We start from the raw sequence: 454896 nt of genomic DNA on the forward strand, positions 1-454896 counted from the left end.
CTGAACTGGCGCTGATCGAGCAGCACCTGAAGCTTCTCGATGTCGCGCTGCGGAACGATTCCGGGATTGCGGCGCTGCAGCTCGGTCTTGACGTCGAGCTCGTCCTTGGCCTGCTGATAATTGGCCTTCGCCTCACCGATCTGCGCGTCGGCCTTGACGACCTCCGACTGCGCCGCCTGCACGGCTGCATCGACCTCCGCGATCTTTCGCTTCGCAGTCTCGTACGCGGCCTGCTGCTTCGAACTATCGAGCGTGAACAGGACGTCGCCCTTCTTCACGGGAGCGCTGAAGCCCACCTTCACGTCAGCCACGCGGCCCGAGCCCTCGGGCAGGATCGGCACTGTGCGAAAATATAGTGTTGCCGACGACGTCGCCGGGTGGAAGTAGAAGATCATCGTGATCAGCGACACCGTCAGCATCAGGCAGCCGGTGATGCCCCAACGGAGCTCGTACCAGATCGAGAAGAAGGTGATCTCCTTGCCGAAGCGCTTGCCCTGGGCGTAGCGGCGGTAGAGATAGTCGGGCAGGATGGTGACGAGGGAGCAAATCATGAGCTCAAGCATGATCGCGCTCCTTCTCCCGCTCGGGACTGACCACCGGTGGGCGCGTCGGACGTGATTGCTCAGGCTCCTCTTCATCAGGCGCCGCGTCGGCGATCTTCTCGACGGAATTGGCGATGCTGCGCAACGGCGTGCCGAAATCTGGAATATCGATCATCGCGAGCAACAGCCCAGCAATCCAGAAGACGTGCATGTGCGTGAACAGCGAAATGATTCCCAGCACCGCGACAATTTCGAATTGCAGCTTCTGCGACTTGTGCGCCATACGCTCCGGCAGGCTGTGTAGGCGCCAGTAGAGCGTGCCGACCCACATCACGGTGCCGATCAGGAACACGCCCATCACGACCATCAGCGTGTCGGTTCCGCTTGCCGGTGCGACGTAGAAGGGAAGATGATGCGGGGCCATCGGATGAAGCTGCTCGCCCAATATAATCTCCCACAAGCGACCGAGCCGACCGCGGCCCTTTCCGGTCACGATCATTCGCTGGCAGAGGGCACCTCTTGATCTGGATCAAGGGAGCGTCTCCACCGGGACCTAGCCTTCGGTCAGCGCATAAGTGGACACACGCCCAAAGCAGGGAGCCGTCAGTCATGCCTGGCCTCGATGATCTCATTCCCAATGCCACTCAGATTCGGAAGGAAGCTGCCCTCAAGGAGGCCGAGAAGGCCGACGCCTACGCGCGCGCCGCTGCGGCCGCCGAGGCGGAGAAGCGCGCACTGATTGAACGGCTCAGCAAGCCCTCCGGCAAGACCGAGGAGGAGAAAATCAAGCTGGCCTCGACCATCATCCAGCGTGCGGTACGGAACGGCCTGACCGAGGTCCAGGTCTATCGCTTCCCCAACTCGCTGTGCACCGACAAGGGCCGGGCCATCAACCAGATGGAAAAGGGCTGGGAGAACACGCTCACCGGCATTCCCAAGGAGATATTCCAGCTCTGGACCGACTACCTCAAGCCGCGCGGCTATCGCATCGCGTATCAGATCATCGACTTTCCCGGCGGCGTGCCGGGCGATATCGGCGTCGTCATCTCCTGGGGGGATTGAGTGCCGCTCGAACTGATGAGAGGACCGGATGGCAAAGGACGAGCCCGCGGAGCGGATGAAGCGGAAGGACTATGAGAAGCAACTGGAGAAGCTCCAGATCGAGCTTTGCCATCTTCAGGAATGGGTCAAGGCCCAGAAACTAAAGGTGATCATCATCTTTGAAGGCCGCGACGCCGCTGGCAAGGGCGGAACGATCAAGGCATTGACCGAGAAGGTGAGCCCCCGCGTGTTCCGCGTCTGCGCCCTGCCCGCGCCCTCCGACCGGCAGAAGTCCCAGCTCTTCATGCAACGCTATATCGAACAATTTCCGGCCGGAGGCGAAATCGTAATCTTCGACCGCAGCTGGTACAACCGCGCCGGCGTTGAATATGTCATGGGCTTCTGCTCGCCCACCGAGCACAAGCGTTTCCTGGAATTGTGCCCTCTGGTCGAGAAATTTGCGGTCGACGCCGGCATCGTCCTGATCAAGCTGTGGCTGGAGGTCGGGATGGAGGAACAGGAGCTTCGCTTCCAGGCGCGCATCGAGGATCCGCTGCGACAATGGAAGCTGAGCCCGATGGATACCGAGTCGTTCGGCCGCTGGTACGACTATTCCCGCGCGCGCGACATGATGTTCGAGGCAACCGACACCAAGCATGCGCCGTGGCGGCTGATCCGCTCCGACGACAAGCGGCGCGCGCGCCTCAACGCTATCTCGCACATCCTGCAAACCATTCCCTACAAGAAGATCAAAAGGGAGAAGGTCAACCTGCCTTCGCGGTCGCATAAGGGACGCTATAACGACCAGGCCAGTCTGCGTGGGCTGAAATTCGTTGAAGAGCGATATTGACGCGTATGGCTCCCGAGATGAGAAACGGGCTGCGGTGACGCAGCCCGTTTTATTGTGAGCCCGTTTGCTCTGCCTACTTCAGACGGATCGTGACGCCGCCGACCGCAGCCGAGACTTCCGCCCCGATTTTCGGACCACTGAGTTGAAGAATCACGCCATTGGCGTTCTGAAGCTGCACGGCGCCTGCACCCGCTGCGACAGCCCCGCCTGCTCCGCCCACGGCGTAGGAACCTTCAATCGATGCCGGCCCTCTGAGATTGAGGGCCCGACCCACGAACTTGGTCGTGGAGGCACCGATTGTGAAGCCCACGCTCATGCCCGAGACGGTGAACGGATACTTCTTGCCCCGGTACAGCAACACGCCCTCGCCGCCACCGACGCCGACGATGAAGCCGCCCTTGGTGAACACGACCGCGACCTGGCCAGTGTCGGCACGCGATGGCGTGCTGAAACCGGCAACGACGGCGAGCGAGGTAGCCAGGACGGCGCCGATAGCAAGCTTTCTCATGATGTCACTTCCCCTTTTTGGTTGTCGCGCCGTTCATTGAGCCAGGATCATTGCGAAGTAGCCGAACACGGTGAGCAGGATGCCCGAGACGGCATAGGCGACCGGGAATCCGATCCAGGGTACCGTGCTCTGGATTTCTACCGCCGCTTCACGACATGGCCCGGAATGCGACCGAGCGCCGGCAACGCCGCCCATCAGCACGGCCGGGTTGATCTTGAAGACATGGAAGCCGATCGCCCAGACGATGAACGGAGGGATCGTGCAGGCGATGAAGCCGGCGATGAATATCTTCAATGCAATCGCGCCGGTGAGTTGCGCCAGGAGTCCGGCACCGGCATTGATGCCGACGATGGACACGAAGACGACGAGCCCGAGATCCTCCAGCACGTTGCGCGCCGCGTTCGGCGTGTTGCCGAAGAAGCGTAACCGCGACACGATCGAAGATACGATCACGCCGGACAGCAACAGGCCACCGGCATTGCCGAGGCCGATCTTGGCACCGAACGCAGGGAATTCGATCCTGCCGATCAGGAATCCGAGGATCATGCCCACGGCCAGCGTCAACAGGTCGGTCGACGTGTTGGTCCGCGCAATGCGTCCCCACATTTCGCCGAGCTCATTGACGGCCGACTTGAGGCCGACCACCGAGACGATGTCCATCCGTTGCAGCTCGGTCTTGAGACCGGCGGCTAGAGGCACACCGCCACGCTCGACCTTGGTGACCTGCAACTGGCCGGCGATCGCCGTGTCGCGGAAGGATTCAAAGGTCCGTCCGACCATCTCCTTGTTGGTGACAAGAATATCCGCCTGGTCCATGGGAATGCCGAGCGCTGCGGTATCGGCCACCTCGGGCCCGATCAGGCCCATCTTGTCGGTGAGATGCTCGGTCGAGCCGCCGAGCGCGACGACGTCGCCCTTTTGCAGCACCAGATCGGGATCGGCTCCCTGTGGCTCGCCGCCGCGCGCCACGTTGACGATGCGGTATTCCGGATGGATCGAGCGGAATTTGGCGATGCTCATGCCGACCTGCGCCGGATTTTCCAGTCGATAGGCACGCAGACCGAACTGCCGGTAACCGGTCAGGCCGCCGCCCTCCAGATCCTTGACGCCGAAGTCCTTCTCGTACTTTTTCGCCGCCGCCTTGGCATCGATGCCCCACCAGCGCGGCAAGTATTTGCAAATCAGGATGATGCCGACGGTACCCCAGATGTAGGTGATACCGTAGGATAGCGCGATCATGCCCGTTGCATCCTCGGGCTTCATGCCTTCAGGCAGCTTGACGACACCCGAGGTGATGGCCTGTTCAGCCGAGCCGATCGCAGCCGACATGGTCTGCGAACCCGCCAACATGCCGCCGGCGGCGCCGGTCGGGAGATCGAAAAGCTTGGCGAAGATGACGACCAGCGCGAGGCCGGCAACGCTCGACACCACCGCCAGGAACACGAACTTGATGCCATCTCCCCTCAAACTGTTGAGGAAGGAAGGCCCGACCCGCAAGCCGACACCGTACATGAAGAGATAGTAGAACAAGCTCTTGGTGAAATTGTTCAGCTCGAGCTTCACGCCGTAGCTCGAAGACCAGACCGCAAGCCCGGCGCCCACGACGATGGCACCGGCGACCATACCGAGGCCATAGCCCTTGATGCTGGCCCGGCCGATATAAACGGCGAGCCCGACGACGAAGAACAGCAACAGATACGGATTCTGCTGCAAGAATGTAAAGAACGCCTGCATGTTCGTCCCCTCTAACGGCTTATGACGCGGCCTTCAGCTTCGGCGTTGCGGTCGGCTTTGGCCGGCCGAGCTTCGCCAAGGCCTCGGTGCGCACCAGCTTGAGCCCCTCCTTGGCGTCGTAGCCATGGATCTCCTTCACATCGAGCTTGCGCATGAAGTCGATCGTCTCCTGGGTGATGACCTGCCCCGGCACCATGATCGGGAAGCCCGGGGGATAGGGAATCACGAAATTGGCGGAGACGAGTTCGGGCCCGGACTTCAGCCGCCGGTCGATCTCGGGATCGTCGAGGCGGATGTGCTCACAGCCCGCCACGTCATAGGCGGCATAGAAGCCGCTGCGGATGTCGCCTTCATTGGTCTTGGTGCCGGCATCGCCGCGGAAGCTCGGATGGAAATGCGAGAAGTTCGGCAAGTCAGGCACGTCGGTCATCAAGCTCTTGACCCGGGCTTCGAACGTCTTCTTCGCGTTGGCGCCGCCTTGCGCGAGTCCGCGATCGACCTCGCCCGCGATCTCGGCAAGGACGCGGATCAGATGCGCGACGTCGCTGCGGGTGTTGTTGATGTTGGACTGCACCAGCACCGAGTTGCGTGAGGTCTTGTTGACCTGGATGTTGTACTCGTTGGCGAGGATGCCCTTGAACTGCGTGCCGTCGTAGCCGGCCGTGCCGCACACCAGCGTCATCCGGGTTGGATCGAGGCAGAACTCGTCCTCGTCCAGACTTTTCAGCGTATTCGCCCAGTTGACGCCCGGTGCGAGATAATCGGTGAAACCGCTCTGGCGGTATTGCGTCGGCACCATGACATCGGCGCCAAGAATGCGGAAATACTTCGAGAGCAGCGGGTTGTTGTTGACGGCGTGGCGGATGGCGAGCGCGATCTCCATCGCATTGGCGACCAGGCCATACCCTTCCAGCTCCATCTGGCGCCGCGAGATGTCGAGGCTGGCGATGAGCTGCTGGTTCGGGCTTGTCGAGGCGTGAGTAAAGACGGCCTCCTTGAACTGCTGCTCGACCGTGTGGAATTCGACGTCCTTGACCGAGAGCATGGAACCCTGCCGGATCGCCGACATCGATTTGTGGGTCGAGTTGGTCTGATAGACACGCAACCGGATCTGGCGCGGATCGGGAATCAGCCGCGTCTTGAGCAGCACTTCATCCGACGGATTCTTGCCGAGCTCGGCCTGCTGCTTCTCATAGGCCGCGACCGACTTCGGATCGTGCATCCAGGCCTCGATCTCGTTGGCGGCCCCCATGGCTGTGCGCCGGCGCAGGAAAGGCGAGAAGCGCGCGAAGCCGAACCAGGCTTCATCCCACAAGAAGATCAGGTCGGGCTTGATGGCGAGGCATTCCTCCATCACCCGGCGGGTGTTGTAGATGTGGCCGTCGAAGGTGCAGTTGGTGAGGTCCAGCATCTTGACCCGCTCAAGCCGGCCGTCGGCCTTGGCGCTGAGCAGCGCCTGCTTGATCGTCTTCAACGGCACGGCGCCATACATCGAATATTCGGTCATCGGGAAGGCTTCGACGTAGAGCGGCTGGGCGCCGGCAAGCACCATGCCGTAGTGATGCGACTTGTGGCAGTTGCGGTCGACAATCGCGATGTCACCCGGCGCAAGCAGCGCCTGCACCGCCATCTTGTTCGAGGTCGAGGTGCCGTTGGTCACGAAGAAGACACGATCAGCGCCGAGCGCGCGCGCCGCCTTCTCCTGCGCCTTTTTGATGTTGCCGGTCGGCTCCAGCATGCTGTCGAGGCCGCCCGTGGTCGCGCTGCTCTCGGCCAGGAACAGGTTCGGGCCGTAGAACTCGCCCATGTCGCGGATCCAGTCCGACTTGAAGATGGATTTGCCGCGGGCAATCGGGAGCGCGTGAAACGTCCCGATTGGGCGCTGCGCGTACTTCTTCAGATTGTCGAAGAACGGCGTATCGTAGCGATCCTGGATGCCTTCGAGGATCGACAGATGCAGCTCCAGCAGTTCCTCAACCGAATAGAAGATGCGGCGGACCACGCTGGCTTCGGGGTTGCCGGCGAGCTCCTCGACGTCACGATTCGAGATCATGTAGAGATCGAGCTCGGGCCTGACGCGCTTGATGATCTGGGCAAGCCGCAGCGCGGATGCGTCGGACTCGTCGTTGAGGCCTGCCGTGGCCGTGATCGAGCGGAGCACCGGCGCGTTATGCCGCGAGCGCAGTCCAAAACCCTCGTTGATGATGACCGCGCCGATGTTGGAATTGAGCATCGTCGCACAGAAGGCGTCTTCGAGGCTACCGACGATGACCGGCTCATAGATGAAGGCATCGACCGGGCGGCGGAGCTTGCGCCATTCGGCGGCGAGCGCAGGCCATTGGCCGGGAGATACCCCGGTGACGATCAGGGTCTCGAAATAGGGCCTGCGTGTCGTATGCGCGCCGAAGGTCGGGGGAACCAGCTCGGGTGCATCGCCATTGCCATCGTCCTTCGCGCTCCAGTCGCCGGCATGCTGGCGGAAGGATCGCGTCGCCAACGCCTGGGTGATCCGGGTCGCAAGGGCAAGCGATGTTGCCCCATCGCCAGCGGCCGCCGCTTCACGCAGCGCCGCCATCAATTGCAGGCCGGGATAGCCGTGAAACTCCTCAGTGACCGAGAGATCTACCAGCGCTGCATCGTATTTTGCCCGGTCGCCGCCGCGAGCCCACGCCTTCGCAGCATCGACAAGATCACGCCAATCGTCGGCCCGTGCGCCCGGGCCCGAAAAGAACTGATCAATGCGCTTCTGTGTGGGCTTGGCGTCTTTGGACATGCGTCTCTCCCGATCCCTGAGGCGAAGGTTGATGAGAGGATCGTGGGTGCGGCGCAGGATGCACCATTGATCCAAGTCAACGGTCGCGCGCATTCTGGGCGGGCCGCGATCGCTGCGATGCCAGTTGCATCGCAACACGGAGTCGCTATGGCGTTCGCCTACTCGAAGCGTGCTGGTGGTCGCCCAAAACGGCATCCAGCGATCGCAGCCATTGGCCGCTGTCGGTCTTCTCAGCCAATCCTTCCGCCCGCAGCAGGTCCCGCAGTTGCGCATGCGCGCCGACGATGCAGAAGCTGGCGTGGCGGAGCGCGAGCTCATCGTTGAGGTCGCGCAGCATGCGCGCGCCAGCAAGGTCAATGTAGGGCGACGCCGAGAGGTCGCAGACTACGAGCTGGAGGCGCGGCGAGTTCCGCAGTGCGACCAGCACCGTCTCCAGGATCGTCTCGGCATTGATGTAGAGCAACGAGGCTTCCGGCCGAAACGCAATGACGCCGACCAGCGGCTCGACATCATCGTGCCGCGCACTGTCGGAGTAACGACCGCTTCCCGGCAGCCGGCCGAGAAATGCCACGTTCGGCCGCGAGGCTCGCGCGAGCAGCAGGAAGATCGACGCAATCGAGGCCAGCAATACGCCCTGGAGGATGCCGAGCAGCAGCACCGACACCAGGGCAATGGCAGCGGCATAGAAGTCGATCCGGCTGACTTGCCACATCCGCAGCAGCGCGCGGAGGTCGACAAGCCTGTAGACGGCCGCAAAGACGATGGCCGCCAGCACCGCCTTCGGCAGGTTGGTCAACAGCCCGGTGAAGAACAGAAGGCATAGCCCGAGCGCCACCGAGCAGATCACCAGCGCCAGCGGCGTTCGTGCGCCGGCATTGTCGTTGACGGCCGATTGCGACAGTCCGCCGGCGACGGGGTAGCTATGGCCGAAGGCGGTCGCGAGGTTCGCGGCGCCCAGCCCCAGGAACTCCTGCCGGACGTCGAGGGAATAGCCGTGCTTGGCGGCAAAGCTGCGGGCGGCAGAGACACCTTCTATGTAAGCCAGCAAGACGCATCCGGCGGCGAGCGGAAACAACTCATCGAACTGCAGAAGCCCGAATGCCGGCACCCCCAACCCTGGCAAGCCCTCCGGGATCTTTCCGGTGACGGGCACACCAAGCGCCGGCAGGCCAAGCAGCGTTGCCACGACGATCGCGAGCGCCACGATCGTGATGCCGACCGGCTTGCCCGGCAGCAGCCGCTCGCCGAGCAGAAGCAGCAGTAGCGCGACTGCACCGATTGCCAGCACGAGTGCATCGACCTGACCGAGCTGCCCCGACAGCTTTATGGCGCGGTCGAAGAAATTGTGCCCGCCGCCGGCGACGCCAAGCAGGCTCGGCAGCTGGCTCATGATGATGGTGAGCCCGGCACCGGCCTTGAACCCGATCAGGATGCTGTCGCTGACGAGGCGAACCAGCACGCTGAGCCTGAACAGCCACGCGATGAAGCACAGTACCGCCACAGCGAAAGCTGCGAGGCTTGCGATCTGCGCATAGCGCGCCGCATCTCCGCCGGCGAGGGTGCCGACGCTGGCGGCAATCATCAGAGAGATCGCAGACGTCGGACCAATCGCAAGTTGCCGTGACGACCCAAACAGAGCGTAGCCGATGCCGCCGAGCATATAGCCGTAGACGCCGATCTGAGGCGGCAAGCCGGCCAGCGCGGCATAGGCAAGCGAGACGGGAATCGCGTAAGCGGCGAGCGTGATGCCGGCGACGGCGTCGGATGTCAGCCACTCGCGTCGATAGGCGGCGAGCCACTCCGCCGGCGGAAAGAGCCACGTCCAACCCCGGTCGGGCGAGGCCTTCATCACGTCGCCTCGCGCTGCGGCGTCTCGCACCGCAGCAGAACGACCAGCAGCGCGACCACGGGAATGCCGAGCGCGAGATCGGGAATGCCCTTGGTGGCGAAGGCGCCGACGGCAGCGCCAAAGCCGAACACGGCGCATAGGGCGAAGAAGATGCCGGACCGGCGCAACGTCCCGGGGGCCGCGCCTCCGGTCGCAACCGCAAAGATCGTCTCGATCGCCTGGCGCATGTTGCCGGTGATCATCACCGTGCTGCAGATGGTGCCCTCGACCTTGGTAAAGGAAGCGGCCTGCATGGCGGCAACGAGTGATATGCCGAGCGTGCCGGCGAGATCCGGCATCCGATTGTGCAGGATGCCTATCGCGATCAGCATCAGGATCTCGAGCAAGGTGCTGATCGCGCCGGCTCGCTCGCCGACGATGCGGCGCAGCCATGCCGCGATCACGATTCCGACCGCAAACGCCAGGATCGGAGGCACGAAGTGAAGTGCCTTCGGCCAGTCGCCTGCGGTTGCATAGACCCAGAGGAAAATCAGGTTGGCGGTCTGGGCGTTCGCCATCACGCCGTGGATGATCCAGGTATAAGCGTCGATATAGCCGCCGGCAAAGGCGAGCAGCAGAACGATCTCGACCGTCTCGTCGCGGCGGATCGCGCCAGAGGCGACCTCCATCATACTCATGGCGGTAATGCGGGCTGGGGCAGGTTTCGCATGACTTGATTGGCCGCGCCTTGCCGCCGGCAAGGCTTGATCTGGATCAAGAAACCATCCGCGGTCACGAATCAAATCGGTGGCTGCTGCCGGGGGAACGCGATCATGGATACCGTCAGGTGGATCATCACCGCCGCACCGGAAATCTTTCTGTTGCTGGCCATCGCAATCGGCACCCTGCTCGGGCGGATCAGGTTGCGCGGTTTCGCGATCGGCACCACGGCCTGCATTCTGATCGTCTCAGTCCTGATCGGGCAGCTCGGGACCTTCACGTTCCCGTCCCTGCTGCGCGTGATCCTGTTCAGCCTGTTTGTGTTCACGATCGGCTACCGGTCCGGACCGGAGTTCTTTGCCTCGCTCAGCATGCGTACGCTGGCGCAGGTTGCCATGGCGCTCGTGCTCGGAGGCACGGGGCTTGCCATCGTGCTCGCGTTTGCCTTCAGCTTTCAGCTTGATCCCGGCACCGCGTCCGGTATCGCCGCGGGGGCACTGACGCAATCCTCGGTGATCGGAACCGCATCCGGCGCGCTGGCTCAGCTTGGCCTGCCGAGCGAGGTGTTGAAGCAGCAGGAAGCCAACATCGCCGCCGGCTATGCCGTGACCTACGTGCTCGGCTACATCTTGACCTTGCTCTTCGTGCCGTTTGTCGCGCCGAAATTGATGGGGGTCGACCTGAAGGCCGAGGCGAAGAAGCTGGAGGCGGAGCTTTCAAGCGGTGAAGCGCCGCAAACCGAGAATCTCGCCTACCGAAAGTTCCAGGCGCGTGCCTATCTCGTCTCGACCGCAGCGGGCCGCACCGTCAAGTCGCTCGAGGAGGACCTCGGCAGCCGCACTGTGGTCGAGCGCATCGTCCGCCAGGGCCTCGACGTCGAGCCTCATCTGGATACGACGCTCGAAGCCGGCGACAACATCGTCATCACGGGACGAACCGCCGCCATCGTTGCAGCCAGGCCGATCATCGGCACCGAGATCGACGCGGACGAGATCCTCAAGGCGATCCCCGGCAACGTGGTCGAGGTGCTGGTCGACAACCGCCAGCTTCACGGCCGCTCCATCAAGGACGTGGCCGAGCGCGTTGGCGCCAATGCGCGCGGCGTGTTCCTGCGCGCATTGACCCGGATGGGCCGCGAGGTGCCGCTGAGCCCTGATACGCGAGTCTATGTCGGCGACGTCATGACCCTGGTCGGCAGCACGCGCAACATCGAGCGGGCTGCCGCAAATGTCGGCCAGATCCTGCGCGCCGGCGACCGCACCGATGTCGCCTTCCTTGCCACCGGGATCGCAGTTGGCCTGCTTGCGGGCCTCGTCAGCGTCAAGATCGGCAGCGTCGCACTGACGCTCGGCGGCGGCGGAGGCGCGCTGATTGCGGGTCTGGTCTGCGGGTGGCTCCGCTCGCGCCGTCCGACCATGGGCGCGCTGCCACCCGCCGCGCAGCAGATATTGAGCGATCTCGGTCTCGGCGGCTTCATCGCCGCCATTGGACTTGGCAACGGCGCCGCCGCCTGGGCCGCGATCCAGGCGCATGGGATGCTGCTGGTCGGCATGGGCCTTGTCATTACACTGGTGCCGCTGATCGTCGCGACGCTCTTCGCCCGCTACGTGCTGCGCATGAATCCGGTCGTGACCTGCGGCGCACTGGCCGGGGCCATGACCGTCGATGCCGCCGTCACTGGCGCATGCGAGGTCGCCGAGAGCCAGACGCCTGTGCTCGGGGTTGCCGTGCCTTACGCCGTCGGCAACGTGGTCCTGACCGTGCTCGGTCCAATCATTGTGGCAGCCACCTACACCGGCTGAGGGAGCGCTCATGCGTGCTATTCACCTGTTGCGCTTGCTGACCGCAGTTCTCGTGGCCGTCGCCGCGGCCCCCACGGCCCGTTCCGCCGATACGACGGAGACAATCCGCATCCAGGAAGAGATCTGGGCTCTGCCCCTGCCCTTGCCGATGTTCGCCTATGTCGTCCGGCCGGTCGGCAACGGTCCCTTCCCGCTGGTGATCATGAACCACGGCGTCGTGCTCGATGCGAAGGAACGCAGCTTTTTCCCGCTGGTGGAATTCCGTGATGCAGCGAAATGGTTTGCCAAACGGGGCAACATGGTGGTGGCGCCAGTCGGTTCGGGCTACGGCGCGGCAGCGATCGACATACCCGAGCGCGCGGTATTCGGCCCGTTCTTCTCCAAGATTGGCAAGTGCACCAACCCCAATTTCCATGACGCGGGTCTTGCGGTCGCTCAGGTCGATCTCTGGATCATCGATTACCTGGCAGCCGAGAAGCGCATCGTGCCGAAGGACGTCGTCGTGGTCGGACAATCTGCCGGTGGCTGGGCCTCGATTGCCCTGTCCAGCGTCAACCCGCCGCAAGTCAAGGCGGTCATCATCTTTGCCGGAGGCCGCGGTGGCCGCGTCGGCGGCAGGCCGAACAACAATTGCGCGCCCGACAAGCTGGTCGAAGCGACAGCTGATTTTGGCCGGACGTCGCGGGTGCCGATGCTGTGGATCTATATCGAAAACGATACCTTCTTCGGCCCCGATCTGTCGAAGCGAATGCATGAGGCTTTCACCGCGGCGGGTGGCAAGGCCGAGTACCATTTGGTGCCGTCGTTCGGCAGCGAAGGACATTTCTTGATTGGCTCCCCTGACGCGATACCAATCTGGTCGCCGCTGGTGGCGAAATTTCTCGACGCGCAGAAATAAGCGCGCAAGCGCCGATCCGAGAGGTGCATCCATGACCAATGCCAGCCACTGCCTGTCGGTCCTGCTGATGGCCCTGCTTGCCACCCCTGCAGCCCCTGGCATCGCCTCGGCAAAACGGAAATCCCAAAGCGCCACGACCGCCGAAGCCCCACGTGGTCAGCGCGAGGCAAAGGACATCACCTACGGCGATTGGAAAAAGCTCTGCTTCAAAGCGGGTGGCGCGCCCCTGCTTTGCCGGACGTCGATCACCGGCAGCTTTGCGACCGGTCAGATGGCAGTGCGCATAGACCTGATCGAGCGCGAAGGAGCCAAGAGGGCACGATTACAGATGTTTGTCCCTGTCGGCATGTACCTGCGGCACCCTGCCAAGCTGAGCGTCGATCAGGGCGGCACCTATCAGGTGCCGTATAGCTGGTGCGTGACCAATGCCTGCATAGCCGCGGATGTTGCCGACCCGAAGCTCATCAAGGAGATGGAAGCCGGAACGAGGCTCGTGTTGGAGGTCGTCGATTCCAATCTTCTGAAACTGACAACCGCGCTACCGTTGGCAACGTTTGCGTCCGTTCGCAACGGTGCGCCGGCGCAGACGCTGGAGCAAGATCTCGAAGAATAGCAAGACCGGCAGCTCGGGGCGCGTTTGCACGGATCGTCATCGTGTTCACTTCATTGCCAAACTGCGTGCAATCGCAACAAACGTCGCGACGAGTTGCAGGCGGCATGGCGCCTATTCGTCAACTCATCGCTCCGGCGACGCAGGTCGGCTTCTTGATTCATATCAAGGGTTGTCTCGCCGCGTCAAAATCAACTGTCGTCGATGCCACCTCCAGACGGGAGATTAACATGCGGTTGTGGGTCATAGCGGCTGTAATCAGCCTTACGCCGGTTTCGGCTTTCGCCGTCTCCGACTGCCGAGTCACAGGCAATCCATCGGTATTCGGTGTCGACATGACTGCCTATGTCGCAATCAAGTCCGGCGAAACATGCAATTTCCCAATCCGAATTCCAGGCATAATGAACAACGCGGGCGTTGCCAGCAAGCCTGCACACGGGATGCTGAAACAGCTCAATATGACGACCTTCAGATACACCGCGAAATCCGGATACAGAGGCAACGACACCTTTGCGATATATGGCGAAGGGAAAGGTCCGTTCGGCTCGGGCAGATCGGTCATCACGGTGAACGCAACCGTCGAATAGCGGGGAAGAGCGCTTCGATACGGCCCTGCAATGTCGTTGGGTCGCGACACGCTACGCCAGCTTGCGACCGACCAAGTGGCCGTCGTGCAGCAGGCGATTTTGCGTCTTCCGCTCCTAGCCCAATTCCGAGCGGGCCCGCTCGATCGACTCGATCAGTGACTGCGCCGTGAAGGGTTTGGTCAGGTAAGCAACGCAACCCGACTCGACGGCAATCGAGCGGTGCGTTGGGCTGTCGTTGCCGGTAACATAGATCACCGGTGTGGTGACCCCCTCTTTCATCAGGTGACGGCGCAGATCGATTCCCGATCGGTGACCCAGATTGATGTCAATGACCAGGCAAATTGCGTTGCTGAAATCAACGTGACCGAAGAGAGCCTCTACGGAGTCGAACAAGAGCACGCCCAATCCATGAGCTCGGAGCAATCGCCCGATGCTCGTCCGCATAGACGAGTCGTCATCAACGACGAGAACGGACTTGCTTCTCGGCAAAATGAACAGCCTTCAGGTTCCAACTGACATCATAGGCCCGCGTCCATCAAGCGGCGTGAGGATCGCGAGTCCTGATGCGGTCAATGTGGAAAGACCCTGCGCGTTCCAAGAACATCTTGTCGCAAATCTCTTGGGACCTTGGAACCCGGCTGTCTCGATGAGACAAGCTACTGAAATACCTACCGGCTCGCTAGTTGGCGTTCGCTTCGAGCAATCCAAGACGTTCGGCGATGGAAACCAGTTCCGCCAGTGACCGCGTCTGCATTTTCTCCATCACCTGGTGACGGTGCGCCTTGATGGTTCGCTCGGTCGTTCCAAGATCGTAGGCGATCTGCTTGTTGATCTTGCCGCGCACGATCAGGTCGAAGACCTGGCGCTCCCTTGGCGTCAGCAGGCCGAGCAGGGCACGCAGTCCATCGAGCCTGTCGCGCAGACTGCGGGCTTGGGATTGGTTCGCCAGTGCACGCTCGATCGCATCGATCAATTGCGCGGACGAGACAGGCTTGGTCAGGAAATCCTCGGCGCCGGCCTTGATCGCCCGCACGGTCGTCTGGGTGTCGGCATGGCCAGTGAGGAAGACGATGGGAAGCGATAACCCCCGCTCGAGCAGGCGGCTCTGGAGCTCAGGTCCACTCAATCCCGGTATTTGAACGTCGAGCAGGATGCATCCCTGCTGTTCGTTTCTGGGCAGGTACTCCAGCAGATCCAGAGCCGATGCATAGGTCGCCACTTCAAATCCGGCAAGCTTCAACCGCCGCTCGATTGCCGTCCGAAAAGATGCGTCGTCATCCACGACGTAGACGAGGCGAGACAATTCGAAACTCCCGATAACGAAAACTTTCGGCAAAACAAAACGCTAATTGGTAACAACCCCCGTTTCTCATTCCGTGCACGAGATTGCGCGACCTGTCCTTTGGTACAATGTCCGTTGGGACAATGGTGAGAAACCTCACTTCTATCGTAGATCAACCTGGAGGCGTGAGTATTACCCCTCAATTCTCATAATGGAATACCTGACTAAGACCAATTCGCGATCGGCGTTGAGGGAGTTGGCCATGTTCGTACGCACAACCGATCCGCTCCCCCGCCCTAATTCGCTCCGCGTCCTGGGAATGAGCAGCGGTTCAGATCCAATTGTCCGCCTGAACGAGATTACATACAAAAAGGGCAAAGAGATCTATGGCGAGAAGGAGCCTGCCGAATACGTCTACCAGGTCAAGACCGGTGCCGTGCGAAGTTATAAGCTGCTATCGGACGGCCGGCGCCAGATCGGTGCATTTCACCTCGCCGGCGACATTTTCGGGCTTGAGAACGGCACCACGCACCGTTTCACCGCGGAGGCCGTCGTCGATACGGCAGTACTCCTGATCAAACGGCAGAGCCTGGAGACGGTCGCCGAAAGCGACGCCGTGGTTGCCAAGAACCTTCTCGGCATGACCACGACCAACCTCCAGCATGCGGAAGATCACATGCTGCTGCTTGGACGCAAGACCTCGCTGGAGCGGGTCGCCGCCTTCCTGATCGAGATGGACAAGCGGCTAACAGCCGCAGGCGTGCTGGCGCTGCCAATGTCGCGGCGCGATATTGCCGACTATCTTGGCCTGACGCTGGAAACGGTGTCGCGAGCCATCTCGCACCTGCACGAACTCGGTGTGCTCGGCTTCGTTGGCAACACGCAGCGCCAGATCATATTGCTCGACCGTCACCAGCTCGCGAGCCTCGATCTACAGCCTTGAACGCTTCGAACACCTATTGGGTAACGCGCGACGCTCCATCAAGAATGGTGCGCGCGATCTCCGATGCACCGGTGATGATGATCTGTACACCAATACAAAGCAGCAGAAATGCCGACAGCTTGGTCACGACACTCGTGCCCTCCTCGCCGAACAGGCGAGCCATTGCGCTCGATTTCCGATAGGCATGGTAGATCGCAGCGGTCACGGCGAGCGCGACCACCAGCGAGACGATGGACGATGCGAACATGGCATCGAGGCTGTCGGACCGGCTTATCCCAATTGCGATCGCCGTCGCGATCGTCCCCGGGCCGGTCGTGAGCGGGATCGTCAGCGGAAAGAAAGCCATCCGCTTCATCGTTGCGAGATCGGCTGACGAACCGGCGTGATGCTCGACGCCGCCCGGCGACGCGTGGAGCATGGACCAGCCGGTCGCCGCCACGACGAGACCGCCAGCGATCCGGAGCGCCGGGATGGTTACGCCGAAGAAATTGAGAATCTGGCTGCCGAGAAACATCGATACCAGCAGGACCAGGAAGGCATAAAAGGCGACCCGCAAGGCAAGGTTCGCACGCTCCTTCTCCGAGAGCCCCTTCGTTCTGTCGAAAAAGATGAAGGCCAGCCCGTACGGATTGATGATTGCAAACAGCGCGCCGAAGCCGAACAGGAAGTCGGCAACCCACCGCGATGCTGCGAGTTCAGGCATGTGGGCCCAGGTCGTCTGTTGCGCCGCGGCCGAGCACGGGTGCATCGGGTTGGCTAGAGCCCGAAGCAGGCATGTCAATCAGCCCGACGTGATCGAGTGTCTTGCGCAGGACCTCGAACAAGATCGCCGCCGACCACCCAAACAGCAGGACGCCGTTCATGGCGGTCAAGGGACCTATCAGCCGCCATTCGCGCACCGGCGTGATGTCGCCGTAGCCGAGCGTGGTGTAGTTGACGAAGGCAAAATAGAGCAGATCGCTGCCGGGGGCGGCGGCCCGGACGAGGTCGTACGTCCAAGCCCACACCAGGATTTCCACCATGTGCGCAACCTTCAACACCGCAGCCGTCGCGATCATCACGCCCATCAGGTGCAGCCTGGGTCTCTCGGTTCGCCGCAGCCCCGCGCTGCGGGCAATTCCAACCGCAACGACCGTGACAAGCGCGTGAAGGCCGATGTTGACCACGCTTACCGAGCCACCGACCAGCAACTGCAACAGCATAAGGATCGACCAAACTTCAAACGTGCATAGCGGGCTTGCCCATGGCTCTTGCCTGATCGGTCATCGCTCGCGCGAGCCCTCCAAGAGCTCGGGCTGATGATTACGCGCGAAGTCCTCCAAACCAGGCACCGAAATAGCCGGCATACAGAGCCGGTACTTCTACATTCATCGAGTGCCCGACACCGGGCACAACCACGAGCCGGCAGTCCGGCATCGCCTCGGCCATGACGCGGAGATCGGCCGGAGGAATCCAGCCATCCCGCTCGCCCCACAGGACCAGGTGCGGATGTCGGATTTCCGCCATGCGCCGCTCCAGTTCGCGGCTTGCTTTTTCCTTGGTCAAATTGACCGGCGTACCGATCCAGACGCCCTCCGAGACGCCGAAGGTCTGCTCGACGATCCGCTCGAAGAGCGCCTGACACTCCCCAAGGCCGGCGCGAAAGCGAGGAATCGCATTGGCTGCCATGCTTTCCGGAACGAACAGCGAGGATGCCGCCGTGGCCATGACGGTCCGCGTCAGCTCCTTGCTTGCCATCATGGCGCGGAAGACGCCAATCTGGTCGGCGCTGAATGACATGCCGAGCGGCGTTACAGGATCGAGCGCGAAGACGCGGCCGAACCGCCGCGGCTGCATCAGCAGCATCCGCGCGGCGATGATGCCACCGGTCGAATGGGTTGCCAGGTGACAATGCCGAATGTCGAGCGCATCAAGCGCCGCCAGCATGTCGTCTGCGTGCTGCTGCATCGCGTAGTTGGAATAGTCAGTCGTAGGCGCTGGCCGATCGCTGTCGCCGCACCCGCGCCAATCGATCCCCACGACGCGGAGATCGCGGGGAAACAGCGGTGCGGCGAGCTCGATCCAGTCTTTGCTGGCGAGATTGCCGTGGACGAAGACGACGGTGACATCGCCTTCTCCCCACTCCCGCCAGCCCAGCTGGACCTCGCCCGCCTGCACTCTCGGCATCGGTCTATCCTATTTGTTCAAGCCAGCCGTCGGCGCGGCGCCCGGCGGCGTCGGCGCCACGGGGAGGGCCGAGACCACGGCCCCCTTGATCATGCGGTCGGTGCCGAGGGGGGACGAGGTGTCCACGGTGCCCTTGGTGACGAAATCCACCACGTCGGCAGAATATTCAACCGGATTGTCCGTGTGGATGAAATGACCTGTCTCCGGATAGACCTTCAGCATCGGTCGGTTGCCCGCATTGGTCATGCGGGTCATGAACGGCGTAATGACGTCGCGTCCGAGGTCCGTCAGGCCGTTAAAGGCGGGCGTCGGGATGAACGGCTCCTTGTCGCCAAAGGCCAGGAAGATCGGCGCCTTAATCTGCGTAAGCCGCTCGTAGAGGTTCTTCGGATCGTCCTGCTGGAGCTCGGCCCCGATCGTGTAGACGTCGAAGATGAAGACGTTGCACCACTGCTCGAGCTCCTTCGGGTTGCCCTTGGTCAACCCGACGCGCTGCTCGGTGTGGAAGCGGGCATATTCGCTGTCGCCGAAGAAGTAGCCGCTCTTGGCCGCGGACACGGCGTTGGTGTCGGGGTCGCGCTTCTTGAAGTAGAAGAAGTCGCGGATGTTCTGCTCGTTCCGCGCCTTCTCGGCGGCCAGGATTCCGGTCTGGTCCCAGGCCTGCTTCCACTTCTCGAAGTCACGGCCGAAGGCGTCGTCGAACAGGCGCGCCTTCTTGTCCTTGGCGATGGTGATGTCGCGCGGATATTCCTCAAGGCCGGACGGCGCTTCCAGCGCGAGCCCCTGCACCGCATCCGGCCACGTCAAGGCGTAGCCCATGACGAACTGGCCCCCGAGCGAATGGCCGAGGTAGTAGGCCTTCTTGACGCCGAGCTGGTTGACCACGAGGTCGTAGATGACCTCGCGCATATCCTGCATGGTGCGTGCCGGGCTCTTGTCGAGATTGCCGGGTCCGGACATGCCGTAATGCGGCAGATCAGGCACGATCACGCGAACTCCGCTGCGCAGGGGATACTGCATGACGTTGCCGTAATGCCCGCCGAAAGCACCCTTGCCGTGGATGATGACAAGCGCCTTCGGGTCCCTGTCGGTCCCCGCATATTCGTCCATGTAGCCGATCTGCCAGGTGGTGCCGTTCTTGTCCTTCGCGTTGGCGTATTTCACCGGATAGGGATAGGTCACGAAGTCCTTCCAGAAGGATTTGCTCGCGTCGATCTTCTCGGCCACGCCCGGCACGCGATAGTTCTTGTCGACGAACGTTTGTGCACGATCGAGCGCTGCGACGTCGTCCATGAAGGCGACGAATTTAGGATCGTTCTTGCGCTGGTTGACGATCGGGAAGACGCCGTAATGGGCGACCGGGCTTTCCTGCGCGATGAGGTCTGCGCCGGGCACGCGATCGACGGCCTTCTCGGCCAGCTTGAAGTTCAGCCAGAGATCGTTGGTGATGTGCATCACCAGCGTCCGCGCCTGGATGCGGCCGAGATAAGGATTGACGTTGTGCGTCTCGCCAACCCGGTTACGCCAGACGAGATCGACCGCGTCGTAAAGCTTGGCACGATTGGTGACGTTCAAGCCGGCCTTCTCGTTCGGCGAGTCCCAATAGAAAATTTCGGGCTGGACGGCAGCCCAATTCTGGGTCGTGCGGTAGGCGAAGTCATACCCCGTCATGCCGAGGATCGACCAGCCGAACGCAACGCCGGGGACCGGATGCTTCTCCTTGGGCAGCTTGTAATAATCGCCCTTGCTCGCCTGCCACACCGGATCGGATTCGATCGCCGCCGTCATCATCTGGAAGGTCCAGTTGCCGACGGGATCGTCGCCGTCCGACTGCGTCGTGCCGCCAATCGGCATCAGCGCGTTGATGTATTCGGGATGCATGACGCCCCAGACATAGGTCTGCGTGCCACCCATGGAGACGCCGGACACCAGCGCGACGCGCGCAACTTTCAGCTCGTCGCGCAACAATCGGTAGTTCGCCTGCACCATGTCGTAATAGCTATACTGCGGGAACTTGATGCCGAGGCCGTCGGACGGCTTGCTTGCGCCCCAGGTACCGAGCGGATCGACCATGATCACGTAGTAGCGGTCGGTATCGATCGGCCGGCCCGGGCCAATGATCGGCACGCCGCCCGAGAGCGGTGCGCCCTTGACCCACTGCTCGTACATGTCGGTAGAATCGCCCGAATAATAGGAGTTGATGACGATCGCATTGGTGATCTCGCCTGCGGCGTTGCGGCGTGCATTGCCAATCGCGATGTAGGCCGTCCGCAGCTTACCGCCGCCGAGCGATTCCAGCGTGACGCCGCCTTCACCGCCGCTCTCCCATTTGGACGGATTGGCGAGATCGTACTTTCCACCGAGGCGGAAGTTGGAGATCTCGTAGGACTTCTTCAAACCATCGTGCTGCATCTGCGACGAGCGCCGCGTGAAGGGCTGGGCAACGGCGAGAGCCGTGCCGACGAGCAGCAGAACGAGGGTGACGAGGCAATGCCTCAGAGCGCCTCTTCCGGACATGACGTATCCCTCCCGATGGTGTTCCTTGCGAAAACGCTAGGTGGGGCGACATCGGGAGGCTTGATCTAACTCAATGGAATCCTCTTCCGAGGATTGAGGATGGCGCGACAGAACATCTGGCTGGTTTTTCCAATGCCTTTCCTCGATCACGGCTCATATCGGATACGCTATGAGCTGGAAGGGCCGGCCGGCGCGCCCACTTATGTCCTCGTCAACGGCCTGACCCAGTATGCCGAGTTGTGGGCTGCCTACCGCGATGCACTCGTGGCCCGACATTTTCGCGTTGCGACATTCGACCTGCTGGGGCAAGGCGGGTCCGACAAGCCTGCCCTCTTCATCAACCAGGATGACCAGGTTACGGCACTTCGTCTCCTTATCGACGAGCTGGGCGACGGACCGGTCTTCCTCAGTGGCATCAGCTTCGGCGGCCTGATCGCGCTGCGCTATGCCATCGCGCATGGCAAGCGTCTGTCCGGCCTGGTGCCCATGAGCTGCTTTGCGGAACTCTCACCGCAATTGCTGCTGATCGGCAATGCCTTGCGCACCGGCCTCATTCTCGGCGGCACCGGCTATCTCCAGGATCTGCTGCTGCCCATGAACCTGTCCGACCGATGGTTGACGCCGCTCCTGGACAAGCTCGACAGCGTCAAGCGGCAGGGCTGGCTCGTCAACGACGTCTACGCGCTTCAGAACCTGATGGAATCTTTCCTCGACTTCCAGCCACTGACGCCGCAGCTCTCGTCGATCTCCGTCCCGACCATGATCCTCAACGGCGAGTTCGACTTCCTGACGCCGCGGCCTCTGCATGAAACGCTCAGGGTCGAAATTCCGGACAGCGCCTTGGTGATCATTCCGAAGGCGTATCATGCGTTTACGCTCGAGAAGGGCGCGCTTACTGCCGACCTGCTGGCACGCTTCGCCGAGAACGTGCTGGCCGGAAACTGGCAGGGCAACAAGGCAGTCTGGATCGCCCCGGAAGACCCGGGCGGCGCGCTTACGCCGTTCCCGGCCGGCTACGATCATCTGCGCGCGATCCCCGTTCAGAGGACGGCGACATGAGTGAATTTTTCGGCCCGCTCGATTCCGAGGGCCGCGTGCCGCCGAACCAGCAGACGCGCGTCGCAGCCTTCCTGATGTCGGGCCATGGGGCGCTGGCGCGCCAGTTCGCATTCACTCTGCCCATGAAGCTCGACACCGCCTGGCAGACCGAGCTGAACGCACAGTTCTACCGTGAGGCCGAGATCGTCTCACTCTTGATGCGCGCAACCTCATGGGTACCGGATCTCGCCCTGGGCTATATGGTCGCATCCTGGGAAACCGCCTGGCTCCCCACCCCGATCGACGGCGTTGCAGACCGTTCTCTTGCAGGCGCGATCCACCTCGCGACGCTCGCGCACGCAGTTCATGCCGGCATCCGGCCGGCGGCCCTGTTGCCGGTGAACGCCAAGGCCGACGACCCCTTCGTCATGGCGCTGCGTCGCATCGAATTCGAGAGCGGCCGGCTGCTGCAAGGCCAAATCCTGTTCCTGAAGGGTCCCGAGCTGGTGCCCTTGCGCGATGCCGTGAGCGCGGCTCTCGAAAAGCGCCACGCCGGCGTGCGCAAGCTCTGGCGGGAAGCGCTGGAAAGCGTCGGTATCACGTTCACGAATGATGCGGAGCGTTGACGCAGATCAAAGGACCCGAGCGACCGCCGACCAACATTCCCTCACCGCCTTCGACGCGTCCCGACCGGAGTTTCAATCATGAAGGCCGTCTCCATCGAAGAAGCCGTTGCCATGATCCCATCGGGCGCGACCGTCATGGTGGGCGGGTTCATGGGCGTCGGAACGCCGGAGCGACTGCTCGACGAGATGGTCCGGCAGCATAAGACCGGCCTGTCCCTGATTTCCAACGACGCAGCGACGCCCGGTAAAGGTGTCGGCAAGCTGTTCGAGGCCTCGCTGGTCTCCCGATTGACCGCGACCCATATCGGCCTCAATCCGAAAGCGCAGCAGCAGATGCTGGCGAACCAGATCGCCGTCGATCTCGTGCCGCAAGGCACCTTCGTCGAACGCATTCGCGCCGGCGGATGCGGCCTGGGCGGCGTCCTGACACCGACGGGTGTCGGCACCCTTGTCGCGGAAGGCAAGCGTCAGATCGAGGTCGACGGCAAGCCGTTCCTGCTCGAGACCGCATTGCGGGCCCAGTTCGCGCTGGTACACGCCTTTCTTGCGGATTACCTCGGCAACCTCGCCTATGCGCTGACGTCGCGCAACTTCAACCCGATCATGGCGATGGCTGCCGATACCGTGATCGTGACGGCGGAGCACATCGTGCCCGTCGGCGTCATCGCGCCCGACCACGTCGTGACGCCGGCGCCGCTCGTCGACTACCTCATTGCGAACGGGTGAGATCATGGATCCGCAGATCGTCATCGCCCGCCGCGTCGCCAAGGAGCTGAAGAGCGGCGACCTCGTCAATCTGGGCATCGGCATTCCGACGCTGGTTGCGAACTACGTGCCCGCCGATCTGAAAGTGTTCTTCCAGTCGGAGAACGGCCTCATCGGCACCGGTCCGATTCCCGAGCAAGGCATGGCGCATCCGACACTGACCGATGCCGGCGGCCGCCCGATCAGCGCGCTGCCGGGGGCTTCGGTCTTCGACAGCGCGATGTCGTTCGGTCTGATCCGCGGCGGCCATGTCGACGTCACCGTGCTCGGCGGGCTTCAGGTCGACGCGCACGGCCATCTCGCCAATTGGATGATTCCCGGCAAGATGGTGCCGGGCATGGGCGGCGCGATGGACCTCGTCAGCGGCGCCAAGCGGGTGATCGTCGCCATGCAGCACGCCGCCAAGGGCAAATCGAAGATCGTCAAGCAATGCAATTTGCCCCTGACGTCAGCGCGGCAGGTCGACCTGGTCGTGACCGACATGGCCGTGATCGGTTTCCCCGAGGGCAGGGCCACCCTGCTGGAGACCGCGCCCGGCGTCAGCGTCGGCGAGGTCCTCGCGGTAACGGAGGCCGAGCTCGTCGTACCCGACAACGTTGCAGAAATGAAGATCTGACGAGGCCACGATCATGCGGATATTCGGCGACTTCAACGAGATCAAATCGGCCGTCGGCACCGAGATCGGAGCCAGCGACTGGGTTGAGGTGACACAGGACCGGATCAACCAGTTCGCGCAAGCGACCTGCGACGAACAGTGGATCCACGTCGACCAGGAGCGCGCGGCCAAGGAGATGCCCGGCGGAAAGACCATCGCCCACGGCCTCCTCTCGCTGGCACTCGCGCCGCTGTTCATCCGCTCGGTCATCGGTCTGAAGGGGCTACGCAACACGCTCAACTACGGTGCTGACCGGATCAGATATCTCGCGCCGGTGCCGGCAGGGTCAAAGCTGCGTGGCCGCGTCACCGTGGCGGAGACCGAGGACGTGCCGCCGGACGGCTTGCGTGTGAACTACCATCTCGTGATCGAGATCGAGGGCGGCAAGAAGCCCGCTTGCGTCGCCGAGCTGATCGCCCTGCACTATCGCTGAGCAAAAAAGGCGAAAACAACCCCATGCACAGTAGGATGGGGCTTGAAGTCATTACGTTTTTCGGTCAGCGACATGTCAGCCTGAAGGACGGTTGCCCCGTCGGGCAAAACACCGGCATAGGTGGCATCATCAGCCCCTCATCCGCGCGACTGCCGGACGCGACAGCAACAACCTCGCGCCTCAATCGATGATGTGATAGCCGCCGTCGATGTAGAGCACGCCGCCGGTGATCAGCTTGGCGCCGTCGAGTGCGAGGAACGCCGTGGCATTGCCGACATCTTCGATGCTGACGAGGCTGCGGGTCGGCGCGGTGGATTGTGCTTTGTCCATCAGATCGTCGAACTCCGGGATTCCCGACGCGGCACGCGTGGCGAGCGGCCCGGGGGAGATCGCGTGGACACGGATGCCCTTCGGACCAAGCTCGGCTGCGATGTAGCGGACGGCGGCTTCAAGAGCCGCTTTGGCCACGCCCATCACGTTGTAGTTCTTCACGACCATCTGGCTGCCGTAATAGGTCATGGTGAACATCGTTCCGCCATTCTTCATGAGTGGCTCGGCCAGATGTGCCATCCGCATGAACGACCAACATGAGACGTCCATTGTCTTGAGGAAGCCATCGCGGCCGACGTCGACGACACGGCCGTGCAATGCTTCCTTCGGCGAGAAGGCGATCGAGTGCAGCAGGAAATCGAGTTGCCCCCATTCCTTCTCGATGCGCTCGAATACCGCCTCAGTCTGCCCCTCGACCATCACGTCCATCGGCATGAAGATCGGAGCCTCCAGCGCCTGCGCCAAGGGCTCGACGTGCTTTTTGGCCCGATCGTTCAGATAAGTCACCGCGACCTCGGCGCCGAGAGCGCGGAACGCCCTGGCGCATCCCCACGCAATCGACTGATCATTGGCGATACCGACGACGAGGCCCTTCTTGCCCTTGAGGGCAACCTTGCTGTCCGGGAAAACGGGAATCATGACACCCTCTTGGTTCTGGAATCGTGCGATTTGCCGTTCATCAGGAGCGCCAGCGTGTGCTGCGCAATCATCAATTCCTCGTCCGTCGGCACGACGTAGACGGGAATGGCGCTGTCGGGACGCGATATCAGTCGGGCGTGACGCGCATTCTCGCTTGCATCCAGCGCGACGCCGAACCAGCCCAGGTGCTCGGCAACGCGCGCGCGGATGCCGGCGGAGTTCTCGCCAATGCCGGCGGTGAAAACGAAGGCATCCAAACCCTGCAGGGCGGCGGCGAGCATGCCGGCGTTGAGCCCGATCCGATAGACAAAACAATCGATCGCCAGTTTTGCGTTGAAGCTGTCGCTGGCTTCGAGCTCCCGCATGTCGTTGCTGATGCCGGACAAGCCTTTCAACCCGCAATCGCGATAGAGAAAATCCTGGACCTTTGCGGCGGACAGCCCCTTCTCCGACATCAGGTAAAGCACGACGCCGGGATCGAGCTGGCCGGGCCGTGTGCCCATCGGAAGCCCATCCAGCGCGGTGAATCCCATGGTGCTTTCGACACTCCGTCCGCCCTTGATGGCGCACATCGACGCGCCGCTGCCGAGATGAGCGACAATGACCCGCCTGTTCGCGATTTCAGGGGCAATCTGGGGCAGCGTTTTCGAGACATATTCGTAGGAAAGCCCGTGGAAGCCGTACCGCCGCACGCCTTCCGAATGAAGCTGATGCGGGATCGCGTAATGGTCCGCGACCGCACTATGCGTGCGATGAAACGCCGTATCGAAGCAGGCGACCTGGGGCAGCTTCGGAAAGTTGACGAGGATCGAGCGGACTGGAGCCAGATTGTGCGGCTGATGCAGCGGTGCCAGCGTGACCAGGCGCTCCAGACGTGCCACCACGCCATGATCGATCAATACCGGCCGGTCGAACTCCGGGCCGCCGTGCACCACGCGGTGCCCGACGGCAAGCGGGGTGATCTGCACCTCGTTCCGCAGCCAGTCGCCCGCAACCTCCATCGCGGCCGGAACATCTGCGACCGCCTCGATCGGATAGGCACGATCTGCCAATGAAGCGCCGCTGATGTCACTGGCCCGCAGGCGCGGCCGCGTGCCGATGCCATCCATCTGGCCTTTGATCTGGCGGCGAAGGGTGCCCTCGCCCTCGACCGAATAGACCTGGAACTTCACACTCGATGAGCCGGCGTTCACGACAAGGATCGTATCCATGGCGATCACGCGGCAATCGTTGGCGTTTTCAGTCGTCTGGCGTTCGCGTAAAGCGCGGCGACCGCGCAGGAGGCCATTCGCGCACGTGGTGAGTCGGCCCGCGAGGTCAGGACGACCGGCACCCGAGCGCCGAGCACGACACCCGCACCATCCGCCTTGGCAAAATAGGCGAGGTTCTTCGCCAGCATGTTGCCGGCCTCGAGATCGGGAACGACCAGGATCTGAGCCCTCCCCGCAACGTCCGACTTGATGCCCTTGATGCGCGCCGCCTCCGGATCGATCGCATTGTCGAAGGCCAGCGGACCGTCCAGCAGTCCGCCGGTAATCTGGCCGCGATCAGCCATCTTGCAGAGCGCTGCAGCCTCGATGGTCGACGGGATCTTGGAAGTTACGGTCTCGACGGCGGAGAGGATGGCAACCCGAGGCAGCTTGCCGAAGCCGGTCTGCGTGTAGAGGTCGATTGCATTCTGGATGATATCGCGCTTGGCATCGAGATCCGGGAAGATGTTGATGGCCGCGTCCGTCACAAAGATGGTCTCGGCATAGGCTGGCACGTCCATGACGAACACGTGGCTGATGCGCCGGTCGGTGCGCAGGCCCCCGACCTTCGCCGTGACTGCGCGCATCAACTCGTCGGTGTGCAGGCTGCCTTTCATCAGCAATTCGCCTCTGGCGGCATGAATGAGTTCGACGCCCTTCGCTGCCGCGTCGTCGCTGTGCGCGGCATCGACGATCTCGTATCCGGAGATATCGACGCTGAACCTCGCGGCCGTCTCCCTGATCTTGCTAGCGGGCCCGACCAGCACCGGCTCGATGATCCCGGCCTGGGCGCTCTCGACGGCGCCGCGGAGCGAGGTCTCGTCGCATGGATGCACCACGATGGTCGGGGCGGGCGACGCCGCTCTGGCTGCCGCGATCAGCCGATCATATTTACTAGGAGACTGTGCGGGTCTCGTATCGGCTGACATGATGTCGCCCTCCATCCTTCCGATGTGCGTCAGGACGCCCTCGCCTTGGGGTCGAAAGGGGCAACGTTCGACGTTGCCTCCTCTCCCGAATCCACGCCGAACAGATCGGCAATGCGCTTCAGGCGGTCTGCGCGTTCGCCGGAAATCGCCTCGCTGGCCGACAGCACCTCGCGGATGGCGGCGAAGGCTGCGCGCCTTTGATTCGAGTCGTCGGGCAGCAGCTTGGGAATCGCGGCCAGCGTTGCGTCCCTATCCAGCAGCAGCATGAAGAACTGCTCGCGCACCAGCGTCTTGAACTCGGCGAGCGTCACACGCGGGCCGCCATGTTCGCGGCGAGCCTGGCGCAGGGCCTCGATGCTCCGCTCGTCGACCATGCCTCGCGCCGAGCCCACGTAAAGCAGCGCACGCAAGGCCGCTTCGCGGAGTCCACCCTCACCGATCTTTGCCTTCAATTCGGCGATCCGCTGTTCGAGCATGGCCCGGTGCTCGGGCGACATCTCCCGCCGGCGCGACGGCTCCGACTTCGGATCGATCCCGACGGCTGCCTGCAAGACTGGCGAACCGTAGACGTTGAGGAAGATCGCTTCGCTGAGCGCCTCCTGCGAGTCGCGCCAGCTGTCCAGCACGTGCACGATCTGCTTGGACATCTGTTCCTGGAACGCCAGGAACGGATTGTCCTTCGCGACCGGCTTGCGGTTCTCCTCGATCCCCTCTGCCGCGGACTTCACCATGGCCATCCAGGGGTTCTGGCTGCTCAGCGCTTCATATTGGAGCCGCAGCGGATGCAGATTGCGCATCGCTTCGGCCAACTGCGGCGTCGCCATGCTCTTGACCCAGGGCTGGACGAATTTCTGGTAGGCAGCAAGATTGAGTTCCGAAACGCGCTTGGCAGCCGCGAAGCGGCGCTCGTCCTCGGGCGAATTGCCACCCATGGCGCGGATATCGTCGAGCGTGCGCGCCTCGCATCGCATGACCCATTGGCCGACGACGAGATCTGAACTCGTGGTCTCCTCGCCCTTGGCTTCGAACGTCGCCTCGTAGAGCCCCGGCGGCAGCACGTCGATCAGGTCGATATTGCTGGAGAATTCGGCATGCTCCTTCTTGGCGACGCCGCCGGAGACGAAAATGCCGAGGTGCCCGATGCTCTCGTGAACCGTGTAGACGATGGTCTGCCCGTAAGCCCTGATCTCATCGACGTCGGCATAGCAATCGAGGATCCAGTGCAGCGCTTGCTGCGGCGGCGTGACGTTGTCGCCCTTGGAGCAGAACACCAGGATCGGCGACCTGATGTTGCGCAGATCCACCTTGCGGCCGTCGGACATCTCGATCTTGCCCGCCGCGAGATTGTTGCCGACGAACAGCTCGTCGACGATGAACTGGATCTCCTCGGCGTTGAGATTGACGTGCCCGCCCCACCAGCGTTCGAACTCCAGATAGCGGTCGGCTTCGGTGTCGACCTTGGAATAGACGTTGTATTGCTTGGTCCAGAGCGTATTCGAGGGATTTTGGCTTTCGAAGTTCTGCACCAGCCAAGCGCCGTCGAACTTGCCGGCGCCGAGATCGCTGGTCAGCGCGGTCAACCAGCTTCCACCAAGCAAGCCGCCTGCATAGCGCATCGGGTATTTTCCATGCACCCCAGCCCAGTAAGCGAGCGGAGCCCCGGCAATAATCAGCGGACCGAACAATTCCGGCCGTAGCGACGCCAGGATCATGACGGCCCAGCCGGCCTGGCAATTGCCGATCACGCACGGCTTGCCATCGGCCTGCGGATGCAGGCTGATGACTTTCTCGACGAACAGCGCTTCAGCTCGCGCGATCCGCTCGATGGTCTGTCCCGGCATCGGCTCCGGCAGGAAGCCCACGAAGTAACAGGGATGCCCGGCCTTCATCGCGACGCCGATTTCGCTGTCCGCCTTGAAGCCGCCGATGCCCGGGCCGTGGCCGGCGCGCGGGTCGACCACGATGAACGGCCGCCGCTCAAGATCGAGTTCCACCCCGTCCGGCGGGATGATGCGTACCAGCGCGTAGTTGACCGGCTCGTCGAGCTTGCGGCCGTCCATGATTAATTCGGCAGCATATTGCAGCACATGCGGCGCGGTCTGCGCGACGTGCTCGCGGTACTGGTCGCCGCGCTGGCGCATGATGTCGAGAAACAGCACGCTGCGCTGGCCTGCATCGACCATGTAGTCGACAGCGGAGGCAACGACCCCGGACAGCGGGCCGCCGGGCAGGCTAGGGATTTCCATCGGCATTTTCGGACCTCATCACCGCGCGCCTTGATCCAAGGCGCTCGGAGACGGCCGACGTTGATTTAGGTCAACGTTCGGGGACTGCATGCCGCGCCGGGCTGGTGCGGTCGGTCCCGATCCAGGCCACGGCAAGTTCCCAGGCCACCGACAGGATGATCGGTCCGATGAAAAGACCGATGATCCCGTGGCCCAGGGTGCCGCCGATGACGCCGATGACGCCGATGAGGATGATGAGCGTCGGCGTCGTCAAGCCGCGCCCCATCACCATCGGCTTCAATATGTTGTCGAGAATGCTGACTGCGCCGAGGAACAACGTCAGCAATACGGCGGTGGTGACGTCCTTGTCGGACCAGATCCAGACGAGGACGGGGAGCATGACGAGGGCGGCGCCGATCTGGACGATCGAGAGAAGGAGCACCAGGAGCGCCAACAGGCCCGCGATCGGGATGCCCGCCAACTTGAAGCCGATACCAGCCAGCAGCGCCTGGATGACGGCTATACCGATCACGCCTTGGGCGACTGCACGAATGGTCGCGCCTGCCAGATCCAGAAAGTGCTCGCTCTGCTCGGGGACGATCCGCGACAGAAAGCCCCTGCCTGCCGCGACCAGTTGCGCCCCATACGGGAAGATGAATCCGGCGACCGCGACCGAGACCAGAAACTTGATCGTGCCTACGCCGGCATCGCCTGCAAGACCAAGCAGCGTGCCGGCGAAGGGCTTGAGATACGGCGCGATCATTTGCAGAAGCGGCCGCAGATTGGTCGAGGCCTGATCCCAGAGCTCGTAAAACTGCGTCCCGATCAGGGGCCAGCTCTTGATCGCATCGGGCGGCGACGGAACCGCCAGTTCGCCGACCGCCAATTGAGCTGCAAAATCCTTGATTCCGTCCGCCGCACCGAGGCCGAGCCAAGCCGCCGGCCCGATGACGACGGCGAAACTGGCCGCCGTGAGAATGGTCGCCGCGAGCTTCGGGCGGTCGCCCAGGAGCTTGGCGAGCAGCACGAAGGCCGGATTGAGTGCGACCGCGAGCACGAGGGCCCAGACCAGAATCGTCACGAACGGGCGGATCAGGTAGAACGTCCAGAAGATCAACAGCCCGAGCAAGCCGAGCCGGATCACCAACTGGATCACGTCGTCTCCGGTGAATAGCTGCCGAAGTGTCTTCACGGGTGCCCCTCAGCGATGGCCGCGCATGCAGCGGAAGGCTAGCCCGTGGTGTCTTTCGGCCGGCTTGATCCAGATCAAGCGGAGTGCGGCCGCCCCTGCGTCTCATGAGCGGCATCCCCGGCAGTACGCTGTCCGGCCCGCTGAGACGAGAGCCCGCATGTCGGACGTCGCCACCTACAACGTATGCGAGCACCTGCGGGACGGCAGCCGGGTTGAAATCCGGGCACTTCAGCCGGACGACGAGGCCGACATGCTTGGTGCACTGGACCAGACCAGCGCGCAATCGTTGCAGCGGCGATTTTTCGTCACCAAACGCCATTTCTCCGACAAGGAGCGCGCGTTCTTCATGAATATCGACTTCAGCAATCACGTCGCGCTGGTGGCCGAGGTCGAGCAGGCCGGCCGTACAATGATCATAGGAGGCGGCCGTTACGTCGTCTTCGAGCCCGGGAGGGCGGAGATGGCGTTCGTCGTCATCGATGCCTGGCAGGGCCGCGGCGTCGGCGCCCTGCTGGCGCGTCACCTCACCGCACTCGCTCGCAAAGCCGGGCTCAAGGAGCTGACAGCAGAGGTGTTGCCGGAGAACAGCGCCATGCGGCGCGTCTTCGAGAAGTTCGGGTTCAAAGCCGCGGCCACGCCAGACCCCCAGGCGATTCACTTGGTGCTGAAGCTGAGCTGATGGGATCAAACCTGGTCCACAACGCAGCGCCGATCCGACCGGCCTGCCCATGCGTCACTGCATGAGCAACTCATTCCTTTGGCATGAAATCGCGTTGTGACGTTCCTTTAGGGGACCGTCCACTTGACGCTTACGCTCAACTCGTTCTCACTGGCGGAGGCCGACCGGTTAATGTCATTGGGCTTCCTCCATGCCGGTAGATTCTCCTCACGACTTCCCGCTCGTGATCTCGTCGATGCCTCCGACGCGCCAGCAGCAGGTCGCAGCTTCGGCTGCTGCGATCATCCTGCTCGTGATCGCCGTGCTGGTTGCTCCGTTCGCCCACCTTCAGCTCACACGGATCGACGTGTTCGTGCCGGTACTCCAGACGGTTCTGAGCCTGGTCGACCTGCTCACGGCGATCCTTCTATTTGCACAATACGCGATTCAGCCCCACAGGGCGCTGCTTGCCGTGGGCAGCGCCTACATCTTCAGCGGCGCCATGGCCTTTCTGCAGACGCTGACCTTCCCCGGAGGCTACGGGCCCGCCGGCGTGATCGGCGACGGCAATAACAGCCCCGCCTGGTTCTTCGTGCTCTGGCACACGACTTTTCCTCTCTGCATCATGGCCTACGCCTTCCTGAAGGACGAAAAGCCGGCCTCTCGAATTGCGCCGGCGAAAAGCCTCGCGATGACGATCTGCGGCGTGGTGGCGGCGATTGCTGTGCTGGCCTGGCTGGTGACGGCAAACGTCGCACTGCTGCCGCCATTTTACACGGGCAGCATCACGCAACAGACGCGGCTCGGCAACCAGATCAACGTTGCGCTGTGCCTGCTCGGCGCGATTACGCTCGCCGTACTGTTTGTCCGCCGGCGCACCATTCTCGACCTCTGGTTGATGGTGACCTTGTTGGCCTGGATTCCGAATTTCCTGGTCGCGGCGGTCGCGAGCTCGGTCCGCTTCTCCCTCGGTTGGTATGCCGCGCGTGGCTTCGCACTCGTCGCGAGCTCACTGCTGTTGAGCGTGCTTCTGACGGAAACGGCATTGCTCTACTCGCGCCTCGCCAGCGCGTTGACGATGCTGCGACGAGAAAGGGGCAACCGGCTCATGAGCATCGACGCGGCCACCGCGGCGATCGCCCATGAGATCAGATCGCCTTTGGCGTCGATTCCGCTAAACGTCGAGGCCGCGCGCCTGCAGCTTGGTATGGAGCCTCCCGACGTGGCCAACGTCGATGTCATTCTGCAGGACATCGAGACGGCAAGCCTCCGGGTCAATGCAACGATCTCAAGCGTCCGAGAACTGTTCAAGGGCTCAGTGACCGTTACGACGGCCATCCACGTGGAAACCGTTGCGCTGCAAGTATTGCGCCTCCTCGAGCACGAGCTGCAGCTTCACAAAATTCAGGTCGCGGCGAATTTTTTCACACCGGGGCACTATGTGCACGCTGACCCCACGCAGGTTCAGCAGGTCATTCTCAACCTGGTGAAAAACGCGATCGAGGCAATGAGCCCTGCATCGGGCAGGCGGGAATTGACATTGTCCTCACGGTCCGAGCGCGGCTCTGCGCTCCTGATCGTCCAAGATACAGGACCCGGTGTTGCTCCCGCGGATCAAGAGCGAATATTCGAACCGTTCTTCACCACGAGGCCAAACGGCATGGGTCTGGGCCTCGCGGTCTGCCGAACGCTCCTCGAAAGGGCGGGCGGCAAACTGGTTCTTGCTCGATCCGGCCCCGAAGGGTCGATCTTTGAAGTCAGCCTGCCCCTCGCGAAAAATGAACACAGCGCGTCCAAGCACAATGCGGGGCGAACTCTTGAGGCCCACCGCACTCGGGAAAATGCAGAGACAACGCAGATCAAGCAGTGAGCGACGATTCCCGCTCTCAAGCACTTCCTTCTGGCACAGAAAGCTGCCGTCGAAGCCCGAACTGCAGCGTTCTTGCCGGTTGAGGTGGTAACATCCAGCTCGAAAATCGAGCCACACACAACGTTATCTACGGGCCAGTACCGTCGTGCCTGCCACGCCCTTGCCCCTGTGCAGCAGTGTGTCGCAGAGCTGTGCAGCAGCTCCCCAGCCGGGCCGGTTTCGTGAGTGATTTCAGGCTGGGCGGGCGAGCTGGCTGGGGCGGGAGGGATCGAACCTCCGAATGGCGGAATCAAAATCCGCTGCCTTACCGCTTGGCTACGCCCCAACAGGTGACCGACGGACCGGCGGAAGATCGGGCTACCGCGGATTCCCGTCAGGTCGATGCCGGTCTATAGGGAGCGGCGCGGCATTTCAACTGCCTGAGGGGGCAAAATACCATAGGGGTCCACCGACCCGCCCCTCCTCACTCTATATATAGCCGGCTGCTCCGCTCCAGGCCGGCGCCATCCTCATCTCCCGGCCATTGAGACCGCCTTCGTTTCGTGGGAATACGGCGCCAATATTTGTCCACGGGAGTGAGCCATGACCTACCGCGCGCCGATCTCTGACATGCTGCTGTCGCTCAACCACGGCGCTGGCCTCAAGGCCGCCGTGGAGGCCGGTCATTACGGCGATTTCGACGCGGACATCGCCGCGGCCGTGCTGGAGGAAGCCGGCAAGTTCGCATCCGACGTGCTGGCGCCGCTCAACAAGGTCGGCGACGAGCACGGCATCAAGCTTGACGACGGCAAGGTCACGACCGCGCCGGGCTGGCCGGACGCCTACAAGCGCTGGACCGAAGGCGGCTGGAACGCGGTGTCCGGCCCCGAAGATTTCGGCGGCCAGGGCCTGCCGCTCGCGATCAACGCCGCCTGCACCGAGATCTGGAGCGCGGCCAACGTCGCCTTCGGCCTCTGCCCGCTGCTGACGGCCTCGGCGATCGAAGCGCTGGAAGCGCATGGCAACGACGAGCTGAAGAAGATCTATCTCGAGAAGCTCGTCTCCGGCGAATGGACCGGCACCATGCAGCTCACCGAGCCGCAGGCCGGCTCCGACGTCGGCGCGCTGCGCACCCGCGCCGAGAAGCAGGCCGACGGCACCTATCGCATCAAGGGGACGAAGATCTTCATCACCTATGGCGAGCACGACATGACCGACAACATCGTGCATTTCGTGCTGGCACGCCTGCCCGACGCCCCCGCCGGCACCAAGGGGATCTCGCTGTTCCTGGTGCCGAAGTTCATGGTGAATGAAGACGGCTCGCTGGGGCAGCGCAACGATATCTTCGCGAGCGGCGTCGAGCACAAGCTCGGCATGCATGCCTCGCCGACCTGCACCATGACCATGGGCGATCATGGCGGCGCGATCGGCTTTTTGATCGGCGAAGAGAACCAGGGCATGCGCTGCATGTTCACGATGATGAACCAGGCCCGCCTCGGCGTCGGCCTGGAGGGCGTCGGCGTCGCCGACCGCGCCTATCAGCAGGCCTTGTCGTACGCCCAGGAGCGCAAGCAGGGCCGCGCCGTCGGCAGCAAGAGCGACGGCTCGGACGCGATCTTCGTCCATCCCGACGTCAAGCGCATGCTGATGCGGATGCGGGCGCAGACAGCCGCCGCGCGCACCATCTGCTATGCGACGGCGGTCGCGATCGACGTCTCGACGCGCGCCAGGGATCCCAAGGTTCGCGCTGATGCAGCCGCGCGCGCGGCGCTGCTGACGCCGATGGCCAAGGGCTATTCCACCGATATCGGCAACGAGGTCGCCTATCTCGGCGTGCAGATCCATGGCGGCATGGGCTTCATCGAGGAGACTGGCGCGGCCCAGCACTACCGCGATGCCCGCATCACCGCGATCTACGAGGGCACCAACGGTATCCAGGCGATCGACCTCGTCACGCGCAAGCTCGCGGCCAATGGCGGCGCATCGGTGTGGGCGCTGCTCGAGGAACTCTCCGCAACGGTCAAGCAGGTCGAAGCCTCCAACGATCCCGCTTTCGGCACCACGGGCGCGAAGCTGCGCGAGGCACTCGAGGCGCTCACGCGTAGCAGCAAATGGCTCCTGGAACGCATTGCGTCCGCACCGAACGACGCGCTTGCAGGTGCAACGCCCTATCTACAGCAGTTCGGCGCCACGCTCGGCGGCTGCCTGCTCGCCTCGGAGGCACTCGCCGCCAAGGCAGGCGGCAACACGGACGCCGCGCGCTACGTCTCCCTCGCACGCTTCTTCGCCGAGAACATCACGGTGCAGGCGCCCGCGCTCGAGCGCACGGTGACCGAAAGCGCAGAGTCGGTCGCCGCGGCGGATGCGGTGTTGCTGGGCTAGGCTGCTTACCGCGAGCGTCGATGCGTAGGTGGGTTAGCCGTAGGCGTAACCCACCGTTTCCGACTGATTGGAAACAGAAGAGGTGGATTACGCTTCGCTAATCCACCCACGGCTACGAGGCTGCGAGCTTGGCCTTTCCCCCCGGCCGCCACAGCACCACGCCCGCCGCGACGAGATCCAGCACGACGCACATCGCAAACGCCGTCGTGTAGTTGCCGGTGAGACTCCGCACCAGCCCGACGATGCCGGGGCCGAAGGCGCTGACGACGCCGCCGATCGACGTGCCCAGTCCCATGGCGGCGGCGAAGGCGCTGGCGCCGATCTCGCGCTGGATGATCAAGGGCGGGAACGTGATCATGTTGCCGATCGAGAAGCCGTAGACGGCGCAGCACACCAGCAGCACCGTCGGATCCGTGCTCTGCAGGAGAACGAACAGCGCCGCGGCCTGGCTCGTCATCGAGGCCGCGCAGGCGAGACGCGGATCGAGGCGGTCGACGAACAGGCCGAGCGACAGGCGGCCGACCACCGCCATCGCCGCCATGACGGTGACCGCGAGCCCTGCGGCCGAGCGGCCGATCAGCGGCTCCAGAAACGTCACCTGGTGGACGATGAAGCCCATCTGCGCCAACAGCGCGATCGCGATCGGCAATACCATGGTCCAGAACGCTGCGTTGGCGAGCAACGTCTTGCGGGAAGGGCCTGGCGCGGCCGCGCCGCCACCGGCAGGACCTCCGCCTGATGCGAGCGACATCCCGGCGGGCCAGCCTATGAACGTCACCACCACCGGCAGCACCAGCACCATCATCGCGAGCGTGGCCGCCAGCATGGCCGAACGGAATCCGATGCTGCCGCTCAGCGACAAGAGCAGCGGGACGAGAATAATGCCTCCGCAGGTCGCGCCGTTGAAGGCGAGACTGAGCGCGAGCCCGCGCCGCCGCTCGAACCAGGAATTCAGCACGGTCGCGATCACCACGGTGCCCATGCCGGTCCAGCCGACCGACATCAGGCCATAGGCGAGATAGAGCTGCCAGGGCGTCTGCATCAGCGCCAGCAGCACCGTCGAGGCTCCGAGCGCCACCAGCCCGCACAGGATCAGCGATCGCAACCCGATGCGGGCGAGCAGATCGTCGGTAAAGATGACGAGCACGGAAGTGAGGAGGAACGAGAACGTGCTTGCCGCGGAAATCAGCGTGCCCGGCCAGCCATGCGCGCGCTGCAACTCGGCAAGATACACGCCCTGACCGTAAAGGCCGAAGCCGAACATGAAGAAGGCCATCAGGAAGCAGGCCAGAACGACGCGCCAGCCGCGGTAGTGCAGCGAGGATTCGTCGACGCTGGTTGCGGCAATCATCAATCGAGCAATCGGCCAAATGGAAGCGCGTGAGATCGTTCACCACAACCACCGGTTTTTCAAATGAAACATTGTAGCCAATTGTTGCGGCGCGCCGCGGCGGCCGCCTCCATGTTCCGGCCCTGCGGAATGCTTCGTGAAATCTTCGCGCGGAACGACTAATCTTGTCCCATGCGATACTCCGCCATCATCTCCGCGCTCGCGCTCACAGTCATCACCGCCCTCCCCGCCCCGGCGCAGACCGTCGCGCCGGTCGAGCTGCGCATCCTCGCGATCAACGATTTCCACGGCAATCTGCGCCCGCCGCCGAGTGGCATCCGCATCGGAGATCCCGAGGATAAAGCCAAGAAGGTGATGGTCGCGGCCGGCGGTGCCGAATACATGGCAACGCTGGTCAAGCAGCTGCGCGAAGGACACAAGAACACGATCTTCGTCGCCGCCGGCGACCTGATCGGCGCGAGTCCGTTCTTGTCGGCGATGTTTCACGACGAGCCTTCGATCGAGTCGCTCTCGATGATGGGGCTTGCGATCAGCTCGGTCGGCAATCACGAATTCGACGAGGGGAAGACCGAGCTGCTCAGGATGCAGAACGGCGGCTGCCATCCGGTCGACGGCTGTCAGGGACCGCATCCGTTCACGGGCGCCAAATTCCACTATCTCGCCGCATCCACCGTGGAGACCACGACGGGCAAGAGCGTGCTGCCGCCCTTCGAGATCAGGGAGTTCGACGGCATCCCCGTCGGCTTCATCGGGCTGACGTTGAAGGAGACCGCCGGCATCGTCTCTCCGGCGGGCATTGCCGGCCTCGAATTCCGCGACGAGGCCGAGACGGTGAACGCACTGGTGCCGCAGCTGAAGGCGCGCGGGGTCGAGGCGATCGTGGTGCTGATCCACCAGGGCGGCGAGCCCGCCGGCGACTACAATGAATGTCCCGAGATCACGGGCCCGATCGTCGACATCGTCAAAAAATTCGACCGTGCCGTCGACGTCGTCGTCAGCGGTCATACCCATCGCGCCTATGTCTGCGACATCGACGGACGGCTCGTCACCAGCGGCGACAAATACGGCACGCTGGTCACCGCGATCGATCTCAAGCTCGACCCGGCAAGCCGCGACATCGTCGGCGCCAGCGCCGAGAACGTCATCGTCGCCACGGCCTCGCTTGCAAAGGACCCCGACCAGACCGCGTTGATCGAGGCCTACGACAGGCTGTCGGCGCCAATCGCCAACCGGCCGGCCGGATCGGTCACGCAGACGCTGTCGCGCATTCCGAACGATGCCGGCGAAAGCGCGCTCGGCGACGTCATCGCGGATGCGCAATTGTTCGCAACCCGCGACGCCAAGGACGGCGCCGCCGTCATCGCACTCACCAATCCCGGCGGCATCCGCACGGACATCGTTCCGAAGGAGAACGGCGCGATCACCTTCGGCGATGTCTTCGCCAGCCAGCCGTTCCGCAATCGCCTGGTCACGATGACGATGACGGGCAACCAGTTGAAGGACATGCTGGAACAGCAATGGCTCGATCCGAAGCGACCGCGGATCCTGCAGGTGTCAAACGGATTCAGCTATGCCTGGGATGCGGCAAAGCCATTCGGCGAGCGCGTGACCCCCGAGACGATGACGCTCAACGGCAGGCCGATCGAACCCGGAAGCGGCTACCGCGTCACCCTCAACGATTACCTCGCCGTCGGCGGCGACGGTTTTACCGTCGCCAAACAGGGCACGGCTCCGCAATATGGCGGCTACGACGCGGACGCGCTGTTCGCGTTCTTCCGGGCGCACGGGCCGATCGGTCCGCTGCCGCCGACCCGCATCCTGCGCGTGAATTGATCCGGATCAAACGGGCCGACGCGGGCCGACCCTTTGCCATTGCCGTCCAAACGCCTAGATTGGGTTTTGCATTGCGTTTTGGCGCCGGATGCGCCAACGACGCCAAAAGCCCGTTTCCTGTGAGGCCGACCTGATGAGCACGCTTCTCCTTTCCCACAAGGCCTGCCTCGACCATGTCACGCCGCCGGGACACCCTGAGAGGCCGGATCGTCTGCGCGCGGTGGAAGAAGCCCTGTCAAAGGAGCGCTTCCAGTTTCTGGTGCGCGACCAGGCGCCGGAGGGCGATCTCGATCTCGTCACGCTGTGCCACAACGAGGATTACGTCACCGAGCTGCGCCACATCGCGCCGACCAGCGGACAGGTCTATATCGACGGCGACACGTCGATGTCGCCGGGCACGTGGGAAGCGGTGATGCGCGGCGTCGGCGGCGCGGTCGCAGCGACCGAAGCGGTGATGACTGGCGAGCATCGCAACGCCTTCGTCGCGGTGCGCCCGCCCGGCCATCACGCCGAGATCGGCAAGCCGATGGGCTTCTGCTTCTTCGACAATGTCGCGATCGCCGCGCGCCATGCCCAGCGCAAATACGGCATCAAGCGCGCGGCCATCGTCGATTTCGACGTGCATCACGGCAACGGCACGCAGGACATCTTCTGGTCGGACCCGACCGTGATGTACTGCTCGACGCACCAGATGCCGCTGTTTCCGGGCACCGGCGCCAAGAGCGAGCGCGGCGACCACGACACCATCGTCAACGCGCCGCTCGCCTCCGAGGACGGCGGGCCGGAATTCCGCTCCGCGTTCGAGAATCTGATCCTGCCGCAACTCGAGAGATTCAGCCCCGAGCTCGTCGTCATTTCCGCGGGCTTCGACGCGCACTACCGCGACCCCCTGGCTTCGCTGAACTTGCGCGCGGAGGACTATGCCTGGGTGACGCGCAAGCTGATGGATCTCGCCGACAAGACCGCGGGGGGCCGCGTTGTTTCGGTGCTCGAGGGCGGCTATGACCTGCAAGGACTGAAAGAATCTGTTACGGCGCATGTCGGCGCCTTGATGGGCGCCTGACGACGCCCGCCACATTAAGCCCGCAAAACCCGCCTTCACTGCCAGGTGAGCGAATCGGGCAATCGGAAACGGATATGGCCGAAAATATTCAAGTCGACGTCTCCAGGCTCACCTTCGAGCGTGCGATCGAGGAACTCGAGACGATCGTGAAGCGCCTCGAAGACGGCAAGGTGCCGCTCGAAGAATCCGTGACGATCTATGAGCGCGGCGAGGCGCTGAAGCGCCGCTGCGAGGAATTGCTGCGCCAGGCCGAAGCGCGCGTCGACAAGATCACCACCGATGCCAGCGGCCAAGCCACCGGCACTGCCCCGCTCGACGTCCAGTAAGCCACGGCTTCCCGCACGGCTCCTGCCCGGTTCTGACCGCGCTTGGCCCTCCGGCGGGGGAAGCATAGCGGGCCGGGTTTTCGCGATCGCAGGACGCCGTCCTAGGAGGCATCTGCGGTTCCATGGGCAAGTGCACGGGGCCGGCCGTGCGCGAGACCGAAAAGACGTGGTTTCCCGGCAAAAGCCCGCCAGGGAACCGCGCCGAGCAGGAACCGCTCGCCCCGGACCGCAGTTAACTACTCTGGCCCGACGGTTGCATCTGCATACCCCTAATCGGTCCTACGGGTTGGCTTTGGCCCAAGCTTTGGTGTAAAGCTGCGCAGAGTGTGGCTTTTTGCAAGCCTTGCGTGGGCACCGATTGTCGACGACAAGCGCTTCAAATTGCTGATGAAATTGGCTGGGACGGACGAAGCCGATCTACGTGACAGGGATCACAGAGACTGAACCGGAGAGCACTTAAGCTTACCTAAGCTTGAAGACGGGGCCTTGCCCCATGCAGGTGGCTCCGACGGTTTGAGGACTCGCGCTGCGCCGATATTGAGCAAACCCATCGCGCACCGGAATGACCTTCCGGCGCTGACAAATTGGAAATCGCCGTGAACGCATACAGTAAAACGCCGCTTCTCGACACCATCCGGACGCCGGACGACCTGCGCAAGCTCAAGATCGAGCAGGTTCGCCAGGTTGCCGACGAGCTGCGGCAGGAGACCATCGATGCCGTCTCGGTCACCGGCGGTCACTTCGGCGCAGGTCTCGGCGTGGTCGAGCTTACCACCGCGATTCATTACGTCTTCGACACGCCGCGCGACCGGCTGATCTGGGACGTCGGCCATCAGGCCTATCCGCACAAGATCCTCACCGGCCGGCGCGACCGCATCCGTACCCTGCGCACCGGCGGCGGCCTGTCCGGCTTCACCAAGCGCAGCGAGAGCGACTACGATCCGTTCGGTGCGGCGCATTCCTCCACCTCGATCTCCGCCGGCCTCGGCATGGCGGTGGCGCGCGACCTCTCCGGCGGCAAGAACAACGTTATCGCCGTCATCGGTGACGGCGCGATGTCGGCCGGCATGGCCTATGAGGCCATGAACAACGCGGGAGCGATGAACTCGCGCCTGATCGTCATCCTCAACGACAACGACATGTCGATCGCGCCGCCGGTCGGCGCCATGAGCGCCTATCTGTCGCGCCTCTACTCCGGCAAGACCTATCGCACGCTGCGTGATGCGGCCAAGCAGATCAACAAGCGCCTGCCCAAGATCATCGCCAACCGCGCCAACCGCGTCGAGGAATATTCCCGCGGCTTCATGATGGACGGCGGCACGCTGTTCGAGGAGCTCGGCTTCTACTATGTCGGTCCGATCGATGGCCACAATCTCGACCATCTCCTGCCCGTGCTGAAGAACGTCCGCGACATGGAGACCGGCCCGATCCTGGTCCACGTCGTGACGCAGAAGGGCAAGGGCTACGGCCCGGCGGAAGCGTCCGCCGACAAGTACCATGCCGTCGTCAAGTTCGACGTCGCGACCGGCACGCAAGCCAAGTCCAAGCCCAATGCGCCGGCCTACCAGAACGTGTTCGGCCAGAGCCTCGTCAAGGAAGCCGAGAAGGACGACAAGATCGTCGCCATCACCGCGGCGATGCCGTCCGGCACCGGCGTCGACATCTTCAACAAGGCCTTCCCCGACCGGACCTTCGACGTCGGCATCGCCGAGCAGCACGCGGTGACCTTTGCCGCCGGTCTTGCGAGCGAAGGCTACAAGCCGTTCTGCGCGATCTACTCGACCTTCCTGCAGCGCGGCTACGACCAGATCGTGCATGACGTCGCGATCCAGAACCTGCCCGTCCGCTTCGCCATCGACCGCGCCGGCCTCGTCGGCGCCGACGGCGCGACGCATGCCGGCTCGTTCGACAACGCCTATCTCGGCTGCCTGCCGAACATGGTGATCATGGCGGCGGCCGATGAGGCCGAGCTCGTGCACATGGTGGCGACCCAGGTCGCGATCAACGACCGTCCGAGCTCGCTGCGCTATCCGCGCGGCGAAGGTCGCGGCATCGAGATGCCGGAGGTCGGCATTCCGCTCGAGATCGGCAAGGGCCGCATGATCCGCCAGGGCAGCAAGATCGCCCTGCTCTCCTTCGGCACGCGCCTCGCCGAATGTGAGAAGGCGGCCGACGAACTCGCAGCCCATGGCCTGTCGACCACGATTGCGGACGCGCGCTTCATGAAGCCGCTGGACACCGAGCTGGTGCTCAAGCTTGCCCGCGACCACGAGATCCTGATCACGATCGAGGAAGGCTCGGTCGGCGGCTTCGGCTCGCATGTCGCGCAGTACCTGACCGATCAGGGCGCGCTCGACACCGGCATGGTCAAGTTCCGCTCAATGGTGCTGCCCGACGTGTTCCAGGACCACGACACGCCGGCGGCGATGTACGGCCGCGCCGGTCTCGACGCCAAGGGCATCGTCGCCAAGGTGTTCGAAGCGCTCGGCAAGGACGTCAAGGCCGAGACCGTCAAGCTCGCCTGAGGCTGCTTTCTTTACCTCTCCCGCAAGCGGGAGAGGTCGGATCGCGTAAGCCATCCGGGTGAGGCTTTCGCCTCTTGGGGGTCTCGCTTGCCGGGACACCCTCTCCCCAACCCTCCCCCGCAGGCGGAGGGAGGGAGCGCAGTTTTCGCCGTGGTTCGCAGCTCGCCTGAATTTCTCCGAAGCACTCAGCCATGAAAATTTACCTGGCAGGTCCCGACGTGTTCCTGCCGGATGCCATCGAGATCGGCCGGCGCAAGCGCGATATCTGCGCGGCTCATGGCCTGACCGGCCTGTATCCCCTCGACAACGCCATCGATCCCACCGCGCCCGATGCCTCGCGCCAGATCTTTTGCGGCAACGAGGCGATGATGGAGGAGGCCGACGCCATCATCGCGAACCTCACCCCGTTCCGGGGCGCCGGTGCAGATCCCGGCACCGTCTACGAGCTCGGCTACATGGCCGGCCGGCGCAAGTTCTGCCTCGCCTATTCCAACGACGGCGCCGCCTATGCGGACCGCGTCGGTCGCTTCATGGCAGTGACGCCGGAAGACGGCCGGCTGGTCGACGCAGAGGGGCTGACGGTCGAGGATTTCGGCCTCGTCGACAACCTCATGATGATCCATGCGCTGGAGCTGCACGGTTGCCCACTGGTGACGCCCGCCACGATGCCGATCGATGTCTGGCACGATCTCGCCGCGTTCGAGGCTTGCGTCCGGATGGCGGCCGCGCGATTGATCGCTACATAAGCAGACTAATCGTCCCATGAGAGCGTGATGCCCCCTGCCCGTAAGCGCGCGGATGTATTGCTGGTCGAGCGCGGCCTGTTCGAGAGCCGTGCGCGGGCACGCGCGGCGATCGAGGCCGGGCTCGTCACGGCCGACGACAAGCCGGTCACCAAACCGTCGGAGACGATTGCCGAGGATGCTGTAATTCAGGCCGAGCCCGCGCATCCTTACGTCTCCCGTGGCGGCGTCAAGCTGGCCGGCGCGCTGGAGCGCTATCCGATCGAGATCGAGGATCATGTCTGCCTCGACGTCGGCGCTTCCACCGGCGGCTTCACCGAGGTGCTGCTGGCGAACGGCGCCAGCCTGGTGTTCGCAATTGATGTCGGCACCAGCCAGCTGCATCCCTCGCTTCGAAATCATCCCAAGATCGTGTCGATGGAGGAGACCGACATCCGGAGCTATGACGGCAAGCGGTTGCCGGCGCGGCCCGACGTCGTCGTCATCGACGTCAGCTTCATCTCGCTCAAGACGGTGCTGCCGGTGGCGCTGTCCCTCGCCGCCGCGCCAATGAGCCTGCTGGCGCTGATCAAGCCGCAATTCGAGGCTGAGAGGAAGCACAACAAGAAAGGCATCGTCCGCGACGCCGCCGTGCACCGGGAGATCTGCGACGACATCGCCGCCTTTGCCGCTTCGCTGGGCTGCACTCATATCGAGGTGTTTCCCTCCTCGATCGCGGGCGGTGACGGCAATATCGAATTCTTTCTGGGCGCGCGCCGTGGTTGAGCGCCTGACCATCGATCACGTCGGCCATCGCGGCGACGGCGTCTGCCTCGCGACGGGCGATGCGGTCTATGTGCCCTACACGCTTGCCGGCGAGACCGTCGAGGTCGATCACGTCGTGGGCCACCATCCCGACCGCCGCAAGCTGCTCGCAGTCGATGTCGCAAGCCCCCAGCGCATCGAACCGTTCTGTCCGCATTTCGGCGTCTGCGGCGGCTGCGCCATCCAGCACTGGGCGGCAGAACCCTATCAAGCCTGGAAGCGCGGTATCGTGGTCGAAACGCTGGCGCAGGCCGGCATCGATTGCGCGGTGGCGCCACTGGTCGATGCCCATGGCGCCGGCCGGCGGCGCATCACGCTGCACGGCCGCTTCGGCACGCATGACGTCCTCAAGGTCGGTTTCTCCGCGACGAGCTCGCACGACGTCATTCCGATTCATCGCTGTCCCATTCTCGATCCCGGACTCGAGGGCGCGCTCGAGGCCGCATGGGCACTCGCCGAACAGCTGACGTCCAAGATGCCGGTGACGAAGCCGCTCGACATCCAGGTCACAGCCACCGCCAACGGCCTCGACGTCGACGTGCGCGGCTCCGGGCCGTTGCCGACGGCGCTCGTCACGGCGCTCTCGCGCGTCGCCGAACAGCACCGCCTGGCGCGGCTAACGCGGCATGGCGAGTTGGTGCTGCAACGCGTGCCGCCGACGGTGAAGATGGGCCGCGCCGAGGTGACGCTGCCGCCGGGCTCGTTCCTGCAGGCAACCGTCGCGGGCGAGGAGACGCTGGCCGCGCTCGTCGCCGAACGCATCGGCAAGGCCAAGGAGGTTCTCGACCTTTTCTGCGGTGTCGGCCCGTTCGCGCTGCGGCTCGCCGAGAAGGCCCGCATCACCGCCTATGACAACGACGCCGGCGCAATCGCGGCGCTGGCAAAAGCCGCGCGCACGCCGGGCCTGAAGCCAATCAAAGCCGAGCCACGCGACCTGTTTCGCCGCCCCTTGGTGCCGCCGGAGCTGCGCGACTTCGATGCCGTGGTGTTCGACCCGCCGCGCCAGGGCGCGCAGGCGCAGGCGCTGAAGCTCGCCGCGAGCAAGGTGCCGGCGGTGATCGCGGTATCCTGCAACGTCGCCACGTTCGCCCGCGACGCGCGACTGCTGATCGATGGCGGCTATCGGCTGGAGGCGGTGGTACCGGTCGACCAGTTTCGCCACACGCCGCATGTGGAGCTGGTGGCGCGGTTTACGCGGTAGCTCATCGTCATCGACCTTGATTCCGGTCAATCGTCGCAGCGCGATCGGCGTTATGAACGGTCTGCGTCATGGAGCGCGATCTGAGACACGGAGCGGAAGCCTGTGTTTGACCGACGACAGTTCATCGCAACCGCGCTCGGGTTGTCCGCGGCTGCGATCAGCGGCTTCCCTGCCGCGGGAGCACCGATGACCTACGACGAGGCGGTGGACACATCACGGACCCCGCTGCAAGCAGCGCCACGGGATCGCGAGCTCGTGCGCTTTGCCACGCTCGCCGCCAACAGTCACAATACCCAGCCGTGGACATTCTCCGCTCGCGGCAACGAAATCGCGATTGCCCCGGATTTCACCCGCCGCTGTCCAGCCGTCGATCCGGACGATCACCACCTCTTCGTCAGTCTCGGCTGCGCCGCCGAAAACCTCATCCTCGCGGCGTCCATCCTGGGCTGGCGCGCCGACCCCGTCATTGACGGCGACCGGATCGTGATCGCGCTCGAGCAAGCCCCGCCGGCCGCATCGGCGTTGGCGGCCGCGATTCCGGTCAGGCAGTGCACCCGCGCGACGTTCGACGGCAGGCCCGTCGCGCCCGACACCTTGCGCCGGCTCGAGGATGCCTGTCGCGAACCTGACGTCACAACCATCCTGATGACCGAACGCGCCGCGATCGCCGGGGTCACCGACTACGTGCTCGAAGGCAATTCGGCGCAGATGCGCGACAAGGCCTTCATGCGCGAGCTCGTGAGCTGGATTCGTTTCAACGAGGCGGAAGCGCTCGCGACCATGGACGGGTTGTTCGCGACCGCCTCGGGAAACCCGTCCCTGCCGTCATGGCTGGCGCGACCGCTGTTGAAGCTCTTCTTCACCGAGAGCGGGGAAAACAAGAAGTACCGCGAACAGCTCGCCAGCTCGGCGGGCGTTGTCGTGCTCGCTGCAGATCGCAGTGACAAATCGCACTGGATCGCGGTCGGACGCGCCTGTCAGCGCTTCGGTTTGCAGGCGACCGCGCTGGGACTCAAGTATTCCTTCGTCAACCAGCCGGTCGAGGTGGCGGCGCTGAGGTCGCAATTTGCGGCCTCGCTTGGACTGGGCGAACGACGATGCGATATCGTGATGCGCTTCGGAGCCGGTCCGGACCTGCCGAAATCGCCGCGGCGTCCGCCGGAACTGGTGATGCGATCCTAACGCCGCAGCCCGCTCAGCGCCGGCGACTCGCCGGGCAGCATGTTCGATCGGATATCGCTGTCCATGCGGCCCGAGTCCTGCTGGACGAAGCCGGCGCCGAACGACAGGCTGAGATTGGAGGTCGGCTTGATTTCGACGCCCGCAAATGCGCTGTAGCCGGGTGCCGCACCCGACGTCAGCGGCGCAACCGAACTGCCGATGCCATTGCCATATTTCAACGTGTCGAAGCCGGCGAAGAACGTCACGGGCAAACCGCCGACGGTTTTGGTGCTGTAGCCGAACTGCGTACTATCATAGGAGAGCGCGCTGAAATTTCCAGCAAATCCGGCCTGACTGAGTCCGGTCTGACTGAGGCCGCTCCAATTGAGATTGCCGCGCTGGCTGCCGACGAAGAAGCCGCTCGCCGCGCCGCTACGCCAATCCGCATCGCCAGCATTGAAGCTGGTGAAATTGCCATATGTATCGGAACTCTGGTTGGCGCCGCCGCTGAGACCGAAAGGCCCGCCGGGCACCCAATATCTCAGCGGCGCGACCTGGGCCTGAACCGGGGCCGCGATCGGGCAAAGCACAGCGAGCAAGGCTACGACAACGGATGAAGGGGCAAGGCTGGACATTGAAGCTACCGTCAAGACTTTTGCAGATTATACTGCCTTGATATGGCCAATGCCAGCGTCGCGGCCGCACCAATGTCGCGGCCATGAGCCGTCCCGACAACTGAAACTCATGCCCCCCGATCCGTTGCTCTCGCGCCTGATATTCGCCTTTCGCGACGTCCCCGGCGTCGCGGCCATCGTGCTCGGCGGCTCGCGCGCGCGAGGCAGCGCGCATCCCTCCTCCGATTTTGATATCGGGCTCTACTTTGCCGCCGCGAGCCCGCTCGACACCGAGCGGCTGCTGGCGGCTGCGAAGGAGATCGCTGACGATCCCGCCGCCACGACCGTGACGCCGGTTGGCGAATGGGGGCCGTGGATTATCGGCGGTGCCTGGCTGTCGGTGGAAGACCGCAAGGTCGATCTGCTCTATCGCGATGCCGATGCGGTCGAAGCCGTGATGAAGTCCTGCCATGCTGGCCTCGTCACCATGGATTATCAGCCCGGCCATCCGCACGGCTTCTGCTCGGCGATCTGGATGGGCGAGATCGCCTATTGCCAGCCCCTGCACGATCCCGAGAGCCTGATCGCGCGGCTGAAATCGATCGCCCTGCCCTATCCTCGCGCGCTGCGCGACGCCCTGATCCGACGCTTCCAGTGGGAAATCTCATTCGGCATCGAGAACGCCGAGCTCGCCATTGCGCGCGGCGACCGGACCCACGTCGCAGGATGTCTCTACAGATCGCTCTCCTGCATCGCTCAGGTGCTGTTCGCGCTCAACGAACGCTATCTCATCAACGAGAAGGGCGCGCTGCACGAAGCGGTCCTGTTGCCGCTGACGATCCCGCATCTGGCGGAATGGACCGACGACGTTTGGCGGCTGATCGGCGATGGCGCCCTTGCACCCGCTTGTGACCTCTTGCGCCACATCGACCGCGAGTTGAAGGTGCTGTCCCAATGAGAAGCATGGAGAACGCGGTGACATCTGACGATCCGGTCTCTTACGAACGTCTCGGCGACGTCGCCCGCATCACGCTGCGCCGGCCGCCCGTCAATGCGCTGGGCCTCGAGATGATCCGCGGCGTTGTCGCAGCGTTCCGCCGCGCGGCAGACGATGACGGCGCGCGCGTTGTCGTGCTGGCGAGTGCAATTGCAAAACGCTTCTCGGCGGGCCTCGATCTCGACATCCTGCTCGGCAGATCCGGCGCCGAGATCCGCGAATTCCTCCAGGCGCTCTATATCGACCTCTACGATGCCCAGTACGGGCTGGGAAAACCGTCGATCGCCGCGGTCGGTGGCGCGGCGCGGGGCGGCGGCATGACGATGGCAGTGTCCTGCGACGTCGTGCTGGCTGCCGAGAGCGCGACGTTCGGCTATCCCGAGATTGACGTCGGCGTCATCCCGGCGATCCATTACGCGCATCTGCCGCGCATCGTCGGACGCCATCGCGCCTTCGAGCTGCTGTTCACCGGCCGGGTCTTCAGCGCCATGGAAGCACGCGAGCTTGGCGTCATCAACCGCGTCGTCGGCGATGCCGAGCTCGAGACGGAAGTGCTGAAGCTCGCGGCGCAATTCTCCGCCAAATCGGCCGCAGTGCTGCGGATGGGCCGCGCCGCCTTCATGCGCCAGATCGATCTCGACTATCGACGCAGCATTGCAAGCGCCGTGGACGATTTCTGCAACGTCGCGACGTCGGATGAGGCACAGGAGGGCCTGCGGGCGTTCGTGGAGAAGCGGCCGCCGAAATGGTGAGGACGGCAGGCTGCGCCGGCGCTGCGTTCAGGCGGTCTTGTCGAGCGTAGAGGAGGAATCGGCCGGTGGATATTTCGTCACCGGCACCATGAACGACTTCGTGCCGATCTGATAGATGACCCTGCCGTTCTGTCCGTCATCGGTCGCGATCTGCGCCTGCCCGAACATGATGACGTTCTTGTAGACGGTGCCCGTACCCTGACGGGTGACGCCGTCGGTGGTGACGCTGACCTGGGCTTCCTTGCCGTTGACGGAAAGCACCTTGAAGCTCGCGCTCTTGCCGTTGTCGGGAGAATAGCCGCCCCAGCTTCCCATGAGACGGCTGTCGGACGGTGGCGGGTCCTGCTTCTCGAGATTGGCGGTCTGCTTGCCGGCACCGCCAACGGAGTACAGCAGCACCATGTTCTTGCCGTCCTTGGTGCCGACAGTCACTCCACCGAAGGTGATCAGCGAGCCTTGGACCTCTGCAAAACCACGCTCGGTACGCCCGTTGTGCGTATACTCGACCTGCGCCCGGGCACCGCGGATGTTGATGACATTGAAGCTGACCGGCTGGTTGTTGCCGACCCAATTGCCCTTCCATTCACCGAGCAGCCTGCTCTGGCGGAAGACCCGCTCGTTGGCGGGCGATATCTGGCTGGTGGTCGCTGAGATGGTGGCCATTGATCTACTCGGTGGACGGGCCTGACAAACCCGCTTTCGTTCGCGTCCGATCGAAAACGAACTGAAACACCCGGATTAGGGTCACGTGCCGGTTAACGAGGGGTTAAGTTCAACCACTGGGCGAGATGGGGCGAAAGGTCCCAACTGGCGGTACGCTCTCAGCGGCCCCAGCGATCCGACCAGATCTTCTCGCCGATCATGCAATTGACGCGCGGCTCCTTGTCCGCAACCCGCATCACGGGACGCTCCGGCGTGCGGCCGGCGACCTCCATCAGCAGCTTGGTGCGGATCGCTTCCTTGAACTTGTCGCGTTCCTTGATCGTGATGACGAAGGAGCCGGGACCGCCGATGACGCAGTCCTCGTAGTAGAAATCGAGATTGTCGATATCCATGGTCGAATAGGACGGCTCCTTGACCATGATCGGCAGACCGTTGATGACGATGCCTTTCTCGAGCGCGGCGTCGCGCGCCACCGTGACCGGCCCGCCATTGTTGTTGGGCCCGTCGCCGGAAATGTCGATCACGCGGCGCAAGCCGCGATAGGGATCCTCGTCGAACAGCGGCATCGCGAAATTGATTGCGCCGGAGATCGAAGTGCGCGATGCGCGCCGGATCGGCGTCTTCATGATCTCGGCGGCGACCGCATCCGCCGTCTCGGGTCCGTCGACCAGCCGCCAGGGGATGATGATCTTCTGGTCGCTCGAGGCCGCCCACTCGAAATAGGTCACCGCGATCCGGCCGTTCGGACCGAGCTTCAGAGCCTGGAGGAACTCCTTTGACTGGATCGCCTGGGCGTAGCCCTCGCGCTGGATCGCGAGCTCGTCCATGTCCATCGAGTAGGAGACGTCGACCGCGAGGATCAATTCGACGTCGACCGCGTCCTTGTCGGCGGCCAGCCGCTGCGGCTGAGTCTTGGGCGGCTCAAACTTTGGTCCTGGTGCCGCGATGCCCGCGACATCCCCTCCGGCAAGCATGCCGGCCACAAGCACAGCCCCGATCGAGAACAGCAAGCGCATCGCAGCAGTCTCCCGTCGTATGACGCGATGGTGACATGCAAACGCCTTGCCGCAAAGCGCGAAGATCGCTTGCACTTCACATTCGAGTTAGAGATTTCGCGATTTGCGCAAAGCTGCCGCCATGTTGCCGTGCTCGCGCCGCCGGAACACGGCCGGCCACTCAAGTTGCCCGCGAAGCGCGGGCCCTGATACGAAGCGAGGGACAGCGCTTCCCGCCCACTTGTCCGGCACAATTTCCATGCTAGGCTGACCGCACAGATGGGAATGGAGTCTCCCGACAACCGCCCGGCGGTCCGTGACCGTAGTGGGCTGATGACTCCTGCTCGAGGTGAGGCAATCGTTGAGCCCTCTGCCTTTGGCGGGAGCATGGACAGGCCCGCCGACGGCGGGCTTTTTGCTGCCTTGAAAGGAACGGTCAGGAGAAGGCGTGACCACGACGACACCGAATGCTGCGCGGACCTCACTGCCCAGGGGAATCTGGGTGCTCGGTTTCGTCTCGATGCTGATGGACATCTCCTCCGAGATGATTCATGCGCTGCTGCCGATCTATCTCGTTACCGTGCTCGGCGCCTCCACGCTCACCGTCGGATTCATCGAGGGCATCGCCGAGGCAACCGCCTCGATCACCAAGATCTTCTCCGGCGCGCTGTCGGACTGGCTCGGCCGCCGCAAGCTGCTCGCTGCGCTCGGCTACGGGCTGGCTGCCTTCACCAAACCGCTGTTTCCCCTCGCGCCAAGCGTCGGATGGCTGGTGGCGGCACGCTTCATCGACCGCGTCGGAAAGGGCATCCGTGGTGCGCCGCGCGACGCCTTGATCGCCGATATCGCCCCGGTCGGCCTGCGCGGCGCAAGCTTCGGGCTGCGGCAATCGCTCGACACCATCGGCGCCTTCCTCGGGCCGCTCGTGGCGATCGGCCTGATGTGGTGGACGGCGGACAATTTCACCCTGGTGTTCTGGGTGGCGGTGCTGCCGGCGTTCTTGTCGTTCGGGCTGATCGCCTTCGCCGTAAGCGAGCCTGACCCGGACCTGAGCCGCGAGCCGGCGAAGAACCCGCTCAATCTTGCCGCGATGCGGCAGCTCGGAGCGGTGTACTGGCGCGTCGTCGCAGTCGGAATCGTCTTCACGCTGGCGCGCTTCAGCGAGGCCTTCCTGATCCTGCGCGCACAGAACATCGGGCTCAGCGTGATGTGGGTGCCGGCGGTGCTGGTGCTGATGAACATCGCCTATGCGCTGTCGGCCTATCCGGCCGGCGTGCTGTCGGACCGGATCAACCGGACCGGCCTGCTCGCGCTCGGCTTGGTCTTCCTCGCCGCCGCCGACCTCGCGCTGGCCATGCTCCCGAGCCTTGCGGGCCTCGCGCTCGGCGTCGTGCTGTGGGGGCTGCATATGGGACTGACGCAAGGCCTGCTCTCGGCCATGGTCGCCGACGCCGCGCCGCCGAGCCTGCGCGGCACGGCGTTCGGCTATTTCAACCTGTTCACGGGCCTCGCCCTGCTGGCGGCGAGCGTGATCGCCGGCGCGTTGTGGGACGTCTACGGTCCCCAAGGCACGTTCCTCGCCGGCCTCGGCTTCGCGCTGGTCTCGCTCATCGGGCTATTCGCGATCGGCAAGGGGCTGGCTGCAAGGAACGCATGATGCAGGTCGCAAACCAGGGAACGGGACTTTGAACATCCAATACATTCTGGCAGTCGCTGCCGGCGGGGCGCTGGGCGCGGTCCTGCGCTATCTGATTGCCATCGGTTCGGGCCGCGCGTTCGGCACTGACTTTCCCTGGGGCACCCTGATCATCAACGTGACGGGATCATTCCTGATCGGCATCTTCGCCGCGCTGTTCGCGACGAGATGGAACCTGCCGCAGGCCGCCCGGATATTCTTGACGGTCGGAATCTGCGGCGGATACACGACATTCTCGACCTTCTCGCTGGATGCCTGGTATCTGATCGAGCGCGGTCAGACCCTTGCCTCGGCCGCCTATATGATTGCATCGGTGGTACTGTCCGTGGGCGCGCTGATCGCCGCGATGCAAGTTGTTCGCGCCCTGCCGTAGAGCATGATCTGGACCCGAAGGGCCGCGTCAGCGCGTGCAGCGGTTTTCCGAAAGATCGTGATCAAACAAGAACCTGATGCGGCGCATGCGCGATCAGTGCATCCCTGCCCATCTGCAACGGCATGATAGCGGGCGCCAGCCATCTTGGAGAAGCCGGAGCGCCTGCAATATGATGCGACCGCTGGAGCTCATCAGGGCCGGATATCTGGGACACGATGAACGACACCGTCACCAAACCGAAGACGCGGACAAAGACCAAGGTCGAGCGGCCGAAGCTGCACAAGGTCATCCTGATCAATGACGACTACACGCCGCGCGAATTCGTCACCATGATCCTCAAGGCCGAGTTCCGCATGACCGAGGATCAGGCTTACAAGGTGATGATCACCGCACACAAGCTGGGCGCCTGCGTCGTTGCCGTGTTCACCAAGGACGTCGCCGAGACCAAGGCGACGCGCGCCACCGACGCGGGCCGCGCCAAGGGCTATCCGCTGCTGTTCACGACCGAGCCGGAGGAGTAAGGCTCAGCCGCCTGCCGCGTGCGTCTCCTCCACCAGCCCATACACCCGCTGCGCCTTGGAGAACCCCGCGATCGGAAATTCTCCGAGCTCGTGCCAATCGTGGCGGCAGACATTGGCAAAACCCTCCGACGCCACGACGGTCCGTCCCAGGCGTCCCGTGATCTTCTCGAGCCTTGCGGCGAGGTTGACGGCCGGTCCGATGCAGGTGAAGTCCAGCCGGTTGCCGCCGCCGATATTGCCGTAGAGGATGTTGCCGACGTGCAGCGCGACGCCGAAGCGGAAGCGCTCGACGACGTCGCCGACCGGAAAGGCGAGCGCCTCGACGTTGGCGCGGGATTCACGCGCCGCCTCCAGCACACCCGCGCAGACATGGGCGGCGTCGCCGACATATTCGTCGATCGGAAATACCGCGAGCAGGCCATCGCCCATGAATTTCAGCACCTCGCCGCCATGGCCCCGGATCGCAGTGACCTGGCAGTCGAAATAATGGTTGAGGATGGCGGCTACTGTCTCGGCCGGCAAGCGGTCCGACAGCGCGGTGAAGCCGCGCAGATCCGAGAGCCAGATCGCAGCCTGCATGGTGTCGTTGTGGCCGCGGCGGATCTGGCCGCCGAGGATGCGGGCGCCGGCGCGATTGCCGACATAGGTGTCGAGCAGCATCTCCGCCGTGCGGCGCAGGCTGACGATCTCGCTGACGCGCGCGAGCGGCGCTATGATGGCCCGGATCGCTGCGATGTCGTCGTCGCTGAAGCCGCCGGGCTGCCGCGTCATCCAACTCGTCGCGTGGGTCGAGCCGTCGAGGAACGGCAGCGGCACGGCGACATAGTCGGTCACGGCTTCGGCGCGCATGTCGTTGACGATCGGGAACCGCTGGCTGCGCGGATCGTCGACGCGCCCCCTGACCTCAATCCCCTGCTCGAATACGATCCGAAGCGGGCTCTGGGCGAACTCCGGCGAGTCCAGGACATCGAACTCGACGGCGCCGATTTCGACCTCTCCGCCCTGCCGCCAGATGAAGTTGCGGCCGAATATTTCGGGATGGAGCGTGCGGATGAAAATGCCGAACCGGAACACCGGCAGACCGGCCGCGACCAGACGCTCACAAAAATCGGCGATCATCTCGGCGGGCTCGACCGACGACCAGGCGCCGTCGATCAGCCAGTTGGAGACGCGCTGAAGCTCGGAGCTGTTCATGTCCGCATTTGCGGACGAAGTTGTGAGCCCGTCAAGCTGCGCGGTGGGCTAGTGTCGCGCCGGGAAGTTGACCTCTCTCTACGGGAGCGGTGAAGACGTCAGCGCCCCACCTGCCCGCGATCGCGCAGGAAATGATCGGCCAGCACGCAGGCCATCATGGCCTCGCCGACCGGAACGGCGCGAATGCCGACGCAGGGGTCGTGGCGGCCTTTCGTGAAGATCTCGGTGTCGGCGCCCTGGCGATCGACGGTCAGACGCGGCTGCAGGATCGACGAGGTCGGCTTCACGGCGAAACGCACCACCACCGGCTGGCCCGTGGAGATGCCGCCCAGCACGCCGCCGGCATGGTTGGAGAGGAAGCGCGTGCCGTCATTGCCGGTGCGCATCTCGTCGGCGTTTTCTTCACCCGTGAGCTCGGCCGCGCCGAAGCCGGCGCCAATCTCGACGCCTTTCACAGCGTTGATCGTCATCATCGCACCCGCGAGGTCGGAATCCAGCTTGGCGTAGATCGGCGCGCCAAGGCCGGCCGGCACGCCTTCGGCGACGATCTCGATCACCGCGCCGATCGAGGAGCCGCTCTTGCGGATGCCGTCGAGATAGGTCTCGAAGAACGCGGCCTTGTCCTTGTCGGGGCAGAAGAACGGGTTCTTCGCAATCTCGTCCCAATCCCATTTGGCGCGGTCGATCTTGTGCGGTCCCATCTGCACCAGCGCGCCGCGCACCTTTACGTCAGGAAGCACTTTTCGCGCGATCGCGCCGGCGGCAACGCGCGTCGCGGTCTCACGCGCCGAGGAGCGCCCGCCGCCGCGATAATCGCGCAGGCCGTATTTGGCCTCATAGGTGAAGTCGGCATGACCGGGACGAAACTTGTCCTTGATCTCGGAATAGTCCTTGGAGCGCTGGTCGGTGTTCTCGATCAGGAGCCCGATCGGGGTGCCCGTCGTCACCTGCACGCCGGTCTCCGGATGCGCCATCACGCCGGAGAGGATTTTGACCTGGTCCGGCTCCTGGCGCTGGGTGGTGAAGCGCGATTGGCCCGGCCGGCGGCGGTCGAGATCGCCCTGGATATCGGCCTCGGTGAGCGGGATCATGGGCGGGCAGCCGTCGACCACGCAGCCGATTGCCACCCCATGGCTCTCGCCGAAGGTGGTGACGCGGAACATGTGGCCGAAAGTATTGAAGGACATCGCTGCTCGCAGGGCTCGGTTCCAGCGTGTGGTAACGCGCGAGGCGCTGGGGGTCAAACCTAACTGAACTTCTCCAGCCGCCCGTCGCGGAACACGTAGACGGCGCCCTGCTCAATATAGAGTTCGGCGGCGCCGGCGGGGGTCTCGATGCCCAAAGCCACCATCAGGGCCCGGCATGTGCCGCCATGGGCGACCGCGACGGTGTCGACCAGAAGCGACTCGTACCAATCGAGCATGCGCAGCTGCACCGCCGCATAGGTCTCCCCGCCGGCGGGCGCGACCGTCCATTTGTCGGCGAGGCGCCTTGCATAGACGTCGGGATCGGAGGCCTCGCTTTCAGCCAGCGTCAGCCCCTCCCAGGTGCCGTAACCGATCTCGCGCAGGCGGTCGTCGAGCGAATAGTCGGCAGGCGGCAGTTCGAGCTTGGCGCGCGCGAGCTCCATGGTCTGGCGCGCACGCCCGAGCGGGCTCGACACGTAGGGCAGCGCCGCTCTGTCCTTGCCGTCGCGCCTGAGTAGATCGGCCAGAACGTCAGCCGCCTGCACGGCCTGGCCGTGGCCGCGTGCGTTCAGCGGGATGTCCTGGGTGCCCTGAAGCCGCCCGAGCGCATTCCACTCGGTCTCGCCATGGCGAAGGAAGTAGATCGTGGGCACGGACATTGCGGCTGAAAGTCAGTCCTTGCCGCCGAAGGAGATATCCGGCGCGTCAGGGCGCTTCATGCCGAGCACGTGATATCCGGAATCGACGTGATGCACCTCGCCGGTGACCCCGCGCGAGAGGTCGGAGAGGAAATAAAGCGCGCTGCCGCCGACGTCTTCGGTCGAGACGTTGCGCCGCAACGGCGCATTGGTCTCATTCCACTTCAGGATATAGCGGAAGTCACCGATGCCGGATGCGGCGAGCGTCTTGATCGGACCTGCCGAGATCGCGTTGACGCGGATGTTCTTCTCGCCGAGATCGGCGGCGAGATAGCGCACGCTGGCCTCCAGCGCCGCCTTGGCAACACCCATGACGTTATAGTGCGGCATCCATTTCTCGGCGCCGTAATAGCTGAGCGTGATCAGCGAGCCGCCGTCCGTCATCAGCTTCTCGGCGCGCTGCGCCACTGCCGTGAACGAATAGCAGGAGATCAGCATCGACTTGGAGAAATTCTCCGGCGTGGTGTCGACGTAGCGGCCATCGAGCTGCTCGCCATAGGCGATCGCATGCACCAGGAAGTCGATCTTGCCCCACTTCTCCTGCAGCACCGCGAAGGCGGCATCGATGGTCGCGGCATCGGTGACGTCGCAATGGCCGAGCACGAGACCGCCGATCTCGGCGGCGAGCGGTTCGACGCGCTTCTTCAGCGCATCTCCCTGATAGGTGAAGGCGAGCTCGGCGCCGGCGGCGTGGCATGCCTTGGCGATGCCCCAGGCGATCGAGCGGTTGTTGGCAAGCCCGAGGATCACCCCGCGCTTTCCTTGCATCAGACCTGAATTCTGCGCCATTTTTGAACGTCCCGTCGAACTCGTGCTGAGGTCTGGAGGTACACCAGCCCTCCCCTGCGGTACAGTCCTAATACGCCGCGTTAACGCTGTTTCGAGCGCCGGAATAGCCGTTCCGTTCGGGTGTTATGATCGCTATGGGCGCTTGCGCCTGATACCAGGACGTCAAGACCGCAATGAGCGCGTTTCGCCAGAGTGTGGAAGCCATGATCCCGGCGTTGCGCCGTTACGCCCGCGCGCTCACGCGCGAGGCGGACGCGGCCGATGATCTGGTGCAGGACACGCTGGTGCGGGCGCTGCGTTCGGAGCGATTGTTTCTCGGAGGCGACGTCAGGAGCTGGCTCTACACGATCCTGACCAACCTCAACAAGAACCGGCGGCGCTCGCTGGCAAGGCGGCCGCAGTTCATGCAGCTGACGGAGAACAACCCGGATGCCAGCGGCACCGAAGCCGAAGGGCGCGATATCGAGAGGGCACTGGCGACGCTCGTCGAGGAGCAACGTTCGGTGCTGCTCCTGGTGATGCTGGAGGGCATGAGCTACCGCGAGGTCGCCGACATTCAGGGCGTGCCGATCGGCACCGTGATGTCGCGCCTGGCCCGCGCGCGCGCCCACGTCAAGGCCTCGCTGGAAGGCGAGCGCCCGACGCTCAGGCGGGTGAAATGATGGCGGGGTTGATGCATCGCGTATCGTCCGCCCGCCTGCCGATGGAGCGAGCGACGTTGCGCCAGGAAGAACATTTTGGGCGGCAGAGCCAGAGACGAGCGATATGAACGACCGCAGCATTCCGATCACCGAGGACGAACTGCACGCCTATGTCGACGGAGAGTTGCCGGCCGAGCGCCGCTCTGACGTCGAGGCCTGGCTTGCCGCCCATCCTGACGAGGCCGAGCGCGTGCACTCCTGGCGCGCCATGGCCGAGATGCTGCACGCCCGCTACGACGCCGTCGCCCAGGAGCCGGTGCCGGCGCGGCTGGAGCTCGAGCGGCTCGAACGTCGCCCGCGGCAATGGCTCTATGGCGCCGCCGCCGCCGTGCTGGTTGCTTTCGTCGCCGGCGGCACGGCCGGCTGGATCGCCCATGGCGCCGCCAGCGCACCCTCGACCTTCCAGAACTTTACCGCGGACGCGCTCGACGCCCACCGCCTCTATGTCGTCGAGGTCCGCCACCCCGTCGAGGTCGGCGGCAACGAGCGCGACCACCTCCAGGCCTGGCTGACCCGGCGCTGCGGCTGGACCGTGTTCGCGCCGAACTTGGAGGCCAGCGGGCTGAAACTCGTCGGCGGCCGGCTCCTGCCGGGGCCGAACGGCCCAGCCTCGTTCCTGATGTATGAGGGCGTCTCTGGCGAGCGCTACACGATCTACACCGCCAAGACCGATAATGGTGCGACGCAAATGCGCTACGCCAGGGCGGACAAGGATGGCGCGTTGTTCTGGGCCGAGCGCGGCGTCGGCTACGTCGTCAGCGGCGGCGGCGATCGCGACCGGCTGACCAGGGTGGCGCAGGCCGTCTACGATCAGGCCGAGAAAAGCGGCACCTGAGCAACGCAAACAGGCGGTGCCTCGATTCCGTCATTGAAAATTTGGAATGAAGACATCTGCGCGTCTCATTATCGCACCGGATGATCACGCGAAAATGAGCAGCGTTCGATCCGCCGATCGACGCGGGCGGCCTCGATTGGGGTTTTTGGTACCGCGCTGGTCCCCCTCTCGAGGCCGCACCTTTTTATCGGCTGCCCCGCCGGACAGCCGATACGTCACGTCAGCGTCGAAGCGCGAGCCGCGCTTCAGGCGTATGTTGAGCATCATCCTTTCGGGAAGAGAATGCTCCGATCGTCGAGCCGGCCTGGATAGCGCCCTAGCCGAGTCCGCTCCGTGGATTGTAGGGGTGTTGGTCCCGCCACTTTTCCATCAATGCCTCAAGTTCGGCATCGTTCCCGTCCGGTAGCATAATCCTGATGGTGACGAAGAGATCCCCGGTTCCGCCGGCTTTCGGCAGCCCCTTGCCCTTGAGGCGGAAGGTCCGGCCGCTGGACGTGTTTTTCGGGACCGAAAGCTCCACGGCATTGCCGAGGGTCGGCACGCGGACCTTGGCCCCGAGCACGGCCTCGTAGAGCGTAACCGGCAGGTCGATGCGCAAGTCGGCGCCTTCCACCTTGAAGAAGGGGTGCGGCGCGATGCTGATGGTGATCAGGAGGTCGCCGGGCGGATGGCCCTGCGCAGACTCGCCTTGCCCCCGGAGCCGGATCTGCTGGCCCTCGGCGACGCCGGCCGGAATCTTGACGTTGAGCTCCTTGCCCGTCGGCAGCCGGACGCGCTTCTCACCACCCTTGACCGACTCTTCCAGCGAGACGGACATGGCAACATTCACGTCGAGATCGAGCCCGATCCCGCCGGTGTCGAATTCGAACTGCCCGGCACTGCCAGCCCCAGGCCGCGCACCCCGCATCCCGCCGCCGAACATGCTGTTGAGGATATCCTCGAACGCGCCGCCGCCCGGGCCAGCACCCGCCCCGCCGCCCCGGAACGTATAGCTTTCGAACCCGCCGGGACCCGCGCGCCCGCGCGGCCCGCCGCCGCCCGGAAAACCCTGGAAGCGCGGCTTGCCCTCGGCGTCGATCTCGCCGCGGTCGAACTGCTTGCGCTTGTCTTCGTCGCCGATGATCTCGTTCGCCGAGTTGATCTCGGAGAACCGCTCGGCGGCTTTCGGGTCATCCTTGTTGCTGTCGGGATGGTGCTTCTTGGCAAGCTTGCGATAGGCGCTCTTGATCGCGGCAGCGCTCGCGCTCCGCGGCACCCCCAAGACCTCATAGGGGTCGCGCATCGTCACGTCTCCTTCAAGAAATCGAATTGTTCAAAGGGCTCCCCGCCCCACCTGCGATCCATGTGGGGAGAGAGTGGCATTTTTGCAACTAGGCTTGCCGGGCCGAATTTCTACGTTTGGAGGATGATCTTATCGGCCAGCCGGTTCCCGCTCCTGGCGAACGCGGCCCTTCGGGTCCGATCATGCTCAGCTCCGCCACGGCTTTAGCGTATGAATCTCCCAACGGCCACGGCCACTTTGACAGCCGGCGCCCTGGAGCCAGCTTTCGGTATTGCCGTTGACGTAGCTCGCCAGGAAATCGCGGCATCTGCGGCCGTCCTCGGCGGCATAGGACTGCGCGATCGGCGTCACCGAGCCACGCGCCCCGGTCTGCGGATTCTCCCAATGCTGGCTGGAATCCTTGTCGCCCTTGCTGAGGACGTCGGTTGCGGCGTTGCGGGCGAAGGCGAGATCGGTCTCGGTCGGCGGGGCGTCCTTCGCCGGTTGCGCGATCGAGCCGGTGAGATCGTTGTCGTCGGCCTTGGCGTAGGCACTCTGGTCGTTGCGGGAGAAACTGCATCCCCCGGTCCCGAGTCCGATGAGGATGATCGCCATGACAAAGCCGGACGGCCGGATCGCCGATAGGCCAACGCGTCCCCATGCCCTATATAGGGCGGTAGCGGACAACAACGCGTTTTGGGCCGCGGGACGCAACTCGGACTCCAGACATGACCGACACGACCTCGATGAAACACCAGACACCCTTAACATCCGGTGATTTCACCGCCGCCGACGAGCCGTTTGCGCTTTTCCAGACCTGGCTGAACGAGGCGATCAAGAGCGAGCCGAACGATCCGAACGCGATGGCGCTCGCAACCGTCGACCCCGACGGGCTGCCTGACGTGCGCATGGTGCTCATGAAGGGCTTCGATACCGAGGGTTTTGTCTTCTACAGCCACATCGCGAGCCAGAAGGGCCGCGAACTCGCCGCAAACCCTAAGGCCGCGTTACTTTTTCACTGGAAGTCGCTACGCCGTCAGGTCCGCATCCGCGGCAACGTGACGCCGGTGACCGACGCCGAGGCCGACGCCTATTTCGCCACCCGGCCCAAGCAGGCGCAGATCGGCGCCTGGGCGAGCAAGCAGTCGCAGGAGCTGGAGAGCCGCTTCGCCTTCGAGCAGGCCATCGCGAAAGTCGCGGCCAGATACGTCATCGGCGAAGTGCCGCGGCCGCCCGGGTGGAGCGGCTGGCGCATCACGCCGTCGCGGATCGAGTTCTGGCACGACCGCCCATTCCGTCTGCATGACCGCATCGAATTTCGCCGTGACGCCGCCGACCAGAAGTGGTCCAAGACGCGGATGTACCCTTGAGCCTGATCTCGAACTTTGGGCCGACCTGAAAGATGTCCATGCCGCATTCGTCCAATGCGCCGCGCCGTACGCTGCTCCTGACCGGAGCCAGCCGCGGCATCGGCCACGCCACCGTGATCCGCTTCTCCTCGGCCGGCTGGCGCGTCATCACCTGCTCGCGGCATCCCTTTCCGGAAGACTGCCCGTGGGACGCGGGGCCTGAGGACCACATCCAGGTCGACCTCGGCAATCCCCAGGACACGGCGCGCGCGATCAATGAGATTCGCGACCGGCTCGAGGGCGGCACGCTGCATGCGCTGGTCAACAACGCCGCGATCTCGCCGAAGGGCCCCGGCGGCTCCCGGCTCGGCTCGGTCGACACCGATCTCGACACATGGACTCACGTCTTCCATGTCAATTTCTTCGCGCCGATCATGATTGCACGCGGGCTGATCGAGGAATTGAAGGCGGCCAAGGGCTCGGTCGTGAACGTCACCTCCATCGCGGGCTCGCGCGTGCATCCCTTCGCGGGTGCGGCCTATGCGACGTCCAAGGCCGCGCTCGCCTCGCTGACGCGTGAGATGGCCTCCGACTTCGGCCGCGTCGGCGTGCGCGTCAACGCCATCGCGCCGGGCGAGATCGACACCTCGATCCTGTCACCGGGCACCGAGAAGATCGTCGAGCAGCAGATCCCGATGCACCGGCTCGGCACGCCCGACGAGGTCGCCAAGATCATCTACGTGCTGTGCACGGACACCAGCTCTTACGTCAACGGCGCCGAGATCCACATCAACGGCGGCCAGCACGTATAGCGTCCTCGTCATTGCAAGCGGCTTGCCCCCCCAAGCTCAACGAGCGAAGGCGGAAGCGAAGCAATCACGGAATTGGAAATTGTGCTTCGGGGAAACAAGGCGATCCAGACAACGCCGCCGCAAGACCTGGATCGCCCGCCGTTCCTCCCCGTTCCTCAATCGAGTCGAATTCGACGCGACCTCTCGCGCGGCCGCGGAGCGGCCGTGCTGAATGCAGTCGAGCAGTCGTCGTCGTTCTCGCCGTCGAGCAGCGGAGCACCACAGTGCCGGCACATGCGTGCCGACAACGACGGCGCCTTGCCGCTCGTCACCGCCTGACGATAGTTCGCCAGATCGATGACGTTGCGGGGCGTCGTTATGTGTTTTTCAACCATGGTTGTTCCTCGCGGCTAACATGCTGCTTATCGCAGACAAGTTTCGCGCAAACGTTCAGCCCACTGCTCAAATTTTACCGGAGGAATTGGGGCGGCACACAGGCATCACCGCGCGGCCGCAATCCCGCTCTATTCTGCGACACCAACCATCGTGTCTCTGCGTCCGGTGTAAGGTCTCGGTAGTGTTACAGCCACTTCTTCCACTTGAAGAGCCAGTACGGGACGATCGCGGCGATCAGCATCATCACCAGCGCCATCGGATAGCCGTGTACCCATTCGAGTTCCGGCATCACCTTGAAATTCATGCCGTAGATCGAGGCGATCAGCGTCGGCGGCATCAGGACGACGGCCATGACCGAGAACAGCTTGATGATGTTGTTCTGCTCGAGATTGACGACGCCGAGCATGGCGTCGAGCACGAAGGTGATCTTGCTGGAGAGATAGGAGGCGTGATCGGTCAGTGACGCCACGTCGCGCTGCATGGTCTTGAGCTGCTCGCGCATGTCCTTCGACCATTTCACGCCCTCCACCACCGCGGAGAGGAACGTGACGACGCGGCCGATGGACACCAGGCTCTCGCGAACCTTCGAGGTCAGATCGCCCTTGCGGCCGATCGAGATCAGGATCTGGGAATATTGCTTGGCATGACCGTGGCGCTCGCTCTCGGGCTCGAAGATGTCGTGGCTGACCTGGTCGATCTCGGCGCCGCAGCGCTCCAGGATGTCGGCGCAGCGGTCGATTACGGCGTCCAGCAGCTCCATCAGCACCATCTCGCCGGTGATCGCGGGCGTGCAGGAGCGGGCGAGCTTGGCCTCAACCAGGGCAAAGGGCTTGGGCTGGTCGTAGCGCACTGTCACGAGGCGGTGGTCGCCGAGGATGAAGGTCACCGCCGTGGTCCGGGGCATGTCGGTATCGGAGTGGCACATCAGCGTCGCGGTCATGTAGCGCGCGCCGTTCTCGATATAGAGACGACTGGAGATCTCGATCTCCTGCATGTCTTCCCGGGTCGGGATGGCAATGCCCGCGAGCCGCTCCACCGCCTTGTCCTCGGCGGCGCTGGGATTGACGAGATCGATCCAGACCGCGCTCTCCGGCAGTACCGTGAGGTCCTCGACGACGGCCTTCTTGAGGGCGGACTCGGAGGGAACAAACACCGAAAACATGCACGACTCCAGAAAACCTGCGTCAGAACGACAGCCCTTAGCGCGATTCTGACAAGTTCACGATGACAACCAGATTAACGAAGCGTTTGCACTTGCGGCCCAACTGTGGCCCGGAATCGACAGTTCGGCGCTTCCCGCCCAAATAACCTCCACTCCGCCGCAAAATTTGCGGCAGAAAAGCCACAGCTACGGTCTTGCAGCGCGGGAAAAGGGCTTCAGTGCTGGAATTGTGGCAGATTTCAACGATAATGGGGATTAACGGAGTCGAGGAACTTGGGCGCCAAGCTCAAGCGTTCCGCACGGTATTGTTTTGATTGGAACCAAACCATGTCGTCGCTGAAAGTCATATTTGGAATTCTGGCCGCTGGTCTGATGCTGTCAGGCTGCATGCAGGCCACGCGCTACGAGGCGACCGACACCAAGGCGTTCAAGCCGAAGGACAAGGAACTCCTTGCCAAGGTCAAGTACGAGAATAATGCGGTCGCCGAGCCGTTCCGCCGCGCCATTGTCGAATTCCACCGCAAGGAAGCGCCGGGCTCGATCGTGGTCGATTCCGACAACCATTACCTCTATTACGTGCTGGAGGGCGGCAAGGCGATCCGCTACGGCATCACCGTCGGCGAAGAGGCCATGGCCTGGTCGGGAATCGCCAAGGTGGCCAGCAAGACCGAGTGGCCGGCCTGGCACCCCACCCCCGGCGAAATCTCGCGCCTGGGCGTGCCGACCTACGTTGCACCCGGACCGGACAATCCGATGGGCTCCCGCGCGCTGTACCTCCATTCGGGAGGCAAGGACACGCTGTTCCGTATCCACGGCACCAACCAGCCGGAATATATCGGCGCCTCGATCTCGTCAGGCTGTATCCGCCTGACCAACGAGGACGCGATCGATCTCTATGATCGCGTCAAGCTCGGCACCCTCGTCGTGGTGCTCGAGCCCAAGCACGGCGATTCGCCCTACAATTCGCGGCTGGCGCTCCAGGGCGGCGGCTCCGCTTCTTCTTACTGAGCAGGGCCATCCTGAGACGTTTCAAAAGCGCCGGTTTCACCGGCGCTTTTTTGTTGCGGGCTTGGACGGCTGGGCTTTGTTGCCATCAGCGGTCGGCTTGTCTCCGGACGCAGGCGATTTCTCCGCCTCCCCGCCATCGGCCCCCTCCGCGCCCGGCTTGGCCGCGACCTCGCGAGGCGGCGCCTCGTCAGGGCGTTCCGCCGGCAGCAAGGGGGCGACCTGCGGCAGCGGATCCCAGACGTTCCACTGGCAGATCCGGTAGTCGTTGCGCCGCTGCGCCAGGTCGAGATGGATATGGTCCTCGTGGTACCAGTCCGAACCCGGGCCGAGCACGGTGGAGAACCGCGCGCAGACCGAGTGCAGCACGCGCTCACGCACCTCGCGCGGCATGGTACGGTCGGTAAGACCGATCGATTGCCCGTTGGCCAGCTTGATGGCACGTATGTCGAGGGCATTGGCCTTGCCGTGCTCCGACAGCATCGCGCCGGCGACACGGTTGCGGCCGCGACACTCGAACGAATCGAAATTATCGAGTTCGCCAATGGTCGAGCCGAGGCTGGTGGCGAGCGGCGCGATGTCCTTGCGCAGCCAATCAGCGATCGCGGACGCCATGGTGCAGCGGAGAATGGCCGCCGGCTTGACGGTCACCTTGCGCTTGTCCGGCAGCACGACGGCTTCCAGCCGCACCAGATCCTCGCCGCCACAGACGCCGGGGCCGCGGATATCCGGAATTGAGGGCGCGATCGCGATCTCCTCGGTCAGCGCGAGACGACAGGCCGAGACCGGCTTCTCGGGCGGCGGCACGGCTTCGGCAGGCTTCTCCGCACTCGGCTTGTCCGGAGATGGCTTGCCCTCTGCCTGTGATGGCCCCTCGTCGGTCGCTTTCGGGGCCTCTTCGGGACGCGATTTTGGGAGGGGAATCCTGGCGGCGCGGACGGCTGCGCGCGGCTTTGGGGCCCCAAGATTGAAGATATCGAGCGGCGCGGGATATTTCCGCGCCTCCGCCCTCTCGGCGAACACCAGTGACAGCCCGACCGCAGCGGTAACCATTGCCGCCCCAGTGGACATAAAGCCGCGACAAGACCATTTGCGGCGAAAGTCCGGCACGCTAAAACCCATGGCAATCTTTGGCCCAACGCTGAGAGCGAAAACGCGCCCAGCGGCTTCTCGGAGGAACGTCGGAATGCTTGGTTTGATGCAAGATTGGCCCCTGCTCTGCCACCGGATCATCGAACACGCCGCCAGGATTCATGGCAAGCAGGAGGTGGTCACACGCTCGGTCGAGGGACCGATTCATCGCACCACTTACGCCGAGATCCACAAGCGCGCGCTCAAGGTCTCGCAGGTGCTGGAGCGCGACGGCATCAAGCTCGGCGACCGTGTCGCAACGATCGCCTGGAACACCTGGCGCCATCTCGAGGTGTGGTACGGCATCATGGGGATCGGCGCTATCTGCCATACCGTCAATCCCCGCCTTTTCCCCGAGCAGATCGCCTGGATCATCAACCATGCGCAGGACCGCATCGTGATGACCGACATCACCTTCGTTCCGGTCCTGGAGAAGATCGCCGACAAGCTGACGAGCGTGGAACGCTACGTCGTGCTGACCGACAAGGCGCATATGCCCGCGACCACGCTGAAGAATGTCGTCGCCTATGAGGACTGGATTGCGGAGGCCGACGGCAAATTCAAATGGAAGGACTTTGACGAGAACACGGCAGCCGCGATGTGCTACACGTCGGGCACGACGGGCGACCCCAAGGGTGTGCTGTATTCGCATCGCTCCAACGTGCTGCACGCGCTGATGGCCAACAATGTCGACGCGCTCGGCACGAGCGCGTCCGAGACGATGCTGCCGGTGGTTCCGCTGTTCCATGCCAACAGCTGGGGCATCGCATTCTCCGCCCCCTCCCAGGGCACCAAGCTGGTCATGCCGGGTGCCAAGCTCGACGGCGCATCGGTCTATGAGCTGCTCTCGACCGAGAAGGTGACGCACACCGCCGGCGTTCCGACGGTGTGGCTGATGCTGCTCCAGCACATGACCGCCAATAATCTCAAGCTGCCGAACCTGAAGATGGTGATCTGCGGCGGCTCGGCGATGCCGCGCTCGATGATCAAGGCCTTCCTCGACATGGGCTCGAACGTGCGTCACGCCTGGGGCATGACCGAGATGAGCCCGATCGGCAGCGTCGCGGCGCTGAAGCCGCCATTCCAGGATGCCACCGGCGATGCGCGACTCGACGTGCTGCAGATGCAGGGCTATGCGCCCTTCGCGGTCGAGATGAAGATCACCGACGATGCCGGCAAGGAGCTACCCTGGGACGGCAAGACGTTCGGCCGCCTCAAGGTCGCCGGCCCGGCCGTCGCCAAGGCCTATTACCGGGTGGATACCAACATCCTCGACGAGGAAGGCTTCTTCGACACCGGCGACGTCTCGACCATCGACGAGGACGGCTATATGCGGATCACTGACCGCTCCAAGGACGTCATCAAGTCCGGCGGCGAGTGGATCTCCTCGATCGACCTCGAAAATCTCGCGGTCGGCCATCCGGCCGTGGCGGAAGCTGCCGTGATCGGCGTATTCCACCCCAAATGGGACGAGCGGCCGCTCCTGATCGTGCAGCTCAAGCAGGGCCAGCAGGCCACGCGCGAGGACATCCTGAAATACATGGACGGCAAGATCGCCAAATGGTGGATGCCGGACGACGTCGCCTTCGTCGAGGGTATTCCGCATACCGCCACCGGCAAGATCCTGAAGACGGCGCTGCGCGACCAGTTCAAGGATTACCGCTTCCCGAACGCTGCGGCGTAAGCCACGACCACCGGCATGCCCGGGCTTCGTCCCGGGCATCCACGTTCTGGGCGTGGATGGCCGGGGCATAGGCGAGCGGAAGCGACGCCGTCCTTGGGACGGCTATCCCCGGCCATGACGATGCAGGGGTCCCCGGAACCCTTGAATTTGCCTCCGCGCCGTGGTCTCAACGGCCCATCGTCGCGCCGGATCGGCCGGCATCGCTCCAAATCCCCGGCAGAGCTCACTCGATGGCCCGCAGGTTTTCCGCTCCCTATCAGTCGGAGCCCGTGTCCAGCCTCGCGAGCTGGGCGCGCAACCTAGCCGTGTTCGCGGTGGTGGCCGTGGTGGTGTCGGTCATCATCGTCCGTTTCGATTTCCTGGAGCCGAAGCCGGCGCTTGCGACCTTCCTCGGCGGCCTCGCGATCGCCGGCCTCTCGATCCTGTTCGGGCTCGCCGGCTTTGCCGCGATCTGGCAGAACGGCTCGCGCGGCATGGCGCGCATCCTGCTCGCCCTTCTGATCGACGGAGCGATCCTCGCCTACCCCGCCTATCTGGCCTTGCAATATCGCAAGCTGCCGGCGATCCATGACATCACCACCGACCCGATTGATCCGCCGCGTTTCGACGCGCTGGCGCGCCTGCGCACCGGCGAGGGCACCAACACCGCGGTCTATGCCGGGCTCTATTCGGCGGAGCAGCAGCGCCACTTCTATCCAGAGATCGAGCCGGTCGAGCTCGAGATTTCCGTCGACCGCGCCTATGCGATCGCGCTGCAGCTCGTCAACAAGCGCAAATGGATCATCATCGACGAGCGCGCGCCGCAGCCGCCTCGCCGCATCGGCCGCATCGAGGCGGTGGCGCGCACGCCGATCATGGGTTTTCGCGAGGACGTTTCGATAAGGTTCGTGGCGGACGGCGATGACTCCCGCGTCGATATCCGTTCGGCCTCGCGCAATTTCGACAGCGATCTCGGCAGCAACGCCGCACGCGTCAAGAAATTCATCGACGATCTCAACACCGCGGCCGACGCCGACGCGCTCAAGCCCGTGAAGAAGACGCCGGTGACGCCGCCGAAGGCACCGGCAAAGACGGTCAAGAAGTAGCCTCGCTGTCATTCCGGGGCGTGCGAAGCACGAACCCGGAATCCATCGGGCGGCGGAGTTCGTCGATGAATGGATTCCGGGCTCTCGCTTCGCGAGCCCCGGAATGACAGCGGAGAGCTACGCGCCAGCCATCCGATAGGTCCCGCCGATCACCGGATCGCCCTCGGTCGCGACCACGCCGCGGGCGACCAGGTCTTCCAGGTGCGCCAGCACCGAATAGCCGGCCGCCGTCGTGAGCCTGGGATCGATGCCGATATAGATCGCGCGCACCATGGTCTGGATGTCGGTCTCGCCCTTGGCGAGGCGGTGCAGGATCGAGGCCTCGCGCGCCTTGCGATGCCGGATCAGGAATCGCACGAAGCGCTGGCCGTCGGGGATCTCGGGGCCGTGGCCGGAGAAGTAGAGATCCTCTTCGCGTGCGGCGAGCCGGTCGAGCGAATCCATGTAGTCGATCATCGAGCCGTCTGGCGGCGCCACGATCGAGGTGGACCAGCCCATCACGTGATCGCCGACGAAGTTGAACTTTCGCTCCGGCCAGGCGAATGCCAGATGATTGGCGGTGTGCCCCGGCGTCGCCACCGCCTCGAGCCGCCAGCCGTCGCCTTCGACGACGTCGCCATGTGCAAGGTTGATGTCAGGTGCAAAATCGCGGTCGGATCCGGATTCCGGATCGTGCTTCTCGCTCTCGAAACGTGGGCGCGAGGCCCGGTGTGGGCCTTCGGCATAGACCGGCGCCCCTGTCGCCTGCTTGATCCGCGCGGTGTTCGGCGAATGGTCGCGATGGGTGTGGGTGACGAAGATATGGCTCACCGTCTCGCCGCGCACGGCATCGAGCAGCGCAGCCGCATGCGCCGCATCATCAGGACCGGGATCGATGATCGCGACATTGCCCTTGCCGACGATGTAGCTGACCGTGCCGGTGAAGGTGAACGGGCTCGGATTGTTACAGAGCACGCGGCGTACGCCGGGTCGGACTTCTTCGACGATGCCGGCTTTCAGCGGAAAGTTTCGGTTGAACGGGACGTCGTCATTATCGGACATGGGGACTTCCTGCGCACTGCTGCCCCACCCCTCGCCGTCATACCCCGCGAAGGCGGGGTATCCAGTACGCCGAGGCGTTTGCGGCGAAGGCTAGGTCTCTAGAATACTGGATCGTCCGCTTTCGCGGACGATGACAGCGGAGCATATCAACGACGCCCGTTCTCAGAAAAACGCCTGAATGCCAGTGATTGCCCGGCCCAGGATCAGGGCGTGGACGTCGTGGGTGCCCTCGTAGGTGTTGACGGTCTCGAGGTTATGGACGTGGCGCATCACGTGGTACTCGATCGAGATGCCGTTGCCGCCGTGCATGTCGCGGGCGACACGGGCGATGTCGAGGGCCTTGCCGCAATTGTTGCGCTTCATGATCGAGATCATCTCGGGCGCGAACTTGCCCTCGTCCATCAGCCGGCCGACGCGAAGCGAGCCCTGCAGGCCGAGCGCGATTTCGGTCTGCATGTCGGCGAGCTTCTTCTGCACCAGCTGGGTCGCGGCCAGCGGCCTGCCGAACTGCTTGCGGTCGAGCGTGTACTGGCGCGCGCGATGCATGCAATCCTCGGCCGCGCCGAGCACGCCCCAGGAGATGCCGTAGCGGGCGCGGTTGAGGCAGCCGAACGGACCCTTGAGGCCCGAGACGTTGGGCAGCAGCGCGTCTTCCGGAACCACGACGCCGTCCATCACGACCTCGCCGGTGATGGAGGCGCGAAGCGACAGCTTGCCGCCGATCTTCGGCGCGGACAAGCCCTTCATGCCCTTCTCCAGCACGAAGCCGCGGATCTGGTTGTCGTGCGCGGCCGACTTGGCCCAGACCACGAACACGTCGGCGATCGGCGCGTTCGAGATCCACATCTTGCTGCCGGTGAGGCGATAGCCGTCCGCGACCTTCTCGGCACGCGTCTTCATGCCGGCCGGGTCGGAGCCGGCATCGGGCTCGGTCAGGCCGAAGCAGCCGACCCACTCGCCGCTGGCGAGCTTCGGCAGGTACTTCTTGCGCTGGTTCTCGTCGCCATAGGCGTAGATCGGGTACATCACCAGCGAGGACTGCACCGAGTTCATCGAGCGATAGCCGGAATCGACCCGCTCGATCTCGCGCGCGACCAGGCCATAGGCGACGTAGCTCGCATTGGCGCAGCCATATTCCTCCGGCAGCGTGATGCCGATCAGGCCGAGCTCACCCATCTCGTTGAAGATCTCGCGGTCGGTCTTCTCCTCGAGATAGGCCTTGGTGACGCGCGGCAGCAGCTTGTCCTGGGCGTAGGCGCGGGCGGTGTCGCGCACCATGCGCTCGTCTTCGGTCAGCTGCTCGTCGAGCAGGAACGGATCGTCCCACTGGAAAGAAGCCGCAGCCGGCTTGTCCTTGGCCTGAGGGCGCACGCTCATGAAACGTCCTTTCGTCTGGTTCCGTCAAAATTTGCCCGACAAAGTAGAGCGCCGCGGCAACAAGTGCAATTGCGTTGCAGATGGTGGGATCTGCGTGAATCCCCCGGGGACGCGCGTGGCGCGCCCCGGAACGACAGCGCTAGCTTTCAAGCTGCTCGTTGGCGACGATCTCGATGCCGAAGCCCGACAAGCCTTTGTAGTCGTGCACCGAGGAGGTGAGATGCCGGATCGAGGTGACGCCGAGGTCGCGCAAGATCTGCGCGCCGACGCCGACTTCGCGCCACTGGCGGTTGCGGTCGGCTTCCGTCGCCGACTCGTCCGGCAGCGCCGCCACGGGAACGCCGGCAGCGCCGTCGCGCAAGTAAACCAGCACCCCACGGCCGGATTTCTTGAAATGCTCGAGCACGGTCGCCATGTGCTTGTGCCCGGTGAAGATGTCCTTGACGATGTTCGGCTTGTGAAAGCGGGTCAGCACGTTCTTGCCGTCGCCGACGCCGTTATAGACGAAAGCGACGTGGGCGATGGAATCGAACGGCGACCGATAGGCATAGCCTTGCAAGGGGCCAATCGGGCTTTCGGTGACGAAGGTCGAGACCCGCTCGATCAACTTTTCGCGCGCCTGGCGGTAGGCGATCATGTCCGCGATGGTGACATGCTTGAGCTTGTGCTGGGCGGCGAAGCGGGCAACCTGCTCGCCTTTCATCACGCTGCCGTCGTCGTTCATCAGCTCGCTGATGACGCCGACCGGCGGCAGCCCGGAGAGCTTGCAGAGATCGACGGCCGCCTCGGTATGGCCGGAGCGAAGCAGCACGCCGCCGTCCTTGGCGATCAGCGGAAAGATGTGGCCGGGCCGGGCAAAATCGTTGGCGCCGGCATTGGGATTGGAGAGCGCGCGGCAGCAAGAGGCGCGCTCCTCGGCGGAGATGCCGGTGCCGCCATCGGGCTTGTAGTCGATCGACACCGTGAACGCAGTGGTGTGAGCGGAATCGTTATGGGCCACCATCGGATCGAGCCGTAGGCGGCGCGCGTCCTCGGTAGTCACGGGCGCGCAGACGATGCCGGAGGTGTGGCGGATGATGAACGCCATCTTCTCGGCGGTGCAGAGCGAGGCGGCGACGATCAGATCGCCCTCGCCCTCGCGGTCGTCGTCGTCGGTGACGACCACGAGCTCACCCCGGGCAAAGGCCTGCAAGACTTCCTGGACGCTATCGGGCATGTCCCAATCTCTATCGGTTATGCCGGGAGGCTTAGCTGGACTTCGGCCGGGGCGCTAGTGTCCTGGACGCAACCAGATATTCCGGGCGGCGGGCCATCGGAGGCGAGGCTTGCACCGAAGATACCAGGATATAGGCGCAGACAGCCGGAGAGGAAGGCGCCCGGACGCCGTCAGGGCAGCACTTCGCGCCGCTCACCGAGCCGCTGATCGAGCTCGGCGCGCTTGTCGGCCAGAAGACCCGCCTGGGCGGCTTCGATCACCGTGAACAGCTCGTGGGCATCGCTGAGCCGGGTCACGGTGACGTAGCTGGCGCCGGCCTCGTAGAGCGAGGCGACGTCGGCCAAGAGGTCCGCCGTGGCCACGATCAAGGCGGTCGGATTGAGGGCGCGGACGTGGCGGACCAGCTTCTCGTTGGTGGCGCCCTTCAGCAGCGAGTCCGGCACGCTGAGGATGATCATCTCGGACTTGCCGATGCCGGCATGGAGCAAGGTATCGACATTGCTGATGTCGCCATAGATCACGTGCAGGCCGCGCGAAAGCAGGGTCTGGTACACATTGGGGTTGAAGTCGACCACGGTGATCTGCTCGAGCAGCACCGGCGTCTGCCGCTCGACCTCGGCCAGCAGCGCGCTCGCTGCACGGAAAAAGCCGAGGATGACGATGCGGCGGGCCTCGCCATGGCCGGCCTCGTGCCCCTCCTCGGCATGGCCGCTGCCATGGTCGAGGTCGCGCAGGCCGATTCGCTTCAAGGGGCCGATCGCCCAGCGGATGATCTCGTCACTGCGGCTCATCGCGAAGGTCGAGAGCACCGCGAGCACCACGAAGGCGAAGGAAGCCGCGTTCGCCGTCTGCGCCGAGATATGGTGAGCGGCGACGCCGGTCTGGATGACCACCAGCGAGAACTCGGAAATCTGCGCGAGGTTCAGCGCCGGCAACAGGCTGGCGCGAAGGCCCTGCTTCATCAGATAAAGTGGCGTGAAGGTGGTGACGAGGCGGCTCACGACCGTGAAGGCCGCGATCATCAGCGCCAGCCCGATCACGGAGAGGCCGGGGATGGGAATGGTCATGCCGAGCGCGACGAAGAACAGGGTGATGAAGAAGTCCCGGAGCGTGGTGACCTTGGCGGTGACGTCGAGCGCGTAGGGAAAGGTCGAGAGCGAGACGCCGGCGATCAGGGCACCCATCTCGCGCGACAGCGACAGCCGTTCGGCGGTCTCGGAGACGAGGAAACACCAGGCCAGCGCGCCGAGCAGGATCAGCTCGGGCCGCCGGGCGATCTGGTGGAACAGCCGCGGCAGCACGTAGCGGCTGACCAGCAGGGCTGCGGTGACCAGCACCGCGACACGGCCGATCGAGAGCAGGATGACGCTGGCCTGCAGATTGGCAAGGCTCGGCTGCACCGCCAGGAAAAGGATGGCGAAGATGTCCTGCAGCACCAGCACGCCGAGCGTGATTCGTCCCGGCAGCGTGTCGAGCTCGCGCTTCTCGTAGAGCACCTTGACGATGATGACGGTGCTCGACAGTGCGCAGGCAACGCAGAGATAGACCGCATCGAATTGCCCGCCGCCGAGCGACAGGCCGATGCCGACGAAGAACAGGACGCCAAGCAGGCAACCGCCGAGCAGCTGTCCTCCCGCGGCGAACAGGATCACCTTTCCCGCCCGCACGATCTTCTTCAGGTCGATCTCCAGCCCGATCATGAACAGCATGAAGATCAGGCCGAGCTCGGAGATGACGCTGATCGATTCCTGCGAGTGGACCCAGCCGGCGCCGAATGGACCTATGCAGAAGCCGGCGATAAGATAGGCCAGGATCAGCGGCTGCCGGGAGAAATGGGCGAGCAGACCCAGCATCCAGGCAAACAGAATACAGAGAGTAATGTCGCGAATGAGCTCGTGCATGCCAAATTGGTCCGTTTTGCCGCACCCTAGAGGCGGGTTGCGGCGCGGCAAGCGAGCAATTCGTCACATGCGAGAAGGGCTGTTCGTAGCAATGCTGCTATGCTCCCTCGCCTTAGCCGCGCCCGTCGCCGCACAATCCAAGATCAGTATCGAACAGAACTTCGCCGATTCTCTCACCACAACGCCGAAGGAAGAACTCGTCATCTCCGGCGGGTTCTACGTGCCCGCCTATTCGAGCGTCGCGATGAGCCAGGGCAAGCTGCGTGTCGACTTCTCGGTGACCTTGAGTGTTCACAACGCCTCCGAAACCCAGCCGCTGGTGATCAAACGCATCGCCTATTTCGACACCGCAGGCAAGCAGGTCGAGAGCTACCTGAAGGGTCAGGTGGCTCTGAAGCCGCTGGCCACCGTCTCGATCTTCATTCCGACCGACGACGTGCGCGGCGGCACGGGGGCCAATTTCCTGGTCGACTGGGCCGCGACAGGCGAGATTGCCGAGCCCGTGGTCGAGGCCCTGATGGTTGGCGGCGTCGCCAATGCACACTACGCTTTCATCAGCCAGGGCCGCCCGACCCGGACGGCGACCAGGAAGTAAGGCCGTCCGACCCGGACGGTTGGCAAGAAACAAGAATAAGGTGAGCTGGCGCAACGCCGGCTGCCTCGACAAGAACAGAAACGAGGAACGCTCCCATGACGTCCAGCTTCGACTTCGCACCCCTGTTTCCGGCAGGGCTGCCGGCCCCTTCTGCGCGCTGGACAGGCCTTGCCAAATACAGCTTTGTGGGTGGCAATAACGATTCAGAGCAATTGCCGCTCGATGGCCTGATCGAGGCCACCACACTGGCGCTGCAGCGCGAGGGACGGTCGCTTGCCACCTATGGGCTGGCGCACGGTCCGCAGGGCTATTTGCCCCTGCGCGAATTCCTGGTGACGAAGCTGAAGCGCGATGCCGGCATCACCTGCACGGTCGACGACCTCATGATCGTCTCCGGCTCGCTGCAGGCGCTCGACCTCGTCAACGCGACGCTGCTGACGCGCGGCGACACCGTGATTTTCGAGCAGGATAGCTATCAGGGCTCACTGACCCGTCTGGCGCGTCTCGGCGTCAACGTGGTCGGCATTCCGCTCGATGCGGACGGCATGCGGATGGACCTGCTGGCGACGGCGCTGGCCGATCTGAAGAGCCGCGGCATCCGCCCCAAATACATCTACACCATTCCGACGGTGCAAAACCCGACCGGCAGCATCATGCCGGAGAGCCGTCGTGCCGAACTGGTCCGGCTCGCGACCGAGTATGGCGTGCCCATCTTCGAGGACGATTGCTATGCCGACCTCGTCTGGTCAGGGCAGCGGCCGCCGGCGATCTACGCGATGAGCGAGAGCGGCGGCGTGATCCATATCGGCTCGTTCTCCAAATCGATCGCGCCGGCGCTGCGCGTCGGCTTCATCGTGGCGCCCTGGGATGTGATGTCGCGGATGCTGGCGCTGAAGACGGATGCCGGCTCGGGCGCGCTGGAGCAGATGGTGCTCGCCACCTATTGCAAGCCACACTTTTCGACCCACGTGCCGGCTCTGACGAAGGCGCTGCGCACCAAGCTCGACACGCTGATGGAAGCCCTGAACGAGCAGTTCGGGACGGCCGCAGAATTCGAGGAGCCCAAGGGCGGCATCTTCCTCTGGGTAAAGCTGCCCGACCAGGTCGATACGCTGAAGCTGTATCAGGCCGCGCTCGCGGCGGGCGTCTCGATCAATCCGGGGCCGGAATGGTCGACCAACAAGGGCCATTCCAGCTCGCGGCTACGGCTTTGCTTTGCAAGTCCGACGCATCAGCAGATCCGCGAGGGCGTCGCCGTGCTGGCCGAGGTCTGCCGCAAGGAATTCGGCGTGCCGGCCCGCAGCGCCAATGTTGAGAAGCGGGCCTGAGGCGCTGCCTCACGCCTCGACGTGAAACTCGACGTTGACCTGGCCGGAGCCGGACGAGGGAAAATAGTCGCAGAGCTGCTCGGCAGCGCCGCAATAATCGTACCAGCCGAGGGCAGCGAACAGCATGATCGTGTCAGCCATGCCGCCCTCGCCGTTGCACTTGGTGGCGTAGTCCGGGAGCATGTCGAGAAATTCGCGATAGCGGCGGCTCTGCCACAGCTCGAGCACGCGCAGGTCGACTTGGCGGTTGAACTCGCTCGCGATCGACGTCCACGCCTCGGGGCCGAGCTGCTTGTTCGGCCAGAGCCGATGCGAGAGCGAACCGCTGGCGAGGACGGCGACCCGCTCGCCGGATCGATCGATCGCGCGGCGGGTCGCTTCACCGAGGATCCGGCTTTCCTCGAACGAGGTGAAGAGCGGCGAGGCGACCGAGACGACCTTCGCAAAGCCGTCCGGGTTCAGGTAGTGCATCGGCACGATGGTGCCGTATTCGAGCCCGAGGCTGGCCACCTGATGGGCGATCACGTTCAGGCCCGCGTCCACGGCCCTGTTTGCGATGGCCTCCGCGAGAGCCGTATCGCCCGGCAGGTCGTAGCGCAGATCCTGGATCATCTGCGGCGCCTCATGGCTCGTGAACGAGCCGCAATGCCGCGCATTGGCATTGACATGGTAGCCGAAATTGGAGAGCCAATGGGTGTCGAACACCACGAAGCTCGTGACGCCGCGCTCTCTCGCCCGCCGGCCGAGCTCGCGCAAGGAGCTGACCGCCGGCTCGCGCGCGTTGCGCAGCGGGCTGCCGGGCGCCTCCGACAGCATCAACGACGGAACATGGGTGACCTTGGCGGCGAGAACGAGCTGCCCCATGGCGGTCACCTCGAAGCGTCAGGCCGCCTGGGGCTGGCTGCCGTGGATCGCGGAGGTCAGCCGCAGCAAAAGGACGATCGAGACGTTGCCCTTGCCGGCCTCGATCTGGGCGATATAGCGCTCGGAAATCCCGGAACGGCGGGCCAGCTCGCGGCGCGACAGGTCGCAGCGCATGCGCGAGGACCGCAGGCGATCGCCCAGCTCGGTCAGAAACGCGGTCTCGGAATACGGCGGCACGGCACAGCTCCCCGGCAGCACTTCGCCCGCAAAATCCATGACTTGATTCAGCATTGCTCTATCCAGGTTCGCCTTCGGGAAGCCCATCCTACCCCCGAAAAGACCGGCCTCATTGACGCGGATCAAATTCGCGAGCGATCGGCCGCTGCCATGGACGGAAGCGGGCGGGATGCTACACTTTGGAATTCTTCGAGGCGGGGTTCTTCTGGGACATGACGCGTTGTTTGAGCCGCTGGATCGCGGCTGCGATGCTGTGGGCGGCGATCACACCTGCGGCGGCTGCCGGGACGCTGGCCGCGACGGTCGAGCAATGGGGCCTGCTCGGCTCGTGGGCGGTCGACTGCGCGGCTCGGCCCGACCGCGACAAGGGCGCGCTGCTGACCTACGAGATCCGGAAGGACGGCCGGGTGATGTACCGGCGCAATTTCGGCGAGGCCAGGGACGAGAACGAGATTGTATCGGCCACGGTCAACGCCGACGGCCTGCTCAATATGATGGTGTACTTCCCCTCGCTGCGTCAGACGCGTGAGTTCGGCTTGCTGCTCGCAAAGGACGGCAGCCTGCGTGCGATCTACAATCGCAGCGAGCGCGGCGAGTACACGATCAGGGACGGCAAGTACATCGCGACAGGCGCGCCGACACCAATCCAGCAACGCTGCGATTAGCCACCTGAACAGCCGTTCAGAATTCTCCTGCGATTCCCCCGGAACGATCGCGTGAATGCGCGGTTTAGATGTGCATTCGAATTGGAGGAGGACGTCATGAAGAAGCTTGGTTATGTAATTGCGGCCCTGGGCGCGCTCGCGATCGCGGCGCCGACCCTCGCAAGTGCCGAGACGGTGGTGATCAAGCGCAGCGGCTATCACCATCATCATCACGGCCCGTACGGTGCTCGCGCCCAATACCGCACGCATCGCGACCACGGCTGGCATCGCGGCCACCATCGCGACAAGGTCGTGGTGATCAAGCGCGGCCATCGTCACCATCACTGGGACTAACGCAGAGTCATATGGAAATGGCCCCTCACGGGGCCATTTCTTTTGCGTATCGAAAGCGCTTGGCGCTAGTCCCACTTCGGCGCAAAACCCGGATTGACGCAACGCCTGTCCTTCGGCAGCGCGGCGATCTTCCGGCGGTCGCCATCGTCGAGCGTGATATTCAGCGCGTCGAGATTGGCTTGCTGGCTCTCACGGCGCGAGGCTTTCGGGATCGCGGCGACGCCGTCCTGGTCGAGCAGCCATTTCAGCGCCACCTGCGCAGCGGTCGCGTTGTGCCTGGCACCGATCTCGGCCAGCACCGGATCCGAGGCAATGCGCCCCTGCGCCAGCGGGCAATAAGCGACGAGCGGGATCGACTTTGCCGCGAGATAAGCCAGCACCTTCGATTGATCGAGCATCGCGTGATATTCGATCTGATTGCAGGCGATCGGCGCCCTGACGTGCTCGACCGCGATCTTGAGCAGCGCCGTGGTGAAATTGGCGACACCGATGGCCCGCGTGCGCCCCTCCTCCTTCAGCTTCATCAGGGTCTCGAACACCGCACCCCAGTCCGCGGCCTTCGACGGCCAATGCACGAGATAGAGATCGACATGGTCGAGCCGAAGCTTCTTCAGGCTGGCATCGAAGGCACGCCGCATCGCGTCGGGGGTGAGGTTCTCGTGCCAGACCTTTGTCGTGACGTGCAGCTCGTTTCGCGGCAGACGGGACGCGGCGATGGCTGATCCGATCGGCTCCTCGTTCGCATACATCTCCGCAGTGTCGATGTGGCGATAGCCGATCGACAGCGCGCTCTCGACCGCGGCGCGGCAGGCATCGCCCTGCATGCGAAAGGTGCCGAGGCCGAGCTTGGGCATGCTGATGCCCTGTGTCTTCAGATTGTCCATGAACAGGCTCCTGACGTATTGCATCCCGCCGGACGCGCCGCGAGGCCGCGGGGACAGACTCTTCGGTGAAGGAAACGAGATGGCGGGAGCGGGCATCCTAGCGCGCCAGCAGCGCGGCGGCCAATCAAGATCGGGTTAGATGCGAGCCAGGCCAGTCATCATCATGGCCGGCTTGTCCCGGCATGACGACGAGGGCAGCGTATCCCCCTCACGAATGCTGCGCCACCACAGCCGGTCGCGCCTGTGGCTGCGGCGCGATGTCGACGGACCATAGGCTGCGATTGTCGACGTCCTTCAACGTGACGGTCATGACGCCGCTGCGGCCATCGATGTCGACGCGGCCAAAAAACTGCAGTCCGAAACAGGGTGCCAGATTCTCGCCCTGCGCTGCGCTACAGCCGTTCTGGTACATCGCCGTCGGCCCGAAGGTATCGTCGAGTTCGCCCGGGCCCCAGCTCCCGGCGTGCAGCGGGCCGGAGACGAACTCCCAGAACGGCTCGAAATCCCTGAATTGTGCCTTGCCGGGATCGTAATAATGCGCGGCAGTGTAGTGCATGTCCGCGGTGAGCCACACCACGTTGCGGATTCCGGCGCACTTGATCGAGCTGAGAAGGTCGGCGATCTCGTGCTCGCGCCGGTCAGGCGCCCCATTGCCGAGCGCGACGGCATCGAGACTGACGAGGCCGATCGGCAAATCGGCGGCGATGACCTTCCACGTCGCGCGCGAGGCGGCGAGCTCCCGCTTCAGCCAGGCAAGCTGCTCGGAGCCGAGGATCCAGCCGCGACGGTCGCCGCCCTTGTTCCAGCTATCATCGCGATAGCTGCGCATGTCGATCATGAAGACGTCGAGCAGCGGACCGTAGCCGATGCGACGGTAAACCCGGCTCTGCCGCGCGCCGAGATCACGGATCGGCATGAAGTCGAAGAAGGCGCGGCGGGCGCGCGCGACGAGGCGCGGGGTGCCGTCGTCCTCATGGCCGGCGTGATCATAGCTGCCGGTCGGCGACCAGTCGTTGGTGACCTCGTGGTCGTCCCACTGCGCGAACATCGGCACCTCCGCATGGAAGGCACGAAAGTTCTCGTCGAGATGGTTGTATTTGTAGTTGCCGCGGAACTGAGCCAGCGAGTGCGCGACTTCGGACTTCTCCTCGGTCACGAGGTTACGCCAGGTCTCGCCGTTGGGCAGCTTCTGCTCGGCAGGTATCGTGCAGTCGGCGTAGATGTGATCGCCGGAATGGATGAAGAAATCCGGACGGTTGTCGAGCATGGTGTGGTAGCTGCGATAGCCGCCGCGCGAGATGTCGATACCCCAGCCCTGCCCCGCGACGTCGCCCGACCACACGAATGAGATCGACTGGCGAGCTGCCGGCGCAGTGCGGAAATGCCCGAGACGGCTTTCGCCGCGAAGGCCGGTCGCGATGTCGTCGAAGCGGATGCGATATAAGACGTCCTGCCCGGGCGGCAGGTCGTCGAGCTGCAGCTTTGCGGTGAAGTCCGCATCGGGCAGCGCATCGCACGAGGCCGACGCCATGATGCTGAAGCTCTCGACGGTCGAGCACTCCACGTGCATCCGTGCGGCCCTGTCCGCGCGCGCCCAGATCACGGCGGAGCCATCGCAGACGTCACCGGACTGGATTCCGCCGGCGATTTGCGGACGATCGGCGGCGCGGCTGAGGTACGGGGTCGCGAGCGTGCCGAGCGAGGCAACCGCCAGGCTTGAAGTCGAACGGACCAGGAATTGCCGCCGGGTCCATGCGCGCGAAGCGCGGAGCGTTGCCATTCAGGAAACCTTCGTCGAATCGCGACGGAAGGTGCCTGCGCTCCTTGACTCCCGGCTTACGGTTTCTTGACTCCGCGCCTACGGTTTTGCGACGCGCGGATGACGGCTTCAGCCTCGCCTAATGCTTCCAGTTGCAGATGCCGCCGGAGCGGCACGGCCAGGTCTGGATGCGGGTATCCATTGCTTGCGCATCCAGCGGGTTGCCGTGACGATGCGCAAGCTTCGCGCGAGCTGCGCCGCGCGGCTGGGCGGCCCTGGCGTGCGCGGCCTTGGGCTCGGCCCCACGGACGCGCTCGGCGGCAACCTTCTTCGGCACGTCGACCGGCTCGACGCGGGCCTGCGCCTCGCTGCCGCCACGCGCCTCCAAGGCTACCGGTGCAAACTGCGTCTCGGGCCCGAGCCGCTTCGGCGACAGCACCGCCTTGGAGAGATCGAGACCGAGATATTCACCGGGCTTGTAGTCGTCAGCGCGAGCGATGCCGCCGCCAGCGAGCATCAGGGCAACGGCAACTGCAAAATGAATGCTCTTCAGGACCACGGACGCCTCCTGAAACTGGATTATTAAAGGGGTAATTTACTCCTATTTAGGAGGCGCCGCGGCCAATTCCAGCGGTCAAGTGCCGCCGTGGTTAAGAAGTTTGGCGGTGTCATGCGACCTTTCGCGTCGCACCCGTCCCATCCAGGAACCCCATCAGGCGGTTGCGGATGATCTGTTCCGCCTCGCCCATGATCCTGTCAATCAGCTCCTTGCAGGAGGGGATGTCGTGGATCAACCCAGCGACCATGCCGCAGCTCCAGGCGCCGGCGTCCATCTGGCCTTCGAGCATGATCTTGGGATAGACGCCCGCGACCTGGTCGTGGATGTCGTCGATCTTCAGTTTGTCGCCCTTCTCGCGCTCGATCTCGATGAGGCGATCGACATTGGCATTTCTCAGCACGCGCTCGGTGTTGCGCAAGCTGCGCATGATCAGGCGGGTATCGAGCTCGGTGGCCGCGACCAGCGCGTTCTTCACGTTCTGATGCACGGGCGCTTCCTTGGTGGCGATGAAGCGCGTGCCCATGTTCATGCCGGCCGCGCCCAGCGACAATGCCGCGACGAGGCTGCGCCCGTCGGCCATGCCGCCGGAGGCGACGAACGGGATCTTCAACTCCTCCGCCGCGCGCGGCAGCAGGATCATGTTGGGAATGTCGTCCTCGCCGGGATGACCGCCACATTCAAAACCATCGACGCTGACGGCGTCGCAGCCGATGCGCTCGGCCTTCAGCGAGTGGCGGACCGAGGTGCATTTGTGGATAACCTTGATGCCTGCGGCCTTCAGCGCCGGCATGTAGGCCTCCGGGCTGCGGCCCGCGGTCTCCACCGCCTTGATGCCGCCTTCGACGATGGCCGCGATGTATTCGGGGTAAGGCGGCGCCGCGAAGGTCGGCAGGAAGGTCAGGTTCACGCCGAACGGCTTGTCGGTCATGTCGCGGCAGCGTGCGATTTCCTTCGCGAGCAATTCCGGCGTCTTCTGGGTGAGGCCGGTGATGATGCCGAGCCCGCCGGCATTGGACACGGCGGCGGCCAGTTCGGCAAAGCCGACGAAATGCATGCCGCCCTGGATGATGGGGTGCTCGATGCCGAACAGCTCGGTGATCGCGGTCTTCACTTAGATACCTCCCGGGATTTTGATCAGGTTGGGTGCAGTCTAGCCGCAGTCTCGTGCCGCGGTCACCATTTCTCTCCGAAGGGTCGAAGGAGGTGCGATCCTGGCCGCGTAGGCGCTCGGGAGAGTCCCTCGAAGGATGTACGGCCCGGCCTCGTGAAGAACCCCCGCGGCCATCCGGGAACGCTATAACTCAAGAAAGAAGCGCGGCGTCATCAACGCCGCGCTTCATCTCGTCCCCACGGGAGACACTTGTCATTGCGTCTTCGTCCCGTGCCATTTCCCCAGGTCTGGCTTCACCTTGTCCGATCCTTGTTCCTTCTCCGGACTGCCTTGCCAGGCTTGTCCGTCAAGGCTTGTCCGTCCGTTTGCGCGATCCCCAGTCATTCTGATCCCGGGGATTCGTCGGTCGGCCGTTCCCTGCTCGTCGGATCGTCCCCTCGTTACGCGAAGGGGACGCCGTAATAGGCATTGATGCGGCGCACGGCAGCGTCATCGCTCCAGTTCCACTGGGTCTGCTCGCCATATTTTGGAGCGCCTTCCAGATCGCTGGCCGTGATTGCGGTAATATAACCGCCAAGCTCGGTGTCGTATTTCAGCGACTGCCAAGGCAACGGGTAGTGATCATTGCCGAGGCCAAGAAAGCCGCCGAAGCCGAGCACTGCGTAAGAGACCTTGCCAGTGATCTTGTCGATCATCACCCGCTCGATCGAACCGATCTTGTTTCGATCGGCACCGTAGACAGCGGTTCCCTCGACCTTGTCGCTTCCAATGAGCCGGCCCATCTCGTTCCGGTCCAGTTCGCCCTGATTCAGCATCGTCATTCTCCACTCAGGCATCTGTGAATCAACCGCAAGGGGTGATCGATCGTTCCGGCGTGCGTTTCGCAACAGCTTGGGAACATCGCCCCAAACAACCGGTTCTCCAGCTAACGAGGCCGAACCCAGAGCCGCCCGCTATGTCCCAGACAGTCTCCGACTTCATCATTCAGCGTCTGCATCAATGGGGAGTGCGCCACATCTTTGGCTATCCCGGCGACGGCATCAACGGCGTGTTCGGCGCGATGAACCGGGCCCAGGGAAAGGACCACAAGATCGGCTTCGTGCAGGCGCGGCACGAGGAGATGGCCGCCTTCATGGCAACCGCTTATGCAAAATTCTCAAGGGAGCTCGGTGTCTGCATTGCGACCTCCGGTCCCGGCGCTTCGCATCTCGTCACCGGGCTCTACGACGCGCTCCTGGATCACCAGCCGGTGCTCGCGATCGTCGGCCAGCAGGCGCGGAACGCGCTGGGCGGGAGCTATCAGCAGGAGCTCGATCTCGTCTCGATGTTCAAGGACGTTGCCGGCGCCTACGTCATGCAGGCGTCCTCGCCTGCGCAAGTGCGGCATCTGATCGATCGCGCGGCGCGGATCGCGCTGGCGCGGCGGACCCCGACCGTGATCATCCTGCCTAATGATCTGCAGGAAGAGCCTTACGAAGACCCGCCCCGCGCCCACGGCACGCTGCATTCCGGCATCGGCTACAGCGCCCCCAGCATCATGCCGCAGGAGGCCGATCTCGATCGCGCTGCGGAGATCCTCAATGCCGGCAACAAGGTCGCGATGCTCGTCGGCGCCGGTGCGCTTGGCGCCACCGACGAGGTGATCGCCGTGGCAGATCGGCTGTCGGCCGGCTGCGCCAAGGCGCTGCTCGGCAAGGCCGCGCTGCCCGACGACCTGCCGTGGGTCACCGGCTCGATCGGCCTGCTCGGCACCGAGCCCAGCTACAACATGATGATGGAATGCGACACGCTGCTGATGGTCGGCTCCGCCTTCCCCTATGCCGAATTCCTTCCCAAGGAAGGCAACGCGCGCGGGGTGCAGATCGACATCGATGCCAGCATGATGTCGATCCGCTTTCCCATGGAGGTCGGCCTCGTGGGCGATGCCGCCGAGACCTTGCGCGCATTGCTGCCGCGACTGAAACGCAAAAGCGATGGCGCCTGGCGCCAGAGCATCGAAGAGGACGTTGCGGCATGGTGGAAGACGCTGGATGACCGCGCGCACCAGCCAGCGGCGCCGGTCAATCCGCAGCTCGTCGCCTGGGAACTGTCCCCGCGGCTGCCCGATCGCGCCATCATCACCAGTGATTCCGGCTCATGTGCCAACTGGTTCGCACGCGACCTGAAGATGCGGCGCGGCATGATCGCCTCGCTCTCCGGCGGCCTCGCCTCGATGGGCGCAGCGGTGCCTTATGCCCTCGCCGCGAAGTACGCCCATCCGGATCGGCCGGTGATCGCCCTCGTCGGCGACGGCGCGATGCAGATGAACAACATGGCCGAGCTGATCACGGCCGCAAAGTACTGGCGCTCCTGGCGCGACCCGCGCTTCATCGTCTGCGTCTTCAACAACGAGGATCTCAACCAGGTGACCTGGGAGCAGCGCATCATCAACGGCGATCCCAAATTCGAAGCCTCGCAGCGTATTCCCGACGTCTCCTATTCCCGCTTCGCCGAGCTCATCGGCCTGCGCGGCATCTTCGTCGACAGTCCACAGCGGCTCGGTTCGGCCTGGGAGCAGGCGCTGGCGAGCGAGATGCCCGTCGTGCTGGAAGTGAAAACGGATCCCGAAGTGCCGCCGCTGCCGCCGCATATCACGCTTCAACAGGCCAAGAACTTCTCGCTCGCCCTGATGAAGGGCGATCCGAACCAAAGCCGGATGATCAAGGGAGCGGCGCGGCAGGTGCTCGAAACGATCCTGCCCGGAAAGGAACGAGGTGAACCATGAGCGACTTCCGCGATATCCAGCATGGCGTCAACGATCCCGTCGATGGCGTCGACGTGAAATACCACTTCAACGACAACAGGACGCCGCACGAGCGCGCACAACGCCACGCCGATGTGCGTGCCGATGCCACGGCCGTCCCCACTGAACCGTTTCTGCCCGAGCGGCTTCGACGCAAGCCGACCGATCCCATCAATCCGCGCACCGGACGCAATCCAGCGGATTAGTCCTTAGGAACCACGGCTCCCGCGGCCGGTTGGTCGGCGCAACATCGCGCGGCACAAGGCTGCGCGCACAACCGAAGGGACTAGACATGAAACGGACCGTCATCGCCCTTGCCTGCGTGCTTCTCGCAGGCCCCGCCCTCGCCCAGTCGCTGGGCGAGAAGACCGGCATCAATTCGGCACTCGGCGTCGCACCTGCTACTGCGGATTTCGTCAAGGAGGTCGCGATCAGCGACATGTTCGAGATCGAGTCGAGCAAGCTCGCCCAGCAGAAGGGCAACGCTCAGGAGAAGAGCTTCGCACAGCAGATGGTGACGGACCACACCAAGACCAGTACCGAACTGAAGAGTCTCGTCAGTGACGGCAAGGTGCAGGCGACCCTGCCGACGGCACTCGACAGCTCGCACCATAGCAAGCTCGACAAGCTCAAGAACGCCACCGGCAAGGATTTCAGCTCGGACTACAACTCCTACCAGGTCAGCGCCCATGAAGATGCGGTGTCGCTGTTCGAACGCTACGCCAAGGGCGGTGACAATTCCGCGCTGAAGGACTGGGCCGGCAAGACGCTGCCGGCGCTCAAGCATCATCTTGTCATGGCCAAGGAGCTCGGCAAGGCGCCGAGTGTCGGCCAGACAAAGTAACGCGTCGGACGAGGAGGCCGCCCCTCGGCGTCCTCCTCGTCCCCGGCAACGATGTCTTCTCTCCGTATGCCCGCAAGCTCACGATGATTCCGCTCGTCCATCCGGAGCAGCCTGCCGCACTCGTTTCGATCGATCCGCAGAGGCCACGAGCGCCGCAGAACGTTCATTGTCATACAGAATTTACAGAACGGTCATCATGGATAACTCGCCAGACCGATGGCACTCGTAAAAGTAAAACCGACCCGGATCGACCAGGCGCTCGCCAACGAAATAGCGCAGGACACAAATTCAGACATCGAGCAAGTCGCCCAGATTTTGACCTGGGCTGCGGACGAGCACGTGCTGCTCGTGCTCGCTGCGGCTGGTTGGCTTTACGCCCGGCTTCGGCAACCCGGCGCGCGTCCTGTCGCAAATCACATGTTGGCGGTCTCCTTGGCGACCGCGGTGCTGCCGCACCTGCTGAAGTCCCTGTTCGACCAGACGAGGCCCGACCGGCTGACAGTGCGCGGTCATGCGAACGGTATTCCCATATCGGGACGATCCCGCGACGCGTTTCCTTCCGGCCATGCTCTGCACATGGGCGCGCTGGCCTCGGCGGCAGGGCTGCTGAAGCCCGTCCCACGCCGGCTGGTGCGCTCGCTTGCCGTGGCTCTGTCGTTGACGCGCGTTGTCGTGCTTGCACACTGGGTCAGCGACGTCGTGGCAGGCTTCATCCTCGGCGTCGGCGTCGAACGACTGTTCAGGCCGCTCACGCTCGGAAAGCCAAGACAGCGGCCCCCTGCCTCGCGGGTGCGGTCATGACGGAATATCTGCTGCGCTTCATCGCCGGCGGGGTCATCGTCTCCGCCTTCGCGATCCTGGGAGACATGCTCAAGCCGAAGAGTTTTGCCGGGCTGCTCGGCGCGGCTCCGTCGGTCGCGCTGGCCACACTCAGCATCGCCGTCGTCCAGCACGGCCCGCAATATGTCGCCGCCGAAAGCTGGACGATGATCTATGGTGCCGTCGCACTTGCCTTCTACAGCCTGGTCGTCTGCCATCTCTTGATGAGGTTTCGTCTCGGCGCATTGCCAGCCACCGTCGCCGCTTTTGCCGTATGGCTCGTCGTCGCCTTCGGTCTGCTCGCGGCCTTCGGAGGTGCTGCCTGATGCTGGTCAAGCTGTCTCCATCGGCGCTGAAGCAGACCCGGTGGTACGAGTACGGTGTTCGCTTCCTCCTTGGCGGACTGGCAACGGCGATCGCGGGAATCGTCGGTGCGCGTTTCGGCGTCTCCGTCGGCGGGCTCTTCCTCGCACTTCCCGCCATCTTCTGCGCCAGCGCAACACTGATCGAAAGTCATGAGCGCCGCGCCAAGGAAAAAGCCGGTCTCAGCGGGCGAAGGCGCGGGCAGCAGGCAGCGGCGCTCGATGCTGCGGGTGCGGGCTTGGGAAGCATCGGTCTTGCGGCGTTCGCCATGATTTTTTACGTCGTGGTTTCGACGACCGTGATCGGCGCATTCGTCACCGCCATTCTGGGATGGGCGGCCGTGTCGGTATCGGCGTGGTTGCTGAGGCGAAAGCTTCGCATCACCTCCCGCGCCGTGCAGACCGAGCGCATCGGGCCATCAGCGAGGCGCCGCGGCCTCTTCCCGTAGCATCAGAAAGCCATACATCTCGGCAGCGGTCTGAAGCTGATCGATGCGCGCGACAACGACGTCGCGCTCGCGTCCATTCGGCAGGCTCGATAGCTCACGCTCGAGCCGCAGCTTCTGCGCCTCGAGGCGTTGCTCAAACGTATGGGGCTCAGATGGTTTTCGCATCTTCCGTCCTCGGTGGCTGCAAGGCCGGGCTGTTGGCCCAGCGTTCGACTTGCTCGATGACCCTCTGGTGGCTCGGGCGCACCGGTTTGGGGGCTTCCGGCTCTTCGGAAAGCTTACGGGGCAACCTGACTTCGTCCGTCATGGTCTCTCTCCCTTCCAGGAGGAAATGCGCGACCGCGAAAGTCGTTCAATTATAACATATTGATTTCGCTAAGTTTTTTACTCATCTTGAGACTTTCCCGTCTCTTGTGGAACTCCAACCAAGTTGGTTCGTTGAGTAATCTACTCAACCTACTCAATTTGTGTGATTGACCATGCAAGACCTTCGCGCCGAGCGGCTTCAGGTCATGCTCTCGCCGGAAGAGTTGGCCGCCGTTGACGATTTCCGGTTCAAGCATCGCATGCCGACGCGGGCGGCGGCAGTCCGCGAGCTCCTCAAGTTCGGACTGGCCGCCGCAGACGTCGATGCAGCCGCCGGCGTGAAGTCGAGCAGCTTCGGCGTGTTCGGCCGCGGAGCCGACGGACACACGCAGAGAGATCCCGAAAGCGGTGCCGAGGACTGAGCAATGAGGACTGAGCAATAGAGGCTTCCACAGGCGAACGGCCCCGGCAGGATGAGTGCCGAGGCCGTCCTTGGAGATTGCTTCCGGCTCACCGGGGGCATGACGACCGGAAGCAACCTGTCGACTCCGCGCACGAGGATTCGTTCCTCGTGCGGGATCACCGCTTCGTCTAGCTGCTCGGCGCGTCGCCGGAATCATCCGGCGTCATGCCGGAGCCCGGCGTCTTGCTCTTGTCATTCAGTCTGGGATCGCGCGTCGCCTCGCGTGACGGCGAGCCGTTCTGAGTTCTCTGTGGATCCGTCTTGTGCGCAGACTGCGCGCGCTGCTTGTCACGGGGCTGCTCCTCTCCCCGCTTATCCCTGACGATGCCGTGGTCGGAATGGGCCATGGTGTGCCTTCGCCTCTTCTGATGTCTCGAAGCGCTTACGCACTGCGGCGCCGAATGTTCCGGCGCCGCTCTAGCTGTGCGTTGCGTGGACGGCGGCCGATGCGTTCTCCAGCTGCACCTGACGAACCGTCGTCACCGTCGCAAACGCGACCGAGACGCCGAAGGCAAAAATGAGTGAAAGAAGGGCCAGACGTGGAGCCATCGCAAACCTCCTTCTGGAATCGTGATTGATTGTTCCCTGATCATCCTTGATTGACCGCTTGCATTCCGTGAGCGGTCTCACACGCGGATTCACGAAAGGCGAGCGCTCAGGCGTCCTGCTTCTGCGCAAAACGGACCGGAACGGGCGCGATCTCGCCGTCGAGCCAATCCTGCTCGTGAGCGAGCGCCGTCCAGGCGTCCGCCATGCGCGAATAGCGCTTGTGGGCGGGTTTTCCCTCGGCGCGCTCGGCGAGCTGGAGACAATTGTCGGCGTTATCTCTGAAGATGTCGGACTGTTTCATGAAGCAAGACGTGGGGATGGAACTCTACCGTCGCAACCCGCTTTCCGATCGTAATGTTGAGGGAACTTTGCCTCCGATCCGCAATTGATCTCGATGCGAGTTCTCGTCGCGATCATCCTGGCATTCATCAGCACCGCGGCGCTCGCCGACAGCACCGGCGAACGCAAGCCCGGCGAACGTCCGCCGAGCGCGATCGACGTCATCAGCGGTCTCTACAATTTCAGCCGCTTCCAGCAGGGCCTTCTGGAGAACACGGATTTGAAGGGCAACGCCGAGGTCAAGAACCTCGCAGCCTTGCGCGCAGAAGAGGCCACCAAGCGCGACAAGGCGCTCAAGCAGATACAACAGGCGATCGGCGCGGAGCCACGCGTCGACAAGGCGTCGTCCGTCAGCGCGAGCCTGGTCGAGCCCGAAACTTCGGACGGACCGACTTACGTCCGAAGCTTCTACGCCTCGCAGATCCCGGAGTATGAATCCGCCATCGATCTGCTCGAACGCTATCTGAAGGCGCCCGACAACACCGCGCTCGCAGCGTTCGCGCGCGAGCAGCTCCCGATGCTGCGCGCGCAGGTCAGGGACGCCGAGCGCACCATGGCGGACAAGTAGCAGCCTCTATTTGTCGTTCGAATGACGTTGCTGGCTCTGCGGGCGCACGGTGCGGTCGCTCTCCGGCATCTTGTCCCGGCCGGCGTCGCCATTGTCATCCTTGCCGCCCGAAGATGAGGTGCCACTGCCGCTCGGGTTCGAGCGGGTCGCCGCCCCCGTGGTCGGGGTATCCGCCCGCGAGCTGGCGGAGCTCGCGGCGGGATCGCCGGTCACCGCCCCGCGACCGCTGGGCGCACCGTTCTGCGCCAAGGCCGGCCCGGCAAACAGCATGGCGACGATCGCGAGTCCTCCTTTAGCAAGTCCTGCCCTCATGTCCGTTCTCCCTTTGCGGGCTAACCACGAGGCCTGGCGCCCGTTCCGGGACGCTGCCGGAGACGACCGAACGAGGCGGGGGGCCGCCCACGCCATTTCTGTCCGAATTGGCATGGAACCAAATCGCTCCATCGCCGTTGTTTGCATCGGGCTGAGCAAGGCAGGTTCCATTCTCGCGCCGCACCTTGGCGCTTGATTTCGAATTGGGCTGACGCTCTATTTCGACGAGATGCGTCACGCCTTGGATTCGGCCGGCGCCTGCGGGGGAATCAGTATGAGCGACCTCGATCCCGGAACTGCATCACGCTCCGGTCGTCGCATCCCAAAACCAAAAGCCAACGGTATGTCGGATCCGGATTCCCGGGCGGAATTGCTGCTCGCCTTGCAGGCGATGCGGAGCGGCGACTTTTCCGTGCGGATGAGTGGCGATTATCTCGGCATCGACGGCAAGATTGCCGACACTTTTAATGAAATCATCGCCGCCAACCAGCGCATGGCGCAGCAGCTCGAACTGGTCGGCGAGGTGGTGGGCCGCGAAGGCAAGACCCGCCAGCGCGTGAAATTCGGCCTTGCCTCCGGCTCCTGGGCCGACATGGAAGGTTCCGTCAACACGCTGATCGACGATTTGTTGTGGCCGACGCGCGAGGTGACGCGTGCCGTCGCGGCGGTCGCGCAGGGCGACCTGCTCGAGACCGTCAAGCTCGACGTCGACGGCCGGCCGCTGCGGGGCGAATTCCTGCAATCGGCCAATATCGTCAACACCATGATCAAGCAGCTCGGCGTCTTCACCTCAGAGGTGACGCGCGTGGCGCGCGAGGTCGGCACCGAAGGCAAGCTCGGCGGCCAGGCCCAGGTGCCGGAAGTGACCGGCGTCTGGAAGGACCTCACCGAGAGCGTCAACTCGATGGCGAACAACCTGACCAACCAGGTTCGCAACATCGCCGAGGTGACGATCGCGGTCGCGAACGGCGACCTCTCCAAGAAGATCACCGTCGACGTCCGCGGCGAGATCCTTCAGCTCAAGGAAGCCATCAACACGATGGTGGACCAGCTCCGCTCCTTCGCGTCTGAGGTGACGCGCGTGGCGCGCGAGGTCGGCACCGACGGCAAGCTCGGCGGCCAGGCCATCGTCCCCGGCGTCGCCGGCACCTGGAAGGACCTCACCGATTCCGTCAACGCGATGTGCGGCAACCTGACCGCGCAGGTGCGCAACATCGCCAACGTCACCACCGCCGTGGCGCGCGGCGACCTGTCGCGCAAGATCACGGTGGACGTGCGCGGCGAGATTCTGGAGCTGAAGGACACCATCAACACCATGGTGGACCAGCTCAACTCCTTCGCCTCGGAAGTGACGCGCGTGGCGCGCGAAGTGGGCACCGAAGGCAAGCTCGGCGGCCAGGCCCAGGTGCCCGGTGTGGCCGGCACCTGGAAGGACCTCACCGACAACGTCAACTTCATGGCCTCGAACTTGACCGCGCAGGTCCGCAACATCGCCGACGTCGCCACGGCCATCGCGAGCGGCGACCTCTCGAAGAAGATCACGGTGAACGTGTCGGGCGAAATCCTTCAGCTGAAGGAGACGCTCAACACCATGGTAGACCAGCTCAACGCCTTCGCCGGCGAAGTGACGCGCGTGGCGCGCGAGGTCGGCACCGAGGGCCGCCTGGGCGGCCAGGCCAACGTGCTCGGCGTGGCCGGCACCTGGAAGGACCTCACCGAGAGCGTCAACTCGATGGCCTCGAACCTCACAGCACAGGTCCGCAACATCGCGGAGGTGACGACGGCGGTCGCGGGCGGCGACCTGTCGAAGAAGATCACCGTGGACGTGCGCGGCGAGATCTTGGAGCTGAAGGACACCATCAACACCATGGTGGACCAGCTCAACGCCTTCGCCGGCGAGGTGACGCGCGTGGCGCGCGAGGTCGGCACCGAAGGCAAGCTCGGCGGACAGGCGGTCGTGCGCGGCGTCGGCGGCACCTGGAAGGATCTCACCGACAGCGTCAATTCGATGGCCTCGAACCTGACCGGCCAGGTCCGCAACATCGCCGAGGTCGCGACCGCGGTGGCGAAGGGCGATCTCTCCAAGAAGATCACGGTGAACGTGTCGGGCGAAATCCTTCAGCTGAAGGAAACGCTGAACACCATGGTGGACCAGCTCAACGCCTTCGCCGGCGAAGTCACGCGCGTCGCCCGAGAGGTCGGCACCGACGGCAAGCTCGGCGGCCAGGCCGGCGTGCCCGGCGTTGCCGGCACCTGGAAGGACTTGACCGACAGCGTGAACTCGATGGCGGGCAACCTCACCGCCCAGGTCCGCAACATCGCGGAAGTCGCGACCGCGATCGCGGGCGGCGACCTGTCGCGCAAGATCACCGTGGACGTGCGCGGCGAGATCCTTCAGCTCAAGGACACGCTGAACACGATGGTCGACCAGCTCAACCGCTTCGCGGGCGAGGTGACGCGCGTGGCGCGCGAGGTCGGTACCGAAGGCCGCCTCGGCGGTCAGGCCAACGTGCCGGGTGTCGCCGGCACCTGGAAGGACCTCACCGACAGCGTGAACTCGATGGCGGGCAACCTCACCGCCCAGGTCCGCAACATCGCCGAAGTGACCACCGCCGTGGCGCGCGGCGACTTGTCGCGCAAGATCACCGTCGACGTGAAGGGCGAAATCCTCGAGCTCAAGAACACCATCAATACGATGGTCGATCAGCTCAACGGCTTTGCCGGCGAGGTGACGCGTGTGGCGCGCGAGGTCGGCACCGAAGGCAAGCTCGGCGGCCAGGCCGAAGTGCCCGGCGTCGCCGGCACGTGGAAGGATCTCACCGACAACGTCAACTTCATGGCCTCCAACCTGACCGCGCAGGTCCGCAACATCGCCGAGGTCGCGACCGCGATCGCCGGCGGCGACCTGTCGAAGAAGATCACGGTGGACGTGCGCGGCGAGATCCTGCTGCTCAAGGACACCCTGAACACCATGGTGGAGCAGCTCCGCTCCTTCGCCGCCGAAGTGACGCGCGTCGCGCGCGAAGTCGGCACCGAAGGCCGCCTCGGCGGTCAGGCCGTCGTGCCCGGCGTCGGCGGCACCTGGAAGGACTTGACCGACAACGTCAACCTTCTGGCGGCGAACCTCACCACACAGGTCCGCAACATCGCCGAAGTGACCACGGCCGTGGCACGCGGCGACCTGTCCCGCAAGATCACCGTCGACGTGAAGGGCGAAATCCTCGAGCTCAAGAACACCATCAACACCATGGTGGACCAGCTCAACGCCTTCGCCGGCGAGGTGACGCGCGTGGCGCGCGAGGTCGGCACCGAGGGCAAGCTCGGCGGCCAGGCCCAGGTGCCCGGCGTCGCCGGCACCTGGAAGGACCTCACCGACACCGTGAACCTGATGGCGGCGAACCTGACCGAGCAGGTGCGCGGCATCGTCAAGGTGGTGACCGCGGTCGCCAACGGCGATCTCAAGCAGAACCTGACGATGAAATCACGCGGCGAGGTCGCCGCTCTCGCCGACACCATCAACAACATGACCGAGACGCTCGCGACCTTCGCCGACCAGGTGACGTCGGTGGCGCGCGAGGTCGGCGTCGAGGGCCGCCTCGGCGGTCAGGCCAACGTGCCCGGCGCCGCCGGCACCTGGAAAGACCTCACCGGCAACGTCAACCTGCTCGCGGCCAACCTCACCTCGCAGGTCCGCGCGATCGCCGAGGTCGCGACTGCCGTGACCAAGGGCGACCTGACGCGATCGATCCAGGTCGACGCCCGTGGCGAGGTCGCCGAGCTGAAAGACAACATCAACACGATGATCACGAATCTCCGTCTCACGACGGACGTGAACACTGAACAGGACTGGCTGAAGACCAACCTCGCCAAATTCACCAACATGCTGCAGGGCCAGCGGGACCTCACCACCGTCGGCCGGCTGCTGCTCACCGAGCTGTCGCCACTGGTGAACGCGCATACCGGCGTGATCTACCAGGTCGAGAGCGAGGACAATCCGCAGCTCCTGCTGCTGGCCTCCTATGCCAGCGACGGCATCTATCCGTATCAGCGCGTATTGCAGTTCGGCGACGGACTGATCGGCCAGTGCGCCCTCGACAGGCGGCCGCGCGTGGTCGCCGACATTCCATCCGACGTGGTGCCGATCAACTCGGCGCTGTTCCGCGTCGCGCCGAAGAACCTCGTCGTGCTGCCGGTGCTGTTCGAGGGCCAGGTCAAGGCCGTGATCGAGCTCGCCTCGCTCGTTTCCTTCACGACCTCGCAGATGACGTTCCTGGAGCAGCTCACGGACTCCATCGGCATCGTGCTCAATTCCATCGAAGCGACGATGCAGACCGAAGGCCTGCTCAAGCAGTCGCAGCAGCTCGCCGGCGAGCTTCAGACCCAGCAACGCGAGTTGCAGCAGACCAACGACCAGCTCGAGCAGAAGGCGCAGCAGCTCGCCGAGCGCAACGTCGAGGTCGAACGCAAGAACCAGGAGATCGAGCAGGCCCGCCGCGCCCTGGAGGAAAAGGCGACCGAGCTCGCGCTGACCTCGAAGTACAAGTCCGAATTCCTCGCCAATATGAGCCACGAGCTGCGCACGCCGCTGAACTCGATCCTGATCCTGGGACAGCAGCTCACCGACAATCCGGACGGCAACCTTTCTGCCAAGCAGGTCGAGTTCGCCCGCACCATCCACGGCGCCGGCACCGACCTGCTCAATCTGATCAGCGACATTCTGGACCTGTCCAAGATCGAATCCGGCACGGTGACGGTCGACGCCGAGGAAATCCTGACCGCGAATCTGCTCGAGACCGTCGGGCGGCCGTTCCGGCACGAGGCAGACAACCGCAATCTGTCGTTCAAGATCGACATCGATCCGAGCCTTCCGCGCAGCCTCGTCACCGACTCCAAGCGCCTGCAGCAGGTTCTGAAAAACCTGCTCTCCAACGCCTTCAAGTTCACCGCCGAGGGCGAGGTCCGCCTGAGGGTCGCCGGCGCGGTCGGCGGTTGGGGGAGCGATCATCCGGTGCTGAATTCGGCCCCGGCCGTGATCGCGTTCGAAGTGTCCGATACCGGCATCGGCATTCCCGTGGAAAAGCAGAAGCTGATCTTCGAGGCGTTCCAGCAGGCGGATGCCGGCACCAGCCGGAAATACGGCGGCACCGGCCTTGGGCTTGCGATCAGCCGCGAGCTGGCAAGCCTGCTCGGCGGCGAGATCCATCTGCGCAGCGCGACGGGCAAGGGCTCGTCTTTCACGCTTTATCTGCCGCTGAAGTACTCCGGCCCGACGCTCGCGCCCCGCGCGGCGCCTGCGCCACAGCAACACAATCAGCCGCCGGCACTGCAGCCGGCCGTGCCGGAGCAGCAGCGGGCCATCGAGCAACTTCCCGACGACCGGCTCAACCTCGAGCCCGGCGACAGCATCCTCCTGATCGTCGAGGACGACCCGCATTATGCGCGCGTGCTGGTCGATCTCGCGCGCGACAAGGGATTCAAGGTGCTGGTCGCCGCCCGCGGCGCGGAGGCGCTGGAGCTCGCCAAGCAATACCAGCCGCGAGCAGTCTCGCTCGATGTGTTCCTGCCGGACATGCTCGGCTGGACCGTGCTGAGCCAGCTCAAGCACAATCCGCTGACCCGCCACATCCCCGTGCAGATCATCACGCTCGACGAGGACCGCCAGCACGCACTGGCGCGTGGCGCATTCTCCTTCGTCAACAAGCCGACGACGACCGAAGGCGTCTCGGCCGCGCTGACCCAGATCAAGGAATATGCGCGGCCACGGCGCAAGCGGCTCCTGATCGTCGAGGACAACGAGGCCGAGCAGCTCTCGATCCGCGAGCTGCTGCACCATGACGACATCGAGATCGTAACGACCGACACCGGCGCAGGCGCGCTCTCGACGCTGCGCGATGCGCCCTGCGACTGCGTGGTGCTCGACCTCAGGCTGCCCGACATGAGCGGCTTCGAGGTACTGGACCAGATCCGCAACGATGAGGCGCTGTCGAACATTCCCGTCGTGGTGTTCACCGGCCGCGAGCTGTCGGCGGAAGAGGATGCGGAACTCCACACCATGGCGCGCAGCATCGTGGTCAAGGGCGTGGAATCGCCCGAACGTCTGCTCGACGAAACCGCGCTGTTCCTGCACCGTGTCATCACGGAACTTCCGGTCGAGAAGCAGCGCATGCTGGAGAAGCTGAACAGTTCCGACGAGGATTTGATCGGCAAGACCGCACTGCTCGTCGACGACGACGCCCGCAACATCTTCGCGCTGTCGAGCGTGCTGGAACGGCGCGGCATGAAAGTGCTGACGGCGACGACCGGCAACGAAGCGGTGACCCTGGTCCAATCCAACCCGGAGATCGCCATCGTGCTGATGGACATCATGATGCCGCAGATGGATGGCTATCAGACCATCGGCGTCATTCGCGAAAATCCGGCCTTCGCCCGCCTTCCGATCATCGCGCTGACCGCCAAGGCGATGAAGGGCGACCGGGAGAAATGCCTCGAAGCCGGCGCGTCCGACTACCTCGCCAAACCCGTCAACACCGATCAATTGCTGCTTGCGATCCGCATGTGGCTGCACCGCTGAGTTGGATCCGAGAATGGACCACGAAAAGGTCAACATCCTCCTCGTCGACGACCAGCCGGCAAAGCTGCTCGCCTATGAGGTGATCCTGAAGGATCTCGGCGAGAACCTCGTGATCGCCTCGTCCGGACGCGAGGCGCTGGAGCTGCTGCTCAAGACCGAGATCGCGGTGATCCTCGTCGATGTCTGCATGCCGGAGCTGGACGGCTTCGAGCTTGCCGCAATGATCCGCGAGCATCCGCGCTTCCAGAAGACCGCGATGATCTTCATCTCCGCCATCCAGGTCAGCGACATCGACCGGTTGCGCGGCTACGAGATGGGCGCGGTCGACTACGTGCCGGTACCGGTCGTGCCGGAGGTGCTGCGTGCCAAGATCAAGGTGTTTGCCGAACTCTACCGCAAGACCCGCGAGCTCGAACGGCTGAACCAGGAGCTCGAGGATCGCGTCCGCGCACGCACGGCGGAGCTGGAAAACTCCACCGCGAAGCTGCGCGAGAGCGAGCAGCGGCGCAGCATGGCGATCGCCGCCGGCAAGATGGGCTCCTGGGATTGGGACTGGATCAGCGGCGACTGGATGTGGGACGAGGGGCAGTATCGCATCTTCGGCGTCAGCCCCGAGAGCTTCGAGGTCAACCCGGCCAATGTCCAGGCGCTGTTGCATCCCGATGACGTCGATCAGTTGCGCAAGGCGATTGCCGAGTTCAACAAGGGCGCGCGGGCCTACGAGACCGAGTTCCGCATCATGCGGCCCGACGGAGAGGTGCGCTGGTGCGTTGGCACGGCGGCAGCAACGGTGGACGATAGCAGTCGCGTCGTGCGCGTGAGCGGCGTCACCGTGGACATCACCGAACGCAAGCGCGCCGAGGAGCGTCAGAATCTCTTGGCGCGGGAAGTCGATCATCGCGCCAAGAATGCGCTGGCTCTGGCGCAGTCGATCGTTCGCCTCACCCGTGCCGACGAGGTCAAGGCCTATGTGAGCGCCGTCGAGGGACGCATCAACGCGCTGGCGCGCGTGCACACCATCCTGTCGCTGTCGAGCTGGCAGGGCGCCGAGCTCTCCAGGCTGATCGACGAGGAGCTTGCGCCCTATTCGCTTGGCGGCCAGATCATGTTGGCGGGTCCGGAAGTCCAGTTGCTGCCGGCGACGGCCCAGACGCTGGCGCTCGCATTGCACGAGCTCTTCACCAACTCAGCCAAGTACGGCGCCCTCTCGACGAGGTCGGGACGGCTCACGATCGGCTGGCAGGTCGAAGATCAAGTGCTCACGCTGAACTGGGAGGAATCCGGCGGTCCGCTGGTCATGACTCCGAAATCTCGCGGCTTCGGCACCCGGAGCCTGCTCGCGAGCGTCGAGTCCCAGCTCGGCGGACAGGCGCGGTTCGATTGGCGAGCCGAAGGCCTGTTGTGCCGTCTGGAGGTGCCGCTGACACGCAAGACGGCGGCGACGGCCGTATCGGGTAAATTCGAAGAGGCCGGCTCTGCCGAATTGCAGCGCGCGTCCGGTTAGAGAGCATTTGCAGCGAAGTGGAGATCGTTTTCGCGTTGAGAAAGCGCGTCAAGACGAGAATCGAGAGCTTCCGTTTCGATTCAGCCGGAATGGGAGAAGCTCCGGCCGGACGCCGCGCTCGTCATACGTTGCACCATCCGCGGTTCGCGCGCGACCCGGCCTTCGAGCCAGGCTTCCGTTCGGGCGAGATCGCGGAGCGCCTTGGCATAGCGGCGGGCCGCGCTTCGCTCCGCGCCTCGCGGCAGCTTGCGCGCCTTGCGCAACATGTCCGCGGCGGCGTTGCGATAGGCCAGTGAGCGGTAAAGAAAGACTACCTTGCCCATATCGAATGTCCCGTTTTGATAGCGCCCATCCTCGCAAGGCCGGCATGAACGTCGGATGAAGCCGGTGATGACAATTCCTTCATTTATTTGGAACCAGCAACTATTGCCCGCGTTTGCATGCCAGATCGGGATGCTGTTCCCATGCGCGCAAAAAAGTCGTCGGACCTGATCTCCGCTGCCGGCCTCATCAAGCTGATGACGCATACGATGATGGGCGCGGCCCTCGGCCTCGCCTTCAGTCTCGCGCTGATCCTGTGCAATCCCGCCGTCGCCCGCCTGCTCGATCACGGTGGAAGCCAGGCCGCGATCGTTTTTGCCCTCACATTGGTGACGACGTTCGCGATCGGCGCGACCCTCACCGGCGTGGTGTTCATCATCACAGAGGACAAGCAATCTTGAAGCGAGGTGAAGCCGGGCAGATGCTTCGTCGGGAACTCCTGTAGTAAAGGCGATTGACTGCCTGCGTCAATTTAACTCAGGAGTTTTTCGCATGCAGGCTCAGGCGCCCTCTCAAAAACCCGCGCCGGCGCGGGCTTTTTCGTCTCGATGATCGATCGGGAATCGCGGGTATCGGCGAGCGCCCGCATCAGCTCATTGCAGCCGGCGCTTGGAGCCGAGGCTCACAGAATTCATCTTCACGAGATGCTCGAGCTGCGCCCGCTTGCGTCCGATCAGAAGTTGGGCCGCTGCATCATCGAGACCCGCGCGCTGCAATTGCCGGATGGCAGAGCCCAGTTCGAGAATCTCGGCGCGCAACCTCAAGATCCGGTAAGTGTCCGGCTCTTCCTCCATGGCGCCCCCAAGCTTTCAGCGCCGTGTGCTCGCGCGCTTGGGATCGCCGACCGACTTCACGGAACGAAGCCGCATCCGGCCGCGGACGTCAGGCAGGACATCGCCGCCGCCGGCAGCCTTCCATTCGCCGACCAACAGATTGATCTTCAGCCGCAAATCCATCTGCGCCAAGGCTTGCTCGGTGCAATCGCGATCGCCGTTGATGCGATCGCGCACGGCGGCCTCGACGTCGGCCATTTCTAGCCTCAAGGCACTGATTTTACGTCGAATTTCATTAATTCTATTGTCCATGACTTGTTAGAACAAAATAAGAACATATAGTCAAGTCACGATTTCAGGACGGAGAAGCCAGATGCAGGTTCAAGGCAAATACAACGCCAGGGTCTTCCTCACCGAGCAGATGACCCGGGCGCAGTCGCTGAGGCTGAAACGGCTGAGCGAAGAGGCGTATCAGCCCGCACAATATGCGCGCGATCTGTCCTTCACCGAGGCGGCACGTCGCATCCAGGTACTGGAAGCGGAGATCGAGCTGGCAAATTCCTTCTAGGCTGCGGCCCGCGCCCGGAATGTCGGGTACGCAGCTTTCGGAACCATGCCCCGGGTCGAACGGTTCTTCTCGGCCAAGGGAGAACATGCATGGCACGCAAGGCAAAGAAACGTCGCTACTCGCGCAGCTCCGGCAGCGATGTCGAAAGCGAGATGCGCCGCTACAAGAAGGGTACGGCAAAAAGCGGTCGCAAAGGCCGTGGCGGACGCGTGAAGAGTCGCAAGCAGGCGATTGCGATCGGACTGTCGAAGGCGCGCAAGAAGGGCAAGAAGGTCCCGAAGAAGGCTACGAAGAAGAAAGCGACCAAGAAGAGGACCACCAAGAAGACAACCAGGAAATCGTCGAAGCGCAAATCCAGCAAGCGTTGACGCTGACCTGGCTCAGATCATGCTGCCCGGCATGAAGCAGCGGATCGAGATCCCGAACGCGGTCTTCACCGGCCAAACCATGGTGCGGCCGGCGCGGTTCGGCTCGGTGATGACGGCTTCGTCCGGCACATCGATCCACTCCCCGTCGAGACGAACACGATAATGCCCGTCCCGCGACTCCCAGTCGGGATCGGCGACGGCAAAACCATCGGCGTCAGAGCAGCACGGACCGAGATGGCTGCGCAGGTTGTCGAACCACGGTTTGAGGGGTGAGTCCGCGTAGCGGCCGTCGTCACGACCGAGCGCGCTTCCAGCCCAGAGCACGAACGGCGCCGCGAGCAGCGCCCCCCTCAGCGAGAGCTTCAATCGATCCATGTCGGCACCGATCAAATGTGAACCACCGGCCAGTTCCACAAAGCGGCGCCGCGGTTCGAAGTTCCACGCTTGCAACTCTCGCCAGCGTCGTTGCTGACGAGCATTGGAACTGTGACGGTCGAACACGGCTTTTTCATATGAACCGCGTCACCATCCCTGCCGTTAACGCGAATGTTATCGACGGCCCCTCCCGGAGGTCATGAAGCCGAACGGAAAAGGCGGCCCAAGGGCCGCCTTTTTTGATTCTTGGCTGTCGATGTTCGTCTCAGGCGAGCGGCACCGCCACGAACCTCGTCGCCTCCGCGCTCTTGACCTGCAACAGCACGCTGCGCTTGCCGGACGATTTGGCCTGCGCCAGCTCCGACCTGACGTCGCCGACATTTGCGACAGCCTTGCCGCCGACATTGAGGATGACGTCGCCAGTCTGGATGCCGCGCTGTGCCGCCGGTCCTTGCGGATCGACTTCGGTGACGACAACGCCCTTCTGGCCAGCGCCCTGGACGTCACCGGCCGGAGCCAGGCCGAGCCCGAGGCGCGGTGTGCCGGTGTTCGGCTGCCCCTTGCCCTCGTCAGCGCCGCCGTTGCCTTTGGCCTGCCGCTCGTTCGGCAGCTCGCCGAGCGCGAGCGTCAGCGTCTTGGTCGCGCCCTTGTGGAAGACGTCGAGCTTCACCGAGCTGCCCGGGGCCAGGGTGGCGATGGTGCGGGCAAGGTCGCGGGAGTCCTTGATCGCGGTGCCGTTGACGGCGGTGATGACGTCACCTGCCTCGATGCCGGCCTTGGCCGCCGGGCTGCCGTCCTGCGGATTGTCGACGATGGCGCCGCGCCCCTCCTTCAGGCCGAGGCTGTCGGCGATCTCGGCGGTGACCGGCTGCACCTGCACCCCGAGCCAGCCGCGGGTCACCGCGCCCTTGTCCTTCAGCTGCGCGACGACGAGTTTCGCGGTCGAGGCCGGAATGTCGAAGCCGATGCCGACCGAGCCGCCGGAGGGCGAGAAGATCGCCGTGTTCACGCCGATCACGTTGCCATTCATGTCGAAGGCCGGGCCGCCGGAATTGCCCTTGTTGATGGGCGCGTCGATCTGGATGAAGTCGTCATAGGGACCATTGCCGATGTCGCGGCCGCTGGCCGAGACGATGCCGGCGGTCACAGTGCCACCGAGGCCGAAGGGATTGCCGACCGCGACCACCCAGTCGCCGACGCGCGGCTTCTGGTCGGCGAATGTGACAAACGGAAAGTCCTTCTTGCCATCGACCTTGATCAGCGCGAGATCGGTCTTGGGATCGGTGCCGACGACCTTCGCGGTATAGCTCGTGCCGTCGTCCATCGTCACCTGGACCGAGGTGGCCTGGTCGACGACGTGGTTGTTGGTCACGGCATAGCCGTCGGCGGAGATAAAGAAGCCGGAGCCTTCGCCCGTGACCATCTGATGGCGCTGGCGCGGCATGCCGTTCATGCCGCCTGGGCCACGGAAGCCGAACTGCCGCGAGAACTGATCGAACGGAGAATCCTCGTCCTGGTCCATCCGGTTCTGCTGCAGCATGGCGCTCTTGTCGTTGTCGCGGTCGATCTTGACCCTGACCGAGATGACGGCAGGCTTGACCTTGCTGACGAGGTCGCCGAAGCCCGGCGGCGTCGTGGCGGTTTCCGCCGCCTGTGCCGGCGCAATGAATGAGTTCAGCGCGAACGGCGAAGAACCGGGAGAAGCCGCCAGCACGGCCACGCCGAGCGCGGCCACGGTGCCGAGCAACGCGAGCCGGCGCGGCCTCAAGATCTTGCGGGACGTCGTGGTGTCGGAATTGACGCGGTCGTTCATGTCGAAATGTCCATGTTGGAAGCTGTCGCCTTGCAGCCAACATGGACATCGGCACCTTACGGCGTCCCGTCCGTCCGATTAAATCTTGGCAAAGAACGTGGGAGCGTGCCGCCCCGGCAAAGTCGTCTTGCGCATTTGATGCAGCTCAACGCATGTGCTTCCGGCCGTGAAAAACTGCAGCCACCGGATGAAGTTCATCGGAGGCGCCCCATGTACAAAGACATTCTCGTCCACATCCCCACCGAACGTCCCATGCGTCCCGCGATCGAGGGCTCGATTTCGCTCGCGGCACGGTTCAACGCTCATCTCGACGCGGTCGCGGTCGGCTATGTCGCAACAAGTGCGGCATACGTGATGGAGGGCGGTGCGGCGGTGGCGGCCGTGTTCGAACTGGAACGCGAGCGCGCCGTAGAGCGGGCCGAGGCCGCGCTCGCGGTGTTCGGAATCGAAGCCGCGAACGCCGGCATCTCCTATACCTGCCGCGCGATCGGCGCGATTCCGGCGGATGCTGCCGGCGCGCTCGGCGAGATGGCGCGGCTGCACGACCTCAGCGTCGTGCTCCAGCCCGATCCGGTGCAAGGCTCGTTCGACAACGACGTGCCGCGCGAAATCCTGTTCCAGGCGGGCGGCCCGGTGCTGTTGCTGCCCTACACCTTCCATGGAGCTTTCGAGGCGAGGCGGATCGGCATCTGCTGGGACGGCAGCCGCCTCGCTGCCCGCGCCGTACACGATGCAGCACCGTTCCTGGCGCGCGCCGATGAGATCGTGATCATCACCATCAACGAGGCCAGCGCGGTTCCCGACGAAGCTTCGGCGAACAGTCTGGCCATACATCTCGGCCGGCGCGGACTATCGACCCGCACCGTCGGCCTGTCGGCGACGCGCGCCGACATTCAGCCGACCATCCTGTCGCTGGCGGCCGACGAGAGCCTCGATCTCCTGGTGATGGGCGGCTACGGCCATTCGCGATTGCAGGAGCGCGTTCTCGGCGGCGTCACCCGCGCCATGCTGGAAGCCATGACGGTCCCGACGCTGATGTCGCATTAAGCGTGTCTGGCGCCGTCACGCCGCGACCGGCGTCTCCCATGCCGCGGGCGTTGCGGCGCCCTCGCCATGTTGCCCATTGCACGCGTCGTAATGCGCCTTGAGTTCGACCTCGGCGAGATACTCGAAATGTTCGGCCTGGCCGAGGAGTTCCCAGTTCTGAAGCGGCCGGTAGGCCGCCTGCTGACGACAGAGGGACGCCAGCGCCCGGTAGCGACGTACGTTCTCCATGAGACCCTCCCTCGCATTCACGAGGCTTATTGCCCCAATTTGCGTCAGGCCGATGGCGATTGTGCAAAAGATTTTCTGCGCCCACAACGCGCCTGATCTCGGCTCCGTCATTAGGAAATATATGTCCGAGCCAAGGTTCCAAACGGGTGTCGACGAAGGCTCGGAATCCCCGTCATCGTGGTCCGGGAGCTAGGCGTAGGCCCTGCGCTCCACGGTCACGCCGACCAGGTCGAGATAGCGCTCGATCAGGTCGGGCCGGCCGACCAGATAGCCCTGCATCTCCTCGCAGGCCTCGCGCGCCAGGAAGGCACGCTGGGCTTCCGTCTCCACCCCTTCGGCAATGACCGGGATATTCAGGGCATGCGCGAGGCTCAGGACCGCGCGCACAATCTCGGCCGATTGCGGCGTCGCCTCGAGGTTGGAGATGAAACCCCGATCGATCTTGATCTTGTCGAACGGAAACGACTGCAGATAGGACAGCGAGGAATAACCGGTGCCGAAATCGTCCATCGCGATGCGGATACCGAGCGCCTTCAGCCGCCGCAGCAGATTGAGCGCGCGGGTGAAATCGCCGATCAGCACACCCTCGGTGATCTCGACCTCGAGCCGCGTCGGGCTGAGCCCCGTCTCCAGCAGAATTTGGTGGATCGAACGTTCGAGATCGCCGGCCTGGAACTGGACCGGCGACAGATTGACGGCGACCTGCAGCGGCCGTGGCCATGACGCCGCCTCGCGGCACGCTTCGCGCAACACCCATTCGCCGATCTGGACGATCAGCCCGTTCTCCTCGGCAAGCGGAATGAACTGGTCCGGCGGCACGAAACCCCGCGTCGGGTGGTTCCAGCGCAACAGCGCCTCGAAGCCGAAGACTTCGCCCTCCATCCGCGCCTGCGGCTGGAAGTAGACGAGGAACTCGTTCTGCTCCAGCGCCCGTCGCAGATCGTGCTGCAACAGCCTGCGGTCGCGAAGCTCCTGGTCCATCTCGGATTCGAAGATTCGGACCCTGCCCCTGCCCTCGCGCTTGGCGCGATAGAGCGCGGAATCGGCATTGGCGAGCAGCGTGACGGCGTTCACGCCGTCGTCAGGATAAAACGCAATGCCGATGCTGAGGCCGACATGGGGAAGATAGTCGTCGACCTCGAGCTCCTTGCCGATCGTCTCGACCAGGCGTTCGGCAAGCGCCAGAACGTCCTCACGCCTGATGTCGTCGGGCATCAGGATCATGAACTCGTCGCCGCCGATACGAGCGACGAAGGCGCCGTCGGCTTCCGCGGCAAGCCGGTCCGCCGCCGTCCGCATCAGCATGTCGCCGACGGGATGGCCGAACACGTCGTTGACCTCCTTGAAGCGGTCGAGATCGAGGCTGAGCACGGCAAAACTGGTCGCCGCCTCCTGCGCCCGCTCCAGCCGCTCGCCGAGCGCGGCGTTGAAGGCGCTGCGGTTCGGCAGGTCCGTCAACGCGTCATGATGCGCGAGATGGCTGATCCGCGCCTCGTTCCTGATCCTCTCGGTGACGTCCTCGATCACGCCAACCAGATATTGCGGCGCGCCAGCACCATCCCTGATCAGCAGCTTGCGTGAATTGACCAGCCGATCGCGGCCCTTGACGCCGACTTCGAGCGGATGCCCCTCCAGGAACATCGGGGTACCGCTGTCGACGACGCGGCGATCCTGCTCGTTGACGACGCGGGCGATATTGTCCGGAAAGATCTGCTCAGGAGTCTTGCCCAGCATCTCCTCGCGCGGCATTCCGTAATACTCTTCGCCGGCGCGGTTGAGCAGGACGTAGCGGGAGTCCTTCGCATCCTTGACGAACACTGCGATCGGGATGTTCTCGATGATGCTGTCGAGGAACTCGCGCGCCCGCAGCAAATCCCGTTCGGCGCGCTTGTGCGTCTGTTCGAGCTCCTCGATCATCAGCTTGATCGCACGATCGGTGCGGCGGCGATCCCGATCGCTCTCTTCATAGGCGGCACTGACGAGCTCGCCGAGCCTGGTCAGGTCGACCTGCCCGGCTTCGTCGGTCGCTTGGCGCAGCTGTCGTGCCAACAGGCGATGCATGGTCAATCAGCCGCCTCTGCGATCATGGTGACGGTCATGGTCTGGTTGTGCAGTTCGCAGCGGCCGGACGCGGCCGGCGGCGCGATCTCGCCATAAGAATAGAAGCCGATGCGCGCGACGTCGTCACCGAGCTCGGCAGCGACGGCATCCAGTTCATCCTGGATGCGCTGCCCCATGACCCGGCGCCGTCCGACGCAGCTCACCAGGATCGCGAGCTTGTCGCCGGCGAGACCGGTTGCGAGCGCATTGCGTGCGCGCCGGCCCGCCTCACCCGCGCCGGCGGCGAGACTGTCGAAATTGGCCCGCATCAGCTGCGCCGTGCATCCCTCGGGAATGTCCGCGGCGAATGTCAGTGTGCCGGCCTCGCGATCGACCGCGAAGACCGAGCGGACGATCTGCCGATCCGGCTCGGCCTCGTCGTGAATGCGCAACGGGAAGGCAAGGCCCGAGCCGGGCATGGCTGCAACCTCCTCCTCGCCGAGATATCGCGTGTAGAGATCCAGCGGCGGCTCCCCGTCGAGCTGCATCACCACGGGTCCCTGCGACTTCGTCACCTTGCGTTGCGGCCCGAACACGTCCCATCCACCGGCGCATCCATGGGCGATGCGGATGGACGGGCCGTAGAAACCAATCGCAGCGACGCGATGGGACGACGGTTCAGCGTCGGCCCCGACCAGCGTCTGCTCGAATCGCGTGTCGTCGCCGGCAAGACCGCCGGTGACCGGCACGTCCGGCCCCAGAACATCGGTGATGCCGGCCACGAGCTCGCTGCCGTTCACGATCAAGCCGTCGGACAGAATGAAGACGCCCGCGAGATCGGGTGCCGCGATCTCGCGCGCGAGATTCGCGCCGCAGCTCCGCGAGTCTTCGCGAGACGCAGCGATCTCGCTTGCCACCCGCACCGGCGTCCGATCGAAGCGCAACGCAACGGCAACGACCTCGTCATCGCTGATGTCGTCACCATGAATCTGTCCGCTGGTGCTACCGCCGACGATGTGACTCCCGGGATGAAGGCCGCGCAGCTCGCGATAACGCTCACCGCTTGCGATGCCCTCACGGCTGCCGAAATAGAGCACGAGCTGGGGAGGCTCGCGCAGAGCATCCGCTCCGCGCCAGCCATGGGCCTCATTCCAGTGAAGATATTGAATGTGCATCCCACGCTCTCTGCAGCTCTTGAACCACAGATTGTGAAGCGGCGCATTGCGTCGCCGTTAATCGCGTGCCTACTTCGACACCGTTGGTTACCCCGTCATGAAAGCGTCGCCGACTCGTGCCGGATTCTCCGTAAGACTCCGGAAAAAAAGTCGGCTCTTCCAAGCGAGCGATACTTCGGCGCAATCGCTTGCTGAGGGCGCCCGTAATCTACCGGGTGCGCGCGCCTTCGCCGAGACGGATCGGTTGCACGGCATTATCTTGCCGCTTCGGAACCCAGCCCGTCTCGGCGGCGGTGCGAATGGCCTCGATATTCGCGGCATAGTCGGCGACGCCCTTGCCGCGGAACACCGCGGAACCGGCCACCAGCGTATCGGCGCCCGCCGCCGCCACCGCAGCGGCATTGTCGCGGGTGACACCGCCGTCAACCTCGAGCCGGATCGGCCTGTCGCCGATCATGGCTCGGATGCGCTTGATCTTCTCCAGTTGGGAGTGGAGAAAGGACTGGCCGCCGAAGCCGGGATTGACTGTCATCACCAGCACGAGGTCGAGACGATCGAGCACATATTCGATGGCGCTCTCCGGCGTCGCGGGACACAAGCTGACGCCGGCCTCCTTGCCGAGTCCACGGATCGCCTGGAGCGAGCGGTCGAGATGCGGCCCGGCCTCAGCATGCACGGTGATGATATCGGCCCCGGCCTTCGCAAACGCCTCGAGGTAGGCATCGGCCGGCGCGATCATGAGATGCACATCGAAGACCTTCTTCGTCATCGGCCGGATCGCCTTGATGACATCGGCACCAAAGCTGATGTTCGGCACGAAGTGCCCGTCCATGACGTCGCAATGGATCCAGTCGGCGCCGGCCGTGTCGATTGCCGCGATCTCCTCGCCGAGGCGGGCGAAATCCGCAGCGAGGATCGAGGGGGCGATCATGATCTCTCTGGTCATGGCTTTGCACTCCGCGCATCGGCGCCGCCGCTGAAGACGCGACTCGCCAGAACGTCCATGGGATCGATGGTTTCGAGGTCGGCGACATCGAGCATGCGGTCGAGATCCGACACCAGGCGGTCGGCCTGCCGCAGTCGGATACGGTCGACGGCGTTGCGGATCGAGCGCGCATTGGAGAAGAACGGCTGCGTCCGGCGCAGCGCAATGTATCTTTCGAAGGCCTCGCGCGCCGCCGCCGACAAACGATAGCCGCGCTCCTTCAGCATCAACTCGGCGATGACGAGCAACTCGGCTTCGGCATAGTCCGGAAAATCGATGTGATGGGCGATGCGCGAACGGAAGCCGGGGTTGGAGGCGAAGAAGCTCGTCATCCGCTCGCCATAGCCGGCGAGGATCACGACCAGGTCTTCGCGCTGATTCTCCATCACCTGGAGCAGGATCTCGATCGCCTCCTGTCCGTAGTCGCGCTCGTTGTCGGGGCGATGGAGATAATAGGCCTCGTCGATGAACAAGACGCCGCCCATCGCCTTCTTCAGGATCTCCTTCGTCTTCGGCGCGGTGTGGCCGATATATTGGCCGACGAGATCGTCGCGCGTGACCGAGATCACCTGCCCCCGCCGCACGAAGCCGAGACCGTGCAGGATCCTGGCCATGCGCAGCGCCACCGTGGTCTTGCCGGTGCCGGGGTTGCCGGTGAACGACATGTGCAGCGTCGGCGGCGCGGAGGCCAGGCCCGCACGCTGCCGGATGCGCTCGATCAGCAGCAGCGAGGCGATCTGGCGCACGCGGTTCTTCACCGGTTTCAATCCGATCAGCTCCTGCTCGAGCTGCTGCAGCGTGCCGGTGATTCCGGCCGCCTCGGCTTCCTTGCGGAGATCGAAATGAGTCTCGCTGGGCTCAGTCGTGGTTGAGTGGGGAACATCGAGCATCGCTACCCTCGAAGAAAAGAGCTTCGCCGCGGGGGAGCGGCGAAGCAGTGGTCCGCCAAGGATACGGAGCAGGGAGAGCTCCGCGCGGAGGAGAACGGTTATTGAGCGGCGTGGGCAGCCGGCTTTCGCATTGTGGTGTAACGGATCGCACGGCCGCCGACTTCCTGCCGCACCAGCTCGAACTCCGCCTCCTGCGGCGGCCGGTTGACGAGGAAGGAGATCCGCACCGATTCCCAGCCATGGCCGGAATCGAAGCCGCTGATGCGAATGTAGCGATCGCCGTAAACCCTGCGGCACTCCGCGAGCTCCATCATGACGCCGGCAGCGTCCTGAAGGTCGAACATCGGCAGGCCCCACATCTCCCAATAGGTGTTGCGGGGATGCGGATCGTCGGTGAACTCGATATTCACCGCCCAGCCCTGGGTCAGGCAATATTGCACCTGCTTGGTGATCTGATCGTCGGTGAGCTCGGGCAGGAACGAGAAGCAGCCTTGAGTCAGCTTCATGTCAAATCTCCTCAAACGGTTTCGAGTGCGGTCGGCACGAAGTCCGGCGTGTCGGTGGATTGATAATTGAAGGTCACGTCCTTCCAGACCTCGAGCGCCGCCTTCAGCGGCGTACAGGTCTCAGCCGCCCTGGCCAGGATCTCCGGGCCCTCGTGGACGTAATCCCGGCCCTCGTTGCGAGCGAGGATCATCGCTTCCAGCGCGACGCGGTTGGCGATCGCACCAGCCGCAATGCCCATGGGGTGGCCGATGGTGCCGCCGCCGAACTGCAGCACGACGTCTTCGCCCAGGAGGTCGAGCAGCTGGTGCATTTGGCCGGCATGGATGCCGCCCGAGGCGACCGGCATCATCTTGTTCAGGCTCGCCCAGGACTGGTCGAAGAACAGACCGTGCTCGAGCTTGGTCGGGTTGAAGTCCTCACGGCAGACGTCGTAATAGCCACGAGTGGTGTTGGGGTCGCCCTCCAGCTTGCCGACCACCGTGCCTGCGTGGATGTGGTCGACGCCGGCAAGCCGCATCCACTTCGCAATGACGCGGAACGACACGCCATGGCTCTTCTGCCGCGTATAGGTCGAGTGGCCCGCGCGATGCAGATGCAGGATCATGTCGTTGCGCCGCGCCCATTTGGCCATCGACTGGATCGCGGTGTAGCCGATCACGAGGTCGATCATGACGATGCACGACCCGAGCTCCTTGGCGAACTCCGCGCGCTCGTACATGTCCTCCATCGTGCCCGCGGTGACGTTCAGGTACGTGCCCTTCACCTCGCCGGAGGCGGCCTGCGCGCGGTTCACGGCTTCCATGCAGTACAGGAACCGATCGCGCCAGTGCATGAAGGGCTGCGAGTTGATGTTCTCGTCGTCCTTGGTGAAATCGAGCCCGCCCTTCAGCGCCTCGTAGACGACGCGGCCATAGTTGCGGCCCGAAAGCCCGAGCTTCGGCTTCACCGTCGCACCCAGCAGCGGCCGGCCGAACTTGTCCAGCCGCTCGCGCTCGACCACGATGCCGGTCGCCGGTCCCTGGAACGTCTTCACATAGGCGACCGGGAAACGCATGTCCTCGAGCCGCAGTGCCTTGAGCGGCTTGAAGCCGAACACGTTGCCGATGATCGAAGCCGAGAGGTTGGCGATGGAGCCCGGCTCGAACAGGTCGAGGTCGTAGGCGATGTAGGCGAAATACGAGCCCGGCGTGCCCGGCACCGGATCGACGCGATAGCATTTTGCGCGATATTTCTCCGCCGCAGTCAGGCGGTCGGTCCACACCACGGTCCAGGTCGCGGTCGAGGACTCGCCGGCGACGGCAGCCGACGCCTCGATCGGATCGACGCCTTCCTGCGGGGTGACGCGGAACAGCGCGATGACGTCGGTGTCCTTCGGCATGTACTCGGGCTCCCAATAGCCCATGCGCGCGTATTCCATCGTGCCTGATCGATAGCGCTCTTTGCCGCGGACGGTTCCTGCATGTGCATTCATGGCTCTCTCCTGCTCTTTTCTCTGCTCTTTCTGATTGACTAGGCCGCCACGGATTCGCGGGCGTCGACGCGCGGATCCAATTCGCCGTTGCGATAGCGTCGTGCCATCTCGGCCATGGGAACGACCTTGATCCTGCTTGCATGGCCCGCGGTTCCGAACTGCTCGAAACGTTCGCGGCAAAGCTCACGCATCGCGTCCATCGCGGGCTTGAGGAACTTGCGTGGGTCGAACTCGGAGCGCGTTTGCGCCGCGACCTTGCGGAACACTGCCGTCATCGCGAGGCGACAATCGGTGTCGATGTTGACCTTCCGCACGCCGCTCTTGATGCCGCGAACGATCTCCTCGACGGGCACGCCCCAGGTCTGGGGCATCTCGCCGCCGAACTGGTTGAACATGTCCTGGAGCGGCTGCGGTACCGATGAGGAACCATGCATCACCAGATGCGTGTTCGGCAGGCGGCGATGGATCTCCTCGACCACGCGCATCGCCAGGATGTCACCGTCGGGCTTCCGGCTGAACTTGTAGGCACCGTGCGAGGTCCCCATCGCGATGGCAAGCGCATCGACCTTGGTGGCGCGGACGAAGTCGACCGCCTGGTCGGGATCAGTCAGGAGCTGGTCATGGCCGACCTTGCCCTCGACGCCATGCCCGTCTTCCTGTTCGCCGCCACCGTGTTCGAGGGAGCCGAGCACGCCGAGCTCGCCTTCGACGGATGCGCCGACCCAGTGCGCGAGATCGACGACGCGCCGGGTGATCGCGACGTTGTAGTCATAATCGGCCGCCGTCTTGGCATCGGCCTTGAGCGAGCCGTCCATCATGACGGAGGTAAAGCCGTGCGCGATCGCGGACGCGCAGGTCGCTTCGTCGTTGCCGTGATCCTGGTGCATGCAGAGCGGAATGTCCGGATAGGTCCGCTCCAGCGCGTCGATCATGTGCGAGAGCATGATGTCGCCGGCATAACTGCGCGCGCCGCGCGAGGCCTGCATGATCACGGGCGCATCGACCTCGGCGGCCGCCTGCATGATCGCGATGCCCTGCTCCATGTTGTTGATGTTGAATGCCGGCACCGCATAGCCATGGCTGGCGGCGTGATCGAGCAGTTGGCGAAGGGTGATACGGGCCACGAGGAGTCCTCCTTATTGTCTCTTGCGGGCGATCGCCCGGCGGGCTGCTTCCGCAATGCTCTGCTGCGTGATGCCGAATTCGCGGTACAGCACTGGCGCCGGCGCCGAGGCGCCGAAGCCGCGCATGCCGACGAATTCACCCTCAGCGCCGATCCACCGCGCCCAGTCGCCGGGCACGGCCGCCTCGACACCAACGCGCGGCGCGGTGCCGAGCACGGTGGCGCGGTAATCGTCCGGCTGTTCCTCGAAGAGGGCAAGGCAAGGCGCGGACACCACGGCCGCACGGATGTGCTCGGCCGCAAGCAGGCGAGCGGCTTCCAGTGCAATCGAGACTTCCGAGCCGGTTGCGATGAGCGTCACGTCACGGCCGCCGTCCGGCGAGACGACGAGATAGGCGCCACGCGCGACACGGTTCTTGCCGCGTGCATCGCTGCGGAAGGTCGGCAGCGCCTGACGCGACAGGCACAGCACGGACGGACGGTCTTCGGAATTGAGCGCGCAGTCCCAGGCTTCGAGCGTCTCCACCGCGTCGGCGGGGCGGAACACCAAAAGGTTCGGAATGACGCGCAGCGAAGCGAGATGCTCCACCGGCTGATGCGTCGGACCATCCTCGCCAAGGCCGATCGAATCGTGGGTCATCACATGGATGACGCGGAGCCGCATCAGGGCCGCAAGACGGATCGCCGGCCGGCTGTAATCGGAGAAGGCCAGGAAGGTGCCGCCATAGGGGATGAAGCCGCCATGGAGCGCCAGGCCGTTCATCGCGGCAGCCATGCCGTGCTCGCGAATGCCGTAGTGGATGTAGTCGCCGGAGAACGCCCCGCGCGCGACGGGGACTTGCGCCTTGGCGTGCGTGAGATTCGAATGCGTCAGGTCCGCGGAGCCGCCGACGAGGCCCGCAATCGTTCCGGCGATGCCATCGAGCACCTGTTGCGAAGCCTGCCGGGTCGCGAGCTTTGGACGGTCGGATGCGAAGCGTTCGCGCAGCTTCGCGGCCGCCAGCGCATAGGCAGCCGGCAGGGCAACCGCCTTGCCTTCGACGAACATGTCGCGCTGCTCGGGGGTCGCGCCTTCGTAGCGATCGAGCCAGGCAAGCCGATCCACCTGCCCGCGCTGTCCGATCATCCGCCACGCCTTCAGGATCGGCATCGGCACCACGAAGGGCTGATAATCCCAACCGAGCGTACGGCGCGCCGCCGCGGCCTGCTCGGTCCCCAGGGGCGCACCATGGGCTTTCTCCGTGCCCTGTCTATCGGGCGCGCCGTAGCCGATGATGGTTCGGCAGGCGATCAGCGACGGTTTTGCGGCCCCCCGCTCTTCCGCGATCGCCTGCGTGATCGCTTCGGGATCGTGTCCATCGATGCTGCGCACCGACCAGCCGGAAGCGGCGAAGCGCCCGAGCTGGTCGTCGGACGTTGCCAGTGAAGTCGGCCCGTCGATGGAGATCCCGTTGTCGTCGAACAGCACGATCAGACGACCGAGCTGCAGATGGCCTGCGAGCGAGATCGCTTCCTGGCTGAGGCCCTCCATCAGGCAGCCATCGCCCGCGATGACATAGGTGAAGTGGTCGACGAGGCTGTCGCCATGCCGCGCATTGGCCATCCGCTCCGCAAGGGCCATGCCGACGGCCGTGGCAATCCCCTGCCCGAGCGGACCGGTCGTGGTCTCCACGCCCGGCGTATGGCCGTATTCCGGATGCCCCGGCGTCTTCGAGCCCCATTGCCGGAAGGCCTTGATGTCGTCGAGGCTGACGTCGCCGCCGGTCAGATGCAGCAGCGCATAGAGCAGCATCGAGCCATGGCCCGCCGACAGCACGAACCGATCGCGGTCCGGCCAGTTCGGGTGCGCCGAGTCGAATTTCAGGAAACGCGAGAACAACACGGTCGCGACATCGGCCATCCCCATCGGCAGGCCGGGATGGCCCGACTGCGAGGTCTCGATGGCATCGACCGCGAGGAAGCGGACGGCGTTGGCGAGATCATTATGCGTGACCGCGTTGAGGTCGGCTTCGGCATGAACCGAGATGTTCATCGGATCCTCCCATTGATGTCGTTGTTGCAGATCATCACTTCATGCTCCGCTTGCGCTCGATGAGCTGCATGATCAGCGGCGTCAGGATCAGCTGCATCGCGAGATCGAGTTTCGCGCCGGGGCAGACGATCGAATTCGCGCGCGACATCCAGCTTTGCGGCAGCATCGAGAGCAGATAGGGGAAATCGATGCCGCGCGGGTTCTTGAAGCGGATCACCACCATCGATTCGTCCGGCGTCGGGATCCAGCGCGCGACGAACGGATTGGAGGTGTCCACCGTCGGCACGCGCTGGAAATTGATGTCGGTCTCGGTGAATTGCGGGCAGATGTAGTGGATGTAGTCGGGCATCCGCCGCAGGATGGTGTCGGTGACCGCCTCGGTCGAATAGCCGCGCGCGCTGCGATCGCGGTGCAGCTTCTGGATCCATTCCAGATTGATGACAGGAACGACGCCGATCTTCAGGTCGGCATAGCGCGCGACATTGACCTTGTCGGTGACGACGGCGCCGTGCAGGCCTTCGTAGAACAGCAGGTCGGAGTTCTCCGGCAGCTTCTCCCAATCGGTGAAGGTTCCGGGCGCCGCGCCATGCAATGCGGCTTCCTCGGCATCATGCACGTAGTGCCGCGTGGTCGCCGTGCCGGTCTCGCCATAATCGCGGAAGGCGCGCTCCAGTTCCTCGAACAGATTGGTCTCGGGGCTGAAATGGCTGAAAAGCTTGTTGCCGCGATCGGCCTCCTTTGCCATCTGCGCGCGCATCTCGGCGCGGTCGTAGCGATGGAAGGCATCACCCTCGATGTACGCGGCGTTGACCTTCTCGCGGAAAAATATCTGCTCGAACGTCTTCTTCACCGAGGTGGTGCCGGCGCCGGAGGAGCCGGTGATGGAGATGATCGGATGCTTCCTGGACATGGGACGCCTCGCTCAGAGCCGGAAGAATCCGCGCCGCGCGAACAGCGGCGCGGAGACGCTGGCGACCAGCAGCGGATCGCAATGCAGCTCCTCGACGCGGCGCACCTCGTTGCTCGAGCCCATGATCAGCGGCACGCGCTGATGCAGGCTCTGCGCCGAAAGGTCGAGGATACGCTCGCGTCCCGTGGTGGCGGAGCCGCCGGCCTGCTCGATAATCATGGCCATCGGGTGCGCCTCGTAAGTCAGGCGCAGGCGGCCGTCGCCGTAGCCGGGGCGCGCGTCCGCGGGATACAGGAAGACGCCACCGCGGGTGAGGATGCGGTAGGCCTCGGCGACCAGCGAGCCGACCCAGCGCATGTTGAAATCGTGATTGGCGGGCCCTTCGACGCCGGCGAGGCACTCGTCGACGAAGGCGCGCACCGGCGAATCCCAATGCCGGCGGTTCGACGCGTTGATCGCGAACTCCTCGCTGGCCTCGGCGATCTGCACGCCGGCGCGCGCGAGGCGGAAGCAGCCCGCCTTGCGGTCGAGCGTGAAGATATCGACGCCCTCGCCGAGCGTCAGCACCAGCGAGGTCTGCGGGCCGTAGGTGACGAAGCCCGCCGCAAGCTGCGCCGAGCCGCGCTGATGGAAGGCGAGCGCGAGGTCGTCCGGGGCGGGCAGGATCGAGAAGATCGTGCCGACCGTCATGTTGATGTCGATGTTGGAGGAGCCGTCGAGCGGATCGACCGCGATGCAGATCTTTGCCCCGGGATCGCCGATCTGGGCCTCGCGCATCTCTTCCGAGGCGAGCGCCGCGACCGGCACCTTGCCGAGGCAGCGGCGCAGGATCGCATCGGCCTGGACGTCGAGGTCGCGCTGGAGGTCGCCGTCGCTGTTGCGCCCCGTCGTCAGGCCGGAGGCGTCCGCGAGATCTCCGGTGGCGATGAGGTCGGCGATCTCGATGGCTGCCGCTGCAATGGCATCGACGACGGCGGCCACTGCGAGCGCGTGAGGAGCGGTCTCTGAATACCGTTGAAGGTGGTCGTCCAGCCTGAGTTGCCCGGTCATCTGCGTCCATCCCCTTTGCCGGCGCCGCAGCCTTTTCCTCCCCTCTGGAGGCAGGTCGCGATCGGTCTCGGCATTCAGGAGATTGACAGGGGCATCTTAATAAGGAAAATTTCTATTCATAATGAGCCTCAAAGAATTTTCTTATAATGGTCCCAGCCATGCGGCGACCCAGCTCCGGCATCTGACGATCCGGCAGTTGCGCTCGCTTGCGGCGCTCTCGGCCAAAGGCAGCGTGACGGCGGCGTCCGGCCATCTCGGGCTGACCCAGCCGGCCGTGACCCAGCAGCTCCGCCAGCTCCAGGACCTCGCCGGCCTGCCGCTGGTGCAGCGGACCGGCGACGGCATGCTGCTGACGGAGGCGGGCAAGGAGGTGCTGACGCTGGCCGAGCGGGTCGAGGCTGCGATCATGGACTGCCAGGGCGCGCTCGACCTGCTGGCGGGGCGGACCGGCGGCAGCGTGCATCTCGGCGCGGTCTCGACCGCGAAATATTTCGTGCCGCATGCGATCGCAGCGTTCTCCAAGCGCTACCCCAAGATCGAGATCAAGCTGACCATCGGCAACCGCGAGGAGATTCGCGAGGCCATGCACGGCTACGACCTCGATTTCGCGGTGATGGGTCGGCCACCGGCCGACGTCACGGTCGACGTCCGCCAGCTCGGGCGCAATCCGCACATCATCGTCGCGCGCAAGGGGCACTGGCTGGCGAAGGATTCCGGCCTCAACCTGACCGATCTCGTGCACGAGACCTTCCTCACCCGCGAACCCGGCTCCGGGACGCGAACGCTGATGGAGGGCATGTTCCAGAGGTCCGATCTCGAGCCGATCATCGGCATGGAGATGAGCAGCAACGAGACCATCAAGCAGGCCGTCATCGCCGGGCTCGGCATCGCCTTCATCTCGGCCCACACGGTGGCGCATGAGCTCACCGAGGGCCGGCTCGTCGTGCTCGACGTCGCGGGCCTGCCGATCGTGCGGCAATGGTACGTGATCCGCCGCAGCGACAAGGTGCTGCTGCCGCCGGCGCAGGCAATGTTCGATTTTCTGGGCTCGGAGGGGTCGAACTATCTGCCCGAGCTGCCCGAACTCGGCGGACGATGATCCGCCGGCGCTCAGCTCATCAGCTTCATGGCGATGGTCGCCGCCAGAATCAGAATGATCTGGAGCAGACGCTCGGTCGTGAAGATGCGGTTGAACGTGGTCATCGCTTGCCCCGGCCGGCGTGAAGGAGATTCCGATCGGCCCGTTGCTAGCACAGGCGGGCCGCGAGACAACTCCGTAATTGCCACGGGGCCCGCCTGCCGCCGGCGCTCTGCGAGGGGACCGCAACGTCATTCCCGCCCCGACAGACGATCCATCCACCACGCGAGGCCGCGTGCGGCGCCCTCCTCGAATCCCACGAGCGGCAGGCCCGCGGTCACCTCACGGAGGCGGCGGACGTCAGCGGCGAGGATCGGCTCGGCGTCGACCCCCGTGGCGGCGACCGCGCCGAACCTGACCAGATGGCGTGCTTTCAGCAGAGCTGCGACATGCTCGATCACACTGCGCAGGCTGCGCGCTTCGCCGCTGGCGAGATTGACGAAACCGGTGAGGTCGCTGTCGAGCACGGCGGCGATCATCTGCGCGAGGTCATCGACATAGACGAAGTCGCGTAGCTGCCCGCCATGTGAACAACCGAAGTTCTGTCCCGCACGCAGGCTGTGGATCAGCGAGGGGATGAGGCGCGCCTCCGGCTCGTGCGGGCCGAACGGCACGAACACGCGGCCCCAGGCGGCCCCCGCCGCGACATAGGCTTCAGCCGTAGCGAGCTTGGCTTGTCCGTACAGCGTGGTGGGACGGCATGGTCTGGCGCCCTCCTCACACGGGCCGCTCTGCGGTCCGTATTCGAGGCAGCTTCCGATGCCGAGGATGCGGCAGGCGCCGCCGGCCCTCGCACGCGCGAGCAGGTCGATGCTGGCCTCCGCCCAGAGCCGGTTGACGGGATCCTCGCGATAGCGGCCCGGCCGGGCTTCCCAGGCGAGATGAACCAGGTGGGTCGGGCGGGCTGCGGAGAGCACGTGCCTGCGGCCGGCTTCGGTGAGGAGATCGGCCGCGTGCCACGTCACGCCTGACGTCACCGATCGAGCCGAGCGCGCGATGCCATGGACCTCGAAGCCGCGAGCAATTAGCGCCGGCAACAGCGCACGGCCGAGGAAGCCGGAGGCGCCCGTGACCAGGACCCGTTTCATGAGAGATACGGCAGCGCGCGGTCGCGCGCGGACAGGATCGGATCAGGCAGCGGCCAGGCAATCGCGAGCGAGGGATCGTCCCAGCGAATGCCGGAAGCGCCTTGCGCGTCATAGGGCACGTCGATGCAATACATCAGCTCGGTGCCACCCTCGAGCGTCTGGAAGCCGTGCGCGCATCCGGCGGGAATGAACACGGCATTGTGCCTGTTGGCGGCGAGCTCGACCGAGCACCATTGTCCATAGGTCGGCAGCGACCGGCGCAAATCGATGATCACGTCGAAGGCGCGGCCGGCAACGCAGCGCACCAGCTTGGCCTCCGGCCGGCTGGCCTGGTGGTGCAGGCCCCGCAGGGTACCGGCGCGTTCGTTGCGGGACAGGCTGTGTTGCGCAAAATGCGTCGGCAGTCCGTGCGCTGCGAACGCCTCGGCGTCGAACAGCCGGGCGAAGAATCCGCGCGCGTCGATCTCTGGCTCGATCCCGATCTCGACCACGCCTGGCAGAGCCAATGGAGTGAATTTCATCTCAGGCCCCCGCGATCAACGCGCACACCCGCCGTTGCGAACATCCGTTCACCAACGCCTTTTGGGTTGCATGATGCGCAGCGTTGTCGGAATTTCCGTGGCTTGTGAGAATTCACTAACAGCCGCGGCACGACGGCACAACCGGACGATCCATTCATGGACAGGCATCGATGCCGCTTTTGCGCGCGGGAGCTCGACGAGACCTTCGTCGATCTCGGCCTGTCGCCTCTGGCGAATTCCTATCTGCCGCCGGAGCGAGCGGATGCGATCGAGCCGGCCTATCCGCTGCATGCCCGCGCGTGCGGAGCCTGCGGGCTGGTCCAGCTTCCGCAATTCGAGCCTGCGGCGAACATCTTCGGCCAGTATCTCTACTACTCGTCCTATTCCGAGAGCTGGCTCCGGCATGCGGAGAGCTATGCCGCCGGGATGATCGCCCGCGCGCGGCTCGATGCCGCATCCGAGGTGATCGAGATCGCGAGCAATGATGGATATCTGCTGCAGTATTTTCAGCGCGCCGGCATCCGCGCGCTCGGCATCGAGCCGGCCGGCGGCCCGGCGGCGGCTGCCATCGCCAAGGGCATCCCGACCCGGACGAGCTATTTCGGCCGCGACGCCGCCACAGGGCTGCTCGCCGAAGGCCACCGCCCCGCGCTGATCGTCGCCAACAACGTGCTGCCGCACGTTCCCGATATCAACGATTTCGTCGCGGGCCTGCGCATTCTCCTGCCCGAGACCGGGCGCGCCACGCTGGAGCTTCCGCATCTGCTGCACCTGATCGAGCAGATTCAGTTCGACACGATCTATCACGAGCATCTGTCGTACTTCTCGCTCGCGACGCTCGAGACGGTCTTTCGCGCACATGCCTTGCGCGTCTTCGACGTCGAGGAATTGCCGACGCATGGCGGCTCGCTGCGCCTGCACGTCAGCGCCGAAGCCGCGGCTCATGTCCCCACGCCGGCGCTCGAGCGATTGCGTCGGCGCGAGGCCGTCGCAGGGCTCGATCGGCCCGCGACTTACGGTGATTTTCAGGCGAAGGTCGCGGCGAAGCGCGAGACGATCCGCGACTTTCTCGTCGCGGCGCATCGCGCCGGCAAGACGGTGCTGGCCTATGGCGCACCCGCGAAGGGCAACACGCTGCTCAATTATTGCGGCATCACGCGCGAGCTGATGGCCTTCACCGTGGACCGGAATCCGCACAAGCAGGGCCTGCTGCTTCCGGGAACGCATCTGCCGATCCGCGATCCCGCCGCCCTGATCGCTTGCAGACCCGATTACGTCTTCATCCTGCCCTGGAATCTGAAGGACGAGATCATTGCCCAGTTGGCGGAGGTTCGCGCCTGGGGCGGACAATTCGTGGTGCCCGCGCCCGACCTCACGATCATACCGTGAGCGATGGTTAACGATCAGGCTGCGAGCGGAGCCGCGTAGTCGGCACGCAACGCGAAATAGGCTTCCAGCTCCGACAGCGCCCGCGCCTCCCAGTCCCTCGCCTGCTCCAGCAGCGACCAGCTCTGACCCGGGCGGAATGCAGCCGTTTGGCGATAGAGCGATGCGATGCCGCGATAGCGGCGCACGTTCTCCAGGATGGCGTGACCGTTGATCTGGCCGTTCATGTCCGAAAACTCCCTCGTCATTCCCGCGGGAGAAACTGCGGCCAAATCTTTTTCGAAAAGTTAGCGGCGCGCGGCAAGCATGCGGATGGTTGCCGGACTGTTGCGCGCAGGCAACGCGCGGGGCCGTGCGAGGGCGATCTATTGCGGATTCGTTGCTGCGCTCTCGCCCGGACGTTTCAGCTCGCCGCGGCCGACGATCCTCATGGTCTCGCGGCAGAGATCGGCAAGGCCGATCAGCAGCACGGCGAGCAGGCAGAACAGATTGATGGAATCGGTATTCGCGCTGGAGAGCGCGTTGAACTCGAAGAAGGGCGGAATGAACGCCCACCACACCAGTGGAATGGTAAACAGCGCGGCAAACCCCGCCGCCGGCGTGCCGGCAACGATGCCGAGCACGAAGAGGCCGGGCAGGAACGCGGCGAAATAAAGTTTTGAGCCGAGCGCAACGCAGACGCCCTGAAGCACAGCGGACACTGCGACAACGACGCATCCGAGCAGAAACGCCTGCCACGACCATGGCCGTACCCGCGGTACGCCAAACAGCCCCGCACGCCTCATCAGCCTCCCCCTGCCGCCCGTTGACCGGGCCCCTTGAGACGAAAGTACTACACCCGCAAGCAAATCGCGAGATGGAAATTGCACCCGGGCGGGATTGGTAAACGACGCGTATCGTACAATGCGAGAGCCCCGGACGCCGACTGGGAGCGCGTGTCCCGGACAAGCTGCAACGCCTCCTGGCGTCGCGGCGCAGAGCACCGCACCGCACGATGCTTCGCATCGCCGGGGGCGCTGGGCTGCGTCCGGGGCACGAGAGCGGAGTGGGGACCCGCGCTCTGCACGTCATTGCGAGGAGCCCTTGCGACGAAGCAATCCAGACAGCCTCCGCGGATGGATTTCTGGATTGCTTCGCTGCGCTCGCAATGACGGAGTGTGACGCAACGGCATCGCGCTTCCCGCACCATCTCGCTTGCAGACACGCCTTCGCGTCCTCGCGGCTGAATTCGCCCGAGCTTTGCTTCATGTCTCACCCTCAAGACCAAGAGGGCACAGGGAAGGCCGGGTGCCAGCTCGCACCCGCGGTCCGCTGCGCGACATGCGCACGCAGGAGAACCGCACAGCAGCATACAGGTGGTGCCGATCACTCGGCCTTCCCTGCGCGGTGGTCGGACGGCTTATGCCGTGCTCTCCCGGGAGCCGAACTTTCCTCTGGCCTCCCTCGCCCCGCGAATTGGATGATGCAGTCCGCCCGGTTGGGCTCGCTCGCACCTCCGCAGAACTTGACCGTGGCAACGACGGCCAGGACCACACGGTTTTGCCGTACGCACGGCCCGCCATGTCGCCGCAGTATTCCCAGCCCTGTCGACGGAGCTGAGAACTTACAGCGAGACGAAGCACGGGCTCACAGGGACTACCCGCCCTGCCCGCACCTCTCGTGCCGACGCTGCCGCGTCCACCGCAGACCCGGCTCGCGAAAATGACGACTCATGATCGCCCCTCTTGAGTGAGCCGGGATGCACGACACATACGCCGAAACCGAATTTCGGTAAAGTGGAATATTTTTGCACTAGAGGATTGACAGGGGGCGACACAGGGCGGCGCCCGTCCCGTCATCCCCAGGGCAATCGCATATGGCGCTTTGCGCGACCTGAGCGCGCGCCTCGTCCTTCGAGACGACCGCTTTGCGGTCTCCTCAGGATGACGCTAAGCGGCATCGGTGCTCGCCAGAACTGGTGCCGCGCCCCCCGTCCTCATCCTGAGGCCCGCCAACGGCGGGCGTCTCGAAGGATGGCCACAGGCGAGATCGCTGCCGTATGCGATTGCCCTGCCGTGATCGGCGATAGCGGCGAGTTCACGGTTCAAGTCAGGAGATCATGCTATGCTTCCCGCCATCGAGGCCCCTCGAATCGCCCCATGGCTCTCCTGCGCAAGCTGCTTATGCTGATCGCCGGCCTTCTCGTGGCCGGTACGCCGGCGCCTGCCGCGGAATTCTATACCGAGGATCTCCGCATCCCCATGGCCGAGGCCGGGCCGCAGGGGCTCGAGGCCTTTCTGGTCCGCCCGGCGGGAGCGAAGCGTTATCCGCTGGCGCTGCTCAGCCACGGCTCGCCGCGCAGCTTCGACGATCGCGCGACGATGTCCGCGCATAAATATTACGGCATCGCGCTCGAATACGCCCGGCGCGGCTACGCGGCGCTGATCGTGATGCGGCGCGGCTACGGTACCTCCCCCGGCGGGCGAGCCGACAGTGTCGGCGGCTGCGTCAAAGCCGCTTATTTGCCGGCGGCCGCAGTCGCGGTGGCCGACCTGCGCGCCGCAATCGATGCGATGACGCGGCGGGCTGACGTCGCGACATCTGGCATGATCGCGGCCGGCCATTCCGCCGGCGGTCTTGCAACGATCGCGCTCACCGCGCAGGCCCCGCCCGGACTCGTCGCCGCGATCAACTTCGCCGGCGGCCGCGGCTCGCGCGACGACGACGATGTCTGCAATCCGGATGGGCTCGTGCAGGCCTTCACCACCTTCGGCAAGACTTCGCGCGTACCGACGCTCTGGGTCTATGCGACCAACGATTCGTATTTCGGCCCCGACCTCGCGCGCCGTCTCCATGACGGATTTCGCAGCGGTGGCGGCAAGGCGACATTCATCGCGGCGCCTCCCTTCGGCGACGACGGCCATTACCTCTATTCGGTGGCAAGCCGTCCGCAATGGACGCCCTATGTCGATGCCTTCCTGCGCGAGCGCGGCCTCCTCGGTCGCGACATTCTGAGCCCGCCCGATTCCTTGCCGCCGCCGCGTCAGCTCAACGAGGCCGCGCGGGTCGAGTTCGCGCGCTATCTCGCCAGCATGCTGCCGCACAAGGCGTTCGCCGTATCGCCGAACGGCGGCTATGGCTGGCGCGCGGGGCGCGTCACGACCGACGAGGCCCAGCGTGACTCCCTGGCCGCCTGCATGAAATGGTCGCCGACCTGCACGCTCTATGCGATCGACGACCGGCTGTCTGAACCTGCAACAGTGCCGGCCACCGATCAGAGCGCCCGCGCGCGTTAGTCGCCGCGCACCGGAGGCGCCGAGGTCGCGGCCGTGCCTGTTGGGCCGCCCACGAGGCGAGGGTCGGCCAGATCAAGGCTCGCATCGAGGCGCGATGGAAACGCGTCGCATCCCGTTGACGACGATGCAGCGGTCCAATTCCTTTACAGCCGCTCGCTGAGCGCCAGCTTGTAGCCGACGCCGGTGACGGTCGCGATCACGGGCGTACCGCTGCCGACGAGCTTACGGCGCAGCCGCGCCACCAGTGCGTCGACCGTGCGGATGTCGACCTCCGCCTGGCGGTTGCTGACGACCTCGATCAGATAGTCGCGGCTGAGCGGCCGACCGTCGGCGCCGACCAGCGCCGCGAGCAGATCGAATTCGGCGCGCGTGAGCGACACTGGCTTGCCGTCGCTGCCGAGCAATTCGCGCCGGGTCAGGTCGATGATCCAGTCGCCGAAGGCGATCGAATTGTGGTTGCGCGCCGCCTTGCGATCGAGCGAGCGACGCCGCAGCACGCTGCGTGCGCGCGCGAGCAGGTCGCGCAGATTGATCGGTTTGGTGACGTAGTGATCGCCGGCGATCTCGAGGCCGAGAATGCGATCGACGTCGGTATCGCGGCGCGTCACGAAGATAATGCCCGCATTGCTCGTCGCCTGGATCTCCTTGGCGAGATCGAAGCCGTCGCCGTCAGGCAGCTGCAGGTCGAGGAAAACGAGATCGGTGCGCGCGCGCAGCGCCTGGCGGCATTCCGCACAGGAGCCGGCGCCGACCACGTCGAAATTGTTCTCGCTGAAATAGCCGACCAGCATGGTCCGCGTCACCGGATCATCCTCGACGACGATCAGCCGCTCGCGGCCGGCGGGACGCATTTCCTGACGTGCGGATTCAACCACGGTCTTGGGTATCCTGTGTGCCTGGGACCCGACCTGGCGATCCAGCCCGTCGCGCAATGCGCCGGCATGTGAACGTGCATTCACGACTTGTTCGAGCCCCCGAAATCAGCCGCCGGAATATTAGGCGCGCTGCGACGCGCAAACAATATTGCTCATGGTCTTCAACTATTAAGTATGAATTGGCCCACAATTCTCAATCTGCGCATCATCGCTGCCGAGGGCGCGGAGGCCCACTCCCTGACATTCCGCCTCGGACTCAACCGGCGGTTAACGTAAAAAAGGCCTTCGGCTTCGGAAAGCCCGGCTGCGCCCCTATTGTCCCGCCTGCACAATACCAAACCACGGAGCAGGCGTGATGCAGGGGCAGACCCGGTTGGCTGCCGATCGAACCGAGCAAGGCACGGCGTTCAATCGTTCGCACACGCTCGATGTCCTGCGCGGCCTTGGTATCGTCGGGGTGATGGCAATCCACGTTTCGCAGGCATTTCCGTCGAACATCCGCGCGGTCGACTTCGCTTTCATGTGCGGGTGGACCGGCGTCAACGTGTTCTACTTCGTCAGCGCCATGACGATGTGCCTGATGTGGACGCAGCGCAGCGGCGAGACGAATGCGACCGGCAAATTCTACATCCGCCGCTTCCTGCGCATCGCGCCGCTGTTCTGGATCGCGATCCCGGTCTACCTCGTCATCAACGGCACCGGACCGAGCGACAACGCGCCCAACGGCATCGGGCCGGTTCAAGTGATCCTGACCGCGACCTTCCTGCATGGCTTCTGGCCGGACAGCGTCAACAGCGTGGTGCCCGGCGACTGGTCGATCGCGGCGGAGATGACCTTCTATCTCGTCTTCCCGCTTCTGATCACCGCGTTCGGATCGCGCCGCCATCTCTATCTCGCGCTGGCGATCGCGCTGCATCTCGTCAATGTCTGCCTGTTCAAGCCGTGGGCCTTCGCGCTGTTCTCGGCCTATTACGGCCCCGGCCACGAGGCGTTCGTCTGGACCACGCTGCACATCAGCTTCCTGAACCAGCTTCCGGTCTTCCTGATCGGATGCGCACTGTTCTTCTCGCTGCGCGACGGCTTCACCAGGTCCGATGCCGCGATCTACGCCATCTTCATCGCACTGTCCTTTGCCGCCGACCGCGCCACCGGCTCGCATGAGTTCAACTACCTCATGATCAACCTCGTGCTCGGTGCGCTGGTTGTCGGGTGCATCAAGCTTGCCATCCGCTTCCAGCCGCTCGAGGCGCTCGGCCGCAATTCCTATTCGATGTACCTGTCGCACTTCGCGGTGATCTGGGGCCTGCGTCAGCTCTGGCCGCTCGCGGATGGGCTCATCTCGCTGCTCATCGCCTATGTCGTCACCGCCGCGATGAGCTATCTCGTCGCGCGCGCGACATGGCATCTGGTCGAGCGGCGCGCGCAGGACCTGGCGCATCGCCTGACATCAGCGGAATCGGGCCGATCAAGCCTCCGGCCGACCATTGCCGCCACCGCAGCCGGCATGCGCTGAACGCCGCTGCTCCGTCGCTGCTGGCCCGATGCGGCTTGCTTCATTGCCGCCTTCATATCTAGTGTGAAGTATCTTCACGCTGGAGTGTGCACTATGGAGGTCATACTGCTCGGCACCGGCGGCCCGCGCCCGGACCCGCGCCGCATGGCAACGACCACGCTGATCAGGCTCGGCGACGAGAATATCCTGTTCGACGCCGGCCGCGGCGTCATGGTCCAGCTCAGCAAGGCCGGCGTTCCACTCGGCGCCATCAACACGGTCTTTCTCACGCACCATCATTTCGACCACATCGGCGACCTCTACGATGTGATGCTGAATTCATGGTTGTACGGGCGCAAGGACGAGCTGCGCATCTATGGACCGCCGGATACCGAACGGCTCGTCCACACGCTGGTCACGCAGGTCTACGACAAGGACATCACCTGGCGGGATAAGGGCGAACCGACCTTCGGCGGCTGGAAACCCGTCCTCGCAACGGACGTCGTACCGGGTCCCGTCCTCGACACCGGGCGCTGGAAGATCAGCGCCGAATTGGTCTCGCATGGCGATGGCCTCGACATGCCGCCGGCCTTCCTCGCGCGATGGATGTGTCTCGGCTACCGCTTCGAAGCGGAGGGCAAGGTCATTGCGATTTCCGGCGACACTGTCCCCTGCCCCGGGCTCGAGCGGCTGGCGCACGGAGCCGACCTGCTGGTTCAGTGCTGCTTCCTCGCGACGCCGGAGATCAACAACGAGCACCTTCGCCGCCTTGCGAAATTCACGATCGCCTGCGGCGACACGGTCGGCAAGATCGCGGCCAAGGCCGGCGTCAAGAAGCTCGCGCTGACCCACCACCGACCGCGCACCGACGATGCGATGCTGAACGCGCTGCTTGCGGATGTCAGGCAGGACTATGCGGGTCCCGTCGTGCTCGGCGAGGATCTCACGCGGATCGAGATTTGAGGGCCGATCAGCTCGACTTCGGTCTCAGGACGATCCGACCTCGATCCGGAACGACAACCGCTCTTCGGCGTCCGGCGCAATGTGCATCAGGCCCGGCTTGTCACCGAACTCGCCGTCGAATCCGTCCGGACTGGCGTAGCCGCGCCAGGGCTCGATGCAGAGGAACGGCGCGCCTGACGGTTTCGACCAGACGCCGAGCTCGCGAAAGCCGCGCCAGGACATTTTGAGCCAGGGGCCGCCGGAGGCGGCATAGCGGACCGCGTCGCTCTCCATCCGGTCAAAGATGACGGCATCTTCGGTGAAGAGGGATTCGGACAAGGGGAGCACGGTGCCTTTCACAGGGCTCGGCTCCGTTGCCGCGCGCAGCAATCCGCCCTCGAGACGGCGGACGGGAGAGGACTCCGCGCGGGTGAAGGTCAGCGCATAGCTCTCCTTGGCAAGTCCCGGCTGAAGCGGCCAGTTGAACGCGGGATGACCGCCGATCGAAGCCGGCAACGTTTCCTTGCCAGTGTTGGCGATCACGAGCGTCAGGTCGAGGCCGGCATCATCGAGCGTATAGATTGTGGTCAGCCGGAACGCGAATGGATAGAGCGCACGCGTCGTCTCGCTGTCTTCGAGCACCAGGGTGCAGCGGCTCTCGCCGCATTCGACCCAGGCAAAGCGGTTGTCGCGGGCAAAGCCGTGCTGGGTCATCCGATACGTCTTGCCCCGGTGCCGCAATTCATCCCCGGCGAGGCGCCCGACAATCGGAAACAGCAACGGCGCATGGCGCGGCCATTCCGGCCCCGCCTGCCAGACGAACTCGGTGACGCCGTCCTTGAACGAACACAGCTCGGCGCCCTGCGCCTTGACCGTGGCGGTGAGCCGGCCGCTGCGAAGAGTGAAAGTGTCATCGCTCATGCGCGAGATCTACACCGCGACCTTGCATGCAGCAAGGCGGCGCCAGCCATGCAGCCGGCGCCCCAGCGCCCTGCAGGGCAGCGTCATATTTCCGTACCTAACGGTTGCTCCTTTGCGGTTCGTCCGCCGCCAGCCTTGTCGGAAACGCGGCCCGGGTCCCCAAGAACAATTCTGGTAGCCAATTGAAATTCTTCATCAACGGCCGCTTTCTGTCGCAAAAGCTCACCGGCGTTCAGCGCTATGCCGCCGAAATCGTCAAGGCGATCGACGCGGAGCTGGCGTCAGAGCAAACGCCGGCGTCGCTGCGGAACGCAGACTGGCAGTTGCTGACGCCCGCGGATGCAAGCGCAGACCTTCACCTCGAGCGAATCAAGATTCGCACCGTTGGCCGCTTGCGCGGGCACGCATGGGATCAAATCGACCTGGCGCGCGCTGCTGCGGGGGGCCGCCTGATCAGCTTGGCCAACTCGGGCCCGGTGTTCCATCGCGACCATATTGTCGTGATCCACGACGCACAGGTCTTTCGCAGGCCGGACTTCTTCAGCTGGCGCTATCTGGCAGTTCACCGCACGATGGGCCGGCTGCTCGCCCGACAGGCAAGCATCGCAACAGTGTCGGGCTTTTCGCGCAAAGAGCTCGCCGAAGTGCTGAATCTGTCGGCAACGGCGATCCCTGTCTTCCCCAACAGCGCAGAACATTTCGCCAAGACGAAGCCTGATCCCGGCATCATCGGCAGACTTGGGATTCAGCCCCAGAAATTCTTTCTCTATGTGGGCTCGCGGACGAAGAACAAGAATCTTTCAGTCGCGATTCGTGCCGTCCAACTGCTCGACCGCCCTGACGTTCCGCTGGTGATCGTCGGCGGCGACAACAGCAAGGTATTCCAGGACAATTCAGGCGACGGCGCCGCCGGCTTGCTGCTGGCCGGGCGTCTGACGGACGGCGAGATCGCAGCGCTCTATGCGCATGCATCGGCATTCGTGTTTCCCTCGCTCTACGAAGGCTTTGGCGTGCCGCCGCTCGAAGCCATGATCTTCGGCTGCCCGGTCATCGCCTCGACCGCCGATGCGGTCGTTGAGACGTGCGGTGATGCGGCTGCGTATTTTCGCGCCAGCGATGCCGACGCTTTGAAGCAGCTCATGCTCGAAAGATTGGCAATCGGCGCCATCTCTGATCAGGAGCGCATGAGGCAGCAGGATCGCGTTGCATTCTTTTCGTGGAAGAAATCGGCGAAGGCCCTGCTCGATCATCTTGCAGGGCCAGCCAACGTCGCCACCGCCGCTTGAAATAGGACGCAACTCGCCTTTCGCGCGCAAAAGGTCCAGCGCAAACGTGTCGAAACTCCCCCGCCCGGTACATGGTTCCATGAAAGTTTTTTGTTTTTGGAAGCGATCGCGCGCGCGCAATGAGCTTGGCGCAACATCACCACATCGCTGCCCCATTATCGCTACGTATTCGAGGAACTGTATCTCGCACTAGCGAACACCGAACAGGGATAGACGATGTCCGGCTCTCCGACGCAGCCTTATGCGAGGCAAACGATGAAAGTGCTGCACATCGCCGAGACCATTCGGGGCGGGATTGCGAGCTACCTGAACGAGTTGCATCCACAGCAACAGGCCAGCTTCGGCGCCGAGAACGTGCACTATGTCGTGCCCTCGGATCATCGCCGCGATCTTCCGGCAGTCGATGACAGCCAGATTACGACGTTCGAACGATCCGGCCGCGGCGTCGCCGGGCTATTCCACATGTTTCGCGCGAGCATGCAGGCACTCGACGCCTTCAAGCCAAACGTGGTGCATCTGCATTCCTCGTTTGCAGGCCTCGTGCTCCGTCCCGCGCTTGCAGCCCGCTCTGACGGTCCGCGCGTGGTTTATTGCCCGCACGGCTGGGCATTTTCACGCCAGACCGGCCGCCTCAGCCATGTCGTGACAAAGGCGGCGGAGAACCTTCTCGCCCGGACGTCGGACCGAATCATCTGCATCTCCGGCGACGAGTTCGACGAAGCGGTCCGCGCGGGAATTCCGGCGGACCGCCTCACGATCGTCCATAACGGCATCTCGAAGACGCGCTCGCCGCAGCCCGTCGCGGCGGACTGGACCTCCAAGAAGGTCAAGGTTCTCTTCATCGGACGCCTGGACCGCCAGAAGGGATTCGATCTCCTGATCGAAGCGGCGCGCGCGCTCGAAGACGTGCTCGATATCCGCATGATCGGCGCCTCCGTCGTCAACAAGTACGAAGGCCCGAGTGTCCCGTCCAACGTGTCCATGCTGGGCTGGCTCGACCGCCCGACCATCGAGACCCAGCTCGAGGCCGCCGATCTCGTCGTGATCCCGTCACGATGGGAGGCCTTTGGTCTCGTTGCCCTGGAGGCGATGCGCGCGGCAAAACCCATCCTGGCATTCCGCAGCGGCGCATTGCCCGAGATCGTCGTCGACGGCGTCACCGGCGTGCTTTGCGAGCCCGTCGCCGTTCAGCCTCTCGTCGACGGTTTCCGGCGGGCGCTCGATTTCGATCTCAAGGTGTTGGGACAACGCGGCTACGACCGCTTCAAGCAGTTTTATGACGTTCAGAAGACGCATGGGCATTTGCAGCAGGTCTATGCCGAGCTCCTCCAGGACGAGCGGACACCGGTCGAGGCGAAGGCGGCGCTGCAATCGGACCTCTCCAAGAATTTCTGATGGCTCCGCAGCTCCCACGCATCTTGGCTCGCGACAGCCTTCGCCTCGCAAGCCTCATCGCAGCCGTTCTCCTGCCGGTTTCCGTCTGCGCACAACAGGCTCAGCCGCTCGATGCCCGATTCCTGCTGGGGGTCGGCACGCATCAGGGGCTGGGTGGTCCCGTGAGCGCACGCGGCTACGTGCCCTCGGAGAACGTCGCGCAGATCAAGCAACTCGGCCTCAACGCTTTTCGCGACGATTTTCCCTGGTCGGACTTTGAAGTGGGCGGACGCCGGATGGGCTTCACGCCCAGGCTCGGCAGGCTCGAGGCCCAAGTCAGATCCGGCGTCGCGCGCCCCCTCCTGATCCTAGCGTTCGGTCATCATCTGGTTCCGAATTCGTCGCCCCCGACGACCGATGAAGCGCGACAACGCTTTGCCGACTATGCTGCTGCAGCAGCGCAATCGGTCGTGGCGCAGCATCCGCTCTTCGAGCTCTGGAACGAATGGAACCTGGCGGCGAAGAAGGATCCCGCGTTCTCGCCGGAAAACTATCTGGCGCTCGCGCAAGTCGCGCGGCCGGCGGTCAAACGGGTCGCGCCGAATGCGCCTTTCCTGGTCGGGGCGCTCGGCGACGATCTCGGCTGGGCATGGACGGAGAAGATGCTGCGGACCGGCATCCTTCAATATGCGGACGGCGCTTCGATCCATCTCTACAACTTCTGCATGGGCCCGAGCAAACGCACCTCGGCCGAGATCATTGACAGGTTGACGGCGTTTCACCGCCTGGTCGGCCAGGCGAGCGGAAACCCCGACTTCCCGATCTATGTCACCGAGACCGGCTGGACCACGGCCGCTTCCAACAAATGCGGGGTCAGCGAACAGGCCCAGGCCGACAACACGGCGCAGCTCATCCTGTGGGCATCGACCGCGACGCGCTGGCTCAAGGGAATGTGGCTCTACGAGCTCAAGGACAGTGGAAAGGACCCATCGGACCTGGAGCACAATTTCGGACTCTATCGTTTCGACAATTCACCGAAGCCGGTCGCCTGCGCGGCCCAGGGCGCCTGGGCCTTCATCCGCTCCAGCCTGAGTGCCGAGCGGCGCGAGCTCGCCGGCGGAGTGGTGTCGATCAATGCATCGACGGCGTCCGGTGGCAGAATAGCGGTCTGGTCCGAGACTCCGGACCGCCGCTACGAAGTCCGGATCAAGGGCGATCAGCAAGGCGCGAGCTTTGCCATGCCGTGCGACCAGACGGCAAAGCCCGCAAGCGGCGTGTGGATTCCCGTCTCGAGCACGCCGGTCCTGATTGCCGCCAATGACAGTGCCGTTCCCGCCCTGGAGATCAGGCCGGCGCGGTAGGCGCGATTTTTTTTTGCAGACATGAGGTTGACGCGATGAAAGTTCTTTTGACGTCCACGCTTTATCCGACGCCTCAGGCCCCAAAGATCGTCGGCGGCGCAGAGATCTTCGCGCGGCGTTTCGCCGAAGGCCTGGTGCAGCGCGGTGACGAGGTGGAGGTGATCCGCGCCGCCCCATCGCCGGAGCAGGCGCCCGAAACCTGCAACGGCATCAATGTCTACTCCGCGCCGGTGCAGAACATCTACAGGCCCTTCACCGAGCAGAAGAACGTCGCGCTGCGCAGCATCTGGCACGCCATCGACGATTGGCAGATGCAGGCTCCGCTGATCGCGGAGCGAATCCGGGCTTTCAAGCCGGACGTGATGCACTCCAACAATTTGTCGGGCCTCACCACCGCGATCTGGCGCGTTGCCGCCCAGCTCGGCGTTCCCGTGCTCCATACGCTTCACGACTATTATCTGACCTGCCCGCGCTGCTCGCGCTTCGAGAACGGGCGGTCTTGCGAGCACACCTGCACGAGCTGCGGAATTCTGACGTTTCATCGCAAGCGTGCCACGCATTGGCTCAGCGCGGTGGTCGGCGTGAGCGAGCGCGTCCTGTCCATCCACACCGACATGGGCATGTTCTCGGAGACGCCGATCCGTACCGTGATCCGCAACGCCTCCACCGAGCCGCCGCGTGCGCCCTATCCTCGTCCGGTCTGTACCACGGAAGTGACGTTCGGATTCATCGGCCGCCTCACGGAGGAAAAGGGCATCGACAATCTGATGCGGGCGCTGGCTCTGCTGCCCCCGGACCGCATCCGCATGTTGATCGCCGGCCGTGTCAGCGACGAGGAGCAACGGCGCCTCAGGGCGCTGGCGCCGGACGCACGGATCGAGTTCATGGGCTTCGTGGTGCCCGACGATTTCTACAAGCAAGTGGACGTGGTGATCGCACCGTCGATCTGGCACGACCCCGGCCCGCTCGTCGTCGCCGATGCCAAGGCGGCCGGCAGGCCGCTGCTCGGGACGCGCTTTGGCGGCATGCCCGAGGTCATCGAGCACGGCATCACGGGCTGGCTGACTGAAGCCGATCCGCAATCCCTGGCCAACAGCATGCTCGCGGTCGCGGCCGATCCGCACAAGATCGACCAGATCAGCCGGCGCCTCATCGCGGATACCAACAAGTGGATATTTGCCGACGTGCTGTCTTCGTACAAGAACCTGTATGAACAATTGCGCGAGCAACGGATGTCGCACCTGCGTGCAGCCACGACCGAAGCGCCGCAGGGACCGGCGGTCGTCGGCAAGGAGCGCCTCATTCCGCGATGACACGCCTGCGATGACACGCTTCTTGGCGATGGCGGGCTACGTCTATCAGAGCGCCGCGGCGATCATCCTGATCTTCGCGATCAGTCATCTGTTGCCGGCAGCAGACTACACCAGCTTCTCCCTCGCGCTTGCCTCGAGCCAACTGCTCTGCGTCCTGATGTTCGAGTGGCTGCAACTCGCCGGATTGCGTTTTCTGGCGGCCGCCGGAGAGAACGAAGCGGCCCGGCTGAGGTGGTCGCTGTTTGCGGCAGGCCTGTCAAGTGCGGTCGCGCTCGTCGTTGTCGGGAGTTGCGCATCCATGGTCAGCGCGCTCCCGGCAGGGATCATCGCGTTGGGTCTGGGCATATCCGTCCTTCAGGGCTTGACGGATCTCTACTTCCTGTCGGTCCGTCTGTCGGATCGGCTGGGCGTCGCGTCCTCTCTTCTTGCGCTGCGTGCCACCGCGCTTCTGGCCGGGGCCGTCGTGGGAGGAGCGACTTCAGGGACGGCCGAAGCTGCGCTGCTCGGGATTGCGTCGGGTCACATGCTGGGGCTCGTTGCCGGGCTCGTCGCCTACCGCACGCCGCTGGAGCGCGCATCGTTGCAGACGATGCTGACCGATTGGAAGACTTTCGCCGGCTACGGCATGCTCGCGGCGGGTGCATCCGTCATCCATTTGTCGGTGCCGGTGCTGCTCCGTGTCATCATCATCGGCCGGCTGGGCGCGACGGGGGCAGGTGCCGGATTCGCGATCGCGCTCGACCTGCTGCAACGTCCGTTCTGGGTCCTCAACGCCGCGATCCACACCGTGAGCTATCCCGAACTGGTCAAGGACTTCGAACACGGGACCGCCGTGAAGTCGGTTCAATCGGCGCGACGGATGTTCGAATTCATGATCTGCACGACCCTCGTGCTGCTCGGCGGCCTGGTCGGCTTCATTCCGGATGCAGCCCGTATCCTGGTCCCGCGCGAGAGCCTCGACGGCTTCCTGGCGACGGCACCCACGGTGGCCGCCTTCTATTTCCTGCACACGCATCTGCAGGCGACCGTCGCGGTGGTTCCACACCTGGAAAAGCTCGCGACCAGGCTCGTGCTGGTCGCGGCCGGCCAGCTTGCGATCGTCGCAGCCGTCGCGCTGGTCGCGGTATGGGCCGGACTTTCGCCGCGACAGGCAGTCGGCTGCGCTTCGCTCGCCACCCTCGCAACGATCCTGGTCGCGCTCGGTCCAACCCTGCGGTTCGAGGCATTCCCGCGCTGGTCGCTGGTCATGCAGGCATTGGTGGCCGCAATCCTGATCGGATCGCTCGGTGCGATGCCGACGGAGCCAGCGACATGGCTCGCCGGCAAGATCGTGATCGCAGCGATCGCGACGGCGATCGTCGGATGGCGCGGCGACTTCCTGATGCTGGCCCGCCGCGGCTAATTCGTCGCACCGGCATCATCGGATCATATCGAGCCGCTGGACGACGGCTCTGTTTCAGTTCCTGCACGGAACCGTTGCGCTCTTGTAACGCGACCGAACGGCCTACCCGGGAAATTACGGACACAACCGTCGCGTTAATATCTCATAGATTACTCGTCCACCCTCTGCCGACTCCTTGTGCAATTCGATGATGAGGATGAACGACTCGGCGCTGCACTCAGAGCCGACCGCTTCACTTGGCCGCGTCTCCGAGCGCTGCGATTGCGTGTGGCAAGCGCAAGGATTCGATCGAGTGCGCGCGGACTGCGCATATATTCAGCAGCGCGAATGCAGAAAATCTTGAAAGTGCCTTTGTCACGCCATCGTGCGCAGGCATCGCATCAGCATTCTGCTGCGACTCGAGTCGACGTGTTCCTGCGCAAGGAACCGCATTTCACTCGCAACTTGTAGCTTCGATTTTTATCTGAAATTCACACTCGACAGAGAAGGTTGAACGCAAATCCCTGCGAGCAATTTTGCTTGCGCAGAAACTCGAGTGAGCAATGTCAGACCAGACCATCCTCTCCGCCAGCGGCTTCATCAACTCCATCGGCGTCAACACGCACGCTGGCTTCGGGTGGACCGGCTACAACAATCTCGCGATGATGGTCGATGACCTCGAGTATCTCGGCGTTACCCATCTCCGCGACGCCTTGGGGACCAGCCCGGCCGCGCAACCGGTCGTCGAGGGTCTCGCCGCGGCCGGCTACAAATTCGATTTCCTGGTGTCGTCCGCGCTCCCCCAGACAGGGACGGTCGGGCTGCAGAACTACATCGCCTCGCTGCAGAAATTCGTGACGAGCCACCCGGGCAGCATCAGCGCCATCGAAGGGCTCAACGAGGCCAATCACCAGCCCTTCAGCTACAACGGCAGCTCGAGCCTCACTGCCGCGGCCCAATTCCAGAGTGTGCTCTATCAGGCCGTCAATGCCAACGCGACGCTCGCCAGCATCCCCGTCTACAATCTGTCACTGGCCTACAACGATCCCCAGGGCTACAGCCAACTCGGCAACATGTCGGGCTCGGTCGACTACGCCAACGCCCACGCTTATGTCAGCACCGGCCTGACATACAGCAGCTCGATTGCGGCGACGCTGAGCGCCGTCATGTCCGCGGCGCCCGGCAAGCCTGTCGTCATCACGGAAACCGGCTACACCACCCAGACCAACACCCAATATCTCGGCGTCAACGAGACGGTGCAGGCCAAATCGATCCTGAACACGCTGGTCGTCGCCTACAAGGCCGGCGCGAGTGCGACTTACCTCTACGAGCTGTTCGACCGCGATTCGTCTGCAGCCAACACCAATCCCGAAGCTAATTTCGGCCTGTTCAACTCCGACGGAACGCCCAAGCTCGCCGCAACGGCGATTCACAACCTCACGACCATTCTGGCCGATGACGGCAAGGGCGGCCAGCAGCCGACTGATCCGCTGAACTACACCCTGAGCAATATGCCCGCGACAGGCAACAGCATGGTGCTCGGCAAGAGCAACGGCGCCTACGAGCTCGTCGTGTGGGCGGAGCCGAAGCTCTGGAACGACGGTACCGACACCGAGCTGACCAACACGGCCCAGACGGTCACGGTGAACCTCGGCGGCGTCCATCATACCGTGAAAGTCTATGACACGCTGACGGGCACCACGGCGATCGCCAGCTACACCGACGTCAGCACCATCACCATTCCGGTCAGCGATCACCCCGTGATCATCGAGATCGACGCACCGCCGACCACGGCTGTCCCGCCGGACACCAGGACCAGCGTCACCGGGACGGCTGCGGAGATCGTACCGCAACTGTCCGACCTGAGCGACTCGACGGCGCTGCAGACGATCACGCTGACCGACTCCCACGTCCTGCAGGTCGCGTCGAAGGCGACCATGGACTACATGATCGCCCATTACGGCAACGCGCTCTCCAAGATCCAGGGCGGATATTCGTTCTCGGTGACGAATTCGGCGGCGACCTGGACCAGCACGAGGACTTTCGATTCGAGCGGCAAGCTGCTCTCGAAATCCGACACCGGCCTCAATTCAAGCGGGCAGCCGACCTCGACCACCGTCGTGTACAGCGACGGCTCCAAGGACGTGATCAGCTACACCGGCGGCGTGCAGACCAAATTCGTTCATGTCGGAACCGACGCAACGCGGACCACGGACACCTACAACACGGCCGGCACCCTGCTGAGCGAAGTCGTCCAGAAGTCCGACGGCTACTACTCCACGACGCTCTACACCAACGGGGTGAAGACCGCCGCCTACGTCAAGAACGCCGACCGCTCGCAGGACAACTACACCTACAACATCACGGGCAAGAGCTTCACCACCCAGGTGCAGCATCTCGACGCCTCGGGGAAGGTCGTTTCGGTGATCCGCAGCCATGCCGACGGCTCGCTGGACTCGACCCAGGTCTACAATAGTGACGGTAGCAGCGTGATCACGTTGTACAGCGCCACTGGAGTGAAATTGATCGAGACCGCCTACCATGCCGATCGCAGCAAGGATGTCTGGACGTACAACATCAAGGGCCAGAACTATACGACCCAGCACGACGTCTACGATTCGACCGGATTCCTCACGACCCTGACGCGCCTGCATGCCGACGGCAGCCTGGCCTTCGAGCTGATGAAGACCGCCGACGGCACCAAGACGACCAACTGGTACAATGCCGCCGGCAGCCTCACCAGCGAGGTGGTCGAAAAGGCAGACGGCTTCACCTCGACGACCCTGTTCAGCAATGGCGTCAAGACGAAAGCCTATATCAAGAACGCCGACGGTAGTCTGGACAACTATGCCTTTGGCATCACCGGCCAGAGCTACACCACGCTGATCCAGCACATCGATCCGTCCGGCAAGGTAACGTCCGTCATCCGCAAGCACGCGGATGGCACGCTCGACTATACCCAGGTCGTCAACAACGACGGTAGCAGCGTCGTCACCATCTATGACTCGGCGGGAGTACGGACGAAACAATCCGAGTACCACGCTGATGGCAGCAAGGACGTCTACCTCTTCAACATCACCGGCCAGAACTACACGACCGAACACGATGTCTACGATGCAACCGGCTTCCTCACGACGCTGATCCGGAAGCACGCGGACGGCAGCATGGCATTCAAGCTGGTGCAGAGCAAGGACGGAACCAAGACAACGGACTGGTACGATGCCAAGGGGGTCCTCACCAGCGAGGTGATCACGAAGGCCGACGGTTACAGCTCAACAGCGGTCTATACCAACGGCTTGAAAACTGCGGTCTACACCACCAATGCCGACCTGAGCCAAGACAATTACACCTACAACATCTCCGGTCAGACCTATGCCACGCAGCACCAGCATCTCGATGCGACCGGCAAGACGACGGAGGTGACCCGCTGGCACGCTGACGGCACGCTCGACTATACCCAGGTCGTCGGCAGTGACGGCGGCAGCGTGGTGACCAATTACGACGCTTCAGGCATCAAGAAGACACAAACCGATTACCACGCGGACGGCTCGAGGGATGTCCATCTCTTCAACGTCGTCGGTCAGAGCTACACGACAGAGCACGACATCTACGATTCCACCGGTTTCCTGACCAGCATCGTGCGGACCCACGCCGACGACAGCCTGGCATTCACCCTTGTGCAGAGCGCCGACGGCACCAAGACCTCGGGCTGGTATGACGCCAAAGGAATCATCACCAGCGAGGTGACGACCAAGAGCGACGGCTACAGTTCCACCACGATCTACACCGCCGGTATCAAAACCGCTGCCTACATCAAGAATGCCGACGGCACGTCGGACAATTGGAACTACAACGTCACCGGCCAGTCCTACACGACGCAGCACCAGCACCTCGATGCCTCGGGCAATATCGTCGAGATCACAAGGACCCACGCCGACGGCACCCTGGACTATACCCAGGTCATCAATAATGACGGCAGCAAGCTGACCGACATCTATGACAGCGCCGGCATCAAGACCCAGGAGATCGCCAGCCACGCCGACGGCTCAAGGGACGTCTTCCTGTTCAACTTCAACGGACAGGCCGGCCTCACGCAGCACGAGAACTACGACACCGCAAAAGCGCTGCAGTACCTCGATCAAACCAAGACCGACGGCACCCACAACGTCACGGCCGTCGCCAGCGGCGTGACGATCCAGGGCGGGGCCGGCAACGACGTGTTCTCGGCGGCGCCGAGCTCGACGACCGTCGCGTACGACCACGGCCACGATCAGATTCTCAACTTCCAGGCCGGCAGCGGGACGACGCACGACACGATCGCGATCTCGAAACTGCTGGCGGAGGACTACAGCCACCTCCAGATCATGCAATCCGGCACGAACGCGCTCATCACGTTCTCGGCCAATGACTCGATCCTGCTGAAGAACGTCTATGTCTCCAGCCTGACGAGCCACGACTTCGTATTCGTCTGAGCCGGCGAGACCTGCCGAACGGATGCCAATGGCGCTGGGGCCGGGACCATGTCCCGGCCCCTGATCGTTCCACGGGCGTCTGCCTCATCGATGAGCAGAGGGCTGACTGCCATCCGCAATTGGATGAGCCCTATGAATTCGGAGGGAATGCCGGATTGCGCCGTGTCGGCCGGCGTGCTTGCGAACTTGCGTCACAATTCGTCTCTAGAAGCAGACGGACCGCGCAAGGATACCGAGCCCCGATGGAAGCCAGTGAAGCAAGACGTTTTGTCGTTCTCGACTTCTACCGCTTCGTCGCCGCGCTCGGGGTCTTCATCTTCCACCTGAAGCTGATCGACACGGGCATCTCGCCGGCCTGGAACGGGTCCTATGGCCTGTTCGTGGACATGTTCTTCATCCTGTCCGGCTTCGTGATCTCCTACTCCTATCCTTCAGGCTCGACGGGCCTGCGCTCCTATGCGCGCTTCCTCGTGAGGCGGATCGCGCGAATCTACCCTTTGCATCTGCTCACCTTGCTGATATTCGCGATCCTTGCCCTCATGGGCATATCCGGTCCGACCTCGCACGCGAGCTGGACGGATTTCATTCACAACCTCTTCCTCGTGCAGGCGTGGGGCATCACGGATCACCTCAGCTTCAACTCGCCGTCCTGGTCCATCAGCGCCGAACTGTTCTGTTATCTCTTGTTCCCGTTGTTCATGCTGCTGGCCGGCAGGATTTCGCCGCTGATGCTCGCGATCATCGTCGCGCTCTCTTATGGAATCCTCGCCCATGCTCACCTGCCGATCTGGCAGGAACGCTCGCAGATGTACGGGGCAACCTACGATTTCGGAATATTACGGGCCCTTCCGAGCTTCCTGAACGGGATTCTCCTGACTGTCCTGTTCAGGCTCTCGAGCGACTATCGCAAGAAGCCGGTCGCATTCGCCGGAATCGCGCTGTTTATCATCTCGATCCTGGTGCTCAACTTTTTTGCCAAGCCCGACCTTGCAATCATACTGTTCTCTGTCGCGATCCTCGTCACAGCCACTGGAGAAAGTGCATTCAAGCGGTTTCCCGGCTCTGACTGGCTTGGCCGCCTCGGCAACACGTCATATGCGATCTACATGGTGCACGAAGTGCTGCTGATCCTGCTTTTCAAGCCGGCCTGGCACTATCTCGGACTTCAACCAAGCATGTTTCCAGTGTTTGCATTGGTCTGCTGCATCATTCTGACAGTCGTTGCCGACGTGACCTATCGCTACGTCGAAGATCCCGCTCGAAAACTGATCAACCGGCTTATGCCCGGCGGTGCAAGATCAGCCCGGATCCCAAAGGCCGAGCCGCTCGATCTTGCCGAGACCAGACAGGCGGCAAACGCAAGCTAGGCGGGTGGTGCGTGCTGCCAGATCTTGCGGCTAGGTCCTCGACGATCGTCGCACACGACCCCAGACTTCCTGGCATATCCGCACCACGGCCGGCCGGGCGACAGCCATGACAACGGCGAGGTAGACCGAAGAACCAAGCAGCACGAGCGCGGCGAGACGCAGCCATTGCGACGTGGCCGGCATGGTAACGGAGGCAGCAACCACCGCGCATGCCATCACCGCAGAGCCCGCAAGTGCAGGCATCAGCGCCGCGGCATAGGACCTGATACCGAGCGCCAGTATCCGCATCGAGGCTCCCGCGGATAGGGGATACAGCAACAAGGCGCGACCAACGTAGCCGACAGCAATCGCGACAAGGCCAAACGGCGCAGCGAGGATGAAGATCGCTATGTTCGAAACCGCGTATATCAGCGTCAGCCACGTCTGCCAGTGCGGTTTTCCGAATGCCAGGATCACAGAGTGATTGTAGAGGCCGATCGTGGTCAGGAATCCGGTGATCGACATGATCGCGAGCAGAGGGGCGGCCTCGCCCCACTTGGCTCCGAAGAAGCCGACGATGAGATCCGGCGCCAGAACCGCTATGCCAGCGAAAAGCGGGGCCGTCAGCAGCGAGGTGTACATGACGAAGTCAACCAGCGTCGAACGTGACGCTTCCCGGTCATGCTGGAGGCCAGCGATGGTCGAAAAGAACACGCGGTTCAACGCGTTTCCGATCACCGTACTCACGGCGTTGACCAGGCGCTTGGCGAGGCTGTAGAAGCCCGCGCCGGCTGCGCCGGTGTACCAAGTGACAAAGATCAGATCGGCATTGGCATTGGCGAAATTGGTGATTCCTGTCAGCGCCACGTAGCGCGCATAGCTCAGGAGTTCGATAACGGCCTGCCGGCTGACCCGGAGCCCGGGGCGCCAGGGCGTCAGAATCCAAAGGCTGACCAGCGAGATCAACGAAGTCGAGACGAGCTGTCCGACCAGCGCAACGACCCCGTAGCCCTGTATCGCCAGCGCGATCCCTACAGCCCCGCCAACCGAGATTGAGGAAATCGAACGAATGGCGAGGGATCGAAAGAGCTGGTTGCGCGTCAACCAGGCTTCGTGCGTCCGTGAGAGGCCTTGCACGGCCACCACGATGCAAAATCCTTTGAGAACGATGGCAAGATCCGAAAGACCCGAGAATCGTTCGATAGCGCCGCTCGAGGCGAACAGCGCGAGCGCTGCAAACAGGGAGAGGCCCGCGATGAGCCAAAACGAGGCCGTGTAATCCTCATCCTTCGGTGCGGGGCGCGCCTGGACGGCGATCGCGATGCTCTCGATCAGGACTGCCCGGCAGAACTCGAGCGCCAGCGCTCCCGTTGCCACGATGCCGAGAATCTGCGGCGACAGCAGCCGCGCCATGATCATGTAGATTGCGAGCGTGAGAGCCTGCCCGACCGCAGAATCGAGTGCCGACCAAATAACGCCCGAAACGATCGAGCGCGGCTTGATAATCTCGTGGCGCAATTGGAAGCCTGTCACTATTTCGGGTTAGGCCGACCTTCGTCGACGAGCCATTGGCTGCAATGGTCCAATAGTCGCCTTGTTTACGAGGACACTACGGCAAGAAAGCAGCTACGATCCGAGGCAGCATGAATTTTCGAGGCAATCTACGGCGACTGATCAACGAGGTCGGCTGCGACTTTATTCATCAACTGCCCTATCCGCACGTGGACTTGTTCTTCTGGCGTCCCGACGACGGAACGATAAATTTCGGCGACTACCTTTCGATCGTCGTCGTTGACCATCTCTTGCGGCATTTCGGGTATACGCTCGCCGACGAGGTGCCGCGGCAAACACGCTTGTTCGCGATCGGCTCCGTGCTCCATTACGCGCGAGACGGCGATGTGGTCTGGGGAAGCGGCGTAAACGGGCGCCTTGGGCAGGGCGACCTCAACCGACGCGTGCAGAACTTGGACGTGCGAGCGGTGCGCGGCCCTCGTACACGGGAGGTTCTGCAGCGTCGGGGCATCGTGGTACCTGAAGTGTTCGGAGACCCCGCGTTGCTGCTTCCTCAGCTGTTTCCGAATCGCTTTCACCCCACTGCCAAGAAGCCGTGGGTGTTTGTTCCGAATTTGCACGATTTGAGTCTCATCGACCCTACCGCCGATACAGTGGTATCACCGCTGGGATCCTGGAACCGTCGAATTGACGCCATTCTCGAAGCTGAACTGGTTCTGGCTAGCTCGCTCCACGGCATCATCGTCGCCGAGGCATTCGGGATACCGGCTCGATACGTGCGACTGAGCAGCGCAGAAGCCGAGTTCAAGTATCGTGACTACTATGAGGGCACCGGCCGGTTCGCCGTCGAGTTTGCCACAAGTATTGAAGAAGGACGCGAGATGGGTGGAGCAGCGCCCCTCAGCTTTGACCATCGTGCCTTGATGAATGCATTCCCGATCGACCTCTGGGGCGGAAAGAGCTGACATGGCCAAGCGCCTCCGCGTGGCCATCTACGCGCCGCATTTTGCGGAATATTCCTACCGGCTCGCAGCGGGACTGGCACATCATTGCGACGTCCGCCTCGTGCTCAACGCCAAGGATGCGAACCAGCAATGGGAACTGGCGGATATCGCCGTGGCGGCGCCGTTCGAGACCCGAATCCGCGACCTGAGCCTGCGCCGCGGCGGCGCGATCGGGATCCCCGCGTCCTTCTTCGACATAATATCGTTTCGTCCGGACGTGATTCATTGTCACGAAGTTCCGGAGATCTACACATCCAAGTTGATCCAGCTGCTCCGACCGCTTGGCATTCCCCTGGTGCTGACGGTTCACGATGCGATTCCGCATTCGGAGGGCGGCTCCGGCACCTCGCCGCGTGAAGATGCCTGGCGCGAGCGCATGCGCGCGGCCGCATCGGTCGTCACGACGCATGGCGAGAGCTGTATTGCCGATTTTCGCCGCGCCTCGCCCGGCTTCAAGGGCGAGACCGTTTCCAGCATGCACGGCGTGCTCATGGTTCCGCCGGCCAAGGGGGCGCTCGCCGAGCCGGAGGCCGCGCGAATCCTGTTTTTCGGACGGATGTGGGCCTACAAGGGCCTGGACGTGTTCATCGATGCGATCGACATGTTGGCCCGGCGCGGCGTGGCGCATGAGGCGATCGTCGCCGGCCGCGGACCCGAGATGACACGGCTCGGCGCGCGGATGGAGGCGATGCCGACGGTCAAGGCGATCAACGCCTATATCTCACCTGCGGAGACCGGACGGCTGTTTCAATCCGCGACCGTCGTTGCCCTGCCCTATAAGGATGCAACGCAGAGCGGCGTGCTTGCATCCGCTTACGGCAACGCCCGTCCGGTCGTTGCCAGCGCCACCGGCGGCATTCCCGACGTCGTGACGGACGGCGTCAACGGGCTGCTGGTTCCTCCCGGCGATGCCACGGCACTGGCCGACGCACTCGAACGGGTGCTGACTTCAAAACCTCTTGCCGCGACATTGACCGAGGGCGCACGGCAGACTGCAGCCGGCCTGCTGAACTGGGATCGCATCGCCGCGCAGCTTCTCGGGTCCTATCACAGGCTGGCCGGCCGGACCGTGAGCTGACCGCGACCCACTGCCTCTCAAACCGATTGCTCGATCTGCCGTCGAAAGAACACGCCGCGGATCGCGCCGTCCAACAGGCGCCTCAGCCTGACCTCGATCAATTCATAAGTAATCGCGCTCGCAACGAGTGACATCACCAGCCCGAGCCCGATGAAGGCGGCCCACAGCGGCCAGCGGTCGACGCCGGCAGCAACCAGCTTCAGGCCGATCACCTGCAGGGGAAAGAGCACGAAGGGGTGCACGAGATAGAGGCTGTAGCTGATCTTGCCGACATATTGCAGCGCCGGCGTGCTCAGCGCCCTGCCGAGGCCCGATTCCGGGGCGAGCACCATGGCGAACAGCAGAAATCCGGGAACGAGACCAACGAAGGGGTGAAACAGCACGAGGCTCGCATACAAGGCGGCGCCGCAGACCACGCCCGCGAGCAGCCCGAGGCGGCCGGGAATGGAGATGCGAAATCCCGTCGCACTGAATAGCATGCCGATGCAGAAGAACGCAGTGATGGGCCAGCGCATCAGGCAGGCCAGACCCAGCAGGATCAGGGGCGCCGCGAGCAGCCGGCCCCCGCCCCGCCACATCGAGAATGTCAGCGCAAACCAGATGTAGAACGCCCATTCATAGGTCAACGTCCAGGCGTTCTGCTGCGCAATGGGCAAGCCGAGCGCGTCCTGCACGAAGAACAGATTGGCCGCAAAGATCGTGAGATAGCTGGTCAGATCGATCCCGCGGAAGAACTTGTAGGCCACGATCGGCCCGATCACGAACAACGCCAGATGCAGGACGACGAACACCGGCATGATACGCAGCACGCGGTCGTAGAAGAACCGCGAGAGCGAGCCGTGCCGCACCAGGCTCGCCGGAATCAGGAATCCGCTGATCATGAAGAACAGCTCGACACCGTGTCCGCCGACATTGATGACCGATTGCAGCCAGGGCCAGAGCGGCGGCAGGAAGCCGGGATTCGGGATGTCGTACATCCCTGCTTTAGGCATGTCGTAGAAGTGATCCATCAGCACGCTCAGCGCCGCGATGGCCCGAAGTCCCTGGACCGACGGAACGAACGATCCGTGATCGGCAGCGCCCGGCTGGTGCGGTGCCTTGATCACTCCGCGGCACCCTGGGTGCCGAGGGCCGGCTCAAGGATGACAGGCTTTCTTCGCGCCGAGCGGAACCTCTGCCCGAAGGCAATGCTGGGCTTCTCGATGAACGCGAATGTCATCCAGCTGACGAGGATCGACAGTGCCAGGATCACGACCAGGAAAATCGACCATCCGAGCGGCCCGTCGCCGAACCAGACGAGGCGATGGATGAAAACGATCACGAACGGCGACATCAGGTAGACCGAATAGCTGATCACGCCGACGAATGCCATCGGGCGCCAGGCCATACGTTCGCCGAACACGGCAAAGCCGATGAAGACAAGCGCCGCGCAGATATACGCCGATCCGATCGAATAACTGTAAAAGAAATTCTCGTGATACACGCCGCCGAACCGGCGGTCGGACAGGGTGGCGGCGAAGACCGCATACAAAAGCGTGCAGACGGTCACATGGGTCCACCGCAGCTTGCCGCCAATGACCGTGTCGCGGATGATCTTGCCCAGGAACATCGCCGAGAGGTTCAAGCCGACCTCCATCACCGAGGAGACTGCCCTGCTCTCAACGAGAAGTGCCGCTGTGGTTCCCACCAGCGCGGCGGCAACGACGATCGTCACCGCTGTGAGGCGCTGGTTGAGTAGCCCCATCGCAAAGAGAATGGTGCATCCGACGTAGAACAAGAGCTCGATCGCCAGAGTCCAATAGAACACCCAGAGATTCGGCACGTTCACGAAAGTCTGCAACATCGTCACGTTAGCGGCGACCTGCCCCAGCGGAAAACTCTTCGAATCCAGCAGCTGCACCAACGTGAGCCCGACAACGATCGAAGTCCAATAAGCCGGGTAGAGCCGGAAGAAGCGGCTGATCGTAAAATCGCGCACAGGCGTGGCGCTGTCCGGGAAGCTGAACGGAATGACGAAGCCGCTCACGAAGAAAAACAACACGACGCCGAACCGGCCAAAGTTCATGTAGTAGCCGAATATATCGTGGAGGGGCCCGTAATAGACACCCGTCGGATGCTTTTCGAGAATGACCTCGAAGACGTGCTGGACCAGGACCGCCAGTACGGCAATGCCGCGAAGCGTATCGATGAATGCGAGCCGTTTATGCATCGTTCTTCTCACCTGCTTCCGCTCGCCGCCGGTATATCCGGGCGGAAGCCTTCCAATGGCGGCATCGGTGGCCGCATGATGATTGGCACGGCGTCACCTGCCCGCGCGAAGGTCGCACGCCGCGAGAACACTTCGCTGAAGCTCAACGCGATGATGAGCAGGCCGGACGCCGGACCGTAGTTCAGAACTGTGATCGTGAACAGGTTGACGACGAAGATCAGCGTCAGCTTGTAGACGTCGGTCGCTGCGAACGTCGCCCGGAACACCATCACCATGAAGGCGACGAACGGGAGACCGAACATCAGGTACGTACCGATGTAGAAATTGTCGACCGGAACCCAGAAATGCGCAAGCGGCGAGAACAGCTTCTGCGGATAGTTGAAGCAGCCAACGCCGCAACCGGTTACGAGACCGATGGGCATGAGCTGGTTCAGGTAGACGAACGGGAGTTGCCAGCTGTTGTTGATGCGATCGACGATGCTGAACAGGGTTGTGTGCGGCACCGCGGCGGTACCGGAGGCAAGCACGATCATGAAGAACGGCACGAGGATGGCGGCAAACGACCACAGCGCAATGGTCCGAATCGCGGGAAAGCGCGACTTCTCCGGCAGCATCCGCACGAACAGCAGCAGAACCAAGTAGATCACGAGGACGATCATGGTCGTCTTGCTGGTCGTCAGACGGATGATGTAGATCGCAAGAGAGCCGTACAGAAGACACCACATCGTGCTCTTGCGGATCGACGTAATTGCGAAGGACACGAGTATGAAGAAGGCCGCCATGGTACTTTCGGCAGCAAAGCCCGTGAGACGCTGATCGTCACCTCCATAGGCCCACCATAGGCGGCCCGCCTCACGCACGGCGCCGAAGGACTCATATTTGTAGCCGACCCAGGGCATGAGATAGAATTTCGTCAGCAGCACGCCGATCAGCGAGAGGTAGAATGTCGCCGCGATGACCGACAGCAACTTCTTGTAAGAGCCTAAACTGGTGTCGCAGAAGCAAAATCCGACGAACACCGGGAGCATCATCTTGAACGACGACATCGCCGCGTTGGCTGTTCCCAGCATGAAATAGCCGAGCACCAGCGACAGCATGATCTGCACCAGGACAACTGCAGCCAGGATACTGCGATTGCGCAGGATACAATGCACGATGAACTGTACCAGGCACAGAAGCGCAATGCCGTCTGGCACGAACCAAAGCGTGTCCAGATGCATGATGCTGGTGTAGTACCGCATCAGACCGCCGAAGGCGTCCCGCACCAGATAGGCTCCGAGCGCGATCGCCTCGATGTTGAGACTGATCAGCGTGATACGGCGGGGTTGCGGCGCGAAGGTGCTCATGCCCGGCTCAATTGCTCAGCCGCGCCGACCGGGCGGTGGATGGCGCAAAATCCGGGGAGCTTCCAAATACATTTCGCAGGAGCTTGCCGCCGGGAATTTCGACATAGCGATGGGTGAAGTGCGAAACCGCCAGCACAGCGGCCAGTGAGACGACGAGATTCAGCGTAGCCGGCAGCCCTGCCCAGCTCGAATCCAGGGCGGCGATTCGCCCCGCTCCCACGGCCCGCACGAAATATTCAGCCAGCAGCACCACGAGCGCGTGCACCATATAGATGGAGTAAGAACGGCGCCCGAGCCAGAGCAGAGGCTTGGCTCCCAGGATCCGCGGCACCAGCAGCGCATCCGGAAAGGCCAGCAAGCTGCCGAGGAAGATCGCGAAGATGACTGGGGCAAGGAACGTCGCCGCAGGATTGGTCTCCGCCAGGGACACCAGGGCGACGCTTGCGATCATGGCGACGAATTGCAACGCGCCCTGTACGGCTGGGGCCGGTTTGGCCGGCAGGCGATCGACGATCCTCACCATCAACACGCCCAGGAAAAAGCCGACGAAGCAGCGCAGAAGACCGAAATCCGTCTGAAGCTCGAGGCTCTTCTTTTCGAGCACGAAGATGATGAAGACCAGACTTCCGACCGCGAGCAGCCCGCAGAGGACATAAAACCACGACAGCGAGCGCATGCGCAGAGCAAGCAGAACGATCAGGCCAAACACCAGATAGGTGTAGAACTCGACACTGATGCTCCAACTCGGTGCATTCCAGCTGAGATAGTCGATGAAGCCCATCGAATGCAGCAGCAGAACATTGAGGCCGAACGAATAGGCGTTGTTCACCTCGAAGGCCGTCGGGGCGGCGACCACGACGCCCGCCATGACCAGGCCGATGCGCAGCAGGCGAAAGACGAGGTTTGCGAGCAGCATGACGATATGCAGCGGGTAGACTCGCGCCAGGCGCCGTATCATGAATTTGCGCAGCGAGAAGCGCGTGAAGTCGCTCTCGATGTAGCTCAACGCCATGACCATTCCGCTGAGAACAAAGAACAGATCGACCAGCAACCATGCGCTCCTGAAGAAGGAGCAGTCGATCCAGGCGTTGTGCGGGAATACCGCGAGAAATGTCGGCATCAGCAGCAGATGGTGGATCACCACCGAAGTCGCGGCGATGCCCCGGATGCTGTCGAGCGGCTGGACATGCGCCTTCTCACGATGAACCAACTCCGTCACATCAACATTCCGTGCCTGTTGCATCGCAGCAGTGTGTATCAGGTCGCGCGCGTGTTCAATCTTTGCGATCGCTGACTGGCATTCGATGCATGACGCCCGACGATAATTTCAAGGCTCGCAGATTTTTCGGACATGCGAGCGCCAAGTTCATGCCACTTTTATCCGACGCGCGCCTGCTTCGGCGCGCAAGCCAATCAACGTGGGATGATTGCGGGTATTTGCGCGGAAAGTATGCGCGAAATTCGGCGCTGTTGCGATCGAGGGCGTTTGCAGCACATTGATTTGTCTGCGTGCAGATGCCGCACGAAAATTCTCGCGGCCCCAGGGAACAACAAGCGCGTGTCATGACTTGTGTCGGTTTTGCGACGAGCGGATGCGGGAGTGGCTCATAAATTTCCAAGTTGCAACATTCATGAGCGCAACATGCCGATCTCGCAGGCATTGTAGATCTTGTTTCTGCAACCAGCGAGAAGGAGCAAGGCGGTTGGTAAGTCGACGACCTCTGCACCGGCTTTTGCATCGCACAAAAAGATGACACAGTTACCTGCCAAGTTTCACCTGTTCTCCTATTGCAACAGAAGCAAGGAACACGGATGGGCCGCGGACTAACACGTCGTCATGCGCAGCCGCGATGGCTAGCGAGTGTCTTGATTGGTTCTGTGCTCATCGTGTCGAGCGCCGGTGCTTGCCGCGCGCAGTGCGTCGAATTCTCGGACCGCGCCTCGCAGCTCGAACTCGACACCTTCGTGAAGTCGCCCTCCTCGCTCCTGGAGCGGTTGCGCAATGACAAGGAGAAGTTGCGGTTTTGGCTCGCGCGCTATGTCGCCACAAATCCGTCGGTGCTGCCTTCCGTGCAGACGCTAATCTCGGCCGCGGCCTCAACCGATCGCTCGTCCATCGGCGCTGCGCTGCGCATTGCCGAAGCACGTTGCACGTCGACCAAGCCGGACGCCTCGCGCAAGATCAGGGATTTCGTGCAGCGGATCAGTGATCTCAACGTGCAGGCCGGTTATTCCGGCGCAGGAGACGACAGCTCTGGCATCCAGGTCCAATCGCAAATCAAGTCCTCGCCGCAGCCGGGCCGCGGCGGAGCACTGCTCGAAGGCGAGTGGAGAACCAAGCTGGCCAACCCGTTCAAGCCCGTCCCCCTTCCGAACTGATCAGCGATCGTCAAAGGCAGCGAATTAGCACATGTATCAGCCTAGAGAACATTTCCAGTCGGGACACCGATTCGGCATCGAATTCGGCGGAGCAGTCCTCAGCTTCGAGCGCGTGGCCGACGTCCTGCGCCGGCAGTGGCCGATCATCGCGGCGTGCACCGGAGCTTCGCTGGCCCTGGTGATGATCTACCTGGTCACGGCGGAACCGATGTACACGGCGAATGCCCGGATCATGATGGATACGCGTCAGGCGCAGGTGCTGGACAAGGACAGCAACGCCAACAGTGCGCTCATCGACACCGGCTACGTCGACAGCCAGGTGGAGGTCATCAATTCGAACGACCTGATTCTCTCGGTCGTCCGTCGCCTGAAGCTGACCGACGATCCGGAATTCAATGGCTCCAATCCAGGCTTGCTGTCCATCGTCCTCGGCAAGATCATGTCGGTGTTTGGCTCCGGCGAACCGGCGTCCCAGGAGCGGCTCGAAAATGCGGTGGTCGGGACGGTTCAGAAGAACCTGAGGACGGAGCGCGTTCTGACGACGTATGTCTTGTCGATGAGCTATCGCTCACGAAGCCCCGACAAGGCCGCCAAGATCGTCAACGCCATCGCCAATGCCTACCTCGTCGGTGCCCTGGAAGCCAAATATCAGTCCACCAGGCGGGCGACCGAATGGCTTCAGCAGCGCAGCATCGAGCTGAGCGAGCAGGCATCGGCCAGCGACCGCGCCGTGCAAACCTTCAAAGCCGAGCACAACATCGTCGGCACCAGCCGCGGCCTGATGTCCGAGCAGCAATTGTCGGACCTGAACACCCAACTGGTTCAAGCGCGGGCGGCGACCGCCGAGGCCAAGGCCCGGCTTGACCGGATCGATACGATTTCCGATCAGGATGTTGCGCAATCAACCGTGACGGACGCCCTCAACAATTCAGTGATCACCCGTCTGCGCGCACAATATCTCGACCTCCAGGCCCAGTATGCCGACTGGTCGAGACGCTACGGCAAGCAGCATCTTGCAGCGGTCAATCTGGCCAACAAGATGGAAGAGCTGCGCAAGAACATCGCCGACGAACTGCGTCGGATCGCAGACGCCTATCGCAGCGACTACGAGATCGCAAAGAGCCGGGAAGCCTCGCTCGATAAGAACGTGAAGGAACTCGTCGCTCAGGCCGGCGACACCGGCCAGGCCGCAGTCAAGCTGCGCGACCTCGAAAGCGCCGCCGACACCTATCGCAACCTCTACAACAACTTCCTCGAGAAACTGCAAAGCGCGACACAGAATCAGAGCTTTCCGCTCAGCGAGGCCCGCCTCATCACCACCGCGACCAAGCCGGATCGCAAGAGCTCGCCGCGCACGGTCCTGGCGATTGTCGGCGGCCTGGTGGGCGGCCTCTGCCTCGGCTTCGGCGTCGCATTTGGGCGCGAACTGCTCAGCGACGTCTTGCGGACCCCCGCCGAGGTCGAGGAGGAGCTCGGCGTCAAGTGCCTCGGAGTCCTGCCGGACATTCGTCCGCCGATGACGACCGGCGCGTTGCTTTCGACGTCAGGCAAAGCAGGCTCACCCGATCTGTCCCGCTACGTCGTCGATCATCCGTTCTCGCGGTTCGCGGAGACGCTGCGCAACATCAAGGTGTCGATCGATGTTGCGCGCCTGACCCGCGAAATCAAGGTGATCGGCATCGTGTCTTCGCTTCCCAAGGAAGGAAAGACGACGGTGGCGGCCAACTTCGCACAGTTGATCGCCCTCACCGGACATCGCACGGTCCTGATCGACGGCGATCTGCACACGCGCTCGCTGACCCGAGAGCTCGCCCCCAATGCCAAGAGCGGACTGGTGGAGGCTCTCGCCGACCCGGCGAGCCTCGGCTACCATGTGCAGCGAAGCAAGGAAACGGGCCTGGATTTCCTGCCGTCCGTCGTGGCTTCCCGCATGGTCAATTCGGCTGACGTGATTGGATCAAAGGCGATGGCCGAACTGCTCAAGGTGCTGAGAGAGCACTACGAATACATCGTGATCGATCTTGCCCCGGTGATGCCGGTCGCGGACTCGAAGGCCGTCAGCCTCCTGATCGACGCCATGGTCTACGTGATCGAATGGGGACAGACGACAAGAAGCGCTCTTCAGGAGTCGGTTTCCGGGTCGGAAGTCCTCCAGAAGAAGCTGCTCGGCGCCGTGCTCAACCGCGCCAACCCGAAGATGCTCAAGCGCATCGAGGCGTACAAGGGCAAGCACCACAACAGCTACTACGTCGAGCATGCCTAAAGCGCGATGCGATTGGGAATAGCCATCGCGCTTGAGGTTGTCGTTGAAGCATGAGCTATTCGGAAAACCGCTGCGCACTTTTCCGGATCATGCTTTAGGCGGCGCCGCGCGCAGCCGAATTGTAACGACCTCGGGCCCGTTGCCGTTCTGGCAGCGGGCCTTTTTCGCGTCTTGCGGAACTGTCCCTGAAGGGCGATCGAATGCGCCCTTCGCGCGCGAAGCCGGAGATTGCGCCAGGCCCACCGGACCGCTCAGGCCTCCGTATTCGTCCGGAATCCACAACTTGCAGTTATTGCTCTAGCCAAAAGCAATGATTGACGAGGGCGACGATCGCTACGACAGTGCGCCAATTGGTAATCATCTGTCGATAAGACGAGGCGATCCGGTCCTCGATGCTTCAAAATGCCGAAATTTTGGGCATCTTTCTTTCTGGGTTCCCTCAGGCTAACCTCGGCGCATATTTTGTAGTTCTTTGCCGGTAGGCTCGGAATGCTGATCGTCCTGACGATTTTGACTGTTTGGGTTCTGCTCAACATCCTGTTCGTGTTGATCGTGGTTCCCCCACGGAAGCCGCGTCGGCAGCCGATGGCGACGACACTTTCGCCTGCGCCAATCGATCCCAGCGCACGAGAAATCGGCCAGGACGAACCCTTCTCGGTTCGCCATGTCATCGTCTCCGTCGCGATGGGGGCATTCTTCGTGCTGGTGCCGCCGTTGCTCGCGTTACGCGATGCGGTCGTGCGGCTCTTCAGCAGGTCGAGGCGGGATGGAACCTGATTGGCTCAAGAGCCGGCCGTTCCAGATCATCGAGACATCGAGTGGTTAGTAGGCTTCCTGGAACATCACTGCGGATGCGGTGCGGGCCATGATCTTCAGATCGAGCCAGATACTCCAATTGCCGACGTACCACACGTCGTACTCGACCCGTTTCTCCATCAGATCGATCGTCGGCGTTTCCCCTCTGAACCCGTTCACCTGCGCCCAGCCAGTCAGACCCGGCTTCATGTGGTGCCGGTAGACGTATTTGCTGATGAGCTCGTCATAATAATTGTCATGGGCGAGAGCGTGAGGACGCGGCCCCACCAGTGACATATCCCCGCGCAGCACGTTCCAGAGCTGCGGCAGTTCGTCGATGCTGGTCATGCGAAGGAACCGCCCGATCTTGGTGACCCGGGCATCCTTCTTTGTCGCCTGCGTTACCGTCTCGCCATTCTCGCTGACGGTCATCGTGCGAAATTTCCAGATCTCGAAGGGCCTGCCGTTGAAGCCGCGGCGCGACTGCCGGAATATAACGGTTCCCGGGGAATCCAGCTTGATCAGCAGGGCAACGGTCAGCAGCAGCGGTGTCAGCATCACAAGCGCGAACAGGGCGACACCCACGTCGAGACAGCGTTTTTGCAACCGCTCGATAATATTGAGAGGCGGCCGCTGGATTTCGACCGCTACGGTTCCACTGACGGGAAGAAAGGGACGGGCCACCAGATCAGCGACCGGGTCATCCGGCAGCAGGCGTATGGGCTGCGGGACGGCGCGCAAATGGTGTCCCAGCTTGCGGAGCATCGGCAATTCGTTCCAGTCGATCGCAAGCAGATATTCGTCGACATCAGCCGAGCGCGATTGACGGATCACGTCGCGAATCTGCCGCTCCCATTGGCCGTCGTCCCGATCGGCGCCGAGCACGAAATGGCGCGTGACATCGAAGCCATTCCTCCGCAGATCCTTGAAGCGGCTCGAGGTGAAATCGAGCGGCTTGAGGCTGAGCAGGATCACCTTGCGATCGACCAGCCGACTTCTAGCAAAGCTCGTGCCGAACACGGCCTGCCAGACGAAGCGAAGGCTGATCAGGCCAAGTCCGCCGATCACGGCGAACACGATGACGGTGCCCCGGGAGAGATTGTCCGTCGATTTCAGCAGGAAGGCCGCAACGGCAAGGATCGTCAGAGACGTCAGCCAGATAAAGACCGCCTTTCGAAGCTGCCATACGACATTGAGCAGGCGGTGCGTGGCATAGACATCCCGGAAATAAGCGACCGCAACGAACACCACGCCGACAAACAACCCCGCTCCCACCGAAGCGCCATCGGTGGGCGAAGCGACGGCCGCACCGTACAGCGAAGCTCCCGCGGCATAGCTCAGCAGGATCAGCAGAAAGTCCGCAGCCATGACGACGATCTGAAACGGCCTCTGAAGTGAGCTGCCGCGCATCGACGACAGCGCGTGAGTGTTTTCAGAACCATAAGTTGCAACAGCCATTCGTACCTCTGTCAATCGAGAGAGTGTCTGACGCTCATCGTGATGCTGAAGACTCGTCAATCCCCGCACTGAAAGTGTTGGTTGATCGCAGCGAGATTGTGGCGCCGCACGCAAAACTTTTGCGGCGCACGGATGATACGCGATGTTGAAATGCGCAGCGAAATTCGATGCGCTGAAAAAGTCGTCACAGTGATGACATATGAGCGAACGAGTTGCCCCATTTTGAATCAAGTTCCACGCTCCGTGCAATGCCTGCTCGTCGCGCGAGCGCATCGCCGCTCATCTTTCGGGCGATTCAATTTTCTGATGATGCGCGGCGGATCATTCGCGAGAATTTCGAGGGAATTCTATCTGGGCGTGCGTCGCGAAATTTCGTGCAGGCATGCAACTTTGCCGCACCGTCGCATTCGGCGATGCAATTCCTGCGGACCAGTTGTTCGCGCTGCCCAAGGTGGGCAAGAAATGCCGCCCTTCTTTTGGCGTGATCGGGCCGGAGAACAGGGACGCTCCCTCGCCGAACTCGCCTCGTTCGTGTTGGATGGAAGCCCTCCGGTGCCGGCGACTTGGGGAAACTTTTCGACGACCCAATCGATTGAGCGCCATGATATCTCTCGCCAGACCACGTCCGCCCATCCCCAAACCGCGATTGCCGGAGGGAGTTCGCATCTACGCGATCTCCGATATCCACGGATGCGCGCATTTGCTCCAGCCGATGTTGCGGGTGATCGATGCCGACGTCGCTTGCAGCCGGCCGCGCTATGCGATCGAGGTCTTCATGGGCGATTACATCGACCGCGGCCCGGATACGCGCGCCACTCTCGACGTCCTGGTCGAACGGAGCCGCCGGGGTAACGCGGTTTTCCTCAAGGGAAACCACGAGGCGTTTCTTGTGAGGGTGTTCGAAGATCCTTCGCTGTTCGAGGACTGGATTGCCGTCGGCGGGACGCAGACATTGATGTCCTACGGGCTCGCCCCGCCTGACTTGAAGCGCGACGAGCCGGCATCGATATTGCGCGATTTGATTCGGGCAATGCCTACCGAACATCTGGAATTCCTGGACAATCTGCGGCTGAGCTTCAGTTGCGGCGACTTCTTCTTCGTTCACGCCGGCGTTCGCCCGGGCGTTCCGCTGGCTGAGCAGACGGAGCGGGATCTGCTCTGGATTCGCGAAGAGTTCCTGCGGAGCGAGGAGCAGTTCGGCAAATACATCGTGCATGGACATACGCCGGTCCGCAGCGCCGAATTCCTGGCAAACCGCGTCAACATCGACACCGGCGCCTATGCGACCGGCAATCTCACGCTGATGAGCATTCAGGGCAGCCGCATGCTCGCGGTGTGAGGTGAGGACAAGCGCCTGCCACTGACGCGCGAGGAGGCTTCGCCGGGATGGCGTGGTTGTCCGCTGCCCAGGGTCAACCCCTAGTTGACCAACGGCGGCTTCTCCAGCCGCGCACGGGTCTGCGCCATCCAGTCGCTCCAGGCTCGTTCGTGCTTGATGTAGAGTTCCACCCAACGTTCGCCGTGCTGGGCCTGACGGACGCGCGCCGTTTCGCCGATCAGATCGGTGTCCGGCCTGTCCAGCGCTTCAAACTCGACAGTCTCGGAGATCGTCAGACCTACGAGCACGCGCTGCCCGGCGCCATCCACGATGTAGCGTCGCGGAGCGTCCTTCTTGGGCTCGCTCATGTCGTCGTGCCCCTTCGTTTCGGTGTGAGGCCGGATGCCGGCAGCGAATTCGACGACATCTAGAAGGCTCGTCTCGGGTGACCGAACGTTGAGGTGGGTTGGGATGTCTGGTCCGAAGCGCCGTAGGATGCGTGCGCACCTCTTCGTTCGACGCGCCAAACGCGCAGCGCGTATCCAAGGATGAGGCCAGCGCCGAAAATGGAAGCGGAAACAAACGCAGAAGTCATGGAGTCGTCCTGGATAGTCCTGTTCATATCAAGAGCGAGCAGTGTGTCGACATCATGGTTCTCGATCACTCATCGGCGCCGAAAGATTGTTCAAGGTTGCATTCCCAATGTGCACTCGCTGCTGGCCGCCGCCACATCTCTTCTCGATCGACGACGATCACCGAATACTCCGTATGGCGGCCACTCTATATGAGGGAGAGAAGGACGCGCTCCGCGGCCCGGCCGCAGATTGGCCGAGCAGACCTTGTCCATGACGAGGAACTTCGGGCAGTTCGGTCGCGCCATACTCTTGCAACCGTCCGGCAGCCGTCGCATTATTTCTCACCGCATTTCAGAGGGATTCAATCCAATGAACTTTCGGGCCCTTATTCCATCCATTGCCCTGGCCGCCCTTGGGCTCACCGTGACGACGTCCGTCGCCCCGGCCGCCGAGCTCGCCGTTGCTCCGGCCCATCGCACAGCCGCCGCCCAGGGCGGACTTGTGCTGTGGGACGACGTTTACCCGCCCGCAGTCTATGGTCCCCAGCTTCGCCCGGTCGAGGAAGTCGCAGCCATGAAGGCGCAGGCACGGCCGGTGTCGCAGCGCTGGTGGGGATACTGGTACGTGCGGTAACAGGGGCGGTCGGCAGACCGCCGCACCATGCGATTCCAAACCGCCGCACTTGCTGGGCTGAGGCCAGTGGCGGCGGTTTTCGTTTGAGGGTCCCCTAGTTGAAGACCGGTTGGCCTTCGGCTCCCGAGCCGGAATGAACTGCCTACAACTCGAATGTGGAGATCAAGCCCTCTCCTCCACCAGCATCGCCGTCGATGGTCGAGCGGCGCTTTCGCGACGAGATCTCCGGTACCCCGCACGCGTTGATGAAGCTCGGCGGCAACGTAGAGCTGGTCAGCCCCGGCGCGCTGGCGAACGACGGCAAAGTGATAGCAAGTAAAAGCGGCTCGCAGACAGCTCCAGGCGATCAAGCAGCTCATAAGGGAGCTTGAGCGCGCTGGCTTGCTCGAGCCAGAGGTCCTGCAGCAGTCCGCCGTGATCCATATCCCGAAAGACGTGCCGATTGACCTTGCAGGGCACGTTTTCCTGAGGCAGGGAGCGCGTCCACGAGACGAAGGGACGCTGCGGCCTTATTCTGCTCGGCGGCGCTGTTCGAGGCCAGGTTTATGCTGCCGTGGGCCTCTGTGGACTATCGGCAGCCGAGAGCAGATGGCCGCGGTCCGCCGCCCCGGCATTCGCCGTCACCCCACACGTGATAAGTCGAACGCAAGCATGATGCGGTCGCGGCAGGTCGACGGGTGAGAAGCGTCAACATGATGTCTCGGAGGTAGTTGGTGCCGGCCTCGCCTTCGATCATGACGCTTCACCATGACGCCCCAAAGTTACGTCGGTACCGTGTGTGCGAGGGGCAGCACCGATCAGGTAACCTTTTTGCAGGTAAGGTCAGGTAGGATTTAGCTTTACTCGCCAAACGGCAGCCAAGAGATTTCCCATGACCTCACATTGCGACGATGAACTAGCTACCGCTGCACGAGAAATCGCGGCCAAGCAACTCTGTATAGAAAACCAAACCATCTTGATTGAAGTGCTCGAACGTGACGGTCACGATATGCTTGAGCAAAGAGAAAGTCTCGCCAAGCAACGATCAGACCTAGAAGCGCAGATCGCGCGACAATTTTCGAATGCTTGAGACAAGGGGCGCTGGCACGTGAGCTCGTTGCGGCTTGCAGTAGAATGATAGAACGTCGAACGTTCGACCGCGTCGATGTGGACGAGGTCGCCTACATTTCAGGCGACGGCGCCAGCTTACGCTGTCGCGTCGTCAATATGTCGGAACAAGGGGCAGCAATTGAGCTTCCGTCGGAACGGTACGTGAATTTCACATTCAAACTGATGCTCGAGAAAGATCGCATCATCCGAAGCTGCCGCCTCGTCTGGTCGAGCGCCAATCTTATCGGAGTCGTGTTCGAGAAACCTTGAGGCGGAGAAGGTTCGTTCATGACCTGCCCCTAACGGCTGCGCAAATAGTCCTCGTAGGCAAGCTTCAGTCCGGCCGTAAGCGGCGTCCGAGCGCTCCAACCGGCTTCCGTCAAACGAGCAACGTTCAGTAGCTTTTGCGGTGTCCCGTCCGGGCGCGAGACGTCGAAGGTAATCTCGCCGCGATAGCCGACGACCTCGGCTACGATACGCGCGAACTCCGCGATGGTGATGTCCTCGCCCGTGCCGATATTGACAAGCTCCGCGCTTGAATAGGTCTTCATCAAATGGACGCAGGCATCCGCCATGTCGTCGACATAGAGAAACTCGCGCCGGGGCGTGCCGGTGCCCCACACCGCGACCCGCTTTGCGCCCGCGACCTTCGCCTCGTGGAAGCGGCGGATTAGAGCGGCAACGACATGACTGTACTCGGGATGATAATTGTCGCCAGGGCCGTAGAGATTGGTCGGCATCACGCTGATGAAGTCGCTCCCATACTGGGTGCGATAGGCCTCCGCCATCTTGATGCCGGCGATCTTGGCGATGGCATAGGGCTCGTTGGTCGGCTCCAGCGGGCCGGTCAACATTGAGTCCTCGCGCAGCGGCTGTGGCGCCAGCTTCGGGTAGATACAGGAGGACCCCAGAAACATCAGTTTCTCGGCGCCGTTCAGATGCGCGGCATGGATCACATTCGCCGCGATCGTGATATTGTCGTAGATGAACTCAGCGCGCAGCGTATTATTGGCGGCAATTCCTCCGACTTTGGCCGCGGCGACGAACACGATGTGCGGCTGCCTCTTCGCGAACCAATCGAATACGGCGGCCTGATTGCAGAGATCGACGTCGCGCCGATCCACGGTCACCAGTTCAACCTCCTCGCGCGCCAGCCGGCGCACCAGCGCGCTGCCGACCATGCCGCGATGACCAGCGACGTAGACGCTTTTGCCCTTCAGCTCAAAGGAAGCGATTGCCATTGGCAGCGTCCCGTTGTGCTTCGGCCAGATCACTCGCCATCATTTCCTCAACCAGCTGGACAAAGCTCCGCTTTGGCTTCCATCCGAGCTCGGTGCGCGCCTTGCTGGCATCGCCGACCAGAAGATCGACCTCCGTGGGTCGAAAATAGGTCGGATCGATTCGGACCACGGTCTTGCCGCTTCCAGCGTCGACGCCGGTTTCCTCGACGCCCACGCCCCGCCATTCGATGCGGCGGCCGACCTGCGCGAAGGCCAGTTCGACCATCTCCCGCACGGAATGCATCTCGCCGGTGGCAAGCACGAAGTCATCTGGCTTATCGGCCTGCAGGATCAAGTGCATGCCCTCGACATAGTCGCGGGCATGGCCCCAATCCCGCTTGGCTTCGAGATTGCCAAGATAGAGCGTCTCTTCCAGGCCGACCTCGATGCGCGCGACGGCACGCGTGATCTTGCGGGTCACGAAGGTCTCGCCACGGATCGGGCTCTCATGGTTGAACAGAATACCGTTGGAGGCGAACATGCCATAGGCTTCGCGGTAGTTTACCGTGATCCAGTAGCCGTACAGCTTTGCCACCCCATAAGGCGAGCGCGGATAGAACGGGGTCGTCTCCTTCTGCGGGATCTCCTGCACCAGGCCATAGAGCTCGGAGGTGGAAGCCTGGTAGAACCGCGTCTCCTTCTCCATACCAAGAATGCGGATCGCCTCCAGCAGACGCAGCACGCCGATCGCGTCGGCATTGGCGGTGTATTCCGGGCTCTCGAAACTGACGGCAACGTGACTTTGGGCGGCGAGATTGTAGATCTCGGTCGGCCGGATCTGCTGCATCAGGCGGATCAGATTGGTTGAATCCGTCATGTCGCCGTAGTGCATCAGGAACGGGACTTCGCCGACATGCGGATCCTGATAGAGATGATCGACGCGCGCCGTATTAAACGACGACGAGCGCCGCTTGATGCCGTGTACGACATAGCCCAGCGAAAGCAGATACTCGGCCAGATAGGCACCATCCTGGCCGGTTACACCCGTGATGAGAGCGATCTGCTTGGTCATGTCAAAATTGCTGCTCTCCTGAGCACGTCATCCGCGATGCGCGATGCAGATCGCACTTCGAGAAGGTCCTGATCTCTCTCGATCATGGCGATGGCTGAAGGTCAACCCTGCCAACCGCTCCGTCCCGCTTGCCCCAAGGTGGCCGGCAATCTGACACCACCGCATAGTGAGGCACGAAGCTGGAGCAGGACCTCGCTGATCTCCTGAACCTCGCCTTAGATCAATCCGAAACGCGCCATTCGTACTGGTATCAAAATACCAATTCTAATCGCAGTCGGACCGTTTCCGGCCGCTCGTTTGCAGCAACCTGTGACTGAAATGTCATATGTGAATCTGGGAGGACTTGTTAGTTTCAGCCGTTACCGGGAATTTCTGGTAATTTGGGGTAGGGCAGTATTATGAAGCCGGTATATTTGGCCCTCGCAGGCCTTTTCTTGACCACAACCCCCGTTTTGGCGGAGCAATTTTCCATTAATGATGCCTTGCGCCAGGCAATGCAGACAAACCCGGGCGTCGGAGAAGCCTCGGCAAATCGCCGGGCAACCCAAAGTGAGCTGCGGCAAACGCAAAGCACGCTTTTGCCGCAGGTGCGCATTGACGCCAGCTACGGCCCGGAAAAGTTCGACCAATCGCCGGGTTTCATCGCACCCAACTTAGCCGTTCCCACCACGGGTTCGGGGCCTTGGCGAAATGGCAGTCAGGAATCGGTGGTCGTTCGGCAGCTGCTTTTTGACGGTTTTACCTCGATCCACGAAGTCTGGCGCCAGACGGCTCGCGTGAATGCCGCCGCCGCCCGCGTCAAGGAACGAACCGAGCTCATCGCACTCGATGCCGCCGAGGCCTACGTCGATGTCGTGCGCTACATGCGCCTTGTGAGTCTCGGCGAGCAGAACGTTGCAAACCACGACAAGATCTTCGCGAATGTGAACTCCCGCTTCTCCGGCGGCCGCGCCGGCGAAGGTGATCTTGAGCAGTCCAGAGAGCGTGTTGAAAACGCCCGGGCCGCGTTGGCGGAATTCCGCCGCAGCCTCGAGGACGCGCGGGCAAAGTACCGTAAGGTCGTCGGCCTTGAGCCGTATAACTTGCGATTCCCGGGGCCCTTGCGGGGCATGCCAGGAAGCCGCGACGAGTCCCTTGCCGTTGCTCTGCGGTTCAATTCAACGATTACCGCGGCCCAATCCGACGCGGATGCGGCCAAGCATGCGTTCAAGAGCACGGACGGTCTTTTCGCCCCCAAGTTCTACCTGGAAGGAAGGGCCACACACTACGACAACTCATTTCCTTACGTGAGCAGTCCAGGGGCGCGTTCTGTTACGCATGAGGATTATAGCGGCAAAGTGGTGATGTCTTGGGACATCTTCCGCGGCGGCCAAGATGCGTGGAACCGAACCGAGAAGGCAGAACGCTTTACCGAGGCCACGATGCGGCATGCTCGGCTGCAGCGCGATGCCAATGAATCGATCGACAAGGCTTGGAACGCCCGTACCATAACCCAGACCCGCATTTCCGCCTTGAGCAATCAGCTGCAGGCGGACAGGAAGACCATTGCTGCCTTCCAGAAGGAATATGAACTGGGGCAGCGCTCCCTAATCGACCTGCTGAACGCGCAGAACCAGTTCTTCAACGCCTCGGTGTCGCTGACGTCGGCACGGGCCGTGGTCGTTTTTGCGGATTATCAATTGCTGGCGGCCATGGGAACACTCATTGAGTACCTCAAGGCGCCTCCCCCGGTGGATGCCGCCCCCACAGACTTGAATCTGTTTGGCCTGCCCAACTACAGCGCACCGAATTTCCGTTGGACGCTTCCCCAGACTGGATCCGAACCCCTTCATGTCCCGGTCCAGCCCCCTGCCGCAGCCCCTGTCCGCCTGTCGGCGGCAGCGCCGGCTACCGCGTCCCAAGCTTTCAGTGAACGCTGGTCGGGCGACACCACCAAGACGGCATCCGCGGCCAAGATTGTCGGCGCATCAGAGTGGCTGGCGCAACGAGAGCCCAAGGGTAGTCCGGTTGTGCTGGAAGGCGACCAGCGGACTGCATATGCGAAAGAGACGAAGCCACACTGGCTCCTGACGGCGTTTTCGCCTCAACCGAAATAGCACATAGAGCCATCAAGTCGCGAAAGCCGCCCTTCCGGGCGGCTTTTCATTTGGAAACAGGTCCAGCTGGCCACCGTTATCTCACGGGTATCATTCGAAGCGGGACAGGTATTAATCGTTAATCATCTAAGTCAAAATGCTGGAATGTATTAGCCGGTGAACTGTCGTATCATGACTGCGTTTTTCTGGGCCGGTTTCGCCAATTTGATTAAGGTATAACAGCTTGTTTTACCAGACAAAGCATCCGGTTGATCATCGCGCGCGCCTTGTTGATACGCCCGAAGAACCAACCTCGTCAGCTCAAACCGCCGCCCGCGAGCGGGACGTCGACCCCCTAACGGACTCGCTTGTCTTCCTGGCGGCGCACCATGGCCGGGCGGTCACGCGCGATGCGTTGCTCGGCGGACTGCCGATCACGGACGGTCGCCTGACGGTCTCCCTTTTCGAACGCGCTGCGCGTCGCGCCAGCCTGGAAACTGAGGCCGTTCAACGAGACGTAGCGGACATTCCGCCTCTCGTTCTTCCAGCCGTCCTCATCATGAAGAACGGGACAGCGCTGATACTGCTGGGCGTCGATGAAGCCAAGCGGAGCATCAGGGTGCTAGATCCATCGGATCGGCCCTATGCACCAAAAATCATTTCTTTGGATGACATCGGGGACGGATATACCGGCTACGCCTTTCTTGTTCGGGCCTCCGCGGAATCAGACCCCCGGGCCCTTGCCGCCGGTGATCTGCCCCGACATCACTGGTTCTGGTCGGTCGTGAGGGCTCACTGGCGAAACTACGGCCACATCGCTCTATCGGCCCTGCTCATCAATATCTTGGCGCTTGCCATGCCACTCTTCACGATGAGCGTCTATGACAGGGTCATTCCCAATGGAGCAATCCCTTCACTCATTGCTCTTTCCATCGGAATGGGCCTGGCAATCCTATTCGATCTGATCCTGCGTATGGTCAGGAGCAAGATGATCGATGTGACCGGCAAGACCATCGACGTTGTCCTTGCGGCCAACATCTTCGAACATGTCATGGCCGTGAAGATGGCGCAGAGGCCCGCATCGGTCGGTATCATTGCCAATCAGCTCCGTGACTTCGACTCTGTTCGCGAATTCTTCACGTCGGGAAGCGTGGTCTCAGCCACCGACTTACTCTTTGCGGTGCTCTTCATCGGCGTACTGTTCGTGGTCGCCGGTCCGCTGGCCTGGGTGCCGCTGCTCATGCTGCCTGTGATGATCGGGATCGGCATCGGACTGCAACGACCGCTCAATCGGGCGATGAAGCGGCTGCAAGCGGAGTCAGCGGCCCGGCACGGTGTGCTCGTCGAGTCTCTCACGGGACTGGAAACCGTCCGGGCGACAGGCGGCGAGGCGCGAATGCAAACCGCGTGGGAACGTTCGGTGGCCGCGACGGCCCGTTCTGGCGAAGCTGTTCACTTCTGGTCGTCGCTGGCGCTTACCGCAGCAAATTCGGCACAAATGCTGACCAGTCTGCTGCTGATTGTGATCGGTGTCTTCCTGATCATGAACGGCAGCCTGACGGTCGGCGCATTGGTCGCGGCAAATATGCTTGCTGGTCGAGTGCTTTCGCCAATCGCGGGCGTCGCGTCGGTGATCATGCGCGGCACACAAACCTTCACGGCGCTAAAGTCGATCGATCGGATCATGACGCTCGAACGAGAGCGCTCTCCGGAACGGACCTATGTCGCGCGGAAGATAGAAAACGGGACCGTCAGCTTCGAGAATATCTCGTTCACCTATCCCAATGCTCCCGGCAAGGCGCTCGACCGAGTCACGTTCAAGATCGGACGCGGCGAACGAGTTGGGATCATCGGCCGGGTTGGCTCAGGCAAGACCACTGTAGGGCGCCTGTTGCTCAACTTCTATGAGGCCCAAGAAGGCCGCATTCTCGTCGACGATGTCGATTCGCGCCAATACGACCCTGCCGATTTGCGTTCCGGAATCGGTTTTTCCATGCAAGACACCGACCTCTTCTTTGGCAAGTTGCGCGACAACATCACGCTGGGCTATCCGGCCGCGACAGATGAGGAAGTGCTGGCGGCAGCACGCCTCGCCGGGGTGGAGAGCTTCATCGCGGGACACCCGATGGGCTACGACATGCCGATCTCCGAAGGCGGCCGAAGCCTGTCGGGCGGCCAAAAACAAGCCATCGGACTGGCCCGCGTCCTGATCCGCAAACCCAGGATCTTGTTTCTGGACGAACCCACCGCGCATTTCGACGTGCGGAGCGAAAGCGAATTTCTCGATCGGCTGAGAGCGCTCGACGACGGGATGACCATCATCATTTCGACACACCGTCTGTCGCTGCTCGGAATGGTCGATCGCCTGTTGTTGTTCGACAATGGTCGTCTGGTCGCAGATGGACCGCGCGACAAGGTCCTGAGCCTGCTGCAGGGCAAGCCGCCCGCCCCCCAGCCTGCGGCCGCGGCGCCCAAGCCCGCGCAAACCACCCCAGTTGTGCAGAGATCCAATGTCATCTGATTTTGCCTACGCCAACGACATTCGCGCGGCCGTCCGGTTGAGAACGCCCAAGACGTCGCGAATGCTGTTGTGGGCGTTTCTCGCTCTATTTGCCACGTTCATTGTCTGGGCGCATTTCGCCGTGCTGGAAGAGGTCAAGCGGGGGAACGGCAAGGTCGTCCCGTCACGACAGATTCAGGTGGTACAGTCGCTCGAGGGCGGAATTGTTGGCGACCTGCTGGTCCAGGAGGGCGCAGTGGTGCAGCAGGGTCAATCCCTGATGCGAATTGACGATACCAAGTTTGCATCGGAGTTCGGGGAGATAAGAGAGCGTCGGGCCGCCGTGGCCGCCCGCGTGGCGCGTCTGAGCGCCGAGGCCAACGGACGCACGGAGCTCGTTTTTCCCGATCAGACCGAGGAGCTCGCACCGGCGTCGGCCGCCACCGAGAGGAGTGTGTTCAAGACACGCGCACAAAAAGTCGCCCAGGACGTTGACGTTCTCAACCAGCAAATTGGCCGGTTGACCCAAACAACGGCGCTGCTCGAGCGCGAGTTGACCCTGACGCGCAGGCTGTATGAACAAAGAGTTGTTCCTGAAATCGAAATGCTTCGACTGGAGCGTCAATCAGCCGAAGCCAAGGGCCAGATGGCCGAAGCAAGATCGAAGATCGCGAACATCGGATCGACCTTCCGCGCTCAGGCGGACGAGGACCTCGCCAAGTCGCGAACCGACCTCGCCGTCCTTGACGAAAACATCAAGTCTGCTCAGGACAGAGTACGCAGAACCGATCTGCGCTCCCCGGTCCGCGGCATCGTCAACAAGCTGAACGTGACGACGATCGGCGCTGTGGTTCAGCCCGGGGCCAACTTGATGGACATCGTTCCTCTCGACGACACCCTCCTGGTGGAAAGCAAGGTAAGACCGCAGGACATCGCGTTCATCCGGCCGGGCCAGGATGCGGTCGTCAAGATCTCCGCTTACGACTCGTCCGTCTACGGCCATCTGAATGGCAAGGTGGAACGGATCAGCGCGGACACCATCCTCGACGACAAGGGCGAGGCGGCTCAGCGGCCGGAGACGTATTATCGCGTCATGGTACGCACGAACACCAATCACCTCGGCACAGAGCAAAGTCCGCTTCCGATCATTCCCGGCATGGTCACGACGGTCGAAATTCTGACGGGCAAGAAGAGCGTGCTGGATTACATCCTGAAGCCGGTCCGCATCCTGCGGGACGAGGCCCTGCGCGAGCACTAACTGGCGTGCTCGTGACCGGGTTGCTTAATCAATCATAAATTTTCAGTTCCAGGATTTAGCTTCTCCGGATAGGCGCTGTTTAGCGTGCCAGCTCATTCTCTAGGCCTCTTCCCCCAGCTTAACCCGCCTTAAGCGCCCGACCGCGCATGCTGCGTCCATAACAGGTCGGGATGAAAGACCAAGCGCGCAAAGACGCTGGCTGACGTCCCGGAATATGGGGACGGTCGATGAAGTCGCGTTTTGGACGGCAGCGCACGCTCGCGTTTGCGGCAGTCGTGCTGATTTCCCTCGATGGCATCGCGGACCAGACCGCGTTTGCTGCAGAGGTCGGGAATCGGCAGGAATCCGCTGCCGAGGTCACTCTGCCCACCCCGGAGGCCATGCAGGCTCCGGCGACATTCTTCACCATCAACGCGGTCCTTGCGAAGCTCGATCGCGAGCGCGGCCGGGGACCGAAAGCACTTCGCCTGGCGACCTTGACGCCGCACGAGACGACGCTCACCGACGCAGCGACAGACGGCGGCCCTTCCTCCGACGGCCCGTCCGTTGGCAACGAGCCGTTTGGGCTTTCCGCATTCCGCGCACCGGAGAGCCTGCTGTGGCGCAAATGGCGCGGCGTGGAAACGGACCTTGCCCAGGAGAAGATCGTGGTCGAGCGCTGCCGCTCCGACGCTGTCTCCTGCCCGGCTCATGCCGCCCAGTTTCTTCGGCTCATCGCCGCGACCAAAGCGAAATCCGGACGTGCGCAGCTCGAAGAGGTCAATCTCGGCGTCAACACCGCGATCCGCTATGTGAGCGATGTCATTCAATTCAGGGAGCTCGACCGCTGGAGCACGCCGCTGGCCACCTTTGCAAGCGCGAAGGGCGATTGCGAGGATTATGCGATCGCCAAATATGTCGCACTGCGCGAAGCCGGCTTCCGGGAAGCCGACATGCGTGTGCTCCTCGTCCGTGACCGCGCGGTCCGGCAGGACCATGCGGTCCTCGCAGCGCGTCTCGACGGCCGCTGGCTGATCCTCGACAATCGATGGTCAAGCCTCCGGGAAGACAATGGCGAGTTGAACTTCACGCCGCTGTTCGCCATCAATCACGACGGGGTGCAGCTGTTCGCGAAGCCTTATGCGAAGGCGCAGCCAAACGGCGCAGAAATGTCGGCCACGCCGGCCGCGACAGCGACGGGATCCCAATGGCTGGGCGCCGAGCCGGCGAATGCGGGTGGCGCGGGCGCGCTCGGGACCCTGCCATTGTTGCTTTGAGATGAAACAAAACCGCCGGCGAGAATATCGCCGGCGGTTCATCGTTCACGCAAACTGCGCGCTAGGCTATGTGGATCGCGGTCGGCGCGGGTACACCGGTGCTCATCTGCGCAAGATCAACAGCGGCCGCCGCCGTTCCATTGGCGGAATACCAGAGCTCGTTGTGTTGAGTATTGAACAGGAACTGGTTCGTGCTCCCATTCCATGACGTCGCCTGATTGGCGTCCGTCACCTGCGTGAACGTAGCAAGTTGCGCATTGCTGATGCTCAGGTTCAGATTGGCAACGTCAACGACGATGCTGTCACCGGCGTTGAAGTCGGTGATGATATCGTGGCCGTTAGCAGCGGCGGTGCTCTTCAGAATGAAGAGGTCGTTCCCTCCACTGCCAGTCAGAGTATCGTTTCCAGGACCGCCAATCAGAACATTATTGCCAGCCGTGCCGAATAGGTTGTCGGCGCCCGACGTCCCGGCGATAGCCTCAGTCGTCAGGAGATTCCCTGTATCTCCATCGAGATGAATGTTGAATGTTTGTACCTTGGTGTCGCCGTCGCCATCGGTAATCGTCAGCTGGATATTATTGAAATCGAGATCTGGCGGCGGAGTCGTGGATTGCGTCCCGACCTCAACCCCATTCAGGCGGAAACCGCCGCCATTGGTGGAACTAGAGAGAACGCTGACACCGTAAATGGCATCGCCAAGGTGATAATCACCCGTCCCGGTACTGACAGACCAGTCGAGCTGGCTGATTTGAATCAGTTGGCCGGCTGTCGTATCGATTGTGACTTGATCGTAGGTCGTCAGGTTGGCATCGAGGTAGACTTTGATGGTGATCGAAGCCTGCGTCATACCGCTTGTATAGCCGTCAGCTTTGAACCTGAAGTCGTCGATGCTGTGCGGCGTCGCATTGTTGCTGTCATCGACAAACTTGAAAAGTATGGATTCGTCTTGGTCGATGGTTTGACCCTGATTTCCTTTCACCGCCCAGCCTTGATTACTCGGATTGACCAGATCATTGCCCGAATCATTCAAAGGCGCATCGCCGTCGTCGCCGTACACAAGGATGTTGAAATTGGTGGCGGCCCCCAAATCCACGATCAGCGAATTTGACGGACCTCCGGCCTGTGCTTGGCTGGTGGCAACTGAGGTAAAGGTCGTCGTACCTGCCCGGTGTAATACCTCCAGGGAATCGGTGCCGTCGGCATTCAGCGTCAGTTCGGCAACGACATTCGTTCCGTCATACAAGTTGAGCACGATTTGTGAAGCGGAATAGGAAGAAACCTGAACGTTTGCTCCCGTTGCCGTAACATTGCTGTACCCGTCGGCACCGTACAACCAGTCTGCGAACTGGCCGGTGTAGGTGGTTGTCGTTGTCGGATTGAAGGTCGAAAGGCTGACGATGCCGTCGTTGCCGTCATTGACAATAGTGAATGCCGGACCGTCGTCGTGGAACACGATCTGGCTGCCGACGTTCACCGCGCTCGACGGGGCGGTGTCGTTGTCGCCGTCCGTCACCGTCACGATCACCGACAGCGCGCCGTTGGTCAGGCTCGTCGTCTCGTCATAGCTCGCTCCCCCGGTCGGGTTGCGCAGCGACAGGTACTGCTCGACCGTGACCGCGCCCGTCGTGCCGTCCATCGAGATCGCGAACGCAACCGTGGTCGGCTGGCCAGCCACCACGCCAAGCACCAGCGTCGAGGAGATCTGCACCAGGTTGACCTGCGTGCCGTCCGTCAGCGTCACGCCCGATGCGCCGGCCACCGCCGAGAACGCATAGCCGATGCCGCCGCCGGCCGCCGCGCCGTCCGCCCCGAACGCCGGGGTGACCGTCACCAGCGCGCCACCGCTCGACGCCTGCGAGATGTAGCCCGTGCCGCCGACATTGAGGTCGTCGCCCGCCGTATAGCCGACCGGCAGCGCGATCGTCGCCGGCGTGCTCACCGGCGGCGAGCCCGCATTGGTGTTGCCTTCGTCCAGCACCACCTGCGCCTGCGCGTTCACAACCGCCGTCACCGCCGGACCGTCGTCGTGGAACACGATCTGGCTGCCGACGTTCACCGCGCTCGACGGGGCGGTGTCGTTGTCGCCGTCCGTCACCGTCACGATCACCGACAGCGCGCCGTTGGTCAGGCTCGTCGTCTCGTCATAGCTCGCTCCCCCGGTCGGGTTGCGCAGCGACAGGTACTGCTCGACCGTGACCGCGCCCGTCGTGCCGTCCATCGAGATCGCGAACGCAACCGTGGTCGGCTGGCCAGCCACCACGCCAAGCACCAGCGTCGAGGAGATCTGCACCAGGTTGACCTGCGTGCCGTCCGTCAGCGTCACGCCCGATGCGCCGGCCACCGCCGAGAACGCATAGCCGATGCCGCCGCCGGCCGCCGCGCCGTCCGCCCCGAACGCCGGGGTGACCGTCACCAGCGCGCCACCGCTCGACGCCTGCGAGATGTAGCCCGTGCCGCCGACATTGAGGTCGTCGCCCGCCGTATAGCCGACCGGCAGCGCGATCGTCGCCGGCGTGCTCACCGGCGGCGAGCCCGCATTGGTGTTGCCTTCGTCCAGCACCACCTGCGCCTGCGCGTTCACAACCGCCGTCACCGCCGGACCGTCGTCGTGGAACACGATCTGGCTGCCGACGTTCACCGCGCTCGACGAGGCGGTGTCGTTGTCGCCGTCCGTCACCGTCACGATCACCGACAGCGCGCCGTTGGTCAGGCTCGTCGTCTCGTCATAGCTCGCTCCCCCGGTCGGGTTGCGCAGCGACAGGTACTGCTCGACCGTGACCGCGCCCGTCGTGCCGTCCATCGAGATCGCGAACGCAACCGTGGTCGGCTGGCCAGCCACCACGCCAAGCACCAGCGTCGAGGAGATCTGCACCAGGTTGACCTGCGTGCCGTCCGTCAGCGTCACGCCCGATGCGCCGGCCACCGCCGAGAACGCATAGCCGATGCCGCCGCCGGCCGCCGCGCCGTCCGCCCCGAACGCCGGGGTGACCGTCACCAGCGCGCCACCGCTCGATGCCTGCGAGATGTAGCCCGTGCCGCCGACATTGAGGTCGTCGCCCGCCGTATAGCCGACCGGCAGCGCGATCGTCGCCGGCGTGCTCACCGGCGGCGAGCCCGCATTGGTGTTGCCTTCGTCCAGCACCACCTGCGCCTGCGCGTTCACAACCGCCGTCACCGCCGGACCGTCGTCGTGGAACACGATCTGGCTGCCGACGTTCACCGCGCTCGACGGGGCGGTGTCGTTGTCGCCGTCCGTCACCGTCACGATCACCGACAGCGCGCCGTTGGTCAGGCTCGTCGTCTCGTCATAGCTCGCTCCCCCGGTCGGGTTGCGCAGCGACAGGTACTGCTCGACCGTGACCGCGCCCGTCGTGCCGTCCATCGAGATCGCGAACGCAACCGTGGTCGGCTGGCCAGCCACCACGCCAAGCACCAGCGTCGAGGAGATCTGCACCAGGTTGACCTGCGTGCCGTCCGTCAGCGTCACGCCCGATGCGCCGGCCACCGCCGAGAACGCATAGCCGATGCCGCCGCCGGCCGCCGCGCCGTCCGCCCCGAACGCCGGGGTGACCGTCACCAGCGCGCCACCGCTCGATGCCTGCGAGATGTAGCCCGTGCCGCCGACATTGAGGTCGTCGCCCGCCGTATAGCCGACCGGCAGCGCGATCGTCGCCGGCGTGCTCACCGGCGGCGAGCCCGCATTGGTGTTGCCTTCGTCCAGCACCACCTGCGCCTGCGCGTTCACAACCGCCGTCACCGCCGGACCGTCGTCGTGGAACACGATCTGGCTGCCGACGTTCACCGCGCTCGACGGGGCGGTGTCGTTGTCGCCGTCCGTCACCGTCACGATCACCGACAGCGCGCCGTTGGTCAGGCTCGTCGTCTCGTCATAGCTCGCTCCCCCGGTCGGGTTGCGCAGCGACAGGTACTGCTCGACCGTGACCGCGCCCGTCGTGCCGTCCATCGAGATCGCGAACGCAACCGTGGTCGGCTGGCCAGCCACCACGCCAAGCACCAGCGTCGAGGAGATCTGCACCAGGTTGACCTGCGTGCCGTCCGTCAGCGTCACGCCCGATGCGCCGGCCACCGCCGAGAACGCATAGCCGATGCCGCCGCCGGCCGCCGCGCCGTCCGCCCCGAACGCCGGGGTGACCGTCACCAGCGCGCCACCGCTCGATGCCTGCGAGATGTAGCCCGTGCCGCCGACATTGAGGTCGTCGCCCGCCGTATAGCCGACCGGCAGCGCGATCGTCGCCGGCGTGCTCACCGGCGGCGAGCCCGCATTGGTGTTGCCTTCGTCCAGCACCACCTGCGCCTGCGCGTTCACAACCGCCGTCACCGCCGGACCGTCGTCGTGGAACACGATCTGGCTGCCGACGTTCACCGCGCTCGACGAGGCGGTGTCGTTGTCGCCGTCCGTCACCGTCACGATCACCGACAGCGCGCCGTTGGTCAGGCTCGTCGTCTCGTCATAGCTCGCTCCCCCGGTCGGGTTGCGCAGCGACAGGTACTGCTCGACCGTGACCGCGCCCGTCGTGCCGTCCATCGAGATCGCGAACGCAACCGTGGTCGGCTGGCCAGCCACCACGCCAAGCACCAGCGTCGAGGAGATCTGCACCAGGTTGACCTGCGTGCCGTCCGTCAGCGTCACGCCCGATGCGCCGGCCACCGCCGAGAACGCATAGCCGATGCCGCCGCCGGCCGCCGCGCCGTCCGCCCCGAACGCCGGGGTGACCGTCACCAGCGCGCCACCGCTCGACGCCTGCGAGATGTAGCCCGTGCCGCCGACATTGAGGTCGTCGCCCGCCGTATAGCCGACCGGCAGCGCGATCGTCGCCGGCGTGCTCACCGGCGGCGAGCCCGCATTGGTGTTGCCTTCGTCCAGCACCACCTGCGCCTGCGCGTTCACAACCGCCGTCACCGCCGGACCGTCGTCGTGGAACACGATCTGGCTGCCGACGTTCACCGCGCTCGACGAGGCGGTGTCGTTGTCGCCGTCCGTCACCGTCACGATCACCGACAGCGCGCCGTTGGTCAGGCTCGTCGTCTCGTCATAGCTCGCTCCCCCGGTCGGGTTGCGCAGCGACAGGTACTGCTCGACCGTGACCGCGCCCGTCGTGCCGTCCATCGAGATCGCGAACGCAACCGTGGTCGGCTGGCCAGCCACCACGCCAAGCACCAGCGTCGAGGAGATCTGCACCAGGTTGACCTGCGTGCCGTCCGTCAGCGTCACGCCCGATGCGCCGGCCACCGCCGAGAACGCATAGCCGATGCCGCCGCCGGCCGCCGCGCCGTCCGCCCCGAACGCCGGGGTGACCGTCACCAGCGCGCCACCGCTCGATGCCTGCGAGATGTAGCCCGTGCCGCCGACATTGAGGTCGTCGCCCGCCGTATAGCCGACCGGCAGCGCGATCGTCGCCGGCGTGCTCACCGGCGGCGAGCCCGCATTGGTGTTGCCTTCGTCCAGCACCACTTGCGCCTGCGCGTTCACAACCGCCGTCACCGCCGGACCGTCGTCGTGGAACACGATCTGGCTGCCGACGTTCACCGCGCTCGACGGGGCGGTGTCGTTGTCGCCGTCCGTCACCGTCACGATCACCGACAGCGCGCCGTTGGTCAGGCTCGTCGTCTCGTCATAGCTCGCTCCCCCGGTCGGGTTGCGCAGCGACAGGTACTGCTCGACCGTGACCGCGCCCGTCGTGCCGTCCATCGAGATCGCGAACGCAACCGTGGTCGGCTGGCCAGCCACCACGCCAAGCACCAGCGTCGAGGAGATCTGCACCAGGTTGACCTGCGTGCCGTCCGTCAGCGTCACGCCCGATGCGCCGGCCACCGCCGAGAACGCATAGCCGATGCCGCCGCCGGCCGCCGCGCCGTCCGCCCCGAACGCCGGGGTGACCGTCACCAGCGCGCCACCGCTCGACGCCTGCGAGATGTAGCCCGTGCCGCCGACATTGAGGTCGTCGCCCGCCGTATAGCCGACCGGCAGCGCGATCGTCGCCGGCGTGCTCACCGGCGGCGAGCCCGCATTGGTGTTGCCTTCGTCCAGCACCACCTGCGCCTGCGCGTTCACAACCGCCGTCACCGCCGGACCGTCGTCGTGGAACACGATCTGGCTGCCGACGTTCACCGCGCTCGACGGGGCGGTGTCGTTGTCGCCGTCCGTCACCGTCACGATCACCGACAGCGCGCCGTTGGTCAGGCTCGTCGTCTCGTCATAGCTCGCTCCCCCGGTCGGGTTGCGCAGCGACAGGTACTGCTCGACCGTGACCGCGCCCGTCGTGCCGTCCATCGAGATCGCGAACGCAACCGTGGTCGGCTGGCCAGCCACCACGCCAAGCACCAGCGTCGAGGAGATCTGCACCAGGTTGACCTGCGTGCCGTCCGTCAGCGTCACGCCCGATGCGCCGGCCACCGCCGAGAACGCATAGCCGATGCCGCCGCCGGCCGCCGCGCCGTCCGCCCCGAACGCCGGGGTGACCGTCACCAGCGCGCCACCGCTCGACGCCTGCGAGATGTAGCCCGTGCCGCCGACATTGAGGTCGTCGCCCGCCGTATAGCCGACCGGCAGCGCGATCGTCGCCGGCGTGCTCACCGGCGGCGAGCCCGCATTGGTGTTGCCTTCGTCCAGCACCACCTGCGCCTGCGCGTTCACAACCGCCGTCACCGCCGGACCGTCGTCGTGGAACACGATCTGGCTGCCGACGTTCACCGCGCTCGACGAGGCGGTGTCGTTGTCGCCGTCCGTCACCGTCACGATCACCGACAGCGCGCCGTTGGTCAGGCTCGTCGTCTCGTCATAGCTCGCTCCCCCGGTCGGGTTGCGCAGCGACAGGTACTGCTCGACCGTGACCGCGCCCGTCGTGCCGTCCATCGAGATCGCGAACGCAACCGTGGTCGGCTGGCCAGCCACCACGCCAAGCACCAGCGTCGAGGAGATCTGCACCAGGTTGACCTGCGTGCCGTCCGTCAGCGTCACGCCCGATGCGCCGGCCACCGCCGAGAACGCATAGCCGATGCCGCCGCCGGCCGCCGCGCCGTCCGCCCCGAACGCCGGGGTGACCGTCACCAGCGCGCCACCGCTCGATGCCTGCGAGATGTAGCCCGTGCCGCCGACATTGAGGTCGTCGCCCGCCGTATAGCCGACCGGCAGCGCGATCGTCGCCGGCGTGCTCACCGGCGGCGAGCCCGCATTGGTGTTGCCTTCGTCCAGCACCACTTGCGCCTGCGCGTTCACAACCGCCGTCACCGCCGGACCGTCGTCGTGGAACACGATCTGGCTGCCGACGTTCACCGCGCTCGACGGGGCGGTGTCGTTGTCGCCGTCCGTCACCGTCACGATCACCGACAGCGCGCCGTTGGTCAGGCTCGTCGTCTCGTCATAGCTCGCTCCCCCGGTCGGGTTGCGCAGCGACAGGTACTGCTCGACCGTGACCGCGCCCGTCGTGCCGTCCATCGAGATCGCGAACGCAACCGTGGTCGGCTGGCCAGCCACCACGCCAAGCACCAGCGTCGAGGAGATCTGCACCAGGTTGACCTGCGTGCCGTCCGTCAGCGTCACGCCCGATGCGCCGGCCACCGCCGAGAACGCATAGCCGATGCCGCCGCCGGCCGCCGCGCCGTCCGCCCCGAACGCCGGGGTGACCGTCACCAGCGCGCCACCGCTCGACGCCTGCGAGATGTAGCCCGTGCCGCCGACATTGAGGTCGTCGCCCGCCGTATAGCCGACCGGCAGCGCGATCGTCGCCGGCGTGCTCACCGGCGGCGAGCCCGCATTGGTGTTGCCTTCGTCCAGCACCACTTGCGCCTGCGCGTTCACAACCGCCGTCACCGCCGGCCCATCGTCCAGGAAAGTCAGATGCGAACCAACATCGGTTTGCGCGCTGGACGTTTGATTGCTGTTGTCGGTGACGATCGCAGTGATCGTGACCAGTCCGGCCGGCAATGAAATCCCTTCGTTGAGATCACCCGGGATCAATTCGTGCACGGCACGCAATTCGGTCAGAGTGACGTTGCCCGCTGCATCCACAGAGACAGTGAACACCAGGTCGCCGCCACCAGCGGTCCGTCCTTCCACGACACCGCCAGCACTGACCGACAGCAAAACGTGCTGTCCCGTCGCCGAGTCGATCAGACCGGAGTCTACGCCCGGCGAGCTCACCGACAGCGCGAAGGTCAACGACTGAACGCCACCCGGCACGTTCAGCGTCACGGGCAACAATCCGCTCACCGTAGTGCTTGCCAGGCCAGCCAGAGTACCATCGACGCCGTTGGTCGCGGCGGTCAAGAAGCTCTCGTCGACAATCAAGCCCGGCAGCGTGCCGAGCGCAATCGTGGGTGCTGGAGGCACTGGCGTCTGCGGGATGAAACCGGTCGGCAGCTGGATCTGGAATCCGGGCAGCTCTTCCTGGGGCGCCAGGTTGTTGCTGGGGATGGGAGGAAGGGGATCGATCGAGAACGGGCTGAAATTCGCACCGCTGCCCTGCGCGTTATTCTGGCCGAGCGAATCGCCCGCGGCCGGCAAAACGGCCGAAGCAGCCGTCGGATCGCTGATGATCGGGAAGGCGCTGGCGAATTCGGCGACGGTGAGCACGCGGCCGGGCCCAACCTCGATCGTCAGATTGCCGAGCTGATCGTGCCGCGAATCGAAGAACGGCTCGACGGTGACCGTGGACCGGTTGTCGAAAAGAATGATCAGCTTTTCACCAACGTGGATGAGCGTGATCTTCTCGTTGGCGATGGCGGAGAAATCGACCTGGACTTTTTGATCGTATCCAAGGTTCAACACGACCGCCTGGTCTGCGAACGGTTTGGTGAGCTTGAAGATGCGGGGTGGCGAAGCGTTGTTGGAATTTCCAGGGCCAGTGACCTGCGCAACCCGAAATTGCTCGTTCATGGAAATCTCTCCGCCACAGAACGTGAAAGTAAAAAAAGCTGGCAAATTTGCCGAAAAGTCTAACTTTAGGGTATTGTTAACCCTGGAGAGGGTCAAGAAAACTCTTTGGTTAATCAATACTTTCGATCAAGATGTGGTAAAGAGAACAACATGGCGCCGCCGCGTTGCAAAAATGCTCAGATTTCCCAATTTGGCACGTCGTCCCAATCCGGCAGGCGGCGGGTGGAGCACAGGATGAGACGGCTATTGGTGGTCGCCCTGCTGGCGGGGCCTCTCGGCACGCAGGCAGCTGCGGCTCAAGATCGCGAAATGCCGGTCCAGACCGTCGAACGGACATTCAAGGCGCTGCCGAACAAGGACACGCAAATCGGACTGTACGTCAACGTCAAACCCGATTGCACCTCCGGCCCCCTGCCGACGATCCGCCTGGCCACTCCTCCGGCGTCCGGGAAGGTCGTTGTCAAGACGGGCAAAGTCAAAGCGACGAACTACAAGGCCTGCCTCGCGCTCGAAGTGCCCGCCTACATCGCATTCTATAAGTCGCCGCCGGATTTCGTAGGCAGCGATGCGCTGACCATCGAAATCAAATACTCCGAAGGCCGGACCGAAATTCAGAAGATTACAGTGAATGTTGCCGGGACGGGCACTCAGCAGAAGATCTGAGGTGCCGCTCTTCAAAAGGGCTGACGGTCCGAGCTTCGCGTCTTCGGCAGGCCCGGGACCAGTGCTCAGTTCACCCGCGTCACTTCACACTCGCTTCGCGAGTTCATCCCGACCATGCCGATATTGACGTTCCTGAACTGCTGGCTCATCTGCGCGGAGATCGCCCCGTTGGCCCACACCAAAACCGTGGTCCGGCGCTCCGGGTCATTATCCGTCCAGCACGCCAGCTCGACCGATTCGATCTTGCTATCGCTACCGTTGAACAGGACGAAACTGGCTATTCCGTAACCGTCGGAACGCCTGATCGTCTGCAATGTCTCGACTTTGATCTGGTCCGCCGGGCTGGATTGTTGACCGGGCAATTGCGGTCCTTGCGCCGCGGCTATGTCAGCCAGCGCATACAGACCCGCCGAACATGCAATCCCGATCAGCAACCGCAAAGCCACCTCGCGCACAGACGCGTCATATTTCCGCGTCTTGCGGGGAGGCGCAAGCCCCTGTCCGGCAGGCGCTGAGCAACCAGGCTTCGAAGCAGGCCGATTCTACACTGCCAGATGCGGTATTTAGTGCGAGAGCGTCTTGGCTGTCGGTCGCTGTTCTTCGCCCCCATCACAATCGCCGATCCGGTGCGCCACGACCAACTCGACCCTCGGCATCTGACCTTCGTTCACCTCGTTCTTCTCGGTATAGGCCTCCTCGCTATGCACCGTGATCACGGTACTGACGGGGCCCATGTAATCGCAGCGATTTGCAAAGGTGTACTGGTTGTCCCGCCGTTCGGGTCTGGCGGACACGCATCTGCCAACGGAAGGAGAAGAGAATGTCGCCTTCATCGACAATGTGGGATCAACGCAAGCGGTCATTTCTCGCTCGAGGAGCCTCTGCTTGGTCTTGCGATGAGCAACCATGTCCAACGTTCGCACGAAGTGCCAAAGGCCCTTCCGAAAGGTCGGCCCTTCGAATCCATCCGCCTTGGCTTGAGCGCTGAACGGAAGGATGAGGAGCACCAAAAGAAATCCGCGAATCAAACAGATCGTCAGGGGTGAGCACCGGCCAGTCATCATTCTCAAAACCCGCTTGTCTGCCCCTTGCGGCGCGATGGCTGTCTATGGTCGAATCGATACTCGAGTTTCAGGACTGGTTGCTAAGCAAGCGTTAACCGCCCGCTTTCCTCCTGAAAACAAGCGTGAACCGCACACCCGCACTTGCCCGTGGTCGAATCACCCTGAGCCACCCGCAACGCCCGAGCGGCAAGTTGTCACGGTGACCTGAGACCGGTCAACCGCATGCCGGTACGGAAGACTACTGGGAGGGGCTGTTGGCCGGTAAAGCGGGAGCCGCATCGATGGAATTCCGGCAACCGAGGCATTTTTGTAACACTCCCGTTCAGACCATGCCGGAGCGAAAGATCCCGTCGCGGCAAGGAAGCCCGCCTCCAGCAGATCAAGGGTCGAAGCGAGGTCGCGACATCCAGAGCGCGCCCAGCTGTTTCCGAGCACGATCATGGCGACAACAACTCCCGATTGCTCGGCGGCACAATCTGACTCTTGGGCCAAAGAGCCCTGTCATGGCCGCATCCCTTTCGCGCATCTTAGAAGCAGTTCGCGGTATTGCCGCCAAGTCCGCCGCAGGCGTCGGGGTTGGACGCCCTCCATTCGATGACGGCCCGGGGACTCTTCGGCCTCGCCTCGGGCGCGGCGCTGAGCCGCGCCTCCTCCTCGGCAATCAGCGCCTTGTGCAACTTCGAAAGCTGAGCATTCCGTTCGAGCAACGACATTGTACCGGTCCGCACTTGTTCGGCGAGGGATTTGCGAAGCCCGTTTTCTCGGTCAAGCAGTTCGGGATAGGGCAGGCCAGGCCGCACCGCGCTCTCGGTGGCCTTGACGATGCACTCGGCCCGCGGCACCGCCTCTACGATCTGGTCGGGGAAGCCATTGCGGCAATGCGCCAGCGCTTCTGACAGGCTGATCGGCGCGACCACATCGGCAGTCTCTTCAAGGATGATCTGCCGAGCGGCGCCGCACCCGGCGAGAAGCGCGAGACTCGCGAGCAAGACGACGGGACGGGCCATTCCCCTCGCTACCCGGCCTGATACTCGAAGCTCACTGTCTTTGCTCGGCCGGCGGTTGGAATGGCCTGGCAGCATCAGCCCGCGAACAACTACTTTTGACGGAACGACTGGTTGAACGACATGATCAGCGGACCGACGATATACTCGAACGCCGTGCGTTGCACCGTCGGGATCATCACGGTGGCCGGCATACCCGGATAGAGCTTGACGTTGGGCATCGCCGCAAGCTCGGCCTCGTCGATGCGAACGAACGCCGTGTAATAGGGATTGTTGGTCTTCGGGTCAGTCAGCCGGTCGGCCGAGATCTGGGTGACCTCGCCGTGAATGATCGGGATGATGCGCTGCTTGTAGGCCGTCAGGTGAACCTCGGCCGCCATGTTCGGGCGGACGTCACTGATGTCCTCGACTGCGATTTGCGCCTCGATGGTCAACCCGTCCCGCACCGGCACCACGTCGAGGATCTTCTCGCCGCGCTGAATGACGCCGCCCACAGAGAACACGGCGAGCCCGACCACGCGGCCGGCATAGGGCGAGCGGATCTCCATCCGGCCGAGCACGGCCTTGGCGTTCATGGCCTTGGGGATCACCTCGAGCAGCTTGGCCTGGGTGTCCCGCAGGTCCTTGGTGATGTCGGCCATCCGGTCGTTGTCGAGCTGCGCGATCTGCTGCTGCTGCTCGGCGATCGCCTGACGCGCCTTGGCGATATTGGCGTTGGCGTCGGCGATCTGACCGTCGAGACCGTAGGCGGTGCGCTCGAGCTGCAGGATGCGGGGCCGCGCAATCAGCCCCTTCTCGACCAGCGGCCTGATGTTCTCCGCCTCGGCTTGAACCGAGGAAATCTGATCGGTGTACGCCTTGACCTGGGCTTCGGCGCCGACGATCTGCGATCCCAGCTGGTTGATCTTCTCGCGGATGACGCTGCGCTGCCCCTCGAGCGCGGATAAAACGGCCTGCATTCTCCCGGAGAATGGCAGGAAATTTGGATTTCTCGAATAGCTGCGAGCTTGGGCTCAAGCCGCCGTAGGTCGAGAGGCTTTGCCAAATTTTCCAAGGCCGGCGCCCTGCCGAGCAGGGACCCGGATCGGATGCGGCGCGTGTCCCTGACGAGAGGGCAACCGATGCAGGATTGCAACGGACGAGATATCTCGTGCGAAGCAGTCGGCCAATCCCACTTGCGGGTTTGACGTTGCCGCCGCTTTTTGCTCTTTTGCAGGACATTATTTACCCATTTTGGAGCGGCGATGCGCAATCTATCAAGCAAGCTTATTGCGACGGTGGCTTTTGGCCTGCTTCTGGCCGCAGCATCTCGCCCGGCCGCCGCCGCCGACATGGCCCTGCGGGCGTCGCCAGCCGCGGTCGGCGGCTGCTCGGAGCTCGTCTTTACCTGTGAGAACGGCAGGCAATATCCGCTGTGCCCGATCGCGGTATCTATCGCCGGTGAGGTGGTGACGGCGTCGCTGCGGACCGGCCACTCCGGCGGCTTGCACGTCCGCATGATCCCGATGGGCGTCGGCTATCGTTATGCGGGTCGCGGCGTGTGGGTCGACGGCTTCCGGGGAAATGCCCTGCTGAATTTCGGCAAACACAGCCAGATCGCCTGCACGATCGAGAACTATTGATTGGCAGGTCGGAGCGGCGCCTTCGCAAGACGCCGCTCATTGCGTGTTAGCCCTTGGCGCGGACGACTACCGCCCTGGCACGGGGGTACATATAGGCCTTGGGGTGTACATACACGAGGCAATAGTTCTGGAATTGCTGGAGCTGCCAATTCCATTTCCAGCACCCTGACTGGATTTCCGGATCGTAGCCCCAATCGAGCCGGTATGGCTCATCCCCAAGTGGATAGACGCCGCAATGGGCGGCGCCGGAAACAAACATCAGCGAAACGGTCAGAGCGGTGGCAGCCAGCAATTTTGGCATGTTGCCCTCAAGTTGTTGTGCCTTAACGTCCAAACTCTGCCAAAGCGGGAGTTTGCAATCAAGCGTCTAGACGCGGTCTTTTTGAGGAGGTCTCCACTTGGTCTGAACTAGGGAAGCTGAGCTTGAGGTGCGAATCCTGAGACGGACTGCCAAGTTGAGTATCTAAGCATCGCTCTCCACTGCAGCTGGTCGCTTTCGCTTCCGTTGCTTCACATATTCTCTAGGCAAGCGAACTCAGCTCTGAACGTCATGCCGTTCAACGACACGCTTCGCGCCATCAGGGCTGCCGACCTTCTGTGAATTGGCACGGCCATTCGGGCTCTCGGCCTCAGCAACGGATGGTCTTCAAGCCCGAAGACGGGCGCGTCGCCCCGGTCGAGAAGCCCTCTGGTCAGCGAGCGAATATCCGTGCGCCACGAGGCCATTTCCGCTGGTCTCCGATCGGACTGGCTCCGATTTCCCAACCCGCACCCGCCCATATCGCGTCAACAACCCCAAGATCACCCCTACCATCTCGGACAAAAAAAACGTTCGGGCGAGAGTCAATCTGCAAGGCCCCGCTTTCTCCATTCCCCTGCAGCGACAACAGGCACCAGACATCCCCGAGCTTGGTCTCATTGCGCGCGTTCAGTTCTCCTATGATCTCTGTGTCACTTGCGGGGCTCCTCAATACGTAGGCTTGCAGGGATGCATCGTCCGTGCTCGCTTCCACCTTGACGGCAAACCGGCGCGCAAAAGTTGCGCCAAGCCACGAAATCTTCACTCGCGCGCCCGGCGTGATGTTCTCTTTGAAATGTTTCCCGGCAACGAATGCTTCCGTCTGCGGTATCGTGGATGTCGTTGGGGGATCGAATGGTTGGCCAGTGTTTCCGGTCAGCGAGCATTCAACCCTCACGTCCGGAACGATTGAACTCGACCGTTGCTTACCAAGCTCCCTATCGTCCGCCATCACACCAAGGCTCGACGTCGCCATAATGGTGATGAAATACGGTGTGAACCTTAGGCGGCGCATAGTGAGCGTCCTTGAATCGACTTCAAGGAAGGTAAACCGATCGTTGGGACTGTAAATCGAAGATTAGGTTTCTGGTTAAGCTTAAAGTGAATAACAAAGACGAAGAATAGATTTAGTAAATTGGGAGAAATCTCCAGCGGCCATCGACTCCGCGAGCAAGGGTTGACTAGATAAAGCCTCCTGCTCGGTGTCGGTGTGTCGAAGTCTGCGTCGAATGACATGGCTGGATGCAGTAGCGGCGTAGCTGACCGCTGCTCGCTAACCGCGGCAAGTCCTGAACTCTGCTGAAAGTACCGACGATCACGCCTAAGACGCGCACAACCCGTGGCTGACTCTTACGTAGCCTCCAACCGTGCAATCGGTTGTTTTGTTCCTGGCGCAATCTGCAAATCTCTTCCTGGGGCAAGACCTGACTGTGAAGGCGCCCGACAGCATCTCGCTTGTGCGCGAAGAGGATCGCTCCAGCTCCACTGCACGCGCCAGGCTGGATTACTGGTGTAAGCCGGGATACGCCAGAACCAGATCGTCTCATAAACACTGTCGCCGAACCGCTCCGCATCTGCGTGTCGCGCCGGCCAAAATGCCGCGACTGCGAGAGCGACCGCGAAAACGGGCCCAATTGATACAGCTAACTTGCGCATTCATAAAATTCCAAAAAAAACGAACATGGTCGCTTCGACCAACATTCCCAAAATATCCTCGGTGTTCCTGTAGTTGAACACCCCTTTCCAGATTTGGAAATCCGGAGCTTTACGGCTTCTCGACCAGGCCCCCAGAATTATCTGGACCAGCATCCGGCAGCTAGCGGGACTAATGCAGCGCGACTAGTAGACGTAGGAAATCGGTCAAAGCAGTCGCCATGATGCTGCCAGTCCGAGCTAAGGCGACGGCTCGAGGCAGCATCGGCTAGTGCGCCTGCTCATAAAAGTCGGTGCGGTGAGAGCATTTGATCTCTGTCGCACCCGAAACTGAGGTGCGGAAGAGACTTCAATTGAGGTCCGTTGCGCTATACGCAGCCTCGGCAGGCGTCCGGTGATGTGTCGGCCACTTTATGGTGAAAGAGATGATCGCCTGCTTCAAAAAGCAAAGCTGACACTATGAACTAATAAAGCAGCCGTGTAGCTCGCACGACTGCTTCCTGAATTGAGTCCGATCTAATCAATGAGGCGGATCAGTAAGCCCTGCGAAGCACCGGTCCCGTCGGCGCGCAGACGCGATCGAAGTACCAGCCGTAGGGTGTCTCCACACGGACGATCGGGCAGCGGCGCCGCGGCACATAACGTTCGGGATAGGGCTGTGCCCAGAAGGTGACGGGCATCGTCTGGCCATTGCCTGCCAGCAGCGCCGTCGCGCCGGCTATCGGGATGCCGGCGTTTGCACCACTGACCGCCGCGAAGGAAGCGACCATCGCCAAAACGCTGAGCGGCGCAACCGTTTTGAACATTCGTAAAGCTCCCTTCACTCCAAGATGACTATTCGAATCCAACCGCGCAATACGCCAATAAAGCCCCGGTGCCATCGCGTTTGGTCGATCAAGTCGGCGCCTTACGGCGCCAGCTTGACGTTGTTGCGGAAGATCAGGGCGTCGTTGGAGAGGTTCACGGCATCGCTGCCGGTCGCCATGATCACCCGCATGTAGCTCAGGAACTTGGAGACTTCGACGTTGCGCGAGTTCGAGACATAGATGATGTCGCCGTTCTTCATCATGACCTTGGTGGCCAGGAAGAAGCCGCCCGGATCGCGGAAGTTGACGTTGAAGATGACCGGGATCGTCTCGGTCGTGTACTTGCTCACGTCGATGCCGAGTTGGGCAGCAACGTCGCGCGGCTCGCGGCGATAGAGATACACGGCAGCCGGATCGGCCTGACCATCGAGGAGACCACCGGACTTGCCGACGGCTTCGCCGAGGTTGATGCGCCAGGCATCGAAGTTGAACTCGCCGCTCTGTCCGCTGGCGCCGAACGCCATGAATTTCTGCTGCTCGCGATAGACGTAGATGCTGTCGTCGGGGCGAACATAGACGTTGTTCTCGGGCGCCATCACGAGATTTTCGAACGGCACGGTGGCCCGGCGTCCACCACGCTCCAGCATGACCCAGGTCTCGAAGCCCTGGCCCTTGATGCCGCCGGCGCGCGTGATCGCATCGAGCACGCGATCCTTCGCGCCCGCCGCGCTCGCCGGATAACGCGCCGGCGAATTGACTTCGCCGAGCACGCTGATCAGTTGGGTCCGCTGCGAGGACATCGAAACCACCGCCTGCGGTTCGATCGCGCGGTTACCGATCTTCTCGATGATCGAGCGCTGGATTTGGACTGCCGTCAGACCCGCCGCCTTGATCTGGCCGGCATAGGGAACGGTGATGAAGCCGTCATTGTCGACCGTCTGATCCGGGATCGTCACATAGTTGCCCGGGCGAACGCCGGCTTCCGCCGGGATGAACAGACCGCCTGCGGCGGCTTCGAAGATGGTAACGCTGACGACGTCACCGATCCCGAACACGATGCTGGCCGGCGGCCGCTTGTCCGTGAACGCACCGGCGAGCCCCTTGGGTTCGTGGGTGTGCAGAATCTTTACGGTAGCCGGATTGAGCGGCACCAGCTCGTAAGCCGGCGCGTTTTCAGTCTGAATCTTGTTGTTAACGTCATCGGTCAGCGGACCGGAGCCGGGATTGGTTGAGCACGCTCCAAGCGCCAAAGCGACGGCCAGAAACACGGGCCTTAATACATAGGTCTTGGCAACAACAGATGACATGAATCGCGTCCGAGGCTCCTCAGCTGACGTAAATTGGTACGGCGGCGCGGGCAGTGCGACAAGCGTTCCAGAGTGGTTGGGTGGCGATCCATCAGCCGCTGTTGCCCGTAGGCCACTGTTTGGCTGTCAATTCAGCCCTTTGTGACTATTTGTTGTGTTTCGTGTGTCCAGTCGGCGCGCAAATCGCCCAAGTCAGGGCTGCGATGCGGCTAGGCGCGGCTTCGTCGTCTTCTGCTAGGGCTGGTTTGTTAAGCGGTGTCCGGCCGTCTTCTGATGTTCGGCAGGTTCCCTCCTATCATGAAGACGGCCGACACTGGTCAGTCCGCCCCGGACTTCGCCGGCTTGATTGCCCGTTGCGCGTCGAAGGCAAAGATTGATGTGCTCTGGCCTTGATCCGGGGCCTCGCCCGCCGCAGAGCCATCCGAAGGTCCTGATGGCTGCGGTGCTATCGCGCGATGAGGTTTAGGCCCTTGCCGCCGGAAAATGGCAGACGACGCTTCGTTGTCTGTTGCCGACAAGAGAAGCACCGGCGAGACAAAGGAACGGTGCTCTTGAATGGGCCGCGAGAAGCCTTTCATTGCTGCTGACAATTTGCGGCCAATAAGCGCAATTTAGTCATACAACTTAAGGGTCTTTTCAGGGTGGGGAACCTAGGGTCCGGAGCACGGAGTGTTTCGGATGGTCTCGCTTTTGATTTTCAGCTTTTTGGCAGGGGCCGCGCTGGGCCAACGCTTTCGCGTCCTGGTGCTACTGCCACTGACCTTCGTCATGATGCTCGCCGCCATCCCGGTCGGCGTGATGGTCGATCTCACCGTCCTCGGTAGCCTGAAAGGCGCGGTATTCGCGGTCATCGCTCTCCAGGCCGGCTATCTCTTTGGCTCAGGCGCTCGCTTTGGCCTTGTTGCCGCCCGAGCCGCCCGCGTCTTCGGTCACCCGGTCAAGGCCACCCGCTGACGCTGATCGCGCCGGTCAACGGTGCAACGAGCCCACACGCAATCGGTCCAAGGTTTAAGTGTTGGAGAGGCAAGATCCGCTCCGCGCTGGCCAATCGCTCCCGTTACGAGCCGCTGCTGATCGCGGCCTACGTGCAGGCAACGCCGCAAGGCAAGTCGCTGCTGCTCGAGACCACGAAGGTGACCGCCCCCAAATTCAAACGAGAACTTGCGGCGGTACTGAATCTCAGCGCACCGATTTCGGATTGACCGGCACGAAGTCCTGATCGCGGCGCGGCTGGTCGGATCGCCCCTGGTAGACGAACATGCCCTTCTTGGTCGTGACGATATCGCCTCGTTGCAGGCTGTCGTCGCGGAGCAGACGTTCGGTCGCGACGAGGTCCGGATCCTCCGAAATCGGCTTGTAGAGCTCGGGATGCTCGCGCCGCTCGCGCGAGACTTCCTTGGCCCGACGCCGCGCGTCATCGATCCGCTTCCGCCATTCGTCGCGCGTGACCTCCTGCTCGCTCGGTGGAAGATAGTCGTTGAGCGAGGGCACCGGTTCGGTCTGGGCGCGACACGGGGACGGACTGGCGAGACCAAGACCGATCGCACCGGCGACGATGATGACCGTCCGGGACAGCGCCCCGAGCCGCTGGTCAACTGCCAAATGGTCACGTCGAACGGCTCGCACGCGGATCACTTCAGGGACACATCATAGGGACGATTAACCGGTAATTCTCATCTCCCGCACTCTATCTCCTTGCCAATTGCAAGGAAGCGAATTCGCGGGCGAGATTTCCTTAGTCGCCCTCGCCTAACGGCGGCTCGATCCGCTGCCCCGGGTTGTGTTGCCGTGATAGGGGCGGGCCCGTCCATAAGTCGTCACCGGGGGCTCGATCCGGCTCGGAATATTCCGCGTGGCGTTGGGGGGCGCGGGCTGCGACGGATTGACGATGATCACGTTGCGATTGGGCGTCGAGGGATCGTTAACGCCTTGGGCCCAGGTGCCGGCGGGCGCGACAAGGGCGAATGTGATCAAGACTAATCGTTTCATGTGCGACATCTCCCGAGCATGAACGTCAGGGAGGCGAACACTGTTCCATCACAGATGCTTGCGCTTCACCTGGGCACGGCGACCAGCTTGCCGTCCCTCCAGACGCCTTGGGCCGCCCGTCCGGTCGGCAAGCTCCCTGTCACATTCCGAACCGCGGTCGGCCGGGAGGCCGCCTGAGTGGTCTGTTTCTTCTTATCGGGTGTCGTGATGATGCTGGAGCTCGTGGTGTTGGCCTGATCCTTGGTTCCTTGCGCAGACGCCGGTTGAATCAGGAAGGCCAAAAACGTGATTGCCGTCAAAACGCCGCGCATGGTCAAACACCGGAATGAGGAGCTTGGCGAAATGTCACAGGTTTCCGTCCAAAAGCAACCCTCCGAGACGATCGCGCAGGATCATGGCAGGCCGGCGTAACCGACGGGTACGAGGTGAAAGACCTAGCGAAATAGGCTCATTCGGGCTACTTGATCGGCCTTGATGACCGACTCCGGTGACACTGCGGCCAACGCTCCCACGACGCAAGAGATCAAAGCCGGGTTTATCCGTCTCCTGTCGAGCCGAATCCGCGCCGTATCCGACGATCCCCGACAGATGCGGGAGATCGTCTATGAGCTGGCGCGCGTCAAGCTTCTGGAACAATTCACGCACGCCGACGCGCGGGAATCTCGCGAGCTTCTGCAAGTCCTCGAACTTGCCATCAAGGAGGTCGAGCGTTCCTCCGAGCGCAGCGCCGCGGTGGAAGCGCAAAAACCTGTTGCGGCAGCCGCCGCCCCGGTGCCCCCAATCCTCCACACTCCCACTCCGCCACCCGTTCCGATGTCCTCACCGGTTTCGGTTTCGCCGCTAACTCCGAAGGACACGGGAGCACCACACCGTCCAGCCGCACCGCCAGCATCGCCCGACCGCCCCAAACGGAGCGGCGCCTTAAAATCTCTGGCTCGATTGACGGCCATCCTGCTGCTCATCGGTGCGGCCGCAACCATGGCCGTCAATTGGCCCCGGCTGAAGACACAGCTTTCCGCATTGTCGCAGATGATCCGGCCGCCGGAGCGAGCGCCGAACAGCCCGGACTCTCAGCCGACCGCCAGCGCACCTCCCGCGGTCGGCGAAACCGCTGAACCGGCGCCGGATAGCCAGAAGGAGCCGGCGCAGCCTGCACACCCCTCGATGCCCCTGCCGACGACGTTTGGCGTCTATGCCCTGAGTGAGGGCCAGCTCCATGAGCTCAAGCCGGTGCCGGGCAAGATTCCGGACCGCCGCGTCGCGATCTCGGCGCCCATCACCACGCCGAGCGCGACCACATTGTCGGACGGCGATGTCAGATTCATCGTGTTCAGGCCCGACGGGGGTGTCGATGCAAGCGGCACCGAAGTCCGGGTGATCGCCAAAGTCTCCCGCGCGATGGGCGTCGATGCTACCGGGAAAGCGGCCATCGTCAGCGCCGGTGATTCCTGGGTCATCCGCAGCATGTCCTACCCCTACAAGGTAGGCCCGATCGACGATCAGTCGAGGATGCTACTGCTTCAACCAGAGCAGGACGGCTTCACGCTCGCTCCCGGTCGCTACATCGTGGTGGTCAAGGGCATGGGCTACGACTTCAGGGTGGCCGGAACGATCACCGATCCCAATCAATGCGTCGAACGCGTCAACGCGGCGAACGGCGCGTTCTACTCGCCCTGTCCGCCGCCCCGACGCTAAAGCATGATCGGGAAAAGTGCGCAGCGGTTTTCCGGAAAGATCATACTCAACAACAACCTAAAGCGTGATGACGATCCTCATCGAATCGCGCTTTAGCGCAGCCTCCGTCTTGGGCCCTCTGCCTCATTTGGCTGGTTTATTGTCTTTGGGCGCGTCCGCCGGCATGTCGTCGACCTTGCCGTTGTTGGCGACGCATTTCTTGAAGTATTCGCGCTGGTCCTTGCCCGTTCCCTTTGCGCTTCCCGCCGCGGGGTTGCCGACTTGCCTGGGCGGAAAAGCCTTGGCCACCGCCGCATCGCATGCGCGCGCCACTTCGGCCGTGATGGCCGACGCCGTCGCCGGCGCGGCCAGCGTCAGAGCACCCGCCAATCCAACCAACGTCCGCAAATTCTTGACCGGCACCTCGTTGCTCCTTCAATCCGGAAATGATTGACGGGACCATAGCAAAAAGGATCGAGGCTCCAAACGGCAAAGCAACGCCGAAATTGCCACGCGAGCGCCGCTACGTGCGGCGCATCGCGAGCACTGCACTAGCTGTTGAGTTGCGGCGGCTTGAAATCGGGAAAACGCGTGAGCATTGCGGTCCTGACGAACTTCAAGTGAGCAATGCTGCTTGCCAATTCCTTGAGCCGGCGCTGGCCATTCGAGATGTCGGCCGCAAAAAGATCCTGATGATGATTGTCGAGCGGCTCCCGCTCGAGATATTCGTCGGTGCCGTTTCCGAAGGTGACGGATGCACGCGCGAGGGCATCGTCGACACGCCGATTGAGGCCGGCCTGCTCCCGCTCCGCCTCCTGCAATGCTGTTTCGATGGCTGTCAGGACCGCACCGATCCGCGCGCGATCGGTCTCCGCATCACGCTCGGCGGAGCGCGCCTTGAAGGTCTTGTCCTCGCGGCGGGAGCCGAGCAGGTTATGCGCGCGTGCTCGCAGGAACAGCTGAAACATGTGGGCCATCCCCATTTCGAGATCTAAGCCGCTACCATCGGTCAGACATAGTTAACAAAGCCTAAATCCTGCGTCCGCTGCGCCTGGCTTCGTGTGATCCACACCCGCCAGGCTCCTTCGTGCTTGGCATAGAGCTCGAGCCATCGAACGCCGTCAACCGCGGCGGCTCCCTTGGCCACGCTGGTTTCAGCCGCGATTTGCAGCGTCTGCGTCACTGCGACATCCAGCGCTTCGAACTCCGCCGTCTCATCCAGCGAAAGGCCGATCAGAACACGATGCCGTTGCGTGTCAACGAAATACCTGCGGGGCGCGTTGTGCCGTTGATCAATCATTCGGATGCCCCTCATTTATGATCCAGGGAGCTGGAAGATCTTTCAGATGCCGGTCATAGGTGCAAACAAACGCGATCAAAATGAGGGCGCAGATCACAGCGCCCGGCAACGCAATGAGATACGTCATCCCTGCCCACCTGTGCGCCGAAAAAATCGGGACGGCCCAATGCTCGCAGTAAACTGATCCGTCTTAGGCTGCGCTTCTAAAGCGCTCAAGGACGGCGACGAGTTAACCTAACCCCACATGGCTGTTTTGACTTTGCCACGACCATCGGGTTGGAGCGGCGGGCGATTACGATGGCCGCACCTCCGTTCATTGCAGCAAGCAGGCTTCATCTCATCACGTCGCGCGAGAACACCGTGGTTATACGGAGCGCCGCGTGCGGATTTCATCGCGGTAAGGTTGCCAGGTTAGCTTAATCCGCGTTGTTTGTTGCGAAGTCTCACCAATCGCATATCCATCTTCGCACCGGCTCCCCCAAGCCCGGCCCTACCCAAGCAGAGCCGTCGAGCGAACATGGGTCGCTTGGCGGCTTTGTCGTTGTGTCGACGAGAGGATCATTTTGGTTATGGCGCGCAAGCCCTGGTCGTTCAAGGAAGACCGCAGGCTCATGGAGCTGGCGAAATCTTCGGCTTCGCTGGAAGAGGCGGCGAAGGCTCTCGGACGCTCGCCCGATGCGATCAAGCGCATGGCCTTGCGGCTTGGTCTTTCGCTCAAGTCGAAGTCCGGCAAGAAGAGCTAGTTGCGTGTTTTCTTCTGGGAGCCCATCCCGGGGCTGGTTCCGTAATTGGGTGTCCCCGTCCCCTTGAAAGCTCCACCCATGCTGTCCGAACCGGAGTTCGTGGCGGTGCCGCTGCGCGAGGTTGGCTGAGGGCCCGACGGCTGGTCTTTGGTTCCCTGCGCCCAGGCCGCGGAGCTTCCGACGACCAACGACAGGAGGAGGCTTAACGTCCTGATCATACTGCTCAACTTTCATGCTCGGGCCGCGCGACCCTCGGTCAGGCAAACCACTCGGTAGCCCTTCCGGACTGGTCTGCCCGTTAAACCCTATCCTGGCCCCCGCTGGCTAGGATCAATTCCCAAGAGCTCGACGATCTCGCGCGCGCCGCAGCCATCGTGGCCGAGCTGCGCGACCATGGCTTCCGTGTCGCCATCGACGACGTCGGCGTTGGCCATAGTGGCCTGTCGCGGCTCAAAGGGCTCGGCGCCAACACGATCAAGATCGACAAGTTCTTCGTCGACACCATCACCCTGGATGCATCGACCACGACGATCGTCGAGATGTTGGTCGCGCTCGCCAAGGACTTCCGGATGACGGTCGTCGCGGAAGGAATCGAGACCGAGGAGCAGCGCCGTGCCCTGATCACGTCCGGCGTCGAAGAAGGACAGGGCTATCTCGTCGCCGCACCGCTCCCGTTTGCGAAATTCAGCGAGCTCCTCGATTCACGCCGTCGCTCAGCATGCCCGGCTGGCGACGTCATGGTAGCCTGACCATCTCCGCCGCATCGCATCCGTCGCTCGCCGACGAAGTGGCCTCCCGGATTCCGATCGCGTCCAGGTTCCGGACAGTTCGCGCCCCGCAGGAACGACGAGGCGCTTTAACGATGTTCTCGTGTTTCGAAGCGGAATGGCATCCCAGCGGCTATGGTGGGCCATGCGCCGAAACCACCTCATCGCAGCCGCAGGAATCTGCCTCGCTCTCATCGTCTATGCCACCCTGGCAAAGCTTGCGGGAAGGCCGGCGCTCATGGGGCATCACGAGGCCTACTGGATCGTGGTGATCGAGCGCTTCAGCGCCTATGGCCTGCTGGGCTTCCTGCTGGCTTTTCTGTTGCCCGGCCGGCTCGTATTGGCCTGCTCGCTCGTCGTGGCCGTCGCAATGGGGCTGGAAGTCCTGCAATCGCTGATCCCCGATCGTGACCCGGGTTTCCTCGACGTGCTGCAAAAGGCGGCGGGAGGCACCGTCGGTGTCATCCTCGCCCAGACGATCTTGGCCTTCCTGCCCCGGCCGCCAGCCTGAAGCTCACGGCGCTGGAAAACCTTCCAGCGCCACGGCACATGCCTCCTACTTCATCATCTGCCCGCGCAGCTCGCCGCCTGGGTTCGCTGCGGTATGCATGTTCGCGTAGTCAAGCCGCCCCGCGCTCGCGGAACCCGGTTGGTGCCAGGGGTTCGGCCATTTGCCTGTGGGTGCTTTGGAGCGCCTCGATGGCGCCGTCGAGATCGAAATCCGCTTCGCGGATCGAAGCGAAGAACCTGGCCGTCAGCGCCAGGTCGAGCTTGACGCGCGTTGCGCCGTCGCGGCTCTTGCGGCGGTCAAGCGACAAATGGATGGCCTGCAGTCGGGCTTCTGCCGGTGTGCAGCCGCTGAGCGTCGCCAGTTCGTCGTATGTCATCCATATCTGAGGCATATTCTCGTCCGTCGTTTACTGCGGCCTCATCCTAGCTTTGCGCGACTGAACGCACCGTTGCTGAACCGCGGTCGCAGCCCGTTTCACTGCGATAGGGTCAATGCAAGACTAATCGTTCAAGCATGATCTTCCGGAAAACCGCTGCGCACTTTTCCGGATCATGCTTCAAGAGACGGACGGCCTCGGAGGTGCAGGGAAATGGCGCGGCCGTGAACGGCTGTCGAGGCCCTTGGGCAATTTGTCATTGAACTTCACGACGGCACTGCGAGCGTCCACAGCCGGCGCATCTTCCTGGCTGTAGATCAGCGTCACCTCGAACATCACGTCGGGCGCTTCCCTCGCCGTTCCGGAGCAGGTCGCCATTGCACCGTTGCACACGCCCGAGAGATTGACCTCGACCTCGTCGAGCCCGAACACCGTCGGCGGACCGTCGGCGTAGCGCCGCGTGGTCAGGACGGCCGTGAAGCGCTGCTCGTCATCGAACCGATAGGAACCGCCATAGGTGAAGAAGCTGTCGCAGCCGGAGATCCGTCCTTCCGCCAGATGCACGACGCCAGTGCCCTGGGCGCGCGGGGTCCTGAACCAGGCCGCGTACTTGCCGTCTCTCATCATGGAAACTTCCGCCGTAGAATTTCACTGGTATTTGCAACCAACTCTGGGGCGCGACAATGACCGAGCTGGCGAGCATTCCGCCACGGTTAACGCCCTGCAAAGCCAACCCGTCGAATTGCCGCCGCCGCCCGAGGCTGACCAGGAGACGGCGGTGATCCGGCCTCCTGCGACGATCGGCGAGAAGATCGGGGTCGCGAGCCGATCCAGCTCGGTGCCAAGAATTGCCGCACGACCACCTGATATCGTCCTCCGGCCAACAGCTTGACATCCCTTGTCGCCGATGGCGGGTTTGAACCACTTCCTGCTAAAGTGCACCAACACTCAAAGAGTGATTCTGGTCACACTTGCCTGGCCGCTCTGCTGCTAAGCATCGCGCCGGGACGGGGATCCAACGAAATATCGGTCGAATTGAATGAGCATACCTATGAGAAGCCTGATCGGCGCCGTTGTCGGCGCGTTCTGTATTGCGGCCCCCGCCCTGGCGGAGACGCCGGCCGCGATCGTCGAGGATGTCCAAGGCAAGGTCGACGGCGTCGAATTCATGGACTATGTCGCCCCCGGCAAGATCATCAAGCTCGGGCCCAAAGCGAGCATTACGCTCAGCTACCTCAAATCCTGTCTGCGCGAGACGATCAGCGAAGGCGTCGTGTTGGTCGGCGCCGAGCAAAGCACCGTGCAGCTCGGCGAGGTACAGCGCGCCAAGGTGCCTTGTGACACCAAGGCGGCGCAGCTCTCCGAGCGCGAGGCGAACCAGAGTGCCGCGACCACGTTCCGGACCGTGCGGTCCGACGCCAAGGGCACTCCGTCCAAGCTTCGGACGATCTACGGCGTCGCGCCGCTGGTCCAGGCCAAGAGCGGAAGCACGCTGGTGATCGAGCGCACCGACGGCAAGGAACCCACGATCAGCGTGCCGCTCAAGAACGACATCATGATCCGCGGCAAGTTTTACGATTTCGCCAAGGCCGGGAAATCGTTGACCCCCGGCGGCAGTTATCTCGCAAGCCTCGGCGCCAAGCGTTACACCTTCTTGGTCGACGCCAGCGCCACCTCGTCACCGACCCCGATCATCGGCCGCCTGCTGCGGCTCGAATAAGCAGCCTAGCGACGGGGCGATGCGGCGGATCGGGGGACGGGACATCGTTGCGGCTATCCTGATTGCGCTCCTCGCGGGCGCAATTTTCACGTCTCCGCCGCTCCAGACACTGCAAGGCCTCTCGCTCGACATCCTCACGGCACTGCGCGGCAAGCTCATTGGCGATCGCCGCGATCCCACGACATCGCCGGTCGTCGTCGTGGCCATCGACGGGGAAACCTATGAGACCCCGCCCTTCAAGGGGTCGCCGACGCAGACCTGGACGCGCGAGATCGGCCGGGTGCTCGGCAGTATCACCGAGGGCGGCGCCAAGGTGATCGGATTCGACGTCATTTTTCCGAGCTCGATCGAGCAGTCGGAGATTCCCTTCGGCGACACCTCGGTCGGCAGCCGCATGAAGGGCTTCGACCGGGATTACCTGATCGCACTGCGACAAATCTCGGACAGCGGAAAACTGGTGCTCGGCGATATCCTGAGCAACGACCATCCGGAGGTCCCCTATCGCGCACAGCAGGTCGCGGTGCGCAACAGCATTCGCGCGCTGAACGTGCATACCGACGCCGATGACGTGATCCGGCGAATGCCGCTGAGCTTCTCGATCGAGGGCAAACCGGTGCCCGCGATGGCGGTCGAACTCGCGGCGCGCGCGCTTGGCGCAAAGCCCGAGATTGCGTCGTCCGGCGCGACCGACTTGTCCGGCTATGCGATCCCGAGCGCGGTGTCGAATACAATGACGCTCAACTTTCGGGGGCTCGGCCGCGACGTGCCGGCCTACTCCTTCGCCGATCTGCGCGCCTGCGTCGAAAAAGGCGATCGCGATTTCTTCCGCCGCGCCTTCGAGGGCAAGGTCGTTCTGCTCGGCACGGTCCTGAACTTCGAGGATCGCAAGCTCACATCGATGCGCCTGTCCGGCGGGCATGACGGCACGCCGGCGGCACGATGTGCCCTGCCCGCGCCGGAGCGTGCCACGAAACGCGCCCGCAGCGATGTCGCCGGCGTGTTCGTGCACGCCACCGCGGTCCGCAACCTGATCCAGCGCGATGCCGTGACCGAGCTGGGCTTTCCCGCGCGGAGCATTCTCACGATCGCGTTCGCAGCGATCATCGCCTGCGCGGCCTGCATGCTTGCGCCGAGCGGAGCGCTGATCGCCTGGTTCGCTCTCACCGCCATTTACGCAGCCATGGCGCTCGGCGCGTTCGTCCGTGCCCTGGCGCTGCCGTTGACGGAGCCGGCACTCGCCGGCCTTGCCGCCCTCGCGATCATGATCGGCTACCGCTTTGTGCTAGCCGATCGCGACGAGCGCTTCCTGCGCAAGAGCTTTGCCCTTTATCTCGCGCCCGAAGTCATCGAGACCATGGTCTCTTCCGGCAAGATGCCGGCGCTCGGCGGCGAGCTGCGCAACATCACCATGTTCTTTTCCGACCTCAGCGGCTTCTCGTCCATTGCCGAGACCATGACGCCGGGCGAGCTGGTGACGCTGATGAACGAATACCTGTCCGCCATGACCGACATCATCGAAAGCCATGGCGGCTATGTCGACAAATATATCGGCGATTCCATCGTCGCCATGTTCGGCGCACCGGCCGACGATCCCGCACACGCACGCAACGCCGTTCGCGCCGCGCTGGAGTGCCATACGAGGCTTGCGGAGCTCAATGCCGGCAATGCCGCTTTCGCCGGGCACGGCCTGTCGCATCGCATCGGACTCAACAGCGGCGAAGCCGTGGTCGGCAATATCGGTTCTCGGCGCCGCTTCAACTATACCGTGATGAGCGACACCGTGAACGTGGCCTCTCGGCTCGAGGGCGCCAACAAATATTACGGCACCGCGATCATGGCCTCCGAAACGACGATGGCACAGACCGGCGATAGTTTCGCCTGGCGCGAGCTCGACGCGATCAGGGTGCAGGGCCGCGGCGAGGCCATCAAGGTGTTTGAGCCGCTGGCGGCCAAGGGCGCGGAGAGTGCCGATCAAACGCAGGTGACCGCGGCGTATGCGGAAGGGCTCGCATGCTGGCGCGCGCGGGATTTTGCGAAGGCGGCTGACGCGTTCGGGCGTGTCGCGCGGATTGATCCGGCATCGGCTCGCTTTTCCGACCGCGCGCGAGCGCTGATGGCCGATCCGCCACCGTCCGACTGGATACCGGTCCACGCGCTCGAAGGAAAGTAGCCAGGCGCGCTGAGTTCCTCTAGCCCCTTGTGGGGAGAGGGTGGCTCGCCGCGCAGTGGCGAGGCGCGTGAGGGGTTTGTATCCGCGCGTGCTTCGTGAATACGCGGAGAGAGACCCCTCATCCGACGCTTCGCACCACCTTCTCCTACAAGGGGAGAAGGAAAAACGCCCGCGCCAGACACGCCACCCTAAAACGGCAGTCCCACGTAATTCTCCGCGAGCAGTCGCTGCGCCGTCTCGGACGAGAGCAGGTATTCCAGCTCCGTCTGCTGCAACCGATCCTCGTATGCGGGCCGATCGGGGAAGCGGTGCAGGAGCATCGTCATCCACCAGGAGAAGCGCTGCGCCTTCCAGATCCGCGCGAGCGCTTTGGCGGAATAGCCTGCAAGTCCGGAATCATCGCCGCTCTGATAATGCGCGAGCAAGGCGTGGTAGAGATAATAGATGTCTGACGCCGCGCTGTTCAGCCCGCGCGCTCCTGTCGGCGGTACGATGTGAGCCGCATCGCCGGCGAGGAACAATCGGCCATAGCTCATCGGCTCGGCGACGAAGCTGCGCAGAGGCGCGATGCTCTTCTCGATCGACGGCCCCGTGATCAGGTTGCCGGCGACCTGGTCCGGAAGGCGGCGCTTCAGCTCGGCCCAGAACGCATCGTCGCTCCAGTCTTCGACCTTGTCGGTGAGCGGCACCTGGATGTAGTAGCGGCTGAGCACCTGCGAGCGCAGAGAACAGAGCGCAAAGCCGCGCTCGTGCTTCACATAGATCAGCTCGGGCGACACCGGTTTCGTCCGCGACAGCACCCCCAGCCAGCCGAACGGATAGACCTTTTCATATTCGCGCAGCACGTCCTTCGGGATCGATTTGCGGCTGACGCCGTGGAAACCGTCGGCGCCGACGATGTAGTCGCAATCGATGCGGATGGTGTCACCGTTCGATCGGTAGGTCACGTAGGGCCGGGCCGACGTCAGATCATGCGGCGTCACGTCTTCCGCGTTGTGCACGACCTTGCCGCCGAGGCGGTCCCGCGCCTCGTAGAGGTCGCGCGTCAGCTCGGTCTGGCCGTAGACCAGCACCGAATTGCCGCCTGAATGCCTGTGCAGGTCGATCTTGGAGAGCACCCCGTCATGGGCGATCTCGAAACCGGTGTGGATTTCGCCCTCGCGGTCCATCCGCTCGCCGCACTGCGCCTCGCGCATCAACTTGGCGAAGCCATGCTCGAGCACGCCGGCGCGGATGCGAGCGAGCACATGGTCGCGGCTGTATTTCTCCAGCACGACCGTGTCGATGCCCTTCAGGTGGAGGAGCTGGGACAACAGCAGCCCGGACGGCCCGCCGCCGATGATACAGACCTGAACTTTCATTTTTGAGTCCTCCCGTCGGCACTTTTTTGCAGATTTGGCGCCGCAGACCGATGGAGGGTTTCGCCATTGTCTTGTACAATTCGAACATGAGACGCACAGCCCCGGCGATCCGGATCTATAACCTGTTCGGCGAGTCCGGCGACTTGCCCGATGTCGTGCATTGCGAGACCATCGCGTCCCGCTCGGTATTGCACGACTGGACCTTTGCGGTGCACCGCCACGCCCGGCTGCACCAGGTGCTGCTGATCGAGCGCGGCGGCGGCGAGGCGACGCTCGACGGGCGGGTGGTGCCCTTGAGGCCGATGCAGATCGTGAACGTGCCCGTCGGCCACGTCCACGGCTTCCGCTTCGTGCCCGATACGCAAGGGTGGGTGCTGACCATCGCCGCGGAGATTCTGGACGAGGGGCTGCTCGCCGCCGAGGGCCTGCGCGGTGCGCTGTCGCGCTCGGCCGTGGTGCGCGGCACGCCGCAGATCCGCACCATCATGAAGCAGATCTTCGCCGAACACGCCGCCCGCGATTTCGGCCGAGCGCATGTGCTGCGCGCGTTGTCGTCCGCCATGACCGGACTGGTGGCACGCGCGCTCACGAGCGAGAGCGGCGGCAACGGCACGGTCGAGTCCAGCCTGTTCCGCCGCTTCGAGGCGCTATTGGAACAGCATCATCTGGAACGCTGGAGCGTTGCGGACTATGCCGAGGCGCTGGCGGTGACGCCGACGCATCTCAACCGGATCACACGGGCGGCGACCGGCGATACCGCCTCGCACCTCATCCTCAACCGGCTGATCCGCGAGGCGCGGCGCAACCTCGTCTACACCAATTTGCCGGTCTCGACGATCGCCTACACGCTCGGCTTCGATGACCCCGCCTATTTCAGCCGGGTCTACACCGCAGCCACGGGCGTCTCGCCGCGCGCGTTCCGTGCGCAGCTCCATGGCGAAGAGACGTGAGGCCCTACACGTCGAAAAATACCGTCTCCTCCGGCCCCTGCAAATTGATCGTGAAGGAATACACGACCTTGCCGGCACGCTCGCCGCGCTTTGCGATCAGTGTCGAGCGCCGGGACGGCTGTTCGATCAGGTTGAGCACGGGGTCGGCGGCGTTGGCGGCCTCTTCATCCGAGAAATAGAGTCGCGTGTTGAGGCCGATGTTGATGCCGCGCGCGACGATCCAGACATTGACGTGCGGTGCGCATGTCCGGCCCGCTCTGTCGGTGATCGCGCCCGGCTTGATGGTCTCGAAGGACACGAGCCCGCTCTCGAAATCGGAGCCGGCACGGCCCCAGCCGCGAAACTCCTGCTCCAGTGCGCCGGCCGACCGATCAGCCGGATGGTTGTAGCGACCGTTCGCATTGGCCTGCCAGATTTCCAGCAGCACGTCGCGGAGCGGCGTGCCGGTGCCGTCGAGCACCTTGCCTTCCAGCGTGATGCGCTCGCCCTTGGTGTTCGGGGTCACCAGCACGTTGGAAAAGTTCTTCTCGAAAATGTCGAAGCCGGCCATCGCCGGGATCAGGCCGATATGGACGTAGGGCCCGGCGGTCTGCGAGGCCGTTTCCTTGAGATAGTTGAGCGGCTGCGTCATGGCTCAGTTCCCCGCGGTGCGATTTTCGAAATAGGTGGAGCGCTGGCCGCGCAGCACGATGTCGAAGCGATAGGCGAGCGAGTCGAACGGCGCCGAGGCGTTGAGATCGAGCGGTGCGACCAGGCGGTCGAGCGCATCCTTGTCCGGTATCGTCGTCAGGATCGGACAAACCGGGATCAGGGGATCGCCCTCGAAATACATCTGCGTGATCAGCCGCTGTGCAAGGCCCGAACCGAATACGGAGAAATGAATGTGGGCGGGACGCCAGCTGTTGACGTAGTTGCGCCAGGGATAGGGCCCCGGCTTCACGGTGCGGAAATAGTAATAGCCGGTGTCGTCCGTCAGCGCGCGGCCGCAGCCGCCGAAGTTCGGGTCGATCGGCGCCAGATAGGTGTCCTTCTTGTGCCGGTAGCGGCCGCCGGCATTGGCCTGCCAGAACTCGACCAGCGTGTTCGGCACGCCGCGGCCGGTTTCGTCCAGCACGCGGCCGTGGACGATGATGCGCTCGCCGACGGGATCGCCGTCCTTGGCGTAGTTGCGGATCAGATCGTTGTCGAGCGGGCCGAGATCGTTATGGCCGAACACCGGTCCCGTGATCTCGGAGAGCGAACCCTCCAGCGACAGCAGCGACTGGCGCGGCGAGCGCAGCACCGAGGATTTGTAGCCCGGCGCATGCGCCGGCGGATGGATCGACCGATCCCGCTGGAAGAAGCTGCCGTCACCGAGCGGCGGCGCAAGGGGCTCGGGGCGGTTGAGGCGGGGATCCCGCAAGGCTGGCGCCTGGGCGTTCATCGTGTTTCTCCCTGGGGCGCCCGGGTCCGGACGCGCGACTTATCGGGAGATCATGGGCCGGTCTATTCCCCGGATAAATAGATCGATTATAATATATTGCATGAAAGAAATCGATCATTTGGCCCTCGACGGCCACGCGCTCGAGCTGTTCCTCGCCGTGCTGGAGGAGGGATCGGTCACCGCCGCCGCAACCCGGCTCGGCCTGACGCAATCGGCGGTCAGTCACGCCCTGAACAAGCTGCGGCGGATCGCAGGCGATCCGCTGTTCGCGAAGTCCGGGCGCGGCATCGTCGCCACCGCGCATGCGCAGGCGCTCGCCGCGAAGGCGCGGGCACTGATCGACGAGATGCGGAGCTTTGCCGGCGGCGTCACGTTCGAGCCGTCTCGCGCGCAGCTTTCGCTGACGATCGCCGCCAACGACTTCCAGCGCGACCTGCTGCTGCCGCGGTTCTTCGATCACGTCGCCGGCCAGGTGAAAGGCCTGAATTTGCGCGTGATCCCCTCGCAGTCGCCCTCGCCCGCGATGCTGCGCGAAAACCGCTGCGATCTCCTGATCACGCCGCTGCCGCCATCCGGTGTCGATATCGTGCAGAAGCGCCTCTTGAGCGATCACTACGTCTGTTACTTCGATCCGAAGATGCGCACGGCGCCGACCGGCCGCGGCGCCTATCTCGCTGCGCGACACATTACTGTCGTCTACACCGACAATGAGCGGCTTGATTTCGATCGCCGGCTCGCGGCCAACGGTCTTCACCGCGACATCGCGATCTCGGTGCCGAGCTTCTCCGGGGTGCCCTCCTTCCTTCGCGGCTCGCAGATGCTGGCAAGCATGCCGAGCCTGCTGGCGTTCGGGGTCATGCTTGGTTTCGCGCAAACGCGAATTCCGCTGGCGTCCCGTACGCGGACGCTGGCCGAACTGCCGATGTTCATGGTCTGGCACCAGCGCTATCAAAAAGACCCGGCCCATCGTTGGATCAGGAGCCAGCTGGAGGCGGTGGCAGCGACGGCCGCCAAGGCGCGATAACGATCCCGTCTTTCGGAAGACCAGCCCTCGCCAAATCCACTGGTTGCGCGGCGGCCGCCACGCTAAAATCCCCCCCATGACAGTGACCGACATTGCGAGCCGGACCTACAATCACAGCTGGCGGCTGGACCCCATCATCCGCAGCCTGCTTGATACCGACTTCTACAAGCTATTGATGTTACAAATGATTCGGGAGTCTTACCCGAACCAGCAGGTGACCTTTTCGGTCATCAATCGCTCGCGCCACGTCCGGCTCGCCGAAATCATCGACGAGGGCGAGCTCCGCGCGCAGCTCGACCATGCCCGCACCATCCGCTTCACCAAGAAGGAGCTGATCTGGCTTGCCGGTAATACCTTCTACGGCAAGACCCACATGTTCTCGGCGGACTTCATCCGCTGGCTGGCTGAGTTCCGCCTTCCCGAGTACGAGTTGCGCAAGGTCGAGGGCCAGTACGAACTGCATTTCCACGGGCCGTGGACCCACACCACGATGTGGGAGATTCCGGCGCTCGCAATCCTCAACGAGCTGCGCTCCCGTGCGGCGATCAAGGGCCGCGGCCGCTTCGAGCTCGACGTGCTCTATGCGCGGGCCAAGGCCAAGCTCTGGACCAAGGTGGAGCGGCTGCGCGAGCTGGAGAGTTTGCGCCTGTCCGACTTCGGCACCCGCCGCCGTCACGGCTTCCTCTGGCAGCGCTGGTGCGTGGAGGCGGTGAAGGAAGGCCTGGGCTCGTCCTTCATCGGCACCTCCAATGTGCTGCTCGCGATGGACAACGATCTCGAGGCCATCGGCACCAATGCGCATGAGCTGCCGATGGTCGCGGCCGCGCTCGCCAAGGACGACGAGGAATTGCGCTGGGCGCCCTATCGCATCCTCGACCAGTGGCGCCAGACCTATGGCGGCAACCTCCTGATCGCACTGCCCGACGCCTTCGGCACCAAGGCCTTCCTGCGCGATGCGCCGGAATGGGTCGCCGACTGGACCGGCTTCCGGCCCGACAGCGCGCCGCCGATCCAGGCCGGCGAGGAGATCATCGCCTGGTGGCAGAAGAAGGGGCGCAACCCCAAGGACAAGCTCCTCGTCTTTTCCGACGCGATGGATGTCGGCTCGATCGAGGAGACCTATCATCACTTTGCCGGCCGGGTGCGGCTCTCCTTCGGCTGGGGCACCAACCTCACCAACGATTTCGTCGGCTGCACGCCGGACGGCTCGTTCAATCTCGATCCGATCTCGCTCGTCTGCAAGGTCTCGTCGGTCGATGGCCGTCCCGCCGTCAAACTCTCCGACAATCCGGAGAAGGCGACCGGCATGCCGTCGGAGATCGAGCGTTACCTGCGCGTGTTCGGCGACGCCGGCCGCGTGCGCACGCCGGTACTGGTCTAGCCGCGGAGCAACTCTCTTCATCAAGTAAACCGCGCACGACAAATCCGAGGCATTGGTTCGCCGAGACCGCATCAACTCCGGTTTGACGGTATTTGAAGCGATATGCGCATATCCGCGTGACAGTGGCTTCACCCTGCGATGCAGTCATTCGCGCCTTTCAGGTCGAGTTAAGCAACCATCCTTTCTAATTCGCGTTTCAGCCGCAGCGCATCCGTTGGGACCGTTGCGCGATTTGGGGAACGCCGGGTGTTTCGCAGAACAGCCACGTCGAAGGGAAACAGCTCCCTTCACGTCATCAAGCTCGTCTCGCCTTTCGTGATGGTCGTCCTGCTCCAGGCGGCGATCGCGGGATTCAGCCTGGAGGTGATGTCGTCGGTTCGCGCCTACGTCGCGGGCGAAGCGATGTGGTCCCGTTCGCAGAAGAACGCCGTCTATTTCCTCAATCTCTATCTGCATTCGGGCGAGGCCAGCCAGTTCGCGCAATACCAGGCTTCGCTCGCCGTTCCCCTCGGCGACGAGTTCGCGCGCTGGGCGATGGAGCGCGATCCGGTCGACGTCGAGGCCGCGCGCATCGGCTTCCTGCAAGGCGGCAATCACCCCGATGACGTTCCTGGATTGATCTGGCTGTTTCGCTATTTCAACCGCGTCAGCTTCCTGCAGGAAGCGATCCGCGAGTGGACCGCTACCGATCCGATGCTGCTGGAGCTGAGCGTGTTCGGCGAGGTCATCCGGTCCGAGCTGGAGAACGGTCCCATTCGAGACCCAAATCGCCTGCGATTCCTGTCCTCGCGGCTCTCCGAGCTCAACGCCGAGTTCACGATGCATGCCAAGCGGTTCTCAACTGTCCTCGGCGAAGGCTCCCGCGCCATCAAGCTGACGCTGGCCGGCATCAACATCGTCACCGCCGTCACCCTGATCCTGCTCCTGATCTGGCACACCAGGCGATTGGTGCTGCAACGACAGGCATTCGAAGACGCCCTGCATGCCGAGAAGGAACGCCTGGCCTGGCAGGCTTCGCACGACTGGCTGACGGGCCTGTCCAACCGCCGCGCCTTCGAGGCGCGCCTGCAAGGCGAACTGGACGTCGCCACGGCGGGTCCGATGAGCCTGATCCTGCTCGACCTCGACCAGTTCAAGAACGTCAACGACACCTGCGGGCACCTTGCCGGCGACAGCCTGCTCTGCCAGGTCTCGCGCCTTCTGCAACAGGATCGGCGTCCGCGCGACCTGGTGGCCCGGCTCGGCGGCGACGAATTCGGACTGATCCTGCCGCAGTGCTCGCCCGCGACTGCAGTCGATATCGCCGAACGGCTCCGGCGATCGCTGGAGCTGCTCAACTTCGCCTGGGACGATCGCTGCTTTGCGGTGACAGCCAGCATCGGCGTCGCCTGCATCGCAGACGGCAACACCACGCTCGAGGACGCCATGCGGCGCGCAGATGCCGCCTGCTATCGCGCCAAGGAAAAGGGACGCAACCGCGTTCAGGTCGACGGCGGGAGACTGGACGTCATCGCCGTTGCAACCCGGCCGCGCGAAACCGTCGCAGCGCGAGGCTGACAGCTCGCTCGCGCGATCTCGGCCACGGCATCCGATTGCAGGCATCGGCCAAGGTCCTCGAGACGCCGGTTATGTGACGCCACAGCCACACGGCTCCCAAAAGGCTACGTCTTTCGCATTTGGCCATACCACCCTGCGCGCTGGCCCACGATAGTCAGGACCTCTCCCGCTAAGCATGGCACCAGCCAACGTTGTGGCCCGAATCCGATCGGGCCGCGATAGGAGTTTGCAGGTGCTTTGGATCGATTTGCTGCCCCCACCGGAAAGCCGTGGCGCGAAGACGTATCGACGGCGCGGGCTTCTCTTGAACGCCGCGGTCGGCGCTCTTGCCGTGGGTAGCGCGCTGCCGTGGTTCGCGGCGCCGGCGGAAGCAGCGTGCGTGATCAGCGGAAGCGGCACTCAGCTCGGGCTGCAATCGGGCGATTCAATTACCTGTATCGGCGCGGGGAACACCACCGTTCAGACGAATCCGGCGGTCAGCGGCGTCACGGTCAATGTCGGCGACGGCACTGCGACATCGCTGGATGGAGCAGCCTCTCCCGGCATCTCATTCAACACCGTATCGAACGGCGCGATCAATGTCCGCAACGACGCAACGATCACCTCTGCCAATGCAGGCGTCCTCCTCTCCGGCGGCAGCAGCAACACGTTGACGATAGAGGCCGGGGCAACTGTTGGTCCGACGAGCCAGGGGTCGGTCGCGGTCGACCTGGAAGGCGCGAGCAACAACACCATCGTCATCCGAGGTACTGCGGGGAGCCTCTCTTCCGGCACGACGGGTCTCGCTATCGTCAACACCTCGGCCAACAATCAGGTCAACATTCTGTCGGGCGGCGTCGTCCAGGCGAGCAACAACAACGCCGTCAACCTCAACGGAGCCGGCAACGGCAACATCATCAGCAATGCCGGCACGATTTCGAGTGCTTCGAACTACGCGATCTTCGGCTCAGCCAGCCAGGACACGGTCATCAACTCCGGCACGATCAGCGGCAATTTCGCCAACAGAGCCGTGGATCTCCGGGACGGCAGCGACGTCTTCGAGCTCCGCGCCGGATCGAGCATCACGGGCTGGGTCCTCGGCGGCAACGGAACGGACACGCTGCGCTTGGGTGGAACGGCCAACAGCACGTTCGACCTCGACACGTTCGGCGCGGCCATGCAATTCCGGGAATTCGAGGCCTTGGAAAAGACGGGAGGCTCGACCTGGACGTTGACCGGCTCGACGTCGGATGCGGGGACCATGAATGTCCAGGCCGGCAACCTCATCCTCGACGGCGCGATGGCTAACGTTGCGACGACGGTCAGCGGCGGCACCCTTGGCGGCGACGGCGCTATCGGCGCACTCACCGTGCTGTCGGGCGGCCGGGTTGCGCCCACCAATCTCGGCGTGCTCACCAGCTATGGCAATGCCACGTTCAACGCCGGCTCGACCTACGCTGTCTCCGTCAACGCGGCCGGCCAATCCGGCAAACTTCTCGCCGTGACCGCGACGTTGAACGGCGGCACCGTCGCCGTCACCACGCTTGCGGGCGCCTATGCCCCCTCGACGCAATACACCATCCTCGGCGCAGTGAACGGCCTGACCGGGACCTTCTCCGGTATAACGATCAGCGGATACAATCCGCAATTCTTCTCCTCCGCCCTCAGCTATGACGGGTTCTCTGTCGTCCTGACACTCAACTACAACACGGCCGCTTTCTCCACTGTCGCTCAGACGCAGAACCAGAAAGCCGTGGCCGGCGCGCTCAGCGCATTCGGCCCCAACCTGCCCTTCCTCTCGTCTTTTGCGGGCCAGAGCGACAGCGAGCTCCGTTACGGTCTGGACCGGCTTTCGGGTGAAGCCGCGACGGGGGCCCAGCAAGTCGCCTTCCAGTTCACGGGCCAATTCCTCGGCCTCATGCTCGATCCGTTCGTCAATGGACGCAGTGGCGGCGTCGACACCGGCGGCACGGCATTCGGCTTCAGCCCCGAGCGTGCCCCTTTTCCGGACGATATCGCCCTCGCCTACAACAAGGTGCTGGGGGCGCCGGCGACCAAAGCGCCGAGCTTTACGGAACGCTGGACGGCCTGGGGCGCCGCGTTCGGTGGCACCAACAGCACCGGCGGCGACCCGGTCGTGATCGGCAGCCACGACCTCCGCGCACGCGCAGGCGGCGTCGCGGCCGGCGCCGACTATCATTTCAGCCGCGACGCGATCGTCGGCTTTGCGCTCTCCGGCGGCGGCACCAGATGGGATCTCGCGCAGGCGATCGGCGGCGGCAGGAGCGAGGCGTTGCAGGCCGGCGTCTACACCGCGATACGTAGAGGACCAGCCTATTTCGCCGCCTCTCTCGCCGTGGCCAATCATTGGATGTCGACGGATCGTCTTGCACCGTTCGGCAACCAGCTCACCGCGAAGTTCGACGCGCAAACCGTCGGCGGCCGCATCGAGGGCGGCTATCGCTTTGCGACGCCAGTGGGGGCCTTCACGCCATACGCGGCAGCGCAGACGCAGGCGTTTCGCACGCCGACTTATGCCGAGACTGACGGGGCCGGCAGCAGCTTCGGCCTGGCCTATCGGGGACGCACGGCCTCCGACACGCGAAGCGAGCTTGGCGCGCGCTTCGATCGTGCGATGCTGGTCTCGCCGAATGCGGTCCTGACGTTGCGCGGTCGCGCGGCCTGGGCCCATGATTGGGTGAGCGACCCGACGCTCAATGCCGCGTTCCAGGCGCTGCCCGGCGCGAGCTTCATCGTCCATGGCGCGACGCCGGCGAAAGACGCCGCGCTCGCATCTGCCGGCACCGAGCTGAAGTTCTCGAACGGTGTTGCCCTGTCGGCCAGGTTCGACGGCGAGTTCGCGGCCCGCAGCACCACCTATTCCGGCACCGCGAGCCTGCGATACGCCTGGTAGCGGCGACGCCTCATCCAAATGGGCGCGCGCCCACCGGCAAAATGCCGAGGCCGGCGAGATGGGTGTCTACGAATTGTTCGACCTGCTGGCGCAGCATCTGCGGCGGCACGGCCACCATGCGCTCCTCAAGGCCGAGCGAGATGATTCCGTGCACGGCGGAGAACAAGGTGCGCGACAGCAGCGCGATCTTCACGTCGTCCGCATCGGGTAGTAGCTGCACCAGCGGCGGATGCATCAGCGCGAAGGCGTCCATCACCATCTGCAGGATGTCATCGGGATAAGGACGGTCGTCCTCCATCCGATGCTCGAACAGCGAGCGCAGCAGATTGGCATGCTCGGCGAAGAACTCGAGGTAGGTCGCAGCCAACCCATAAAGCTGGCGAATGGGGTCCTCGGCGGGAACCCCGCCGAGCCTGGCCGTGAGGGCCTGAACGGTCTCCCGATTGACGGTCAGGATCACCCCGTCGAAGTCGCCGAACTCGTTATAGACGCTGCCGACGGAACAGCCGGCGGCTTCGGCAACGTCACGAACCTTCAATGATTTCAGCCCCTTAGTCGCGATGATGCTGCGCGCGATCTCCAGGATCTGGAGCCGGCGCCGACTTTTTTTCTGGTCGCGCAACGATTCTTCTTGAACATTGTTCATTTTCAAGCTACTCATGTGAACATTGTTCAAATTAACCCGGAGATCTGCAAAATGCAAACCCTCGCTGTTGATATCGCCTCTACCTTCGTCGATGACGCCGCCGCCCTCGTGACCGGCTTCGGCCGGGCCCTGCTGCGGTTCGCCATGGCCCCGATCGATCGCATCGCCAATGCGTGCGACATCGCCGGCGTGCTCACCGAGCGGCGCGCGACCTTCCGGATGTGGCGGGCGAGCCGCACCCGTGCGCGTCATGAGGGCCGCCGGTTCAGCCTGCTCGGCCGTCTTTCGCCTTTTCGCCACCTCGCCCATCTCACCTGAGGCACGCAGCCGACGCGTTCCGATCGGCTCGAATGCAAGACCCGGTTGCAAGGAAGGAATTACCATCTCCCGACTTTGGCAGCCGGTCTCGCGGGGTGTGGCGATGCGGTTTCAGTTTTTCCTCATCGCCCCCACGATATCCCGCCAAGCGCGGCCATTCCGCCCAAACCGGCCGCGACCAGATATTTGCGAACCTAACGAGACCAGTTGGAGACCAAGGATCGGAGGGATGGAGGGGGACAAGGCAGGCCGGCTACCGTCGCCACCCTGCAGTCGTCCGTCCCATACCCTTCCGGTCGTGACGCTTTACAGACAACGTAGCGAACCTCAGGCTGCCTTTCCAAAACAGGATTAGTCATGATCAGGGAATTGATGTCGTCACGCCGCTTTGCGCCGCTGTTCTGGGCGCAATTTTTCTCGGCGCTCAATGACAACGTGCTCAAGAACGCACTCGTCATCATCCTGCTTTACAGCGCCGCGACCGGCCACGGCGATGCGCTGGTCACGGTGGCCGGTGCCGTCTTCATCTTCCCCTATTTCATCCTGTCCGGGCTCGGCGGCCAGCTCGCCGACAAATACGTCAAATCCGTCGTCGCAAGGCGGCTCAAATTCGCCGAGATCTTCGCCGCGTGCTTTGCCGCCGCCGGCTTCTTCCTGCAGTCGGTGCCGTTGCTGTTCGCAGCGCTCGCGCTGTTCGGCACCATCGCCGCCCTGTTCGGTCCCGTGAAATATGCCATGCTGCCGGACCAGCTCGAGCTCGGCGAGCTCGCGACCGGTAACGCGCTGGTCGAAGGCGCGACGTTCATGGCCATCCTGCTCGGCACCGTCGCCGGCGGCCAGTTCGTGGCCGGCTCCGCGCATATGGGCTGGGTCGCATCCGCTGTGGTGGCGCTGGCGCTGTTGTCCTGGGCGTTCGCCGCCCGCATTCCGCAGACAACGCCTTCCGCGCCCGACCTGCCCGTCGATGCCAATCCCTGGACCTCGACGCTGAACCTGCTCAGGACGCTGCACGCCGACCACCGGCTGTGGGACGGCACCGTGATCGTGTCCTGGTTCTGGCTGGTCGGTGCCATCGTGCTGTCGCTGCTGCCGGCGCTGGTCAAGGACGTCATCGGTGGCACCGAGGGCGTGGTGACGCTGTGCCTTACGATCTTCGCGATCGGCATTGCCATCGGGTCGCTGTTCGCCGCCAGCCTGAGCCACGTTCGCCCGAATCTCGCGCTGGTGCCGATCGGCGCCATCATCATGGGCTGCGCAGGCCTCGATCTCGCCTGGGCCATCGGTGTGACCGCCAAGGGCCAGGACATCACCGCGGCGGGTTTCGCCACCTCGTTCGCCGGCCTGCGCATGCTGGCCGATTTCGTCGCCTTCGCCTTCGGCGGCGGCCTGTTCGTCGTTCCGTCCTTTGCCGCCGTGCAGGCCTGGTCGGCGCCGTCCGAGCGCGCCCGCATCATCGCCGCCGGGAACGTGCTGCAGGCTGCCTTCATGGTGGCCGGCTCGCTGTTCGTCGCGTTGCTGCAGGCGGCTGGCCTTCACATCGGCTGGATCTTCTTCGGCCTCGGCGTCGCCAGCTTCGGCGCGGTGTGGTTCGTTCTGACCAAATGGGGCAAGGAAGGCGTGCGCGATGCCGGCGGGCTGCTCTTCCGTGCGCTGTTTCGCACCGAGGTTCGGGGTCTCGAGAACCTGCCGCCTCCCGGCACCCGCATGCTGATCGCACCGAACCATGTCAGCCTGATCGACGGCCCGCTGCTGCACGCCGTGCTGCCGATCGATGCCAGCTTCGCGGTGGATACCGGCATCTCCAAGGCTTGGTGGGCTAAGCCGTTCCTGCGCGCGGTCAAGCACTACACCATGGACCCGAGCAAGCCGCTGGCTGCGCGCGACCTGATCAAGCTCGTCGCCGCGGGCGAGCCGGTCGTGATCTTCCCGGAAGGCCGCATCACCGTCTCCGGCTCGCTGATGAAAGTCTATGACGGCACCGCGATGATCGCGGACAAGGCCGACGCCGTGGTCGTGCCCGTGCGCATCGAGGGCGCGCAACGTTCGCATCTCAGCTATCTCAACAGCAGCCAGGTCAAGCGCTCGTGGTTTCCGCGCGTCACGGTGACCATCCTGCCGCCGATCAAGCTGCCAGTCGACCCGGCCCTTAAAGGAAAGACGCGCCGCAATGCCGCCGGCGCCGCGCTCCAGGACGTGATGATCGATGCGATGGTCAAGAACGCCATGCTCGACCACACGCTGTTCGAAGCGCTCGGACATTCCTATCGCGACCGCGACACCGGCAAGGTCATCATCGAGGATGCGCTCGGCACCAAGCTGACCTATCGCAAGCTGATCCTCGGCGCGCAGGTCCTGAGCCGCAAGCTCGAGAGCGGCACCGCCGTCGGCGAGAATGTCGGCGTGCTGCTGCCGAATTCCGCCGGCGTCGCCGTCGTCTTCATGGCGCTGCAGAACATTGGCCGGGTGCCGGCGATGCTCAATTTCTCGGCTGGTCCGGTCAACGTCCTCGCCGCCATGAAGGCCGCGCAGGTCAAGACCGTGCTGACCTCGAAGGCGTTCATAGAGAAAGGCAAGCTCGACAAGCTGATGACGGCGATCTCGGCGGAGGCGCGTGTCGTCTATCTTGAAGACGTCCGTGCCTCGATCGGCGTGGCCGACAAGATCAAGGGCCTTCTCGCCGGCACGACGCCGCGCGTCGCCCGCGAGGCCAACGATCCGGCCGTGGTGCTATTCACGTCCGGCTCGGAAGGCACGCCCAAGGGCGTGGTGCTGTCCCACCGCAACATCCTCGCCAACGCGGCGCAGGCGCTGGCGCGGGTCGATGCCAACGCCAACGACAAGGTGTTCAACGTGCTGCCGGTGTTCCATTCGTTCGGGCTGACCGGCGGAATGATGATGCCGCTGCTGGCGGGCATTCCGATCTACATGTATCCCTCGCCGCTGCACTACCGGATCGTGCCCGAGCTGATCTACCAGACCGGCGCCACGATCCTGTTCGGCACCGATACCTTCCTCACCGGCTATGCCCGCTCGGCGCATGCCTACGACTTCCGCACCCTGCGCCTCGTGATCGCCGGCGCCGAAGCCGTCAAGGACCGGACACGGCAGGTGTTCATGGAGCGCTACGGCATCCGCATCCTCGAAGGCTATGGCGTCACCGAGACCGCGCCGGTGCTGGCGATGAACACGCCGATGGCCAACCGCCCCGGCACCGTCGGCCGCCTGTCGCCGCTGATGGAAAGCAGGCTCGATCCGGTCCCCGGCATCGAGGAAGGCGGCCGCCTCTCGGTGCGCGGACCGAACGTGATGCTCGGATATCTGCGGGCCGAAAATCCCGGCGTGCTCGAAAAGCTCGCCGAAGGCTGGCACGACACGGGCGACATCGTCGCAATCGATGCGGCCGGCTTCATCACCATCAAGGGCCGCGCCAAGCGCTTTGCCAAGATCGCAGGCGAAATGGTTTCGCTGTCGGCCGTCGAGAGCATTGCGGCGACGCTGTGGCCCCAGGCCGCATCGATCGCGGTGTCGATCCCCGACCCGCGCAAGGGCGAGCGCATCGTGCTGCTGACGACTGAGAAGAACGCCGAGCGCAGCGCCATGCAGGGCCAGGCCAAGGCGATCGGCGCGTCCGAGCTGGCGGTGCCGGCGGCGATCATGGTGGTCGACAAGGTGCCGTTGCTCGGCACCGGCAAGACCGACTATGTCACGGCAACGACAATGGCCCGCGAGCAGGCGTCGCCGCCTGAGCGCGAGGTGGCGTAAGGCTGACGACCGTCGCACCGGCGGACGCCCGGTGCGACGGCCCTCTTACCTCAGCAGGAGATACCGGACCGGATTGTCGTCGCATTGACCCGCGCCACACTCCAGCACGGTGGACAGGAGATTTGCGGCAACCAGCAAAACGAAAATCGCGAACACAGCGTTCGACGCTTGCCCATCCATCGGCGCGTCTCCGTTCCCGTTGCCAGTCGCATCCTTCAGGACAAAGATAAGGGCGACATAGCAGACGACCCCGACCGCAGCGACGAGAGCCCATGTGTAGAAATGCAGTCCGAACAGCGTCGAACCGTAGCCGGGATCGTCAGGCGCGAGATGCAGCGACACCTGCCGCATGGCAATGAAACCGGTGACGAGGCTGGCTATGAGGATCATCGCATAGTGCGACGGACGTTCACCGAGACGCAGGTTGAACAGAAAACCCATGCCGACCGCGATGAACCCGGCCCTTTGCAGCAGGCACAGCGGGCAAGGCAACTCGCCAAGTGCAAGCTGATAGTAGAAAGCGGCAGTCAGAACCGAGGAGATCCCGAGCAGTCCCAGCATATTCAGGATCGCGCCGACCGGTTGTTGTCCGCTCATCTCCGTGGTCCCCATTTCGACGCCGTCAGAAGGAGAATTTCAGCGGATCGGTCGCGTGGTGGAGGAACCATGCGACGGTGACGGCGATCGTCACGGTCCAGAGCGCATAGCCCGCTCCCGCGCGCGCACGCCAGATACAGACGCAGCCGGCCAGCGCCAGCAGAAAGGGCAGAAACATGTACATAAGCGCGGGCTCCTTGGGCGATTCGCAACCCCTCGTAAACGGCCCAAGGGAATACGTCAGCGCCGCGTGCCTCTCAAGAGCGAGCTTCGCTGCGCCGCTCCTGCGCGTAACGCACCAGCGCAACGAAGCGATAGATGCCGTGCACGAACTTGCCATAGGGCATGGTGATGAACAGCGCGAACACCGCGCCCAGATGCAGCGCCAGCAGCGCCCCCATCGCCGAGGTCTCGCGCAGGAGCAGAAGCGCCATGCCGGTGAGACCGGTCAGGAACAGCATGGCGATGAAGCCGACGTCCATGCCGTAGCGGGACTCGTCGAGCAGCGCCGGATCACGCCGCATCCTGGCCACGAACAGGCCGATCGGTCCGACGATCAGACCCACGCCGCCGAGCGAGCCCAGCACCACGGGCAGGTCCCACCACGGATACGGCGCCTCGCGCCCGAGCAGGTAGTGATAGAGCGTCGCGACCGACGTTGCGGCAAAGCACAGCAGGAAGCCGTAGAACGTCAGGTGGTGATACAGCTTGCGCCGGTCGGTCGGCTTGTCGTCCTCGTTGTAGCAGCCGACGCCGCCGCCATGGAGATAGCGCAGCTCGCCGGCGTCGCGGATCGCCTGGAAGATCGAGCCTCCGTCGGCGCGGCCGCCGATCGGTGGACCGATGTCGCGCCAGAACGCGCGCACGCTCAGCACGAGTGCGAGGATCGCATATAGGAACGCGGCGCTGAACAGCGCGGCCATCGCGTTGTGCGGCATCAGTCTGTAGAAGGCGCCGGGGCCAGTGTGAACGCCGAACAGCGCGCTGCGGCCGTTCAGGGCCGCGAAGCCGAGGATGAAGGCAGCCATGCTGAGCGCAGCAACGATGCTGATGACGAGGCCGTTCCGCGCGAACGTGCCTGACAGCGCCCGCGGCCAGGCATAGGCCGCATAGGACTCGGCGCGCGCAATCGCCAGCGTCCTGGGAACGTTGACGTTGAACTCGTGCGGCGGCGAGAACTGGCAATCGACGTAGCAGGCGCCGCAGCCATGGCAGAGATTGGCGAGATAATTGAGGTCGCCGTCCGAGAAGGCGCGGCGCATCTCCATCGCCGGAAACACGGCGCACAGGCCCTCGCAATAACGACAGGAATTGCAGACCGTCATCAGACGGTCGGCCTCGTCCAAAATTCTAGTTCCGTGCATGTTTCGCCGCTTCCCGTCCTGCGATCCGCCCGAACACGCTGCCGATGGTCATGCCCATGCCGGCGGCATAGCCCTTGCCGAGCACGTTGCCGGCCATGATCTCGCCGGCCGCGAACATGTTGACCGAGGGTTTGCCGTCAGCCATCAGCATCCGCGCCTCCTTGTTCACCCGCGTACCCAGATAGGTGAAGGTGATGCCGGGCCTCACCGGATAGGCGAGATAAGGCGGCGTCTCGATCTTGCGCGCCCAGTGCGTCTTGGGTGGCGTGATGCCCTCCGTGACGCAATCATCCAGAATTGTGTGATCGAACGTTCCGGGCCGCACTGCCGCGTTGAACTCGGTGATGGTCTTTTCCAGGGCGGCCGGATCGAGCTCGAGCTTGGCGGCGAGTTCTGCGATCGTCTGTCCCGCGATCGGCGGGAAAAGCGTGGGCATGAAGCTGGTGACGACGGTGGAATCGAAGATGATGTAGGCGATCTGGTCGGGCTGCGCCGCGACGAGCCGGCCCCAGATGGCGTAGCGCTTGGGCCAGATGTCCTCGCCTTCGTCGTAGAAGCGCTGCGCGTCCTTGTTGACGACGATGCCGAACACGACGGAGTCATGTCGCGTGATGATGCCGCCGTCGAATTTCGGCGCGCGGGCGTCGATCGCGACCGCATGGCACTGGGTGGGATCGCCGACCTCCTGCACGCCCTTGTCGAGCAGCAGCTTCAGGATCGAGCCGCGGTTATAGGGCGTGCCGCGGATCAGGAAATTGTCGGCGGCCTCGCCCCAATATTGCTTCAGCCATTCGATGTTGGCCTCGAACCCGCCGGCGGCAGCCACCAGCGAGGTGGCGCGGATCTCGGTCTCGCGCTTGATCGGCCGTTTGAGGCGCGCGGCCAGAAACATGCCGTCCTCGATTACGAGGTCGATGACTTCGGCGTCGTATTCGACATCGACGCCGAGCCGTTCGGCGGTGAGATACAGCGCATTCAGCATCGCGCGACCGCCGCCGAGGAAGAACGAATTGGTGCGGCCAAGGCTGAGCGTGCCGCCGAGCGAGGGCTGCCAGCGCACGCCCTGCTCCACGATCCAGTTCAGGATGTCCTTGGACTCCCGGATCATGTGGCGGGCGAGCACCTCGTCGGTCTGCCCGCCGGTGACGCGCAACAGATCCTCCCAGAACTCCTCCTCGGTGTAGGGACCGGTCAGGATCTCGGTCGCGGCGTCGTGGGCGCAGCGCATGTTGCGGGTGTGGCGGGTGTTGCCGCCGCGATAGAACTTTGGAGCCCCCTCGAGCACCAGCACCGAGGCACCGCTGCGGCGCGCCGAGATCGCCGCGCATAACGCCGCGTTGCCGCCGCCGATCACCAGCACATCGTACTTACTACTCATCATGCCAGCCCGATGGCGTCCGAATTAGATACATTCTGTCCGTCAGCAGCCTGCCGATCGCGCCAAGCCATTGCGTACGTTTGTATACAAAGATATACATAAGGCAAGCAAGCTGCCTTCTTTGCATGGCACGATGCGTATCGAGGGACCATGGCCAGACGTTCGGCAAAGGCAGACGGATCGATCGCGCGCGGCGCCGGCGTGGCACTGGGTGAAGCCGTTTTCCGGTCGCTTTGCGAGGCGCTGCAGGCCGGCAGCTACCGAGCCGGCGACCGCCTCCGCGAGGAGGAGGTCGCGCAGCGGCTGAAGGTGAGCCGTACCCCGGTCCGCGAGGCGCTGGGGCGTCTCGCCGCGCGCGGCTTTGTCGAGCCCGCCGGCGGCCGCGGGCTGATCGTGCGCAATCTCGACATTTCCGAGGTGCTCGAGCTCTACGCCATGCGCGAGATCATGGAGGGCGCCGCCGCACGCCTCGCCGCCGAGCACGCCTCCAACACGGAGATCGACGCGCTGCACGATATCGAGCAGGCTCTTGTCGACGCCCCGGCGGCGGACGCCGCCGAAATGGCGCGCCTCAATCGCGCCTTCCACGAGGCGATCTGCCGAGCCGCGCGCAACCGCTATCTCGACAACGCCTCGCGGGAATTGCAGGACTGGATCGCTCTGCTCGGCCCGACCACCTTCACCGTCTCAGGCCGCCCGTCGACCAGCCACGGCGAGCATCAGGCCATCATCGAGGCCATCGCCGCCCGCGACGGCGACAAGGCCGAACAGCTCGCCCGCGCGCATATCCGCGAAGCACTGCGCTGCCGGCTCAAGCTGCTGCAAAAGCAGTAGGACACCTACCGCCTTGCCCTGCGCGCGGGACGCAGATCGTTCGCCGCGGCGGACAATGCATTGTCGAGCAGTTCGGTCGGACCGCCCAGCGCGCGCGTCAGGCGGATGGCGGCCTTCAGCAGCAGCGACGTCATCGCTTTGGTATTATCCGAGGTAAAGCGTGGCTTCGGCCCCGAGAGCGACAAGGCCCCGGCACATTTGCCGCCGGGACCGAACACCGGGCAGGCAAGGCCGGCGCAATCCGGATCACGCTCGCCAAAGGACACGGCGATGCACTCATCCCGGATCTTGTCGTATCCCTCGCCTTTCTCACCGTCGAACGCGAGGATGACCCGGCCGGCCGCGCCGCGGTCGAGCGGCAGCAGCATGCCGGCCTCGACCCGGTCGAGCGTCGAGTGCTGGGAATCCACGCGAAAGACGCACAGCCGGCGCTTGGCATCATGCCGCACGTGGTACGAGGGACTCTCGGTGCCATCGGCCACGAGCTGCCGCAGCAGCGGCACCACCCGATCATGCAGATTATTGCTGCGCTGGTAGACCGCTCCGAGCCGGAACGGCGTCGGGCCGAGATGATAGCGACCGTCGGCGAACTGAACGAGATAGCCGAATTCCTGCAGCGACGTCATCAGCCGCAACAGCGTGCTTTTGTACATCTTGGTGCGTCGGGCCAGCTCGGCCAGCGTCATCGGCTCCGGTGCATCCTCGAAGGCCGCCAAAATGCTCAGAGCGCGGTCGACGGCTGCAACGCCGGGCGAAGGCATGAGGTCTCCTACTTGGGAAATCCGGAGGGATCGATGAGCTTTGCGATGACGGGAAAATAAGCGTCCCCCATGCCCTTGTCGATCGTCTCCTGGAAGATCGTGCGCATCAGCGCAGCGCCCCTCAGGTTCAGCCCGGCCCGCGTGCCCAGCTCCAGCGCGTAGGAGAGATCCTTCATGGCATATTCGGTCGAGAAGGCGCGCAGCGGAAACTCCTTGGCGACGATCGCCTTCATGCCGTGATTGCGCAGGGCGAAGCTGTCCGCCGATCCCTTGGAGAGCGTCTCCAGCAGCAGCTTCGGCTCGACGCCGCTGTGCTTGGCGATCGCGACGGCCTCAGCCAGCGCATTGACGGTCTCGAACAGCACCATGTTGTTGAGAATCTTCGTCACTTGCCCCGCGCCAGTTCCGCCACAGAGGGTGACATCCGTGGCGAAATGCCGGATCAGCGGCTCGACGGCGGCGAACTGCTGTTCTGTCGCGCCGACCATGACGCTGAGTGTGCCGTCCTGCGCCGCCTGGCGCGTGCGGGCGATCGGCGCATCGATCCAGAGTGCGCCCTTCTCCGCGAGCTGTTCGGCGAAGGAGCGGGTTAGGCCGACGTCGGACGTACCGAGATCGATCACGGTCTGGCCGCGTTTGATTACCGGCAGGATGTCCTCGAATACCGACATCACATGCTTGGCGCTGGGCAGGCACAGGAAGATCGTCTCCGCGCCGGCGGCAATGTCGCCGATCGACGCTGCCGCCGTGGCTCCGTCGGCCACGATCCGCGCCAGCGGCTCCGCGGCAAGGTCGAACGCAAGCACCGGTCGCCCGCTCTTGCGCAACAGGTTGCGGCAGATCGGCTCGCCCATGACGCCAAGACCGATGAATCCAATCGAACCAGACATTCCTTAACTCTCCTCGAAAATCCTGCGATAGGGCGGACACGAGGCCCGCCCTATCGTTCCCGTCACTTCACCAGCGGACAGCCGCCCTCGCCCATCGGCCGGAATACTTCTTCACCCGGCTTGGAGCTGAGGACCCGATAGTAGTCATATTTGTATTTGGACTCCTCCGGCTTCTTCACCTGCACAAGATGCATGGTGTGCAGCACGCGCCCGTCGGGGCGGATGGCGACATCCTTGTTGTACATATCATTGACCTTCAGCTCATGCATCTTGGCGGCAACAGCCGTCGCATCGGTGGTCCCGGCTGCCTTCACCGCAGCGAGATAGTGATGCACGCCGCTATAGACGCCGGCCTGCACCATGCTCGCGACCTTGCCGTCCATCAGAGCGGCGTAGCGCTTCGACCAGGCCCGGGTGTGCTCGTTGAGGTCCCAGTAGAACGAGGTCGTCACCTGCAGGCCCTGGGTGACCTTCAGGCCGAGCGAATTCACGTCCGTGATGAAGACGAGCAGACCGGCGAGCTTCTGGCCACCCTCGACGATGCCGAATTCGCCCGCCTGCTTGATGGCGGTCTGCACGTCCGCGCCCGACGTCGCGAGGCCAACGACGTCGGCCTTCGAGCCCTGCGCCTGTAACAGAAAGGACGCAAAATCAGCGGTGCCGAGCGGATGAGCGGCCGAGCCGATCACCTTGCCGCCGGCGGCCTCGATGAACTTCGTGGCGTCGCGCTGGAGCGCGTGGCCGAAGGCGTAATCGGCGGTCACGAAGTACCAGGTCTTGCCGCCGGCGCGCGTGATCGCGTCGCTGGTCAGCCTCGACAGCGCATAGGTGTCGTAATTGAAATGGAAGCTGACCGGTGAGCAGGCCTTCCCGGTGAAGTCGGACGAGCCCGGACCGGAGATGACGAAGATCTTGTTCTTCTGCTTGGCGACCTCGAGGATGGCAAAGCCGGCCGAGGAGGCCGCGCCGTCGGCGATCATGTCGACGCCCTCATTGTCGAACCATTTTCGCGCAGTGGCCGAGGCGATGTCGGGCTTGTTCTGATGGTCGGCCGAGACAATCTCGATCTTCTTGCCGAGCAGCTCGTTGCCGAAATCCTCCGCTGCCAGCTTTGCGGCTGCGACCGAGCCTCGCCCGCCATTGTCGGCGAACACACCGGACTGGTCGTTGAGAACGCCAATCCTGATGACATTGTCGGCCGCGACCGCGGCACCGGTCTGTGCAGCCAGAACGGCCGCGATCATCCAACGCAACTTCATATATACGCCTCCCGTTTACAACTATTGCTTATCGAGGATGTCTTGCAGCACCGGCGCGATATAGCGGCGGAACTGATCTGAGTTTTCACTCATCGGAAAATGGCCGAGCCGCTCCATCACGGTGGCCTGCGCGCCGGGAATGCCGGCGGCGGTCCGCAGCGTGTCCTGCGTCGTGCAGGAGAAATCGTACTCCCCGGTCAGCAGATAAAGGGGACACTGGTTGACATCGATGCTGGCCGTGCGGCCGCGCAGATCGCCATCGACGCGATAGAAGTAGAGATCGCCCTTGAAGATGCCTGGGCCGCCCTGCTTGTAACCCCACAACGTCTCGTCACGTGCAGCCGCGGGGCCGCCGGGCGCGATCAGACCCGAAACCAGCGCGGCGCAAACCTCGCCGCCATGAACGTCCGGCCGGTTCAACCAGGTCGTGTCGTACCAGGGCTGCTGGAAGTCCGCGGCTTCGAGCCCGATCAGAGCGCGAAACTCGCGGGCATGTTCGATGGCGAGATTGAGCACGATACGGCCGCCGATCGAGCATCCCATCACCACCGGCCGCTCCAGCTTGAGCGCGTCGCAGAACGCGCGAATGGTCGCGGTGTAGCTCGCGGTGGTCAGCCGGTACTCGTTGCCATATTGGCTGTCCGGCGGGTTGGACTTGCCGTGCCAGGGCATATCGAAGGCGATGACGCGGAAACACCTGGTGAACTCGTCATCGACGAGCAGGTGACGCCACTGCCTGGCATCGGAGCCCGCGGTGTGCAGGCAAACCAGGGGGATGCCGCTGCCGTTTTCCTCGAAATAGATCCTGTTGATCTCGCCGTCGATATCGACATGCACATAGCGCCCCACGATCGGCTCGATGAAGCCGTTCATGACGCGCCTCCAAAGCCGTGCTGTCTTGGCAGCGCCAGGAGATCCTTGAAGTACTGAAGATGCGCCATGAAGGGATGCAGATCGCCTTCAAGCGCCGCCTGCCCGCGCTTGGTCAGCGCCAGCAGATCATGCCAGCCGGCCGGCGGCATCTGCTGCCAATAGGCGGCAAGCGCGGCCGGCCTCGCGCGATAGGCGAACCGCCACGTGCGCATCAGGACAGGCGCCGGCGTCATATCCACGATCTGCCCGGCGCGGATGGCGACGTGAAACGGCTGCGTGCTCGGCCCGAGCAGGCAATCGACATCCAGCCAGCGCCCACGGGCAGTCAGGGCCTCGTCGCGGGCGAGCAGGTCGGGAATCGCCTTGAAGGCCTCGATGACAGCATCGGGTGTGAACGGCACCGGTGAATCGTCGTCCGGACGGTCGCGTTCGGCTTCCATCGTTTCGTCCCTCGTGTTTGTTCTATCTAACAGAACGTTATTCTATTTCTATTTCAGTTCTATACATGGCTTGCGAGCGAACTCAAGTGCGCAGGAGTTAGCTCCGATGCGAGGAGGCGTGGCGCCGGGGAGATGAGCTTGTCCTGCCGCGGGTCGGCTTGATCTCAAGCTTCGAAGGCGCGCGCGAGCAGCCAATAGCTGCCGAGCAGACCGATGACGGTCGACAGCGTGTAAACCAGCCTGGCCGCCCTCACCGGTTCGGACCGATCCTGAGCAATCAATCGATCGGCGAGACGGAGGATCGGCAGCGCCACCGCGACGATCGCGACCTGCCCGATCTCCACGCCGATGTTGAAAGCGGCGAGCGCCGGCACGACGGCGTTCGATGGCAGCCCGATCTCGCGCAGCACGCCGGCGAAGCCGAAGCCGTGGATCAGTCCGAACAGAAAGGCCATGCGCCAGCGCTTGTCGACATCGCGCGAGAAGAAGTTCTCCACGGCGACGAACACGATCGAGGCCGCGATCGCGGGCTCCACGATGCGGCTGGGGATGACGAGGACATCGAGCGCGGCCAGCGACAAGGTGATCGAATGGGCGATGGTGAAGGCGGTCACGATCTTGACGACAGGAACGAGCCTTCTGGCCCACAGCACCACGGCAATCAGGAAGGCGACGTGATCGTAGCCGAGGAAGATGTGCTCGATGCCGGTGAGGAGGTAGCGCTGCATCGTCGACCACAGCGGCGGCGGCGCGGTTGAGAGCGTGACCGTCGTATTGCCGGCGTCAAGCAAGGCCTGCACCTCCGACCTGCCCTGTGCAATCAGCACGACCTGGCGCGCGGCGGGATCCTTCTCGGTCAGCACGGTGGAGCGATAGACGATGTCGCCTGCGGCGTCGGCGCAGACAAAGCCCTGGCGATAAACGATGCCGTCGCCGTCGGCCAGGACCGCTGCAGCTCTGGCCAAGCAGGCCCTGCGGCCTCCCGTCACAGCGAGGTGCGTGCCCATATAGGCGAGGATGGCGGTTCCGGCCGCTTCGACCGCGACAGGATCGACCGCGTCCTGTCTCGCATCATAAATCTTCGTGCCGATCAGGCGATCGACGTCGCTGCCCTTCAATCCAAGCTCGATGCTCACCGTGCGATCAGGGCTGAGCGCCACGCGCGCCGTGACGAGGTTGACCTGATGCGCCTCGGCCGGAAGACCGATGCCGAGCAGAACCGCAAGCCACAGCAGAAGCGGCCACCTCATGGTCTCACCCCGTTGCCGTCACGCCAGCACATCCGCCACGACCGCCTTCAAAACGTCCCGCACATCGGCCGGCTTTAGCCGCACCTGCAATCCGCGCTGACCGCCATTGAGATAGACGAAATCATGCACGAGCGCGCTCTGTTCGATCACGGCGCCAACCTGCTTGCGCTGACCGAACGGGCTGATGCCGCCGACCTTGTAGCCGGTGACGCGCTCGGCCTCGGGCGGCTTCATCATCTGCGCCGACTTGCCGCCAGCGGCCACCGCGAGCTTCTTCATCGAGACTTCCTGGTCGGACGGCACGACCACGCACACCGGCTTGCCGTCGACCTGCGCCATCAGCGTCTTGAGGACCCGCGCCGGGTCCTCGCCGAGCGCGGCAGCCGCCTGGAGGCCGATGCTCTCGGCGTCGGGATCATAGTCGTAGGTGTGAACGGTGAAGGCAACACCAACGGCTGTGAGCGTGCGTGTAGCGGGCGTGACTTTGGACATGAGCCACGTTTACCACCATCGGCGCGAGGAGCGAAGCGATGTGGCGCAAGCCCGCACCAGCCAAAGCTGTCGTCGCCCGGCTTGACCGGGCGATCCAGTACTCCGAGGCAGTCGCGATTGAAGCGATGGGCCGGAGCTACTCCGCCGCGTCCCGCATCTCGGCGCGCTCGGCCCTGACTGCGCAGAACTTGAACTCCGGGATCTTGCCGAACGGGTCGAGCGCCGGGTTGGTCAACAGGTTCGCCGCCGCTTCCGCGTAGCAGAACGGCATGAACACCATGTTCTCCGGCACGTCGCGGTCGGAGCGGACCTTGACCTCGACGGCACCACGCCGCGTCTCCAGCCGAATGAAATCGCCGGGTGCGAGGTGCTTCCTGCGCATGTCCTTCGGCGACATGAACGCGACAGCCTCGGGCTCGATCTGGTCGAGCACCTGGGCGCGCCGCGTCATCGAGCCGGTGTGCCAATGCTCCAGCACGCGACCGGTCGAGAGCACCATCGGGTATTCGTCGTCGGGAATCTCGTCCGGGGGGATGACGTGGGCCGGCACGATCTTGCCGCGCCCGCTCGCGGTCGGGAAGCCCGTGGTGAAGATGATCTCGTTGCCCGGCTTGTTAGGATCGTCCGCCGGATAGGTGACGGCACCTTCGCGCACCAGCCGTTCCCAGCTGATGTTCTTGAGTGACGGCATCAGCTCTGCCATCTCGGTATAGACATCGCCGGGGCCGCTATAATTCCAGGGCAGGCCCATGCGCTTGCCGATCTCCTGGATGATCCAGAGATCCTGCCGCGCATCGCCAGGCGGCTTGACCACCTGGCGCGCGAGCTGCACGCGGCGGTCGGTGTTGGTGAAGGAGCCGTCCTTCTCCGCGAAGGCCGAGGCCGGCAGGATCACGTCTGCGTGGAACGCGGTCTCGGTTACGAAGAGATCCTGCACCACGAGATGATCGAGCATGGCGAGGGCCTGGCGCGCATGCTGGAGATCGGGATCGGACATCGCGGGATTTTCGCCCTCGATATACATGCCCTTGATCTCGCCGGCATGGATCGCGTTCATGATCTCGACCACGGTCAGGCCGCGGACAGGATCGAGATCCTGCTGCCAAAGCTTTTCGAAGCTGCCGCGCAGATCGTCACGGCTGACCGGCTGGTAGTCCGGCAGGAACATCGGGATCAGGCCGGCGTCGGAGGCGCCCTGCACGTTGTTCTGGCCGCGCAGCGGATGCAGGCCGGTGCCGGGACGGCCGACCTGTCCGGTGATCAGCGCGAGCGCGATCAGGCAGCGCGCATTGTCGGTCCCGTGGACGTGCTGGCTGATACCCATGCCCCAGAAGATGATCGAGGATTTTGCGCGGGCATAGGTGCGTGCGACCTCCCGCAAGGTCTGCGCCGGGATGCCGCAGATCGCTTCCATCTTCTCCGGCGTGAACTCCTTGATCTTCTCCTTGAGGTCCTCGAAGCCTTCGGTATAGCCGGCGATGTACTGGTCGTCGGTGAGGCCTTCGGTGATGATCGTGTGGATCATCGCGTTCAGCATGGCGACATCGGAGCCCGGCTTGAACTGCAGATGCTTGGTCGCATGGCGCGACAGCGTCTGCCGGCGCGGATCCATCACGAACAGTTTTGCGCCGTTCTGCTTGACCGCGTTCTTGATGAAGGTCGCGGCAACCGGATGGTTCACGGTCGGGTTGGCGCCGATCACGATGATGACTTCGGCGTCCATCGCCGCGGCGAACGGTGCCGACACCGCGCCCGAGCTCAGGCCTTCGAACAGCGCCGCCACCGAGGAAGCGTGGCACAGCCGGGTGCAATGGTCGACATTGTTCGAGCCGAAACCGGTGCGAACCAGCTTCTGGAACAGATAGGCCTCTTCGTTCGAGCCCTTGGCGGAGCCGAAGCCCGCCAGCGCCTTCACGCCCTTCTCGTCACGGATCTTGACGAGGCCCTTGGCTGCGATGTCGAGCGCTTCTTCCCAGCTCGCTTCACGGAAATGGGTGAAGGGATTGGCCGGATCGACCTGGTCGTTGGAATCCTTCTTCGCATTCGGCAGCCGAACCAGCGGCTTGGTCAGGCGATGCGGGTGGTGGATGTAGTCGAAGCCGAAGCGGCCCTTGACGCAGAGACGGTTGCGATTGGCGGGGCCGTCGCGGCCCTCCGCATAGATCACCTTCTCGTCCTTGACCTCGTAAGTAACCTGGCAGCCGACGCCGCAGAAGGGGCACAACGAATCCACCTTCTTGTCGGCATAGGTGACACGGGTCTGCTTGTCGTCGAGCATCACGGCCGGCATCAGCGCGCCGGTCGGGCAGGCCTGCACGCATTCGCCGCAGGCGACGCAGGTGGACTCGCCCATGGGATCGTCGAAGTCGAACACGATCTTCGAACCATGATTGCGATAGGCCATGCCGATGACGTCGTTGACCTGGACCTCGCGGCAGGCGCGCACGCAAAGGCCGCACTGGATGCAGGCATCGAGATTGACGCGCATCGCCGGATGGCTGGCATCGGTCGCCCAGCGCTCGGCGGCGGGGAAGCGGCTCTCGGTGACGCCTGTGGTCTCGGCCCAGTGCCAGAATTTCGACTCAGGATCGTGCGAGGTCTCTCGCGCCGGCTGATCGGCGACGAGCAGCTCCATCACCATCTTCTGCGCAGCTGTCGCGCGCGCGGACTCGGTCTTCACCTTCATGCCGACCGAGGGCGTGCGCTTGCAGGATGCGGCGAGCACGCGCTCGCCCTCGATCTCGACCATGCAGGCGCGGCAATTGCCGTCGGGCCGATAGTCGGGCGCAGGCGAATAACAGAGGTGCGGGATCTCGCGACCCTGGCGCTTTGCGACTTGCCAGATGGTCTCGCCGGCATTGGCCTCGACCTGCTTGCCGTCGAGCTCGAACGTAATCTTGGTCATTCGGCCGCTTCCTTGAACTCGTCAGGAAAATATTTGATCACGGTGGACAGCGGATTCGACGCCGCCTGTCCGAGCCCGCAGATCGAGGCATCGCGCATCGCCTGGCTCAATTCTTCCAGCAGAGCGCGGTTCCAGACCGGCTTCTGCATCAGCAGCGCCGCCTTCTGGGTCCCGACGCGGCACGGTGTGCACTGGCCGCAGCTCTCGTCCTCGAAGAATTTCATCAGGTTCAACGCGGCCGCGCGCACGCTGTCCTTTTGCGACAGGATCACGATCGCGGCCGATCCGATGAAACAGCCGTATTTCTCCAGCGTGCCGAAATCGAGCGGAATGTCGTCCATCGACGCCGGCAGGATTCCGCCGGACGCCCCGCCCGGCAGATACGCGTAGAACTGATGGCCGTCGGCCATGCCGCCGCAATATTCGTCGATCAGCTCGCGGACGGTGATGCCCGCGGGCGCCAGCTTCATGCCGGGGTTCTTGACGCGACCCGAGACCGAGAAGCTGCGCAGGCCATTGCGCTCATGACGGCCATGGCCCTTCCACCAGTCGGCGCCCTTCTCGACGATGTCGCGCACCCACCATAGCGTCTCGATGTTGTTGATCAGCGTCGGCAGGCCGAACAGGCCGACCTGGAACGGATAAGGCGGCTTGTGCCGGGGCAGGCCTCGCTTGCCCTCGATGCTTTCGAGCAGCGAGGATTCCTCGCCGCAGATATAGGCGCCGGCTCCGCGTCGCATGTGCAGCGTCGGACCACCCGGCGGCAGCTTTGCGATCTCGCGCTCCAGGATCTCGCGTGAGGCCGGATATTCGTCGCGCAGATAGATGTAGACGTCGGAAGCCTGCACCACATGCGCGCCGATCAGCATACCCTCGATGAATCGATGCGGGTCGCTTTCAAGATAGACGCGGTCCTTGAACGTGCCGGGCTCGCCCTCGTCGCCGTTGATCGCCATCAGCCGCGGACCGGGTTCGCCCAACACCGCGCGCCATTTGCGTCCCGTCGGGAAGCCCGCGCCGCCGAGGCCACGCAACGAAGCGTCGTCGAGCCCCTTCAAGAGATCGTCCTTCGACAATTCGCCGGAGCGCACGCGCCCCAGCAGCTTGTAGCCGCCGCCGGCGACATAGGCGTCGTAGCCGACATAGTTGGGCAGATGCGCGTGGGTGTCGCCGGCCTTCGCCGCCGCCATGACATTGGCGACCGTGGCATGGTCGACGAAATTATGCCCGACCTCGGCGGCAGGCGCAGTGTCGCAGCGGCCGACGCAGGGCGCGCGCACGACGCGGATGCCGGGGCCCGACGCGCTCTGCAAATCCTCGAGCAGCTTCTCGCCGCCGAGCATCGCGCAGGTCAGCGAATCGCAGACGCGGATCGTCAGCGGCGCGATGTCGGGCTCGCCTTCCTTCACCACGTCGAAATGGGCGTAGAAGGTCGCAGTCTCGAACACCTCGGCGAAGGCGAGCTTCATCTCGTCGGCGAGCGCGGCGAGATGCGCGGCCGAGATCTGGTGATATTCATCCTGGATCAGGTGGAGATATTCGATCAGCAGATCGCGCCGCCGTGGCTTGTCGCCGAGCAGAAGCTCGATCTCGTGCGCGGCGGTCGGATCAACCTGGCGCCCTTTAGGGGTGGCCTTGGCGCGTCGGCGTCCCTCACCGGGGTGCTCGAACGGGCGGACCTTGTGCACGTCGTCGTGGATCATCGATTCGTCTCGATCTCGTCTTTTAGAACGGCTCAAGTTCTAACTTCTGGTATGCCAGATGCCAAGATAATTCTCGCGTCCGCAAAGCCGGTTAGCGACAGCTAACGGCAAATCCTTAAATCGCTGCTCGGACACGTCCAACGCGCCAACTGGTAGAACGAAGCCTGAATTGATCCGGAGATCAATAAAGGCCTCCCATGCTGCGATAGCGAAATCGCATCGCTCACCGCTCCGGAGCTCCAAGCGGCGGGAAGCGCGCCTTGGCGCGCTCCCGCTCGCGAGGAACGCGCGATCAGAAGATCTTGACCGCGCTCTCCAGCGTCTTCCAGACACCCCAGGCCAGGGGAACGCCGACGAAGGCCCAGAACAGCCCCGCCTTGGCGTCGAGACCGCCGAAGCCGATACCGTAGGAACCGTGCGGCCCCGCGGCTGCGGCAGTGGCACTCGCCGCCTGCAACTTGGCGACGTCGGCGTCCTTCATGTGCCATTTCGAATCGACCGGCTTGATCAGGTAGTTGCAGATCAGGCCCGCGATCAGCATCGCGCACAGGATGTACATGGTGGTGTTGTAGAGCTGATCGCGCGGCACGCCGGCCGCGAGCTGGAACTCGCGGATGTAGTTCACCACGACGGGTCCGATGATGCCCGCGGTCGACCATGCCGTCAGCAGCCGGCCGTGGATGGCCCCGACGAACTGGGTGCCGAACATGTCGGCGAGATAGGCCGGCACGGTGGCGAATCCGCCGCCATACATCGACAGGATGATGCCGAAACCGACCACGAACAGCAGCTTCGAGCCCATCGCCGCGAAGGTCGGCGCCAGCGCATAGAGCACGATGCCGAGGATGAAGAACGTATAGTAGGTGTTCTTGCGCCCGATCTTGTCCGACAGCGAGGCCCAGAAGAAGCGGCCGCCGATGTTGAACAACGACAGCAATCCGGCGAAGCCCGCGGCGATCGCCGCGACCTGCGCCTTCTGCCCGGCATCGAGCGCGTTGAAGCCGACCTCCGGCAGACCGATCAACTTGCCGCCGAAGATCTCCTGGAGCATGGGCGAGGCCATGCCGATCACGCCGATGCCGGCCGACACGTTCAGGCACAGCACCCACCAGATCAGCCAGAATTGCGGCGTCTTGTGCGCATCGTTGAGATGGACGTTGTTCTTCGAGATCATCGCGTCGGCCTTGGACGGCGGGGTCCAGCCCTCGGGCTGCCAGCCGGGCGGCGGCAAGCGATAGCGGAATGCGCCGATCATCATGAACACGAAGTAGATGACGCCCATCGCGACGAAGGTCTCCCAGACGCCGACCGAGCTCGGGCTCTTGAAGTAGTTCATCAGGAGATTCGCCAGCGGCGCGCCGATCATGGCGCCGCCGCCGAAGCCCATGATGGCCATGCCGGTCGCCATGCCGCGGCGATCGGGGAACCATTTGACGAGCGTCGAGACCGGAGAGATGTAGCCGAGGCCGAGGCCGAGGCCGCCGATCACCCCCGAACCCAACCACAACAGCCAGAGCTGATGGGTGTAGATTCCGATCGCACCGAGGAAGAGGCCGCCGCACCAGCAGAGCGCCGAGACGAAGCCCGCCTTGCGCGGCCCCACGCGCTCCAGCCAGCCGCCCCAGACCGCAGCCGCGATACCGAGCAGCACGAAGAACAGGGTGTACATCCATCCCATGCTGGCGACCTTCCAGTCGCAGCTGGTCGTGAACAGCTCCTGCCACAGCGACATGTCCGGGCAGGCCTTTGGCGCGCTGATGCCGATCGCGCGCGACAGCGGCAGCCAGAACACCGAGAAGCCGTAGGCCATGCCGATGCACAGATGGATGCACAGCGCCGCCGGCGGCACCAGCCAGCGATTGAAGCCGGCCGTCGCGATCGTGCGTTCACGATCGAGAAAGCCGGAAGCACCAACTGGTGCAAGAACGGTATCAGCAGTCGTCATAAGCATTACCTCCCAAGCGCGGCCTTGCCGGCACATCGGTTTGAGACCTGTCGTGCGTGCTTGGCAGCCGCGCATGACCGGTCGGACTTCATTCATGCCGAAGTGGAATCGTGTGGTGCGCATCCCGTCGTGTGCGCCATGCAAGCAGCTGATCGCGAGCGATGTCCCTTCACCTCGCGAGCAGCGTTGCAGTGACGGCTATCGCGCCCTCATCCCCCCTCAACACCCGGTCTTGAAGAGAGCAACGCGCGTGCCAGATGCCGCATCCTGATGAATCAACGACTTCCCGCGGCGCAATGCGCCGCTTGGGACAAAATGTCCTGAAATCCCCGGACAAAATGTCCAGTCAGGTCGCCTCGGGCAGCCACACAATGAACGTACTTCCGGAGCCGACCCGGCTTTCGGCCGTGATCTGCCCGCCCTGGCGCTTGACCAGCGTCTGGCTGATCGAGAGCCCCAGCCCGGTGCCTTGCCGCTGCTTCGTCGTGTAAAAGGGATCGAAGATCTTTTCGACCACCTCACTGCTCATGCCGATGCCGGTGTCGGTGACCTTGATGGCAACGCCTTGATTGCCGTCGCGCTCGGCATCGAAGGACTGCAGCGTCAGGGTTCCGCCATCCGGCATCGCGTGAATCGCGTTGACGACAAGATTGACCAGCACCTGCTGCAGCTCGTTGCGGTTCATCAGCACCAGCCGGCTGGCGCGGTCGTCCCTGACCACGGCGATCTCGGTCTTGTTCAGGAGATGCTGCACCAGCGGCAGGCAGTCCGAGATGACGCTCGCGGGGGCGTGGCGCTCGACATAGCCGGCATATTCCTCCGGCCTTGCGAACTGCAACAGCTTGGTCACGATCTGGCTGATGCGGTGGATCTGCTCATCGAGCAGGCGGAACTCGACCTTCGCCTTGTCCGCATCGGTCCCGAACACGCTGCGGATGACGTCGAGATTGCCCTGCATCACCGCGATCGGATTGTTGATCTCGTGCGCGACGCCGGCGGTGATCTCGCCGATCGCAGCCAGCTTCTCCGACATGACGAGCTGCTTGGTGGTTGCCTCGAGCTTGAGATTGGCATGCTCGAGGTCCCTTGTGCGCTCCCGCACCCGGACGTTCAGTTCCTCGTTCCATTCCCTGAGCTGTCGGTCGCGTTCCTGGATCTGGTCGAGCAGGCTGTCGAGGTGGACCGCGACGCGGCCGATCTCGTCACCCGATCCCGGCATCTTCGTCCGGGCGGAGAGGTTGCCCCGCTCCACCTCGGTGATGGTCGCCGTGACGCGCTCCAGCGGCATGAAGATGGAGCTGGCCCAGCGCAGGAAGATCGGCACGGTCGCTGCCGTGATCGCGACGAACGCCGCGATGATGATCACCAGCGTCTGGTATTTGGCTTCGCTGAAAGGCTTTTCCAGAAAGCCGACATAGAGCATGCCGACGCGCTTGCCATAGCTGTCGACCAGCGGCTCGTAGGCGGAGATGTACCAGTCATTGACCACGAAGGCGCTGTCGAGCCAGGTGCGCCCCTCGCCCAGCACCGCCGAGCGCACCGCCGAGCGCACCGCCGCCGACACCCGCGTGCCGAGCGCGCGCCGTCCCTCGAACAGGCGTACGTTGGTCGAGATCCGCACGTCCTCCAGGAACAGCGTCGCGGTGCCCTGGCTGCCCTCCGGCAGGCTCGCCGCGCGATAGACGAGGTCGTTGATCGTATCGATGAATTCGAGATTCTGGTTGAGCAGCGTGCCGCCGACCAACGCTGCGGCGCCACCGTCAGGCAGCATCGCCCGGCTGGCCGCATGCACGACCATGCCGCGCGTCTCGGTGCTGCGATCGGTCGGCACCGCATTCGGAGTCGACACGAGGTCGAGCCGTGCGCGCTCGGCCAGCATCGGCGAGATCGCGGCGAGCTCGTCATTGCCGAAAATGTCGATGCCCGTCGAGGGCACCTCACCCGACAGCGCCGAGGTGATGATCGGCCAGTCATTTCTCGGTTGATGCTGCAACGGCGGCGATGAGGCCAGGATGTCGCCGCGGCCGTTGGTCAAATACAGGAAATCGAGGCCGAATTCCTTGCGGGCCTCGTCGAGCAGATCGCGCAGGGACCCGCGCGCGTCCGGCGCCAGCACCTCATGAAAGCGCGCCGACAGGCTGAGCGCCCGGATCTGGACGCCGGTCTTTTCGAGGATGCGGGCGAGATATTGGTGGGCGATGGTCAGATCGCCGTTCACCTTGGAGATCAGGGTCGCGTCGAACTTTGCGTTCCAGCGATAGATCGCAACCCCGAGCAGGAGCGGCAGGATGACCAGCATCGGCAGCAGCGCGATTGCGAGCAGCCGGAAGCGGACGGAGCGTCCCCGGACGGGTTTACCCCTGCGGTCCGGCGCATCAGACATCCCACAACGCGCATTTGCGGTCGATGGTCTTGCGCGAGATACCGAGGCGCCGCGCCGCCTCCTCGCGATTGCCGTTGACTTCCTTCAGCACGCCGAGAATGTGCCGGCGCTCGAGCTCCGCCAGACTGTCGGCGGGCGCTGACTGGCCGTCGTCGCGGGGACCGGCAAAATCGTCGGGGAAGGCGCCGAGGATCAGCGTGCGTTCGATCAGATTGCGCAGCTCGCGCACATTGCCCGGCCAGTCATAGCTGGCGAGCGCCGCCCGCACCGAAGCGTCGATCGGAACCGGTGGCATGCCGAGCTGAACCGACAGCTTGGTCATGAAGATGGTGGCAAGCTCCTGTACGTCGTCGCCGCGATCCTTGAGGAGCGGCAGGCGGATCTGCATCACGTTGAGCCGGTAGAACAGATCGGCCCGGAAGCGGCCCTTCTCGACTTCTTTCTGAAGCTCGGCATTGGTTGCGAAGATGAAACGCAGGTCGACCGGAACTTCGCGCTCGGAGCCGACGGGACGGACGCGGCGGTCTTCGAGCACGCGGAGGAGCTTGCTTTGCATCGGCAGCGGCAGCTCCCCGATCTCGTCGAGGAACAGCGTGCCGCCATGCGCATACAGGAACAGGCCTTCGCGCCCCGAATCGGCGCCGGTAAAGGCGCCCTTGATGTGTCCGAACAGCTCGGCCTCGATCATCTCGGGCGGGATCGCCGCGCAATTCACGGGCACGAAAGGCTTGTCGGCCCGGTCGGACAGCGAGTGGATCGAGCGCGCGGCCACCTCCTTGCCGGTGCCGGATTCGCCGGTGAGGAGAATCGAGGTCGGCAGGCCCGCAACGCGCGCGATGGTCTCACGCACGCGCAACGTCGCCGCCGACCGTCCGATCAGATTGTCGCGCAGAAAAGTGCGGTCGGACGAGGCGCGCAAGGCATAGCGCAGGACATAGTTCTCGCGCTGGAGGCGGACGCGGTCGAGGCACCGTGCCACCGCGTTGAGGATCTGGTTGGAGCGGAACGGCTTGAGCACGAAATCGGCCGCGCCGGCGCGCAGGGCCTGGATCGCGGTGTCGAGGTCGGCATAGGCGGTGATCAGGATGGCGTCGGCGAAAAAGCCGACGGCGCGCTGCTCGGCGAGCCAATCAACGCCATTCTTGCCGGGCATGATATTGTCGAGAATGACGACGTCGTAGCGGTTGGAATCGAGCTTACGCGAGGCCTGGTCGGTGTCGGCCGCCTCGTCCACCAGCTTGCAGCGGGGCGCAAGCGTGCGCACCAGGAAATTGCGCATGCCCGGCTCGTCGTCGACGATCAGGATGGAGGCCTGCGCCAGCGCGCTGAACTCGGGACCTGCGGCCGTCTTACCGGGCTTGACGGCAGGCTCGCGGCCCGCCGCGGAACCTGCGGCTGCGCTTGCTTTCGATGTTGAGAAAGTCATGCCCGACGTCTTGGGGTTTGAGAGATCATCCAGCGCAAGAACGGCGCCCTTCGCATTGCAGCGAAGCTCCTGCCGTTTCCACCGTGGAAGCAGCATAGTCAACCGTTACGGCCGTGAACATTCGCCTTTCTACGGGCGATCGGCCTTTTCGATCAGGAACACGATACGCGCCTCATTGCGCGCGGCGACCTCGACCTTGTCGCCGGTCTCGCGGATCAGGTTCGGGATATCGATGATCGAGAGGGGATCGGTGCAATGGACTTCGAGCTGGTCCCCTGCTTTGAGCGGCTTGAGTGCCTTGCGCGTCTTGAGCGCCGGCAGCGGGCATTTCAGCCCGGTGAGATCGAGTGTCGTCCTGGTCATCGCCGCAACATGGCGGGGCGGGGCGGCCGCGTCAACGTGAGGCCTCAGATCAGGCCGGCGTAGGCCAGGAAGCCGACGCCCTGCCCGGGCTCCACGCCGGTGACGGCTTCGTCGAGCTCGACCAGGCCGTCGGTCTCGACCAACGACGACAAGAGGCCCGCGCCTTCGCGCGGAAACTTGGTTACCTCAAGCGCACCGTCCTGCCCCTTGCGCAGGAAGACGCGTACATATTCGCGCCGGCCTGCCTTCTTCTTGTAGGTGAACGCCGCACGCACAGGGATGGGCGTCAGCGGCTCCGGCAAGCCGCCCGCCAGCGCCAGCACCGTCGGCCGGACCACATGGACGAAGGTGACGAAGCTCGCGACGGGATTGCCGGGCAGCCCGATCAGCGGCGTGCCGTCGATGATGCCCATCGCCACGGGACGGCCCGGCTTGATCGCCATCCGCCACAACACCAGCGAGCCTATGCTCTCAACCGCCGCCTTGACGTGATCCTCCTCGCCGGTCGAGACGCCGCCGGTGGTGAGGATCAAATCATGGCGGCCTGCAACCTGCTTCAAGCCATTCGCGAGGGAGGTCTGCTCGTCGCGCAAAATGCCGAGATCGCTGACCTCGCAGCCAAGCCGGCGCAACATCGCCATCAGCATGAAGCGGTTGGAATCGAACAGCTGTGAGGCCGCGCGTGGCTCGCCAGGCGAAGCCAGCTCGTCACCGGTCGAGAACACCGCAACCCTAATGCGCCTGACGACGTCGAGCGTGACAAGCCCGAACGCCGCGGCGAGCGCGACGTGCTGCGGCAACAGGCGCTGGCCGGCGCGCAACGCGATCTGGCCCTCCGCGATGTCTTCGCCTGCGGGACGGACATTGGCCCCACGCTTCAGCCCCGGCGGCAGCACGACCTTGCCGGAATCCTCGATGCGGACATCTTCCTGCATGAAGACGGTCTCCGCACCCGGCGGCATCGGCGCACCCGTGAAGATGCGCGCGGTGTGGCCGGGCTTGATTGGTGCCTGCGCAAGTCCGCCGGCCTGGATGCGACCATCGAGCGGGAACGCCTGCTCGGCGCGATCAGTAAGATCGGCGTTGCGCACGGCGTAGCCGTCGACGGCCGAATTGGTGAAGGGCGGCAAGGGCAGCGGAGCCGCCACGTCGCGCGCCAGCACGCGCCCGTCCGCCTCGACGAGTGTCACCGTCTCCAGATCGGCGATCGCGTTGACGCGCGTCGTGATGAGACCAACGGCCTCGTCGACCGACATCATCGGGCCGCCGAAGGCAAAGCAATCGTCCGAAAGTTGTGCCATGGTGCCTCGTCAGCGTATCGCGGCGCTCTTCGCCACAGCTTCCTCGACCGGCATCGCCGCGCGCAGCAGCAATGCGGCAGCAGCCGCGATATCGTCGAGATGGACAGTCGGCAGCCCGGTGTCAATGGCCGTGTCGGTCGCGATCCCGGCAATCCCGGGATCGTCGGGAAACAGCAGCGGTTTGGCGTTCGCCGCGCGATGCACCTCGATCTTGCGGTGCGGCTCGCGCTTGAAGCCCTCGACCACGACGAGATCGACCGCGGACAGCTTGTTCAATAGTTCCGGCAGGCGCGGCTCCGCTGCGCCACGCAGCTCATGCATCAGGGCCCACCGGTTTGACGACGCAACCAGCACTTCGGCCGCGCCGGCCTCGCGATGCCGCCACGAATCCTTGCCGGGCAAATCGACGTCGAACCGGTGATGCGCATGCTTGATGACGGAGACGCGCAGGCCCTGCGCGTTGAAATGCGGGATCAGCCGCGTCAACAGCGTGGTCTTGCCCGCCCCGCTCCAGCCTGCAAGGCCGATGACTTTCATAACCGTTTGATCTCCTACGGCTCGCCAGCCGGTGGAACCAACGCTCCCTCCCCGTCATTGCGAGCGGAGCGAAGGAAATCCAGAGTGTCTCCGAGGATGCATTTCTGGATTGCTTCGCTGCGCTCGCAATGACGGGTGGAGGCATTTTTGCCCATTCGCTGCCATGCTTATATCGGCTTGACCCGAATGTCATGCTAACCTCGCGACCATGATGAAGATCGACAAAGCTCCCGTGCCCCTGATCATCCCCGACCCGGACGACCCGCGCCTGACCCAGAGCGTGACCGGGACCGACCAGACCGGCGCCAGGGTCGAGATCAAGGTGCCGATGGAGCGGCCGCTGACGCTCTACCTGAATGCCCAGGAGATCGTCACCATGATGACGATCGGCGACTACCCGGAGTATCTGGCGCTCGGCTATTTGCTGAACCAGAACATGCTGAAGTATAATGACGCGGTGACCGAGGTCGAATACGACGACGACCTCCAGGTGGTCGTGGTGCGCACCACACACCACACCAATTTCGAAGCCAAGCTGAAGAAGCGCACGCAGACCTCCGGCTGCGCGCAGGGCACCGCCTTCGGTGACCTGCTCGAGGCGGTCGAGAGCGTGGCGCTGCCGAAGGCCGAGCTGCGCACGTCCTGGCTTTATCAGATGACGCAGACCATCAACACCATGCCCTCGCTCTATCTCGAGGCCGGCGCGATCCACGGCTGTGTGCTGTGCAAGGAGGGCACGCCACTCTGCTACACCGAGGATGTCGGCCGGCACAACGCCGTCGACAAGATCGCAGGCTGGATGTACCGCCACGGCGTCGATGCATCGGACAAGATCCTCTACACCACGGGGCGTCTCACCTCGGAGATGGTGATCAAGACGGTCCGCATGGGCATTCCGATCCTGGTGTCGCGCTCCGGCTTCACCGCCTGGGGTGTCGATCTCGCCCGCCAGGTCGGGTTGACGCTGGTCGGACGCACCCGCGGCAAGCGCTTCATCGTCCTCGCGGGCGAGGAACGCATCGTCTACGACCAGGACCTCGCTTACGTCGAGGAGGAATCGGCCAAGCACAAGCGCAAGGGTGAAGGTGGTGACGACTAGGTTTCCTGCGACGCAAGGCGTGCTGCTCGCCGGCGGTCTGGCGCGGCGCATGGGCGGCGGCGACAAGCCGATGCGCACCATCGGCGGCCGCACCATTCTGGAACGCGTGATCGCGCGCCTTTCGCCCCAGTGCAGCGGACTGATTCTCAACGCCAATGGCGATCCAGCCCGCTTCGCCGCGTTCGGCCTGCAGGTCGTCCCAGACGACGTGCCCGGATTTCCCGGTCCGCTCGCGGGCATTCTCGCGGCGCTGGATTGGACTGCGGCGAACCTGCCGGAGATCGCATGGGTGCTCAGCGCCGCCGGCGACTGTCCGTTCCTGCCGCGCGATCTCGTCGCCCGCCTGCATGAAGCGCGGCAGCGTGAGAACGCAGAGCTCGCGGTCGCCGCATCAGGCGACCAGTCGCATCCGGTGATCGGCTTGTGGCGCGTCGCCTTGCGCGAGGAACTGCGCCACGCGCTGGTCGTCGAAGACCTGCGCAAGATCGACCGCTGGACCGCGCGCTATCCGCTCGCGACGGTGACCTGGCCGACGGAGCCGCTCGATCCGTTCTTCAATGCCAACACGATCGAGGACGTCGCCGAAGCCGAGCGGCTGGCAGCGCTGGATGAGACGTCCTGACGACTCACGATTTCGGAAACTCGTTGAGGAGCTGCGCCCAGATGATCGCGAATGCGATCAGGCCGCAGAGGCCGAGGGCCGTGGTGAACCGCGGCAAGCGGCCGATCGCGATCAGCAGCCAGGCCGGCAGGAAGAACGCCCCGAAGACCATGCCCAGCGGAAACACCGCGAGCCATTGAAAGCCGCTGCCGTCTCCCTGCGGGACATTCGCGATGTAATGGAAGGTGTAGAGCCAGAATAGCGTGCCGGCCGCCGCGATGAGCGCAGCGATCTTGCGGAAATTGAGGGGCGTTGGCGCGGTCATGACTTGGCTCATAGTCCTTGGTCGCGACGGCAGCCACCCAAGTTCATGACGTCTTGAACCGGACCGGGGAAGGGAGCGACCACAGCCCTGAACATTCCCCGGATGAGCCATGACCGCCCCTCTCTTGCATACCATTTTCGACTTCGTCGATTTCGTTTTCGATCTCTCCGAGGCGATCGATAGGACGAGACAGCTCGGCAAACCCGACCTCATCGAGGTGCCGCCGGATCCGAAGCCGCTGCCGCCCGCCGCACGGCGTGCGCTTGCCGAGGCCGAGGATCGCGAGCACAAGCGGGAGCGGGCCGCTCAGGCCGCCGGCGGGACCGACCGGGCGTCGTAGCCGTAGACTCCCGCAGGCGCGGCTTGAACGCCGCGTCGTCGTCTGTCGCCTATGCCGGCCGGAAGCCCGCTTGCTCGAGCGCCGCGCGCGCCACGTCCGAGCCGAGCGCGTCGAGAAAGGCCCGCACTGCCGGCCGCTCCTTGCGCGCTGTCACCAGCGCGAAGTCATAATGCTCTTCCGCGAGCGGAATGAAACCGAGGCCGACCGCACGGGCGACCGGCGCAATGGTCATGCCCCAGTCGGCGCGGTGCTGGGCCACGGCCGCTGCGACCGCGTTGTGCGAGCGCGGCTGGTTCCAATAGCCTTCTGGGCGCACTCCGCCGAGCAGCCGGTCGATCAGGATGCGGGTGCCGGCGCCCTGGTTGCGGTTCACCATGATGCAGGCGGGGTCGGTGAGCGCCGCAGCGACGGCGTCCTTCGCACCAAGACCTTCGAAACGCTTGTCGCCCTTGCGGAACACGATGCCCTGCATCCGGCGCCAGCCCGGCACGAGTTCGAGACCCTCGACGAGATAGGGCGTGTTATAGGTCTCGCTTTGATCGTCGAACAGATGGATCGGCGCGAGATCGCATTCACCGCGCTTTGCGGCCGCAAGTCCGCCGAGGCTCCCCACCGCGATCGAGCGCACGGTGAGGCCGGCATGCGCGAGCCCAGCGGTGACGAGATCGAGCCCGGTGCAATGGCTGCCGACGATGACGAGATCGGGCACGCGCACATGCGGCGTGAACAGCGTCACCTCGGCTTCGGTCCCGGCCGGCATCTGGTCGGCGAGCGCGTCGATGCGCAGGAAGCCATCGGCCTGCGCGAACGACGTGATCGCACCGGAGCCCTTGCCGGAGGGATAGGCGATCAGGCGATCTTTGCCTTCGACCAGCGAGACCATCACGAATTCGGTACGGCCGAGCTCGGAAGCGATGCGGACCGGCACGGTTGCATTCACCTTGGCATCGGAGCGTGGCGGCAGTCCGGCCATCCTGCGCAGCACCGGCACGATCATGTCATGGAAGGTGAACATCGCCGAGGTCGGAAAGCCCGGCAGGATCACCACCGGCTTGCCATCGCACACCGCAAGGCACAGCGGCTTGCCGGGCTTGAGCGCGACACCGTGCGCAATGATGCCGGGGTGGCCGAGACGGCCGATGATGCGGTGGGACAAATCGCCCGCGCCTTTCGACGTTCCGCCCGACAGCACCAGCATGTCGGCATCCGCCAGTGCAGCGCGCATGGCGGCTTCGAGCTTTGCCTCATCGTCGGGAATGGCGCCGAGGAAGACCGCCTCACCGCCATTCTCGTCGATTGCGGCCGTGACGATCGCACCATTGGTGTCGTAGATCGCGGCGGGCGCGAGCAGCTCTCCGGGCTGCACCAGTTCGTCGCCGGTGGAGATCACCGCCACACGCGGCCTGCGCGCCACACTCACCTCGGCGATGCCGCACGCTGCCAGCATGCCTATCTCGCGCGAGCCGATGAGCGTGCCGGCGCGCAGCAGCGCCTCGCCGCGCGCGATATCGGATCCGGCATAGGAGACGAACTGCCCCGGAGACGTGGCACGACGAACCTCGATCGCATCGGATCCTGCCGGCTGAGTGTGCTCGACCATGACGACGGCATCGGCGCCGCGCGGCAGCGGACCGCCGGTGGCGATCGCCGTTGCGGTTCCAGCCGCCACTTGCAGCGCCGGCGCAGTGCCGCAGTGAATGGTTTCGCCGTTGAGCCGGAGGTGAACAGGCTTGCCTTCGCCCGCCGTGACGACATCGGCCGAACGCACGGCAAAGCCGTCGACATTGGAGCGGTCGAACGGGGGAACATCGATCGGCGCCGTGACGTTTTCGGCAAGCGCCGCACCGAGCGCATCGGCGAGCTTGCGCATCTCGGCCGGAATCGGGCGCGGGAACAGCGCCGCCTCGAAGCGTGCCAGCGCTTCCTCCCGCGACAGGATCTTGAGGAACTGCTCCTGTTCGAGCGTGCTGCGCGCTTGCGATCGCGGAATCATCGTCATGCCGGAACTCATATCATTCCCGCATCAGATAGGCATCGACCGGCGTGCCCGCCGCAAACCCCTCGTGGCTGGCGGGGATGAGCAGCCATGCATCGGCACGCGCAATCGCCTGGAGCGGCCATTCCCCCACCGCAAGCGGCATCCACGCATGATGTTCCAGGGACAACAGGGCCATTTCGGCGATGCCGACACTGGATGCGATCTTACGCGCAAGCGGCAGGAGCACCTGTCGCCGCGATTGCCGCGCCGAGAGGCGATCGATGAGCGGAAGCACGAGCGCAAGCCAGACCGCAAGCGCATGATCGGGCGAGCCGGGCAAGGCGATCACGGGAATCCGCCCGAGCCGACCGACCGCGGCGGTGCGTCCGGGCTGGAGCGCAAGACCATGGACCAGCACCTCGCCACGCTGGGCCAGGGCGATGACAGCAGCATCCCGGCGGCCGACACCGCTGCCGCCGACCGTCAGCAGCAGATCGCACGAGGACACATCGAGCGCATCGGCAATCGATGCCTGGTCGCGCGCGCCGGCCGCGAACGTCTTCACATCCAGTCCCGCTGCGCGCGCGAGCCCGGCGATCATCTGCGCGGTTGCCGTTGCGCCCGGCACATTGACGATCCGCAGCCGGGGCCGCCGCACACTGAGTTTCTCCAGGCCCGCGACGCGTGCCAGCAGGAGATCAGCCGTACCGACCGGACGACCCTCGACGCCGGCAGGCGTGCCTTCTGCGACGTCGCTCCCGGCGCGCCTGACGTCCTGCCCCGGCACGCCTTCCGCGAGCACCTGCGCGAGCGGCCCCGACACCTCCACGGCGTCGGCACCGAGTACACAATCGCATCCCGCCGGCATCGCCTCGCCGGCCTCGACCCGTTGCGGCACTTTCGTCAAAGGCAGCGGCGAATAAGAGGACGCGCCGACGAGATCATTGGCGCGGAGCGCAAAGCCGTCCACGGCGGCAATGTCGTGCGGCGGATGGGCCGCAAGCAGCGGCGTGCCCGCCGCGATGCAACCGGCCGCGTCGGCCAGCGGCAACTCCACCGGTGCAAGCGGCTCGAGCCCGTTCAGCGACGCGGCGAGCGCAATCTCGAGCGGCGTGAGCGAAGACGGCAGGCGCTGGGTCATGCACCAACGTGGACCATGCATCGCCCGCTTTGGCAACCGGCGGCGATGCGGGCCTAACCGCCCGACCGGTCCGAATTCGGGAAGAACAGCTGCTGCCCGCCGACCTTGTAGCCGGCGATCGCCGTCTGCCCCTCCGGCGAGGTCAGCCAGTCGATGAAGGTCTGCGCGAGATCCTTCTTCACGTTCGGAAACTTCTCGGGGTTCACCAGCATGACGCCGTACTGATTGAGAAGCCGCCGGTCGCCTTCGACGATGATGTCGAGATCGCCGCGATTCCTCAACGCGATCCAGCTGCCGCGGTCCGACAGCACATAGGCATTCGCCGCGCGCGTGGCGTCGAGGGCCGAGGTCGTGCCCTGCCCGGCCTCGCGATACCAGGCGCCCTTGGCAGCGCCGATGTCGATGCCGGCGACGATCCAGAGCGCGAGCTCCGCTGCGTGGGTGCCCGACCGGTCGCCGCGCGTCACGAACGGAGCGCCCTTGGCTTCGATCGCCTTCAGCGCGGTCACGATGTCCTTGCCCTTCACGGCCGCGGGATCGCTCTTCGGCCCGATCAGCACATAGTCGTTGTACATCACGTCGAAACGCTTCACGCCGAATCCGTCGGCGACGAATTTCTCCTCCTGCGGCCGCGCGTGCATCAACACCACGTCGGCCTCTCCCCTCCGCGGCCCGCTCAGCACCTCATCGGCGCGCCGCGCGATCACGGTCACCTCGATGCCGGTCTTGTCGCGGAAGATCGGCAGCAGATAGTCGAGCAGGCCGGACTCCTGTGTCGCTGTGGTCGAGGCCAGCACGATCGCCCGGTCCTCCGCGGATGACGCCGCGACGCCCGCGATCAGGCCGCAGAAAAGCGCGAATGCTACGGACGGGCGGCGGACGGCCATGATCGGGTTCCCCACTGGCTAAGACGCGACCATGATGGCGAGCGATTATGCCGCACTCGTGACGCATCCGCTGCCTTGCGCTCCGCAGTCGGGATATTTCGGCAAAGCGCGCACACACTCTGAGATCGTTCACCAAAGCAGAGATCGCGTGTGAGGATGTGTTGCAAAGCAGCGAGATCATCGGGCATGGTTCCCGCGGATACGAATTGAAATGCAGAATTCCAACCTGCAAAGACATCAAAAAGAAGCAAGAATTTGCATAGGAATGCAGGATGGAATTCCTGACCACCAGCGAAGCCGCCGACTACCTTCGGCTCGGCGAGCGCAAGCTGTATGAACTGGTCACCACCGGCGCGATCCCGTGCACCAAGGTGACCGGGAAGTGGCTCTTCCCGCGGCACGAACTCGATCTCTGGGTGCTGTCGGGCCTTGCGCGTCCGGCCGGCATGCTGATCGCGGAGCCGCCGCCGGTCGTGGGCGGCAGCCAGGACGAGCTGCTGGATTGGAGCTTGCGCGAGTCCGGATCAGGCCTGGGATCGATGAGCGAGAGCAGCGTGCGCGGGCTCGAGCGCTTGCAGCGCAACGAGGTGATGGCGGCGGCGGTGCACTTCCACGGCCTGGATGCTTCCGGCGATCTCGCCGGCGATGCCAGTGTCGAAGCGCTGCGCGCAGCTCCCGACCTGCATGATGCGGTGCTGGTGGCGTTCGTGCGGCGCGAGCAGGGGCTCGTGCTGCCGCAGGGCAATCCCAAGCACCTGCACGGCCTCACCGACGTGCTCGCCCTCGGCGCCAGGATGGCGGTGCGGCAACAGGGCACGGGCGCGCAGATGCTGCTCGACGTGCTGCTGAAGCGCGCGGGCGCCTCGACACGGGATTTGCGACGGGCCGAGGCGGCCTGCGTGACCGGCCCGGACCTTGCCGAACTGGTCCGCGCCGGCCAAGCCGATTGCGGCATCGCGACGCGCGCCACCGCGCGCTCGGCTGGCCTCGATTTCGTGCCGCTGGTCTGGGAGAACTTTGACCTCGCGATGCGGCAGCGCAGCTATTTCCGTCCCGCCATGCAGGCCCTGCTCCGCTTCCTGGGCGAACGGCGGCTGCGCCAGCGCGCCGAGGAGCTGACCGGCTATGATCCCTCAGGCGCAGGGCAGATCCGCTTCGCAGCCTGACATTGACGCCCGCCCCGAAATAGTTGCAAAAGAAACCAATTCAGCCGGGCCATACCCGGCAAAAAGCAACACCGGCCAACGCGCCGGATCAGGGAGGACAAGCGTGAATCCAACCAGATTTGGACTGCCGGTCGCGGCCGCCTTGACGGCGGCGCTGATGTCGGGTGCCGCAATGGCGCAGGTGTCCGACGAAATCGTCAAGATCGGCGTGCTGACCGACATGAACGGCCCAGCCTCCGCGCCGACCGGCCAAGGCTCGGTGACGGCGGCGCAGATGGCGATCGACGATTTCGGCGGCACCGTGCTCGGCAAGCCGATCAGCATCGTGATCGGCGACCATCAGCTCAAGGCCGACATCGGCGGCACCATCGCGCGGCGCTGGTACGACGTCGACCAGGTCGATTTGATCGTCGACGTGCCGGTCTCGGCGGTCGGGCTCGCGGTGCAGAACGTCGCCAACGAGAAGAAGCGGCTGTTCATCACCCACTCCACCGGCACCGCGGACTTCCACGGCAAGTTCTGCTCGCCTTATGCGATCCAATGGGTGTTCGACACCCGCGCGCTCGCGGTCGGCACTGCGGATGCCGTGGTCAAGCGCGGCGGCGACAGCTGGTTCTTCATCACCGACGACTATGCCTTCGGCCATTCGCTGGAGCGTGACGCGTCCGCAGTCGTCACAGCAAACGGCGGCAAGGTGCTGGGCTCGGTGCGGCCGCCGCTGGCGACGCCGGACCTCTCCTCCTTCGTGCTGCAGGCGCAGGCGTCCAAGGCCAAGATCATCGGTATTGCCGCAGGGCCGCCCAACAACATGAACGAGATCAAGACCGGCTCGGAGTTCGGCGTGTTCAAGGGCGGCCAGCAGATGGCGGCGCTGCTGGCGCTGATCACCGACATTCACGGCCTCGGCCTGCAGGCCGCGCAGGGCCTGTTGCTGACGACCTCGTTCTACTGGGACATGGACGACAAGACCCGTGATTGGTCGAAGCGCTATTTCGCCAAGATGAACAAGATGCCGTCGATGTGGCAGGCCGGCGTCTATTCCAGCGTGATGCACTATCTCAATGCCATCAAGGAGGCCGGCACCGACGATCCGCTCAAGGTCGCTGCCAAGATGCGCGAGAAGCCGATCGAGGATTTCTTTTCCCGCAACGGCAAACTGCGCGAAGACAATCTGATGGTGCACGACCTCTGGCTGGTGCAGGTGAAGACGCCGGAGGAGAGCAAATATCCGTGGGACTATTACAAGATCCTCACCACGATCTCCGGCGACAAGGCGTTCGGGCCGCCGGACCCGGCGTGCCCGCTGGTGAAGAAGTGACGATGTAGCTGCGCTGACGGTGCACCCTCTCCCCTTGTGGGAGAGGGTGGCTGCGCGAAGCGCGGCCGGGTGAGGGGTTGTCTCCGCACACACAACTGCGACTCAATTCGTAGAGCGAACCCCTCATCCGGCGCTTCGCGCCACCTTCTCCCACAAGGGGAGAAGGGAAGAAGAGCGTCACTTCACCACCCCGATCTCGCGGAAATACTTCATCACACCGGGATGGATCAGCTCCGGCCTCGGCGCGGCGGCGACCGTGTTCGACGCGGTCGTCTCGCAGGCTTGTGCGAGCTTCTTGCAGAATGTCGCTTGGGCACCGTGCAGCGACTTGGCGAGGCGATAGGCGACGTCGTCGGGCAGATCCTCGCGCGTGAGGACAAAACTCCACGAGCCCAGCGAAGCGATCGGCGCGTCCTGTTTCGGATAGCTGTTCGCCGGCACCAGCAGCGGCTTCAGGAACGCATGTTTGGCGCGGATGCGCGTCATCTCTTCAACATCAGGCGCGATGAAGCGCGCGCCTGACGGGCTCGAGGCCACCGCGGCAAAGCCGGGCCAGCCGATGCCCGCGCCCCAGAGGGCGACGACGCGGCCGTCCTCGACCATCGCGGGGCCGTCGCCGGCACGGTCGAGATAGACCGCCTTGAAGTCCTCGTCCTGCTTGAGCCCGAGTCCGTCCAGCACGTAGCGCGCCAGGATCGGCAGGCCCGAGCCCTTGGCGCCGAACGCCACCGGCTGGCCGACGAGATCGCGGATCGTCCTGTAGGGACTGTCCGCACGCACCACGAACATGCCGGGATTGGAATAGATCGCGGTGAGGATCTTCAGCCGCACGGGCGCGCGGCCGATGCCGGCGAAGGCTTCATAGGCCGGCTCGCCCGCGACCAGCGCGAGATCGAGTTCGCCCTTCTCGAGCAGCGGGATGTTCTCGTTGCTGCCCTTGGTGTTGCGAGGTGCGATGGACATCTGCGGATCCGCCGCGTTCATCACCTCCGCGAAAGCGTTGCCATAGAGCGGAAAGCCGCCGCCGGGCGTGGCGGTGCCAAGACTGATTGTTTGGCTGATCGTCGTGGTCGGAATGGCGTTGCCTCCGGTTTGAGCGGCAGCGGGGCCGGCGAGCAGCACCGCGGCGAGAGCGATCGTTGCAAATCTCATGGTGGTCCCTGACGGACTGCGTCAACACCGACTTGCGGCGATGTAGGCAGCAGCCCGATTTTGTGAAAGCATGCCCCCAAACGACAATAGAACAATGGGAGGCCTCATGTTGCGAATTTTGCGTCAGGGTGTTTTCGGGCTGGTCATACTTGCAACGCTGTTCGGCGCCATCCCTCCCGCCTCCGCCGCCTATCCCGACCGCCCCGTGCACTGGCTGATCGGCTTTTCCGCCGGTGGCCCGGTCGACATCGTCGCGCGGATCATGGCGCAGTGGCTGTCGGACCGCCTCGGCCAGCAATTCATCGTCGAGAACCGCACCGGCTCCGGCGGCAACATCGCCGCGGCCGCCGCGATCAACTCGCCGCCGGACGGTTACACGCTGCTGTTCGTCGCGCCCAACAATGCGATCTCGACCTCGCTCTACAAGAAGCTGCCGTTCGACTTCTTGCGCGACACAGTTCCGGTCGCCAGCATCATGCAGCTCACCAACATGCTGGTCGTCTCCAACGCGTTCCCGGCGAAGACGGTCCAGGAGTTCGTCGACTATTGCAAGGCCAATCCCGGCAAGATCTCCTTTGCCTCGTCCGGCAACGGCACCTCGGTGCACATGTCGGCGGAGCTGTTCAAGGTGCTGACGAAGTGCGACATGGTGCACGTGCCCTATCGCGGATCTGCGATCGCCTTCCCCGACATCATCTCCAACAAGGTGCAACTGATCTTCGACAATCTGCCCTCCGCGCTCGAGCAGGTGAAGGGCGGCAATGTCCGCGCGCTGGGCGTGACCTCGCCGCAGCGCTGGCCGAGCGTGCCCGACGTGCCCGCCATCGCCGAGACCGTGCCCGGCTTCGAATCGGTCGGCTTCTACGGCATCTCCGCGCCGAAGGGCACGCCGCCCGAGGTGATCGAGACCCTCAACAAGGCCGTCGGCGAAGCGCTGAAGGACCCGAAGCTGGTGGCAAAGCTCAAGGACGTCGGCGGCCTCCCCAAGGCGATGACGCCCGCCGAGTTCGGCAAGCTGGTCGCTGATGAGACCGAGAAGTGGAAGAAGGTGGTGGAGTTCGCGGGGGTCTCGGTGGACTAGCGAGGGGCTCTGCAGCGAGCCTGCGACACGTCGACAACGCATCGGAGGGCCCGGAAGGGCCCTCCTCTCGTAAAAAGTCGCAAAACAACCCCATGCACAGTAGATGGGCCAATGATTTCAAGGGGTTAGCGGACAGAAAAAAACCCCGTTCGCGAGGCGGTTTGCGTCGTCGGGCAAAACAGTGGCATCCAGGGATCATCGCCGATTTCGGTTATTTGAAAATGACCGGCGGTGCCGCCTTTAGCGTTCCCCTCCGCCGGAGCTGGCATTGCACCCCCGCCTCCGTCCCTGTAAACGAACCGCGCACCGTTGCCGGCCGCACATCTGCGACCGCCTCGCGGCGGGGCCTGTAGCTCAATGGTTAGAGCCGGCCGCTCATAACGGTCTGGTTGCAGGTTCGAGTCCTGCCGGGCCCACCATTCGGCAGCATCGCGTTTGAAAGCATTCAGCTTCTGGCTCCATTGTCACACCCGGCCCTCTGGGGTGTGACATCCGCTCGCGCGGAGGGGCCCGCTGGTTCGGTCAGCCGATGGCCGGTGTCGCTAGCCGGCAACTGCTGAAAACGCACGGGCGGGGTGAGCGCCACCCGCGAATCGCGCCTATGATTGGCCGATGGCCGAAGAACAACTCTACTTTACTGCCCAAAAGCAGCCTCACGCGATTGAGGCGGGTGGTTTCGTACTCGATCTTTACCGGCTCATCTGCATGGTCTCAGCGTCTCAGGATGTGGCGACACTCGGGCTTACTTCGCCCGCCATCGCGATGATGCAGGGCGGCTTCTTCAGGGCCGAGGTGACGCGGATTCTGATCTCCTGTGCGGCGGGCTTGCGAATCCGTTTTGATCAGGCGCAGGGGCCACCAGAGGACCAGAATCCAGATTGTGGAAAGCTGTTTCCAAACTGGGAGACCGATCCTAACAAGGTCGAGGTACTCACCCTGCGCGAGGCCTGTAACAAGATCATCCACGCGACCGACATCAAATTCGATGTCGTGATTCCCGATGCCGAGATCAATCCGGACGAGGAAGGCGCTTACTACCTGCCGCATCTCTACCTCTATGGGAGCAAGAACCGCAACGACTGGCGCGCCGAACTGTCGCTGATCCACTTTGCCCGTCGGGGCGCGGTAGATGGCTCCAATGAGACCGGACTTCGAATGTCAATAGACGAGCCCTTGAAGTCCAACGGGGCGGTAGGCAATCGCTCAGCGGGAAACAGGTGCATGCGATTGTCACGCGGCGAGTTCGCAGAATGGACAAGCTCACTTTTTTGGAGAGCTTTGCCATGTTCATGGGCAAAGCCCAGCTTGTCAGGCGGAGCATGAGGATTTCTTATCGTTCGAATTTCCGCTCGATGATTCGAAATGCGGAAGTATTGATTTTGTTGAGTAGCGTAGCGTGATGTGAGAGCATTCCAAAAGTTCTGTTGCTGTCTCAGCGCGAGAGCAGTTCACCGATAAGACGCATGCATCGCGATTGAGATTCCGTGACCGTTAGAACCGCGACTGTCGCAGACGCCATCGCGTGCCCCTCCACTCTTGACTTCGTTCCCCTCTCAGAACAAAAATAGAACGACCGAATCCCCTCCGCTGACAAGGTCCACTTGGCCAAGCCACCGATCCTGCCCGCTTATTACTATCTCGATCATTTCGTCGAGATGCTGGCCTTCGTTCAGAAGACGTATGGCTCGGTCCTATCCGGGGAACATCGCGCCTTTATTGCGCGCTTCGAGGGTATGTCGCGGGATGCGCGATGCCTGCTGATCCGGATGGTCAATCGGCGCGGTGCGATCTTCAACCGATCCTTGTTCAGCTATCCCGAGATTGCCGACGTCGGACGCGCGGCGGCCGAACTGATGGCGGCCGGTCACGCCCGCGCGCTCGGCGAAGGCGATTACGCCGCTTTCGTGGCATGCCTTCCAAGGGACATCCTGGTCACGGGTGCACAGGCCGCTGGACGCGGCGATGTCCGGAAATCCTGGTCGAAGCCGAAGTTCGTCGACTATTACCTTGAGCAGATCCCCTTCGCCGTCGCCGCGCAGCACTGCGGCGCGCACAAGTTCATCGCGCTCGACGGCACGAGACCGATCGAATTCCTCCTCTATCTCTATTTCGGCAAGACCCAGGTTGACCTGAAGAGTTTTGCGTTGCGCGATTTGGGCGTTCTGCGCACCAACCAGGAGACGGCCTTCAGCGCGCGGTTCTCCGACGGAGATGAAGCCTTGGCTTCATTCCATTACAGCCAGATCCTCGACCGTCTTGACGTCAAATCGGAGGCCGTTTGCAGACAGGCTGCCGTCGATATCCTCGCTGGCCCCGCCTGCGGCACCGAATACGCCGAGGAACTGCGCAGCCGCGCGGCGCACCAGGCGGGATTGTTCTTCGAAAAGGCCGGCGATCACGATTTCGCCCGGCAACTCTATCGCGCCGGCGCCTCGGCCGACTGCAATGAACGCCTGGTGCGTCTGCTCTACAACGATGGTGATCGCCCCGGAGCCGAGGCGTTGCTGCAACGGATGGTCGACCAGCCGTCGAGCGATGGCGAGCATCTCTTCGCGACCGATTTCTACGCACGAAAATTCGGCGGGCGACGGACGGGTCTCTACACCGAGCTCTTGCGGTCCGGGCGGACGATCACGGTGGACGACACGCATCGCGGCAATCCCGAGGCGGGCGTGGCGGGCGTGCTGCGGCGCGACGGCGCCACCGTCTTTCATACGGAGAACGTGCTGTGGCACACCCTGTTCGGCCTGCTGTTCTGGGATGAGTTGTTCGAGAGCACGCAACTGCCGAGCGGCTTCGATTGGGTGCCGCATTGCCTGAAGGATCGGACCTTCAGCCGGCTGTTTGCGGCCTCGATCGCGGAAAAAATTGGCGCGATCGAAGGGGGGACGGCGCTGCCCATCGTTCTGAGGACGGTTGCGGCCCGGTGGGGACGCCCCAATGGCATCTTCGCCTGGGATCATTTTCAGATCGAGGCCTTGCGCGCGTTGCTGCAGGGCGCAAATCCCTCAGGCCTCGCGCGGATCGTCCGCGCCATGTGCGAGGATTTCCGCAGCATGCGCGACGGCTTTCCCGACCTGATGGTCGTCCGCGACGGACGCGTCTCGTTCATGGAGATCAAGGCTGCAGGCGACGTCATTCGACGCAATCAATTGACCAGGCTTCACCAGCTCGGCGCTGCCGGCATCACGGCCGAGATCGGCCGTGTCGACTATCGCTTCGATCCGGACCAGGACTATGTCGTCGTGGATATCGAGACGACCGGCGCGTTCTCGAACGGTGACCGCATCACCGAAATCGGCGCGGTCAAGGTCCGCAATCATCAGGTGGTCGACGAGTGGCATAGCCTGATCAATCCACAACGTCCCATCCCCTGGAAGATCACCCAGCTGACGGGGATCACGAACGAGATGGTGCGGAACGCCCCGGTGTTTGCCGAAGTGAGCGAGAGCTTCCTCGATTTCATGGCCGACGGCATCTTCGTCGCCCATAACGTCAACTTCGATTATGGTTTCATCGCCTACGAGTACCAGCGGCTGGAGCGTCGCTTCCGGTTTCCGAAGCTTTGTACGTGCGCCGGGATGCGCCGCCGCTATCCTGGACACGAATCCTACGGTTTGGGAAAGCTGTGCGATATCTATGGAATTGCGCTGCCCAATCATCATCGCGCGCTGTGCGACGCGCGGGCCTCTGCACATCTGCTGAACCTCATCAATCACAAGCGTGATGAGGACATGACCGCGGATGTCAAGGCCGCCTAGCGGGGCAAGCCGGCGTTTTGATCCGTGAAGGAAGGCTATTTCCTATCCGTCAGACACAGCACGAAGCGCCGGCCGAAGTGAGAGCTCAAATCCTCCGATAAGTCACATGCGCCGTCGCAAACGGGATCCCCGCACGCCCGGCGCTGCCGCGAACGATGCAGGCGCGATCGTCGATCGCATAGAACCAATCATCGAAGTTCAGCTTGAGCGACTTGCCGTCGCCCTGGGGCGTGTCGCGCGTGTACTTCCAATGAAACGCACAACCGGCCTGCTCGCCGGTGGCATCGCCTTCCAGGCGATTCTCGTGGCCGGTGTACTGGCCTTCGCCGAGCTTGTGAATCGTCCAGCGCAGCGTGTCGCTATGACCGTCATCGAAGGTGTAGGTTTCGGTCAGCACGACAGTGTCGGTGTCCGCCTCCAATTCGCCATGAGCCGTGATCGACGCGCGCTTCAGAAGCCCGCCGACGAGGCTTTCGACGACTGCCCATCCTTCCAGGCGGCCGACGAAGAACTGCTCCGGGAGAAACCTGGGCGTGGTGCCGGCGAACGCATCTATGGCCATGGCTTTTCCTTTCGAGACCGACGACGACATAAGCCGCCTCTCGGCCCCTGGTTCCTCGGGAGGAAACCTGTCGGCTGTTGCGACAGCAAGCCCGGTCCGCGATTTGCGCATCGTTTCAGGCGCCATCGCCCGCAGACTTGACGCCATCGATCATGAGCCGGCGCAGCCATGCCGCGCCAGGATCGTCGTGACTTCGTTCGTGCCAGAGCAAGCGATAGCCGTAGGGCGTCACCTGCGCCGGCGGCTTCAGCATCACGAGGCCGAGCCGCGGCGCAAGCTGCCGGGCCGCCCGCGAGGGCATGGTCACCAGGTAATCCGACGCTGCCGTGATGACCGCGGCCGTTGCGAAATATGGAACACGCAGCGCGACGTGCCGTTTGTAGCCGCGCGCGGCCAATGCGGTATCGATCGGCCCACCCTGCCCGCCGAAAATGCTGACCACGATGTGCGGCCAGGCCGTGAATAGCTTGATCGGCAGCACGTCCTTTGCCCCGCGCATCTCCTTGAGCAAAGGATGCCCTTGCCGGATCAGCGTCACGAAACTTTCGCGGAACAACTCGCGCGCCCGAAACGAGCCGGATACCGGATTATCGGCATACAGCACGAAATCGACCTGACCGTCTGCGAGCATACGGAATACATCACGCGAGAAGCTGACGACCTCGATCGCCGCAACGGGGGCCTCGCGCGCAAAGCGGGCGGCGACATTGGGGAGGATCGCGAGCGCTCCATAATCGGTCGTCGCGATGCGGAAGATGCGGTCGGTGGCGGAAGGATCGAATTTTGGCTTGTGGAGAAATGTCTCGACGCTGCCGAGCAGATTCGCCAGTGGCTCGCGCATGGCCTCGGCGCGGAGCGTCGGCATCATGCCGCTTGCCGCCTTCACCATCAGTTGGTCCCCGAACAGGCGCCGCAGCTTTGCCAGCGCACGGCTGATCGCCGGTTGACTGCTGCCGAGACGCTCAGCGGCGCGCGTGACGCTGCCGGTCTCGAGCAGCGCATGCAACACCACCAGGAGATTGAGGTCGACTCTCGCTAAATCCATCGAGCGCATAATGCAAATTCTATCATGATATTTGTGGATGACGCCAGATCGACGTACACAGCCTTCCATCGCCGCTATGCCGGAGAGGCCGTCATGCCATCAGATCTCAACTTCAGTCGTCGCCTCCTGCTTGCTGGCAGCACGGCCGGAGCGATGACGCCGCTGCTGGGCATGCCGGCAGCGATCGCGCAAACGCTGTCTGCCAAGGCAAATTCCGGCCACTACAGTTTTCGGATTGGCGATATCAAGGCAACCGTCGTCAGCGACGGCACGCTGAGCGGCAATCCGCGCATCTACGCCTCTACCGCGCAGGCGGACGAACTCGGCAGGACGTTGAGCGATGCGTTCCTGCCGATCGACACCTTCAGGCTCAACCTGAACACGCTTCTGCTGGAAAACGGTGACAGGAGAATCCTGATCGAAGCGGGTGCAGCGCAAACACTCGGCCCCGATGGCGGACATCTGTTCCGCAATCTTGCGGCGATCGGCGTGCAGCCCGAACACGTCGACGCCATCGTGATCACGCATACCCATCCCGATCACGTCGGCAATCTCAGCCGCTCCGACGGATCGAGCGCTTTTCCGAAGGCGGCAGTCTATATTCCCGAAGAAGATTTTGCGTTCTTTATCCGTAATGAGCCGGACCTCTCGCGGCTGCCCATGCCGGAAGACTTCCGGCGTGCCTTCATCGCCAATATCAAGCGCAGCGTGGCGCCGGTCGCCAAGTCTGCCGTGCTGTACCGGCCGGGCAGCGAATTGTTGCCCGGCATAACGACGATCGCCGCCGGCGGCCACACGCCGGGCATGTCGGCAATCCTGGTGCATTCTGGCACGCAGCAATTGCTAATCACGTCCGATGCCGCCTATAGCCCCCTGCTCAACATCGACAATGCCTGGCGGCCCGGCCCCGATCTCGATCCTGACTCCGCCTTGCAGTCGCGCAGGCGCTTGTTCGACCGCGCCGCGACGGAGCGCATCCCGGTGCTTGGGTTTCATTTTCCGTTTCCGGGCCTCGGCAACATCAGGAAAACGGACGGCGGCTATCGCTGGGTGACGGCGAACTGGCGGTTCGACGACTGAATCGAAGCAAACCGGCTTGCTTTAGAATCGATTCCCGCGTTGGCGCTACGATGCAGAAGACCCAGGCGCGATGACGCATCCCTGGTCACGCTTGAGCTCGTGCCCCGCCCAAACCTTATAGCTTCCGATAAGTCACATGCGCCGTCGCGAACGATGCAGACGCGATCATCGATCGCGTAGAACCAGTCATCGAAATTCAGCTTGAACGACTTTCCATCGCCTTGAGGCGTATCGCGCGTGTATTTCCAATGGAAGGCACAACCGGCCTGCTCGCCGGTGGCTTCACCTTCCAGGCGATTTTCATAGCCGGTGTACTGACCTTCACCTAGCTTGTGAACGGTCCAGCGCAGCGTGCGCTATGACCCTCGTCGAAGGTGTAGGTTACGGTCAGGACGACAGTGTCGGTGTCCGCGTCCAGCTCGTCATGAGCCGTGATCGTCGCGCGCTTCAGAAGCCCGTCTGCGCGCTACGGTTTCTCCGCCGGGATCCGACCGTCCAGATCCCTTTTCAGATACTCACGGTGATCGGTGGTGAAAGCCGTGGTGCTGGGCAACGCCAGGCGTTGTCTCATAAGCCCTGTTGAGTCCAAACAAGGGAGCCGCGCCGCCAGGGCGTTCCAGGCCCGTTCTGCCTGCTGGCGTCAGTTCGCAGTCATTCAACACATCCCGATCGGGATATTGCGCCTGAAACGAATCTGGATCTTGAGTCGCCCACAATGGGCACTGGGCGCTTGCAGAGCTTATCGCGCCAATCGACATAATCGATGCAATAACAAAGGTCCTGAATCCAGTCATGGTCATGCTCCTAACGGCTGTTGTTGTTGTGCGGAGCATTCGCGCTGGTTCGAATCGGCTGCTCTGTTGAGCGCGTTTCCTTCGAGTTTCTTGGATGAACATTAGGTGGGTATGCGCTCGGGAAAAACACGCTGTGAAAAATCACAGCTGCGCGAATGGCAAATCGGTATGCTCACGCTTGCGTGACGCACACCCGCATCCCCGCGTGTCTGAAGTCGCGTCACATCGGACACATTCGCCAAAGTCGCTCCAGCATCGGCTGCTGAGCAGACTCCATGCGATATCGAATATGATCACCAGAACCAGGTCATAATCCGTACGAGGGATGGGGTGGTTAACACCCCTCGCCGCCGACTTGGCGCCCTTCGAGCGCGGCGAGATTGGCCCCACCTATTCCGAGCCGCGCTAACCGCTTGCGGATCTCCGCGATTTCGCGGTGATCCGCGCGCGTGACGAAATCGATCGCAAGGCGTCCTGCGCTGCTCGGTCGGCCCGGCCGTTTTTGGTCACGACAATTCCGGTGCTTGACAGTATCCCGACGGCTTTGAAGTCGCCGGCCAGCATTGGGGCTTCGTCTGGCTCCGCGCAAGGATAGCTTGCCAATTGCATCAACGCCATTTCGGGGTCGTTTTCTTGGGAGTTTTCACGCCGCTTGTCCCGGTCTCCAGCTGAGTCAACAGTCGGGACGCACGAACAAGGTCTTGCGTACCGAACCCTTCGGTGAATTCATCGAAAATCGGAGCGAGCAATCGAACCGCCTTCATCTCGCGGTCCGTCGCCGCCCAATGAGTGGCGAGGTCGGTGGCGATCCGAAGCGCGAAGGTCAACGCGCCGATGGCGCGAGCTTCAGCCAGCGCCTGTTGTAACAGCTTCTCGGCGCGGACTGTTTCGCCGGCATGGAGAAGGATCGATGCATTGACCCGCAGGAGTTCCGAGCGGCACCAGCGCTCGCCCTGTCGTTCCTGATAGTCGATGGCTCGCCTGATGGCGTCGCGCGCTGGCGCGATCCGCCCTTGCCGCAGATATGCGCTAGCGAGGAAACCCAGATAGCTGCCGATCCGCATCAGGAAACGGCATTCGATCAGTTCGTCAATCGCGGCTCGGATATCTTCCAACGCGTGCGGATCGCCGCGCAAGTCGCGCAGGCAGGCCGAGAAATAGCGCTCGACCGCAACCCAGCGCGAGATGCGCTCGCGTTCGAGATTGCGACGCAGCCGTTCTGCGAAGATCTCAAGCGCGCCAAGATCGCCGGTTTCGAGCGAGATAGGCAGTGCGGCGAGCCCAAATGCGTTCGATTGCGACACCCAATGGCCCCCGCGGTCCGCAGCCTCAACGGCCTCGCGCGCCAGTCTGGTGGCGTAGTCGGCTTGCCCCTGCATCCACGCGACGAAGGGCAGGTTGAAGCGCACGGCGACGAAGCGGTAGACCTCGTTCGCATCCTTGCGCGAGCGGCCCTCGGCCAGCGAACGGGTTGCTGCGAGCCGATCGAGAACCGGGCGGCTCTTGCTCAATTCGCCTGCAAAGGCGCGGGCCCATGCCAGGGCCCTGTCGGCTTCGGATGTCGCCGTCGAATCGCGCGCCCGGTCGGCCAGCGAGGTGGCCTCCTCAAGATAGGTGATGGCGCGCGCGACTTCGCCGATCTGCAGCAGATAGAACGCAAAACCCACCAGCGCCCGCTGCTTATACTCGATGCTGTCGGCGCGTCTTGCGAAAGCGATCGCATCAAGCCAGGCGACCTCGTTCTCATTCGAAATCTTGCGGGCGTAGAAGAGGCTCCATCCGACCGCACAGGCGAGCTTTGCTTTCGACAGATCGTCGCAGGCGACGCTCTTGGCCAAAGCGAGCGCGCTCTCTAGCCGCGCCTGCGCCTCCGACAAGATGAAGGTTTCCGACCACAGGGGGATCGCCGCAACCGCAAGCCTGATGCCGAGGATGGCATCGCCCTGCTCGCCGAACGACCATGACAGCGCGGTTCTCAGATCGGCTATGCGGCCGAGGTAGCGCTCGGTCCAATCGGCCGGCTCGCGCCAGTTCCACTCTTCCTCGGACTGCTCGAACAGCGCAAGCATGCGCTCGGCATGGCGGCGCGGCGCCCTGCCGCACGCCGGATCGCCCTGACGCCGCTCGGCGGCATAACGGCGTGTGCTGTCGAGCAGCCGGTAGCACAGGCTCGCGCCCCGGGCCTGCGCGCTCAACAGGGATTTGGCGACGAGGCTGCCGAGTCCGGTCACGACGTCGACTGGCGTGAGCCCGGACGCTTCCGCGACGAAGACCGCATCCTCGGCCTCGAATCCGTCACTGAATACGGACAGCAGCGCGAAAAGCCTGGCTTCCCTCTGCGACAGCAGCCGGAAGCTCCACTCAATCGTCGCCATCAGGGTCTCATGGCGCGGCGGCGCGTCGTCGGTCCCGGCGGCGCTAAAGCCGAGCTTCTGATCGAGAATGACCAACAGCTCCCGCGGCGTGAACCTGCCGATCTGAGCCGCAGCCAATTCGATGGCGAGTGGGAGTCCGTCCAACGAGTGGCAGACCGCGGCGATGGCTTGGCAATCATCGTCGACAAACTCGTAGTCAGCCCATTCGGCGGCGCGGCGGACGAACAACTCCACCGCCGGGAACCTGACAGCCTGATCAACCGACAGCCCCAGCCCAGATCTCGGAGAAGCGAGAGCGCCAAGCCGCACGACATGCTCGGAGGTGTTGCCGAGCGGCTCGCGACTCGTCGCAAGCAGCCGGGACGGCGATGTGTCCGTCGTGAACTTGCTGGCGAAGATCGTGGCGGCGGGCAGCACATGCTCGCAATTGTCGAGGATGAGCAGCATCTGCCGCGGCCTCAGATAGTCGAGGACAGCAGCCAGACCAATGTCCGTATTGCCCCTGATACCGAGTGCCGTCACCAGCGCCGCGCCGAACAGAGTAGGATCTGAGATCGTAGCGAGATCGACGAAGCAGATGCCGTCGCGATACCTTGATGCAAACCCTTGGGCGACGGCCACCGCCACGGTCGTCTTCCCGATCCCTCCTGCGCCGGCCAGGGTCACGTGCCTGTCCTCAGCGAGCAGATCGGCGATTTCGACGATGTCGGCTTCGCGTCCGACGATGCCGCGCGGCAATGGCGGATGGGAATGGGGGAGCGGATCGGCCAGCGTAGGCTCCTCCTCGATCTCGCCGATGACGGCCTGGACATCGGCGATGAATTTGTACCCGCGCCGCGCCACGGTCGCGATGTAGATGGGCTCGATCTGGGTGTCTCCCAGCGAGCGCCGCAAGCTCCACATATTGACCTTAAGATTGCTGTCGTGGAGGAACGTGCCCGGCCAGGCTGCCGCCATCAGCTCGTTCTTGGTGACTAGCTCGCCACGGCGCTCCACCAGCAGCCGCAAGAGCTCGAACGCGCGTCCGCCCAGTTTGACGGGACGCCCGTCGAGAAGGAGCAATTGGCGGCGGGGTATCAGTCGAAATGGGCCGAAGCAGTAGGTGAGCTCCCGCCGGCCTGTGCCCCGTTGTCGTGCCTCCGTGGCAGCCCGCATTGATCATTGCCAATCGATCGAACGATCGACCGGTATTATCATGCACTGCAATATTATTGAAGAGAACCCTTCTGAGTTCGTACGATTTGCCGCAGGGCAATACGACCAAACGCGCGTGGGAGGACGGTCGGGCTATTTTTTGGGCTTGCCGAGAATGGCCATGCGCATGACTTCGACGCCGCCATCGGCAAGTTCCGGAAGCTTGGCGAACCACTCCTTCACATAAGGCATTGCATTGTGTGCATCGAAATCGGCCTGGCTGGCGAACACTTCGTAGAAGATGAAGTGTCCGGGCTTGGCGCGGTCTTCCTGAAGGAAATAGATCAAGTTCTTGGGATCGCTGCGGACCAGGTCGATCAGCGGCAAGGTAACGGCGCGCAGCATGTCTTCCTTTCCAGGCTTGGCACGCACCTGGGCCACCACGGAATATGCACCCTCCGGGATTTCCTGATAGTGCACGCGCGGCGCTTCCTGAGCCACAGCCGGAAGCGTTGCTGGCAGCATAGAGGCGATCAGCAGGGCGGCGAGCGAGTTGCGGACGAGAGTTTGCATCGCGAAGTCCTTGACAGGTGATTGTATCGCCGGTGACCAGCGGGGGCGCCGACAGCCGCCCGCCGCACGAGCGTCTAGCGCACGATCTTCTGTTGCCGTTTTGCCAAGGCCTCGCTGAAGCGCTTCTTGACCGGACCGAGCGCCTTGACGAATTCGAGCTGCTCGCCCTCTGGTCCCTTGCAGTAGATCAGCTCCCAGCCGTTCGATGGTTCGGCGGTCACCCGGTTCGTGTTGGTGTTGCGGGGCGCGGCCTTGCGATCCGCCTCCGTCATGACGCGGATGGTGCGGTTCGCTCTCACCTGCGTCATGCCGCGGCGCGCCGATTCCGCTTCGAGATCGGCAATGAACTTGTTGAAGTCGACATCGTCGCGAACATAGAAGCAGATGTGCATCATGCGCGGGAAAGCAGGGCTCATGTGCTCCACCGGTTCGGCGAAGCTCTTCGCGCTGCCGATGGGCTGATCAGCCTCGCGATATTGCAGCAGTTCCAGCACCATGTTGTCGAACTGGATGAAGCGGACATCGAGCCGCTGTGCCCCGCTTCGCAAGTCGGGCACGCCAATGGTTCGCGGATTGACCCCGCGTGCGTTCGCCTCGATCTCCTGGTCGGCCAGCAGCGTGTTCTGCACCCCGTCGCCCTGGAAGTCGCCGTGCCGGAACACCTCGGTGCCGCCAAGAACCTCCGTGTAGAACTGGTACGCCCGTTCCATGTTCTGGACCGTCAGCCCGAAATGCTGGACTCCCTGGAGCCGCGCGCCGAGCGGCGCCTCGTCGCGCTCGGCCTCCTGTGCCGCGGCGCGTGCGTCGATTGCCGTGCCGGTGACGAGGCCCGTGACGACGGCGGCGCCGGCGGTCTGAAGCAAGGCGCGGCGACCCATGTCGGTGGGGTTGTCGTTTTCATCTGTCATGTTGCTCTCCTTGGTCGTTCGGTGGATTGGTCTGCCTTGTCCTGCCGGCCGGAGCAGCGCCTGGCCGAGGTGACGTGCCGCCCTCGAGCTTTCAATCAGCGGCGGGAAGCGGAGCTGCGGGGCTGACCAGCCCCTCGGAGCGGAGCTCGCGCCAGAAGTCCGCCGGGATGGCCTCCTCGAACGCCGCGCGATCCTCGGCGATGCGCCCCGGACGGCTCGCTCCGGGAATGACGGCAGCCACCACCGGGTTGGCCAGCGCGAACTGCAGGCCTGCCGCCTTCATGCTGATGCCGTAGCGGTCGGCGATCGCCTTGATCCGCGCCACCTTGTTGACGATTTCCGCCGGCGCCGGGGCATATTCGAAGTTCGGACCGCCGACGAGCGCGCCAGAACTGTAGGGGCCGCCGACGACGATCGCGAGCTCGTGCTCGGCGACCATGGGCATCACCCGCTGCAGCGCCCTTGCATGGTCGAGCAGCGTGTATCGGCCCGCGAGCAGGAAGCCGTCGGGGCGCGGCTCTTCGAGCGCGAGCAGCAGCTCGATCGGCTCGACCCGGTTGACGCCGAGGCCCCACGCCTTGATCACACCTTCGTCGCGCAGCCGGTCGAGCGCCTTGAACGCGCCCGTGCGCGCGCTTTCGAAGACCGAAAGCCACTCGTCGCCGTAGAAATCCTGCGCCACGTCATGCACGAAGACGATGTCGATGTGGGACGTAGCAAGCCGCTTCAGACTGTCCTCGATCGAACGCAGCGTCGCGTCCCGGGAATAATCGTTCACGATCCTGTTCGAACGCCCGTATTTGAACACGCCCCCCTTCTCGCCGAGCTCGCGGGCGCCGACATCCTCGATCTCGTCCAGGATCAATCTTCCGACCTTGGTGCTGACGACATAATCGCTTCGCGGCCGGCCTCCGAGCGCCGCGCCCATGCGGATCTCGGCAAGGCCCGCGCCATAGAAGGGCGCGGTGTCGAAATAGCGGATGCCGTCGTCCCATGCCGCATTCACGGTCGCGAGCGCTTCCTGCTCCGGGATGTCGCGAAACATGTTGCCGAGCGGCGCCGCGCCGAAACCCAGTCTTCCCGGCAGAATATCCTTGAGGCCCACGTTGCGAGTCCTTGTGTGGCTGCTGAACAATCCGTACGCCGTCCGGCCGGTCTCAGTCGGTCGCGGATGTGTCGGCACTTCTGATGAACGCCGCGACCTCGCGGGGATGCGACAGCATCACCGCGTGGCTGCTTTTCATCTCCGTCACTTTCGCGCCCGAGCGCTTGGCCATGGTGCGTTGCGCGGTCGGCGGGATCATGTGATCCTCGCTCGTGACCATGTAATAGGTCGGCTTCGTCTTCCAGGCCACGCGGTCGACCTTGGTCTGCACCGCCTGCAATCCCCACGGCAATTGCGCGGCACCCATGAAGCGGGTCGTCGCGATGTCGACGTCGGCTGCGAAAGAGGCAGGGAATTTATCGCGGTCGACGAGGAGATAGTTGCCCTCGGCGACCAGCGGAGCCTTGTGCTCGCCGGCGGGTACCGGCGCTTCCGCCAGCGTGCTGACCGACTCTCCGGCATCGGGCGCAAACGCCGCGAGATAGACCAGGCTGCGAACCTTCGGATTGTCGCCGGCCTCCGTGATGACCATTCCACCATAGGAATGGCCGACGAGAATGACGGGATGCCGCGCCTTGGCGATCACGCGCTCGGTCTCGGCGACATCGTCGCGAAGCGAGATCGTCGGCTGCTGGACGACGAGCACTTCATAGCCGGCATTCGCGAGGACGTCGTAGGTGTCCTTCCAGCCCGAGCCATCGACGAAGGCGCCATGTACGAGGACGACGGATACGGTCTTCTCGGCCGCGATCGCGGGAAGGGCCATTGTGATCGACATTGCGGCAAGCGCAGGGACGAGCATCTTCATACCAGGCTCCGATCTTCGAGACGGCGGCATCGCCGTTGATGGATGCTTCCCTAGCGCTCGCAAGCACTGCGGTATTTCCGATTCCTGCGCGATGACCGACGCATCTTGCTCAACCGCGGCGAGACCGGCTTTTCAAAGCCGCGCGCGCCGCGCTCCAAGCCCTTGCTTTACCTGGCTTTTACCTCTTTTAACCGCGCCGCCTCTGGACTTCGCGATCGCCGCTTGTGAGAAATTCGCGATCGGCGTGGCAGCGGCCGGGGCTGCAACTCATCACCGGATGGAATGATCGCTCGATCGCGATACGGGACCGGGATTCGCCGCAACGAAGCGGAGGTCGTGATGGCGCTCGTGACGCATGGAGATCAGAAGTACAAGAACAGCGAGAAGCTCGCGGAGGCCAACGACTGGCCGGGGCTGAGCATCGAGCATCGCAAGTTCGAGGCAGGGCGCCAGGCGACGCCCGTTCCCATCTGCACCGAGCTCGTCATGCTGCTGTCGGGCGGCGGCATGGTGTGCCGCGCCGGCAACGGCACAGTCCAGAAGAGCTTCGCCCGGCCGGGCATGAGCTACCTCGTTCCGGTGGGGACGCAGGAGAGCCATCTCGAGCTTTCGGACCGGATGGAGTGTCTTCATCTCTATCTCCCGCCGGCGCTGCTGGACCAGAGCGCGCTTGCGGACTTCAATATTGATCCGGCAAAGATCGAGATCGCCTACGCCCACGGTCTGACGGACCAGGTGCTCTTCCACATCTGCTCGCCGCTTCGGGATCTGCTTCACCGTCCGCGCCAGCCGACTGACGCGCTGTTCGTGGAAGGAATTCAAGTGGCGCTCGCGGCGCATCTGCTGGGCAATTATACGATCGATCGTTGGCGCGCGCCCGACAGGTCGCCGTCACTCGACCCACGGCGCCTGCAGCGCGTACAGGACTATATCGAGGCTTCTCTGGGAGACGAAATCAGACTCGAGGACCTGGCGGCTCAGGCCTGCCTCAGCCCCTATCATTTTTCGCGGCTGTTTCGCGAGGCGACCGGACTGTCGCCGCACCGTTACGTAACTGATCGCCGCGTGCAGGCGGCGCGGCACGAGCTTGCGTGCGACCGTCTGTCCTTGGTCGAAATTGCCCTGGAGTTCGGCTTCGGCTCGCAGGCCAACTTCACGCGCGTGTTCCGCAAGGCCGCCAGTCTCACGCCGGGGCAGTATCGCGAATTGTGCTGCGGTCAGGCCGACGTGAAGAGCGATCGTTCCGATACGGCACTCCGCAGGGATTGCGCATAATTCCGCAGGAATCGGAAATGCGGCTCTTGGCTGCCCGGGTATTGTTCTCGCAACGACAGATTTAGCGCTCCTTCCTTTATGGACTTCTCCAGGAAACGCATCATGACAAAACATGTCCTGTTTATCGTCAGCAACGCAGCGGTGATCGGTCCGAAAAATCGCAAGACGGGCTTCTTCTTCGCTGAGGTCGCGCATCCGTTCGATGTTCTCGACAAGGCGGGCATCGCCGTTGAGTTCGCTTCCTTAAGAGGTGGATGGACGCCGTATGATGCTTACGACGAGAAAGATCCCGCGGAAAAAGCCTTCCTTGAAAGCAAGGCTTTTCGCCGCCTAAATCGCAGCCGCAAACTTGCAGAGGTGGATGCCGCCGATTTTGATGCCATTCTCGTGCCCGGCGGTCTGGGGCCGATGGTCGATATCCAGCGTAACCCTATCGTTCAGAATGCAATCGTGCGCGCCTGGAGCACGGGCAAGCTTGTGTCTGCCGTTTGTCATGGTCCGTGCGCGTTTCTCGGGGTGGACCTTGGCGATGGCAAGCCGTTCGTGCAGGGCAAGAAGCTGACTTCGTTCTCGAAGAAGGAAGAGTATGATTACGCGCGCGAAGACGTTCCCTACGAACTGGAAGATGCCCTGCGGGCGGAGGGCGCCGGGTATACGTCCGCAGCAAACTGGCAACCGCACGTCGTCGTCGATGGACGCCTCATCACCGGACAGAATCCGGCCTCAGCTGGGCCCATGGCAAAAGAGCTGCTGGCAGCACTGAGAGATCTGTAAAACAGGCAGGCTAGCATCGCTGGTTGAAGTCAATCCCGCAGTCACGCTGAAAAGGTTTGGTCGATCGCGATGCCGTCGAAGATCACTGCCATTCTGGTTGCTCACCCGGGCAAGAGCGTTGAGCTCAGCGAATTTCTGGTCGGTCTCGCGCCGCATTGCAGGGCAGAGCCCGGTAATCTGCGTTGGGACGTATGGCGCGACAATTCGAACGATCACCGCTACGTCATTGATGAGCTGTACCGAGATGTGATTGCGGTCGAAGCACATCGCGCCTCGCAACATTACCAGGCTTACCTATCCAGGGTTCCCGAACTGGCCGAACGTACGGCAGTCATCGCGGAAGCCGTAGACGTGAAATGATCGGCGTCGGCGACATTGGCCCGTGTCACGTGCGATTCAACTTTTGTCTTTTGACCTCGGCGCTTGACAGTATCCCGACGGCTTTGAAGTCGCCGGCCAGCATTGGGGCTTCGTCTGGTCCGGCCCGCAGTCGCACAATCAGGTCAGGCTGTTCCACGATTGGACCGACAAGTTGACGCTCTTCGCCGATGGTCGCCACACTCTCAGTGCCCCCGCTTGACCAGCGGGCATTCGCTGTCGGCCAGCGGCGCATAGACGTCGCCGCTCGAGACTTTTTCGAGCACGTTGTAATATTCCCAGTTCGACTTGACGTCGGAAGGCTCCTTCACCTGGACGAGGTAGAAGTCGTGCACGAGCTTTCCGTCGTCGCGCACCGTCGCTCCGCGGGCGTAGAAGTCGTCGACGGGAGTCGAGCGCATCCTTTCCAGCACCGGATCGGTTGCATCGCTGCCGACGTTGGCCACGGCTTTCAGATAGTGGCTTACGCCGGAATACACCGCGGCCTGCGGCGCCGTGGGCATCGTGCCGCGGAGCTTGTAGAAGCGTGCGCCGAAGGCCCGGGTCTCGTCGTTCAAGGCCCAGTACCACGCCGTGAGCGTCGTCAGGCCCTTGGCAATCTGCGGACCCATGGCATGGACGTCGCTGATGAACATCAGTTGAGCCACGGGCTTCTGGCTCCCCGTATTCATGCCGAATTCATTCCACTGCTTCATCAGGGTCACGAGCTGCTCGCCGGCATTGGCGAAGGCGATGACCTTGGCTCCGGACGCCTTCGCCTGCAGGATGAACGAGCTGTAATCGGCGTTTCCGATCGGGTGATACACGGCGCCCAGCGGCTTGCCGCCTGCCTGCGCCAGCACGCGCTGCGATTCCGACACCATGTTCTTGCCGAAGGCGTAATCGGCGGCGATGAAGTACCAGGTGTCGTAGCCCTGCGAGAGCAGCGTGCGGATCGGTCCCGATACCAGATTGTAGGAATCGTGGAGCCAGGCCAGCCCGGTGCGCGCGCATTGCTTGCCCGCAAGCTCGGTCGTCGCCACCGCCGCATAGACAGCAATCCTGTTCTTGTCGCGGGCCAGCGACTGGATCGCCAGTCCGACCGCCGAGTTCGACACGTCGGCAATCATGTCTACGCCGTCGACGTCGAACCATTTCCGGGCGATGCCGACGCCGATATCCGGCTTGTTCTGGTGGTCCGCGGCCACGATTTCGACCTTGATCGACGGGACCAGCTTCTGGAAATCCTCTGCCGCCATCCTGGCGGCTGTGACGGAGCCCGGCCCCGACAGGTCGGACAGCGGTCCGGTCTGGTCATTGATGATGCCGATCCGGACGACGCCGCCGGAGATTTCGCCCGCTGTGGCGGTGACGCACGATCCGATGAAGGCCCCAAAAATCAGAAGTGTAGCGACGCGGCAGTTCATGCGAGTACCTTTCCAATGATGGCGTTGGGGCCTTCCTCCCATTGACGAGCGAGCTTAAGCAGCTGCTCTTGATTTGAGTTTTGTAACCGCCTTTTGAACTGCCGCTGCTCGCTTGCGAAGCCAGGGCTCGGCGTCTGCGCGCATGCGCGCAATCAGTTCGGGTGGCGCATTCTGCACCGTGATATCGAACGGCGGCTGCGGCTGGTACTCGAGCATCAGCTGGAGCTTCTTCGCGACATCTTCGCCGCAGAGCTCAGCAGCGACCTGAAAACCGAAATCGATTCCCGCTGTGACGCCGCCGCCGGAAATGCGATTACGGTCGACTACGACGCGTTCATCGACCGCAATCGCGCCGAAGGCGGCAAGCTGATCGCTCATCAACCAATGGCAGGCCGACTTGTAGCCGTCGACGAGCCCTGCGGCGCCGAGGATCAGGCAACCGGCGCAGACCGACGTGATGTAGCGCGCCGATCCACCCTTGTCGCGAACGAAGGCGATCACCTCATCATCGTCCATGGTGTCGACCTGCCCCGGGCCGCCGCCGATGCAGAACACGTCGAGATCCGGGCAGTCGGCGAACGTCGTAGTCGGCAAGAGCGGCAAGCCAACGTCGCTAACGACCGGCTCTATGCGCTTCCACAGCAGATGCACCCGGACGTTCGGCAGACGGGCGAAGACTTCGAAAGGCCCGGTGACATCCAGTTGAGTCATCCCGGGATAGTACAGAATTCCGATCTCGATCCGCTTGCCGGACATGCATCGCTCTCCTCTTTGAACGAACGCATGTTGACAGGCCGGCCGGTTTGCCGAAATGTCAGAACACACGCAATTCCTGCCAAGGCTTGCTGATAGCTCGTTCTGCCGCTCGCCGCGTCGTCTTCGTCCTGTTCGAGGATTGCCTGCTGCTCGACTTCGCCGGGCCGCTGCAAGCCTTTGAGCTTGCCTGCGAAACATCGGAGGCGGAGCGCGCCCCCTATGTCTGGCAGATCTGCTCGGTGAAGGGCGGCCCGGTCAAAACCTCGTCCGGCCTGGAGGTGATGACGACTGCGCCTCTCGGACTGCGCCCGCAAGGATATCGACACCCTCATCGTGGGTGGCGGCCCCGGCGTCCATCGCGCCGCTGCCGAGGCCGGATTGGTCGACTGGTTTCGGTCAGCCGCGCCGAACGTCCGGCGAGTCTGCTCTGTTTGCACCGGCACGTTCGTCCTGGCCGCGGCCGGCCTGCTTCACGGACGAAGCGCGGTCACCCATTGGAGCTCCTGCGACCTGTTGCGCGCCCAACATCCGGACATCTCGGTCATGGTCGACCCTGTATTTGTCCACGACCGCGGAGTGTGGACGTCCGCCGGCGTGACGGCAGGCATCGATCTCGCGCTCACGCTGCTGGAAGACGATCTCGGACACCGCGAGGCCATGCGCATCGCACGGCGCATGGTCGTGTTTTTGAAACGGCCCGGCGGCCAGGCCCAGTTCAGCGTGCCGCTGTCGCTGCAGTCATCCGAAGACAGGGCGTTCGAGAATATCGCGACATGGATGCAGGACAATCTCGGCCGCGATCTGCGGGTCGAGAGCCTGGCCGAACGAGCGGGCATGAGCCCCCGCACCTTCGCGCGCGTTTTCCGGCAGAAGACCGGCCGCACGCCCGGCAAGGCGGTGGAAGAGCTGCGCGTCGAGGCCGCACGCCGGGCGTTGGAAGAGTCCGCATCGAGCATCAAGGAAATCGCCGCCCGCGCGGGCTTTCAAAGCGAGGAGCATCTGCGGCGTGCTTTTCGCCGCCGCCTGAATGTGCTGCCGCAGGATTATCGCGTCCGTTTCTCTCTGGGGCAGCGGCAGTAAGAGCGCAGGCTACCGGGGCGGAGCTGAACTCGCTCGACACGAGGTGTTTCGCACCTCAAACGACCTGAAAAGCGCTGCCGAAGATTAGCACTTCGCTCAATGATGAGCTTTTTGCACCGTCCGCAATCCGAGAGCTTTAATCCTCCTGCAAGCAACATGCGCCGTTGCGAACGGAATGCAGGCGTGGTTCTCGATCGCATAGAACCAATCATCGAAGTTCAGCTTGAACGACTTTCCATCGCCTTTCCGCGATCTTGTCGCCAAGCGAAAGCTCTTCAGCCTCCATGATTTCAAACTGGCCTCGGTTATTCCGACGACATCGGTCACGCGCGATTCAAGTTTTGTTTTTTGACCTTGGGGCAGGCAAATCTCCGCCCGTGCGGTTGCCGCCGTGCCCGGCGATGAACATGGCGACGGCCGACCGGCAATAGGATTCGATTTCGTTGTCGTCCTCTGCTCTCGCCTGATCGAAGCGTGCGATCATCAGGAGATCGGATCCTTTGAAAAGCGCGGCAAACAAGCGGGCGGACCGGAGAGGATCGGGCACGTTCAGAACCGCCTTTACGTGCAACTGACGCAACAGGGCCTCGATTTCGGCGATGACATGGGCGGCGCCGGCTTCGAAATGGAGCTTGCTCAGCGCGTTTTGACTCGTCTTGTCGGCCATGACCATGGCTTCGACACCGCGGACGTCTGATCTCAACAGCGTGCGAAGCAGCAATGATCCCACCGCCATGAGCTGATCTTCGACCGAACCGCCCTCGCCTTCAAGAAGGGGCTGTGGTGCAAACAATTGCTGGCAGCCGGCCGCCATGGCCGCGCCGAACAGTGCCTCCTTGTTCTCGAAGTGCCTGTAGATGCTGAGCTTGGATATCTTCGCTCGCTGGGCGACCTTGTCCAAGGTCGTCGCCTGAAAACCCAATTCCACAAAGAGTTCGCGCGCGACGTCGATGATCGTTTGGCCAAGCGCCTCGTTGGCGGGCCGGCCGCGCCGGCCCTGTCTGTTTTCGGTCACGACAATTCCAGTACTTGACAGTATTCTAATTCCTCTATTAAGATACCATATAGTATCTGAAATATGCAAGCCAGTGGGCAGGTTTCAACCTGTCCCCCAAACGGAGCCCAGCACCATGGATGACGTCATCATCATCGGCGGCAGCTTTGCCGGTCTCGCCGGCGCCCTGCAGCTCGGCCGCGCCCGCCGCAAGGTCACCGTTCTCGATACCGGCCTGCCGCGCAACCGCTTCGCCGGCCACTCCCACGGCCTGCTCGGCCATGATCACAAGCCGCCGCTGGAGATCCTGGCCGAGGCGCGGCGGCAGCTGGCGCGCTATCCCACGATCAGGCTGATCAGCGCCCGGGCCGATAGCATCTCCGGCGCCATCGACAATTTCTCCGTCCTCACGTCCGATGGCGAAAGCTTTGGGGCGCGCCGTCTGATCCTGAGCTATGGCATCACCGACCAGATGCCTGATGTTCCGGGCTTTGCCGAAGGCTGGGGCACGTCCATCGTTCCCTGCCCCTATTGCGACGGCTTTGAAGTCGCCGGCCAGCATTGGGGCCTCGTCTGGTCCGGCCCGCAGTCGCACAATCAGGTCAGGCTGTTCCGCGATTGGACCGACAAGTTGACGCTCTTCGCCGATGGCCACGATATTCCGCCCGATATCCGGGCCGACCTGGCGCGACGCAACATACCCGTCGTCGATGGCCGGATCACTGGGATCGCCCAACGCGGGGCCCATAACGCCACCGTCAAGCTCGATAAGGGCCCCGATGTCGCGGTCGACATCCTGTTCGCGCATCCGCGCAACAAGCCGTCCGCAAGCCTGCATGAATCACTGGGCCTCGCCACGGTCAAAACACCCCTCGGCATCATCCTGAAGGTCGACGAGCGCCGCGAAACCAGCATGCCCGGCATCTACGCCGCCGGCGACCTCGCCAACCCCATCACGCCGCCATCGGTCACCCTGGCATCATCGCACGGCGCGATGGCGGGCATCTTCGCCCAGCAGTCGATGGTGGTCTGAGAGAGCAGATTCCATTTTCCGGACCGGTGTCATCGAAAACCGACTGGCCGGCTGACCCCACAGTTCACCCGGCGCCTGAGGAGATGCACCTGTCCAAAACCAGAAACACCGAAGCCAGCATCTGCATCTCTCGTCCGACCGCTGTTGGAGAAGCCCCACACATGGAGTTCGAACACGTCACCTTCGACCTGCCACACGGCACCTTTCACGCGTTGCAGGGTGGTGATCCCGATGGCCAACCGACGATCGTCTTGCACGGCTTCCCGGACCATCCGCCGACCGCGAAGCCCTTCCTTGCCGAACTCGGCCGCCGTGGACGTCACGTCGTCGCACCCTGGCTTCGCGGTTACGCGCCGTCCCCGACGGCGGGACCGTTCGACTTCGCAGCCCTCACCGGCGACGTGCTCGCGCTGATCGACCGCTGGTCTCCGGGGCGAGCCGTGGAGCTTGTTGGCCACGACTGGGGCGCCCTGATCACATATGATGCCTGCGTCACCGCGCCGGAGCGGATCGAACGCGCAGTCACGCTCGCAATCCCGCACCCACTCACCTTCATGAGCCGGCTGATGGACCCCGCTCAGCTGCGCCGGAGTTCTTACATGGGGCTCTTTCAACTGCCGGGAAGCGGCTGGATCGCCACCGCCCGCGATCTCGCCTTCATCGACCGTCTCTGGCATCAGTGGTCGCCCGGCTTCTCGCTCGATCCTGCTCTCAAGGCGGAGCTACACGAGCACCTGCGGGCGAGCATGCCCGCGCCTCTGAAGTACTACCGAGCGATGCTGCGGCCTGGCATGCTTGGGGCGACGCGCCGTATGTCTCGGCCGATCACGGTGCCCATGTTGCAGCTTCACGGTGCCAACGACGGCTGCATCCTCCCTGCGCAAGTCGATGACCGACATCGGTTCGCCGCCCGGCGCGCGGTGGAGGTCGTCCCCAACGTCGGTCACTTCCTGCACATCGAGGCACCGGAGGCGATTGCGGATCGGATCGCGGCATGGGTCGAGTAGAGGATCACTCGTCCAGGCCGAAGTCAGGACCGTCGACAACGTCGCGAGCGGGGTTGATCACGTCACGGCCGACGCCGAGCCATCCCACGCCGCACCGACGCCGGCGGCCAGAACCAGGTTCGACGCGCCCGCGCCGCAGCCGACGTCCAGCACGCGCTCGCCCGCCGCGGGTGCTGCGGCTTCGATCGCGGCCTGGCCGAACACCCATGCGATATCCTTGTTCTGATCCGTTCTTAACTAGACTATCCGCCCGCATAGTCGTTGCCGCTGTGCGCGGCGATGAACATGGCGACGGCCGTCCGGCAATAGGATTCGATTTCGTTGTCGTTCTCTGCCTTCGCCTGATCGAAGCGTGCGATCATCAGGAGATCGGATCCTTTGAAGAGCGCGGCGAACAGGCGGGCGGACCGGCGAGGATCGGGCACGTTCAGAACCGCCTTTACGTGCAACTGACGCAACATGGCCTCGATCTGGGCGATGACATGGGCGGGGCCGGCTTCGAAATGGAGCTTGCTTAACGACTTTTGACTCGTCTTGTCGGCCATGACCATGGCTTCGACACTGCGGACGTCCGGTCTCAACGGCGTGCGAAGCAGTAATGATCCCACCGCCATGAGCTGATCTTCGACCGGACCGTCGACGCCTTCAAGAAGGATCTGTGGTGCAAACAACTGATGGCAGCCGGCCGCGATGGCCGCGCTGAACAGCGCCTCCTTGTTCTCGAAACGCCTGTAGATGCTGAGCTTGGATATCTTCGCCCGTTGGGTGAGCTTGTCCAAGGTCGTCGCCTGAAAACCCAATTCCACAAAGAGTTCGCGCGCGGCGTCGATGATCGTTTGGCCAAGCGCCTCGTTGGCGGGCCGGCCGCGCCGGCCCCGGATTTTTTCGGTCACGACAATTCCAGTACTTGACAGTATTCTAATTCTTACATTACGATACTATGGAGTATCTGAAATGTGCAAGCCCACGGTGACTTTCGATGCAACGACGAGCCCTACTGAAGTTGGCTGCGCTTTCCACCATCGGCCTCGCGCGCGCTCAGGCCACCGCCAAGCCCAACGCGTCCCCCTCCATCCCCAACACGGAGCCCAGCACCATGGATGACGTCATCATCATCGGCGGCAGCTTTGCCGGTCTCGCCGGCGCCCTGCAGCTCGGCCGCGCCCGCCGCAAGGTCACCGTTCTCGATACCGGCCTGCCGCGCAATCGCTTCGCCGGCCACTCGCATGGACTGCTCGGCCACGATCACAAGCCGCCGCTGGACATCCTGGCCGAGGCGCGGCGGCAGCTGGCGCGTTATCCCGCGATCAAGCTGGTCAGCGCCCGGGCCGACGGCGTCTCGGGCGCCCTCGACGATTTCAAGGTTCTCACGTCCGATGGTGAAAGCCTTCGGGCGCGTCGTGTGATCCTGAGCTATGGCATCGCCGACCAGATGCCTGATGTTCCGGGCTTTGCCGAAAGCTGGGGCACGTCCATCGTGCCTTGCCCCTATTGCGACGGCTTTGAAGTCGCCGGCCAGCATTGGGGCCTCGTCTGGTCCGGCCCGCAGTCGCAAAATCAAGCCAGGCTGTTCCTCGACTGGACCGACAAGTTGACGCTCTTCGCCAATAATCACGATATTCCGCCCGATATCCGGGCCAATCTGGCGCGCCGCAACATACCTGTCGTCGACGGCCGGATCACCGAGATCGCCCATCACAAGGGCCGTATCGCCACCGTCAATCTCGATACCGGCCGCAATGTCGCAGTCGACATCCTGTTCGCGCATCCGCGCAACAAGCCGTCCGCAAGCCTGCATGAATCACTGGGCCTCGCCACGGTGGATACGCCCGTCGGCATCGCCCTCAAGGTCGACGAGCGCCGCCAAACCAGCATGCCCGGCATCTACGCCGCCGGCGACCTCACCACGCCCTTCTTGCCCTCGGTCACCCAGGCATCATCGCAGGGCGCGATGGCGGGTATCTTCGCCCAGCAGTCGATGGTGGTTTGAGAGCACAGATGCAGGATGAGCATGGCCGTCGAACGAGACAGCGCGGGTGTGCGCTTCCCTCCGCCCTTCATCTATCTGGGAGCGCTGCTGTTGGGGCTGGCGGCCGAGCGGATCGTCCCCCTCCGCTCCTTCGGCATCGACTGGCGGTTGCTGGTCGCGGCGGGCGCGCTGCTGTTCGTTGCCGGCGCGGCAATGATGCTTGCGGCGGCGGGGCTGTTCTGGCGGCTCGGCACCAACGTTCCGCCGTCCCAGCCGACGACCCTCATCGCAACGACCGGTCCCTATCGGTGGACCCGCAATCCCATGTATCTCGGCATGGCGCTTATCTATGCCGGCCTTGCGATCGGCTTCGACGGGCCGATCGCCTTCGCCTTGCTCCCGTTGGTGCTGATCGCGATCCAGACGCAAGTGATCGCCCGCGAGGAGCGCTATCTCGAAGCGAAGTTTGGCGACGGCTACCGCCGCTACAAGGCCGAGGTTCGCCGATGGCTCTGACTATTGCGCCGCTGCCGTCTGCGTGGCCGCCCGTCAGCCAGCTTCCCAACAGATCGCGTCGTTACCCGGAGCAGCTTTCAGTATCTGGAAAGTATCCATCCGTGCAGAGCCGTCGGCTATCCAACAACAGGGTGCATCAATGGTCTACAGTCTCATTGTCGAAAAAGAGATCCGCAGGAGCTTCGATCATGTCAACAACCAGCGTTGGGAAGATGCTGCAAAGGGCCTAACACCAAACGCGTATCACTGGGTTGCCGGAGATCATGCGTTGGGGGGTGAGCGACATGGAAAGCCATCGGTGAAGCAGTGGTTCGAGCGCATGGGCCGTGTTTTCCCGAAACTTCACATAGATATCGAGCAGCTCGAGGTGACGGGTTGGCCATGGAACACCACGGTGTTCGTCAAGTGGCGGGCCAACGCGAGGCTACTTGATGGCCAAAGCTCGTATGTGAACAGGGGCGTCCACGTCTTCAAGTTGCGATGGGGCAAGGTTTATTCGATTGAGGAATACTTCGACTCGCAGGCTGCAGAACGAAGCCTCGCTATCCTAGCTCGTGCCGGTTTGGATGAAGCTGCGGCTGGGCCAATCGTGAGCTAACGCCGATCATTCGTGTGATGCCGCCATCGGCGCACAGATCCCCTTCTCCGGTTGCCGCGGGCGCGGTTGTCCTTCGAATTCCAGCGCCAGGCGGCACCGATCTCGACGCATGAGAAGATCACACGCAGGTCTGGCGCCTTATCACTGGTGGAGGCGGGATCGCTGGAGACGATGCGCACTTTGGCATCGGACAGCTTCGTCAAGAACGAACCAGAACAAGGATAGGTCATGGCAGAGCGAAATGCGGATCAGGTCATCGACTGGAAAGGCCAAAGCGGGGAGCGCTGGGTCGTCCACGAGGCCCGGCTCGATGCCAGGCTGGCGGTGTTCGGTCAGGCCGCGATCGAAGCCGCCGCGCCCGCGGCGGGCGAGCGCGTGCTGGACGTCGGCTGCGGCGCGGGCGCGTCGAGTCTGGCTCTGGCCGCCCGCGTCGGAGCCAGGGGCCAAGTGCTGGGCGTGGATATCTCCGAACCGCTGATCAGCCGAGCGCGCGCCCGTGCGCCACAGGATACGCAGGTCCTGTTCCGGGTGGCCGACGCCAGCAACGCCGAGCTGCCCGAGGCCGCGTTCGACCTGCTGTTCTCGCGTTTCGGAGTGATGTTCTTCGACAATCCAACAGGGGCGTTCGCGCATATGCGCCGCGCGCTCAAACCGGGCGGCCGGCTCGCATTCGTCTGCTGGCGCGGCACGGCCGAGAACGATTGGATGCGCCTGCCGATGGGCGCGATCAAGGGCATCGTCCCACCGATGGCGCTGCCCGATCCCGAAGCGCCCGGCCCATTCTCGTTCGGCGACCCGGGGCGGGTGGGCCGGATCCTGACGGGGGCCGGCTTCACCGATATCGCTATCGCGCCCTTCGATGCTTCCGTTTCGTTTGGCGAGGGCGCGACGCGGGACGCGGCGATCGACGACGCGGTGAAGATGACATTGGAGGTCGGCCCGCTGTCGCGCGCGCTCGCTGATCAGCCCGACGACATCCGTGCCCGCGCCTCGGCCGCGGTTCGCGCCGCCTTCGCGGGCCGCCCAGGCGAGCGATCGCTGATGATGAACAGCGCGACGTGGATCGTCACGGCGCGCAATCCGGCAAGCTGATGATCGCGACGATTGGACGATGACGGTGACAGTGCACTCAATCGCTACGCCAACCTCTTCACGGGTCTAACGATAGTCACAACGACAGTTAAGCGCACAGTCACCGTAATCCTGTCACTCGTCGCCTTAATCCACCGATCAACCTAACAACGAAGGATCCCATGGCAGACCTTATCAACACCGCGCCGCGGGACATTCCCACTTCCAGCGCCCTGCCGATCGCGGTCCTTTCCGTCCTAACCGCGATGGGAACGCTGGCGACCAACATCTTGCTGCCGTCTCTGCCGCACATTGCGATCTCATTGAACGTCACGACTGCGGTGGTCACGTCCGCCATCACCGTCTTTCTTGCGGTGTTCGGATTGGGCCAGCTCCTGGTCGGACCGCTTTCGGATCGCTACGGAAGACGTTGGCCGGTCCTGATCGGATTTGCCGTGTTCTTCGCGGGCAGCATCTGGTGCGGTCTGGCAACCGACCTGCCGAATCTCCTTGCCGGCCGCGTCGTGCAGGCAACAGGGGCTTGTGCGACGGCAGTGCTGTCTCGCGCCATCGCCCGCGACATGTTTAGTGGCGCAGCGCTGGCACGCGCGATGGCGCTCATCATGATCGTGATGTCCGCCGCTGCCGGGTTCTCGCCACTGCTTGGCGGCGCACTCGACCACAGTCTTGGCTGGCGCGCCGAATTCGCGCTGATCGCGGCCTTTGCTGCCGTCGGCGCCGTTGCCTACGGCATCGTTCTCGGCGAAACACACAATTCGATCCGCACGCCGCTCAACCCAGCTGCCATCGGCAGGACCTATGCCGGCTTGATTGGCGACCGTCGCTTCGCTATCCCCGCGACCACCTCGAGCCTCATCATAGGTGGCATGTTCTCAATGTTTTCCGCTGCGCCGCGCCTATTCATCGAAGCGCTGCACTTCACGCCGATCCAAGTAGGCCTCTTTTTCGTCGGCACCGCCTTCATCGTAGCCGCCGCGGGTATGCTTGCAACAAGATTGGCACCACGCTACGGGCTCGATGGCCCGATCCGGGCCGGCTTGGGCGCGACGGCCGCCAGCAACCTTGCAATCCTGCTGATCTCGATGATCAGCCCGACTTTCCTGCCTTTTCTGGGCGCGATGTGCGTTTTTCTTCTCGGCGCGGGTGTTGTCATTCCACTGGCCACTGCGCGGGCGCTTTCTCCATTCGGGGAGAAGGCCGGCGCCGCCTCGGCGCTGCTGGGTTTCTTGCAGATGATGATCGCCGCGATCGGCGTATGGCTTGCTGCTACGGTGTCACATGAAGCAATGTTGGCGCTGGGCGTCGTGATGAGCGCGTTTTCCCTGCTTGCCCTTGGCCTGTACGCGCGGGGCGCAGGACCTTGATTGGTGCATGACTCCGCGTTTCTTTTTAGTCGCTCGTCAGCTTTGCGACGTCGGCTGACGCCCTCGGGCAAACGCGCGGGATTCGCCAGTCTGACAATTGGATTACGGTGACAGTGCACTCTCTGTCCTTCTAAGTTTCTTACGAGTTACGTCGTGTGAGGAGAGTTTCGGCCTTTGTCCCTAAGCAGAGGCTGAAGCGGCGAAGCGATCCAGAATCTGCCCAGCCCCCTGGATTGCTTCGCTGCCTCGCGATGATGGTTTGAACAGAGCGGCTGTCCTTTTTAGGCAATTGGAACGTCCTTTCGGAGAGAGCGATGAAGCGCTTCAACCTTTCGGCCTGGGCCGTCAGCCACCCGACGCTGGTTCTCTTCCTTATGGTCATGCTCGGCGTCGCCGGCTACTTCTCCTATGAGAAGCTCGGCCGGGCCGAGGATCCGTTCTTCACGGTGAAGGTGGTCAACGTCTCCGTGCTGTGGCCGGGCGCGACCGCGCAGGAGATCCAGACCCAGGTCGCCGATCCCATCGAGAAGAAGATCCAGGAACTGCCCTATTTCGAGAAGGTGCAGACCTATTCCAAGCCCGGCTTCACCGCGCTCCAGGTGACCTTCCGCGACGATACGCCGCCGAAGGACGTGCCCTATCTCTTCTACCTCTTGCGCAAGAAGGTGATCGACGTCCAGGGCCAGCTGCCGCCGGGCATCCTGGGGCCCGTCGTCAATGACGAGTTCTCCGACGTCGATTCCATCCTCTACATGATCTCCGGCGACGGCGCCGACTACGCCCAGCTCAAGAAGATCTCCGAAGGCTTTCGCCAGCGCCTGCTGAAGGTGCCTGGTGTGACCAAGGTCGACGTCTACGGCAATCAGGACGAGCGCATCTTCGTCGAGTTCAGCCACGCCAAGCTCGCGACCCTCGGCATCACGCCGCAGGCGCTGTTCGATTCGCTCGCCAAGCAGAACAACGTGACGCCGGCCGGCACGGTCGAGACCTCCGCGCAGCGCGTGCCGCTGCGCGTCACCGGTGCGCTCGACGGCACCAAGGCCGTCGCCGAGACCCCGGTCGAGAGCAACGGCCGCGTGTTCCGCCTCGGCGACATCGCCACCGTCACCCATGGCTATGTCGATCCGCCGACCTTCGTCGTCCGCCAGGAAGGCAAGGCCGCGATCGGCATTGGTGTCGTCACCGCCAAGGGCGCCAACATCCTCGACCTCGGCAAGGAGGTCGAGAAGGCGACGGCCGACTTCATGAAGGCAGTCCCGCAGGGGATCGATGTCAAGCTGATCGCCGATCAGCCCAAGGTCGTCGAGCATGCCGTCGGCGAGTTCGTGCATTCCTTCATGGAAGCGCTCGTCATCGTGCTGTTCGTCTCGTTCCTGGCACTCGGCTGGCGCACCGGCATCGTGGTCGCGCTGTCGGTGCCCCTGGTGCTCGGCATCGTCTTCATCGTCATGAACATGATGTCGCTCGACCTGCACCGCATCACGCTGGGTGCGCTGATCATCGCGCTCGGCCTGCTCGTCGACGACGCCATCATCGCGGTCGAGATGATGGTGGTGAAGATGGAGCAGGGCTGGGACCGCATGCGCGCGGCATCCTTTGCCTGGGAATCTACTGCGTTTCCGATGCTCACGGGAACGCTGGTCACGGCCGCTGGCTTCCTCCCCATCGGCTTTGCCAATTCCGCGGTCGGCGAATATGCCGGCAGCATCTTCTGGATCGTGGCGATCGCGCTGGTCGCCTCCTGGTTCGTGGCGGTGATCTTCACACCCTATATCGGCGTCAAGCTGCTGCCGGAGATGAAGGCGCACCACAATCACGATCCGCACGCGGTCTATGAGACCCGCATGTACCGCGGCTTGCGCGCCATCGTGCAATGGTGCGTCAACCACCGCATCACCGTGGTGGTTGCGACCGTCGGCGTCTTCATCGCCTCGGTCGTCGGCTTCGGTCAGGTCCAGCAGCAGTTCTTCCCGCTGTCGGAGCGGCCCGAGCTGTTCCTCCAGCTGCGCCTGCCCGAAGGCACCGCCTTCAACGTCACCGAAAAGGCGGTGAAGCAGGCCGAGACGCTGCTCAAGGACGACAAGGACATCGCGACCTATACCTCCTATGTCGGCCAGGGCTCGCCGCGCTTCTGGCTCGGCCTCAATCCGCAGCTGCCGAACGAGGCCTTTGCCGAGATCGTCATCGTCGCCAAGGGCGTGGAGGCGCGCGAGCGGATCAAGGCCAAGATCGAGAGCGCGGCGGCCGAGGGCTTCCTGTCCCAGGCGCGCGTGCGCGTCGACCGCTTCAATTTCGGTCCGCCCGTTGGTTTCCCCGTCCAGTTCCGCGTGATCGGCCCCGACGCCAACAAGGTGCGCGAGATCGCCTACCAGGTCCGCGACGTCATGCGGCAGAACAAGAACGTCCAGGACGTCCAGCTCGACTGGAACGAGCAGTCGCCCTACCTCAAGCTCGTCGTCGACCAGGACCGCGCCCGCGCCATGGGCCTGACCCCGCAGGACGTCTCACAGGCGCTCGCGATGCTGATCTCGGGCGCGCAGGTCACGACCATCCGCGACGGCATCGAGAAGGTGGCCGTGGTCGCCCGTGCGGTCCCGTCCGAGCGTCTCGACCTCGGCGGCGTCGGCGATCTCACCATCACCTCGCGCAACGGCGTTGCCGTGCCGCTGCAGCAGATCGCCAAGATCGAATATGCCCACGAGGAGCCGATCATGTGGCGGCGTAACCGCGACATGGCGATCACCGTGCGCTCCGACGTCGTCGACGGCGTGCAGGCGCCCGACGTCACGGGCCAGATCACGCCGAAGCTGAAGCCGATCATGGACCACCTCGAGCCGGCCTACCGCATCGAGCCGGGCGGCGCGTTCGAGGAATCGGCCAAGGGCAACGCCTCGATCTTCGTCCTCTTCCCGCTGATGGTCATGGTGATGCTGACGCTGCTGATGATCCAGCTTCAGAGCTTCTCGCGCCTGATCCTGGTGTTCCTGACCGCACCGCTCGGCATCGTCGGCGCCTCCTTCGGCCTCAACGTCGCCAACGCCCCGTTCGGCTTCGTGGCGCTGCTCGGCCTGATCGCGCTCGCCGGCATGATCATGCGCAACACGGTCATCCTGGTCGACCAGATCGAGACCGACGTCTCCCAAGGCATGACCCGGCGCGAGGCGATCGTGGAGGCCACCGTTCGCCGCGCCCGTCCGGTAGTGCTGACGGCGCTCGCCGCGATCCTCGCCATGATCCCGCTGTCGCGCTCGGCGTTCTGGGGCCCGATGGCGATCACCATCATGGGCGGCCTGTTCGTCGCGACGTTCCTGACGCTGCTGTACCTGCCGGGCCTCTATGCACTTTGGTTCAGGAAGAGCCTGGACGAGGCGGGCACCCCCGAGCAGCCTGCCGCGCCGCAGCATGGGAGCAATGACCCGCATGCTATTCCGCTTGCTGAGAAGCAACGCTGATTGACAAGTCCTGACGGACGACACTGATTGCAGAACACATCGAAGACGATACCCGGGATCGTATTCTCGAGGCGGCCGAGCGGCCCGAGGGGGCGTTCGACATCCTGTTCTCACGTTTCGGGGGGATGTTCTTCGACGATCCGACAGGGACGTTTGCGCATGCCCGCGCCTCGGCCGCGGTTCGCGCCGCCTTCGCGGGCCGCCCAGGCGAGCGGTCGCTGATGATGAACAGCGCGACGTGGATCGTCACGGCGCGCAATCCGGCAAGCTGATATCGATTAGCAGGGGAGACGCAAATTGCGGTGCCAGTGCTGGATTGGTGCAGTCCAGCACTGGCACTGCAATTATCGGGTCTCGCTGGAGAGGTTGCAGTCCAGCGCACCCGACAGCATCGATCGCTTTCGAGGGTTCGGAGGCTAATGAATCAAATGCAATCCTACCATAACGACAGCCTTTCGATCTTCTGACAGCCAGACCGAGCTCAGCACAAGCGCATGGACCCACGGCCTGCATCAGCACATACTCCCCAGGCATCACTTTGTTCGACGAGCAAGGGAGCCGCCCGCATGTACGCCAACATTCTCTTGAGCACGGATGGATCGGACGTCGCGAGAAAAGGCGTCGAGCATGGCATCGCCTTGGCGAAGGCCTTGAACGCCAGGCTGACGATCATCACCGTGACGGAAGCGCTGCCGGTCGACTATGGCAGCGGACACGCCTCGGGATGGATCCCGACGCAGGACGAGATCGACAGTTTCGAGGCAGCCTGCAAGGACCGTGCGGGCAAGGTGCTCGATGAAGCGCGCGCGATGTCGGAGCAGATCGGCACGCCCGCAGAACTTCTGCATGTACCGAATGCGCACCCGGCGACGGCAATCATCGAAACGGCAAAGTCCCGGGGATGCGACCTGATCGTCATGGCCTCTCATGGGCGTCGCGGCCTCAGGAAGCTGTTTCTGGGCAGCCAGACATCCGAGGTCCTGGTGGACGGAAGCGTGCCGGTGCTGGTGGTGCCGAAGCCTGCATGAGTGTAGGGCTTAATTCGCACCGCCCGGCTGTTCCGCCGAGCACCCGCACAAGACCGCCGTCCAGTGGCAGGAGAATTTCATGACGAGTGAAAAAGGCCCGAACATCAAGAAGAAGCAGAAATGCAAGAATTGCGAGGGCAAAGGCCTGCTCAAAAAGGGCGACAAGGTGGTGAAGTGCCAGCGCTGCAAAGGCACGGGGGTGCGGTGACGCTGCGCCGATGACCGCTCTCGCCAGGAGGAGGCACAACGCGAACCAATGTGCTATCGTCCCCGGGGAGCAACAACGGAGGAAACCCAATGCCAACCAGCGTCAAGCAGATGCTCGAAGCCGCCAACGCGGCGGTCCCCAAGATCACGTCGGAACAGGCGGCCGAGATGATCAAGAACGGCGACACGCTGGTGGTCGACGTTCGTGATGCGCCGGAGGTCGCGGCCAGCGGCAAGATCGAAGGCGCCGTGCATGTCTCGCGGGGGATGCTGGAGTTTCGCGCGGATCCGGAATCGCCCTATCACGACAAGGCGTTCGACAAGAGCAAGTCCGTCATTCTCTATTGCGCCTCCGGCGGCAGGTCGGCGCTGGCCGGCAAGGTGCTGAAGGATATGGGCTACGACAAGGTCTACAATGTCGGCGGCTTCAAGGACTGGACGGGGGCGGTGGAGAAATAGCGGTTCGGCGGATCGTTCCCCCGAGCGAGCAAGTCGCCTGATCAGTTCCTGAACAGATTGACGCAATTCTGGCGGGGGCGTGTTGCCGCCGAACGCCGTCACCGGCGCTTCGGCGGTACAGCGGCGCTTCCACGGAGGTTCTGGGCACTCCCACCGTTGGCACTTCCTGAAGACAACGTGCGTTGCCGTCCTTTCGAGGAAGCGATCAAGCTTCATCGTCGTTGCAACAATCAGCCTTCACGCGTGTTTTTCCCGATGGGGACAGAGCGAGGCGCGCCATGGACGAGGATCGCAAGGATGCCGGGAAGGCTACCGGCAAGGATACCGGATTGACACCTGACGACTTCCCGATCGAAGCCGACAAGGACAAGCTCAGGACTCACAAGGGCGAGCCGGTGGCCTCGGCCGAGACGGAGCAGATTGCGGACCAGTTGGCTGAACGGCTCAACGAGCATGCTCACCAGGAAGAGCAGGACCGCTGGTCGGCGTGACGCCCTGGGAATAGGAACAGAGCAGTGTTGCCGGGCATTGGTCTGCGCCGGCATTTCACAATTCCGGCAAGAATGGCGGCCTCGGCTCGAAGTCCGCCCCCTGACCAGCGCCGAGGCCGCCTGTTCGCGTCATTCGAGAACTCGTTCCGTTGCCATATCCAGCGACGGAGCGCCTCTGTCGTCACAGCACATCGACGCGGACGGCGGATCAAGCGGAGCGCGGCATGGCGACGGGCGGGCTGCTTCGCTCACCCAGCAGCTTGCCGGTGGTGCTGTTGACGAAGTGCAGCGACATGCAGGCCGGGCACCTCACGGCGACGTAGCTATCCGCCGGCTCGGAACTCTCGGGCCGAGCGTCATCGATCCGATGCTGGACGTCTATGCCGGTGCGCGGGCACCTGAAGAGAATCTGGCGCTGCATATCCTGCTTCATGCGCCCAACCCGCCGCCGGCGATATTGCGGACGATTCCTTAGGGGCCTTCCCCATGTTTGCGATGGGTCAATGCGAACGGTTTGCCGGCGCCTATGCTCTGGATGGCATCGGGCGCTTTGTCGCTCCGGTGTCGAACGAAGCGGAGCCCGGACTCCTAGGCACTCCGGGCGCCGCTTCGATACAAGGCCGCGGGTCCGCACGACCCGCCGCCGGACACAGGCCACTTTCGCGCAGGCCACCTTCGCGACTCCTCGCTCAGGAGAGCAGCCATGATGCCCGCCAATTTCGATGATCTGCCCTCGCTGGTGCGCTACGCGCTCGAGACGACGCGCGCCACCACGGCCTGCCCGTTCCACGATGACGTCGTCGTCCGCGTCGGCGACGACGCCGCCGAGAGCCATGCATACGAACGCGCCAAGCGAATCCTGGGGAGCGACAGCACGGATTTCGACGGCAACGCGCTGAGGGAAGAGATCGGCCGCCAACTCGCCATCGCCGCGGACGGGCGATGCCCGAAATGCGACCGAACCGATCCGGCCGGCTAAGGCGCGTTGCGCCGGATCCGACGTTCAGGAAACCGCGCGCCTGGAGGCGTTCTTGCTTTGCTTCGACGAGGCGAGGCTCCGGGGCCGCCCGATCAAATATCCCTGCATCTCATCGCAGCCTTCCTGCACCAGGAGCGACATCTGAGCGTCGGTCTCGATGCCTTCCGCAAGCACCGGCACCCCGAGCCCGTAGGCGAGGCCGATCACCGCCCGCACGATGGCCAGCGATCGCTCGCTCTGGCCGAGCGAAGCAACGAAGGATCGATCGACCTTGATCCGGTCCAGCGGAAACGCTTCGAGATATGACAAGGACGAATATCCCGTTCCGAAATCGTCGAGCGCGATCAGGATGCCGAGCGCCTTGAGCGATTGCATCGTCGTCCTGGCGCGCGCCACGTCCTCGATCAGAACGCCTTCCGTGATTTCGAGTTCGAGGCGCCCGGCCGAAAGCCCGCTGTCCCGCAGCGCTCGGCGGACCTGCGCATCGAGGTCTTCCCGGCGAAACTGCGTCGCCGACACGTTGACGGCGATTCGGAGCGGCTGATCCCATGACGCCGCTTCCCTGCACGCCTCCATCAGAACCCAGTCGTCGATCTGCGCAATGGAGCCGCTTTGCTCCGCGATCGGAATGAACTCTCCCGGAGGAATGATACCGCGCACCGGATGCCGCCAGCGCACCAGGGCCTCGTAGGCCATGAGCGTGCCATCCCGGTGTTGCTGCGGCTGATACTCCAGATAGAGCTCGCCTCGCGCCACGGCAGTCCGCAGATCGTGCTCCAGCGCACGGCGGTCGCGCAACTGCTGGTCCATCGCGCTCGTGAACAGGCGGATCGCTCCCCTGCCCTCGTGCTTGGCGCGATAGAGCGCGGCATCCGCGTTCGCCAGCAGCGAAACCGCGTTGTCTGCGTCTCTCGGATACAGCGCGACGCCGACGCAGAGATCGATCTTCAGCGCACGGCCGTCAACCTCGATCGGTTGCTCGAATTGAGCTCTCATCCTCGTGGCGAGCAGCTCCGCGGCTGCCGGCAGCGGCAACCGATCGATGATGGCGACGAATTCGTCACCGCCGACACGCGCCACATAGGATCCTTGCGCGGCGTCCTGCAGACGTCGCGAGGCCTCGCGGAGCACGGTGTCGCCGACGGCATGGCCAAAATGGTCGTTGATCTCCTTGAAATGGTCGAGATCGATGCAGAGCACGGCAAAGCCGCCGTCGGCGATCTCTGCCCGTTCGATCGCATCGCCGAGGTGCTGGTCCAGGGCGGCCCTGTTGGGCAACTCGGTGAGCGCGTCGTGACAGGCGAGATAGCTCACCCTCTGCTGCGCCCGATTCCGCTCCGTCACGTCGAAGGCGACGCAGACATGAGCGGAGCGCTCCTCATAAACGAGGGGCCGGGATTCGATCACGACCTCGATCGCCTCGCCGTCGGCGGTCCTGTGCAATTCGCAGTCGCGTTCGGCGCCGTGTTGCGGCTCGCCATACGCGAGTTGAGATTCGGACATGGCGAGGAGGTCTTCGCGGGAATAGCCGTAATGCCGGCACATCGCGCCGTTCACGGCAATAAGAAGGCCCGTCTTCGCGTCGACCACCCACATCGGAAGCGGGTTCTCCTCGAAGAGCAGGCGGAAGGAAGCCTCCCGGCGCTTGAGGTCGGTGATGTCGACCCGGATTCCGATGCTGCCTCCGTCGCCGGTGCGTCTTTCCTCGACGCGAACCCACCGGTCACCCGCCAGATGCTGTTCGTGCGAGTGTTGCGGCAGCGCATGGTGGGCCAGGCGCTCGGCGAGCCACTCCTCCTCCCGGCCTGCGGCGTCCGGATACTGTCCGCCGGCCAACCCGGTTCGAATAATGGTTTCGAACGGCGCGCCGACCGCAAAGGCGTCCCTGCTGGCGGTGTAGAACTCGGCATACTGACGATTCCAGAGCACCAGACGATCGTCCTTGTCGAAGACGGCAAGACCTTCGGGGACCACGTCAAGGGCTTCGGTCAGGTGGGTGTGAGCGGCGCGCGCGGCGGCTTCGGCCTGCTCGGCCGCGATCTTGGCTTCCGCAAGCGCCTTCTCGGTGCGATGGCGCTCAGTAATGTCCTCGTGGGTCGCGACCCAGCCCTTCCCCTCCATCGGGCGATGCCGGATCCGCACGATCCGCCCGTTGGTCAATTCCACGGTCGTATCCGAATTTGCGGCGGTGACCGGCGTGCTGTTGCGCCAGTCGAGATAATCCTGCTTCGACATCTTCGGCGCGCTGCCGACCGAATAGCGGAGCTCGACGATGTCGTTCAGCTGCATGCCCGGCCGGACCAGTTTCGGATCCAGATCGTAGATCTCGAGATACTGCCGGTTGCAGACGATCAAGCGCTGATCGTCGTCGAAGAAACAAAGGCCGTGGGACATGTTGTTGAGCGCCCTGTCGAAGCGCTCTGCGAACGCGGTCGCGGTCTGCTCTGCGGCCCGCGCGCGATCGCCCTCCCCGGACAGCCGTCCGTGGGTCTCGACCAGCTTCACGAAGGAGCGGAAATTGGTGTTGATCATCCGGGTGAGCAGGACGAGCAGCGCCAGCAGATTGATCCCGACCGAGACCAGCATCCCGTTGCCGGAGAGCAGCAGAACCGTCGCGATGGGTGCGCCGGCTATCAGCATCGTCAGCCGGGACGACGGCGGGAAGCTGCCGAGGCAGTAGGCCGTCCCGACGCAGCCCATGAAGAGCAGCAGGGAGACCGACACGCGTAGACCGGGATCGACCACCACGAACAGTGCCAGAATCCAGATCACGAAGCTGCCGCTGAGCGCCACCGTGGCGAGGCGAACTCTCGCGAGTTCCCGGTACGCTTCCTCGGCGGTGAAATCGGCCTTCTTCAGCCGGAGCCACTGGGCCAGCCGAAAGAGACAGGCCGCCAGGAGAGCGCCCGGCAAGGCAAATCGCAGCCATGCCGAGACCGTGTTCGGAAGGAGCAGTCCCACGCTGACGCTGTTCACCAGAAGCGCGGCGTAGAGAACTGGCACCTGCTCGCGGAGCACGCGAAACTGCTCGACGAGCAGCGAACGGCCGAGCGGATCGGTCGTATCACCGATCGCGAAAGCGTCACGAAACCGCGCGAAGAAGCCCATCAAGGTTGTCCCAGCCATCTCGGAGGCTAGGATATAGAGGCGAAGGACCCGTAAAGGCGCTTGGTGTTTTCGACGTTAACGCGGCTGCTGAGAATACGAAGACGCCAATCCCGTCAACGAGTTCCGCGCGCCGCAGCCTGCCGTCGCGGGCATGAGCCGGTTCCGGCCTGTGTCGCCCTCGTCCGCAATCCCGCTCAATCCTCCACCCGGAACAGGCGCCATCGCGCCGGCACGCCCTTGAGCTGGTGCACGCCGTGATCCCTGAAGCGGATCTCCGACTGCGCCATCAGGTCCCTGACAGCGCTCGAGACCAGGACCTCGCCGGCACGCGCTTTGGCGGCGACGCGCGTGCCGATGTGAAACGCGAGACCAACCATCTCGCCCCCGCTCACCTTGTATTCGCCCGCATGCAGCCCGACCCTGATGTCGAGCCCCAGCGTGCGCACGGCCTTTTGAATCGCGGTCGCGCACGCGATGCCCGTTGCGGCCTTCTTGAAGGTGGCCAGCACGCCGTCGCCCGTGGTCACGACTTCCTTGCCGCCGCACGTCTTCAGCTCCTTGCGCACGGCGGCGTAATAGTGGCCCATCACCTTGGTCCAACGCGCATCGCCCAGCTTTGCGGCCTTTGCCGTGGAGCCGACGATGTCGACGATCAGGATCGTGGCCAGCGCCTGCTTGGGCTCGGCACTGCGTTCCGCCGATCGGCGCTGGAGCGCGATCGATCCGGCCAGCGGTTCATAGCGATGATTGCGGCGCCGGGCGATCGCGGCCTTGGCATAGTCCTGGGCGCGCTGCACCGTGCCGCAGCGAACCGTCTTCTCCTGCGGCAGACGTGTCCAATAGACCTTTCGCTTGTCGCCGGCGCCCTGAACCTCCACGGCGCCCCACTTCAGGAAAACCGCCGAGCCAACCCGCCTGACACACCACGCCTTCGACGTGTATCCCGATACATTCGACTGATGGACCCCGATGCGAAGGAATTTGGGCATGGACGTGCGGCCGATCGAAGGAACGCCTGGACTGGCTGGGGTAAAGCGTAGTCACCCAGTCGCACGTTGGCAACAAGACAAGCCCCGGTTGGGAAGCTTGCCCTTGGCCCGCCGCCGCCCAGCCTTCATGCCCGTCACCCCTGATAGGCAAACAGCTCGATCGGATCGCTGAAGCCGCGCACCTCGTGCTTGCCGACATGCTCCAGCTCGAACTTCGGCTCCACCAGCTCGGCGAAGTCGCGTGACAGCAGCACTGTTCGTCCCAACTGCTTGGTCAGGGCTTCCAGGCGGGAGGCCATGTTGACGGCAGGACCGATCACGGTGAAGTCGAGCCGACTGCTCGATCCGATATTGCCGTACATGACGTCGCCAACGTGGACGCCGATGCCGTAGTTCAGCGGTGCGCGGCTGGTCGCTTTGTTGCGCTCGTTCAGCGCGACCATGGCTTGGCGCGCTTCGGTCACGGCATGGAGCAGGTCGGCGCAGGCATTGGGCTGGCTCAGCGGAAAGATCGCGAGCAGGCCGTCCCCGATGAATTTGAGGATCTCGCCGCCATGCCGCGCGATGGGTTCGGACATCGCGTCGAAATAATCGTTGAGCAGATCAATGACGTCGTCGCGCGGCCAGTTGTCGGAGATTTTGGTGAAATCGCGCAAGTCGCAGATCATGATCGCCGCGCGCACCGTCGTGCCGGTGCCGCGCCTGGTAGCGCCGGCGAGGATCAGCTCGCCGGCATGGGACCCGACATAGGTCTCGAGCAGCGTGCGCGCCAGGCGGTTCTTGATGCGGATCTCGCTGACCAGCGCCAGCACCGGCATCACCTTCTTCAGGCTGGCGATATCCGCCTCGGCGAACCCGCCGGGCCGGTCGGTCGCGAAAGTGACGAGGTGACGCTTGCCGAGCGTGTGCAGGAGCGGCCAGGCCAGATAGTCCGTGAGGCCCAGCGATCGCATCTCATCGTAGAGCGCGTGCTTGCGCCCGAGCGAGGAGACCTGTTCGAGCCTCTCGCGCACCTCGTCGGCGCCGTCGAGGATTTCGTTGGCGGCGCTACCGATATATTCCGACCGCTCGCGGGCGTCGTAGTCGGCAAGCGTAATCTCCGCCTCTTGTTTGCCGTCGGACCACATCATGCGGGCCCCCAGCCATTGCGGATGATGGATCATCACGTGAAGCGTCGCCCGCTTGAGCGGGATGCCCGCCTGCTGCAGGCGGATGCACATTTGCGCAAAGATGTCGTCGATGAAGCGCTCGTCGCGCGTGCCGCTGGTCAACCAGTCGACGACGCCGTCGGCTTGCGTAGGGGCGTTGTTGTCTGGCGCGTTCATATCTGCCCCTTGAGCGGCGGTTTGCATCGCAGCACATATCGTGCCCCAGCTCCGCCGCGTCAACCTAGCCAGTTGCATGGATTGTGCGCACCCGCGCGACCGGCGCAGCTGCCGCCTAGCCGGTGAGCCGGATCGACGCCAGCACGGCCAGACCCGAGACGACCGCGAGCTTAGAGGCCGTGGTGAGCTCGACCTTCAGCGTGTCTTCGTGCGAAAGTGCAAAATCCTCAAGCCCGAGACGGAGGCGGCAATCGCCGCGCGCGGCGTAAACCAGGTGCGTGCCGGCAGCAAGCTGCCGCTCGCCGGGCTCGCGAAGCGCAAGGAGATCGATCTCGGCCGCCCCGCGCCGCGCCATCAGGTTCACGACCTCGACCGGCCCTGCCTCGAGCGCGGTCACGATCTCCGTCTCGCCGGTGAAGCGCACCGTCGTAAAAGGTTCACGCTCGTCGAAATCCTGCGCGGGCGACTTCAGCACCAGCCCGCGACCATTGACGACCATCTGGAGACGATCGATGCCGGGCATATGGGAGAACGGACCCGGCGCCACGATCGGTGTCGCGGCAAACCGCCAGAGCAGGCTGTTCCAATCCCTCGCCGGCGCATCTTCGCGCCAAGCTCCCGCAAGGTCGGTGAAGATGCCACCGCCGTTCTTCCAGGGCGAGCGCGTGTAGTCTTCAGGTTTGAGCAGTGTGGTCTTCATGGAGATCCTCGATACGATGGGAGTGCGGCGGAGCGTTCGCGTATGCTTCCAGAAACGGCTCAGCGGCCTTCCGCACCGTTTCAAGATGTGTGAACAGCGACACGTGGCCGCCGTCGGGAAGCGCGAGCAGCTTCGCCTGCGGGATTGCCCGACAAATGCTCTCGGCATGCGAGAACAGCACGACGTTGTCGGACGGCGCAGGCCCGACAAGCGGCACAGCGTCCGGGTTTGCGGTCATGTCGCGACCTCCGTTTCCGGGGCACCGACCTTCAGGTGACGCAGCAACGCCGTAGCGTCGCTTGGCGGCCGACGCTCGATCCGGCGATAGTCCCGCCCATCGGCTGTGCGGACGATCAGGCCGTGATCGCACAGCGCGCGGCGGAGCAAGGCATCATCGGCGAAAGCGTGTTGGCGATTCAACAATGCCTTGACCTGCGCCTCGGCAAGACTGCAGCGCGGCGGGAAGCCGGCCCACAACACCCAAAGGCTCAATTGCTGCATGCTATGCCGAGCCGGCCAGCGAAGCAGCCGGCCGTAGTCGCCGAAATGGCGCGCCGCCCGTTGCACGGGCTTCAGATCGACCGCATCGCCCTGGGATGCCGGCGCCACGCGGTCATCAACGGAACTTCCGGCCGCACATGCACGAAAATGCTGGTAATTCCTGTGTCCCGTCGCACGCGCGAGAATGTTGAGCAGCTCGACGTGCCCCGGTGGCGACGTCCGCTCCAGGAGCTGGGCGCGCACGGATTTCGCGAGCGCGGAGATGTCGCCCGCGACAAAGGCAATGGGAGTTCTGGCCATGACCAATCCTCGATGTGCCGATCCGGGTAGGATTGTCGGAGGTCACCGGCTTACGACGCGGCACGAGGTTGGTGTCGGTTCGATTGAGCCTTGCAGGTTTAGCTTCCCTCGCGGGACGGTGACGCCTGGGTGAACTGCAGACCCAAGCCCCCTTTACAACGGACGCCCGTCAAGCTCAAGAGCCTGACGTGAGATGCGCGTAAGCCGCGATCGGAGGCGCTGGGTGCCCCGGATTCCGACGCCGCTATTTCGACGCCAGTGCCGCCACAGGCCGCCAAGCAGCGTCCGGCCCGGCCGATGCGAGTTTGCGGCAGCGGTCGCGCATCAGCTCGGCTGGACGATCGTGGCCGCGCCGTTTCAATACCGTCTCGAAATCGGCTATCGCATAGGTGAACCGGCGCGCCCGATAGCTGGCAAGGCCGCGCTCGTAATCAGCGATCCAGGACGCATCGACGCTAGCGTCGTCATTCGCCATCCCGATCAGCTCGTAGACGGAGATCCCCTCTTCCCGTCCGTAGACAGCGATGCTGTCGAGCTCGCGCGTGACGACGGCGCCGCGCGCCAGACGTTCGGTCGTCTCGCCGATCAGGATCTGCGTGCCATAGGATTTATTGGCCCCTTCGAGCCGGCTGGCGACGTTCACGGCATCGCCGATCACGGTGTAGTTCAGCCGCAGCTCCGAGCCGATATTGCCGACCAGCATGCGGCCCGAATTGATTCCGATCCGGATCTGGAGCGGCTGGCCGAGATCGTCGACCAGCCCGGACTCTTCCACGGCCCTGCGGCAGGCGAGCGCGGCGCGGCAGCAGCGCGCGGCGTGATCGTCCTGCGGCTGCGGCGCGCCCCAGAAAGCCATCACGGCGTCGCCGATGAATTTGTCGATGGTGCCGCCATTGGCGACGATCATCTCCGAGGTGACGTCGAGATAGCGCGACAGCAGCGGCACGACGCGATCGCCCAGCCGTTCGGACAGCCCGGTGAAGCCGGCAATGTCGATGAACATCACGCTGAGCTCCTGGACATAGCCGCCGGGCTTCGCCTCGACGCCCTGGTGCAGCAAATCACGAACGAGATCGGCCGGGATGAATTTTCGGAATGCGGACAGCCCGGCCGCCATCTCGGCAATCGCGCCCGACAGGCTCGCAATCTCCCTTAGCCGTGACGGATGGCGACGGACCTGCTCCAGCGCAAAGGCCTCGACATGACGTAGCTCGCCGACGACGAGCGACAGCGGCGCGGCAATGACGGAGCGCGCAAGCAACGCCGAGACGAGCGCTGCGAATACGGCGCCGATCGCGAGGCCGAGGATCAGACGCCGCAGCGTCGTCTCGACCGGCCCGAGAAACTCGGCCTCGGGGATCACCGTGGCGAGCGACCAGCCGGGAAACGGCAGCGGCGTCAGCGTCACCTCGTAGGCTGCGCGGCCCGATGTGAGGCGGCTGCGCCACGCCTCTTTGCGGCCGGTCTCACCGGCCTTGTCGAGCGCCAGGCGCGCGAGCGGTAGCAGCTTCAGGTCGCCGCGCGCCGGATGGAGCTCGTCGGCCTCCTTGTCCGGCGCCGCGACGAGTTCGCCGCTGCCATCGACGATGAAGGCGGTCCCCGTGCGCCCGACCTCGAGTTGCGACAGGAAACGCGCAAGCCTCGTGTATTCGATGATGACGGCCAGAACGCCTTGCCGTTCCTGATAGACGTCGATCGGCCCGGCGAAGGCGATCGACGGCCGCTGGCCGGTCGCATGGTCCAGCACCCTGAACCATTGCGGATCGTCCGCCTTCAGCCCGGCCTTGAACCAGGCCTGATCGGCGACGCGGAACGAGGTCGGCTCGAAGCGGCGATTGGCGAATTCGATGTCGCCGGGCACGACGTCGTACTCATCGACACGGCGCTCGCCAGGATGATCCGTCAGCGAGATCTCCATCATCTCCAGGCGGCGATCACCGAGCTTGTGCGCGGCGAAGTAGGAGCCGTCGGGCCAGCCGAAGGCGACCCAGGAAATCGTCGCCTGCGACTGCAATTGCGACAGAAACACGAATTCGCGCTTGTCGGCCTCGCGGGTGTCGAGCACGTTCTGCAGGAACAAGGTGCGGATCGCGGTGTGCGCGGCGCGCGCCTCGTCGACGATGGCCAAGACCTCCTTGCGCACCGCCGCCACGATCTGCTCGTTGATGGTCGAGGCGAGTTGCCGGCTGGTCGCCTCCGCGGTGCGCCACCACAGGAGGCTGGAGAGCGCGGCCGTCAACAGGATCGCCGTCAGGACCAGCGCGGACACCGCGAGGCGGATGCTGATCGTCAGCCTTGCGATCGTATGAAGCCGTCGTTCGGGATCAACCTTCATCACTGTCTTCGCCCGCTGGTCCACCGCGCCACTGTCATGCTCTACGCCGCAGGCCCGCGCCCGTTACCTCTGGCATGAATAAGTCGTCCGCCGCCAATGCCCGGCGGCTACCGTCTCGATACGCCTTAAGCATTGGCTTTGAACGCAAGCTTGCCCGCCAATACCGGCCCAAGCGCACGCGTCGTGCGCCCAATCCAACCGGTCACGCCTTCGTGAACAGCAGTCCGTAACGCGGGCTGCGCGGGCAGCGAAGGACACCATGCGCGCATCGCCTGCTAGGCGATGCCATCTCGAACAGGAGAATCCCGATGTCTGCCAAGCATGCCGTCACTTCGCTGGTCCTCGCCGGCGCCCTATCCACCGCGCTCGCGAGCCTCGCCGCGGCCGGCCCGCTGACCAAGGCCGAGGGCGAGGCTGCCATGGCCGCCAAGAAAGAGAAGTGCTTCGGCGTCGCGCTGAAGGGCCAGAACGACTGCGCGGCGGGACCGGGCACGACCTGCCAGGGCACATCAACCGTCGATTTCCAAGGCAACGCCTGGAAATTCGTGCAGGGCGGCACCTGCACCAGTATCGAGCTGCCGGGCGGCAAGAAGGGTTCGCTGAAGCCGGTCTAGCGGCCCGCACGAAGTCGCCGACAAGCACGAACGGAGCAGCACGATGAGCACGGTGATCAAGTCGACCCGACCAGCAGCCATGCCGCTCCGCTTCGCAATTCCCATCGGCGGCGTAGCCGGGACGAGCTTCAAGCCCGAGCATCTGGCTGATATCCTCGAGGCAGGACCTCGGCGTGGCTTCTTCGAAGTCCACGCCGAGAACTACATGGGCCATGGAGGCCCGCCGCATCGCGCGCTGGAGGCGATCCGCCGCGATCATGCGCTCTCGCTGCACGGCGTCGGCATGTCGATCGGCGGACCCCGGCCGCTCGACAAGGCGCATCTGGCGCGCTTTTGCGGCCTCGTCGCGCGCTATCAGCCGACGCTGGTCTCCGAGCATCTGGCATGGTCGACCCATGAGACCAGCTTCTTCAACGATCTGTTGCCCCTGCCCTATACCGAAGCGACGTTGGCTTGCGTCTGCGATCACATCGACCAGGTGCAGGAAGCGATCCGCCGTCCGCTGCTGCTGGAGAACCCGTCAACCTATGTCACGTTTCGCGAATCCTCGATGCGCGAGACCGAGTTCATCCGCGCAATTGCCGAGCGCACCGGCTGCGGGCTGCTGCTCGACGTCAACAACGTGTTCGTCTCCGCGACGAACCATGGCTTCTCGGCACTCGAATATCTCACGGACTTCCCGCTGTCGCGGGTCGGGGAGATCCATCTTGCGGGCCATGCCGAGCAGGCGGACGACGAAGGTGATCCGCTGTTGATCGACAGTCACGACGGCCCGGTCGCTGACGCAGTCTGGAAGCTCTACGAGCTCGTCATCCAGCGCCGCGGTCCGGTGCCGACGCTGGTCGAATGGGACAGCAAGATTCCGGACTGGCCGGTGCTGCAAGCGGAAGCCGCTGCTGCCCAGGCGATTCTCGACCGTCATCAGTCCCCAGCATTGGCGGGAGACCGCCATGCGGCCTGAACCCGACTTGTCTTTCGCCGCTGCGTTCGCGCCGGCACTGCTGGATCCGGCACGCAGCACGCCCGAGACCGTGTCCGGCCCGAACGGCAAGGCCGCGAGCCGGCGCTACGACGTCTACCGCAACAACGTCACCGTCAGCCTGATCGACGCGCTGGCCGCGGTCTATCCGGCGGTGCAGCGCATCACCGGCGCCGAGTTCTTCCGCGCCATGGCGCGCTTCCATGTTCGCAGCACCCCGCCCACCTCGCCGCTGCTGTTCGAGTATGGCCGCGACTTCCCGGAGTTCATTGTGCGTTATGAGCATGCGCAGGCCATGCCGTGGCTCGCCGACGTCGCGCGCATCGAGCGGGCCTGGCTCGATGCCTATCACGCAGCCGACGCTGCGCCGCTGTCGCCGGCGCGGCTTTCGGCGATCGCCCCGGAACGGCTTGCTGACACCATCTTCATCCCGCATCCGGCAATGCGGATCGTGCGTTCGCCGTTCTCTGCGGTGACGATCTTCGCCGCCAACCGCGACAACGCGCCGGTCAAGCGCATCGACGCGTCCACGCCGGAGGACGCCCTGATCACACGGCCCGAACTCGACGTCGCGGTCCGACATCTTCCGGTTGGCGGCGCCGTCTTTGCCTCTTGCCTCGCATCTGGCCGGCCGCTCGGCGAAGCTGCCGCGTCGGCACTGGATGCAGCGCCCGAATTCGACATCGCCATGAACATCGCCGGCCTGCTCGAGGCCGGTGCATTCACCTCGCTTGCTGCTGGAGACGCATGATGATCACGGACCAACGCATAGCGTCGGGCAGCGGGCTGCCGTCGTTCTGGCTGCTCGTCGACAGGGCCAATCGGCTGGTGCAGACGATCGCCACCCCCTCGCTGGTCCAACTCGTGCTGCGCCTCGCGCTGGCGGTGCCGTTCTGGCGCTCGGGCCTGCTCAAATGGGACGGCTTCCTCAGGCTCAACGACACCGCCGTGACGTTGTTCAGCGACGAGTTCATGCTGCATCTGCCGGGCGGGCCCTATCACTTTCCGGCCCCGACGGTGATGGCGTTCCTGTCGGGCTGCGGCGAGGTCACGTTTCCGATCCTGCTGGTGCTGGGTCTCGGCACACGATTCGCAGGGCTCGGGCTGTTGTTCATGACCGTCATCGTCGAGCTCACCGTGCCCGACGGCTGGCCGATCCACCTCACCTGGGCGGCAATGGCGCTCGGCATCATGGCTTACGGACCCGGCAACATCTCGCTCGACCACCTGCTCTGTCGCGCGCGGTCGCAGGCGCGATAGATATACGTTTGTGTCTCCACCAGGTGCGCGCCCTTGCGCGCCTCAGGATGACGTCAGTGGGTGTGGCGCCCGAACGGCGGCCTCACATCCCGCTCAAGCCGCTATCCACCGCGAGCGTCTGCGCGGTGACGTAGACGCTCTCATCCGACAGGAAGAACAGCACGGCGTAGGCAATCTCCCAGGCTGTCGCCTGACGGCCGAAGGGGACGTGGCCCTTGCCGCGCGAGGGGCGGCCCGCGCCGGCTTCGCGGCCGTTGGGGGTATCGACGAGGCCGGGATAGACCAGGTTGGCGCGGATGCCGCGGCGGGAGCCGAGATGGGCGATGTTGCGCATCAGGCCGCCGAGCGCGGCCTTTGAGGAATCATACACCGCCATCTGCGAGCCCGCTTTCAGCGCGGCAATGGAGGAGATGAAGACGATGGCGCCGCCATCGTCAAGCTTCGGCAGAGCCGCGCGGCAACACAGCATGGGGCCGCGGACGTTGACGTCGTAGATCGCATTCCACTCCTCGGCACTGACGGCATCGAGCCCGACCTTGCCGAAGGTGCCGATATTCAGCACCATGCCGTCGAGGCCGCCCATCGCGCGATGGGCTTGCTCGATCATGCCTTGGACGTCGGCTTCAGACGTAACGTCGGCAGCGATCGCAACAGCCTCGCCACCCTCATCGGTGATGCGCTTGACGGTCTGCTCGGCAGAGGCGCGGTTGAGATCGGCGACCGCGACCTTCGCACCTTCACGTGCGCATAGAATGCTCATGGCACGGCCGTTGCCGATCGGGTCGGAGGCGGCATCGAACACACGCTGTCCGCCGCCGACGATCAGGATGCGGCGGCCCTTCAGGCGCCCCCTGCCCGGCGCCTCTCCCAACGATTCCGAGCTGTGCGGACGTACGTAGCGCTCCGGCTTGCTCTCGGCTTCCGACATCTCAGCCGCCCTATTTCTTGCCGCCGTCGTAGACCTTCATGCCTGCGGCGGGATCGAGATCGGTTTCGGTCGCCTCGGTAAGGCGTGCCATCATCATGTAGAAGCCGAGCGCGACGATGGATTCGACGATCTCCTGGTCGCTGAAATGCTTTCGCGCGGCGGCAAAGGTCGCTTCGGTCACGCGGACGTTCTCGACTACCTCACGGCCGAATTTCAGCAGCGCGCGCTCGGCATCGCTTAAGCCGGTGGCATCGTAGTCAGCGCGCTCGACTGCATCGACCTGCGCTTGCGTGCAGCCGACGCCGAGCGCGATCGGCACGTGCTGGCGCCATTCATAGGCACCGCCTTCGAGCTGGGCCGCCTGGAGGATCAGCAGTTCCCGGTTGACCGCCGAGAGCTTCTGCTTGTGCAGGATCGAATTGCCGAGCCGCATCGCCGGGATCATGTTGGCTTCGGCATGGGCCATCATGCGGAAGATGTTGAGCTTGACCGGCATGCGGTCGAACGAGGCGCGGATGTCGCCGCTCGTCGTCTCCGGATCAATCAGGGGCAGCCTTGCCACGTTTCTCTCCCTTGGGCTTCCGTTTCTTGTTGTCGATATCGTTGCCTGCCGCGATCAGCGACAGGAAGAAGGCGAGATAGCGGTCGATCGCCTCGATCACCCTCGCTCGCGGCGAGGGTGCCGCGCCCATCACATAGTGCTCGAGGCGGATATAGATCAGGCCTGCCGCGAACAGCCGCGCGGTCTCGCGCGGGTCCGGCGTCGACACGAGGCCCGCCAGCGCGAAGCCGCGGAAGTAGTCCGTCATCAGGCTCTGCTCGCGCGCGTAGAAATGATCGGCGAATTTGGCGCGGATGCCGGGCACACGGTTGCGCTCGGCGGTGATGACTTTCTGGAACTGATGTTCGCGCGGGTCGGACCATTGCTCGACGAGGTCGAGTGCGAACTGGCGGCAGAACGCGGCGGGCTGGCGCGCGAGCTGCTTGTAGCGCGGCTCTTCCAGCCGGCTCGCCGAACTCGCCGGACCGTGCTCGCTGACGATCGCCTCCAGGATCGCGGCCTTGCCGGGAAAGTGATTGTAAAGGCTGCTCTCGCGGATGCCGACGCGGCGCGCCAGCTCGCGCATCGAGGTGCCGCCATAGCCGCTCTGCGCAAACAGGCTGAGCGCCTCGGTGAGGATGCGCTCTCGTGTCGAAGGCGCAGCCGCTTCCGCCGCGCTGGAGGTGTGGACAGCCATGATCACTTGACTAGCGAACGATCGTTCGCTAGTCAACCGCACGAACGATCGTTCGTTTTATCTCGCGTTTCAACTCCGCCCGAAGAACAAGCGGAGAGCAATTTTTGGGAGAATGGTTCATGGCGCGCTTCGCCGGCCTTCGCTTGCTTCGGGCCGTAACATGGTCGTTGGTCGCAACGTTGCCCGCGATGTTGCCGGCGCACGCCGAGGATCCAGCCGCCTACCCCACGCACAAGATCAAGATGCTGCTGCCTTATGCGGCCGGCGGCGGCGGCGACGTGGTCGGCCGGCTGCTTGCCGAGAGGATGGGCAGGACGCTCGGACAGAGCATCTATATCGAGAACCACACGGGCGCGGCCGGCACGCTCGGCACGCAGATGGTCGCGACGTCGCCCAATGACGGCTACACCATCACCGTCGGCGGCATGACCACGCATGTACTGGCACCGGCGATCTATCCAAAGCTGCCCTACGATTCGATCAGGGATTTCACGACCATCGGGCGTGTCGGGACGTCCTCGATCATGCTGGTCGCGACCAAGAATTTCCCGGCCAACGACATCAAAGGTCTGATCGCGCTCGCCAGGAAGGGCGAGCCGATCCAGTACGGCAGCTGGGGCGTCGGCTCGACCGGGCAATTCTGTGCCGAAATCCTGATGCAGCAGACCGGCATTAAGATGGACCACGTGCCGTTCAACGGCATCGCGAAGCTGGCCGGCGACCTGCTCGGCGGCCACATCTCGCTGGCGACCCTCGACGTCGCGACCGCGACGCCACTGGTGAAGGAGGGATCGATCAAGGCGCTGGCCGCCTGCGGCGAGCGTTCGCCGAGCCTGCCCGACGTCGCCAGCTACAAGGAGCAGGGCGTGCCGTTCGACCGCAGCCTGTCCTGGGCGATGTATGCGCCCGCGGGGCTCGCGCCGCCCATCGCCACGAAGCTGTCGGCGGCGCTGAAGGATGCGCTCGGCGACGCCGTCGTGAAGGAGAAGCTGCTGGCGCTCGGCATCACGCCGCAATTCATCCCCGGCGAAGAGCAGCGCGACATCAACGCCCGCGACATCGCGGCCTGGAAGCAGGTTGCCAAGGACGCAGGCATTGAGGTCAAGTGATCGAGTGACGAGAGGAGCGCGAGCATGAGCCGCATCTTCGGCGCGGTGCGCCAGAACGGCTACGTCGTGCGGGACATCCAGGCTGCGATGAAGCATTGGATCGAGGTGATGCGCGTCGGCCCCTGGTACTACATGGACCGCGTCAAGACCGACTGGTTCCGTCATCGCGGCCAGGATTCAGCCGTCGAGATGAGCATTGCGCTCGCCAATTCCGGCGACCTCCAGATCGAGCTGATCCAGCAGCGCAACGATGCGCCTTCGCTGTACAAGGAGTTCCTCGACGCCGGCCACGAGGGCCTGCAGCACATGTCCTATTGGAGCCTCGACTATCAGGCGCTCTACGACAAGGCCCTCGGGCTCGGCTACAGGATCGGCCACGAGGGCCAGATCGGCGGCGACAAGGGCCGCTTTGCCTATTTCGACACCCAGGCCCATCCGGGCACGGTGATCGAGATCTCCGACATCAGCGGCACCAAGGGGCCGTTCTTCGAGCGTGTCCGTCAGGCGGCGTTGAACTGGGACGGCACGCGGCCGATCCGTGAGGTCGGGGCAAAATCGTAAGGCCCCGTCATGGACCTCGCCAATGCCCTTCGAGGGCGCGCAAGACGATGCAGGAGCCGGCCGGGTTCACGTCATTGCTGGCGCGGTAGACGGCTATCCATGGTAGGATGAGCCCCGCATTCGAACCTGCAGCGAGGCAACATGTCCGACACTGACAAGGTTTTCGCCGGCTCGATTCCGAAAATCTACGACGAGTATCTCGTCCCAATGATCTTCTCGGTCTACGCGGAAGACATCGCAAGACGCGTCGCGGCCCGCTCTCCTGCGGTGCTGCTCGAGATCGCCGCGGGCACCGGCGCAGTGACGCGCGCCGTGGCAGCGGCGCTGCCGCGCGGCATCCGCTATGTCGCGACCGACCTCAACGAGCCCATGCTCGCGGTCGCCGCGCAACGCCAGGGGGATGACGACCGCATCACCTGGCGCCAGGCCGACGCAATGGCCCTCCCCTTTGGCGACGGCGAGTTCGACGTGGTCTGCTGCCAATTCGGCGCCATGTTCTTTCCGGACCGTGTCAAGGCTTACAAAGAGGTGAAGCGAGTCCTGAAGCGCGACGGCACGTTCGTGTTCAACGTCTGGGATCGGATCGAGGACAATGTGCTGTCGCATGAAGCAACGCTGGCGCTTGCAAAGCTGTTTCCCGACGACCCGCCGCGATTCATGGTTCGCACGCCGCACGGCTATTGCGGCAAGACCGTCATCAGGACCGACCTCGAACGCGCAGGCTTCCGCGACATCTCGATCGAGACGCGATCCGAGATCAGCCGTGCGCCATCGCCCGAATACGTCGCGCTCGCCCTCTGTCAGGGCACGCCGCTGCGCAGCGAGATCGAGACAAGGGATGCCAGCAAGCTTCAGGCTGCGACCGACATCGTCGCCGAGACGATCCGGACGCGTCATGGCGCCGGAGCGGTGGAAGGCAAGATTCAGGCTGTGGTGATCGAAGCGCGCACGTAGCTGCAGGCCTCCGCCAGGGCGCCGTCCTGCCTCCTACCACCAGCTTCGCTGCATCGGCTGCGTCGACTGATAGTATTGATACTGGCCGCGCTGCCGGCGTGGAGCCGGCTGTACGTAGGGATCACGCTGGTAGAAGAAGCCGAAGCCGTTGCCGCCATTGTCCCAACCGTCGTCGCTGGCGATCATGTCGGGGGCGGTCGGCTTGCGGGTGATGAAGCCGCCCTGCGGCTCGTTTTTCAGCACCGCGACGAACTCCGTCCGGTAGTTGGTCTCGCTGCTCAGCGGCTCGTCCGAGATGACGATCGAGGAGCGCGGCAATGCGGTCGGCCCGATGCGATCCCAAACGTCCTGCGGGATCGTGATGCGGTCGAGGGCATTGCGAGCCTCGTCGCCGTTTTCGATCGTGACCACGCTCCAGCGCAGGCCCGTGTCGGTCTTCGCCATCGCCGTGAAGATATGCGTGCCGAGCGGCCGCTCGGGATTGCGGATCGTGACGGGGACCTCGATGCTGGTGTCGAACACCTCGCCGCCGCCGTCGGGCGCCGGCTTGTGCGTGTTTCGCCGCACATAGAGCTTCTGCGTCTCGCGGCTGATATAGACCGAGACCGGCTCGCCCGCGAGTTTCGCGTCGGTCGCGGCCTTCACCGCCTCGGCCCTTCTGGCGGCAGTGGCCTTGGCGGCGTCCTTCGTTGCAGCAACGGCATCGCGCTTCGGCTGCGCGGCCGCCCTGGCGGCGTCGAGCTGCGTCGCCGCGTCGGCGGCCTTGGCTGCCGCCTTCTGCTTCAACTCCTCAGCCTTGGCGCGGGCCTGATCGTTCTTGACGTTTGCGAGCGTCTTGTCGGCGAAAGCGAGCTCGGCATCGGCGCGGGCCTTCTGCTGTTCCAGCTTGCGCAGCGCGGCAGGGAGCGAAGCAGCTTCCTTCGCGGCAGCAGATGCAGCCTTCTTGGCCTCGTCGGCGGCCCTTGTCGCCTCTTCGGCCTCGGCGGAGAGCTTGTTCGCCCGGCCGGGGACGGCAGCGATGGCCTCCGGCTTCGGCACGAACAGCGAGGGATGAGAGATATCGGTCGGGACCGTGTCGTGAGGCGAGACGATCACGCGCATGCCGATATAGGTCTTGTCGAACACGTTCTCGGCAAAGCCGAACGGCATCCGCACGCAGCCGTGCGAGGCGGCATAACCGGGCAGCGGTCCGCCATGCAGGGCGATGCCGTTCCAGGTGATGCGCTGCATATGCGGCATCCAGGCATCGTCATACAGGCTCGAGCGATGCTCCCGGTTCTTCTCGAGGATGGCGAACACGCCGGCCGGCGTCTCGCGTCCCGTAGTGCCGGTCGACACCGGCGCGCGCACGATCCAACCGTCGGCGTCGTAGAAGGTGACCTGCTGGCTCTTGATCGACACGATCGCCATGATCGGATCACCCGCCTGCCGCTGCGCCACCGCCTCCGCCGGCTGGCGCGCCTGCTTGGCCGCCCCGGCCGGGGGCAGGGCGCCAAACGCGACCATCGCCGCCAGCGTCACAATTCCGGGAGGGCCCCAACGCCGCGTTGCCAGGGTGGATTGCGCCGTCGTCGGTCGGTCTCTCATGCCATGCCCCGGTCGGAATGCCAGTCCGCGCTCATGTCGATTACGTTTCAGATTGCGATCTTTGGATTAAGAAATCGCAGCCGCCATACGTTCCGTCTGTGGCGATATTCGGCCCGCTTCGGCAACAAATCTCTCATATACGACGGCTTACGCAGGCGGAAGGGTGGCTTGAGCCTGAGGCTGGTCCGAGGCTGGGTCTCTCGCTGCGGCGAAACGTCCGCCTGGAGGGTCGGATCCGCCGGTTCTTGGACCTCACCGGGAATGGACGGCCCCAGCGATCACAATCCGGATCACGCGATGCGGCAAGAACGCATATGTGCTTTGGACGGACAGCGTTTCAGGAGGTCGCCAGCACCTTCCGACCGAACCTCGGCAATCACTGCAACCGCGGTGCGGACATTCACGCCTTCAGCGGCTTGGCCGCAGGCGTGCCGCCAGCGGCGAGGCGGCTGAGGTCAAGGTTGCCTCTCCAAAGGAGACGAGTTGCAGCCGCTCCTCGTCCCATAAGGTCAGCCGCACGGTTCGCAAGCTCTGGACCAGCGTAATCCGTCCGACGGCGGCGAGCTGTGGATGGTCCCGCAACACCTCCGGCAGGCGATAGCAGGGAATTCGACTGCACAAATGATGGACGTGGTGGACGCCGATATTTGCCGTAAACCACCGCAAGACACGCGGTAATTGGTAGTGCGAGCTGCCGTGCAGTGCGGCATCGTGAAAATTCCAGGTCTCGTCATGTGACCAGTAGGTATGCTCGAACTGGTGCTGGACGTAGAACAGCCAGACACCGATGGACGCCGCCAGAACGACGATCGGCACGTGTACCAGCAGGAATGGCCCATAGCCGACCAGCCAAATCATCGCGGCGACCAGAATCGCGATGGCGGCGTTCGTGCCCATCGTACTCAGCCAAGGGGTCCAGCCGCCGCGCATCAACCCAATCGGCACTCGATGCTTGAAGATGAACAAATAGGTGGGACCGACGCCAAACATCACGATGGGATGCCGATACAGCCGGTATAGCACCCGACGCCATCGCGGCTGGTCGCGAAACTCGCGCACGGTCAACGTATCAATGTCGCCCAAGCCCCGGTGATCGAGATTGCCGGAGTTCGCATGATGGCGGGCATGGTTATGCCGCCAATAATCGTATGGTGTCAGTGTCACCACACCGATGGCTCGGCCGACCCAATCGTTCACAGCCCGGCCGCGGAAGAAAGAGCCATGTCCGCAATCATGCTGGATCATGAACAGACGGACCAGCAAGCCCGCAGCAGGGACCTCGAACAGCACGGCGAACCAATAGCCCTGGTCAAGAGCGGCCCAGATCAGCGCCCAGATGAAGCAGAGCGGAACTGCCGTGATCGCCAATTCGAGAACACCGCGTACACTGTCGGGCTCGCGATAGCGAACGAGCGACTGCACGGATGCGCGCATCTCCGGCATTCCTTGCGGCATTTCCGCCTGCTCCAAAAAAGTACTGCGATCGCCCGGACGCCTTCGGCAGCGGTTCGGAAATCGTGCCCCGCACGCGCCCATACTGGTCAGGGCTTGGATATCCTGCTGAGCAATATTGCTCACATCAGGCGCGCCGCAAACGGATCGGGGCCAGATTAGACGCGTTCGCGGCCGGCGATTCCCGCAATGTGAGCAATATTGAACAGTGGCTGACGGACGGGCGCGGCATGCTCATCGTTACGCGGCCGGCGAATCGGCTATCATCGGCGGCGGCTTCGGGTCCGGCATACGCCGCCATATGAGGAGTAGCTTCATATGTCCGAGGTCTATAGTCGTCCAGAACCGACCTTGATCCCGATACCACGACCACACTGCCCGGCCTGCCAGAGCCGCATGATGCTGATTCAGGTCGGGGCAAGTCGCGACGGCCTCAATCTGCGCATCTTCAAATGCTCCAAGTGCGGGAACGTCCATGAATCTCTGGCCGATCCGATGAGATCAACCGAATAGCAGCTGAAGGAGCGCGCGCAAGAAAGCGGCCCTGGCACGGGGGTAGGAACCAGGACCGCCCTTCATCAGATATGATGAGTGGGCATCACATCCGGTCGTCATCACCAAGTCACCCCGACGACGTTCGTTCCAGGCATATTCTCACGACGCGGCTACCAGCGCTTGCGCCAAGCGCCGCCCCAGCTGCTTCGTCCGCGGACGAGCCCGATGATCAAGAGCAGCAGGACCGCACCCACCACAGCGTTGACAATCTGCGAGACGACACCCGAACCGGGATGAATCCCCAGCTGCGGAATGATCAAGCTCGCAATGAAGGCCCCTGTTATTCCCACGACGAGATCACCAACCAAGCCCAGGCCGGTGCCCATGACGATCTGGCACGCGAGCCAACCGGCCGCGATGCCCACAGCCAATATGACGAAAAGGCCCTCACCAGATATGTTCATTTCACATCCTCAGCATCGGACAACCGAGCAGCATTCCGCCCAATGGTCAGGTTAGACCTGGGCAGGAGCGGATGATGTGCAAAACTGCTCAAATGACGGTCGTATGATCGGCGCGGGGGTTCATCATCAATTGCGAACCATTCCTTCAAAGATGAGCAATTCTGCTCTGCAGCCGGGCGACCCAACCGTTAGAGTCTCGAACGTCTCTCCCGCGACCCGGCGCGATGAGCCGCGTCGGCAAATGGCGCGGCCGGCGCCCTGCAGGCTCGACCAGGAGATCTCATCTTGACCATCAGAACAACGCGGACCATCGTATCGTTCGCCAATCCCTTCGTCCTTCAGGGGCTGGAGGGCGCTCAGCCCGCCGGCGAATATGTCATCCTCACTGACGACGAGCGGATCGAAGGATTGTCGAGAATCGCCTATCGGCGCGTGGCGACGTTGTTGCAAACGCCCGCGAGGTCTGCCTCCCAATCGCGGACCCGGTCCTACGCGATCAGCCAGACGGAACTGGACGCCGCACTCATGAAGGATCGGCATCAGACGGTCGTAAGGCATTGAGCGCGGGCAATCCGCTTAACGAGCCTGCCCTAAGCCGCAGGCAGATTGCCTGCTCCAAATCACAGACCGGAGGCGAAGCAAGATTTGCCTAACGTGCCCGGCAAGGTCTTGCTAGACTGAAGCTCTCTCCATTTAGGTTGTGCGACGTCATGCCAAAAGCGCCGAAAAGCGCGTTCGATCCAAAACTCTTTCTCGCCAAGGTCGGCGAGGGCAAAACCATATTGAAGTTCGACAAGAACCAGGTGGTGTTCTCGCAAGGCGACGCCGCGGATAACGTTTTTTACATCCAGAAGGGGAGGATCAAGGTTCTCGTCGTCTCGGAGCAGGGCAAGGAGGCGGTGGTCGGAATCATGGAGCCCGGACAATTCTTCGGTGAGGGCTGCCTGAACGGCCATCCCTTGCGGATTTCGACGACCGTGGCGATGGAGCAAAGCGTGATCACGTCCATCACGAAGCCAGCAATGCTCGTCGCACTCAAGGCCGAACCGAAGTTCTCCGAGTTGTTCATGGGGTATCTGCTGAGCCGAAACAGCCGCATAGAAGAAGACCTGATCGACCAGTTGTTTAATTCGAGCGAGAAGCGGCTTGCGCGTCTTCTGCTGCTGTTGGCCAATTTCGGCAAGGACGGCGCCACTCAGCCCATCTCGGCGAAGGTTAGTCAGGAGACACTTGCGGAGATGATCGGGACAACCCGATCCCGCGTCAGCTTTTTCATGAACAAATTTCGCAAGCTCGGCTTTATCACCTACAACGGCAAGATCGAGGTTCACACTTCCCTCCTGAACGCGGTCTTGTATGACAAGCCTGAGATCGCGAGGGACGACTGAGACGGTTGGAAGCAAGCGCGCCCCAAGCCCTCTCCTGCAACGATCGAAGGTACCCCATGAAGAAGCCGACCGTGCAAGTCGAAGAGATCGAGCCGAGAACAATTCAAAGGGCTGACGTGGCACCAGCCAGTGGCTTCTCGCTAATCGTCGATGGCCACTTCAAGACCCGCTACGAAAGCGAGACGGCTGCCCGGGCAGCCGGCACCGAGTTGCTCGGCCGGTTCCCGATGCTGCAAATCCTGGTCTACGATGCTGAAACGAGGGTGCGGTCGCCGCTGCAATAGATTTTCCAATTGATCGGCCTCCGCATCGGGCATCGTCGCCTGCCGCTTCGCGCGTTGTTCGTGAAAACCTCGGGAGTGCACGATCACCCTTTTTTGGAACGATCGGCCGGGGCGTCGGAGATGATTCGGCGCAGCCGTATTGCTTCCGCAAAATTGGCAGATGGCTGCCTTTGCGGTGCAGAACGGTTCTCGGGCTCGTCAAGCTCCGGCGCTTCCCCAACGGAAAGCAGCGCTTCGCTGCCGCGGTCCAGGCGCTTGTCGGAGCCCGACGCGTCGAGCATATGACCGACCAACTCGCCCGAGAGACGGTAGATGTTGTTTCCCCGAAGATCGTAAACTCTCTTGCCAGTGAGATCGAAAATCGATGCACCGTTCACGACGCCGGCGCGGACGCCCCTATTATTGAATATGTATCCGCTCACCCGCATCTCCCATCCACGCCTCTTTGAAGGTCCCGGCGCTCGCCTATCAGCTCGTGACCCGGCCTTTCGCCTCTTCGTCGGCCAGACGCTCCAGGAGCCATTGCCGCCGGACAGCGTCTTTTTCCAGATCGATGCCCCGTTTGAAGATTCTGAGGTTTTCGCGCCGGATGAACTCGTCCAGCTCGCTCAAGTCGGTGGCCGCAGGTCATGACTGTCGAGCCAGACCATCGTGGCCAACGTCATCGGATCGCTTTCGATTGCGGCGGCGGAACCTTGGTGGCACCCGGCGCACGCGAACGTTCCGATCTCCAATGCTGCCAGGCCCGGAATCCTCACCAAGCTCGTGCATTCGCCACACCAACGACATCGCGGCCCTTCGCCTGATGCAGGTGAGGGACTGTGTGCCTGGGAATACTGCAAGTACATGCGGTGCACCGCGGGGATCCGGCGAGAGCGTTACAGCATCCTCAATCACCGATAGATTGCCGATAAGGGGCGGTGATGAGGCCAGCATAGAAGGCTGGCCCCCCGGTTACTGATCAATATTGCTCGCTCCGGCGAAGGTCTTTCCTGGAACCGGGCCGGCTCCTTGCTACACCCCCAGCACGTTCCGGGTGGAGGCCCGCAAGACGCGCAACGACAGCGTCTGCACCTGGGCGACATTGAGAAGCCACGCTGCGGCGGCATAAGCGAAGCCGCCTGCAAGGCTCACGACGATCAGCGCCACGAGGCCGGTGCCGCCGACTTGCGAACGCGCAACGAGGATGGCGGCCGCCATCGCCGCGGCCGAAACCGCGACCCCGGCGAGCCGGTTGAGATCGAACGGGACCGGGTGGGCGCGATGCATCAGGACGACGGCAACGAGGAATCCGATCGCCTCGGTCGCCAGCGTCGCCAGCGCCGCGCCGTAGATGCCGTAACCGGCAACCAGCACGACCATCAGGACCACGCTGACCACCAGCGTAACAAAGGATTGCGCCGCCAGCATGAAGGGCCGCTCGGCGAGCTGGAAGCTAATCTGGACGTAGAACTGATTGGCGATACCGAAGAAGCGGGCAAGCACCAGGGTCGGCAGCAGCGCCGACACACCGGCGCGAAAGTCGATGCCGACGAGCGTCCCCGCGACCTGATCTGCGGCCAGCGCGAGCCAGATCGCAACGGGGGTCACGACGACGAGCAGCAGCTCGAGGCTCTCGGTCAGCCGCTCCCGCGTCGTCTCCTTGTTATTCTCGGACAATGAGCGAAACACCAGCGGCACGGTCGCTGCGGCGACGCTGGATGCAATCATGACCATGAACTGGCGCGGCAGGTCGGCGGCGACGCCGAAGATGCCGGCGGCATCCTTGCCGAGCAGATAAGCGACGATGAGGCGGTCGCAGGCCGAGTAGATCGCGACGGACAATCCGGCCAGCGTCAACGGCAGGCCGTAGCGCGCAAGCTGCATGAACTGGCTGCGCTGGAAGGACGCGATCCTGGTGCGGTCGCCGACCAGATTCAGGATGATTCCGGTGAGCGAGCCCAGGCCGAACGCGGCAAGCAGCCCCAATCCACCCCAACCGAGCCAGACGGCGGCGAGGCCGAAGCCGACGCTCGCCACGCTGCGCACGATCGAGATTGCGGCAAACCGGTAGGGCCGCAATTTGGCGCGTTCGAACTCCTGGCCGACATCGACGGCATTGGCCATGATGGCGACGAACATGCTGGCAAGCAGCAGCTCGACGCTGACGTCGCTGCGGAACAGGAACACCAGCGGCGTCATGGCGCAGAGCACCGCGGCGGTGAGGGCGAAGGCGACCATCGCCGTGCCGCGAAAATCCACCTCCGACGACATCGCCTGATAGCGGGACACGGACAGCTTGATCCAGGCGAAGTAGATCGCGCCCAGAATGCCGGCGAGGCTGATACCTACGACATAAACGCCGTACTCCGCCGGGCTCAGCAGGCGCGTATAGGCCGTGACGGCGAAGAAGCCCACCGCCGCGGGCAGGATGTAGGCGACGAGATAAATCGAGAAATGGCTGTTCAGCATGCGAGCACGGGACCGGCGGCGGTCTTGCGAGTGTGGCGGCCGTTCATCAATGGGACCATGGCGGGGCGGACGAACCGCGCCGCAGCATCGCTCAAGAGTGTCACATTAGTCTGCAGATCGGGCGGCGAATGAAGCTTCGAAGCCGCTTTCGCGCGTTAGCGTTAAATTTGCCCTTCCTGGAACGGCCCTGACGGCAAGGCGACCATGGCCGGAACTCGTGTCTTGCAGATGGCAGAGGTTAACCCAACAAGGCAAAACCCCGGCATCGCAAGGCACCGCTTGGTACGATGGTGCGTTGGTTCGAAAAAGGACTGCCGTGACGAGGCTCGACAGACGCGAATTTCTTCTTGGCGGCGCCGCAGCACTCGCGGCGGGCGCATCGGCATCGGCCGTGCCGGCATCGAAGCTCGCCCGACGCCATCAGGGTTTTGGCGCGGCCGCCACGCTCTGGGACCTGCAAGCCGATCCAAGGCTCGGCGAAGCCATCAGCACCTATTGCACGCAGGTGGTGCCGGTGCTCGAACTGAAATGGCCGATGCTGCGGCCGAACGCGCACACGTTCAACTTCGAGCGCGCCGACGCCATCCTGGATTTTGCGCGGGAGAACGATCTGACGATGCGCGGCCACGCGCTCGCCTGGTATCACGACATTCCGGACTGGACCAAGCAGATCAAGGCGACCCGCGGCGTCGAGCGCGCCTATCTCGACCACATCGGCACCGTCGTCTCTTACTACAAGGACAAGCTGACGTCGTGGGACGTCGTCAACGAGCCGATCCCGGACAATCCCCGCAGTCCAAAGGACCGGCGCGACACGTTCTGGACGCAGCATCTGGGTCAAGGCTCGATTCCGCTGGCCTTCCGCACGGCGGCCGCCGCCGATCCCCTCGTCAAGCTCGCGATCAACGAATATGACATCGAATCGGCCAAGGATTCGTTCATCGCGAAGCGCGCGGCCTACCGCAATCTGATCATGGACCTCCTCGACCAGGGTGTTCCGCTCCACGCCGTGGGCCTGCAATCGCATCTGCATGCCGAGCTCGAGATCGACACCCATGGGCTCGCCGAATTCGTCACCGAACTGCGCTCCTGGGGCCTCGAGGTGCTCGTCACCGAGCTCGACGTCGACGACCAGAAGCTGACGGGCAATCCGGCCGAACGCGACGCCATCGTCGCCAAGCGCGTGGACGATCTGCTCACGGCGATCTCGACCAGCGGCCCGGTTCGCTCGATCCTGACCTGGGGCCTCTCCGATCGCTATAGCTGGATCAACGGCACCTTTGCGCGCGCGGACAAGCAGCCGAACCGGCCCCTGCCCCTCGACGGCGAGTTCAAGCCGAAGCCGTTCATGGACGTGATCAGCAAGTTCACGAAAGACGCTTGAGCGCGCAAGCTTAGCTGCGCGTCTTTACCTCGAACCCGGCCGCATCTCCCATATCTTCGGGAGACAGGCTCGGAGCCCGGCGATCACGCGAGCTGAGGCGGAACACGTCGCGGATATCCTCGACCGAGGTCGACGAATAGGACTGGATGCAGAGCGCGACCTGTTCGGGAGAGGCGCTGCGGATCAGCGCTTCGATCGACAGGCGATCGAGCGGCGTGTCGTCCCAATGCGAGACTGCGATGCTGTCTTCCGTAACCCGATGGGTCGCCAGATGCTTCGGTGAGTTCGCGACGAAATTGCCGTAAAGCAGGTATTCGGAGAATTTCTTCTTGCGGCACAAGGCCAGCGCCCAGCTCAGGCCGGTCGCCGACTTGATGGCGCCGGTCATCGCACGCGCGGTGTCCCTGTCCCAGACCAGCGCATTACCGACATAGTCGTCAGCGGGGAAGGAGCGGTCCTTGATGCCGAGAAGCTGATCGACCGTCCGCAGCCACAAACCATGCAACGGATGGTCGGCGCCGATCGCCTTGCGCGTAACGAAGAGCGGCGTCTGCTCTCCACCGGCATATTGACCGACATCGAACTCGCGGAAGAACAGATTGTCCGAATCCAGGATGCAGACGCGCTGCTCGGACGCATTGAGGACGCCGGCGATCTTCAGGATCTGCTGGATGTGCCAGCCGTGCACAGGTGACGACAGCAGCGACAGCCAGACGCGCCGCTTGCTGATGAACTGGAGCGCCGGCGGCAACGCGAACAGCCATTTCGGCAAATAGCGCGAGGCCGGAACGATGACCCGCTTGTCGGACGCAAAGCGCGCGAACAGCGGCACATCCTCATCGTTAACGAGAACATAATGCCGCGTATATCCCGTCAGCCAGGTGTCGATGCTTTCGCTGAGCAGCGAAAAGCGTTCGATATCCTTGGCATAGCTGGCAGTCAGCAGGGCAACGGAATGCATGATGCGTGCTCAAATGGCCATCGATCCTCAGTCATAGCCGTGCCGGAAGGCGTTGGATACCTGCATCCGCAATCAAGGTAAAATGAAATGAAGAATTAGCTATCCGACGGCAGCCCCCGCTCGATGCCGCGAAAGCGCAGTGGCGCCAGCGCCGACGCGCGCTGCCACCAGTCGGCGACGCGGTCGTCGAGCCCGGTGGTGCCGCGGCCCTGGCCGGGGAAGATCCGGATCTGCTGGACCGCTTCGGCTTGAAAGCCCCTGCCCTTGCGCGTGATCTTGATGACCGCGCCTTCACGGTCCCGCTGCGTCAGCGGCACCAGCAGGCGGCCGCGCGGGCGCAGCGCCTCGAGCCAGAGCGGATGCGGGTACGAAAAGCCGGCGTGTATGATGATCACGTCGGCGGGTTCGGGAATCTCCTCACATCCATCGCCGTGACATACGATGACGTTGCGATAGGGGCGAAGATAGTTCGCAGCGCGGAACGCCAGACGCTCGTCACAATCGACCGCCACCACGCGTCCTTTCGGGCCGACCATCCTGGACAGGATCGCCGTGAAATAACCGAGCCCGCAACCGATCTGGACCACGCGGTCCTTCTCCTTGATGTCGAGCACGTCGATGAAATGCGCCCACAGGCTCGGCAGCCCGGTGTCGAGCCTGCGGCGCGCGTCGATCGCGACCAGCACATTGTCGTAGAGATGGACGGGATCGGCATCCGGCGTCAGCCGGTAGCTGCGGGCCGTCTCGCTCTTGATACGCCACCGGCCTCTGGGCAGAAAATCCTCACGCGGGACGGCAGCAAGCGCTTCGAGCAGGCGCGGTGAGGAAATCCGCTCGCGCTTCGCAATCAGCTCGACGTAACGCGCACGCGCGGCGGCCAGATCGCTCATCTCACCGCATCGGCCCGTTCGCGACGAGCGCGTCTGCGCCGAGTTCGTTGACGAGCTCCATCGCCTGCTTGAGGTCCGGCGTGTCGAAACCCTCGCTGAACTTGCCGACGATCGGCACAAGCAGCAGGCTGGCATGCTCACGCTTGCCGGCGTCGAGCGACAGTCGCGCCAGGCTGACGGCAGTGCGAAGCTCCCAGGACAGCGCGCCCTGCTTGCGCGCGACCTCCAGCGACAGGGTAAAAAGATCCACAGCCTCCTGCATCGATGCCGGGTCGCCGTCCGACAGCGTGATCTCGCCTTGGAGGCGATAGACTTCGGCGAGATAGGAGTGATCGCCGGTGCGTCTGGCGGTCGCGAGTGCACCGTCAAGCGCGCGCAGGGCCGCCTCGCGCATCCCGACCTTGGCATAGGCTTCGGCGAGCAGACAGCGGAACCAGCAACCGGCGAGCCAGGAATCCATCGCCTCGTACTCGTCGAGGCCGAAGCGCATCTGGCTGAGACCTTCATCGGCCTCGCCGAGCTGGGCCAGCGCCCAGCCGCGCAGGATCGCGGCCTGCTGCTTCCAATGCAGGAAGCTGTGTTCGGTGGCGATGATCATGGCGCGGTTGGCGTAGTCGCGCGTACCCTCGACGTCACGCAGATGCTGGCAGAGATAGGCGCCGAACACGAGCGCGAAGGCGAGCGTGAAGGGATGGCGGATCTTCTCGGCATTCGCGATCGCCTGCTCGCTGTGCTGGCGCGCCGCGTCAGGCCGGCCGAGGAACCACAGGAGGTAGCCGAGATAGGACAGCGAGACGACGCCGGGATCGGTGCCGTGCCGCTCCATCAGGTCGGCGTGCAAATCGGGGCTATAGAGGTTGATGCAGCGGTGCAAATGATGCTGGGAAGCAGCGAAGCGTCCGCGATAGAGCATGGTCATCGCGATCGAGCGATGCGCCTCCATCAGATAGCCGGTCTGCTGGGCCGGCTGCGCCCGTTCGTTCAGCCGCTCGCGCTTGGCGAATTTCAACAGCTCGACGCTGAGATCGTGCGCGCGGGAGAGATCGGCTCGGATGAAATGGCAGACCCACAGGCCGCGGGTGGCGGCAAAGGCCTTTTCGTCGTCGTCGAGCTGCTGACCGAGCTCGAGCGCGCGGATGTAGTTCTCCTCGACCTCCTGCACCGCGTAGCCCTTGGCGGAGATCAGCGCGTTGCCGAGCGCGATGCGCAGCTCGAGCTCCATCTCGTCCGCGCCCTGCATGCGCGCATTGGCGTGCACGACGCTCAAGCCCCGGCGCAGGTGACCGATTGCCTCCAGATTGCCGCCGCTCCTTGCCGCCTGCTTGCCGGCCTTGAGCCAGAAGCTTGCCGCGCCCTCGCTCTGGCCGGACTCGGTCAGGTGATGGGCGAGCAGCTCCGGTTCGCGCTCGGTCCTCTCCGGATACATCTCGGCGAGCACCTGGGCGATCCGCGAATGCAGCTTGCGCCGCTCGCTGTGCAAGAGGCTGTCATGCGCGGCGTTCTGGATCATCACGTGCTTGAACGAATAGAGCGCGTCCGGCGGATGGCCGCGGCGCATGATCAGCCCCGCCTGCTCCAGATGATTGAGCGCGGCCTCGATCTGCTCGGCCGGCGTGTTGGCGACGGCATGCAGCGTCTCGTAGGAGAACTCACGGCCGATGGTGGCGCCGATCTGGGCGATCCGCTTGAACGGGCCCATGCGGTCCAGCCGCGCCATCAGCGAGTCGGTCAGGGTTGCCGGGATTGCAAGCTGCCGCCACGGGCCCGACAGGACGTAGCGCCCGTGCCGCTCGGTCAAGAGGTTGGATTCCAGGACGGTCTTCGTGAGCTCTTCCAAGAACAACGGCACGCCGTCGGTCTTGACGATGATCTCCTCGACGACCTCCTTGGGCATCTCTCTGCCGGCGACGCGCTCCACCAGCGTCGTGCGCAACTGCCGGCTCAGGCGGTTGAGCACCAGCGTCGTGATGTGCGAATGCGCGTTCCAGCTCGGCTGGAATTCGGACCGCGCGGTAATGATGACCAGGATCGGCCGGTTCTGCGCCCGATCGACCAGAAGGTCGATCACCTCACGGGAGGTCGGATCGATCCAGTGCAGATCCTCGAATGCGATCACGAGCGGCATCTCGCGCGCAAGGCCCAGGAAGTGATTGACCAGTGCCGCGACGGTGGCGTCCTTCTGCTGCTGCGGTGACAGCTCGAGCGGCGGATAGCGGTCTGCGGTCGGTATCGACAGCAGCGCGGCAAACAGCGGCGTAATCTGCTCGATGTCGCCATGAGCGGCGGCGATCGCGGTCTCGAGGCTCGTCAGCGACAGTGCGGACGGATCATCGCGGTCGAGGCCGAGGGAGAATCTGAGCTGCTCGGCGAACGGATAGAGCGCCGTGGACGTGTAGTAGGGCGAGCACTGGAAAGAGACCTGTCCGTGACGGTCGCCCGAGATCCGCTCGAAGATTTCCTGGATGATGCGCGACTTGCCGATGCCAGGTTCGCCGAACTTGACGACGACCTGGCCGTCGCCGTCCTTGGCCTGCTGCCAGCGGCCCATCAGCAGCGCGATCTCCTCCTCGCGGTTGACGAGCGGCGTCAGCCGCGTGCCCATGGCGGCCGCGAAACGTGTTTCCACCCGCGAGGCGCGCATCACGTGCCAGGCCTGGGCCTTCTCGGAGATTCCCTTCAGATCATGGACGCCGAGATTGCGGAACTCGAACTTCCCTTTCAGCAGCGAGTGGGTCGAGGCGGAGATCACCACGCCATTGGGCGGCGCCAGGCCTTGCAGGCGCGCGGCGAGGTTGACGGTCTCGCCGACCGCGGAGTCGCGCTCTTCGGTCCCCTGCCCGATGAGGTCGCCGACCACGACGAGGCCGGTCGCGATCCCGATGCGAACGGCGGGTGAGTGGCTGAGCGCGCCGCGCGGCTCGATCGCGCGTGCGGTCGACAGCACCCGCACGATCTCGAGCCCGGCACGCACCGCGCGCTCGGCATCGTCCTCATGCGCGGTCGGGTAGCCGAAATAGACCAGAATGCCGTCGCCGACGAAACGGGCGGCAAAACCCTCGTAATGCTTCACCACGCGGACGCAGGTTTCGCGGAAGCTCGCGATCATGTCGCGGACGTCTTCCGGATCGAACTGCACGGAGAGCGAGGTGGAATCCACCATGTCACAGAACATGGTGGTGAGCTGACGCCGCTCGGCGCCGACCTCTGTGCGGATTTGCGGCCGCACCGTCGCCGCGGGCGCCTGCGCCGTTTCCGCCTCGAACAGCGCCGCCATCGCCCGTTGCAGCCGCTTGCGATCGCCAAGCGGCAATCCGAGCTCGACCAGATCGGATTCGGTCAGGTCACCCATGACGTCGAGATCAAGGCGGTGCTGTGCGAAGAGATCGGAGTAATGGCCGAGGCCGATGCCCTCGAGCCAGCGCTTCAGCCCGCCTTCCGTTCCCGTGTCCGGCTCGTTCTCCAGCATGGTGATTTCTGCCCGACCCTCATTCCGTCGAAGGGCTTCAGGGCGCCTCAACCACAGATTTTGGGCCCAAAACGTCACCTCAGACTGGACGCGTTCCCCAACTTCTTGGAAGAATAGCTCAATCGCATCAAAAGGGAACGGAATTGTCGGACGTCACACTCCCGGCCCTGGAGGAATCAGGCAGCATGGCGGCCGAAACGAAGATGTTCGCCGATATCGGTGGCCTTCTCGATTTCTACGCCCGAAAGACGCCGACGGCGCCCGCCCTGCTCGCCCCGGGCCGTCCGGCCCTCAACTACGGCGCGCTTGGCGCGGCCACGCAGGATCTCGTCCGCGCGCTGCGCCGGCTCGGCATGACCCCTGCCGACCGCATCGCGGTCGCGCTGCCGCGCGGCGCCGACAGCGCGCTGGCGCTGATCGCGGTCGCATCGAGCTGCGCCTGCGTCCCCGTCAACCCCGATCTGACGGCTGACGAATTGCAGCGCTATTTCAGCGAACTGAAGCTGTCGGCGCTCGTGACGCAGACCGACATGAGCCCTGCGAGCCGCGAGGCCGCCAAGGCGCTCGGCATCGCGATCATCGATTTCGTGCCGGGGCCGCAGGACAATCTCGCCGGCTGCGCATTCGTTGGGCCGACAGTCCGGCCAGCGGCGAACGGCGGCGCCTCGCGCGGCGACGACGATGCGTTCATCCTGTTGACGTCCGGCACGGCGGCGCGGCCGAAAATGGTACCGCTGACACATCGCAACGTGTGCCTGTCCGCCGCCAATGCCGGCCGCGTGCTGTCGCTCACGTCCCACGATCGTCTGCTCAACGTCCTGCCGCTGTTTCACGCCCATGGTTTGATCTCCGGCCTGCTGACGGCGCTGGCTGCGGGCTCCAGCGTGATCTGCACCGACGGCTTCGACGCCCTTTCCTTCTTCGGCTGGATGCGGGAGCTGCAGCCGACCTGGTACACCGCCGTGCCGACCATTCATCGCGCGCTGCTGACGGCGGCGGAATCCGACCCGGACAGCGCCCGATCGTCGTCGCTGCGCGTGATCCGTTCGGCCTCGGCCTCGCTCGCGCCCACAATCCTCCAGGGGCTGGAGGCGACGTTCGGCGTTCCGGTGCTCGAAACCTACGGCATGACCGAAGCCGCCTCGCAGATCGCGGCCAATCCGTTCGAGCTGCGCAAGGTCGGATCGGTCGGTCGCGCCGCCGGCCCCGAGATCGCGATCATGGACGAGACCGGCCGCGGGCTTGCGAGCGGCGCGCAGGGCGAGATCATGCTGCGCGGACCGAACATGACCCGCGGCTACTATAATGACGAAGCGGCAACGCAGGCCGCGTTCCGCGACGGCTGGTTCCGGACTGGCGACCTCGGCTATCTCGATGGCGACGGCTATCTTTTCATCGTCGGGCGCATCAAGGACGTCATCAACCGCGGGGGGCAGAAGATCTCGCCTCTCGAAGTGGAAGAGGCCCTGCTCAGCCATCCGGCGGTGCTGGAGGCCGGCGTGTTCGCCGTCCCGCACGACAAGCTTGGCGAGAACGTTGCCGCCGTCGTGGTGCTGCGATCGGATGCCGAGGCGACCTCGGACCAGTTGCGCCAGTTCGTGCGAAGGCGGCTCGCAGCCTACAAGGTGCCTAGCCTGATCCGCAGCGTGGCAGCCCTGCCGAAGGGCGGCAGCGGCAAGGTCAAGCGTAACGCGCTCGCGGGGCTGATCAAGGCGGAGCACGCGGACGATGCGCGGTTGCCACGCAACCCGCTGGAGACCCAGCTCGCCGCGATCTGGGCCGGTCTCCTGGAGCTGCCGCGGGTCGGCGTCGACCAGGACGTCTTCGCGCTCGGTGCTGATTCGCTCGCGGTGACACAGATGCGCTCGCGCCTGCGCGAACGCTTCAACGTCGACTTCTCGTTCGAGGACATTTTCGATTGCGCCACCGTCGCCGCGCTTGCGGCCCGGCTCGGGACTGCGGCGAGCCGTCGCGAGACGGCACTGCCGGCCTGGCGGCGAGTGACGGCCGCAGAGGCGCCGCTCTCGTTCCAGCAGCAGCGCATGTACGTGCTCTCGCGGCTCGATCCGACGCGCTACAATTACAATGTGGTCGAGGTCGCAGCGTTCAGAGGCCTGATCGACGTCGCCGCGCTTCAGGCCAGTCTTGCCGCGGTCTGTGCGCGCCACGAGGCGCTGCGCTCGGTCATCGTCGAACGCCAGGGCGAGCCGTCGCAGCTCGTGCTGCAATCGGCGCCGCGGCTCGAGCGCGTCAAGCTCAAGCCCTGTGCTGCCGACAAACGGGCCGCAACGATCAGGCGCGAGGCACTCAAGCTCGCGCAATACCCTTTCGACCTGGCGCGCGAGCCGCTGCTGAAAGTCACGCTGCTGTCATTCGACAAGACGAGCCACGCGCTGGTGGTCAACGTCCATCACCTCGTTACCGACGGCTGGTCGCAGCGCCTGTTCTGGGAGGAGCTTGCAGCCCATTACGCCGCCGCACACAAAAGGAGCGTGGCGGCAGAGCCTTCGCCGGCTTTCCAATATCGCGACTTTGCGCTCTGGCAACAGAGCTGGGCGCAGACGCCGGCCGCAAAGGACCAGCTCGACTATTGGCGGACCCAGCTCGACGGCGTCACGACGCTGCCGCTGCGGACCGACCGTCCAAGGCCTGAGGTCTGGAGCGGTCACGGCGCCCGCCACTATCTCGAATTCTCCAGGACGCAGTCGGCCGAACTGCGCGCGTTCAGCCAGAACCAGGGCGTCACGCCTTTCATGACGCTGCTCGCCGCCTTCCAGTGCCTGCTATTCCGCCACACCGGGCATGAGGATGTCGCAACGGGATCGCTGATTGCCAACCGCAACCAGATCGAGAGCGAGCGCCTGATCGGGCTGTTCGCCAACACCCTGATCCTGCGCAACGATTTTGGCGGCGATCCGAGCTTCAGCGAATTGCTGCGGCGGGTCCGGCAGGTCACCCTCGATGCCTACCGCAACCAGGACCTTGCGATCGAGGAGGTGCTGCGGGCGCTGCAGGTCGCGCGGCGGAGCGACGGCAATCCGGTGTTCCGGATCATGTTCATCCTCCAGAACGCCTCGATCGAGGCGGCACGCTTCCCGGGCCTGTCGGCACGGCGGCTGGAAGTCGATCCCGAGGTGGCACGCTTCGACATCACGCTCGAGCTGGTCGAGGCCGACGGCCGCTTCACCGGCTTCTTCGAATACGCCACCGATCTGTTCGACGCCGCGACGATCGAGGCCATGGCGACCCAGCTCAAGTCCGTGCTGAAGGCCGCCATCGTCAATCCGGAGCAGCGCATCTCGCGCCTGCCGCTCCTCAACGAGACCGAACGCCGGCAATTGCTGGCGGCAGGCCGCGGCGTGCCGGCCAATTTCACCACAAGCGGCAATTTGAGCGAGCGCTTCGATCGTCAGGCCAGGAAGACGCCGAACGCGATTGCGGTGTCGGACGGGCGCACATCCCTGAGCTATCGCGAACTGGCCCGCCGCAGCCAGGCGATCGCGCGCTGGCTGGCGCGCGAAGGCGTCGGCGCTGAGAGCGTGGTGGCCTTGCTTGCGGATCGCGGGCCCGACCTGCTCGCCGCGATGATCGGCGTGCAGCGCGCGGGCGCGGCCTTCCTCAATCTCGACCCCGATCAGCCGCCAGCGCGGCTCGCGACCATTCTGGGATCGAGCTGCGCCCGCATGCTGCTGACCGGGCGGGCCCGGTCCGCCATGGTCGAGACGCTGCTCGCTCCGCTGGTCGAGCGCATTCCGGTGGCCGAGCTCGAAGACACGATCGCGTCGGCAGCGGCCAAGCCGGCCCGCGCCGCGCGGCGCGCGGCCTCCAGCCTTGTTTATCTCATTTATACATCGGGCTCCTCCGGAGCGCCGAAGGGCGTCATGATCGAGCAGCGCGGCCTGTCGAACCATCTTGCCTCGCTCGTCTCCGAGCTCGGCCTCTGCTCCAGGGACGTGATTGCGCAGACCGCGCCGCAGAGCTTTGTCATATCGGTCTGGCAGTTCCTGGCGGGGCCGATGGTCGGCGCGCGCGTGCATGTCTGCGACAATACGATCGTGCAGGACCCGATCCTGCTGGCGCGGGAGATCGAGCGCGAAGGCATCACCGTGCTTGAGATTGTCCCATCGCTCTTGCGCGTCATGGTCGATCGGATGAACGAGGGACAGGTCCGGCGCGCCTTCGCCGGATTGCGGCTGCTGATTTCGACCGGCGAGCCGTTGCCCGTCGACCTCTGCCGGGCCTGGTTCGCCGAGTGCCCGAAAGTACCGCTGATCAACGCCTATGGCGCTTCGGAATGTTCCGACGACGTCTCCCTGCATCGCCTGACCAGGGCGCCGGCGATCACGACCGGCATCGTCCCGGTCGGTGCAGCGCTGCCGAACACCCAGCTCTACGTGCTCGATGCGAATCTCCAGCCGCAGCCGGTCGGCGTGACCGGCGAGCTCTGCATCGGCGGCGCGGGTGTCGGCCGCGGCTATATCAACGATCCCGCGCAGAGCCGGCAGCGATTCCTGCCCGATCCGTTCTCGCGCCAGACAGGCAGCCGGCTTTACCGCACCGGCGACCTCGCGCGCCGCCGCGCCGACGGCACGATCGAATGCCTCGGCCGCGCCGACCATCAGGTCAAGGTCCGCGGCTACCGCATCGAGCTCAAGGAGATCGAGAACGCGCTCGCCGATCATCCCGGCGTGCGGGCCGGCATCGTCGAGCCGCGCCGCGAGGCGAGCGGCGACATCCGGCTGATCGCCCATATCGTCGCAAGCCCCGACAGCCGGAGCAGCGCCAGCGAGCTGCGCGATTTCCTCAAGAGCCGGCTGCCGGGCCACGCCATCCCGTCCGCATTCCTGTTCCTGGATCACGTTCCGCTGAGCGCCCACGGCAAGATCGACCGGTCCGCGCTGCTGGCGCCGGCGCAGCAGGAATCGTCCGAACCGGATGCGACCGTGCCGGCGCGGCGCTTCACCGAAAAGGTGCTCGCCGACATCTGGATCGACCTGCTCAGGGTGGACAGCGTCGGCGTCACCGACAATTTCTTCGACCTCGGCGGCCATTCGCTGCTGGCGGGCCAGACGATGGCGCGTGTCGCGCGGGCGCTCGGGGTGTCGCTGCCGATCAAGACCATCTTCGAAGCACCGACGATCGAAGGACTTGCCCGGCGGGTCGACCAGGCCATGACGGAGACGCCGCGCAAGCCTGGCGCCATGTCGGGGCTGGCTGATGCGAGGCCGACCGACGGCGGCGGGCCGACGCTCTCGATTGCGCAGGACCAGATGCTGCGGATCGAGCAGAACCTCCCGGGGTTGCCGCTGTTCAACCTGCCCTTCGCCTTCCGTCTCCAGGGTCCGCTCGATGCGACCGCCCTGGCGCAGGCGATCGACGATGTGGTCAATCGCCACGAAGCGCTGCGGACCGCGTTCGGCTGGAACGGCGAGGAGCCTGTCCGTCACGTCGCCGCACCCGGCACCCTCGGCCGTGTCCTGACCATCGAGACGATCGGCGACGGCCAACCCCACAACAACAAGCGGCGCAGAGCCCTGGAGCAGAGGAAGGTCGATCTCCTGATCCAGCACGAGACCTATGGCCCAATCGACCCCACGCGCGCGCCCCTGCTGCGTGTCAGGCTGTTGCGGATCCACGACGCCGATCATGTCCTGTTGCTGACGCTGCATCACGCCATTGTCGACGGCTGGTCGATCGGTGTGCTGTTCGAGGAGGTGTCGAGCCGCTATGCAGCGCTGTCCGGACATCCGTCGGCGCCGCTACCAAAGCCGCCTCCGGCCTTCTCGGACGTCTCTCGCTGGCAGCGCTGGTGGTGCGGCACCGACGCTGCCCGCCGCCAGGCTGCCGACTGGACGGAGAATTTGCGCGGCGCGACCCCCGTCTTCGACGGCAAATCAACCCCAGGCGCGTCCAGCGGGCACCATCCGGTCAGCCTCGAGCCCGAGTTGATCGGGCGGCTCAAGACGTTCGCCAGCCAGCACAACGGCACGCTCTTCATGGGCCTGCTCACCGGCCTGAAGACCCTGCTGCTCGCCCGGACGGGCCGCACCGACATCGCGGTCGCCACCGCCATGGCCAATCGCGCCCAGCCGGACACCGACCGGATCGTCGGCCCGTTCGAGAACACGGTGATCATCCGCACCACAATCACGCCCGAGCTGTCGTTCGCGCAAGCGTTGACACGGGTGCGCCAGAGTGTGCTCGACGCCCATGCGCGGCAAGAGCTGCCGTTCAACCTCCTCGCCGACCATCTGGAGCGGGAAGGGATCGATCCGGCCTCGCTGCTCCAGGTCTATTTCACGCTGCAAAATCCACTGCGTCAGCCGCTCGATTTGCCGGATCTCGCGACCCAATCGATCGGCAACATCACGCGCGAAGGCCAGCCGGTGCTGCCGATCAACCAGACCTGGCTGTCGCTGATGCTCAAGGAGCGCCCGACCGGAATCACCGGCTCGTGCAATTACAAGCGCGAATTGCTGGACGGCCATTTGGTCGGCGCGTGGATGAAGGATCTCGTCGTGCTCCTGGCGACTGCCATCGCCCAACCCAACTTGCCGCTCGGCCGATTGCTCGCTCGCAAGGCGGCATGACGACCGCGCCATGACGGCTCACTCGTCAAAGCTGTGCATGACCAAGTTGCATCTTGATTATTTGACGCCACCGCGCAAGATTATTCCTGCGTTTCCATTTGGACGATTATTTTCAACCGGGGGAGTGTTATGGGTTTCATCAAATTTACCAAAGGTACCGCGTTGAGCGACAAGGACCGCAAGGCCCTCCTGAAGCTGCTGAGTGCCGAGAAGAAGAAGCTGCAGTCCGCCCTGAAGGACGTCGATGCCAGCCTGTCGGTGCTGAGCGGCGCGAAGAAAGCCAAGAAGAAGAAGTAAGATTCGTCGGCCGGGACGCCGCACGACTCTTCAGGCTTCACTTTCGGACATGGGCCGCTCGTGTATCGAGCCGGGGTCTCGCACAAGCTTGCGCCTGTAAACCGGCCTGCAAATCGACAAGAAATCGCCCGGGTGGACCGCTAGAAGCGGTCTGCTTGGATGATTCTTGCTCAGTTGTTTCTTCCGTCGGGGCCGGGGATTTTCCCTCGGCCTGACGCAATAGGCCCCAATTGATGGCGGACGACAGAATTGAACTCTTTGTCGGACTGATCGAGTCCATTGACGTGCCGGGCGCGGTCGATACGTGCCGGCGGCTGCTTTCGGTGGACGAACGGGCGCGGGCCGATCGCTTCATGTTCGAGCGGCATCGACGGCAGTATATTTTCGCGCACGCCATGCTGCGCCTGGCGCTGTCGCAGGTCGCCTCCAACGTCGCTCCCTCCGACTGGTCCTTTGGAGCCGGGCGCTACGGGCGGCCGTTTGTCGCAGCGCCCGCGACCTCGACCGCGCTGCATTTCAGCCTGTCCCACGCCGACGGCTGCGTCGCCTGCGTCGTGTCGAGGCATGAGACCGTCGGCGTCGACGTCGAAACCGTGTCGCGGCGGGTGGCGCCGCTGTCCACTGCGCTTCGCTTCTTTGCGCCGGAGGAGGTCGAAACGCTGCGCGGACTGCCGGAGCCGGCCGCGATCGAGCGCTTCTTCGACTATTGGACGCTCAAGGAGGCCTATCTGAAGGCCAGGGGCTTTGGGCTCAATTTGCCGCTCGACGCCTTCGCGATGCAGGTGTCGCGCGAGGGCATCGAGATCAGCTTCAAGCCCGATATCGCCGACGATCCCGACGGCTGGCGCTTTTCGCTGTGCTCGCCGTCGCCCTCTCATCGCCTCGCGATCGCCGACGGCTCCCGCGCGAACGGCGGCCTTCCCATCAGCCGCAATGCCTGGCCGCTCCAGGAAGCGGCTGAATGACGTCGCCGCGGCTGCGCGTCTTTCCGGCGATTTCGCGCAACCGCGACCCCGGGACATATGTCGGCGAGCTGATGCGGGTCGCGCAGTTCGCCGACCGCAACGGTTTCGAGGGCGTTCTGCTGTTCGAAGGCAACGACGTATTCGTCGAGCCCTGGGCGATGGCCCAGCACATCATGGCAGGGACGGCGCGATCTTCGCCGCTGATCGCCGTCAATCCGGTCTACATGCACCCGTTCACGGCGGCGAAATTCGTCTCGTCCCTTGCGCAGCTCCACGGCCGCAAGGTCTATCTCAACATGATCACGGGGACGGCGGTCAGCGACTTGCAGGGCCTCGGCGACGACCAGTCGCATGCGGATCGCTATGTCAGGCTCGGCGAATTCGTGGAGCTGATGCGCCAGTTGCTGGCAAGTCCGCGGCCGGTCAATTTCGAGGGGCGTTTCTACCGTACGCACCATCTGCAACTGCGACCGCGCCTGCCGCCGGAGCTGATGCCGGAATTCCTGATCGCAGGCCAATCCGAGGCAGCCCAGCGGGCGGCGGAGCAAGCGGGCTGCATCAAGATGCAGATGCTGCCGCCCGAGCTCGATCGCGAGCTCCACTCGCCCGGCATGAATTTCGGCATCTTCGCCCGCGAGGGACGCGAGGAGGCGCGGCAGGCCGCCAAGCTGCGTTTCCGCGACAACCCCGACGATCGCGAGCTGCTCGTGCTGACCATGGAGAACACTGATTCCGTGTGGAAGCGGCACCTCTATGACGGCCAGAGCGGCGAGCTCCGGGATAATGGCTACTGGCTGCTGCCATTCCTGACCTTCCAGGCCGATTGCCCCTATCTCGTCGGCAGCTACGAGGAGATCGGCGCGAGGCTGAAGGCGTTTGCGGCAAAAGGCCTGACCACGATCATGCTCGACATGGTCGCCGACGAATCCGAGATGCAGCACGTCTGCAAGGCGCTCGCGGCGAGCGGGATGTTCTAGCTATCACACTCGCCGTCATGGCCGGGCAACGCGGGGAGAGGTGAAGACCCCTCACCGCGCCTCTTCGAATCCCGCCAGTACCGAGGTCAGGTTCGCGCCCAGAATATCCGAGAGGTAGCCGCCCTCCTGCACGAACACGGTCGGCAGGCCCATCCTCGCGATGGCCTGGCCGATACGGCGGAAGCCCGGCGTGGTGACGGCCAATCCCTTGAGCGGATCGTGCTCGGAGGCGTCTAGGCCGAGCGCGATGACGAGGGCGCCGGGAGCAAAGGACTCGATTGCCTTGCGCGCAACGTCCAGCGACTGCATGTAGCCGTCGTCGCCGGTGCCGATGGCCAGCGGGATGTTGAGATTGGTGCCAAGGCCGGGTCCTTCGCCGCGTTCATGGGCATAGCCCCACACGTATGGATAATAAGCGATCGGATCGGCATGAATCGAGATCGTGTAGACGTCGGGCCGGGCGTAGAAGATGCCTTGCGTGCCGTTGCCGTGATGGACGTCGACGTCGAGGATCACGACCCGCTCGTGCTTCTGCCGCAGATGCGCTGCGGCAATCGCGCTGTTGTTGAGGAAGCAGAAGCCGCCGGCCATGTCGCGATAGGCGTGGTGACCGGGCGGACGGCAGAGCGCATAGGTCGCGTCCTCGCCATCCATCACCATCTGCGCAGCGGTGACCGCAACGTCCGTCGCGGCACAGGCCGCGGCCCAGGTGCCCGGACCGATCGGCGCCGCGGTGTCGGCGGTGTGCCAGCCGAGCTTGCCGACGATGTGGGTGGGATAGGTCCCGGCATGCCGCACCGGATGGATGTTGCCGATCATCTCCGGGCCGGAATCGCCGAGCGCGGTCCAGGCGTCCCAGGCTTCGCTCAGGAACGACAGATATTCCGGACTGTGAATGCGCGCGCGCGGCCCCTGCCCGAATTTGGTCGGCTCAACCAGTTGGTGCTTGCCGTCCTTCAATCCATTGAGCAGGCGGTCGGCGCGCTCGGGTTGCTCGGTGGTGCGCTTGACGACGCCGCGGACCAGGAAGAATTGCGGATCGTGGCTGCGGTGCAGTTCGGTATGGACGGCCTTCACTCAAACACTCCGTGCTCGCATGCTCTTAAGGGGCGCCGTAGATGTCTTGATCCCCACGGCGGCAAGATGCAAGCAAGAAGAATGCCGCATCAGCCGCGCGGCTCTGCGCCTGAAGCAGATCGTCCTCTAGCAGCGCCCGCGCTGGAGACAGTGCTCGCGGCCCTGCTGATCGGTGCGGAAGGACTCGATGAAGCCGCCTTGACGCTGGGTGACGAAGACGGTCTTGCCGTCGCTGCCGCCGAAGGCGAGGTTGGTCGGCTCCTTGGCTTTGAGCGCGATCTCTCGCTCGACCGCGCCATTGGGCTTCACCAGCGCAACCGTCCCTTTGAGAATACGCGCGACATAGAGACGACCGGCAATGTCGGTGCGCAAGCCATCGACGGTGTCGGGCTGAAACGCCTTGACCAGCTTCGCAGCCGTCAGCTCGTTGCCGTTGATCGCATAGGACCAGATCTGGCCGCTGCTGGATTCCCCGACATAGAGCGTCTTGCCGTCCGGGCTAAGATCGATGCCGTTGGTGGTACCCATCGCGCGCGGCGCCGACATCACTTGTCCCCGCACTGTGCCGTCGGCCGCTTTCGCGATCCGCCAGATGTGGCCTTCTCTGCCCTTCCAGTTCGGGTCGCTCGCATAGATCGTGCCATCGCGGGCGATCGTGATGTCGTTGGGCTGGTTCATCTCGTCGGAGTGAAACCAGATGCCCGGCTGGGTCGCCCCCTTTGGAATCGCGAAGATGTTGTGCTTCTTGTAGTCGGCGATGAACATGGTGCCGCTCGCATCGAAGCGGATGGCGTTGCCGACACTGCCCTCGGGAAGCTGCGTGAACGGCTCCGACGCCGCACCGCCCGCAGGCAGCCTGCCGATGGTGCCGGCCTTGCCGAGATTGACCACGAACAGATTGCCCTCGAGGTCGGCTGCGGGTCCCTCGATGCCGAAGGTGTATTCACCGGGTGGCGTCACCTGCACGCTTTCGAACAATCTCGTCTCCGCTTGCGCGGATCCCGCCGCAACGACGAGGAGAACGCTACTGCACAGGCACCAGAAATTCCTGCCGGATGTAATAGCCATCGCCGTCGGTGCACTCGCCATTCAGATAGGGATCGGCCGGCCGGAAGAATCGGCTGAAGCCGGGTTTGTCTACAGCGCTCCTTTGTGTCACGACCACGACCTTTGCGGCCGGTATTTCGCCGCATTCCCTGCTGGTTTTGCCAAAGAACTTGCGCTGCGGCGGGCCGGGCCTGATCCTCATCCGCGTGCCCGGAACCATCTTCGCAACGAGCAAGTCCATCGTGTCGAGCAGGCGCGTGTAGCCGGGCTCGGTCTTTGGCAGGCTCTCGCCGCCCGGCGGCATGAGCTTCTCCGCGCCAATGCCGCGCAGGCGCGTGCGCAGCCTGCCGGCATCGGGATCGCCCGGATAGATCCAGCCGTCCTGGCTGAGCATGAAGCGGAGCACGGCCCCGTCCTTTTCCGCGTCCGACTGGCCCGGCTTCAAACCGAAATCGGAGTGGCAGCCGACGCAATGCTTCTCGACGAGGCCTTTGCGCAGCGTGGTCAGCCGGCTGCTGTTCTGCGCATCCCTGGCGACGAAGGTCGCGAGCTGGTCGATCATCGCCTGGCTGCGCATGTCGCAGGGCAGCGGCGGTGGCGGATCACCCGCTGCACGATCGATGCGGATCACGGTCTGGTTCTTGTCCTCGACCAGCCAGATGGCGCCGTCATCCGCGACCGTCATGCCGACCGGCGCGCCTTGCGGCCGCGCGCCGTTGACGCGGTGCCAGCCCGCGATCAACTCATCGAACGGCGCGGCAGCCACCTCGCCGGCAGCCGTCTGAAAGTTGCGCGTCGGCTCCGCCGCGCAACTGACGTGATAGCGCACCGGCGCGGTGACGGGCCTCGGAAAGCCGTGGTCGTCGACGTCGTAGACCAGCAGACGGCTGCCGGTCGGACGATAGCCGTGCAGGCCGACCAGCAGCTTGCCCTCCAGCTCCGGGAATTTCGTGCCGCGATAATAGAGCATCGCGAGCGGCGCCCCGTGCGGCGGCAGCAGCGAGAGCGGCGGCTTGTAGAGCGCGCTGGCCGTGCAGAGCGACTTGTAGATCCCGCTTTGCAGCACGTTTTTGAACTCGGGGCTCGGCGTCGACACATCGTAGCAATAGGGCCAGCCATAATGCCTGCCCTGCTCGATCGCGTTGATCTCCTCGTTCGGCTTGAAGATATCCGGCAAGTCGCGGCTGTTCTCGCCCTGCAGGAAGGCGTAGCCGGCGTCGGGAAAACCGGGATGCAGGGCCAGGGCCATCGAGTTGCGCAAGCCGCGCGCATGGACCGTGTGCGGCGGATCGGCATCGCCTGGTTTCAGCGCCGGGAAGACGCCGCCCGCAGGCGGCACGAACAGCCAGATCGATGCGAAGGCGGACGCGCCCTCGGCCGCCGCGCAAGGCCTCGTGATCGGCGCCGGCGTGATGCAGTCGTCGCTGTGCGAGCCGACATTGACGAATAGCCGCCCGGTCCTGTCGAAGACGAACTGCTTGAGCGGATGCGCGCTCTCCTCGATCCGGGTGCCGTCGGGCAGCGCGATCCGGCGTCCGGGCATGTGACGGATGATGGTCTCGACGGTGCCGCGCGGATTGTCGGCGAGCGGATCGAACCGGAAGATCGTCTCGGCGGTCGAGGCGTAGAGCTTCTTGTCCGGACCGCCCGCGAGGCCGAACGGATATTCGATTCCCGCGAGAAGCTCCTTGAGCCGCCCGCCCTGTGGCGCGCGCGGATCGAGCAGCAGCAGCCGTCCGTCGGTGCGGCCCCAGCCTCCCATGTCGGCCACCACGAACAGGTCGCGGCCCGGCACCTGGACGATCGCGCGTGGAAACTTGAGGTGATCCGCTTCGCTGGCGACGAGGCCGGCGCAAAAGCCAGCCTTCATGTCGATCTTGATCCTGGGAAATGCGAGATCACCGTTGCCGCAGGTGTCCGCGCTGATCGCATAGCCGCTCCGGAGCGGCTCCGATGACGCCACCGAGATGTGCCCAAGCAGGGCGCCGAAAGCCCACGCCGAGGCACACGCCAAGGCCCCCGCACATGCGCGCAGCCTTCGGCATTCGCGCTTGGATGTGAAATGGCTCACGGCGGCCCCCAAAACTTCCCGCGAATGGTGTTCCATGACGGGAAAACGCCGTCCAGCTCAAGATCACCCGCCTGTGATTAAACCTCTAACGACCTTGGGACCGACCAATATCCGTAAATTCCCTTACCGGGTTCGACCCGAATGTTTCGCGAAGGCCTCGGGTGGTATCGGTTTGCCACCCCAGTTGCTCCCCCAGGAGGCGGATATGGTCCAGGTCTATTTCCACTGCTCCAACACCGAGGGCACCCTGATCGACCGCTACGGCGCCGCCGTGTCCAATCTCACTGAGGCGCGCGACCGTGCCTCTCAGATCATGCGGTCGATGATCCTGACGCCGAGCAGCGAAGACTGGCGCGACTGGGTGATCCATGTCAGCGACGATGACGGCGAAGAGATTTTCGATCTGCCCTTCACCGCCATGCTCGGCAAGCCCCATTGAGGTGATGCCATGCTGATCGCTTCCTTGAGCCTGCTCCGCCAGCCTCTGAACTTCGTCGCCGCCAGATGGCAGACCTTGATGAAGGTCGCAGGCAATCCGTACCGCCCCGAGCTTCACTACATGCGCGGACCTGGCCCGAAATGGCGCGCCAAGTACCAGGCCAGCCGAGTGAACCGCGCGCTCTGACGGACTGCGGCTGCGCTGCTTCCTCGTTAATCTCAGTCTCTCCTTCGTCATGGCCGGGCTTGTCCCGGCCATTCACGTTTTTGGAGCGATTCAAAGACGTGGATGCCCGGGCCTTCGCTGGCTTCGGCTACGCAGGCGGGACAAGCCCGGGCGAGATGAGTGGGGCGAGTGTGCCGCCCCTCACCGCCCGGTAAACCTGGCCTTGCGCTTCTCGACGAAGGCATTGCGGCCTTCGATCGCATCGGCGGTCTTGCGAACCACGGCCTGCAGTTCGATCTCGCGGCGGAACTGCGCTTCGTAGGTCGCATGCTCGCTCTCATCGACGAGCAGGCGCGTTGCCACCAAAGCGCGCGTTGGGCCGTCGGCGAGGCGGCGCGCCAGGGCGAGCGCCTCCTCCATCAGCATGGCATCGTCGACCACCTGCCGCACCAGGCCGATCTCCTCGGCACGTTCGGCCGTGAGCGGCTCGTTCAGCAGCATCAGCTCGAGCGCGCGCTGCCGGCCGATCAACCGTGGCAGCAGCCAGGTCGAGCCGAGATCCGGCACCAGAGCGATGCGGCTGAACACCTGGATGAAGCTCGCCGACCGGGCCGCGACGATCATGTCGCCGGCCATCGCAAGACTGAAGCCGCCGCCGGCAGCGACGCCATTGACGGCGACGACGACGGGCACCCGGCATTCGCGCAGCGCCCTGAAGGCCGGCCAGTAGAAGCGCATGACGCCGGCCGCGATGTCTTCGCCGAGCGCCTCCGATGCTTTCAAATTCTGTCCCGAGCAAAAACCGCGCCCGGCGCCGGTGAGGATCAGGGCGCGGATGCCTTCGTCCTGCGTCATCTCGCCGATGGCCGCGGCGAGTGCGCCGAGCAGGTCCGGCGTCATCGCGTTCAGGCTGGCCGGTTCGTCGAGCGTCAGGATTCCGACCGCGCCATCCCGCGCCTGTTTCACACCTGCCATGTCGCGTCTCCCTTTCGATGTTCTCGTTGTCCGCAATGTGCCATTGTCCGCGCGCTCCGCCAATGCAGAGCCCCGACGTCAACGCAGCACACAAGACGACATCATGCCTCATCAGTTCAGCCTCAACCAAATCGTCCGCAAACCCGCAGTCACGTCCAAAGGCGGCATTGTCGCCTCGCAATCGCGGCGGGCGGCCGAAGTCGGGGCGCAGGTGCTCGCCGCAGGCGGCGACTGCGTGGACGCGATCGTGGCAACGACCATGGCGCTGAACGTTCTGGAGCCCTGGAACAGCGGTATCGGCGGCGGCGGTGCGATGGTGCTCTACCGCGCCAAGGAAAATCGCACCGAGGTGATCGACTATGGCATGTGCGCGCCGCAAAGCCTCCGCTTGGCCGACTATCCGCTTAGCGGCGAAGGCGCTGCTTCCGATCTCTTCCCCTGGCCGCGGGTGAAGGATGATCGCAACATCCATGGCCCCGGCTCGATTGCCGTGCCCGGCGTCGTCGCCGGGATGGAGGAGGCGCATCGCCGCTACGCCAAGATGCCGTGGAAGGATCTGGTCGCGCCGGCAGCCAGGCTCGCCGGTGAAGGCCTGCTGGTCGATTGGTGGACCACGGTGACGATCTCGGGCTCGGCCGCCGATCTCAGGCGCTACCCCGCCAGCGCGGCGGCATTCCTGAAAGACGGGCTGCCGCCGACCGCGCCATGGGGCATCAAGGCCGAGACGCGCCTGCCGCAGGACACGCTGAAAGCGACGCTGTCGCATCTTGCCGAGGCCGGGCCGCGCGATTTCTACCAGGGTGACCTCGCCAGGAGCATCGCCTCCGACATCAAGGCCGATGGCGGGTCGCTGTCGGTCGAGGACCTCGCCGCCTTCCGCGCGCATGTGCGCGAGCCGCTGGCGATCCCGTATCGCGACGGCAAGGTATATGCGACGCCCGAGCTCACGGCCGGGCCCACCATGGCGCACGCGCTGCGGCTGTTGCAGCAGAGCCTGAATCCGGCAAGCGCGCCGGACGCGGCCGCCTATGTCGAATACGCTCTTGCTCTGCAGGCCGCCTTCCGCGAGCGGCTCAAGGACATGGGCGATGCCGACGGCAAGCGCTCGCTCGGTGCCGAATACCTGGCGCCCGCCTGCACCACGCATTTCTCCGTGGTCGACAGGCACGGCAACATCGCCGCGGTGACGCAGACGCTGCTCTCGTCCTTCGGCTCGAGATATGTGACGCCGCACACCGGCGTCGCCATGAACAACGGCATCATGTGGTTCGACCCGACGCCCGGCACGACCAACTCGCTCGCGCCCGGCAAGCGCTGCCTTTGCAACTACACGCCTGTCATCGTCGAGACGAAGGATGGCAAGCGTCTCGCCGTCGGCGCATCCGGCGGACGCCGCATCCTGCCCTCCGTGATGCAGCTCGTCTCCTTCGCGATGGATTTCGGCATGGATCTCGACGCGGCCATTCACCAGCCGCGTATCGACGCCAGCGAGGGTGCGGTCGTGATCGGCGATGCTCGACTGCCGGAGGACGTGCGCAAGACACTCGCCGCGCGCTTCGACTATGAAGAGACCCGCGTGCAGGCCTTGCCGCAGAAATTCGCCTGCCCGAGCGTGGTGATGCGCGAGGGCGATACGAATTTTGGCGCGGTCGAGATCTTTCAACCTTGGGCTGACGCGGTCGCAGAAGGCTGAGTCCACATCCGAGTTGTTGCCAGCGCGCGTTGAGCACTCGCGCGACTACGCATCCAGGCGAGCGTCACGACTCCTCCACATTCGCAGGGAACTTAGCTGCGCATAGTTCGTTCGCTCAACGGACAAATGCGCTCGCCCCAGTGGAGGACATGATGAAGAAACTTGCGCTCGCCGCGTCGCTGATCATTGCAGCCGGCTTTACATTGACCAGCCCTGCATTGGCCAAGGGCGGCCATGGCGGCGGTCACGGACACGGTCATGGTCACGGTCATAAGATAGGCCATCATTATCATGGCACGCCGCCCGGATGGTCGCGCGGACGCAAGGTCGGCTGGCGCGGTTACAGCTGCCCGCCGGGCCTATGGAAGCAGGGCCGCTGCTGAGGCTCTATCCGAATCGCATGCAAGGCGTCGCCCCCTGACGGGGCGGCGCCTTCTCATATGCCGAGCCGGTCGCGCACGCGGCCCGCGATCACCGCGGTCGTCACCCCGACCGGCCAGAATGCGTGCATCGGGATCGGCTTGATGCCGGTGACGGGCATATCGATCTCGGCCTTGGGGCCGCCGATCAGCCGGCGCGCGAGCTGCGCTCCCATCGCGGTCGAGAGCGCGACGCCACGGCCATTGCAGCCGAGCGAGATCAGGATGTTCTCTGCGGGCTCGTGCACGTGGGGATAATGATCCCCGGTGATGGCGAGCCGGCTGTTCCAACCATGCGTCCAGGCCACGCCCTTGAGCTGCGGCCACAGCCGCTCGGCATAGCGCATGAGATAGGCGACGTCGGACGGCGAGTTGATCCAGCGCATCGGGCCTCGGCCGCCCATCAACAGACGATTGTGCTGATCGATGCGATAATAGACCGTGATGTGGCCGCTCTCGTAGAGCACCGGACGCGTCGGCATGATCGAACGAGCCACCTCGTCCGACAACGGCGCGGTGGCGGCGATCGAGGAAAACACCGGCACGATGGTGCGGCGGAGCGCGGGCCAGAGATCGTCGGTGAAACCGTTGGTCGCGAGCAGGACCTTGTCCGCATGGACCACGGCGCGCGGCGTCTCGATGCGCCAGCGCGAGCCGTCGCGGCGCAGTGACAATGCCGGTGTCTCGCCAAAGACCTTCGCGCCTGCCGAAATCGCGGCGCGCGCAAGGCCGCGGGCATAGCTGAGCGGATGCAGATCGCCGCCGCGGGTATCCAGCATGGCACCGATGTAGCGGTCGGTGCCGGTCATCTCGCGCAGTTGCTCGCGGTTCAGGTAGGTCACCGGCATGCCGCGGCGGATGCATTGCTGCGCGGTCTGTTCGATCGCCGCAGCGCTGGCCTCGTGATAGGCCGCGCGCAGCGTGCCGTTCTGCCGTGCCTCGCACGGAATCTGGTAACGTCGGATCAGATCGTGGGTGAAATTCGTGGTGCCATAGGAGAAGTCGATCATGCGGCGGCCGAGTTCCGCGCCGAAATCCGCCTCGATTTGATCAGGGTCGTGCTTCAGCCCGGGGTTGGTGTGGCCGCCATTGTTGCCGGACGCGCCCCAGCCGGGCTCCTGCGCCTCCAGCACAAGCGCCTCGACGCCCTGCTCTGCCAGATGCAATGCCGTGGAGAGGCCGGTGTAGCCGCCGCCGACGATCGCGACGGAGACATTCTTGTCGACGTCGAGCGGCGGCGCGGTGACCGGCGCGACGGCGGTGTCGGCATAGACAGAAGGCGGCAGAGGGAGGCGCGCAGGCATGGCAAGGACCGGTCAGAGCGGATGCAGCACACGCCGCAAAAAATCCTGCGTGCGCGGATGCTGGGGTTGGTTGAGCAGCGCCTTGGCCGGCCCCTGCTCGACGATGATTCCGCCATCGATGAACAGCACACGGTCGGCGACATCGCGGGCAAATCCCATCTCGTGGGTGACGACGACCATCGTCATGCCGTCGTCGGCGAGCTTGCGCATCACGCCAAGAACGTCGCCGACCAGTTCAGGATCGAGCGCCGAGGTCGGCTCGTCGAACAGGATGGCTTTTGGCTGCATCGCCAGCGCCCGCGCGATCGCGACGCGCTGCTGCTGGCCGCCGGAGAGCTGCGGCGGATGTGCATCGGCCTTCTCTGCAAGCCCGACCTGGGCAAGCAGGGCGCGGCCGCGCTCCAGCACTTGCGCACGGGGCTCCTTCTTCACATAGAGCGGCCCTTCGACGACGTTCTCAAGGACCGTGCGATGCGGGAACAGGTTGAAGCGCTGGAACACCATCGAGACCTGGGTTCGGATGGCCACGATCGACGGCGCATCGCGGTCGACCTTCAATCCCTCGACGCTGATCTCGCCGCGATCGTAGCTCTCGAGCCCGTTGATACAGCGCAGGATGGTGGACTTGCCGGAGCCGGAAGGACCGACGATACAGACCACCTCGCCCTTTTCGACCTTCGCATTGATGCCCTTGAGCACCTCGACCTTGCCAAAGCTCTTGTGGATGTCCTTCAGCTCGATCATCGCTTGCCGGCCCGCTTCTCGAAGTGACGGACCAGCAGGATCAGGGGAATGCTCATGGTGAGATACATCAGCGCCACCAGCGTAAACACGCTGGTGTTCTTGAAGGTCGAGGACGCGATCAACTTGCCCTGCAGCGCGAGCTCGGCGACCGTGATGGTGGAAGCCTGCGAGGAATCCTTCAGCATCATGATCATGACGTTGCCGTAAGGCGGCAGCACGATGCGCACCGCCTGCGGCAGCACCACGCGGCGCATGGTCAGCCACCAGCCCATGCCGATCGACTGCGCCGCCTCGATTTGCCCCTTGTCGATCGCCTCGATGCCGGCGCGGAAATTTTCGGCCTGATAGGCCGAATAGGCGATGCCGAGCCCGAGTATCGCGGCCTGCAGGGCCGACAAGGTGACGCCGAGATCGGGCATCACGAAGTAAAGGTAGAACAACAGCACGATGATGGGGATGCCGCGGATCACGTTGATCAGGCTGGCGCTGAGCATCGACAGCGCCTTGATGCCGGAGACCCGCATCATCGCCCAGACGAGGCCCAGCACCGTGGACAGCAGCAGCGAGCCGATGGTGACGACGATCGTCAGCGCGACGCCGTTCAGCAGAATCGGGAAGAACTCGGCGGCGTCGCGCCAAAAGCCTTTCATCTGATAGCCTGGCCTCTGGCGATCAACCTTGCGCCTTCAGGCCCCATTTATCGAGGATCTTGTCGATGGTGCCGTTGGCCTTCAGCTTCGCGAGCGAGGCATTGATCTTGCCGAGCAGCGCCGTCTCGCCCTTGCGCACGCCGATGCCGACCGAGCCGACGGTGACGGGCTTGTAGCCGTCGACGAGGCGCACCTCGGGGAAGCCGCCCTGCTTCAGATTGTAGGCGAGGATCGGATAATCGGCGTAGCCGGCCTTGAGACGGCCGGTGTTCACGTCGCGCAGGATGTCGGGAATGGTGTCGTAGGCCTTGACGTCCGCGAACAGGCCGGACTTCTTCAGCGCATCGACGAAGGCGGTGCCGACCTGAGCGCCGACCGTCTCGCCCTTCAAATCGTCTTGCGTGGCGTAAGCCTTGGTGTCGCCCTTGGGCACCACCAGCCCTTCGCCGTAGGTATAGATCGGATCGGAGAAGTCGACGACCTCTTTCCGCGGCGGCGTGATGAACATCGCAGCCGCGATGATGTCGATCTTGCTCGAGGTCAGCGACGGGATCAGCGCCGAGAACTGCATCGGCTCGATCTGGACGTTGAAGCCGGCGTCCTTGCCGATCTCGGTGATGAGATCGACCATGATGCCCTGGATGGTGTTGGTCTTGGTGTCCAGGAAGGTGAAGGGAATGCCTGTCGGCGTCGAGCCGACCTTCAGCGCCTGCTGCGCCGAAGCCGGCACCACGGCCAGAGCAAGCGCCGCGATCGCGGCCAGACCAAAACGCTTCATCGCATCCCCCTTTGGGTCTGGCCGGTGACGGCGTTTCGCGCATGTCGTGATCAGACATTGCGGGCCAAGCCGTTTCGGCCTATTTTCACCAATATGAAAATTTGGTCACACTTTCGCGAACGATGCAAGTAGTTTTCATGCACATGAAGGAAGCGGTTTGACGTGAGCGGTGGCAAAAGAATGCGCAAACCGGTCGCCGCAAAGCCGGCGAAGCGGGTGAGGGCCAAGGCCGTGATCAATAAGGCCGAGCCCGCGATGGACGTCGAAGTCGGCCGCCGCATCCGGGATCTCCGGCGCGCCAGGCAGTTCTCGCTGGAGACGGTCGCGGCGCGCACGGAGCTTTCGATCGGCTTCCTCAGCCAGATCGAGCGCGGCCTGTCGTCACCGTCCCTGCGGGTCCTGGCCACGCTGGCCGACGTGCTCGGCGTCGGCATCGCCGCCCTGTTCGGTGCAAGTCCGAGCGCCGATGGAGCATCCGATCAGGTCGTGACGCGGGGATCGCAACGCCCCGAGCTGAAGCTCTGGCGCACCGGCGTGTCCAAGCAGCTGCTGAGCCCGGCGAGCACCGACAACAAGCTCAACCTCTTCCTGGTGCATCTGGAGCCGGGCGGCTCCACGGGCGACGAGCTCTACACCCATGACGGCGAGGAAGCCGGGCTCGTGCTCGAGGGCGAGATGATGCTGACGGTGGACAGCGAGACCTGGTCGCTGAAGACCGGCGACAGCTTCCGGTTTGCGAGCCGCAGACCCCACCGGTTTTCAAACCCGGCCGAGGATGCGAAGGCCGTGGTGCTCTGGGTGAATTGCGTGACGGGGGCGGGGTAGATTGCCGACGCTGCACCCGCTGGCATAATGTGAGAGCCGCGAGGCAAGGGAAAACCGCCGATGGATGACCTCATCATCGCTGCGATCCGACAGCGGCTGAAGACGAAAGTCACCGATCTGGGCCGACCTCCGAGCCAAGAGCTGATTCCCAGCAATCCCAGCGATATAGCCTCCGACGAAGAGTACCTTCGCTTCCGGCTGCCGCCTCTCTTGAAGCGAATCTATGCCGAGATCGGGAATGGCGGCTTCGGCCCCGGATACGGATTCATCGGATTAACAAACGGCGTTGCCGACGATACCGGCAAGACCGTTGTTGAGATCTATGACGCGTTTCGCAGTGCGCCTGAGCTGGCGTGGCCGGATGGCCTACTGCCGATCAGCCATTGGGGATGCGCGATCTATTCTTGCATCGAATGTCTCGATCCGGATTTCCGGATGCGGATTTTTGATCCCAACGATCACGATGGCGACGACTGGACCGACGCATTCTTCGAGGATTCGCCCAGTTTCGAAGACTGGATCAGATCGTGGGCATCCGGCATCAATGTGTGGGACGCGATGTACGGCGATGACGGCCACGTCGCTCGGATTATGTCCGCGCGCCGCAAGCGGCATTGACGCGCGGACCGCTGCGCCGAGGGTACGGTGATGGATTTGGACGCGCGCTGCCTCCACCTCGTCATTGCGAGGAGCCCTTGCGACGAAGCAATCCAGGCTGTCTCCGCGGAAAGATCCTGGATTGCTTCGCTTCGCTCGCAATGACGCGGAGAGAGTCTTACCCGAACCGGTGCTTATACCGCTCCACCGACAGCGCACTCACGTCGATGTCCGGCTTCTTGCCGGACAGCGTATCCGCGAGCACGCGTCCCGAACCGCAGGACATGGTCCAGCCGAGCGTGCCGTGGCCGGTGTTGAGGTGGAGGTTGCCGTACTGCGTCGGACCGATCACCGGTGGGCCGTCCGGCGTCATCGGACGCAGGCCGCTCCAGAACGTCGCCTTGGAAAGATCGCCGCCGCGCGGGAACAGATCGGTCAAGGAATGGTCCAGCGTGGCACGGCGCGCATCGTAGAGCTTGTCCGAATAGCCGGAGATTTCCGCGGTGCCGCCGACGCGGATGCGATTGCCGAGGCGCGTGATCGCGACCTTGTAGCTCTCGTCCATCACGGTGGATTCCGGCGCGCCGGAGGCGTCCTTGATCGGCACCGTGATCGAATAGCCCTTCACCGGATAGACCGGCAGCGAAATGCCGAGCGGGGCCACCAGCCGCGACGACCAGCTGCCGAGCGCGAGCACATAGCTATCGGCCTGCAACGTGCCGGCACCGGTCATCACGCCGCTGACGCGCGCACCGTCGGTGACGATGCGGTCGATCGAGGTGTTGAACATGAAGCGCACGCCGAGCGCCTCGGCATGCTTGGCCAGTGCCTGCGTGAACATGTGGCAGTCGCCGGTCTCGTCCTGCGGCAGTCGAAGCCCGCCGACGAATTTTTCCTTCACGCCCGATAGCGCCGGCTCCACCGCAATGCAGCCCTCGCGGCTCAGCACTTCGAACGGAACGCCGTACTGCTTGAGCACGGCGATGTCCTCGGCCGTGCCGTCGAGCTGCGCCTGGTAGCGGAACAGCTGCAGCGTGCCTTGCGCGCGCTCGTCATATTGAAAGCCGATGTCGCGTCGCAGGTCGCGCAAGGAGTCGCGGCTGTATTCCGCGATCGGGATCATCCGGCTCTTGTTGACTGCGTACCGCGCGCTGGTGCAGTTGCGCAGCATCTTGAGCAGCCAGACCCACATGACGGGGTCGAGCTTCGGCCGGATCACCAGCGGGCCGTGCTTCATCAGCAGCCACTTCACCGCCTTCACCGGCACGCCGGGGCCGGCCCAGGGCGAGGAATAGCCGGGCGACACCTCGCCGGCATTGGCGAAGGAGGTCTCGAGCGCCGGCTCCGGCTGACGGTCGACGACCGTCACCTCGTGGCCGGCACGTGCGAGGTAGTAGGCAGAGGTGACACCGATGACACCGCTGCCGAGGATCAGAACTTTCACGCTTGGTCCAACTCCCGCGGCATCACGCTCGCCGCTGCAAGGAAACAACTCGCAACGGCGAGAGCAATTATCAGGCCACCCGCTTGATGGCGTCGCCGAGAATCGAGACGATGTCGTCGATGTGGCTCTTTTCGACGATCAGCGGCGGCGACAGCGCGAAGCTATCGCCACTCATGCGGAAGTACAGTCCGCGATTGAAGCAGTCGACCATGACGTCGTAGCCGCGCGCACCGACAGCACCGTCGCGCGGCGACAGCTCGACTGCGCCCATCAGGCCGCAATTGCGGATGTCGATGACGTTCGGCAGGCCCTTGAGCGAATGCAGCGCATCGCGCCAGTATTCGGCGATCGACGCACCGCGCGTCAGCAGGCCTTCGTCCTTGTAGATGTCGAGCGTCGCGATGCCGGCGGCGCAGGCGGTCGGATGCGCGGAATAAGTGTATCCGTGAAACAGCTCCATGACATTTTCCGGGCCGATCATCATGGCGTCGTGCACCTTGCGGTGCGCGAAAACCGCGCCGCAGGGGATGGTGCCGTTGGTGATGCCCTTGGCGGTGGTCATCATGTCCGGCGTGACGCCGAAGAAATTGGCGGCGAACGGCGTGCCGAGGCGGCCGAAGCCGGTTATGACCTCGTCGAAGATCAGGAGGATGCCGTGCTTGTCGCAGATCTCGCGCAGGCGCTGCAGGTAGCCCTTCGGCGGCGGCAGCACGGCGGTCGACCCCGGGACCGGCTCGACGATGACGGCGGCGATGGTCTCGGCGCCATGCAAGGCCACGAGGCGTTCGAGATCGTCGGCAAGCTCGGCGCCGTGCTCGGGCTGATCCTTGGCGAAGGCGTTGCGGGTGAGATCGTGGGTGTGTCGGATGTGATCGACGCCCGGCAGCAGGGTTGCGAAGGCGCGGCGGTTGGCGACCATGCCGCCGACCGAGGTGCCGCCGAAGCCGACGCCGTGATAGCCGCGCTCGCGACCGATCAGGCGGGTGCGGCTGGCCTGGCCGTTGGCGCGGTGATAGGCGAGCGCGATCTTCAGTGCGGTGTCGACCGACTCGGAGCCGGAGTTGGTGAAGAAGATGCGGTCGAGGCCCTTCGGCGCGATCTCGGCGAGCCGCTCGGCGAAGTCGAATGCGAGCGGATGGCCCATCTGGAACGACGGCGCAAAGTCCAGCGTCATGAGCTGACGCTCGACCGCGGCGGCGATCTGCTTGCGGCCGTGGCCGGCATTGACGCACCAGAGGCCGGCGGAGCCGTCGATCACCTTGCGGCCGTCGACGGTGGTGTAGTGCATGCCCTCGGCCGAGGAGAACAGGCGCGGCGCCTTCTTGAACTGCCGGTTGGCCGTGAACGGCATCCAGAACGAGTCGGTCTTGATAGTGTTCGGAATCTGATGAAGGGTCACGGCCGCGCTCCTTTGCTGACCTGCTAGCAGAGCCACGGCTTGGAAAGCGCAACAAGTCCTTTTCTGCCTCGCCGCAACCCATTGATTTCACTGGGGCGATTAGACCATATTTGCGCGATCCGCATCACCTGCAACACAGGACCAGGGCAAGGACCGGAACATGAGCGTCGACATCGGTGGACGGCTGCGATTCATCCGGGCGCGCCACAAGCTGTCGCAGCGCGAGCTGGCCAGGCGTGCCGGCGTCACCAATTCGACGATCTCGCTGATCGAATCCAACCAGATGAACCCCTCGGTCGGCGCCCTCAAGCGCATCCTCGACGGCATCCCGATGGGGCTCGCCGAGTTCTTCGCGCTGGAGCCGGAGTCGCGGCGCAAGATCTTCTACCGCGCGGACGAGCTGACGGAGGTTGGCAAGAAGCCGATCTCGTATCGCCAGGTCGGCGACAATCTGTTCGGCCGCAGCCTCCAGATTCTGAAGGAGCGTTACGAGCCCGGCAGCGACACCGGGCGCGTGCACCTCGTCCATGACGGCGAGGAAGGCGGCATCGTGATCTCGGGCAAGCTCGAGGTCACCGTCGAGGACGAGCGCCGCATCCTCAATCCGGGCGACGCCTATTATTTCGAGAGCCGCCGCCCGCACCGTTTCCGCTGCGTCGGCGGCAAGCCGTGCGAAGTGATCTCGGCCTGCACGCCGCCGACGTTCTAGAGCATGATCCGGAAAAGTGCGAAGCGGTTCTCGGAAAAGATCATGCGCAAACAACAACCTAAAGCGCGATGATGGTTCATCCAAATCTCATCGCGCTTTAGACCTACGCAGCGGAGCGAGAAGATCTCGCCCCGCCCGCCGTCTCAACGCTGCGTCAACAACTCCTCGATTCGAATCGGAAAACGGCGCACACGCACGCCGGTCGCGTGCCAGACCGCGTTGGCGACCGCGCCGGCGCTGCCGGTGATGCCGATTTCGCCGACGCCCTTGATGCCGAGCGCATTGACGTGCGGATCGTGCTCCTCGACCGTGATGACGTCGAGCGGCGGCACGTCGGCATTCACGGGAACGTGGTACTCGCCGAGATTGGCATTCATGATGCGGCCGGTGCGCCGGTCGGTGATCGCTTCCTCGTGCAGCGCAAAGGACAGGCCCCAGATCATGCCGCCGAACAGCTGGCTTTGCACCATGCGCGGGTTGACGATGCGGCCGGCTGCGAAGGCGCCGACCATGCGGCTGACGCGGATTTGGCCGAGATCGGGATCGACCTTCACCTCAGCGAACACCGCGCCATGTGAATGCATCGCGTATTGCTCCATCGCCGCGGGATTCGGCGCACCGGTGCCGCGCGCCTCGACCTCGGCAACGCCGGCGCGCGCCAGGATCTCGGAATAGCTCTCGCTGCGGCTCTCATCGTCGCGTCGGACCAGCCTTCCCTCGCGCGCGATCACGCCGGCATTGCCGGCGCCGAACAGCGGCGAATGCTCGTCAGTGGTAGCGAGATCGGCGAGCTTTGCGATCACGGCCGCGCCCGCGCTGTGGATCGCGGCACCCGCGGTTGCCGTATGCGCGGAGCCGCCGGCAATGCCGGCATCGGGCAAATCGGACGTACCGGCCTTGAACGCGACGCGGTCGATATCGAGCCCGAGTTCGTCGGCCGCGATCTGGGCCAGCGCGGTCCAGGCGCCCTGCCCCATGTCGTGCGCACCGATCTCCATCACGCCTGAACCGTCGCGGCGGATCGCTGCGCGCGCTTCCGCCTGGAACATCAGCGCCGGAAAGGTCGCCGTGCCCATGCCCCAACCGACCAGCAGCCCGGCATCGTCGCGCATCTGCCGCGGCTGCAGCGAACGCTTCGCCCAGCCGAAGCGCGCCGCGCCCTGCTCGTAACAGGCGCGCAACGCCTTTGAGGAGAACGGCTTGCCGCTGATCGGCTCGACCTCGGCATAGTTCTTCTTCTGGCGGAAGGCGAGCGGATCCATGCCGCAGGCCCAGGCCATCTCGTCGATCGCGCTCTCCAGCGCAATCGAGCCGGTCGCCTCGCCGGGCGCGCGCATGAACAGCGGCGTGCCGGTATTGACGCGCACGGCGTCATGCGAGGTGCGGATCGCAGGCGCCGCATAGAGTGTGTGCGAGGCGTCGGCTGCGGGCTCGTAGAAATCGTCGAACGTGCTCGACACGGTCCTCGCATGATGATCGAGCGCGGTCAAACGCCCCTCTCCATCCGCGCCGATGCGCAGGCGCTGGCGCGTCGGTGCGCGATGGCCGACCGGCCCATACATCTGCTCGCGGCGCAGCACGAGCTTGACCGGCTTGCCGACCAGCTTGGCGGCCATGACGCCGAGCACCTGCGGCCCGGCCATCAACCCCTTGGAGCCGAAGCCGCCCCCGAGAAACGGGCTGCGAATATGAATCTTGTCATGCGCGATGCCGAACAACTCGGCGATCCGCGCCAGCGAGAGCATCAGACCCTGGGTTGGCATGTCCACCGACAGCCTGTCGCCGTCCCAATGCGCCACGATCCCATGCGGCTCCATCGCGTTGTGATATTGCGGCGGCGTCTCATAGACGACGTCGATCCGCTTCTCGGCCGAAGCAAGCCCTGCCTCGATGTCCCCATGATGATGCTCGGACGGATTGCCAACGCCGACGACGGGCGGCACAAAGCTCTCGCCGGCATCGAGGCCGACCAGCGCAGGCAGCGCCTCGTAACGCGGCGCCAGCAGCGCGGCGCCTTCGGTTGCAGCCTCCAACGTCTCCGCGATCACCACCGCAATCGGCTGGTTGGCGTAGCGGACCTCGTTGGTCTGCAACACCTCCATCCGGAAGACGAACGGATTTGTCTTGATCTCGGGATCGATCGCGAGAGCCGGTTTGTGGTCCGACGTCATGACGTCGACCACACCGGGATGGCGCTTGGCGGCATCGACATCAAGCGAAGTCACACGACCGCGCGCGATGCTGGACACGGCCATCACCGCAAACAGCATGCCAGGCGGGTGATTGTCGGCAGCGTAGGTCGCCTGCCCCTTGACCTTGAGAATGCCGTCGCGACGGGTCAGCGGCTGGCCGATATTCGAGCCGTGGCGCAGATGGGCGGGCGCACTGGTCAGGTTGAGCTCAGGCATGGATAACTCCGGGGATCGCGGCAAAGGGAGAAGCCGGCAGCGCCGGCAGGCGCGCGGGCGTGCCGGCCGCGGCGAGGGTCAGCGCGCGCACCACGATGCGGCGTGCGAGCTCGATCTTGAAGGCGTTGTCGCCGGACGGCTTGGCGTCGGTAAGAGCGCGCCAGGCGGCTTCCTGGAAGGCGTCGGCCGTCGGCGCAACGTTCCTGAGAACGTCCTCCGCGGCGCGGGCACGCCAGGACTTCGCGGCGACGCCGCCGAGCGCGAGCCGCGCTTCCACGATCTTGCCTTTCTCGATCCGCAATGCGGCTGCAGCCGATACGACGGCGAAAGCGTAGGAGGTGCGCTCGCGGACCTTGAGGTAGCGCGCATGCGCAGCAAAGCCGCGCGCCGCCGGCGGCAGGCGCACTGCGACGATGAGATCGCCGGGCTCGAGCACGGATTCGCGATCGGGCGTGTCGCCGGGCAGGCGGTGCAGCTCGTCGAGCGCGATCTCGCGCCGGCCATTTTTGCCCTCGATCTCGACGATGGCATCGAGCGCGACCAGCGGCACGCAGAAATCAGAAGGGTGCGTCGCGATGCAGCTCTCGCTCCAGCCGAGCACGGCATGGCCGCGGTTCTCGCCGTCGCGGGCGTCGCAGCCGCTGCCGGCCTCGCGCTTGTTGCACCGGCTGGCGGTGTCGTAGAAATAGGCGCAGCGCGTCCGTTGCAGGAGATTGCCGCCGACGGTCGCGGCGTTGCGCAGCTGCGCGGACGCACCGGAGAGCAGCGCTTCGGCAACGGCCGGATAGGACCTCGCGAATTCCGCATCGTGCGCAAGATCGGCGTTGCCCACCAAGGCGCCGATGCGTATGCCGCCGTCGGCGAGGCGCTCGATGCCGTCGAGCCCTTCGAGATGGGTGACGTCGACGAGACGATCCGGACGGCTGATATTGCCCTTCATCAGATCGAGCAGATTGGTGCCGGCGGCAAGATAGACGGCGCCCGGCTGGGCCGCCGCGGCAACGGCTTCAGCAACCGTCGCGGGCCTGACATAATCGAACTGTTTCATGCCGAACGCCTCTGGTTGGTTTCGTCCATCTGTCCTTGCGCGTCGAGCACGGCATCGACAATGCCGGCATAGGCGCCGCAGCGGCAGAGATTGCCGCTCATGCATTCGCGGATGCGCTCGGGATCGTTGCCGGCCTGCGCCTCGCTCATCATGCCGATCGCGCTCATGATCTGGCCGGGCGTGCAGAAGCCGCACTGGAAGCCGTCATGGGCAATGAAGGCGGCCTGCACGGGATGAAGCTGGTCGCCGCGCGCCACGCCCTCGATGGTGAGGATGTCGGCGCCGTCATGGCTGATGGCGAGCGCGAGGCAGGAGTTGATGCGCTTGCCGTCGACCAGAATGGTGCAGGCACCGCACTGACCGCGGTCGCATCCCTTCTTGGTTCCGGTGAGATGGACGCGCTCACGCAGGAGATCGAGCAGCGTGACGCGCGGATCGTCGAGGACGAAGTCGCGCCGCGCACCGTTCACGGTGAGGCTGATGGAGTGGTTCATACAAGGCTCCGATCAGATATGGACATGAGTGATCGCGCAGCGCGCCATCGCCATGGCCGCCGTCGATTGCGTGCCGCCCCCGACATGAAGCGGGTCGGGCACATGAACGAAAATACGGAGGCACCCTCCGCTTAACAAGGGTCACGGGAAAATATTTGGAATTCGTCAAAAGCCCGTGCGTCACCAACGCGATGCAGCCGCTTCCGGGTTCAACGAGGGTTCAATCTAACCAATTCGTGATCTACATTGCCTGACATGGACGACCACGCCGACCAGACCCGAAAGCCCCGCGCCGACGCCGTGCGCAATCGCGAGCGCGTGCTCGAAGCGGCGAAAGCCGTGTTCAGCGCGGGCGGGCCAGAGGCGAGCCTCGAGGCTGTGGCGAAACGCGCCGGCGTCGGTATCGGCACGCTCTATCGGCACTTCCCGACGCGCGAGGATCTGTTCGAGGCGGTGTACCGGCGCGAGGTCGAGCAGCTCAGCGAGCTTGCCGAGCAGTTGAAGACTGCGAAGGACCCGGTCGATGCGCTCAGGCGCTGGCTGCGTTCAGGTGTCGAGTTCGTTGCCACCAAGAAGGGGATGATGGCTGCCCTGGCGCTCGCGGTGCAGAGTTCATCGGAGCTCGCGGCGTTCTCGATGGATCGCCTGACCAAGGCGATCGGCTCGCTGCTCGACCGCGCGGTCGTGGCAGGCGAGATGCGCGGCGATGTCAGCCCGGAGGATTTGCTGCGGGCATTTTTTGGGATGTGCTACATGCACGACCAGCCCGGCTGGCAAGCGTCGGTGCTGCGCCTGCTCGATGTGTTCGTCGATGGCCTGCGCATGCAGCCTGTTAGGACAGCGAAGACGCGCACCGTCGCCAAGCCTGCGAAGCCTGCCCTGAAGCGCAAGCGCTAGCGGGCGGCGGCCACAGGATCATGGCTACTGCGTGATAGCGACCTAAGTGGCAAAACCCGGCCCGGCCTTCACCGCGCTCATCCGCGAGCGGATCAAGAGCAGCACGACAATGCCGATATTGAGCGCGTTCCACGCCACGCCGTTGGCGAACGCCGCTGCATAGGAGCCGGTCGCATCGAAGATGAGGCCCGACACCCAGCCGCCAAACGACATGCCGAACACCGAGGCGAAGATCACGATGCCGACGCGGGTTGCGGCTTCGCTCGCCGGCATCGCCTCGCGCACGATGATCGCGTAGCTCGGCACGATGCCGCCCTGGAACAGGCCGAACATCGCGGAAATCAGATAGAGCGAGGTGAGGCTGTCGAAGAAAAGATAGAACACCAGCGCAAAGCCCTGCGCCAGCGATCCCACCAGCAGCGTCCAGATGCCGCCGATCTTGTCGGCGAGATAACCGGAGCCGATGCGGCTGACGATGCCGCAGCCCATCATCAGCGAGAGCATCTCCGCGCCGCGCGCCACGCCATAGCCGAGGTCGCCGCAATAGGCGACGATATGCACCTGCGGCATCGCCATGGCGACGCAGCAAGAGATGCTGGCGATCGAGAGCAGCACCGTCAGCGCATTGGTCGAGAGCTTGAGATCGACCCGCGGCGGCGGTGCATTGGCGTGATCGTGGACCTTGTCGTCGCCCATCTGCGCACGCAGGACGAGAACCAGAAGCGCCATCGTGCTGGCGCAGACGATGGCGATGCCGATATGGGTGTAGCGCCAGCCGATCTCCTGGGTGCCCCAGCTCACGATCGGCGGCCACATCGTGCCGGCCACGTAATTGCCGCTCGCGACGATGGTCACGGCCAGTCCGCGATAGCGCTCGAACCAGTGCGAAGCTTCCGCCATCAACGGCGCGAAGGTCGCGGACGTGCCGAGCCCGATCAGGAAATAGGCCGCCACGAACTGCCAGAGCTGGGTCGACAGCCCCGCAAGCACATTGGCGACACCGAGGAAGGCGATGCTGATCGCCATCGCCCACACGATGCCGAACCGGTCGGTGATCTTGCCGGCGATCACGCCGCCGAGCCCGAAACCGAACATCATCAGCGTGAAGGCCAGCGACACGGCGCCACGTGTGGCACCGAATTCCGCCTGCACCACGGGAATCACGACCACGACCGCCCACATGCCGACGGCGCCGATCGAGCCGATCACGAGCGCAACGAGCAGCCGCATCCAGGCCTGACGGGAATCAGGGCTGAAGGAATCAGGGCTTTGTCCTGGATGACTGGGCGCGTGCACGCGCGGAACATGTTCGCGGAACGCTCCGCGGTCAAGCAGCGTGCCGCGATATTGGGCATGCGCGGTGCGCTGCGGTAATAAGTTCTTGGCGAATGCGCGTTTTGCCATTAGTTTGCATTCAGCGTGTGCAACATTGCCGCGCGGAACGCATGTGGCGGAATGTTGCTGCGATTGACACGATCGATGCGGATCAGGGTGGGGCGGATCGTCGCCCTCGCCTATCTGTTCTGCGTGCTCGCGCCAGCGGCAAGCCTGGCCTGGGGCAGCGGCCCGGCGCCCTGCCTCGATGGGGCCCCGCAGGCATATGCCGCACCGGTCCATCATCAGATGGCGGCCGGCCATGCGCACAATGGCGCCTCGCACAACCACGCCGGGCCACACGAGCATCACCAAGCCAAGCAGGACGCGCCCGCGTCGCATCATCAGGACGGCAAGGGAACAGTCGGTCCCTGCTGCGCGATGATGTGCGTCAGCGCGTTGCCGGCCGACCTGCCGGTCGTCGCAACACCGCTCCGACCGATGTCCACCTGCTCGCCCGAGCTCGTGGCCAGCCTGCACAGCACGGCACCGCCCCAGCACTACCGCCCCCCCATCACCTGATCTGACACGACGATTTCGGGCCGAGCGCGCTTTGCCGCGCGCGCGAACCTGTAGTCTTTCAGATCAGGGATGAATCATGCTTGCGCTTTCCGGAGCGAAATCCGCCGCAGCCGTGGTGGCTGGACGACACCTTCTATTCCATTGGCCGCTTCTGGCCCTCGCTGCGCTGGCGATGTCCGGCTGCATGCCGGCCACGACCACAGTCGCCAGCGCCGATCCTGCCGATCCCGCGGCGAAGGTGGCGCCTGTCGGCTATCGCTCGACCATTGCGCCCTATACCAGCCTGCGGCCTGCGACACCGGCACCCTGGCGCGGCCGCAACGAGGCGGTGACGCCGCAGCCGAAGCAAGAGCGGTAGGAGCGCGCCATGACACCCCATCTTGCGCGAGGCCTGCTCGTCATCGCAGCGCTCAGCATGTCCGGTTGCGCCGCGTTCTCGCCCGACGGCGGCATGACCGACGTCTCGGATCTGACGAGCCGGACCATCAACAAGGACGTCGCCTTCGTGCGCTCGGCCGAGGGCGCCGCCGCGGTCGATTCCCGCGTCCGCCAGCTGCTCTCGCGCACGCTCAGCGTTGACGCCGCCGTGCAGATCGCGCTGCTCAACAACAAGGGACTGCAGGCCGCCTACAACGAGCTGGCGCTGGCGGAGACCGAGCTGGTCGAGCAGAGCCTGCCGGCCAATCCGGTGTTCGCAGTCTCTCGCATCACCGGCAATGGCGCCAGCGAGATCGAGCGCCAGGTGGTCGGCGACATCCTCGCGCTCGCCACCCTGCCGTTCCGGTCCGAGATCGCTCGGGAACGCTTCCGCGGAGCGCAGCTGCGCGCCGCGCTGGCGACGCTGCGGCACGCCTCGGACGTGCGCCGCGCCTATGTCCGTGCGGTTGCCGCCAACGAGATGGTGGGGCTGCTGACCGACGCGAAGGCGACGGCGGAATCGACCGCACAGCTCGCGCTCAAGCTCGGCGAGACCGGCTCGCTCAACAAGCTCGATCAGGCCCGCGAGCAGGTGTTCTATGCCGAGACCACCGCCGACCTCGCCAGTGCGCGACAGGCGGCGGGAAGCGCGCGCGAAAAGCTGGCGCGCCAGATGGGGCTGTGGGACGACGGTCTCGACTTCCGCCTGCCCAATCAACTGCCGCCATTGCCGCGCCGGCCGCTGGCCCTCCCCACGATCGAGGCCGATGCGGTGGCACATCGCCTCGACCTGCAGATCGCGCGGCTTGAGCTGGCCGCGCTGGCGAAGGCGCTGAACCTCACCGAGGCGACGCGCTTCGTGACGCTGCTCGATATCGCCGGCATCTCCCGTCGCACCCAGGATCCGGAAGGGCCGCCGTTCCGCGAGCGCGGCTTCGACCTGCAGTTCCAGATTCCGATCTTCGACGGCGGTGAGGTACGCGTGCGTCAGGCGGCGGAGACCTACAACCTCGCCTTCAACCGCCTGACCGAGCGGGCCGTGAATGTGCGGTCCGAGGCGCGCGATGCCTATCGCGTCTATCGCTCCACTTACGACATCGCCGGCCACTACCAGCGCGAGATCATCCCGTTGCGAAAGATCATCACCGAGGAGATGCAGCTGCGCTTCTCCAGCATGCAGGTCGACATCTTCGCGCTGCTCACCGAAGCGCGGCAGCGCCTCGCGGCGCTGCGCGGCGCGATCGATGCCAGGCAGAGATTCTTCCTCGCCCAGGCCGATCTGCAGACCGCCGTCAACGGCGGCGGTCTGCCCGCCGCCGTTGGCGACAATCCAACCACCGTTGCCGCGGCAGCTCCTGCCGAAGGCGGCGGCCACTGAGACGGAGGCCAAGATGTTTTCCCGCCGAGAATTTTTAGGCACCGCCGCGCTTGTCGGCGCATCCGCCATTCAAGGCCGCGTCCAGGCCGCGTCGATTCCGGAAGCACCCACCATGGACAAGGTGGTGATGCAGCCGCCGCTGCATCCGAGCAGCGGGCCTGACTATCGCCCCGTGGTCACGCTGAACGGCTGGTCGCTGCCGTTCCGGATGAACGGCGACTGGAAGGAATTCCATCTCGTCGCCGAGCCCGTGGTGCGCGAATTCGCCGAGGGCATGAAGGTGAATTTGTGGGGCTACAACGGCCAGTCGCCGGGACCGACGATCGAGGCGGTCGAAGGCGACAAGGTCCGGATCTTCGTCACCAACCGGCTGCCCGAATACACCACGGTGCACTGGCACGGCATGATCATCCCGAGCGGCATGGACGGCGTCGGCGGATTGAACCAGCCGCACATCGAACCGGGCAAGACCTTCGTCTACGAATTCGAGATGAAGAAGAGCGGAACCTTCATGTACCACCCGCATTCCGACGAGATGGTGCAGATGGCGATGGGTATGATGGGCATGTTCATCGTGCACCCGCGCGACCCGAGTTTCCGCGCCGTCGACCGCGACTTCGTGTTCGTGATGAGCACCTATCGCGTCGACCCCGGCACCTATCTGCCGCACGTCAACGAGATGACGGACTTCAACATGTGGACCTGGAACGCGCGGGTCTTTCCCGGAATCGATCCGCTGCCGGTCAGGCTCGGCGACAAGGTGCGCGTGCGCATCGGCAATCTCAGTATGACCAACCATCCGATTCATTTGCATGGCCACAGCTTCGCGGTGACCTGCACCGATGGCGGCTGGATTCAGGAGAGCGCGCAGATCCCGGAGACGACCACCGACGTCCCGGTCGGCGCCATCAGGGTGTTCGATGTGCTCGCCGACAATCCCGGGGACTGGGCATTCCATTGCCACAAGTCGCACCACACCATGAATTCGATGGGACACGACGTGCGCAACCTGATCGGCGTGTCGCGCAAGGACCTCGCCAAGGCCGTCGGCAAGCTCGCGCCCGACGGCATGGCCATGGGCTCGACCGGCATGGCGATGGGCAACATGGAGATGCCCGCGCCCGACAACACGCTGCCGATGATGACCGGCACCGGCCAGTTCGGGCCGATCGAGATGGGCGGCATGTTCACCGTGATGAAGATACGCGAAGACCTCGCGCGCGACGATTACCGCGATCCTGGTCCCTACAAATTCCCGCCAGGCACCGTCGCCTACGAAGTCGCCGCACCTGCCCCGGAGCCGGCGCGGCACAAACCCGGCAGTCCGCCGATGAAGCACAAGATGTGAGCGTTTCGATGAACCACCAACCGGAGACCACGATGAAGACCACGATCAAGCTCGCCCTCGCGCTGGCCGCGCTTTTGGCCGCACCCGCCTTTGCCCACGACAAGCATGGGCACGGCAAATTTTCGGCCGGCGAGCCCGGCGATCCGAAGAAGCCGGCACGGACCATCGAGATCGCCATGAGCGAGATGGATTACGCACCGTCCAGGATCGAGGTCAAACGCGGCGAGCAAGTCCGCTTCGTGCTGCGCAATGTCGGCAAGGAGGACCATGAATTCCTGCTCGCCACCACCAAAGAGAATCTCGCGCATGCCGTGGAAATGAAGAAGCATCCGCACATGGAGCATGACGAACCCAATGGCGTGCGCCTCGCGCCGAGCAAGACCGCCGAGATCCTCTGGAAGTTCAGCAAGGCCGGCACGTTCGAATTTTCCTGCCTGATCCCCGACCATCGCGACTACGGCATGGTCGGCCAGGTCACCGTCAAGTAACGATAGGGAGCCTCTCATGAACCGCATCATCCGTATCACTGCCGCGCTGGCGCTGTCGTTCGGCCTTGCCACCGCGGCCCTGGCCGCTTCGATCAGCGGCGAGGTCAAGAAGATCGACGAGGGCGCCGGCAAGATCACGCTCAAGCACGGACCGGCCAAGAGCCTCGGCATGGAGGAGCCCATGACCATGGTCTACCGCGTCAAGGACCCCGCGATGCTGAAGCAGGTGAAGGTCGGCGACAAGGTGACCTTCGAGGCCGAGGAGGCGGCGTCGGGGTATACAGTGACGAAGATGGAGAAGGCGAAGTAGGACGGCCCTCCCCGACCATCGTTGCGGGCGACTCGCCCGGCCGCCTGGAAACTCCAATGCGCCTCAGCGCATTGGGAGCTCCGGCGAAGGTCCGGCCCAACCGTATGGGTACCAAGCCTGCAGCCACGCATTGGGGACTGCGGTGACTTGCCTACAACCCTAAACCTTTTCCACAACCTTAAATAATGGCACCATGATGCTCATTGGCGTCATGGAGCTCATTATGGAACAAGATCATATCGACAAGGCAATCGTTGAGAACTACCGGAAACTGCGGACACGAATGGGCGTGCTGACCGCAGCTTTCCCAGTCGTCGTGATCGTGATCGGCCTGCTCTGGGGAATTCGCCCGCAGCCCTCGCTGAGTGATTACTATTTCGCCCAAACCCCTGCTCAAGGCGTGGCAGACCTCTATCCCGTCCGGCTCTGGTTCTGCGGCCTGCTCTTCGCGGTCGGCGTGTTCCTGTACCGCTACAAGGGCTTCTCGAAGAATGAAGACCGCTGGCTCAGCCTGACGGGCGCATTTACCTTGGGCGTCGCGATTTTTCCGATGGGCATCCCCGACAAGACGAGTCCCTTCACATTGGCATCGTTCGGCTATCCAAACGTCACGCTGCACGGCATCAGCGCCGTTCTGGCGTTCGTGTGTATCGGCGTTATCATATTCTGGTACTCGGACCAGACGCTGTCGCAAATCAAGAACGATCCAACAGCACGCAAGCGGTTTAGGACGTTCTACTTCCTGATCGGCGCTTACATGCTCCTGGCGATGGGAGGCTCGGTCATTATGCATATGCTGCATACGGATCGGGCGAACGATTCCTACATCCTGTACGTGGAATGGTCCGGCCTCTGGGCGTTTGCGGCCTATTGGTTCGTCAAGAACTGGGAGCTTCGCTTCGTAGCCGAATCGATCAGGAAAGACTCGAGCAGCCCTTTGCCGATGGGCAATGCCGATGTGGTGCAGGCGCTCTAGGGCGCGCGATCCCGAGCAGTTCGGCCCGGCCTTCCCTCGGCCGCAGCCTGGCGGCCATCGTCCGGATTCGAAATCCGGGGGCCTAGCGCCCCCGGGTTCTGACCTTCATCGCCCCCGCGTTAACCGTTTGCTAACCATACACCCGGCAAGAATTGCCGGGTGAAGTCGAGTGTCGTCGGCCGCGTAGAACGGGAGGAACCCCGTGGACGCCAGTGCGGTGCCTCACTTTCGGAACGGCGGCCCATCGGCCGCCGCGCAGACGTTCGGGGCGCGCGGACGGCAGTCGCGCGGGGAGGCAGCTACCATGGTCGACGTCACCGCGGGACAGGGCGTAGGCGCCGCAAGGCCCGGCATCCCCTCCGTCAACGAGATCGTCACCATCCTCAAGCGCGGCGATATCGCGCTGGCGCTCGGCGTCCTCACCATCCTGGTGGTGCTGATCCTGCCCCTGCCCGCGATCGTGCTGGACCTGTTCCTGGCGATCTCGATCACGCTCTCGATCCTGATCCTGATGACGTCGCTGTTCATCCAGGCCCCGCTCGAATTCTCTTCCTTTCCGACCGTCCTCCTGATCTCGACCATGCTGCGCCTGTCGCTCAACATGGCCTCGACCCGCCTGATCCTGTCGCACGGGCACGAGGGCACGGCTGCCGCCGGTCACGTCATCGAAGCCTTCGGCAACTTCGTGATGGGCGGCAATTTCGTCATCGGCATCATCGTTTTCGCCATCCTGATCATCGTCAATTTCGTCGTCATCACCAAGGGTTCGGGCCGCATCGCCGAAGTCGCCGCCCGCTTCCACCTCGACGCCATGCCCGGCAAGCAGATGGCGATCGACGCCGACCTCGGCGCCGGCCTGATCGACGAGAAGGTCGCCAAGGAGCGGCGCAAGGAGCTGGAGGACGAGAGCGGCTTCTTCGGCGCCATGGACGGTGCCTCCAAATTCGTCCGGGGCGACGCCATCGCCGGCCTTCTGGTCGTCTTCATCAACGTCGTCGGCGGCATCATCATCGGCGTGGCGCAGCAGGGCATGTCCTTCGCCGACGCCGGCCGCACCTACACGCTGCTGACCGTCGGTGACGGCCTCGTCACCCAGGTGCCGGCGCTGATCGTCTCGACCGCGGCCGGCCTGCTCGTCTCCAAGGCCGGCGTCTCCGGCGCCGCCGACAAGGCGCTGATGAAGCAGTTCTCCGGCTATCCGCAGGCGCTCGCGATGTCCTCCGCCGTGATGCTGGTGCTGGCGGCGCTGCCGGGCATTCCGACCCTTCCCTTTCTCGCCCTGGGCGGCGGCGCCGGCGCGTTGGCCTGGAACGCCCGCAACCGCAACCGGGTGACGGCCAAGGCCGAGGAAGCCGCCCACGCCGCCTCCGCTGCGGGAACGCCGGGTGCGCCGGGCGCTGCCGCGGCCGAAGAGCCGATCTCGGCCGCGCTCAAGATCGACGACCTCAAGATCGAGCTCGGCTATGCGCTGCTGCCGCTGGTCAACGGCCCCGATGGCACCGACCGCCTCACCGAGCAGATCAAGGCGCTGCGCCGCTCGCTCGCGATCGAGATGGGCTTCGTCATGCCGGCGGTGCGCATCCTCGACAACGTCCAGCTCGAGGCCAACACCTACATCATCAAGATCAAGGAGGTCGACGCCGGCACCGGCAAGATCTGGCCGAACCAGTTCATGGTCATGGATCCCGGCGGCAGCCAGGTGCAGGTGCCCGGCATCCACACCACCGAGCCGACCTTCGGCCTGCCCGCGACCTGGGTCGATGCCAGCTTCAAGGAGGAAGCCTCGCTCAAGGGCTACACCGTCGTCGACGCCGCAACCGTGCTCTCCACCCACCTCACCGAGCTGCTCAAGGCCAACATGTCGGACCTGCTCTCCTATGGCGAGGTGCAGAAGCTGCTCAAGGAGCTGCCGAAGGAGCAGAGCGAGCTGGTCAAGGACATCGTCCCCGCACAGGTTACGGTCTCCGGCATCCAGCGCGTGCTGCAGCTCCTGCTCGCCGAGCGCATCTCGATCCGCGACCTCTCCACCATCCTCGAAGGCATCGCGGATTCGCTGGCCTTCTCGCGCAATCCCGCGACCATGGTCGAGCACGTCCGCGCTCGCCTCGCGCGCCAGATCTGCGCGCAGAACACCTCCTATGCCGGCTATCTGCCGCTGATCGCGCTGTCGGCGAAATGGGAGCAGGCCTTTGCCGAATCGATCATCGGCCAGGGCGAGGAGCGGAGCCTGGCGATGCAGCCCTCGAAATTGTCGGAGTTCATGACCGGCGTGCGCGAGGCGTTCGAGCGCGCCGCGCGCGAAGGCGAGGCTCCGGTGCTGGTCACCTCCGCGGCAATTCGTCCCTTCGTGCGTTCCCTGGTGGAACGGTTCCGGGCCCAGACGACGGTGCTGTCGCAGGCCGAAATCCACCCCAGGGCGAGGTTGAAAACGGTTGGAAGCATCTGATTTGGCTTAAGAAGCCGTGTGTTTTTCGGCCACAGGCAAATGGTTTTTGAGTTCCTGGCGCCTTGTGGACCAATCGTCGAAAGTCGCCCGGCAAGCACATTACAGCTTTGAAATAATTGCCAAAATGCACGATTAGCGGTCACTTCTGATCGCGAGCTTTCACGTCCTGTCACGCTCTTGTGATCGCCCCTTGGGAACGAATCCCCCCAATACTAGGTTGTTGGGCACCGGAAGCATGAACCTGCCCAAATACGCAGGCGACTACTTCGGGTAGATGGCGGCAGGAGCCTTCCATGAACCACTCGATTTACAGCGCAGATCGCTCGACCCATTTGAAAGTCGTGGTCGTGGCCCTCGTCGCGGGGATCGCGGTGGCAGGCTTCGGCATCACGGCCCGCACGAATTCGGACGAAGGTCTGACCCAGACGGCCCGCGTCATCAAGGCCGGCAAGCCGGTCGTTATCACCAGCTCGAACGCGTCCCTCGTTCGCTAAGGAGATCTGACGAGTTTTTTGAATTCACGCGGCTCTTTACCAGCCCCCCAAAGTCGCCACGTGGATATGTAGACGACCCCAACCCCAAGTCGACTACAGAAAGCGCCCGCCCCCCACGGGCGCTTTCTCATGTCTGGGGTATGCCTCAGTCGAGTGACTGAATTCATCTCTCGTGTCCCGGACGCGCTGCAGCGTTCTTACGCTGCTGCGCTGCGTCCGGGGCACGAGACCATTGTTCAACGATACACATGATTGATCATCCTCGCGGCGCATCTCGCCCGAGTTGTGCTTGATCGCTTCGCCCTCGATTGAAAGAGGGCGCAGGGAAGACCGGGTGCCGGCCGGGCACCCACGGTCCACTGTGCGAAAGGTGGCAACAAGAATCTGCACAGCGGCATACAGGTGAAGCCAAACAACCGGCCTTCCCTGCGCAGTGGTTTGACGACTTATGGCGTGCTCTCCCCGGGGAGCGTTGCACTCGGGCCGCCACATCACCACAAGCCTTGACGCACAGACCCTAGGCGTCAGGACCACACGATTTTGCCGTACGCTAGAATCACACCGGTCGTGTGCGCGAGGTGTTTCGCTCACGGTTGCCCGCCCTGCGAAATCCTTTGCGCCGATGCGACTAACGTCCACCGCCGCCCGGCCCGCGTTCGTGACGATCGCGATACGCCCCTCTTCCTTGGGCCGGGCTGTCGCGACACATACGCCCTTTCCGAATTTCGGTAAAGTGGAATATTTTTGCGGCGTGCGTTGACCTAGGGCTCGCGTGTTTTGCCCGTCAGGCAACGCAAGGGCGGGTAGGGGAGCCGCGCGACTACCGCGCGCCATAGTTCGGCGGCGGTGCTTGCACGATCGGCGCGGCCGCCGCAAACAGCTCTTCCCTGCTGCCGCTCATCGGCGGATAGATGCGCTTGCGGTTGATGATCTGCTTGGTCGCCTTCGCGACCGCGCCGGTGGCGCGCACCTCGCGATCCCAGCCTTCGGTATAGAGCGCGCCCCAGCCGCCGAGATCGAGCACGGTGACGTACCAGTCGATCCGCAGCGGCAGCATCGGCAAGCCGGCGAGATCGGCGACCACGTTGTGACCGGCGAAGCGACCCATGGGCCGCGCGAACTGGCAGGACATCACGGTCGGATGCAACCCGTCGACCACGCTCGAGGCGACATCGCCGGCCGCGAACACACCGCCGACATCCGCGACCCGCATGAACGGATCGACGAGGAGACGCCCGAGGCGATCGCGCGCCTCCGGAAAACTCGCCGCCACGGGGCTCGCACGCATTCCGGCGCACCAGATCACGGTTTGCGCCGGAATGAACTCGCCCGAGCTCAGGTGCATGCCCGCGGCCTCGACCGACACCACGCGCACGCCGAGCCGCGTCTCGACCTCCAGCGCGGCCAAGGCCGTCTCGATGACGGGTTGCGCATGCACTCCAATGGTGGCGCCGACCGCTGGATTGGGATCGACCAGGATGATGCGGCGGCTGCCCCTGATGCCGGCACGCGCGAGCCTCGCGGGCATCTCAGCCGCAACCTCGATGCCGGTGAAGCCGGCGCCGACCACCACCACCGTCGAACGCCCCGGCGAGGGCGCGCTGCGGCCGAGCGAGACGAGATGATCGTCGAGGCGGAGCGCCGCGGCATAGGTGTCGACGTCGAAGGCGTGCTCGGCAAGACCGGGAATGTCGGGACGCATCACCTCACTGCCGAGCGCCAGCACGAGGCGGTCGTAGTGCAGCATCTCCTCGCCGCCGGCCGTGACCAGCGAGATTTTTCGCCGGGCCGGGTCGATAGCCTCGACCTCGCCGATACCGTGGCTGATACCGATCGGATCGAGCAGTTGCGCCAGCGGCAGCGCGACCTCATCGAGATCGGCTTCATAGTTGCGGACGCGGATGTTGTGATAGGGGTTGCGGTCGACGAGACGGATCTCGATGACGCCGTTCGCGCCGATCTCGTCGCGCTTGCGCGCGGCGCCGATGGCTGCCCACAGGCCTGCAAAGCCGGCGCCGAGCACGACGATACGCGCCATGTCCGCCTACTACACTTTCCAAAGCAATCCCGCGGTCCGCCCGCGCGGACGAATATAGCTCAATAGCCCGCATCGACCAACTGCACCACCGCCGCGCCGCTGCACAACGTCGCGAGCTTACGTCTCGCGCAGTTCCGAGGGCGTCGCGCCAAAGCGCTTGCGGAAGGCGCGGTTGAAATAGGACAGATCGGAAAAGCCGGAGGAATGCGCGATGTCGCTGATCTTGCGTGTCCTGGCGCGGGGATCGCCGAGCAGCTTGCGCGCGTGCAAGAGGCGCTGCTCCAGCACGAATTCGGTAAAGGTCGTGCCGGCCTGCTCGAACAGGCGCTGCGCCTGGCGCGGGCTGAGGCCCGAGCGCGTCGCGATCTCGGACAGGCAGAGATCGTTGCGGCCGAGCGCGGCCATCACGTCGGCGCGCATGAGGTCGAGACGGGCCGCCGCATGGCCGCGTCCGCGCGCGAGGCTTGCGTGCTCGGCATCGGTGCCGAGCAGCAGGCCGACGAGATCGACCATGTGCTGCGCCGTCAGGCGCTGGCCCACCGCGTCGAGATGCGGCGCGTGATGGGCGGCGAGCGCATGGTAGCGCAAGACGGTCTCGGCGACCGCGCCGTCGACGAGCACTTGCGACAGCTTGTCCTCGGCGCGCGGATTGATGTCGAGCAGCGCGCGGCGCGGCATGCGGATGCTGGTGAAGCGGTTTTCGTCGGTGTGGCCGACGGTGCCCGTGATAGCCATGTCGACGAGCACCATCTGCGCGGGCGCAAGATCCACGGTGTGGCCGTTCTGCCCGACGCGGACGTGGCCCGCATGGGCGGCGATCAGGACGAGGTCGTCGCTGCCGTCGGCGAGGTGGCTCTGGGTGCGGGAATATTGCGCGGAGGCGCCTTCGGGAATGGCGAGTACGATGTTGTCGACCACGCTGACCTGGAGCCGGCAATCGATGCTGTCGCCATGGCTCGGCCCGATATCGAGGCCGCAGGGGCCGAAGGCCCGCTCGCGCCACTGCTCGAACGCCGGGCCGTGGGGCAGGCCGGTGTACTGGTGAATGAAGATGCCGGGAGGCTTCACTGCATCCATCTGATTCTTCTCGACCTCTTCCGGCGGCGCGGACGGTGGCGCTGCGACTTCAAATTCCGGGGATTTGACGCCGCGAAAGGCCGGGAGGTTCAAATCGGGGGCGGATTTGGCGCGACTTGTCGGGATGCGACGGCGGAATGGACCGCGGCGACAATTGGACCCCGTAGCCCGCATGAGCGAAAGCGACATGCGGGAACAGACGCCCCGGATATCGCTGTCGCTCATCCGGGCTGCGGAATTACTTTTGGGCGGGCGCCTGCGGCTGGGACGGCGGCACGGTCTCGATCAGCCTGCCGGAGAACACCGGGGACGAGGTCGGCTGGCCGCTCGGCGAGCCGCCGGCCTGCTCGACGGTGACGGCGTAGGTCGCGCCGTTGACGACCTCGGCATCATAGGAGGCGAGCAGCGGCCGCGCGGTGAAATCGCCGGAGCTGATCACGCCGAGCGAGCGCGGACGCGGCAGCTTGTCGGAGATCAGCCAGAGCTCGAAGCTCTTGCCGGGCTCCGGCGTCGCGCCGACCTTGCGCACCGTGAAATTCCGCGTCGCGCCGTCGATGGTGAGGATGAAGGCGGGGCCGCCACCCTGGCCCTGCAGCAAGGCAACATACTGCGCGGAGGGGGTGAGCGGCGGCACCGGCGTCTTCACTTCCACCGTCTGGATGCGCGGCGGCGAACGCAGTGGGCCCGGCAGCGCGTCGGGATTGAGTATCTGTAGCGACAACGTCACGAGCAGCGCAGCCGCAAGCGCGCCGACGGCGGATGCGATGTTGCGCCAGCGCTTCACGCGGCTTTCGAGACGGATCACGTTGGTGTCGTCGGCGATTGGAGCTTGCGGCGTCCGGACGACCTCGGGATCGGGTGCGTGGACCTGCGGCATGAAAACGGGCGCGATGTCAGGAATCGCATCGGACCCGGAACGTATCGGCTCGGGCTGCCCTGCTTCGGGAGGCTGCGGTTGTGGTGGCTGCTCCGACGGCGCTTCCGGCGGCGCAGTTTCGATCGGCGGAATTGGTGGCGGCGCGATGTCGGCCGGACCAGGCGGCTGCTGCGCAGGCGCCGTGCGCGCGATCTCGGACCTGATGTTCTCCCACACGATCGGACGCGGCTCCACCGAGCCGACCATCTGGTTGAGCGCGCCGAGCCGGAAGGCCCAGCCCTGCACGATGCCGGCGAACGCCTCGTCCACAGCCATCATGGTCTCGACCTGCGCGCGCTCATCGGCATCGAGGGTGCCGAGCGCATATTCCGCGGCGAGCGCGATATGGTCCTCCGAGTAAGCCATCAATTGCAGTCCAGAACCGTCCTCGTCATCAAGCCCTCACAATCCGAGGCATTCCCGGATATCCAACATGCTGCGCCGGAGCCACGTCTTCACCGTGTTGACGGGAGCTGAGAATTTCTCCGCCAATTGCTCGCGGCTCCAGCCGTTGTAATAGGCGAGAAGCACGAGCCGCTGACGGTCCGGCTCGAGCCGGCCGATGCACTCCAGGAGCCGCTTCAACTCTTCGGTCATCTCCCGGCGCGCCAGCGGATCGGGACTGTCGGCCGCCACCTCCATCGCCTGAGGCTCTTCCTCGATGGAGACCTCCGACTTCTTGCGCACGATGTCGATCGCACTGTTGCGCGCGATCGAGGCCATCCACGTGATCGGCGACGACAGGGCCGGATCGAACCGGCCCGCGCTGTTCCAGATCTTGACGTAGGTCTCCTGAATGACCTCCTCTGCGAGATCCTGTCGGCGCAAGATACGGAGCACGACGCCAAAGAGTTTCGCGCGTGTGGCGGCGTAGAGGCGCTCGAACGCGGCCTGATCGCCCTTTGCCACCGCCTCAATCAACCCGACCAGCTCTGCTGGCGTCAGCATTCAGCCCCCCGACACGCAGGCCCGTCGCATTCCGCGAAAGCCCCAGCACCGCACCACCATAGCGCGCGGCAAAGCCGACCACCAAGGGGTGCGGTGCCACGCTGTGGACAGCACATACGAAAAACCCGGACCTTGCGGTCCGGGCCTGGCAAATTCCAACGCGATTTGGCTGCTAGCGGCTCAGGCGACGGCGCCGATGCGGGCGCGCATCAGACCGATGCTGTCGAGATCGGCCTGCTCGCGGGCATTCTCCTCGGCACGTTCGCGGGCCTGGTCGCGCTCGTCTAGCAGCTCGACCTTCTTCAGCTCCTCGAAGGCCTCGGCCAGCGCAGCCTTGGCTTCGTCGAGCTGGCCCTTGAGCTCGTCGGCCGAGCGGGTCAGGTTCTCGCGGCGCTGGATCGCCGCCTTGGCATAGGTCGGATAGGCAAAGTGCGAGGGATCGTTGATCCCGGCACGTTCCTGCTCGGTCGTGATCTCGCGCTCGAGATCGGTCGACATCCGCTGGAAGTCGGCGATCATGGTCTCGATCTGGGTGACCCGGCGGCGCTTTTCGTCGACCTGAAACTTCTTCAGGCGAATGAGGGTATCTCGTGACTTCATCGACTCGTACTCCCCAGAAGTCCCCCCGCTGCACGTGGGACGATACCGGTCACCCCACGGGCCCGATGGGGGCCCAGACCGGCTCTGCTACTCTGTGGGATGGGATGATGACGGGACAAAGTTAGCGTTCCGTTTCCAAATCGCCGAGGATTTGCGCCAACTGGCGGTAGCCGTCCGCCAGTGATGCATTTTCGTCCTTGCGCTGGCGCAGGAAGGCCTCCAGCGGCTCGTGCAGGCGGATCGCCTCGTCGACTTCGGGGCTGGAGCCGGCCCGGTAGGCGCCGAGACGGATCAATTCCTCCATGTCGGCATAGGTCGCCATCACCGCCCGCGCCTTCTGGATGACGGGCCAGAATTGCGGATCGGCCGATTTCGGCATGGTACGGGAGACGGATTTGAGGATATTGATCGCGGGATAGCGGCCGCGTTCGGCGATCGAGCGCTGCATCACGATGTGGCCGTCCAGGATGCCGCGGACCGCATCCGCGATCGGCTCGTTATGGTCGTCGCCGTCGACCAGCACCGTGAAGATCGCGGTGATGGCGCCCTCCCCTAAGCCCGGCCCGGCCCGCTCCAGGAGTTTCGGCAGTTCGGTGAACACGGTCGGCGTGTAGCCCTTGGCCGTCGGCGGCTCGCCGGCGGAGAGGCCGATCTCGCGCTGGGCCATCGCAAAGCGCGTCACCGAATCCATCAGGCAGAGCACGTCCTTATTCTCGTCGCGAAAATATTCGGCGACCGCGAGCGTCAGATAGGCGGCCTGGCGGCGCATCAGCGCCGGCTCGTCGGAAGTCGCGACGATCACGACCGAACGCGCCAGGCCCTCCTCGCCGAGATCGTCCTGCAGGAACTCCTGCACCTCGCGGCCGCGCTCGCCGATCAGCCCGATGACGCTGACCGCGGCATCGACGTTGCGCGCCAGCATCGAGAGCAGCACCGATTTGCCGACGCCGGAGCCTGCGAAGATGCCCATGCGCTGGCCGCGGCAGCAGGTGAGGAAGGTGTTCATCGCGCGCACGCCGAGATCGAGCGGGCTACCTACACGCTTGCGCGAATGCGCCGGCGGCGGCGTATTGCGGAACGGCATCGGCGAGGAGCCTTGCGGCAACGGCCCCTTGCCGTCGATCGGCTCGCCCAGCGCATTGATGACGCGGCCGAGCCAGGCCGCTGACGGCCGCACCTGGTTGGCGGCATTGGCGATGACGGCCTTGCAGCCGCGGCGCACGCCGTCGAGGCCGGCGAACGGCATCACGACAGCGTTGTTGCCGGAGAAGCCGATCACCTCGCAAGGAATGCTGCGGTTGGCGCCGGTCTCGATCACGAGCCGCGCGCCGACCGACATCGCGTGAATGGGACCGGCCACCTCGACCATCAGGCCGCGCACGCCGACCACGCGTCCGTAAATATTGATGCCGTCGATGTCGCCGATCTGCTCGGCCAAAGCCTTCATCGGGGGGCCCTCATTAAGGTGCGCGGCTTGGACATCCGGGACTTCACGGTGAAAACCTTAAGTTTCGCCATATTTCTGAACGGAGCTTAACTTCGTGTTTACCCGCATCATTAATCATTGCGTCACTGTCTTTGTGACTGAGCGTGACTCCCCTTCAGAAGAAGGCTGAGTCGCGGGAGTCGGTTAGGCCCGTCTCTTAAAGTGGAACTTGAACGGAGCTGGGTGACGAAAGCTGCTTCACGCGCAAGACCTTAGGGCGATTCGACAAAAATTGCACCGGGGGGACTTGCGTTCCAGAATCAGAGTTTGTTAACCATCTGTTGTCAGGATCCGAATCAGTTGTTCAAAGGCGTTTTGTTGAGTGCCGCGAATGCGGCCGACCTGACGCCCAGGAGCGGCGACTATGGGGAACTGGCATGCGCGTTTTGCTGATTGAAGATGACAGCGCCGTCGCGCAGTCGATCGAGCTGATGTTGAAGTCTGAGAGCTTCAACGTCTACACGACCGATTTGGGGGAAGAAGGCGTCGATCTCGGTAAATTATACGATTACGACATTATCCTTCTCGACCTCAACCTGCCCGACATGTCCGGCTACGACGTGCTCAAGCAGCTTCGGGTCTCCAAGATCAAGACACCGATCCTGATCCTCTCCGGCCTCGCCGGCATCGAGGACAAGGTCAAGGGTCTCGGCGTCGGCGCCGACGACTACATGACCAAGCCCTTCCACAAGGACGAGCTGGTTGCCCGCATCCACGCGATCGTGCGCCGCTCCAAGGGTCACGCCCAGTCGGTCATCCAGACCGGCGACCTCGTCGTCAACCTCGACACCAAGACGGTGGAAGTCGGCGGCCAGCGCGTGCATCTGACCGGCAAGGAATATCAGATGCTGGAGCTGCTCTCGCTCCGCAAGGGCACGACCCTCACCAAGGAAATGTTCCTCAACCACCTCTATGGCGGCATGGACGAGCCCGAGCTGAAGATCATCGACGTCTTCATCTGCAAGCTCCGCAAGAAGCTCGCCAATGCCTCCGAAGGCCGCAACTTCATCGAGACCGTGTGGGGCCGCGGCTACGTGCTGCGCGAGCCGCACGAGCACGAAGAGCGCATTCCCGCCTGATCCTGGGTTTACGTCGCGAGCCTTGTCAGGCTCGCTCCTCCCAGCCTGGACCCCGCCGCAAATGGCGGGGTTTTGTTTTTTTGGGGATGTCTTCTGCCCCGAATTGTACCGGTCCATGCGACTGCCCCTGGCCAAGTGTCAGGCGCGGCGGCCGCGCTGGTGCGACTTCATCCCTCTCTAATATTTGAACCGCTATCCTTCCCCCGCCGACGAATGGTCGCTGCACGATGGGGGAACGATGATCCTGCAATCACTCGCCGGCCTGCCTGCCTTCCTGGTCTATTTCTGCACCGGGCTGATCGCGGTCGTGGCCTATTTGTTCGTCTATACCCGCATCACCGCGCATAACGAATTCCAGCTCATCCGCGATAACGAGCCGGCCGCGGCGATTGCGCTCGGGCTGAGCCTGCTCGGCTTCGTGGCCCCGCTGGTCAGCGCGATCGCCCATTCGGCCAACGTGCTGGATTGCCTGATCTGGGCGACGATCGCGCTGGTCGTGCAAGTCATCGTGTTCTTCCTGGTGCGCGTGCCGGTGCCGAACCTGTCGGCACGGATCGCCGCCGGCGAGCTTGCGCCGGCAATCTGGCTCGGCCTGTCCTCGCTCGCCGCCGGGCTGCTCAACGCCGCCAGCATGATCTACTGAGATGGCCGACAAACCGACCAAGAAGGAGTTCGGCAAGCGCCGGCCGGTGGCTGAGCCGCCGGCTTCGCGTCCGCCGGTGAAGCGATCCGGCCATGTCGCTCTGCTGGTGATGGGCACGCTCGCGGTCGGCACCACCGCCTACACCTTGATGCCGCGGCAGACGTGCGAGCCCACGCCGGGCGCACTGCCGGGGCAGACGGCCACGACCTGCACGAGCAGCAGCAGCAGCAGCAGCAGTTCGTCAGGCGGCAGCAGCTCGCGCTGGTCGTCGCGATCGAGCTTCTTCAGCAGCGATTCTTCGTCCCATTCCTCGTCGGCAACATCGTCCGATTCCGGCCACAGCAGCGTGAGCCGCGGCGGCTTCGGCTCGTTCGGCCATGGCTTCTCGGGCGGCGGCTGACCATGCAGCGCATCACCTGCCTCGAGCGCGACGACTGGCGAGAGACCGCGGCGCAATGCGGCTTCGTCTTCCACACCATCGACGGCGAACGCTATTGGGACGAACGCGCCTATTACGGCTTCACGCTCGAGGAGATCGAGCGCGGCATCGAGACACCGACCGGCGAGATCGAGGCGATGTGCCTGGAGCTTGCCGGCCGCGTCGTCAGTGACGAGCGCCACCTGCGCCGCTTGCAGATTCCGGAAGCGTTCTGGAGCCTGATCGCCGAGAGCTGGAAGCGCGACGACCGCAGCCTCTATGGCCGGCTCGATCTCAGTTACGACGGCAAAGGTCCGGCAAAGCTGCTCGAATACAACGCGGATACGCCGACCTCGCTGTTCGAGGCGGCCGTCTTCCAATGGACCTGGCTCGAACAGGCGATCGAACGCCGCGTCATCCCCTCGCGTGCCGATCAGTTCAACTCCATCCACGAGCGATTGATCGCGGCATGGAAGGAGATCGCCGGCGGCCGCCCCGTCCATCTCACCGGCATCATCGGCAATCAGGAGGACGCCGGCACGCTCGCTTATCTCGAAGACACCGCGCGCCAGGCCGGGCTCTCCACCAGGCTGCTCGACATCGAACAGGTCGGCTGGCGCGATGAGCCCGGCTGTTTCGTCGATCTCGACGATGGCGACATCGCGCTCGCCTTCAAGCTCTATCCCTGGGAATGGATGTTCCACGACGCCTTCGGCGCCAAGCTCAAGGACGCGCCGACGCGCTGGATCGAGCCGCCGTGGAAGGCGGTGCTTTCCAACAAAGGCATTTTGCCGCTGCTGTGGGAGAGGTTTCCGAACCATCCCCATCTGCTGCCGGCCTTCTTCGAGGACGATCCGCGCGCCGCCGAGCTCGGCACGTCCTATGTGCGCAAGCCGCTGCTGTCGCGCGAAGGCGCCAACGTCACGATCGTGTCCGGCGGCATGCCGCTCGACGAGCAGGCAGGCCCCTACGGCGCCGAAGGTTTCCTGCGGCAGGCGCTGGCACCGCTGCCGAATTTTTCGGGCTTCTATCCGGTGATCGGAAGCTGGCTGGTGAACCACGAACCGTGCGGATTGTCGATCCGCGAGGACGAGAGCCCGATTACGGGCAACCGCTCGCGGTTTCTGCCGCATGCGATCTTGTGAGGCTCGTCATTCCGGGGCGCTCGCGAAGCGAGCGAGCCCGGAATGACGGAAGCATTTCACTTCGCCGCTGCGATCTTCAAAGACGGCGGCATCAAGCCGCCCATGGGGCGGCCGGAGCGCGCGGGGTTGAGCTGGTAAAGACCGCGGCGATCGGCGATGGGTCGGAACGCATCGGTGATGCCGACCACGGATTCGGCCGCGCCGAGCAGCAGCGTGCCGTCGGCCTCCAGGCCCTTCGCCATCCGCTCGAAGATCACCGCCTTGGTATCCTGGTCGAAATAGATCAGCACGTTGCGGCAGAAGATCACGTCGAAGGTGCCGAGATGGGAGAAGTCCTGCAACAGATTGAGCTGGCGGAACTGCACCATCGCGCGAATGTCGGCATTGAGCTGCCAGACTTCGCCGACCTGCGCGAAATACTTCATCAGGTGCTGGATCGGCAGGCCGCGCTGCACCTCGAACTGGCTGTAGATGCCGGCCTTCGACTTCTCCAGCACCTCCTGCGACAGGTCGGTGGCGACGATCTCGATGCGCCAGCCGGCGAGGGCCGCGCCCATCTCCTTCACGCACATCGCGATCGAATAGGGCTCCTGCCCGGTCGAGGACGCCGCCGACCAGATGCGCAAGCTCTTGCGCGCCGCGCGCGCCTTGATCAGGCCCGGCAGGATGGTGTCGCGCAAATGATCGAACGGGATCTTGTCGCGGTAGAAGAAGGTCTCGTTGGTGGTCATCGCTTCGACCACGTCGGTGGCAAGCCGGCCGTCGCCGTTCCTGATCTTCAGCACGAGATCGGGAATACCGGGAAGGCTCGCCTTGCGCGCGAGCGGCAGGAGTCGGCTTTCGACCAGATATTGCTTGTCGGGCGACAGATCGAGGCCGGAGCGCTCTTTCAGGAACTTGCGCAGATAGTCGTAGTCGGTCGGCGTCACGAACGGTCTCCCGCGAATAGGCGGTTGACCTTGGCGCCGATCTGGTTGAGCGGCAGGATCGCCGCGCAGATACCGGCATTGGCCGCCGCGCCCGGCATGCCCCAGACCACGCTGGAGGCTTCGTCCTGCGCGATGACGCTGCCGCCGGCGGCAACGATGTCCTTGCCACCGCGCATGCCGTCCGAGCCCATGCCAGTCAGGATCACGGAGAGGATGCTGCCGTGCCAGATGTCGATCGCGGAGGTGAAGAGCGGATCGACTGCGGGCTTGCAGAAGTTGACGGCGGGGCCGTCGTCGAGCGCGATCACGGTGTCCGCGCCGCTGCGTGCGACGCGCATGTGCTTGCCGCCGGGCGCGAGATAAATCCGTCCCGGCTTCACCGGCTCGCCGTCGACGGCTTCGGCCGCGGGCTTGCGGCTCGAACGTGCCAGGTGCTCGGCGAGAATGGTCGTGAAGGTCGGCGGCATGTGCTGGGTGATCAGCACCGGGACGCGGTCGATGACCGGGCCGAGCTCGGTGACGAGCGACATCAGCGCCTGCGGACCGCCGGTCGAGGAGCCGATCAGCAGCACCTTGGGTGCCTGATTGGAGAACGCGCGCATGGTGAGCGCACCTGACGACGCAGCAGGCACGGCCGGAGCGGGCGCGGCGGGCCGCGCGACAGGACTGCGTGGGGCCGGAGCCGGGCTCGCAGGCGCCAGCGGCGGACTTGCAACCGCGGATTTCCTGCGCAGCCGCGCGCCTAGATGGCGGATCTTCTGGATCAAATCGTGATGGAAGATGTCCGCAGCCGACGCCTCGCGCGTCGATTCCGGCTTCGGAATATAATCGGCCGCGCCGAGCGACAGCGCCTTGAAGCTGATCTCCGCGTTGCGGCGGGTCAGCGTCGAGGCCATGATGATGATCAAATCGCGCTTCTTTGCCAGGAGCTGCGGCAGCGCCGAGATGCCGTCGAGCTCGGGCATTTCGATGTCGAGCACGGCAACGTCAGGATTGATGCGTTCGATCTGGTTGACCGCTTCGAGCCCGGTGCGCAGGGAGGCAGCGACTTCCATGTCGTGCTCGGCGCCGACCCAGCGCGAGATCAGACCGCGAATGACGACGGAATCGTCGACGATCATCACCCGCAGCGGCCCCGCCTCGCGCGAGCCGGTCGTGGTCGAATTGCCTGCGAACGCAACACTCATTACTCACCAACTCAGACTGAAAGGGTACAGTTGAAAACAGGCGCCGAAGGATCCGTTCGGCCTCCGGCCGATCGCTCAGATAAGGCCGACTTCCTGGAATTTCGCCGTCACGATGTCCTTGTCGAACGGCTTCATGATGTACTCGTTGGCGCCGGCATGCAGCGCGCGCGCGATATGCGCGACGTCGTTCTCGGTGGTGCAGAACACGACCTTGGGCTGGTCGCCGCCGGGCATGCGCCTGAGATGGCCGAGGAACTCGTAGCCGTCCATCACGGGCATGTTCCAGTCGAGCAACACGGCATCGGGCAAGCCGCGCTTGCAGGCTTCCAGCGCCTTCTCACCGTCCTCGGCTTCGAGGATCTGGAAGTCGAGGCCCTCAAGGATCCGGCGCGCAACCTTGCGGATGACGCTGGAATCATCAACGACGAGACAAGTTCGCATGTGAACCTCTGCTTCCTCCCCCCTTTGCGGGGGAACTTCCAATTGCAGGCACGTCGGCGGCGAGCCGCCGTATCAGGCCGCCATCATCTCGGGCGCGAGCTCGAGGACGCGATCGACGTCGAGGACGACCATGAGCTGTCCGTCGAGGCGGTGGACGCCGCCGGCGAGCTTGGCCATGCGGGGATCGAGGTTGACGGGGTTCTCTTCCATGCCGGCCTCGGGCAGGCGCAGCACCTCGCCGATCTGGTCGATGAGCAGGCCGTAGGATTCGCCGCGCAGATCGACGCCGACCGCCATCGGTACCTTGCCGTCCTCGGGCTGCGGCAGGCCGAGCCGGGCGCGCATGTCGACCACGGTGACGATGCGGCCGCGCAGATTGAGCACGCCTGCGATCTCTCGCGAGGACAAGGGTACGCGGGTGACGCGCTCGGGCATGAACACGTCCTGGACGCGGGAGATCGGCAGGCCGAACAGCTGGCCGCCGATCATCGCGGTGACGTATTCGACCATGGCGCCTTCAGCGGACTGGGTCTTCTTGCTGGTCATGTGTGTCTCCTGATCCCTGTCCTGCTCTTACGCCGCCGCCCGGCTCAGCTCGGAGGCGCCGGCGGCGCCCGCGGTCTGTTCCTTCAGCGCCGCGATCAGACCGGGCCGGTCGAACTTGGCGACATAGTCGTGGAAGCCGGCCTGACGGCCGCGCTCGATCGCCGCCGGCGACACCAGCGCGGAGAGGCCGATGATCGGCATCGAGCCCAGATTGTTGTCGGAGCGGATGGTCTCGGCGAACTCGAACCCGTTCATGTCGGGCATCTCGATGTCGGTCAGGACCACGTCGAAGCTCTGGGCGCGGAGCGCGGCGAGGCCCTCCTGCGCGGTCGGCGCGGTGCGGACGCGGTAGCCGGCCGCCTTGAGGACGGGGGCCAGCATGTTGCGGAAGAACGCGCTGTCGTCGACCAGCAGCACCGACTGCGAGTGCAGCGACGGCTTCATCTCCTTGCGGGTGAACCAGTCGGCGAACGCCATCGGCAGGAAGTGGCCGACATCGATCACCTCGGTGGCCTGGCCCTTGATCACGGCCGAGCCGAGAATGCCGGAGGAGGAGCCGCCGACCTCGATGTTGAGCCGTTCCTCGACGATGTCGATGATCTCGTCGACGACGAGGCCCATGGAGCGGCCATCGTCGGCGAACACCAGGATCGGCTGGGCGCCCTGGCTGGCGATGGTGACGCCCTCCATGGCGATGAGCGGCATCAGCTGCTCGCGGTACTGCACCATGTAGCGGCCGTTGGAGAACTCGATCTTGTCGGCGGGCAGCTCTTCGAGGCGCGTGACGAGGCCAAGCGGGACCGCCTTGGGCTGCGACGAGCCGGCGCGGAACACCAGGAGCGAGGTGGTCTGCTCGCCGCTGCCGATGTGATGCGCGCCGTTCTCGTCGCCCATGTCATGGGCGGAGGAGCCGGCGGCGCCGAGCGCCTTGGCAATGCCGTTGGGGTCGATGATCATGATGACCGCGCCATCGCCCAGGATGGTGTTGCCGGAGAACATGTCGATGTGACGCAGTTTTGTGGACATCGGCTTCACGACGATCTCTTCCGTATGGAAGACACCATCGACCACGATGCCGAAGGTCTGGCTGCCGACTTGCGTGACCACGATGAAGCCGTTCTCGGGATCGGAGGCCGCGCCGTCGTCGATCTTGAGGAGCTTCTTCAGGTGGATCAGCGGCAACAGCTTGTTGCGCAGGCGCAGCACCGCGGTGTCCTTGATGCGCTCGATGCGGTGCTCGGAGTTGGCGCGGGCCCGCACCAGCTCGACCACGGAGAGCTGGGGAATCGCAAAACGATCGCCGGCGGCTTCCACGATCAGGGCGGAGACGATGGCGAGCGTCAGCGGGATCTTGATGGTGACCGAGGATCCTTCGCCGGCCACGCTCTTGATGTCGATGGTACCGCCGATCTGGTCGATATTGGTGCGCACCACGTCCATGCCGACGCCGCGGCCGGAGACCGAGGTGATGGCGGCCGCGGTCGAGAAGCCCGGCGCGAAGATGAACTTGTGGATCTGGGCTTCGCTCATCTTCTCGAGCTCGGCCTCGGTGACGAGACCTGAGGAGATCGCCTTGGCCTTGATCTTCTCGGTGTTGAGGCCTCTGCCGTTGTCGGCGATGCAGATGATGATGTGGCCGCCCTCGTGATAGGCGGACAGGCGGATGGTGCCCTGCTCGCCCTTGCCGGAAGCGAGGCGCTCGGCGGGGGTCTCCAGGCCATGATCGGCGGAGTTGCGCACCATGTGGGTGAGCGGGTCCTTGATCAGGTCGAGCACCTGGCGGTCGAGCTCGGTGTCGGCGCCGTGCATCTCGAGTTCGATCTGCTTGCCGAGTTCGCTCGACAGGTCCCGCACGATGCGGGGCAGCTTCTGCCAGGCATTGCCGATCGGCTGCATGCGCGTCTTCATGACGCCTTCCTGCAGCTCGGCGGTGACGTTGGACAGGCGCTGCAGCGGCACCTTGAACTCGGTGTCCTCGTTGCGGCGCGAGATCTCCAGCAGCTGGTTGCGGGTCAGGACCAGCTCGGAGACCATGGTCATCAGATGCTCCAGCGTATCCACGTTGACGCGGATCGACTGGTTGGCGATGCTGGCGCCTTCGCCGGCTCCCTCGTCGGCCATCGACTTCTTCGGCGCGGCCTTCTCCTTGGCGGGCTTTGCAGCTTCCTTGGCGGCCATGGGTGCCGGCGCTTCAGCAGCGGCCTCGACCCTGGCAACGGGCGCGGGCGCCTCGATCGCGGTCTCGCGGAAGGCGCGCTCGAGCTCGTCGAGCGAGACCTCGCCCGGACGGAGCGGACGCTCCAGCGTCTGGTCGATCAGCGAACCCGTGGTCATGTCTTTTGCCGGTGCAGGCGCGGCGGCAACAGGTGCTTCCGGCACCAGCGGCGGCGCCTCGGTGACGGGAGCAGCGGCTCCTGCCGCGATCGGCGAAGCCGACGCCGCCGGCATCGGCTGCGCCGAGCCTGACATCGCCGCCATGCCCTGCTCGACCATCGCTTCCAGCTTGTCGATCAGGTCGCGGTCGTTCCCCTCGGGCTCGGATTCGGTTGCCTCCAGACCCGCCAGAATCTCCTTGATGCGGTCGATCGAGGACAGGATCACCGTCACCGCCTGCCCGGTCACCGGCATGCCGTCACGGAATTTGCCCATCAGCGTCTCGCCGGCATGTGCCAGCGCTTCAAGCCGCGGCAGGCCGAGGAAGCCGCAGGTGCCCTTGATGGTGTGGACCAGGCGGAAGATGTTATCCAGGATCTTGGCGTTGTTCGGCTCCTGCTCGAACTTCACCAGCTGATTGTCCACGGTGTCCAGGCTCTCGCTGGTCTCCGTCAGAAACTCCCGCAACAGATCATCCATGAAAACAGGCCTTCATACAGGAAGGGCGCGCACGAGGTGTGATGCGCCATCTCGGAATGGGGCCAGCTTCACCGCAAAGCGTTTAATATTGGTTGAGTATGTGCAAAAGAACGGAACCAACAAAGAGATAAGGCGCTCCGGACAAGCCGAAGCGCCTCGTAAAGAATCAATTAAGAGGCCGGGCGCGACGCGCTGTTTACGAAGCGGTAACGGTGATGGCTTCGCCTTCCGGCGCAAGCTTCACGGTGAGCCCGCAAGCCTCTGCCAGCAGCCGCGTATAATAAGGCTGGATCGCATGCGCATCCGCGGCAGGCCCGCGCTCACCGCTCAACAGCTCGGAGATGTTCTGCGGCAGGCGCGCGTTATGGCCGGTCGCGGTGATGCGAAAGCTCATCGTCTCGCCCTCGCCGATCGGATCGATCGTCAGCATGCCGCCGCGCGGGATCGTATGCTGGGCGACGACCAGCATGTTGAGCAGAAGCTTGACGCGGTTCTTCGGCATCAACAGCCGCGGCAGATTCCAGGCGATCGAGCACTTGCCATCCTCGATGTGGCCCTTCGCCATGGTCTGGGCGTCGCCGAGATCGATCTGCGCGCCGGAGGAGCCGGCCGCGCCGAAGGCGAGACGGCAGAACTGGAGCCGGGCGGAAGCGGTCTTGGCGCTCTTGCGAATCAGGTCGAGCGCGAACTCGCGGTCTTCGGGCTTGGGATCGTCGTCGAGCACCTCGAGCCCATTGACGATGGCGCCGACGGGGCTGATGAGATCGTGGCAGACCCGCGAGCACAAGAGCGCGGCGAGTTCGAGCATATCGGGAGCAGTAGCGGTCGCGGGCGACGAGGCGTCAGACATATAAGGGGTCCTGGAGGGTTCCTGGAATTGCACGGCACTGGACGCCGCGAATCACGCATGCTTGACGGATGCTGCGGGTTCTAACATTCGCCAGCCCGCGGCAGCTAGCTTGCGATCACGCCGAGGCGGTCAAAAGCCAAGTCGAATCGATCGGGACGAATCAGTCGAGGGGAACGAATTGCCGATGATTGAGGCATCCAGGTGAAGCGGATCATCGACGGCGCGGCCGCATCCGGCCTGATGGAGCCGCTGACGGCGCTGGTGGTGAAGGCGGGCGAGGCGATCCTTGCCGTCAACCGCGCGGCGATGCGGGTCGACGGCAAGCAGGACGGCTCGCCGGTGACCGAGGCCGACCTTGCCGCCGACCGCGTCATCGCGGAGGGCCTGGCCCAACTCGCAGGGGACGTCCCGACGCTGTCGGAAGAGCGGACCCAATTCGCCTCCCCGCCGTTCGAGGGCAGCTTCTTCCTGATTGATCCGCTCGACGGCACCAAGGAATTCGTCGCCGGTCGCGACGAGTTCACCGTCAACCTCGCCCTCGTGACATCGGGCGTGCCGCTGCTGGGCATCGTCAGCGCGCCCGCGCTCGGCCTGCTGTGGCGCGGCACCGTCGGCCGAGGCGCCGAGCGCGTGAAGTTTAACGGCGCCACCATCGGCACGGCCGAGCCGATCCACACGCGCAAGCTGCCGGCCCGCGGAGAGCCCTGGATCGCGGCGGTGAGCCGTTCGCATGGCGATCCCAGGAGCGAGGCGTTCATCGACGACAGGCCCAATGCCGTGAGACGGACGGTCGGCTCGGCCGTGAAATTCGGCCGGATCGCAGAAGGCAGCGCCGACATCTACCCCCGCTTCGGGCCCACTTGTGAATGGGACGTCGCGGCCGGCGCTGCGGTCGTGACGGCGGCCGGCGGCAGGGTGACTGACGGCAACGGTGGCGAGCTCCGCTTCGGCCAGCGCAGCGGCACCGGCTTCATCATCCCGGACTTCATCGCCTGGGGCGACCCGCAGGCAGAACTCCTGAGGCGGTAGGCCGCTACTGACTGAGCTGTTCCCAGAGCGCCGGCCAGCGCTTGCCCACCTCATAGAGGAACCGCTCGGGGTCGGCGGCGAAGGCATCGCGATTGGTTTCCCGGCTGAACAAATACAGCCGCTGCGCCACGATCGCGAAGAAACGGGGATTGCCGGCGATAGTGACACCGCGGGCGATATCGGCGGGATCGTAGCCGCCGAATTGCGGCCCATAGATTTCAGGATGGGCCAGGAAGGAGGCGCGGTTGCCCTCGTTGCGGAAGCGCCAGACCGCGCCCCAGAGGTTGGCCTCGAACTCGGCCGTCCCCTGCACCGCTCTGTCGTCCACGAAATAAGCGACGGGATCGAAGCCCTCGATGGCAACGCCGCTGAAGCGGTTGACGACGACGCGCTCCGTCGTTGCGGCCTGGGCCGGCAACCCCGAGCCGATGATCCATATGCCCGACAGCAGGCAGAGGACGAGGCCGATCAAGGCAATTCCGGGGCGCAAAGGGCTATCTTCCTGCCGTTGTGCCGTCATAGTTGCTGCGGATAACATCCGAGTCGAGGGGACATCCGGCGCAACCTAGGGCCGCGCCTGTTGGCGTCAGGTTAAGGAAGCGACCGGTTTCGGTACCAGGGGTTCTTTTATGACTTTCGCATCACGCCTTGCTGCGCTCGCGCTCGTCGCGATGGTGGGCTGGATCGTGCCGGCCTCCGCCCAGCAGGCGCCGCCGCCCAATTTGCCCCCGCCGCAGCGGACCCCGACGCCCAGCACCTACGGGCCGGACGAGCTCGTCGGCGCCGGCCACCGTTTCTTCGGCAACGTCTCGCGCGGGCTCGCCTCGATCATCGAGAAGGCGATCAGCCAATGGGGCCTGCCCAACGGCTATATCCTGGGTGAGGAAGGGTCCGGCGCCTTCGTTGCCGGCCTGCGCTACGGCGAAGGCACGCTCTACACCAAGAACGCCGGGGACCTGCGCGTCTATTGGCAGGGCCCCTCGCTCGGCTTCGACTGGGGCGGCGACGGCGCGCGCACCATGACGCTGGTCTACAATCTGCCCGCCACCAATGCGATCTACCAGCGCTTCGCCGGCCTCGACGGCTCGGCCTATATCATCGGCGGCTTCGGCATGACGGCGCTCACCGCCAACAACATCGTGCTGGTGCCGATCCGCTCGGGCTTGGGCTTACGGCTGGGCGCCAATATCGGCTATCTCAAATATACCCCGCGAGCGACCTGGAACCCGTTCTAGGGTTTTCCTCCCATCCGGTTAGGGATCAAGGTTAACGACAGGCCGGGGCTGGCTTTTTGCCGGGCCGCCATGGCATGGTCGTTGGTGAATTTTTCCTTAAGCTTGGGAGTTCTGGCCCATGGTCGAACCGATCATGTACCTGGCGATCGGTTTCCTGCTCTCGATGCTGTGCGGGCTCGCGATCGTACCTCTGGTGCATAACCGCGCCGTGCGCCTGACCACGCGCCGGCTGGAAGCCGCAACGCCGCTGTCGATGGCGGAGATCCAGGCCGACAAGGACCAGCTCCGCGCCGAATTCGCCATGTCGGCGCGGCGGCTCGAGATGAGCGTCGAGCAGCTCAAGAACAAGACCACGAGCCAGCTCGCCGAGCTCGGCAAGAAGAGCGACGCCATCAACCGCATGAAGATCGAGCTCGGCGAGAAGAACGCCACGATCTTCGCACTCGAAGCGCGCGAGAAAGCGGTGAAGGAGCAGCTCCGCGCCACCGAAGAGGAATTCAACGCCAAAACGCAAGCGTTGCGCGAAGCCGAGATCGCGCTGGCCGACAAGCAGGCCGAACTCGCCAAGATCAACAATGAGCTCTCCGACCGCTCGATGATGGCGGAAAGCCGCCAGGTCGAGCTGGTTGCGGTGCGCGCGCAGATCGAGGAGTTGAAGAACCGCGTCGGCGATGCCGAGAAGGAGTTTGCCGCCACGCAAGCGCGCCTCGCGCTGGAGCAGACTGAATCCGAGACCGCCTCGCGCGAACTCGCCGAAGCCCGCGGCCGGGTCGAGAATCTGAGCCAGCGCGTCACCGAGCTCGATCGCCAGCTGATCGGACAGGTGAAAGAGGCCGAGATGCTGTCCGGTCGCGTCGCCGATCTCGAGGGCCGCCTCGCCACGCAGGGCAAGCTGCTCGCCGAGCGCGACTACGAGAACAACCAGCTCCGCCAGGCCAATGCGACCAACGAGCGCACCATCAAAGAGCTGCGCGTCGAGATGGCCGGCCTCAGCGGCGGCAAATCGTCGGCGGCCATGGAGGCGCTGCGCGCGGAAAAGACCGCGCTGGAGGAGCAGCTCCGCACCGCGCGCGACGAGCGCGCTAAACTGCAGCGCGACCTCAACGCGATCCAGCAGCAGGCCGAGAGCTCCTGGGCGACCGAGCGGATGGAGAACGCGCTGCTGCGCGAGCGCATCAACGATATCGCCGCCGAGGTGGCAAAGCTCGCGATGCAGCTCGAAGGCCCGAACTCGCCGATCGAGGCGCTGCTCGCGGCCGAGGCCGGCCAGCCGCCGAAGCCGGCGCCGCGCCCGGCCAACGACGCCGCCACCAAGGCCGCACCTGCCGCGAGCCTGCCCGAGGGCGGCGGAACGCTCGCCGAGCGCATCCGGGCGCTGCAGGCCCACGCCTCCCGCGCCCGCCAGCAGGGCGCGTAAGCGGCCGGAAATCCGGCCCCCGCCGCCAATTGCGTGACGGGGCCAAGGTTTTCCGGCCCCGCGGCGCCTGGAAACTTGACACCTCAAGCCCGCACTTCTAAATCGCGGGCTCCGATGCGCCGGCCGGCCGAAAAGGTCCGGCCGTCTGCATGATGGTCCCGGGCGCATAGCTCAGCGGGAGAGCGTTCCCTTCACACGGGAGAGGTCCAAGGTTCGATCCCTTGTGCGCCCACCACGCTTCGCCAAAAGGCTTCGCGTGGCGCAGCCACGTCCAATCATGGCGAGCGTGTCCGGCGTAGCCCCGAAGAGCGTCGACGGACTGGGGCATCTTGCTCGCTCCGGCAAAATCGCGAAAACAACCCCATGCACAGTAGACAGCACCAGCCAAATCAATGGTTTACGCCTTTTCCGATTCTTGGTTTGCCTCGTCAGGCAAAACAGGAGATGGATGGCCTGATCTGGAGAGAGGCCTGCGGCTCAATGTGCCATCAGGACAGGCAAATCAGCATGCTCCATGATATAGCTGGTCGCCCCGCCGAATATCATTTGCCGCAACCGCGTGCGGGTGAAGGCTCCCTTGATCAAGAGATCGCAGCCTTCAGCTCTACTCGCATCTAGGACTGCCTCTCCAGTATCGCGATTCTCCAGCTCAACCCTTCTCACCTGCGCAGCAATGTCATTGTACCGCAGTTGCTGGACGATCTGATCGACAGATGGTCCTGGTACCGCTTGGCCGCCAACAACGGTTAGGACCGATACCCGTTCGGCCAGACGAAGCAACGGCATGGCAAATGCGTTTGCCCGAGCTTGCTCGGTACTACCGTTCCAATGGATCATAATGTTTGTTGCGACGCTTCTTTGTGCATTCAATGGCGCAAGTAGCACTGGCTTGCCGCTCTCAAACAGCGCGGACTCAATCGCGCGACGGTGAGGGCCTGCAGCATCGATGTCAGACCGTGCCATCACGATCAGATCGAAAGCGCGCCCATAACTTCCGACAAAGTCTTCGCCCTCAGGCGCGGTCTCCAGCCAGCCGAAACAGGGTCGACCCAATCCAGCAGTGGATCGAGGAACATCGTGTTTCAGCATGAATGCTTCGAAAAAGTCGCGCATGTCGTTCAATTCGGCTTCGCTCTTGACTTCATACGAATCCAAGAGAATGCCGGTGGCCAATTCCGCGGCTAAATATTGAGGGATGCCGAACCGGAGCGGGAAGCCTTCAATATAGGCGCCGGTACGTTTCGCGAGGCGTACGGCAACATCGAGCGTGGATGTCATCATCGGAATATTTTGAAGCGGGACCAAGAGCGTCTTCATTTTGAATCCCCGGCATTTTGGGTGAACAGTGACAGGACGCCTAGTTTTCGCTTGAAATGGCGCTTGTGATAATTTCACTTGCGGGCCGTTCCGGTTGGTTCGTCAACAATGGCTGCAGTTACGCGGCCTGCTCAAGCCTCGTATCTATCTCCTGACGCAGCGCCGCGAAGTCGATTGGCTTGGTCATCAGGTCGGTTGCGCCGTTCGCGAGCGCCTTGAGCCTGGTCTCGGCATCGCCGTAGGCCGTGATCATGATGACAGGCACATCGGGACGGACGGAGCGCACGATGGGCAGCATCTCCAGCCCGCTCATTCCGGGCATGTTGATGTCGGACAGGATCAGAATCAGGGTGGCATCCTCTATCTCGGCCGCGCGTTGCAATGCCAACGGTGCCGACGGTACAAATTCCATGAGAAAACGACCGGCGCGCAGATCGCGCCGAAACTGCTGGCGGAATAGCGCCTCGACGTCGGGTTCGTCGTCGACCACCAATATAAAGACGCTCAACTTCTCCCTCCCGTCTGCAATGGTGCCGCCAGCGTACGCGGCAGCCAAATGATGAACTCCGTATAATCGCCAGGCTCGGTATCGACCTCGATGCTGCCGCCGTGCTGCTTCACAATGATGTCGTGGCAGATTGAAAGGCCAAGCCCGGTTCCTTCGCCGGCTGGCTTTGTCGTGAAGAACGGATTGAATATCTTCTCTCTCACGTCGGCCGGAATGCCGGTGCCGTTGTCGCGAATCCGGATTTCCACGGCGCCGCCGAGATTCGTCGTCGTCGCGCACAGCCTCGGCTCGAAGCCGTCCCCAGCAGCGTCCCTGTGCTTGCCAGCTGCGTAGAATCCATTTGAAATCAGATTGAGGAACACCCGCGTGATCTCCTGCGGATACAGATCGAGCGCCCCGGCCGACGGATCGAGATGCCTCTCAAGCGTGATATTGAATCCCGGCTTTTCAGCGCGCGCACCGTGATAAGCAAGGTTGAGGCTTTCCTCGACGACCGCGTTGATATCGGCCGAACGACGCTCGCCAGACCCTTCGCGCGAGTGCAGAAGCATGTTCTTGACGATGAAATCGGCGCGCTTTCCGTGCTGGACGATCTTTTCCAGATTACCTTGCAGCATGTGTATGAGCGCGTCGATTTCCTGCCTTGCCGCCTCACCGAGTGCGGCCGAGCGCAGTCCGTCGCTGAGCTCGTCGATCAACTCGGAGGAAACCCCAGCGAAATTATTGACGAAGTTGAGCGGGTTCTTGATTTCATGCGCAATGCCGGCGGTGAGTTGCCCAAGCGAGGCCAACTTCTCGGTATGGATCAACCGATCCTGCGCGTTTCGCAGTTCCTCCAACGATTGCGACAATTCCATGGTGCGCTCGCGCAGTTCATTCAGCAGGCGCGCATTCTCGATCGCGATCACGGCCTGGTGCGCGAAGTTGGATACGAGGTCGATCTGCTTGTCCGTGAAGGGTTTGACTTCCTGGCGGAAGATCGTGATGGTGCCGATCAGCTCGTCTTCCTTGAGCATCGGAACGATGACGAGGGTCCTTGCGCCGGCAAGGTCAGCAAGCGCGCGAACGTTCGGATTGCCTTCGACGTAGGGCGGTTGCGCTCTGATATCGTCGATATGAACCGTCTGATGAGTTTTCTCGACCGTGCCGAGCCCGCTCGCGGGATGTGGGCGAATGCTCTGGTACAGCCGGGTATCAACGTAGGCTTGCGGCGCGTTGTGCAGTGCGACCGTGCGAAAGCCGCCTTCTTCGTAGAGGTTCATGGTGCCGAATCCGGCGCCGCAGATCCGCGTCGCATTCTCCAGCATTTTGCGAAAGACCGGAGCCAATTCGCCCGACGAAGCGCTGATGATTTCGAGCACCTCCGAGGTGGCAGTCTGTCGCTCCAGCGATTCGTTCAATTGCTCGAACAGGCGCACATTGCCGAGGGCGATCACGGCCTGATCCGCAAAGGTCTGAAGCAGGCTGATCTGCTTGTCGTCGAATGGGCGTACCTCCATACGGCGCAGTACGATCGCCCCCATGCTCTCGCCTTCGCGCAAGAGCGGCACACTCAAAACAGTCCGAACGTTGGAGCGAACCGCATATTCGCGTCCTATCGGGTATTCCTCTCCATCGGGCCCGAGCAAGTCGTTCACTTGAACGGTGCGACGATCGACAATCGCTCGGCCGGTGGGCGATTTGACGCTGATCGCCCGTCGGCTCCACACTACGGGAACTTGTCCATGGTGCGCCTCGATGACGATATCGTCGCTATCCCTCAGAACGACCAGCGCATCATATGCCTCACAGAGTCCGCATGCGCTTTCCACGATGGCCTTCAGCACTGGACCGACCTCGGTCGGCGAGGAAGCGATAACCCGCAAGATATTGGCGCTGCCGGTCTGGTACGTCAGCGCCTCCGACAGATCTCGCGTCCTGGTTTGCAGTTGTTCGAACAGCCGGACGTTCTCGATGGCGATCACGGCCTGGTCGGCAAACGTAGCGACAAGCTCGATCTGCTTTTCCGTGAAGGGCTGCACCCGCTTGCGGGCGATTACGATCGCGCCGATCGGTTCGTTCTCGCGTAGAAGAGGGACACCGAGCGCCGTGCGCTGACCAGCCATGGTGACGGACTCGTGCAGGCCGTATTCGGGATCGGCAGCGACGTCGAGGATCTGCACTGGACGGCGCTCAAGCACGGCCCGACCTGTAACAGTGCTCCGACCGGGCGTAATCGGGTGACCCTGCAGGAACTCGATGTATTTCTCGGGAAACCCAACTGCTGCTCCGGCCTGATATTCATCGCCCTCGCGGCGCATGATGAATGCCATCTCCGCTTCACACAGCCGTGCCGCCGAATCGACCAGCGTGTTGAGCACGGTCTGCAGATCGAACGTCGAGCGACTGATCACCTTCAGCACATCGGCAGTCGCGGTTTGCTGCTGGAGCGACTCGGCGAGATCGCGCGTCTTCGCTTGGACCTCATCGAAGAGCCGGACATTCTCGATCGCGATCACGGCCTGATCGGCGAAGGTGGAGACCAGGTCGATCTGCTTGTCCATGAACGAGTTCACGGTCTTGCGGCCCAGAAACAGCACGCCGATCGTTTCTCCGGACCGAAGCAAAGGTACGCCAAGAAGGGTGCGGTAACCGCCGGCCCTCTGCTGCTCGGGATAGGCGTATTCGGGATCGGCCAAGACATCCTGGATCTGGACAACCCCGCCGCATAGCAGGACGCGCCCAACGAGGCTGCCGCGCCCAGCATTGAGTCGAATGCCCGCCGAGACGTCGGCCCACTCGGGTGAGAAATTGTACCGGCTCGCGTGATAGTAGGCGCCATCAGCGTCCTGCCGGACGATTGCCGCCATGTCGGCACCACACAGCCACGCCGCCGATTCCGTCAGCGTGTCGAGAACGGCTTTCAAATCGAACGCAGAGCGGCTGATGACCTTCAACACATCCGCGGTCGCGGTCTGCTGCTGCAGCGATTCCCGCAAGTCGTCTGTACGCGCCTGCACTTCATTGAAGAGCCGCGTATTCTCGATGGCGATAACCGCCTGGTCGGCGAAGGTTTGCAGAAGCTGCACATGATGCGGAGCGAAGGTACCTGGCTCGACTCGCGTCACGCTGATCATGCCGATCACCGCGCCGCCGGTCGCGAGGGGAACGAACAACATGCTGCGAAAGCCGCGGGCACGCGCGATGGGCTTGATGTCGTTCGTCAGCGCTTCAGTGTCGGGAGTCGGTACCACCTTACCCGCCTGGACTCCCGCGAAGCTCTCGAACTCGGCAATCGGCCTTGGAAACATGTTGTTCAAGGCCTGGTCGGCGGCAGGATTCGTGGGCGTGAATGCCGCCAAATGGGCCATTCCGTCGATGAAACGGAATACGGTCGTCGAAAAGCCGGCGAGCAAGGCATTGGCCTGGCTCGCGATGGCATCGAATACCGGCTTCACCTCCGACGGCGAACTGGCGATGATCTTGAGAATGTCTGCAGTGGCGGTCTCGCGATCTTGTGCGGCGCGCAATTCGGCCAGGAGCCGCGCGTTCTCGCGCTGCAAATCTGCCACCACGTCCTGAGGAAGCGCGGCCATGATGAAAATCCATATCGCCAGCTGTTTCACAGCCGACGTCAAAATCTAATCAAGAAAGCGGCGGGAATTATTCCACCATCAGGTGCGTCCGACCAGACGTATCGTTGGTTGATTTTCAATCGACTACGCGTCAATTCGTCTCCACGATCTGCCGAGGCGGCGAGTTCCACAAATCTCTGATGCAAGCCGCATCATTCGTGCCGCGCCGCGCCTGAAACGTTGAAGGGAACACGCATGGCGACCATCTTCATCACCGGCAGCACCGATGGCCTCGGCCGCGCGGCGGCGCAATCGCTGCTCGATCAAGGCCACCGCGTGGTGCTGCACGCGCGCTCGGCCGATCGCATCGGCGCGCTCGGCGAGCTGAGGTCGCGTGTCCAAGGGGTCGTGGTCGGCGATCTCAAGAGTGCGGCCGAGACGAAGGCTATCGCCGATCAGGTCAACGCGATCGGGCGCATGGACGCGATCATCCACAATGCCGGCGTCTACACGCGGCCCGGCCGTGGCGCGACGCCGGAGGGCCATGCCGAGACGCTGGCCATCAACACGCTCGCACCGTACATGCTCACCGCGCGGATCGAGCGGCCCGGTCGGCTGGTGTATCTCAGCAGCGGATTGCACAGGGGTGGAGAGGGTTCGCTCGACGACCTCGACTGGACCAAGCGTCCCTGGGATTCGGCCAAGGCCTATGCCGAGAGCAAGCTGCACGTGGTCGCGCTGGCCTTCGCGCTGGCGCGGCGCTGGCCCAAGGTTCTCAGCAACGCCGTCGACCCCGGCTGGGTGCGCACGAAGATGGGCGGCGCGGGCGCGCCGGTCGACATCGCCACCGGACAGCGGACGCAAACCTGGCTGGCGGTGAGCGAGGATTCCGCTGCCTTGGTGACCGGGCGCTACTGGCATAAACTCGAGCAGCAGCAGCCGGCCCGTGAGGCGACCGATCCGAAATTTCAGGACGCGCTCATCGACAAATTGAGCAAGCTGACTGGCGTTGAGCTGCCGCGGGTGTAGGACGCTGACGGAGCAGACTTCACGCCGCCCGCTGTGGCCGCCACGCCGTGTAGAGACCGACCAGGGTCCCGATGGCGACCAGCGCGGCTGCCAGTAGCACCTGCAATTCGCCATCGTCGGTGGGGCCGACCGACGACACGAGCCTCGTCACGATGACGAACAGAATGCCGACGGCAGCCGCAGCTCCCACGCAGAGATAAGCGAGCTCGCGTGTCAGATTGCGACCGAGAAGCCCGAGCGCCGTGAAATACATCGCGCAGGCGTTGGGATGAACGAACAAGGCAATGCGCGCGTAAGGACCGTAGGCGTCAAACAAGGACTCGCAACGGCGCAGGGCCCCTTTTGAGGCCACTCGCTGCAGGAACGGCCTGAAGAAACGAGCCTGTCCGTAGCTGAGAACGGCACCCAGGATGATGGCGAGCCACGCCACGGTGAAGACGGAGCCATCCACGGCCTTGGGATTGAGCGCCACCGACATCAGGATGAGGGCGGTGCCGGGAAAATAGCCGAAATACGGGAAGACCGCTTCCAGCAGCACGCAGACGAACATGAAGGCCGGAAACCAAGCCGACCCGGCCGCGCCATGGACGACGGCGTTCAGATCGAACAGGCTCGTCCTGTACAGGACGAGGTACATGCACATGGCGAGGCCAGCCAGCGCGTAGAACGGCAGCGCTCCCGACAGAAACCGTCTCATCCAACCATCGCGCTTTGTTTGGCGGAGACGACGGCCTCGCGCTGTTCCGGATCATGCTTTAGGCGAATGAGATTGCTCCTGTCGATAGCGCCCTTTGCCACGCAACTCCCGCCTGGCCCCGCGCGTCCCTACGCGATCGCCAGAATCTCGATCTCCTGCGCGCCCGAGCCTGCGACATCGCCGACCGCCTTCCCCATCAATGACCTCGCCACCGGCGCGACGAACGAGATCGTCCCCGCTTTCGGATCGGCTTCGTCCTCGCCGACGATGCGATAGGTCTGCACGCGGCCGTCAGCGCGGCTGAAAGTCACGGTGCTGCCGAAGGCGACGATATCCGTCGAGGCCGGATCGGGCACGAGCTGCGCGGTGCGCAAGCGTTCCGTCAGATAGCGGGCGTCGCGCAAGGGCACGGCCGATTGCCGGCGTTTCTCGTTGACGTCCTCGATGGCTTGCGCGGCTTCATAGGCCGTTCGGGCCTCCTGAAGCTGCGCCTGCAACGCAAGCAGGCCTTTTTCCGTCACGAGGTTCGGATGCGGCGAGATGGGGCGATCCGGCAACAGCGTCTCGGACGCGGTTTCGGCGCTTTCTTCCTTGGTAAAGGCGACGCTCAATTCAAGAATCCTGTCGAACGGTCCGGGGTCGGCGACGTAGCGCGCCGCCGCTACCGGATTATATCTCAAGTTCGACGAAACGACGGAGCTTGAAGACGATATCCGGCATGGCCTGGCGGAACCGGGTCGCATTCTGGAAATTGGTCGAGAACGGCGCGAAGGTGATCATCGCGTTCCAATGCCGGTAGCCATAGACCGTGACCGAGGCGCCGGTTGCCGGAAAATCCTCCAGCTTGCGCAGCTCCCCCAGCACGAGATCGGCGATCGCTTCAGCAGGCAGCAGCTGTCGGCCGTCCCGCGTCGTGACGATTTTGGCGGGCTGCTCGACCGGCTCCGCGGCGGCCGGCGCGGCATCGGGCGCATCCTCCTGCCCGGTCGGCGTCGGCTCGGCGACGGGCGGCGCAACCGCTTCCGCCCCGTTGGACGGCACTGTCGGCGGCCCCTCGGTCAGCGGCGGCGGTGCAACACTTTCTGCGCGCTTGTTGCCTCCAAGGATGCTGCTGATCATGGCCACGAGCCCAGCATCCTTCACGTCGTCGCTCATCATTCCCCCCGGGATTCGGCCTACTCTAGCACCGCTCTCGCAGACCGCCACCGGGATGTGAGGTGGGAAGCCGCCCGGCCGGGGCGTTCCTTCGATCGCGTGTCCCTCGAAGGTGCCGGCGCAACGGCTGACCACGTCGCGCCGCCATGCGATCGGCTACCGCTTATCGAACGGAATATATTGATGGTACTGCTTGGGCACCGAGCTGCGATAGCGCGCGGGCACGGTGCCGCTGTCGACGGAGTGGTCGATCTCCTGCTGCCGCGTCATCTTTTTCTTCGCCTGCTTTTTCGACGCGCTCTTCTTGGAGTCGGTCGGCTGGCTGGAGCTATCGGTGGACGCAGCCGGTGCCGTCGTCGCTGCCGGCGCAGTGCTTGTCGCCGCAGGCGCCGCGGTTCCGCCGGCGGCGGGTGCGGTCTGAGCCAACGCGAGCGATGTCTGCATCATGAGCGCCAATGCCGCGGTCGCGGCCAGCAAGTATGACTTTTGCATCAGAACCTCCAAAATTGCCTGATCCGAACCAGGCCAAACCTAGGCCTGCGGCATCGACGCGTGCAAGTTTGTCGACATTAGGTCTGTTCCTGCACGACAACTGTGGCCGAGATCACATTGCTCGGCGACGAGACCTCGGGTGAAAGGCTCTGAAACCATTTGTAAGAAAGCGCGTCGGCCATTCGCTGGCCCAAATCGATTAATTCGAAGCTGGTCGGTGACCTAATCCGGCTACCGAGGACATCCTTCCCAGAGCACGACGGATATCATGCCGTGAGCGAGTCTCGGGGCAACAGCCAGGTCGAAATCGGACTTGCGCGGCCGGCAATTCGGCAGAGGCCATTCGGCTTCAGTTTTTCGACACCCGACCCGAGATGAGCTTGCCGGCGGATTGCGCCAAGCAGCTCGTCACTCACGACGATGAATGCGCCAAGCTTCCGTGTGAGCGCTTCGAGCTTGCGCGCCACGTTGACCGTATCGCCCGCGATCGCCTGCTCCAGATGTTGCTCCACTCCAATCTGGCCCATCCCCACCGAGCCAAAATGGACGCCGATGCCGATGCTCAGCGGCAACTCTCCGCGCGCGCTGCGCTCAGCGCTCCAGGCTGCAATCGTATGCAACATGCCGAAAGCGCAAGAGAGTGCGCGGCCAGCCGCGCAGCGCGCATCGTGCGCATCACCGAATGTCGCGACGATGGCGTCACCCTGATATTGTATGACTCTGCCCTGATGCTGAATGACTCGCATCGCCATGCGCTGCTGGTAGCTGCGCAAGAAGTTTATCGTCTCCGCCGGAGACCACTCTTCCGACATGCAGGTGGATCCGATGATGTCGGCGAAAAGGACGGCTGCGTGTTCGACCCGGACGGTATCCCGTTCCGTGGACATGCAAGCAGGCTCCCAAGCGTTTACGACTGAAGCAATACCAATCTGATTTGCGGCGGTCATGGCGTAATCTCTCTGAATTCGGTTCGAGATTCGGCTGGTCGGATGATCAGCCTGCGCCACAGAGTGAGCGCGCAGCCATCAAGCGAAAACAGCATCTCGCGGTCGCCATGAGCAACCGGCTGGCCAATGCCGGCCATTCCGCTGTCAAGTTCTATCAGGTCGTGTTAGTTTGTGTCACAATGCCCGCGCTAGACAGGTGCTGGAGCGCCCAATGTCGACCAGTCTTTCCGGACGCCACCTTCTCCGCTTCAGCGCAGACTTACGGGCCCATCGGGCGACATTTTCACTCAATGATGCTGAATACGCAGATCAAATTCTCAAGATTTCGCTCAATACCTTCAAGAAATGCCTCCACCCGAACAGTGACAAGCTTCTTCTCAAACGGCATACTCTTCTCAGCATCCTTGCCAATGCAGGCTTGAATCCGCGAGGATACGGGCTCTCGATTACTCTTCCGAGTCAATCCTCGCTATTCGGGGGATATCATACGAGTGACTACGACCATCTGTGCGGTCGATTTTTTCTCTATCGGCGCTCTTTTCTAACCGCCCGCAATATTACCTGCAGCGTCCTGGACATCCGGCCGAGCGAGAGCCATGACTGCCTGGCATTCCATGAACTGCACTATTACGTCTCCGACTCAGGCGCCCGAGATGAGATCAATTATTCCGGGAATGTTCATATGAATCTGGAGCGCAACGTCGTCAGCATGCCTGCATATTTCGAGGGACAGGTGAGGCTGACTCTCGTGCAGCCTGAACGACTCGGCAAATCCAAGGTCAAGATGCGTGGCGCGGTTCTGACATTTGGAAATCCGAAGGGTTACTGGCAGCCGACGGTCTCCTGCGTCTTTGTCGATGGACCGGTCGAGACAAAGGTTGCGCATCCGAGAAACCTTTGCAGGACAATTCTCGAAGGATCGGAGGAGCACGCAACTCTCTCCGCCGAGATGGCTCGTGTTGAAGAACATGCAACGATCATCACCCCCCTGATGTGGGCCAAGCTGCAGGCCGGAGCTACAGCCGCATAGGACATCCCATGGCGCGCACGCCACGCATCGCGGTGATCCTCGACGAGAATACCAGCGGCGATGGAAGCCGCTACGAGGCTGCGAAGAGCTATTTCACGGCGATCCGGGACGCCGGCGGCCTGCCGTTCGGCATCCCCTACCTCCCCGAAATCGTGGCGCCGGTCGCCGAGGAATTCGATGGCCTGCTCTGCGTCGGTGGACGGTTTGCTTACCCGGACGACTGGTATCTCCAGGGCAGGCTATCGAGGGCTCCGGCTTCGGAGAGACTGGCCATCGAGCGCGAAATCACCAACGAATTTCTGCGCCGCGAAAAGCCTGTTCTCGGGATATGCGCCGGCATGCAGCTGCTCGCCGGCCTTCATGGTTGCCGGTTGTGGTCCGACGTCAAGGCTTCGGGCCCCTCGATCATCGAACACGACAAGAAAGGTTCGCTGCACCGTGTGACGCTCACCCCCGGCACGAAGCTGGCGGCCTTGGCGAGAGTCCCCGAAATGCTCGTCAATACACTCCACTGGGAGGCGGTTGGCGAACTGTCCTCGTCAGTGATCGCCAGTGCCCGTTCCGATGACGGGGTCATCGAGGCGATCGAGATTCCAGCGCACCCCTTTGCGCTCGGCGTTCAGTGGCATCAGGAGCAGTTTGCCGCCGACGACCACCCTGGCAACCACCTTTTTCGAGGCTTCGTGAAAGCATGCGTAACGGGTAGCGGCAACTGACCGACAATTGGCGGGAGAGCGCCATGCAAAGCTGGAATTCCCGGATGGCAGCGATCGCGCTGGGACTTGCCGTCTTCGGCCTTCGCGTCCCCGCCATGGCTCAAACCGAAACGGTTCCGACCGCAAGGGTCGTGACCATCGTTTGGCAGGATGTGTCTCGAGACGTTCTGGCAATGGCACCTGAGCTTGGAGCGCTGCCAAAGAGCCTCGCAGCGAGGCTGCGGCCCGACATCGACCGGCAACTCGAAGGCCTCGTCTTTGCTGACAAGGAAGCGTTGCGGCCTCTGGTGTCGCTCAATGCGATGACGGCTAGCGTCAATCCGCGCATCGCGAAGGTACCGATTCCCGTGCTGGCACCTATCGACAGCTCTCGATATGTGTCCGCGTTCGTCAGCTCGCGTGGCTTCGGGCCGAAAGGCACCAACGCTTTTCTCAGCCCGGCCATCAGCAGAATGCAGTTCCTCGGCAAGACGACCGGCTATGACGCCATCCTCACCGTCAAACCGTCGCTGCTCCCCCGCGGCTACAAGGCGAATGCAAATCTCGTGCGGATTCATCTCGGCGGGACCGGCCTGCTGTATGACGCCAACAATGAGGACAAGAGCGGCGGGGATGCGCGGCGGGGCGATGCCGTCGAGGACCAGGCGCTGCAGGACATGTATCCGCGACTTCGACGCAACTTCAGCAACGACGGTCTGACGTACACTTTCGTCAAGTACGGCGTTTTCTACTTCGCAAACATATCCTGTGCCAGCGATCCGCCGTTCGTTGCGGATTTCCCCTGTGCGAAGGTCGAGGGGATTCTCCGGACGGTGCTTCGCGATCTCCGCCTCGTCGGTGGCTTGCCGCTTCCTATTCCTCATGCGACGGGAAGCGCGTCGCCGCGCCCCCTGAAGATGAGCCCCGCTTTCGCTTATCATGCGCCGGGCAATCTCCTGCCAGGGACAAGCCAGGACGGCCGCGGCGGCGTGACGCAGAAGATCCTGTGGGGCGGGGGTAATTTACGTTTCCCGATAGAGCTGGATCCAACCTACGCGAATTCGCAAACCTTCATGCATGCAGGCGATTGCCTCGGCCAGAAGATCCCTCTGGGGGGCGGTCGCTACAAGTGCCGGCAAAATCCCGGCCAGATACTCGAGCTTCGCGAAGACAAGATGGAGAACTACGCCCATCCGTGGCGTGACAATTACTGCGAGGAGCGGAACGACAATTCACGGGAGCCCAGGGACTGCCCGGCCGGAAGGCGGGCTCACGAAGGCCAGGACATCCGACCCCGTGAATGTCGATATGACGGCACGCGTTGCAAGATCGACTTGTTCGACGTGGTCGCGGTGACCAAGGGTCAGGCGTTCTGGAAAGCCAATAACAATGTGAAGTTCATCGCCGAGAACGATACCGGCGTCTATTTTGTGTACCTTCACATGAGCCCCGATGCGCTCAGGAAGGCCGGCCTGAAGCAAGGCGACATGGTCCGCCGCAATCGTGGGGACAAGATAGGCAAGGTCGGGAATTGGATGCACACCACCCCGAACGGCACGACGGCACATCTGCACTTCGAGATCCGGTCGCAAACGGAAACATGCGGGGGCTACGGTTGCACGGCTTCCCCCTACTGGACGCTCATCCGGTCGTATGAGCAGCTGATCGGCATGCAAGGAACGGAAATTCCCTGAGAGCGGGATGCTGCGAGGAGGAGTGCGTTCGGTTTTGGTTTGCGGCTGTCAGGGATTGCGAGTCCGTTCAACGGCTGTCGGAGCAATGCGCCCCGTGCGTGATGGGCCTTGGGGGCGCGGCGCTCCTTTATGGCAAGGGAGAAGGTGCGATGAGGCTTGCACGGCGGGACTTTTTACGTGTGATCGGGGGAGGACTCGCAGCGCCGGCGTTATCGGGCGCGGCGTGGAGCCAATCCGCCGGGAGTGCTCAGACCGCCGATGCGGCCGCGGTCGTCGAGCCGAATCCCGATTTCACCTACGTCCCCGGGCTAACTCCGCTGAAGGCGGCGCTACGACCGTACCGGAAGAATACCTACCGGCTGGAGAAGCAGGTGCTGAGCGGAGGCAAGCTCGTGGTTCACAATTACGGGCACGGCGGCGCCGGCATCACGATGAGCTGGGGGTGTGCGCAGGAGGTCGCGGACATCGTGACGGCGCAATTTCCTAATCCGGCAGGAAAGCCGGTTGCCGTCCTGGGAGCCGGAGTCATGGGCCTGACGGCGGCAACATGGTTGACCGAAAAGCTGCGAATGCAAGCGACGGTGTTTGCCAAGCATTTGACCCCGCAGACGACATCGAACGTAGCCGGCGGCCAGTGGGCTGCTTCGAAGGTAGCGTTCCAAGCCAGCGAAAGGGACAAGTTTGTCCGCATCCTGCGCCGATCCCACAGGGAACATGGGTTGCGCGGCAGCGCCTACGGCGTCTCCCCCCGGGACAACTACTCCCTCATCGAGCTCCCGTCGTTCACGGAGGTCCCGCCCGATCTCGTGCCGCGCACTTTCCTGAACCGGCTGCCGTTTACAACGATGAACCGATCAGGTTGGAGATATTCGACCCTGCTGGTCGAACCCCCGATATTTCTGACCAAGCTCCAGCAGGAACTGCAGAAGAATGGTGTGCGAATCGTGCAGCAGGAGTTCTTCTCCGAAGATCAAGTTCGCGCACTTGCAGCGGACATCGTCGTCAACTGTACCGGGGCGGGCTCGGACGCCATCTGGCCCGACCCCAATCTGATGCCGATCAAAGGCCAACTGGTAATGTTGCCGGCGCAGCCCCGACTACAATATCTGTTCAGTGGGAGCGGATACGTGTTTCCGCGCACGGACTGCGTCGTGATCGGTGGGACTGAGGAAACCAGCTTCACGGATGACAACCCCGATCCGCAACGCTGCGCGGCTTTGGTCCAGCACCTGAAAGATGTGTTCGACGGTGTCACGACGATCGCTCCGGAATGGATGATCCGGGATGAGTGACGGATGGACGGCCTGCCGCTTCGTCCTCGAAATCCGGCCTGTATGAGGACACGCGCTACTGCGTAGCGCCGAGCCCGACCTCCGCCAGCCGCGCCGCGAACCAGCGCGACTGCGCCTCGTCGACGGCGGCGCTGACATACACTTCCGACATCGTCACGTGGTCCCGGTCCAGCACCAGCAGCACGCCGATCCAGTACGGAAACCAGACATGGACATCGGTCAGCGCCCTCAGCTTGTGCTGGTCGTGCTCGAGCGGCGTGTGATTGCTGGCCTTGCGGATCTCGACCGTGAGCAGATTGTTCGGGATCTCGCGCTGGTGCACGGCGACGTCGGGATAGATCGACTTTCCCAGATGATCGTCGGTCGAGATGATGGTGCCGTGCGGCAGATGCAGCGTGCGTTCGCCGAGCCGGTCGTAGTTGCAGTCGACCGACCAGCCCGTGAACTGCTTCTCCAGATGCACGGCGAAGCGGTGCGTGAGCGCGCGCTCGCCGATGTCCTTCTCGAACAGGAAGGCTTCATGGGCGTAGAAGTCCCGGAGCGCTGCGATCACCTTGTTCAGCTCGGTCTGCATCGTGCCTCCGGGCCCACCACGCGCACTCATTGCGCCGCCGTCAGACCCTCATGGCGAGGAGCGAGGAGCGCGGAACGCGCGTCTCGAACCATGAAGGCCAGTATCCCACCTGCAAGCATCCTTCGAAACGCCCGCTTGGGCGGGGCCCTCAGGATGTCCTGGATTCGCGGCGCGACCAGCCAGCCCCTACATCTGGACTTCGATCAGCCGCGGCCCGGGCTCGGCGACGGCTTCGGCCAGCGCCTTGTTGAATTCGTCGGCATTGGTGACGGCGCGGCCGGGCACGCCCATGCCCTTCGCCAGGGCGACGAAATCCAGCGTCGGGCGGTCGAGCCGCAGCATGTCGTTGGCGCGCTGGCCGGGCTCGCCGGCGCCGACATTGTCGAACTCGCCGCGGAGGATCTGGTAGATGCGGTTGGCGAACACGATGGTGACGATGTTGAGGTTCTCGCGCGCCTGGGTCCACAGCGACTGGATCGTGTACATCGCGCTGCCGTCGCCGACCATGCAGATCACCTTGCGGTCCGGACAGGCGATCGCCGCACCGATCGACAGCGGCGTCGAGAAGCCGATCGAGCCGCCCATGTTCTGCAGCCAGTCGTGCGGCGCGGCGGCCGCCGTCGGCGGGAAGAAGGCGCGGCCGGTGGTGAGCGATTCGTCGACCAGGATGGCATTCTCGGGGATCGCGTAGGCGATCGACTGCGCGATCGAAGCATGGGTCAGCGCGCCGGTCGGCTTGAACAGCTCCTGCAACGCCTGCGGCTTGACGTCCTTGGCGCTCGCCTTCACGGCACCGGCCAGCGCTTCGAGCGCTGCGACCGAGTTCTCGCCCCAGGAGGTCATGCGATGGACGTCGCAGCCCTCGGGCTTGAGCATGCTCGGCTTGTTCGGATAGGCGAAGAACGCCACGGGATCGTCGGCCTCGACCAGCACGATGTGCCGGAACTTGGCCAGCATCGGCAGCGCGTTCTCGATCACGTAGTGGATGCGGTCGATCGAATAGCGGCCGCGGCCCCGCGCCATCCTGGGGCGGAAGGTCGGGCCCATCACGGTGCAGCCGGTCTTGGCGGCGATGCGCTCGGCCAGCGCAAGTCCCTGCTCGCTCAAGGCGCTGCCGGTCATCAGCAGCAGCGTGCCCTCGCCGTCGCCATGCAGGATCTTTGCGGCCTGTTCGACCGCCTGCGGCGAATAGCTCGCGCGCTGCTGCTCGGCGGGAACCTCGGCGATGCCGTCGGCCTCGTTCCAGGCCGTGTCGGCCGGCAGGATCAGGGTCGCGATCTGCGGCGGCGCGCTCTTTGCGGCGGCAATGGCCGCGGCGCCGTCAGCGGCAACCGATTTGGCGTCCGGCGAGGTGCGGACCCAGGACGACATCGGCCGGGCCAGGCCCTCGATGTCGGAGGTCAGCGGCGCGTTGAAGCCGATATGGTAGACCGCGTGCTGGCCGACGATATTGACGATGCCGGAATTGGCCTTCTTGGCATTGTGGAGATTGGCAAGGCCGTTGGCGAGGCCGGGGCCGAGATGCAGCAGGGTCGAGGCCGGCGTTCCCTTCATGCGGAAATAGCCGTCGGCCGCGCCCGTCACCACGCCTTCGAACAGGCCGAGCACGCAGCGCATGCCGGGCACGCGGTCGAGCGCTGCGACAAAATGCATCTCGGAGGTGCCCGGGTTGGTGAAGCAGACGTCCACCCCACCCTTGACCATCGTCCGCACCAGGCTTTCCGCACCGTTCATCAGAGGCTCCCGCAACCGGCCATGTCCAGATATCCGTTCGATCAATCATTGTTCGCGCGTTCCGTCAAAGCAATAGGTGGCATCGCTGCCCTGCCCCGCGCGACGACGCGCGGGTTCGGCAAGCTGGCATGGTTGCCGATTTGATAACGCTGACCGTGGAGGATGATGGCCCTCACGGGCCCGTGGCTTGCGAAATGCCTGCAAATATGGCCAGTGACGTCAGTTGAATCGATTTTTTTGCTGGGGGAGACAATGATCCGGTTTTTTGCCGCACCGATTGCCGCAATGGCGCTGTTGCTCGCGGGCGCGACCGCTGCATCGGCGGCGGGGATGATAGACTTCACGGGCACGAGCGCCACCGGCTTTCTCGGTAGCGGCGCAAGCCCGATCCCCCGCACCACGGTCATGTACAACGGCAACTACGCACCCGGCACGATCGTGGTGAACACGGGCGAGCGGCGGCTGTATCTGGTGCTCCAGAACGGCCAGGCGCTGCGCTACGGCATCGGCGTCGGTCGCGACGGCTTCCGCTGGGGCGGGGTGCACAGGATCACCGCCAAGAAGGAATGGCCGGACTGGACGCCGCCGTCGCAAATGCTGGCCCGCCGACCCGACCTGCCGCGCCACATGAAGGGCGGCGTCGACAATCCGCTCGGCGCGCGCGCGATGTATCTGGGCTCGACGCTCTACCGCATCCACGGCTCCAACGAGCCGGAGACGATCGGCCAGGCGGTGTCCTCGGGCTGCTTCCGCATGACCAATGACGATGTCACGGACCTCTATGGCCGCGTCGCCGTCGGTACCACCGTGGTGGTGCTGAAGAACTAGACCGGGAATGGAGTGGACAAAGCGACTTGTCCGCCATAGCTCGAAGAGCGACGGCGGAAGCGTGCCCACGATTTGTGGCTGATGGCGAGAGACGGTGGGCACGGCGCTTTCGCGCCTTTGCCCACCCTACGGCACCGCGCTTGAAAGTAGCAGGAACCCGCCGGCCGCGTGAATTTGTGGTCTTGTGCGCGCGCGGCGAATGCGGCAGCGTCGCACGACGATGAGCGCAATGAATCCGCCCTCGCCTCGCCTTCGCATCGCACTATTGGCGCTCGCCGCGCTCACATTGGTGCCTCACCTTGCAGCCATGGCCGCCGCGGCTGAATTGCCCGCGATCTCCTCGCGCCAGCGCGCCGAGAAGAAGAGCTTCACCGACGGCGAGATCGTCGACGGTTTCCTGAAGACGGCGTTCGGCGCCGAATATCACCTCGCCGGCCGCGTCGACCGTATCCGCAAATTCGACGGACCCGTGCGCGTCTACGCCGAGAGCGAGCGCACTGACCGCAAGGCGCAGCTCGCAAAGGTCGTGGCCGACATCGGCAAGCGCGTGCAGCATCTCGACCTCGCCATGATCGCGACCTCCGAAGCGGCGAACGTGCGCGTGAAGCTGGTGCGCGACCGCGATCTCTTCCGCACCCTGACCAGCTTCTACGGCGCCGAGAAGGCGCGCGAGATCCGCACCTCCCTCGATCCGCAATGCCTGTCCGGCTTCCGCAAGAACGACAATTTCGAGATCGAGCACGCCGACGTCATCCTCACCGTCGATAATGGCGACTTCACCTTCCTCGACTGCGCCTATGAGGAGCTGCTGCAATCGCTCGGGCCGATCAACGACACCGCGAGCGTGCCCTGGACCATGTTCAACGACAACGTCTCGATGGGCTTTTTCGACGTCTACGACCAGTACATCCTCAATCTGCTGTACGATCCCCGCATCAAGGCAGGCATGACAGTGGCTGATGTCAAGGCGGTGCTGCCCGCCGTGCTCAAGGACGTGCGCGCGTGGGTGAAGCGGGTGAACGATCTGAAGGAGTGAGGTTTTCTTACCCTCCGCCCTACTGCACCAGATCCGCAACCGTCGTCGCCGCTTTCAGCCCCGTCCCGGTGAGCACCGCGACCGTGGTCTCGTTCGCCTTGATGGCGCCGGTGGCGGAGAGCTTGTCGAGCGCCGCGGCGGCGCTGGCGCTGGTCGGCTCGGCGAACAGGCCCTGACGCGCGAGACGGCGTAGCGCGGCGACGATCTCCGCCTCGGTGAGCGCGACAGTGCCGCCACCGCTCTCGCGCAAGGCGCCGATGATCTCGCGCAGGCGCAGCGGATTCTTGATGGCGGTGCCTTCGGCAATGGTCTTGCTCACCTCGCGGGTCACAGGCGTATCGACGCCGGCCCTGAAGCTGGCATCGATCGGCGAGCAATTGAGCGGCTGCGCCGCGAACAGGCGCGGCAGCTTCGATATCTGGCCGGCCTTCAAGAGCTCGCGGAAGCCGAAGGCACAGCCCAGGAGACTGCTGCCGGCGCCGACGGGGACGATGACGTTGTCGGGCGCGCGAAAGCCGAGGTCTTCCCATATCTCATAGGCGAGCGACTTGGTGCCTTCGAGAAAGAAAGGCTGCCAATTGTGGCTGGCATAGAAGGTCTGGCTCGACTGCCGGATGGCCTCGGCTTCCGACTCCTCGCGCGGTCCATCGACAAGCTGCACCGCGGCGCCATAGGCGCGCACCTGCGCGATCTTGGCCGGCGAGGTCGAGGCAGGCGCCAGGATCTTCACGCGCATGCCGCCGGCAGCACCCAGCCCCGCCATCGACGAGCCGCCATTGCCCGAGGAGTCTTCGAGAATGGCTGAGACGCCGATCTGGCGCAGGAAGGACAGCATCACGGCGGAGCCGCGGTCCTTGAAGCTGCCGGTGGGGTTGAACCATTCGAGCTTGAACAACGGCCGCAGATCGCCCCAGTCCTGCTGGACCAGTGGCGTGCAGCCCTCGCCGAGCGTGATCGGGTTCTTGATGTCCGCCGGCAGCGCCGCCCGGTAGCGCCAGAGCGAGCGCGTGCGGCCGTCGATGTCCTCGCGCGAGATGCCGGCGCCCGGCGTCACCAGCAGCGGCGTGCGCTCGTCCGAGCACCAGCGCGGCTGGTCGAGCGGATAGAGCCGTTCGTTGCGGGGGTCGATGTAGCTGGCGGCGGGCATGGCAGTCTCCAGGGCAAAGCGATTGACCCTTGAAAACACGAAAAATGACAATACTTCAATCTCTTAAACTGACGACGTGAGTGCAGCCGCGAGATCGGCAGGCGTCATGGATTGGGCCGCAACCGGCCCTCCCCGCCCGGCACGATTAACTTGTCTGTCGCGGCTTGCCGCTACAATATGTTGGATTGAGCTCGCGTCGCCGGTGTCCACGACTGGTAACGCGACCGAGCCAGGCCCGTCCGAGCGGCGGGCCGTTGGCTTTTTGGGAGCCTGGACATGAGCCGCGCGAACCGTACCGACCACATCCGCCTCACCTCGCATCCGGAGCCGGGCCGGAAGGCCGCCTTCCCGATCCACTGGGGCGCGGCCGACGCGCGCGCCCGTGGACCGATCATCGGCACGGTGTCACGTGCCGCGGATCGCAACGTGATCGGCAGCCATGGCGGGTCTTATGCGATGTACCGGGCGCTCGCGGTCTCCGCCGGCGCGCTCGATCCGATCCGGCGGCCCGATCTCACCAACACGTTTCCGGCGGCGACCATCGGGCCGTTCGAGCAATGGTGCGATCCCGCAAAAATCGTCGCGCTCGATCCGTGGGGACATCTGGTCGCCGAGAATTTCGGCAAGGACATTGCGGAGGGTGTCGACATCCGCCCGAGCATCGCGGTGACGCGGGCGCGGCTCGACCTGCCGGAGATCCGCGAGGCGCTGGCTGCAAAGCGGCTGCGCGCCGACGGCGAGGTCGTGCACGCCAATGGCAGCGTGTCCGTCGTCAAGATCGCGATTGATCCGGTGTGGTACCTGCCCGGCCTTGCGGTGCGCTTCGGCACCGGCGAGACCGAGCTGCGGCGCACGCTGTTCGAGCAGACCGCCGGCATGTTCCCCGAACTGGTCACGCGGCCGGACATGAAGGTCTTCTTGCCGCCGATCGGCGGCACCACGGTCTACATGTTCGGCGACGTGACGAAACTGCCGGACCATCGCACCAGGATCACCTGCCGCGTGCATGACGAATGCAACGGCTCCGACGTGTTCGGCTCCGACATCTGCACCTGCCGGCCCTATCTCATCCACGGCATCGAGGAATCGGCGCGCGGCGCGCAGGAGGGCGGGCTCGGGCTCGTCGTCTACAACCGCAAGGAAGGGCGCGCGCTCGGCGAGGTCACCAAATTCCTGGTCTACAACGCGCGCAAGCGCCAGGAGGACGGCGATGCGGCCGCCGCCTATTTCGAGCGCACCGAATGCGTCGCCGGCGTGCAGGATGCCCGCTTCCAGCAATTGATGCCGGATACGATCCACTGGCTCGGCTTGAAGCGGATCGACCGCTTCCTGTCGATGAGCGACATGAAACATGACGCGCTGACCTCGCAGGGCATCGACATCGTCGAGCGCGTGCCGATCCCGCCGGAGCTGATCCCGGCCGACGCCTATGTGGAGATCGCCGCCAAGAAAGCCGCCGGCTATTACTCGACCGACATCGCGCCGGAAAAGGACGTGGATGGCGTGGTCGGCCGCTCGCTGGAAAAATACTGATCGCGCGATGGCGGAGGCTTTGGAACGACAGGCGCGCGCGCTGCTCACCGCAGCAGCGGTTCGCGCGCGGGCCGGCGAGATGCTCGATATCGGCGTTGCCGGCGGCTTGAGCCATTTCACTGTTGATCTCGACCGCATGGATGGTGTCGCGGAGGCCGTGCTGGCTGTCACGCGACAAGCCTATCCGACGCTGGACGTGCCCTTCCACGCGCGATGGCGGCATTTTGTGATTGAGGGCGTCGACCGCTGGGCGCGACTTGCCGACGCTGCATTGTGGCCGGATCGCGCGGCACGTGCGCGCGCCGAGTTCGACCTCGCCATCGTCAGCGTGCTGCTCGATGCCGGGGCGGGTGCGGCGTGGCGATATCGCGACGCGGTGACGGGAGAAAGCATCGGCCGGTCCGAGGGGCTTGCGGTCGCAAGCCTCGACATGTTCGCGAGCGGTCTCTTTTCGCGCGATGCCCGCTCGCCCTTGAGGGCCGATGCAGGCGTGCTCGCGGAGCTGCCGCTCGACGCACTTGCGGCGGCGTTTCAGGTGAACGCGGCCAATCCGCTGCTAGGGCTCGAAGGGCGAACCGATCTGCTGCAGCGCCTGGGCAGGCTGGTGGCGGAGCGCGCGGACGTGTTCGGCCTGCATGACACGCCACGGCCCGGCGGCCTGTTCGATCACATCGCCGCGCAAGCCGTCGGCGGCACTGTTGCTGCGCCCGCCGTTCTGTCGGCGGTGCTGGACCAGCTCGGACCGATCTGGCCGTCTCGGCTGGAGCTCGCAGGCATTCCGCTGGGCGATTGCTGGCGTCACCCGGCCATCACGACGGATGAGGCGACCGCAGGCCTGGTGCCCCTGCACAAGCTGTCACAATGGCTGAGCTATTCGCTGATCGAACCGCTGCAGCGCGCCGGGTTCAAGGTCACCGACATCGACGGGCTGACGGGACTTGCCGAATATCGCAATGGCGGACTGTTCGTCGATCATGCGGTACTGCGGCTGCGCGATCCCGCGGACGCCGAGCGCGCGCATGCGGTGGATTCGCTGCTCGTCGTGGAATGGCGCGCGCTGACGGTGGCGCTGCTCGATCGGCTAGCCGAACTCGTTCGCGCAAAACTCGGCCGCACGCGCGAGACATTGCCGCTCGCCAGCATTCTGGAAGGCGGCACCTGGGCCGCCGGCCGTGCCATTGCCTTCGCACGCCGCCCCGACGGCTCACCGCCGCTCAAGGTGATCAGCGACGGCACGGTTTTCTGAACCTTCTCCCCTTGCGGGAGAGGGTGGCTTCGCGAAAGCGAGGCGGGTGAGGGGTCTGTCTCCGGACGCGTCTCTCACTGGAGTTCGTGGAAGCAGACCCCTCATCCGGCGCTTCGCGCCACCTTCTCCCACAAGGGCAGAAGGGAAGAAGAGAGCAACCGATCATGGAAGGCGTCACGATCGTCGATCATCCGCTGGTGCAGCACAAGCTGACGCTGGTGCGGGACAAGTCCATCTCGACAAAATCGTTCAGGGAGCTGATCAAGGAGATCGGCATGCTCCTGTGCTACGAGGTCACGCGCGATTTGCCGCTGGCCGACACCGTCATCGAGACGCCGCTGGCGACGATGCACTCGGCCAAGATCGCCGGCAAGAAGCTGGTGTTCGTGCCGATGCTGCGCGCCGGCACCACCTTCGTCGACGGCATGATGGACCTGGTGCCGACCGCGCGCGTCGCCCATATCGGGATTTACCGCGAGCCGCACAGCTTCGCCGCGGTCGAATATTTCTTCAAATCGCCGTCCGACCTCGGCGAGCGCCTTGCGATCGTGGTGACGCCGGTGGTCGCGACCGCGAACACGACGGTCGCCGCAATCGATCGGCTGAAGGAGCGCGGCGCCAGGGACATCCGCCTCGCCTGCCTGATCGCAGCACCGGAAGGCCTGGAGCGGCTGCGCGGGCTGCATCCGGACGTTCCGATCTGGACGGCTGCGGTGGACGAGGGGCTCGACGAGAACGGTTTTATCTTGCCGGGCCTCGGCGATGCCGGCGACCGCGCCTACGGAACGCGGTAGTTACCACGCGGCCGCGGGTACCCGATGTTAGGAACGGCTTCCATGGCGCGAGGTTCTCCTGCTTTGCATGGAGAGCACGATGACCTATCAGAATGACAACAGCAGGACGGACAGAGCACGCCGCAACAGCCCGGTCGGCTGGGCGATCGGCGCGATCTTCGTGATCGCCGTGGTCGCGGCCGTCTTCTTCTACAATGGTCGCGAGTTTAGTCCGCAGGCGACGTCGACCAGTCCAAACAACGCGCCGAGCGTGACCACGGGCTCAAATCCGCCGGCTACGCCGGCGAAGTAAGGGCCGGCTGCGGGCGGCTCACACCTTCCCGCTGCCGCAAACCCCCTTCAACGCCTGCCACTCCTTGTCCGTCAATAGCGGCGGGCCGCTGGCGGGGCGATCTTCCCTGGTCATGCGGGCGAGGCGGTCCTCGGTCAGGGGATGACTGGCGAGGATCGTCGTGAGCGTGGACCCGCCTTCCTTGCCTGTGATGCGGTACATCAGCTCGAATGCGGGCTTCGGCGAGCGGCCGAGCTTGTGCATGACTTCGATCGCGAACGTATCGGCGGCGGTCTCGGCCTCGCGCGAATAGGAGGCCTCGACCAGGCTGCGCGAGGCGAAGATCACGGCAGAGGAGCCGGTGACATCGCCGAACAACAGGCCGATCAGGAACGAGGTGCCGCCGTTGTAGATCAGGCCGCGCATATTGTCGTGATGCTTGAGATGGCCGAGCTCGTGGGCGAGGATGCCGGCAAGCTCGTCGGGGCTTTCGGCCTTGTCGAGCAGGCCCTTGAGCACGAACACCTTGCCGCCCGGCAACGCAAAGGCGTTCGGCACCGCCGTCGGCAGCACGCCCGCCGTCATGGAATCATCGTCGAGACCTGCGGCATCACGCAGGCGATTGACGAGCTTCGTGAACGCGGCCTTGCCTGCGGGGTCTTCGCACACGCTGCGGCCGAAGATGGTCTTCACCTGGACCTCGGCGGCATCGCCAATCCGCCGCTCGACTGGCTTCGGCACCAGCGGCGCGAGACGGTCGGCGGCGAGCGGCACGCCGAACAGGACGACGCAGACGATGGAGACGGCGGCGGCCACCGACCAGCCGACGATCTTCGCGGTACCGCGCCGCGAGGTCTGGTGATCGTCGAGACGCAGGCATCGCGCGGTCACATCCGCTGCGAGCGCGGCGTCGCGGATCTCGAGCCGCGCGAGTGGCGTGGCGGATGTCGACGCCAGGCGCAAGATCCCGGCCGGGCTGTCGGCACGGCGGATGTCGGCATACGCCCAGCGCACGGGCGTTCCGCCCTCCTCGACGATCTCGAGCGCATCGCCGAGCGTCAGCATCACCTGACGCCTGCGGCTCGAGACGCCGTCGAAGAAGATGGTCGGCTTGACGGACTGCGCCGGTGCCTCGGTGGACGACTCACTCACAGCTCAAAATCCCGCGACATCGAGTCCGTCGGCGAACCCTTCACCGAGCGCGCTGGCAAGCTGGCCGCTGCCACGCACATCGGCGGCGGCCGCGATGTTGTGCACCTCGACGGTCTCGAGCACCTTGGCCCAGAGATCGCGCTGGAGATAGACCCGCATGACGATATTGATCGCGAGCGCCAGGGCGAAATAGCCTATCACCATCACCACCACCATCGGGATGCTCTTGGCGGCATTGTCGGAGCCGAACACCTCCTCCACCGGAACGCCGCCCAGCGAGACGACGAGCATCGCGGCGCCACCGAGATAGGCTGCGAAAATCATCGAAAGCAGCATCCACCAGCCGATCACCTTCCAGTACAGCCCGTAGAAGGCATCATGAGGCAGGTCCGAGGTCAGGCTGACGCCGCCAATGCGGATGCCGTCGAGCCACCAGCGCCACTCGCGCGCCTTGAATTCGGCATAGAAGAACGGAGCCAGCGGAAAAATCACCAGCGCGACCGGGCTGAGCAGCCACAGCCACCAGCCGCGCTTGAAGAAGGTCCAGCCGTCGCCTTCGAAATCACCGCGGAGGTCGCCGTAATGGGTGTGCTGCATCTTGTAGCGTTCGAGCGCGGCCTCGCGCCACGGCAACGCCAGGCCGAGCGTCAGGAACACGAGCAGGCCCCACGCCATGGCGCGGAACGCATAAGCCCAGCCGGAGCCGTCCATCCAGAACCGCACGCCGCGCCAGACCGTGCGCGTCAGCCGATAGCGCCGCGCGCGAAAAATCGCGAACTGGCCGAAGGCGTAGAAGCCGATGAACAGCGGCACCGAGGCAAAGGCCTGCCAGCGCTCGAACTCGATGCCGATCAGGAAGTAGGCGAGATAGATCGGGACCAGGATCGCCAGCGCGAACAGGAAGCCAACCAGCAGCTCCTTGGCCCGCCCGGTATATTCGGCGGCATCGCCGTCGACCGCGGTGTTCGCCCACAGATGGCGGCGAATGTCGGTGACGAGCCAGAACCGGTAGAAGCCGAAGGTGACGAGCTCCAGCATGGCACCCCTGGTGACCATTTTGCGGAACTCGGAGCGGCTTCCGGTGAAGTCGATGCCCGTGGGCGGCAACGGCGGCGGAATGGGCTGGGAGCCAATGGGGGTCCATTGCATGTCGTTCACGGCGGCAACCTCGGGATGCTGGTCGATTGCAATCAACTATAGGTCAGGGATTGGTCGATCCCCAACATGGTCGGGTTCGATTTACCTCGATTCCAGACGGTTCTGGCATGATTTCACGACAAACCGTGTGCGGGGGATCACGCTTGTCGGGACCGGTAACCCGGATGCGATTCGCTCCATCCGGGTCACGGCACCGACACCCCATCCGCTCGCCAGGATTGGGCGCAACAAAACTCTCCCTTGCTCCGGCGCAGACAACCGGCTGTAATTGCAGTTCAAATACCGCAGCGCAGAATTCAACGACGCGCGGTTCATGCTTTAGGGAGAACGGTCATGCATGGGACCATCGAAAGCGCGGCAAAGCTCGACGCCCTGCGCGCGCGCGCCACCTCACTGCCGCTGGAGCAATTTGACCCGGGCGATCCGGAATTGTTCAGGACCGACACGTTCTGGCCCTACTTCGACCGCCTGCGCCGTGAAGACCCCGTGCACTACTGCAAGGACTCGATGTTCGGACCGTACTGGTCGGTGACACGCTACAACGACATCATGGAAATCGAGACGAACCATTCGGTGTTCTCCTCGGCCTCCTCGCTCGGCGGCATCACCATCCGCGACGTCGACCCGGACCTGCGACGCGAGAGTTTTATTTCGATGGATCCGCCCCGGCACGCCGCGCAGCGCAAGACCGTGGCGCCGATGTTCACGCCGACGCATCTGGACAATCTAGCCCTGAACATCCGCAAGCGCTCTGCCGAGTGCCTGGACAATCTGCCCCGTGGCGAGGTGTTCGACTGGGTCGACCGCGTCTCGATCGAGCTGACCACGCAGATGCTGGCGGTGCTGTTCGACTTCCCCTGGGAGGACCGCCGCAAGCTGACGCGCTGGTCCGACGTCGCCACCACCATTCCAGGGCCCGACGGCCTGGTTGCGACGGACGAGGAGCGGATGGCCGAGCTCGCGGACTGCGCGGCCTACTTCTCGCGGCTATGGAAGGAGCGCGCGGAGCAGCCGCCGAAGAGCGACCTCCTGTCGATGATGGCGCATGGCGCCGCGACGCGCGACATGGACGCAAAAAATTTCCTCGGCAATCTCGTCCTCTTGATCGTCGGCGGCAACGACACCACGCGCAACACCATGTCGGGCTCGCTGCACGCGCTGAGCCAGCATCCGGAGCAATATCGCAAGCTGCGCGAGAATCCGGCGCTGCTCGACAGCTTCGTGCCCGAGGTGATCCGCTGGCAGACGCCGTTGGCGCATATGCGCCGCACCGCGCTCTCCGACTTCGAGTTCCGCGGCAAGCAGATCAAGAAGGGTGACAAGGTCGTGATGTGGTACGTCTCGGGCAACCGCGACGAGGAGGCGATCGAGAAGCCCTACGATTTCATCATCGACCGCGCTCGTCCGCGCACGCACCTGTCCTTCGGCTTCGGCATCCACCGCTGCGTGGGCCTCAGGCTTGCCGAACTCCAGCTCAAGATTATCTGGGAAGAGATCCTCAGGCGGTTCGACCACATCGACGTGGTGGGAGAGCCGAAGCGGGTCTATTCGAGTTTCGTGAAGGGACTTGAAGAGCTGCCGGTGAAGATTGCGGCGTGAATTCGATGCCCACGACAATGCTGCGCCCCCTCACCCGGCGCGCGGGACGATGCCGTGCATCGCCCGGGATGCGCCGACCTCTCCCGCAAGCGGGAGAGGCTAGAAACCAACTGGAGCCACGACGATGAATATCCAAGCGCCGGTTAAAGTGGACAAAGCTGAACGCATGCGGAAGGCGCGCGAGGAGGCCTATGCGACGCCGCTGGCGCAATTCCACCCCGGCGCACCCAGGCTGTTCCAGGACGACACGCTGTGGCCGTGGTTCGAGCGGCTCCGCAAGGAAGAGCCGGTGCATTACTGCACCAACGCACCGATCGAGCCCTATTGGTCGGTGGTGAAATACAACGACATCATGCATGTCGACACCAATCACGGCCTCTTCTCCTCCGACTCGACGCTCGGCGGCATCTCGATCCGCGACGTGCCGCAAGGCTACGACTGGCCGAGCTTCATCGCGATGGACCAGCCCAGACATTCATCGCAGCGAAAGACCGTCGCGCCGATGTTCACGCCGACGCATCTCGACGAGTTGGCAAAGCTGATCCGGCAACGCTCGCAGACCGTGCTCGACAATCTGCCGCGCAACGAGACCTTCAACTTCGTCGAGCGCGTCTCGATCGAGCTGACGACGCAGATGCTGGCGACCCTGTTCGACTTCCCCTGGGAGGAGCGGCGCAAGCTGACGCGCTGGTCCGACGTCTCGACCGCGCTGCCCAAAAGCGGCATCGTCGCCTCGGCCGAAGAGCGCCGCCGCGAGATGGACGAGTGCTACGGCTACATGTCGAAGCTGTGGAACGAGCGCGTCAACTCCGCACCGCGCAACGATCTGCTGTCGCTGATGGCGCACAACGACGCCACGCGCCACATGGACCCCGACAATCTCATGGGCAACATCATCCTGCTCATCGTCGGCGGCAACGACACGACGCGCAACACCATGACCGGCTCTGTGCTGGCGCTGAACGAAAACCCCGAGCAGTACGACAAGCTCCGCGCCAATCCGGCGCTGATCGATTCCATGGTACCCGAAGTGATCCGCTGGCAGACGCCGCTGGCGCATATGCGGCGCACCGCGCTTGCCGACACCGAGATCGGCGGCAAGCACATCAAGAAAGGCGACCGCGTCGTGATGTGGTACGTTTCGGGCAACCGCGACGAGGAGATGTTCGAGAAGCCGAACGACTTCATCATCGACCGCCCGCGCCCGCGCACGCACCTCTCCTTCGGCTTCGGCATCCACCGCTGTGTCGGCATGCGCCTCGCCGAGCTGCAGCTCAAGATCGTCTGGGAGGAGATGCTGAAGCGCTTCGACCGCATCGAGGTCGTCGGCGAGCCGAAGCGGATCTATTCCAGCTTCATCAAGGGGTACGAGACGCTGCCGGTGCGGATTCCGGGGTAGGCTCTCTCCGCCGTCATTGCGAGGAGCGAAGCGACGAAGCAATCCAGACTGCCATCGCGGAAACAGCCTGGATTGCTTCGCTTCGCTCGCAATGACGGAGGATTGGACGCAGCTGCCTGCCTCTCCCGCAGCGCGGATCGCGTAAGCACCTTCCAGCTATAAAATTTCGGCATGACAGCTCGCACCAGATGCGAAGACACGGCCTCGCGCGACTGTTCTACGACACGGCGTCTAACTCAATCTGATGTCCCACACGCCGTCCTTGCGGCAGGCGGCGACCTCCTCGCGCAGCAGCGCGGTGACGGCGAGCGAGGCCGTCGAGACCGGCCGGTCGATCGGAGAAGCGAAAATGAGCTCGCGCGTCATCGGCTTCGATACGGGCGCGGTTTCCAGCCGTCCGTCGGCGACCTCGCCGTGGACCGACGAGGGCGGCAGCAGCGCGAAGCCGAGGCCCTCCTCGACCAGGCTCGTCAGGACGCGAAACGAATCCGCCTCCAGTTGCACGTCGAGCTTGATCTTGCGCTGGGCGGCCGCGTGCTCGATCAGCGCGCGAAGGCCGTGCGAATGAGAGGGCAACACGAGCCGTTGCCGCAGCAGCCAGCCGATGTCGACGCTCTTCTTGCGTGCGAGGCCGCAGCCGCGCGGACCGACCGCGACGATGTTGTCACGGCCGAGGCTCGCCACGTTGAGATGCAGATCGGCCGAGCGCCCGTAGAGGATGGCGAGATCCATCTCGCCGCGATGCAGCCATTCGACCAGGTGGCCGCTGTAGCTCTCGACGATGCGCAGCGAGATGCCGGGAAACTTCTCGACGCAGCGCCGCGCAAAGCGCGCCGACAGCACGCAGCTCACGGTTGGAACCAGGCCGAGCACGACTTGCCCGGACGGCGGGCCCTTGGCCGACTGGATGTCGTCGCGGATCTGGTCGATCTGCCGCACGATACCGGAGGTGCGCGCCAGCAGCAGCCGGCCGGCTTCGGTCAGCACCATGCCGCGGCCGTTGCGGGTGAAGAGTTCGGTGCGGAGCTCGTGTTCCAGGAGCTTGATCTGCCGGCTCAGCGCCGGCTGCGCCACGCGCAGCGTGTCGGACGCCTTGGAGAGGCTGCCGAGCTCCGCCACGCAACTGAAGGTCCTGAGCTGCCGGAAATCCATGCTTGCCAATCCTGGAAGGCTACTTCATACGCTATAACAAATGAGCATAGGGGGCTGGCATTGTTTTCACAACGCCAGAGGGGTGGCCGGCGTTATCTTAACTGCCGCTAAGAATTGGAAACGCCATGAGTCAAGAACACCACACCGAAGACTACGCCGACATCCGCGAAGCCGTCGCAAAACTCTGCGCGCAGTTTCCCGGCGAATATTGGCGCAAGCTCGATCGCGAGATGGCCTACCCCAAGGCCTTCGTCGATGCGCTGACCGAGGCCGGCTATCTCTCGGTGCTGATTCCCGAGGAGTATGGCGGCGCGGGCCTGAAGCTGTCTGCGGCCGCGGCGATCCTGGAAGAGATCCAGCGCGCGGGCTGCAACGGCGGCGGCTGCCATGCCCAGATGTACACGATGGGCACCGTGCTGCGGCACGGCAACGCCGAGCAGAAGGCGAAATACCTGCCGAAGATCGCCAGCGGCGAGTTGCGCCTGCAGGCCTTCGGCGTCACCGAGCCGACCAGCGGCACCGACACGTCCTCGCTGAAAACCTTCGCGCGCAAGGACGGCAACGACAGCTACATCGTCAACGGCCAGAAGATCTGGACCAGCCGCGCCGAGCATTCCGACCTGATGGTGCTGCTGGCGCGCACCACGCCGAAGGACCAGGCCAAGAAGCGCACCGATGGCCTCTCCGTGTTCATCGTCGACATGCGCGAGGCCAAGAACAACGGCCTCGAAATCCGCCCGATCCGCACCATGATGAACCACGCCACCACCGAAGTGTTCTTCACCGACATGAAGGTGCCGGCCGAGAACCTGATCGGCGAGGAAGGCAAGGGTTTTCGCTACATCCTGTCCGGCATGAATGCCGAGCGCATATTGATCGCGGCCGAATGCGTCGGCGACGCAAAATGGTTCATCGCCAAGGCCACCAACTACGCCAAGGAGCGCGCAGTGTTCGGCCGGCCGATCGGCCAGAACCAGGGCATCCAGTTTCCGATCGCCAAGGCCTATGCCTCGATGCGCGCGGCCGAGTTGATGGTGAAGGAAGCCACGCGCAAATACGAGGCGGGGCTCGATTGCGGCGCCGAGGCCAACATGGCCAAGATGCTGGCGGCCGATGCGTCCTGGGAAGCTGCCAATGCCTGCATCCAGACCCATGGCGGCTTCGGCTTTGCCGAGGAATACGACGTCGAGCGCAAGTTCCGCGAGACGCGGCTCTATCAGGTGGCGCCGATCTCGACCAACCTGGTGCTCTCCTTCGTCGCCGAGCACGTGCTCGGCATGCCGCGCTCGTACTGAGGTCCAACCATGGGAGCATTGGACGGGATCAGGGTGATCGCGGTCGAGCAGGCGGTGGCGGCGCCGTTCTGCTCCTCGCGGCTGGCGGACGCTGGCGCGGAGGTGATCAAGATCGAACGGCCCGAGGGCGATTTCGCTCGCGGCTATGACGCGGCGGCCAAGGGCCAGAGCAGCTACTTCGTCTGGCTCAATCGCGGCAAGCAATCCGCCGTGGTCGATCTCGCCACCAAAGAAGGCTGCGCCGCGCTGGAGAAGCTGATCGCCAGCGCCGACGTGCTGATCCAGAATTTGAAGCCCGGCTCGATGGACAAGCTCGGCTTTTCGCGCGAGCGACTGCTGAAGGACTATCCGAAGCTGATCTCATGCACCATCACCGGCTATGGCGACGAGGGCCCCTACGCGCACCGCAAGGCCTATGATTTGCTGATCCAGGCCGAGAGCGGGCTTGCCTCCATCACCGGCAACCCTGATGGAGCCTCGCGCGTCGGCATGTCGATCGTCGACGTCGCGACCGGCGCGACCGCGCATGCGGCGATCCTTGAAGCGCTGATCGCGCGCGGCCGCACCGGCAAGGGCGCGGATATCCGCATCTCCATGTTCGACGTGATGGCGGACTGGTGCACCGTGCCGCTGCTCAACTCCGAAGCCGGCAACCCGCCCAAACGCATGGGCCTGCGCCATCCCTCGATCGCGCCCTATGGCGTGTTCACCTCGAAGGATGGCAAGGACATTTTGATCTCGATCCAGAGCGAGCGAGAGTGGAAGACGCTGTGTGCCAAGGTGCTGGATCAGCCTGATCTGCCCGCCGATTCCCGCGTCGCCAACATGGTCGAGCGTGTGCGAAACCGCGACTTCACCGACAAGACCGTTGCGGACATCTTCGGCAAGCTGACGCGCGACGAACTGCTCAAGCGGCTGTCGGATGCCGACATCGCGTTTGCCGAGGTCAACACCATGGCCGATCTCACCAATCATCCGCATCTGCGCCGCATCGAGGTCGACACGCCGCAGGGACGCGTCAGCTATCCCGCGCCGGCGCCGATCATCGTCGGCGAGACCCGCAGCTATGGTGCCGTGCCCGCGATCGGCGAAAACCCGAAGTCCAAGAAATAACAAGAGCGAGGCAACATGACCGAGAAGCTCGACATCGATCATCTCAGGCAATGGATCGGCCGCAGCACGGAAGCCACCGACATCGTCACCGCACAGCTCGTGATGGGCCTGCGCGCGACGCTGTTCCAGGATGTCGGCGAGCCCAAAAAGGGTGACGCCGCACCGTTCACAGTACATTGGTGCCTGGCGCAGCCGGTGTTTCCGATGTCGATGCTCGGACCCGACGGTCATCCGACCCGCGGCGGCTTCCTGCCGCCGGTGCCGCTGCCGCGCCGGATGTGGGCGGGCGGCGAGATCGAATTCCTGCAGCCGCTGCAGGTTGGCGATGAATCCACGCGGACCTCGCGCATCGCCGATGTGCAGGTGAAATCAGGCTCGACCGGCACGCTGTGCTTCGTCTCGGTCGAGCATAGCATCTCCTCCCCGCGCGGTGTCGCCATCCGCGAGCGGCAGGACATCGTCTATCGCGAGATGACGAGCAGCGCGTCCGCCAGCGCCAAGGCCCCGCCCCCACCGCCGAAGGCGCAGCACCGCGAGACCCATGTCTCCGATCCCGTGCTGCTGTTTCGCTATTCCGCGCTGACCTTCAACGGCCACCGCATCCACTACGATCGCGACTACGTCACCAAGGTCGAGGGTTATCCGGGCCTGATCTTCCACGGCCCGCTGCAGGCGGCGCTGATCATCGAGATGGCGGCGAAGCTGCACGGCGGCAAGGCGCCGAAGAAGTTTTCGTATCGCGGCCTGCAGCCGCTATTCGAGGGCACGGAGTTCTCCGTCAACGCCAACGAGACCGAGTCCGGCATGGACCTGTGGACCGCGAACGCGGAGGGACAGCCGACGATGAAGGGGACGGCGGTGTGGTGATGCTCTCTCCTCGTCATTGCGAATGTAACGGCGATGTAGGAAGTTAGACCCTCACCCTGAGGAGCGCGCCCTTCGCGCGCGTCTCGAAGGGCGAGGGCACCAGCCGGGCCTTCATCCTTCGAGACGCGCGAAGACGCGCTCCTCAGGATGAGGAATAAACAGGGACCGGAAACCATGGCCAAGAACGGCAAGACCGGCAGCAGATCCGTCACCGTCAAGCAGGCGACGCTCGACCTGCTGCGTTCGTTCGGCATCGCAAAAGTGTTCGGCAATCCCGGCTCGACCGAGCTGCCGTTTCTGAGCGACTGGCCCGACGACATCGACTACGTGCTGGCGCTGCAGGAAGCTTCCGCCGTCGGCATGGCCGACGGCTATGCGCAGGCGACGCGCAATGCGGGCTTCGTCAATCTGCATTCGGCCGCCGGCGTCGGCAACGCGCTCGGCAACATCTACACGGCGCACCGAAACCAGACACCGCTCGTGATCACCGCGGGCCAGCAGGCGCGTTCGATCCTGCCGCTGCAGGCGTTCCTCTATGCCGAGCGCGCGTCGGAATTCCCGCGGCCTTACGTCAAATACAGCGTCGAGCCGGCGCGGCCCGAGGATGTGCCGGCTGCAATCGCGCGCGCCTATTACACCGCGATGCAGCCACCGTGCGGGCCGGCCTTCGTGTCGATCCCGATCGACGACTGGGCGCATGCCTGTGCGCCGGTCGAGGCGCGCAAGGTCAGCCGCGAGATCGGCCCCGAGCTTGATGCGATAAAGGCGCTGGTCGCGGCGCTCGTCGGCGCAAAGTACCCTGCCCTCGTCGTCGGCCCCGGCGTCGACCGCGCCGGCGCGGTCGACCTGATGGTGCGCGTCGCGGAGAAGGCGAAAGCCAGCGTCTGGGTCAGCCCGTTCTCAGCGCGCTGCTCGTTCCCCGAGCGGCATCCGCAGTTCGCGGGCTTCCTGCACGCCTCACCTGCGCAGCTGTCCGATGCATTGCGCGAGCACGACCTGGTCGTCGTCATCGGCGCGCCGGTGTTCACCTTCCATGTCGAGGGCCATGCCGCGATCTTCGACGGCGGTGCGACGATCTTCCAGATCACCGATGATCCGGACGCGGCGGCGGTGACGCCCATCGGCACCAGCATCATCGCCACGATGAAGCCGGCCCTGAACATGCTGCTCGACCTGCTGCCGGAGAGCAAACGCGCGGCGCCAAAGGGCCGAACGCTGCCGCCGGCACCTCAAGCCGCCGATCCGCTCCCGGTCGAATTCCTGCTGCATTCGCTGTCGCAGGCGATGCCGGAGGGTACGTCGGTCGTCGAGGAAGTGCCCTCGCACCGGCCGGCGATGCAGAAGTTCATGCCGATGCCCGGCCAGGACAGCTTTTACACGATGGCGAGCGGGGGCCTCGGTTACTCGCTGCCCGCCGCCGTCGGCATGGCGCTCGGCAAGCCGAAGCAGCGCACGGTCTGCCTGATCGGCGACGGCTCGGCGATGTATTCGATCCAGGCGCTGTGGACCACAGCACAGCGCAAGCTGCCGCTGACGATCGTCGTCCTCAACAATTCCGGATACGGCGCGATGCGCTCGTTCAGCCAGGTGATGCAGGTGCGGAACGTGCCCGGGCTGGAGCTGCCGGGGATCGATTTCGTCCGGCTCGCCGAAGGCATGGGTTGCCATGCGGTGCGGGTGACGAAGGCGGCGGAGCTTGGCGAGGCGCTGAAGCGCGGCATGGCGTTCGAAGGCACCAGCCTCGTCGAGGTCGCCGTGGATTCGGCGGTGCCGGTGCTGTACGGGCAGAAGCATTGATGCCGTCGCCCCTGCGAACGCAGGGGCCCATACCGCGTGATCTTTCGGTAAGGCGCCGGTGTCAATACCGCGGGCAAAACAACCAGCCTCCGCCAAACTCCTTCCTGTGGCTATGGGTCCCCGCGTTCGCGGGGACGACACCGATGGTTTGGCACGCCGACCAGCACATCACGACGCCAAGAATCCTCCATCTGCGGCCAGCACGTGTCCGACCACATAGGACGACGCATCCGAGGACAGCCACACCACGGCCTCCGCCACCTCCTCCGGGCTGCCCATCCGTCGTAGCGGCAGGCCGGCGCTCACCGTTGCGACGTCGCCGACGCCGGCGCGCAGCATCATGTCGGTGACGACACGGCCGGGAGCGATGGCGTTGATGCGGATGCCGCGCGGGGCGTTCTCCAGCGCCGCCGAGCGGGTCAGCGAGATCGCGGCCGCCTTCGAGGCCGAATAGAGTGCGAAGCCGGGATTGGGATTGCGCACGCCGCTCACGGATGCGTTGACGACGATGCTGCCGCGCCCCTGCGCCAGCATGACAGGCAATTGATGGCGCAGGCACAGGAACAGCGCGCGGACATTGGTGTCGAACACGCTGTCGTAAATGTCCATGCCCTGTTCTTGCAGCGGCGCGCGGCGCTCCTGGAAGCCGGCATTGTTGAAGGCGATGTCGAGCCGGCCGCAGCGCTCGATCGCCGTGCCGACGAGGCGCGCAACGTCGTCCTCGCGCGTGATGTCGGTCTTAAGCGCGATCGCATCGGCGCCGAGCTGACGGCATGAAGCGGCGGTCGCCTCGATCTCGGCTTCACGCCGGCCCGCAACGATGATCGCCTCGGCGCCTTCGGTCGCCATCCGCAGCGCGGTGGCGCGGCCGATGCCGCTGCCGCCGCCGGTCACCAGGCAGACCTTACCCGTCATCCGCGTTCCCGTCGGCAAAGCTCCGCTCATGGCTTACTCCAAAACGCTTGCGCGCGCCGTTGCGCTCATATAGTTGTATGATACAACTATATGCCGGGAGTCAAGATGGACGAGCTTGCTCTGATCGACGACATCCGCGCGGCCTCGCGGCTGATGGTGCGCGAGCTCGGCTTCATGGATGCGACGGTGGCGGCGTCGGACTATCCGCCCTCGGCGGTGCATACCATCCTGGAAATCGGCATCCGCGGCCCCATGACCTCGGGCGAGCTAGGCGATTTCCTGCGGTTGGAGAAGTCAAGCGTCAGCCGCCTGGTGCGCAAGCTCATCGATTGCGGCGAGCTGCGTGAGACGCCTGATGAGCTTGATGCCCGCAGCAAGCTGTTGTCGCTGACGGCGAAAGGGCGGCGCACGCTGGAGGCGCTGCATGCATTCGGACGGCAGCAGGTGCTCGGCGCGCTGGCGGCGCTGACAGAAGCGGAGCAGCGCACGGTGCGCGAGGGGATGATGCTCTATGCGCGGGCGCTTAGGCAGAGCCGGGTGGAGGATGAGGCGGGTGCGGCGGCGTGACCACACTCTCGGTGTCATCGCCCGGCTCGACCGGGCGATCCAGTACTCCGCGGCGCCAGTTGTGCAAACCAATGACCGCCGCGGAGTACTGGATGCCCCGCTTTCGCGGGGCATGACAGGGTCAACCGCAGCGACAGCGGCAGCCTACTTCCCGAACTCTTCCCGCATCCTGGCCTGGATCTTGGCCATGCCGCCGAGCCAGCGGTCGTAGTTCTCGGTCTTCTTGCGCATGTAGCCGAGCACCTGCGGGTGCGGCAGGATCAGGAACGTTTCCTGCTCGAGGCCGGCGAGCACGTCCTTCGCGACCTGCTCGGGCGTGAGGTCGCCGTCGCCGGATTGCGGGCCCTTCGGAATCGAGCGCAGCATGTTGGTATCGACGCCCTGGGGACAGAGGATCGAGACCTTGATGTTGTCAGCCTTGTGCGAGATCGCGAGATTCTCGGCAAAGCCGACCGCCGCATGCTTGGTCGTCGAATAGGCCGGGCTGCCGACCTGCGACAGCAGACCCGCGGCCGAAATCGTATTGAGGAAATAGCCGCCGCCGCGCGCCTTCATGCGGGGGACGAGGTGCCGCGCCGCATAGACATGGGCCATGACGTGGATCGCCCAGCTGCGCTGCCACGGCTCATCGGAGGCGCCGCCGGCATTGACGGACATCGGGTCGAAGCCGCCGCCGATGCCGGCATTGGAGCAGAACAGCGCGATGGGGCCGAACTGCCGCTCGGTCTCCTCGATGACGTGCGAAATGTCCTTTTCCTGCGCGACGTCGCATTTGAAGGCCGCACCATCCACCATGGCCGCGACCGCCCGCGCGTTGGCGGCATCCATGTCCGCGACGACGACCTTGGCTGCGCCCGCGTTGTGAAAGGCCTCGCACAGCGCCTTGCCGATGCCGTTTGCGCCGCCCGTGACGACCACGACCTTGCCGGTCACCTGCATGCGACGTCTCCTCTTGTCTTATACCGCTTCTTGAAGCTTGCTCAGCTCAACACGAGGTCAAGCACCGCGGTATAATGGCATGCCGCGCCGGCCAAAACAAAGCCGTGCCAGATCGCATTCTGAAAGCGCAGCCGCCGCCAGGCGTGGAAAATCACGCCGAAGCTGTAGAGCAGTCCTCCCGCAAGGATGAAGCCCAGCACCAGCGCGGGCAGCGCCCGGACCACGGCGTCGTAGAGCATCACGCCGCTCCAGCCCATGGCCAGATAGATGCCGACCGAAACGCGGTCGAACCGGCCGGGATAGAAGAGCTTGAGCACGATGCCGAGGATCGCAACGCACCAGACGCCGGCGAGCAGCACCAGCGCGAACCCGCTGTCCTTCACCTCCAGGATGAACGGCGTGTAGGTCGCCGCGATCAGGAGGTAGATCGCCGAATGGTCGAACCGCCGCAGCAGCCATTTGGCCGGCGACACCGGCCAGAGATTATAGGTCGCCGACAGCACCAGCATCGAGAGCAGGCCGGCGACATAGATCGAGACGCCGACGATGTCTGTGGCGTCGGCATAGACCGCCGTCAGCACCATCAGCACGGTCGCGGCGATGATGCCGGAGAGGACGCCGATCGCATGGACTATCCCATCGGCGATGACCTCGGCGCGGTCATAGTTCCAGCCCATCGCGTCGGCCGCGGCGTGCATGGAGCTGGATGCGAGCTGTTTCAGCTGGAAGACGGTCATGGCAATCCGCAAAATGAGGTGATGCCCTCTTCTATGGGTGTTTCGGCATCGGCGCGTCGTTCAAACGGCTGATTTACCGACAAAGGCGGTGGAAGTATGAAGCTTGATTTTCTTCAGGCAGTTGCCACTTTTGTGACTAGTCCATTCTGCGTATCCCCGCCCCACATCCCTTAACGTTCATATGGCATTCAGTTTCCAGGATATGGTCGAAGAAGCGCGCTTGTCGGCCCAGGCGCTGATCGACTATGGGGAGCACTTCTTCAATCCGACGGTGCGGTTAGGCGTTACCGGCCTGTCGCGGGCCGGCAAGACCGTGTTCATCACCGCGTTGATCCACGGCCTCACCCGCGGCGGTCGGTTTCCGGTGTTCGAAGCCTATGCCTCGGGCCGGATCGCGCGAGCGCATCTGGCGCCGCAGCCCGACGATGCGGTGCCGCGCTTTGCCTATGAGAACCATCTGCGCGCGCTGATCGAGGAGCGGCGCTGGCCGAATTCGACCGTCGACATCAGCGAGCTCAGGCTCGTCGTCGACTATCAGCGCCCGAACGGCGCCGACCGCACGCTGACGCTCGACATCGTCGACTATCCCGGCGAATGGCTGCTCGACCTTCCGCTGCTGCAGAAGAGTTTCGAGCAATGGTCGGCGGAGAGCCTTGCGCTGTCGCGCGAGGCACCGCGTGCGCATCTTGCGAGCGAATGGCACGCGCATCTCGCAACGCTCAAGCCCGAAGCGCGCGAGGACGAGCAGGCGACGCTCACCGCGGCAAAACTCTTCACCGATTATTTGCGCGCCTGCCGCGATGAGCGCTTCGCAATGAGCCTGTTGCCGCCCGGCCGCTTCCTGATGCCCGGCAATCTCGCAGGCTCCCCGGCGCTGACCTTTGCACCGCTCGACGTGCCCGCCGGCGGGCAGGCGCCGGACGGCTCGCTGTGGGCGATGATGGTGCGCCGCTTCGAGGCCTACAAGGATGTGGTGGTGCGCCCTTTCTTCCGCGATCATTTTGCCCGGCTCGATCGCCAGATCGTGCTGGCCGATGCGCTTGCCGCATTCAATTCCGGTCCCGAGGCGCTGCACGATCTCGAAGCCGCACTCGCCGGCATTCTCGGCTGCTTCAACATCGGCCGCAGCACGATTCTCTCCAGCCTGTTCCGGCCGCGCATCGACCGCATCCTGTTCGCAGCGACCAAGGCGGACCATCTGCATCATTCCAGCCACGACCGCCTCGAGGCCGTGCTGCGCCGCGCCGTCTCCGGCGCCGTTGCGCGCGCGGAAAATACCGGCGCGGCGATCGACGTTGTGGCGCTTGCCGCGGTGCGCGCCACACGAGAAGCCCAAGTCGCGCGGGGCCGCGACAAATTGCCGTCAATTCTGGGAACGCCGGCCGCGGGCGAAAGCGCCGGCGGCGAGTTCTTCGACGGCAACACGGAGGTTGCGACTTTTCCGGGCGATTTGCCCTTGGATCCCGAGCCGCTGTTCAACGGCACGGATGCGTTCCGTGGCCTCGCGACCGAAGCTGCCGAAAAGAGTGACTTCCGCTTCCTGCGCTTTCGTCCGCCCGCCCTCGATCGCGAGGGCGGCGAGCCGCCGACGCTGCCACACATCCGCCTCGACCGTGCCTTGCAGTTCCTGATCGGAGACAAGCTCGCATGAACGACCGATCGAAGCCACGGCGGCCGGCGACGTTCCGGCTCGACGATCCCGGCGTCGTCGTCACCGAGGCCGACGACACCAGCCGGCTCGGCCGCGCCACCATCCAGATCACGCCGGAGCCCGATCCGGCCATGTTGCCGGTGCCGGTTCAAACCGCGCTCCCCGCTCGGCGCGGCTTTCCCTGGGGCACGCTGTTCTGGTCGGGCGTTGCCGGGCTGACATTGCTGGGCACGGGACTGGGCGTCGTCCATCTGATCGAGGATTTGTTCGCGCGCAGCGAAAGCCTGGGCTATGTCGGGCTCGCCTTCGCGCTCGTGACCGCGTTCGCGCTCGCGGTGGTGATCGGCCGCGAGGCGGTTGGCCTTGCACGTCTCGCCACCATCGAAAAACTGCACCAGCGCGCCGCCGCCGTCCTTGCCAATGACGACCGCAAGGAGAGCCGCGTCATCGTGCAGGACCTGCTCAAGATCGCGCACCAGAACCCGCAGCTCGCGCGCGCCCGCGCCGCGCTGGAGAGCCATGCCGGTGAGATCATCGACGGCGCCGACATGATCCGGCTCGCCGAGCGCGAGCTGATGTCGCCGCTGGATGCCGAGGCGCGGCGGCTGGTGTCGTCAGCCGCGCAAAAAGTCTCGATCGTGACCGCAGTGAGCCCACGCGCCGCGATCGACGTGCTGTTCGTGTTCGTCGCCGCGCTGCGCCTGATCCGCCAGCTTGCGTATCTCTATGGCGGCCGGCCCGGCGCGCTCGGCATGATCCGCCTGCTCCGCCAAATCATCGGCCATCTCGCCATCACAGGCGGCATGGCCGCGAGTGACAGTCTCGTGCAGCAGATGCTCGGCCACGGCATCGCGGCGAAGCTGTCGCAGCGGCTCGGCGAAGGCGTCCTGAATGGTTTGCTGACGGCGAGGCTGGGACTGGCGGCGATCGACGTCACGCGGCCGCTGCCGTTCGCGGCATTACCGCCGCCGAAGCTGTCGGATCTCGCGACAGATCTACTGCGGAAGAAGGACGGAGAGGCGTAGCGGCAAGACGGGTGGGGCTCGCTAGCTTTTCAAATTTTCCCGCCAGCACTTTCCACCTAAACAGCGGCGAGTCCTTTGGCGGTGACAGCTCCGGCGTCCAGCCGGTAAGCTTCTCCAGCACATAGGTATCCGAGAGAACGCCGCGCCAGCGGCGTTCGACCCGGCCGAGCCGTTCGCGCGTGGCGGGGATGTTCTCCCACAGCGAGGAGCGATCGTCCGGCTCGCGGCCAACATAGATGCCGGCGTGGCCCTTGATCCGGTCCAGACCGGGGTCACCAAAATCCTGGAAGCGGCCACGCTCGTTGATCTCGATCACGGGCACGCGGCCCCGGAACAACCAGCGCAACATGGCATAGGTGCGGTAGTCCGTGGTGGCGATCCAGGTCGCGCCGGTTTCATCCAGCGCGGCTTGCGCGCGCGCGGCGACCTGCTCGTAACCGGCTTCGGCGCCAATCGGATCGATCTTCCCCAGGAGATTCCAGGGCGCGGCGACATAATAGAGGAACACGATCACGACGAAGGCGATGCCCGAGACGATCGCTGTCCTGGCCCAGAACAGCGACGAGTTGAGCATCCGGCCCGACCAACCCTCCTTTGCCATCGTCGCAAGGTTCACGGCCGCCGCCGCGAAGCCGACCGGCCACATGAACATCGGCCATGTGTCGCCGACCCGGAGCGTGGTCGACTTGAAGAGGAAGTACAGAAAGGGCACCAGCACCGCGGTCGCCAGCAGGATCGCGACCGGCTCGCGCGTGCGATAACCGCGCCATGCCGTCAGCACCAGGCCTGTCAGCACCACAGGCAGCATGACGAAGCCGACCAGACCGAACTGCAGGCCGATAAAGTCGCCGATCGTTCGCAGCGAGATGCCGTAATTGGCGGTGGCGCGCACGCCCTGGAATCGGAACGAGGCCCAATCATGCTGCACGTTCCAGATCAGCACCGGCGAGAACACCGTAATCGCAACCAGCACCGCGAAATAGGGATAGGGGCTGCGCAACCAGCGCCAGCGCCAATCCGGCACCAGCAGGAAGGCGGCGACCGCCGGCGCGAACATGATCGCGGTGAATTTCGACAGCATCGACAGCCCGGCGAACAGCCCGGCCACGAGCCACCAGCGTCCGTCGCCGCTCTGCGCCAGCCGCACCAGCGACCACATCATTGCCACCGCGAACGGGATCATGGCGACATCGGGCGCGACCTTGGCCATCAGCAGGCCGTAATAGAGCGCGGCTTCCGGCATCAGCAGCGCGAACACGACCGCGCGCACATCATGGGTGAGGCGGCGGACGATGTCGGCGAGCAGCAGCTGCGTCACCAGCATCGCGACGATGCCGCCGAAGCGGACGCCAAGCGAGGTGTCGCCGAACATCGCGGTACCGAAGCGGATGAGCCAGGCGATGCCCGGGGGATGATCGAGGAAGCTCAGCGCTCCCTCTTTCGACCAGGTCCAGTAATAGGCCTCGTCGGTCCGCAGCTCGATCGCGGAGGCGTAGACGATGCGGAGCAGCGTCATCGCGGCGATGATCGCTGCGGCCACAAGGAGGGGCCGGCGGGAGGCGCTGCCGGAAGGCATGGTGAAGTCAGGGGCTGTCGTCACGGCCGCGCTTTTCGCCAACCTCGGAGGGGGAGTCAATGCGGGGACCACGCATTCGGTGTCGTCCACTCCCTGGAGCTATGGACCCGGATCTGCGCGCCTGAGGGCGCGCTTGTCCGGGACGACGGCGGAGGTGTGGTTGGCTTGCCACGCTTGTGATCCTGCAGGCTGTCCACATCAGGAATTAAACGCTACGCTGGCTGTTCTCTTTCGTGAGCTGATACAATCGAATCATGGCCATTGCTCCCGCACAGACGTCCGAACTTGTCCGCGCCATCAGTGTGCGGCAGGTGAGGCTCATCTGCGGCGTGATCCTGTTCGCCTACGTGGTCAGTCATTTCCTCAACCATGCGCTCGGCAATATCTCGGTCGAGTCCATGGAGGCCGGGGTCTACTACCACACCCTCTTCTGGCAGTTCCTTCCCGTTTCGATCGTCTTCTATTCGGCGGCGCTCACGCATATGGGGCTCGGCATCTATGCGCTGTATCAGCGCCGCCAGTTCCGCTGGCGGACGATCGAGCCGCTTCAGCTCTTGCTGGGCTTGAGCATCCCCGCGCTGGTGATGGGGCACGTGATCGGCGTACGGCTCGGCTACACGCTCTACGATCATCAGAAGCTCTATCCGCAGGAGCTCTACCTGTTTTTCGTCGCCGCGCCCGGGCGGCTCTGGCAGATGACGATCCTCCTGCTGATCGCCTGGGTGCACGGCTGCATCGGCATCTATTTCTGGCTTCGCCTCAAACCGTTCTTCCCGCGTGCGGCGCCCTACCTGCTCGCCGCCGCCGTGCTGGTCCCGACATTGTCCCTGCTCGGCATCTATCAGGGCGGCCGCAGCGTTGCGATCGAAGCTGATGACCGGGAATGGCGCACGCAGAATCTCGCCCGCCGTCAGGTCGGGACGGTCGCGGAAAACAACACGCTCGACCGCATCACCGGTGGCCTCACCATCGGCTATTTCGGTCTGCTCGCGCTGGCGCTGGCGGCACGCGGCGTGCGGGCCCTGCGCGAGCGGCGCGGCGGCATGGTCGCGCTGTCCTACGGCAACGGCAAGACGGTGCGGGTCCCCAAGGGCCTCTCCGTGCTGGAAGCGAGCCTGCGCCACAATGTGCCGCACGCCAGCGTATGCGGCGGCCGCGCCCGCTGCTCGACTTGTCGCATCCGCATCATCGGCGATCATGGCGCGCTGCCCACCCCGTCGCAGCGCGAGGCCTTCGTGCTCACCCGCGTCGGCACCGCCGATCCCTCGATCCGGCTGGCCTGCCAGCTGCGGCCGACGTCCGACCTCTCCTTCTTCCAGCTCTTCATGCCGCACACGAATGCGGCGGACGGGCTGGCCTCGACACCCACCAGAATCGGCCAGGAGCGCTATCTCGTCAGCCTGTTCGTGGACATGCGCGGCTCGACGCAGCTCGCGGAAAAGCGGCTGCCGTTCGACACCGTCTTCATCGTCAACCGCTTCCTCGGTGCGGTCTCGCAGGCGGTGATCGAGAACGGCGGCCAGCCCAACCAGTTCGTCGGCGACGGCATGCTGGCGCTGTTCGGATTGACCGCCGATCCGCAAGAAGCGTGCAGGCAAGCGTTGAAGGCAGCCTCCGGCATCGCCACGCATATCGACGAGCTCAACGAGCTCCTGAGCCACGATCTGCGCCAGCCGATCCGCTTCGGCATCGGTATTCATGGCGGCGAGGTCATCATCGGCGACATCGGTTATCGCGATCACATCGTCTTCACCGCGCTCGGCGATGCCGTGAATGTCGCGGCCCGGCTGCAGGACATGACCAAGACGCTGGCTTGCGAGGCCGTGGTTTCGGAAGAAGTCCGCCGCTCCGCCGGCCTTGCCGACGACGCCCTGCCGCAGCAGGAGGTCGCGATCCGCGGTCGCGACGAGCCGCTCGCCGTGCGCGTGGTGGCGGATGCGCGGGAGCTGGCAGCGCTGGTCGACGGCAACGCACGCGTTGCGGCGTAGGGCGTAAGCCACACGGGAAGCGCGCTCCCTCCCGCTTTGCAGGACAGAGCTGGGGGAGGGCTTCCGCGATGGGATCATCCCCCAGGGAATAGCACCCTCACCCGCGCCTCTGGCGCGACCTCTCCCGCAAGCGGCTCTGCTATTTCGCAGCGTCCTTCGGCGGCGACGCGTCCTGCTTCTTCTTCAGATCCTCCGCCGTCTTCGCTTGCGCGGCCTGGAGATCGAGAAGCGTCTTCTGCAGGCCGGCAACGCTCGTTTTCAACGCTTCGATCTGGCGAGCCGCGGCGTCCAGCTTCTGCTGGTGATCGAGGTTGAGCTTCGTGATCGTCTTCTGCAGGAAGTCGACATTGCTCTGCAGGCAGCTGGTGCGCCGCTCCATGGTCTTCTCGACCGTGCAGATTTCGATCCCGGGCACGTCTTGCGCGTGCAGGGGCGCATTCGCCAGCGTTGCGAGCAGCAACGTTGCGAAACAAATGCCGGCGTTTCGAAGCAGCATGGATGGTTCCTCGTCCGATCGATCACGGCAATGTGCGCTTTTTGCGCACCGCAAGGCGAGGCTACCACACTCGTACCGCATTCTCGCGTTGAGCTTGAGCCCGTTCCCTTGGACGGGGAACGATGATCCGCACGCGGAAGAAGTGGGCGCTCGTTCCGCGGCTTTGTTTAGGGGAGATTTTTGGAATGGCAACGCGCGATAGACGACTGGCGGAATTCGATGGCGCCGGAGAACCACCGCCGGGCCTGGCGCTCGAAGTGCTGTGCGAGGACCACAGCGGAACGTACCAACTGCCGTTCGCCTGCCGCTATGTCGAGGGACGCTGGCAGAACAACGAAGCCGGCATTGCGGTTGAAGCCACCGTCATCGGCTGGCGCCTGCCGCGCGTGAGGCAGCGCGGGGCCGCCTGAAGCCCATATCTGTTCCAGAATGCAACGGTGCCGCGCTCCGCCTTAACCAACGGAACGCGGCCCGAACGAATCACGTCCGAATCAGCGGAAAGGCCGTGTACGCAGCTGTTCACGGCTAGATGTCGATGCTGCTGTGCGGGAGCGTACAATATCTGTGCGACGTGGCGAACGGCATCGACCCCTCACGGGCGCCAAAGGTTAATTCCCACAAGGGCATAGCTCTCTCGGGTGGCTGCAGCCGGTCCCGCCCCCGAAACAGGCAAGGCCGCGTCATGCCTGCCTAATATTCGACCTCGAGCTCCTCGATCTCGGCCGGCTCCTCCTTTGCTGCCGCGATCCATTCCTGCATCTCGGGCATCGCCATGATGGTGTCGGCATAGGCCTTCAGCAGCGGCTCCAGCTTGACGTCGTAGGTGACGAAACGCGTCACCACCGGCGCGTACATCGCATCCGCCATGGTGCGCTGCGCGCCGAACAGGAAGGGACCGCCCGATGCCGTCAGGCAGTCGCGCCAGATGGACCAGACGCGGTCGATGTCGGCCTGCGCCCGCGACCAGATCTTGAAGCCGGGGAAGTATCCTTTCAGATTCACCGGGAGCGAGGCGCGCAGCGTGGTGAAGCCGGAATGGATTTCGCCCGAGATCGAGCGGCAATGGGCCCGCTGCACGCGGTCGTCAGGCAACAGACCGGCTGACGGCATCACCTCGTTGAGATATTCGCCGATCGCCAGCGTATCCCAGACCACCGCGCCCTCGTGCCGCAGGCACGGCACCAGGATCGAGGATGACAGCAGGAGGATTTCGGCGCGCGCCGACGCATCGTCCGGTGCGGTGACGATTTCCTCGAAATCGAGCCCGGAGAATTTCGCCAGCAGCCAGCCGCGCAGCGACCAGGACGAATAGTTCTTGCTGCTGATGGTCAGTGTCGCCTTTGCCATATGGCTCTTCCCTGCTCCCGCCTCCGCCGGCCCGCGGCCGCGCGTTGTGCTTGCCGTGACGTGAACAGCAAGCGACGTGCCAATTTCGCGGCCCGGTCCGACCGACGTTTGGCGTCGTTATTGCATAGGCTCACGGAACGGGTGGGCGTTTCAGTATGATGTCGATGTATTATCAGGCTTTTCAGAACCACATGGACCTGACCGCGCCGTGGCGCGCGGGGGCTTCGTCCGCGCTCAGATTCCTCAATCTGGTGCCGCAGGGCATGTCGGATCAGGTGGTCGGCCGGCTGACGGCGGCGCTGGAGCTGATCTCGCGCTCTACCCTCACCTACCACAGGCCGGCCTACGGCATCGACAGCGTCATGGTGGGAAATCGGGAAGTCGCCGTCACCGAGGAGATCGCCTACGCGACGCCGTTCGGCTCGCTGCTGCACTTTCGGAAGGACGGCGTGGGCGAGCAGCCGCGCATGCTGCTGGTGGCGCCGATGTCCGGTCATTTCGCCACGCTGCTCCGCGGCACCGTGAAGACGCTGCTCCAGGACCACGACGTCTACATCACCGACTGGCACAATCCGCGCGACATTCCCCGCAGCGAGGGCCGCTTCGGGCTCGACGACTACACCGAGCACCTGATCGATTTCCTGGGCCAACTCGGCCCGCGCCCGCACATGGTCGCGATCTGCCAGCCGTCGGTGTCGGCGCTCGCGGCCGCCGCGATCATGTGCGAGGACAACCATCCCTCGCGCCCGGCGACGCTGACGCTGATGGCCGGCCCGATCGACACGCGGATACAGCCGACCAGGGTCAACGAGTTCGCCAAGAGCAGACCGATCGACTGGTTCGAGCAGAACCTGATCAACTACGTTCCGGTTCAATGCCGCGGCGCCTTGCGAAAGGTCTATCCAGGCTTCGTGCAGCTCACCGCTTTCGTCTCGATGAATCTCGAGCGCCACATCAAGCAGCATATGGATCTCGCCAACCACATCGCCAAGGGCGAGAAGGACAAGGCCGCGAGCATCAAGACCTTCTACGACGAATATTTCGCCGTGATGGACCTTCCGGCCGAGTTCTACATCGAGACCGTACGCGACGTGTTCCAGGAGCACCTGCTGCCGCAGGGCAGACTGATGCATCGCGGTCGCCCCGTGAACACCAAGGCCGTCAGCCGCATGGGCCTGATGACGGTGGAGGGCGAGAAGGACGACATCTGCTCGATCGGCCAGACGCTCGCGGCGCAGGACCTCTGCACCAGCGTGCGCGCCTATCGCAGGGTGCATCACATGCAGGCCGGCGTCGGCCATTACGGCGTGTTCTCGGGCAAGCGCTGGAACAACGAGATCTATCCGCTGCTGCGGGATTTCGTGCATGTCAATTCGTGAAGGGGCTTCGCGCAGAAGCAAAAAAACCGGGCCGATGATCTAACTCATCCGTCGCCGCAGCGTCGCCGACGGCGTCTCGCCGAATTTCTCGCGGTAGGCACCGGCCATGCGGCCGAGATGGGTGAAGCCGAGATCGAAGGCGAGGTCGGTGATGGAGGCATCGGGCGCAGCCTGCGCGAGGCGGACGTTCAGACCGGCGAGGCGCATGTCGAGCAGCATCTGCGAGATCGACAGGCCGAAGTGACGACGGAAGCCGAGCTGGAGCGCGCGGATGCCGATGCCGGCGGCGCAGGCAAGTTGCGCGAGGTCGAGCGGCTCACCGGCATTGTCCGCAAGGTGGTCCCGCGCCGCACGGAGGGCGCGCGGCAGGCGTTCGGCTCGGCCGGAGAATGTCGTGATCGCATCCGACAGGCCATGCTGCTGACCATTGAGCAGATGATCGAGCAGAAGCTCGCGCCAATCGGCCATGGCAACCGCTGACAGCCTGCCGGAGGGACCGCGGCGTTCGGCAAGCGTCATCAGTTCGGCAAGGCTAGTTCGCAAGGCGCGCCCCGACGGTGCGTCCAGATTGATCACAGGATCGAACTCAACAGGGCCTGATGCCCTGCCCGACAGCGCCGCGGCACGCTGCTCGACCATGCGGCGGTCGACCAGCAGGATCGCCTGCGCGCAGTCGCGCCACATCATCCGGGTCGGGATCGTCGGCGACAGTAGCGACGCCGTCCGCTCCGGCGTGGCATCGAGCTCGGTATTGCCGGCGCGAATGTGGGCGGTGCCCGTCAGCGGGACCTGCACCAGGAAGAAGCGCTCGAGGCAGCCGGGATCGATGCCGACCGATCCGCCATAGGCGACGTAGTTGATGGAAAAGCCGTCGAAATCGGCGCAATTGTGCCGGGCGGAGAAGCCGGCCGCACGCGCTTGTGTCGGCTTCAAATCGTGCGGGCAGAAGATGCGCCCGATCTCCTCGGCCGCCTCGTCGACATCATCAGTGGTGACGCGGGCGAAATCCGCGAGCCGTTCGGCTGCGGAGGCTCTTGCGCTCATTTCCAGCTCGGCTGCGGACATCGCTCGACCACGCTTCGCGCCCGGGAATTGCTTTAAGCTTATAATAGTTCCCCGAACGCGGAAAGGGCCGCCGCGAAATCGTCGTGCTGCATAGCAGCACCCCCTCTGGATTCGTTTAGCGGATAGACAGGCGGCCCATTGTTGATTGAAGCTCCATCCTCGCCGGAATCCAATGGGAGCGCGTCATGACTGCACTCGAAAAGGGCATTACCGCCGCTGGCACAGGCTACGGCGGCAAGAGCTGGAATATCCTCGGCCAGGTCTATTTCCCCAAGGCTGTCACCGACTCCACCTTCGCATTCGAGACCAACAGCGATCCCGGCCAGTTCGTGCCGGTGCACATCCATCCGACCCAGGACGAGTTCATCCTGGTGCAGGAGGGCACGCTCGACCTCAAGCTCGACGGCAAATGGGTCAAGGCCAATGCCGGCGATCTCGTGCGCATGCCGCGCGGCATCCCGCATGGCTATTTCAACAAATCCGACAAGCCGTGCCGAGCGCTGTTCTGGGTCTCGCCGATGCAGAAGCTGGAGGCACTGTTCGAGCAGTTGCACAATCTGACGGACCCTGCCGAAGTCGTGCGCATCTCGGCGATGCACGAGGTGGATTTCCTGCCGCCCGAAGCCAACGACTAGGTCCCTCGTCCACTTTCATCTGCTTGCCGGCCCGCCGGCCGCGCATTGCGGCCGAACGTGGCCGCTTGCGCGGAAAACACATTGCGAGCAAACCCATGGTCACTCCCAAGCATGTCTGCGTGATCGGCGCCGGCGTCTCCGGCCTCGCCGCCGCCAAGGCGTTCTCCTCCCGCGGCCACCGCGTCACCATCGTCGAACGCTCTGGTGATCTCGGCGGCGTCTGGGAGCCGGCGCGCTCCTATCCCGACGTGCAGACGCAGAGCCCGAAGGAGCTCTATCGCTACACCGACCGCGCGATGCCGGAGGCCTATCCGGAATGGCCAACCGGGCCGCAGGTTCACGCCTATCTCGCCGACTATGCGAAAAGTTTTAGCCTCGACCGCATGTTGCGCCTCGACACGGCCGTGGCAGGCATGGCGCGCCGCGCCGACGGCAAGCCGGGATGGACGCTCGCGCTATCAGGCAAGGACGGCACGACGAATGAGGATTTCGATTTCGTCGCCGTGTGCACCGGGCAGTTCAATGAGCCGCGCGAGCTGCGTTGCCCGGGCGAGGAAGGCTTTCTGGCACAAGGCGGCCAGATCCTGCATTCGTCGAAATATGGCGATCCCTCGCTGGCAAAGGGACGCCGTGTCGTCGTGCTCGGCGGCTCGAAATCGGCGACGGACATCGCGGTCAACGCAGTGAAATCGGGGGCGCGCGAGGTCACCATCGTGATGCGCGAGCCCGTCTGGCGCATCCCCTATTTCATCGGCGGCCTCGTGAACTTCAAGCGCATCCTCTACATCCGCGCGCAGGAGGAGATGTTTCCCGGCTGGGGCATCGGCCCGGTCGCCCGGCTCGCGCACCGCCTCGCCGCGCCGCTGGTGTGGGCGAACTGGCGCGGGCTGGAGAGCCTGCTCAAGGCGCAGCTCAAGCTTGGCCGGTGCAACATGGTGCCGAAGGAGCGGATCGAGGATGGCGTCAACTGCTCGGTGCCGATCGCAACGCCGGGCTTCTATCCGATGGTCGCGGACGGCCGCATCAAGGCGGTGTTCGGCACGTTCGATCATTATGACGGCGACATCATCGTGATGAGCGGCGGCGAACGCGTCGGTGCAGACGTTGCCGTACCCGCGATCGGATACAAGCTCGGCGTGCCGTTCCTCCCCGAGGCTTACAGGCAAAAGCTGGTCGATGCCGACGGGCAGTACCGGCTCTATCGCCTGATCGCCAACCCCGACCTGCCCGAGCTCGGCTTCGTCGGCTTCAACTCCTCGTTCTGCACCGTGCTCTGTGCCGACCTCGCCGCCAACTGGCTGGTCCGCTATGCCGACGGCCAGCTCGCCAAACAACCGACGACGCAAGCGATGCGCGACAACATCGAGATGATGCTGCACTTCAAGCGCGTCGAACGGCCGGCCGCGGGCGTCTATGGCGGCCTCTGCGTCGCGCCCTATCACTACCGGCATTTCGACGAGCTGATGGCCGACATCGGCGCCAAGAACCAGAAGCGCGGCGGCCTTGCCGGGCGCTTCTCGCCGCCGGATGCGGATGACTATGCCAAGTTCCTGGCTACGGCGCCGGACTACCGGGCGGCGTGAGGGGAAGACGGCCAGCCAGCGAGATTGCGGCTCGCCAGCTCGCGCCTTCGATGCTTACGATCTCACTGGCGACCGAATCGATGGGAACCGGCCATGGGATTGAGACGTCTTGCCGCCGCAGCCCTTGCGGCGCTCGCCTTGCTTGTCACGGCGCCCGCGCTCGGGCAGCAGCGTGAGCTTACGTCTCAGCAGGCGGCGGCGCTCGCTGCCTATGACAGCGCGCTCGCCGATTTCAGATCCATCCTGGCGGAGCGGCGGCGTCAGATCGATGCGAAGCAGACCTTGCCGAACCTGCCGGGGCAAGCGCTCTACCTGGCGCGGGTCGCCGTCATCAGCACCTACAAGGATCTCACGGACGCCATTCCCTCCAGAATCGGAAAGCCCAACAAGTTCGAGATTCCCCCGGCCTATTTCGACGCCGCCATCGAGCCGCTGATCGACGAATATGCCGCGCTGTTCGAGATCATGGAGGCGCCGCCAGCCGGCGCGCAGAACTCGCCGACGCCGTTCAAGGACGTCGTCGACCTCGCCGTCGCCATTGCGCGCGCCAAGGGATTGGCGCCAATTCACGCCGATATTGCGGGGCGCATCAGCCTCGGGCTGTTCTATGCGGAAACCAACGGCAAGCAGAACGTCCGCAATGCGCGCTCCAACACCTATATGGGTAGCTTCCAGACCGGCCCCTCCGAAGACCGCAACGGCCGCAGGAAATGGGAGGCCATCAAAGGCGACATCGCCGCGATCGATCCCGCATTCAGCGCACGCGACGACAAGGAGGAGGCACGAGCCCACGGCACCGATCAGCGCTTCAACCACTGGACGAACGTGCGCAACGGGCTGATGAACGCGCATGCAGATATCTTCAGGGAGATTCCGGGAATCGTGAAGACGCTGCCCGACCCGATCGACCAGATGAAGCTGTTCCAGTTGATTCAGATCGTTCCGACGCCGACGCGGTCGGCGCTCAAGTCGGGGGATCTCCTGAACTACAGGGTGTCAAGCCCCACGGTCATGAAGTATTTGCGCAACAATAGCATCTTCGCGTTCGGACAGGCCGACCGGGCGCGCACCTCGGCCAGCTTCCGCGAGATCCTCGCTGCGATGTGGCTATTCAACCGGAAGTTCGAGAAAGCGATGGCGAAATACGCGGAGATCAAGGGGCGCTGAGACTGCGGTTTGCAACCGCTACCGGGCGTTGTAGGCTCTTTGCCTCATCGGCGGAACGGACCTTTCCATGCGCGTCCTCATTCTCGGCGGCAGCCAGTTCCTCGGGCGCGCGATCGCCTCCCACGCTTGTGCTGCAGGCCACGACGTGACCTGCGCCGCCCGCGGTCTCGCGGGACCGATCGCGGCGGGCGCCCGCCTCATCCGGATCGATCGCGACGTCGCTGACGGTCTTGCGCCACTGACCGGCGAGACATTCGATGCAGTGGTCGACGTCTCGCGACATCCAGGTCAGGTCCGCCGCGCGGTCGCCGCGCTGAAGCGGCCGGACGTGCATTGGACCTTCGTTTCGACCATCAGCGTGTATGCCGACAATCGCATCCCGGGACAGCGTGCCGACACGGCGCCGCTGCGCGAACCCGCGTCGGCGGATCTCGAACACAGCACCGATGCCATCTATGGCGCCGCCAAGGTCGCTTGCGAGCAGGCGGTCGGCGACGATGCCTTCATCTGCCGCGCCGGCCTCATCGCCGGACCGGAGGACCCGACCGGGCGCTTCGCCTATTGGCCGGCGCGGCTCGCGCGGGGCGGCCAGGTGCTGGCGCCGGGATCGCCTGATGATGCCGTCCAGTTCATCGACGTGCGCGATCTTGCGCAATGGATCGTGCATGCCGCGGAGGTTCGCCTCACCGGCATCTATGACGGGATCGGACCGGTGCGCACGCGCGGCGAACTGCTCGCCGAATGCGCGGCCGCGCTGAATGCGTCCTGCACGTTCGCCTGGGTCGATCGCGCCTTTCTGGAAGCGCATGACGTGCGGCGCTGGGCGGGTCCGCGGTCATTGCCGATGTGGCTGCCCCTGCCCGACTTCGCCGGCTTCATGACGCGCGACACCTCGCCGGCCCGCGCGGCTGGCCTGAGCTCGCGCTCCGTCGCGATCACCGCACGCGATACGCTCGACTGGCTCCGCGCCAGCAACGGGCCGGTGGTCGGCCTCAGCTCCGCTGAGGAAGGCGCGGTGCTTTCAGCATGGCATGCGCGCGAAGCAGCCGAACTCTAGCCGGACCGCGGCAAGCCGGGCCAACAGATCTATTCCGTCCGTATCGGCGAATCCTTCAGGCCGTTGTTGTCATAGGCCTTCCGCAACGTGCCGTTCGTTGTCGCATCCGTCAGGAATCTCGTGACGAACGCCAAGGCCTGGCTGTGGCCGAGCGGGACGGCGACGGCGGTCACCGTCTTCTTGAACGTCTCGTCCAGCACCTTCGTGCCCGGAATCTTCTGCGCCATCTTGTTGAGCTGGTCGCGCGACAGCGCGAAGGCATCGACCTCGCCGCTCTTCAACAGGCCGAAGATCTCGTCATAGGTCTGATAACCCGTGACCTTCGCATGCTTCAGATGTGCGATCGCGCCACGCATGGTCGTCGTGGCGTTGACGGCAGCAACCTTGATTCCGGGCTGGTCGAGCGTGGCGAAGTTGGTGACTGCCGAGCCCGGCTTGACGATGTAGGTGGCGTCCGCCACCTCGTAGATCGGGCCGAACAGCATCCTGGTCTCGCGCTCGGGATCTTTGGGCAACCAGGTGACGTCCCACGTCCCTTTTGACGCGGCGTCAGTGATCTGTCCGGAATTCTGGTGCACGACATAGTCGACGGGGACGCCAAGCTGTGCGGCCATCGCCTTGCCGAGATCGACGGGGACACCGGCATAGCCGGCTTCGGTCCTGGTCGACCAGAACGCGCCGCCTGCGGGGCTGATGGCGATCGCGACCCTCAGCTTGCCGGTCGGCGCAATCTCGTCTTTCAGGCCGTCTGCTAGCGCGGGCATGGCAACGATCGCTGCGAGAACGAGGAGGCCCGAGAGGGCCGACCGGAATGGCGTTGGCATGTCATGGTCTCCTCACCTTTTCTTCTTCCCGCCGCTCCGTCTGGCTCGCGGCCTTTGATACAATTCTGGTCGATCATGACCTCGGTGAAAAGCGGTTTGTCGTGATAAACTTGTCAAAGGCCATATCGCTCGTTGCGGTGCAAGGTCGGCGACTGCCATGGCTATGGTGTTTCACGGCCAGTCGTTTGTTGCTAGCCTGCCGCACCGACAGACCGCAATCGGGGGCTACCGAATGACCGCAGCGAATCCCGCCTTTCCCGCACGACGCAATGGAGCGTGGAGACATATCGTGCGGGGCCTTTCCGCTGCGGCGTCCGTGATCGCGCTCGCCGGATGCGAGGACAAGAACACGTTCGTGGCGCCGCCGCCGCCCAAGGTGGAGGTGGCAACGCCGGTGCATCGTCCGGTCACGCGCTACATCGAGGCGACCGGCAACACCGCGCCGATCAAGAGCGTCGATCTCGTGGCGCGGGTGCAAGGCTTTCTGCAATCGATCGACTATCAGGATGGCACCTTCGTCAAGCAGGGCACCCAGCTCTTCACGATCGAGCCGGAGACCTACAAGCTCAAGCTCGAGCAGGCGCAGGCGGCCGAGGCCGGCGCGCAGGCCTCGGTCAAGCAGTCGGAAGCCGATTACAAGCGGCAGGCCGAGCTGGTGCAGCGTCAGGCGGTCTCGCAGGCCACGCTCGATAATTCCACCTCGGCGCGGGACAACGCCCAGGCCAATCTGCAGCAGGCGCAGGCCAATACCAGGCTCGCCGAAGTGAACTACGGCTACACCAAGGTGATAGCGCCGTTCGACGGCATCGTCAGCGCCCACATGGTCTCGGTCGGCGAGCTCGTCGGCGTCTCCTCGCCGACCCAGCTCGCCTCCATCGTCGCGATGGACCCGATCTACGTGAACTTCACCGTCAACGAGCAGGACGTGCTGCGCATCCGCGCGGAAGCCACTCGCCGTGGACTGACGCCCGCCGACATGAAGCAAATCCCCATTCAGGTGGGGCTCCAGACCGAGACCGGCTATCCGCACGAGGGCAAGCTCGACTACGTCTCGCCGACCCTCAATCAATCGACGGGCACACTGGCCGTCCGCGGCCTCGTCCCCAACGACAAGCGGGTGCTGCTGCCCGGCTATTTCGTCCGGGTCCGCGTGCCCTTCGACCAGGAGAAGAGCGCCCTGCTCGTCCCCGACACGGCACTGGGCAGCGACCAGGGCGGCCGCTATTTGCTGGTGGTGAACGGCGACAACACCGTCGAGCAGCGCAAGGTGCAGATCGGCCCGGTCGACAACGGGCTGCGCGTGATCGAAAACGGCTTGAAGCCGGAGGACCGCGTCGTCATCGCGGGACTGCTGCGGGTGATCCCGGGCCAGAAGATCGATCCGCAAATGACCAAGATCGAGCAGCCGCAGGCGTCTGCCAAGTAAGGGGACGCAACCATGATCTCGAAATTCTTCATCGAGCGGCCGGTCCTCTCGAACGTCATCGCGCTCCTGATGATCCTGATCGGCGGCGTCGCGCTGTTCAATCTCGCCATCGCGCAATATCCGGACGTGGTACCGCCGACCGTGCAGGTCACCACGCGCTATCCCGGCGCCAGCGCCAAGACCGTGATCGACACCGTGGCACTGCCGATCGAGCAGCAGGTCAACGGCGTCGAGGACATGCTCTACATGCAGTCCTACAGCGGCTCGGACGGCACCTACACGCTGACCGTGACCTTCAAGATCGGCACCGACCTCAACTTCGCGCAGGTACTGGTGCAGAACCGCGTCTCCAGCGCGTTGTCGCAATTGCCGAGCGCCGTGCAGAACCAGGGCGTCACCGTGCAGAAGCGGTCGACCTCGATCCTGCTGTTCGTGACGCTGACCTCGCCGGATTCGAGATACGACAGCCTTTATCTGAGCAACTACGCCACCATCAACATCCGCGACGAGCTCTCCCGCCTGCCCGGCGTCGGCAACGTCACCGTCTTCGGCGCCGGCCAGTATTCGATGCGGGTCTGGCTCGATCCCAACAAGCTGCAGGTCCGGGGCCTGGTGCCGCAGGACATCATCCAGGCGATCCAGCAGCAGAGCCAGCAGGTCTCGGCCGGCCAGGTCGGCGCGCCGCCGACGCCGCCGGGACAGGCGTTCCAGTACACGCTCAACGTCAATGGGCGGCTCGACGACACCAGCCAGTTCGAGAACATCATCGTCAAGTCGGGCGCCAGCGGCGACGTCACGCGGGTGCGCGACGTCGGCTGGGTCGAGCTCGGGGCGCAGACGTACAGCCAGATCTTCTCGCTCAACAACCAGCCGGCCGTCGGCATCGGCGTGTTCCAGTCGCCCGGCGCGAACGCGCTCCAGGTCGAGCAGGCCGTCGAGAAGAAGATGGCGGAGCTCGCCAAGCGATTCCCGGAGGGCGTCAAATACGATACCCCGTTCGATACCACCAAGTTCGTGGAGGCCTCGGTGCACGAGGTCTACATGACGCTGATCGAGGCCGGCCTGCTGGTGCTGGTCGTGATCCTCGTCTTCCTGCAGGACTGGCGCGCGATGCTGGTGCCGGCAACGACGGTGCCGGTGACGATCATCGGTGCGTTTGCCGCGATGGCGGCGCTCGGCTTCACCATCAACATGTCGACCCTGTTCGCGATCGTGCTCGCGATCGGCATCGTGGTCGACGACGCCATCGTCGTGGTCGAAGGCGCCGCGCACAACATCGAGCAGGGCATGAATGGCCACGACGCCGCGATCAAGGCGATGGACCAGCTGTTCGCGCCGATCGTCGGCATCACGCTGGTGCTGATCTCGGTTTTCCTGCCGGCCTCGTTCCTCGCCGGCCTCACCGGGCGCATCTATTCGCAATTTGCACTGGTGATCGCGGCGACCGCGCTTCTCTCCGCCATCAACGCGGCGACGTTGAAGCCGACGCAATGCGCGCTCTGGCTGCGGCCGACGGTGCCGCCAGAGCAGCGCAATTTCTTCTATAGAGGCTTCAACGCCGTCTACAACCGCGTCGAGCGCGGCTACACGCGGCTGATCACCTTCCTGGTGAAACACGCCACGATCTCCGTCGCTTTCGCGCTGCTGGTCATCGCGGGCAGCGGCTATGGTCTGTCGCGGGTGCCGACCGGCTTCCTGCCGATCGAGGACCAGGGCTATCTGATCGCCGCCGTGCAACTGCCCGACGGCGCGGCGCTGGAGCGGACGCAAGCCGTGCTCGACAGAGCGAGCGGGATCATCAAGGACACGCCCGGCGTGTCGCAAGTCATCACCATCGCCGGCATCTCCGCGCTCGACAACAGCGCCAGCCTCGCCAATGCCGGCGTCGCCTACATCATCCTGAAGGACTGGGACGCACGCAAAGGACCCGGCGAGGATCTTCGCTCGCTGGTGTACGGGCTGAACGACAAGCTCGCGACCATCATGGAGGCACGCACGCTGGTGCTGCCGCCGCCGCCGATCCAGGGCATCGGCAACGCCGCCGGGTTCTCGATGCAGGTCGAGCTGCGCGACGGCAACAGCGATTTCGCCAAGCTGCAGGCGATCACCGGCGCGATGGTCAGCAACGCCCAGAGCCAGAGCGCGCTGCAGCGCGTGCAGTCCTCGTTCCGCTCGTCGGTGCCGCAATTCAATATCGAGATCGACCGCGTCAAGACCCAGACGCTGCACGTGACCACCGATCAGGTGTTCTCGGCGCTGTCGACCTATCTCGGCTCGTCCTATGTCAACCAGTTCAACAAGTTCGGCCGCGCATTCCAGGTCTACACCCAGGCCGATCCGGCCTTCCGCGTCACGGAGCGCGACATCGCCAACATGCAGGTGCGCAACTCGAACGGCGACATGATCCCGATCGGCACCATCGCCAAGATCACGCCGGCCACCGGCCCGTCGCTGATCAGCCTCTACAACCTCTATCCGTCCTCGACCGTCATCGGCCTGCCGGCGCAGGGCTACTCCTCCGGTCAGTCGCTGAAGCTGATGGAGGAGATCGCGGACAAGACGCTGCCGCCGGGCACCGGCTATGAATGGACCGCGATGTCGTACCAGGAGAAGGCGGTCAGCAACCAGATCTACTGGGTGTTCGGCCTTGCCATGCTGCTGGTCTATCTCGTGCTCGCCGGCCAGTACGAGAGCTGGTACGCGCCGATCTCGGTGATCCTCGCGGTGCCGCTGTCGCTGCTCGGGCCGATGCTGATCCTCAGCGCGCTCAAGATCGACAACAACCTCTATTGCCAGATCGGCCTGATTCTGCTGATCGCGCTGTCGGCCAAGAACGCGATCCTGATCGTCGAGGTCGGGCTCGAGCTCCACGGCCGCGACGGCAAGCCGGTGCTGGAGGCCGCAATCGAAGCTGCCCGCGCCCGCTTCCGCCCGATCCTGATGACCTCGTTCGCTTTCATCCTCGGTGTGGTGCCCCTGGTGCTCGCCACCGGCGCCGGCGCCAGCGCGCGCAAGTCGATCGGCATCACCGTGTTCTCGGGCATGCTGGCCTCAACCTGCCTCGCGGTGCTGTTCGTGCCGGCGTTTTTCGTAGTGGTGCAGAGGTTCGAGAACTGGCGGGCGAGCAAGAAGGCGGTCAAGGTGGCGGAGGTGAAGCCCTAAGCCTGCTCCCCCGCGACCTGACGCGCCTCGCCGCTCGACACCAGCAGCACCGACACCTTCGACTGCCACAGCACGGCGTCGGCGACGCCGCCGAAGGAGAGATGGTCGGCCTGGATGCGGTCGACGCCCATGACGATGAGGTCGACGTCGGTGGTTTCGATCTCACGCAGGATCGCGGCCTCCGGCGCACGGTTCACGCGCAGCGTCGTGGTGATGTCGACGTCGTAGCGGGCAGCGAGATCGCTGGTGTCCTTGAGGATGCCCGTCTCCTGGCTCAGTCTGCGCGAGGTGCCGCGCTGCGCGCCCTTGTCGCGCGTCGTCGCCACATAGATCACCCGGAGCGTGCCTGATCCGGCCTGCGCCAGCGCCACCGCGACCTCGGCGCCCCGCTTGGAGATGGCGCTGCCGGAGACCGGAACGAGGATGTTGAGTCCTTCGGGCATCGGCTGCTTCAGGTGCTTGCCCTTGGCCGCGACGATCGCGAGCGGTCCTTCGAACGTCGCTGCGATATCCTCGATCTTGCGGCTGAAGCGATCCTTGCTCGCAGCAACCTTGTCGACGCCGACGACGAGCAGGTCAAAACCCTTGCGTGCCTCCTCGGTGATCGTCTCGCCGAGCTCCGCGCGCCGTGCGCGGGTGATGACATCGACGCTGCCGGCGTCGCCCTCGCTGCTGGCGGACGCCGCCTCGGCCGCCTTCTTCACCACGGCTTCGTGGCTTTCTTCCCCGTCGCGGCCCTTCTCCTGCTCCTCAGGCCGCTTGCCGATGTGCAGCACGGTGATCGGCCGGCCGCGCATGCCTGCGATCAGACCGGCGATGTGGGCGGCAAAGGTGGCGTTGACGCTCTCGTCCACCGCCAGCAACGGACGCTCGAGATTGGCCAGGAAGCCGCGCTTCTCGAATTCCTCGCGCTCCAGGCGCTCCCTCTCCTCTTCGTTGATCGGCAGCCTTGCCAGCGCCGCGCGCAGCATCGGCGGCATCGCCATCGTGGTCACGATCGCCATCGTCACGATCATCGTGAACAGGTTCTGGCTGAGCACGCCGATGGAGAGGCCGATGGTCGCGATGATGACCTCGGTCGAGCCGCGGGCATTCATGCCGCTGGCGAGCGCCAGCGACTCCCGATTGTTCAGGCCACCCAATGCGCCCCCGACGAAGGCGCCTCCGAACTTCCCGACGCTGGCGATCACGACGAGGAGGCCGGTCAGCATCAGAAGATGCGGATCGCGCAGCACCGAAAGATCGGCGGCAAGGCCTGCAAGGCCGAAGAACACCGGCATGAAGAAGCTGGAGATCAACGCGCGCAGGCGCTCGTCGATCTGCCGCGTCAGGATCGGCGATTCGCCGACCAGGATGCCGGCGACAAAGGCACCGAGCACGGTGTGGACGCCGATCAGATGCGTGATCATCGCCATTACGCTCATCAACAGCAAAATCACCGTGATGACCGCTGCGGCGCTGCGGAGATTGTCGTTGGCCCAGCGGATCAGCTGGAACACCAGGCGGCGGCCGATCGTGAAACTCACGGCGAGGAAGACGAGCGTGCCCAGCACCGACTTCGCCACCGAGGCGATGTCCAGCGTTCCGTGCGAAGCCAGGCTGAAGATGACGGCGATGATGATCCAGCCGATGGTGTCGTCGATGACGGCGGTCGCGACGATGATCTGCCCGACATTGCGCCGCATGAAGTTCATCTCGCGCACCACTACCGCGACGATCTTCACCGAGGAGATCGACAGCGCCGTGCCCATGAACAGCGAAGCCACCAGGCGCTGTTGCGGATTGGGCAGCAACGCGTCGGGCAGGAACGCGCCGAGCGCGAAGCCGCAGGCAAAGGGCACGACGATGCCGGCGATCGAAATCGCAATCGCGGCCCTGCCGACCTTCCGGACCAGCTTGAGATCGGTCTCCATGCCGGTGAGCAGCAGCAGGAGCAGGATGCCCACTTGCGCGATGCCGTCGATCATCGCCTTCTGCTCGGGCGTCCTGGGGAAGATCGCGGCCTGCGCCTCCGGCCAGATCCAGCCGAACAATGACGGCCCCAGGATGATGCCGGCGAGCAATTCGCCGATGACCGAGGGCTGGCCGATCCGCATCATGATCTCGCCGAGGCCGCGGCCGACCGCGATCAGCAGCACGATCTGCGCCACCAGGAGGAATTCGGACGGGCCGGCGGTTTTACCCGCTTCAGCACTGACCGCAATGGTGGTGAGGACAAGCGCCCCGGGGACAAGGCCGACCGGTCGGAGCAGGCTCCATCGCATGCAGGTGTCTTTTCCCCTTCACCCCGGCGTCGGGGCCATGGAGATAGAACCCGCGGGAGGTGGAGCGGGTTCCAGACGTGTGAGATTGGCCGCGACGATAAAAGTGCGAAAACAACCCCATGCACAGTAGGGATGGAGTTGAAAAGGCTCAAGAAATTTCGGCGTTACCGAAGCGATTTGCTTTGTCGGGCAAAACAGGGGTAGAGCGGGATGATGGACGTACGTTGGGCGACCGCGGCCGCTGCTCCATCGACCGTCATTGCGAGCGCAGCGAAGCAATCCAAAGTCCCTCCGCAGAGGCAGCCTGGATTGCTTCGTCGCAAGGGCTCCTCGCAATGACGGGCGCCTGCGCCCTTTCCGTCATTCCGGGGCGGCGCGCGGCGACGAGGCCGGAATCCATTGATCCGCAAATTCTGCCGCCAGATGGATTCCGGGCTCGCGCTTTCGCGCGCCCCGGAATGACGATGTGGATGCGGTTGCCTGCCTCACGGCAATCCTACACCGCCTGCGGCGTCCTGATCTCGCGGGGCAGGATGATTGCGGCGGCGATCGCGAGCAGGCAGAGCGCGGCGAAGGCGTGCAGCATGGTGACGAAGCCGCCCTGCTCGTAGAGCCAGGCGACCAGGCCGACCGAGGCGCCGGCCGCGGTGAAGCCGATGAAATAGCGCACGGCATAGGCGCGCGAGCGCCATTCCTCGCTGGTGTATTTGCCGACCATGGCGTCGTTCACCGTGACCTGCCCGAACGCGCCCATGACGATGCCGATGGAGACCAGGATCAGCGGCAGATTGTTCAGGGTCGCGGCCAGATACAGGAACGGCGCCAGCATGAAGGACAGCGGCAGCGCCACCGCCTTCAGCGAGTAGCGGTCGAGCAGCCGGCCGATCGTGTACTGGGTCATGGCGCCGAACACGTAGACGCAGGCCGCGATGACGCCCAGCAGCGCCGGACTTTTGGTGAGATCGGCCAGCCGCTCCGCGAACAGCTTTGGCAGTGCCACCGTGACGGCATTGAACGTGGTCGAGATCGCGATCACCACGATCAGCAGCGACAGCACCACGCGCCACATGTCTTGTTTTGCCACGCGCGCCTGCGCCGCCGCCTGTTTCGAGCCTTTGCGGTCCTCGTGCACGACCATCAGCGCAAAGGCGATGCCGATCAGGATGGTGACCACGCCGGGAACGATGAAGGCAAACCGCCAGCCGAGATATTGGCCGATCACGCCGGTGACCAGCGCCGAGGAGGCAACCCCGAGATTGCCCCAGACGCCGTTGATCCCCATTTCGCGGCCGAGCCGGTCGGCATAGGACACGATCATCGCGGTGCCGACGGGGTGATAGATCGAAGCGAAGATGCCGATCGCCAGCAGCGCGGCACCGAGCTGCGCCGGGGTCTGCACGAAGCCGACCGAGACCATCGACAGACCGATGCCGACGAAGAAGATCAGCATCATGTGGCGGCGGCTCCAGCGGTCGCCCAGCCAGCCGGTGAGCAGCGAGCCCGCGCCGAAGGCAACGAAGCCCGGTGTCGCATAAGGCAGAAGTTCCGAATAGGCCATGCCGAGCGCCGGCCCCATGATGATGACGGCCGCGGCGAAGATCAGCATCGAATAATGGTCGATGAAATGGCCTGCGTTGACGAAACCGATCACCCGGCTGGGGCTGTTCATTTCCAGAATCCTCTCCTGCTTCGAAATGAGTTATATGTCCTCCCCATGACGGGATGCTGCCAATGACTGTCTTGGAAAGGCCAAACTTGGAAACGCCTCTCCTCCGGGAGGTCCGGAGCAACCACCGCTCGCCCGCCGGCGTGCACCTGGTCGCGCGCGATTATCCCAAGGGTTTGCGGATCGATCCGCATTTGCACCGTGAGGCGCAGCTGATCTACGCGGCCAAGGGCACGATGCAGGTGACGACGCCCGCGGGGCGCTGGCTGGTGCCGCCGGACCGGGCCGTGTGGGTCCCGGCCGGGCTCGAGCACGCCATCGACCTGCTCGCCGACATCGAGATGCGGACGCTGTATTTCGACCTGTCCTGGCTGAAACGCGAACAGCGCCATGAGGGACTGACCAGGGAATTCGTGGTGCGAGTTTCGCCGTTGCTCAACCAGGCGATCCTTGCGCTGTTCGACGCGCGCAACACGGAGGAGCGCACCGAGCTGCTGGTTCGCCTCGTGATGCTGGAACTGCACCAGGCCGAGGATTCCGCCACCTTCGTGCCGCTGCCGCGCGAGGTGCGCTGCCGCCGAGCCGCGATGATCGTGCTCGACGACCCCACCGGCCTGCACGACATCGACACGCTCGCGCGCGAGGTCGGAACCTCGGCGCGGACGCTGTCGCGGCTGTTCTCGACGGAGACGCAATTGAGCTTCAAGAGCTGGTGCCAGCGCGCGCGGATCGCAGCGGCGATCCAGCGGCTGTCGACGGATGCCAGCGTATCGGTCAAGCAGCTCGCGACATCGCTCGGCTATGCCAGCGTGCCCGCGTTCTCGGCAGCATTCCGCCAGGTGACGGGGCGGACGCCGACGGAGTTCGCAACACACACCGTGTCGTCGCCCGGCTTGACCGGGCGACCCAGTACGCCGAGGCGGCGCGGCTAGCAACGAGACGCCGCGGCGTACTGAATGCCTCAGTCAGGCCGGGGCATGACAGCGCGTTGTGTCCCCGGCAGACCTGCATTCTCCAAACGCACGGCCCGACTAAAGTTGCCGCATTCCTCCGCTTGATTGTGATCGGCTTCCACCCAAATCCCGTGTAAGCTCCCGCAACGCACAAACCTGATACGAAAGCCCAGATGGCCAACGCCTTCTTCTCCGACCTGCTCGCCACCATCTCCGAGCGCGGCCGCACGCTGCTTCGTCGTGGCGATTCCGCCGACACCAGACGGGATGCCGATGGGCTGATCGAACTGTGCGATGCACTGCTGTCGGGCCGCGGCGAAGCTTCCGGCACTGCGATGGCGCGTGAGGTACTCGACATTTACCGGGAGCTGGATGCTGCGGGGCGCCGGGCCTTCTTCGACGGACTGGTGCGCGATTTCGGTCCCAATCGGGAGCGGCTGTCCAAGGCGATCGAAAAATGGCGCGCCGCGCCGAGCGACGAGGACGCAAGCTCCCTGCATTTCGCCTCGGAGCCGCGGCGGCAGGAGCTGATCCGCCGGCTCAACCGCGCGCCGGGCGGCACCGGCGACCTCGTCAACATGCGCGCCGATCTGCTCGGCATGATGAACGGACACACCGATCTCGCCGCGCTCGATCGCGACGTCTCGCACCTTCTCTCTTCGTGGTTCAACAGGGGGTTTCTCGTGCTGCGCAGGATCGACTGGTCGACCCCGGCCAACATCCTCGAAAAGATCATTCGTTACGAGGCCGTGCACGAAATCAGCGATTGGGACGATCTGCGCCGCCGCATCGATCCGGTCGACCGCCGCTGCTACGCCTTCTTCCATCCCGCGATGGTCGACGAGCCCCTGATCTTCGTCGAGGTGGCGCTGACCGAGACCATCCCCGGCGCGATCGCGCCGCTGCTCGCGGTCGACCGCCAGCACCTGCCGATCGAGCGCGCGCGCACCGCCGTGTTCTATTCGATCTCCAACACCCAGCGCGGCCTTGGCGGCATCTCCTTCGGCAGCTTCCTGATCAAGCAAGTGGTCGAGGAGCTGCGCCGCGAGACGCCCAAGCTCGACACCTTCGTGACGCTGTCGCCGGTGCCGGGCTTCATGGCCTGGGTGAAGCAGGACAAGGATTTGCCGCTGTCGGACGAGGACCGCGAGACGCTGAAGCGCCTCGACGATCCCAAATGGTTCGAGAGCCCCGAGACGACGGCACAGCTCCGCGCCGTGATCGAGCCGCTCGCGGCACACTACTTCCTGAAGGCGCGCACGCCCAAGGGCAAGCTGATCGATTCCGTCGCCCGCTTCCATCTCGGCAACGGCGCGCGGCTGGAGCGCATCAACTGGCTCGGGGACCTCTCGCCGAAGGGATTGCGGGAATCCGCAGGCGTCATGGTCAACTACCTCTACCGCCTCGACGACATCGAGAAGAACCACGAGGCGTATGCGAATGACGGCGAGGTCGTGGCGTCCAGCGCGGTGAAGAAGCTGCTGAAGGGCGAAGGGCGGCGGCTGCTGGATATGCGGTTGTCGTAGGGGGCCGGTCGGCTCGCACCACATTCGTCATTGCGAGGAGCGTAGCGACGAAGCAATCCAGACTGCTTCCGCGGAACGATTCTGGATTGCTTCGCTGCGCTCGCAATGACGGAGTGTGTGGCGGAAGGCCGGGGTCAGAATCAGATCAGAGTCTCGTACAGATCCGTCCAGGCCGGATTCAGACTCTCGATCAACGCGATCTTCTTGGCACGGCTGCCTGCCTTGATCTGCTTCTCGCGCGTGATCGCGTCGGTCATGGACGGATGCAGTTCGTACCAGACAAGAAGCTTGCAGCCGTATTTTGAAGAGAAGCCCTTCACCAGGCCCTCGCGATGCTCGAACGCGCGGCGTGGCGGATTTGAAGTAACGCCGGTATAGATCGTCCCGTTGCGACGATTGGCGAACATGTAGACGCACGGCTGCTTCATGATCGCGCTCGGCTGAGGAGAGCCTCTACAATACAACAACAAGCGAATGATTGCGAGCACTCTACGCTGACATTGCGAGGAGCGTAGCGGCGAAGCAATCCAGGCTGCCGCCGCGGAAAGATTCTGGATTGCTTCGCTGCGCTCGCAATGACGGATGTGGCGACAGCCGGGCTACTCCGCCAGCGCCTTCATTTCCTTGTAGAGATCGGACTTGCCTTCGAAGCCGATGCCCGGCAGATCCGGCATGGTGATGTGGCCGTTCTCGACGCGCACACCATCCGGGAAGCCGCCATAGGGCTGGAACAGGTCGGGATAGCTTTCGTTGCCGCCGAGTCCCAGGCCCGCCGCGATGTTGAGCGACATCTGGTGGCCGCCATGGGGGATGCAGCGGCTGGGGGACCAGCCGTGGGTCTTCAGCACCTCCAGCGTGCGCTGGTATTCGCACAGGCCATAGGACAGCGCGCAGTCGAATTGCAGCCAGTCGCGATCTGGGCGCATGCCGCCGTAGCGGATCAGATTGCGGGCATCCTGGTGGCTGAATAGGTTTTCACCTGTTGCCATCGGGCCGGGATAGAATTCGGCGAGCGCGGCCTGCAGCGCGTAGTCGAGGGGATCGCCGACTTCCTCGTACCAGAACAAGGGATAGTCGCGCAGCATCTTGGCGTAGGCGATGCCGGTCTCGAGATTGAAGCGGCCGTTGGCGTCGACCGCGAGCTGTGCGTCCTTGCCGATCTCCTTCAGCACCGCCTCGATGCGGGTGCGGTCCTCCTCGATATCAGCGCCGCCGATCTTCATCTTCACGACGTTGTAGCCGCGGTCGAGATAGCCGCGCATCTCGCCGCGCAGCATCGAGAGATCCTTGCCGGGATAATAATAGCCGCCGGCGGCGTAGACGAAGACGCGCGGATTGGCGGTGACGCCGTGACGCGCGGCGAGCAGACGAAACAGCGGCTTGCCCGCGATCTTTGCGACAGCATCCCACACCGCCATGTCGATGGTGCCGACCGCGACCGAGCGCTCGCCGTGGCCGCCCGGCTTCTCGTTGGTCATCATCGCGGCCCAGACCTTATCGGGGTCGAGATTGTCGCCGGCGGCATTGAGCAGCGACTTCGGATCGGCTTCCGTGATGCGCGAGGCGAAGCGTTCGCGGATCAGACCGCCCTGCCCGTAGCGGCCGTTGGAATTGAAGCCGTAGCCGACCACGCGCCTGCCGTCGCGCACGACGTCGGTGACGACGGCAACGAGGCTCGTCGTCATCTTCGTGAAGTCGATATAGGCGTTGCGGATCGGCGATGAGATCGGCTTGGTGATCTCGCGGACGTCGACGATGCGGACGGACATGGGATGGCCTTTCACTTTCGTCATTGCGAGGAGCGAAGCGACGAAGCAATCCAGACTGCCTCAACCGTGAGATTCTGGATTGCTTCGCTACGCTCGCAATGACATGGAGAGAGCGCGGCGCGGGCTCAGAAACTATTTCTTATCCCTGAAATACGGCTCGACCGGGCCGTGCACCTTGATGGTCAGCGGGTTGCCGCGGCGGTCTTTGGCGTTGCCGGCGGTAACGCGGACCCAGCCTTCGCTGATGCAGTATTCCTCGACATTGGTTTTCTCGACGCCCTTGAAGCGGATGCCGACGTCGCGCGACAGGATGTCCGCGTTGTAATACGGGCTGTTCGGATCGACCGACAGGCGGTCCGGAAATTCGTCGCTCATGATTGTCTCGCTTACAACAGTGTTTCGATTTGATTGCGCAATCCCTCGGGCCGGGCGGTCGGTGCGTAGCGCGCGATCACCTTGCCGGCACGGTCCACCAGGAATTTGGTGAAATTCCATTTGATGGAGGCGCCGAGCAGGCCCGATTGCTGGTGTTTCAGGTACTCGTACAGAGGATGCGCATTGGCGCCGTTGACATCGATCTTCTCGAACAGGGGAAAGGTGACGTCGTAATGGGTCGAGCAGAATTCCTGGATCTCGTCCGCCTGCCCCGGCTCCTGCGCGCCGAACTGGTTGCAGGGAAAGCCGAGCACGGAGAAGCCGCGCGGCGACAGATTGCGATGCAGATCCTCCAGCCCGCGATATTGCGGCGTGAAGCCGCATTTGCTCGCGGTGTTGACGATCAGCAGCACCTGGCCTTCGAAACGGCGCATGGCGACCTCCTCGCCGGCAAGCGAGTTGGCCTTGAAGTCGTAGATCACCGACATCACTAGCCCACGGGATCGATCGGCGACGGCGGCACGCCGCCCGCCTCGATCGCCTCGCCCGCGAGCAGGCACAGATCCTCGCGATAGCGGCCGGAGACGATATGCACGCCAACGGGCGCCTTGCCGACGAGACCGGTGGACACCACGAGGCCGGGCAATCCCATGAAGGGAATTGCGATCTGCGGCAGCTGCGCTTCCCAGACCCGCTTGAACGACTCGTCGTCCTTCCGGTCGAGATGATCCGGGAACGGCAGCTCGCCGGAGACCGGCGTCAGCAGCACCGCATATCGTTCGAAGAACAGCATCCACTCGCGCGTCAGCGTGGCGCGCCGGGTCAACGCCTTCGCGTAGTTCGCCTGGTCCATCGGCGTAACCCTGCCGCGGTTGCCGCGCAGGCACGCGAGCGCGCCGGGATCGCCCTCGCGCTCGGCCATCTCGAGCTGCGCCTCATAGCCGTCGCCGAGCCAGAGCTTGGTCTGCCACTCCACCGCTTCGCGCATCGGCGGCGTGTCCTCGATGACATCGACGGTCCAGCCGGCACGCTCCAGCCGCTTGCCGGCATCACTCACCGCCGCCTTTACCTCCGGCGTGGTGGCAAGCCCGCCCGGATTGAGGCAGAGCGCGGCGCGCTTGTCCCGTGCGGGGCCTTGCAGCGGCACCGGCACGAACCAGGGGTCGCGGATGTCGCGGGCCGACATGGCTTCGAGCGAAATCCTGATGTCGTTGACCGTGCGCGCCAGCGGCCCCGAGACCGCCATGATCTGCGGCCCGATCGGGCGCTCCGGCAGCGCCGGATTGAAGGCCGGGATGCGGCCGAGAGTCGGGCGCAGGCCGTGCACGCCGCAGGCATAGGCGGGATAGCGGATCGAGCCGGCGATGTCGGTGCCGTGGGCGATGTGGCCGATGCCGGCCGCGACCGCTGAGCCCGCGCCGCCGGAGGAACCGCCCGGCGTCAGCGAAGCGTCGCGCGGGTTCTTGGTGTCGCCATGGACCAGATTGGTGGTGAACCAGCGATAGGAGAAGGCCGGGCAATTGGTGCGGCCGAGCAGGATGGCCCCGGCTTTGCGGAAGTTGGCGACCACCGGGTTGTCTTCGCGCGCGATCAGGTCGCGCTGGAGCTTCAGGCCGTTGGTGGTGGCAAAGCCCTCCTGGTCGACATTGGCCTTGATGGTGACGGGCACGCCGGCGAGCACGCCGGGGTCCTCACCCCTGGCGATGGCGGCATCGACGGCGTCGGCCTGCTTGAGCACGTCGTCCGGGCGGTGGTCGATCACCGCATTGAGCTGAGGATTGACGGCGTCCAGGCGGGCGAGACCGGCTTGGGCGGCCTCCCTGGCGGAGACCTTTCTGGACTTGACGAGGGTGGCGAGGTCGGCGGCCGACAGGCGCCAGAGATCTTGCATGGCTTGCTCCGTATGACCCGCGTCTTTTAGCGCCGGGAACGCGGCAAAGCCATGCGGATTTCGCAGGGGCGAATGTAGAGGTTGACGCCAGGTGAGGCCACATTCTCCGTCATTGCGAGCGAAACGAAGCAATCCAGACTGCTGCCGCGGAAACAGTCTGGATTGCTTCGTCGCAAGGGCTCCTCGCAATGACGAGGGAGAGAGCGGGGCTAGTGCCGCGTTGCGGACGGGTCGGGGATGTCCAACAGGGCCTCGGTGAAGGGGAACTCCAGCACGATCTCGCCTTCGACGTCGGTGACCTCGATCACGGCGTCCAGCAAGGCCCGCTGGGCGCCCTCGGACTTCACCACCTCCAGGATCATCTGGCGGGCAACCTCCCAGGCGCGATCCGGGTTGCGCAGGTCCTCCCCTTCGGGATCCACGATCAGTTCGTCGCCGATGCGGGTGTTGAAGAAATATTTGGGCATCACGAGGATCCAGTTTGGGGCGCCTGTACCGGATTGAAAGCTGCACTGCACTCACAACTGCTTTATCAGGACAGGGTTCGCGACCGAATGCGCCGGACGCAAGGCAGCGCACCAGAAGTGACGTTCCAAGGGATGTTTTTCGCGGCGCAACATGGCCGTTCTCGGGAAAATTTCACTGGCGAAGTTCTCCGCGCGCACTAACTTAACGGCTGGGCGGATACGTCCGAATTTGCGAAAATGGAGTGCCAAAATGGCCTGGAAAGCCCCGAAGATCGTCGAAGTGCCCTGCGGCATGGAGATCAACATGTATGTGAGCGCCACCCGCAAGTAAGCGGCTGGTGAGTTTGCGTTCTGCGCAGGTGGATCTTTCGGCCCACGTACTTTCGGTCACGATCAGTTTCCGGAAGACAAGAATCGTGTCGTCCTGAGATCCACCTGGCGACGTTGCCTCCAGGAGACGGATCATGCTTCGCGTCGTCGTCCTGGGCGCCGCAGCCGGCGGCGGAGTGCCGCAATGGAATTGCGGCTGCGAGGGCTGCCGGGCGGCCCGTGAAAACGGCCCAGAGCTTCAGAGAACCCAGGCCTCGGTCGCCTTCAGCGGCGACGGCGAGCATTGGTTCCTGATCAACGCGTCCCCCGATCTGCGCCAGCAACTGAATGCCACGCCGCAACTGCACCCCAAGGCCGGGGCGCTACGCCATACGCCGATTGCGGGCGTGATCCTGACCAACAGCGAAGTGGATGCGGTGGCAGGCCTGCTGTCGATGCGCGAGAGCTCGCCATTCACGATCTATGCGCATGAGAAGGTGCTGGCGATCCTTGCCAGCAACAGCATCTTCAACGTGCTGAACGAGAAGCACGTGCGGCGTGAGCCGATGGCTATCGGCGAGCCGTTCGAGCCGCGCCTGCCCGATGGTGCGCGCTCCGGGCTGGAAGTGCTGCCCTTCGCCGTCTCAGGCAAGTCGGCCTGGTATCTGGAAGGCAAGACGCATCCCGGCGGCGAGAGCGGCGACGGCGATACGCTGGGGCTGAAGATCACCGACAAGGCGACCGGCAAGTGCTTCTACTTCATCGCGGCCTGCGCCGAGGTGACCGACGCGCTCAAGGCCGAGATCGACGGCGCTTCCCTGGTCTTCTTCGACGGCACGGTGTGGCAGGACGACGAGATGATCAGGGCCGGGCTCGGCCACAAGACCGGCAAGAGCATGGGCCATGTCGCCATGTCCGGTGAGGACGGCGCCATCGCCCGGCTGGCCGACCTCACACTCGACAGGAAGATCTTTCTGCATATCAATAACTCGAACCCGGCGCTGCTGCCCGGCTCAAGCGAGCGGAAAGCCGCTGAACAGGCAGGTTGGCAGATACCGGCGGACGGAACGGAGATCGTGCTGTGAATGCGGCTTCAATGACGGGAATGACTGCGCTCTCGATCGGCAAGGACATCCGGCTCACCAGCGCCGAGGAGCTCGAGGCGACGCTACGCCATATCGGGGCGACGCGGTATCACAGCCTGCATCCGTTCCATAAGCTCCTGCACGGCGGCAAGCTCAACAAGGGCCAGGTGCAGGCCTGGGCGCTCAACCGCTATTATTACCAGAGCACGATTCCGATCAAGGACGCGGTGGTGATCTCGCGCTTCCGCGACCGCGCCACGCGCGTGGAATGGCGCCATCGCATCGAGGACCACGACGGCGATGTCGGAAGCGAGGGCGGGATCGAGCGCTGGCTGAAACTGACCGAGGGCCTCGGCCTCGACACGGCCTATGTGGAATCGACGGAAGGCATCTTGCCGGCAACGCGCTTCGCGGTGGAAGCGTACGTGCACTACTGCCGCGAGAAGAGTCCGCTGGAGGCGATCGCCTCCTCGCTCACCGAATTGTTCGCGCCGAATTTGCATGAAGAGCGCATCGCCGGCATGCTGGAGCACTACGATTTCGTCAACCCCGACATCATGAGCTATTTCAAGCGCCGCCTGACCCAGGCGCCGCGCGACGCCAATTTCGCGCTCGATTATGTCAAGGCGCATGCCACGACGCCGGAGCAGCGCGCGCAGGTCTGCAACGCGCTGATCTTCAAGACCAACGTCTTGTGGGTGCAGCTCGACGCGCTCCAGCACGCCTATGTCGAGGGCCACATTCCGCCGGGCGCGTTCGTGCCCAAAGCGGGTTGAGGGAACAGCGATGGGCGGGCCGCGGAACATCAGCGTCAGCGAGGCAAGCCGCCCCGTGCTGCCGCGGCATGCCAAGCTGAAATATGACGAGACCCGGAAAGTCTGGGTGATCCTGGCGCCGGAGCGGGTGCTGGCGCCGGACGAGATCGCGGTCGAGGTCTTGCAACTCTGCGACGGCAAGCGCAGTGTCGGCGACGTGTCCGATCACTTGGCTGCGAAATACGCAGCGCCACGCGAGGCGATCCTGGCCGACGTCATCGTCATGCTGCAGGATCTCGCCGACAAGGGCTTTCTCACCGAGATCAGGGAGAAGACGTCATGAGCGACGTGACCATCCCACCACCCAGCGACAGCCTCGCGGTGCTGGAAAAGCAGCGCTCGACGGCGGAGACCTTCGGCATTCCGCTCGCGGTGCTGCTCGAGATCACCCACCGCTGCCCGCTGCAATGCCCCTATTGCTCCAATCCCGTCGAGCTCGACCGCTCCGGCAAGGAGCTGACGACGGACGAGTGGAAGAAGGTCCTGAGCGAGCTCGCCGAGATCGGCGTGCTCCAGGTGCATTTCTCCGGCGGCGAGCCGACGGCGCGCAAGGACCTGGTCGAGCTGGTCAAGCATGCCAGCGACGTCGGGCTCTACACCAACCTCATCACCTCGGCCGTGCTGCTGAGGCGCGAGCGGCTGGGCGATCTTGCGGATGCCGGGCTGTGCCATGTGCAGATCTCTTTCCAGGGCATCGAGGAAGGTCTCGCCGACCGTGTCGCCGGCTACAAAGGCGGCCATCGCAAGAAGCTTGAAGTCGCGAAGTGGACGCGCGAGCTCGACTTGCCGCTCACCGTGAATGCGGTGATGCACCGGCAGAATTTGCACCAGCTTCCTGACATCATTCAGATGTCGGTCGATCTCGACGCCGACCGGCTCGAGGTCGCCAATGTGCAATATTACGGCTGGGCGCTGAAGAACCGCGCCGCGCTGATGCCGACGGTGGCGCAACTGGATGAGTGCACCGAAATCGTCGAGGAGGCGCGCGAGCGGCTCAAGGGCCGGCTGACGATCGACTACGTCGTTCCCGATTATTACGCGTTGCGGCCGAAGAAATGCATGGGCGGCTGGGGCCGGCAGTTCTTCAACATCTCGCCCGCCGGCAAGGTGCTGCCCTGCCACGCCGCCGAGAGCATCACCGGGCTCGAATTCGAATCGGTGCGCTCCAACCATTCGATCGCCTGGATCTGGCAGAACTCCGAGGCCTTCAACCGCTATCGCGGCACAGGCTGGATGAAGGAGCCGTGCAAGTCCTGCGAATTCCGCGAGATCGATTTCGGCGGCTGCCGCTGCCAGGCCTTTGCGCTGACGGGCGACGCGGCCAACACGGATCCGGCCTGCGCGCTGTCGCCGCTGCACGAGACCATCTTCAAACAGGCGGAAGCCGAGGCCGAGGGCGAGACCAGCCGCTTCCTCTACCGCAACTTCGCCGGCGGCACCCTGGAATCCGAGAATGGCGCCTGACGCCGACGCAGGCACAGCCGCCAAAGAAGCGGCGAGGCGTGCCGATCCCTTTGCGCCGCTGACCTCCGAGATGCTCGACGTCGGCGACGGTCATGAGCTCTACGTCGAGAGCGTCGGCCGCAGCGACGGCATCCCCGCGATCTATCTGCACGGCGGCCCCGGCAGCGGCTGCCAGCCCGACCATCGCCGGCTTTTCGATCCCGAGCGTATGCATGCGGTGCTGTTCGACCAGCGCGGCTGCGGCCGCAGCCGGCCCAAGGGATCGCGCGAGCACAACACCACGGCGCATCTGATCGCGGACATGGAGACAATCCGCGAGAAGTTCGGCATATCACGCTGGATGGTGGTCGGCGGCTCCTGGGGCGCGACGCTGGCGCTGGCGTACGCAGAAGCGCATCCCGAGCGCGTCTCCGGCATTGCGCTCCGCGCGACGTTCCTGGGCACGCGAGCCGAGGTGGAAACGGGCTTCACGGTGCGCCTGCCGCAATTCTATCCCGCGCTCTACGAGGACTTTCTGACGGTGCTGCCAAGGGAAGAGCAAGCGCGACCCGTGGAGGCCTATTGGCGCCGCATCCTCGATGCCGATCCGGCCGTGCACGGTCCCGCGGCGCGCGCCTGGCATGACACCGAGCGCGCCTTGTCCGAGCACAAGCCCGCCAAGTCGCGGCTGGACCTCACCTCGCTGAACGTCTGGCGCACGCTGCCCGCGACGCCGTTCATGGAGGCGCATTATTTCATCAACAACTCCTTCATGAGCGAAGACCAGTTGTTGCGGAACGCGGGCCGGCTCGAAGGGATTCCCGGCATCATCATCCAGGGCCGCTACGATCTGTTGTGTCCTCCCGAGACATCGCAGGCCCTAACGAAAGTATGGCCCGGTTCCGAGCTTCGCATCGTGGAAGGAGCCGGACATTCGCTCTATGATGCCGGCGTGAGGGACGCGGTGATGAAGTCGATCGCCGACCTCGCATCGAAAGCCGTGCGATAGACCCTGTCCCTTCATCCTGAGGAACTCGCGAAGAGCGCGCCTCCAAGGGTGAAGGGCCGAGATGTTGCGACGGGGCCTTCATGGTTCGAGATGGCGCTGTCGCGCCTCCTCACCATGAGGGGATGGACTGGGAAGGACAAGAACAATGCCGCTCGCCGGGAAAGGCATGCTGCTGACGTCGATGAATGTCGACGCAGCCGATGAGGCCGATTTCAACCGCTGGTACGATCGTGAGCATCTGGAAGAGCGCGTCGCGATCGACGGATTCCTGGAAGCGCGGCGCTATGTCGCGCATGCCGCCAATCCCAAGTATCTCTCGCTGTACTCGACCGCGACGCTCGACGTGCTCGACAGTCCCGCGTACCGGGCGCGGCTCGCCAACCAGACCGACTGGTCGCGGCGCAGCATGGCGCGCTTCAAGGACATGCTGCGCGTCGTCGTGCGCATCACCATCAGCAACGGCACCGGACGCGGTGCTGCGCTCGGCATGGTGCGGCTGCGGCCGACACCCGACAACGCGGCGTCCTTGCGTGATGCACTGCAAGACAGACTGAGGCCCGAAATGCGCGACGGCATCATCTCGATGCATCTGCTCGAGAGCGAGCCCGAATTGTCGGGTGCGACGGCCGGCATTCCAGCGGTGCGCAATGAAGGCGCGCGCGACTGGTTCGTGCTGATCGACGGCACGCGGGTCGGCGCTGTCTCGGCCGTCATCGCCGAGCGCTTCACCGGTCCGGCGGCGGCGCCGCTGCCGCCTCCGATTTCCGTCGGCACGTACTGCCTGATGTGGGATCTGGCGAAGAGCGATATCGCGCGCGGCTAGCGTTCGGACGCATTGCAACATGCTGCATTGCACGCGAGATGACGCGCGGCGTTAATGCTGTGCGCGCGTGGCTCCTATGAAAGAGGGGACGCGCGCAAATTTGCCGTTGTACTTCGGAGCCGTTCTAATAAGCTAACCCAATGACGTCATTCAGAAACCAGATCGAAGCGCGCTAAGCGCTCGCCATGCTCACAAAAAAAGGCCGCGGGGTCTTTGAGCCTGCGCGGACAGGGTAGGAATGAAACCGACCGATATTGCGGCCCCCGACTACTTTCACAAAGTGGTCGATTGCCAATGGGCCTGTCCTGCGCACACCCCGGTTCCCGAATACATCCGACTGATCGCACAAGGCCGCTATAGCGACGCCTACATGATCAATTGGAAATCGAACGTGTTTCCCGGCATTCTGGGACGCACTTGCGATCGTCCCTGCGAGCCGGCGTGCCGCCGCGGACGCGTCGAGGAAACCCCCGTCGCGATCTGCCGGCTGAAGCGCGTCGCCGCCGATTTCAAGGACGACATCAAGCAACGCCTGCCGAAGCCCTTGCCGAAGAACGGCAAGCGCGTCGCCTTCGTCGGCGGTGGGCCGGCCTCGCTGACGGTGGCGCGCGATCTGGCGCCGCTCGGCTATCACTGCACCGTGTTCGACGGCGATCCCGAAGCCGGCGGCATGATGCGCACGCAGATCCCGAAATTCCGTCTGCCCAATTCGGTGATCGACGAGGAGACCGGCTACATCCTGGGTCTCGGCGTGGACTTCAAGGGCGGCCACCGCATCGAGAGCATGAAGGCGCTGCTCGCGGAGAAATACGACGCGATCTTCGTCGGCTCCGGCGCCCCGCGCGGCCGCGAGCTCGACATTCCCGGCCGGAAAGAGGCGGCCAGCAACATCCATATCGGCATCGAATGGCTGGCGTCGGTCTCGTTCGGCCATGTCGACAAGATCGGCAAGCGCGTGATCGTGCTCGGCGGCGGCAACACCGCGATGGATTGCTGCCGCACCGCGCGTCGTCTCGGCGGCGAAGAGGTGAAGGTCGTCGTGCGCTCGGGCTTCGAGGAGATGAAGGCCTCGCCCTGGGAGAAGGAGGATGCGCTCCACGAGGATATTCCGATCCTCAATTTCATGGTCCCTGTCGCCTTCGTCCACGACAACGGCAAGCTCACCGGCATCACCTTCCAGAAGGTGAAGGCCGAATACGATGCCAAGGGGCGCCGCAACCTCGTTCCCTCGGGTGAGCCGGACCAGACCATCGAATGCGACGACGTGCTGGTCGCGGTCGGCCAGGAGAACGCCTTCCCCTGGATCGAGCAGGATTGCGGCATCGAATTCGACAAATGGCACATGCCCAAGGTCGATCCCAAGACATTCGTCTCGACCAATCCAAAAGTGTTCTTCGGCGGCGACGCCGCGTTCGGCCCGAAGAACATCATCTGGGCAGTGGCGCACGGCCACGACGCCGCGCTGTCGATCCACAAGATGCTGTCGGGCGATGACATCACCGAGCGTCCGCTGCCTGAGGTGCAGATCTCATCGCAGAAGATGGGCATTCATGAATGGAGCTATGACAACGACATCTCCATCGACAAGCGTTACAAGGTGCCGCATCGCGATAAGGTCGTCGCGCTGAAGGACATCCGCACCGAGGTCGAGCTCGGCTACGACGTCAAGCTCGCGCTCGGCGAGGCGCATCGCTGCCTGAACTGCGACGTGCAGACCGTGTTCTCCACCTCGCTCTGCATCGAATGCGATGCCTGCGTCGATATCTGCCCGATGGATTGCATCACCTTCACGGCCAATGGCGAGGAAAGCGACCTGCGCCAACGCCTGAAGGCGCCCTCGCCGCATCCGGACCAGGACCTCTACGTCTCCTCCGATCTGAAGACCGGGCGCGTCATGGTCAAGGACGAGGACGTCTGCCTGCATTGCGGGCTGTGCGCCGAGCGTTGTCCCACCGGCGCGTGGGACATGCAGAAATATTTCATCGAGATGACTCACGCAGGCTCAGCATGTCCGACAAAAAGCCGATCAGCAGCGTAAACGACTTCGTCGTCCGTTTCGCCAACGTCAACGGCTCGGGCTCGGCCAGCGCCAACGAGATGTTCGCACGCGCGATCCTGCGTCACGGCGTGCCGGTGTCCCCGCGCAACATCTTCCCCTCCAACATCCAGGGCCTGCCGACCTGGTACGAGGTGCGGGTCACCGAAGACGGCCATCTCGGCGCCCGCGGCGGCGTCGACATGATGGTCGCGATGAATCCGCAGACCTGGGACAAGGACGTCGCCGGCATCGAGCCCGGCGGCTACCTGTTCTACGACTCCACCAAGCCGATGCAGTCGACGAAATTCCGCGACGACATCACCGTGATCGGCGTCCCCTTAACCGCCATCACCAATTCGACCTACACCGATCCGCGCCAGCGCCAGCTGTTCAAGAACATCATCTATCTGGGCGCGCTCAGTGCGCTGCTCGACATGGACCCGAAGCTGATCGAGCAACTGATCGGCGAGCAGTACAAGGGCAAGGAGAAGCTGCTCTCCTCCAATGTCCATGCGCTGCATCTCGGCCGCGACTGGGCGCTGCAGAACTTGAAGTGCCCGATCGGGTTGCGGGTGAAGAAATCCGACAAGGTCGGCGACCGCATCTTCATCGAGGGCAACAGCGCCGCGGCGCTCGGGGCAGTTTATGGCGGCGCCACCGTCTGCGCCTGGTATCCGATCACGCCGTCCTCGTCGGTGGCCGAAGCCTTCACGTCGCATTGCAAGAAGTACCGGCACGATCCTGAGACAGGCAAAGCCAAATACGCCATCGTTCAGGGCGAGGACGAACTGGCCTCGATCGGCATCGTCATCGGTGCGTCCTGGAACGGTGCCCGCGCCTTCACCGCGACCTCCGGTCCCGGCATCTCCCTGATGACCGAGTTCATCGGCCTCTCATACTTCGCCGAGATTCCGGCCGTGATCATGAACATCCAGCGCGCCGGCCCCTCGACGGGCATGCCGACCCGCACCCAGCAATGCGACATCATCGCCTGCGCCTATGCCTCGCACGGCGACACCAAGCATGTGCTGCTGTTCCCCGAAGATCCCGCCGAGGCCTTCGAGTTCGCGGCCGCCGCCTTCGATCTCGCCGAGCGGCTGCAGACCACGATATTCCTGATGCTCGACCTCGACATCGGCATGAACCACCGGCTCTGTCGCCCGCTCAAGTGGGACGATGCCAAGCAGTATGACCGCGGCAAGGTGATGACCGCGGAGATGCTGGACGAGGGCCGCGACTTCGGCCGCTATCTCGACGTCGACGGCGACGGCATTCCCTACCGCACCTACCCCGGCACGCACCCGACCAAGGGCTCCTATTTTACCCGCGGCACGTCGCGCGACCGCTATGCGCGCTACTCCGAGGAAGGCTCGGTCTACGCCGACAACATGCAGCGCCTGATGCGCAAGTTCGAGACCGCGCAGGACATGGTGCCGCGGCCGCTGCAGGCCAATGCCGAACGGCCGACCAAATATGGCGTGATCTATTTCGGCTCGACCTCGCCGGCGATGGACGAGGCAATTGGCTTGTTGGAAGCGCGCGGACATCAGCTCGACCGCCTGCGCATCCGCGCCTTCCCGTTTCATTCGAGCGTGGCGAGCTTCCTTGCCGAGCACGACTTCGTCTACGTGGTCGAGCAGAACCGCGACAGCCAGCTCCGCCAGCTCATCGTCAACGAGAACGGTATCGACCCGGTGCGGCTCGTGCCGATCGTGCATTATGACGGCTCGCCGATCACCGCCCGGTTCATCGCAAAAGCCATTGGTGACCACCAGGATCACCTCAAGGTGACCCCGCTCCGCAAGGCCATGTCATGACCTACATTGCAAAGCCCAAATTTCACCATCCCGGTCTGAAGAAGAACGAGCTCGGCTACACCCATCGCGACTACGAGGGCAAGATCTCGACCTTGTGCGCCGGCTGCGGCCATGATTCGATCACGGCCTCGATCATCGAGGCCTGCTACGAGCTCTCGATCGAGCCGCACCGGGTGGCGAAGATTTCCGGCATCGGCTGCTCGTCGAAGACGCCGGACTATTTTCTCGGCAATTCGCACGGCTTCAACTCCGTGCACGGCCGAATGCCCAGCGTGCTGACAGGCGCCAATCTCGCCAATCGCGATCTGATCTATCTCGGCGTCTCAGGCGACGGCGATTCCGCCTCGATCGGCTTCGGCCAGTTCGCGCATTCGATCCGGCGCGGCGTCAACATGACCTATATCGTAGAGAACAACGGCGTCTACGGCCTGACCAAGGGCCAGTTCTCCGCGACAGCCGACCGCGGCTCGAAGAGCAAGAAGGGCGTCACCAATACCGACAACGCCATCGACCTCGTCGCCATCGCACTGCAACTCGGCGCTACCTTCGTCGCGCGCTCGTTCTCCGGCGACAAGACCCAGCTGGTGCCGCTGATCGCGGCCGCGATCCGACACAAGGGCGCGTCCTTCATCGACGTCATCAGCCCCTGCATCGCCTTCAACAACCACGCCGGCTCGACCAAGAGTTTTGATTATGTCCGCGAGCACAACGACGCCGTGAACCGGCTCGACGTGCTGGTCGGTCGCGACCCGATCGCGGTGGACTACGCGCCGGGCACGGTGCAGATGGTCGAGCAGCACGACGGCAGCAAGATCGCGCTGCGCAAGATCGACGCCGATTACGATCCGCATGACCGGCTGGGCGCGATGACCTTCCTGCAGAGGCACGCCGCCAAAGGCCAGATCGTCACCGGACTGCTCTATGTCGATCCCGACGCGGAAGATATGCACGAGCACCTCAACACGGTGGAAACCCCGCTCAATTCGCTGGAAGCGGACACGCTTTGCCCGGGCTCGGCGGTGCTGGACAAGATCAACGCCAGCTTGCGGTGATCATCTTCCCGCCGACGTTGGCGGCCTGACGCGGATCGTGATCTTCTCCGACACGACGGGTGGTTCGAACGGATAGTGCTTGGCGTCGCCGAGCACTAGTTGCAGCGTGTGCGCACCGGGCGGAAGCTCAAGGAACGTTTCGGTCTGTCCTGCTCCGAAATGCAGATGGGACTTGTCCTGCGGAATCGGCTCCTTGGCATCGATAGGATCTTTCACATCGATCAACAGATGATGATGGCCCGCATTGTGGTAGTCATCACCAGCATGCGTCACGCCCATGTTGCGCAGGCCGAACCGGACCCAAAATCCACCACGGACCTTCTGGCCGTCATACGGCGTAATGAAATAGAGCTTGGCGTCCTTGGGGGCGGATTTGCCTTGCGAGTAGGCCGCGTCCGGAAGCAATGCAAGTGCGGCCGCCAGCGCGATCCAGAAAATGACCTTCATCAAATTGACTCCAGTATTACGGACTAAGCGCAATGCGGAATCCGTGCGTGGGGTAACGGACATTGGTGTCGTATCCACCGCGGTTTGACGGCCGCACATATCTCGAATCGTTCTTCCAGGAGCCCGACCGCAGGACATGAGCGCTGCAGTCAGCGCTGCGCCACGCCGAGCCGTCGCTCGGCGCCCCCTGATAGGTCCTATGCCAGCAGTCCTCGACCCACTGGTCGATGCCGCCGCCCATGTCATAGAGTCCGAATGGATTAGGCTTGAAGCTGCCGACCTTGGCCGGCTGCTCGGCCGCGAGATCACCGCAATCCTTGCATCCGGCCATGCCCGGTTGGAGCTTGTCGCCCCACCAGTACTTGCTCTGCGTTCCGCCGCGCGCTGCATATTCCCATTCGGCTTCGGTCGGAAGACGGTAAGGCTTCTTGGCCGCCTGCGCGAGCCAGACGACATATTGCTGCGCGTCGGCCCAGCTCACATTGCTGACGGGGGCATCGTCCTTGCCGGTTGCCGTGAATCCGCACCCCTTTGCAGCGGCACATTCGTTCCATTCCCGCACGATGACCGGATATTTTCCGATCGAGAACGGCTTGATCGTGACCTGATGGACAGGTCGCTCGGTCGGATCGTCATTGCTTCCCATCGCGAAACTGCCGCCGCGAATGGCGATCATCTCGGGTTCGCGAAGTGGCACCGCCGATGGGCTGGGCGCCGGCGAAGGCGACGAAGCCAATGACGGAGACGGTTGCGGGGTCTGCGTCGCCGCCTCGCTTGGCAGCGGTTGCGGGCTTGGTGAAGCGGCAGGAGAAGTGGCAGGAGGGGGGGCCGGCACGGCTGCCTGCTCTCCGATCCTGCCGGGCTGCGCGAGCAAATACCAGAGCACGCCTGCGGCCATCATCATCACTGTAATGGCCAGCAGAAAGATCAGCGTGTTCTCACGCCGGCCCCTGGTATTGCCAACGGCATCCGCGTCCGGCAGCACGCGATAGACGCGAACAGGATCAGTGATGTTCTTGACTTTGCGGTCGCCGAGCGACTCATAGCCGCATACCACCTTGTGCTTGATCTGCTCGTAGATCGCGCCTGAGATATAGACTTGGCCCGGCTCGGCAATTCCCTCAATACGTGTCGCGATGTTGACGCCGTCGCCGTAGACATCGTCCGGCTCCACGATCACGTCGCCGAGATTGACGCCAATCCGGTATTCGAGCCGCGAATGCTTCGGAAGCGAGGCGTTGCGGCCGATCAGGTTCTGCTGGATGACGATGCTGCACCGAACGGCCTCGACCGGACTATCGAAAATGGCAATGAAACCATCACCCGTTGTCTTCACCAGAGCACCATGGTGCTCGACGATGCTGGGCTGAATGAGATCCCGCTCGATCCGCTTGACGCGGGCATGCGTCCCCTCCTCATCTGCCTGCATCATGCGGCTGTAGGAAGCGATGTCACCGACAATGATCGCAGCGAGACGACGAGGCATAGGACCGTGTGGAGGCGGCCCATCCTGATTGCCGGATTTGAAGTTGCGAATTTCGCCCATTGCGGGGGACTCCACATACTGACAAGGCAGCCCCAGCCTACGACTGCCAAAGGCTGTCGTCTGTGAAGGCTACCACATTGACGAACCGAGACAATGTCAGAGCAACGGGCGGCATCGGGTTCCGAGGAATGAAGGCGCTCCACCGCTTGAACCTTCTTGATCCCGCCTGTGACTAAGGCTGGACCTGAAAACTGCTCCGAGTCGGCATCGCGATGGCGGCAGGAGCGATCTGGGACAATTGAACGAGGGGCACCGCGCCTGCGTCTAACAGACAGCAACTCTGTCCTGCTGCGATCGAAATTGCCGCGCGCTCGAGGCCGTCATGAAGCTCTCCATCTTCGCCTTCATTTTCGCTGCGCTGACCAGCGCCGCCGCGGCCGAGGAAGGCGACGACATCCGCGAGGCCAGCAAGGCCGAAACCGAGACCTTCAACACTCGCATGTATGCGGGCGCGCCCGACAACAAGGCCTATGCCTGCTTCGTCCGCCGCTACGATGCCGAGCATCTGGCGCGGCATCCGAAGCAGAAAGTTGCCGCGATGAAGCTGCTGATCTCCGCGGAATTCGACAAGGAGGACAAGGAGCTGCACCATTCCTTCCGCCTCGGCTTCCGATATCGTCATCGCTCCGGCGATTTCGATTCCAGCGGCTCGTGTAACCACGCCGTGTTCACCAAGGGC

At 64.0% G+C, this 454896-nt stretch carries 422 protein-coding genes, 3 tRNA genes, 3 pseudogenes and 1 riboswitch (2 of these 429 only partly in view); of the genes and pseudogenes, 208 read left to right on the forward strand and 220 right to left on the reverse strand.

The window, feature by feature from the left end:
- On the reverse strand, positions 1–563 hold the start of the coding sequence (locus RX330_RS28070; RefSeq protein ID WP_317240631.1) for an HlyD family secretion protein. It extends 670 nt beyond the left edge of the window; the window shows 563 of its 1233 coding nt (coding positions 1–563); it begins with the start codon at positions 561–563; its stop codon lies off the left edge, out of view.
- Positions 556–966, reverse strand: a complete 411-nt coding sequence (locus RX330_RS28075; protein ID WP_317243983.1) for a hypothetical protein — start codon at positions 964–966, stop codon at positions 556–558. Before RX330_RS28075 ends, RX330_RS28070 begins: the two co-directional genes overlap by 8 nt.
- 185 nt (positions 967–1151) lie before the next feature.
- Between RX330_RS28075 and RX330_RS28080 the strand changes: the two genes are divergently transcribed.
- The gene (locus RX330_RS28080; protein WP_212080932.1) at positions 1152–1604 is read left to right on the forward strand and encodes a hypothetical protein; all 453 of its coding nucleotides are present in this window, start codon (positions 1152–1154) and stop codon (positions 1602–1604) included.
- Between the two features lie 28 nt (positions 1605–1632).
- The gene (gene ppk2, locus RX330_RS28085) at positions 1633–2433 is read left to right on the forward strand and encodes a polyphosphate kinase 2 (RefSeq protein WP_212080931.1); all 801 of its coding nucleotides are present in this window, start codon (positions 1633–1635) and stop codon (positions 2431–2433) included.
- Between the two features lie 73 nt (positions 2434–2506).
- Here the strand turns inward: ppk2 and RX330_RS28090 are convergent, their stop codons facing one another.
- From RX330_RS28090 to RX330_RS28110, 5 genes are all read right to left on the reverse strand, one after another.
- Entirely contained in the window at positions 2507–2941 is a 435-nt protein-coding gene (locus RX330_RS28090) for a hypothetical protein (protein WP_126259941.1), read from the reverse strand.
- Positions 2942–2974: 33 nt separating this feature from the next.
- Positions 2975–4675 (reverse strand): aspartate:alanine exchanger family transporter, encoded by a 1701-nt coding sequence (locus RX330_RS28095; RefSeq protein WP_212080930.1) that lies wholly within the window; start codon positions 4673–4675, stop codon positions 2975–2977.
- A gap of 19 nt (positions 4676–4694) precedes the next feature.
- The gene (locus RX330_RS28100) at positions 4695–7448 is read right to left on the reverse strand and encodes a decarboxylase (protein WP_317240632.1); all 2754 of its coding nucleotides are present in this window, start codon (positions 7446–7448) and stop codon (positions 4695–4697) included.
- A 145-nt stretch (positions 7449–7593) separates the two neighbouring features.
- Positions 7594–9297 (reverse strand): SulP family inorganic anion transporter, encoded by a 1704-nt coding sequence (locus RX330_RS28105; RefSeq protein WP_317240633.1) that lies wholly within the window; start codon positions 9295–9297, stop codon positions 7594–7596.
- Positions 9297–9974, reverse strand: coding sequence for a YoaK family protein (locus RX330_RS28110; protein WP_317240634.1), 678 nt, complete (start codon positions 9972–9974; stop codon positions 9297–9299). Before RX330_RS28110 ends, RX330_RS28105 begins: the two co-directional genes overlap by 1 nt.
- A gap of 135 nt (positions 9975–10109) precedes the next feature.
- Here RX330_RS28110 and RX330_RS28115 point away from each other — a divergent pair, with 135 nt between their 5' ends.
- From RX330_RS28115 to RX330_RS28130, 4 genes are read left to right on the forward strand one after another with little or no spacing between them, the layout of a single operon-like run.
- Complete coding sequence (locus tag RX330_RS28115; RefSeq protein WP_317240635.1) at positions 10110–11798, forward strand: TrkA C-terminal domain-containing protein; 1689 nt, start codon at positions 10110–10112, stop codon at positions 11796–11798.
- A 10-nt stretch (positions 11799–11808) separates the two neighbouring features.
- Positions 11809–12696 carry an alpha/beta hydrolase family protein gene (locus RX330_RS28120; protein WP_212080925.1) on the forward strand — a complete coding sequence of 296 codons (888 nt, stop codon included), beginning with the start codon at positions 11809–11811 and terminating at the stop codon, positions 12694–12696.
- Positions 12697–12727: 31 nt separating this feature from the next.
- Complete coding sequence (locus RX330_RS28125) at positions 12728–13309, forward strand: invasion associated locus B family protein (RefSeq protein ID WP_317240636.1); 582 nt, start codon at positions 12728–12730, stop codon at positions 13307–13309.
- Positions 13310–13350: 41 nt separating this feature from the next.
- Positions 13351–13893 (forward strand): hypothetical protein, encoded by a 543-nt coding sequence (locus RX330_RS28130; protein WP_317240637.1) that lies wholly within the window; start codon positions 13351–13353, stop codon positions 13891–13893.
- A gap of 114 nt (positions 13894–14007) precedes the next feature.
- On the opposite strand, the gene RX330_RS28135 is transcribed toward RX330_RS28130, so the two are convergent.
- Both RX330_RS28135 and RX330_RS28140 read right to left on the reverse strand, forming a co-directional pair.
- Positions 14008–14337 carry a response regulator gene (locus RX330_RS28135; protein ID WP_317240638.1) on the reverse strand — a complete coding sequence of 110 codons (330 nt, stop codon included), beginning with the start codon at positions 14335–14337 and terminating at the stop codon, positions 14008–14010.
- A gap of 235 nt (positions 14338–14572) precedes the next feature.
- Positions 14573–15196: a response regulator transcription factor gene (locus RX330_RS28140; protein WP_317240639.1), complete on the reverse strand. Its 624-nt coding sequence runs from the start codon at positions 15194–15196 to the stop codon at positions 14573–14575.
- 241 nt (positions 15197–15437) lie between these two features.
- Between RX330_RS28140 and RX330_RS28145 the strand changes: the two genes are divergently transcribed.
- Complete coding sequence (locus RX330_RS28145) at positions 15438–16118, forward strand: helix-turn-helix domain-containing protein (protein ID WP_317240640.1); 681 nt, start codon at positions 15438–15440, stop codon at positions 16116–16118.
- A gap of 13 nt (positions 16119–16131) precedes the next feature.
- Here RX330_RS28145 and RX330_RS28150 read toward each other — a convergent pair whose 3' ends face one another.
- From RX330_RS28150 to RX330_RS28165, 4 genes are all read right to left on the reverse strand, one after another.
- A complete protein-coding gene (locus tag RX330_RS28150; RefSeq protein WP_317240641.1) occupies positions 16132–16821 on the reverse strand; it encodes a MarC family protein in 690 nt (229 codons plus the stop codon).
- Positions 16814–17320 carry a potassium channel family protein gene (locus RX330_RS28155; protein WP_317240642.1) on the reverse strand — a complete coding sequence of 169 codons (507 nt, stop codon included), beginning with the start codon at positions 17318–17320 and terminating at the stop codon, positions 16814–16816. Before RX330_RS28155 ends, RX330_RS28150 begins: the two co-directional genes overlap by 8 nt.
- 100 nt (positions 17321–17420) lie before the next feature.
- Positions 17421–18284 (reverse strand): alpha/beta fold hydrolase, encoded by an 864-nt coding sequence (locus tag RX330_RS28160; RefSeq protein WP_317240643.1) that lies wholly within the window; start codon positions 18282–18284, stop codon positions 17421–17423.
- Between the two features lie 9 nt (positions 18285–18293).
- Entirely contained in the window at positions 18294–20801 is a 2508-nt protein-coding gene (locus RX330_RS28165) for an alpha/beta hydrolase (protein ID WP_317240644.1), read from the reverse strand.
- A 132-nt stretch (positions 20802–20933) separates the two neighbouring features.
- On the opposite strand from RX330_RS28165, the gene RX330_RS28170 reads away from it, so the two are divergent.
- From RX330_RS28170 to RX330_RS28190, 5 genes are all read left to right on the forward strand, one after another.
- Positions 20934–21860: an alpha/beta fold hydrolase gene (locus RX330_RS28170; RefSeq protein WP_317243984.1), complete on the forward strand. Its 927-nt coding sequence runs from the start codon at positions 20934–20936 to the stop codon at positions 21858–21860.
- Positions 21857–22465, forward strand: coding sequence for a hypothetical protein (locus tag RX330_RS28175; RefSeq protein WP_317240645.1), 609 nt, complete (start codon positions 21857–21859; stop codon positions 22463–22465). The genes RX330_RS28170 and RX330_RS28175 overlap by 4 nt, the downstream gene beginning before the upstream one ends.
- A 78-nt stretch (positions 22466–22543) precedes the next feature.
- Entirely contained in the window at positions 22544–23191 is a 648-nt protein-coding gene (locus RX330_RS28180; protein WP_135165125.1) for a CoA transferase subunit A, read from the forward strand.
- A 4-nt stretch (positions 23192–23195) separates the two neighbouring features.
- Entirely contained in the window at positions 23196–23846 is a 651-nt protein-coding gene (locus RX330_RS28185; RefSeq protein ID WP_212080915.1) for a 3-oxoacid CoA-transferase subunit B, read from the forward strand.
- A 13-nt stretch (positions 23847–23859) separates the two neighbouring features.
- Positions 23860–24318 carry a MaoC family dehydratase gene (locus RX330_RS28190; RefSeq protein ID WP_126259980.1) on the forward strand — a complete coding sequence of 153 codons (459 nt, stop codon included), beginning with the start codon at positions 23860–23862 and terminating at the stop codon, positions 24316–24318.
- Between the two features lie 180 nt (positions 24319–24498).
- Here RX330_RS28190 and fabI (RX330_RS28195) read toward each other — a convergent pair whose 3' ends face one another.
- The 5 genes from fabI (RX330_RS28195) to RX330_RS28215 all read right to left on the reverse strand — a co-directional run bounded on the left by fabI (RX330_RS28195) (position 24499) and on the right by RX330_RS28215 (position 30883).
- Complete coding sequence (gene fabI / locus RX330_RS28195; RefSeq protein WP_212080913.1) at positions 24499–25287, reverse strand: enoyl-ACP reductase FabI; 789 nt, start codon at positions 25285–25287, stop codon at positions 24499–24501.
- Positions 25284–26498 (reverse strand): acetate/propionate family kinase, encoded by a 1215-nt coding sequence (locus RX330_RS28200; RefSeq protein ID WP_317240646.1) that lies wholly within the window; start codon positions 26496–26498, stop codon positions 25284–25286. The genes fabI (RX330_RS28195) and RX330_RS28200 overlap by 4 nt, the downstream gene beginning before the upstream one ends.
- Before the next feature lie 5 nt (positions 26499–26503).
- Positions 26504–27466: a phosphate acetyltransferase gene (locus tag RX330_RS28205; RefSeq protein ID WP_212080911.1), complete on the reverse strand. Its 963-nt coding sequence runs from the start codon at positions 27464–27466 to the stop codon at positions 26504–26506.
- Positions 27467–27495: 29 nt separating this feature from the next.
- Positions 27496–29718: a DUF3141 domain-containing protein gene (locus tag RX330_RS28210; protein WP_212080910.1), complete on the reverse strand. Its 2223-nt coding sequence runs from the start codon at positions 29716–29718 to the stop codon at positions 27496–27498.
- Between the two features lie 64 nt (positions 29719–29782).
- The gene (locus RX330_RS28215; RefSeq protein ID WP_317240647.1) at positions 29783–30883 is read right to left on the reverse strand and encodes an AI-2E family transporter; all 1101 of its coding nucleotides are present in this window, start codon (positions 30881–30883) and stop codon (positions 29783–29785) included.
- 157 nt (positions 30884–31040) lie between these two features.
- On the opposite strand from RX330_RS28215, the gene RX330_RS28220 reads away from it, so the two are divergent.
- Positions 31041–31562, forward strand: a complete 522-nt coding sequence (locus tag RX330_RS28220) for a GNAT family N-acetyltransferase (RefSeq protein ID WP_317240648.1) — start codon at positions 31041–31043, stop codon at positions 31560–31562.
- 190 nt (positions 31563–31752) lie between these two features.
- Positions 31753–33411, forward strand: a complete 1659-nt coding sequence (locus tag RX330_RS28225) for an MASE4 domain-containing protein (protein WP_317240649.1) — start codon at positions 31753–31755, stop codon at positions 33409–33411.
- A gap of 250 nt (positions 33412–33661) precedes the next feature.
- Here RX330_RS28225 and RX330_RS28230 read toward each other — a convergent pair.
- Positions 33662–33736 (reverse strand) — tRNA-Gln (locus RX330_RS28230).
- A gap of 257 nt (positions 33737–33993) precedes the next feature.
- On the opposite strand from RX330_RS28230, the gene RX330_RS28235 reads away from it, so the two are divergent.
- A complete protein-coding gene (locus RX330_RS28235) occupies positions 33994–35772 on the forward strand; it encodes an acyl-CoA dehydrogenase (RefSeq protein WP_317240650.1) in 1779 nt (592 codons plus the stop codon).
- Positions 35773–35884: 112 nt separating this feature from the next.
- Here the strand turns inward: RX330_RS28235 and RX330_RS28240 are convergent, their stop codons facing one another.
- Complete coding sequence (locus RX330_RS28240) at positions 35885–37123, reverse strand: MFS transporter (RefSeq protein ID WP_317243985.1); 1239 nt, start codon at positions 37121–37123, stop codon at positions 35885–35887.
- Between the two features lie 171 nt (positions 37124–37294).
- Here RX330_RS28240 and RX330_RS28245 point away from each other — a divergent pair, with 171 nt between their 5' ends.
- From RX330_RS28245 to RX330_RS28280, 8 genes are all read left to right on the forward strand, one after another.
- On the forward strand, positions 37295–38956 hold the full coding sequence (locus RX330_RS28245) for a bifunctional metallophosphatase/5'-nucleotidase (protein ID WP_317240651.1): 1662 nt from the start codon (positions 37295–37297) through the stop codon (positions 38954–38956).
- Between the two features lie 133 nt (positions 38957–39089).
- Positions 39090–40019 (forward strand): histone deacetylase family protein, encoded by a 930-nt coding sequence (locus tag RX330_RS28250; protein ID WP_212080903.1) that lies wholly within the window; start codon positions 39090–39092, stop codon positions 40017–40019.
- Between the two features lie 74 nt (positions 40020–40093).
- On the forward strand, positions 40094–40345 hold the full coding sequence (locus RX330_RS28255) for an exodeoxyribonuclease VII small subunit (RefSeq protein ID WP_212080902.1): 252 nt from the start codon (positions 40094–40096) through the stop codon (positions 40343–40345).
- Between the two features lie 596 nt (positions 40346–40941).
- The gene (gene dxs / locus RX330_RS28260) at positions 40942–42870 is read left to right on the forward strand and encodes a 1-deoxy-D-xylulose-5-phosphate synthase (protein WP_212080901.1); all 1929 of its coding nucleotides are present in this window, start codon (positions 40942–40944) and stop codon (positions 42868–42870) included.
- Positions 42871–43061: 191 nt separating this feature from the next.
- Positions 43062–43616 carry a nucleoside 2-deoxyribosyltransferase gene (locus RX330_RS28265; protein ID WP_317240652.1) on the forward strand — a complete coding sequence of 185 codons (555 nt, stop codon included), beginning with the start codon at positions 43062–43064 and terminating at the stop codon, positions 43614–43616.
- Between the two features lie 27 nt (positions 43617–43643).
- Entirely contained in the window at positions 43644–44378 is a 735-nt protein-coding gene (locus RX330_RS28270) for a TlyA family RNA methyltransferase (protein WP_212080899.1), read from the forward strand.
- Complete coding sequence (locus RX330_RS28275) at positions 44371–45618, forward strand: class I SAM-dependent RNA methyltransferase (RefSeq protein ID WP_317240653.1); 1248 nt, start codon at positions 44371–44373, stop codon at positions 45616–45618. Before RX330_RS28270 ends, RX330_RS28275 begins: the two co-directional genes overlap by 8 nt.
- A 102-nt stretch (positions 45619–45720) precedes the next feature.
- Positions 45721–46800 carry an Acg family FMN-binding oxidoreductase gene (locus RX330_RS28280; RefSeq protein ID WP_317240654.1) on the forward strand — a complete coding sequence of 360 codons (1080 nt, stop codon included), beginning with the start codon at positions 45721–45723 and terminating at the stop codon, positions 46798–46800.
- Here RX330_RS28280 and RX330_RS28285 read toward each other — a convergent pair.
- Positions 46797–47414, reverse strand: coding sequence for a hypothetical protein (locus RX330_RS28285; RefSeq protein ID WP_317240655.1), 618 nt, complete (start codon positions 47412–47414; stop codon positions 46797–46799). The two genes, RX330_RS28280 and RX330_RS28285, sit on opposite strands and share 4 nt — an antisense overlap.
- Before the next feature lie 109 nt (positions 47415–47523).
- Here RX330_RS28285 and RX330_RS28290 point away from each other — a divergent pair, with 109 nt between their 5' ends.
- Both RX330_RS28290 and RX330_RS28295 read left to right on the forward strand, forming a co-directional pair.
- Complete coding sequence (locus RX330_RS28290; RefSeq protein WP_212080895.1) at positions 47524–48351, forward strand: nucleotidyltransferase domain-containing protein; 828 nt, start codon at positions 47524–47526, stop codon at positions 48349–48351.
- Between the two features lie 17 nt (positions 48352–48368).
- Positions 48369–49142 carry an enoyl-CoA hydratase/isomerase family protein gene (locus RX330_RS28295; protein ID WP_317240656.1) on the forward strand — a complete coding sequence of 258 codons (774 nt, stop codon included), beginning with the start codon at positions 48369–48371 and terminating at the stop codon, positions 49140–49142.
- A gap of 27 nt (positions 49143–49169) precedes the next feature.
- Here the strand turns inward: RX330_RS28295 and RX330_RS28300 are convergent, their stop codons facing one another.
- Complete coding sequence (locus tag RX330_RS28300) at positions 49170–49805, reverse strand: hypothetical protein (RefSeq protein ID WP_317240657.1); 636 nt, start codon at positions 49803–49805, stop codon at positions 49170–49172.
- A gap of 158 nt (positions 49806–49963) precedes the next feature.
- Complete coding sequence (locus RX330_RS28305) at positions 49964–50821, reverse strand: DUF1194 domain-containing protein (RefSeq protein ID WP_212080893.1); 858 nt, start codon at positions 50819–50821, stop codon at positions 49964–49966.
- Positions 50822–51072: 251 nt separating this feature from the next.
- Positions 51073–51150, forward strand: a riboswitch (Fluoride riboswitch).
- A gap of 98 nt (positions 51151–51248) precedes the next feature.
- Here RX330_RS28305 and RX330_RS28310 point away from each other — a divergent pair.
- The 3 genes from RX330_RS28310 to clpS all read left to right on the forward strand — a co-directional run bounded on the left by RX330_RS28310 (position 51249) and on the right by clpS (position 53390).
- Complete coding sequence (locus tag RX330_RS28310; protein ID WP_317240658.1) at positions 51249–52457, forward strand: MFS transporter; 1209 nt, start codon at positions 51249–51251, stop codon at positions 52455–52457.
- Between the two features lie 28 nt (positions 52458–52485).
- On the forward strand, positions 52486–52869 hold the full coding sequence (gene crcB / locus RX330_RS28315) for a fluoride efflux transporter CrcB (protein WP_212080891.1): 384 nt from the start codon (positions 52486–52488) through the stop codon (positions 52867–52869).
- Between the two features lie 215 nt (positions 52870–53084).
- Positions 53085–53390, forward strand: coding sequence for an ATP-dependent Clp protease adapter ClpS (clpS, locus tag RX330_RS28320; protein WP_212080890.1), 306 nt, complete (start codon positions 53085–53087; stop codon positions 53388–53390).
- 3 nt (positions 53391–53393) lie between these two features.
- Here clpS and RX330_RS28325 read toward each other — a convergent pair whose 3' ends face one another.
- The 4 genes from RX330_RS28325 to fabI (RX330_RS28340) form a co-directional block, all read right to left on the reverse strand.
- Entirely contained in the window at positions 53394–54584 is a 1191-nt protein-coding gene (locus RX330_RS28325; protein WP_317240659.1) for an adenylate/guanylate cyclase domain-containing protein, read from the reverse strand.
- Positions 54585–54682: 98 nt separating this feature from the next.
- The gene (gene aroC, locus RX330_RS28330; RefSeq protein ID WP_212080888.1) at positions 54683–55771 is read right to left on the reverse strand and encodes a chorismate synthase; all 1089 of its coding nucleotides are present in this window, start codon (positions 55769–55771) and stop codon (positions 54683–54685) included.
- A gap of 59 nt (positions 55772–55830) precedes the next feature.
- Positions 55831–56430, reverse strand: a complete 600-nt coding sequence (locus RX330_RS28335; RefSeq protein ID WP_317240660.1) for a histidine phosphatase family protein — start codon at positions 56428–56430, stop codon at positions 55831–55833.
- Positions 56431–56442: 12 nt separating this feature from the next.
- The gene (gene fabI, locus RX330_RS28340) at positions 56443–57258 is read right to left on the reverse strand and encodes an enoyl-ACP reductase FabI (protein WP_212080886.1); all 816 of its coding nucleotides are present in this window, start codon (positions 57256–57258) and stop codon (positions 56443–56445) included.
- A 173-nt stretch (positions 57259–57431) separates the two neighbouring features.
- On the opposite strand from fabI (RX330_RS28340), the gene RX330_RS28345 reads away from it, so the two are divergent.
- On the forward strand, positions 57432–57920 hold the full coding sequence (locus RX330_RS28345; RefSeq protein ID WP_212080885.1) for a sigma-70 family RNA polymerase sigma factor: 489 nt from the start codon (positions 57432–57434) through the stop codon (positions 57918–57920).
- Positions 57921–58023: 103 nt separating this feature from the next.
- Positions 58024–58794, forward strand: a complete 771-nt coding sequence (locus RX330_RS28350) for an anti-sigma factor family protein (RefSeq protein ID WP_317240661.1) — start codon at positions 58024–58026, stop codon at positions 58792–58794.
- 316 nt (positions 58795–59110) lie between these two features.
- On the opposite strand, the gene RX330_RS28355 is transcribed toward RX330_RS28350, so the two are convergent.
- Together RX330_RS28355 and RX330_RS28360 are read right to left on the reverse strand one after the other, a co-directional pair.
- A complete protein-coding gene (locus RX330_RS28355) occupies positions 59111–60076 on the reverse strand; it encodes a J domain-containing protein (RefSeq protein ID WP_317240662.1) in 966 nt (321 codons plus the stop codon).
- Between the two features lie 186 nt (positions 60077–60262).
- The gene (locus RX330_RS28360) at positions 60263–60670 is read right to left on the reverse strand and encodes an RT0821/Lpp0805 family surface protein (RefSeq protein ID WP_212080882.1); all 408 of its coding nucleotides are present in this window, start codon (positions 60668–60670) and stop codon (positions 60263–60265) included.
- A gap of 113 nt (positions 60671–60783) precedes the next feature.
- Between RX330_RS28360 and pdxH the strand changes: the two genes are divergently transcribed.
- Together pdxH and RX330_RS28370 are read left to right on the forward strand one after the other, a co-directional pair.
- Complete coding sequence (gene pdxH / locus RX330_RS28365) at positions 60784–61425, forward strand: pyridoxamine 5'-phosphate oxidase (RefSeq protein WP_317240663.1); 642 nt, start codon at positions 60784–60786, stop codon at positions 61423–61425.
- Positions 61426–61463: 38 nt separating this feature from the next.
- Positions 61464–62216, forward strand: coding sequence for an SDR family NAD(P)-dependent oxidoreductase (locus tag RX330_RS28370; protein ID WP_317240664.1), 753 nt, complete (start codon positions 61464–61466; stop codon positions 62214–62216).
- Between the two features lie 155 nt (positions 62217–62371).
- On the opposite strand, the gene RX330_RS28375 is transcribed toward RX330_RS28370, so the two are convergent.
- Positions 62372–62590, reverse strand: a complete 219-nt coding sequence (locus RX330_RS28375; RefSeq protein ID WP_212080879.1) for a hypothetical protein — start codon at positions 62588–62590, stop codon at positions 62372–62374.
- A gap of 185 nt (positions 62591–62775) precedes the next feature.
- Positions 62776–63753 (reverse strand): magnesium transporter CorA family protein, encoded by a 978-nt coding sequence (locus RX330_RS28380; RefSeq protein ID WP_212080878.1) that lies wholly within the window; start codon positions 63751–63753, stop codon positions 62776–62778.
- 327 nt (positions 63754–64080) lie between these two features.
- Between RX330_RS28380 and RX330_RS28385 the strand changes: the two genes are divergently transcribed.
- On the forward strand, positions 64081–64761 hold the full coding sequence (locus RX330_RS28385; protein WP_212080877.1) for a L,D-transpeptidase: 681 nt from the start codon (positions 64081–64083) through the stop codon (positions 64759–64761).
- Positions 64762–64797: 36 nt separating this feature from the next.
- On the opposite strand, the gene RX330_RS28390 is transcribed toward RX330_RS28385, so the two are convergent.
- A complete protein-coding gene (locus RX330_RS28390) occupies positions 64798–65880 on the reverse strand; it encodes an extensin family protein (RefSeq protein ID WP_317240665.1) in 1083 nt (360 codons plus the stop codon).
- Positions 65881–65944: 64 nt separating this feature from the next.
- On the opposite strand from RX330_RS28390, the gene RX330_RS28395 reads away from it, so the two are divergent.
- Together RX330_RS28395 and RX330_RS28400 are read left to right on the forward strand one after the other, a co-directional pair.
- The gene (locus RX330_RS28395; protein ID WP_317240666.1) at positions 65945–67573 is read left to right on the forward strand and encodes a fatty-acid--CoA ligase; all 1629 of its coding nucleotides are present in this window, start codon (positions 65945–65947) and stop codon (positions 67571–67573) included.
- 230 nt (positions 67574–67803) lie between these two features.
- The gene (locus tag RX330_RS28400) at positions 67804–68658 is read left to right on the forward strand and encodes a DUF1499 domain-containing protein (RefSeq protein WP_317240667.1); all 855 of its coding nucleotides are present in this window, start codon (positions 67804–67806) and stop codon (positions 68656–68658) included.
- A 117-nt stretch (positions 68659–68775) separates the two neighbouring features.
- Here the strand turns inward: RX330_RS28400 and RX330_RS28405 are convergent, their stop codons facing one another.
- The 4 genes from RX330_RS28405 to RX330_RS28420 form a co-directional block, all read right to left on the reverse strand.
- A complete protein-coding gene (locus RX330_RS28405) occupies positions 68776–69699 on the reverse strand; it encodes an MBL fold metallo-hydrolase (protein WP_317240668.1) in 924 nt (307 codons plus the stop codon).
- A 162-nt stretch (positions 69700–69861) separates the two neighbouring features.
- Positions 69862–71076 carry an acyl-CoA dehydrogenase gene (locus RX330_RS28410; RefSeq protein ID WP_063196452.1) on the reverse strand — a complete coding sequence of 405 codons (1215 nt, stop codon included), beginning with the start codon at positions 71074–71076 and terminating at the stop codon, positions 69862–69864.
- Positions 71077–71215: 139 nt separating this feature from the next.
- Positions 71216–72292 carry a 3,4-dihydroxy-2-butanone-4-phosphate synthase gene (ribB, locus tag RX330_RS28415; RefSeq protein WP_317240669.1) on the reverse strand — a complete coding sequence of 359 codons (1077 nt, stop codon included), beginning with the start codon at positions 72290–72292 and terminating at the stop codon, positions 71216–71218.
- 170 nt (positions 72293–72462) lie between these two features.
- Positions 72463–74193 carry a cation:proton antiporter gene (locus tag RX330_RS28420; RefSeq protein WP_212080870.1) on the reverse strand — a complete coding sequence of 577 codons (1731 nt, stop codon included), beginning with the start codon at positions 74191–74193 and terminating at the stop codon, positions 72463–72465.
- Between the two features lie 67 nt (positions 74194–74260).
- On the opposite strand from RX330_RS28420, the gene RX330_RS28425 reads away from it, so the two are divergent.
- Together RX330_RS28425 and RX330_RS28430 are read left to right on the forward strand one after the other, a co-directional pair.
- A complete protein-coding gene (locus tag RX330_RS28425; RefSeq protein WP_375847643.1) occupies positions 74261–74788 on the forward strand; it encodes a DUF3124 domain-containing protein in 528 nt (175 codons plus the stop codon).
- Between the two features lie 95 nt (positions 74789–74883).
- Complete coding sequence (locus RX330_RS28430) at positions 74884–76116, forward strand: PLP-dependent aminotransferase family protein (protein WP_317240671.1); 1233 nt, start codon at positions 74884–74886, stop codon at positions 76114–76116.
- A 9-nt stretch (positions 76117–76125) separates the two neighbouring features.
- Here RX330_RS28430 and hpaD read toward each other — a convergent pair whose 3' ends face one another.
- Entirely contained in the window at positions 76126–76980 is an 855-nt protein-coding gene (gene hpaD, locus RX330_RS28435) for a 3,4-dihydroxyphenylacetate 2,3-dioxygenase (protein WP_317240672.1), read from the reverse strand.
- Positions 76981–76998: 18 nt separating this feature from the next.
- A complete protein-coding gene (locus RX330_RS28440; protein ID WP_317240673.1) occupies positions 76999–77271 on the reverse strand; it encodes a helix-turn-helix domain-containing protein in 273 nt (90 codons plus the stop codon).
- 158 nt (positions 77272–77429) lie between these two features.
- Here RX330_RS28440 and RX330_RS28445 point away from each other — a divergent pair, with 158 nt between their 5' ends.
- A complete protein-coding gene (locus RX330_RS28445; protein ID WP_317240674.1) occupies positions 77430–77882 on the forward strand; it encodes a hypothetical protein in 453 nt (150 codons plus the stop codon).
- Between the two features lie 96 nt (positions 77883–77978).
- Positions 77979–78215: a hypothetical protein gene (locus RX330_RS28450; protein ID WP_212080866.1), complete on the forward strand. Its 237-nt coding sequence runs from the start codon at positions 77979–77981 to the stop codon at positions 78213–78215.
- A gap of 65 nt (positions 78216–78280) precedes the next feature.
- Here RX330_RS28450 and RX330_RS28455 read toward each other — a convergent pair whose 3' ends face one another.
- The 5 genes from RX330_RS28455 to RX330_RS28475 form a co-directional block, all read right to left on the reverse strand.
- Positions 78281–79099, reverse strand: a complete 819-nt coding sequence (locus RX330_RS28455) for an aldo/keto reductase (RefSeq protein WP_317240675.1) — start codon at positions 79097–79099, stop codon at positions 78281–78283.
- A 208-nt stretch (positions 79100–79307) separates the two neighbouring features.
- Positions 79308–80879: an alkaline phosphatase D family protein gene (locus RX330_RS28460; RefSeq protein ID WP_317240676.1), complete on the reverse strand. Its 1572-nt coding sequence runs from the start codon at positions 80877–80879 to the stop codon at positions 79308–79310.
- Between the two features lie 118 nt (positions 80880–80997).
- The gene (locus RX330_RS28465) at positions 80998–81417 is read right to left on the reverse strand and encodes a hypothetical protein (RefSeq protein WP_317240677.1); all 420 of its coding nucleotides are present in this window, start codon (positions 81415–81417) and stop codon (positions 80998–81000) included.
- A gap of 109 nt (positions 81418–81526) precedes the next feature.
- Positions 81527–82528, reverse strand: coding sequence for an NAD(P)H-dependent flavin oxidoreductase (locus RX330_RS28470; RefSeq protein WP_317240678.1), 1002 nt, complete (start codon positions 82526–82528; stop codon positions 81527–81529).
- Between the two features lie 440 nt (positions 82529–82968).
- Positions 82969–83343: a PRC-barrel domain-containing protein gene (locus tag RX330_RS28475; protein ID WP_212080861.1), complete on the reverse strand. Its 375-nt coding sequence runs from the start codon at positions 83341–83343 to the stop codon at positions 82969–82971.
- 140 nt (positions 83344–83483) lie between these two features.
- Here RX330_RS28475 and RX330_RS28480 point away from each other — a divergent pair, with 140 nt between their 5' ends.
- The 6 genes from RX330_RS28480 to RX330_RS28505 all read left to right on the forward strand — a co-directional run bounded on the left by RX330_RS28480 (position 83484) and on the right by RX330_RS28505 (position 87784).
- Complete coding sequence (locus tag RX330_RS28480; protein ID WP_317240679.1) at positions 83484–85292, forward strand: thiamine pyrophosphate-requiring protein; 1809 nt, start codon at positions 83484–83486, stop codon at positions 85290–85292.
- Entirely contained in the window at positions 85289–85516 is a 228-nt protein-coding gene (locus RX330_RS28485; protein WP_212080859.1) for a hypothetical protein, read from the forward strand. The genes RX330_RS28480 and RX330_RS28485 overlap by 4 nt, the downstream gene beginning before the upstream one ends.
- 86 nt (positions 85517–85602) lie before the next feature.
- Positions 85603–86154 carry a DUF4142 domain-containing protein gene (locus RX330_RS28490; protein ID WP_317240680.1) on the forward strand — a complete coding sequence of 184 codons (552 nt, stop codon included), beginning with the start codon at positions 85603–85605 and terminating at the stop codon, positions 86152–86154.
- A gap of 216 nt (positions 86155–86370) precedes the next feature.
- Positions 86371–86955 carry a phosphatase PAP2 family protein gene (locus RX330_RS28495; protein WP_317240681.1) on the forward strand — a complete coding sequence of 195 codons (585 nt, stop codon included), beginning with the start codon at positions 86371–86373 and terminating at the stop codon, positions 86953–86955.
- Complete coding sequence (locus RX330_RS28500) at positions 86952–87299, forward strand: DUF3147 family protein (protein ID WP_212080856.1); 348 nt, start codon at positions 86952–86954, stop codon at positions 87297–87299. Before RX330_RS28495 ends, RX330_RS28500 begins: the two co-directional genes overlap by 4 nt.
- On the forward strand, positions 87299–87784 hold the full coding sequence (locus RX330_RS28505; protein ID WP_317240682.1) for a hypothetical protein: 486 nt from the start codon (positions 87299–87301) through the stop codon (positions 87782–87784). The genes RX330_RS28500 and RX330_RS28505 overlap by 1 nt, the downstream gene beginning before the upstream one ends.
- Here the strand turns inward: RX330_RS28505 and RX330_RS28510 are convergent.
- A complete protein-coding gene (locus tag RX330_RS28510) occupies positions 87755–87949 on the reverse strand; it encodes a hypothetical protein (RefSeq protein WP_317240684.1) in 195 nt (64 codons plus the stop codon). The genes RX330_RS28505 and RX330_RS28510 overlap by 30 nt on opposite strands.
- Positions 87933–88091 carry a hypothetical protein gene (locus tag RX330_RS28515; protein ID WP_212080853.1) on the reverse strand — a complete coding sequence of 53 codons (159 nt, stop codon included), beginning with the start codon at positions 88089–88091 and terminating at the stop codon, positions 87933–87935. Before RX330_RS28515 ends, RX330_RS28510 begins: the two co-directional genes overlap by 17 nt.
- 172 nt (positions 88092–88263) lie before the next feature.
- On the opposite strand from RX330_RS28515, the gene RX330_RS28520 reads away from it, so the two are divergent.
- Positions 88264–88512 (forward strand): hypothetical protein, encoded by a 249-nt coding sequence (locus RX330_RS28520; protein WP_212080852.1) that lies wholly within the window; start codon positions 88264–88266, stop codon positions 88510–88512.
- A 169-nt stretch (positions 88513–88681) separates the two neighbouring features.
- On the opposite strand, the gene RX330_RS28525 is transcribed toward RX330_RS28520, so the two are convergent.
- The 3 genes from RX330_RS28525 to RX330_RS28535 form a co-directional block, all read right to left on the reverse strand.
- The gene (locus RX330_RS28525) at positions 88682–88900 is read right to left on the reverse strand and encodes a hypothetical protein (RefSeq protein ID WP_212080851.1); all 219 of its coding nucleotides are present in this window, start codon (positions 88898–88900) and stop codon (positions 88682–88684) included.
- Between the two features lie 70 nt (positions 88901–88970).
- Positions 88971–89102, reverse strand: a complete 132-nt coding sequence (locus RX330_RS28530) for a hypothetical protein (RefSeq protein ID WP_283818714.1) — start codon at positions 89100–89102, stop codon at positions 88971–88973.
- Positions 89103–89208: 106 nt separating this feature from the next.
- Positions 89209–89403: a hypothetical protein gene (locus tag RX330_RS28535; protein ID WP_212080850.1), complete on the reverse strand. Its 195-nt coding sequence runs from the start codon at positions 89401–89403 to the stop codon at positions 89209–89211.
- 93 nt (positions 89404–89496) lie between these two features.
- Between RX330_RS28535 and RX330_RS28540 the strand changes: the two genes are divergently transcribed.
- Positions 89497–90009, forward strand: coding sequence for a DUF4142 domain-containing protein (locus tag RX330_RS28540; protein ID WP_317240688.1), 513 nt, complete (start codon positions 89497–89499; stop codon positions 90007–90009).
- Between the two features lie 6 nt (positions 90010–90015).
- Here the strand turns inward: RX330_RS28540 and RX330_RS28545 are convergent, their stop codons facing one another.
- Complete coding sequence (locus tag RX330_RS28545) at positions 90016–90321, reverse strand: hypothetical protein (protein WP_317240689.1); 306 nt, start codon at positions 90319–90321, stop codon at positions 90016–90018.
- Between the two features lie 274 nt (positions 90322–90595).
- On the opposite strand from RX330_RS28545, the gene RX330_RS28550 reads away from it, so the two are divergent.
- On the forward strand, positions 90596–96892 hold the full coding sequence (locus tag RX330_RS28550; protein WP_317240690.1) for a HAMP domain-containing protein: 6297 nt from the start codon (positions 90596–90598) through the stop codon (positions 96890–96892).
- A 13-nt stretch (positions 96893–96905) separates the two neighbouring features.
- Positions 96906–98396, forward strand: a complete 1491-nt coding sequence (locus RX330_RS28555) for an HWE histidine kinase domain-containing protein (protein ID WP_317240691.1) — start codon at positions 96906–96908, stop codon at positions 98394–98396.
- Positions 98397–98476: 80 nt separating this feature from the next.
- Here RX330_RS28555 and RX330_RS28560 read toward each other — a convergent pair whose 3' ends face one another.
- Positions 98477–98719: a hypothetical protein gene (locus RX330_RS28560; RefSeq protein WP_317240692.1), complete on the reverse strand. Its 243-nt coding sequence runs from the start codon at positions 98717–98719 to the stop codon at positions 98477–98479.
- 141 nt (positions 98720–98860) lie between these two features.
- Here RX330_RS28560 and RX330_RS28565 point away from each other — a divergent pair, with 141 nt between their 5' ends.
- The gene (locus RX330_RS28565; protein ID WP_212080844.1) at positions 98861–99118 is read left to right on the forward strand and encodes a hypothetical protein; all 258 of its coding nucleotides are present in this window, start codon (positions 98861–98863) and stop codon (positions 99116–99118) included.
- A 192-nt stretch (positions 99119–99310) separates the two neighbouring features.
- On the opposite strand, the gene RX330_RS28570 is transcribed toward RX330_RS28565, so the two are convergent.
- Complete coding sequence (locus RX330_RS28570; protein WP_212080843.1) at positions 99311–99511, reverse strand: hypothetical protein; 201 nt, start codon at positions 99509–99511, stop codon at positions 99311–99313.
- A gap of 15 nt (positions 99512–99526) precedes the next feature.
- Positions 99527–99748 carry a hypothetical protein gene (locus RX330_RS28575; RefSeq protein WP_212080842.1) on the reverse strand — a complete coding sequence of 74 codons (222 nt, stop codon included), beginning with the start codon at positions 99746–99748 and terminating at the stop codon, positions 99527–99529.
- Between the two features lie 115 nt (positions 99749–99863).
- Here RX330_RS28575 and RX330_RS28580 point away from each other — a divergent pair, with 115 nt between their 5' ends.
- Together RX330_RS28580 and RX330_RS28585 are read left to right on the forward strand one after the other, a co-directional pair.
- Complete coding sequence (locus RX330_RS28580; protein ID WP_317240693.1) at positions 99864–100058, forward strand: DUF3072 domain-containing protein; 195 nt, start codon at positions 99864–99866, stop codon at positions 100056–100058.
- An 89-nt stretch (positions 100059–100147) separates the two neighbouring features.
- The gene (locus tag RX330_RS28585; RefSeq protein WP_317240694.1) at positions 100148–100426 is read left to right on the forward strand and encodes a DUF6496 domain-containing protein; all 279 of its coding nucleotides are present in this window, start codon (positions 100148–100150) and stop codon (positions 100424–100426) included.
- A 12-nt stretch (positions 100427–100438) separates the two neighbouring features.
- Here RX330_RS28585 and RX330_RS28590 read toward each other — a convergent pair whose 3' ends face one another.
- Entirely contained in the window at positions 100439–100801 is a 363-nt protein-coding gene (locus tag RX330_RS28590) for a hypothetical protein (RefSeq protein ID WP_212081825.1), read from the reverse strand.
- Positions 100802–101066: 265 nt separating this feature from the next.
- Positions 101067–102614: a Do family serine endopeptidase gene (locus tag RX330_RS28595; RefSeq protein WP_317240695.1), complete on the reverse strand. Its 1548-nt coding sequence runs from the start codon at positions 102612–102614 to the stop codon at positions 101067–101069.
- Positions 102615–102824: 210 nt separating this feature from the next.
- Here RX330_RS28595 and RX330_RS28600 point away from each other — a divergent pair, with 210 nt between their 5' ends.
- The gene (locus tag RX330_RS28600; RefSeq protein WP_317240697.1) at positions 102825–103661 is read left to right on the forward strand and encodes a universal stress protein; all 837 of its coding nucleotides are present in this window, start codon (positions 102825–102827) and stop codon (positions 103659–103661) included.
- Between the two features lie 15 nt (positions 103662–103676).
- On the opposite strand, the gene RX330_RS28605 is transcribed toward RX330_RS28600, so the two are convergent.
- From RX330_RS28605 to RX330_RS28655, 11 genes are all read right to left on the reverse strand, one after another.
- Positions 103677–103889, reverse strand: coding sequence for a hypothetical protein (locus RX330_RS28605; RefSeq protein WP_317240698.1), 213 nt, complete (start codon positions 103887–103889; stop codon positions 103677–103679).
- A gap of 189 nt (positions 103890–104078) precedes the next feature.
- Positions 104079–105950, reverse strand: coding sequence for a putative bifunctional diguanylate cyclase/phosphodiesterase (locus tag RX330_RS28610; protein WP_249153080.1), 1872 nt, complete (start codon positions 105948–105950; stop codon positions 104079–104081).
- Between the two features lie 2 nt (positions 105951–105952).
- Positions 105953–107104 carry an FIST signal transduction protein gene (locus tag RX330_RS28615; RefSeq protein ID WP_212080835.1) on the reverse strand — a complete coding sequence of 384 codons (1152 nt, stop codon included), beginning with the start codon at positions 107102–107104 and terminating at the stop codon, positions 105953–105955.
- Between the two features lie 208 nt (positions 107105–107312).
- On the reverse strand, positions 107313–108050 hold the full coding sequence (gene rpe, locus RX330_RS28620) for a ribulose-phosphate 3-epimerase (protein ID WP_212080834.1): 738 nt from the start codon (positions 108048–108050) through the stop codon (positions 107313–107315).
- Positions 108047–108979 carry a CbbX protein gene (cbbX, locus tag RX330_RS28625; RefSeq protein ID WP_212080833.1) on the reverse strand — a complete coding sequence of 311 codons (933 nt, stop codon included), beginning with the start codon at positions 108977–108979 and terminating at the stop codon, positions 108047–108049. Before cbbX ends, rpe begins: the two co-directional genes overlap by 4 nt.
- A gap of 98 nt (positions 108980–109077) precedes the next feature.
- Complete coding sequence (locus tag RX330_RS28630; protein WP_212080832.1) at positions 109078–109485, reverse strand: ribulose bisphosphate carboxylase small subunit; 408 nt, start codon at positions 109483–109485, stop codon at positions 109078–109080.
- A gap of 11 nt (positions 109486–109496) precedes the next feature.
- Positions 109497–110957, reverse strand: a complete 1461-nt coding sequence (locus tag RX330_RS28635; RefSeq protein WP_212080831.1) for a form I ribulose bisphosphate carboxylase large subunit — start codon at positions 110955–110957, stop codon at positions 109497–109499.
- Between the two features lie 38 nt (positions 110958–110995).
- Positions 110996–112081: a class II fructose-bisphosphate aldolase gene (fba, locus tag RX330_RS28640; protein ID WP_212080830.1), complete on the reverse strand. Its 1086-nt coding sequence runs from the start codon at positions 112079–112081 to the stop codon at positions 110996–110998.
- 12 nt (positions 112082–112093) lie between these two features.
- A complete protein-coding gene (gene tkt / locus RX330_RS28645; RefSeq protein ID WP_317240699.1) occupies positions 112094–114112 on the reverse strand; it encodes a transketolase in 2019 nt (672 codons plus the stop codon).
- 34 nt (positions 114113–114146) lie between these two features.
- Positions 114147–115022, reverse strand: a complete 876-nt coding sequence (locus tag RX330_RS28650) for a phosphoribulokinase (RefSeq protein WP_317240700.1) — start codon at positions 115020–115022, stop codon at positions 114147–114149.
- Positions 115023–115034: 12 nt separating this feature from the next.
- Positions 115035–116072: a class 1 fructose-bisphosphatase gene (locus RX330_RS28655; protein WP_317240701.1), complete on the reverse strand. Its 1038-nt coding sequence runs from the start codon at positions 116070–116072 to the stop codon at positions 115035–115037.
- 121 nt (positions 116073–116193) lie between these two features.
- Here RX330_RS28655 and RX330_RS28660 point away from each other — a divergent pair, with 121 nt between their 5' ends.
- On the forward strand, positions 116194–117171 hold the full coding sequence (locus RX330_RS28660; RefSeq protein ID WP_212080826.1) for a LysR family transcriptional regulator: 978 nt from the start codon (positions 116194–116196) through the stop codon (positions 117169–117171).
- Positions 117172–117401: 230 nt separating this feature from the next.
- On the opposite strand, the gene RX330_RS28665 is transcribed toward RX330_RS28660, so the two are convergent.
- Together RX330_RS28665 and rfbC are read right to left on the reverse strand one after the other, a co-directional pair.
- Positions 117402–118298 (reverse strand): NAD-dependent epimerase/dehydratase, encoded by an 897-nt coding sequence (locus RX330_RS28665; RefSeq protein WP_317240702.1) that lies wholly within the window; start codon positions 118296–118298, stop codon positions 117402–117404.
- Entirely contained in the window at positions 118295–118819 is a 525-nt protein-coding gene (gene rfbC, locus RX330_RS28670) for a dTDP-4-dehydrorhamnose 3,5-epimerase (RefSeq protein WP_317240703.1), read from the reverse strand. Before rfbC ends, RX330_RS28665 begins: the two co-directional genes overlap by 4 nt.
- Positions 118820–118975: 156 nt before the next feature.
- Between rfbC and RX330_RS28675 the strand changes: the two genes are divergently transcribed.
- Positions 118976–120208 (forward strand): class I SAM-dependent methyltransferase, encoded by a 1233-nt coding sequence (locus RX330_RS28675; protein WP_317240704.1) that lies wholly within the window; start codon positions 118976–118978, stop codon positions 120206–120208.
- A 14-nt stretch (positions 120209–120222) separates the two neighbouring features.
- Here RX330_RS28675 and RX330_RS28680 read toward each other — a convergent pair whose 3' ends face one another.
- Together RX330_RS28680 and RX330_RS28685 are read right to left on the reverse strand one after the other, a co-directional pair.
- The gene (locus tag RX330_RS28680; protein WP_212080822.1) at positions 120223–120432 is read right to left on the reverse strand and encodes a hypothetical protein; all 210 of its coding nucleotides are present in this window, start codon (positions 120430–120432) and stop codon (positions 120223–120225) included.
- Positions 120433–120570: 138 nt separating this feature from the next.
- Positions 120571–120990 carry a DUF4118 domain-containing protein gene (locus RX330_RS28685; RefSeq protein WP_212080821.1) on the reverse strand — a complete coding sequence of 140 codons (420 nt, stop codon included), beginning with the start codon at positions 120988–120990 and terminating at the stop codon, positions 120571–120573.
- Between the two features lie 1353 nt (positions 120991–122343).
- On the opposite strand from RX330_RS28685, the gene RX330_RS28690 reads away from it, so the two are divergent.
- A complete protein-coding gene (locus RX330_RS28690) occupies positions 122344–123480 on the forward strand; it encodes an alpha/beta hydrolase family protein (RefSeq protein WP_317240705.1) in 1137 nt (378 codons plus the stop codon).
- Between the two features lie 143 nt (positions 123481–123623).
- Here the strand turns inward: RX330_RS28690 and RX330_RS28695 are convergent, their stop codons facing one another.
- On the reverse strand, positions 123624–124439 hold the full coding sequence (locus RX330_RS28695; RefSeq protein WP_317240706.1) for a response regulator transcription factor: 816 nt from the start codon (positions 124437–124439) through the stop codon (positions 123624–123626).
- 271 nt (positions 124440–124710) lie between these two features.
- Here RX330_RS28695 and RX330_RS28700 point away from each other — a divergent pair, with 271 nt between their 5' ends.
- Positions 124711–125868, forward strand: a complete 1158-nt coding sequence (locus RX330_RS28700) for an acyltransferase family protein (RefSeq protein ID WP_317240707.1) — start codon at positions 124711–124713, stop codon at positions 125866–125868.
- 93 nt (positions 125869–125961) lie between these two features.
- Entirely contained in the window at positions 125962–126810 is an 849-nt protein-coding gene (locus RX330_RS28705) for an MBL fold metallo-hydrolase (RefSeq protein ID WP_317240708.1), read from the forward strand.
- Positions 126811–126834: 24 nt separating this feature from the next.
- On the opposite strand, the gene RX330_RS28710 is transcribed toward RX330_RS28705, so the two are convergent.
- Positions 126835–127710, reverse strand: coding sequence for an aldose 1-epimerase family protein (locus RX330_RS28710; protein ID WP_317240709.1), 876 nt, complete (start codon positions 127708–127710; stop codon positions 126835–126837).
- A 182-nt stretch (positions 127711–127892) separates the two neighbouring features.
- Here RX330_RS28710 and RX330_RS28715 point away from each other — a divergent pair, with 182 nt between their 5' ends.
- The 7 genes from RX330_RS28715 (at position 127893) to RX330_RS28745 (ending at position 140264) form a co-directional block, all read left to right on the forward strand.
- Positions 127893–128996: a glycosyltransferase family 4 protein gene (locus RX330_RS28715; protein WP_317240710.1), complete on the forward strand. Its 1104-nt coding sequence runs from the start codon at positions 127893–127895 to the stop codon at positions 128994–128996.
- A gap of 255 nt (positions 128997–129251) precedes the next feature.
- Positions 129252–130391, forward strand: coding sequence for a glycosyltransferase (locus RX330_RS28720; protein WP_212080814.1), 1140 nt, complete (start codon positions 129252–129254; stop codon positions 130389–130391).
- On the forward strand, positions 130391–131731 hold the full coding sequence (locus RX330_RS28725; protein WP_317240711.1) for a hypothetical protein: 1341 nt from the start codon (positions 130391–130393) through the stop codon (positions 131729–131731). Before RX330_RS28720 ends, RX330_RS28725 begins: the two co-directional genes overlap by 1 nt.
- A 35-nt stretch (positions 131732–131766) precedes the next feature.
- Entirely contained in the window at positions 131767–133044 is a 1278-nt protein-coding gene (locus tag RX330_RS28730) for a glycosyltransferase family 4 protein (protein WP_317240712.1), read from the forward strand.
- Between the two features lie 10 nt (positions 133045–133054).
- A complete protein-coding gene (locus RX330_RS28735) occupies positions 133055–134446 on the forward strand; it encodes a hypothetical protein (RefSeq protein ID WP_317240713.1) in 1392 nt (463 codons plus the stop codon).
- 542 nt (positions 134447–134988) lie between these two features.
- Positions 134989–138897 carry an RHS repeat protein gene (locus RX330_RS28740; protein WP_317240714.1) on the forward strand — a complete coding sequence of 1303 codons (3909 nt, stop codon included), beginning with the start codon at positions 134989–134991 and terminating at the stop codon, positions 138895–138897.
- Between the two features lie 242 nt (positions 138898–139139).
- Positions 139140–140264, forward strand: a complete 1125-nt coding sequence (locus tag RX330_RS28745) for an acyltransferase family protein (RefSeq protein ID WP_317240715.1) — start codon at positions 139140–139142, stop codon at positions 140262–140264.
- Positions 140265–140294: 30 nt separating this feature from the next.
- Here the strand turns inward: RX330_RS28745 and RX330_RS28750 are convergent, their stop codons facing one another.
- On the reverse strand, positions 140295–141761 hold the full coding sequence (locus tag RX330_RS28750) for a lipopolysaccharide biosynthesis protein (protein ID WP_317240716.1): 1467 nt from the start codon (positions 141759–141761) through the stop codon (positions 140295–140297).
- Between the two features lie 125 nt (positions 141762–141886).
- On the opposite strand from RX330_RS28750, the gene RX330_RS28755 reads away from it, so the two are divergent.
- Positions 141887–142720 carry a polysaccharide pyruvyl transferase family protein gene (locus RX330_RS28755; protein WP_317240717.1) on the forward strand — a complete coding sequence of 278 codons (834 nt, stop codon included), beginning with the start codon at positions 141887–141889 and terminating at the stop codon, positions 142718–142720.
- 1 nt (position 142721) lies between these two features.
- Positions 142722–143837, forward strand: a complete 1116-nt coding sequence (locus RX330_RS28760) for a glycosyltransferase family 4 protein (protein WP_317240718.1) — start codon at positions 142722–142724, stop codon at positions 143835–143837.
- A 17-nt stretch (positions 143838–143854) separates the two neighbouring features.
- Here RX330_RS28760 and RX330_RS28765 read toward each other — a convergent pair whose 3' ends face one another.
- From RX330_RS28765 to RX330_RS28780, 4 genes are read right to left on the reverse strand one after another with little or no spacing between them, the layout of a single operon-like run.
- Positions 143855–144943 (reverse strand): acyltransferase family protein, encoded by a 1089-nt coding sequence (locus RX330_RS28765; protein WP_317240719.1) that lies wholly within the window; start codon positions 144941–144943, stop codon positions 143855–143857.
- On the reverse strand, positions 144940–146046 hold the full coding sequence (locus RX330_RS28770) for an acyltransferase family protein (RefSeq protein WP_317240720.1): 1107 nt from the start codon (positions 146044–146046) through the stop codon (positions 144940–144942). The genes RX330_RS28765 and RX330_RS28770 overlap by 4 nt, the downstream gene beginning before the upstream one ends.
- An 8-nt stretch (positions 146047–146054) precedes the next feature.
- Positions 146055–147392 (reverse strand): hypothetical protein, encoded by a 1338-nt coding sequence (locus RX330_RS28775; protein ID WP_317240721.1) that lies wholly within the window; start codon positions 147390–147392, stop codon positions 146055–146057.
- Positions 147393–147399: 7 nt separating this feature from the next.
- Positions 147400–148611: an acyltransferase family protein gene (locus tag RX330_RS28780; protein WP_317240722.1), complete on the reverse strand. Its 1212-nt coding sequence runs from the start codon at positions 148609–148611 to the stop codon at positions 147400–147402.
- A gap of 647 nt (positions 148612–149258) precedes the next feature.
- Between RX330_RS28780 and RX330_RS28785 the strand changes: the two genes are divergently transcribed.
- The 3 genes from RX330_RS28785 (at position 149259) to RX330_RS28795 (ending at position 152811) form a co-directional block, all read left to right on the forward strand.
- Complete coding sequence (locus RX330_RS28785) at positions 149259–149771, forward strand: hypothetical protein (RefSeq protein ID WP_317240723.1); 513 nt, start codon at positions 149259–149261, stop codon at positions 149769–149771.
- Between the two features lie 31 nt (positions 149772–149802).
- The gene (locus RX330_RS28790; RefSeq protein ID WP_212080803.1) at positions 149803–152034 is read left to right on the forward strand and encodes a Wzz/FepE/Etk N-terminal domain-containing protein; all 2232 of its coding nucleotides are present in this window, start codon (positions 149803–149805) and stop codon (positions 152032–152034) included.
- 489 nt (positions 152035–152523) lie between these two features.
- Positions 152524–152811: a hypothetical protein gene (locus tag RX330_RS28795; protein ID WP_317240724.1), complete on the forward strand. Its 288-nt coding sequence runs from the start codon at positions 152524–152526 to the stop codon at positions 152809–152811.
- A 45-nt stretch (positions 152812–152856) separates the two neighbouring features.
- Here the strand turns inward: RX330_RS28795 and RX330_RS28800 are convergent, their stop codons facing one another.
- Positions 152857–154287 carry an undecaprenyl-phosphate glucose phosphotransferase gene (locus RX330_RS28800; protein ID WP_212081817.1) on the reverse strand — a complete coding sequence of 477 codons (1431 nt, stop codon included), beginning with the start codon at positions 154285–154287 and terminating at the stop codon, positions 152857–152859.
- A gap of 601 nt (positions 154288–154888) precedes the next feature.
- On the opposite strand from RX330_RS28800, the gene RX330_RS28805 reads away from it, so the two are divergent.
- Positions 154889–155626 (forward strand): metallophosphoesterase family protein, encoded by a 738-nt coding sequence (locus RX330_RS28805; RefSeq protein WP_317243986.1) that lies wholly within the window; start codon positions 154889–154891, stop codon positions 155624–155626.
- Positions 155627–155706: 80 nt separating this feature from the next.
- On the opposite strand, the gene RX330_RS28810 is transcribed toward RX330_RS28805, so the two are convergent.
- Complete coding sequence (locus tag RX330_RS28810; protein ID WP_212080801.1) at positions 155707–155973, reverse strand: hypothetical protein; 267 nt, start codon at positions 155971–155973, stop codon at positions 155707–155709.
- A 576-nt stretch (positions 155974–156549) separates the two neighbouring features.
- On the opposite strand from RX330_RS28810, the gene RX330_RS28815 reads away from it, so the two are divergent.
- From RX330_RS28815 to RX330_RS28830, 4 genes are all read left to right on the forward strand, one after another.
- Positions 156550–156813, forward strand: coding sequence for a hypothetical protein (locus RX330_RS28815; RefSeq protein ID WP_317240725.1), 264 nt, complete (start codon positions 156550–156552; stop codon positions 156811–156813).
- A gap of 194 nt (positions 156814–157007) precedes the next feature.
- Positions 157008–157184, forward strand: a complete 177-nt coding sequence (locus RX330_RS28820) for a hypothetical protein (RefSeq protein ID WP_317240726.1) — start codon at positions 157008–157010, stop codon at positions 157182–157184.
- A gap of 500 nt (positions 157185–157684) precedes the next feature.
- A complete protein-coding gene (locus RX330_RS28825; protein ID WP_212080799.1) occupies positions 157685–157882 on the forward strand; it encodes a hypothetical protein in 198 nt (65 codons plus the stop codon).
- Positions 157883–157926: 44 nt separating this feature from the next.
- Positions 157927–158172, forward strand: coding sequence for a PilZ domain-containing protein (locus tag RX330_RS28830; protein WP_212080798.1), 246 nt, complete (start codon positions 157927–157929; stop codon positions 158170–158172).
- A gap of 29 nt (positions 158173–158201) precedes the next feature.
- Here RX330_RS28830 and RX330_RS28835 read toward each other — a convergent pair whose 3' ends face one another.
- Both RX330_RS28835 and gmd read right to left on the reverse strand, forming a co-directional pair.
- Positions 158202–159143, reverse strand: coding sequence for a GDP-L-fucose synthase family protein (locus RX330_RS28835; RefSeq protein WP_317240727.1), 942 nt, complete (start codon positions 159141–159143; stop codon positions 158202–158204).
- Entirely contained in the window at positions 159124–160194 is a 1071-nt protein-coding gene (gene gmd, locus RX330_RS28840) for a GDP-mannose 4,6-dehydratase (RefSeq protein WP_317240728.1), read from the reverse strand. The genes RX330_RS28835 and gmd overlap by 20 nt, the downstream gene beginning before the upstream one ends.
- 398 nt (positions 160195–160592) lie before the next feature.
- On the opposite strand from gmd, the gene RX330_RS28845 reads away from it, so the two are divergent.
- From RX330_RS28845 to RX330_RS28860, 4 genes are all read left to right on the forward strand, one after another.
- Positions 160593–162290: a TolC family outer membrane protein gene (locus RX330_RS28845; RefSeq protein WP_317240729.1), complete on the forward strand. Its 1698-nt coding sequence runs from the start codon at positions 160593–160595 to the stop codon at positions 162288–162290.
- Between the two features lie 223 nt (positions 162291–162513).
- Positions 162514–164790 (forward strand): type I secretion system permease/ATPase, encoded by a 2277-nt coding sequence (locus tag RX330_RS28850; RefSeq protein ID WP_375847652.1) that lies wholly within the window; start codon positions 162514–162516, stop codon positions 164788–164790.
- Positions 164780–166027, forward strand: a complete 1248-nt coding sequence (locus RX330_RS28855) for an HlyD family type I secretion periplasmic adaptor subunit (RefSeq protein WP_317240730.1) — start codon at positions 164780–164782, stop codon at positions 166025–166027. Before RX330_RS28850 ends, RX330_RS28855 begins: the two co-directional genes overlap by 11 nt.
- 227 nt (positions 166028–166254) lie before the next feature.
- Positions 166255–167283, forward strand: coding sequence for a transglutaminase-like cysteine peptidase (locus tag RX330_RS28860; RefSeq protein ID WP_317240731.1), 1029 nt, complete (start codon positions 166255–166257; stop codon positions 167281–167283).
- A gap of 61 nt (positions 167284–167344) precedes the next feature.
- Here RX330_RS28860 and RX330_RS28865 read toward each other — a convergent pair whose 3' ends face one another.
- Complete coding sequence (locus RX330_RS28865) at positions 167345–176179, reverse strand: DUF5801 repeats-in-toxin domain-containing protein (RefSeq protein ID WP_317240732.1); 8835 nt, start codon at positions 176177–176179, stop codon at positions 167345–167347.
- Between RX330_RS28865 and RX330_RS28870 the strand changes: the two genes are divergently transcribed.
- Together RX330_RS28870 and RX330_RS28875 are read left to right on the forward strand one after the other, a co-directional pair.
- Complete coding sequence (locus RX330_RS28870; protein WP_317240733.1) at positions 176178–176417, forward strand: hypothetical protein; 240 nt, start codon at positions 176178–176180, stop codon at positions 176415–176417. The genes RX330_RS28865 and RX330_RS28870 overlap by 2 nt on opposite strands.
- Positions 176414–176842, forward strand: a complete 429-nt coding sequence (locus tag RX330_RS28875; protein WP_212092651.1) for a hypothetical protein — start codon at positions 176414–176416, stop codon at positions 176840–176842. The genes RX330_RS28870 and RX330_RS28875 overlap by 4 nt, the downstream gene beginning before the upstream one ends.
- A gap of 65 nt (positions 176843–176907) precedes the next feature.
- Here RX330_RS28875 and RX330_RS28880 read toward each other — a convergent pair whose 3' ends face one another.
- The 4 genes from RX330_RS28880 to RX330_RS28895 all read right to left on the reverse strand — a co-directional run bounded on the left by RX330_RS28880 (position 176908) and on the right by RX330_RS28895 (position 179869).
- Positions 176908–177282 carry a hypothetical protein gene (locus RX330_RS28880; protein WP_317240734.1) on the reverse strand — a complete coding sequence of 125 codons (375 nt, stop codon included), beginning with the start codon at positions 177280–177282 and terminating at the stop codon, positions 176908–176910.
- 123 nt (positions 177283–177405) lie between these two features.
- Complete coding sequence (locus tag RX330_RS28885) at positions 177406–177906, reverse strand: hypothetical protein (protein WP_317240735.1); 501 nt, start codon at positions 177904–177906, stop codon at positions 177406–177408.
- Between the two features lie 527 nt (positions 177907–178433).
- Positions 178434–178913 carry a hypothetical protein gene (locus RX330_RS28890; protein ID WP_317240736.1) on the reverse strand — a complete coding sequence of 160 codons (480 nt, stop codon included), beginning with the start codon at positions 178911–178913 and terminating at the stop codon, positions 178434–178436.
- A gap of 89 nt (positions 178914–179002) precedes the next feature.
- Positions 179003–179869 (reverse strand): HlyD family type I secretion periplasmic adaptor subunit, encoded by an 867-nt coding sequence (locus RX330_RS28895; RefSeq protein WP_317240738.1) that lies wholly within the window; start codon positions 179867–179869, stop codon positions 179003–179005.
- Positions 179870–180154: 285 nt separating this feature from the next.
- Here RX330_RS28895 and RX330_RS28900 point away from each other — a divergent pair, with 285 nt between their 5' ends.
- The gene (locus tag RX330_RS28900) at positions 180155–180532 is read left to right on the forward strand and encodes a hypothetical protein (RefSeq protein WP_317240740.1); all 378 of its coding nucleotides are present in this window, start codon (positions 180155–180157) and stop codon (positions 180530–180532) included.
- A 46-nt stretch (positions 180533–180578) separates the two neighbouring features.
- On the opposite strand, the gene RX330_RS28905 is transcribed toward RX330_RS28900, so the two are convergent.
- The 4 genes from RX330_RS28905 to RX330_RS28920 all read right to left on the reverse strand — a co-directional run bounded on the left by RX330_RS28905 (position 180579) and on the right by RX330_RS28920 (position 184596).
- Complete coding sequence (locus RX330_RS28905) at positions 180579–180833, reverse strand: hypothetical protein (protein ID WP_317240741.1); 255 nt, start codon at positions 180831–180833, stop codon at positions 180579–180581.
- A 391-nt stretch (positions 180834–181224) separates the two neighbouring features.
- Positions 181225–181845, reverse strand: a complete 621-nt coding sequence (locus RX330_RS28910) for a hypothetical protein (RefSeq protein WP_249154018.1) — start codon at positions 181843–181845, stop codon at positions 181225–181227.
- Between the two features lie 1171 nt (positions 181846–183016).
- The gene (locus RX330_RS28915) at positions 183017–183289 is read right to left on the reverse strand and encodes a hypothetical protein (protein WP_212092659.1); all 273 of its coding nucleotides are present in this window, start codon (positions 183287–183289) and stop codon (positions 183017–183019) included.
- 101 nt (positions 183290–183390) lie between these two features.
- The gene (locus RX330_RS28920; RefSeq protein ID WP_317240742.1) at positions 183391–184596 is read right to left on the reverse strand and encodes a polysaccharide biosynthesis/export family protein; all 1206 of its coding nucleotides are present in this window, start codon (positions 184594–184596) and stop codon (positions 183391–183393) included.
- Between the two features lie 678 nt (positions 184597–185274).
- Between RX330_RS28920 and RX330_RS28925 the strand changes: the two genes are divergently transcribed.
- Positions 185275–185550, forward strand: a complete 276-nt coding sequence (locus RX330_RS28925; RefSeq protein ID WP_317240743.1) for a hypothetical protein — start codon at positions 185275–185277, stop codon at positions 185548–185550.
- 225 nt (positions 185551–185775) lie between these two features.
- Here the strand turns inward: RX330_RS28925 and RX330_RS28930 are convergent, their stop codons facing one another.
- Entirely contained in the window at positions 185776–186198 is a 423-nt protein-coding gene (locus tag RX330_RS28930) for a hypothetical protein (RefSeq protein WP_317240744.1), read from the reverse strand.
- A 147-nt stretch (positions 186199–186345) separates the two neighbouring features.
- A complete protein-coding gene (locus RX330_RS28935) occupies positions 186346–186585 on the reverse strand; it encodes a hypothetical protein (RefSeq protein ID WP_212092662.1) in 240 nt (79 codons plus the stop codon).
- 474 nt (positions 186586–187059) lie between these two features.
- Here RX330_RS28935 and RX330_RS28940 point away from each other — a divergent pair, with 474 nt between their 5' ends.
- Positions 187060–188280 carry a hypothetical protein gene (locus RX330_RS28940; protein WP_317243988.1) on the forward strand — a complete coding sequence of 407 codons (1221 nt, stop codon included), beginning with the start codon at positions 187060–187062 and terminating at the stop codon, positions 188278–188280.
- A 123-nt stretch (positions 188281–188403) separates the two neighbouring features.
- Here RX330_RS28940 and RX330_RS28945 read toward each other — a convergent pair whose 3' ends face one another.
- The 3 genes from RX330_RS28945 to RX330_RS28955 form a co-directional block, all read right to left on the reverse strand.
- The gene (locus RX330_RS28945; RefSeq protein ID WP_317240745.1) at positions 188404–188682 is read right to left on the reverse strand and encodes a hypothetical protein; all 279 of its coding nucleotides are present in this window, start codon (positions 188680–188682) and stop codon (positions 188404–188406) included.
- A gap of 128 nt (positions 188683–188810) precedes the next feature.
- Positions 188811–189227, reverse strand: a complete 417-nt coding sequence (locus RX330_RS28950) for a hypothetical protein (RefSeq protein ID WP_212092663.1) — start codon at positions 189225–189227, stop codon at positions 188811–188813.
- 41 nt (positions 189228–189268) lie between these two features.
- Positions 189269–189559, reverse strand: coding sequence for a hypothetical protein (locus RX330_RS28955; protein WP_317240746.1), 291 nt, complete (start codon positions 189557–189559; stop codon positions 189269–189271).
- A gap of 569 nt (positions 189560–190128) precedes the next feature.
- Here RX330_RS28955 and RX330_RS28960 point away from each other — a divergent pair.
- The 3 genes from RX330_RS28960 (at position 190129) to RX330_RS28970 (ending at position 191580) form a co-directional block, all read left to right on the forward strand.
- Positions 190129–190302, forward strand: a complete 174-nt coding sequence (locus RX330_RS28960; RefSeq protein WP_212092665.1) for a hypothetical protein — start codon at positions 190129–190131, stop codon at positions 190300–190302.
- Positions 190303–190631: 329 nt separating this feature from the next.
- Positions 190632–191051 carry an EAL domain-containing protein gene (locus RX330_RS28965; protein WP_317243989.1) on the forward strand — a complete coding sequence of 140 codons (420 nt, stop codon included), beginning with the start codon at positions 190632–190634 and terminating at the stop codon, positions 191049–191051.
- Between the two features lie 163 nt (positions 191052–191214).
- Positions 191215–191580 carry a VanZ family protein gene (locus RX330_RS28970; RefSeq protein ID WP_212092732.1) on the forward strand — a complete coding sequence of 122 codons (366 nt, stop codon included), beginning with the start codon at positions 191215–191217 and terminating at the stop codon, positions 191578–191580.
- 45 nt (positions 191581–191625) lie between these two features.
- On the opposite strand, the gene RX330_RS35800 is transcribed toward RX330_RS28970, so the two are convergent.
- From RX330_RS35800 to RX330_RS28980, 3 genes are all read right to left on the reverse strand, one after another.
- Positions 191626–191679 (reverse strand): hypothetical protein, encoded by a 54-nt coding sequence (locus RX330_RS35800; protein ID WP_410707566.1) that lies wholly within the window; start codon positions 191677–191679, stop codon positions 191626–191628.
- Between the two features lie 10 nt (positions 191680–191689).
- A complete protein-coding gene (locus RX330_RS28975) occupies positions 191690–191971 on the reverse strand; it encodes a hypothetical protein (protein ID WP_212092666.1) in 282 nt (93 codons plus the stop codon).
- A gap of 165 nt (positions 191972–192136) precedes the next feature.
- On the reverse strand, positions 192137–192583 hold the full coding sequence (locus RX330_RS28980; protein ID WP_212092667.1) for a hypothetical protein: 447 nt from the start codon (positions 192581–192583) through the stop codon (positions 192137–192139).
- A gap of 424 nt (positions 192584–193007) precedes the next feature.
- Here RX330_RS28980 and RX330_RS28985 point away from each other — a divergent pair, with 424 nt between their 5' ends.
- Together RX330_RS28985 and RX330_RS28990 are read left to right on the forward strand one after the other, a co-directional pair.
- Positions 193008–193676, forward strand: a complete 669-nt coding sequence (locus RX330_RS28985) for a hypothetical protein (RefSeq protein WP_212092668.1) — start codon at positions 193008–193010, stop codon at positions 193674–193676.
- A gap of 19 nt (positions 193677–193695) precedes the next feature.
- Positions 193696–195846, forward strand: a complete 2151-nt coding sequence (locus tag RX330_RS28990) for an adenylate/guanylate cyclase domain-containing protein (RefSeq protein ID WP_317240747.1) — start codon at positions 193696–193698, stop codon at positions 195844–195846.
- A 188-nt stretch (positions 195847–196034) separates the two neighbouring features.
- On the opposite strand, the gene pobA is transcribed toward RX330_RS28990, so the two are convergent.
- Positions 196035–197207 carry a 4-hydroxybenzoate 3-monooxygenase gene (gene pobA / locus RX330_RS28995; protein ID WP_317240748.1) on the reverse strand — a complete coding sequence of 391 codons (1173 nt, stop codon included), beginning with the start codon at positions 197205–197207 and terminating at the stop codon, positions 196035–196037.
- Positions 197208–197257: 50 nt separating this feature from the next.
- Here pobA and RX330_RS29000 point away from each other — a divergent pair, with 50 nt between their 5' ends.
- Positions 197258–198157 carry a helix-turn-helix domain-containing protein gene (locus RX330_RS29000; RefSeq protein WP_212092671.1) on the forward strand — a complete coding sequence of 300 codons (900 nt, stop codon included), beginning with the start codon at positions 197258–197260 and terminating at the stop codon, positions 198155–198157.
- A gap of 4 nt (positions 198158–198161) precedes the next feature.
- Here RX330_RS29000 and pcaG read toward each other — a convergent pair whose 3' ends face one another.
- Both pcaG and pcaH read right to left on the reverse strand, forming a co-directional pair.
- Complete coding sequence (gene pcaG / locus RX330_RS29005; RefSeq protein WP_317240749.1) at positions 198162–198788, reverse strand: protocatechuate 3,4-dioxygenase subunit alpha; 627 nt, start codon at positions 198786–198788, stop codon at positions 198162–198164.
- Between the two features lie 3 nt (positions 198789–198791).
- Entirely contained in the window at positions 198792–199580 is a 789-nt protein-coding gene (gene pcaH, locus RX330_RS29010; protein WP_317240750.1) for a protocatechuate 3,4-dioxygenase subunit beta, read from the reverse strand.
- A gap of 100 nt (positions 199581–199680) precedes the next feature.
- Here pcaH and RX330_RS29015 point away from each other — a divergent pair, with 100 nt between their 5' ends.
- The 4 genes from RX330_RS29015 to RX330_RS29030 all read left to right on the forward strand — a co-directional run bounded on the left by RX330_RS29015 (position 199681) and on the right by RX330_RS29030 (position 206435).
- The gene (locus RX330_RS29015) at positions 199681–200604 is read left to right on the forward strand and encodes a LysR family transcriptional regulator (RefSeq protein WP_317243990.1); all 924 of its coding nucleotides are present in this window, start codon (positions 199681–199683) and stop codon (positions 200602–200604) included.
- Between the two features lie 76 nt (positions 200605–200680).
- The gene (pncB, locus tag RX330_RS29020) at positions 200681–201985 is read left to right on the forward strand and encodes a nicotinate phosphoribosyltransferase (protein ID WP_212092674.1); all 1305 of its coding nucleotides are present in this window, start codon (positions 200681–200683) and stop codon (positions 201983–201985) included.
- A gap of 246 nt (positions 201986–202231) precedes the next feature.
- Positions 202232–203542, forward strand: a complete 1311-nt coding sequence (locus tag RX330_RS29025) for a GGDEF domain-containing protein (RefSeq protein ID WP_317240751.1) — start codon at positions 202232–202234, stop codon at positions 203540–203542.
- Between the two features lie 304 nt (positions 203543–203846).
- Entirely contained in the window at positions 203847–206435 is a 2589-nt protein-coding gene (locus RX330_RS29030) for an autotransporter domain-containing protein (protein WP_317240752.1), read from the forward strand.
- Positions 206436–206445: 10 nt separating this feature from the next.
- Here the strand turns inward: RX330_RS29030 and RX330_RS29035 are convergent, their stop codons facing one another.
- The gene (locus tag RX330_RS29035) at positions 206446–207081 is read right to left on the reverse strand and encodes a TetR/AcrR family transcriptional regulator (protein ID WP_317243991.1); all 636 of its coding nucleotides are present in this window, start codon (positions 207079–207081) and stop codon (positions 206446–206448) included.
- A 51-nt stretch (positions 207082–207132) separates the two neighbouring features.
- On the opposite strand from RX330_RS29035, the gene RX330_RS29040 reads away from it, so the two are divergent.
- Both RX330_RS29040 and RX330_RS29045 read left to right on the forward strand, forming a co-directional pair.
- A complete protein-coding gene (locus RX330_RS29040) occupies positions 207133–207399 on the forward strand; it encodes a hypothetical protein (RefSeq protein WP_317243992.1) in 267 nt (88 codons plus the stop codon).
- 357 nt (positions 207400–207756) lie between these two features.
- Positions 207757–211161, forward strand: coding sequence for an acyl-[ACP]--phospholipid O-acyltransferase (locus RX330_RS29045; RefSeq protein WP_317240753.1), 3405 nt, complete (start codon positions 207757–207759; stop codon positions 211159–211161).
- Between the two features lie 45 nt (positions 211162–211206).
- Here RX330_RS29045 and RX330_RS29050 read toward each other — a convergent pair whose 3' ends face one another.
- From RX330_RS29050 to tcuA, 4 genes are all read right to left on the reverse strand, one after another.
- On the reverse strand, positions 211207–211758 hold the full coding sequence (locus RX330_RS29050; RefSeq protein ID WP_317240754.1) for a disulfide bond formation protein B: 552 nt from the start codon (positions 211756–211758) through the stop codon (positions 211207–211209).
- Positions 211759–211783: 25 nt separating this feature from the next.
- Entirely contained in the window at positions 211784–211942 is a 159-nt protein-coding gene (locus tag RX330_RS29055) for a DUF5993 family protein (protein ID WP_212092678.1), read from the reverse strand.
- A gap of 73 nt (positions 211943–212015) precedes the next feature.
- A complete protein-coding gene (gene tcuB / locus RX330_RS29060) occupies positions 212016–213122 on the reverse strand; it encodes a tricarballylate utilization 4Fe-4S protein TcuB (RefSeq protein ID WP_317240755.1) in 1107 nt (368 codons plus the stop codon).
- Positions 213109–214500: an FAD-dependent tricarballylate dehydrogenase TcuA gene (gene tcuA, locus RX330_RS29065; RefSeq protein ID WP_317243993.1), complete on the reverse strand. Its 1392-nt coding sequence runs from the start codon at positions 214498–214500 to the stop codon at positions 213109–213111. The genes tcuB and tcuA overlap by 14 nt, the downstream gene beginning before the upstream one ends.
- Before the next feature lie 150 nt (positions 214501–214650).
- Between tcuA and RX330_RS29070 the strand changes: the two genes are divergently transcribed.
- Positions 214651–215334 carry a GntR family transcriptional regulator gene (locus RX330_RS29070; RefSeq protein ID WP_317240756.1) on the forward strand — a complete coding sequence of 228 codons (684 nt, stop codon included), beginning with the start codon at positions 214651–214653 and terminating at the stop codon, positions 215332–215334.
- A 5-nt stretch (positions 215335–215339) separates the two neighbouring features.
- On the opposite strand, the gene RX330_RS29075 is transcribed toward RX330_RS29070, so the two are convergent.
- The 15 genes from RX330_RS29075 to mobB all read right to left on the reverse strand — a co-directional run bounded on the left by RX330_RS29075 (position 215340) and on the right by mobB (position 233862).
- Positions 215340–216095: an IclR family transcriptional regulator gene (locus tag RX330_RS29075; RefSeq protein ID WP_317240757.1), complete on the reverse strand. Its 756-nt coding sequence runs from the start codon at positions 216093–216095 to the stop codon at positions 215340–215342.
- 8 nt (positions 216096–216103) lie between these two features.
- Positions 216104–216985 carry an NAD(P)-dependent oxidoreductase gene (locus RX330_RS29080; RefSeq protein WP_317240758.1) on the reverse strand — a complete coding sequence of 294 codons (882 nt, stop codon included), beginning with the start codon at positions 216983–216985 and terminating at the stop codon, positions 216104–216106.
- A gap of 62 nt (positions 216986–217047) precedes the next feature.
- A complete protein-coding gene (locus tag RX330_RS29085; RefSeq protein WP_317240759.1) occupies positions 217048–218244 on the reverse strand; it encodes an ABC transporter substrate-binding protein in 1197 nt (398 codons plus the stop codon).
- Between the two features lie 21 nt (positions 218245–218265).
- Positions 218266–219117 carry an alpha/beta hydrolase gene (locus RX330_RS29090; protein WP_317240760.1) on the reverse strand — a complete coding sequence of 284 codons (852 nt, stop codon included), beginning with the start codon at positions 219115–219117 and terminating at the stop codon, positions 218266–218268.
- Complete coding sequence (locus tag RX330_RS29095) at positions 219114–219557, reverse strand: hypothetical protein (RefSeq protein WP_317240761.1); 444 nt, start codon at positions 219555–219557, stop codon at positions 219114–219116. Before RX330_RS29095 ends, RX330_RS29090 begins: the two co-directional genes overlap by 4 nt.
- 164 nt (positions 219558–219721) lie before the next feature.
- Entirely contained in the window at positions 219722–220807 is a 1086-nt protein-coding gene (locus RX330_RS29100; RefSeq protein ID WP_317240762.1) for a HupE/UreJ family protein, read from the reverse strand.
- A gap of 18 nt (positions 220808–220825) precedes the next feature.
- A complete protein-coding gene (gene ybaK / locus RX330_RS29105; RefSeq protein ID WP_317240763.1) occupies positions 220826–221299 on the reverse strand; it encodes a Cys-tRNA(Pro) deacylase in 474 nt (157 codons plus the stop codon).
- 136 nt (positions 221300–221435) lie between these two features.
- Positions 221436–224204: a formate dehydrogenase subunit alpha gene (fdhF, locus tag RX330_RS29110; RefSeq protein WP_317240764.1), complete on the reverse strand. Its 2769-nt coding sequence runs from the start codon at positions 224202–224204 to the stop codon at positions 221436–221438.
- Positions 224201–225907, reverse strand: a complete 1707-nt coding sequence (locus tag RX330_RS29115; RefSeq protein WP_317240765.1) for an NADH-ubiquinone oxidoreductase-F iron-sulfur binding region domain-containing protein — start codon at positions 225905–225907, stop codon at positions 224201–224203. Before RX330_RS29115 ends, fdhF begins: the two co-directional genes overlap by 4 nt.
- Positions 225908–226199: 292 nt before the next feature.
- The gene (locus RX330_RS29120; protein ID WP_317240766.1) at positions 226200–227852 is read right to left on the reverse strand and encodes an OFA family MFS transporter; all 1653 of its coding nucleotides are present in this window, start codon (positions 227850–227852) and stop codon (positions 226200–226202) included.
- 346 nt (positions 227853–228198) lie between these two features.
- Complete coding sequence (locus RX330_RS29125) at positions 228199–230235, reverse strand: cache domain-containing protein (RefSeq protein ID WP_317240767.1); 2037 nt, start codon at positions 230233–230235, stop codon at positions 228199–228201.
- Positions 230228–231661: a sigma-54-dependent transcriptional regulator gene (locus tag RX330_RS29130; protein ID WP_317240768.1), complete on the reverse strand. Its 1434-nt coding sequence runs from the start codon at positions 231659–231661 to the stop codon at positions 230228–230230. The genes RX330_RS29125 and RX330_RS29130 overlap by 8 nt, the downstream gene beginning before the upstream one ends.
- Positions 231662–231790: 129 nt before the next feature.
- Positions 231791–232024, reverse strand: a complete 234-nt coding sequence (locus RX330_RS29135; protein WP_317240769.1) for a sulfurtransferase TusA family protein — start codon at positions 232022–232024, stop codon at positions 231791–231793.
- A 44-nt stretch (positions 232025–232068) separates the two neighbouring features.
- Positions 232069–233325, reverse strand: coding sequence for a gephyrin-like molybdotransferase Glp (gene glp, locus RX330_RS29140; protein ID WP_317240770.1), 1257 nt, complete (start codon positions 233323–233325; stop codon positions 232069–232071).
- Positions 233326–233334: 9 nt separating this feature from the next.
- Positions 233335–233862: a molybdopterin-guanine dinucleotide biosynthesis protein B gene (gene mobB / locus RX330_RS29145; RefSeq protein ID WP_317240771.1), complete on the reverse strand. Its 528-nt coding sequence runs from the start codon at positions 233860–233862 to the stop codon at positions 233335–233337.
- A gap of 208 nt (positions 233863–234070) precedes the next feature.
- Here mobB and fdhD point away from each other — a divergent pair, with 208 nt between their 5' ends.
- Both fdhD and mobA read left to right on the forward strand, forming a co-directional pair.
- A complete protein-coding gene (gene fdhD / locus RX330_RS29150; RefSeq protein ID WP_317240772.1) occupies positions 234071–234961 on the forward strand; it encodes a formate dehydrogenase accessory sulfurtransferase FdhD in 891 nt (296 codons plus the stop codon).
- The gene (gene mobA / locus RX330_RS29155; RefSeq protein WP_317240773.1) at positions 234942–235583 is read left to right on the forward strand and encodes a molybdenum cofactor guanylyltransferase MobA; all 642 of its coding nucleotides are present in this window, start codon (positions 234942–234944) and stop codon (positions 235581–235583) included. Before fdhD ends, mobA begins: the two co-directional genes overlap by 20 nt.
- Before the next feature lie 4 nt (positions 235584–235587).
- Here mobA and RX330_RS29160 read toward each other — a convergent pair whose 3' ends face one another.
- Positions 235588–235887: a hypothetical protein gene (locus tag RX330_RS29160; RefSeq protein WP_317240774.1), complete on the reverse strand. Its 300-nt coding sequence runs from the start codon at positions 235885–235887 to the stop codon at positions 235588–235590.
- A 109-nt stretch (positions 235888–235996) separates the two neighbouring features.
- On the opposite strand from RX330_RS29160, the gene RX330_RS29165 reads away from it, so the two are divergent.
- The gene (locus RX330_RS29165) at positions 235997–236227 is read left to right on the forward strand and encodes a hypothetical protein (RefSeq protein ID WP_317240775.1); all 231 of its coding nucleotides are present in this window, start codon (positions 235997–235999) and stop codon (positions 236225–236227) included.
- A gap of 49 nt (positions 236228–236276) precedes the next feature.
- Here RX330_RS29165 and RX330_RS29170 read toward each other — a convergent pair whose 3' ends face one another.
- Genes RX330_RS29170 through RX330_RS29180 form a run of 3 tightly spaced genes read right to left on the reverse strand, consistent with a single transcriptional unit; the run spans position 236277 to position 240233 of the window.
- Positions 236277–238226 carry a molybdopterin biosynthesis protein gene (locus RX330_RS29170; RefSeq protein WP_317240776.1) on the reverse strand — a complete coding sequence of 650 codons (1950 nt, stop codon included), beginning with the start codon at positions 238224–238226 and terminating at the stop codon, positions 236277–236279.
- Between the two features lie 13 nt (positions 238227–238239).
- Positions 238240–239346 carry a molybdopterin-binding protein gene (locus tag RX330_RS29175; RefSeq protein WP_317240777.1) on the reverse strand — a complete coding sequence of 369 codons (1107 nt, stop codon included), beginning with the start codon at positions 239344–239346 and terminating at the stop codon, positions 238240–238242.
- A 53-nt stretch (positions 239347–239399) separates the two neighbouring features.
- Complete coding sequence (locus tag RX330_RS29180) at positions 239400–240233, reverse strand: substrate-binding domain-containing protein (RefSeq protein ID WP_317240778.1); 834 nt, start codon at positions 240231–240233, stop codon at positions 239400–239402.
- Between the two features lie 272 nt (positions 240234–240505).
- Here RX330_RS29180 and RX330_RS29185 point away from each other — a divergent pair, with 272 nt between their 5' ends.
- Positions 240506–241399, forward strand: coding sequence for a helix-turn-helix transcriptional regulator (locus tag RX330_RS29185; RefSeq protein ID WP_317240779.1), 894 nt, complete (start codon positions 240506–240508; stop codon positions 241397–241399).
- A gap of 103 nt (positions 241400–241502) precedes the next feature.
- Positions 241503–242717 (forward strand): ABC transporter substrate-binding protein, encoded by a 1215-nt coding sequence (locus RX330_RS29190; RefSeq protein ID WP_212092705.1) that lies wholly within the window; start codon positions 241503–241505, stop codon positions 242715–242717.
- A 177-nt stretch (positions 242718–242894) separates the two neighbouring features.
- Here the strand turns inward: RX330_RS29190 and RX330_RS29195 are convergent, their stop codons facing one another.
- Complete coding sequence (locus RX330_RS29195; protein ID WP_317240780.1) at positions 242895–243869, reverse strand: TAXI family TRAP transporter solute-binding subunit; 975 nt, start codon at positions 243867–243869, stop codon at positions 242895–242897.
- A gap of 106 nt (positions 243870–243975) precedes the next feature.
- Between RX330_RS29195 and RX330_RS29200 the strand changes: the two genes are divergently transcribed.
- The 4 genes from RX330_RS29200 to RX330_RS29215 all read left to right on the forward strand — a co-directional run bounded on the left by RX330_RS29200 (position 243976) and on the right by RX330_RS29215 (position 248711).
- Positions 243976–244950: a Bug family tripartite tricarboxylate transporter substrate binding protein gene (locus tag RX330_RS29200; protein ID WP_317240781.1), complete on the forward strand. Its 975-nt coding sequence runs from the start codon at positions 243976–243978 to the stop codon at positions 244948–244950.
- Positions 244951–245293: 343 nt separating this feature from the next.
- A tRNA-Ile gene (locus RX330_RS29205) sits at positions 245294–245369 on the forward strand.
- Positions 245370–245562: 193 nt separating this feature from the next.
- Positions 245563–246273, forward strand: a complete 711-nt coding sequence (locus RX330_RS29210; RefSeq protein WP_317240782.1) for a hypothetical protein — start codon at positions 245563–245565, stop codon at positions 246271–246273.
- 278 nt (positions 246274–246551) lie between these two features.
- Positions 246552–248711: an exonuclease domain-containing protein gene (locus RX330_RS29215; RefSeq protein WP_317240783.1), complete on the forward strand. Its 2160-nt coding sequence runs from the start codon at positions 246552–246554 to the stop codon at positions 248709–248711.
- Between the two features lie 85 nt (positions 248712–248796).
- On the opposite strand, the gene RX330_RS29220 is transcribed toward RX330_RS29215, so the two are convergent.
- On the reverse strand, positions 248797–249273 hold the full coding sequence (locus tag RX330_RS29220) for a DUF3833 family protein (protein WP_212092736.1): 477 nt from the start codon (positions 249271–249273) through the stop codon (positions 248797–248799).
- Positions 249274–249388: 115 nt separating this feature from the next.
- Positions 249389–250318 carry a LysR family transcriptional regulator gene (locus RX330_RS29225; protein WP_317240785.1) on the reverse strand — a complete coding sequence of 310 codons (930 nt, stop codon included), beginning with the start codon at positions 250316–250318 and terminating at the stop codon, positions 249389–249391.
- Between the two features lie 93 nt (positions 250319–250411).
- Between RX330_RS29225 and RX330_RS29230 the strand changes: the two genes are divergently transcribed.
- On the forward strand, positions 250412–251398 hold the full coding sequence (locus RX330_RS29230; protein WP_375849207.1) for an MBL fold metallo-hydrolase: 987 nt from the start codon (positions 250412–250414) through the stop codon (positions 251396–251398).
- Here RX330_RS29230 and RX330_RS29235 read toward each other — a convergent pair.
- The 6 genes from RX330_RS29235 to RX330_RS29260 all read right to left on the reverse strand — a co-directional run bounded on the left by RX330_RS29235 (position 251359) and on the right by RX330_RS29260 (position 259095).
- Positions 251359–251748 carry a DUF3833 family protein gene (locus tag RX330_RS29235; protein ID WP_317243995.1) on the reverse strand — a complete coding sequence of 130 codons (390 nt, stop codon included), beginning with the start codon at positions 251746–251748 and terminating at the stop codon, positions 251359–251361. The two genes, RX330_RS29230 and RX330_RS29235, sit on opposite strands and share 40 nt — an antisense overlap.
- Positions 251749–252800: 1052 nt before the next feature.
- Complete coding sequence (locus RX330_RS29240; protein ID WP_317240787.1) at positions 252801–255629, reverse strand: ATP-binding protein; 2829 nt, start codon at positions 255627–255629, stop codon at positions 252801–252803.
- 225 nt (positions 255630–255854) lie between these two features.
- Positions 255855–256226 (reverse strand): putative quinol monooxygenase, encoded by a 372-nt coding sequence (locus tag RX330_RS29245; protein WP_375849229.1) that lies wholly within the window; start codon positions 256224–256226, stop codon positions 255855–255857.
- A 122-nt stretch (positions 256227–256348) separates the two neighbouring features.
- Positions 256349–257182, reverse strand: coding sequence for a VOC family protein (locus RX330_RS29250; protein ID WP_212092714.1), 834 nt, complete (start codon positions 257180–257182; stop codon positions 256349–256351).
- Positions 257183–257273: 91 nt separating this feature from the next.
- Positions 257274–258287: an aldo/keto reductase gene (locus tag RX330_RS29255; RefSeq protein ID WP_317240789.1), complete on the reverse strand. Its 1014-nt coding sequence runs from the start codon at positions 258285–258287 to the stop codon at positions 257274–257276.
- Between the two features lie 52 nt (positions 258288–258339).
- On the reverse strand, positions 258340–259095 hold the full coding sequence (locus RX330_RS29260; protein ID WP_375849204.1) for an alpha/beta fold hydrolase: 756 nt from the start codon (positions 259093–259095) through the stop codon (positions 258340–258342).
- 339 nt (positions 259096–259434) lie between these two features.
- Between RX330_RS29260 and RX330_RS29265 the strand changes: the two genes are divergently transcribed.
- The 4 genes and pseudogenes from RX330_RS29265 to RX330_RS29280 all read left to right on the forward strand — a co-directional run.
- Positions 259435–260370, forward strand: coding sequence for a helix-turn-helix domain-containing protein (locus RX330_RS29265; RefSeq protein WP_212092716.1), 936 nt, complete (start codon positions 259435–259437; stop codon positions 260368–260370).
- Between the two features lie 102 nt (positions 260371–260472).
- Positions 260473–261144: a type 1 glutamine amidotransferase domain-containing protein gene (locus RX330_RS29270; protein WP_317240790.1), complete on the forward strand. Its 672-nt coding sequence runs from the start codon at positions 260473–260475 to the stop codon at positions 261142–261144.
- Positions 261145–261213: 69 nt separating this feature from the next.
- Positions 261214–261504 (forward strand): putative quinol monooxygenase, encoded by a 291-nt coding sequence (locus tag RX330_RS29275; RefSeq protein ID WP_317240791.1) that lies wholly within the window; start codon positions 261214–261216, stop codon positions 261502–261504.
- Between the two features lie 70 nt (positions 261505–261574).
- Positions 261575–261697 (forward strand): annotated as a pseudogene (locus RX330_RS29280) (NAD(P)/FAD-dependent oxidoreductase); the annotation flags it as partial.
- A gap of 10 nt (positions 261698–261707) precedes the next feature.
- Here RX330_RS29280 and RX330_RS29285 read toward each other — a convergent pair.
- Both RX330_RS29285 and RX330_RS29290 read right to left on the reverse strand, forming a co-directional pair.
- Positions 261708–262928 (reverse strand): ABC transporter substrate-binding protein, encoded by a 1221-nt coding sequence (locus tag RX330_RS29285; protein WP_317240792.1) that lies wholly within the window; start codon positions 262926–262928, stop codon positions 261708–261710.
- 54 nt (positions 262929–262982) lie between these two features.
- Positions 262983–263684 (reverse strand): DJ-1/PfpI family protein, encoded by a 702-nt coding sequence (locus RX330_RS29290; protein WP_212092720.1) that lies wholly within the window; start codon positions 263682–263684, stop codon positions 262983–262985.
- Between the two features lie 333 nt (positions 263685–264017).
- On the opposite strand from RX330_RS29290, the gene RX330_RS29295 reads away from it, so the two are divergent.
- Positions 264018–264764, forward strand: a complete 747-nt coding sequence (locus tag RX330_RS29295; protein ID WP_410707092.1) for a GlxA family transcriptional regulator — start codon at positions 264018–264020, stop codon at positions 264762–264764.
- A 96-nt stretch (positions 264765–264860) separates the two neighbouring features.
- Here the strand turns inward: RX330_RS29295 and RX330_RS29300 are convergent, their stop codons facing one another.
- Together RX330_RS29300 and RX330_RS29305 are read right to left on the reverse strand one after the other, a co-directional pair.
- Positions 264861–265091, reverse strand: a complete 231-nt coding sequence (locus RX330_RS29300; RefSeq protein WP_212092722.1) for a hypothetical protein — start codon at positions 265089–265091, stop codon at positions 264861–264863.
- A 7-nt stretch (positions 265092–265098) separates the two neighbouring features.
- The gene (locus RX330_RS29305; RefSeq protein WP_317240793.1) at positions 265099–265779 is read right to left on the reverse strand and encodes a TetR/AcrR family transcriptional regulator; all 681 of its coding nucleotides are present in this window, start codon (positions 265777–265779) and stop codon (positions 265099–265101) included.
- 115 nt (positions 265780–265894) lie between these two features.
- On the opposite strand from RX330_RS29305, the gene RX330_RS29310 reads away from it, so the two are divergent.
- On the forward strand, positions 265895–266791 hold the full coding sequence (locus RX330_RS29310) for an NAD(P)/FAD-dependent oxidoreductase (RefSeq protein ID WP_317240794.1): 897 nt from the start codon (positions 265895–265897) through the stop codon (positions 266789–266791).
- A gap of 161 nt (positions 266792–266952) precedes the next feature.
- Entirely contained in the window at positions 266953–267798 is an 846-nt protein-coding gene (locus RX330_RS29315; protein WP_212092725.1) for an alpha/beta fold hydrolase, read from the forward strand.
- Positions 267799–267891: 93 nt separating this feature from the next.
- Here the strand turns inward: RX330_RS29315 and RX330_RS29320 are convergent.
- Positions 267892–268002, reverse strand: a pseudogene (locus RX330_RS29320) (SAM-dependent methyltransferase); the annotation flags it as partial.
- Positions 268003–268040: 38 nt separating this feature from the next.
- Positions 268041–268691 (reverse strand): TetR/AcrR family transcriptional regulator, encoded by a 651-nt coding sequence (locus tag RX330_RS29325; protein ID WP_317240795.1) that lies wholly within the window; start codon positions 268689–268691, stop codon positions 268041–268043.
- Between the two features lie 203 nt (positions 268692–268894).
- Here RX330_RS29325 and RX330_RS29330 point away from each other — a divergent pair, with 203 nt between their 5' ends.
- The 3 genes from RX330_RS29330 to RX330_RS29340 all read left to right on the forward strand — a co-directional run bounded on the left by RX330_RS29330 (position 268895) and on the right by RX330_RS29340 (position 270881).
- Positions 268895–269788 carry an NAD(P)/FAD-dependent oxidoreductase gene (locus tag RX330_RS29330; RefSeq protein WP_317240796.1) on the forward strand — a complete coding sequence of 298 codons (894 nt, stop codon included), beginning with the start codon at positions 268895–268897 and terminating at the stop codon, positions 269786–269788.
- Positions 269789–269809: 21 nt separating this feature from the next.
- Complete coding sequence (locus tag RX330_RS29335) at positions 269810–270283, forward strand: methyltransferase family protein (RefSeq protein WP_317240797.1); 474 nt, start codon at positions 269810–269812, stop codon at positions 270281–270283.
- 139 nt (positions 270284–270422) lie between these two features.
- Positions 270423–270881 carry a nuclear transport factor 2 family protein gene (locus tag RX330_RS29340; RefSeq protein ID WP_317240798.1) on the forward strand — a complete coding sequence of 153 codons (459 nt, stop codon included), beginning with the start codon at positions 270423–270425 and terminating at the stop codon, positions 270879–270881.
- On the opposite strand, the gene RX330_RS29345 is transcribed toward RX330_RS29340, so the two are convergent.
- Positions 270878–271111, reverse strand: a complete 234-nt coding sequence (locus tag RX330_RS29345) for a DUF736 family protein (RefSeq protein ID WP_317240800.1) — start codon at positions 271109–271111, stop codon at positions 270878–270880. The two genes, RX330_RS29340 and RX330_RS29345, sit on opposite strands and share 4 nt — an antisense overlap.
- Between RX330_RS29345 and RX330_RS29350 the strand changes: the two genes are divergently transcribed.
- From RX330_RS29350 to RX330_RS29385, 8 genes and pseudogenes are all read left to right on the forward strand, one after another.
- On the forward strand, positions 271110–271973 hold the full coding sequence (locus RX330_RS29350; RefSeq protein ID WP_317240802.1) for a class I SAM-dependent methyltransferase: 864 nt from the start codon (positions 271110–271112) through the stop codon (positions 271971–271973). The genes RX330_RS29345 and RX330_RS29350 overlap by 2 nt on opposite strands.
- 161 nt (positions 271974–272134) lie before the next feature.
- Positions 272135–273337, forward strand: a complete 1203-nt coding sequence (locus RX330_RS29355) for a multidrug effflux MFS transporter (protein WP_317240803.1) — start codon at positions 272135–272137, stop codon at positions 273335–273337.
- Positions 273338–273651: 314 nt separating this feature from the next.
- A complete protein-coding gene (locus tag RX330_RS29360) occupies positions 273652–276789 on the forward strand; it encodes an efflux RND transporter permease subunit (RefSeq protein WP_317240804.1) in 3138 nt (1045 codons plus the stop codon).
- A 77-nt stretch (positions 276790–276866) separates the two neighbouring features.
- Positions 276867–277061 (forward strand): annotated as a pseudogene (locus tag RX330_RS29365) (hypothetical protein); the annotation flags it as partial.
- 294 nt (positions 277062–277355) lie between these two features.
- Positions 277356–277817 (forward strand): universal stress protein, encoded by a 462-nt coding sequence (locus RX330_RS29370; RefSeq protein WP_317240805.1) that lies wholly within the window; start codon positions 277356–277358, stop codon positions 277815–277817.
- A gap of 79 nt (positions 277818–277896) precedes the next feature.
- A complete protein-coding gene (locus RX330_RS29375) occupies positions 277897–278025 on the forward strand; it encodes a hypothetical protein (RefSeq protein WP_007600646.1) in 129 nt (42 codons plus the stop codon).
- An 89-nt stretch (positions 278026–278114) separates the two neighbouring features.
- Positions 278115–278483 (forward strand): rhodanese-like domain-containing protein, encoded by a 369-nt coding sequence (locus RX330_RS29380; RefSeq protein ID WP_212092742.1) that lies wholly within the window; start codon positions 278115–278117, stop codon positions 278481–278483.
- A gap of 278 nt (positions 278484–278761) precedes the next feature.
- A complete protein-coding gene (locus RX330_RS29385) occupies positions 278762–278974 on the forward strand; it encodes a hypothetical protein (protein ID WP_212092743.1) in 213 nt (70 codons plus the stop codon).
- Positions 278975–279182: 208 nt separating this feature from the next.
- Here RX330_RS29385 and RX330_RS29390 read toward each other — a convergent pair whose 3' ends face one another.
- Positions 279183–279407 carry a hypothetical protein gene (locus RX330_RS29390; protein WP_249154106.1) on the reverse strand — a complete coding sequence of 75 codons (225 nt, stop codon included), beginning with the start codon at positions 279405–279407 and terminating at the stop codon, positions 279183–279185.
- A gap of 270 nt (positions 279408–279677) precedes the next feature.
- Between RX330_RS29390 and RX330_RS29395 the strand changes: the two genes are divergently transcribed.
- Positions 279678–279953 (forward strand): hypothetical protein, encoded by a 276-nt coding sequence (locus tag RX330_RS29395; protein WP_212092744.1) that lies wholly within the window; start codon positions 279678–279680, stop codon positions 279951–279953.
- Positions 279954–279977: 24 nt separating this feature from the next.
- Here the strand turns inward: RX330_RS29395 and RX330_RS29400 are convergent, their stop codons facing one another.
- The 7 genes from RX330_RS29400 to RX330_RS29430 all read right to left on the reverse strand — a co-directional run bounded on the left by RX330_RS29400 (position 279978) and on the right by RX330_RS29430 (position 289211).
- On the reverse strand, positions 279978–283079 hold the full coding sequence (locus tag RX330_RS29400; RefSeq protein ID WP_317240806.1) for an EAL domain-containing protein: 3102 nt from the start codon (positions 283077–283079) through the stop codon (positions 279978–279980).
- A 176-nt stretch (positions 283080–283255) separates the two neighbouring features.
- Complete coding sequence (locus tag RX330_RS29405) at positions 283256–284050, reverse strand: adenylate/guanylate cyclase domain-containing protein (RefSeq protein WP_317240807.1); 795 nt, start codon at positions 284048–284050, stop codon at positions 283256–283258.
- A 134-nt stretch (positions 284051–284184) separates the two neighbouring features.
- Complete coding sequence (locus RX330_RS29410; protein ID WP_317240808.1) at positions 284185–285375, reverse strand: adenylate/guanylate cyclase domain-containing protein; 1191 nt, start codon at positions 285373–285375, stop codon at positions 284185–284187.
- Positions 285376–285490: 115 nt separating this feature from the next.
- A complete protein-coding gene (locus RX330_RS29415; RefSeq protein WP_317240809.1) occupies positions 285491–286075 on the reverse strand; it encodes a HutD family protein in 585 nt (194 codons plus the stop codon).
- Positions 286050–286313, reverse strand: a complete 264-nt coding sequence (locus tag RX330_RS29420) for an alpha/beta fold hydrolase (RefSeq protein ID WP_317240810.1) — start codon at positions 286311–286313, stop codon at positions 286050–286052. Before RX330_RS29420 ends, RX330_RS29415 begins: the two co-directional genes overlap by 26 nt.
- The gene (locus RX330_RS29425; RefSeq protein WP_317240811.1) at positions 286310–286876 is read right to left on the reverse strand and encodes a DUF2087 domain-containing protein; all 567 of its coding nucleotides are present in this window, start codon (positions 286874–286876) and stop codon (positions 286310–286312) included. Before RX330_RS29425 ends, RX330_RS29420 begins: the two co-directional genes overlap by 4 nt.
- Positions 286877–287120: 244 nt before the next feature.
- Positions 287121–289211 (reverse strand): adenylate/guanylate cyclase domain-containing protein, encoded by a 2091-nt coding sequence (locus tag RX330_RS29430; protein ID WP_317240812.1) that lies wholly within the window; start codon positions 289209–289211, stop codon positions 287121–287123.
- A 308-nt stretch (positions 289212–289519) separates the two neighbouring features.
- On the opposite strand from RX330_RS29430, the gene RX330_RS29435 reads away from it, so the two are divergent.
- From RX330_RS29435 to RX330_RS29450, 4 genes are read left to right on the forward strand one after another with little or no spacing between them, the layout of a single operon-like run.
- Positions 289520–289825: a DUF2282 domain-containing protein gene (locus RX330_RS29435; protein WP_212092751.1), complete on the forward strand. Its 306-nt coding sequence runs from the start codon at positions 289520–289522 to the stop codon at positions 289823–289825.
- A gap of 43 nt (positions 289826–289868) precedes the next feature.
- Complete coding sequence (locus RX330_RS29440) at positions 289869–290786, forward strand: DUF692 domain-containing protein (protein ID WP_212092752.1); 918 nt, start codon at positions 289869–289871, stop codon at positions 290784–290786.
- Positions 290776–291555, forward strand: a complete 780-nt coding sequence (locus tag RX330_RS29445; protein ID WP_317240813.1) for a DNA-binding domain-containing protein — start codon at positions 290776–290778, stop codon at positions 291553–291555. The genes RX330_RS29440 and RX330_RS29445 overlap by 11 nt, the downstream gene beginning before the upstream one ends.
- Entirely contained in the window at positions 291555–292064 is a 510-nt protein-coding gene (locus RX330_RS29450; RefSeq protein WP_317243997.1) for a DoxX family protein, read from the forward strand. The genes RX330_RS29445 and RX330_RS29450 overlap by 1 nt, the downstream gene beginning before the upstream one ends.
- Before the next feature lie 82 nt (positions 292065–292146).
- Here the strand turns inward: RX330_RS29450 and RX330_RS29455 are convergent, their stop codons facing one another.
- From RX330_RS29455 to RX330_RS29465, 3 genes are read right to left on the reverse strand one after another with little or no spacing between them, the layout of a single operon-like run.
- A complete protein-coding gene (locus tag RX330_RS29455) occupies positions 292147–292992 on the reverse strand; it encodes an SDR family NAD(P)-dependent oxidoreductase (protein WP_317240814.1) in 846 nt (281 codons plus the stop codon).
- A 10-nt stretch (positions 292993–293002) separates the two neighbouring features.
- On the reverse strand, positions 293003–293554 hold the full coding sequence (locus RX330_RS29460) for a carboxymuconolactone decarboxylase family protein (RefSeq protein ID WP_317240815.1): 552 nt from the start codon (positions 293552–293554) through the stop codon (positions 293003–293005).
- Positions 293532–294230 (reverse strand): TetR/AcrR family transcriptional regulator, encoded by a 699-nt coding sequence (locus RX330_RS29465; protein ID WP_317240816.1) that lies wholly within the window; start codon positions 294228–294230, stop codon positions 293532–293534. Before RX330_RS29465 ends, RX330_RS29460 begins: the two co-directional genes overlap by 23 nt.
- 119 nt (positions 294231–294349) lie before the next feature.
- On the opposite strand from RX330_RS29465, the gene RX330_RS29470 reads away from it, so the two are divergent.
- From RX330_RS29470 to RX330_RS29480, 3 genes are all read left to right on the forward strand, one after another.
- A complete protein-coding gene (locus tag RX330_RS29470) occupies positions 294350–295339 on the forward strand; it encodes a Bug family tripartite tricarboxylate transporter substrate binding protein (RefSeq protein ID WP_317240817.1) in 990 nt (329 codons plus the stop codon).
- Between the two features lie 24 nt (positions 295340–295363).
- Positions 295364–295900, forward strand: coding sequence for a VOC family protein (locus RX330_RS29475; RefSeq protein ID WP_212092759.1), 537 nt, complete (start codon positions 295364–295366; stop codon positions 295898–295900).
- Positions 295901–296041: 141 nt separating this feature from the next.
- A complete protein-coding gene (locus RX330_RS29480) occupies positions 296042–296854 on the forward strand; it encodes a class I SAM-dependent methyltransferase (RefSeq protein ID WP_317240818.1) in 813 nt (270 codons plus the stop codon).
- Between the two features lie 33 nt (positions 296855–296887).
- On the opposite strand, the gene RX330_RS29485 is transcribed toward RX330_RS29480, so the two are convergent.
- From RX330_RS29485 to RX330_RS29495, 3 genes are all read right to left on the reverse strand, one after another.
- Positions 296888–298441, reverse strand: a complete 1554-nt coding sequence (locus RX330_RS29485; RefSeq protein WP_317240819.1) for a L,D-transpeptidase — start codon at positions 298439–298441, stop codon at positions 296888–296890.
- A 408-nt stretch (positions 298442–298849) separates the two neighbouring features.
- Positions 298850–299896, reverse strand: coding sequence for a fatty acid desaturase (locus tag RX330_RS29490; protein ID WP_317243998.1), 1047 nt, complete (start codon positions 299894–299896; stop codon positions 298850–298852).
- Positions 299897–300558: 662 nt separating this feature from the next.
- Positions 300559–300852: a GlsB/YeaQ/YmgE family stress response membrane protein gene (locus RX330_RS29495; RefSeq protein ID WP_212092762.1), complete on the reverse strand. Its 294-nt coding sequence runs from the start codon at positions 300850–300852 to the stop codon at positions 300559–300561.
- Between the two features lie 285 nt (positions 300853–301137).
- Between RX330_RS29495 and RX330_RS29500 the strand changes: the two genes are divergently transcribed.
- The 3 genes from RX330_RS29500 to RX330_RS29510 all read left to right on the forward strand — a co-directional run bounded on the left by RX330_RS29500 (position 301138) and on the right by RX330_RS29510 (position 302524).
- Positions 301138–301413, forward strand: a complete 276-nt coding sequence (locus tag RX330_RS29500) for a hypothetical protein (protein WP_317240820.1) — start codon at positions 301138–301140, stop codon at positions 301411–301413.
- Positions 301414–301562: 149 nt separating this feature from the next.
- Positions 301563–302240 carry a Crp/Fnr family transcriptional regulator gene (locus RX330_RS29505; protein WP_212092764.1) on the forward strand — a complete coding sequence of 226 codons (678 nt, stop codon included), beginning with the start codon at positions 301563–301565 and terminating at the stop codon, positions 302238–302240.
- Between the two features lie 56 nt (positions 302241–302296).
- Positions 302297–302524 (forward strand): hypothetical protein, encoded by a 228-nt coding sequence (locus tag RX330_RS29510; protein ID WP_212092765.1) that lies wholly within the window; start codon positions 302297–302299, stop codon positions 302522–302524.
- An 83-nt stretch (positions 302525–302607) separates the two neighbouring features.
- On the opposite strand, the gene RX330_RS29515 is transcribed toward RX330_RS29510, so the two are convergent.
- The 3 genes from RX330_RS29515 to RX330_RS29525 form a co-directional block, all read right to left on the reverse strand.
- Positions 302608–302946 (reverse strand): hypothetical protein, encoded by a 339-nt coding sequence (locus RX330_RS29515; protein WP_317240822.1) that lies wholly within the window; start codon positions 302944–302946, stop codon positions 302608–302610.
- Positions 302947–302992: 46 nt separating this feature from the next.
- Positions 302993–303136 carry a hypothetical protein gene (locus RX330_RS29520; RefSeq protein ID WP_317240823.1) on the reverse strand — a complete coding sequence of 48 codons (144 nt, stop codon included), beginning with the start codon at positions 303134–303136 and terminating at the stop codon, positions 302993–302995.
- A gap of 402 nt (positions 303137–303538) precedes the next feature.
- On the reverse strand, positions 303539–304975 hold the full coding sequence (locus RX330_RS29525; RefSeq protein WP_317240824.1) for an oligosaccharide flippase family protein: 1437 nt from the start codon (positions 304973–304975) through the stop codon (positions 303539–303541).
- A 316-nt stretch (positions 304976–305291) separates the two neighbouring features.
- Between RX330_RS29525 and RX330_RS29530 the strand changes: the two genes are divergently transcribed.
- Positions 305292–306359 (forward strand): endo-1,4-beta-xylanase, encoded by a 1068-nt coding sequence (locus tag RX330_RS29530; protein ID WP_317240825.1) that lies wholly within the window; start codon positions 305292–305294, stop codon positions 306357–306359.
- A 10-nt stretch (positions 306360–306369) separates the two neighbouring features.
- Here the strand turns inward: RX330_RS29530 and RX330_RS29535 are convergent, their stop codons facing one another.
- The 3 genes from RX330_RS29535 to RX330_RS29545 form a co-directional block, all read right to left on the reverse strand.
- Positions 306370–307320 carry a DUF6492 family protein gene (locus tag RX330_RS29535; protein ID WP_317240826.1) on the reverse strand — a complete coding sequence of 317 codons (951 nt, stop codon included), beginning with the start codon at positions 307318–307320 and terminating at the stop codon, positions 306370–306372.
- Positions 307321–307415: 95 nt separating this feature from the next.
- On the reverse strand, positions 307416–308210 hold the full coding sequence (locus RX330_RS29540) for a protein-L-isoaspartate O-methyltransferase family protein (RefSeq protein WP_317240827.1): 795 nt from the start codon (positions 308208–308210) through the stop codon (positions 307416–307418).
- A 1-nt stretch (position 308211) separates the two neighbouring features.
- Positions 308212–311676 (reverse strand): AAA family ATPase, encoded by a 3465-nt coding sequence (locus RX330_RS29545; protein ID WP_317240828.1) that lies wholly within the window; start codon positions 311674–311676, stop codon positions 308212–308214.
- A gap of 185 nt (positions 311677–311861) precedes the next feature.
- Between RX330_RS29545 and RX330_RS29550 the strand changes: the two genes are divergently transcribed.
- From RX330_RS29550 to RX330_RS29565, 4 genes are all read left to right on the forward strand, one after another.
- Positions 311862–318266 (forward strand): non-ribosomal peptide synthetase, encoded by a 6405-nt coding sequence (locus RX330_RS29550; protein WP_317240829.1) that lies wholly within the window; start codon positions 311862–311864, stop codon positions 318264–318266.
- A gap of 129 nt (positions 318267–318395) precedes the next feature.
- Positions 318396–318563 (forward strand): hypothetical protein, encoded by a 168-nt coding sequence (locus tag RX330_RS29555; protein ID WP_212092774.1) that lies wholly within the window; start codon positions 318396–318398, stop codon positions 318561–318563.
- Between the two features lie 233 nt (positions 318564–318796).
- Entirely contained in the window at positions 318797–319528 is a 732-nt protein-coding gene (locus tag RX330_RS29560; RefSeq protein ID WP_212092775.1) for a 4'-phosphopantetheinyl transferase family protein, read from the forward strand.
- Positions 319525–320505 (forward strand): LLM class flavin-dependent oxidoreductase, encoded by a 981-nt coding sequence (locus tag RX330_RS29565; protein WP_317240830.1) that lies wholly within the window; start codon positions 319525–319527, stop codon positions 320503–320505. Before RX330_RS29560 ends, RX330_RS29565 begins: the two co-directional genes overlap by 4 nt.
- A gap of 51 nt (positions 320506–320556) precedes the next feature.
- Here RX330_RS29565 and RX330_RS29570 read toward each other — a convergent pair whose 3' ends face one another.
- From RX330_RS29570 to RX330_RS29580, 3 genes are all read right to left on the reverse strand, one after another.
- Positions 320557–321582 carry a histone deacetylase family protein gene (locus RX330_RS29570; protein WP_317240832.1) on the reverse strand — a complete coding sequence of 342 codons (1026 nt, stop codon included), beginning with the start codon at positions 321580–321582 and terminating at the stop codon, positions 320557–320559.
- 126 nt (positions 321583–321708) lie between these two features.
- Entirely contained in the window at positions 321709–322650 is a 942-nt protein-coding gene (locus RX330_RS29575) for an SMP-30/gluconolactonase/LRE family protein (RefSeq protein ID WP_317240833.1), read from the reverse strand.
- Positions 322607–324736 carry a PQQ-dependent sugar dehydrogenase gene (locus tag RX330_RS29580; protein WP_375849290.1) on the reverse strand — a complete coding sequence of 710 codons (2130 nt, stop codon included), beginning with the start codon at positions 324734–324736 and terminating at the stop codon, positions 322607–322609. The genes RX330_RS29575 and RX330_RS29580 overlap by 44 nt, the downstream gene beginning before the upstream one ends.
- Positions 324737–324905: 169 nt before the next feature.
- On the opposite strand from RX330_RS29580, the gene RX330_RS29585 reads away from it, so the two are divergent.
- Both RX330_RS29585 and RX330_RS29590 read left to right on the forward strand, forming a co-directional pair.
- On the forward strand, positions 324906–325139 hold the full coding sequence (locus tag RX330_RS29585; protein WP_063196867.1) for a DUF6894 family protein: 234 nt from the start codon (positions 324906–324908) through the stop codon (positions 325137–325139).
- Positions 325140–325148: 9 nt separating this feature from the next.
- Positions 325149–325325 (forward strand): hypothetical protein, encoded by a 177-nt coding sequence (locus RX330_RS29590; RefSeq protein ID WP_212092780.1) that lies wholly within the window; start codon positions 325149–325151, stop codon positions 325323–325325.
- Between the two features lie 180 nt (positions 325326–325505).
- Here RX330_RS29590 and RX330_RS29595 read toward each other — a convergent pair whose 3' ends face one another.
- The gene (locus RX330_RS29595) at positions 325506–326279 is read right to left on the reverse strand and encodes an enoyl-CoA hydratase-related protein (protein WP_212092781.1); all 774 of its coding nucleotides are present in this window, start codon (positions 326277–326279) and stop codon (positions 325506–325508) included.
- A gap of 103 nt (positions 326280–326382) precedes the next feature.
- Between RX330_RS29595 and RX330_RS29600 the strand changes: the two genes are divergently transcribed.
- Complete coding sequence (locus tag RX330_RS29600; protein WP_317240837.1) at positions 326383–327972, forward strand: gamma-glutamyltransferase family protein; 1590 nt, start codon at positions 326383–326385, stop codon at positions 327970–327972.
- Between the two features lie 149 nt (positions 327973–328121).
- Positions 328122–328355, forward strand: coding sequence for a hypothetical protein (locus RX330_RS29605; protein WP_317240838.1), 234 nt, complete (start codon positions 328122–328124; stop codon positions 328353–328355).
- A 53-nt stretch (positions 328356–328408) separates the two neighbouring features.
- Here the strand turns inward: RX330_RS29605 and RX330_RS29610 are convergent, their stop codons facing one another.
- Genes RX330_RS29610 through RX330_RS29625 form a run of 4 tightly spaced genes read right to left on the reverse strand, consistent with a single transcriptional unit; the run spans position 328409 to position 331867 of the window.
- Positions 328409–329695: an NAD(P)/FAD-dependent oxidoreductase gene (locus tag RX330_RS29610; RefSeq protein ID WP_317240839.1), complete on the reverse strand. Its 1287-nt coding sequence runs from the start codon at positions 329693–329695 to the stop codon at positions 328409–328411.
- Between the two features lie 12 nt (positions 329696–329707).
- A complete protein-coding gene (locus RX330_RS29615) occupies positions 329708–330439 on the reverse strand; it encodes an amino acid ABC transporter ATP-binding protein (protein WP_317240840.1) in 732 nt (243 codons plus the stop codon).
- Positions 330436–331089, reverse strand: coding sequence for an amino acid ABC transporter permease (locus RX330_RS29620; protein ID WP_212092786.1), 654 nt, complete (start codon positions 331087–331089; stop codon positions 330436–330438). The genes RX330_RS29615 and RX330_RS29620 overlap by 4 nt, the downstream gene beginning before the upstream one ends.
- A 22-nt stretch (positions 331090–331111) precedes the next feature.
- Complete coding sequence (locus RX330_RS29625) at positions 331112–331867, reverse strand: ABC transporter substrate-binding protein (RefSeq protein WP_212092787.1); 756 nt, start codon at positions 331865–331867, stop codon at positions 331112–331114.
- 180 nt (positions 331868–332047) lie between these two features.
- Between RX330_RS29625 and RX330_RS29630 the strand changes: the two genes are divergently transcribed.
- Together RX330_RS29630 and RX330_RS29635 are read left to right on the forward strand one after the other, a co-directional pair.
- Positions 332048–332692: a helix-turn-helix domain-containing protein gene (locus RX330_RS29630; RefSeq protein ID WP_317240841.1), complete on the forward strand. Its 645-nt coding sequence runs from the start codon at positions 332048–332050 to the stop codon at positions 332690–332692.
- A gap of 60 nt (positions 332693–332752) precedes the next feature.
- On the forward strand, positions 332753–333310 hold the full coding sequence (locus tag RX330_RS29635; RefSeq protein ID WP_317240842.1) for an SMI1/KNR4 family protein: 558 nt from the start codon (positions 332753–332755) through the stop codon (positions 333308–333310).
- Between the two features lie 157 nt (positions 333311–333467).
- Here the strand turns inward: RX330_RS29635 and RX330_RS29640 are convergent, their stop codons facing one another.
- On the reverse strand, positions 333468–334733 hold the full coding sequence (locus RX330_RS29640) for a D-amino acid dehydrogenase (RefSeq protein ID WP_317240843.1): 1266 nt from the start codon (positions 334731–334733) through the stop codon (positions 333468–333470).
- A gap of 70 nt (positions 334734–334803) precedes the next feature.
- Complete coding sequence (locus tag RX330_RS29645) at positions 334804–336132, reverse strand: aspartate aminotransferase family protein (RefSeq protein ID WP_049801758.1); 1329 nt, start codon at positions 336130–336132, stop codon at positions 334804–334806.
- A 160-nt stretch (positions 336133–336292) separates the two neighbouring features.
- Between RX330_RS29645 and RX330_RS29650 the strand changes: the two genes are divergently transcribed.
- A complete protein-coding gene (locus RX330_RS29650; protein ID WP_317240844.1) occupies positions 336293–336841 on the forward strand; it encodes a cupin domain-containing protein in 549 nt (182 codons plus the stop codon).
- Positions 336842–336984: 143 nt separating this feature from the next.
- On the opposite strand, the gene RX330_RS29655 is transcribed toward RX330_RS29650, so the two are convergent.
- Genes RX330_RS29655 through RX330_RS29665 form a run of 3 tightly spaced genes read right to left on the reverse strand, consistent with a single transcriptional unit; the run spans position 336985 to position 340791 of the window.
- Positions 336985–339249: a xanthine dehydrogenase family protein molybdopterin-binding subunit gene (locus RX330_RS29655; protein WP_317240845.1), complete on the reverse strand. Its 2265-nt coding sequence runs from the start codon at positions 339247–339249 to the stop codon at positions 336985–336987.
- A complete protein-coding gene (locus RX330_RS29660) occupies positions 339242–340297 on the reverse strand; it encodes an FAD binding domain-containing protein (protein ID WP_317240846.1) in 1056 nt (351 codons plus the stop codon). The genes RX330_RS29655 and RX330_RS29660 overlap by 8 nt, the downstream gene beginning before the upstream one ends.
- On the reverse strand, positions 340294–340791 hold the full coding sequence (locus tag RX330_RS29665; protein WP_212092793.1) for a (2Fe-2S)-binding protein: 498 nt from the start codon (positions 340789–340791) through the stop codon (positions 340294–340296). The genes RX330_RS29660 and RX330_RS29665 overlap by 4 nt, the downstream gene beginning before the upstream one ends.
- A gap of 255 nt (positions 340792–341046) precedes the next feature.
- Here RX330_RS29665 and RX330_RS29670 point away from each other — a divergent pair, with 255 nt between their 5' ends.
- A complete protein-coding gene (locus tag RX330_RS29670; protein ID WP_212092814.1) occupies positions 341047–341688 on the forward strand; it encodes a TetR/AcrR family transcriptional regulator in 642 nt (213 codons plus the stop codon).
- A 42-nt stretch (positions 341689–341730) separates the two neighbouring features.
- Here RX330_RS29670 and RX330_RS29675 read toward each other — a convergent pair whose 3' ends face one another.
- Entirely contained in the window at positions 341731–342918 is a 1188-nt protein-coding gene (locus RX330_RS29675) for an MFS transporter (protein ID WP_317240847.1), read from the reverse strand.
- A 237-nt stretch (positions 342919–343155) separates the two neighbouring features.
- Between RX330_RS29675 and RX330_RS29680 the strand changes: the two genes are divergently transcribed.
- The 9 genes from RX330_RS29680 (at position 343156) to RX330_RS29720 (ending at position 351441) form a co-directional block, all read left to right on the forward strand.
- A complete protein-coding gene (locus tag RX330_RS29680; RefSeq protein WP_317240848.1) occupies positions 343156–343584 on the forward strand; it encodes a hypothetical protein in 429 nt (142 codons plus the stop codon).
- Positions 343585–343660: 76 nt separating this feature from the next.
- A complete protein-coding gene (locus RX330_RS29685) occupies positions 343661–343942 on the forward strand; it encodes a hypothetical protein (RefSeq protein ID WP_317240849.1) in 282 nt (93 codons plus the stop codon).
- A 9-nt stretch (positions 343943–343951) separates the two neighbouring features.
- Positions 343952–345379 (forward strand): TolC family protein, encoded by a 1428-nt coding sequence (locus RX330_RS29690; RefSeq protein ID WP_317240850.1) that lies wholly within the window; start codon positions 343952–343954, stop codon positions 345377–345379.
- 13 nt (positions 345380–345392) lie between these two features.
- Positions 345393–346727, forward strand: a complete 1335-nt coding sequence (locus tag RX330_RS29695; RefSeq protein ID WP_317240851.1) for a multicopper oxidase family protein — start codon at positions 345393–345395, stop codon at positions 346725–346727.
- Between the two features lie 32 nt (positions 346728–346759).
- The gene (locus RX330_RS29700; RefSeq protein WP_212092816.1) at positions 346760–347215 is read left to right on the forward strand and encodes a cupredoxin domain-containing protein; all 456 of its coding nucleotides are present in this window, start codon (positions 346760–346762) and stop codon (positions 347213–347215) included.
- Positions 347216–347231: 16 nt separating this feature from the next.
- Complete coding sequence (locus RX330_RS29705) at positions 347232–347525, forward strand: copper-binding protein (protein ID WP_212092798.1); 294 nt, start codon at positions 347232–347234, stop codon at positions 347523–347525.
- Between the two features lie 193 nt (positions 347526–347718).
- Complete coding sequence (locus RX330_RS29710; protein ID WP_317240852.1) at positions 347719–348501, forward strand: hypothetical protein; 783 nt, start codon at positions 347719–347721, stop codon at positions 348499–348501.
- 304 nt (positions 348502–348805) lie between these two features.
- Complete coding sequence (flhA, locus tag RX330_RS29715) at positions 348806–350947, forward strand: flagellar biosynthesis protein FlhA (RefSeq protein WP_212092799.1); 2142 nt, start codon at positions 348806–348808, stop codon at positions 350945–350947.
- Between the two features lie 293 nt (positions 350948–351240).
- Positions 351241–351441: a hypothetical protein gene (locus RX330_RS29720; protein WP_212092800.1), complete on the forward strand. Its 201-nt coding sequence runs from the start codon at positions 351241–351243 to the stop codon at positions 351439–351441.
- Between the two features lie 820 nt (positions 351442–352261).
- Here RX330_RS29720 and RX330_RS29725 read toward each other — a convergent pair.
- The 6 genes from RX330_RS29725 to fliI form a co-directional block, all read right to left on the reverse strand.
- Positions 352262–353479, reverse strand: a complete 1218-nt coding sequence (locus RX330_RS29725) for an NAD(P)/FAD-dependent oxidoreductase (protein WP_317240853.1) — start codon at positions 353477–353479, stop codon at positions 352262–352264.
- Positions 353480–353596: 117 nt separating this feature from the next.
- Positions 353597–354556 carry a helix-turn-helix transcriptional regulator gene (locus RX330_RS29730; RefSeq protein WP_317240854.1) on the reverse strand — a complete coding sequence of 320 codons (960 nt, stop codon included), beginning with the start codon at positions 354554–354556 and terminating at the stop codon, positions 353597–353599.
- A 238-nt stretch (positions 354557–354794) separates the two neighbouring features.
- Positions 354795–355838, reverse strand: coding sequence for an anti-sigma factor domain-containing protein (locus RX330_RS29735; RefSeq protein ID WP_317240855.1), 1044 nt, complete (start codon positions 355836–355838; stop codon positions 354795–354797).
- 36 nt (positions 355839–355874) lie between these two features.
- A complete protein-coding gene (locus tag RX330_RS29740; protein WP_317240856.1) occupies positions 355875–356420 on the reverse strand; it encodes a sigma-70 family RNA polymerase sigma factor in 546 nt (181 codons plus the stop codon).
- Between the two features lie 180 nt (positions 356421–356600).
- Positions 356601–357020: a flagellar export protein FliJ gene (gene fliJ, locus RX330_RS29745; RefSeq protein WP_008138882.1), complete on the reverse strand. Its 420-nt coding sequence runs from the start codon at positions 357018–357020 to the stop codon at positions 356601–356603.
- Positions 357021–357141: 121 nt separating this feature from the next.
- Positions 357142–358467, reverse strand: a complete 1326-nt coding sequence (gene fliI, locus RX330_RS29750; RefSeq protein WP_212092805.1) for a flagellar protein export ATPase FliI — start codon at positions 358465–358467, stop codon at positions 357142–357144.
- Positions 358468–358883: 416 nt separating this feature from the next.
- Here fliI and ctrA point away from each other — a divergent pair, with 416 nt between their 5' ends.
- The 4 genes from ctrA to RX330_RS29770 all read left to right on the forward strand — a co-directional run bounded on the left by ctrA (position 358884) and on the right by RX330_RS29770 (position 361791).
- Positions 358884–359585 carry a response regulator transcription factor CtrA gene (gene ctrA / locus RX330_RS29755; protein WP_008138878.1) on the forward strand — a complete coding sequence of 234 codons (702 nt, stop codon included), beginning with the start codon at positions 358884–358886 and terminating at the stop codon, positions 359583–359585.
- Positions 359586–359823: 238 nt separating this feature from the next.
- Positions 359824–360228 (forward strand): DUF350 domain-containing protein, encoded by a 405-nt coding sequence (locus RX330_RS29760; protein ID WP_212092806.1) that lies wholly within the window; start codon positions 359824–359826, stop codon positions 360226–360228.
- Position 360229: 1 nt separating this feature from the next.
- Positions 360230–360628 carry a hypothetical protein gene (locus RX330_RS29765; protein WP_317240859.1) on the forward strand — a complete coding sequence of 133 codons (399 nt, stop codon included), beginning with the start codon at positions 360230–360232 and terminating at the stop codon, positions 360626–360628.
- Positions 360629–360630: 2 nt separating this feature from the next.
- Complete coding sequence (locus RX330_RS29770; protein WP_317240860.1) at positions 360631–361791, forward strand: glutathionylspermidine synthase family protein; 1161 nt, start codon at positions 360631–360633, stop codon at positions 361789–361791.
- 56 nt (positions 361792–361847) lie between these two features.
- On the opposite strand, the gene RX330_RS29775 is transcribed toward RX330_RS29770, so the two are convergent.
- From RX330_RS29775 to chpT, 6 genes are all read right to left on the reverse strand, one after another.
- The gene (locus tag RX330_RS29775; protein WP_212092809.1) at positions 361848–362720 is read right to left on the reverse strand and encodes a CheR family methyltransferase; all 873 of its coding nucleotides are present in this window, start codon (positions 362718–362720) and stop codon (positions 361848–361850) included.
- On the reverse strand, positions 362717–363907 hold the full coding sequence (locus RX330_RS29780; RefSeq protein WP_212092810.1) for a chemotaxis response regulator protein-glutamate methylesterase: 1191 nt from the start codon (positions 363905–363907) through the stop codon (positions 362717–362719). The genes RX330_RS29775 and RX330_RS29780 overlap by 4 nt, the downstream gene beginning before the upstream one ends.
- Before the next feature lie 75 nt (positions 363908–363982).
- Positions 363983–364348 (reverse strand): PleD family two-component system response regulator, encoded by a 366-nt coding sequence (locus RX330_RS29785; protein WP_007600538.1) that lies wholly within the window; start codon positions 364346–364348, stop codon positions 363983–363985.
- Between the two features lie 72 nt (positions 364349–364420).
- Positions 364421–364894 carry a chemotaxis protein CheW gene (locus tag RX330_RS29790; RefSeq protein WP_317240861.1) on the reverse strand — a complete coding sequence of 158 codons (474 nt, stop codon included), beginning with the start codon at positions 364892–364894 and terminating at the stop codon, positions 364421–364423.
- A gap of 27 nt (positions 364895–364921) precedes the next feature.
- Positions 364922–367747, reverse strand: a complete 2826-nt coding sequence (locus tag RX330_RS29795; protein ID WP_317240862.1) for a hybrid sensor histidine kinase/response regulator — start codon at positions 367745–367747, stop codon at positions 364922–364924.
- 196 nt (positions 367748–367943) lie between these two features.
- Positions 367944–368597, reverse strand: a complete 654-nt coding sequence (gene chpT / locus RX330_RS29800) for a histidine phosphotransferase ChpT (RefSeq protein ID WP_317240863.1) — start codon at positions 368595–368597, stop codon at positions 367944–367946.
- Between the two features lie 201 nt (positions 368598–368798).
- Here chpT and RX330_RS29805 point away from each other — a divergent pair, with 201 nt between their 5' ends.
- Positions 368799–369626, forward strand: a complete 828-nt coding sequence (locus RX330_RS29805; RefSeq protein ID WP_317240864.1) for a 3'(2'),5'-bisphosphate nucleotidase CysQ — start codon at positions 368799–368801, stop codon at positions 369624–369626.
- 4 nt (positions 369627–369630) lie between these two features.
- Here the strand turns inward: RX330_RS29805 and RX330_RS29810 are convergent, their stop codons facing one another.
- Complete coding sequence (locus RX330_RS29810; protein WP_317240865.1) at positions 369631–370116, reverse strand: YHS domain-containing (seleno)protein; 486 nt, start codon at positions 370114–370116, stop codon at positions 369631–369633.
- 139 nt (positions 370117–370255) lie between these two features.
- Between RX330_RS29810 and RX330_RS29815 the strand changes: the two genes are divergently transcribed.
- From RX330_RS29815 to RX330_RS29825, 3 genes are all read left to right on the forward strand, one after another.
- The gene (locus RX330_RS29815; protein ID WP_212088922.1) at positions 370256–370861 is read left to right on the forward strand and encodes a DUF1134 domain-containing protein; all 606 of its coding nucleotides are present in this window, start codon (positions 370256–370258) and stop codon (positions 370859–370861) included.
- Between the two features lie 118 nt (positions 370862–370979).
- Complete coding sequence (locus tag RX330_RS29820) at positions 370980–372278, forward strand: hypothetical protein (protein WP_317240866.1); 1299 nt, start codon at positions 370980–370982, stop codon at positions 372276–372278.
- Positions 372279–372438: 160 nt separating this feature from the next.
- Positions 372439–372513: transfer RNA gene (locus RX330_RS29825), tRNA-Val, on the forward strand.
- 242 nt (positions 372514–372755) lie between these two features.
- Here the strand turns inward: RX330_RS29825 and RX330_RS29830 are convergent.
- The 3 genes from RX330_RS29830 to RX330_RS29840 form a co-directional block, all read right to left on the reverse strand.
- Positions 372756–373595: a universal stress protein gene (locus RX330_RS29830; RefSeq protein ID WP_317240867.1), complete on the reverse strand. Its 840-nt coding sequence runs from the start codon at positions 373593–373595 to the stop codon at positions 372756–372758.
- 118 nt (positions 373596–373713) lie between these two features.
- On the reverse strand, positions 373714–374103 hold the full coding sequence (locus RX330_RS29835; RefSeq protein WP_212088911.1) for a response regulator: 390 nt from the start codon (positions 374101–374103) through the stop codon (positions 373714–373716).
- Positions 374100–377678: a GAF domain-containing protein gene (locus RX330_RS29840; protein ID WP_317240868.1), complete on the reverse strand. Its 3579-nt coding sequence runs from the start codon at positions 377676–377678 to the stop codon at positions 374100–374102. Before RX330_RS29840 ends, RX330_RS29835 begins: the two co-directional genes overlap by 4 nt.
- 234 nt (positions 377679–377912) lie before the next feature.
- On the opposite strand from RX330_RS29840, the gene RX330_RS29845 reads away from it, so the two are divergent.
- Positions 377913–378686: an SDR family NAD(P)-dependent oxidoreductase gene (locus RX330_RS29845; protein ID WP_212088902.1), complete on the forward strand. Its 774-nt coding sequence runs from the start codon at positions 377913–377915 to the stop codon at positions 378684–378686.
- Between the two features lie 19 nt (positions 378687–378705).
- Here RX330_RS29845 and RX330_RS29850 read toward each other — a convergent pair whose 3' ends face one another.
- The 5 genes from RX330_RS29850 to RX330_RS29870 form a co-directional block, all read right to left on the reverse strand.
- Positions 378706–379383: a hypothetical protein gene (locus RX330_RS29850; RefSeq protein ID WP_212088900.1), complete on the reverse strand. Its 678-nt coding sequence runs from the start codon at positions 379381–379383 to the stop codon at positions 378706–378708.
- 128 nt (positions 379384–379511) lie between these two features.
- Positions 379512–379994 (reverse strand): transcription elongation factor GreA, encoded by a 483-nt coding sequence (greA, locus tag RX330_RS29855; protein WP_317240869.1) that lies wholly within the window; start codon positions 379992–379994, stop codon positions 379512–379514.
- Positions 379995–380052: 58 nt separating this feature from the next.
- Positions 380053–380538: a hypothetical protein gene (locus RX330_RS29860; RefSeq protein WP_212088896.1), complete on the reverse strand. Its 486-nt coding sequence runs from the start codon at positions 380536–380538 to the stop codon at positions 380053–380055.
- Between the two features lie 156 nt (positions 380539–380694).
- Entirely contained in the window at positions 380695–381030 is a 336-nt protein-coding gene (locus RX330_RS29865) for a hypothetical protein (protein ID WP_317240870.1), read from the reverse strand.
- Between the two features lie 266 nt (positions 381031–381296).
- The gene (locus tag RX330_RS29870) at positions 381297–381977 is read right to left on the reverse strand and encodes an adenylate/guanylate cyclase domain-containing protein (RefSeq protein WP_317240871.1); all 681 of its coding nucleotides are present in this window, start codon (positions 381975–381977) and stop codon (positions 381297–381299) included.
- A 211-nt stretch (positions 381978–382188) separates the two neighbouring features.
- Here RX330_RS29870 and RX330_RS29875 point away from each other — a divergent pair, with 211 nt between their 5' ends.
- The 4 genes from RX330_RS29875 to RX330_RS29890 all read left to right on the forward strand — a co-directional run bounded on the left by RX330_RS29875 (position 382189) and on the right by RX330_RS29890 (position 386688).
- Positions 382189–383007 carry a hypothetical protein gene (locus RX330_RS29875; protein ID WP_212088890.1) on the forward strand — a complete coding sequence of 273 codons (819 nt, stop codon included), beginning with the start codon at positions 382189–382191 and terminating at the stop codon, positions 383005–383007.
- Between the two features lie 8 nt (positions 383008–383015).
- Complete coding sequence (locus RX330_RS29880) at positions 383016–383723, forward strand: gamma-glutamyl-gamma-aminobutyrate hydrolase family protein (protein ID WP_317240872.1); 708 nt, start codon at positions 383016–383018, stop codon at positions 383721–383723.
- Between the two features lie 23 nt (positions 383724–383746).
- The gene (locus RX330_RS29885) at positions 383747–385396 is read left to right on the forward strand and encodes a M23 family metallopeptidase (RefSeq protein WP_317240873.1); all 1650 of its coding nucleotides are present in this window, start codon (positions 383747–383749) and stop codon (positions 385394–385396) included.
- A gap of 149 nt (positions 385397–385545) precedes the next feature.
- On the forward strand, positions 385546–386688 hold the full coding sequence (locus RX330_RS29890; RefSeq protein ID WP_317240874.1) for an FAD-dependent oxidoreductase: 1143 nt from the start codon (positions 385546–385548) through the stop codon (positions 386686–386688).
- Positions 386689–386743: 55 nt separating this feature from the next.
- Here the strand turns inward: RX330_RS29890 and RX330_RS29895 are convergent, their stop codons facing one another.
- The 3 genes from RX330_RS29895 to RX330_RS29905 form a co-directional block, all read right to left on the reverse strand.
- The gene (locus tag RX330_RS29895; protein WP_317240875.1) at positions 386744–387262 is read right to left on the reverse strand and encodes a hypothetical protein; all 519 of its coding nucleotides are present in this window, start codon (positions 387260–387262) and stop codon (positions 386744–386746) included.
- A gap of 186 nt (positions 387263–387448) precedes the next feature.
- Positions 387449–388996, reverse strand: a complete 1548-nt coding sequence (locus RX330_RS29900; protein ID WP_212088872.1) for an acetolactate synthase large subunit — start codon at positions 388994–388996, stop codon at positions 387449–387451.
- A gap of 41 nt (positions 388997–389037) precedes the next feature.
- Positions 389038–389340, reverse strand: coding sequence for a hypothetical protein (locus RX330_RS29905; protein ID WP_212089137.1), 303 nt, complete (start codon positions 389338–389340; stop codon positions 389038–389040).
- Between RX330_RS29905 and RX330_RS29910 the strand changes: the two genes are divergently transcribed.
- Both RX330_RS29910 and RX330_RS29915 read left to right on the forward strand, forming a co-directional pair.
- Complete coding sequence (locus RX330_RS29910; RefSeq protein ID WP_375848482.1) at positions 389327–389824, forward strand: L,D-transpeptidase; 498 nt, start codon at positions 389327–389329, stop codon at positions 389822–389824. The genes RX330_RS29905 and RX330_RS29910 overlap by 14 nt on opposite strands.
- 229 nt (positions 389825–390053) lie before the next feature.
- Positions 390054–390860 (forward strand): DUF2927 domain-containing protein, encoded by an 807-nt coding sequence (locus RX330_RS29915; protein WP_375848480.1) that lies wholly within the window; start codon positions 390054–390056, stop codon positions 390858–390860.
- 19 nt (positions 390861–390879) lie between these two features.
- Here the strand turns inward: RX330_RS29915 and RX330_RS29920 are convergent, their stop codons facing one another.
- Positions 390880–392007 (reverse strand): threonine synthase, encoded by a 1128-nt coding sequence (locus RX330_RS29920; RefSeq protein WP_317240876.1) that lies wholly within the window; start codon positions 392005–392007, stop codon positions 390880–390882.
- 276 nt (positions 392008–392283) lie between these two features.
- Between RX330_RS29920 and RX330_RS29925 the strand changes: the two genes are divergently transcribed.
- The 4 genes from RX330_RS29925 (at position 392284) to RX330_RS29940 (ending at position 395872) form a co-directional block, all read left to right on the forward strand.
- The gene (locus tag RX330_RS29925) at positions 392284–393540 is read left to right on the forward strand and encodes a GTP cyclohydrolase II (protein ID WP_317240877.1); all 1257 of its coding nucleotides are present in this window, start codon (positions 392284–392286) and stop codon (positions 393538–393540) included.
- A 7-nt stretch (positions 393541–393547) separates the two neighbouring features.
- On the forward strand, positions 393548–394786 hold the full coding sequence (locus RX330_RS29930) for a URC4/urg3 family protein (protein WP_317240878.1): 1239 nt from the start codon (positions 393548–393550) through the stop codon (positions 394784–394786).
- A 164-nt stretch (positions 394787–394950) separates the two neighbouring features.
- Positions 394951–395580: a uracil phosphoribosyltransferase gene (gene upp, locus RX330_RS29935; protein ID WP_212088860.1), complete on the forward strand. Its 630-nt coding sequence runs from the start codon at positions 394951–394953 to the stop codon at positions 395578–395580.
- Between the two features lie 79 nt (positions 395581–395659).
- Positions 395660–395872 carry a hypothetical protein gene (locus RX330_RS29940; RefSeq protein ID WP_317240879.1) on the forward strand — a complete coding sequence of 71 codons (213 nt, stop codon included), beginning with the start codon at positions 395660–395662 and terminating at the stop codon, positions 395870–395872.
- Positions 395873–395890: 18 nt separating this feature from the next.
- Here RX330_RS29940 and RX330_RS29945 read toward each other — a convergent pair whose 3' ends face one another.
- Positions 395891–397003, reverse strand: coding sequence for a M48 family metallopeptidase (locus tag RX330_RS29945; protein ID WP_317240880.1), 1113 nt, complete (start codon positions 397001–397003; stop codon positions 395891–395893).
- A gap of 3 nt (positions 397004–397006) precedes the next feature.
- Positions 397007–398152, reverse strand: a complete 1146-nt coding sequence (locus RX330_RS29950; protein WP_212089116.1) for a YjgN family protein — start codon at positions 398150–398152, stop codon at positions 397007–397009.
- A gap of 342 nt (positions 398153–398494) precedes the next feature.
- Here RX330_RS29950 and RX330_RS29955 point away from each other — a divergent pair, with 342 nt between their 5' ends.
- Positions 398495–399760, forward strand: coding sequence for a cytochrome P450 (locus RX330_RS29955; protein WP_212088854.1), 1266 nt, complete (start codon positions 398495–398497; stop codon positions 399758–399760).
- A 124-nt stretch (positions 399761–399884) separates the two neighbouring features.
- On the forward strand, positions 399885–401159 hold the full coding sequence (locus tag RX330_RS29960; RefSeq protein ID WP_317240881.1) for a cytochrome P450: 1275 nt from the start codon (positions 399885–399887) through the stop codon (positions 401157–401159).
- A 231-nt stretch (positions 401160–401390) separates the two neighbouring features.
- Here RX330_RS29960 and RX330_RS29965 read toward each other — a convergent pair whose 3' ends face one another.
- Positions 401391–402311, reverse strand: coding sequence for a LysR substrate-binding domain-containing protein (locus RX330_RS29965; protein WP_317240882.1), 921 nt, complete (start codon positions 402309–402311; stop codon positions 401391–401393).
- 125 nt (positions 402312–402436) lie between these two features.
- On the opposite strand from RX330_RS29965, the gene RX330_RS29970 reads away from it, so the two are divergent.
- The 4 genes from RX330_RS29970 to mdlC all read left to right on the forward strand — a co-directional run bounded on the left by RX330_RS29970 (position 402437) and on the right by mdlC (position 407383).
- Complete coding sequence (locus RX330_RS29970; RefSeq protein WP_317240883.1) at positions 402437–403606, forward strand: acyl-CoA dehydrogenase family protein; 1170 nt, start codon at positions 402437–402439, stop codon at positions 403604–403606.
- 9 nt (positions 403607–403615) lie between these two features.
- The gene (locus RX330_RS29975; RefSeq protein ID WP_317240884.1) at positions 403616–404719 is read left to right on the forward strand and encodes a CaiB/BaiF CoA transferase family protein; all 1104 of its coding nucleotides are present in this window, start codon (positions 403616–403618) and stop codon (positions 404717–404719) included.
- Between the two features lie 15 nt (positions 404720–404734).
- Positions 404735–405586: a MaoC family dehydratase N-terminal domain-containing protein gene (locus RX330_RS29980; RefSeq protein ID WP_317240885.1), complete on the forward strand. Its 852-nt coding sequence runs from the start codon at positions 404735–404737 to the stop codon at positions 405584–405586.
- Positions 405587–405760: 174 nt separating this feature from the next.
- Positions 405761–407383, forward strand: coding sequence for a benzoylformate decarboxylase (gene mdlC / locus RX330_RS29985; RefSeq protein ID WP_317240886.1), 1623 nt, complete (start codon positions 405761–405763; stop codon positions 407381–407383).
- Between the two features lie 168 nt (positions 407384–407551).
- Here the strand turns inward: mdlC and RX330_RS29990 are convergent, their stop codons facing one another.
- A complete protein-coding gene (locus tag RX330_RS29990; protein WP_317240887.1) occupies positions 407552–408328 on the reverse strand; it encodes an SDR family NAD(P)-dependent oxidoreductase in 777 nt (258 codons plus the stop codon).
- A 75-nt stretch (positions 408329–408403) separates the two neighbouring features.
- On the opposite strand from RX330_RS29990, the gene RX330_RS29995 reads away from it, so the two are divergent.
- On the forward strand, positions 408404–408865 hold the full coding sequence (locus tag RX330_RS29995; protein WP_212088839.1) for a MarR family winged helix-turn-helix transcriptional regulator: 462 nt from the start codon (positions 408404–408406) through the stop codon (positions 408863–408865).
- Between the two features lie 144 nt (positions 408866–409009).
- Here the strand turns inward: RX330_RS29995 and RX330_RS30000 are convergent, their stop codons facing one another.
- Both RX330_RS30000 and trhA read right to left on the reverse strand, forming a co-directional pair.
- Positions 409010–409804, reverse strand: coding sequence for an SDR family oxidoreductase (locus tag RX330_RS30000; RefSeq protein WP_212088837.1), 795 nt, complete (start codon positions 409802–409804; stop codon positions 409010–409012).
- 41 nt (positions 409805–409845) lie between these two features.
- Positions 409846–410541 (reverse strand): PAQR family membrane homeostasis protein TrhA, encoded by a 696-nt coding sequence (gene trhA, locus RX330_RS30005; protein ID WP_212088835.1) that lies wholly within the window; start codon positions 410539–410541, stop codon positions 409846–409848.
- Positions 410542–410722: 181 nt separating this feature from the next.
- On the opposite strand from trhA, the gene RX330_RS30010 reads away from it, so the two are divergent.
- Both RX330_RS30010 and RX330_RS30015 read left to right on the forward strand, forming a co-directional pair.
- Positions 410723–412192 carry a YcjX family protein gene (locus tag RX330_RS30010; protein WP_212088833.1) on the forward strand — a complete coding sequence of 490 codons (1470 nt, stop codon included), beginning with the start codon at positions 410723–410725 and terminating at the stop codon, positions 412190–412192.
- A complete protein-coding gene (locus RX330_RS30015) occupies positions 412189–413217 on the forward strand; it encodes a YcjF family protein (RefSeq protein WP_317240888.1) in 1029 nt (342 codons plus the stop codon). Before RX330_RS30010 ends, RX330_RS30015 begins: the two co-directional genes overlap by 4 nt.
- Here the strand turns inward: RX330_RS30015 and RX330_RS30020 are convergent.
- Complete coding sequence (locus RX330_RS30020) at positions 413126–414793, reverse strand: glycosyltransferase family 39 protein (RefSeq protein ID WP_317243999.1); 1668 nt, start codon at positions 414791–414793, stop codon at positions 413126–413128. The two genes, RX330_RS30015 and RX330_RS30020, sit on opposite strands and share 92 nt — an antisense overlap.
- A 254-nt stretch (positions 414794–415047) precedes the next feature.
- On the opposite strand from RX330_RS30020, the gene RX330_RS30025 reads away from it, so the two are divergent.
- Positions 415048–416781 (forward strand): adenylate/guanylate cyclase domain-containing protein, encoded by a 1734-nt coding sequence (locus RX330_RS30025; protein WP_317240889.1) that lies wholly within the window; start codon positions 415048–415050, stop codon positions 416779–416781.
- Between the two features lie 139 nt (positions 416782–416920).
- Here the strand turns inward: RX330_RS30025 and RX330_RS30030 are convergent, their stop codons facing one another.
- Positions 416921–417277: a hypothetical protein gene (locus RX330_RS30030; RefSeq protein ID WP_317240890.1), complete on the reverse strand. Its 357-nt coding sequence runs from the start codon at positions 417275–417277 to the stop codon at positions 416921–416923.
- Positions 417278–417462: 185 nt separating this feature from the next.
- Here RX330_RS30030 and RX330_RS30035 point away from each other — a divergent pair, with 185 nt between their 5' ends.
- Positions 417463–417687 carry a hypothetical protein gene (locus tag RX330_RS30035; RefSeq protein WP_091966320.1) on the forward strand — a complete coding sequence of 75 codons (225 nt, stop codon included), beginning with the start codon at positions 417463–417465 and terminating at the stop codon, positions 417685–417687.
- A 280-nt stretch (positions 417688–417967) separates the two neighbouring features.
- Here the strand turns inward: RX330_RS30035 and RX330_RS30040 are convergent, their stop codons facing one another.
- Positions 417968–418624, reverse strand: coding sequence for a glutathione S-transferase family protein (locus RX330_RS30040; protein WP_212088825.1), 657 nt, complete (start codon positions 418622–418624; stop codon positions 417968–417970).
- 155 nt (positions 418625–418779) lie between these two features.
- On the opposite strand from RX330_RS30040, the gene RX330_RS30045 reads away from it, so the two are divergent.
- Positions 418780–420003, forward strand: coding sequence for a polyhydroxyalkanoate depolymerase (locus RX330_RS30045; RefSeq protein ID WP_212088823.1), 1224 nt, complete (start codon positions 418780–418782; stop codon positions 420001–420003).
- A gap of 39 nt (positions 420004–420042) precedes the next feature.
- On the opposite strand, the gene RX330_RS30050 is transcribed toward RX330_RS30045, so the two are convergent.
- A complete protein-coding gene (locus RX330_RS30050; protein WP_317240891.1) occupies positions 420043–421068 on the reverse strand; it encodes an AraC family transcriptional regulator in 1026 nt (341 codons plus the stop codon).
- A 185-nt stretch (positions 421069–421253) separates the two neighbouring features.
- On the opposite strand from RX330_RS30050, the gene RX330_RS30055 reads away from it, so the two are divergent.
- The 4 genes from RX330_RS30055 to RX330_RS30070 all read left to right on the forward strand — a co-directional run bounded on the left by RX330_RS30055 (position 421254) and on the right by RX330_RS30070 (position 425510).
- Entirely contained in the window at positions 421254–421703 is a 450-nt protein-coding gene (locus RX330_RS30055) for a cupin domain-containing protein (protein WP_212088819.1), read from the forward strand.
- 95 nt (positions 421704–421798) lie between these two features.
- Positions 421799–423286, forward strand: coding sequence for a flavin-containing monooxygenase (locus tag RX330_RS30060; protein WP_317240892.1), 1488 nt, complete (start codon positions 421799–421801; stop codon positions 423284–423286).
- 93 nt (positions 423287–423379) lie between these two features.
- The gene (locus RX330_RS30065; protein WP_317244000.1) at positions 423380–424453 is read left to right on the forward strand and encodes a hypothetical protein; all 1074 of its coding nucleotides are present in this window, start codon (positions 423380–423382) and stop codon (positions 424451–424453) included.
- A 67-nt stretch (positions 424454–424520) separates the two neighbouring features.
- Positions 424521–425510, forward strand: coding sequence for an NAD-dependent epimerase/dehydratase family protein (locus tag RX330_RS30070; RefSeq protein ID WP_317240893.1), 990 nt, complete (start codon positions 424521–424523; stop codon positions 425508–425510).
- A 29-nt stretch (positions 425511–425539) separates the two neighbouring features.
- On the opposite strand, the gene RX330_RS30075 is transcribed toward RX330_RS30070, so the two are convergent.
- On the reverse strand, positions 425540–426334 hold the full coding sequence (locus RX330_RS30075) for a transporter substrate-binding domain-containing protein (RefSeq protein ID WP_317240894.1): 795 nt from the start codon (positions 426332–426334) through the stop codon (positions 425540–425542).
- Between the two features lie 232 nt (positions 426335–426566).
- Here RX330_RS30075 and RX330_RS30080 point away from each other — a divergent pair, with 232 nt between their 5' ends.
- Both RX330_RS30080 and RX330_RS30085 read left to right on the forward strand, forming a co-directional pair.
- Complete coding sequence (locus tag RX330_RS30080; protein ID WP_317240895.1) at positions 426567–427760, forward strand: efflux RND transporter periplasmic adaptor subunit; 1194 nt, start codon at positions 426567–426569, stop codon at positions 427758–427760.
- A 12-nt stretch (positions 427761–427772) separates the two neighbouring features.
- Complete coding sequence (locus tag RX330_RS30085) at positions 427773–430922, forward strand: efflux RND transporter permease subunit (RefSeq protein WP_317240896.1); 3150 nt, start codon at positions 427773–427775, stop codon at positions 430920–430922.
- Here RX330_RS30085 and RX330_RS30090 read toward each other — a convergent pair.
- Both RX330_RS30090 and RX330_RS30095 read right to left on the reverse strand, forming a co-directional pair.
- Positions 430919–433186: a cation:proton antiporter gene (locus RX330_RS30090; protein ID WP_317240897.1), complete on the reverse strand. Its 2268-nt coding sequence runs from the start codon at positions 433184–433186 to the stop codon at positions 430919–430921. The two genes, RX330_RS30085 and RX330_RS30090, sit on opposite strands and share 4 nt — an antisense overlap.
- 496 nt (positions 433187–433682) lie before the next feature.
- Positions 433683–434855 carry an MFS transporter gene (locus RX330_RS30095; RefSeq protein WP_212088791.1) on the reverse strand — a complete coding sequence of 391 codons (1173 nt, stop codon included), beginning with the start codon at positions 434853–434855 and terminating at the stop codon, positions 433683–433685.
- A 53-nt stretch (positions 434856–434908) separates the two neighbouring features.
- Here RX330_RS30095 and RX330_RS30100 point away from each other — a divergent pair, with 53 nt between their 5' ends.
- Together RX330_RS30100 and RX330_RS30105 are read left to right on the forward strand one after the other, a co-directional pair.
- Complete coding sequence (locus tag RX330_RS30100) at positions 434909–435784, forward strand: AraC family transcriptional regulator (RefSeq protein ID WP_375848470.1); 876 nt, start codon at positions 434909–434911, stop codon at positions 435782–435784.
- 194 nt (positions 435785–435978) lie between these two features.
- The gene (locus tag RX330_RS30105) at positions 435979–437331 is read left to right on the forward strand and encodes a malonyl-CoA decarboxylase (protein ID WP_212088787.1); all 1353 of its coding nucleotides are present in this window, start codon (positions 435979–435981) and stop codon (positions 437329–437331) included.
- A 140-nt stretch (positions 437332–437471) separates the two neighbouring features.
- Here the strand turns inward: RX330_RS30105 and RX330_RS30110 are convergent, their stop codons facing one another.
- The 6 genes from RX330_RS30110 to RX330_RS30135 all read right to left on the reverse strand — a co-directional run bounded on the left by RX330_RS30110 (position 437472) and on the right by RX330_RS30135 (position 441833).
- The gene (locus RX330_RS30110) at positions 437472–437759 is read right to left on the reverse strand and encodes a GIY-YIG nuclease family protein (protein WP_317240898.1); all 288 of its coding nucleotides are present in this window, start codon (positions 437757–437759) and stop codon (positions 437472–437474) included.
- Between the two features lie 171 nt (positions 437760–437930).
- Complete coding sequence (gene tarD, locus RX330_RS30115) at positions 437931–439100, reverse strand: D(-)-tartrate dehydratase (protein ID WP_317240899.1); 1170 nt, start codon at positions 439098–439100, stop codon at positions 437931–437933.
- Positions 439101–439232: 132 nt separating this feature from the next.
- A complete protein-coding gene (locus RX330_RS30120; RefSeq protein ID WP_212088777.1) occupies positions 439233–439475 on the reverse strand; it encodes a DUF3297 family protein in 243 nt (80 codons plus the stop codon).
- A gap of 11 nt (positions 439476–439486) precedes the next feature.
- Positions 439487–439963, reverse strand: a complete 477-nt coding sequence (locus RX330_RS30125; protein ID WP_212088775.1) for a glutathione peroxidase — start codon at positions 439961–439963, stop codon at positions 439487–439489.
- 2 nt (positions 439964–439965) lie between these two features.
- Positions 439966–441366 (reverse strand): amidase family protein, encoded by a 1401-nt coding sequence (locus tag RX330_RS30130; protein WP_317240900.1) that lies wholly within the window; start codon positions 441364–441366, stop codon positions 439966–439968.
- Between the two features lie 209 nt (positions 441367–441575).
- Complete coding sequence (locus tag RX330_RS30135) at positions 441576–441833, reverse strand: DUF6894 family protein (protein ID WP_212088771.1); 258 nt, start codon at positions 441831–441833, stop codon at positions 441576–441578.
- Positions 441834–442083: 250 nt separating this feature from the next.
- On the opposite strand from RX330_RS30135, the gene pqqA reads away from it, so the two are divergent.
- The 10 genes from pqqA (at position 442084) to RX330_RS30185 (ending at position 452224) form a co-directional block, all read left to right on the forward strand.
- Positions 442084–442164 carry a pyrroloquinoline quinone precursor peptide PqqA gene (gene pqqA / locus RX330_RS30140; protein ID WP_007595659.1) on the forward strand — a complete coding sequence of 27 codons (81 nt, stop codon included), beginning with the start codon at positions 442084–442086 and terminating at the stop codon, positions 442162–442164.
- 133 nt (positions 442165–442297) lie between these two features.
- A complete protein-coding gene (gene pqqB, locus RX330_RS30145; RefSeq protein WP_212088769.1) occupies positions 442298–443227 on the forward strand; it encodes a pyrroloquinoline quinone biosynthesis protein PqqB in 930 nt (309 codons plus the stop codon).
- Between the two features lie 20 nt (positions 443228–443247).
- Positions 443248–444003: a pyrroloquinoline-quinone synthase PqqC gene (pqqC, locus tag RX330_RS30150; protein ID WP_375848513.1), complete on the forward strand. Its 756-nt coding sequence runs from the start codon at positions 443248–443250 to the stop codon at positions 444001–444003.
- A gap of 10 nt (positions 444004–444013) precedes the next feature.
- Positions 444014–444325: a pyrroloquinoline quinone biosynthesis peptide chaperone PqqD gene (gene pqqD / locus RX330_RS30155; RefSeq protein WP_317240902.1), complete on the forward strand. Its 312-nt coding sequence runs from the start codon at positions 444014–444016 to the stop codon at positions 444323–444325.
- Positions 444322–445506, forward strand: a complete 1185-nt coding sequence (gene pqqE / locus RX330_RS30160) for a pyrroloquinoline quinone biosynthesis protein PqqE (protein WP_317240903.1) — start codon at positions 444322–444324, stop codon at positions 445504–445506. The genes pqqD and pqqE overlap by 4 nt, the downstream gene beginning before the upstream one ends.
- Positions 445496–446494 carry a prolyl aminopeptidase gene (gene pip / locus RX330_RS30165; protein ID WP_317240904.1) on the forward strand — a complete coding sequence of 333 codons (999 nt, stop codon included), beginning with the start codon at positions 445496–445498 and terminating at the stop codon, positions 446492–446494. Before pqqE ends, pip begins: the two co-directional genes overlap by 11 nt.
- A 145-nt stretch (positions 446495–446639) precedes the next feature.
- Positions 446640–447317 carry a DUF4286 family protein gene (locus tag RX330_RS30170; protein WP_317240905.1) on the forward strand — a complete coding sequence of 226 codons (678 nt, stop codon included), beginning with the start codon at positions 446640–446642 and terminating at the stop codon, positions 447315–447317.
- 238 nt (positions 447318–447555) lie between these two features.
- Entirely contained in the window at positions 447556–449355 is a 1800-nt protein-coding gene (locus RX330_RS30175) for an FAD-dependent oxidoreductase (RefSeq protein ID WP_317240906.1), read from the forward strand.
- A complete protein-coding gene (locus RX330_RS30180; protein ID WP_317240907.1) occupies positions 449325–451172 on the forward strand; it encodes a 2-oxoacid:acceptor oxidoreductase subunit alpha in 1848 nt (615 codons plus the stop codon). Before RX330_RS30175 ends, RX330_RS30180 begins: the two co-directional genes overlap by 31 nt.
- Positions 451169–452224, forward strand: a complete 1056-nt coding sequence (locus RX330_RS30185) for a 2-oxoacid:ferredoxin oxidoreductase subunit beta (protein ID WP_212088748.1) — start codon at positions 451169–451171, stop codon at positions 452222–452224. Before RX330_RS30180 ends, RX330_RS30185 begins: the two co-directional genes overlap by 4 nt.
- On the opposite strand, the gene RX330_RS30190 is transcribed toward RX330_RS30185, so the two are convergent.
- Together RX330_RS30190 and RX330_RS30195 are read right to left on the reverse strand one after the other, a co-directional pair.
- Positions 452225–452671 carry a DUF4399 domain-containing protein gene (locus RX330_RS30190; protein ID WP_317240908.1) on the reverse strand — a complete coding sequence of 149 codons (447 nt, stop codon included), beginning with the start codon at positions 452669–452671 and terminating at the stop codon, positions 452225–452227.
- A gap of 16 nt (positions 452672–452687) precedes the next feature.
- Positions 452688–454217 (reverse strand): SUMF1/EgtB/PvdO family nonheme iron enzyme, encoded by a 1530-nt coding sequence (locus RX330_RS30195; RefSeq protein WP_317240909.1) that lies wholly within the window; start codon positions 454215–454217, stop codon positions 452688–452690.
- Positions 454218–454539: 322 nt separating this feature from the next.
- Here RX330_RS30195 and RX330_RS30200 point away from each other — a divergent pair, with 322 nt between their 5' ends.
- Positions 454540–454896, forward strand: the 5' portion of a protein-coding gene (locus tag RX330_RS30200; RefSeq protein WP_317240910.1) for a hypothetical protein. The gene runs 261 nt beyond the window's last position; 357 of the gene's 618 nt are visible here — the first part of the coding sequence; the start codon lies at positions 454540–454542; its stop codon lies beyond the right edge, outside the window.

The sequence above is a fragment of the Bradyrhizobium sp. NDS-1 genome, from assembly GCF_032918005.1.
GTDB classification, from domain to species: Bacteria; Pseudomonadota; Alphaproteobacteria; order Rhizobiales; family Xanthobacteraceae; genus Bradyrhizobium; species Bradyrhizobium tunisiense.

Coding starts and splice junctions, on each gene's coding strand:
- RX330_RS28075 (WP_317243983.1), bottom strand. CDS start 966: ATGGCCCCGCATCATCTTCCCTTCTACGTCGCACCGGCAAGCGGAACC.
- RX330_RS28080 (WP_212080932.1), top strand. CDS start 1,152: ATGCCTGGCCTCGATGATCTCATTCCCAATGCCACTCAGATTCGGAAG.
- ppk2 (WP_212080931.1), top strand. CDS start 1,633: ATGGCAAAGGACGAGCCCGCGGAGCGGATGAAGCGGAAGGACTATGAG.
- RX330_RS28090 (WP_126259941.1), bottom strand. CDS start 2,941: ATGAGAAAGCTTGCTATCGGCGCCGTCCTGGCTACCTCGCTCGCCGTC.
- RX330_RS28095 (WP_212080930.1), bottom strand. CDS start 4,675: ATGCAGGCGTTCTTTACATTCTTGCAGCAGAATCCGTATCTGTTGCTG.
- RX330_RS28100 (WP_317240632.1), bottom strand. CDS start 7,448: ATGTCCAAAGACGCCAAGCCCACACAGAAGCGCATTGATCAGTTCTTT.
- RX330_RS28105 (WP_317240633.1), bottom strand. CDS start 9,297: ATGAAGGCCTCGCCCGACCGGGGTTGGACGTGGCTCTTTCCGCCGGCG.
- RX330_RS28110 (WP_317240634.1), bottom strand. CDS start 9,974: ATGAGTATGATGGAGGTCGCCTCTGGCGCGATCCGCCGCGACGAGACG.
- RX330_RS28115 (WP_317240635.1), top strand. CDS start 10,110: ATGGATACCGTCAGGTGGATCATCACCGCCGCACCGGAAATCTTTCTG.
- RX330_RS28120 (WP_212080925.1), top strand. CDS start 11,809: ATGCGTGCTATTCACCTGTTGCGCTTGCTGACCGCAGTTCTCGTGGCC.
- RX330_RS28125 (WP_317240636.1), top strand. CDS start 12,728: ATGACCAATGCCAGCCACTGCCTGTCGGTCCTGCTGATGGCCCTGCTT.
- RX330_RS28135 (WP_317240638.1), bottom strand. CDS start 14,337: ATGCGGACGAGCATCGGGCGATTGCTCCGAGCTCATGGATTGGGCGTG.
- RX330_RS28145 (WP_317240640.1), top strand. CDS start 15,438: ATGTTCGTACGCACAACCGATCCGCTCCCCCGCCCTAATTCGCTCCGC.
- RX330_RS28150 (WP_317240641.1), bottom strand. CDS start 16,821: ATGCCTGAACTCGCAGCATCGCGGTGGGTTGCCGACTTCCTGTTCGGC.
- RX330_RS28155 (WP_317240642.1), bottom strand. CDS start 17,320: ATGCTGTTGCAGTTGCTGGTCGGTGGCTCGGTAAGCGTGGTCAACATC.
- RX330_RS28160 (WP_317240643.1), bottom strand. CDS start 18,284: ATGCCGAGAGTGCAGGCGGGCGAGGTCCAGCTGGGCTGGCGGGAGTGG.
- RX330_RS28165 (WP_317240644.1), bottom strand. CDS start 20,801: ATGTCCGGAAGAGGCGCTCTGAGGCATTGCCTCGTCACCCTCGTTCTG.
- RX330_RS28170 (WP_317243984.1), top strand. CDS start 20,934: ATGCCTTTCCTCGATCACGGCTCATATCGGATACGCTATGAGCTGGAA.
- RX330_RS28175 (WP_317240645.1), top strand. CDS start 21,857: ATGAGTGAATTTTTCGGCCCGCTCGATTCCGAGGGCCGCGTGCCGCCG.
- RX330_RS28180 (WP_135165125.1), top strand. CDS start 22,544: ATGAAGGCCGTCTCCATCGAAGAAGCCGTTGCCATGATCCCATCGGGC.
- RX330_RS28185 (WP_212080915.1), top strand. CDS start 23,196: ATGGATCCGCAGATCGTCATCGCCCGCCGCGTCGCCAAGGAGCTGAAG.
- RX330_RS28190 (WP_126259980.1), top strand. CDS start 23,860: ATGCGGATATTCGGCGACTTCAACGAGATCAAATCGGCCGTCGGCACC.
- fabI (WP_212080913.1), bottom strand. CDS start 25,287: ATGATTCCCGTTTTCCCGGACAGCAAGGTTGCCCTCAAGGGCAAGAAG.
- RX330_RS28200 (WP_317240646.1), bottom strand. CDS start 26,498: ATGGATACGATCCTTGTCGTGAACGCCGGCTCATCGAGTGTGAAGTTC.
- RX330_RS28205 (WP_212080911.1), bottom strand. CDS start 27,466: ATGTCAGCCGATACGAGACCCGCACAGTCTCCTAGTAAATATGATCGG.
- RX330_RS28210 (WP_212080910.1), bottom strand. CDS start 29,718: ATGCCGATGGAAATCCCTAGCCTGCCCGGCGGCCCGCTGTCCGGGGTC.
- RX330_RS28220 (WP_317240648.1), top strand. CDS start 31,041: ATGTCGGACGTCGCCACCTACAACGTATGCGAGCACCTGCGGGACGGC.
- RX330_RS28225 (WP_317240649.1), top strand. CDS start 31,753: ATGCCGGTAGATTCTCCTCACGACTTCCCGCTCGTGATCTCGTCGATG.
- RX330_RS28235 (WP_317240650.1), top strand. CDS start 33,994: ATGACCTACCGCGCGCCGATCTCTGACATGCTGCTGTCGCTCAACCAC.
- RX330_RS28240 (WP_317243985.1), bottom strand. CDS start 37,123: ATGATTGCCGCAACCAGCGTCGACGAATCCTCGCTGCACTACCGCGGC.
- RX330_RS28245 (WP_317240651.1), top strand. CDS start 37,295: ATGCGATACTCCGCCATCATCTCCGCGCTCGCGCTCACAGTCATCACC.
- RX330_RS28250 (WP_212080903.1), top strand. CDS start 39,090: ATGAGCACGCTTCTCCTTTCCCACAAGGCCTGCCTCGACCATGTCACG.
- RX330_RS28255 (WP_212080902.1), top strand. CDS start 40,094: ATGGCCGAAAATATTCAAGTCGACGTCTCCAGGCTCACCTTCGAGCGT.
- RX330_RS28265 (WP_317240652.1), top strand. CDS start 43,062: ATGAAAATTTACCTGGCAGGTCCCGACGTGTTCCTGCCGGATGCCATC.
- RX330_RS28270 (WP_212080899.1), top strand. CDS start 43,644: ATGCCCCCTGCCCGTAAGCGCGCGGATGTATTGCTGGTCGAGCGCGGC.
- RX330_RS28285 (WP_317240655.1), bottom strand. CDS start 47,414: ATGTCCAGCCTTGCCCCTTCATCCGTTGTCGTAGCCTTGCTCGCTGTG.
- RX330_RS28290 (WP_212080895.1), top strand. CDS start 47,524: ATGCCCCCCGATCCGTTGCTCTCGCGCCTGATATTCGCCTTTCGCGAC.
- RX330_RS28300 (WP_317240657.1), bottom strand. CDS start 49,805: ATGGCCACCATCTCAGCGACCACCAGCCAGATATCGCCCGCCAACGAG.
- RX330_RS28305 (WP_212080893.1), bottom strand. CDS start 50,821: ATGCGCTTGCTGTTCTCGATCGGGGCTGTGCTTGTGGCCGGCATGCTT.
- clpS (WP_212080890.1), top strand. CDS start 53,085: ATGAACGACACCGTCACCAAACCGAAGACGCGGACAAAGACCAAGGTC.
- RX330_RS28325 (WP_317240659.1), bottom strand. CDS start 54,584: ATGAACAGCTCCGAGCTTCAGCGCGTCTCCAACTGGCTGATCGACGGC.
- aroC (WP_212080888.1), bottom strand. CDS start 55,771: ATGTCCTTCAATACTTTCGGCCACATGTTCCGCGTCACCACCTTCGGC.
- RX330_RS28335 (WP_317240660.1), bottom strand. CDS start 56,430: ATGTCCGTGCCCACGATCTACTTCCTTCGCCATGGCGAGACCGAGTGG.
- fabI (WP_212080886.1), bottom strand. CDS start 57,258: ATGGCGCAGAATTCAGGTCTGATGCAAGGAAAGCGCGGGGTGATCCTC.
- RX330_RS28345 (WP_212080885.1), top strand. CDS start 57,432: ATGAGCGCGTTTCGCCAGAGTGTGGAAGCCATGATCCCGGCGTTGCGC.
- RX330_RS28350 (WP_317240661.1), top strand. CDS start 58,024: ATGAACGACCGCAGCATTCCGATCACCGAGGACGAACTGCACGCCTAT.
- RX330_RS28355 (WP_317240662.1), bottom strand. CDS start 60,076: ATGCGCGACCCCTATGAGGTCTTGGGGGTGCCGCGGAGCGCGAGCGCT.
- RX330_RS28360 (WP_212080882.1), bottom strand. CDS start 60,670: ATGGCGATCATCCTCATCGGACTCGGGACCGGGGGATGCAGTTTCTCC.
- pdxH (WP_317240663.1), top strand. CDS start 60,784: ATGACCGACACGACCTCGATGAAACACCAGACACCCTTAACATCCGGT.
- RX330_RS28370 (WP_317240664.1), top strand. CDS start 61,464: ATGCCGCATTCGTCCAATGCGCCGCGCCGTACGCTGCTCCTGACCGGA.
- RX330_RS28375 (WP_212080879.1), bottom strand. CDS start 62,590: ATGGTTGAAAAACACATAACGACGCCCCGCAACGTCATCGATCTGGCG.
- RX330_RS28380 (WP_212080878.1), bottom strand. CDS start 63,753: ATGTTTTCGGTGTTTGTTCCCTCCGAGTCCGCCCTCAAGAAGGCCGTC.
- RX330_RS28385 (WP_212080877.1), top strand. CDS start 64,081: ATGTCGTCGCTGAAAGTCATATTTGGAATTCTGGCCGCTGGTCTGATG.
- RX330_RS28390 (WP_317240665.1), bottom strand. CDS start 65,880: ATGGGTTTTAGCGTGCCGGACTTTCGCCGCAAATGGTCTTGTCGCGGC.
- RX330_RS28395 (WP_317240666.1), top strand. CDS start 65,945: ATGCTTGGTTTGATGCAAGATTGGCCCCTGCTCTGCCACCGGATCATC.
- RX330_RS28400 (WP_317240667.1), top strand. CDS start 67,804: ATGGCCCGCAGGTTTTCCGCTCCCTATCAGTCGGAGCCCGTGTCCAGC.
- RX330_RS28405 (WP_317240668.1), bottom strand. CDS start 69,699: ATGTCCGATAATGACGACGTCCCGTTCAACCGAAACTTTCCGCTGAAA.
- RX330_RS28410 (WP_063196452.1), bottom strand. CDS start 71,076: ATGAGCGTGCGCCCTCAGGCCAAGGACAAGCCGGCTGCGGCTTCTTTC.
- ribB (WP_317240669.1), bottom strand. CDS start 72,292: ATGCCCGATAGCGTCCAGGAAGTCTTGCAGGCCTTTGCCCGGGGTGAG.
- RX330_RS28420 (WP_212080870.1), bottom strand. CDS start 74,193: ATGCACGAGCTCATTCGCGACATTACTCTCTGTATTCTGTTTGCCTGG.
- RX330_RS28425 (WP_375847643.1), top strand. CDS start 74,261: ATGCGAGAAGGGCTGTTCGTAGCAATGCTGCTATGCTCCCTCGCCTTA.
- RX330_RS28430 (WP_317240671.1), top strand. CDS start 74,884: ATGACGTCCAGCTTCGACTTCGCACCCCTGTTTCCGGCAGGGCTGCCG.
- hpaD (WP_317240672.1), bottom strand. CDS start 76,980: ATGGGGCAGCTCGTTCTCGCCGCCAAGGTCACCCATGTTCCGTCGTTG.
- RX330_RS28440 (WP_317240673.1), bottom strand. CDS start 77,271: ATGCTGAATCAAGTCATGGATTTTGCGGGCGAAGTGCTGCCGGGGAGC.
- RX330_RS28445 (WP_317240674.1), top strand. CDS start 77,430: ATGACGCGTTGTTTGAGCCGCTGGATCGCGGCTGCGATGCTGTGGGCG.
- RX330_RS28450 (WP_212080866.1), top strand. CDS start 77,979: ATGAAGAAGCTTGGTTATGTAATTGCGGCCCTGGGCGCGCTCGCGATC.
- RX330_RS28455 (WP_317240675.1), bottom strand. CDS start 79,099: ATGGACAATCTGAAGACACAGGGCATCAGCATGCCCAAGCTCGGCCTC.
- RX330_RS28460 (WP_317240676.1), bottom strand. CDS start 80,879: ATGGCAACGCTCCGCGCTTCGCGCGCATGGACCCGGCGGCAATTCCTG.
- RX330_RS28475 (WP_212080861.1), bottom strand. CDS start 83,343: ATGCTGAATCAGGGCGAACTGGACCGGAACGAGATGGGCCGGCTCATT.
- RX330_RS28480 (WP_317240679.1), top strand. CDS start 83,484: ATGTCCCAGACAGTCTCCGACTTCATCATTCAGCGTCTGCATCAATGG.
- RX330_RS28485 (WP_212080859.1), top strand. CDS start 85,289: ATGAGCGACTTCCGCGATATCCAGCATGGCGTCAACGATCCCGTCGAT.
- RX330_RS28490 (WP_317240680.1), top strand. CDS start 85,603: ATGAAACGGACCGTCATCGCCCTTGCCTGCGTGCTTCTCGCAGGCCCC.
- RX330_RS28495 (WP_317240681.1), top strand. CDS start 86,371: ATGGCACTCGTAAAAGTAAAACCGACCCGGATCGACCAGGCGCTCGCC.
- RX330_RS28500 (WP_212080856.1), top strand. CDS start 86,952: ATGACGGAATATCTGCTGCGCTTCATCGCCGGCGGGGTCATCGTCTCC.
- RX330_RS28505 (WP_317240682.1), top strand. CDS start 87,299: ATGCTGGTCAAGCTGTCTCCATCGGCGCTGAAGCAGACCCGGTGGTAC.
- RX330_RS28510 (WP_317240684.1), bottom strand. CDS start 87,949: ATGCGAAAACCATCTGAGCCCCATACGTTTGAGCAACGCCTCGAGGCG.
- RX330_RS28515 (WP_212080853.1), bottom strand. CDS start 88,091: ATGACGGACGAAGTCAGGTTGCCCCGTAAGCTTTCCGAAGAGCCGGAA.
- RX330_RS28520 (WP_212080852.1), top strand. CDS start 88,264: ATGCAAGACCTTCGCGCCGAGCGGCTTCAGGTCATGCTCTCGCCGGAA.
- RX330_RS28525 (WP_212080851.1), bottom strand. CDS start 88,900: ATGGCCCATTCCGACCACGGCATCGTCAGGGATAAGCGGGGAGAGGAG.
- RX330_RS28530 (WP_283818714.1), bottom strand. CDS start 89,102: ATGGCTCCACGTCTGGCCCTTCTTTCACTCATTTTTGCCTTCGGCGTC.
- RX330_RS28535 (WP_212080850.1), bottom strand. CDS start 89,403: ATGAAACAGTCCGACATCTTCAGAGATAACGCCGACAATTGTCTCCAG.
- RX330_RS28540 (WP_317240688.1), top strand. CDS start 89,497: ATGCGAGTTCTCGTCGCGATCATCCTGGCATTCATCAGCACCGCGGCG.
- RX330_RS28545 (WP_317240689.1), bottom strand. CDS start 90,321: ATGAGGGCAGGACTTGCTAAAGGAGGACTCGCGATCGTCGCCATGCTG.
- RX330_RS28550 (WP_317240690.1), top strand. CDS start 90,596: ATGAGCGACCTCGATCCCGGAACTGCATCACGCTCCGGTCGTCGCATC.
- RX330_RS28555 (WP_317240691.1), top strand. CDS start 96,906: ATGGACCACGAAAAGGTCAACATCCTCCTCGTCGACGACCAGCCGGCA.
- RX330_RS28560 (WP_317240692.1), bottom strand. CDS start 98,719: ATGGGCAAGGTAGTCTTTCTTTACCGCTCACTGGCCTATCGCAACGCC.
- RX330_RS28565 (WP_212080844.1), top strand. CDS start 98,861: ATGCGCGCAAAAAAGTCGTCGGACCTGATCTCCGCTGCCGGCCTCATC.
- RX330_RS28570 (WP_212080843.1), bottom strand. CDS start 99,511: ATGGAGGAAGAGCCGGACACTTACCGGATCTTGAGGTTGCGCGCCGAG.
- RX330_RS28575 (WP_212080842.1), bottom strand. CDS start 99,748: ATGGCCGACGTCGAGGCCGCCGTGCGCGATCGCATCAACGGCGATCGC.
- RX330_RS28580 (WP_317240693.1), top strand. CDS start 99,864: ATGCAGGTTCAAGGCAAATACAACGCCAGGGTCTTCCTCACCGAGCAG.
- RX330_RS28585 (WP_317240694.1), top strand. CDS start 100,148: ATGGCACGCAAGGCAAAGAAACGTCGCTACTCGCGCAGCTCCGGCAGC.
- RX330_RS28590 (WP_212081825.1), bottom strand. CDS start 100,801: ATGGATCGATTGAAGCTCTCGCTGAGGGGGGCGCTGCTCGCGGCGCCG.
- RX330_RS28595 (WP_317240695.1), bottom strand. CDS start 102,614: ATGAACGACCGCGTCAATTCCGACACCACGACGTCCCGCAAGATCTTG.
- RX330_RS28600 (WP_317240697.1), top strand. CDS start 102,825: ATGTACAAAGACATTCTCGTCCACATCCCCACCGAACGTCCCATGCGT.
- RX330_RS28605 (WP_317240698.1), bottom strand. CDS start 103,889: ATGGAGAACGTACGTCGCTACCGGGCGCTGGCGTCCCTCTGTCGTCAG.
- RX330_RS28610 (WP_249153080.1), bottom strand. CDS start 105,950: ATGCATCGCCTGTTGGCACGACAGCTGCGCCAAGCGACCGACGAAGCC.
- RX330_RS28615 (WP_212080835.1), bottom strand. CDS start 107,104: ATGCACATTCAATATCTTCACTGGAATGAGGCCCATGGCTGGCGCGGA.
- rpe (WP_212080834.1), bottom strand. CDS start 108,050: ATGACCAGAGAGATCATGATCGCCCCCTCGATCCTCGCTGCGGATTTC.
- cbbX (WP_212080833.1), bottom strand. CDS start 108,979: ATGCTCGATGTTCCCCACTCAACCACGACTGAGCCCAGCGAGACTCAT.
- RX330_RS28630 (WP_212080832.1), bottom strand. CDS start 109,485: ATGAAGCTGACTCAAGGCTGCTTCTCGTTCCTGCCCGAGCTCACCGAC.
- RX330_RS28635 (WP_212080831.1), bottom strand. CDS start 110,957: ATGAATGCACATGCAGGAACCGTCCGCGGCAAAGAGCGCTATCGATCA.
- tkt (WP_317240699.1), bottom strand. CDS start 114,112: ATGAACATCTCGGTTCATGCCGAAGCCGACCTCAACGCGGTCACGCAT.
- RX330_RS28650 (WP_317240700.1), bottom strand. CDS start 115,022: ATGTCCAGGAAGCATCCGATCATCTCCATCACCGGCTCCTCCGGCGCC.
- RX330_RS28655 (WP_317240701.1), bottom strand. CDS start 116,072: ATGACCGGGCAACTCAGGCTGGACGACCACCTTCAACGGTATTCAGAG.
- RX330_RS28660 (WP_212080826.1), top strand. CDS start 116,194: ATGAGCCTCAAAGAATTTTCTTATAATGGTCCCAGCCATGCGGCGACC.
- RX330_RS28665 (WP_317240702.1), bottom strand. CDS start 118,298: ATGAAACGGGTCCTGGTCACGGGCGCCTCCGGCTTCCTCGGCCGTGCG.
- rfbC (WP_317240703.1), bottom strand. CDS start 118,819: ATGAAATTCACTCCATTGGCTCTGCCAGGCGTGGTCGAGATCGGGATC.
- RX330_RS28675 (WP_317240704.1), top strand. CDS start 118,976: ATGGACAGGCATCGATGCCGCTTTTGCGCGCGGGAGCTCGACGAGACC.
- RX330_RS28680 (WP_212080822.1), bottom strand. CDS start 120,432: ATGAACGGCCAGATCAACGGTCACGCCATCCTGGAGAACGTGCGCCGC.
- RX330_RS28685 (WP_212080821.1), bottom strand. CDS start 120,990: ATGAGGCGTGCGGGGCTGTTTGGCGTACCGCGGGTACGGCCATGGTCG.
- RX330_RS28690 (WP_317240705.1), top strand. CDS start 122,344: ATGGCTCTCCTGCGCAAGCTGCTTATGCTGATCGCCGGCCTTCTCGTG.
- RX330_RS28700 (WP_317240707.1), top strand. CDS start 124,711: ATGCAGGGGCAGACCCGGTTGGCTGCCGATCGAACCGAGCAAGGCACG.
- RX330_RS28705 (WP_317240708.1), top strand. CDS start 125,962: ATGGAGGTCATACTGCTCGGCACCGGCGGCCCGCGCCCGGACCCGCGC.
- RX330_RS28710 (WP_317240709.1), bottom strand. CDS start 127,710: ATGAGCGATGACACTTTCACTCTTCGCAGCGGCCGGCTCACCGCCACG.
- RX330_RS28720 (WP_212080814.1), top strand. CDS start 129,252: ATGAAAGTGCTGCACATCGCCGAGACCATTCGGGGCGGGATTGCGAGC.
- RX330_RS28725 (WP_317240711.1), top strand. CDS start 130,391: ATGGCTCCGCAGCTCCCACGCATCTTGGCTCGCGACAGCCTTCGCCTC.
- RX330_RS28730 (WP_317240712.1), top strand. CDS start 131,767: ATGAAAGTTCTTTTGACGTCCACGCTTTATCCGACGCCTCAGGCCCCA.
- RX330_RS28735 (WP_317240713.1), top strand. CDS start 133,055: ATGACACGCTTCTTGGCGATGGCGGGCTACGTCTATCAGAGCGCCGCG.
- RX330_RS28740 (WP_317240714.1), top strand. CDS start 134,989: ATGTCAGACCAGACCATCCTCTCCGCCAGCGGCTTCATCAACTCCATC.
- RX330_RS28745 (WP_317240715.1), top strand. CDS start 139,140: ATGGAAGCCAGTGAAGCAAGACGTTTTGTCGTTCTCGACTTCTACCGC.
- RX330_RS28755 (WP_317240717.1), top strand. CDS start 141,887: ATGAATTTTCGAGGCAATCTACGGCGACTGATCAACGAGGTCGGCTGC.
- RX330_RS28760 (WP_317240718.1), top strand. CDS start 142,722: ATGGCCAAGCGCCTCCGCGTGGCCATCTACGCGCCGCATTTTGCGGAA.
- RX330_RS28770 (WP_317240720.1), bottom strand. CDS start 146,046: ATGCATAAACGGCTCGCATTCATCGATACGCTTCGCGGCATTGCCGTA.
- RX330_RS28775 (WP_317240721.1), bottom strand. CDS start 147,392: ATGAGCACCTTCGCGCCGCAACCCCGCCGTATCACGCTGATCAGTCTC.
- RX330_RS28790 (WP_212080803.1), top strand. CDS start 149,803: ATGTATCAGCCTAGAGAACATTTCCAGTCGGGACACCGATTCGGCATC.
- RX330_RS28795 (WP_317240724.1), top strand. CDS start 152,524: ATGCTGATCGTCCTGACGATTTTGACTGTTTGGGTTCTGCTCAACATC.
- RX330_RS28800 (WP_212081817.1), bottom strand. CDS start 154,287: ATGGCTGTTGCAACTTATGGTTCTGAAAACACTCACGCGCTGTCGTCG.
- RX330_RS28805 (WP_317243986.1), top strand. CDS start 154,889: ATGATATCTCTCGCCAGACCACGTCCGCCCATCCCCAAACCGCGATTG.
- RX330_RS28810 (WP_212080801.1), bottom strand. CDS start 155,973: ATGAGCGAGCCCAAGAAGGACGCTCCGCGACGCTACATCGTGGATGGC.
- RX330_RS28815 (WP_317240725.1), top strand. CDS start 156,550: ATGAACTTTCGGGCCCTTATTCCATCCATTGCCCTGGCCGCCCTTGGG.
- RX330_RS28820 (WP_317240726.1), top strand. CDS start 157,008: ATGGTCGAGCGGCGCTTTCGCGACGAGATCTCCGGTACCCCGCACGCG.
- RX330_RS28825 (WP_212080799.1), top strand. CDS start 157,685: ATGACCTCACATTGCGACGATGAACTAGCTACCGCTGCACGAGAAATC.
- RX330_RS28830 (WP_212080798.1), top strand. CDS start 157,927: ATGATAGAACGTCGAACGTTCGACCGCGTCGATGTGGACGAGGTCGCC.
- RX330_RS28835 (WP_317240727.1), bottom strand. CDS start 159,143: ATGGCAATCGCTTCCTTTGAGCTGAAGGGCAAAAGCGTCTACGTCGCT.
- gmd (WP_317240728.1), bottom strand. CDS start 160,194: ATGACCAAGCAGATCGCTCTCATCACGGGTGTAACCGGCCAGGATGGT.
- RX330_RS28845 (WP_317240729.1), top strand. CDS start 160,593: ATGAAGCCGGTATATTTGGCCCTCGCAGGCCTTTTCTTGACCACAACC.
- RX330_RS28855 (WP_317240730.1), top strand. CDS start 164,780: ATGTCATCTGATTTTGCCTACGCCAACGACATTCGCGCGGCCGTCCGG.
- RX330_RS28860 (WP_317240731.1), top strand. CDS start 166,255: ATGAAGTCGCGTTTTGGACGGCAGCGCACGCTCGCGTTTGCGGCAGTC.
- RX330_RS28870 (WP_317240733.1), top strand. CDS start 176,178: ATGGAAATCTCTCCGCCACAGAACGTGAAAGTAAAAAAAGCTGGCAAA.
- RX330_RS28865 (WP_317240732.1), bottom strand. CDS start 176,179: ATGAACGAGCAATTTCGGGTTGCGCAGGTCACTGGCCCTGGAAATTCC.
- RX330_RS28875 (WP_212092651.1), top strand. CDS start 176,414: ATGAGACGGCTATTGGTGGTCGCCCTGCTGGCGGGGCCTCTCGGCACG.
- RX330_RS28885 (WP_317240735.1), bottom strand. CDS start 177,906: ATGATGACTGGCCGGTGCTCACCCCTGACGATCTGTTTGATTCGCGGA.
- RX330_RS28890 (WP_317240736.1), bottom strand. CDS start 178,913: ATGGCCCGTCCCGTCGTCTTGCTCGCGAGTCTCGCGCTTCTCGCCGGG.
- RX330_RS28895 (WP_317240738.1), bottom strand. CDS start 179,869: ATGCAGGCCGTTTTATCCGCGCTCGAGGGGCAGCGCAGCGTCATCCGC.
- RX330_RS28900 (WP_317240740.1), top strand. CDS start 180,155: ATGCGCAATCTATCAAGCAAGCTTATTGCGACGGTGGCTTTTGGCCTG.
- RX330_RS28905 (WP_317240741.1), bottom strand. CDS start 180,833: ATGCCAAAATTGCTGGCTGCCACCGCTCTGACCGTTTCGCTGATGTTT.
- RX330_RS28910 (WP_249154018.1), bottom strand. CDS start 181,845: ATGCGCCGCCTAAGGTTCACACCGTATTTCATCACCATTATGGCGACG.
- RX330_RS28915 (WP_212092659.1), bottom strand. CDS start 183,289: ATGTTCAAAACGGTTGCGCCGCTCAGCGTTTTGGCGATGGTCGCTTCC.
- RX330_RS28920 (WP_317240742.1), bottom strand. CDS start 184,596: ATGTCATCTGTTGTTGCCAAGACCTATGTATTAAGGCCCGTGTTTCTG.
- RX330_RS28925 (WP_317240743.1), top strand. CDS start 185,275: ATGGTCTCGCTTTTGATTTTCAGCTTTTTGGCAGGGGCCGCGCTGGGC.
- RX330_RS28935 (WP_212092662.1), bottom strand. CDS start 186,585: ATGAAACGATTAGTCTTGATCACATTCGCCCTTGTCGCGCCCGCCGGC.
- RX330_RS28940 (WP_317243988.1), top strand. CDS start 187,060: ATGACCGACTCCGGTGACACTGCGGCCAACGCTCCCACGACGCAAGAG.
- RX330_RS28950 (WP_212092663.1), bottom strand. CDS start 189,227: ATGTTTCAGCTGTTCCTGCGAGCACGCGCGCATAACCTGCTCGGCTCC.
- RX330_RS28955 (WP_317240746.1), bottom strand. CDS start 189,559: ATGATTGATCAACGGCACAACGCGCCCCGCAGGTATTTCGTTGACACG.
- RX330_RS28960 (WP_212092665.1), top strand. CDS start 190,129: ATGGCGCGCAAGCCCTGGTCGTTCAAGGAAGACCGCAGGCTCATGGAG.
- RX330_RS28970 (WP_212092732.1), top strand. CDS start 191,215: ATGCGCCGAAACCACCTCATCGCAGCCGCAGGAATCTGCCTCGCTCTC.
- RX330_RS28975 (WP_212092666.1), bottom strand. CDS start 191,971: ATGCCTCAGATATGGATGACATACGACGAACTGGCGACGCTCAGCGGC.
- RX330_RS28980 (WP_212092667.1), bottom strand. CDS start 192,583: ATGATGAGAGACGGCAAGTACGCGGCCTGGTTCAGGACCCCGCGCGCC.
- RX330_RS28985 (WP_212092668.1), top strand. CDS start 193,008: ATGAGAAGCCTGATCGGCGCCGTTGTCGGCGCGTTCTGTATTGCGGCC.
- RX330_RS28990 (WP_317240747.1), top strand. CDS start 193,696: ATGCGGCGGATCGGGGGACGGGACATCGTTGCGGCTATCCTGATTGCG.
- pobA (WP_317240748.1), bottom strand. CDS start 197,207: ATGAAAGTTCAGGTCTGTATCATCGGCGGCGGGCCGTCCGGGCTGCTG.
- RX330_RS29000 (WP_212092671.1), top strand. CDS start 197,258: ATGGAGGGTTTCGCCATTGTCTTGTACAATTCGAACATGAGACGCACA.
- pcaG (WP_317240749.1), bottom strand. CDS start 198,788: ATGACGCAGCCGCTCAACTATCTCAAGGAAACGGCCTCGCAGACCGCC.
- pcaH (WP_317240750.1), bottom strand. CDS start 199,580: ATGAACGCCCAGGCGCCAGCCTTGCGGGATCCCCGCCTCAACCGCCCC.
- RX330_RS29015 (WP_317243990.1), top strand. CDS start 199,681: ATGAAAGAAATCGATCATTTGGCCCTCGACGGCCACGCGCTCGAGCTG.
- pncB (WP_212092674.1), top strand. CDS start 200,681: ATGACAGTGACCGACATTGCGAGCCGGACCTACAATCACAGCTGGCGG.
- RX330_RS29035 (WP_317243991.1), bottom strand. CDS start 207,081: ATGAACAATGTTCAAGAAGAATCGTTGCGCGACCAGAAAAAAAGTCGG.
- RX330_RS29040 (WP_317243992.1), top strand. CDS start 207,133: ATGCAAACCCTCGCTGTTGATATCGCCTCTACCTTCGTCGATGACGCC.
- RX330_RS29045 (WP_317240753.1), top strand. CDS start 207,757: ATGATCAGGGAATTGATGTCGTCACGCCGCTTTGCGCCGCTGTTCTGG.
- RX330_RS29050 (WP_317240754.1), bottom strand. CDS start 211,758: ATGAGCGGACAACAACCGGTCGGCGCGATCCTGAATATGCTGGGACTG.
- RX330_RS29055 (WP_212092678.1), bottom strand. CDS start 211,942: ATGTACATGTTTCTGCCCTTTCTGCTGGCGCTGGCCGGCTGCGTCTGT.
- tcuB (WP_317240755.1), bottom strand. CDS start 213,122: ATGCACGGAACTAGAATTTTGGACGAGGCCGACCGTCTGATGACGGTC.
- tcuA (WP_317243993.1), bottom strand. CDS start 214,500: ATGAGTAGTAAGTACGATGTGCTGGTGATCGGCGGCGGCAACGCGGCG.
- RX330_RS29070 (WP_317240756.1), top strand. CDS start 214,651: ATGGCCAGACGTTCGGCAAAGGCAGACGGATCGATCGCGCGCGGCGCC.
- RX330_RS29075 (WP_317240757.1), bottom strand. CDS start 216,095: ATGCCTTCGCCCGGCGTTGCAGCCGTCGACCGCGCTCTGAGCATTTTG.
- RX330_RS29080 (WP_317240758.1), bottom strand. CDS start 216,985: ATGTCTGGTTCGATTGGATTCATCGGTCTTGGCGTCATGGGCGAGCCG.
- RX330_RS29085 (WP_317240759.1), bottom strand. CDS start 218,244: ATGAAGTTGCGTTGGATGATCGCGGCCGTTCTGGCTGCACAGACCGGT.
- RX330_RS29090 (WP_317240760.1), bottom strand. CDS start 219,117: ATGAACGGCTTCATCGAGCCGATCGTGGGGCGCTATGTGCATGTCGAT.
- RX330_RS29095 (WP_317240761.1), bottom strand. CDS start 219,557: ATGGAAGCCGAACGCGACCGTCCGGACGACGATTCACCGGTGCCGTTC.
- RX330_RS29100 (WP_317240762.1), bottom strand. CDS start 220,807: ATGAGGTGGCCGCTTCTGCTGTGGCTTGCGGTTCTGCTCGGCATCGGT.
- ybaK (WP_317240763.1), bottom strand. CDS start 221,299: ATGTCCAAAGTCACGCCCGCTACACGCACGCTCACAGCCGTTGGTGTT.
- fdhF (WP_317240764.1), bottom strand. CDS start 224,204: ATGACCAAGATTACGTTCGAGCTCGACGGCAAGCAGGTCGAGGCCAAT.
- RX330_RS29115 (WP_317240765.1), bottom strand. CDS start 225,907: ATGATCCACGACGACGTGCACAAGGTCCGCCCGTTCGAGCACCCCGGT.
- RX330_RS29120 (WP_317240766.1), bottom strand. CDS start 227,852: ATGACGACTGCTGATACCGTTCTTGCACCAGTTGGTGCTTCCGGCTTT.
- RX330_RS29125 (WP_317240767.1), bottom strand. CDS start 230,235: ATGTCTGATGCGCCGGACCGCAGGGGTAAACCCGTCCGGGGACGCTCC.
- RX330_RS29130 (WP_317240768.1), bottom strand. CDS start 231,661: ATGACTTTCTCAACATCGAAAGCAAGCGCAGCCGCAGGTTCCGCGGCG.
- RX330_RS29135 (WP_317240769.1), bottom strand. CDS start 232,024: ATGACCAGGACGACACTCGATCTCACCGGGCTGAAATGCCCGCTGCCG.
- glp (WP_317240770.1), bottom strand. CDS start 233,325: ATGGCACAACTTTCGGACGATTGCTTTGCCTTCGGCGGCCCGATGATG.
- mobB (WP_317240771.1), bottom strand. CDS start 233,862: ATGAAAGTCATCGGCCTTGCAGGCTGGAGCGGGGCGGGCAAGACCACG.
- fdhD (WP_317240772.1), top strand. CDS start 234,071: ATGATGAAGATCGACAAAGCTCCCGTGCCCCTGATCATCCCCGACCCG.
- RX330_RS29160 (WP_317240774.1), bottom strand. CDS start 235,887: ATGACCGCGCCAACGCCCCTCAATTTCCGCAAGATCGCTGCGCTCATC.
- RX330_RS29165 (WP_317240775.1), top strand. CDS start 235,997: ATGACCGCCCCTCTCTTGCATACCATTTTCGACTTCGTCGATTTCGTT.
- RX330_RS29170 (WP_317240776.1), bottom strand. CDS start 238,226: ATGACGATGATTCCGCGATCGCAAGCGCGCAGCACGCTCGAACAGGAG.
- RX330_RS29175 (WP_317240777.1), bottom strand. CDS start 239,346: ATGACCCAGCGCCTGCCGTCTTCGCTCACGCCGCTCGAGATTGCGCTC.
- RX330_RS29180 (WP_317240778.1), bottom strand. CDS start 240,233: ATGGCCGTCCGCCGCCCGTCCGTAGCATTCGCGCTTTTCTGCGGCCTG.
- RX330_RS29185 (WP_317240779.1), top strand. CDS start 240,506: ATGGAATTCCTGACCACCAGCGAAGCCGCCGACTACCTTCGGCTCGGC.
- RX330_RS29195 (WP_317240780.1), bottom strand. CDS start 243,869: ATGAGATTTGCAACGATCGCTCTCGCCGCGGTGCTGCTCGCCGGCCCC.
- RX330_RS29200 (WP_317240781.1), top strand. CDS start 243,976: ATGTTGCGAATTTTGCGTCAGGGTGTTTTCGGGCTGGTCATACTTGCA.
- RX330_RS29210 (WP_317240782.1), top strand. CDS start 245,563: ATGGCCGAAGAACAACTCTACTTTACTGCCCAAAAGCAGCCTCACGCG.
- RX330_RS29220 (WP_212092736.1), bottom strand. CDS start 249,273: ATGGCCATAGATGCGTTCGCCGGCACCACGCCCAGGTTTCTCCCGGAG.
- RX330_RS29225 (WP_317240785.1), bottom strand. CDS start 250,318: ATGGATTTAGCGAGAGTCGACCTCAATCTCCTGGTGGTGTTGCATGCG.
- RX330_RS29230 (WP_375849207.1), top strand. CDS start 250,412: ATGCCATCAGATCTCAACTTCAGTCGTCGCCTCCTGCTTGCTGGCAGC.
- RX330_RS29245 (WP_375849229.1), bottom strand. CDS start 256,226: ATGCTGCCAGCAACGCTTCCGGCTGTGGCTCAGGAAGCGCCGCGCGTG.
- RX330_RS29250 (WP_212092714.1), bottom strand. CDS start 257,182: ATGACAGATGAAAACGACAACCCCACCGACATGGGTCGCCGCGCCTTG.
- RX330_RS29260 (WP_375849204.1), bottom strand. CDS start 259,095: ATGAAGATGCTCGTCCCTGCGCTTGCCGCAATGTCGATCACAATGGCC.
- RX330_RS29265 (WP_212092716.1), top strand. CDS start 259,435: ATGGCGCTCGTGACGCATGGAGATCAGAAGTACAAGAACAGCGAGAAG.
- RX330_RS29270 (WP_317240790.1), top strand. CDS start 260,473: ATGACAAAACATGTCCTGTTTATCGTCAGCAACGCAGCGGTGATCGGT.
- RX330_RS29275 (WP_317240791.1), top strand. CDS start 261,214: ATGCCGTCGAAGATCACTGCCATTCTGGTTGCTCACCCGGGCAAGAGC.
- RX330_RS29285 (WP_317240792.1), bottom strand. CDS start 262,928: ATGAACTGCCGCGTCGCTACACTTCTGATTTTTGGGGCCTTCATCGGA.
- RX330_RS29290 (WP_212092720.1), bottom strand. CDS start 263,684: ATGTCCGGCAAGCGGATCGAGATCGGAATTCTGTACTATCCCGGGATG.
- RX330_RS29310 (WP_317240794.1), top strand. CDS start 265,895: ATGGATGACGTCATCATCATCGGCGGCAGCTTTGCCGGTCTCGCCGGC.
- RX330_RS29315 (WP_212092725.1), top strand. CDS start 266,953: ATGGAGTTCGAACACGTCACCTTCGACCTGCCACACGGCACCTTTCAC.
- RX330_RS29330 (WP_317240796.1), top strand. CDS start 268,895: ATGGATGACGTCATCATCATCGGCGGCAGCTTTGCCGGTCTCGCCGGC.
- RX330_RS29335 (WP_317240797.1), top strand. CDS start 269,810: ATGGCCGTCGAACGAGACAGCGCGGGTGTGCGCTTCCCTCCGCCCTTC.
- RX330_RS29340 (WP_317240798.1), top strand. CDS start 270,423: ATGGTCTACAGTCTCATTGTCGAAAAAGAGATCCGCAGGAGCTTCGAT.
- RX330_RS29350 (WP_317240802.1), top strand. CDS start 271,110: ATGGCAGAGCGAAATGCGGATCAGGTCATCGACTGGAAAGGCCAAAGC.
- RX330_RS29345 (WP_317240800.1), bottom strand. CDS start 271,111: ATGACCTATCCTTGTTCTGGTTCGTTCTTGACGAAGCTGTCCGATGCC.
- RX330_RS29355 (WP_317240803.1), top strand. CDS start 272,135: ATGGCAGACCTTATCAACACCGCGCCGCGGGACATTCCCACTTCCAGC.
- RX330_RS29360 (WP_317240804.1), top strand. CDS start 273,652: ATGAAGCGCTTCAACCTTTCGGCCTGGGCCGTCAGCCACCCGACGCTG.
- RX330_RS29370 (WP_317240805.1), top strand. CDS start 277,356: ATGTACGCCAACATTCTCTTGAGCACGGATGGATCGGACGTCGCGAGA.
- RX330_RS29375 (WP_007600646.1), top strand. CDS start 277,897: ATGACGAGTGAAAAAGGCCCGAACATCAAGAAGAAGCAGAAATGCAAG.
- RX330_RS29380 (WP_212092742.1), top strand. CDS start 278,115: ATGCCAACCAGCGTCAAGCAGATGCTCGAAGCCGCCAACGCGGCGGTC.
- RX330_RS29385 (WP_212092743.1), top strand. CDS start 278,762: ATGGACGAGGATCGCAAGGATGCCGGGAAGGCTACCGGCAAGGATACC.
- RX330_RS29390 (WP_249154106.1), bottom strand. CDS start 279,407: ATGAAGCAGGATATGCAGCGCCAGATTCTCTTCAGGTGCCCGCGCACC.
- RX330_RS29395 (WP_212092744.1), top strand. CDS start 279,678: ATGATGCCCGCCAATTTCGATGATCTGCCCTCGCTGGTGCGCTACGCG.
- RX330_RS29400 (WP_317240806.1), bottom strand. CDS start 283,079: ATGGCTGGGACAACCTTGATGGGCTTCTTCGCGCGGTTTCGTGACGCT.
- RX330_RS29405 (WP_317240807.1), bottom strand. CDS start 284,050: ATGCCCAAATTCCTTCGCATCGGGGTCCATCAGTCGAATGTATCGGGA.
- RX330_RS29410 (WP_317240808.1), bottom strand. CDS start 285,375: ATGAACGCGCCAGACAACAACGCCCCTACGCAAGCCGACGGCGTCGTC.
- RX330_RS29415 (WP_317240809.1), bottom strand. CDS start 286,075: ATGAAGACCACACTGCTCAAACCTGAAGACTACACGCGCTCGCCCTGG.
- RX330_RS29420 (WP_317240810.1), bottom strand. CDS start 286,313: ATGACCGCAAACCCGGACGCTGTGCCGCTTGTCGGGCCTGCGCCGTCC.
- RX330_RS29425 (WP_317240811.1), bottom strand. CDS start 286,876: ATGGCCAGAACTCCCATTGCCTTTGTCGCGGGCGACATCTCCGCGCTC.
- RX330_RS29430 (WP_317240812.1), bottom strand. CDS start 289,211: ATGAAGGTTGATCCCGAACGACGGCTTCATACGATCGCAAGGCTGACG.
- RX330_RS29435 (WP_212092751.1), top strand. CDS start 289,520: ATGTCTGCCAAGCATGCCGTCACTTCGCTGGTCCTCGCCGGCGCCCTA.
- RX330_RS29440 (WP_212092752.1), top strand. CDS start 289,869: ATGAGCACGGTGATCAAGTCGACCCGACCAGCAGCCATGCCGCTCCGC.
- RX330_RS29445 (WP_317240813.1), top strand. CDS start 290,776: ATGCGGCCTGAACCCGACTTGTCTTTCGCCGCTGCGTTCGCGCCGGCA.
- RX330_RS29450 (WP_317243997.1), top strand. CDS start 291,555: ATGATCACGGACCAACGCATAGCGTCGGGCAGCGGGCTGCCGTCGTTC.
- RX330_RS29455 (WP_317240814.1), bottom strand. CDS start 292,992: ATGTCGGAAGCCGAGAGCAAGCCGGAGCGCTACGTACGTCCGCACAGC.
- RX330_RS29465 (WP_317240816.1), bottom strand. CDS start 294,230: ATGGCTGTCCACACCTCCAGCGCGGCGGAAGCGGCTGCGCCTTCGACA.
- RX330_RS29470 (WP_317240817.1), top strand. CDS start 294,350: ATGGCGCGCTTCGCCGGCCTTCGCTTGCTTCGGGCCGTAACATGGTCG.
- RX330_RS29475 (WP_212092759.1), top strand. CDS start 295,364: ATGAGCCGCATCTTCGGCGCGGTGCGCCAGAACGGCTACGTCGTGCGG.
- RX330_RS29480 (WP_317240818.1), top strand. CDS start 296,042: ATGTCCGACACTGACAAGGTTTTCGCCGGCTCGATTCCGAAAATCTAC.
- RX330_RS29485 (WP_317240819.1), bottom strand. CDS start 298,441: ATGAGAGACCGACCGACGACGGCGCAATCCACCCTGGCAACGCGGCGT.
- RX330_RS29490 (WP_317243998.1), bottom strand. CDS start 299,896: ATGCCGCAAGGAATGCCGGAGATGCGCGCATCCGTGCAGTCGCTCGTT.
- RX330_RS29495 (WP_212092762.1), bottom strand. CDS start 300,852: ATGAACATATCTGGTGAGGGCCTTTTCGTCATATTGGCTGTGGGCATC.
- RX330_RS29505 (WP_212092764.1), top strand. CDS start 301,563: ATGCCAAAAGCGCCGAAAAGCGCGTTCGATCCAAAACTCTTTCTCGCC.
- RX330_RS29510 (WP_212092765.1), top strand. CDS start 302,297: ATGAAGAAGCCGACCGTGCAAGTCGAAGAGATCGAGCCGAGAACAATT.
- RX330_RS29525 (WP_317240824.1), bottom strand. CDS start 304,975: ATGCTGAACAGCCATTTCTCGATTTATCTCGTCGCCTACATCCTGCCC.
- RX330_RS29535 (WP_317240826.1), bottom strand. CDS start 307,320: ATGCATTCCGTTGCCCTGCTGACTGCCAGCTATGCCAAGGATATCGAA.
- RX330_RS29540 (WP_317240827.1), bottom strand. CDS start 308,210: ATGAGCGATCTGGCCGCCGCGCGTGCGCGTTACGTCGAGCTGATTGCG.
- RX330_RS29545 (WP_317240828.1), bottom strand. CDS start 311,676: ATGCTGGAGAACGAGCCGGACACGGGAACGGAAGGCGGGCTGAAGCGC.
- RX330_RS29550 (WP_317240829.1), top strand. CDS start 311,862: ATGGCGGCCGAAACGAAGATGTTCGCCGATATCGGTGGCCTTCTCGAT.
- RX330_RS29555 (WP_212092774.1), top strand. CDS start 318,396: ATGGGTTTCATCAAATTTACCAAAGGTACCGCGTTGAGCGACAAGGAC.
- RX330_RS29560 (WP_212092775.1), top strand. CDS start 318,797: ATGGCGGACGACAGAATTGAACTCTTTGTCGGACTGATCGAGTCCATT.
- RX330_RS29565 (WP_317240830.1), top strand. CDS start 319,525: ATGACGTCGCCGCGGCTGCGCGTCTTTCCGGCGATTTCGCGCAACCGC.
- RX330_RS29575 (WP_317240833.1), bottom strand. CDS start 322,650: ATGGCTATTACATCCGGCAGGAATTTCTGGTGCCTGTGCAGTAGCGTT.
- RX330_RS29580 (WP_375849290.1), bottom strand. CDS start 324,736: ATGGAACACCATTCGCGGGAAGTTTTGGGGGCCGCCGTGAGCCATTTC.
- RX330_RS29585 (WP_063196867.1), top strand. CDS start 324,906: ATGGTCCAGGTCTATTTCCACTGCTCCAACACCGAGGGCACCCTGATC.
- RX330_RS29590 (WP_212092780.1), top strand. CDS start 325,149: ATGCTGATCGCTTCCTTGAGCCTGCTCCGCCAGCCTCTGAACTTCGTC.
- RX330_RS29595 (WP_212092781.1), bottom strand. CDS start 326,279: ATGGCAGGTGTGAAACAGGCGCGGGATGGCGCGGTCGGAATCCTGACG.
- RX330_RS29600 (WP_317240837.1), top strand. CDS start 326,383: ATGCCTCATCAGTTCAGCCTCAACCAAATCGTCCGCAAACCCGCAGTC.
- RX330_RS29605 (WP_317240838.1), top strand. CDS start 328,122: ATGATGAAGAAACTTGCGCTCGCCGCGTCGCTGATCATTGCAGCCGGC.
- RX330_RS29610 (WP_317240839.1), bottom strand. CDS start 329,695: ATGCCTGCGCGCCTCCCTCTGCCGCCTTCTGTCTATGCCGACACCGCC.
- RX330_RS29615 (WP_317240840.1), bottom strand. CDS start 330,439: ATGATCGAGCTGAAGGACATCCACAAGAGCTTTGGCAAGGTCGAGGTG.
- RX330_RS29620 (WP_212092786.1), bottom strand. CDS start 331,089: ATGAAAGGCTTTTGGCGCGACGCCGCCGAGTTCTTCCCGATTCTGCTG.
- RX330_RS29625 (WP_212092787.1), bottom strand. CDS start 331,867: ATGAAGCGTTTTGGTCTGGCCGCGATCGCGGCGCTTGCTCTGGCCGTG.
- RX330_RS29630 (WP_317240841.1), top strand. CDS start 332,048: ATGCGCAAACCGGTCGCCGCAAAGCCGGCGAAGCGGGTGAGGGCCAAG.
- RX330_RS29635 (WP_317240842.1), top strand. CDS start 332,753: ATGGATGACCTCATCATCGCTGCGATCCGACAGCGGCTGAAGACGAAA.
- RX330_RS29650 (WP_317240844.1), top strand. CDS start 336,293: ATGAGCGTCGACATCGGTGGACGGCTGCGATTCATCCGGGCGCGCCAC.
- RX330_RS29655 (WP_317240845.1), bottom strand. CDS start 339,249: ATGCCTGAGCTCAACCTGACCAGTGCGCCCGCCCATCTGCGCCACGGC.
- RX330_RS29660 (WP_317240846.1), bottom strand. CDS start 340,297: ATGAAACAGTTCGATTATGTCAGGCCCGCGACGGTTGCTGAAGCCGTT.
- RX330_RS29665 (WP_212092793.1), bottom strand. CDS start 340,791: ATGAACCACTCCATCAGCCTCACCGTGAACGGTGCGCGGCGCGACTTC.
- RX330_RS29670 (WP_212092814.1), top strand. CDS start 341,047: ATGGACGACCACGCCGACCAGACCCGAAAGCCCCGCGCCGACGCCGTG.
- RX330_RS29675 (WP_317240847.1), bottom strand. CDS start 342,918: ATGCGGCTGCTCGTTGCGCTCGTGATCGGCTCGATCGGCGCCGTCGGC.
- RX330_RS29685 (WP_317240849.1), top strand. CDS start 343,661: ATGCTTGCGCTTTCCGGAGCGAAATCCGCCGCAGCCGTGGTGGCTGGA.
- RX330_RS29690 (WP_317240850.1), top strand. CDS start 343,952: ATGACACCCCATCTTGCGCGAGGCCTGCTCGTCATCGCAGCGCTCAGC.
- RX330_RS29695 (WP_317240851.1), top strand. CDS start 345,393: ATGTTTTCCCGCCGAGAATTTTTAGGCACCGCCGCGCTTGTCGGCGCA.
- RX330_RS29700 (WP_212092816.1), top strand. CDS start 346,760: ATGAAGACCACGATCAAGCTCGCCCTCGCGCTGGCCGCGCTTTTGGCC.
- RX330_RS29705 (WP_212092798.1), top strand. CDS start 347,232: ATGAACCGCATCATCCGTATCACTGCCGCGCTGGCGCTGTCGTTCGGC.
- RX330_RS29710 (WP_317240852.1), top strand. CDS start 347,719: ATGATGCTCATTGGCGTCATGGAGCTCATTATGGAACAAGATCATATC.
- flhA (WP_212092799.1), top strand. CDS start 348,806: ATGGTCGACGTCACCGCGGGACAGGGCGTAGGCGCCGCAAGGCCCGGC.
- RX330_RS29720 (WP_212092800.1), top strand. CDS start 351,241: ATGAACCACTCGATTTACAGCGCAGATCGCTCGACCCATTTGAAAGTC.
- RX330_RS29725 (WP_317240853.1), bottom strand. CDS start 353,479: ATGGCGCGTATCGTCGTGCTCGGCGCCGGCTTTGCAGGCCTGTGGGCA.
- RX330_RS29730 (WP_317240854.1), bottom strand. CDS start 354,556: ATGGATGCAGTGAAGCCTCCCGGCATCTTCATTCACCAGTACACCGGC.
- RX330_RS29735 (WP_317240855.1), bottom strand. CDS start 355,838: ATGGCTTACTCGGAGGACCATATCGCGCTCGCCGCGGAATATGCGCTC.
- RX330_RS29740 (WP_317240856.1), bottom strand. CDS start 356,420: ATGCTGACGCCAGCAGAGCTGGTCGGGTTGATTGAGGCGGTGGCAAAG.
- fliJ (WP_008138882.1), bottom strand. CDS start 357,020: ATGAAGTCACGAGATACCCTCATTCGCCTGAAGAAGTTTCAGGTCGAC.
- fliI (WP_212092805.1), bottom strand. CDS start 358,467: ATGAAGGCTTTGGCCGAGCAGATCGGCGACATCGACGGCATCAATATT.
- ctrA (WP_008138878.1), top strand. CDS start 358,884: ATGCGCGTTTTGCTGATTGAAGATGACAGCGCCGTCGCGCAGTCGATC.
- RX330_RS29760 (WP_212092806.1), top strand. CDS start 359,824: ATGATCCTGCAATCACTCGCCGGCCTGCCTGCCTTCCTGGTCTATTTC.
- RX330_RS29765 (WP_317240859.1), top strand. CDS start 360,230: ATGGCCGACAAACCGACCAAGAAGGAGTTCGGCAAGCGCCGGCCGGTG.
- RX330_RS29770 (WP_317240860.1), top strand. CDS start 360,631: ATGCAGCGCATCACCTGCCTCGAGCGCGACGACTGGCGAGAGACCGCG.
- RX330_RS29780 (WP_212092810.1), bottom strand. CDS start 363,907: ATGAGTGTTGCGTTCGCAGGCAATTCGACCACGACCGGCTCGCGCGAG.
- RX330_RS29785 (WP_007600538.1), bottom strand. CDS start 364,348: ATGCGAACTTGTCTCGTCGTTGATGATTCCAGCGTCATCCGCAAGGTT.
- RX330_RS29790 (WP_317240861.1), bottom strand. CDS start 364,894: ATGACCAGCAAGAAGACCCAGTCCGCTGAAGGCGCCATGGTCGAATAC.
- RX330_RS29795 (WP_317240862.1), bottom strand. CDS start 367,747: ATGGATGATCTGTTGCGGGAGTTTCTGACGGAGACCAGCGAGAGCCTG.
- chpT (WP_317240863.1), bottom strand. CDS start 368,597: ATGTCTGACGCCTCGTCGCCCGCGACCGCTACTGCTCCCGATATGCTC.
- RX330_RS29815 (WP_212088922.1), top strand. CDS start 370,256: ATGACTTTCGCATCACGCCTTGCTGCGCTCGCGCTCGTCGCGATGGTG.
- RX330_RS29820 (WP_317240866.1), top strand. CDS start 370,980: ATGGTCGAACCGATCATGTACCTGGCGATCGGTTTCCTGCTCTCGATG.
- RX330_RS29830 (WP_317240867.1), bottom strand. CDS start 373,595: ATGAAGACGCTCTTGGTCCCGCTTCAAAATATTCCGATGATGACATCC.
- RX330_RS29840 (WP_317240868.1), bottom strand. CDS start 377,678: ATGGCCGCGCTTCCTCAGGACGTGGTGGCAGATTTGCAGCGCGAGAAC.
- RX330_RS29845 (WP_212088902.1), top strand. CDS start 377,913: ATGGCGACCATCTTCATCACCGGCAGCACCGATGGCCTCGGCCGCGCG.
- RX330_RS29850 (WP_212088900.1), bottom strand. CDS start 379,383: ATGAGACGGTTTCTGTCGGGAGCGCTGCCGTTCTACGCGCTGGCTGGC.
- RX330_RS29860 (WP_212088896.1), bottom strand. CDS start 380,538: ATGAGCGACGACGTGAAGGATGCTGGGCTCGTGGCCATGATCAGCAGC.
- RX330_RS29865 (WP_317240870.1), bottom strand. CDS start 381,030: ATGCAAAAGTCATACTTGCTGGCCGCGACCGCGGCATTGGCGCTCATG.
- RX330_RS29870 (WP_317240871.1), bottom strand. CDS start 381,977: ATGACCGCCGCAAATCAGATTGGTATTGCTTCAGTCGTAAACGCTTGG.
- RX330_RS29875 (WP_212088890.1), top strand. CDS start 382,189: ATGTCGACCAGTCTTTCCGGACGCCACCTTCTCCGCTTCAGCGCAGAC.
- RX330_RS29880 (WP_317240872.1), top strand. CDS start 383,016: ATGGCGCGCACGCCACGCATCGCGGTGATCCTCGACGAGAATACCAGC.
- RX330_RS29885 (WP_317240873.1), top strand. CDS start 383,747: ATGCAAAGCTGGAATTCCCGGATGGCAGCGATCGCGCTGGGACTTGCC.
- RX330_RS29890 (WP_317240874.1), top strand. CDS start 385,546: ATGAGGCTTGCACGGCGGGACTTTTTACGTGTGATCGGGGGAGGACTC.
- RX330_RS29895 (WP_317240875.1), bottom strand. CDS start 387,262: ATGCAGACCGAGCTGAACAAGGTGATCGCAGCGCTCCGGGACTTCTAC.
- RX330_RS29900 (WP_212088872.1), bottom strand. CDS start 388,996: ATGAACGGTGCGGAAAGCCTGGTGCGGACGATGGTCAAGGGTGGGGTG.
- RX330_RS29910 (WP_375848482.1), top strand. CDS start 389,327: ATGATAGACTTCACGGGCACGAGCGCCACCGGCTTTCTCGGTAGCGGC.
- RX330_RS29915 (WP_375848480.1), top strand. CDS start 390,054: ATGAATCCGCCCTCGCCTCGCCTTCGCATCGCACTATTGGCGCTCGCC.
- RX330_RS29920 (WP_317240876.1), bottom strand. CDS start 392,007: ATGCCCGCCGCCAGCTACATCGACCCCCGCAACGAACGGCTCTATCCG.
- RX330_RS29925 (WP_317240877.1), top strand. CDS start 392,284: ATGAGCCGCGCGAACCGTACCGACCACATCCGCCTCACCTCGCATCCG.
- RX330_RS29930 (WP_317240878.1), top strand. CDS start 393,548: ATGGCGGAGGCTTTGGAACGACAGGCGCGCGCGCTGCTCACCGCAGCA.
- upp (WP_212088860.1), top strand. CDS start 394,951: ATGGAAGGCGTCACGATCGTCGATCATCCGCTGGTGCAGCACAAGCTG.
- RX330_RS29940 (WP_317240879.1), top strand. CDS start 395,660: ATGACCTATCAGAATGACAACAGCAGGACGGACAGAGCACGCCGCAAC.
- RX330_RS29950 (WP_212089116.1), bottom strand. CDS start 398,152: ATGCAATGGACCCCCATTGGCTCCCAGCCCATTCCGCCGCCGTTGCCG.
- RX330_RS29955 (WP_212088854.1), top strand. CDS start 398,495: ATGCATGGGACCATCGAAAGCGCGGCAAAGCTCGACGCCCTGCGCGCG.
- RX330_RS29960 (WP_317240881.1), top strand. CDS start 399,885: ATGAATATCCAAGCGCCGGTTAAAGTGGACAAAGCTGAACGCATGCGG.
- RX330_RS29965 (WP_317240882.1), bottom strand. CDS start 402,311: ATGGATTTCCGGCAGCTCAGGACCTTCAGTTGCGTGGCGGAGCTCGGC.
- RX330_RS29970 (WP_317240883.1), top strand. CDS start 402,437: ATGAGTCAAGAACACCACACCGAAGACTACGCCGACATCCGCGAAGCC.
- RX330_RS29975 (WP_317240884.1), top strand. CDS start 403,616: ATGGGAGCATTGGACGGGATCAGGGTGATCGCGGTCGAGCAGGCGGTG.
- RX330_RS29980 (WP_317240885.1), top strand. CDS start 404,735: ATGACCGAGAAGCTCGACATCGATCATCTCAGGCAATGGATCGGCCGC.
- mdlC (WP_317240886.1), top strand. CDS start 405,761: ATGGCCAAGAACGGCAAGACCGGCAGCAGATCCGTCACCGTCAAGCAG.
- RX330_RS29990 (WP_317240887.1), bottom strand. CDS start 408,328: ATGAGCGGAGCTTTGCCGACGGGAACGCGGATGACGGGTAAGGTCTGC.
- RX330_RS29995 (WP_212088839.1), top strand. CDS start 408,404: ATGGACGAGCTTGCTCTGATCGACGACATCCGCGCGGCCTCGCGGCTG.
- RX330_RS30000 (WP_212088837.1), bottom strand. CDS start 409,804: ATGCAGGTGACCGGCAAGGTCGTGGTCGTCACGGGCGGCGCAAACGGC.
- trhA (WP_212088835.1), bottom strand. CDS start 410,541: ATGACCGTCTTCCAGCTGAAACAGCTCGCATCCAGCTCCATGCACGCC.
- RX330_RS30010 (WP_212088833.1), top strand. CDS start 410,723: ATGGCATTCAGTTTCCAGGATATGGTCGAAGAAGCGCGCTTGTCGGCC.
- RX330_RS30015 (WP_317240888.1), top strand. CDS start 412,189: ATGAACGACCGATCGAAGCCACGGCGGCCGGCGACGTTCCGGCTCGAC.
- RX330_RS30020 (WP_317243999.1), bottom strand. CDS start 414,793: ATGCCTTCCGGCAGCGCCTCCCGCCGGCCCCTCCTTGTGGCCGCAGCG.
- RX330_RS30025 (WP_317240889.1), top strand. CDS start 415,048: ATGGCCATTGCTCCCGCACAGACGTCCGAACTTGTCCGCGCCATCAGT.
- RX330_RS30030 (WP_317240890.1), bottom strand. CDS start 417,277: ATGCTGCTTCGAAACGCCGGCATTTGTTTCGCAACGTTGCTGCTCGCA.
- RX330_RS30035 (WP_091966320.1), top strand. CDS start 417,463: ATGGCAACGCGCGATAGACGACTGGCGGAATTCGATGGCGCCGGAGAA.
- RX330_RS30040 (WP_212088825.1), bottom strand. CDS start 418,624: ATGGCAAAGGCGACACTGACCATCAGCAGCAAGAACTATTCGTCCTGG.
- RX330_RS30045 (WP_212088823.1), top strand. CDS start 418,780: ATGATGTCGATGTATTATCAGGCTTTTCAGAACCACATGGACCTGACC.
- RX330_RS30050 (WP_317240891.1), bottom strand. CDS start 421,068: ATGTCCGCAGCCGAGCTGGAAATGAGCGCAAGAGCCTCCGCAGCCGAA.
- RX330_RS30055 (WP_212088819.1), top strand. CDS start 421,254: ATGACTGCACTCGAAAAGGGCATTACCGCCGCTGGCACAGGCTACGGC.
- RX330_RS30060 (WP_317240892.1), top strand. CDS start 421,799: ATGGTCACTCCCAAGCATGTCTGCGTGATCGGCGCCGGCGTCTCCGGC.
- RX330_RS30065 (WP_317244000.1), top strand. CDS start 423,380: ATGGGATTGAGACGTCTTGCCGCCGCAGCCCTTGCGGCGCTCGCCTTG.
- RX330_RS30070 (WP_317240893.1), top strand. CDS start 424,521: ATGCGCGTCCTCATTCTCGGCGGCAGCCAGTTCCTCGGGCGCGCGATC.
- RX330_RS30075 (WP_317240894.1), bottom strand. CDS start 426,334: ATGCCAACGCCATTCCGGTCGGCCCTCTCGGGCCTCCTCGTTCTCGCA.
- RX330_RS30080 (WP_317240895.1), top strand. CDS start 426,567: ATGACCGCAGCGAATCCCGCCTTTCCCGCACGACGCAATGGAGCGTGG.
- RX330_RS30085 (WP_317240896.1), top strand. CDS start 427,773: ATGATCTCGAAATTCTTCATCGAGCGGCCGGTCCTCTCGAACGTCATC.
- RX330_RS30090 (WP_317240897.1), bottom strand. CDS start 433,186: ATGCGATGGAGCCTGCTCCGACCGGTCGGCCTTGTCCCCGGGGCGCTT.
- RX330_RS30095 (WP_212088791.1), bottom strand. CDS start 434,855: ATGAACAGCCCCAGCCGGGTGATCGGTTTCGTCAACGCAGGCCATTTC.
- RX330_RS30100 (WP_375848470.1), top strand. CDS start 434,909: ATGCTGCCAATGACTGTCTTGGAAAGGCCAAACTTGGAAACGCCTCTC.
- RX330_RS30105 (WP_212088787.1), top strand. CDS start 435,979: ATGGCCAACGCCTTCTTCTCCGACCTGCTCGCCACCATCTCCGAGCGC.
- RX330_RS30110 (WP_317240898.1), bottom strand. CDS start 437,759: ATGAAGCAGCCGTGCGTCTACATGTTCGCCAATCGTCGCAACGGGACG.
- tarD (WP_317240899.1), bottom strand. CDS start 439,100: ATGTCCGTCCGCATCGTCGACGTCCGCGAGATCACCAAGCCGATCTCA.
- RX330_RS30120 (WP_212088777.1), bottom strand. CDS start 439,475: ATGAGCGACGAATTTCCGGACCGCCTGTCGGTCGATCCGAACAGCCCG.
- RX330_RS30125 (WP_212088775.1), bottom strand. CDS start 439,963: ATGTCGGTGATCTACGACTTCAAGGCCAACTCGCTTGCCGGCGAGGAG.
- RX330_RS30130 (WP_317240900.1), bottom strand. CDS start 441,366: ATGCAAGATCTCTGGCGCCTGTCGGCCGCCGACCTCGCCACCCTCGTC.
- RX330_RS30135 (WP_212088771.1), bottom strand. CDS start 441,833: ATGCCCAAATATTTCTTCAACACCCGCATCGGCGACGAACTGATCGTG.
- pqqA (WP_007595659.1), top strand. CDS start 442,084: ATGGCCTGGAAAGCCCCGAAGATCGTCGAAGTGCCCTGCGGCATGGAG.
- pqqB (WP_212088769.1), top strand. CDS start 442,298: ATGCTTCGCGTCGTCGTCCTGGGCGCCGCAGCCGGCGGCGGAGTGCCG.
- pqqC (WP_375848513.1), top strand. CDS start 443,248: ATGACTGCGCTCTCGATCGGCAAGGACATCCGGCTCACCAGCGCCGAG.
- pqqD (WP_317240902.1), top strand. CDS start 444,014: ATGGGCGGGCCGCGGAACATCAGCGTCAGCGAGGCAAGCCGCCCCGTG.
- pqqE (WP_317240903.1), top strand. CDS start 444,322: ATGAGCGACGTGACCATCCCACCACCCAGCGACAGCCTCGCGGTGCTG.
- pip (WP_317240904.1), top strand. CDS start 445,496: ATGGCGCCTGACGCCGACGCAGGCACAGCCGCCAAAGAAGCGGCGAGG.
- RX330_RS30170 (WP_317240905.1), top strand. CDS start 446,640: ATGCCGCTCGCCGGGAAAGGCATGCTGCTGACGTCGATGAATGTCGAC.
- RX330_RS30175 (WP_317240906.1), top strand. CDS start 447,556: ATGAAACCGACCGATATTGCGGCCCCCGACTACTTTCACAAAGTGGTC.
- RX330_RS30180 (WP_317240907.1), top strand. CDS start 449,325: ATGTCCGACAAAAAGCCGATCAGCAGCGTAAACGACTTCGTCGTCCGT.
- RX330_RS30185 (WP_212088748.1), top strand. CDS start 451,169: ATGACCTACATTGCAAAGCCCAAATTTCACCATCCCGGTCTGAAGAAG.
- RX330_RS30190 (WP_317240908.1), bottom strand. CDS start 452,671: ATGAAGGTCATTTTCTGGATCGCGCTGGCGGCCGCACTTGCATTGCTT.
- RX330_RS30195 (WP_317240909.1), bottom strand. CDS start 454,217: ATGGGCGAAATTCGCAACTTCAAATCCGGCAATCAGGATGGGCCGCCT.